Annotated in this window: 370 protein-coding genes, 4 tRNA genes, 3 pseudogenes and 1 riboswitch; of the genes and pseudogenes, 129 read left to right on the top strand and 248 right to left on the bottom strand. The window is 70.1% G+C overall.

The features are described 5' to 3' along the window. Positions 1-200 precede the first annotated feature (200 nt). The 4 genes from tyrS to CI785_RS08485 all read right to left on the bottom strand — a co-directional run bounded on the left by tyrS (position 201) and on the right by CI785_RS08485 (position 5,038). Entirely contained in the window at positions 201-1,523 is a 1,323-nt protein-coding gene (gene tyrS, locus CI785_RS08500) for a tyrosine--tRNA ligase (protein WP_105031623.1), read from the bottom strand. A 12-nt stretch (positions 1,524-1,535) separates the two neighbouring features. Beyond that, on the bottom strand, positions 1,536-3,788 hold the full coding sequence (locus CI785_RS08495) for a HelD family protein (protein ID WP_105031622.1): 2,253 nt from the start codon (positions 3,786-3,788) through the stop codon (positions 1,536-1,538). Positions 3,789-3,839: 51 nt separating this feature from the next. Beyond that, positions 3,840-4,343 (bottom strand): adenine phosphoribosyltransferase, encoded by a 504-nt coding sequence (locus CI785_RS08490; RefSeq protein ID WP_105031680.1) that lies wholly within the window; start codon positions 4,341-4,343, stop codon positions 3,840-3,842. Between the two features lie 80 nt (positions 4,344-4,423). Further along, positions 4,424-5,038 (bottom strand): DNA-3-methyladenine glycosylase, encoded by a 615-nt coding sequence (locus tag CI785_RS08485; protein WP_105031621.1) that lies wholly within the window; start codon positions 5,036-5,038, stop codon positions 4,424-4,426. Positions 5,039-5,160: 122 nt separating this feature from the next. Between CI785_RS08485 and CI785_RS08480 the strand changes: the two genes are divergently transcribed. Both CI785_RS08480 and CI785_RS08475 read left to right on the top strand, forming a co-directional pair. Next, on the top strand, positions 5,161-6,708 hold the full coding sequence (locus tag CI785_RS08480; RefSeq protein WP_105031620.1) for a DNA-3-methyladenine glycosylase 2 family protein: 1,548 nt from the start codon (positions 5,161-5,163) through the stop codon (positions 6,706-6,708). A gap of 43 nt (positions 6,709-6,751) precedes the next feature. Continuing rightward, positions 6,752-7,297 carry a methylated-DNA--[protein]-cysteine S-methyltransferase gene (locus CI785_RS08475; RefSeq protein WP_105031619.1) on the top strand — a complete coding sequence of 182 codons (546 nt, stop codon included), beginning with the start codon at positions 6,752-6,754 and terminating at the stop codon, positions 7,295-7,297. 31 nt (positions 7,298-7,328) lie between these two features. Here the strand turns inward: CI785_RS08475 and CI785_RS08470 are convergent, their stop codons facing one another. From CI785_RS08470 to argC, 11 genes are all read right to left on the bottom strand, one after another. Next, the gene (locus CI785_RS08470) at positions 7,329-9,248 is read right to left on the bottom strand and encodes an ABC transporter ATP-binding protein (protein WP_105031618.1); all 1,920 of its coding nucleotides are present in this window, start codon (positions 9,246-9,248) and stop codon (positions 7,329-7,331) included. Between the two features lie 118 nt (positions 9,249-9,366). Next, entirely contained in the window at positions 9,367-9,510 is a 144-nt protein-coding gene (locus tag CI785_RS17070) for a hypothetical protein (protein ID WP_157940208.1), read from the bottom strand. 82 nt (positions 9,511-9,592) lie between these two features. Next, on the bottom strand, positions 9,593-10,585 hold the full coding sequence (locus CI785_RS08465; RefSeq protein ID WP_105031617.1) for an FAD-dependent oxidoreductase: 993 nt from the start codon (positions 10,583-10,585) through the stop codon (positions 9,593-9,595). A 168-nt stretch (positions 10,586-10,753) separates the two neighbouring features. Then, positions 10,754-12,220 (bottom strand): argininosuccinate lyase, encoded by a 1,467-nt coding sequence (gene argH / locus CI785_RS08460; protein WP_240615079.1) that lies wholly within the window; start codon positions 12,218-12,220, stop codon positions 10,754-10,756. A 95-nt stretch (positions 12,221-12,315) separates the two neighbouring features. After that, positions 12,316-13,518 (bottom strand): argininosuccinate synthase, encoded by a 1,203-nt coding sequence (locus CI785_RS08455; RefSeq protein WP_105031615.1) that lies wholly within the window; start codon positions 13,516-13,518, stop codon positions 12,316-12,318. A gap of 106 nt (positions 13,519-13,624) precedes the next feature. Next, positions 13,625-14,164, bottom strand: coding sequence for an arginine repressor (locus CI785_RS08450; RefSeq protein ID WP_105031614.1), 540 nt, complete (start codon positions 14,162-14,164; stop codon positions 13,625-13,627). Beyond that, a complete protein-coding gene (argF, locus tag CI785_RS08445) occupies positions 14,161-15,126 on the bottom strand; it encodes an ornithine carbamoyltransferase (RefSeq protein WP_105031613.1) in 966 nt (321 codons plus the stop codon). Before argF ends, CI785_RS08450 begins: the two co-directional genes overlap by 4 nt. Then, entirely contained in the window at positions 15,123-16,406 is a 1,284-nt protein-coding gene (locus tag CI785_RS08440) for an acetylornithine transaminase (RefSeq protein WP_105031612.1), read from the bottom strand. Before CI785_RS08440 ends, argF begins: the two co-directional genes overlap by 4 nt. Next, positions 16,403-17,365 (bottom strand): acetylglutamate kinase, encoded by a 963-nt coding sequence (gene argB, locus CI785_RS08435; RefSeq protein ID WP_105031611.1) that lies wholly within the window; start codon positions 17,363-17,365, stop codon positions 16,403-16,405. Before argB ends, CI785_RS08440 begins: the two co-directional genes overlap by 4 nt. A gap of 11 nt (positions 17,366-17,376) precedes the next feature. Continuing rightward, positions 17,377-18,546 carry a bifunctional glutamate N-acetyltransferase/amino-acid acetyltransferase ArgJ gene (gene argJ, locus CI785_RS08430; RefSeq protein ID WP_105031610.1) on the bottom strand — a complete coding sequence of 390 codons (1,170 nt, stop codon included), beginning with the start codon at positions 18,544-18,546 and terminating at the stop codon, positions 17,377-17,379. Beyond that, positions 18,543-19,574, bottom strand: a complete 1,032-nt coding sequence (gene argC, locus CI785_RS08425; protein WP_105031609.1) for an N-acetyl-gamma-glutamyl-phosphate reductase — start codon at positions 19,572-19,574, stop codon at positions 18,543-18,545. The genes argJ and argC overlap by 4 nt, the downstream gene beginning before the upstream one ends. A gap of 55 nt (positions 19,575-19,629) precedes the next feature. Here argC and CI785_RS08420 point away from each other — a divergent pair, with 55 nt between their 5' ends. Together CI785_RS08420 and CI785_RS08415 are read left to right on the top strand one after the other, a co-directional pair. After that, positions 19,630-20,412, top strand: a complete 783-nt coding sequence (locus CI785_RS08420) for an SDR family NAD(P)-dependent oxidoreductase (protein WP_240615078.1) — start codon at positions 19,630-19,632, stop codon at positions 20,410-20,412. A gap of 124 nt (positions 20,413-20,536) precedes the next feature. Then, on the top strand, positions 20,537-21,502 hold the full coding sequence (locus CI785_RS08415) for a quinone oxidoreductase family protein (RefSeq protein WP_105031607.1): 966 nt from the start codon (positions 20,537-20,539) through the stop codon (positions 21,500-21,502). Positions 21,503-21,538: 36 nt separating this feature from the next. On the opposite strand, the gene CI785_RS08410 is transcribed toward CI785_RS08415, so the two are convergent. From CI785_RS08410 to pheS, 3 genes are all read right to left on the bottom strand, one after another. Then, positions 21,539-22,516: a neutral zinc metallopeptidase gene (locus CI785_RS08410; RefSeq protein WP_157940207.1), complete on the bottom strand. Its 978-nt coding sequence runs from the start codon at positions 22,514-22,516 to the stop codon at positions 21,539-21,541. 421 nt (positions 22,517-22,937) lie between these two features. Next, positions 22,938-25,481: a phenylalanine--tRNA ligase subunit beta gene (pheT, locus tag CI785_RS08405; RefSeq protein ID WP_105031605.1), complete on the bottom strand. Its 2,544-nt coding sequence runs from the start codon at positions 25,479-25,481 to the stop codon at positions 22,938-22,940. Next, complete coding sequence (gene pheS / locus CI785_RS08400) at positions 25,482-26,564, bottom strand: phenylalanine--tRNA ligase subunit alpha (protein ID WP_105031604.1); 1,083 nt, start codon at positions 26,562-26,564, stop codon at positions 25,482-25,484. It abuts the gene before it with no gap. Positions 26,565-26,761: 197 nt separating this feature from the next. On the opposite strand from pheS, the gene CI785_RS08395 reads away from it, so the two are divergent. Then, on the top strand, positions 26,762-27,226 hold the full coding sequence (locus tag CI785_RS08395; RefSeq protein WP_105031603.1) for an eCIS core domain-containing protein: 465 nt from the start codon (positions 26,762-26,764) through the stop codon (positions 27,224-27,226). 9 nt (positions 27,227-27,235) lie between these two features. On the opposite strand, the gene pcp is transcribed toward CI785_RS08395, so the two are convergent. Then, positions 27,236-27,874, bottom strand: coding sequence for a pyroglutamyl-peptidase I (pcp, locus tag CI785_RS08390; protein WP_105031602.1), 639 nt, complete (start codon positions 27,872-27,874; stop codon positions 27,236-27,238). Between the two features lie 63 nt (positions 27,875-27,937). On the opposite strand from pcp, the gene CI785_RS08385 reads away from it, so the two are divergent. After that, a complete protein-coding gene (locus tag CI785_RS08385; protein WP_105031601.1) occupies positions 27,938-28,984 on the top strand; it encodes an Rv2578c family radical SAM protein in 1,047 nt (348 codons plus the stop codon). Here the strand turns inward: CI785_RS08385 and CI785_RS08380 are convergent. After that, the gene (locus tag CI785_RS08380; RefSeq protein WP_276308014.1) at positions 28,981-29,439 is read right to left on the bottom strand and encodes a (deoxy)nucleoside triphosphate pyrophosphohydrolase; all 459 of its coding nucleotides are present in this window, start codon (positions 29,437-29,439) and stop codon (positions 28,981-28,983) included. The genes CI785_RS08385 and CI785_RS08380 overlap by 4 nt on opposite strands. 261 nt (positions 29,440-29,700) lie before the next feature. On the opposite strand from CI785_RS08380, the gene CI785_RS08375 reads away from it, so the two are divergent. Continuing rightward, on the top strand, positions 29,701-30,939 hold the full coding sequence (locus CI785_RS08375; RefSeq protein WP_105031600.1) for an MFS transporter: 1,239 nt from the start codon (positions 29,701-29,703) through the stop codon (positions 30,937-30,939). A 25-nt stretch (positions 30,940-30,964) separates the two neighbouring features. Here the strand turns inward: CI785_RS08375 and CI785_RS08370 are convergent, their stop codons facing one another. The 4 genes from CI785_RS08370 to infC all read right to left on the bottom strand — a co-directional run bounded on the left by CI785_RS08370 (position 30,965) and on the right by infC (position 33,985). After that, positions 30,965-31,906 carry a TrmH family RNA methyltransferase gene (locus CI785_RS08370; protein ID WP_105031599.1) on the bottom strand — a complete coding sequence of 314 codons (942 nt, stop codon included), beginning with the start codon at positions 31,904-31,906 and terminating at the stop codon, positions 30,965-30,967. A gap of 45 nt (positions 31,907-31,951) precedes the next feature. Then, positions 31,952-32,341: a 50S ribosomal protein L20 gene (rplT, locus tag CI785_RS08365; RefSeq protein ID WP_105031598.1), complete on the bottom strand. Its 390-nt coding sequence runs from the start codon at positions 32,339-32,341 to the stop codon at positions 31,952-31,954. Between the two features lie 87 nt (positions 32,342-32,428). Then, positions 32,429-32,623, bottom strand: a complete 195-nt coding sequence (gene rpmI, locus CI785_RS08360; RefSeq protein ID WP_105031597.1) for a 50S ribosomal protein L35 — start codon at positions 32,621-32,623, stop codon at positions 32,429-32,431. A 105-nt stretch (positions 32,624-32,728) separates the two neighbouring features. Then, entirely contained in the window at positions 32,729-33,985 is a 1,257-nt protein-coding gene (gene infC, locus CI785_RS08355) for a translation initiation factor IF-3 (protein WP_240615077.1), read from the bottom strand. Positions 33,986-34,326: 341 nt separating this feature from the next. Between infC and CI785_RS08350 the strand changes: the two genes are divergently transcribed. Then, the gene (locus CI785_RS08350; protein ID WP_105031595.1) at positions 34,327-34,776 is read left to right on the top strand and encodes a DUF1844 domain-containing protein; all 450 of its coding nucleotides are present in this window, start codon (positions 34,327-34,329) and stop codon (positions 34,774-34,776) included. Here CI785_RS08350 and CI785_RS08345 read toward each other — a convergent pair. The 8 genes from CI785_RS08345 to CI785_RS08315 all read right to left on the bottom strand — a co-directional run bounded on the left by CI785_RS08345 (position 34,769) and on the right by CI785_RS08315 (position 41,066). Beyond that, entirely contained in the window at positions 34,769-36,079 is a 1,311-nt protein-coding gene (locus CI785_RS08345) for an MFS transporter (RefSeq protein ID WP_105031594.1), read from the bottom strand. The genes CI785_RS08350 and CI785_RS08345 overlap by 8 nt on opposite strands. Positions 36,080-36,108: 29 nt before the next feature. Next, on the bottom strand, positions 36,109-36,975 hold the full coding sequence (locus tag CI785_RS08340; protein WP_105031593.1) for an SseB family protein: 867 nt from the start codon (positions 36,973-36,975) through the stop codon (positions 36,109-36,111). Further along, positions 36,972-37,730, bottom strand: coding sequence for a bifunctional 1-(5-phosphoribosyl)-5-((5-phosphoribosylamino)methylideneamino)imidazole-4-carboxamide isomerase/phosphoribosylanthranilate isomerase PriA (priA, locus tag CI785_RS08335; RefSeq protein ID WP_105031592.1), 759 nt, complete (start codon positions 37,728-37,730; stop codon positions 36,972-36,974). The genes CI785_RS08340 and priA overlap by 4 nt, the downstream gene beginning before the upstream one ends. A 69-nt stretch (positions 37,731-37,799) precedes the next feature. Beyond that, positions 37,800-37,958 (bottom strand): hypothetical protein, encoded by a 159-nt coding sequence (locus CI785_RS17275; protein WP_170068224.1) that lies wholly within the window; start codon positions 37,956-37,958, stop codon positions 37,800-37,802. Positions 37,959-37,962: 4 nt separating this feature from the next. Further along, positions 37,963-38,601: an imidazole glycerol phosphate synthase subunit HisH gene (hisH, locus tag CI785_RS08330; RefSeq protein WP_105031591.1), complete on the bottom strand. Its 639-nt coding sequence runs from the start codon at positions 38,599-38,601 to the stop codon at positions 37,963-37,965. After that, positions 38,598-39,215: an imidazoleglycerol-phosphate dehydratase HisB gene (gene hisB / locus CI785_RS08325; RefSeq protein WP_105031590.1), complete on the bottom strand. Its 618-nt coding sequence runs from the start codon at positions 39,213-39,215 to the stop codon at positions 38,598-38,600. The genes hisH and hisB overlap by 4 nt, the downstream gene beginning before the upstream one ends. Positions 39,216-39,361: 146 nt before the next feature. Further along, entirely contained in the window at positions 39,362-40,456 is a 1,095-nt protein-coding gene (locus tag CI785_RS08320; protein ID WP_105031589.1) for a histidinol-phosphate transaminase, read from the bottom strand. A 106-nt stretch (positions 40,457-40,562) separates the two neighbouring features. Beyond that, positions 40,563-41,066 (bottom strand): LysM peptidoglycan-binding domain-containing protein, encoded by a 504-nt coding sequence (locus tag CI785_RS08315; protein WP_420808219.1) that lies wholly within the window; start codon positions 41,064-41,066, stop codon positions 40,563-40,565. A gap of 382 nt (positions 41,067-41,448) precedes the next feature. Between CI785_RS08315 and lexA the strand changes: the two genes are divergently transcribed. Next, complete coding sequence (gene lexA, locus CI785_RS08310) at positions 41,449-42,156, top strand: transcriptional repressor LexA (RefSeq protein ID WP_420808221.1); 708 nt, start codon at positions 41,449-41,451, stop codon at positions 42,154-42,156. 94 nt (positions 42,157-42,250) lie between these two features. Here the strand turns inward: lexA and CI785_RS08305 are convergent, their stop codons facing one another. Then, positions 42,251-44,332, bottom strand: coding sequence for an ATP-dependent DNA helicase (locus CI785_RS08305; protein WP_105031587.1), 2,082 nt, complete (start codon positions 44,330-44,332; stop codon positions 42,251-42,253). Next, on the bottom strand, positions 44,325-45,905 hold the full coding sequence (gene hflX, locus CI785_RS08300) for a GTPase HflX (RefSeq protein WP_105031586.1): 1,581 nt from the start codon (positions 45,903-45,905) through the stop codon (positions 44,325-44,327). Before hflX ends, CI785_RS08305 begins: the two co-directional genes overlap by 8 nt. A gap of 142 nt (positions 45,906-46,047) precedes the next feature. Here hflX and CI785_RS08295 point away from each other — a divergent pair, with 142 nt between their 5' ends. Beyond that, entirely contained in the window at positions 46,048-46,668 is a 621-nt protein-coding gene (locus CI785_RS08295; protein ID WP_105031585.1) for a class I SAM-dependent methyltransferase, read from the top strand. Positions 46,669-46,694: 26 nt separating this feature from the next. Here CI785_RS08295 and dapF read toward each other — a convergent pair whose 3' ends face one another. The 6 genes from dapF to CI785_RS08265 form a co-directional block, all read right to left on the bottom strand. Then, entirely contained in the window at positions 46,695-47,651 is a 957-nt protein-coding gene (dapF, locus tag CI785_RS08290) for a diaminopimelate epimerase (protein ID WP_105031584.1), read from the bottom strand. Between the two features lie 4 nt (positions 47,652-47,655). Then, positions 47,656-48,567, bottom strand: a complete 912-nt coding sequence (miaA, locus tag CI785_RS08285) for a tRNA (adenosine(37)-N6)-dimethylallyltransferase MiaA (protein WP_105031583.1) — start codon at positions 48,565-48,567, stop codon at positions 47,656-47,658. Further along, positions 48,564-50,117 carry a tRNA (N6-isopentenyl adenosine(37)-C2)-methylthiotransferase MiaB gene (miaB, locus tag CI785_RS08280; RefSeq protein ID WP_105031677.1) on the bottom strand — a complete coding sequence of 518 codons (1,554 nt, stop codon included), beginning with the start codon at positions 50,115-50,117 and terminating at the stop codon, positions 48,564-48,566. The genes miaA and miaB overlap by 4 nt, the downstream gene beginning before the upstream one ends. 59 nt (positions 50,118-50,176) lie before the next feature. Next, a complete protein-coding gene (locus tag CI785_RS08275) occupies positions 50,177-51,271 on the bottom strand; it encodes a regulatory protein RecX (RefSeq protein ID WP_105031582.1) in 1,095 nt (364 codons plus the stop codon). 5 nt (positions 51,272-51,276) lie between these two features. Next, entirely contained in the window at positions 51,277-52,323 is a 1,047-nt protein-coding gene (gene recA, locus CI785_RS08270; protein WP_105031581.1) for a recombinase RecA, read from the bottom strand. A 209-nt stretch (positions 52,324-52,532) separates the two neighbouring features. Then, complete coding sequence (locus CI785_RS08265) at positions 52,533-52,751, bottom strand: DUF3046 domain-containing protein (RefSeq protein WP_105031580.1); 219 nt, start codon at positions 52,749-52,751, stop codon at positions 52,533-52,535. 240 nt (positions 52,752-52,991) lie between these two features. Here CI785_RS08265 and CI785_RS08260 point away from each other — a divergent pair, with 240 nt between their 5' ends. Continuing rightward, positions 52,992-53,501, top strand: a complete 510-nt coding sequence (locus CI785_RS08260) for a MarR family winged helix-turn-helix transcriptional regulator (RefSeq protein ID WP_105031579.1) — start codon at positions 52,992-52,994, stop codon at positions 53,499-53,501. Between the two features lie 55 nt (positions 53,502-53,556). On the opposite strand, the gene CI785_RS08255 is transcribed toward CI785_RS08260, so the two are convergent. The 6 genes from CI785_RS08255 to dapA all read right to left on the bottom strand — a co-directional run bounded on the left by CI785_RS08255 (position 53,557) and on the right by dapA (position 60,838). Beyond that, complete coding sequence (locus CI785_RS08255; RefSeq protein ID WP_105031578.1) at positions 53,557-53,997, bottom strand: helix-turn-helix domain-containing protein; 441 nt, start codon at positions 53,995-53,997, stop codon at positions 53,557-53,559. A 125-nt stretch (positions 53,998-54,122) separates the two neighbouring features. Beyond that, positions 54,123-54,620, bottom strand: coding sequence for a CinA family protein (locus CI785_RS08250; protein ID WP_105031577.1), 498 nt, complete (start codon positions 54,618-54,620; stop codon positions 54,123-54,125). Then, positions 54,617-55,204: a CDP-diacylglycerol--glycerol-3-phosphate 3-phosphatidyltransferase gene (pgsA, locus tag CI785_RS08245; RefSeq protein ID WP_105031576.1), complete on the bottom strand. Its 588-nt coding sequence runs from the start codon at positions 55,202-55,204 to the stop codon at positions 54,617-54,619. The genes CI785_RS08250 and pgsA overlap by 4 nt, the downstream gene beginning before the upstream one ends. Positions 55,205-55,213: 9 nt before the next feature. Further along, positions 55,214-58,105, bottom strand: a complete 2,892-nt coding sequence (locus CI785_RS08240; RefSeq protein ID WP_105031575.1) for an FtsK/SpoIIIE family DNA translocase — start codon at positions 58,103-58,105, stop codon at positions 55,214-55,216. Positions 58,106-58,202: 97 nt separating this feature from the next. Further along, the gene (locus tag CI785_RS08235; RefSeq protein WP_105031574.1) at positions 58,203-59,903 is read right to left on the bottom strand and encodes a ribonuclease J; all 1,701 of its coding nucleotides are present in this window, start codon (positions 59,901-59,903) and stop codon (positions 58,203-58,205) included. Continuing rightward, a complete protein-coding gene (dapA, locus tag CI785_RS08230; RefSeq protein ID WP_105031573.1) occupies positions 59,900-60,838 on the bottom strand; it encodes a 4-hydroxy-tetrahydrodipicolinate synthase in 939 nt (312 codons plus the stop codon). Before dapA ends, CI785_RS08235 begins: the two co-directional genes overlap by 4 nt. Before the next feature lie 113 nt (positions 60,839-60,951). On the opposite strand from dapA, the gene CI785_RS08225 reads away from it, so the two are divergent. Next, positions 60,952-62,133 carry a heparan-alpha-glucosaminide N-acetyltransferase domain-containing protein gene (locus CI785_RS08225; RefSeq protein ID WP_105031572.1) on the top strand — a complete coding sequence of 394 codons (1,182 nt, stop codon included), beginning with the start codon at positions 60,952-60,954 and terminating at the stop codon, positions 62,131-62,133. A gap of 19 nt (positions 62,134-62,152) precedes the next feature. Here the strand turns inward: CI785_RS08225 and CI785_RS08220 are convergent, their stop codons facing one another. Genes CI785_RS08220 through CI785_RS08190 form a run of 7 tightly spaced genes read right to left on the bottom strand, consistent with a single transcriptional unit; the run spans position 62,153 to position 67,745 of the window. Beyond that, entirely contained in the window at positions 62,153-62,632 is a 480-nt protein-coding gene (locus CI785_RS08220) for a hypothetical protein (RefSeq protein WP_105031571.1), read from the bottom strand. Continuing rightward, the gene (gene dapB, locus CI785_RS08215; RefSeq protein ID WP_105031570.1) at positions 62,629-63,399 is read right to left on the bottom strand and encodes a 4-hydroxy-tetrahydrodipicolinate reductase; all 771 of its coding nucleotides are present in this window, start codon (positions 63,397-63,399) and stop codon (positions 62,629-62,631) included. The genes CI785_RS08220 and dapB overlap by 4 nt, the downstream gene beginning before the upstream one ends. Positions 63,400-63,409: 10 nt before the next feature. Further along, the gene (locus tag CI785_RS08210; protein ID WP_105031569.1) at positions 63,410-63,844 is read right to left on the bottom strand and encodes a molybdenum cofactor biosynthesis protein MoaE; all 435 of its coding nucleotides are present in this window, start codon (positions 63,842-63,844) and stop codon (positions 63,410-63,412) included. Further along, on the bottom strand, positions 63,831-64,316 hold the full coding sequence (locus tag CI785_RS08205; RefSeq protein ID WP_105031568.1) for a MogA/MoaB family molybdenum cofactor biosynthesis protein: 486 nt from the start codon (positions 64,314-64,316) through the stop codon (positions 63,831-63,833). The genes CI785_RS08210 and CI785_RS08205 overlap by 14 nt, the downstream gene beginning before the upstream one ends. Further along, positions 64,313-64,810 (bottom strand): cyclic pyranopterin monophosphate synthase MoaC, encoded by a 498-nt coding sequence (gene moaC / locus CI785_RS08200; protein ID WP_105031567.1) that lies wholly within the window; start codon positions 64,808-64,810, stop codon positions 64,313-64,315. Before moaC ends, CI785_RS08205 begins: the two co-directional genes overlap by 4 nt. A gap of 26 nt (positions 64,811-64,836) precedes the next feature. Then, on the bottom strand, positions 64,837-66,141 hold the full coding sequence (locus tag CI785_RS08195; protein ID WP_105031566.1) for a molybdopterin molybdotransferase MoeA: 1,305 nt from the start codon (positions 66,139-66,141) through the stop codon (positions 64,837-64,839). Positions 66,142-66,194: 53 nt separating this feature from the next. Beyond that, the gene (locus CI785_RS08190) at positions 66,195-67,745 is read right to left on the bottom strand and encodes a molybdopterin-dependent oxidoreductase (protein ID WP_105031565.1); all 1,551 of its coding nucleotides are present in this window, start codon (positions 67,743-67,745) and stop codon (positions 66,195-66,197) included. A gap of 194 nt (positions 67,746-67,939) precedes the next feature. Between CI785_RS08190 and moaA the strand changes: the two genes are divergently transcribed. Both moaA and CI785_RS08180 read left to right on the top strand, forming a co-directional pair. Next, positions 67,940-69,019: a GTP 3',8-cyclase MoaA gene (gene moaA, locus CI785_RS08185; RefSeq protein WP_105031564.1), complete on the top strand. Its 1,080-nt coding sequence runs from the start codon at positions 67,940-67,942 to the stop codon at positions 69,017-69,019. Position 69,020: 1 nt separating this feature from the next. Continuing rightward, positions 69,021-69,272 carry a MoaD/ThiS family protein gene (locus CI785_RS08180; protein ID WP_105031676.1) on the top strand — a complete coding sequence of 84 codons (252 nt, stop codon included), beginning with the start codon at positions 69,021-69,023 and terminating at the stop codon, positions 69,270-69,272. A gap of 9 nt (positions 69,273-69,281) precedes the next feature. Here CI785_RS08180 and CI785_RS08175 read toward each other — a convergent pair whose 3' ends face one another. The 8 genes from CI785_RS08175 to truB form a co-directional block, all read right to left on the bottom strand. Continuing rightward, complete coding sequence (locus CI785_RS08175; RefSeq protein WP_105031563.1) at positions 69,282-70,652, bottom strand: M16 family metallopeptidase; 1,371 nt, start codon at positions 70,650-70,652, stop codon at positions 69,282-69,284. A gap of 112 nt (positions 70,653-70,764) precedes the next feature. Then, positions 70,765-73,029: a polyribonucleotide nucleotidyltransferase gene (locus tag CI785_RS08170; RefSeq protein ID WP_105031562.1), complete on the bottom strand. Its 2,265-nt coding sequence runs from the start codon at positions 73,027-73,029 to the stop codon at positions 70,765-70,767. Positions 73,030-73,321: 292 nt separating this feature from the next. Then, positions 73,322-73,591 carry a 30S ribosomal protein S15 gene (rpsO, locus tag CI785_RS08165; RefSeq protein ID WP_105031561.1) on the bottom strand — a complete coding sequence of 90 codons (270 nt, stop codon included), beginning with the start codon at positions 73,589-73,591 and terminating at the stop codon, positions 73,322-73,324. 103 nt (positions 73,592-73,694) lie between these two features. Then, the gene (locus CI785_RS08160) at positions 73,695-74,690 is read right to left on the bottom strand and encodes a bifunctional riboflavin kinase/FAD synthetase (RefSeq protein WP_105031560.1); all 996 of its coding nucleotides are present in this window, start codon (positions 74,688-74,690) and stop codon (positions 73,695-73,697) included. Between the two features lie 148 nt (positions 74,691-74,838). After that, on the bottom strand, positions 74,839-75,501 hold the full coding sequence (locus CI785_RS08155; protein WP_105031559.1) for a DUF4345 domain-containing protein: 663 nt from the start codon (positions 75,499-75,501) through the stop codon (positions 74,839-74,841). Between the two features lie 95 nt (positions 75,502-75,596). Further along, positions 75,597-75,965, bottom strand: a complete 369-nt coding sequence (locus CI785_RS08150; protein WP_105031675.1) for a hypothetical protein — start codon at positions 75,963-75,965, stop codon at positions 75,597-75,599. A gap of 98 nt (positions 75,966-76,063) precedes the next feature. Further along, positions 76,064-76,432 carry a hypothetical protein gene (locus CI785_RS08145; protein WP_105031558.1) on the bottom strand — a complete coding sequence of 123 codons (369 nt, stop codon included), beginning with the start codon at positions 76,430-76,432 and terminating at the stop codon, positions 76,064-76,066. 2 nt (positions 76,433-76,434) lie between these two features. Then, positions 76,435-77,337, bottom strand: coding sequence for a tRNA pseudouridine(55) synthase TruB (gene truB / locus CI785_RS08140; protein ID WP_105031557.1), 903 nt, complete (start codon positions 77,335-77,337; stop codon positions 76,435-76,437). Between the two features lie 87 nt (positions 77,338-77,424). Between truB and CI785_RS08135 the strand changes: the two genes are divergently transcribed. Beyond that, entirely contained in the window at positions 77,425-78,600 is a 1,176-nt protein-coding gene (locus CI785_RS08135; RefSeq protein WP_205753583.1) for a pyridoxal phosphate-dependent aminotransferase, read from the top strand. Positions 78,601-78,756: 156 nt separating this feature from the next. Here CI785_RS08135 and rbfA read toward each other — a convergent pair whose 3' ends face one another. The 5 genes from rbfA to CI785_RS08110 all read right to left on the bottom strand — a co-directional run bounded on the left by rbfA (position 78,757) and on the right by CI785_RS08110 (position 84,518). Continuing rightward, positions 78,757-79,197 carry a 30S ribosome-binding factor RbfA gene (rbfA, locus tag CI785_RS08130; RefSeq protein WP_105031556.1) on the bottom strand — a complete coding sequence of 147 codons (441 nt, stop codon included), beginning with the start codon at positions 79,195-79,197 and terminating at the stop codon, positions 78,757-78,759. A 109-nt stretch (positions 79,198-79,306) separates the two neighbouring features. Further along, positions 79,307-82,285: a translation initiation factor IF-2 gene (gene infB, locus CI785_RS08125; RefSeq protein ID WP_105031555.1), complete on the bottom strand. Its 2,979-nt coding sequence runs from the start codon at positions 82,283-82,285 to the stop codon at positions 79,307-79,309. Positions 82,286-82,409: 124 nt separating this feature from the next. Beyond that, positions 82,410-82,829 (bottom strand): YlxR family protein, encoded by a 420-nt coding sequence (locus tag CI785_RS08120; protein WP_276308016.1) that lies wholly within the window; start codon positions 82,827-82,829, stop codon positions 82,410-82,412. 50 nt (positions 82,830-82,879) lie between these two features. Then, positions 82,880-83,878, bottom strand: a complete 999-nt coding sequence (gene nusA, locus CI785_RS08115; protein ID WP_105031553.1) for a transcription termination factor NusA — start codon at positions 83,876-83,878, stop codon at positions 82,880-82,882. Between the two features lie 10 nt (positions 83,879-83,888). Next, positions 83,889-84,518: a ribosome maturation factor RimP gene (locus CI785_RS08110; protein ID WP_105031673.1), complete on the bottom strand. Its 630-nt coding sequence runs from the start codon at positions 84,516-84,518 to the stop codon at positions 83,889-83,891. 105 nt (positions 84,519-84,623) lie between these two features. Between CI785_RS08110 and CI785_RS08105 the strand changes: the two genes are divergently transcribed. Beyond that, the gene (locus CI785_RS08105) at positions 84,624-85,748 is read left to right on the top strand and encodes a DUF4439 domain-containing protein (protein WP_105031552.1); all 1,125 of its coding nucleotides are present in this window, start codon (positions 84,624-84,626) and stop codon (positions 85,746-85,748) included. Next, a complete protein-coding gene (locus CI785_RS08100) occupies positions 85,741-86,775 on the top strand; it encodes an aminoglycoside phosphotransferase family protein (protein ID WP_105031551.1) in 1,035 nt (344 codons plus the stop codon). Before CI785_RS08105 ends, CI785_RS08100 begins: the two co-directional genes overlap by 8 nt. Positions 86,776-86,787: 12 nt before the next feature. On the opposite strand, the gene CI785_RS08095 is transcribed toward CI785_RS08100, so the two are convergent. The 9 genes from CI785_RS08095 to dxr form a co-directional block, all read right to left on the bottom strand. Then, positions 86,788-87,603 carry a sulfite exporter TauE/SafE family protein gene (locus CI785_RS08095; RefSeq protein WP_105031550.1) on the bottom strand — a complete coding sequence of 272 codons (816 nt, stop codon included), beginning with the start codon at positions 87,601-87,603 and terminating at the stop codon, positions 86,788-86,790. Positions 87,604-87,609: 6 nt separating this feature from the next. Beyond that, on the bottom strand, positions 87,610-89,400 hold the full coding sequence (locus CI785_RS08090) for a proline--tRNA ligase (protein WP_105031549.1): 1,791 nt from the start codon (positions 89,398-89,400) through the stop codon (positions 87,610-87,612). Positions 89,401-89,536: 136 nt separating this feature from the next. Further along, positions 89,537-90,439, bottom strand: a complete 903-nt coding sequence (locus tag CI785_RS08085; protein ID WP_205753582.1) for a GNAT family N-acetyltransferase — start codon at positions 90,437-90,439, stop codon at positions 89,537-89,539. Continuing rightward, on the bottom strand, positions 90,393-91,559 hold the full coding sequence (gene ispG, locus CI785_RS08080; protein WP_105031548.1) for a flavodoxin-dependent (E)-4-hydroxy-3-methylbut-2-enyl-diphosphate synthase: 1,167 nt from the start codon (positions 91,557-91,559) through the stop codon (positions 90,393-90,395). The genes CI785_RS08085 and ispG overlap by 47 nt, the downstream gene beginning before the upstream one ends. Positions 91,560-91,658: 99 nt before the next feature. Further along, on the bottom strand, positions 91,659-91,949 hold the full coding sequence (locus CI785_RS08075; protein WP_105031547.1) for a YciI family protein: 291 nt from the start codon (positions 91,947-91,949) through the stop codon (positions 91,659-91,661). A 19-nt stretch (positions 91,950-91,968) separates the two neighbouring features. Further along, on the bottom strand, positions 91,969-92,409 hold the full coding sequence (locus tag CI785_RS08070) for a hypothetical protein (protein WP_105031546.1): 441 nt from the start codon (positions 92,407-92,409) through the stop codon (positions 91,969-91,971). 99 nt (positions 92,410-92,508) lie between these two features. Beyond that, positions 92,509-93,123 carry a MarR family transcriptional regulator gene (locus CI785_RS08065; RefSeq protein ID WP_105031545.1) on the bottom strand — a complete coding sequence of 205 codons (615 nt, stop codon included), beginning with the start codon at positions 93,121-93,123 and terminating at the stop codon, positions 92,509-92,511. Between the two features lie 39 nt (positions 93,124-93,162). After that, positions 93,163-94,506: a M50 family metallopeptidase gene (locus CI785_RS08060; RefSeq protein WP_105031544.1), complete on the bottom strand. Its 1,344-nt coding sequence runs from the start codon at positions 94,504-94,506 to the stop codon at positions 93,163-93,165. Beyond that, on the bottom strand, positions 94,503-95,777 hold the full coding sequence (gene dxr, locus CI785_RS08055) for a 1-deoxy-D-xylulose-5-phosphate reductoisomerase (RefSeq protein WP_105031543.1): 1,275 nt from the start codon (positions 95,775-95,777) through the stop codon (positions 94,503-94,505). Before dxr ends, CI785_RS08060 begins: the two co-directional genes overlap by 4 nt. A gap of 229 nt (positions 95,778-96,006) precedes the next feature. Between dxr and CI785_RS08050 the strand changes: the two genes are divergently transcribed. Then, entirely contained in the window at positions 96,007-97,557 is a 1,551-nt protein-coding gene (locus CI785_RS08050; RefSeq protein ID WP_105031542.1) for an HNH endonuclease signature motif containing protein, read from the top strand. Positions 97,558-97,657: 100 nt separating this feature from the next. On the opposite strand, the gene CI785_RS08045 is transcribed toward CI785_RS08050, so the two are convergent. The 8 genes from CI785_RS08045 to CI785_RS08010 all read right to left on the bottom strand — a co-directional run bounded on the left by CI785_RS08045 (position 97,658) and on the right by CI785_RS08010 (position 105,959). Continuing rightward, positions 97,658-98,206 (bottom strand): dihydrofolate reductase family protein, encoded by a 549-nt coding sequence (locus CI785_RS08045; RefSeq protein ID WP_105031541.1) that lies wholly within the window; start codon positions 98,204-98,206, stop codon positions 97,658-97,660. Positions 98,207-98,290: 84 nt separating this feature from the next. Beyond that, positions 98,291-99,115, bottom strand: coding sequence for an HpcH/HpaI aldolase/citrate lyase family protein (locus tag CI785_RS08040; RefSeq protein ID WP_105031671.1), 825 nt, complete (start codon positions 99,113-99,115; stop codon positions 98,291-98,293). Further along, complete coding sequence (locus CI785_RS08035) at positions 99,112-99,618, bottom strand: MaoC family dehydratase (protein WP_105031540.1); 507 nt, start codon at positions 99,616-99,618, stop codon at positions 99,112-99,114. The genes CI785_RS08040 and CI785_RS08035 overlap by 4 nt, the downstream gene beginning before the upstream one ends. After that, on the bottom strand, positions 99,615-100,265 hold the full coding sequence (locus CI785_RS08030; protein ID WP_105031539.1) for a CoA transferase subunit B: 651 nt from the start codon (positions 100,263-100,265) through the stop codon (positions 99,615-99,617). Before CI785_RS08030 ends, CI785_RS08035 begins: the two co-directional genes overlap by 4 nt. A 2-nt stretch (positions 100,266-100,267) precedes the next feature. After that, positions 100,268-101,065, bottom strand: a complete 798-nt coding sequence (locus tag CI785_RS08025) for a CoA transferase subunit A (RefSeq protein ID WP_105031538.1) — start codon at positions 101,063-101,065, stop codon at positions 100,268-100,270. 55 nt (positions 101,066-101,120) lie between these two features. Then, positions 101,121-102,293 carry an acyl-CoA dehydrogenase family protein gene (locus CI785_RS08020; RefSeq protein ID WP_105031537.1) on the bottom strand — a complete coding sequence of 391 codons (1,173 nt, stop codon included), beginning with the start codon at positions 102,291-102,293 and terminating at the stop codon, positions 101,121-101,123. After that, a complete protein-coding gene (locus CI785_RS08015; protein ID WP_105031536.1) occupies positions 102,290-104,347 on the bottom strand; it encodes an acetyl/propionyl/methylcrotonyl-CoA carboxylase subunit alpha in 2,058 nt (685 codons plus the stop codon). The genes CI785_RS08020 and CI785_RS08015 overlap by 4 nt, the downstream gene beginning before the upstream one ends. Before the next feature lie 4 nt (positions 104,348-104,351). Beyond that, complete coding sequence (locus tag CI785_RS08010; RefSeq protein ID WP_105031535.1) at positions 104,352-105,959, bottom strand: carboxyl transferase domain-containing protein; 1,608 nt, start codon at positions 105,957-105,959, stop codon at positions 104,352-104,354. A 119-nt stretch (positions 105,960-106,078) separates the two neighbouring features. On the opposite strand from CI785_RS08010, the gene CI785_RS08005 reads away from it, so the two are divergent. The 4 genes from CI785_RS08005 to CI785_RS07990 all read left to right on the top strand — a co-directional run bounded on the left by CI785_RS08005 (position 106,079) and on the right by CI785_RS07990 (position 108,257). Next, entirely contained in the window at positions 106,079-106,690 is a 612-nt protein-coding gene (locus tag CI785_RS08005) for a TetR/AcrR family transcriptional regulator (protein WP_105031534.1), read from the top strand. A gap of 89 nt (positions 106,691-106,779) precedes the next feature. Continuing rightward, the gene (locus tag CI785_RS08000; protein ID WP_105031533.1) at positions 106,780-107,247 is read left to right on the top strand and encodes a GNAT family N-acetyltransferase; all 468 of its coding nucleotides are present in this window, start codon (positions 106,780-106,782) and stop codon (positions 107,245-107,247) included. A gap of 108 nt (positions 107,248-107,355) precedes the next feature. Continuing rightward, positions 107,356-107,718 (top strand): ArsR/SmtB family transcription factor, encoded by a 363-nt coding sequence (locus CI785_RS07995; protein ID WP_105031532.1) that lies wholly within the window; start codon positions 107,356-107,358, stop codon positions 107,716-107,718. Next, on the top strand, positions 107,715-108,257 hold the full coding sequence (locus CI785_RS07990) for an SRPBCC family protein (protein WP_105031531.1): 543 nt from the start codon (positions 107,715-107,717) through the stop codon (positions 108,255-108,257). The genes CI785_RS07995 and CI785_RS07990 overlap by 4 nt, the downstream gene beginning before the upstream one ends. Before the next feature lie 64 nt (positions 108,258-108,321). On the opposite strand, the gene CI785_RS07985 is transcribed toward CI785_RS07990, so the two are convergent. From CI785_RS07985 to pdhA, 3 genes are read right to left on the bottom strand one after another with little or no spacing between them, the layout of a single operon-like run. After that, positions 108,322-109,791 (bottom strand): dihydrolipoamide acetyltransferase family protein, encoded by a 1,470-nt coding sequence (locus tag CI785_RS07985; RefSeq protein WP_105031530.1) that lies wholly within the window; start codon positions 109,789-109,791, stop codon positions 108,322-108,324. After that, positions 109,788-110,822, bottom strand: a complete 1,035-nt coding sequence (locus tag CI785_RS07980) for an alpha-ketoacid dehydrogenase subunit beta (RefSeq protein ID WP_105031529.1) — start codon at positions 110,820-110,822, stop codon at positions 109,788-109,790. The genes CI785_RS07985 and CI785_RS07980 overlap by 4 nt, the downstream gene beginning before the upstream one ends. After that, positions 110,822-112,024, bottom strand: a complete 1,203-nt coding sequence (gene pdhA, locus CI785_RS07975; RefSeq protein ID WP_240615075.1) for a pyruvate dehydrogenase (acetyl-transferring) E1 component subunit alpha — start codon at positions 112,022-112,024, stop codon at positions 110,822-110,824. Before pdhA ends, CI785_RS07980 begins: the two co-directional genes overlap by 1 nt. 187 nt (positions 112,025-112,211) lie before the next feature. On the opposite strand from pdhA, the gene CI785_RS07970 reads away from it, so the two are divergent. After that, positions 112,212-112,688: an Lrp/AsnC family transcriptional regulator gene (locus tag CI785_RS07970; protein ID WP_105031528.1), complete on the top strand. Its 477-nt coding sequence runs from the start codon at positions 112,212-112,214 to the stop codon at positions 112,686-112,688. Positions 112,689-112,766: 78 nt separating this feature from the next. On the opposite strand, the gene CI785_RS07965 is transcribed toward CI785_RS07970, so the two are convergent. Together CI785_RS07965 and CI785_RS07960 are read right to left on the bottom strand one after the other, a co-directional pair. Then, complete coding sequence (locus CI785_RS07965; RefSeq protein WP_105031669.1) at positions 112,767-114,374, bottom strand: solute symporter family protein; 1,608 nt, start codon at positions 114,372-114,374, stop codon at positions 112,767-112,769. Between the two features lie 26 nt (positions 114,375-114,400). Beyond that, positions 114,401-114,784, bottom strand: a complete 384-nt coding sequence (locus CI785_RS07960; RefSeq protein WP_105031527.1) for a DUF485 domain-containing protein — start codon at positions 114,782-114,784, stop codon at positions 114,401-114,403. Between the two features lie 221 nt (positions 114,785-115,005). Between CI785_RS07960 and CI785_RS07955 the strand changes: the two genes are divergently transcribed. Genes CI785_RS07955 through CI785_RS07940 form a run of 4 tightly spaced genes read left to right on the top strand, consistent with a single transcriptional unit; the run spans position 115,006 to position 118,863 of the window. After that, complete coding sequence (locus CI785_RS07955; RefSeq protein ID WP_105031526.1) at positions 115,006-116,193, top strand: histidine kinase; 1,188 nt, start codon at positions 115,006-115,008, stop codon at positions 116,191-116,193. 19 nt (positions 116,194-116,212) lie between these two features. Continuing rightward, entirely contained in the window at positions 116,213-116,932 is a 720-nt protein-coding gene (locus CI785_RS07950; protein WP_105031525.1) for a LytR/AlgR family response regulator transcription factor, read from the top strand. 55 nt (positions 116,933-116,987) lie between these two features. Continuing rightward, positions 116,988-117,371 (top strand): DUF485 domain-containing protein, encoded by a 384-nt coding sequence (locus CI785_RS07945; protein ID WP_105031524.1) that lies wholly within the window; start codon positions 116,988-116,990, stop codon positions 117,369-117,371. Positions 117,372-117,396: 25 nt separating this feature from the next. Further along, positions 117,397-118,863: a sodium/solute symporter gene (locus tag CI785_RS07940; protein WP_105031668.1), complete on the top strand. Its 1,467-nt coding sequence runs from the start codon at positions 117,397-117,399 to the stop codon at positions 118,861-118,863. A 34-nt stretch (positions 118,864-118,897) separates the two neighbouring features. Here CI785_RS07940 and CI785_RS07935 read toward each other — a convergent pair whose 3' ends face one another. The 6 genes from CI785_RS07935 to rpsB all read right to left on the bottom strand — a co-directional run bounded on the left by CI785_RS07935 (position 118,898) and on the right by rpsB (position 124,083). Beyond that, entirely contained in the window at positions 118,898-119,473 is a 576-nt protein-coding gene (locus CI785_RS07935) for a DivIVA domain-containing protein (protein ID WP_105031523.1), read from the bottom strand. Positions 119,474-119,548: 75 nt separating this feature from the next. Continuing rightward, positions 119,549-120,583, bottom strand: coding sequence for a phosphatidate cytidylyltransferase (locus tag CI785_RS07930; RefSeq protein ID WP_205753580.1), 1,035 nt, complete (start codon positions 120,581-120,583; stop codon positions 119,549-119,551). Next, positions 120,583-121,140 carry a ribosome recycling factor gene (gene frr, locus CI785_RS07925; protein ID WP_105031522.1) on the bottom strand — a complete coding sequence of 186 codons (558 nt, stop codon included), beginning with the start codon at positions 121,138-121,140 and terminating at the stop codon, positions 120,583-120,585. The genes CI785_RS07930 and frr overlap by 1 nt, the downstream gene beginning before the upstream one ends. Before the next feature lie 124 nt (positions 121,141-121,264). Further along, positions 121,265-122,005 (bottom strand): UMP kinase, encoded by a 741-nt coding sequence (gene pyrH, locus CI785_RS07920; RefSeq protein ID WP_105031521.1) that lies wholly within the window; start codon positions 122,003-122,005, stop codon positions 121,265-121,267. Positions 122,006-122,176: 171 nt separating this feature from the next. After that, positions 122,177-123,013 (bottom strand): translation elongation factor Ts, encoded by an 837-nt coding sequence (tsf, locus tag CI785_RS07915; protein ID WP_105031520.1) that lies wholly within the window; start codon positions 123,011-123,013, stop codon positions 122,177-122,179. A gap of 134 nt (positions 123,014-123,147) precedes the next feature. Continuing rightward, positions 123,148-124,083 (bottom strand): 30S ribosomal protein S2, encoded by a 936-nt coding sequence (gene rpsB, locus CI785_RS07910; protein WP_105031519.1) that lies wholly within the window; start codon positions 124,081-124,083, stop codon positions 123,148-123,150. 407 nt (positions 124,084-124,490) lie between these two features. On the opposite strand from rpsB, the gene CI785_RS07905 reads away from it, so the two are divergent. Continuing rightward, positions 124,491-125,210 (top strand): murein hydrolase activator EnvC family protein, encoded by a 720-nt coding sequence (locus CI785_RS07905; protein WP_240615074.1) that lies wholly within the window; start codon positions 124,491-124,493, stop codon positions 125,208-125,210. A 100-nt stretch (positions 125,211-125,310) separates the two neighbouring features. Here CI785_RS07905 and CI785_RS07900 read toward each other — a convergent pair whose 3' ends face one another. The 7 genes from CI785_RS07900 to CI785_RS07870 form a co-directional block, all read right to left on the bottom strand. Further along, positions 125,311-126,501: an acyl-CoA dehydrogenase family protein gene (locus CI785_RS07900; RefSeq protein ID WP_105031518.1), complete on the bottom strand. Its 1,191-nt coding sequence runs from the start codon at positions 126,499-126,501 to the stop codon at positions 125,311-125,313. Between the two features lie 240 nt (positions 126,502-126,741). Next, positions 126,742-126,815, bottom strand: a tRNA-Ile gene (locus CI785_RS07895). 66 nt (positions 126,816-126,881) lie between these two features. After that, positions 126,882-128,135 (bottom strand): glycosyltransferase, encoded by a 1,254-nt coding sequence (locus tag CI785_RS07890; protein ID WP_105031517.1) that lies wholly within the window; start codon positions 128,133-128,135, stop codon positions 126,882-126,884. 49 nt (positions 128,136-128,184) lie between these two features. After that, positions 128,185-129,060, bottom strand: coding sequence for a DMT family transporter (locus CI785_RS07885; protein WP_105031516.1), 876 nt, complete (start codon positions 129,058-129,060; stop codon positions 128,185-128,187). Then, on the bottom strand, positions 129,048-129,671 hold the full coding sequence (locus CI785_RS07880; RefSeq protein WP_105031515.1) for a CDP-alcohol phosphatidyltransferase family protein: 624 nt from the start codon (positions 129,669-129,671) through the stop codon (positions 129,048-129,050). The genes CI785_RS07885 and CI785_RS07880 overlap by 13 nt, the downstream gene beginning before the upstream one ends. Positions 129,672-129,782: 111 nt before the next feature. Further along, positions 129,783-130,604, bottom strand: coding sequence for a phage holin family protein (locus tag CI785_RS07875; protein WP_105031514.1), 822 nt, complete (start codon positions 130,602-130,604; stop codon positions 129,783-129,785). 147 nt (positions 130,605-130,751) lie between these two features. Further along, positions 130,752-132,185 carry a sugar porter family MFS transporter gene (locus CI785_RS07870; RefSeq protein WP_105031513.1) on the bottom strand — a complete coding sequence of 478 codons (1,434 nt, stop codon included), beginning with the start codon at positions 132,183-132,185 and terminating at the stop codon, positions 130,752-130,754. A 285-nt stretch (positions 132,186-132,470) separates the two neighbouring features. On the opposite strand from CI785_RS07870, the gene CI785_RS07865 reads away from it, so the two are divergent. Then, positions 132,471-133,700: a multidrug effflux MFS transporter gene (locus CI785_RS07865; RefSeq protein ID WP_105031512.1), complete on the top strand. Its 1,230-nt coding sequence runs from the start codon at positions 132,471-132,473 to the stop codon at positions 133,698-133,700. A gap of 73 nt (positions 133,701-133,773) precedes the next feature. Here the strand turns inward: CI785_RS07865 and CI785_RS07860 are convergent, their stop codons facing one another. The 6 genes from CI785_RS07860 to CI785_RS07835 all read right to left on the bottom strand — a co-directional run bounded on the left by CI785_RS07860 (position 133,774) and on the right by CI785_RS07835 (position 141,954). Next, positions 133,774-135,279, bottom strand: a complete 1,506-nt coding sequence (locus tag CI785_RS07860; RefSeq protein ID WP_105031665.1) for an SDR family oxidoreductase — start codon at positions 135,277-135,279, stop codon at positions 133,774-133,776. A 410-nt stretch (positions 135,280-135,689) separates the two neighbouring features. Beyond that, positions 135,690-135,762: transfer RNA gene (locus CI785_RS07855), tRNA-Asn, on the bottom strand. Between the two features lie 54 nt (positions 135,763-135,816). After that, positions 135,817-137,772, bottom strand: a complete 1,956-nt coding sequence (gene dnaG / locus CI785_RS07850; protein WP_105031511.1) for a DNA primase — start codon at positions 137,770-137,772, stop codon at positions 135,817-135,819. A 110-nt stretch (positions 137,773-137,882) separates the two neighbouring features. Then, positions 137,883-139,166 carry a deoxyguanosinetriphosphate triphosphohydrolase gene (locus tag CI785_RS07845; protein WP_105031510.1) on the bottom strand — a complete coding sequence of 428 codons (1,284 nt, stop codon included), beginning with the start codon at positions 139,164-139,166 and terminating at the stop codon, positions 137,883-137,885. Between the two features lie 89 nt (positions 139,167-139,255). Next, positions 139,256-140,485, bottom strand: a complete 1,230-nt coding sequence (gene dusB, locus CI785_RS07840) for a tRNA dihydrouridine synthase DusB (RefSeq protein ID WP_105031509.1) — start codon at positions 140,483-140,485, stop codon at positions 139,256-139,258. A 95-nt stretch (positions 140,486-140,580) separates the two neighbouring features. After that, complete coding sequence (locus CI785_RS07835; protein ID WP_420808218.1) at positions 140,581-141,954, bottom strand: YibE/F family protein; 1,374 nt, start codon at positions 141,952-141,954, stop codon at positions 140,581-140,583. Between the two features lie 191 nt (positions 141,955-142,145). On the opposite strand from CI785_RS07835, the gene CI785_RS07830 reads away from it, so the two are divergent. Beyond that, complete coding sequence (locus CI785_RS07830) at positions 142,146-142,877, top strand: alpha/beta hydrolase (protein WP_105031507.1); 732 nt, start codon at positions 142,146-142,148, stop codon at positions 142,875-142,877. Positions 142,878-143,036: 159 nt separating this feature from the next. After that, the gene (locus CI785_RS07825) at positions 143,037-143,852 is read left to right on the top strand and encodes a lysophospholipid acyltransferase family protein (RefSeq protein ID WP_105031506.1); all 816 of its coding nucleotides are present in this window, start codon (positions 143,037-143,039) and stop codon (positions 143,850-143,852) included. Between the two features lie 129 nt (positions 143,853-143,981). Here the strand turns inward: CI785_RS07825 and CI785_RS07820 are convergent, their stop codons facing one another. Together CI785_RS07820 and CI785_RS07815 are read right to left on the bottom strand one after the other, a co-directional pair. Continuing rightward, the gene (locus tag CI785_RS07820; RefSeq protein ID WP_105031505.1) at positions 143,982-144,893 is read right to left on the bottom strand and encodes a GNAT family N-acetyltransferase; all 912 of its coding nucleotides are present in this window, start codon (positions 144,891-144,893) and stop codon (positions 143,982-143,984) included. After that, entirely contained in the window at positions 144,893-146,281 is a 1,389-nt protein-coding gene (locus CI785_RS07815) for a glycine--tRNA ligase (protein ID WP_105031504.1), read from the bottom strand. The genes CI785_RS07820 and CI785_RS07815 overlap by 1 nt, the downstream gene beginning before the upstream one ends. Before the next feature lie 285 nt (positions 146,282-146,566). On the opposite strand from CI785_RS07815, the gene CI785_RS07810 reads away from it, so the two are divergent. Then, positions 146,567-148,186 (top strand): M28 family peptidase, encoded by a 1,620-nt coding sequence (locus CI785_RS07810; RefSeq protein WP_105031503.1) that lies wholly within the window; start codon positions 146,567-146,569, stop codon positions 148,184-148,186. 118 nt (positions 148,187-148,304) lie between these two features. Here CI785_RS07810 and CI785_RS07805 read toward each other — a convergent pair whose 3' ends face one another. Beyond that, positions 148,305-149,276: a DMT family transporter gene (locus CI785_RS07805; protein WP_105031502.1), complete on the bottom strand. Its 972-nt coding sequence runs from the start codon at positions 149,274-149,276 to the stop codon at positions 148,305-148,307. Between the two features lie 41 nt (positions 149,277-149,317). Between CI785_RS07805 and CI785_RS07800 the strand changes: the two genes are divergently transcribed. After that, entirely contained in the window at positions 149,318-149,548 is a 231-nt protein-coding gene (locus tag CI785_RS07800; RefSeq protein WP_105031501.1) for an RNA-binding S4 domain-containing protein, read from the top strand. Between the two features lie 9 nt (positions 149,549-149,557). Here the strand turns inward: CI785_RS07800 and CI785_RS07795 are convergent, their stop codons facing one another. Continuing rightward, positions 149,558-150,238 carry an alpha/beta hydrolase gene (locus tag CI785_RS07795; protein ID WP_105031500.1) on the bottom strand — a complete coding sequence of 227 codons (681 nt, stop codon included), beginning with the start codon at positions 150,236-150,238 and terminating at the stop codon, positions 149,558-149,560. Between the two features lie 160 nt (positions 150,239-150,398). Between CI785_RS07795 and CI785_RS07790 the strand changes: the two genes are divergently transcribed. After that, complete coding sequence (locus CI785_RS07790; protein ID WP_105031499.1) at positions 150,399-151,217, top strand: SGNH/GDSL hydrolase family protein; 819 nt, start codon at positions 150,399-150,401, stop codon at positions 151,215-151,217. A 132-nt stretch (positions 151,218-151,349) separates the two neighbouring features. Here CI785_RS07790 and CI785_RS07785 read toward each other — a convergent pair whose 3' ends face one another. The 3 genes from CI785_RS07785 to CI785_RS07775 form a co-directional block, all read right to left on the bottom strand. Beyond that, positions 151,350-151,592 carry a hypothetical protein gene (locus tag CI785_RS07785; RefSeq protein WP_105031498.1) on the bottom strand — a complete coding sequence of 81 codons (243 nt, stop codon included), beginning with the start codon at positions 151,590-151,592 and terminating at the stop codon, positions 151,350-151,352. A gap of 88 nt (positions 151,593-151,680) precedes the next feature. Continuing rightward, positions 151,681-152,856 carry a homoserine O-acetyltransferase MetX gene (metX, locus tag CI785_RS07780; RefSeq protein ID WP_240615073.1) on the bottom strand — a complete coding sequence of 392 codons (1,176 nt, stop codon included), beginning with the start codon at positions 152,854-152,856 and terminating at the stop codon, positions 151,681-151,683. A gap of 6 nt (positions 152,857-152,862) precedes the next feature. Beyond that, the gene (locus CI785_RS07775; protein WP_105031497.1) at positions 152,863-154,179 is read right to left on the bottom strand and encodes a bifunctional o-acetylhomoserine/o-acetylserine sulfhydrylase; all 1,317 of its coding nucleotides are present in this window, start codon (positions 154,177-154,179) and stop codon (positions 152,863-152,865) included. A gap of 76 nt (positions 154,180-154,255) precedes the next feature. Further along, positions 154,256-154,372, bottom strand: a riboswitch (SAM riboswitch). Positions 154,373-154,551: 179 nt separating this feature from the next. On the opposite strand from CI785_RS07775, the gene CI785_RS07770 reads away from it, so the two are divergent. Beyond that, a complete protein-coding gene (locus CI785_RS07770) occupies positions 154,552-155,193 on the top strand; it encodes a VOC family protein (protein ID WP_105031496.1) in 642 nt (213 codons plus the stop codon). A gap of 69 nt (positions 155,194-155,262) precedes the next feature. On the opposite strand, the gene CI785_RS07765 is transcribed toward CI785_RS07770, so the two are convergent. The 7 genes from CI785_RS07765 to CI785_RS07735 all read right to left on the bottom strand — a co-directional run bounded on the left by CI785_RS07765 (position 155,263) and on the right by CI785_RS07735 (position 162,944). After that, a complete protein-coding gene (locus CI785_RS07765; protein ID WP_105031495.1) occupies positions 155,263-155,550 on the bottom strand; it encodes a DUF1540 domain-containing protein in 288 nt (95 codons plus the stop codon). Positions 155,551-155,692: 142 nt separating this feature from the next. Next, positions 155,693-156,520, bottom strand: coding sequence for a CPBP family intramembrane glutamic endopeptidase (locus tag CI785_RS07760; protein WP_105031494.1), 828 nt, complete (start codon positions 156,518-156,520; stop codon positions 155,693-155,695). 109 nt (positions 156,521-156,629) lie between these two features. Next, positions 156,630-157,829: an imidazolonepropionase gene (gene hutI, locus CI785_RS07755; protein WP_105031493.1), complete on the bottom strand. Its 1,200-nt coding sequence runs from the start codon at positions 157,827-157,829 to the stop codon at positions 156,630-156,632. After that, complete coding sequence (locus CI785_RS07750; protein WP_240615072.1) at positions 157,829-159,340, bottom strand: formimidoylglutamate deiminase; 1,512 nt, start codon at positions 159,338-159,340, stop codon at positions 157,829-157,831. The genes hutI and CI785_RS07750 overlap by 1 nt, the downstream gene beginning before the upstream one ends. After that, a complete protein-coding gene (locus CI785_RS07745; protein WP_105031492.1) occupies positions 159,337-160,554 on the bottom strand; it encodes an allantoate amidohydrolase in 1,218 nt (405 codons plus the stop codon). The genes CI785_RS07750 and CI785_RS07745 overlap by 4 nt, the downstream gene beginning before the upstream one ends. 27 nt (positions 160,555-160,581) lie before the next feature. Next, on the bottom strand, positions 160,582-162,258 hold the full coding sequence (gene hutU / locus CI785_RS07740; protein WP_105031491.1) for a urocanate hydratase: 1,677 nt from the start codon (positions 162,256-162,258) through the stop codon (positions 160,582-160,584). Continuing rightward, positions 162,255-162,944 (bottom strand): IclR family transcriptional regulator, encoded by a 690-nt coding sequence (locus CI785_RS07735; protein WP_105031490.1) that lies wholly within the window; start codon positions 162,942-162,944, stop codon positions 162,255-162,257. Before CI785_RS07735 ends, hutU begins: the two co-directional genes overlap by 4 nt. A gap of 102 nt (positions 162,945-163,046) precedes the next feature. Here CI785_RS07735 and hutH point away from each other — a divergent pair, with 102 nt between their 5' ends. Continuing rightward, complete coding sequence (gene hutH, locus CI785_RS07730) at positions 163,047-164,669, top strand: histidine ammonia-lyase (RefSeq protein WP_105031489.1); 1,623 nt, start codon at positions 163,047-163,049, stop codon at positions 164,667-164,669. Between the two features lie 45 nt (positions 164,670-164,714). Then, positions 164,715-165,560, top strand: coding sequence for a siderophore-interacting protein (locus CI785_RS07725; protein WP_105031488.1), 846 nt, complete (start codon positions 164,715-164,717; stop codon positions 165,558-165,560). A 63-nt stretch (positions 165,561-165,623) separates the two neighbouring features. On the opposite strand, the gene CI785_RS07720 is transcribed toward CI785_RS07725, so the two are convergent. The 3 genes from CI785_RS07720 to CI785_RS07710 form a co-directional block, all read right to left on the bottom strand. Beyond that, positions 165,624-166,817, bottom strand: coding sequence for a cation:proton antiporter (locus tag CI785_RS07720; protein ID WP_105031487.1), 1,194 nt, complete (start codon positions 166,815-166,817; stop codon positions 165,624-165,626). A 7-nt stretch (positions 166,818-166,824) separates the two neighbouring features. Next, complete coding sequence (locus CI785_RS07715; RefSeq protein ID WP_105031486.1) at positions 166,825-167,307, bottom strand: cation:proton antiporter regulatory subunit; 483 nt, start codon at positions 167,305-167,307, stop codon at positions 166,825-166,827. Positions 167,308-167,512: 205 nt separating this feature from the next. Then, the gene (locus tag CI785_RS07710) at positions 167,513-168,610 is read right to left on the bottom strand and encodes an NAD(P)/FAD-dependent oxidoreductase (protein WP_105031485.1); all 1,098 of its coding nucleotides are present in this window, start codon (positions 168,608-168,610) and stop codon (positions 167,513-167,515) included. Between the two features lie 118 nt (positions 168,611-168,728). Here CI785_RS07710 and CI785_RS07705 point away from each other — a divergent pair, with 118 nt between their 5' ends. After that, a complete protein-coding gene (locus CI785_RS07705) occupies positions 168,729-169,751 on the top strand; it encodes an NADPH:quinone reductase (RefSeq protein WP_105031484.1) in 1,023 nt (340 codons plus the stop codon). A 35-nt stretch (positions 169,752-169,786) separates the two neighbouring features. Beyond that, positions 169,787-170,170 (top strand): YchJ family protein, encoded by a 384-nt coding sequence (locus tag CI785_RS07700; RefSeq protein WP_105031483.1) that lies wholly within the window; start codon positions 169,787-169,789, stop codon positions 170,168-170,170. A 31-nt stretch (positions 170,171-170,201) separates the two neighbouring features. On the opposite strand, the gene CI785_RS07695 is transcribed toward CI785_RS07700, so the two are convergent. From CI785_RS07695 to CI785_RS07660, 8 genes are all read right to left on the bottom strand, one after another. After that, the gene (locus CI785_RS07695; RefSeq protein ID WP_105031482.1) at positions 170,202-171,467 is read right to left on the bottom strand and encodes a glycine C-acetyltransferase; all 1,266 of its coding nucleotides are present in this window, start codon (positions 171,465-171,467) and stop codon (positions 170,202-170,204) included. 14 nt (positions 171,468-171,481) lie between these two features. Then, positions 171,482-172,525: an L-threonine 3-dehydrogenase gene (gene tdh, locus CI785_RS07690; protein ID WP_105031481.1), complete on the bottom strand. Its 1,044-nt coding sequence runs from the start codon at positions 172,523-172,525 to the stop codon at positions 171,482-171,484. 120 nt (positions 172,526-172,645) lie between these two features. Continuing rightward, positions 172,646-173,545, bottom strand: coding sequence for an aminoglycoside phosphotransferase family protein (locus tag CI785_RS07685; protein ID WP_105031480.1), 900 nt, complete (start codon positions 173,543-173,545; stop codon positions 172,646-172,648). Positions 173,546-173,644: 99 nt separating this feature from the next. Further along, positions 173,645-175,159: an Asp-tRNA(Asn)/Glu-tRNA(Gln) amidotransferase subunit GatB gene (gene gatB, locus CI785_RS07680; RefSeq protein WP_105031479.1), complete on the bottom strand. Its 1,515-nt coding sequence runs from the start codon at positions 175,157-175,159 to the stop codon at positions 173,645-173,647. Next, the gene (gatA, locus tag CI785_RS07675) at positions 175,159-176,673 is read right to left on the bottom strand and encodes an Asp-tRNA(Asn)/Glu-tRNA(Gln) amidotransferase subunit GatA (RefSeq protein WP_105031478.1); all 1,515 of its coding nucleotides are present in this window, start codon (positions 176,671-176,673) and stop codon (positions 175,159-175,161) included. Before gatA ends, gatB begins: the two co-directional genes overlap by 1 nt. A gap of 3 nt (positions 176,674-176,676) precedes the next feature. Next, positions 176,677-176,973, bottom strand: a complete 297-nt coding sequence (gene gatC, locus CI785_RS07670; RefSeq protein WP_105031477.1) for an Asp-tRNA(Asn)/Glu-tRNA(Gln) amidotransferase subunit GatC — start codon at positions 176,971-176,973, stop codon at positions 176,677-176,679. A 115-nt stretch (positions 176,974-177,088) separates the two neighbouring features. Continuing rightward, positions 177,089-177,610, bottom strand: a complete 522-nt coding sequence (locus CI785_RS07665) for a GNAT family N-acetyltransferase (protein ID WP_105031476.1) — start codon at positions 177,608-177,610, stop codon at positions 177,089-177,091. A gap of 44 nt (positions 177,611-177,654) precedes the next feature. Then, positions 177,655-177,903 (bottom strand): hypothetical protein, encoded by a 249-nt coding sequence (locus tag CI785_RS07660; protein ID WP_105031475.1) that lies wholly within the window; start codon positions 177,901-177,903, stop codon positions 177,655-177,657. 404 nt (positions 177,904-178,307) lie between these two features. On the opposite strand from CI785_RS07660, the gene CI785_RS07655 reads away from it, so the two are divergent. After that, positions 178,308-179,792, top strand: coding sequence for a glycosyltransferase family 39 protein (locus tag CI785_RS07655; protein WP_157940206.1), 1,485 nt, complete (start codon positions 178,308-178,310; stop codon positions 179,790-179,792). A 90-nt stretch (positions 179,793-179,882) separates the two neighbouring features. On the opposite strand, the gene CI785_RS07650 is transcribed toward CI785_RS07655, so the two are convergent. The 11 genes from CI785_RS07650 to CI785_RS07600 all read right to left on the bottom strand — a co-directional run bounded on the left by CI785_RS07650 (position 179,883) and on the right by CI785_RS07600 (position 192,378). Further along, on the bottom strand, positions 179,883-180,350 hold the full coding sequence (locus CI785_RS07650; RefSeq protein WP_105031473.1) for a DUF2087 domain-containing protein: 468 nt from the start codon (positions 180,348-180,350) through the stop codon (positions 179,883-179,885). Continuing rightward, positions 180,347-181,216: an inositol monophosphatase family protein gene (locus CI785_RS07645; protein ID WP_105031472.1), complete on the bottom strand. Its 870-nt coding sequence runs from the start codon at positions 181,214-181,216 to the stop codon at positions 180,347-180,349. The genes CI785_RS07650 and CI785_RS07645 overlap by 4 nt, the downstream gene beginning before the upstream one ends. Further along, complete coding sequence (gene ligA / locus CI785_RS07640) at positions 181,213-183,525, bottom strand: NAD-dependent DNA ligase LigA (protein WP_240615071.1); 2,313 nt, start codon at positions 183,523-183,525, stop codon at positions 181,213-181,215. Before ligA ends, CI785_RS07645 begins: the two co-directional genes overlap by 4 nt. A 53-nt stretch (positions 183,526-183,578) precedes the next feature. After that, on the bottom strand, positions 183,579-185,048 hold the full coding sequence (locus CI785_RS07635) for a hypothetical protein (protein ID WP_105031470.1): 1,470 nt from the start codon (positions 185,046-185,048) through the stop codon (positions 183,579-183,581). Further along, entirely contained in the window at positions 185,045-186,343 is a 1,299-nt protein-coding gene (locus CI785_RS07630) for an ATP-binding protein (RefSeq protein WP_240615070.1), read from the bottom strand. The genes CI785_RS07635 and CI785_RS07630 overlap by 4 nt, the downstream gene beginning before the upstream one ends. Positions 186,344-186,350: 7 nt before the next feature. Beyond that, entirely contained in the window at positions 186,351-187,205 is an 855-nt protein-coding gene (locus tag CI785_RS07625; RefSeq protein ID WP_105031468.1) for a hypothetical protein, read from the bottom strand. After that, entirely contained in the window at positions 187,202-188,206 is a 1,005-nt protein-coding gene (locus CI785_RS07620; protein ID WP_240615069.1) for a PP2C family protein-serine/threonine phosphatase, read from the bottom strand. The genes CI785_RS07625 and CI785_RS07620 overlap by 4 nt, the downstream gene beginning before the upstream one ends. 391 nt (positions 188,207-188,597) lie before the next feature. Further along, positions 188,598-189,683 (bottom strand): adenylate/guanylate cyclase domain-containing protein, encoded by a 1,086-nt coding sequence (locus CI785_RS07615; protein WP_105031662.1) that lies wholly within the window; start codon positions 189,681-189,683, stop codon positions 188,598-188,600. A gap of 290 nt (positions 189,684-189,973) precedes the next feature. Continuing rightward, on the bottom strand, positions 189,974-190,579 hold the full coding sequence (locus tag CI785_RS07610) for a PH domain-containing protein (RefSeq protein WP_105031466.1): 606 nt from the start codon (positions 190,577-190,579) through the stop codon (positions 189,974-189,976). Between the two features lie 3 nt (positions 190,580-190,582). Continuing rightward, positions 190,583-191,464: a biotin--[acetyl-CoA-carboxylase] ligase gene (locus CI785_RS07605; RefSeq protein ID WP_105031465.1), complete on the bottom strand. Its 882-nt coding sequence runs from the start codon at positions 191,462-191,464 to the stop codon at positions 190,583-190,585. Between the two features lie 47 nt (positions 191,465-191,511). Next, positions 191,512-192,378, bottom strand: coding sequence for an SDR family oxidoreductase (locus CI785_RS07600; protein WP_105031464.1), 867 nt, complete (start codon positions 192,376-192,378; stop codon positions 191,512-191,514). A gap of 234 nt (positions 192,379-192,612) precedes the next feature. Between CI785_RS07600 and CI785_RS07595 the strand changes: the two genes are divergently transcribed. Together CI785_RS07595 and CI785_RS07590 are read left to right on the top strand one after the other, a co-directional pair. Next, positions 192,613-194,196 carry an acyl-CoA carboxylase subunit beta gene (locus CI785_RS07595; RefSeq protein WP_105031661.1) on the top strand — a complete coding sequence of 528 codons (1,584 nt, stop codon included), beginning with the start codon at positions 192,613-192,615 and terminating at the stop codon, positions 194,194-194,196. A gap of 14 nt (positions 194,197-194,210) precedes the next feature. Continuing rightward, positions 194,211-194,480 carry an acyl-CoA carboxylase subunit epsilon gene (locus tag CI785_RS07590; protein ID WP_240615068.1) on the top strand — a complete coding sequence of 90 codons (270 nt, stop codon included), beginning with the start codon at positions 194,211-194,213 and terminating at the stop codon, positions 194,478-194,480. A 16-nt stretch (positions 194,481-194,496) separates the two neighbouring features. Here the strand turns inward: CI785_RS07590 and CI785_RS07585 are convergent, their stop codons facing one another. After that, on the bottom strand, positions 194,497-195,765 hold the full coding sequence (locus CI785_RS07585) for a serpin family protein (protein WP_105031463.1): 1,269 nt from the start codon (positions 195,763-195,765) through the stop codon (positions 194,497-194,499). Positions 195,766-195,873: 108 nt separating this feature from the next. Continuing rightward, the gene (gene paaI, locus CI785_RS07580; protein ID WP_105031462.1) at positions 195,874-196,296 is read right to left on the bottom strand and encodes a hydroxyphenylacetyl-CoA thioesterase PaaI; all 423 of its coding nucleotides are present in this window, start codon (positions 196,294-196,296) and stop codon (positions 195,874-195,876) included. Positions 196,297-196,668: 372 nt separating this feature from the next. Between paaI and CI785_RS07575 the strand changes: the two genes are divergently transcribed. From CI785_RS07575 to CI785_RS07555, 5 genes are all read left to right on the top strand, one after another. Next, positions 196,669-198,384 (top strand): DUF885 domain-containing protein, encoded by a 1,716-nt coding sequence (locus CI785_RS07575; protein WP_240615067.1) that lies wholly within the window; start codon positions 196,669-196,671, stop codon positions 198,382-198,384. A gap of 261 nt (positions 198,385-198,645) precedes the next feature. Beyond that, positions 198,646-200,058, top strand: a complete 1,413-nt coding sequence (locus tag CI785_RS07570) for a dicarboxylate/amino acid:cation symporter (RefSeq protein WP_105031461.1) — start codon at positions 198,646-198,648, stop codon at positions 200,056-200,058. A gap of 174 nt (positions 200,059-200,232) precedes the next feature. Continuing rightward, positions 200,233-200,775: an AMIN-like domain-containing (lipo)protein gene (locus tag CI785_RS07565; RefSeq protein WP_105031658.1), complete on the top strand. Its 543-nt coding sequence runs from the start codon at positions 200,233-200,235 to the stop codon at positions 200,773-200,775. Positions 200,776-200,851: 76 nt separating this feature from the next. After that, positions 200,852-201,484: a Maf family protein gene (locus tag CI785_RS07560; protein ID WP_105031460.1), complete on the top strand. Its 633-nt coding sequence runs from the start codon at positions 200,852-200,854 to the stop codon at positions 201,482-201,484. 107 nt (positions 201,485-201,591) lie between these two features. After that, on the top strand, positions 201,592-203,436 hold the full coding sequence (locus CI785_RS07555) for an acetyl/propionyl/methylcrotonyl-CoA carboxylase subunit alpha (RefSeq protein ID WP_105031459.1): 1,845 nt from the start codon (positions 201,592-201,594) through the stop codon (positions 203,434-203,436). Between the two features lie 89 nt (positions 203,437-203,525). Here CI785_RS07555 and CI785_RS07550 read toward each other — a convergent pair whose 3' ends face one another. The 4 genes from CI785_RS07550 to CI785_RS07535 form a co-directional block, all read right to left on the bottom strand. After that, positions 203,526-204,221, bottom strand: coding sequence for a hypothetical protein (locus CI785_RS07550; RefSeq protein ID WP_105031458.1), 696 nt, complete (start codon positions 204,219-204,221; stop codon positions 203,526-203,528). Next, positions 204,218-205,741, bottom strand: coding sequence for a serine/threonine-protein kinase (locus CI785_RS07545; RefSeq protein WP_105031457.1), 1,524 nt, complete (start codon positions 205,739-205,741; stop codon positions 204,218-204,220). The genes CI785_RS07550 and CI785_RS07545 overlap by 4 nt, the downstream gene beginning before the upstream one ends. Positions 205,742-205,958: 217 nt before the next feature. Then, entirely contained in the window at positions 205,959-207,371 is a 1,413-nt protein-coding gene (locus CI785_RS07540) for an MFS transporter (RefSeq protein WP_105031456.1), read from the bottom strand. A gap of 164 nt (positions 207,372-207,535) precedes the next feature. Then, positions 207,536-208,936: an NAD(P)H-quinone dehydrogenase gene (locus CI785_RS07535; RefSeq protein ID WP_105031455.1), complete on the bottom strand. Its 1,401-nt coding sequence runs from the start codon at positions 208,934-208,936 to the stop codon at positions 207,536-207,538. A 190-nt stretch (positions 208,937-209,126) separates the two neighbouring features. On the opposite strand from CI785_RS07535, the gene CI785_RS07530 reads away from it, so the two are divergent. The 4 genes from CI785_RS07530 (at position 209,127) to CI785_RS07515 (ending at position 212,869) form a co-directional block, all read left to right on the top strand. Then, positions 209,127-209,927 carry a purine-nucleoside phosphorylase gene (locus CI785_RS07530; RefSeq protein ID WP_105031454.1) on the top strand — a complete coding sequence of 267 codons (801 nt, stop codon included), beginning with the start codon at positions 209,127-209,129 and terminating at the stop codon, positions 209,925-209,927. A gap of 121 nt (positions 209,928-210,048) precedes the next feature. Continuing rightward, a complete protein-coding gene (locus CI785_RS07525) occupies positions 210,049-211,788 on the top strand; it encodes a phospho-sugar mutase (protein WP_105031453.1) in 1,740 nt (579 codons plus the stop codon). Positions 211,789-211,865: 77 nt separating this feature from the next. Next, positions 211,866-212,546: a deoxyribose-phosphate aldolase gene (gene deoC, locus CI785_RS07520; protein ID WP_105031452.1), complete on the top strand. Its 681-nt coding sequence runs from the start codon at positions 211,866-211,868 to the stop codon at positions 212,544-212,546. A 35-nt stretch (positions 212,547-212,581) separates the two neighbouring features. Then, positions 212,582-212,869, top strand: coding sequence for a hypothetical protein (locus tag CI785_RS07515; protein WP_105031451.1), 288 nt, complete (start codon positions 212,582-212,584; stop codon positions 212,867-212,869). A gap of 118 nt (positions 212,870-212,987) precedes the next feature. Here CI785_RS07515 and mfd read toward each other — a convergent pair whose 3' ends face one another. Continuing rightward, the gene (mfd, locus tag CI785_RS07510) at positions 212,988-216,587 is read right to left on the bottom strand and encodes a transcription-repair coupling factor (RefSeq protein ID WP_105031450.1); all 3,600 of its coding nucleotides are present in this window, start codon (positions 216,585-216,587) and stop codon (positions 212,988-212,990) included. A 257-nt stretch (positions 216,588-216,844) separates the two neighbouring features. On the opposite strand from mfd, the gene CI785_RS07505 reads away from it, so the two are divergent. The 3 genes from CI785_RS07505 to CI785_RS07495 are packed head-to-tail and all read left to right on the top strand — an operon-like array spanning position 216,845 to position 219,317. Continuing rightward, the gene (locus CI785_RS07505) at positions 216,845-217,342 is read left to right on the top strand and encodes a DUF2505 domain-containing protein (RefSeq protein WP_105031449.1); all 498 of its coding nucleotides are present in this window, start codon (positions 216,845-216,847) and stop codon (positions 217,340-217,342) included. Between the two features lie 49 nt (positions 217,343-217,391). Continuing rightward, entirely contained in the window at positions 217,392-217,613 is a 222-nt protein-coding gene (locus CI785_RS07500; RefSeq protein ID WP_105031448.1) for an SCO4848 family membrane protein, read from the top strand. Between the two features lie 30 nt (positions 217,614-217,643). Then, positions 217,644-219,317, top strand: a complete 1,674-nt coding sequence (locus CI785_RS07495; RefSeq protein ID WP_105031447.1) for a sensor histidine kinase — start codon at positions 217,644-217,646, stop codon at positions 219,315-219,317. Between the two features lie 230 nt (positions 219,318-219,547). Here CI785_RS07495 and CI785_RS07490 read toward each other — a convergent pair whose 3' ends face one another. Together CI785_RS07490 and CI785_RS07485 are read right to left on the bottom strand one after the other, a co-directional pair. Then, positions 219,548-221,053 carry an NAD(P)-binding protein gene (locus tag CI785_RS07490; RefSeq protein WP_240615065.1) on the bottom strand — a complete coding sequence of 502 codons (1,506 nt, stop codon included), beginning with the start codon at positions 221,051-221,053 and terminating at the stop codon, positions 219,548-219,550. Between the two features lie 46 nt (positions 221,054-221,099). After that, positions 221,100-221,570, bottom strand: coding sequence for an arsenate reductase ArsC (locus CI785_RS07485; protein WP_105031446.1), 471 nt, complete (start codon positions 221,568-221,570; stop codon positions 221,100-221,102). Positions 221,571-221,745: 175 nt separating this feature from the next. On the opposite strand from CI785_RS07485, the gene CI785_RS07480 reads away from it, so the two are divergent. The 3 genes from CI785_RS07480 to CI785_RS07470 all read left to right on the top strand — a co-directional run bounded on the left by CI785_RS07480 (position 221,746) and on the right by CI785_RS07470 (position 224,251). Beyond that, a complete protein-coding gene (locus tag CI785_RS07480) occupies positions 221,746-222,108 on the top strand; it encodes an ArsR/SmtB family transcription factor (RefSeq protein ID WP_105031445.1) in 363 nt (120 codons plus the stop codon). Positions 222,109-222,163: 55 nt separating this feature from the next. Next, complete coding sequence (locus CI785_RS07475; RefSeq protein WP_105031444.1) at positions 222,164-222,586, top strand: arsenate-mycothiol transferase ArsC; 423 nt, start codon at positions 222,164-222,166, stop codon at positions 222,584-222,586. A gap of 111 nt (positions 222,587-222,697) precedes the next feature. Then, entirely contained in the window at positions 222,698-224,251 is a 1,554-nt protein-coding gene (locus CI785_RS07470; RefSeq protein WP_105031443.1) for an arsenic transporter, read from the top strand. A gap of 34 nt (positions 224,252-224,285) precedes the next feature. Here CI785_RS07470 and CI785_RS07465 read toward each other — a convergent pair whose 3' ends face one another. After that, positions 224,286-225,485: an MFS transporter gene (locus CI785_RS07465; protein ID WP_338064884.1), complete on the bottom strand. Its 1,200-nt coding sequence runs from the start codon at positions 225,483-225,485 to the stop codon at positions 224,286-224,288. A gap of 373 nt (positions 225,486-225,858) precedes the next feature. On the opposite strand from CI785_RS07465, the gene CI785_RS07460 reads away from it, so the two are divergent. After that, on the top strand, positions 225,859-227,619 hold the full coding sequence (locus CI785_RS07460) for a BCCT family transporter (RefSeq protein WP_105031441.1): 1,761 nt from the start codon (positions 225,859-225,861) through the stop codon (positions 227,617-227,619). Between the two features lie 177 nt (positions 227,620-227,796). Then, complete coding sequence (locus CI785_RS07455; RefSeq protein WP_157940205.1) at positions 227,797-229,128, top strand: DUF2254 domain-containing protein; 1,332 nt, start codon at positions 227,797-227,799, stop codon at positions 229,126-229,128. Between the two features lie 68 nt (positions 229,129-229,196). On the opposite strand, the gene CI785_RS07450 is transcribed toward CI785_RS07455, so the two are convergent. Then, the gene (locus tag CI785_RS07450; RefSeq protein ID WP_240615064.1) at positions 229,197-229,913 is read right to left on the bottom strand and encodes a hypothetical protein; all 717 of its coding nucleotides are present in this window, start codon (positions 229,911-229,913) and stop codon (positions 229,197-229,199) included. Positions 229,914-229,937: 24 nt separating this feature from the next. Continuing rightward, entirely contained in the window at positions 229,938-230,462 is a 525-nt protein-coding gene (locus tag CI785_RS07445; RefSeq protein WP_105031439.1) for a DUF421 domain-containing protein, read from the bottom strand. Between the two features lie 297 nt (positions 230,463-230,759). Between CI785_RS07445 and CI785_RS07440 the strand changes: the two genes are divergently transcribed. Continuing rightward, the gene (locus CI785_RS07440; protein WP_105031655.1) at positions 230,760-232,322 is read left to right on the top strand and encodes an alanine/glycine:cation symporter family protein; all 1,563 of its coding nucleotides are present in this window, start codon (positions 230,760-230,762) and stop codon (positions 232,320-232,322) included. A gap of 83 nt (positions 232,323-232,405) precedes the next feature. Here CI785_RS07440 and CI785_RS07435 read toward each other — a convergent pair whose 3' ends face one another. Continuing rightward, a complete protein-coding gene (locus CI785_RS07435; RefSeq protein WP_105031438.1) occupies positions 232,406-233,605 on the bottom strand; it encodes an AI-2E family transporter in 1,200 nt (399 codons plus the stop codon). 528 nt (positions 233,606-234,133) lie between these two features. Between CI785_RS07435 and CI785_RS07430 the strand changes: the two genes are divergently transcribed. Then, on the top strand, positions 234,134-235,549 hold the full coding sequence (locus tag CI785_RS07430) for an LCP family protein (RefSeq protein WP_105031437.1): 1,416 nt from the start codon (positions 234,134-234,136) through the stop codon (positions 235,547-235,549). A 152-nt stretch (positions 235,550-235,701) separates the two neighbouring features. On the opposite strand, the gene CI785_RS17065 is transcribed toward CI785_RS07430, so the two are convergent. The 13 genes from CI785_RS17065 to CI785_RS07370 form a co-directional block, all read right to left on the bottom strand. Further along, positions 235,702-235,866, bottom strand: a complete 165-nt coding sequence (locus tag CI785_RS17065) for a hypothetical protein (protein WP_157940204.1) — start codon at positions 235,864-235,866, stop codon at positions 235,702-235,704. 136 nt (positions 235,867-236,002) lie between these two features. Then, complete coding sequence (gene nhaA / locus CI785_RS07425) at positions 236,003-237,346, bottom strand: Na+/H+ antiporter NhaA (protein WP_105031436.1); 1,344 nt, start codon at positions 237,344-237,346, stop codon at positions 236,003-236,005. Positions 237,347-237,508: 162 nt separating this feature from the next. Then, complete coding sequence (locus tag CI785_RS07420) at positions 237,509-239,035, bottom strand: SulP family inorganic anion transporter (RefSeq protein WP_105031435.1); 1,527 nt, start codon at positions 239,033-239,035, stop codon at positions 237,509-237,511. A 236-nt stretch (positions 239,036-239,271) separates the two neighbouring features. Next, complete coding sequence (locus CI785_RS07415) at positions 239,272-239,931, bottom strand: ANTAR domain-containing protein (protein ID WP_105031434.1); 660 nt, start codon at positions 239,929-239,931, stop codon at positions 239,272-239,274. 124 nt (positions 239,932-240,055) lie between these two features. Then, on the bottom strand, positions 240,056-240,382 hold the full coding sequence (locus CI785_RS07410; protein WP_240615089.1) for an ArsR/SmtB family transcription factor: 327 nt from the start codon (positions 240,380-240,382) through the stop codon (positions 240,056-240,058). Positions 240,383-240,515: 133 nt separating this feature from the next. Beyond that, positions 240,516-241,799: an MFS transporter gene (locus CI785_RS07405; protein ID WP_105031653.1), complete on the bottom strand. Its 1,284-nt coding sequence runs from the start codon at positions 241,797-241,799 to the stop codon at positions 240,516-240,518. A gap of 100 nt (positions 241,800-241,899) precedes the next feature. Beyond that, entirely contained in the window at positions 241,900-242,352 is a 453-nt protein-coding gene (gene sufU / locus CI785_RS07400; protein ID WP_105031433.1) for a Fe-S cluster assembly sulfur transfer protein SufU, read from the bottom strand. After that, a complete protein-coding gene (locus CI785_RS07395) occupies positions 242,353-243,669 on the bottom strand; it encodes a cysteine desulfurase (RefSeq protein WP_105031432.1) in 1,317 nt (438 codons plus the stop codon). 122 nt (positions 243,670-243,791) lie between these two features. Then, positions 243,792-244,430, bottom strand: coding sequence for a GtrA family protein (locus CI785_RS07390; protein WP_105031431.1), 639 nt, complete (start codon positions 244,428-244,430; stop codon positions 243,792-243,794). A 212-nt stretch (positions 244,431-244,642) separates the two neighbouring features. After that, positions 244,643-247,282: a helix-turn-helix transcriptional regulator gene (locus tag CI785_RS07385; protein WP_105031430.1), complete on the bottom strand. Its 2,640-nt coding sequence runs from the start codon at positions 247,280-247,282 to the stop codon at positions 244,643-244,645. Continuing rightward, positions 247,282-249,798: a helix-turn-helix transcriptional regulator gene (locus CI785_RS07380; protein WP_170068223.1), complete on the bottom strand. Its 2,517-nt coding sequence runs from the start codon at positions 249,796-249,798 to the stop codon at positions 247,282-247,284. Before CI785_RS07380 ends, CI785_RS07385 begins: the two co-directional genes overlap by 1 nt. A 274-nt stretch (positions 249,799-250,072) precedes the next feature. Further along, positions 250,073-250,657, bottom strand: coding sequence for an aminoacyl-tRNA hydrolase (gene pth / locus CI785_RS07375; protein ID WP_105031428.1), 585 nt, complete (start codon positions 250,655-250,657; stop codon positions 250,073-250,075). 14 nt (positions 250,658-250,671) lie between these two features. Continuing rightward, the gene (locus CI785_RS07370) at positions 250,672-251,322 is read right to left on the bottom strand and encodes a 50S ribosomal protein L25/general stress protein Ctc (protein WP_105031427.1); all 651 of its coding nucleotides are present in this window, start codon (positions 251,320-251,322) and stop codon (positions 250,672-250,674) included. Positions 251,323-251,679: 357 nt separating this feature from the next. Here CI785_RS07370 and CI785_RS07365 point away from each other — a divergent pair, with 357 nt between their 5' ends. After that, positions 251,680-252,756: a glycosyl hydrolase family 28-related protein gene (locus tag CI785_RS07365; protein ID WP_105031426.1), complete on the top strand. Its 1,077-nt coding sequence runs from the start codon at positions 251,680-251,682 to the stop codon at positions 252,754-252,756. On the opposite strand, the gene CI785_RS07360 is transcribed toward CI785_RS07365, so the two are convergent. Then, positions 252,741-254,246 carry a lipopolysaccharide biosynthesis protein gene (locus CI785_RS07360; RefSeq protein ID WP_157940203.1) on the bottom strand — a complete coding sequence of 502 codons (1,506 nt, stop codon included), beginning with the start codon at positions 254,244-254,246 and terminating at the stop codon, positions 252,741-252,743. The genes CI785_RS07365 and CI785_RS07360 overlap by 16 nt on opposite strands. 213 nt (positions 254,247-254,459) lie before the next feature. Here CI785_RS07360 and CI785_RS07355 point away from each other — a divergent pair, with 213 nt between their 5' ends. From CI785_RS07355 to CI785_RS07330, 6 genes are all read left to right on the top strand, one after another. Beyond that, positions 254,460-255,446, top strand: coding sequence for a GNAT family N-acetyltransferase (locus CI785_RS07355; RefSeq protein WP_105031424.1), 987 nt, complete (start codon positions 254,460-254,462; stop codon positions 255,444-255,446). 214 nt (positions 255,447-255,660) lie between these two features. After that, complete coding sequence (locus CI785_RS07350) at positions 255,661-256,482, top strand: glycosyltransferase (RefSeq protein WP_240615063.1); 822 nt, start codon at positions 255,661-255,663, stop codon at positions 256,480-256,482. Next, positions 256,479-257,993 (top strand): glycosyltransferase family 4 protein, encoded by a 1,515-nt coding sequence (locus CI785_RS07345; protein WP_105031423.1) that lies wholly within the window; start codon positions 256,479-256,481, stop codon positions 257,991-257,993. Before CI785_RS07350 ends, CI785_RS07345 begins: the two co-directional genes overlap by 4 nt. Then, positions 257,990-259,582, top strand: a complete 1,593-nt coding sequence (locus CI785_RS07340; protein WP_105031422.1) for an ArnT family glycosyltransferase — start codon at positions 257,990-257,992, stop codon at positions 259,580-259,582. Before CI785_RS07345 ends, CI785_RS07340 begins: the two co-directional genes overlap by 4 nt. Before the next feature lie 4 nt (positions 259,583-259,586). Beyond that, entirely contained in the window at positions 259,587-260,708 is a 1,122-nt protein-coding gene (locus CI785_RS07335) for a glycosyltransferase family 4 protein (RefSeq protein WP_240615062.1), read from the top strand. Between the two features lie 40 nt (positions 260,709-260,748). Continuing rightward, positions 260,749-261,540, top strand: a complete 792-nt coding sequence (locus tag CI785_RS07330) for a PIG-L deacetylase family protein (RefSeq protein WP_240615061.1) — start codon at positions 260,749-260,751, stop codon at positions 261,538-261,540. Positions 261,541-261,550: 10 nt separating this feature from the next. Here the strand turns inward: CI785_RS07330 and CI785_RS07325 are convergent, their stop codons facing one another. Continuing rightward, positions 261,551-262,549 carry a glycosyl hydrolase family 28-related protein gene (locus CI785_RS07325; protein WP_157940202.1) on the bottom strand — a complete coding sequence of 333 codons (999 nt, stop codon included), beginning with the start codon at positions 262,547-262,549 and terminating at the stop codon, positions 261,551-261,553. Positions 262,550-263,233: 684 nt separating this feature from the next. On the opposite strand from CI785_RS07325, the gene CI785_RS07320 reads away from it, so the two are divergent. The 7 genes from CI785_RS07320 (at position 263,234) to CI785_RS07290 (ending at position 271,590) form a co-directional block, all read left to right on the top strand. Then, a complete protein-coding gene (locus CI785_RS07320; protein ID WP_240615060.1) occupies positions 263,234-264,739 on the top strand; it encodes a glycosyltransferase family 2 protein in 1,506 nt (501 codons plus the stop codon). After that, positions 264,736-266,751: an ArnT family glycosyltransferase gene (locus tag CI785_RS07315; RefSeq protein ID WP_105031420.1), complete on the top strand. Its 2,016-nt coding sequence runs from the start codon at positions 264,736-264,738 to the stop codon at positions 266,749-266,751. Before CI785_RS07320 ends, CI785_RS07315 begins: the two co-directional genes overlap by 4 nt. 67 nt (positions 266,752-266,818) lie before the next feature. After that, positions 266,819-267,781 (top strand): DUF4397 domain-containing protein, encoded by a 963-nt coding sequence (locus CI785_RS07310; RefSeq protein ID WP_105031419.1) that lies wholly within the window; start codon positions 266,819-266,821, stop codon positions 267,779-267,781. Further along, complete coding sequence (locus CI785_RS07305) at positions 267,778-268,923, top strand: family 8 glycosyl hydrolase (RefSeq protein WP_157940201.1); 1,146 nt, start codon at positions 267,778-267,780, stop codon at positions 268,921-268,923. The genes CI785_RS07310 and CI785_RS07305 overlap by 4 nt, the downstream gene beginning before the upstream one ends. A 39-nt stretch (positions 268,924-268,962) precedes the next feature. After that, positions 268,963-269,616, top strand: coding sequence for a sortase domain-containing protein (locus CI785_RS07300; protein ID WP_105031417.1), 654 nt, complete (start codon positions 268,963-268,965; stop codon positions 269,614-269,616). Between the two features lie 131 nt (positions 269,617-269,747). Then, on the top strand, positions 269,748-271,061 hold the full coding sequence (locus CI785_RS07295) for a UDP-glucose dehydrogenase family protein (protein ID WP_105031416.1): 1,314 nt from the start codon (positions 269,748-269,750) through the stop codon (positions 271,059-271,061). Between the two features lie 148 nt (positions 271,062-271,209). Beyond that, complete coding sequence (locus CI785_RS07290; RefSeq protein WP_157940200.1) at positions 271,210-271,590, top strand: VanZ family protein; 381 nt, start codon at positions 271,210-271,212, stop codon at positions 271,588-271,590. Between the two features lie 86 nt (positions 271,591-271,676). Here the strand turns inward: CI785_RS07290 and CI785_RS17490 are convergent. After that, a pseudogene (locus CI785_RS17490) lies at positions 271,677-271,820 on the bottom strand (aminoacyl-tRNA hydrolase); the annotation flags it as partial. Between the two features lie 263 nt (positions 271,821-272,083). On the opposite strand from CI785_RS17490, the gene CI785_RS07280 reads away from it, so the two are divergent. From CI785_RS07280 to CI785_RS07265, 5 genes are all read left to right on the top strand, one after another. Beyond that, entirely contained in the window at positions 272,084-273,085 is a 1,002-nt protein-coding gene (locus tag CI785_RS07280) for a polysaccharide pyruvyl transferase family protein (RefSeq protein WP_105031414.1), read from the top strand. A gap of 80 nt (positions 273,086-273,165) precedes the next feature. After that, positions 273,166-273,348: a hypothetical protein gene (locus CI785_RS17060; protein ID WP_157940199.1), complete on the top strand. Its 183-nt coding sequence runs from the start codon at positions 273,166-273,168 to the stop codon at positions 273,346-273,348. 137 nt (positions 273,349-273,485) lie between these two features. Continuing rightward, complete coding sequence (locus CI785_RS07275) at positions 273,486-274,850, top strand: hypothetical protein (protein WP_105031413.1); 1,365 nt, start codon at positions 273,486-273,488, stop codon at positions 274,848-274,850. A 1,448-nt stretch (positions 274,851-276,298) separates the two neighbouring features. Further along, positions 276,299-276,877 (top strand): arsenate reductase/protein-tyrosine-phosphatase family protein, encoded by a 579-nt coding sequence (locus tag CI785_RS07270; RefSeq protein ID WP_105031412.1) that lies wholly within the window; start codon positions 276,299-276,301, stop codon positions 276,875-276,877. A 462-nt stretch (positions 276,878-277,339) separates the two neighbouring features. Next, positions 277,340-278,200: a glycosyltransferase family 4 protein gene (locus CI785_RS07265; RefSeq protein WP_157940198.1), complete on the top strand. Its 861-nt coding sequence runs from the start codon at positions 277,340-277,342 to the stop codon at positions 278,198-278,200. A gap of 205 nt (positions 278,201-278,405) precedes the next feature. Here the strand turns inward: CI785_RS07265 and CI785_RS16850 are convergent, their stop codons facing one another. From CI785_RS16850 to CI785_RS07255, 3 genes are all read right to left on the bottom strand, one after another. Beyond that, positions 278,406-279,779 (bottom strand): lipopolysaccharide biosynthesis protein, encoded by a 1,374-nt coding sequence (locus tag CI785_RS16850; RefSeq protein WP_338064888.1) that lies wholly within the window; start codon positions 279,777-279,779, stop codon positions 278,406-278,408. 206 nt (positions 279,780-279,985) lie between these two features. Beyond that, positions 279,986-281,803 (bottom strand): glycosyltransferase, encoded by a 1,818-nt coding sequence (locus CI785_RS07260; RefSeq protein ID WP_157940197.1) that lies wholly within the window; start codon positions 281,801-281,803, stop codon positions 279,986-279,988. 47 nt (positions 281,804-281,850) lie between these two features. Beyond that, on the bottom strand, positions 281,851-282,978 hold the full coding sequence (locus tag CI785_RS07255; RefSeq protein ID WP_105031409.1) for a glycosyltransferase: 1,128 nt from the start codon (positions 282,976-282,978) through the stop codon (positions 281,851-281,853). 595 nt (positions 282,979-283,573) lie between these two features. On the opposite strand from CI785_RS07255, the gene CI785_RS07250 reads away from it, so the two are divergent. The 4 genes from CI785_RS07250 to CI785_RS07235 all read left to right on the top strand — a co-directional run bounded on the left by CI785_RS07250 (position 283,574) and on the right by CI785_RS07235 (position 289,394). Beyond that, on the top strand, positions 283,574-285,034 hold the full coding sequence (locus CI785_RS07250; RefSeq protein WP_105031408.1) for a tyrosine-protein kinase domain-containing protein: 1,461 nt from the start codon (positions 283,574-283,576) through the stop codon (positions 285,032-285,034). Between the two features lie 46 nt (positions 285,035-285,080). Beyond that, positions 285,081-286,526 carry a sugar transferase gene (locus tag CI785_RS07245; protein WP_338064882.1) on the top strand — a complete coding sequence of 482 codons (1,446 nt, stop codon included), beginning with the start codon at positions 285,081-285,083 and terminating at the stop codon, positions 286,524-286,526. A 135-nt stretch (positions 286,527-286,661) separates the two neighbouring features. Continuing rightward, positions 286,662-288,461 carry a DUF4012 domain-containing protein gene (locus CI785_RS07240; protein ID WP_240615059.1) on the top strand — a complete coding sequence of 600 codons (1,800 nt, stop codon included), beginning with the start codon at positions 286,662-286,664 and terminating at the stop codon, positions 288,459-288,461. Positions 288,462-288,740: 279 nt separating this feature from the next. Next, the gene (locus tag CI785_RS07235; RefSeq protein ID WP_105031406.1) at positions 288,741-289,394 is read left to right on the top strand and encodes an LPXTG cell wall anchor domain-containing protein; all 654 of its coding nucleotides are present in this window, start codon (positions 288,741-288,743) and stop codon (positions 289,392-289,394) included. Positions 289,395-289,762: 368 nt separating this feature from the next. Here CI785_RS07235 and CI785_RS07230 read toward each other — a convergent pair whose 3' ends face one another. From CI785_RS07230 to CI785_RS07210, 5 genes are all read right to left on the bottom strand, one after another. Then, positions 289,763-292,474 carry a LuxR C-terminal-related transcriptional regulator gene (locus tag CI785_RS07230; RefSeq protein WP_170068222.1) on the bottom strand — a complete coding sequence of 904 codons (2,712 nt, stop codon included), beginning with the start codon at positions 292,472-292,474 and terminating at the stop codon, positions 289,763-289,765. Then, positions 292,471-295,092, bottom strand: coding sequence for a LuxR family transcriptional regulator (locus tag CI785_RS07225; protein ID WP_105031404.1), 2,622 nt, complete (start codon positions 295,090-295,092; stop codon positions 292,471-292,473). The genes CI785_RS07230 and CI785_RS07225 overlap by 4 nt, the downstream gene beginning before the upstream one ends. Positions 295,093-295,368: 276 nt before the next feature. Beyond that, complete coding sequence (locus CI785_RS07220; RefSeq protein ID WP_105031403.1) at positions 295,369-296,349, bottom strand: ribose-phosphate diphosphokinase; 981 nt, start codon at positions 296,347-296,349, stop codon at positions 295,369-295,371. Next, positions 296,346-297,863 (bottom strand): bifunctional UDP-N-acetylglucosamine diphosphorylase/glucosamine-1-phosphate N-acetyltransferase GlmU, encoded by a 1,518-nt coding sequence (gene glmU, locus CI785_RS07215; protein ID WP_105031402.1) that lies wholly within the window; start codon positions 297,861-297,863, stop codon positions 296,346-296,348. Before glmU ends, CI785_RS07220 begins: the two co-directional genes overlap by 4 nt. A gap of 71 nt (positions 297,864-297,934) precedes the next feature. After that, positions 297,935-298,006, bottom strand: a tRNA-Gln gene (locus tag CI785_RS07210). Between the two features lie 360 nt (positions 298,007-298,366). On the opposite strand from CI785_RS07210, the gene CI785_RS07205 reads away from it, so the two are divergent. Continuing rightward, complete coding sequence (locus CI785_RS07205) at positions 298,367-299,191, top strand: DUF559 domain-containing protein (protein WP_157940196.1); 825 nt, start codon at positions 298,367-298,369, stop codon at positions 299,189-299,191. 290 nt (positions 299,192-299,481) lie between these two features. After that, positions 299,482-299,967: a hypothetical protein gene (locus CI785_RS07200; protein WP_105031400.1), complete on the top strand. Its 486-nt coding sequence runs from the start codon at positions 299,482-299,484 to the stop codon at positions 299,965-299,967. A gap of 199 nt (positions 299,968-300,166) precedes the next feature. Here the strand turns inward: CI785_RS07200 and CI785_RS07195 are convergent, their stop codons facing one another. The 9 genes from CI785_RS07195 to CI785_RS07150 all read right to left on the bottom strand — a co-directional run bounded on the left by CI785_RS07195 (position 300,167) and on the right by CI785_RS07150 (position 314,768). Next, a complete protein-coding gene (locus CI785_RS07195; protein ID WP_105031399.1) occupies positions 300,167-301,660 on the bottom strand; it encodes a dynamin family protein in 1,494 nt (497 codons plus the stop codon). Next, a complete protein-coding gene (locus tag CI785_RS07190; protein ID WP_105031398.1) occupies positions 301,657-303,627 on the bottom strand; it encodes a dynamin family protein in 1,971 nt (656 codons plus the stop codon). Before CI785_RS07190 ends, CI785_RS07195 begins: the two co-directional genes overlap by 4 nt. Positions 303,628-303,739: 112 nt before the next feature. Beyond that, complete coding sequence (locus CI785_RS07185; protein WP_157940195.1) at positions 303,740-305,134, bottom strand: IniB N-terminal domain-containing protein; 1,395 nt, start codon at positions 305,132-305,134, stop codon at positions 303,740-303,742. Positions 305,135-305,251: 117 nt separating this feature from the next. After that, positions 305,252-307,363 carry a helix-turn-helix transcriptional regulator gene (locus tag CI785_RS07175; protein ID WP_105031395.1) on the bottom strand — a complete coding sequence of 704 codons (2,112 nt, stop codon included), beginning with the start codon at positions 307,361-307,363 and terminating at the stop codon, positions 305,252-305,254. 2 nt (positions 307,364-307,365) lie between these two features. Next, positions 307,366-309,435: an Hsp70 family protein gene (locus tag CI785_RS07170; protein WP_105031394.1), complete on the bottom strand. Its 2,070-nt coding sequence runs from the start codon at positions 309,433-309,435 to the stop codon at positions 307,366-307,368. A gap of 234 nt (positions 309,436-309,669) precedes the next feature. After that, entirely contained in the window at positions 309,670-311,490 is a 1,821-nt protein-coding gene (locus CI785_RS07165) for an ABC-F family ATP-binding cassette domain-containing protein (RefSeq protein WP_105031393.1), read from the bottom strand. A 36-nt stretch (positions 311,491-311,526) separates the two neighbouring features. Continuing rightward, positions 311,527-312,498 (bottom strand): 4-(cytidine 5'-diphospho)-2-C-methyl-D-erythritol kinase, encoded by a 972-nt coding sequence (locus CI785_RS07160; RefSeq protein WP_105031392.1) that lies wholly within the window; start codon positions 312,496-312,498, stop codon positions 311,527-311,529. 5 nt (positions 312,499-312,503) lie between these two features. Continuing rightward, complete coding sequence (rsmA, locus tag CI785_RS07155; RefSeq protein ID WP_105031391.1) at positions 312,504-313,415, bottom strand: 16S rRNA (adenine(1518)-N(6)/adenine(1519)-N(6))-dimethyltransferase RsmA; 912 nt, start codon at positions 313,413-313,415, stop codon at positions 312,504-312,506. Positions 313,416-313,751: 336 nt separating this feature from the next. Beyond that, on the bottom strand, positions 313,752-314,768 hold the full coding sequence (locus CI785_RS07150; RefSeq protein WP_240615058.1) for a TatD family hydrolase: 1,017 nt from the start codon (positions 314,766-314,768) through the stop codon (positions 313,752-313,754). A 181-nt stretch (positions 314,769-314,949) separates the two neighbouring features. Here CI785_RS07150 and CI785_RS07145 point away from each other — a divergent pair, with 181 nt between their 5' ends. The 3 genes from CI785_RS07145 to CI785_RS07135 are packed head-to-tail and all read left to right on the top strand — an operon-like array spanning position 314,950 to position 319,926. Beyond that, a complete protein-coding gene (locus CI785_RS07145) occupies positions 314,950-315,975 on the top strand; it encodes an AAA family ATPase (RefSeq protein ID WP_105031389.1) in 1,026 nt (341 codons plus the stop codon). A 19-nt stretch (positions 315,976-315,994) separates the two neighbouring features. After that, the gene (locus CI785_RS07140) at positions 315,995-317,509 is read left to right on the top strand and encodes a DUF58 domain-containing protein (RefSeq protein ID WP_105031388.1); all 1,515 of its coding nucleotides are present in this window, start codon (positions 315,995-315,997) and stop codon (positions 317,507-317,509) included. Beyond that, on the top strand, positions 317,506-319,926 hold the full coding sequence (locus tag CI785_RS07135) for a transglutaminase TgpA family protein (protein WP_105031387.1): 2,421 nt from the start codon (positions 317,506-317,508) through the stop codon (positions 319,924-319,926). The genes CI785_RS07140 and CI785_RS07135 overlap by 4 nt, the downstream gene beginning before the upstream one ends. A 99-nt stretch (positions 319,927-320,025) precedes the next feature. On the opposite strand, the gene CI785_RS07130 is transcribed toward CI785_RS07135, so the two are convergent. Further along, positions 320,026-321,507: an NAD-dependent succinate-semialdehyde dehydrogenase gene (locus CI785_RS07130; protein ID WP_105031386.1), complete on the bottom strand. Its 1,482-nt coding sequence runs from the start codon at positions 321,505-321,507 to the stop codon at positions 320,026-320,028. A gap of 144 nt (positions 321,508-321,651) precedes the next feature. Then, entirely contained in the window at positions 321,652-322,443 is a 792-nt protein-coding gene (rsmI, locus tag CI785_RS07125; RefSeq protein WP_105031647.1) for a 16S rRNA (cytidine(1402)-2'-O)-methyltransferase, read from the bottom strand. Positions 322,444-323,004: 561 nt separating this feature from the next. On the opposite strand from rsmI, the gene CI785_RS07120 reads away from it, so the two are divergent. Further along, positions 323,005-324,471, top strand: coding sequence for a dolichyl-phosphate-mannose--protein mannosyltransferase (locus CI785_RS07120; RefSeq protein ID WP_240615085.1), 1,467 nt, complete (start codon positions 323,005-323,007; stop codon positions 324,469-324,471). Between the two features lie 43 nt (positions 324,472-324,514). Next, entirely contained in the window at positions 324,515-326,353 is a 1,839-nt protein-coding gene (locus CI785_RS07115; RefSeq protein ID WP_105031384.1) for an AMP-dependent synthetase/ligase, read from the top strand. A 5-nt stretch (positions 326,354-326,358) separates the two neighbouring features. Here the strand turns inward: CI785_RS07115 and CI785_RS07110 are convergent, their stop codons facing one another. Next, positions 326,359-327,828 (bottom strand): TIGR01906 family membrane protein, encoded by a 1,470-nt coding sequence (locus tag CI785_RS07110; RefSeq protein ID WP_240615057.1) that lies wholly within the window; start codon positions 327,826-327,828, stop codon positions 326,359-326,361. A gap of 126 nt (positions 327,829-327,954) precedes the next feature. Further along, positions 327,955-328,950, bottom strand: a complete 996-nt coding sequence (locus CI785_RS07105; RefSeq protein WP_205753579.1) for a stage II sporulation protein M — start codon at positions 328,948-328,950, stop codon at positions 327,955-327,957. 122 nt (positions 328,951-329,072) lie between these two features. Here CI785_RS07105 and CI785_RS07100 point away from each other — a divergent pair, with 122 nt between their 5' ends. Beyond that, the gene (locus tag CI785_RS07100) at positions 329,073-329,873 is read left to right on the top strand and encodes an RDD family protein (protein ID WP_105031382.1); all 801 of its coding nucleotides are present in this window, start codon (positions 329,073-329,075) and stop codon (positions 329,871-329,873) included. Positions 329,874-329,911: 38 nt separating this feature from the next. Here CI785_RS07100 and CI785_RS07095 read toward each other — a convergent pair whose 3' ends face one another. The 4 genes from CI785_RS07095 to CI785_RS07080 all read right to left on the bottom strand — a co-directional run bounded on the left by CI785_RS07095 (position 329,912) and on the right by CI785_RS07080 (position 333,600). Continuing rightward, positions 329,912-331,204 carry a L,D-transpeptidase gene (locus CI785_RS07095; RefSeq protein ID WP_240615056.1) on the bottom strand — a complete coding sequence of 431 codons (1,293 nt, stop codon included), beginning with the start codon at positions 331,202-331,204 and terminating at the stop codon, positions 329,912-329,914. A gap of 154 nt (positions 331,205-331,358) precedes the next feature. Further along, complete coding sequence (gene ahcY, locus CI785_RS07090; RefSeq protein WP_105031644.1) at positions 331,359-332,858, bottom strand: adenosylhomocysteinase; 1,500 nt, start codon at positions 332,856-332,858, stop codon at positions 331,359-331,361. Between the two features lie 53 nt (positions 332,859-332,911). Beyond that, positions 332,912-333,106 carry a Trm112 family protein gene (locus tag CI785_RS07085; protein ID WP_105031643.1) on the bottom strand — a complete coding sequence of 65 codons (195 nt, stop codon included), beginning with the start codon at positions 333,104-333,106 and terminating at the stop codon, positions 332,912-332,914. Positions 333,107-333,213: 107 nt separating this feature from the next. Beyond that, on the bottom strand, positions 333,214-333,600 hold the full coding sequence (locus CI785_RS07080) for a DUF3499 domain-containing protein (RefSeq protein WP_105031642.1): 387 nt from the start codon (positions 333,598-333,600) through the stop codon (positions 333,214-333,216). A 121-nt stretch (positions 333,601-333,721) separates the two neighbouring features. On the opposite strand from CI785_RS07080, the gene CI785_RS07075 reads away from it, so the two are divergent. Continuing rightward, positions 333,722-334,216 (top strand): metallopeptidase family protein, encoded by a 495-nt coding sequence (locus CI785_RS07075; protein WP_105031381.1) that lies wholly within the window; start codon positions 333,722-333,724, stop codon positions 334,214-334,216. Between the two features lie 115 nt (positions 334,217-334,331). Here CI785_RS07075 and CI785_RS07070 read toward each other — a convergent pair whose 3' ends face one another. Genes CI785_RS07070 through CI785_RS07060 form a run of 3 tightly spaced genes read right to left on the bottom strand, consistent with a single transcriptional unit; the run spans position 334,332 to position 340,119 of the window. After that, positions 334,332-336,095, bottom strand: coding sequence for a DUF5719 family protein (locus CI785_RS07070; protein ID WP_240615084.1), 1,764 nt, complete (start codon positions 336,093-336,095; stop codon positions 334,332-334,334). Continuing rightward, positions 336,095-339,523 carry a glycosyltransferase gene (locus CI785_RS07065; RefSeq protein ID WP_105031640.1) on the bottom strand — a complete coding sequence of 1,143 codons (3,429 nt, stop codon included), beginning with the start codon at positions 339,521-339,523 and terminating at the stop codon, positions 336,095-336,097. The genes CI785_RS07070 and CI785_RS07065 overlap by 1 nt, the downstream gene beginning before the upstream one ends. Before the next feature lie 5 nt (positions 339,524-339,528). Then, a complete protein-coding gene (locus CI785_RS07060; protein WP_105031380.1) occupies positions 339,529-340,119 on the bottom strand; it encodes a WhiB family transcriptional regulator in 591 nt (196 codons plus the stop codon). A gap of 229 nt (positions 340,120-340,348) precedes the next feature. Here CI785_RS07060 and CI785_RS07055 point away from each other — a divergent pair, with 229 nt between their 5' ends. Continuing rightward, positions 340,349-341,125 carry a TIGR03089 family protein gene (locus tag CI785_RS07055; protein WP_105031379.1) on the top strand — a complete coding sequence of 259 codons (777 nt, stop codon included), beginning with the start codon at positions 340,349-340,351 and terminating at the stop codon, positions 341,123-341,125. Between the two features lie 12 nt (positions 341,126-341,137). On the opposite strand, the gene CI785_RS07050 is transcribed toward CI785_RS07055, so the two are convergent. Next, positions 341,138-341,692 carry a GtrA family protein gene (locus tag CI785_RS07050; protein ID WP_105031378.1) on the bottom strand — a complete coding sequence of 185 codons (555 nt, stop codon included), beginning with the start codon at positions 341,690-341,692 and terminating at the stop codon, positions 341,138-341,140. A 346-nt stretch (positions 341,693-342,038) separates the two neighbouring features. Here CI785_RS07050 and CI785_RS07045 point away from each other — a divergent pair, with 346 nt between their 5' ends. The 4 genes from CI785_RS07045 (at position 342,039) to manA (ending at position 346,776) form a co-directional block, all read left to right on the top strand. Beyond that, entirely contained in the window at positions 342,039-343,232 is a 1,194-nt protein-coding gene (locus tag CI785_RS07045) for a 5-(carboxyamino)imidazole ribonucleotide synthase (RefSeq protein ID WP_105031377.1), read from the top strand. Positions 343,233-343,255: 23 nt separating this feature from the next. Further along, entirely contained in the window at positions 343,256-343,759 is a 504-nt protein-coding gene (purE, locus tag CI785_RS07040; RefSeq protein WP_105031639.1) for a 5-(carboxyamino)imidazole ribonucleotide mutase, read from the top strand. Further along, the gene (locus CI785_RS07035) at positions 343,756-345,330 is read left to right on the top strand and encodes an LCP family protein (RefSeq protein WP_105031376.1); all 1,575 of its coding nucleotides are present in this window, start codon (positions 343,756-343,758) and stop codon (positions 345,328-345,330) included. The genes purE and CI785_RS07035 overlap by 4 nt, the downstream gene beginning before the upstream one ends. A 93-nt stretch (positions 345,331-345,423) precedes the next feature. After that, positions 345,424-346,776 carry a mannose-6-phosphate isomerase, class I gene (gene manA, locus CI785_RS07030; RefSeq protein WP_105031375.1) on the top strand — a complete coding sequence of 451 codons (1,353 nt, stop codon included), beginning with the start codon at positions 345,424-345,426 and terminating at the stop codon, positions 346,774-346,776. 45 nt (positions 346,777-346,821) lie between these two features. Here manA and CI785_RS07025 read toward each other — a convergent pair whose 3' ends face one another. Together CI785_RS07025 and glpX are read right to left on the bottom strand one after the other, a co-directional pair. Then, on the bottom strand, positions 346,822-347,862 hold the full coding sequence (locus CI785_RS07025) for a lipid II:glycine glycyltransferase FemX (RefSeq protein WP_105031374.1): 1,041 nt from the start codon (positions 347,860-347,862) through the stop codon (positions 346,822-346,824). Between the two features lie 77 nt (positions 347,863-347,939). Further along, positions 347,940-348,992, bottom strand: a complete 1,053-nt coding sequence (glpX, locus tag CI785_RS07020; RefSeq protein WP_105031373.1) for a class II fructose-bisphosphatase — start codon at positions 348,990-348,992, stop codon at positions 347,940-347,942. Between the two features lie 154 nt (positions 348,993-349,146). On the opposite strand from glpX, the gene CI785_RS07015 reads away from it, so the two are divergent. The 5 genes from CI785_RS07015 (at position 349,147) to CI785_RS06995 (ending at position 354,428) form a co-directional block, all read left to right on the top strand. Next, positions 349,147-349,806, top strand: coding sequence for a DUF4245 domain-containing protein (locus CI785_RS07015; RefSeq protein ID WP_240615055.1), 660 nt, complete (start codon positions 349,147-349,149; stop codon positions 349,804-349,806). A 34-nt stretch (positions 349,807-349,840) separates the two neighbouring features. Beyond that, positions 349,841-350,461 (top strand): carbonic anhydrase, encoded by a 621-nt coding sequence (locus tag CI785_RS07010; protein WP_105031637.1) that lies wholly within the window; start codon positions 349,841-349,843, stop codon positions 350,459-350,461. A gap of 16 nt (positions 350,462-350,477) precedes the next feature. Then, complete coding sequence (locus tag CI785_RS07005) at positions 350,478-351,953, top strand: class II fumarate hydratase (protein ID WP_105031372.1); 1,476 nt, start codon at positions 350,478-350,480, stop codon at positions 351,951-351,953. Between the two features lie 109 nt (positions 351,954-352,062). Next, complete coding sequence (locus tag CI785_RS07000) at positions 352,063-352,734, top strand: TetR/AcrR family transcriptional regulator (protein WP_105031371.1); 672 nt, start codon at positions 352,063-352,065, stop codon at positions 352,732-352,734. Then, positions 352,731-354,428 (top strand): MDR family MFS transporter, encoded by a 1,698-nt coding sequence (locus CI785_RS06995; protein ID WP_105031370.1) that lies wholly within the window; start codon positions 352,731-352,733, stop codon positions 354,426-354,428. Before CI785_RS07000 ends, CI785_RS06995 begins: the two co-directional genes overlap by 4 nt. Before the next feature lie 66 nt (positions 354,429-354,494). Here CI785_RS06995 and CI785_RS06990 read toward each other — a convergent pair whose 3' ends face one another. Then, the gene (locus tag CI785_RS06990; protein ID WP_105031369.1) at positions 354,495-354,965 is read right to left on the bottom strand and encodes an NUDIX hydrolase; all 471 of its coding nucleotides are present in this window, start codon (positions 354,963-354,965) and stop codon (positions 354,495-354,497) included. Positions 354,966-354,970: 5 nt separating this feature from the next. Further along, positions 354,971-355,477: a prepilin peptidase gene (locus CI785_RS06985; RefSeq protein WP_105031368.1), complete on the bottom strand. Its 507-nt coding sequence runs from the start codon at positions 355,475-355,477 to the stop codon at positions 354,971-354,973. 58 nt (positions 355,478-355,535) lie between these two features. Here CI785_RS06985 and CI785_RS06980 point away from each other — a divergent pair, with 58 nt between their 5' ends. Beyond that, positions 355,536-356,291 carry a hypothetical protein gene (locus CI785_RS06980; RefSeq protein WP_105031367.1) on the top strand — a complete coding sequence of 252 codons (756 nt, stop codon included), beginning with the start codon at positions 355,536-355,538 and terminating at the stop codon, positions 356,289-356,291. Between the two features lie 57 nt (positions 356,292-356,348). On the opposite strand, the gene CI785_RS06975 is transcribed toward CI785_RS06980, so the two are convergent. Together CI785_RS06975 and CI785_RS06970 are read right to left on the bottom strand one after the other, a co-directional pair. Further along, complete coding sequence (locus CI785_RS06975; protein WP_240615054.1) at positions 356,349-357,674, bottom strand: PhoH family protein; 1,326 nt, start codon at positions 357,672-357,674, stop codon at positions 356,349-356,351. A 227-nt stretch (positions 357,675-357,901) separates the two neighbouring features. Then, the gene (locus CI785_RS06970) at positions 357,902-358,669 is read right to left on the bottom strand and encodes an isoprenyl transferase (protein WP_205753578.1); all 768 of its coding nucleotides are present in this window, start codon (positions 358,667-358,669) and stop codon (positions 357,902-357,904) included. Positions 358,670-358,961: 292 nt separating this feature from the next. Here CI785_RS06970 and trhA point away from each other — a divergent pair, with 292 nt between their 5' ends. Next, positions 358,962-359,627, top strand: a complete 666-nt coding sequence (trhA, locus tag CI785_RS06965) for a PAQR family membrane homeostasis protein TrhA (protein WP_105031635.1) — start codon at positions 358,962-358,964, stop codon at positions 359,625-359,627. Positions 359,628-359,646: 19 nt separating this feature from the next. Here trhA and CI785_RS06960 read toward each other — a convergent pair whose 3' ends face one another. Both CI785_RS06960 and mca read right to left on the bottom strand, forming a co-directional pair. After that, positions 359,647-360,045 carry a hypothetical protein gene (locus CI785_RS06960; protein WP_338064880.1) on the bottom strand — a complete coding sequence of 133 codons (399 nt, stop codon included), beginning with the start codon at positions 360,043-360,045 and terminating at the stop codon, positions 359,647-359,649. Between the two features lie 36 nt (positions 360,046-360,081). Beyond that, complete coding sequence (mca, locus tag CI785_RS06955; RefSeq protein WP_105031364.1) at positions 360,082-361,002, bottom strand: mycothiol conjugate amidase Mca; 921 nt, start codon at positions 361,000-361,002, stop codon at positions 360,082-360,084. A gap of 74 nt (positions 361,003-361,076) precedes the next feature. Between mca and CI785_RS06950 the strand changes: the two genes are divergently transcribed. Both CI785_RS06950 and greA read left to right on the top strand, forming a co-directional pair. After that, entirely contained in the window at positions 361,077-361,511 is a 435-nt protein-coding gene (locus CI785_RS06950) for a DUF4307 domain-containing protein (RefSeq protein WP_240615053.1), read from the top strand. A 196-nt stretch (positions 361,512-361,707) separates the two neighbouring features. Then, positions 361,708-362,199 (top strand): transcription elongation factor GreA, encoded by a 492-nt coding sequence (greA, locus tag CI785_RS06945; RefSeq protein ID WP_105031362.1) that lies wholly within the window; start codon positions 361,708-361,710, stop codon positions 362,197-362,199. 13 nt (positions 362,200-362,212) lie between these two features. Here greA and CI785_RS06940 read toward each other — a convergent pair whose 3' ends face one another. From CI785_RS06940 to CI785_RS06925, 4 genes are all read right to left on the bottom strand, one after another. Beyond that, the gene (locus tag CI785_RS06940; protein WP_105031361.1) at positions 362,213-362,800 is read right to left on the bottom strand and encodes a rhomboid family intramembrane serine protease; all 588 of its coding nucleotides are present in this window, start codon (positions 362,798-362,800) and stop codon (positions 362,213-362,215) included. 8 nt (positions 362,801-362,808) lie between these two features. Then, entirely contained in the window at positions 362,809-364,062 is a 1,254-nt protein-coding gene (gene ilvA / locus CI785_RS06935) for a threonine ammonia-lyase (protein WP_105031634.1), read from the bottom strand. Between the two features lie 98 nt (positions 364,063-364,160). Continuing rightward, positions 364,161-365,390, bottom strand: a complete 1,230-nt coding sequence (locus CI785_RS06930) for an AI-2E family transporter (protein WP_105031633.1) — start codon at positions 365,388-365,390, stop codon at positions 364,161-364,163. Positions 365,391-365,536: 146 nt separating this feature from the next. After that, a complete protein-coding gene (locus CI785_RS06925; RefSeq protein ID WP_105031360.1) occupies positions 365,537-366,451 on the bottom strand; it encodes an aldose 1-epimerase family protein in 915 nt (304 codons plus the stop codon). Positions 366,452-366,579: 128 nt separating this feature from the next. On the opposite strand from CI785_RS06925, the gene CI785_RS06920 reads away from it, so the two are divergent. From CI785_RS06920 to galK, 3 genes are read left to right on the top strand one after another with little or no spacing between them, the layout of a single operon-like run. After that, on the top strand, positions 366,580-367,380 hold the full coding sequence (locus CI785_RS06920) for a DeoR/GlpR family DNA-binding transcription regulator (protein WP_105031359.1): 801 nt from the start codon (positions 366,580-366,582) through the stop codon (positions 367,378-367,380). Further along, the gene (galT, locus tag CI785_RS06915; protein ID WP_105031358.1) at positions 367,377-368,507 is read left to right on the top strand and encodes a galactose-1-phosphate uridylyltransferase; all 1,131 of its coding nucleotides are present in this window, start codon (positions 367,377-367,379) and stop codon (positions 368,505-368,507) included. The genes CI785_RS06920 and galT overlap by 4 nt, the downstream gene beginning before the upstream one ends. Beyond that, on the top strand, positions 368,504-369,661 hold the full coding sequence (gene galK, locus CI785_RS06910) for a galactokinase (protein ID WP_105031357.1): 1,158 nt from the start codon (positions 368,504-368,506) through the stop codon (positions 369,659-369,661). Before galT ends, galK begins: the two co-directional genes overlap by 4 nt. Positions 369,662-369,779: 118 nt before the next feature. Here the strand turns inward: galK and CI785_RS06905 are convergent, their stop codons facing one another. Next, complete coding sequence (locus CI785_RS06905; RefSeq protein WP_105031356.1) at positions 369,780-370,634, bottom strand: Bax inhibitor-1/YccA family protein; 855 nt, start codon at positions 370,632-370,634, stop codon at positions 369,780-369,782. 297 nt (positions 370,635-370,931) lie between these two features. Between CI785_RS06905 and CI785_RS06900 the strand changes: the two genes are divergently transcribed. From CI785_RS06900 to CI785_RS06880, 5 genes are all read left to right on the top strand, one after another. Then, positions 370,932-372,257: a branched-chain amino acid ABC transporter permease gene (locus CI785_RS06900; RefSeq protein WP_105031355.1), complete on the top strand. Its 1,326-nt coding sequence runs from the start codon at positions 370,932-370,934 to the stop codon at positions 372,255-372,257. A gap of 9 nt (positions 372,258-372,266) precedes the next feature. Then, positions 372,267-373,247, top strand: a complete 981-nt coding sequence (locus tag CI785_RS06895; RefSeq protein ID WP_105031354.1) for a branched-chain amino acid ABC transporter permease — start codon at positions 372,267-372,269, stop codon at positions 373,245-373,247. A gap of 137 nt (positions 373,248-373,384) precedes the next feature. Then, complete coding sequence (locus CI785_RS06890) at positions 373,385-374,371, top strand: ABC transporter ATP-binding protein (RefSeq protein WP_105031632.1); 987 nt, start codon at positions 373,385-373,387, stop codon at positions 374,369-374,371. After that, the gene (locus CI785_RS06885; protein WP_105031353.1) at positions 374,371-375,111 is read left to right on the top strand and encodes an ABC transporter ATP-binding protein; all 741 of its coding nucleotides are present in this window, start codon (positions 374,371-374,373) and stop codon (positions 375,109-375,111) included. Before CI785_RS06890 ends, CI785_RS06885 begins: the two co-directional genes overlap by 1 nt. A gap of 131 nt (positions 375,112-375,242) precedes the next feature. Further along, positions 375,243-375,956, top strand: coding sequence for a hypothetical protein (locus tag CI785_RS06880; RefSeq protein ID WP_105031352.1), 714 nt, complete (start codon positions 375,243-375,245; stop codon positions 375,954-375,956). A gap of 100 nt (positions 375,957-376,056) precedes the next feature. Here the strand turns inward: CI785_RS06880 and CI785_RS06875 are convergent, their stop codons facing one another. From CI785_RS06875 to CI785_RS06825, 11 genes are all read right to left on the bottom strand, one after another. Further along, complete coding sequence (locus CI785_RS06875) at positions 376,057-377,457, bottom strand: ABC transporter substrate-binding protein (RefSeq protein ID WP_105031351.1); 1,401 nt, start codon at positions 377,455-377,457, stop codon at positions 376,057-376,059. Between the two features lie 219 nt (positions 377,458-377,676). Next, positions 377,677-377,752: transfer RNA gene (locus CI785_RS06870), tRNA-Leu, on the bottom strand. 117 nt (positions 377,753-377,869) lie between these two features. Continuing rightward, on the bottom strand, positions 377,870-379,309 hold the full coding sequence (locus CI785_RS06865) for an NAD(P)/FAD-dependent oxidoreductase (RefSeq protein WP_105031350.1): 1,440 nt from the start codon (positions 379,307-379,309) through the stop codon (positions 377,870-377,872). 35 nt (positions 379,310-379,344) lie between these two features. Continuing rightward, positions 379,345-380,763 (bottom strand): S8 family serine peptidase, encoded by a 1,419-nt coding sequence (locus CI785_RS06860; protein WP_105031349.1) that lies wholly within the window; start codon positions 380,761-380,763, stop codon positions 379,345-379,347. A 4-nt stretch (positions 380,764-380,767) separates the two neighbouring features. Then, positions 380,768-381,715 (bottom strand): Ppx/GppA phosphatase family protein, encoded by a 948-nt coding sequence (locus tag CI785_RS06855; RefSeq protein WP_105031631.1) that lies wholly within the window; start codon positions 381,713-381,715, stop codon positions 380,768-380,770. Next, positions 381,712-382,407 (bottom strand): DUF501 domain-containing protein, encoded by a 696-nt coding sequence (locus CI785_RS06850; RefSeq protein WP_105031348.1) that lies wholly within the window; start codon positions 382,405-382,407, stop codon positions 381,712-381,714. The genes CI785_RS06855 and CI785_RS06850 overlap by 4 nt, the downstream gene beginning before the upstream one ends. 92 nt (positions 382,408-382,499) lie before the next feature. After that, entirely contained in the window at positions 382,500-383,327 is an 828-nt protein-coding gene (locus tag CI785_RS06845; protein WP_105031347.1) for an FtsB family cell division protein, read from the bottom strand. Between the two features lie 97 nt (positions 383,328-383,424). Then, entirely contained in the window at positions 383,425-384,705 is a 1,281-nt protein-coding gene (eno, locus tag CI785_RS06840) for a phosphopyruvate hydratase (protein ID WP_105031346.1), read from the bottom strand. A gap of 140 nt (positions 384,706-384,845) precedes the next feature. Beyond that, the gene (locus tag CI785_RS06835) at positions 384,846-385,562 is read right to left on the bottom strand and encodes a MazG nucleotide pyrophosphohydrolase domain-containing protein (RefSeq protein WP_240615052.1); all 717 of its coding nucleotides are present in this window, start codon (positions 385,560-385,562) and stop codon (positions 384,846-384,848) included. Between the two features lie 8 nt (positions 385,563-385,570). After that, positions 385,571-386,731, bottom strand: a complete 1,161-nt coding sequence (locus tag CI785_RS06830; RefSeq protein WP_105031345.1) for an adenosine deaminase — start codon at positions 386,729-386,731, stop codon at positions 385,571-385,573. Positions 386,732-386,755: 24 nt separating this feature from the next. Beyond that, positions 386,756-387,454: a DedA family protein gene (locus tag CI785_RS06825; protein WP_105031629.1), complete on the bottom strand. Its 699-nt coding sequence runs from the start codon at positions 387,452-387,454 to the stop codon at positions 386,756-386,758. A gap of 436 nt (positions 387,455-387,890) precedes the next feature. On the opposite strand from CI785_RS06825, the pseudogene CI785_RS17695 reads away from it, so the two are divergent. Continuing rightward, a pseudogene (locus CI785_RS17695) lies at positions 387,891-388,787 on the top strand (glycoside hydrolase family 26 protein); the annotation flags it as partial. 355 nt (positions 388,788-389,142) lie between these two features. Here CI785_RS17695 and CI785_RS17485 read toward each other — a convergent pair. From CI785_RS17485 to CI785_RS06765, 11 genes are all read right to left on the bottom strand, one after another. Next, positions 389,143-389,616 carry an ATP-binding protein gene (locus CI785_RS17485; RefSeq protein WP_105031343.1) on the bottom strand — a complete coding sequence of 158 codons (474 nt, stop codon included), beginning with the start codon at positions 389,614-389,616 and terminating at the stop codon, positions 389,143-389,145. Further along, positions 389,609-389,941: an STAS domain-containing protein gene (locus CI785_RS06810; protein ID WP_105031342.1), complete on the bottom strand. Its 333-nt coding sequence runs from the start codon at positions 389,939-389,941 to the stop codon at positions 389,609-389,611. The genes CI785_RS17485 and CI785_RS06810 overlap by 8 nt, the downstream gene beginning before the upstream one ends. Positions 389,942-390,084: 143 nt before the next feature. Further along, positions 390,085-392,037, bottom strand: coding sequence for a glycosyltransferase (locus tag CI785_RS06805; protein WP_105031341.1), 1,953 nt, complete (start codon positions 392,035-392,037; stop codon positions 390,085-390,087). Between the two features lie 266 nt (positions 392,038-392,303). After that, positions 392,304-393,590: a thymidine phosphorylase gene (locus CI785_RS06800; RefSeq protein ID WP_105031340.1), complete on the bottom strand. Its 1,287-nt coding sequence runs from the start codon at positions 393,588-393,590 to the stop codon at positions 392,304-392,306. A 74-nt stretch (positions 393,591-393,664) separates the two neighbouring features. Then, complete coding sequence (locus tag CI785_RS06795; protein ID WP_105031339.1) at positions 393,665-394,075, bottom strand: cytidine deaminase; 411 nt, start codon at positions 394,073-394,075, stop codon at positions 393,665-393,667. Between the two features lie 8 nt (positions 394,076-394,083). Further along, positions 394,084-395,361: an ABC transporter permease gene (locus CI785_RS06790; RefSeq protein ID WP_105031338.1), complete on the bottom strand. Its 1,278-nt coding sequence runs from the start codon at positions 395,359-395,361 to the stop codon at positions 394,084-394,086. Then, positions 395,358-396,755 (bottom strand): ABC transporter permease, encoded by a 1,398-nt coding sequence (locus CI785_RS06785; protein ID WP_105031337.1) that lies wholly within the window; start codon positions 396,753-396,755, stop codon positions 395,358-395,360. The genes CI785_RS06790 and CI785_RS06785 overlap by 4 nt, the downstream gene beginning before the upstream one ends. Beyond that, positions 396,752-398,296, bottom strand: a complete 1,545-nt coding sequence (locus CI785_RS06780; protein ID WP_105031336.1) for an ABC transporter ATP-binding protein — start codon at positions 398,294-398,296, stop codon at positions 396,752-396,754. Before CI785_RS06780 ends, CI785_RS06785 begins: the two co-directional genes overlap by 4 nt. Positions 398,297-398,460: 164 nt before the next feature. Then, entirely contained in the window at positions 398,461-399,573 is a 1,113-nt protein-coding gene (locus CI785_RS06775; protein ID WP_105031335.1) for a BMP family lipoprotein, read from the bottom strand. A 232-nt stretch (positions 399,574-399,805) separates the two neighbouring features. Further along, positions 399,806-400,954, bottom strand: coding sequence for an amidohydrolase (locus CI785_RS06770; protein WP_420808220.1), 1,149 nt, complete (start codon positions 400,952-400,954; stop codon positions 399,806-399,808). A gap of 150 nt (positions 400,955-401,104) precedes the next feature. Then, complete coding sequence (locus CI785_RS06765; RefSeq protein ID WP_105031333.1) at positions 401,105-402,244, bottom strand: mannose-1-phosphate guanylyltransferase; 1,140 nt, start codon at positions 402,242-402,244, stop codon at positions 401,105-401,107. A gap of 202 nt (positions 402,245-402,446) precedes the next feature. Here CI785_RS06765 and sdhC point away from each other — a divergent pair, with 202 nt between their 5' ends. The 4 genes from sdhC (at position 402,447) to CI785_RS06745 (ending at position 405,979) form a co-directional block, all read left to right on the top strand. Next, positions 402,447-402,842 carry a succinate dehydrogenase, cytochrome b556 subunit gene (sdhC, locus tag CI785_RS06760; RefSeq protein WP_240615050.1) on the top strand — a complete coding sequence of 132 codons (396 nt, stop codon included), beginning with the start codon at positions 402,447-402,449 and terminating at the stop codon, positions 402,840-402,842. A gap of 5 nt (positions 402,843-402,847) precedes the next feature. Then, a complete protein-coding gene (locus CI785_RS06755; RefSeq protein WP_105031331.1) occupies positions 402,848-403,315 on the top strand; it encodes a succinate dehydrogenase hydrophobic membrane anchor subunit in 468 nt (155 codons plus the stop codon). Between the two features lie 100 nt (positions 403,316-403,415). Continuing rightward, positions 403,416-405,194, top strand: a complete 1,779-nt coding sequence (gene sdhA / locus CI785_RS06750) for a succinate dehydrogenase flavoprotein subunit (RefSeq protein WP_105031330.1) — start codon at positions 403,416-403,418, stop codon at positions 405,192-405,194. After that, positions 405,194-405,979 carry a succinate dehydrogenase iron-sulfur subunit gene (locus CI785_RS06745; RefSeq protein WP_105031329.1) on the top strand — a complete coding sequence of 262 codons (786 nt, stop codon included), beginning with the start codon at positions 405,194-405,196 and terminating at the stop codon, positions 405,977-405,979. Before sdhA ends, CI785_RS06745 begins: the two co-directional genes overlap by 1 nt. A 118-nt stretch (positions 405,980-406,097) precedes the next feature. On the opposite strand, the gene CI785_RS06740 is transcribed toward CI785_RS06745, so the two are convergent. The 5 genes from CI785_RS06740 to CI785_RS06720 are packed head-to-tail and all read right to left on the bottom strand — an operon-like array spanning position 406,098 to position 410,205. Continuing rightward, positions 406,098-407,204 (bottom strand): YihY/virulence factor BrkB family protein, encoded by a 1,107-nt coding sequence (locus CI785_RS06740; protein ID WP_105031328.1) that lies wholly within the window; start codon positions 407,202-407,204, stop codon positions 406,098-406,100. After that, on the bottom strand, positions 407,164-407,730 hold the full coding sequence (locus tag CI785_RS06735; RefSeq protein WP_240615049.1) for a 2'-5' RNA ligase family protein: 567 nt from the start codon (positions 407,728-407,730) through the stop codon (positions 407,164-407,166). Before CI785_RS06735 ends, CI785_RS06740 begins: the two co-directional genes overlap by 41 nt. A 36-nt stretch (positions 407,731-407,766) precedes the next feature. Then, entirely contained in the window at positions 407,767-408,822 is a 1,056-nt protein-coding gene (gene trpS / locus CI785_RS06730) for a tryptophan--tRNA ligase (RefSeq protein WP_105031326.1), read from the bottom strand. Between the two features lie 17 nt (positions 408,823-408,839). Further along, positions 408,840-409,664 (bottom strand): exodeoxyribonuclease III, encoded by an 825-nt coding sequence (locus CI785_RS06725; protein WP_105031325.1) that lies wholly within the window; start codon positions 409,662-409,664, stop codon positions 408,840-408,842. Between the two features lie 52 nt (positions 409,665-409,716). Then, the gene (locus CI785_RS06720; protein ID WP_105031628.1) at positions 409,717-410,205 is read right to left on the bottom strand and encodes a hypothetical protein; all 489 of its coding nucleotides are present in this window, start codon (positions 410,203-410,205) and stop codon (positions 409,717-409,719) included. 171 nt (positions 410,206-410,376) lie between these two features. Between CI785_RS06720 and CI785_RS06715 the strand changes: the two genes are divergently transcribed. Together CI785_RS06715 and CI785_RS17270 are read left to right on the top strand one after the other, a co-directional pair. Then, on the top strand, positions 410,377-411,153 hold the full coding sequence (locus CI785_RS06715; RefSeq protein WP_105031324.1) for a hypothetical protein: 777 nt from the start codon (positions 410,377-410,379) through the stop codon (positions 411,151-411,153). Between the two features lie 12 nt (positions 411,154-411,165). After that, the gene (locus CI785_RS17270) at positions 411,166-411,840 is read left to right on the top strand and encodes a class F sortase (protein WP_170068221.1); all 675 of its coding nucleotides are present in this window, start codon (positions 411,166-411,168) and stop codon (positions 411,838-411,840) included. Between the two features lie 2 nt (positions 411,841-411,842). Here the strand turns inward: CI785_RS17270 and CI785_RS06705 are convergent, their stop codons facing one another. From CI785_RS06705 to glyA, 6 genes are read right to left on the bottom strand one after another with little or no spacing between them, the layout of a single operon-like run. Next, the gene (locus CI785_RS06705) at positions 411,843-412,676 is read right to left on the bottom strand and encodes an ABC transporter permease (protein WP_105031323.1); all 834 of its coding nucleotides are present in this window, start codon (positions 412,674-412,676) and stop codon (positions 411,843-411,845) included. Beyond that, positions 412,673-413,548 (bottom strand): ABC transporter permease, encoded by an 876-nt coding sequence (locus CI785_RS06700; protein WP_240615048.1) that lies wholly within the window; start codon positions 413,546-413,548, stop codon positions 412,673-412,675. Before CI785_RS06700 ends, CI785_RS06705 begins: the two co-directional genes overlap by 4 nt. Further along, a complete protein-coding gene (locus tag CI785_RS06695; protein ID WP_105031322.1) occupies positions 413,541-414,482 on the bottom strand; it encodes an ABC transporter ATP-binding protein in 942 nt (313 codons plus the stop codon). The genes CI785_RS06700 and CI785_RS06695 overlap by 8 nt, the downstream gene beginning before the upstream one ends. Positions 414,483-414,511: 29 nt before the next feature. Continuing rightward, positions 414,512-415,405, bottom strand: coding sequence for a bifunctional methylenetetrahydrofolate dehydrogenase/methenyltetrahydrofolate cyclohydrolase (locus CI785_RS06690; protein WP_105031321.1), 894 nt, complete (start codon positions 415,403-415,405; stop codon positions 414,512-414,514). Continuing rightward, a complete protein-coding gene (locus CI785_RS06685; protein WP_105031320.1) occupies positions 415,380-415,571 on the bottom strand; it encodes a hypothetical protein in 192 nt (63 codons plus the stop codon). Before CI785_RS06685 ends, CI785_RS06690 begins: the two co-directional genes overlap by 26 nt. Next, positions 415,565-416,872: a serine hydroxymethyltransferase gene (gene glyA, locus CI785_RS06680; protein ID WP_276308010.1), complete on the bottom strand. Its 1,308-nt coding sequence runs from the start codon at positions 416,870-416,872 to the stop codon at positions 415,565-415,567. The genes CI785_RS06685 and glyA overlap by 7 nt, the downstream gene beginning before the upstream one ends. A gap of 334 nt (positions 416,873-417,206) precedes the next feature. On the opposite strand from glyA, the gene CI785_RS06675 reads away from it, so the two are divergent. The 7 genes from CI785_RS06675 (at position 417,207) to CI785_RS06645 (ending at position 425,905) form a co-directional block, all read left to right on the top strand. Beyond that, a complete protein-coding gene (locus CI785_RS06675; protein WP_105031319.1) occupies positions 417,207-418,343 on the top strand; it encodes an FAD-dependent oxidoreductase in 1,137 nt (378 codons plus the stop codon). After that, a complete protein-coding gene (purU, locus tag CI785_RS06670) occupies positions 418,344-419,204 on the top strand; it encodes a formyltetrahydrofolate deformylase (RefSeq protein WP_105031318.1) in 861 nt (286 codons plus the stop codon). Between the two features lie 82 nt (positions 419,205-419,286). After that, positions 419,287-420,510, top strand: a complete 1,224-nt coding sequence (locus CI785_RS06665) for an ROK family transcriptional regulator (RefSeq protein WP_105031317.1) — start codon at positions 419,287-419,289, stop codon at positions 420,508-420,510. 125 nt (positions 420,511-420,635) lie between these two features. Next, positions 420,636-422,174 carry a multiple monosaccharide ABC transporter ATP-binding protein gene (mmsA, locus tag CI785_RS06660; RefSeq protein WP_105031316.1) on the top strand — a complete coding sequence of 513 codons (1,539 nt, stop codon included), beginning with the start codon at positions 420,636-420,638 and terminating at the stop codon, positions 422,172-422,174. 24 nt (positions 422,175-422,198) lie between these two features. Next, the gene (mmsB, locus tag CI785_RS06655; protein ID WP_105031315.1) at positions 422,199-423,500 is read left to right on the top strand and encodes a multiple monosaccharide ABC transporter permease; all 1,302 of its coding nucleotides are present in this window, start codon (positions 422,199-422,201) and stop codon (positions 423,498-423,500) included. A gap of 74 nt (positions 423,501-423,574) precedes the next feature. After that, positions 423,575-424,672 carry a substrate-binding domain-containing protein gene (locus CI785_RS06650; RefSeq protein ID WP_105031624.1) on the top strand — a complete coding sequence of 366 codons (1,098 nt, stop codon included), beginning with the start codon at positions 423,575-423,577 and terminating at the stop codon, positions 424,670-424,672. 153 nt (positions 424,673-424,825) lie between these two features. Then, the gene (locus CI785_RS06645) at positions 424,826-425,905 is read left to right on the top strand and encodes a Gfo/Idh/MocA family protein (protein ID WP_105031314.1); all 1,080 of its coding nucleotides are present in this window, start codon (positions 424,826-424,828) and stop codon (positions 425,903-425,905) included. Positions 425,906-425,986: 81 nt separating this feature from the next. Here the strand turns inward: CI785_RS06645 and CI785_RS06640 are convergent. Continuing rightward, positions 425,987-427,417, bottom strand: a pseudogene (locus CI785_RS06640) (hypothetical protein); the annotation flags it as partial.

Below are 427,417 nucleotides of genomic sequence, written 5' to 3'. Positions count from 1 at the left end.
GCGACCGAAGAACTCGAATCTTCATCAAGGGGGGATTGTCACCCACACCGGGGCAACTCCATAACTATACGAGCACCCCACCACGAGAACCAAATCGGCTCGGGGCCCTTCCCCACAGGGCGGTGTGGGGCATGGACGACGGGAGCCGACACACCCGCTCGGGGGTGTGCCGGCTCCCGTCGTCGCCGGGCAGGAGGTCCTCAGCCGACGTCGACCATCGCGAGGTTGCGCTTGCCACGGCGGATCAGGAGGTAGCGGCCGTGGAGCAGATCATCGACGGCGACGGCGTGGTCCGCGTCGGCGATCTTCGCGTTGTTGACGTAGGCCCCGCCCTCCGCGACCGTCCGGCGCGCTGCGGAGTTGCTGGCGGACAGGCCCGATGCGACCAGCAGGTCGACGATCCCCAGCCCGTCCCTCGGAACCGCGACCGACGACAGTTCCGCCGTCGCTGCCTGGAGGGTCGGGAGGTCGAGTGCTCCGAGGTCGCCCTGACCGAAGAGGGCGGCCGACGCGGCGATGACCTTCTCGGTCGCGTCGACCCCGTGCACGAGGGAGGTGACGTCGTAGGCCAGTGCGCGCTGCGCCGCCCGCTCGTGGGGCCGTTCCGCCGTCGCGCGCTCGAGCTCCTCGATCTCCTCCCGGCTACGGAAGGTGAAGATGCGCAGGCGCTCGGCGACATCGGCGTCCGAGGTGTTCAGCCAGAACTGGAACATGGCGTACGGGCTCGTCATCGCGGCGTCGAGCCAGATCGCGTTGCCCTCGCTCTTGCCGAACTTCGTGCCGTCCGAGTTCGTGATCAGTGGCGTACCGATCGCATGGACCCCTGTGCCCTCGACCTTGCGCACCAGGTCCGTGCCGCTGGTGAGGTTCCCCCACTGGTCCGAGCCGCCGGTCTGCAGGACACAGCCGTAGTCACGGAACAACTGCAGGTAGTCCATGCCCTGCAGGATCTGGTAGCTGAACTCGGTGTAGCTGATGCCCTCGTCGGAGTTCAGGCGCTTGGCGACGGTCTCCTTCTTGACCATGGTGCCCACGCGGAAGTACTTGCCGACATCGCGCAGGAAGTCGATGACACTCATCGGACCGGTCCAGTCGAGGTTGTTCACCATTCGGGCGGCGCCGTCCCCTTCGAAGTCGAGGAACCTCTGCACCTGCCCCTGGAGGGACGCCACCCATTCGGCGACGGTCTCCTTGGTGTTCATGGTGCGCTCGGCCGTCGGCCGCGGATCGCCGACGAGACCGGTGGATCCGCCCACCAGCCCCAGGGGCCGGTGCCCGGCGAGCTGCAGCCGGCGCATCAGGAGGAGCTGGACGAGGTTGCCCAGGTGCAGGCTGGGCGCCGTCGGGTCGAACCCGCAGTAGAACGTGATCGGAGCACCCGCCAGCAGCTCCCTCAGCTCACCCTCATCGGTGGACACGTGGATCAGCCCACGCCACACCAGCTCGTCATAGACGTTGCCGAACGAGGGATCGTTGCGCTGGCCTCGGAGGCCACTGACCGGGGTATCTGTTTGCTGGGACACCCCTCCAAATTATCAGTCGGCGATACCCGCAGGAATCCGGCCCGTCGAGATGACGCGGAGCCGCTGGGTGGGGCGCGTCATGGCGACGTAGAGATCACCGACGCGCGCCGTCGCGGAATCGAGCATCTCGTGCGGTTCGAGGATGACGACGCCGTCGAACTCCAGTCCCTTCGACTCCCGGGGTCCGATCACCACGATGTCCTGGCCCGGACCGCCCGCACCGGAGCCCACGCGGCTGCCGTACACGGGAACCAGTGCCGCGCGGACCTCCGGCACGAGGTGCTCGGGGGCGATGACGGCGAGCAGGCCGCCGTCGATCGCCGCGAGCTCCTCGGGCATCGCGCGCACGAGGGACGGTACGAGCTCCCGGACGGTATCGAGGACGGGCGGGAAGCGGCCCTCGCGCACGGCCTTGGGCGCGGAGACGACGAGCCCTGCGGCGTTCGCCATGCGCACCGCGGCCTCGGCGATCTGCGAGGGCGTGCGGTAGTTGACCGTCAGCTCCTCCAGCTGCCAGCGCTCACCCACGAACGGCTCGAGCGCCTGCTGCCAGGACCTCGAGCCGGCCGCGGAGCTCGTCTGCGCGATGTCGCCCACGATGGTGAACGACTTCACGGGACAGCGTCGCATCAGCAGGCGCCACTGCATCGCCGAGAGCTCCTGCGCCTCGTCGACGACGATGTGCCCGTACGCCCACGTGCGGTCGCCGGACGCGCGCTCGGCCGCGGACAGGCGGGTGGTGGACACCGCGTTGTGCTGGGCGAGCTCCTCGGCCGTGAGGACACCGTTCACGCCCGCGTCCTCCAGCGAGGCGTTGACGTTCTCGAGGGCCCGCTCGGCATTGGCGAGGTCCCGCTTCTGCTCCTGTTCGCGCGCGGAGCTGTCCCTGCCGGCCGACGCGTCGAGCTCACCGAGCAGTTCGGCGGCCTCGTCCAGCAGGGGCACGTCCGCCTCGGTCCACGGAGCATCGGCGGGCCGGGCGAGCACGGCGAGTTCGTCATCGGTCAGATCGGGGGCCGCCGCCCGCAGCAGCTCGGGCCGCGCGAACAGTTCCGAGACGAGCTTCTGGGGCGTGAGGGGCATCCAGGCGAGGTTCAGCGCGATCCTCACGTCCCGGGAACTGCGGACGTCCTCGGCGAGGTAGGACCGGTCGGCGTTGTTGCCTCCGCCCGATGATTCCTCGAGCTTGTCCAGCAGCTGCTCGGTGAGCTCCCGCAGGAGGATCTTGACGAAGGTGACGCGTGCCTCGTTGTGGGGCTTGCCGGTGGCACGGGCGCGCTCACGGGCGCGCGCCACCTGGCGGGGCGCGAGCGTCAACAGGGTTCCCTCGACATTGAGCCGCTTGTTCTCGGCGGGTACCCGCTCCCGGTTGGCGACGGCGTTCCGGATGACCTGCGCCATCTCCAGCCGGCCCTTGAGTGCTGCGGCCTCCTCGCTGGTCTCCTGCACCGTGGACACACCGGGCATCAGCGTGCCGATGCCGGCCATGACCACGCCGGTCTCCCCGAGGGACGGCAGCACGCGCTCGATGTACTTCATGAAGGCGTCGGTCGGCCCGACCAGCAGCACGCCGGCGGACTTCAGCCGCTCCCGGTGGGTGTAGAGCAGGTAGGCGGCACGGTGGAGGGCCACGGCCGTCTTGCCGGTGCCCGGTCCGCCCTGGACCACGGTGACCCCGGGGAGCGGGGCGCGGATGATGCGGTCCTGCTCGGCCTGGATGGTGCCGACGATGTCCGACATCTGGCCGGTACGCCGTGTGTTCAGGGCGGCGAGCAGGGCGCCCTCGCCCTGCAGGGAGTCGTCGTCGCCGAGCAGGTCCGCGTCGAGGACGTCGTCCTCGATGGCGACGACGTCGCGCCGGGACAGGATGAGGTGGCGGCGTCGGCGGACGCCCATGCGTTCGAAGGCCGTGGCCTGGTAGAACGTGCCCGCCTCGGGGGCGCGCCAGTCCACCATGAGCTGCCGGAGGTCGTCGTCGGAGAGTCCGATGCGGCCGATGTACCGCTCGTCGCCGCTGTCGAGGTCCAGGCGCCCGAAGACGAGCCGGTCGTCGACGGCGTTCAGCTGGGCCAGACGGTCCTCGTACATCGTGGCGAAGGCATCCCGCTCGGAGCGGTTCTGATGCGACCCGGCCGCCTGCGTGCGCCGGACCTCGGCGAGCTGCTGGACCTTCTCGGCACGGAGTTCGTCGAGACGGCGGTACAGGCCGTCGACGTAGCGGCGCTCGTGGTCCAGCTCCGCCTTGGCGTGGGACGTCTCGTGCATCGGACACTACCTTCCTTCAAAGACGGACCGTCAATTCTAGCGCGCCGCGGATCACACGGTCTTCAGTGTGTGGACCCTCCGGCCCGCCAGGCTCGTCCGGCCTTCCAGACCGCCGAGCTCGAGCACCACCCCGGCGCCGACGACGACGGCTCCCGCCTTTTCGAGCAACGCGCATGCCGCGACGAGCGTTCCACCCGTGGCGAGGACGTCGTCGAGCACCAGGACCCGCGCGCCCTCGGGCAGGTCGGCCTGGTGGATCTCGAGCGTCGCCTGCCCGTACTCGAGGTCGTAGGACTCGCTGTAGACGGCGCGGGGCAGCTTGCCCGCCTTACGCACGGTGACGACGCCGGTACCGGTCGCGTAGGCGACGGCGGCGGCGAGGAGGAAGCCGCGGGCCTCGACGCCGGCCACGGCGTCGAACGATCCGGCGAAGGGTTCGGAGACGGCGTCGACGACGGCCCGGAAGGCCTCGGCGTCGGAGAAGACGGGGGTGAGGTCACGGAACATGATGCCCGGGGACGGGAAGTCGGGGACGACGGCGCACAGCCGGTCGATGGCGTCCGTGGCGCGCGCCGCGAGCCGGGATGGTCCTGCTGCTGTGGCCGGGGTACCGCCGGCGTCCGCTCCGCTGATTGTCACGCATCAACACTACGGGCTGCGGGGGGCTTGCCGGGACGGTAGCGCGAGACCGTCGGATCCCCCGGCAGCCAGAAGCGCCACGGGTACTCCGCTGTCCCGCCGACACCGCTCACACCGACGCGCGGCCCGCGGCCGATCACCGCCGGCGCAGCATCCGGCAGCACGAGGCGGAAGGGCTCCCCGAGGACGTCGGCGCCGTCGCACCGACGGTCGAGACCCAGCGCCTGCGCGAGCCGCGCCGGCCCCCGGGCGAGGTCCAGTTCCGACGCGGGATGGTTGCGCCGAGCACTGGCGATCGCCGTGCCCCCGACGATCTCCCCCGCGCGCAGCAGCACACCCGTGGCCCACCCGTCGGTCCCGCACACGATGTTGGCGCAGTAGTGCATGCCGTAGGTGAAGTAGACGTAGAGGTGACCCGCCGGGCCGAACATGGTCGCGTTCCGCGCGGTCCTCCCACGGAACGCATGCGAGCCGGGGTCGTCGGGGCCGAGGTACGCCTCCACCTCGGAGATGCGTACGGTGACCTCGCCGTCGTCGTCCCTGTGGCTCAGGTGGGCTCCGAGGAGCCGGGGTGCGACGTCGAGGGCACTGCCGCCCAGCTGGTCCCGCATGTCCCCTGCCGTTACGCTTCGATCCGCCACCCATCGACCGTAGCAAGACCGCCTGGACGACGTCCCGCAGCGATGTCCGAAACCCGCCAGTTGCCGCCCGTGCCGGGTGGAAGGATGGAGCCATGGACTTCTGGCAGCAGTACCGGGCGATCGACGCCCGTGACGTGCGCTTCGACGGTCAGTTCGTCACCGCCGTCTCGAGCACGGGCATCTACTGCCGGCCATCCTGCCCCGCACGCACCCCGAAACCCTCCAATGTCACCTTCTACCGGACGTCGGCCGCCGCGCACGAGGCCGGTTACCGCGCCTGCAAGAGGTGCCTGCCCGAGGCCGTCCCGGGAGACCCGGAGTGGAACCTCCGCAGCGACGCCGCTGCCCGTGCCATGCGGCTCATCGCCGACGGCGAGGTGGACCGGTCGGGGGTGGCCGGCCTCGCGGCCCGGCTCGGCTACTCGACCCGCCACCTCAACCGCATCCTTCGGGACGAACTGGGCGCGGGTGCGCTCGCGCTGGCCCGCGCGCACCGCGCCCAGACGGCCCGGACCCTGCTCACCGCCTCGACCCTGCGGGTCGCGGACGTGGCCTTCGCCGCCGGTTTCGGCAGCGTCCGCCAGTTCAACGACACGGTGCAGCAGGTCTTCGACCTCACGCCGAGGCAGCTGCGGGACGCGTCGCGACAGCAGCGCGACGGCGTCGCCGACGGGTCCCCCGGCGGCCCCCTCCGGATCTCCCTGTTCCTGCCCACGCGGCTGCCCTACGACAACGGCATCTTCGGCTTCCTCGCGGCGCGGGCGGTCGACGGGGTCGAACGGGCGACACCCGCCGGCTACGAGCGGCTCGTGGACCTGCCCGCCGGTCCGGCCTGGTTCAGGGCGGGCATCGCCGAGTCGCGCGGCACGGGGCAGGGCGCCCTGCCCGTGACGGTCTCGGTCGCAGGACTCGCCGACCTCCCGGCGCTGCTGAGCCGCATCCGGCGGCTGTTCGATCTCGACGCCGATCCGGTGGCCATCGATGCCTCCCTGGCGCGGAACGCGTTCCTCGCCAGGGCGGCCACCGCCGTGCCCGGCATGCGGCTCCCCGGCTCGGTCGACCCCGCCGAGACGCTCGTCCGGGCGATCGCCGGTCAGCAGGTGACCGTCGCCGCCGCGACCAGGGCGCTGGGAACCCTCGCGCAGGCCGGCCCGGCGATCGATGCTCCTGGCACCGGCCTCTCCAGGATGTTCCCGGCCGTAGCGCATCTCGCGGACGCGCCCGGGCCGCTGCTGCCCGGACCGCGACGGCGCGACGACGCCCTGCGGGAGGCTGCACGGCAGCTGGCCTCCGGCACCCTCGAGATCGGCGTGGGCTCCAGCCCCGAGGCGTTGCGGGGCGACCTGCTGCGGCTTCCCGGAGTGGGTCCGTGGACGGCGGACTACGTCACCATGCGCGTCCTCGGCCACCCCGACGTCCATCTGCCCACCGATGCCGCCGTCCGCAGCGGCTGGCGATACCTCGTGACACGCGGTGCCGGCCCGCCGGGCGCCCGCGGCGGACCGCCGGGCGCTTCGCTCGACGAGGCGGTGGCCGCCGTCCGTCCCTGGCGCTCGTACGCGACCCTGCACCTCTGGAGGGGCGCTGCACCGGGCGCCCGCCGGCGAACCGGCGAGGAACTGCCTGACATCGTCGCCTGACCCGGCACCCCGTACCCTGTGACCATCGAAGGGATCGACCGCCATGACCGCAACACCGACCTCGCCGGCGACGCTGCACGGCGCCACCACCACCACCATCGACACGCCGGACGGGGCCTTCACCGTGATCGAGGCCGAAGGCGCCGTGCTGTCCTCGGGGTGGACGGATTCCGCCTCCGAGCTCACGGGGCAGATCCATCCGAGCATCCGCGGCCACCGCTTCGATCCCGGCGCCTCCTCCCTCCAGCCGATCCTCGATGCCGTGTCCCGCTACTACGACGGCGACTTCGACGCCGTCGCGTCGGTGCGGGTGCAGCAGGCCTCGGGCCCCTTCCGGGTGCACGCGTGGGAGGTCCTGCGCACGGTGCAACCGGGTGCGCCCGTCACCTATCGCCAGTACGCCGAGCGGGCAGGCAATCCCGCCGCGGTCCGTGCCGCCGCCGCTGCGTGCGCCAGGAACGCCGCCGCCCTCTTCGTCCCCTGCCACAGGATCATCAGGACGGACGGCAAGCTCGGCGGGTTCCGCTGGGGACTGTCCGTCAAGCAGCGGCTGCTCGACCGCGAAGCGGGCCGCCCGGTCAGCCCCTGACCCTTCCGTCCAGGGACGGCCGGGCCTGACCTCAGGCGTGGGCGACGAGCCGCTGGCGGGCAGCCATGTCGCGGTAGAGGTCGTTGCTGCCCAGGAGCTCCTCGTGCGTGCCGATCGCCGCGACCCGGCCGCGGTCGAGAACCACGATCTGGTCGAAGTCGGCGATCGTCGAGAGGCGGTGGGCGACGACCACCACCGTGCGATCACGCGAGGCCTCCCCCAGCGTCTGCTGGAGGAGCTGCTCGGTCCGGGAGTCGACGGCCGACGTCGGCTCGTCCATCAGGAGCAGCGGACGATCGGCGAGGATCACGCGCGCCCAGGCCAGGCGCTGCCGCTGGCCACCGGAGAGCCGGATACCGTCCTCACCTAGGTTGAGGTCCAGGCCGTCGTCCGAGCGTTCCCCGAGGTCGTCGAGTCCGACGGCGGCGAGCACCCGCCGGAGCTGGTCGTCGGTCGCCTCGGGTGCTGCCAGCCGGAGATTGTCCGCGAGGGTCCCGCTGAGCACGGGCGCCTCCTGCTCCACGAGACCGATGCGTGCGCGGATCCCGGACCGCGGCAGCTGCGGCAACGGCGTGCCGTCGAGCGTGATGCTGCCGCCCGTCGGTTCGTAGAACCGCTCGAGCAGGGCCAGCACGGTGGACTTGCCGGCGCCCGACGGCCCGACGAGCGCCGTCCTGCTGCCCGCGGCGACGGTGAAACTGACGCCGTCCAGGACCAGCGGGCTGTCGCCCTCGAACAGGCCCTGGTCCCCTGCCGCATCCGGTGATGCGGTCCGTCCCTGCTGATCGCGCGCCTCGTCGGTGGGCTCGTCGGTCGTGACCGGTGCGGCGCCACGGGGCGCCTCCTCCGCCACGGCGTACCTGAAACTCACGTCCCGGAGTTCGATCGTTCCGCTGGGGACCGCCCGTGCCGCCGTCGGGGACGACGGACCCGACGCGGCGGCCCCGGTGGAGGGGCCGGCCGTGAGGATCTCCGCCTCGTCCGAGCGCTCGGGGTCGAGCCGGGCGATCTCCTGGATGCGGTCCAGCGCCGCGAGCCCGGACTGGATCTGCACGAAGGCGCTCATGGCCTCCCCGATGGGTACGACGAGCAGGAACAGGTACAGGATGAACGCGATGAGGTCACCGAGGAGCAGCTCCCCCGCCGCGACCCTGATGCCACCCACCGTGAGCACCACGATGAAGGCACCCTGGATGCAGATCGTCATGATCGGCTGCACGGCCGCCTGGAGGCGCGCCATGGCGATCCCGGCCCGGTAGGCGCGGGTGGCCTCGACATCGATGACCGCGGCTTCGCGCTGCTCGGCGACGGAGGCCTTGATGGTCCGGATGCCCGACAGTCCCCGTTCGACGGCTGCGGTCATCGAACCCACCGCGTCCTGCACGTCGCGGCTCCGCTTGCGGATGATGCGGCCGAGGAACAGGACGCCGCCCGCACCCAGCAGCACGGCGGACAGCGTGATCCCGAACAGCAACGGATCGATCAGCAGCATCAGGACGACGGCCGCGCAGAACATGAGGACGGAGGACACGATCTCGAACAGGCCGGACGTGATGACGCTGCGCATCAGGGTGGTGTCCGAGCCGACGCGGGAGATGAGATCGCCGACGCGACGCCGGTCGAACTCACGGATCGGCAGGGCCAGCAACTGCCCCACCAGCGACCGCCGGACGCTGAGCACCACGGACTCGGCGGTCCTCTGGAGGAGATAGGCCTGGGCAGCCGCCACCACGGCACCGGCCAGGGTGACGGCGACGAGCAGCCAGACGAACGTCGTGGCCGGCCGGCTCGCCGACACGGCGTTGACCAGCTGCTGGACCATGAGCGGCTGGGCGATCGCGAGTCCCGTGGAGATCAGGGAGACGACGGCGACCAGCACGAGCACGCGGACGTGTCCCCGCAGGTAGGGGAAGAATTCCCTGAGCGTGGCGCGCTGATCGGTGGGCTGCATGCACACACACTGCGCCGGGCACCGCGGCCTGTCAAAGGACTTCGCGGCGGGCGTAGCGGGGTCCTGCATCCTGGTTCGGGGTGGCGTCCAGCGGCCGGCGCCCGGGCGGGGTAGACGATCAGCTGTCCGGTTTCTCCGCCTGCGGGGACGTGGTGTCACCGCTGTCGTGGTTCTCCGTACCCTGCCCGTCGTGGACCCGCTTCAGTGAGATGCCCTCGAGGAAGGCGGGTACGGGAGGGTCCTTCTCCTCGTCGGATGTCATGCACGACATCCTACGGACGGTGGCCTCGTTCCTCGTCCCCGTGGGGTTCTCCGGATCCTCGGGGTGCAGGTCCGTGACCGGCCTACCGCGCGCGATGGATGAGGGTGTGAAGGACGGCCGATCCGGTCGCGGTCCGCTGCGTGGTCGGGCGCCGGGACCTGTCGTAGGCGGCCAGAGCGCGATCCACGTGGTCGTGCGCTTGGAGCTCGCCCACGAGGGACAGCGCGTCGAGGATCGCCTCGTTCGCGCCGCGCCCGAGGTCCGGTGTCATGGCATGGGCGGCATCCCCGATGAGCGCCGTGTTTCCCAGGTGGTACCGCGGCAGCCTCCGCGCCAGGTGCTGGATTGCATGCCGCAGGATGCTTTCCTCATCGATGCGGGCAATCGTGGCGCCCACCGCCCCGTCCCAGTGCCCGAACAGCCTCCGAAGCTCGTCGAGGTGTGGCTGCGGCGACGCCCGCCCGGCAGGCACCACCGTTGCCGTCGCGTACCAGTTCGTCCCCCCGCCCGGCCTGCTACTGATACCGAAGCGGCGTCGCTGGCCCCAGTATTCGGTCAGGCCCGACGTCGTCACGGCCGCCGTCCCGCGCCACACGGTGGTGCCGACTGCTGTTGCGGAGTAGGCAGGACCGAACAAGGCGTGACGCAGGGTGCTGTGGAGACCGTCGGCTCCGACGACCAGGGCGGCCTCCGCCCGCGCACCGGGGAGGTCGCCTCCCGCCAGAGGGCGACCGAGGACGAGTGCGTTCTCCGGCAGCGAGTCGCGGAGCAGGCCGACGAGGTCCGATCGCTCGATCAGCACGGAGCCGGATGGGGCCCGGGAAGGGGAGATGGGCCGAGCTCTGCGCGTACGGAGTTGAAGGCCTGTGAGCGGGACGGCCAGGGCCTCGAGACCGGGGCCGATGCCGAGGGATCCGAGCCCCCGCACTGTCGCCCGGTGCAGCAGGACCGCCGTCCCGGAGGTGCGTACCTCCGGCTCCTGCTCCAGGACCGTCACCGACCATCCCGCACGGTGCAGCCCGAGCGCGGCGGTGAGCCCCGCGATCCCCGCACCCACGACCGTCGCCCTCGCCATGCCGCGACGGTACCACCGACCGGGAGTGTGCCCGGACCCGGCACGCGCTCCGGATCCATGCCTCGGACTCCCCGTCGTCAGCGGTGGCCCTCGCGGCCGGTCGGCGACGACTCGTCGCGTCGGACCGATCGGTGCGCGGCCCCGGAAGGAGCCGCACACCGATCGGTATCAGTCCGTGGCGTACCCCGCGACGCCGTCGAGCTCGGCGCGCAGGGCGGCGAGCTGACGCCTCACGGCGGTCGGGGCGGTGCCGCCCTGCGCGTCGCGGCTGGCCAGGGACCCCTCGACGGTCAGGACCTCGCGGACCGCGGGCGTGAGGTGCGCGGAGATCCCTGCGAACTCCTCGTCCGTCAGGTCCCACAGCTCCACGCCGCGCTGTTCGGCGACGCGGACCGCAGCACCGGAGAGCTCGTGGGCCTCGCGGAACGGGACACCCTGCCGGACGAGCCACTCGGCGATGTCGGTGGCCAGGGCGAATCCCTGGGGTGCCAGCGCCGCCATCCGTCCGGTGTCGAAGACGAGCGTCGCGATCATGCCGGAGACCGCGGGCAGGAGGACCTCGAGGGTGTCGACGGCGTCGAACACCGGCTCCTTGTCCTCCTGGAGATCGCGGTTGTAGGCGAGCGGCAGACCCTTGAGCGTCGCGAGCAGACCCGTCAGGTCCCCGATCAGCCGGCCGGCCTTGCCGCGGGCGAGTTCGGCGACGTCCGGGTTCTTCTTCTGCGGCATGATCGAGGAGCCCGTGGAGAAGGCGTCGTCGAGCGTGACGAAGGAGAACTCCTTCGTGGCCCAGAGGATGATCTCCTCGCTCACGCGGGACAGGTCGACGCCGATCATGGCCGTCACCCAGGCGAACTCCGCGTAGACGTCACGCGAAGCGGTGCCGTCGATCGAGTTGTGGGTCGCGGAGAAGAAACCGAGATCCGCGGCCACCGCCTCGGGGTCGAGGCCCAGCGACGAGCCGGCCAGCGCGCCGGACCCGTAGGGCGAGACACCGGCGCGCCGGTCCCAGTCCTGCAGCCGCTGCACGTCGCGCAGCAGCGCCCAGGCATGGGCCAGCAGGTGGTGGCTGAGCAGGACGGGCTGCGCGTGCTGCAGGTGGGTCCGCCCGGGCATCGGCACCTCGAGGTGTGCCTCCGCCTGGTCGACGAGCGCGCCGATCGTCGCGAGGACGCCGCGGGCGATGATCCTCGCGTGGTCCCGCAGGTACATGCGCCCGAGCGTCGCCACCTGGTCGTTGCGGGAGCGTCCGGCCCTCAGTCTCCCGCCCAGCGCCGGACCGGCGCGCTCGATGAGGCCGCGCTCGAGGGATCCGTGCACGTCCTCGTCGCTCTCCGCGGGCAGGTAGGCCCCCGATCGCACGTCGGCGTCGAGGCGGTCCAGGGCGTCGATCATCCCGGCCAGCTCGGTGTCGTCGAGCAGGCCGGCCCGGCGGAGCACGCGGGCGTGGGCTCGGGAGCCCTCGATGTCGTAGGTGGCCAGCCGCCAGTCGAAGTGTGTGGACTTGCTGAGGGCCGCGAGGGCGTCGGCGGGGCCGCCGGCGAAGCGGCCGCCCCACAGCGAGCCCTCATTCGTCCCCGAACGCTCCCCTACCTCGCTCCGCTCGGCCGGGGACCCCTGCGCACGTGGGCCCACCGAACGCTCCCCTACCTCGCTCCGCTCGGCCGGGGACCCCTGCGCACGTGGGCCCACCGAACGCCCCCCTACTGCTTCGTCGTTCGCTGGGACCATCAGGCGCCCGCCCGCTGGTCCCGGCTCGAGGCCACCTTGGAGGACAGGCCGAAGATCTCGATGAAGCCGCGGGCCATCGACTGGTCGAAGGTGTCGCCGGAGTCGTAGGTGGCGAGGTTGAAGTCGTAGAGCGCGACGTCGGAGCGGCGGCCCGTGACCGTCGCGCGGCCACCGTGGAGGTCCATGCGGATGTCGCCGGTGACGTACTTCTGCGTGTCGTCTACGAAGGTGTCGAGCGAGCGCTTCAGCGGGGAGAACCACTGGCCGTCGTAGACCAGCTCGGTCCAGCGCTGGTCGACGGTCTTCTTGAAGCGGGCCTGCTCGCGCTCGATGGTCACGTTCTCGAGTTCGCGGTGGGCGGCGATGAGGGCCATGGCGCCGGGGGCCTCGTAGATCTCGCGGCTCTTGATGCCCACGAGGCGGTCCTCGACGATGTCGATGCGGCCGATGCCCTGGGCACCCGCGCGGCGGTTGAGCTCCTCGATGGCCTGCAGCGGGGTGACGGCGTGACCGTCGATCGCCACGGGGATGCCCTCCCTGAAGGAGATGGTGACCTCGTCCGCGGCGGGCGGGAACTCGGGCGACGCCGTGTAGTCGTAGACGTCCTTGGTGGGACCGTTCCAGATGTCCTCGAGGAAGCCCGTCTCGACGGCCCGGCCCCACACGTTCTGGTCGATGGAGAACGGGTTCTTCTTCGTGGTCTCGATGGGCAGGCCCTTCTCCTCGGCGAAGGCGATGGCCTTGTCGCGGGTCAGGGCGAGGTCGCGCACCGGGGCGATGCACTTCAGGTCGGGGCCGAGGGTCTGGATGCCCACCTCGAAGCGCACCTGGTCGTTGCCCTTGCCGGTGCAGCCGTGGGACACGGTCGTGGCGCCGAACTCGCGCGCCGCGGCGACGAGGTGCTTGACGATGACGGGGCGCGACAGCGCCGAGACGAGCGGGTACGCGTCCATGTAGAGGGCGTTCGCCTTCAGGGCCGGCATGCAGTACTCGGTGGCGAACTCCTCGCGGGCGTCGGCGACGTACGCCTCGACAGCGCCGCAGCCGAGGGCACGCTGGCGGATGGTCTCGAGCGACTCGCCGCCCTGTCCGACGTCGACGGCCACGGCGATCACCTCGGCTCCGGTGGCTTCGGCGATCCAGCCGATGGCGACGGAGGTGTCGAGTCCGCCCGAGTAGGCGAGGACGATGCGTTCAGTCACGGGAAATGCTCCTTCGATGGTCCGGGCGGGCGCCCGTGGGGTCTGTGGGTGTTCAGGTTTTCATGGCGCGGCCGTCCGGCGCAGGTCGAACACCGCCGCGCAGGCGTCAGGTGGGTTCGGCGGGTCCCTGCGGCTCCTGCGCGAGTCCGAGGAAACGTTCGGCGACGGCGGCACCGCCGTCGGCGTCCCGACTCACGAGCATCACGGTGTCGTCCCCGGCGATGGTCCCGAGGATCGTCGGCATCACCGAGTGGTCGATGGCCAGGGCGAGGAAGTTCGCCGCGCCCGGCGGCGTCCGCAGGATGACGATGTTGCCCGAGGACTCGGCCGTCACGAGCAGCTCGTTGCAGAGCTTCGCGAGGCGGGCGTCGAGGATCTCCTGGGAGACGGCGCTCTGGACGTGACGCCCTCCCCCCTCGACCGGGACCGCGTAGATCAGGGCGCCGTCGGCCCCGCGGACGCGGACGACGCCGAGCTCCACGAGGTCCCGCGAGAGCGTCCCCTGGTTCACCTGCACGCCGTCGGCGGCGAGCAGCGCCGCGAGCTCGACCTGCGAGCGCACCGATCGGGCCGTCAGCAGGTCGGTGATCCGGGCATGACGGGCGGTCTTCGTGGTGGGGCGGGCGGAATCGCGCTGGACGGTCACGACGGTCCTTCGGCCGTGCCCGGCGTTCCCGACGCCGCGACGAGCCAGGTCATGAGTGCCTTCTGGGCGTGGAGCCGGTTCTCCGCCTCGTCCCAGACGATCGACTGGGGCCCGTCGATCACGTCTGCGCTGATCTCGTACCCGCGGTAGGCGGGCAGGCAGTGGAGCACGACGGCGTCGGGCGCGGCGAGGGCCAAGGCCGCGGCGTCGACGGCGTAGGCGCGGAAGAGGTCCTTCCGTGCCGCCTTCTCGTCCTCCTGGCCCATGGACACCCACGTGTCCGTGGCGACGACGTCGGCGCCGGCGAGCGCGGCGGCGGGGTCCGTGGTCACGAGGACCGACCCCCCCGTCTCGGCGGCCCGCTGCTCCGCCGCGGCCACCACCGCGGGGTCGGGGAGGTAGCCGGCGGGACCTGCGATGCGCACGTGCATGCCGGCCGTCGTCCCGGCCAGGAGGTAGGAGTTGGCCATGTTGTTGGCGCTGTCACCCAGATAGGTCATGGTCAGGCCGGCGAGGGTCCCCTTGTGCTCGCGGACGGTGAGGAGGTCCGCCAGCAGCTGGCACGGGTGGTAGTCGTCCGAGAGGGCGTTGATGACCGGGACGCTCGAGGCAGCGGCCATCTCCTCGAGGCCCGCCTGGGCGTAGGTGCGCCAGACGATCGTGGCGACCATGCGCTCCAGCACCTTCGCGGTGTCGGTGATGGACTCCTTGTGCCCGAGCTGGGAGTCGCCGGCCCCGATGATGAGCGGCACCCCGCCGAGGTCGGCGATGCCCGCGGCGAAGGACACCCGGGTGCGGGTGGAGGTCTTGTCGAAGATCACGGCGACGGTCCTGCGACCGGCACCCTCGCCGGCGTAGGGGGCGTGGGAGTAGGGGCTGGCCTTGAGCTCCGCGGCGAGGTCGAGGACCTCGGCCTGCTCGGCGGGTGTCAGGTCCGTGTCGACGAGGAAGTGGCGGGTCATGCTGTTGCCTCCCGGGCGGTCGTCAGGATGGAGGGCAGGGCTTCCAGGAAGGTAGCGGCCTGCCCGGTGGTGAGGATCAGCGGCGGCGCCAGGCGGAGGGTGGCCGGACCGGTCGCATTGATGATGAAGCCTGCGGTGAGTGCCGCCTGGACCGCGGCGGGTGCGTACCCGCCGTCGAGGTCGAACCCGATGAGCAGCCCCTCCCCCCGCACGGCCGTGACGCCCTGCAGCCCGGAGAGGTGCTCCCGCAGGTAGGCGCCGACGTCGGAGACGTGCTGCAGCGCCCCGGTCGTCTCCAGCACGTGGAGCGTGGCGAGTCCTGCCGCCGTCGCCACCGGGTTGCCGCCGAAGGTGGTGCCGTGCTGGCCGGCGGAGATCAGCGTCGAGGCGTCCTCCCCGAAGGTGACGAGCGCACCGACCGGGAACCCGCCCCCGAGTCCCTTGGCGAGGGTCATGGCGTCCGGGAGGACGCCGTCGACCCACTGGTGCGCGAACCAGCGGCCCGTCCGCGCGATCCCCGTCTGCACCTCGTCGAGGATCAGCAGGGCACCGTGCTCGCGGGTGAGCGCGCGGGCGGCGCTGAGGTACTCCGGCGAGAGCGGGCGCACGCCGGCCTCACCCTGGATGGGTTCGAGGACCAGGGCGGCCACCGTCTCGTCCATGGCGGCCCTGAGGGCGTCGACGTCGTCGAAGGGCACGTGCTCGACGCCGCCCGGGAGCGGTTCGAACGGCTCCCGGTAGGCCTTCTTCGAGGTGAGGGCGAGGGCTCCCATCGTCCTGCCGTGGAAGGCGCCGTCGAGGGCGAGGATCCGGTGCCGCTGCGGCGTGCTGTTGCGGCGCGCCAGCTTCACGGCGGCCTCGAGGGCCTCGGCGCCGGAGTTGGTGAAGAACACGCGCGAACCGGCGGGGGCCTGCGCGAGCCCCAGCAGCTTCTCGGCGAGCGCCACCTGTGTGGGGCTCGTGAAGAAGTTCGAGATGTGGCCGAGGGTGGCGAGCTGGCTGGAGACGACCGAGGTGACGAACGGGTGCGCGTGCCCCAGGGCATTGACCGCGATCCCGCCGAGGAGGTCGAGGTACTCGTTGCCGTCGGCATCCCACACGTAGCACCCCGACCCGCGGACGAGCACGCGCTGCGGTGTCCCGAAGACACCCATCAGCGCCTCCCCGTAGCGCGCGAGCCAGTCGGCGCCCGAACCTGCTCCGGCGAGGACCTCGGCGCTGTCCGTCGTCGGGGCGACGGCGGCGTTCCGGCCCGTGGCTGCTGCGACGATCTCGTTCACGGGCGTGCTCCCTGGGGTGCGGTGTCCTGCGTGGGGTGGTCCGGGACGATCTGCGTGCCGATCCCCGCCGTGGTGAAGACCTCGAGCAGCATCGAATGCGACAGTCGGCCGTCCACGATGTGTGCCCGTTCGACGCCGGCCTCGACGGCCTGGAGGCAGGCGGTCATCTTGGGGATCATCCCCGACTCCAGGCTCGGCAGGAGCTCACGGAGCTCCGACGCGGCAAGTGAGGAGATCAGGGAGGTGCGGTCCGGCCAGGCGGCGTACAGCCCCTCGACGTCGGTCAGGATCACGAGCTTGGAGGCACCGAGCGCTGCGGCGAGCGCGGCGGCCGCGGTGTCGGCGTTGACGTTGAGCACCTGCTGCGTGGCCTCCCCGTCGGCGTCGTACTCCGGGGCGACGGTGGAGATGACCGGGATCCACCCGGCCTGCAGGATGTCGAGGATCGCGCCGGGGTGCACGGCGGTCACCTCGCCGACCAGGCCGAGGTCCACGGGCTCGCCGTCGACGACGGTGCCGGTGCGGACGGCGCGGAGCAGGCCGCCGTCCTCGCCCGAGAGCCCGACGGCGTAGGGCCCGTGGGCGTTGATCAGGCCCACGAGTTCGCGGCCCACCTGCCCGGTGAGGACCATCCGCACCACGTCCATCGCCTCGGGCGTGGTCACGCGGAGTCCACCCTTGAACTCGGACTCGATGCCGAGCTTCCCGAGCATGGCGTTGATCTGCGGCCCACCGCCGTGCACGACGACGGGACGGACGCCGACATGGTGGAGGAAGACGATGTCGTCGGCGAAAGCCCGTCGCATGGCGTCGTCCACCATGGCGTTGCCACCGTACTTGATGACCATCGTGGTGCCCGCGAACCGCTGGATCCAGGGCAGTGCCTCCATGAGCGTGGCCGCCTTGTCCTGCGCCCTCAGGGTGGAGGCCGACGGCGTCGTGCCGGTGGTGCTGTCCATCGTGTCTCCCGTCAGCTCGAGTAGGCGGAGTTCTCGTGCACGTACTCGTGCGTGAGGTCGTTGGTCCAGATCGTGGCGCTCGCGGGCCCGGCGGCGAGGTCGATCTCCACGATGACGTCGCGTGCGGTGAGGTCCACGAGGTCGCGGGGGTCCCCGATCCCGCCGTTCCGGCAGATCTGCACGCCGTTCATCGCGACGTTGAGCCGGTCGGGCTCGAACACGGCGTCGGTGGTGCCGACGGCCGCGAGCACCCGGCCCCAGTTCGGGTCGTTGCCGAAGATCGCGGTCTTGAAGAGGTTGGAGCGGGCGACGGCGCGGCTGACCACCTCGGCGTCGCGCTCGGAGGCGGCGTTCACGGTCGTGACCGCGATGGTGTGGCTCGCCCCCTCGGCGTCCTGGATGAGCTGCGCGGCGAGGTCGAGGCACACCTGCGTGAGGGCCGCGGTGAACTGGGCTTGGTCCGGGGCGATGCCCGCGGCGCCGGAGGCGAGCAGGACCACGGTGTCGTTGGTCGACATGCAGCCGTCCGCGTCGGTCCGGTCGAAGCTCACGCGCGTGGCCTCCCGCAGGGCGGCGTCGAGGGCCCCGGGGTCCAGGGCGGCGTCGGTGGTCAGGACCACGAGCATGGTGGCGAGGCCCGGCGCGAGCATGCCGGCGCCCTTGGCCATGCCGCCGATGGCGTAGCCCTCGCTCGCGGAGTCGGCGGTGGCCGGATAGCGCGCCTCCTTCGACACGGTGTCCGTGGTCCTGATCGCCTCGGCCGCGGCGGGCCCCCCGCCTCGGCCGAGGGCCCCGGCGGCGTCGGTCACCCCGGCGAGGAGCCGGTCCATGGGCAGCTGCTCCCCGATGAGCCCGGTGGAGCACACGAAGACGTCGGTGGCCGAGACGCCGAGCAGGTCGGCGGTCACCTCGGCCGTCCGGTGCGTGTTCTGGAAGCCCTCGGGTCCGGTGCAGGCGTTCGCTCCGCCGGAGTTCAGGACGACGGCGTCGACGCGCCCGTCGGTGACCACCTGCCGTGACCAGAGCACGGGGGCCGCGGCCACGCGGTTCGAGGTGAACACGGCTGCCGCGTTGTGCAGCGGGCCGTCGTTGACGACGAGGGCGACGTCGGGCTTGCCGGTGGTCTTGAGGCCCGCGGCGACGCCGGCGGCCCGGAACCCGCCCGGATAGGTGATGCTCACGGTGCGATCCCCTGGATGGTCAGGCCCGCGGTCTCGTCGAGTCCGAGGGCGATGTTCATGGACTGCACGGCGCCGCCGGCGGTCCCCTTGGTGAGGTTGTCGATGGCGCTGCTGACGATCACGCGGCCTGCGTGGGCGTCGAAGGCGAGCTGCAGCGCAGCGTGGTTCGATCCCAGGACGGACTTCGTGGCAGGCCACTGCCCCTCCGGCAGGACGCGGACGAACGGCTCGTCCACGTAGGCGGCCTCCCACGCCTCGCGCAGCTGTGCATACCCGACACCGGGCTTCACGCGCGCCGTCGCCGTCGTCAGGATGCCGCGGGCCATGGGCGCGAGGGTCGGGGTGAAGGACAGGGAGACGGGCTCACCGGCCGCGAGACCGAGACCCTGCTCCATCTCGGGCGTGTGGCGGTGGCCGCCGCCCACGCCGTAGGGGCTCATGCCGCCCATGACCTCGGAGCCGATCAGGTTCGGCTTGGCGGCCTTACCCGCACCGGAGGTACCGGACGCTGAGACGACGACGACGTCGTCGGGCTCGAGGAGCCCCGCCGCGAAGCCCGGCGTGAGGGCGAGCAGCACGCTCGTGGGGTAGCAGCCCGGGACGGCGATGCGCCGCGCGCCCGCCAGGTCCGCCCGGGTGCCGGGGAGTTCGGGCAACCCGTACGGCCAGGTACCGGCGTGGGACGAGCCGTAGAACTTCTCCCAGGCGGCGGGGTCGTGCAGCCGGTGGTCGGCCCCGGCGTCGATGACGAGGGTGTCGGGTGAGAGCTGTGCGGCGATGCCGGCGCTGGCCCCGTGCGGAAGGGCGAGGAAGACGACGTCGTGCCCGGCGAGCACCTCCGGCGTGGTGTCCTGGAGGACGCGGTCGGCCAGGGAGTGCAGGTGGGGCTGGAGCTCGCCGAGGAGCGACCCGGCGTTGCTGTGGGCCGTGATCGCCCCGATCTCGATGTCCGGATGGTTGGCGAGCAGGCGCAGGAGTTCCCCTCCGGCGTAGCCACTGGCGCCGGATACGGCTGCGGTGAACGTCATACGACCCACTCTACAGCAACTCCATGCATGCCATCACATACTTATGCACGCCGCCGTGGCTCCGGAGAACCGCTCGGTCTTCCTCCGGCAGCTGTTCGGTCTCGACGGGCGCGTGGCACTCGTGACCGGAGGAAGCTCGGGTATCGGCAAGGCCCTCGCCCTCGCCCTCGCGCTCGCGGGAGCGGGCGCACATGTGCTCGTCGCTGCACGGACTGCCGCGGCGATCGATGCCGCCGTCGAGGAGATACACGGAGCAGGGGGCTCCGGTGCCGGCATCGTCGCGGACCTGTCGACGCGCGAGGGGGCTCATGTGCTCGCCGACACCGCCGGCCGGGTGGACATCCTGGTGAATTCGGCCGGCATCAACCTCCGCCCGCCGTTGCCCGACCTCGACGAGGCCACCTGGGATGTGACCGTGCGCGTGAATCTCGAGGCGCCCTTCATCCTGGGCCGGCGCCTCGCACCGGGGATGGCCGACCGCGGTTTCGGACGGCTGATCCACATCAGCTCCCAGCAGGCGCACCGTCCCTTCGCGTCGAGCGGCGCCTACGGGGTGTCGAAAGCGGGCATCCAGGGCCTGGCCCGATCGCAGTCCGAGGCCTGGGCGCCGCACGCTGTCACGGCGAACGTCCTGGTGCCCGGGTTCGTGCGGACTCCCCTGAACAGGCGGCTCAGTGCGAACCCGGCCACCGTCGAGGCCCTGGCGAGACGCACGCTCATCGGGCGGAACGGTGTGCCGGAGGACTTCGCAGGAGCAGCCGTCTTCCTGGCCGGCGCGGCGTCGGCCTACGTCGTGGGACAGTCGCTCGCCGTCGACGGCGGCTTCTGGGTGCACTGAGTCCCCGGGAGGGGCGGCCGACGCCGGCCGGTCGCGCTCCCCGCGACGGCCGACCACAGGGCGGTCCTCGGACGGACGCACACCGGGAATAGCATGAGGACACGCCACCGAAAGGATCAGCACCATGCCCTCAGCTATCGTCGTCCGCCAGTCCGGCGGACCAGAGGTCCTCACGCTCGAGACCAGCGGACGCCCCGCACCCGGACCCGGCCAGCTCCTCGTGAAGGTCGCGGCCGCCGGCGTCAACTTCATCGAGACCTACCAGCGCAGCGGTGCCTACGCCGTCGAGCACCCCTTCACGCCCGGGGCCGAAGCGGCCGGCACCGTGGAGGCGCTGGGCGACGGCGTCACGGCATTCGAGCCGGGTGACCGGATCGCGTTCGCCGAGGGCAAGGCCACCTACGCGGAGTACGCGCTCGTGGACGCGGACCGCGCCCTGCCGGTGCCCGACGGCGTCGACCTCGAGACAGCGGCCGCCCTCCCCCTCCAGGGGATGACCGCCCACTACCTGATCAACTCGACCTTCCCCGTGCGCGCCGAGCACACGCTCCTCGTCCACGCGGGTGCCGGCGGCGTGGGCCTGCTGCTGATCCAGCTGCTCAAGGCGAAGGGCGCGCGCGTGATCACCACGGTGTCCACCGCGGAGAAGGAGGACCTGGCGCGCGGTGCCGGCGCCGACGAGGTCCTGCGCTACGAGGGCTTCGCCGACGCGGTACGGACCCTGACAGACGGGACGGGCGTGGACGCGGTGTTCGACGGTGTCGGCGCGGCGACGTTCGACGAGTCGCTGCGGTCACTCCGCGTCCGGGGCACGCTGGTGCTCTACGGCGCGGCGTCCGGGGCGGTACCGCCCTTCGACCCGCAGCGCCTGAACAGCGGGGGCTCCCTGTTCGTCACCCGTCCGACGCTCGTGCACTACCTGCTGTCCCCCGAGGAACGGCGCTGGCGGTCGGAGGAGCTGTTCGGCGCGGTCGCCTCGGGACAGCTCGACGTGAGGATCGGCGCCCGGTACCCGCTGGCCGACGCAGCCCGGGCGCACGAGGACCTGCAGGCGCGCCGGACCACCGGCAAGGTGCTCCTGATCCCCTGATCCCCTGATGCCCGGTTCGTGGGGCAGGGTGCGCGGTCACTTCCAGTACGCCTCGAGGCAGGCCTCGGGTCCGGTCCGGGAACCGCCGCCGGACGTTCCGAGGAGGAAGGCCGCGCGCCTGTCCCGCGCCGTGCCGTGACCGGCTCCGAGCTGCGGCACTCCCATCGCCGCCACGGATGAGAAGGCCCTGTCGACGGCGCTCCCGTCCAGATACCGGGGCGCGTACTGCGCGGCCATCCATGTACCGGCGAGGCAGTCGGCGATCAGCTCCCTGTTGGCTCCGGTGAATGCGGGGATCGGGTCGGCGAACTTCTCGAACCAGTGGAGTGCGAGCTCGTGCTGGATGTGGTGGCCGAATTCGTGGGCGAGCACCAGGGCCACGGCGAGGTCGCCGTCACCTCCCGTGGAGCGGTCGCCGCTCCACAGGCGCAGGAGTGTCGTCAGGGGCAAAATGATCATGCCGTTGTCGGAGTCGCTCGTGCCGGAGGGGCCTTCCGGGTCGGCAGGATCGTGCGGATCGGCGGGGCAGTAGTAGGCGTTGGGGTGGTCGTGCTCCACCGTGAGGCGGTGCGTACTGCCGGGAGCCGCACAGTGCGAGGGGTGGGTCCTTCCCGGCGGGATGAGGGTGTAGTACACCTCGGGTTCCCCGAGTCCGTTCTCCTCGAACCAGGCGACCCAGGCCGCATCGAGCGCCCGGAGCACGGCGAGGAGGTAGGCGCGTACCTGGCCGGTGGCCGCGGGGTACCGGATGCCGCTGGGGGGCGCAGCGCCTCCCTGCAGGGCCGGGTCCATCTGGCGCAGGCAGGACGTGCCGGGCGGCGGGTCGCACCCGTGGATGCCGGGCGCCGGTCCGGTCTCGGGCGGCTGGACCCTCGACGTCGGAGGGCCCGGGGAGGACGGGGCCCATCGTCCGGGGATCCGGTCCTCCCCACCGGTCCGGATCCGCCGGGGAAGGACCGGGACGTCGGCGGAGGCGCCTCCGGAGTGCTCGTCCGGACCGGCGGCGGGGTACATGAGGTGGCCAGCCAGAGGACCGCCACGCAGAGGGCGGGCAGGCGACGGAGTAACCGATGGGTGCCGGACATGGGCGCGGCTTCCGACGGGTCGTACCGGTGCGGGAGGGCTCCCCATCGTGCCCGCACCGCAGGTTGTCGAGGGGCAGGGCCGTGCCCTGCCGGGACGCCGCGGCTCCCGCGATGCTGCAGAGGCCAGGAGAGGAGAGCCGAGGTCCGAAGTTGCCGTTCCGGCGGCCGAAGCCGTCGAGGCGACCATTGTATTTCTCCGGATCCCGCCGGGATCCGTATGTCGCCCATCTCCTGCTACATGACGCCCTCATGACGGACATCCCACGGAGCAACGCCTCGGGCGCCGGTCGGGCGGGGATCCGACCGGGGCACCGGGGGCAGTCCTGCCGCCCCCGGTGCCCCGGTGGTGCCTAGCGCTGTACCGCGCCGAACCGTTCGGCGGCGAGGGCCACGGCGGCGTCGCGTGCGGCGCTCGCCTCGTCCGCGGTCAGGGTGCGGTCGGGCGCCCGGAACCGCAGGGCGAACGCCAGCGACTTCCGCCCTTCCCCGATGCCCTGTCCCGTGTACACGTCGAACAGGCCGACATCCTCGAGGAGTTCTCCGGCCCCCTCGCGCAGGGTCTCGAGCACCTCGCCTGCCACGACGCCGGCGTCGACGACGAGTGCGACATCCTGGGTCGCGGGCGGATACGTGGACAGCGGGCGCGCCACGATGACGTCCGCGGCGGCGTCGAACAGCAGGTCCGCGTCGATCTCGAGCGCCACGGTGCGGGCGGGCAGGTCCTGCGCAGCGAGGAGCTTCGGGTGGAGTTCGCCGGCGTACCCCAGCACCTCGCCGCTGCGCAGCGTGAACTCGGCCGTGCGGCCAGGGTGGAAGGCCTGGTGGCTCCCCTGCCGCACCACGACGTCGACGCCGGTCACCTGTGCCATGAGCCGCACCAGGTCGACGGCGTCGGCCCAGTCCCAGGACCGGGGCATGCCACCGGCCGACGGCGGGACCTCGTGGCCCGTGAGCAGCGCGGCGATGGTCAGCGGCTGGTCGGGGATCCCGGCGTACAGCGCGTCGAGCACGGCGTCGTCGGGCCTGATGCCCAGTGGCGGGATGGACTCCGTGCCGACGGACGCGCCGGGCAGGAAGACCGCACCGGATTCGAACAGGGCGAGGTCGCGGAAGCCCCGGGAGTGGTTCCGCTTCGCGAGCTCGACCAAACCCGGGAGGATGGACCGGCGCAGGTACCCGAGTTCGGCGCTGAGCGGATTCGCCAGCTTCACCGAGCCGACGGCGGCTCCTGCCTCGGGGCTGCCGAAGACCGCGTTGGACCGTTCGCTGACGAAGGGGTAGGAGAGCACCTCGGTGAGTCCTGCGGCCGCGAGGGCGTTCAGGAGCCGGCGGCGCTGCTGCTGGACGCGCGTGAGGCCGCGGCCCGGAGGGGCGACCGGCAGCGTGGACGGGATGGTGTCGTACCCGACGAGCCGGATGACCTCCTCGGTCAGGTCCTCGCGGGTCTCGAGGTCCGTGCGCCAGCTCGGCGCCGTGACACGGTAGCCTCCGTCCGTCTGCTCGACGGTGGCTCCGAGATCGGTCAGGGTGCCACGAATCTGCTCGTCCGTGAAGTCGCGTCCGATCAGGCGGGCCGGGAAGTCGGCCGCGAGCTCGATGACGCGCGGCGCGGGAGCCTGCCCGACGTCGGTGGCGGCGTCGTCGACGGTCCCGCCGGCGAGCTCGAGGAGCAGCTCGACGGCGCGCTGCGCGGCGACGTCGGCGATGTGCCAGTCGACGCCGCGCTCGAAGCGCCGGGACGCCTCGGAGGGCAGCCGGTGGCGGCGCCGCGAGCGCCCGATGCTGACGTCGTCGAAGTGGGCGGACTCGATCAGCACATTGCTCGTGGCGTCGGAGACCTCGGTGGACGCGCCGCCCATCACGCCGGCGATGCCGATCGGACCCGAGGCGTCGGTGATCAGCAGGTCCTCGGCGTCCAGCGTGCGCTCCCTGTCGTCGAGGGTGCGCAGCGTCTCGCCCTCCACGGCACGCCGCACCACGATGTCGCCCGAGAGCTTGTCGAGGTCGTAGAAGTGCAGCGGCTGCCCGAGGTCGAGCATCACGTAGTTGGAGATGTCGACCACGAGCGAGATGGACCGGATCCCCGCCAGGCGCAGGCGCGCGGACATCCACGGCGGTGTGGGCCGGGTGGGGTCCACACCGCGCACGGTGCGCGCCACGAACCGGTCGCAGCCCGGCGTGCCGTGGATGGGCGCGGCGTCCTCGAGCCGGACCGGATAGCCGGTGCCCACGGCGGGAGGCACGACGACGCCGGCGGCGGGGTCCGTGAACGGCGTCCCGGTGGCGTGGGCGTACTCGCGGGCGACCCCGCGCAGGGAGAAGCAGTAGCCGCGGTCCGGTGTCACGTTGATCTCCGCGGCCTCGTCGTACAGGCCGAGCAGCTCCATGGCGTCCGTGCCGACCTCAGGGTCGAGCCCCAGGGTGGAGAGCACCAGGATGCCGTCGTGGTCGTCGCCGATGCCCAGTTCCCGGACGGACGCGATCATGCCGGCGGACACGTGCCCGTAGGTCTTGCGCGGGCTGATGCGGAAGTCGCCGGGCAGGACGGCGCCCGGCAGCGTCACCACCACCTTGTCACCCTCGACGAAGTTGTGCGCACCGCAGACGATGCCCTGCACTCCGGACGGGTCGATGCCGTCCCCGGCGAGTGTCTGCTCGGCGCCTTCGGGGACCACGCGGACCTGGCACCAGTTGATGGTCTTGCCGTTGGACTGCGGCTCCTTGACGGCGCTGAGAACCTGGCCCACCACGATCGGCCCCGTCAGTTCGTCCGTGGGGCGGTGGACGTCCTCCTCCTCCAGCCCCACCTTCACGAGCTCGGCCATCACGTCTTCCGCGGTGGCGTCCGCGGGCACGGCTGCGTACTCGCGCAGCCAGGACAGTGGGATTCTCATCTAGATCTCCATCCCGAAGTGTTCGCTGAAACGTACGTCGCCCTCGATCATGTCCCGCATGTCGCTGACCTCGTTGCGGAACATGAGCGCCCGCTCGATCCCCATGCCGAAGGCGAAGCCGGAGTAGACCTCCGGGTCGATCCCCGTGGCGCGCAGGACGTTGGGGTTGACCATGCCGCAGCCGCCCCACTCGATCCAGCGCGGGCCGCCCTTGGCGCCCGGGTGCCAGATGTCGAGCTCCGCACTCGGTTCCGTGAAGGGGAAGTAGTTGGGGCGCAGGCGGACCTTCGCGTCGTCCCCGAAGAGCTGCTGCGTGAAGTGCTCGAGCGTCCCCACGAGGTCGGCCATGGTGAGGCCCTTGTCGATGGCGAGGCCCTCGAACTGGTGGAAGACCGGGGTGTGGGTGGCGTCGAGCTCGTCCGTGCGGAAGACCTTGCCCGGGCACAGGACGTAGATCGGGAGGTCGCGCTCGAGCATGGAGCGGACCTGGACGGGCGAGGTGTGCGTGCGCAGCACGAGGTGGGCCTCGGGCGGCTCGGCGAAGAAGGTGTCCTGCATCTCACGCGCCGGGTGGTCGGGCTTGAAGTTCAGGGCGTCGAAGTTGAACCACTCGGATTCGAGCTCGGGGCCCTCGGCGATCTCCCATCCCATCCCGACGAAGACGTCGCTGACCCGCTCCTGCAGGGTGGACAGCGGGTGCCGGGCGCCGGTCCGGCGCCGGCGCGGAGCCGCGGTGACGTCGACGGCCTCCTCGACCAGGATGCGCGCATCGCGCTCGATCTCGAGCTCGGCGGTCCTGGCGGCGAGCGCCTGGTTGATCCGGCCGCGGGCCGGGCCGATGTTCTTGCCGGCGGCGGACTTCTGCTCCTTGGGCAGGGCCCCGATCCCCCGGTTGGCGAGGCTCAGGGGCGACTTCTCGCCGGTGTGCGCGATCCGCACCGCCTTCAGTTCGTCGAGGTCTTCCGCCGCCGCGATGGCGGCGAGCGCGGCGTCCACGGCCGCGGCGACCGACGAGGCGTCCAGCGGATCGGGGACCTGGGCCTCGGGGCCGTCGGGCGCGGCGTGATCTGGGGTTTCGGACATGGCGGTGATTCACCTTGCACTCGTGCGGCGGGCGGCCGATGGGGGCGGGCCGTGCCGTGGACAGGAAAACGCCGGGTCGCAGCGGGGCGCACCGGCGTGTCAAGTCTAGGCGACCCGCTCGGCGACGCCGCAACCGCCCGCGCAAGCAGGGAGCCCGTCCTGCTGACCCGCCACGCGTGCTTCAGTAGGATGGCGGCATGAACCGGAGGCTCGTGCCGCTCCTGAACTGGATCAATCTGTCGACGCCGTGCGGCCTCTTGGTGGCCGCCCTGTCCGGGTGCCGGGTGTCGGTCGGCCCGGACGGCATCCTGCTGGCCGAGGGCTACCGGCGGCGCCTGCCGAAGGCCAGGGCCTTCACGGTGGGCAGCGTGGTACTGCTCCGGGGCCACGCGCCGCGGGACGCGCCTGCCGGATTCGCCCGGCTCCTCGAGCACGAGGCCCGCCACGCCCGCCAGTACGCCGCCTGCCTCGGTCTGCCGTTCCTGCCGGCCTACCTCACGGCCGCTGCCTACTCGCTCCTGCGCACGGGTGACCCGGCGTCCCGCAACGTGTTCGAGCGCGGAGCCGGACTGGCCGACGGCGGCTACCGCGAGCGGCCCCTCCGACCGGTGGCCGAGGGGGTCCGGGCCGCCGTCGCCGCGCGGCGCGCCGGCAGCTCCTAGGCGCGCGCGTCAGTGCTCCGCGCCGGCGGCGATCCGCACGTCCGTCGCGGTGTCCGCCGTCGTGGTCGCGATGACGACGAGGGCTGCAGCCATCGCTTCCACGGCCAGCCCGGGTTGACCGTGTCCGGCGGCCTGCCCGGTCGAGTAGGGCACGTGGACGAACCCGCCGCGGATCCCGCGCCGGTCCGCCAGGAGGTGCATGAGCGCGTAGAACACGTGGTTGCAGACGTACGTACCGGCCGTCTGCGAGACCTCGACGGGGACACCGACGGCGGCCACCGCCTCATGGCAGGCCTTGATGGGCAGGGTGGAGAAGTACGCGGCCGGTCCGTCGGCGACCACGGGTTCGTCGACGGGCCGGCGTCCCGCGTTGTCGGGGATACGGGCGTCGTCGACGTTGATGGCCACGCGCTCCACCGAGATGCTCGTACGCCCGCCGGCCTGCCCCGCGCACAGGACGATGTCCGGCCGGTGCCGCTCGATCGCGGCTTCGAGCACATCGGCACTCCGGCCGAAGACGCACGGGAGTTCCACGGCCACCGCCTCCCTCCCCCGCCCCCGGAGCACCTGCGCCGCGTGCTCGGCGGCCAGCCAGGACGGATTGGTCGATTCTCCCCCGAAGGGTTCGAAGCCGGTCAGCAGGATCATGGTCCCAGCCTAGGACAGTCCACAGGAGTGGCGCCGAATTAGTACACATGTTCTACTGGATGCATGCGGTGGGAGAGCCAGACGATGTCGGCGGACGAGGTCGCGCCGGCGAAGCCCGCCCTGCTCCCTCTGGCGGGGTTGCTGAGGAGCGTGCAGACGCCCGAGTTCGCGGGCATCACCTTCCATGAGGTCACCGCGAAGTCCGTCCTCAACAGGGTCCCGCCCACCTCGTCCATGCCGTTCTCCTGGACCATCAACCCGTTCCGGGGCTGCTCCCACGCGTGCGTCTACTGCTTCGCCCGCAAGACGCACAGCTACCTCGACCTCGACACGGGTCTCGACTTCGATGCGCAGCTCGTCGTGAAGGTCAACGCCGCCGAGGTGCTCGCCCGCGAACTGCGCCGCCCGTCGTGGGCGCGCGAGCACGTGGCCCTGGGCACGAACACCGACCCGTACCAGCGGGCCGAGGGGCGCTACCGGCTCATGCCGGGCATCATCTCCGCGCTCGCGGACTCGGGCACACCCTTCTCCATCCTCACGAAGGGCACCCTCCTGGCGCGCGACCTCCCGCTGCTGAAAGCCGCGGCGCAGTCGGTCACCGTCGGGATGGGCATCTCGCTCGCCCTCGTGGACCCCGTCCTCGCCGAGGCGATCGAGCCCGGCACCCCGGCGCCGAAGGCACGCCTGGCCCTCATCTCCCGGTTGCGCGAGGCCGGGTTGCCCTGCGGGGTGATGGCCATGCCGATCCTGCCCTGGCTGACGGACGGCGACGAATCGCTCGACCGGCTGTTCGGCGAGCTCGCGGCAGCCGGTGCCACCGGCGTGAGCGCCGGCCCCCTGCACCTGAGGCCCGGCTCCAGGGAGTGGTTCATGCAGTGGCTCGCGGCCCACCACCCGCACCTGGTCGGGAAGTACGAGGGGCTCTACCGGGGCGGGAGCTACGCGTCCAAGGAGTACCGGGACTGGCTCTCCGGCAGGATCCGGGTGTTCAGGAAGAAGCACGGCCTGACGGCAGGCGCCGGATTCTTCCGCAATCTCTCGCCCGATGGACAGCAGGCGCCGGCCACCCTTCCGGCTGCCGCCGCACCGGTCCAGGCGTCGCTGTTCTAGGTCCGATCACCCGCGCGGGCCGTGACGGCCCGCAGCGCGACGAGGATGGGCCTGTCGGCCGGGATCCAGGGCAGGGCGTCGAGCTCCTCACCGGGGCCGAGCGACACCCAGCGCACCTCGTCGTGGTCCTGCAGGGGCGCCGCCTCACCGGCCGACGATTCGGCCAGCCACACGCGCATCGCAGCAGCGGCGCTGAGCGGCCATCCCTGCGGGTGCGGGCCGGGGATCTCCGGCCCCAGCCGCGCCTCGATGCCGAGCTCCTCGCCGAGTTCGCGCAGCAACGCCTCCTGGCAGGTCTCCCCTGCCTCCACCTTCCCGCCGGGGAACTCCCACATCCCGGCGAACTGCGGCGGCGCCGTCCGGCGGGCCACGAGGAGCCGGGTGGGATGCTGGAGGGAGTCGACGACGGCCGCCCCGACGATCTGGCGGAGCGGTGTCTCTACGGGTCGTGTCACCCGCCGAGTCTATCCACGCAGAGGAAGCCGCCGGCCCGGGGCCGCTGCTGGACCGGGACGTCGTCCGATGACGGTAGGACGGCCGGGGATGATGCAGGATTCCCTCCGCGGCGCCGCCTCCGGTTGCGCTTCCCGACGGGACGTGGGCATCGCCTACGCTTGAAGGAGACGACGGCGTCCACGTCGCCGTCCCCTCCAGCACACCCGCTCCGGGTGTCGCGGCGACAGACCTCTCCCGATCCCCGCCGCAAGGACACACCCATGACCGCCCCCGTTTCGCCCCCGACACCCTCCCAGCGGCTCAGGGGTCGCCCGCTGGCCCTGGCCATCGGGGCGCTCGCGGTGGGAGGCTTCGCACTCGGGACCACCGAGTTCACCATCATGGGCCTGCTCGAGGAGATGCGCGCCGACCTGGGGGTGGACTACGAGCGCGGCGGCCAGGTGATCTCCGCCTACGCGCTCGGCGTCGTCGTGGGGGCGCCGGTGCTCGCCACGCTCGGCGCGAAGCGGCCGCAGCGTTCCGTGGCCCTCGTCCTCGCCCTGGTCATCACCCTGGCCAACCTGTCCTCGTTCTTCGCGTCGGGGTTCGGGTGGATGCTGGTCTCGCGGTTCCTGTCCGGCCTGCCGCACGGCGCCTACTTCGGCGTGGCCGCCGTCATCGCCGCGTCCCTCGCCGATCCTGCCCGACGCGGGCGGGCCATCTCGATGGTGATGCTCGGACTCAGCATCGCCAACGTCGTGGGGGTGCCATTCGCCACCTGGGTCGGACAGCAGTTCGGCTGGCGCTCCATGTTCCTGCTCGTGGGCGTGATCGGCGCGGCGACGCTGGTACTGATCAGGGCCTTCGTCCCGGCTGTTCCCGTGCGGCCCGGCGCGAGCATCAGGGCCGAGCTGGGGGCGCTGCGCCGGCCGCAGCTGTGGATGACGCTGCTCATCGGCATCGTGGGGTTCGGCGGGTTCTTCGCCGTCTACTCCTACATCGCCCCCGTGATGACCGAGGTGGCGGGGGTGAGGGCGTCCCTGCTGCCGTTCGTCGTCGCCCTGTACGGCGTCGGCATGGTGGTCGGCAACATCCTGGGCGGACGGCTGGCGGACCGGTCCATCATGGGAAGCATCTACGGGTCGATGGCCGCCATCACCTGCGTGCTGCTCGTCTTCCCGCTGGCGGCCGGCACGCCGTGGAGCGCGTGCCTTTTCGTGTTCCTGGTGGGAGCGAGCGGTTCCACGCTCATCCCACCCCTCCAGGCACGGCTCCTCGACGTCTCCCCCGGCGCCCCCTCCCTCGCCTCGTCGATGAACCACTCCTCGCTGAACCTCGCCAACGCCCTCGGTGCAGCCGTGGGGGGCGCCGTCATCACGGCAGGCTGGGGCTTCACGGCTCCCGCCCTGGTGGGGGCCGGTCTTGCGGTGCTCGGCCTCGCGGTCGCCCTCGTCAGCGGTCGGATGGACCGGCGCCGCGGGCAGCGGACGCGGCGCCCGTCGATGCCCGTCCCCTCCTGAGGCGCTGCGCCGGAAGGACTGGGGTTCAGCCGGGTCGCTGCGCGCGGGCCGAGGCGTACAGGCACACCGTCGCCGCCGTGCCGACGTTGAGGGACTCCGCGTTCCCGTACACCGGGACGGCCACGCGCGCATCCGCGGCAGCCGTCAGCGCTGCGGGCAGCCCCTGCGCCTCGTTGCCGAAGAGCCACGCACTCGGGTCCTCGAGCCGCACCCGAGCGGCGGTTCCGGGCCCGGTCGGCTCCTGGTCCTGACCCTGGCTCCCCGCCGCTCCGAAACGGCGCGCCGCACTCGCGTCCTGCAACCCGTCGAGGTCCACGGGGCCGTAGCCGTCGGCCGCGAGCACCGTCAGCCCGGCCGTTCCCAGCCGTTCCGTCAGTCCCTCGAGATCCACGCCGAGCACGAGCGGCAGGTGGAACAGTGATCCCACGGTGGACCGCACGGTCTTGGGATTGTAGGGATCGACGCTGGCTCCCGTGAGGATCACCGCGTCGGCCCCGGCGGAGTCGGCGGCCCGGATGATGGTCCCGGCGTTCCCCGGATCCCTCACTTCGACGAGCACGGCCACGAGCCGCGGCGCCCGGGCGAGCACGTCCTCCAGCGGGGCGTCGATGAACCGGCAGACGGCCACGAACCCCTGGGGCGTGACCGTCGAGGACATCGCCGCCAGCACGTCGGGGGTCACCCGGCGCACATCCGGCGCGTCCCGCTGCTCGAGGAGGCCGGCGATGTCGTCGTGCCGCCCGAGGGCCTCCAGCGTGGCGTAGACGTCCACGACGACGCCGTCAGCACCGCCCTCACGCCGCTCGAGGTGCAGGCGCAGCGCCTCGCGGACAGCCTGAGGCCCCTCGGCGAGGAACTCCCGGCGCCTTAAACGCGACGGACGCCCGGCCAGGCGTGCCACCTCCTTCACCCGGTCAGCCTGGGTGTTGGTCATCAGTGGCGCCTGGGGGCGTCCGTGCACAGTCATCGTCTCCCGGAGGGCGGGCCCGGGGGCCCGCGCCAGCCGATGCGCCTAGACCGAGGCCTTGAGCGCAGCCGACGTGTCGGCCGGCAGGGCGTTCTTCGCGATCTGGACGAGTGCGGCGAAGGCGGCACCGTCCGTGACGGCGAGGTCGGCGAGCATACGGCGGTCGACCTGGATCTCGGCGGCCTTCAGGCCCTGGATCAGGCGGTTGTAGGTCAGGCCGTTCGCGCGGGACGCAGCGTTGATGCGCTGGATCCAGAGCCGGCGGAAGTCGCCCTTGCGCTTGCGGCGGTCGCCGTAGCTGTAGACGAACGAGTGGAGCAGCTGCTCCTTGGCCTTGCGGTACAGGCGCGAACGCTGTCCGCGGTAGCCCTTGGCCCGCTCGAGGACGACCCGACGCTTCTTGTGGGCATTGACTGCCCGCTTCACACGTGCCACGTGTGTACTCCTTCGTGTTCTTCGGTGACGGCCGCAGCCGCAGCGCCGCACTTGTCGTGCGTGCGCTTACCCGGGGTGGATAGGTGGTTAGACGCCCAGCATCTTCTTGATGGTCTTGGTGTCGGCCTTCGAGACGATCTGGTCGCTCGCGAGGCGGCGCGTCACCGTCGAGGACTTGTGCTCGAGGTAGTGACGGCGGTTGGCCTGCTGGCGCTTCAGCTTTCCGCTTCCGGTCAGCTTGAAGCGCTTCTTGGCACCGCTGTGGGTCTTCATCTTCGGCATGGGGACCGATCTCCTTCTGATAGCCGGGGCGGGTGCACCCGGAGGTCGGCACCGTGGCGGTGCCTGCTGGTTGTGGAACGGGCCCGTCAGGACCGGGCCTGGGCCCTAGTCCGTGCTTCCGGGCTTGGGACGGCTGGTCGGGCTCTTGCTGGGAGCCGTCCTGCCGGCGGGCTTGGGGGTCGCCGAAGGCTTCGGCGCTCCGGGCTTCGGCATGGCCGAGGGCTGGGCTGCCGCGGACGGCTTCGGCGCCGCTGCGGCCGGCCTCGGCGCCGGGGCAGCCGATGCGGGCCGGGGTGCCGGGGCAGCCGATGCAGGCCGGNAAGGCTTCGGCGCTCCGGGCTTCGGCATGGCCGAGGGCTGGGCTGCCGCGGACGGCTTCGGCGCCGCTGCGGCCGGCCTCGGCGCCGGGGCAGCCGATGCGGGCCGGGGTGCCGGGGCAGCCGATGCAGGCCGGGGTGCCGGAGCAGCCGACGTGGGGCGCGATGCCGCCGGGCGCGGGGCCGATGCCGGCCTCGACGTCGCGGGACGCTCGGCGGCAGCACGCGTCGCCGTCGACCGCGGGGCCGACGAGGTGCGGGCCGGAGCCGGCTCCGCCGTCGGCGCCTGTGCGACCGGGGCTTCGACCGCCTGCGTCGTCCCCGCGGTGGACGCGTCCTGGGCGGGAGCCTGAGGGGCGTCCGTCGTCGGCGCGTCGGTCTCGGGCGCCTCCGCCTCGGGAGCGCTCCTGATCGAGTAGCCCTCGGGCAGCAGGTCCGCGAGGGACTGCGTCAGCGGGGCGTTGCCCAGGCCCGAGGTGTCGACGCGCGGCGGCGCCTCGCCGTTCTTTGCAGCCTCGTTGGCGGCCTTCGCCTCGGCGCGCTGCGTGGCACGGCGCGCTTCGGCCTTGGCCTCGGCCTTGTTCTTGGTGGGACCGATGACCATGACCATGTTGCGCCCGTCGATGCGGGGCGACGACTCGACGACGCCGACCTCGGCCACGTCCTCCGCGAACTTCTGCAGGAGGCGGATGCCCATCTCGGGGCGTTGCTGCTCGCGCCCGCGGAACTGGATCATGGCCTTGACCTTGTCGCCGGCGCCGAGGAAGCGGATCGCGTGCCCGCGCTTGGTCTCGTAGTCGTGCGTGTCGATCTTGAGGCGGAAACGGATCTCCTTCAGGACCGTGTTGGTCTGGTTCTTCCGGGCCTCGCGCGCCTTGACGGCCGCTTCGTACTTGTACTTACCAAAATCCATGAGCTTGGCGACCGGCGGCTTCGCCTGCGGTGCTACCTCGACAAGATCCAGGTCGGATTCGGCGGCAAGTCGGAGCGCGTCCTCGATACGGACGATTCCTACCTGTTCGCCGGCAGGTCCGACCAACCGCACCTCGGGAACGCGGATACGATCGTTGATTCTTGGCTCGCTAATGTGTCACTCCTGTGGATTCTCAAGCTGAAACCGCCTGCAGACGAAAGAAGGCCTCCCATCGCACGCGCAACAGGAGGCCTCGGTAACCGGTTCTGCACCGTCGGAGGAAGCCTAAGCCCCCTGCACGATCATCGGCAGGACCGACCATGAAACCCGGCTACCTGCAATGCGGCGAGGGGCCGCACCAGGCAAACGCGGGTGGGAGAGGACTCCGCTTGCGTCCCGGCCCGGTCCGGCGGACTCCCTGAGGGAGCACGACGAGTACCAGCGACCGGTTGGTCTATGCCAAGCTTACCAGTATGGACACCCCACACGACAATCCGCAGCAGGCCTCCGACACCGGAGCCGCGACGACCTCCAGGCGCAGCTTCGCCGACGAGCAGGAGCACGCCGCAGGCGCCTCCGAGGCGGAGCAGGACGTCCGACGGCAGATGCGTGACATCTCGGAGGTGGCCGCCGTCGAGGTGATCGTCACGTCCGCCGTCCATCTCATGAGTGCCGCCGCCGTGAAGTGCGGCCTCGGCCACGAGGAGAACGCGGAGCAGCTCAAGGATCTGGACGAGGCGCGGAAGCTGATCACCGCCCTGGCCGGCTTCGTGACCGCCGCGGCACCCGAGATCGGTTCCCAGCACGCGGGCCCGTTGCGTGACGGGCTCCGTTCCCTGCAGCTGGCCTTCCGCGAGGCCTCGATCATCCCCGACCCGCCCGGCAAGGGTCCCGGCGAGAAGTACACGGGTCCGGTCAACTAGCCCCGCCGGCTGCCTCCCGGTGTGCGGTCCCGGCCCCGACCGGTGACCGCCCCAGGTGACGGGCGAGGAAGGCGACGACACCGATCAGCGCCGAGACCACGGCCACGGCCGTGAAACCGCCCCAGGGGCCGGTCAGGTCGATGAGGACACCCGCCAGCGGCGCCCCGAGCGCCACGCCGGAGGTCAGCGCCGAGCCGTACCATCCCATCGCCTCACCCCTCCTGTCCTCGGCCACCAGATCGGCGACCTTCTCCGATGCCGCCGAGAGGACCGGGGCGCAGAGCAGGCCCGGCGGGATCGAGAGCAGCGCCAGCGACAGCGTCGAGTCGGCGAGGCCCATGGGCAGCGTCAGCAGCGCCATGCCGAGCAGGAGGAGCGACGGCGGGACCGGCCGGTGCAGGGCACCGTAGACGAGGCCCCCCACCACCGAGGCGGCGCACCACGCCACGAAGACGAGCCCGAGCTGATCCTCCTTGCCCGCGAGTTCGAGGGCCGCCACGATGCCCACCTCGGAGCCCGAGAGGGCGAGCCCGGCCCCTGCGGCGGTCACCATGACCAGGACGAGCGGCACGGTCAGCCACGGGAAGGCCCGGCGCACCCCCCGGCGCAGCATCGAAGCACCGGCGGCCGGGGTCGCGTCGGAGGATCCGATGAGGTCGGCTGCGGCGTCGCCGACGCCGGCCGGTGCGGCTGCCGATACGGTCCCGGCGTCGGGCAGTTGGTCGGAGCGCGTCGGCGGGTTGAACCACATGAGGAAGACACCGGCCGCGGCGGTGGCGAGGCCCACGAGGGTCAGACCGAGCACGGAGGACACCTGGGTGGCCAGGACGATGCCCACGGCCGGCCCGGCCATGAAGACGACCTCCGTGGAGATGGCGTCGAGCGTGAAGGCCGTGCGCCGTCGATCACCGTCGACCAGTACTCCGAGCGCCTGCCGGATCACCGAGAACGCCGGGAGGGTGAAGAGCCCGCCGACGAGGGCGGCGAGGAGCAGCCACTCGTAGGGCAGGTGCGGGGCGACGGACCAGATGGCCGCCTCCGCGATGACGGAGGGGACGAGCGCCCGGCGCAGTCCTGCCTCGTCGATCCCCCGGCCGCGCCACGGGGCACCGACGGCGATACCGATGGTGACGACGGCGGCCACGGCCCCCGCCTCCGCATAGCCGCGATCGAGGGTCTGCACCACGTGCAGGGTCAGGAGCACGCCCGCCGCCGAGTGGGGGAAGCGGGCGATCATCCCGACGATCAGCAGGGTCCGGACGGAGCGGATGCGCAGCAGATCACGGTAGACGGCGAAGTTCACGTGTGTGTCTTTCCTGGCCGACGGATCCGTCAGCGGGTCAGTTTGATGTCGAGCGAGTCGACGCGTTCCACGAAGTCGGTGAGGCCCAGGAGCTTCCCGCGGAAGGACGCGACGGCATCGCGTACCTCCTGCGGCGACAACCCTCCGCGGAGCTGCAGGTCCATGCGCAGCTCCGGACCGGGACCCCCACCGGAGGCAATAGTACCGTCGGCCGTGCGCGTGAGGACGCCTGCGGCGGGTCGCAGGGCTACTGCGAGCACGTCCTGCTCCCCGCGCGCCGCCGTCTCCACCAGCGCAGCCAGTGCGGGGTCCTCGTAGGACGGCGTCCACCGGATCTGTCGGGCGAGGGCCCACACGGCGGGACGGCGGACCACGACGGTCAGGTCCGCGCCCGGGTCCAGCACCATCAGCTCGGCGTCCTCCGCCGCGGCGGCGAGGGCGGCGCGTGCCGCGTACGCCGCGACGGGGCGGGCGTCCGGGTGCCAGCGCTCGAGGGCGCGGGTGGACGAGAAGACCGGCAGGGCCCTGCGCCCGTCCGGCGCGGTGAGCGTGACGAGTGCCATCTCCGCTTCCTTGTCGGACTGCACACCGGAGACCCCCTCCCCCGGCTGCGCGAGCCGGGCGACGATGGGGATGAAGACCCGCGCGGTCGTGAGGGCGGTGAACACGGCCCTCTCGCGGGGGCCCGGCTGATCCACCGATCGGTCGGGAGCACCGAGCAGCCCGGCGACGGCGGCAGCCAGTGCGGGCTCGGCTGTGCCGTCGTCGTCGTCGAACGCATGCAGGGGGTTGTCCGGCCCGGACAGGTCGCGGCCCGCCCACGCCTGCCCGGCGGAGTCGGCGGTGTTGCCCGCGAGGGCCGCCGCGATGTGCGCGGGAAGCTGCCGTCCGGTCACGCGTCCGTGGCGGGCAGTCCCGCCACGTCGAGGGCCTGCGGCAGGGTGAACGCTCCCGCGTAGAGTGCCTTGCCGACGATCGCGCCCTCGAGGCCGGAGGGCACGAGTTCGCGGAGCGCCGCGATGTCGTCGAGGCTCGAGATCCCGCCCGACGCCACGACCGGTCGCGTGGTCTTCGCGAGGACCTCCTGGAGCAGCGCGATGTTCGGGCCCCTGAGGGTTCCGTCCTTCGTCACGTCCGTGACCACGTAGCGTGCGCAGCCCGCGTCCTCGAGGCGCTGCAGGACTTCCCAGAGGTCACCGCCGTCCTCCGTCCAGCCGCGCGCGGCGAGGGTGGTGCCGCGGACGTCGAGCCCGACGGCGACGGCGTCGCCGTACCGGGCGATGGCCAGTTCGGTCCACTCGGGGTTCTCGAGCGCAGCCGTGCCGAGGTTGACGCGCGTGGCGCCGAGCTCGAGGGCTGCGTCGAGTGTCGCGTCGTCCCGGATGCCTCCGGAGAGTTCGACCTTGATGTCGAGGTGGCGGACCACGCGCTCGAGCAGGTCCCGGTTGGAGCCCCGGCCGAAGGCGGCGTCCAGGTCCACGAGGTGCACCCACTCCGCGCCGGCCTCCTGCCATGCGAGCGCGGCGTCGAGCGGGTCGCCGTACCCGGTCTCGCTGCCGGCCTCGCCCTGCACCAGGCGCACGGCCTGGCCGTCGGCGACGTCGACGGCGGGGAGGAGTTCGAGCGTGGGCGATTCGGCGAAGGGGCTCATGGTCTGCTTTCGTACGGGCTGTCGGGCCTGGTCGGTCGAGCGGGTCGGTCGGTCGGTCGGGTGTGGCGGCTAGTCGCCGGGAAGCGTGAACAGGTAGGCGGCCAGGAGCGAGAGTCCCGCCAGCACGAGGAAGGCGATCCAGACCCAGCGGGGGAAGTCCTGGCTGCGCAGGGAGAAGGCACCTCCGATGAGGACACCGGCGGCGCCCATGAGCACGAGGCTCAGCACGGCCTCACCGCATCCCCTCGATCCAGTTCCGCAGCAGCTGCGCGCCGGCGTCGCCCGATTTCTCGGGGTGGAACTGCGTGGCGCTGAGCGGCCCGTTCTCGACGGCCGCGATGAAGGGGGTACCGTGCTCGGCCCAGGTGACCTGCGGGGGCTTCATGGCCGGCTGGGTGACGTCGAAACGCCAGTCCTGGACGCCGTAGGAGTGCACGAAGTAGAAGCGCTCGTCCCCGATGCCGTCGAACAGGACGGTGTCCTCGGGCGCCTGGACGGTGTTCCAGCCCATGTGCGGCACGACGTCGGCCTGGAGCCGCTCCACCGTACCGGGCCATTCACCCATGCCGGGGGTGCGGACGCCGTGCTCCACGCCCTCGTCGAAGAGCACCTGCAGTCCGACGCAGATCCCGAGGACGGGCCTGCCGCCGGCCACGCGCCTGCCGATCATACGGAGGGCGTCGACGTCCTTGAGCCCCTTCATGACGGCGGCGAACGCGCCGACACCGGGCACGAGCAGGCCGTCGGCGTTGAGGACGTCGTCGGGCTCTGCGCTCAGCACGACGTCGGCGCCGACGTGCTCCAGGGCGCGGACGACGGAGCGGACGTTGCCCGAGCCGTAGTCGAGCACCGTGACGGTGCGCGCACTCATAGCGTCCCCTTCGTGGACGGGATGCCCTCGACGCGCGGATCGGGCTCCACCGCTGCACGCAGGGCACGGGCCAGTGCCTTGAACTGGGCCTCGACGATGTGGTGCGGGTCGCGGCCGGCGAGGACGGTGACGTGGAGGCAGATCCCAGCGTGCAGGGCCAGGGCCTCGAACACGTGGCGCGTGAGCGATCCGGTGAAGTGGCCGCCGATCAGGTGGTACTCCTGGCCCGCCGGCTCCCCGCCGTGCACGAGGAACGGGCGACCCGAGATGTCGACGACGGCGTTGGCCAGGGCCTCGTCGAGCGGCACCGTGGCCTCGCCGAAGCGCCGGATGCCGGCCTTGGTCCCGAGGGCGCTCCGGAGCGCCTCGCCGATCGCGATGGCGGTGTCCTCGACGGTGTGGTGGACGTCGATGTGCGTGTCGCCCGAGGACCTGATGGTCAGGTCGATCAGCGAGTGCTTCGACAGCGCTGTGAGCATGTGGTCGTAGAAGGGGACGGTGGTGTCGATCGAGGACACCCCGGTACCGTCGAGGTCCAGCTCGACGAGGACGCTGGACTCGCTCGTGACGCGCTCGATCCGAGCGGTGCGGCCGCGGGCGGCATCAACTGTCATTGCATTCCTTCGGTGCGCTGCCGGTCATCGGCGCGCGGATCGACATTCGTCTGGTGGCGGGAGGTGGTGCACGGCGACGGGCCGTGTGCGTCCACTGCCCCTCAAGTCTAGGAGATGCGACGGCGGCGCGGCTCGGTCCTCGGGGGCTACAGCAACTTCTCCAACGCCGAGAGGAACACCGTGGTCTCCTCTTCTGTTCCCGCGGTCACGCGCAGGGACCCCGGGATCCCGACGTCCCGGATGAGGACACCTGCTTCCAGGAGCCCCTCCCAGACACGGTGCGGGTCCTCGAGGCCCGAGAAGAAGACGAAGTTGGAGTCCGACGGCGCAGGGCGGAGCCCCAGCCGCACGAGTTCGCGCACGATGCGGTCCCGCTGCACCTTGATGGCCTCGACGTTCGAGAGCAGGGTCTCCGCGTGCGTCAGCGCCGCATTGGCGGCCGCCTGGGTGATCGCGGACAGGTGGTACGGCAGGCGCACCAGCCGGAGCGCGTCGGCGACCTCCGGGGCTGCCGCGAGGTAGCCGATCCTCGCGCCCGCGAGGGCGAAGGCCTTGCTCATGGTGCGGGAGACGAGCAGGCGCGGGCGCCCCGGCAGCAGGGTCAGCGCGCTCGGCGTCCCCTTCTGCGCGAATTCCCCGTAGGCCTCGTCGACGATGATGACAGCGCGGGCGGCCTCGCCGGCCTCATAGGCGGCCTCGATGACGTCGAGGCCGAGCGCGGTCCCGGTGGGGTTGTTCGGCGAGCACAGGAACACGATGTTCGACCCGGACTCGCGCACCGCGCGGGCTGTGCTCTCCGGCGTCATGGCGTACGCGGCCCCGCGCTCCGCCGTCACGTAGCGCGTCCCGGTGCCGCTGGCCAGCAGCGGGTACATGGAGTAGGTGGGAGGGAACCCGAGCGCCGTCCGTCCGGGCCCGCCGAACGCCTGCAGCACCTGCTGCAGCACCTCGTTCGATCCGTTGGCCGCCCACAGCTGGTCCGGGGTGAGGCCATGGCCGAGGTAGTCCGCCAGGTTCTTGCGGAGCTCGGTGAACTCGCGGTCCGGATACCGGTTCAGGCCCTGCGTGGCCTCCGCGACGGCGTCGACGATGGCGGCATGCACGTCAGCCGGCACGCCGTGCGTGTTCTCGTTGACATTGAGCAGGATCGGCACGTCCAGCTGCGGGGCCCCGTACGGGTGCAGGCCCACGAGGTCATCGCGCAGGGGCAGGTTCGCTAGGGCGTCGACGGAGGAAGGCACTCGACAAGTTTAAGGGATGCCCCCTTCCGCCGGTAATCGCGCTCGATTCGGTCGGTCCGATGGGACCATCCGGTCGGGGCTCCGGCCGGGGACCTCGCCTTCGGTGCTATCCCCCGACGGGTACCGCGATGCTCTGCCCGGCCTGGACCACCGAGCCGCGGAGGTTGTTGAGCTCGACCATCTCTGCCACGACGTCCCGGGGATCGCGATCGGGGGCGTGGCGCAGCGCGAGGTCCCACAGTGACTCCCCCGCCGCGACGCTGACCTCGACGGTCGCGGACGATTCCGGCAGGGACTCGCCCGCCTGCGCCTGGGAGGTGAGGAAGGCGCCGAGGAGGATAAGCGCCGCCACGCCCAGCGCGATGGGCAGACCGACCAGCAGCAGCCGTCCGCGGCGCGTCAGGGTGAGGGGACGCTCCGGGTTCCGCTCCTCGAGCCGCCCTGCGACCGGGCTGGCGATCCGCTCCGTACTCCGCTGCGTGGAGGTACGGAGCCGCGTCGGCCGGATGCGACCCGCGGGGACCGCGCGGAAGGGCACTTCCGGGCGGCCGGGTGTCAGCGTCCACAGCGCCGTGCTGCCCTGCAGAACTCGTGCTTCAGCCATTGCCAAGCCTCTTTTCCTTCGAATAGCCGTTCCGGGCTGGACGCCCGTTTCGAACGGATGTTCTAATTAACTCGAACTCAGTTCTAGCACTGACCGACGACCGTTGTCGAGACTCGCTCGAACATATGTTTGAAAAGCGTGCAGGCCTGCCCTAGCGTGATCAGGACAGGGCATCACCGGCCTCTGCCGCTGCTGAGCGGCAGGCAGGCCGTCGATGTACCTCAGACAATCACCCGCCACCGACACAATGGATTCCGCCGCAGCGGAATGCCGGTGGTGGGCTCCACGGGATCTGCGGTCCCAGGCGAAAGGCAGAACAGTGGCGGAACCAACACCGGCAGTCCGGCAGGAATCGAACATCGCCGGCGTCCCCGGCGACGCCGTTCCGATCACCGCGGGCCGGGGCCGCCCGCGGGGCCGCTCGGTGTCCAAGGGACTGACCGCACGTCAGCTGACCATCCTCGAGACGATCCAGCGCTCGATCGCGGACAAGGGCTACCCGCCGTCCATGCGGGAGATCGGTGACACCGTGGGTCTGGCGAGCCTGTCGAGCGTGACGCATCAGCTGTCCCAGCTCGAACGGCTCGGCTATCTCCGGCGCGACCCCAAGCGCCCCCGCGCCATGGAGGTCCTGCTGCCGCTGACGCTGCCCGCCGAGGCGCCAGCGGGTCCCGACGGGTCGCCGGAGCGGAAGACCTCGGCGGAGCACCGGGTCGCGGTGGACACCGCGCTGGTCCCGCTGGTCGGCCGTATCGCCGCTGGTGGCCCGATCCTCGCCGATCAGGTGGTCGAGGACGTCATGCCCCTGCCCCGACAGCTCGTGGGCCACGGCGACCTGTTCATGCTCAGGGTCTCCGGCGACTCGATGGTCGACGCCGCCATCTGCGACGGCGACTGGGTGGTGGTCCGCAAGCAGCAGAGCGCCCAGAACGGAGACATCGTCGCAGCGCTGCTCGATGACGAGGCCACGGTGAAGACGTTCCGTCAGCGGGACGGACACACGTGGCTGCTGCCCCAGAACACGCGCTACGAGCCCATCCTCGGCGACCACGCCAGCATCATGGGCAAGGTCGTCTCGGTGATGCGCGCACTGTAGGCGCCCCGCTCTCCGCCCGAGGGGCGCCGCAGTCCGGTGACTGTGGCGCCCCTCGTGGTTGGGTGCCCGGACCTGCCGGGGCCGGGCCGGGCCGTCAGCGGGCGGAGAGCCGCTCCAGGATCCCGGTGACGGTGGCCCTGTCCGTGGTCGCCCAGAAGGGCGGTAGCGCGGCCCGGAGGAACCCGCCGTAGCGGGCCGTCGCGAGGCGGCTGTCGAGGACCGCGACGACGCCCCGATCGCCTCCCGACCGGATCAGGCGGCCGGCGCCCTGTGCGAGGCGGATCGCGGCATGCGTCGCGGAGACACTCATGAAGCCATTGCCGCCGTTGCGGGCCACGGCCCGTGTCCGCGCCGTCATGAGCGGATCGTCCGGCCGCGGGAACGGGATGCGGTCGATCACCACCAGGCGGCACGAGGCGCCCGGCACATCCACGCCCTGCCAGAGGGACATGGTGCCGAACAGGCAGGTGTCCGGCTCGTCGGCGAACTGCGTGACCAGGGCGTTGAGGGAGGACTCGCCCTGGCAGAGGATCTCGAAGTCGACCTGGGGGCGCAGCGCCTCCGCCGCCTCCTCGGCGGCCCGCTTGGAGGAGAAGAGTCCCAGGGCTCCCCCGCGGGATGCCCGGAGCAGGGTCAGCAGTTCTGCCAGCTGCGCGTCGGACGTGCCGCGTTCGGGCTTCGGCAGGTCCTTCGCCACGTACAGCACGCCCTGCCGCGGGTAGTCGAACGGGCTGCCGACGTCGACGCCGGTCCAGGCCGGCGCCCCGGGGCCGCTGAGGCCCAGCGATCCCGCGACGGGTCCGAACTCGGCACCGATCGCGAGCGTCGCGGAGGTGAGCACCACGGTGTGGTCCTCGAAGAGGCCCTCCCGCAGGCGCGCCGCCACCGAGAGCGGCGCCACGTTCAGCGTCGCGGGCGCACTCTCGTCCGGCTGCGCGTAGCCGGATCCGGGCGTGAAGGTGCTCGGCCGGGACGCCCAGACCACCTCATCGAGGTCTGCGGCCGCGAGGATCCGCTCGGCGAGGTCGAACACCAGGGTGACGCGGGAGCGTGCAACCTGCCGCCCGCCGTCGACGTCGGCCTCCGACTTGCCGTCCGTCTTCGTGTCGGAGAGCGCGGCGCGTGCGGCGTCCCGGACCTGCGCGAGGGATTCCTCGAGGTCGTCGGGGAGGCCGCCCGGCAGGAGCCCGGAGGGCACGAGTTCGGAGGCCGCCTCGAAGGCGGACGCCGCGGTGTCGAGGGCTGCGGTGCCGATCGAGGCGTGGCGGCGGAGGGCGGTCGCGGCGGCGCTCACCATGGAGGCGGAGAGCTGTCCGGAGACCGCCCCGGTCACGCGGTCGTGGAGTTCGTGCGCCTCGTCGATCACGACGACGTCGTACTCGGGCAGGACGGCCAGCCCCTCGAACGCGCTGATGGCGAGCATCGCGTGGTTCGTGATGATGATGTCAGCGTCCGCGGCAGCGGCGCGCGCCTTCTCGCTGAAGCACTCCTGGGCCATCGGGCAGCGGGCGGCGCCCAGGCACTCCATGCTGGAGACCGACACCTGCCGCCACGCGCGGTCGCTGACACCGGGGACGAGGTCGTCGCGGTCGCCCGTGTCCGTGTCCTCCGCCCACTCGCGCAGCCGGACCACCTCCCTGCCGAGTGCCGACGCGGGGCCTCCCCCGCCGAGGGCCGGGGAGGGGTGCGGTGCTGCGTCCTCGCCGAGGCTGAAGAGGGCGTCGGGGGCGTCCTCCTCGGGGAAGCCTCCGCCGGTCTTGTGCAGGCACACATAGTTGGAACGGCCCTTGAGGAGCGCGACGTCGACGGGGCGCGCGAGAGCGGGTTTCACGGCATCGAGGAGGCGTGGCAGGTCACGGCCCACGATCTGGGCCTGGAGGGCGAGCGTCGCCGTCGAGACCACGGACGGGCGGTCACTGTCCATGGCGTGGGCGATCAGGGGGACCAGGTACGCCAGGGACTTCCCCGTGCCGGTGCCGGCCTGGACCAGCAGGTGGTCGCCCGAGCGGAGGGCCTCGCTGACCTGCCGCACCATCTCGTGCTGGCCGGCGCGCGTCTCGCCGCCCATGGCCGCCACGGCGGCGTCGAGCAGTTCCAGTGCCTGACGGGCTTCGGCGGAGTGGCGCGCCGGGTCCAACGCCGCGACGACGGCGCCGGATCGGGTGCTGTCACCCATGCCGGAGGTACGGCTCCAGATCGGCTGCCAGTCCCTCGCGGACCATCACCTCGAGGCGGGTGCCCTCGTCGACATGCTCGAGGCCGAGGATCTCCACGTCCTCCTGGTGCAGGCGGCTGAGGACCTCGCCGCGCTCGTAGGGCACCAGCAGGTCCAGCTTCACGCCGGGACGCGGGATGTTCGTGCTGATGAGCTGCTTCAGTTCCGTCATGCCGGCACCGGTGCGCGCGGAGACGACGACGGAGCGCGGCTCGCGCTGCCGCAGCCGCTCGATGACGAACGGGTCGGCGGCGTCGGCCTTGTTGAAGACCACGATCTCGGGCACCTTGCGGGCATCGACCTCGGTCAGGACGGTGCGGACCGCGGCGAGCTGGCCCTCCGGGTCCGGGTGCGAGACGTCGACGACGTGCAGGATCAGGTCCGCGTCCGCGACCTCCTCCAGCGTCGAGCGGAATGCTTCGACCAGCTGGGTGGGCAGCGACCGGACGAACCCGACGGTGTCGGCGAGCGTGTAGCCGATGCCGTCCGGGGTCTCAGCCCGGCGCACCGTCGGATCGAGCGTCGCGAACAGGGCGTTCTCGACGAGGACCCCGGCGTCCGTGAGCCGGTTCAACAGGGACGACTTCCCGGCGTTCGTGTAGCCGGCGATGGCGACGGAGGGTACCTGGTTCCGCTTGCGGTTGGACCGCTTGGTCTCCCGCGCCGGCTTCATGCCTGCGATCTCGCGGCGCAGCTTCGCCATCCTCGTGCGGATCTTGCGGCGGTCGAGTTCGATCTTCGTCTCACCGGGACCGCGGGAGCCCATGCCGGCGCTCGCGCTGCCGACCTGGCCACCGGCCTGGCGGGACATCGACTCGCCCCAGCCACGCAGGCGGGGCAGCAGGTACTCGAGCTGCGCCAGCTCGACCTGGGCCTTGCCCTCGCGGCTCTGGGCGTGCTGGGCGAAGATGTCGAGGATCAGGGCGGTGCGGTCGATGACCTTCACCTTGACGATGTCCTCCAGGCCGCGGCGCTGCGACGGGGAGAGCTCGCTGTCGACGATCACGGTGTCGGCGCCGGTCGCCTGGACGATGCTCTTGAGCTCCTGGGCCTTGCCCGAGCCGAGGAACGTGGCGGGGTCCGGCTTCAGGCGGCGCTGCACGATGCCGTCCAGCACCTCCGATCCGGCAGTCTCCGCGAGGGCGGCGAGTTCCTGCAGCGAGTTCTCGGCGTCCAGCGCGGTCCCTTCGCTCCAGAGGCCGGCGAGGACCACCCGCTCCAGCCTCAGCTGCCGGTACTCGACCTCGGTGACGTCCTCGAGTTCGGTGGAAAGACCCGCCACGCGGCGGAGCGCACGGCGTTCCGCCAGGTCCTGCTGGTCCCCGTCGGCGTCGGCGGGCTCGTCCTCGCTCGACAGCGCGAGCGCACGGGAGCGCCAGGTCTTCTCGATCGGTGCGGTGGTCTTCTCCGGTGTCGTCCCGTTTTTCGCCTTCGCCGCGGCAGCTTCGTCGCTGGCGAGGATCCGGTCGATGACGGCTTGGATCTCCTCCGGGCCCATGTCGGCCCCGGTGGGATGTCCGTGATTCTCGGTCATGTTCTCCTTCAGTGAATGTCGTTCGATTCTACGGCGGCCCACCGACGGCGTTCCAGCGTATTCTCGCGGGGCGAAACCGCCTTGCGCCGGAAGGAGGACCGCCGGCGGGGGCCGGCGAGGGCGTGCCGCTAGGCTTTTCCCTATGGACGCATCCCAGGAGCCGCAGCACTACTTCAGCGCCCGGCCGGTCGGGCCCGAGACGCGCAGGCCCCTCTCCGTCGTCCTCGCCGGTGAGCGCAGGGAGCTCGTGACCTCGTCGGGCCTCTTCAGCCCCGACGGCGTGGACAAGGGCACGTCGATCCTCCTCGCATCCGTGCCGGACCCCGAGGGCCGGCGCCTGCTGGACCTCGGGTGCGGCTGGGGACCGATCGCCCTCACGATGGCGCTGAAGGCACCGGAGGCCGAGGTCCGTGCCGTCGACGTCAACGAGCGGTGCATCGCGCTGACCGCCGAGAACGCACGGCGGCTGGGGCTGGGCAATGTCGTGGCCTCGACCCCGGACGACGTCGATGCGGACCTGGCCTTCGACACGATCTGGTCCAATCCGCCCATCCGGATCGGGAAACAGGAGCTGCACGCGCTGCTGCTCCGCTGGCTGCCGCGCCTCGCGCCCGGTGGCAGCGCGTGGCTCGTGGTGCAGAAGAACCTCGGCGCCGACTCCCTGCAGCGCTGGCTCGCCGGGGAACTGCCGGACGACTTCCTCGTCCGCCGCGCCGAGACGTCGAAATCCTTCCGCATCCTGGAGGTGCGCCGCGGGCAGTGACGCCGGCGCGTCCGGGACGCGTCCGCTCAGCCGCGGGTCGACAGCACGCCGTCGGCCACCAGGACGGCCGGCCCGCTGAGCTGCACGTGCTCGCGACCGTCGGGGCCGTCGAAGAAGGTGACGCCGACGACGCCGCCGGGAACCGTGACGAGCCACCGGGCCGGTGCGCCCTGCCCCGCCCAGAACCGGGTACCGGCGGCCGCGGCGCAGGCACCGGTGCCGCAGGACTGGGTCTCGCCGACGCCGCGCTCGTGCACGCGCATCGTGAGGCGCCCCACGCCGTCGTCACCCACGAGCGGATCGGACGGGACCACGAGTTCCACGTTGGTGCCCTCGGGCGGCACCGGCTGGACCGCCGGTGCGCGGTGGAGATCGGTGGAATCGAGTTCGGTCCGTTCGGCGAGGGCGACGACGGTGTGCGGGTTACCCATGCTGATCGACAGCGCGGGGCGGTCGACGTCGAGTCCTCCGATGGCGACGAGGGAGTCCATACCCCGTGCCACGGCCGCCTCAGGGAAGATGAACTCCCACGGCCCCATGTCCACCGCGTAGCCGTCCCCCGACCGCGTGACCCGCTTGACGCCGGCGCGGGTCCCGATGGCCAGCTCCCCGCCCTGCGGCAGGTCGGCCACCTTCTGGGCGAGGAGGAAATGGGCGAACACCCGGACCCCGTTGCCGCACATCTCCGACACCGATCCGTCACCGTTGCGGTAGTCCATGAACCATTCGGCGGCCTGCTCGGTCTGCAGCAGGGCACGCCCCTCGGGGAGCGCTGAGGACCGGACGGCGCGGATGTACCCGTCGGCACCGATCCCGCGGTGCCGGTCGCACAGCGCGGCGACGAACGCGGCGTCGGTCGGCGCGTCCCCGTCGGGATCGAGGGTCAGGATGAAGTCGTTGCCCGTGCCATGGCCCTTCGAGAAGGACAGCCCGGCGGACTGCCGGGCGGAGGGGGCTGCAGTATCGGCGAGGTGATCGGTCACCGTCTCAGGATAGGTCCCCGGAACGCCTGGCGAGTCCGACGGCCTGGTCGACCAGGCCGTCCGCCTGCCAGTCGAGCCAGGCGACGCGCGGGTCGCCGCGGAACCAGGTCAGCTGGCGTTTGGCGAACCGCCGCGTCGCGGCGATGGTGTCCTCGACCGCGGCGGCCTCCGTCACGGACCCGTCGAGGACCTGCAGGAACTGTGCGTACCCGAGGGCGCGGGAGGCCGTCCTACCCTCCCTGAGCCCCGAGTCGGCGAGGCTCCGGACCTCCTCCGCGAGGCCGTCCCGGACCATGACCTGCACGCGCTGCGCCAGCCGGTCGCGCAGGAGGTCGCGGTCCACCGCGAGACCCATCTGCACGGTCGGCCGGTGGTACTCGCGCCGGGGCATGAAGGCACTGAAGGGCCGTCCGCTGATCTCGTGCACCTCCAGTGCTCGTACCAGACGGCGGTCATCCCCGATGCGTGCGGCCGAGGCGGGGTCGACGGCGCGCAGGCGCTCCCGGAACGCAGCGGCCCCTCCTTCCGCGAGTTCGGCCTCGAGCCGCTCCCGGACGGAGGGATCGGTGGGCGGGAACTCCAGCCGGTCCAGGGCCGCCCGGACGTACAGCCCGGACCCGCCCACGAGGATCGGCACCCTGCCCCGGTCGTGGATGCCGTCGATGATGCGGCGGGCGTCGTCCTGGTAGGCCGCGACGCTCGCCTCCTCGGTGACGTCGAGGACGTCCAGCAGGTGGTGCTCCACGCCCTGCCGCTCCGCCGGGGTCAGCTTCGCCGTGCCGATGTCCATGCCGCGGTAGAACTGCAGGGCGTCGGCGTTGACCACCTCCCCGCCGAGGCGTTGCGCCAGGGCGACGCCGAGATCCGACTTGCCCGACCCGGTGGGACCGACGACGGCGACGACCGGGAGGGTCAAAGGGCGCCGGCCCGGACGGGCAGGGACGGCATGCCCAGCGCCACCGGGCGCGGGGCGCCGGTCGGCGTGGCGGGGATGCCGCAGGAGTCCGCCTGGCTGCGGTCCCACGCGTCGCCGGCGCGCGAGCGGCGGAGCGAGTACTCGGCGGGCGACGGATCGGACAGCAGGTGGAAGGACGCCGCCTCGGTGACGGGAATCGTCACGACGTCGCCGGGTCGGGGCGTCTCGGCGCCGTCGGGCACCGAGAAGTGGACCAGGCGCTGGTCGCGTGCCCGCCCCGTGAGGCGGTGCGTCTCCGATGCCTTGCGTCCCTGCTGGTCCGTGACGAGCACCTCGACGAGCGTGCCGACCTGGCGGGCGTTCTCCTCGCGGGCGATGCGGTCCTGCAGCGCCGTCAGCCGTTCGAAGCGCTCCTGGACCACCGCCTTGGGCAGCTGGTCCGGCAGGTCCGCCGCGGGGGTCCCGGGGCGCCGGGAGTACTGGAACGTGAAGGCGGTGGCGAAGCGCGCCTGTTCGACGACGTCGAGCGTGGCCTGGAAGTCCTCCTCCGTCTCCCCGGGGAACCCGACGATGATGTCCGTCGAGATGGCAGCGTGCGGCATGCGCTCGCGGACGCGCTCGAGGATCCCGAGGAAACGGGTGGACCGGTAGGAGCGGCGCATGGCCCTGAGGACCGCGTCGGAGCCCGACTGCAGGGGCATGTGCAGCTGCGGCATCACGTTCAGCGTCTCGGCCATGGCGTCGATGACGTCGTCCGTGAACGCGGCCGGGTGGGGGCTCGTGAAGCGCACGCGCTCGAGCCCTTCGATCGAGCCGCAGGCGCGGAGCAGCTTCGCGAAGGCACCGCGGTCCCCGAACTCCACGCCGTAGGAGTTGACGTTCTGCCCCAGCAGCGTCACCTCGACGGCGCCGTCGGCCACGAGGGCCTCGATCTCGGCGAGGATCTCCCCGGGCCGGCGATCGCGCTCCTTGCCCCGCAGCGACGGCACGATGCAGAACGTGCAGGTGTTGTTGCAGCCGACGGAGATGGACACCCAGCCCGCGTAGACGGACTCGCGCCGGGTGGGCAGCGTGGACGGGAAGACGTCGAGGGACTCGAGGATCTCGAGCTGCGCGTCCTGGTTGTGCCGGGCACGCTCGAGCAGAGCCGGCAGCGCGCCGATGTTGTGGGTCCCGAACACGGCGTCCACCCACGGCGCCCTCCGGAGGATCGTCTCCCTGTCCTTCTGGGCGAGGCAGCCGCCCACGGCGATCTGGAGGCCCGGACGTGCTTCCTTCACGGCCTTGAGGATGCCGAGATTGCCGTACAGCTTGTTGTCGGCGTTCTCACGCACGGCGCAGGTGTTGAAGACGACGACGTCGGCCTGGCCCTGCTGCACGCGGCTGAGCCCGGCGCCCTCGAGGAGGCCCGAGATGCGCTCGGAGTCATGGACGTTCATCTGGCAGCCGAAGGTGCGCACCTCGTAGGTGCGGCGATGGTCGCCAGGCGCGTCCGTGGGCTCGCTGATGGTTCCGCTGGTGGTCTCGTCGAGGGGGACGGGGGCTGTCATGCTCACGCCCTCAAGCGTACGGCTGGCGGCCGGAACGCCCACAATCCTTCCGGTTCCGCTCAATCGTCGGTGCCCGCCTCGGCGATGACGTCCTTGACGATCGAGAACGCGGTACCGGGACTGTAGCCCTTGCGGGCGAGGACGCCGACGAGCCGGCGCACCTCCTTGTCGCGCACCGCACGGTCGGACAGGTCGGTGCTGCTGCGGAGCTTTCGCCTGACGACGTCACGCGCCCGCTCGTGCTCGTCCTCGTCGGAGATCTGCAGCAGGGCATCCTCCGCCAGCTCCGTCTCGATGCCCTTGTCCGCGAGCTCACGGCGCAGGGACGACCGGGACAGCGACCTGGCGGCGGTCCGGGTCCGGACCCACATGCGGGCGAACTCGGCGTCGTCGATCAACTGAACCTCTTCGAACCGGTCGAGGACGGCGGCCGCCACCGTTGCGGGGACAGCCCGCTCGGTGAGCTTGACGTCGAGCTGGTGGCGGCTCCGCGCACCGAGGGCGAGCTGGCGCAGCAGGATGGACCGCGCTTCCGATGCCCAGTCCTCGTCGCTCCTCGCGGGTGCGTCGGACCCGGGCGGGCTGTCGCCGTCAGTGCCGGGGGCCCTGCCTGCGGCTCGGCCCCTGGTGCTGCGGCCCGCGCGGCGCCGCCCGGGAAGCTCCTCCGCCGATGGGTCCAGGTGGACCTCCTGGGCTCCGCCCGATCCGGCGGCGTCGTGACCGGCACCATCGGGCCATTCCGGGTGGAACGCGGGATCTGCGGACCTCTCCCCTGCGTCCGGCGCATCCGCCGACGAGCCAACAACCGGGCTGAAAGGGTCGTCGAACGGGGCCCGGCGTGAACCTCCGCCACGGCCCCCGGACCGGGCCCGTTTCTGGCCTCCGGCGGTCCGGCCGGCGGAGGACCTGGACTGCGGGAAACCCGAACGGCCGAACGACCCCCGCCCGGTCTTCTTCGAGCCGCTGGAGCCGGACGAACCGGCCGACCCGTCACCGGAACTGCTCGTCCCGGACCGGCCGAACGACCCCCGCCCGGCCGTCTTCGAGCCGCTGGAGTCGGTGCTTCCCGCCGGATCGTCCCGCGAGCTGTCCGAACCGAACCGGCCGAAGGAGATCCCCCATTCGACCGGTTCGGGCCCGGGGTCGGTCGGCATGCGCCCTACTCGCCGCCGACGGCCTTGAGCTTGGGAGCCTCGACCTCTTCCTCCGGCTGCACGCCGATGCCGAGCTTGACCCTGATCTTCTGCTCGAGCTCGTCAGCCAGGCCGGGGTTGTCCCTGAGGAACTTCCGGGCGTTCTCCTTGCCCTGCCCCAGCTGATCCCCGTCGTAGGTGAACCAGGCACCGGACTTCTTCACCAGTCCGTTCTCGACGCCCACGTCGATCAGCCCGCCCTCACGGGAGATGCCGTGACCGTAGAGGATGTCGAACTCGGCCTGCTTGAAGGGCGGTGCCATCTTGTTCTTCACGATCTTGGCGCGGGTCCGGTTACCCACCGCATTCACGCCTTCCTTCAGCGTCTCGATGCGGCGCACGTCGATGCGCACCGACGCGTAGAACTTGAGCGCCTTGCCACCCGTGGTGGTCTCGGGGCTCCCGAAGAAGACGCCGATCTTCTCGCGCAGCTGGTTGATGAAGATCGCGGTGGTCTTGGTCTGGCTCAGTCGTCCCGTGATCTTCCGGAGCGCCTGGCTCATCAGGCGAGCCTGGAGGCCGACGTGGCTGTCGCCCATCTCGCCCTCGATCTCGGCGCGCGGTACGAGCGCGGCGACGGAGTCGATGACGATGATGTCGATCGAACCCGATCCCACCAGCATGTCCATGATCTCGAGCGCCTGCTCACCGGTATCCGGCTGCGACACGAGCAGGGCATCGGTGTCGACGCCCAGCCTCTTGGCGTACTCGGGATCGAGGGCGTGCTCGGCGTCGATGAAGGCGGCGATCCCCCCGTTGCGCTGAGCGCTGGCGACGGCGTGGAGGGCGACGGTGGTCTTTCCGGAGGATTCCGGGCCGTAGATCTCCACGACCCTGCCACGCGGGAGGCCACCGATGCCGAGGGCGGCGTCCAGGGCGATGGAGCTGGTCGAGATGGTCTCGATGGGCGCCCGCGTCTCGTCGCCGAGACGCATCACGGATCCCTTGCCGTACTGCTTGTCGATCTGGGCGAGAGCAGCTTCGAGGGCTTTCTCGCGGTCTGGAGCGGCCATTCTTCACCTCGGTTGTCCATGGCCAACTGGCCTGTTTACGTGTTCATGACGACTGTATTAGCCTGCGCCGACAGTTTGAGGTCGGGTCACCGCTATGTGCACAGGAGCGCGCCGACTCCTCCCCCAGTATACCGCCGTCCGAACAGGTATTCGATTATTCGCGGCATCCGCGGGTGTCCGATTCCCGGCTGCGGACCGTCCCCGCGGACTCACCGGGGCCTGATGTCGCGGCCCAGCCAGCGCTCCCGCGGCACGTCCTGCGCCCGGCACACCGCCTCCCATACGGCCCGCGGGTCCACCCCTGCGGCGAGTGCTTCGGCCGCGGTCCGGTCGCCGAGCCGGTCGACGACGAGATCCCTGGCGAGGGTCCTGGAGTAGCCCGCGCCGAACTCCTCGTCCATCAGTCGCCAGAAGTCGCTCAACCGCATGTGCTGTCCCTGCTCTCGTCGTCCGGCCGCGCGGCTGCCGTGGAGCCGCGCGCATCCCTCTATTCTGCGTGCACCACCCGGCGGGTGCACCGTCGCGCCCGATCCTCCGCCCGCGCGCGGCAGCGGGTGGGGCCGCCGCGGCAGCACCGGCCGTCGGTGCCCGCACCCCGGCGCCGACGGGGCGGAAGGAGTTGGCCGCGCCATGGTGTTCCCCGCGACACGTCACCCTACAATGGCCCCATGAACGCGAAGCCGAGCACCACGGACCCCGGCCCGGGCCTTGCCGCCTACCCCGGGGATGACGCCGACACCGATGCCGCCATCGAGGCGCTCGAGCAGCAGTTGAGCATGCTGTGGCGGCGGGCGCGGTCGAACTCCTACAAGGTGGCCCGCCGCGTGCACCCCGACATGGAGCCGGCAGCCTACGGGCTCCTCGTGATCCTGCAGCGCGAGGGTTCCATGCGCCTCACGGACATCGCCGCCAGCGTGGGCGTGGGCAAGCCGTCGGTCAGCCGGCAGATCGCGATGCTGGAACAGCTCGGACTCGTGCAGAAGGAGGCCGACCCCCTGGACGGCCGTGCCCAGGCGATCTCGCTGACGGAGGCCGGGACCCGGCAGCTCGTCGCGGCGCAGCACGCCCGCAAGCAGGCGTTCCACCAGCTCATGGAGGACTGGGACGTCGACGACCTCACCCGGCTCGGCACCCTGATCGCCCAGCTGAACAACACGTACACCAAGGACAACTGGTAGCGGACGGCAGGAAGGCCCGTCCCCGAGGGGACGGGCCTTCCTTGTCGTGGGGGTACTAGCGGTTCGTGGCCGCGAGTCCCCGACGGAAGTCGTCGTTCAGATCGTCGGTGAGATCGTCCCCGAACTCCCGCGAGAACTCCTGCGGGATGGTGTCCGGGATGGACACGCCTTCTGCTTCTGCCAGGCGGTCGCTGACTTCCCGCAGCATCGAGGAGAGCGGCACCTCGAGTGCACTGCAGATTGATGAGAGGAGTTCAGAGGATGCTTCCTTCTGGCCACGCTCGACCTCGCTGAGGTATCCGAGGGAGACCCTCGCACTGTGCGACACCTCACGCAGAGTCCGGCCCTGGCGCTGGCGGACGTCGCGGAGGACATCGCCGATCTCATGGCGAAGAACTACCATTTTGCGCTCCTTGGGCTTGCGTTGTGCATCCTCTGCCAACCCCACATCACGCCAACGGACGACGCCGTTTACGGACACGGGCTGCTTTACCATCTGTATCGCCTTGCTCCCTCATGAATGCGGCACCGTCCTGATCGACGTGTGCCACGTGATGATGACCTGCCCGAGCTGCTTGAGCCTGAGTCGCCAACCCTACCAACGGCCGGCACTGTTTATAACTACCCCTGCCCGCCGTTTGTTCCCCTGGACAGTGCTCCGAGGAGCTCGCCGAGCACGGCATCCCGCGAAGCGGCCCTGATCTCGTCGCGGGTCCCGGCGAAGTGGTGTTCGAACGATTCCGTGCCCTCGGCGCTCGAGACCGCCGTGAACACGGTGCCGACGGGCTTGCCCTCGTGCGCCGACGGGCCGGCGACGCCGGTGGTCGCGATACCGATGTCGGCCGAGAGCGCGGACCGCGCCCCCTCCGCCATCGCCGCGGCGACGCGGGCATCCACGGCACCGGCGCTCGCGAGGAGCTGCGCATCGACCCCCAGGAGGTTCTGCTTGACGGACACCTGATATGCCACTATGCCGCCCTGCAGCACGGACGAGGCGCCCGGCACCTCGGCGAGGGCTGCGGCGACCATCCCCGCCGTGAGCGACTCGGCCGTGGCCACCGTGAGTCCCCGCCGCGCCGCGAGGGCGACGACGTCCGATGCCGGCCGCACCGCCGTCACTTGCGGGCGCTCGCCCGCAACCGGATCGCCTGGACGATGTAGTCGACGCCGGTCACCACGGTGATGGCGACGGCGGCCGCCATGACGGCCGCGGCGACCCACCACGCCCAGTCCCCCACGAGGGCCTGCAGCGGGATCAGGAACAGCAGGATGGCGACGGTCTGGACCACGGTCTTGAGCTTGCCGCCGCGAGAGGCCGGCATGACGCCGTACCGGATCACGGCGAAGCGCAACAGCGTGATGCCCACCTCGCGGACGAGGATGACGACGGTCACCCACCACCAGAGCTCGCCCAGGACCGACAGCAGCACCAGGGCGGATCCGATGAGCAGCTTGTCGGCGATCGGGTCGGCGATCTTGCCGAAGTCCGTGATGAGCCCCCTGCTGCGGGCCAGGTCGCCGTCGAGCTTGTCCGTGTAGATCGCGACCACGAAGGTGAGGACGGCGAGCCAGCGGAACAGCCCGGCGCGCCCGTCGTCGAGCAGCAGGAACCAGATGAAGAAGGGGACCAGCAGGATGCGCACGACCGTGAGGACGTTCGCGATGTTCAGGACCGGCACCGCCGGGCTCGGGGAGCTGTTCACCGTCTCAGGCTACCTGCCGGTGAGGTTCCAGGCGTCCTCGCCGTCCTCGTCGGCGGACCCCCCGGTCGCATCCGCGCCGTCGTAGTAGTCGACGGCCTGCGGCCTGGAGGCGAGGTCCTCGGCCACGAGGTCCACCGGCGCCTGTGGGGGGCGCGGCTGGGCCACCGGCTCGTCGCCGCGCATGGCCGCAAGCACCGGCTCGAGGTCGTCGGGCTTGACCAGCACGTCGCGGGCCTTGGAGCCCTCGGACGGGCCGACGACGCCGCGGGACTCGAGGAGGTCCATGAGCCGCCCGGCCTTCGCGAATCCGACCCGCAGCTTGCGCTGCAGCATCGACGTGGACCCGAACTGCGTGGTGACCACCAGCTCGGTGGCCTGCAGCAGGACGTCGAGGTCGTCCCCGATGTCGTCGTCGATCTGCTTCTTCGGCGCCTCGACCGCCACGTCCTCGCGGTAGGTGGCCTGGAGCTGGCCCTTGACGTGCTCGACGACGCGGTGGATCTCGGACTCGGTGACCCAGGCACCCTGGACGCGCATGGGCTTGGAGGCGCCCATGGGCAGGAAGAGGGCGTCGCCCTGACCGATCAGCTTCTCGGCGCCCGGCTGGTCGAGGACCACGCGGGAGTCGGTGACGGACGACGTCGCGAACGCCATGCGGGACGGGACGTTCGCCTTGATCAGGCCGGTGACGACGTCGACGGACGGCCGCTGCGTGGCGAGCACGAGGTGGATGCCGGCGGCGCGCGCGAGCTGCGTGATCCTGACGATGGAGTCCTCGACGTCGCGCGGCGCGACCATCATGAGGTCGGCGAGCTCGTCCACGATGACCAGGAGGTACGGGTAGGGGCGCACGACGCGCTTGGAGCCCTCGGGCGGGACGACCTTCCCGTTGCGGACCGCCTTGTTGAAGTCGTCGATGTGCTTGTACCCGAAGTTCGCGAGGTCGTCGTAGCGGGTGTCCATCTCCCGGACCACCCACTGCAGCGCCTCGGCGGCCTTCTTGGGGTTCGTGATGATCGGGGTGATCAGGTGCGGTACGCCCTCGTAGGCCGTCAGCTCCACGCGCTTGGGGTCGACCATGACCATGCGCACCTCGTCGGGCGTGGAACGCATGAGGATGGACGTGATCATCGAGTTCACGAAGGACGACTTGCCGGCACCCGTGGCTCCGGCCACGAGCAGGTGGGGCATCTTGGCGAGGTTCGCGACGACGAACCCGCCCTCGACGTCCTTGCCCACGCCCATGACCATCGGGTGCTCGGTCTTCCGGGCGTTGCCGGAGCGCAGCACGTCGCCGAGCGACACCGTCTCGCGGTCGGTGTTGGGGATCTCGATGCCGATGGCGGACTTGCCGGGGATGGGCGAGAGGATCCGGACGTCGGAGCTCGCGACGGCGTAGGAGATGTTCTTCGACAGGGCCGTGACGCGCTCCACCTTGGTGCCCGGGGCGAGCTCGATCTCGTAGCGCGTCACCGTGGGGCCACGGGAGAAGCCCGTCACCTTGGCGTCCACGTTGAACTGGTCGAGGGTGTGGGTCAGGGCGGCGACGACGGCGTCGTTGGCCTCCGAGCGTTCCTTCGGCGGCGTGCCGGCCGGCAGGTAGTCCGACGGCGGCAGCGTGTACGCGACGTCGCCGGCGAGCTGGAGCTGCTCGGTGCGCTGCGGGATGGGAGTCGGCGGGACCTGCGGCTGCACGGGGGTGGAGGGGACGATGAGCGCCTTCGCGGCGGGGACGACGTCGATCGCCTCGGTGGCCCCCTCGGGGGCGCGCTCCGGTGCCGGTGCCGCGGGCCGGCGGCTGGTCGAGGAGCGCTTGAGCTCCTCGGCGGCCAGTTCCTGCTTGGTGGGGCGACGGACGCCGGGGGGAACGGCCGCCTCGGCCTCGCGGGCCCGGCGCTCCTCGTCCTCGATGACGGCGCGCTCGAACGCCTCGTCGCCCACGTAGCCGTCGGCGTCATCCGCGCCTGCGCCGTGCTCGGCGTCGAAGGGTTCGTCGGTCCTGTCCTTGCCGAACAGGCGCTTGCGCTTCTTCGGCTCCGGCTTGGCCGTGGCACCGTGCGTCTCGTAGAGGTAGCTCTGGTCGTGCCCGTCGTCGCGCTTGTGGCCGGCGTCGTCGGGGTCCTGGCCCATCAGGTGCTCGTAGAGCGAACGCAGGCGGGCGGGGATGTGGCGGAAGGGCGTCGCGGTGACGATCAGCAGGCCGAGGAGGACCACGAGGGCGAGCAGGACGCCGACGGGCCACGCCGTGAGGACGGAGCTGAGGGGACCGGCCGTGAGGAAGCCCACCACGCCGCCGGCTCGCCAGAGCGCGTCGAGCCCGTCCGAGAGGGCGGGCCCCCCACCGACGAGGTGCGCGATGCCCGATCCGGCGAAGAGGATGACGAGCAGGCCGATGCTGATGCGGTTGTTGGCCCGGTGGCGCTCCGGGTACCGGAAGAGGCGCACGGCGCCGATACCGAGCAGGAACGGCAGGAGCAGGGCCATCCAGCCGAAGGTGCCGCCGGCCGCGGCGTGCACGATGTCGGCGGGCAGGCCCGTCAGTGCCCACCACTCGACGGCGGCGACGGCGAGGGCGAGCAGGAGGAGGAAGAAGCCGGAGCCGTCGCGGCGCAGCTCCCGCTCAGGGGTGACGGCGTGCCCGAAGACCCGGACGCCGGACGCGGCGGCGCCCGCCATGCCCATCCAGACGGCCTGGACGGCCCTCAGCGGGAGCGCGGGGCGGTCCTCGTGCCGGGGCTCCGGCGGGGCCGGCGCCTGCCGGGACTTCGCCGGGGGACGCGCACTCCCCTTCGCCGAGGACCCTCCTGCTGCCTTGGTCCGGGGGGCCGCGCCGACGGCGGACGCTCCCCTGCTGCGGGTCTGGTGCTGGCCCCGCGGGGCAGGGGTCGTTCGAGTGGCCATGCCCTTCACGGTACCGGACGGCGCATCCGAACCGACGGATCTCCGGTTCCTGACGGATCGGGGCGACCGGGCGGAAGGAGGCGGCGGATACCCCGGATCAGGCCTCGAGGACCACCGGGATGATCATGGGACGCCTGCGGTAGCGGCGGTTGACCCACGTGCCGACGGTGCGCCGGACCACCTGCTGCAGCTGGTACGTGGTGTGGTCGGTGGTGTTCGTCACGGCGTCCTCGAGGGCCGCGCTGATCTTCGGCGTGATCTCGTCGAACACGGAGTCGTCCTCGGCGAAGCCGCGGGCATGGATGTCCGGGCCCGAGACGATCTTCCCGGTGGTGCGGTTCACGACCGTGATGATCGAGATGAAGCCCTCCTCGCCGAGGATGCGCCGGTCCTTGAGGTCGGCGTCCGTGATCTCGCCGACGCTGGAGCCGTCCACGTACACGTAGCCGCACTCCACGGCGCCCACCACGCGGGCCGTGCCGTCCACGAGGTCGATGACCGAGCCGTCCTCGGTGAGCAGGACGTTCGACGCCGGAACGCCCGTCTGCTCCGCGAGCCGGCCGTTGGCGATGAGGTGCCGCGTCTCGCCGTGCACCGGCATGACGTTCCTCGGCCGCAGGATGTTGTAGCAGTAGAGCAGCTCCCCGGCGGCGGCGTGGCCGGAGACGTGAACCTTCGCGTTGCCCTTGTGGATGACGTCGGCGCCGAGCTTCAGGAGCCCGTTGATCACGCGGTACACCGCGTTCTCGTTGCCGGGGATCAGCGACGACGCCAGGATCACGGTGTCGCCGCGGCCCACCGTGATGCGGTGGTCGCCGTTGGCCATGCGCGACAGCGCCGCCATGGGCTCGCCCTGGGAGCCGGTGGACATCAGGACCACGCGGTCGTCGGGCAGGTCGTCGACGTTCTTGATGTCCACGAGGATCCCGGCCGGGACCTTCAGGTAGCCGAGCTTCTCGGCGATCGCCATGTTGCGCACCATCGAGCGCCCGGCGAAGCAGACGAAGCGCCCGTGGGCGTGCGCGGCATCGAGCACCTGCTGCACGCGGTGCACGTGGGAGGAGAAGGACGCCACGATGATGCGTTTCCTCACCTGGCCGAACAGGTTCTCGAGGACCGGCCCGATCTCGCGTTCGGCGGTGGTGAAGCCGGGCACGTCGGCGTTCGTGGAGTCCACCATGAACAGGTCCACGCCCTCCTCGCCGAGGCGGGCGAAGGCACGCAGGTCGGTGATGCGGCCGTCCAGGGGCAGCTGGTCCATCTTGAAGTCGCCCGTGTGCAGGACCGTGCCGGCCTCGGTGCGCAGGAACACCGCGAGGGCGTCGGGGATGGAGTGGTTGACGGCGACGAACTCGCACTCGAACGGTCCGAGCTGTTCGATCTGCCCCTCGGAGACCGTGAGCGTGTACGGCCGGATGCGGTGCTCCTGCAGCTTCGCCTCGATGAGCGCGAGCGTCAGCTGCGAGCCGATGATCGGGATGTCGGCCTTCAGGCGCAGCAGGTACGGGACCGCGCCGATGTGGTCCTCGTGGCCGTGCGTGAGGACCAGGCCGACGACGTCGTCGAGCCGGTCCTCGATGTAGGAGAAGTCCGGCAGGATGAGGTCCACGCCGGGCTGGTTCTCCTCGGGGAACAGGACGCCGCAGTCGACGATCAGCAGCTTGCCGTGGATCTCGAAGACCGCCATGTTCCGGCCGATTTCGCCGAGGCCGCCCAGCGGCACCACCCGCAGGGTGCCCGGCTCGAGGGCGGGTGGCAGCTCGCGCAGGGCCGGTCCCGTACCGCCGTGCTCGCTCATGCCCGCGCGTCCCGCCGGACCCCGAGGGCGGACAGGTCCCACCCGGCCTCGGTGAGGTCGGCGAGGACCGGCTCCATTTCGCGCGCATCGGGCTCCACGAGGGGCAGTCGCACGACGGCGTTCGGCAGCACCCCCTGCAGGTGCAGGATGTGCTTGGCGGAGATGGCGCCCGGGATGTGCGTCATGACGGCGCGGATCACGGGGTCGAGCTCGAAGTGGACCCGGCGCGCCTCGACGAAGTCGCCCGCTGCCGCGGCGTCGACGAGCGCCCGGAAGGCGGTGGTCGCGACGTGCGCGGTGACGCTGACGACGCCGACGGCGCCCGCGGCCATCCACGGGAGGGTGAGGCCGTCGTCACCGGAGTAGACGTCGAGGTCGGTGGCGGCGAGGACCTGCGTGATGGCGCCGAAGTCGGCCTTCGCGTCCTTCAGGGCACCGATCCTGGGGTTCTCGGCGAGCCGGAGCATCGTCTCGGTGGTGATGGGGATGGCGGACCGGCCGGGGATGTCGTAGATCATGATCGGCAGGTCGGTCGCGGCGGCGACCGCCTCGAAGTGTGCCAGCACGCCGGACTGCGTGGGCTTGTTGTAGTACGGCGTCACGACCAGCTGCGCGTGGGCACCGGCCCGCTCGGCTCGCCGGGCCATCTCGACGGAGTGCGAGGTGTGGTTCGTGCCCGTGCCGGCGATGACGCGGGCACGGTCCCCCACCGTCTCGACGACCACGCGGTAGAGGTCCTCCTTCTCGGAGTCCTCCAGCGTGGAGGTCTCCCCGGTGGTGCCGGAGACCACCAGACCGTCGCAGCCGTCGTCGACGAGCCGGGCGGCGAGGGCGGCCGTCGCGTCGAAGTCGACGGCGCCGTCGGCGGTGAACGGTGTGACCATCGCCGTCACGAGGGAACCGAACGGGAGGGTGCGCGAGGGGGTGTCAGCCATGGGTGAAACGTTACCCGTTCGCGGGGTGGGCGGCGGCAAGGGCACCCCGCCCGGCGCATCCTGGCAGGGGTCGGGCACAGGCCGGGCCGGGGCGCCTGTGGGACCATGGCGGGATGCACACGAAGTCCGCTCCCCGGCGGCTGACCGGGATCGACGCAGCCCGCGGCGTGGCGCTCTTCGGCATGATGAGCACCCACGTCCTCCCGCTCTACACGCCCGGCACCACCGAGGCCACGTGGACGGCCCTGCTCTTCTCGGGACGCGCGTCGGGGCTGTTCGCCGTCGTCGCCGGGATCGGTCTGGCCCTGCTGACGGGCGGCCGGTTCCCGCACCGCGACCGGACGCTGTCCGCGGACCGGCGCGGTATCGCGGTGCGCGCCGTGATCATCGCCCTGGTCGGACTGGTGCTCGGCGGGGTCGAGACGAACATCGCGATCATCCTCTTCCACTACGGTGTGCTCTTCCTCCTCGCGCTGCCCTTCACGGGCCTCCGGACGGGTCCCCTCGCCGCCTGGGCCGCGGGCTGGGTGGTGCTCGCTCCCGTCGCGGCGTACCTGCTGCGCCCGGTGGTGGCCGGGAGCGTGGTCCCGGCGTCGGTGGGCGGCAATCCCCTCTTCGAGCACTTCCTCGTGCCGCAGACGCTGGCCGCGGACGTCTTTTTGACCGGATACTACCCGGTGCTGCAGTGGCTCGGCTTCCTCCTGATCGGCATGGTGATCGGTCGGCTGGACCTCTCGCGCCTCGGCGTGCAGCTGGGCCTGCTCGTCGCGGGGACCATCGCGGCGGTCGGCGCCCGTTTCGTCAGCGCGCAGCTCCTCGGTCCGGGCGGAGGGCTCGCGGCGCTCCTGCAGACACCCGACGGGCGCCGCTACCCGCTCGAGGCGATGCTCGACGTCGGGCTCGCCGGCGTGGACCAGTCCGGCTCCTGGTGGTGGCTGGCCGTGAGCGCACCCCACTCGGGGACCACCCTGGACCTGGTGCACGTGGCCGGGTCGGCCGCCGCCGTCGTCGCCGTGTGCCTGCTGCTGACCCGGCGGTTCCCGCAGGCGCTCCTGCCGCTGTCGGCTCCCGGGGCCATGACGCTGACCCTCTACAGCCTGCACATCTGCGTGATGAGCTGGGCGGACCAGCTCGTGCCGCTGCCGGACCCGCTGCAGCTGTTCTGGGTGCAGGTGCTCGCCGCGGTCGCCCTCGGCATCCTCTTCCAGCGCCTGCACGCCCGCGGGCCGCTGGAGCTGCTGACCTCCGGTGCCGCGAACGCCGCGCGCGAGGGCCACGCCGAGGTGCGGCGCTGACCACCCGGCGGCTGCCCGGTCAGGCGCCGTCGCCGTCCTGTCGGTACAGCTTCGCGGCGTCGCGCATGGCCCGCCGGGCGCGCTTGCGGTCTCCCGCGGCGTCGTAGGCGCACGAGAGACGGAACCAGGTGCGCCAGTTCTCCGGGTCCGCCTCGGCCTCCGCCTGGTAGGCGGGGAACGCCGCGTCCGCGGCGGAGCGCACGATCCGGCCGGAGGGCGTCCTCGGGAGGTCGTCGACCGGCAGGCCGCCCTCGGCCTCGAGCCGGCGCGCCATGCGCTGCGTCTGCGCCCCGAAGAGCAGTTCGCGGATCAGCGCCCAGGCGCCGATGCACGGCAGCAGGAGGTAGGCGGCTCCGATGGCCTTCGCGACCGGCTCCGGATCGCCGAGCAGCAGGAAGCTGCGCTGAAAGGCGACGGCGAGCCAGAAGACGAGCAGGGCCGTGATGAGCAGGACGCCGAGCTTGGCCTGATGCTGCCGGTAGAACTCCACTGCGGTCACCGGGCCCCGCCGGTCGGCAGGTCCAGGTAGCCGTCGAGCCCCACGGTCAGGCCGGGGTGGTCGGCGACGGACCGGACGCCGAGGAGCACGCCGGGCATGAAGGACGCGCGGTCGTAGGAGTCGTGCCGGATGGTCAGCTGCTCCCCCGGGCTGCCCAGCAGCACCTCCTGGTGCGCCGTGAGCCCGCGCAGGCGGACCGAGTGCACCGGGACGCCGTCGATCCCGGCTCCGCGGGCGCCGTCGAGCATCTCGCGTGTCGCGTCGGGAGCCTGCGGCACGCCCGCTGCTGCGCGGGCGGCGGCGACGAGCCGTGCGGTCCGGACGGCCGTGCCGGAGGGCGCGTCCACCTTGTCGGGGTGGTGCAGCTCCACGATCTCGACGGACTCGAAGTACCGCGCGGCGGCCGCGGCGAAGGCCGTGGCGAGCACGGAGCCGAGGGCGAAGTTCGGTGCGATCAGCACGCCCGTGCCGGGACTGCCGGCCAGCAGCGTCTCCAGGCGGGTCAGGCGCTCGTCCGTCCAGCCGGTGGTTCCGACCACGGCATGCATGCCGTGCTCGACGGCGAAGGACACGTTCCCGACGGTGGCGTCCGGGACGGTGAGGTCGACGACGACGCGCGCGCCGGCGGACAGGAGCGAGTCGAGCGGGTCGCTGCTGCCGAGGGCCGCGACGAGCTCCAGGTCGGCAGCGGCCTCGACGGCTCGCACGGCCTCGGAGCCCATGCGGCCGCGGGCGCCCAGGACGGCCACGGGCAGGTGTTCGGTCATGCCCCCAACCCTACTGTTCCCCTGCGCCGACCCACTCCACGGTCCCGTCCGTGAAGAACTGCTCCTTCCAGATGGGCACGCGTTCCTTGACGAGGTCCACGAGGTCCGAGCAGGCCCGGAACGCCTCCCCGCGGTGCGCGGCGCCGACGGCGGCGACGAGCGCCTGGTCGCCGATGGCCAGGGGTCCGATCCGGTGGGCCACCCAGATGCGGACGCCGTCGTGGCGGGTGGCGATCTCCTCGGCGACCTCGCGGATGACCCGCTCGGCGCTCGGGTGGGCGGAGTAGCTCAGGGACGCGACGGAGCGCCCGCCGTCATGGTCCCGCACCACGCCGCTGAAGCCGACCACGGCCCCGCAGTACGGGGAGTCGACGCCGGCGTGGGCCTCCTCGGGGGTGATCGGGGTGGCGGCGACGGCGGCGTGGATCACTTCACCGGTGGTCATGGTGGCCCTCCAGCTGGGAGCAGATGTGGTCGATGAGCGGTGCGAGGACGGCGAGCCCGTCGCGCACCCCGCCGGGCGATCCGGGCAGGTTGAGGACGAAGGTCGTGCCCGCGGTGCCCGCCAGCCCGCGGCTGAGGACGGCGGTGGGGACCGCGTCCGCACCTGCCCGGCGGATGGCCTCCATGATGCCGGGGAGGCTGCGGGTGAGGTAGGGGGCGGTCTGCTCGGGGGTGGCGTCGTCGGGGCTCAGGCCGGTCCCGCCGCTCGTGATCAGGACCGCCGGGCGCGCCTCGAGCGCGGCGCCGATCGCGGACCCGACGGCGTCGCCGTCGGGCACCACGACGGCGTCCGTGACGGCGAAGCCGTGCCGGTAGAGCCACTCGGCGATCGCGGGCCCGCACTCGTCCTGGTAGACGCCGGCGGCCGCGCGGGTGGAGGCGATGACCACGGCGGCGGTGCGGAGGGCGGTCATATGCTCCAGTCCCCGCTCTTGCCGCCGGACTTCGACACCACGCGCGTGCCGTTGATGACCGCGTGCTTGTCGACGGCCTTGATCATGTCGTACAGCGTCAGGGCCGCCACGGACGCCGCCGTGAGCGCCTCCATCTCGACTCCCGTGAGCGCGGTGGTCCGCACGAGCGCGATGATCCGGACGGCGCCGCCGTCGGGCTCGAAGTCCACGGTCACCTTGGACAGCGGGAGCGGGTGGCACAGCGGGATGAGCGAGGACGTCTGCTTCGCGGCCATGATGCCGGCGATCCGGGCGACGGCGAGGGCGTCGCCCTTCGGCAGGTCCCCCTCTGTGATGAGGGCGACGACGTCGGGCGTGGTCTCGAGCGTCGCCTCGGCGACGGCCTGGCGGACGGTGGCCTGCTTGCCGGAGACGTCGACCATGTGGGCGGTGCCGTCGGCGCGGACGTGCGACAGCGCGTCCGCGGGCGGCGGGGTGGGAGGTGGGGTGCTCATGGCTGGATCCTTTCTGCGGAGTCCATTCAACCAGTGCCGGCCGCATCCGTACCGGCCTCGTCCAGCACGAGCACGTCCTCGACGGCGAAGGGGTCCGTGGGCACCGGGCCCATGAGCGTGACCTCGACGCGGTCCCCCGGGGCGAGCGCGGCGACGCCCTCCGGGACGTGCACCAGGCAGTTGGAGGCGGCGAGGGCGTGCAGGAGGTGGGAGTCGGGCCCGCCGACGAGTGCCACCTTGCCGTCGCGGTAGAGCCCGCGCCGCAGCTGGTGCTTCGCGCGGGGACTGTCGAGGGCGTCGACGAGGACTGCCTCCAGCACCGGGCGCGGGGCGGGCACGCCGGTCAGCTGGTGCAGGGCCGGGCGCAGGAACATCTCGAACGAGACGATCGCACTGACGGGGTTGCCGGGGAACCCGAGGAACGGGATGCCCGAGATGGTGCCGTGGGCCTGCGGGCCGCCCGGTTGCATCGCGACGGAGGAGAACTCCACGCTGCTGTCGGCCAGCGCCTGCTTCACCACCTCGTACGCACCCTGGCTGATGCCTCCCGTGGAGAGGACCAGGTGGGTGCTGCCGGCGGGGATGGCCCCGAAGGCGTCGCGCAGCACCGCCGGGTCGTCGCCGAGGAGCCGGTGGCGGGAGACCTCGGCCCCGGCCTCGCGCAGGGCCGCCTCCAGGAGCGTGGTGTTGGCGTCGTAGATCGAGCCGGGGGCCAGCGGGGCGCCGGGCTCGGCGACCTCGTCACCCGTGGAGAGCAGCAGCACGCGGAAGCGGGGACGGACGGGCACCTCGCCGACACCGCACGCGGCGAGGAGACCGAGCTGGGCGGGGCCGAGCAGCGTGCCTGCCCGGAGCGCCGCCTCCCCCTCGGCGATGTCGCTGCCGGCGTTCCGGACGAACAGGCCGGCGTCGATGCCGGCGGGGAGCCGGACGGTGACGGGTCCGCGGGCCCTGTCCGTGGCGGAGTGGAACTGCGCCGGGTCGGCGCGTTCGATGGGCACCACGGCGGCGGCGCCCTCGGGCAGCATGGCGCCCGTCATGATCGGCGCGGCGGTGCCCGGTGCCAGGGCCGGCGGCACGGAGCCGGCGGGGATGGCGTCGGCGACCTCGAAGGCGTCCCTGCCGGCGAGGTCGTCGGCGTGGACCGCGTAGCCGTCCATCTGGGAATTGGCGAAGGGCGGCAGGCTCACCGGCGCGGCGACGTCCCCGGCCAGTGCCCGACCCAGCGCCGCGGCGAGCGGCAGGACCTCTGCCCCGGCACCGTCGTACCCGCTGCTCCAGCGCAGGAGCCCGGCGACGGCGGCCCGGTGTTCGTCGACGGTTCTTCTCATGGCTGCCTTCCGCGTCGGCCGGCGGCCCGGTGCAGGAGGGCCGACCCGGTGGTCTAGGTCACCGTGAACGTTACCGTGTGCAGTCCCTCCGCCCCGTCAGGCGCCGGCTCCACGGACGCCTCGGACTGGACGTCCCCCGTGCGGTCGACGGTACGTGCCTGGAGGGTGTGGGAGCCGGCGTCCAGCCGCAGCGTGGTGCTGTACTGGCACCAGGTGTCGGCGGAGATCGGCCGGGCGAGTGTCGCGCGCTGCCAGGGGCCGCCGTCGACCCTCACCTCCACGGCCTCCACTCCCCGTCGCTGGGCCCAGGCCACGCCGCCCACGACGACGTCGCCCGCCGGGATGCGCGCGCCGGAGCGCGGCACGTCGATGCGGGAGGAGGTCTTGACGGGGCCCCGCTCGGACCAGCCGCGCGTGGACCAGTACGCGCGGTCGTCGGCGAAGCGGGTGACCTTCAGCTCGCTCACCCACTTCGTCGCGGACACGAAACCGTAGAGTCCGGGGACCACGAGCCGGACCGGGAAGCCGTGCTCGACCGGCAGGGCTTCGCCGTTCATGCCGACCGCGAGCAGGGAGTCGCGTGCGTCGGTCAGGGCCTCCAGGGGCGTGCCGGCGGTGAACCCGTCGACGCTCCGCGACAGCACCATGTCCGCGCCCGCCTGCACGCCGGCGCGGGCCAGGAGCTCGCGGACCGGCCAGCCGAGCCAGCGGGCGTTGCCCGTGAGGTCCCCGCCCACGGTGTTGGACACGCACGCGAGGGTGATGTGGCGCTCGATGAGGGGCAGGGCGAGCAGTTCGTCGAGCGTGATCTCCACCTCGCGGTCCACGAGCCCGGTGACCTTCAGGGACCACTGCGCCGGATCGACGACGGGTACCACGAGGGCGGTGTCGATCCGGTAGAAGTCGTCGGAGGGCGTCACCAGCTCCGTGATGCCCTCCACCTCGAGGTCCGCGCCGTCGGGGACGACGGACCCCTCGGGAGGCGGGGTGACGTCCGCAGGGGCGGGAAGGCGGAGGGCGGCGCGCTGCTGCGCCACCGTGGACTGCGACGAGCGCACCCCGGCAGCCGCGGCGCCCGTCGCGGCAGCCACCACCGCCGCGCCTCCCGCGCCCTGCAGGAACCGCCGGCGTGCCGGGGTGGAGCCCTCGGTGTCGGTCCCGGCCGCCCTGGTCCAGGACCCGAGAGAGCGCACGAGGGCATCGAGGACGAGCACCGCCAGCACCGCGGCGAGAACGGGCGCCACGAAGGACACCAGGGAGGACTGCGGGCGCGATGCCACGGCGAGGACGCCGAGGACGCCGAAGCCGAGGACCACCGCCCGACCGGCGAAACGCCTGCGGTGCTCCAGCACGCCGGCGACGAGGGCGAGGACCGCGATGACGAGCGCGATCGCCCCCAGCAGGACCGCCTTGTCCGCGGTGCCGAACCAGGCGATGGCCCAGTCCTTCACGCCCGGCGGCAGGCCGTCGGTCACGGCGGAGCCGACGGCGCTGACCGGCGTCACGGAGGGACTCAGGGCGGCCGCGGCCAGCTCCCCGCCGATCACACCGAGCCCGACGGCGAGGGCGCCCGACACCGCCGCCCATGTCCGCTGTCGAATCATTCCTGCCTTCCCCTGGGATCCCGGCGACGGCGCGTTGCCGGGCAGGGACCCACCGTTACACGACTGCCGCCCCCACCCGGTTCCCCGGTCCTGTCGGGGCGGCCGTCCTACCCCATTCCGGCGCCGAGGACCAGCCGGGGCGTCCCCTGCCGCCCGGATAGGGCGCCGCCTGCCGGAGGGCGTACCCTCGTTCCATGGGAGTACACCTGGGGATGCCGCGCGGTGCCCACGCTGCCACTGCGGACGCAGGCCGGGGACTCCTGGACATCCACGGCCGGCAGGCGACCGACATGCGCCTGTCCCTCACGGACAAGTGCAACCTGCGGTGCACCTACTGCATGCCCGCCGAGGGCCTCAACTGGCTGCAGAAGGACCAGGTGCTCTCCCGCGAGGAGATCGTACGGCTGGTCCGCATCGGCGTCGATCTGCTCGGGATCCGCGAACTGCGCCTCACCGGCGGGGAACCGCTCGTGCGCGCAGACCTGCTGGAGATCATCCGGGACATCCGCACGGGGCATCCCGCGCTGCCCATCTCCATGACCACCAACGCCCTGGGCCTGGACCGCCGGGCCGTGCAGCTCAAGGACGCCGGCCTGACGCGCATCAACGTCTCGATGGACTCCCTGCACCCCGAGACGTTCGCGCAACTGACCCGGCGACCCTTCCTGGACCGCGTCCTCAAGGGCATCGAGGCCGCGGCGGACGCCGGTCTCGGGCTCGTGAAGATCAACGCGGTGCTCATGCGCGGCATCAACGACCACGAGGCGCCCGAGCTCGTGGCATGGGCGGTGGCCCGCGGCTTCGAGCTGCGCTTCATCGAGCAGATGCCCCTGGACGCCGACCACGGCTGGACGAAGGAGGGCATGGTCACGGCCGCCGAGATGCGCGCGCTCGTCGAGACCCGCTTCGTCCTCACCCCCGATCCGCGCACGCGCGACGGCGCCCCCGCCGAGCGGTGGGAGGTCCGGGCCAGGGAGACCCCCGACGTCGTCCTCGGCACCGTGGGCATCATCGCGTCGGTGACCGAACCCTTCTGCGCCGACTGCCGCCGCACGCGCGTCACCGCGGAGGGCAAGGTGATGAGCTGCCTCTTCTCCCGCGAGGAGACCGACCTGCGGGGGCTCCTGCGCTCCGGCGCGGACGACGACGCCGTCGCCCGGCGCTGGCGCGAGGCCATGTGGCTGAAGCCCCGCGCGCACGGCATGGATCATACGGGCCTCGGCGCCGAGGACTTCGTGCAGCCCGACCGGTCGATGAGCGCCATCGGTGGCTGACGTGCTGGTGCGGTACTTCGGTGCGGCCAGGGCCGCGACGGGCGTGGACGAGGAGCGCCTGCCCGGCGGACGGACCCTCGCCGCGGTGCTCGACGGGCTGCGCGAGCGTCCTTCCGCAGCGGGCGCCCCGTCCCTCGCGAGGGTCCTGGAGCGCAGCAGCTTCCTGCTCAACGAGGTGGCGTTGCGCGATCCCGCGACCGTCCTGCAGGACGACGACGTGCTCGACGTCCTGCCGCCCTTCGCCGGCGGCTGACCGCGCCCTTCAGCGCGTGAAGTCGGCCTCGGAGTCGAACGGCCCGACGACGACCGTGGTGCGCGGTGCGGCCGCGAGCTCACGGGCCAGCGACTGCACCTCCCCGGCCGTGACGGACCGGATCCGGTCGAGCGAGGTGTCCATGTCGACGAACTCCCCCGACACCAGTTCCGAGCGACCGAGGCGGGACATGCGGGAGCTGCTGTCCTCCAGGGCCATGACGAGCCCGCCCGAGAGCTGCCCGACGGCCTTGCGGAGCTCCTCGGCGTCGATGCCGTCGGCGGCCAGCCGGTCCAGTTCGGCGCCGAGGAGCGCGATGACCTGCCCCGTCTTGGCGGGCGAGCAGCCGGCGTACATGCCGAAGTAGCCGGCGTCGGCGTAGGAGGCCGAGAAGGAGTAGGTGGAGTAGACCAGGCCTCGCTTCTCCCGGATCTCCTGGAAGAGGCGGGAGGACATGCCGCCGCCGAGGACGGCGTTCAGGACGCTCATGGCGAAGCGGCGCTCGTCGGTGGCGGTGAGGGACGGGCAGCCGATGAGGATGTTGGACTGCTCGACGGCCCGGCGGATCACGTGGGTACCCGTGGCGCCCTGCACCTGGGCCTCGGTGGTGGATCGGCGCGCGACCGGCAGGGCGCCCTCGTCGAGCGTCCACCCCGCTGTCTCGAGTGCCTCCTGCACGAGCCGGCAGACGACGTCGTGGTCGAGGCCTCCGGCGGCGGTGACCACCAGTTCGGCGGGCGTGTAGTAGCGCCGGTAGTGGGCGAGGACGGACTCCCGCGGGACCGCACGGATGGCCTCGGGGGTCCCGCCGATGGGTCGGCCGAGCGGGTGGTCGCCCAGCACGAGCTCCACGAACTTCTCGTGGGCGACGTCCGCCGGGTCGTCGCTGTCCATCGCGATCTCCTCGAGGATGACGTCGCGCTCCTGCTCGAGCTCGTCCGGGTCGAGCACGGCCGAGGTCACCATGTCCGCGATGACGTCGATGGCCATGGGCAGGTCCGAGTCCAGCACCCGCGCGTAGTAGCAGGTGTTCTCCTTCGCGGTGGCCGCGTTCGATTCGCCGCCCACCTCGTCGAAGGCGGACGCGATGTCCATGGCGCTGCGGCGCGAGGTGCCCTTGAACAGCAGGTGCTCGAGGAAGTGCGTGCTGCCGTGCTGGCCCTCGGCCTCGTCACGGGAACCGACGCCCACCCAGAAGCCGATCGTCGCCGAACGCTGCCCCGGCATCGCCTCGGTGAGCACGCGCACTCCCCCGGGCAGCACGCTGCGGCGCACGACGTTGCCTCCCGGATCGCCCGACACGAAGGTGGGGTCGAGGCCGTCGGACCCCGTGCGGGGCGTCGGCAGCAGGGGCAGGGACACTACGGAGGACAGGGACATGCTGGTCTTTCTGGGAGTTCTGGGAAGGCCGACGGCCCCGGCGCCGACCGAGTTCGATCGGTAGGCGCCGGGGCCGCAGGCCATGGGCCGCTCAGGTCGAGCGGGCGACGGATCAGTCGTCGTCGCCCGCTGCCGGCTCGGGCAGTTCGATACCGGCGTCCTCGGACGTCCCTGCGGACTCCTCGGCGACGACGGGCGAGAGCGAGAGCTTTCCGCGGTCGTCGACCTTGGTGATCTCGACCTGGACCTTCTGGCCCACGGAGACGATCTCGTCGACGTTGTCGACGCGCTTGCCGCCGGCGAGCTTGCGCAGCTCGGAGATGTGCAGAAGGCCGTCCTTGCCCGGGGTCAGCGAGACGAAGGCGCCGAAGGTCGTGGTCTTGACGACCGTGCCCAGGTAGCGCTCACCGATCTCGGGGACCTGCGGGTTCGCGATGGCGTTCACGGCGGCGCGGGCGGCCTCGGCCGACTCGCCGTTCGTGGCGCCGATCAGCACGGTGCCGTCGTCCTCGATGGAGATGTCCGCTCCGGTGTCCTCCTGGATCTGGTTGATCATCTTGCCCTTGGGGCCGATGACCTCGCCGATCTTGTCCACGGGGATCTTGACCGAGATGATGCGCGGCGCGAACTCGGAGAGCTCGTCCGGGGCGTCGATCGCGGCCTGCAGGACACCGAGGATGTGCAGGCGCGCCTCGCGCGCCTGCTTCAGCGCGGCGGCGAGCACCGAGGCGGGGATGCCGTCGAGCTTGGTGTCGAGCTGGATCGCGGTGACGAACTCGGACGTGCCGGCGACCTTGAAGTCCATGTCGCCGAAGGCGTCCTCGGCTCCCAGGATGTCGGTCAGCGCCGCGTAGCGCGTCTGGCCGTCGACGACGTCGGACACGAGGCCCATGGCGATGCCCGCGACGGGCGCCCGGAGGGGCACGCCCGCGTTGAGCAGCGACAGCGTCGAGGCGCAGACCGAGCCCATCGACGTCGAGCCGTTGGAGCTCAGCGCCTCGGAGACCTGGCGGATCGCGTAGGGGAACTCCTCGCGGGTCGGCAGGACGGGCACGAGGGCGCGCTCTGCCAGTGCTCCGTGGCCGATCTCGCGGCGCTTCGGCGAACCGACGCGGCCGGTCTCACCGGTGGAGTAGGGCGGGAAGTTGTAGTTGTGCATGTAGCGCTTGCGCGTGACGGGCGACAGCGAGTCGATCTGCTGCTCCATCTTGAGCATGTTCAGCGTGGTGACGCCCATGATCTGGGTCTCGCCGCGCTCGAAGATCGCGGAGCCGTGCACGCGCGGCAGGACCTCGACCTCGGCGGTGAGCTTGCGGATGTCGCTCAGGCCACGGCCGTCGATACGGACCTGGTCCTTGAGGATGCGCTGGCGGACGACGGCCTTGTTGAGCGAGCGGAAGGCTGCGGACAGCTCCTTCTCGCGTCCCTCGAACTGGCCGCCGAGGGAGTCCATGAGCTCGGACTTCAGGGCGTCGGTCGCGGCGCCGCGCTCCTGCTTGTCGGCGATCTGGAAGACCTGCGTGAGCTTCTCGGACCCGGCGGCCTCGATCGCCTCGTACACGTCGTCCTGGTAGTCCAGGAAGATCGGGAACTCGACGGTCGGCTTCGCGGCACGGCCCGCGAGGTCTGCCTGCGCCTCGCACAGGGCGCGGATGAAGGGCTTCGCGGCCTCGAGGCCGTCGGCGACGATCTCCTCGGTGGGGGCCGTGGCGCCGTTCTCCTTGATGAGGGTCCAGGAGTTGTCGGTGGCCTCGGCCTCGACCATCATGATCGCGACGTCGTCACCGGCGATGCGTCCGGCGACGACCATGTCGAAGACGGAGTTCTCGAGCTCGGAGTGCTTGGGGAAGGCGATCCACTGGTCGGCGCCGCTGCCGTCGGACACGAGGGCCACGCGCACGCCGCCGATCGGGCCGGAGAAGGGCAGGCCGGACAGCTGGGTGGACATGGAGGCCGCGTTGATGGCGACGACGTCGTAGCGGACGTCGGGGTTGATCGCGAGGACGGTCACGACGACCTGGACCTCGTTGCGCAGGCCCTTGACGAACGCGGGGCGCAGCGGACGGTCCATGAGGCGGCACGCGAGGATGGCCTCGGTGGAGGGGCGGCCCTCGCGGCGGAAGAACGAGCCCGGGATGCGGCCAGCGGCGTACATGCGCTCCTCGACGTCGACCGTCAGGGGGAAGAAGTCGAAGCCTTCGCGCGGCTGCTTGCCCGCGGTGGTGGCCGAGAGCAGCGCGGTGTCCTCGTCGATGTAGACCATGGCGGAGCCGGCGGCCTGCTGGGCGAGGCGCCCGGTCTCGAAGCGGACGGTGCGTGTTCCGAAGCGACCGTTGTCGATCACTGCTTCGGCGAACTGGATTTCGGGACCCTCCAAGAGAGTCACCTCCGTTTCTGGGGTATCGGAGGCAATCGGCACCCGTCGTGGGTTCCGTCCCTGCTGGACGGCCCACAGCACCCGGTCTTCGATCGAGATCCACGGAGCAGCATCGTCTCGATGCGTTCCGGAGACCACTACCGAGGACCGCGAATGCGCGGTGCCGGTCGACTCCTGTTGTGCGTTGTCATTCCTGCTGGTGCAGGTTGTCCTTGCCGGTGGTGCTGGTCGTCGTCCCAGCGCAGAAAGGCGGCTTCCTCCCCGAGGGGAGGATGCCGCCTTCCGATGCTGGTTATCGACGCAGGCCGAGGCGCTCGATGAGCGACCGGTACCGCGCGATGTCGGTGTCCCGCAGGTAGTCCAGCAGGCGACGGCGGCGGCCGACGAGAAGAAGCAGGCCACGACGCGTGTGGTGGTCGTGCTTGTGCATCTTCAGGTGCTCGGTCAGGTCGAGGATGCGGCGGGAGAGCATCGCGATCTGCACCTCGGGTGAACCGGTGTCACCTTCGGCGAGGGCGTACTGCTTGATGATCTCCTGCTTGATGGCGGCGTCAAGGGCCACGAGTAACTCCTAGAGTTGTACCGTGATCAGGTGCTGAGCATCGCTTGCGCGACGACACAGAAAAATCCAGCCACCACGGACTGCAGCCGGATCTCCAGCCAGTTTAGCGTCTGGGCTGTTGTTCTGTCGAAAGCAACCCGCGCGCGCGCTCGACGTCGAGCCTCATCTGCGCGATCAGCGCCTCGGGTCCGGTGTACGCCACCTGCCCGCGTAGCCGCTCCACGAATTCGACGACGACGGCCTGACCGTACAGGTCGAAGTCCTGCACCCGTTCGGGCGGCCGGTTGATGACGTGCGCCTCGACCTGGCGGTCGACGCCGTCGAAGGTCGGGTTGGAACCCACCGAGATCGCGGCCGGCCAGCGGGTCCCGGCCTGGTCGGTCAGCCAGCCGGCGTAGATGCCGTCGGCGGGGATGTAGCCCTGGGAGGATGCGGCGAGGTTCGCCGTCGGGTAGCCGAGCTCCCGTCCGCGCGCCGCACCGTGCACCACGTCGCCGCGCATGCGGTGGTGGCGGCCCAGGACGCGGGCGGCGGTGCCGACGTCGCCGGCCTCGAGGGCCTCCCTCACCCAGGTGGACGAGCACCGGCGGTCGCCGTCGGCGTCGGTCGCGTCCATGGGGAAGCTGGTGCCGAAGTCGTCGATCGCGATCACCTCGAAGCCGAGCGTCCGGCCGAGTTCCCGCATGGTGTCGAGGTCGCCGCTGTTGCCGCGGCCGAACCGGACGTCGTGGCCGATGACGACCGCCCGGGCCTTCAGCGCACGGACGAACACGCGCTCCACGAATTCCTCGGGCGAGTTCGCGGCCAGCTCGAGGGTGTAGTGCATCATCAGCAGCGCGTCGATGCCGGACTCCGCGAGGGTCTCGACGCGGTCGTCGAGGCCCATGATCAGCTCGGGGGCGGACTCCGGGCGGTGCACCCGGGCCGGATGGGGTTCGAAGGAGACGACGACGGCGGCCGCGGAGCGCTGCCGGGCCGCCTCGACGACCTGCTGCAGGACGCGCTGGTGGCCCCGGTGCACGCCGTCGAAGTTGCCCAGCGTCAGGACGGAGGGCCCGAACTCCGAGGGCACGCTGTCCAGGTCTCTCCAGTAGTACACGCATCTCCTTCATGATCCGGCCGATCCCCCTGGCACCGGGGGTCCTCCGGCGGGTCGATCGCCCATCTCATTATGGCCGACCGGTACGCCCCGGACGGCATCGGGCGGCCACGCACGGGGTACCGCGGGCGTGTACGGCACCGTCGGGCTAGCCGCGCTGTGAGAACTCCCTGCGGAGGTCGCTCGTCTTCGCGATGTACTTGTGCCAGACGAGCAGGGCCGGGGGGAACGCCAGTTCGACGACCATGAGGATGATCAGGACGTAGTTGGGCGTGCCCGAGAAGGCCCAGGACAGGACCCTCCCGATGCCGCCGGCGAACACCATGAGGCACACCAGCCAGAGCATGTTGGCCCACTGGAACTTGATGGCGATGGTGATGAAGGCGGCGCCGACGCCCACCATCATCGCCGAGAAGAACCGGAACTGGCTCTCCAGCGTGGGGTTCACCGGGTCGGCCTCGGTGTCGGGCAGGCCCGCCGTGCCGAGGATCAGGTAGTAGGCGCCGAACCCGGCGATGACCACGCCCACGAGGACGACCACGGTGCGGAAGACGTTCCAGTCGTCGCCCGACCCGCCCTTGCCCGCCTTCTTGCCCTGGGCGGGGGTAGTCCCGGCCTTGGCCGGCGTGGTGCCGCCCTTGCCGGCGGGTGCGGCATCGCCGGAGGCCGTGGTCCCGGCGCGCGGGGAGGACGTCGTCGACGGCGCGACGGGCCTGCCCGGTTCGAGGGGCACCCCGGAGGCTCCTGCGACGTCGCGGCCGCGTCCGCCGGGCGTGGTGGGGTTCTCGTGCTCGGGGCTGTTGCTGGTCATGTCACTCCCTGGAGGCGGGCCGGATGATGCTCTCCGGCCATACTCTCACGCTGCCGCACGACGTCGGCGGCGGATTTCGCCCGCCGGCCCCCGGGTCAGTCGCGGGGGCGGCCCGGCCGGTTCCTGCGCAGCCAGAGCAGCCCCAGGATCGGCAGGATGAGCGGGACGAAACCGTAGCCGCGGCCGAAGGCCGACCACACCGTCTCGCTGGGGAAGGCCTGCGCGTCGAACACGCTGAGCAGTCCCACCGCGACCACCCCCACGAGTTCGATGGTCACCGCCACGACGGACACGCGGTAGGCACGCGCCCCGGCTCGGGCGAGGGACACCGTCGCGACGATGTAGACCACCGCCGCGACGGCCGAGAGGATGTAGGCCAGCGGCGCCTCGCCGAACTTCGTCGCGATCTGGAAGGATGCCCGGGCCGTCGCCGCGAGGGCGAACACGCCGTAGACGGCGATCAGGAGCCGCCCGGGTCCGGTGGCGCGGCTGGTCCCGGCCGCCCCGGAGGGGGCGCCCTGCTGAGCCCGGGATCCCGGGGGTGTCGCCTCGTGTCGGTTCCTCACAGCCCCGCCACCCCGTCCCAGATCTGCTCCATGCGGAAGAGCATGACGAACACGGTCAGCCCTGCCGCCGCCAGGACGAGGTTGCTCCAGCGCGTCCTCTCGAGGATGGACCACCAGAACGCGCCCACGGGCACGAGGAGCGCCGTGAGGAGGTAGCCCCAGAACTCCCACGCCTCCCCCAGGACCGGCTCACCGGTCACCTGGCGGACGACGGCGCCCACGGTATAGGCGAGCAGGAACAGCTCGACGGCGGCGACGGAGAGGATGGTGATGTCATTCGGGGGCTGCCGCAGCACCGCGGCTCCGATGCACACGACGGCCGAGAGGGCGCAGACCAGGGTCCCGACGAGGAAGAAGGGATCCACGGCTAGTCCTTCCCGCCCGGGGCGAAGACCAGCACGGTCCGGGCCGCCCCGCCACGGTTCTCCAGCAGTGCCACGAGCGTGCCGTCGAGCGCGAACGCCGCGACCGGGATGTCGGGCTCCGTGTTTGGTGCGATCCTCCGGCCGTGGGAGACGTCGGCGGCCTCCTCCGCGGTGAGTGCCCTGACCGGGAACAGGGCGCGGCCTGCGTCGTCGAGCGGGAGGATCTGCAGGTCCTCCGCGAGCTCGTCGAGGGTGCGGGCCTGGGCGATCGAGTAGGGACCCACCTGCGTGCGGCGCAGGGCCGTGAGGTGCCCTCCCACGCCCAGCGCCTCCCCGAGGTCCCGTGCGAGGGCGCGGATGTAGGTGCCGGAGCTGCACTCGACGGTGACGTCGACGTCCTGCAGGCGGCCGTTGCTCACCCGCCGGACGGCATGGACGTCGAAGCGGTGGACGGTCACGGGGCGGGCGGGGAGGTCCACGTCCTCGCCCGCGCGGACCCGCGCGTAGGACCTCTCGCCCTTCACCTTGATGGCGCTGACACTGCTCGGCACCTGCTGGATGTCCCCGGTCAGCGCTCCGACGGCGGTGCGGATGTCCTCCTCGGTCACGGCGGCGGCGATGCTGCCGCCGGTGACCTCGCCCTCGGCGTCGTCGGTGATGGTCGACTGGCCGAGGCGGATGGTGGCGGTGTACGTCTTGGAGGTACCCACGATGAAGGTCAGCAGGCGCGTGGCACGGTTGACACCGATCACGAGGACCCCGGTGGCCATGGGGTCGAGGGTGCCGGCGTGGCCGACCTTGCGTGTCCCCGCGAGCCGGCGCATACGGCCGACCACGTCATGGCTGGTCCAGCCCTGAGGCTTGTCCACGATGATCAGCCCTGAGTGGACCTGCCCGGAATTCACGCCTCCCAGTATATGGGCCGCCGACCTGGCACTCCGCGCCTCCCGATCGGCGCGTGGCACCGCCCGGCCCGCGATAGCATCCTGCCTATGCCCTCCGCTCCCGCCCACGTGCTAAACGTCCCGGTCAACCAGATCCGCGAGATCACGCAGGCGGCCTGGGCCACGCCCGACTCCATCGTCCTCAGCATCGGCGAACCAGGGTTCCCCGTCGCGCGGCACGTCCTCGAGGCGGGCATGGCAGCGCTGGATCGGGACGACACCAACTACACGCCCAACGCGGGCCTGGCGCCGGTGAGGGCGGCCTTCGCCGAGCGGTTCGCACGCCTGGCGGGTGTGGACGACGACCCCTCGCGCGTGTTCGTCGTCGCGGGCGCGCAGCAGGGCCTCCACCTGGCGCTCAGCACGTTGATCGGTGCCGGTGACGAGGTGCTCATCCCCGACCCGGGCTATCCCACGTTCACGATGACCGTCGGGCTGCTCGGCGGCGTCCCGGTGCCCTACCCGCTCGTGCCGCACCACGGCTTCCAACCGCGGATCGAGGACCTGCAGCGGCTCGTGACCGGACGGACGAGGGTGCTCATGGTCAATTCGCCGTCGAACCCCCTCGGCTCGGTGTTCGACGCCGACCTCACGAGGGAACTCGTGCGGTTCGCCCATGCGAACGACCTGTGGGTCATCTCAGACGAGTGCTACGAGGCCTTCACCTACGACGTCCCGCACGTCAGCCCGGCACGATTCGACGCCGGCGGACCCGAGGCAGTGCCGGAGGCGCGCGAGGCGCGCGTCGTCACCTCGCTCACCCTGTCGAAGACGTACGGCCTGACCGGACTGCGCATCGGCGCCCTCGTCACGCCACCCGGTCTGGAGCAGCTGCTCAGCAACGTCATGGAGGCCACGGTCTCCTGCGTCGCGGCGGCATCGCAGTATGCCGCCCTGGCCGCACTGACCGGCCCGCAGGACTACGTGTCGACGGCGCTCGAGCACTACAGGTCCAACCGTGATGCGGCGACCTCCGTCCTGGACGGACGCGGTATCACCTACCTCGACGCCCGCGGGGCGTTCTACCTGTGGGCCGACCTGTCCCACGCGACGGGCGGCGACGTCCGCGCCTGGACGCGGCGCTTCCTGGCCGAGCAGGGTGTGGCGCTCGCGCCGGGTACCGCCTTCGGGGCGATGGGCGAGGGCTGGGTGAGGATCGCCCTGTGCGGCAGGACCGACGAGCTCGTCGAGGGCCTCTCCCGGCTCCCCGCCCCGCAGGCCTGACCGCGCAGCGCCGCGGGCGAGCGGTCGGGCACAGGAGCCGATCGCTCCGCGGACCTCGCCCGTGCCGGTCCGGCACTGCCGGCCCGGACATGGGAAAGGCAGCCGACCGTCGGGTCGGCTGCCTTCCGTTCCGCAGTGCTCTTCGGGACCGTCGCTCTAGCGTCCCGCCTCGCCGTCGTCCTCGGACGTGCGGTACGGGTCCGCGTCGCCCGCGAAGTCGGCGCCCTGGGCGATCGCCGCCACTTCGGCGTCGCGCTCGCGTGCCTTCTGCAGCAGCTCCTCGAGGTGACTGGCGTTGACCGGCACCTCGTCGGGGACGAACTCGAGGGTGGGCGTCAGCCGGGCGGTGATGTTCTTGCCGACCTCCGAGCGCAGGACGCCGCGGGCGGACTCGAGCGCCACCCGGGTGGCCTGCTGCTCGTCCGTGTCGCCCAGCACGGTGTAGTACAGGGTCGCGTGCTGGAGATCGTTGGTCACGCGGGCGTCCGTGATGGTCACGGCCTCGAGCCGGGGATCCTTCACGCGGCGCCGGAGCGCCTCGGCGACGATGACTTTGATGCGCTGGGCGAGCCGCGCGGCGCGGGCCGGATCTGCCATGGCTGGTACTCCTCTGGAAGCGGGTGGGGGACCCCGGATGCGGGTCCCGGTGGTACGGAAGCCACAGGCGCCCCGGTTGCCCGGAGCGCCTGTGGAGGGCTGCTACCTGCTAGACGCGGGGCTTCTCCCGCATCTCGAAGGTCTCGATGATGTCGCCTTCCTTGACGTCATTGAACGAGCCGAGGCCGATACCGCACTCGAAGTCGGTGCGGACCTCGGTGGCGTCGTCCTTGAAGCGCTTGAGCGAGTCCACGGAGAGGTTGTCCCCGATGATCTTGCCGTCGCGCAGGACTCGCGCCCTGGTGTTGCGTCGGATGATGCCCGAGCGGACGATCGAACCGGCGATGTTGCCGAACTTCGAGGAACGGAACACTTCGCGGACCTCTGCGGTCCCGAGCTGCGCCTCCTCGTACTCCGGCTTGAGCATGCCCTTGAGGGCGAGCTCGATGTCGTCGATCGCGGCGTAGATCACCGAGTAGAAGCGCATGTCCACGCCCTCACGCTCGGCGAGGTCCGCCACGCGCTCGGCCGGCTTGACGTTGAAGCCGATGATGATCGCGTTGTCGACCGTGGCCAGGTTGACGTCGTTCTGCGTGATGGCACCGACGCCGCGGTGGATGACGCGCAGCTGCACGCCCTCCCCGACGTCGATCTTGAGCAGCGAGTCCTCCAGGGCCTCGACGGCACCCGACACGTCACCCTTGAGGATGAGGTTGAGGGTGTCGACCTTGCCCTCGGCGACGGCCTGGTCGAAGTCCTCGAGGCTGATGCGCTTGCGGCGCTTCGCGAGGGCCGCGTTGCGGTCAGCCGCCTCACGCTTCTCGGCGATCTGGCGACCGGTGCGCTCGTCGTCGGTGACGAAGAACGTGTCACCTGCACGGGGCACGTTGGACAGACCCAGGACCTGGACCGGACGCGACGGACCGGCCGTCGTGACGACGTCGCCGTTCTCGTCGAACATCGCACGCACGCGGCCGTGGGCCGTACCGGCGACGATCGTGTCGCCGACGTGCAGCGTCCCGGACTGCACGAGCACCGTGGCGACGGCGCCGCGACCACGGTCGAGGTTGGCCTCGATCGCGATACCGCGGGCGTCCTTGTTCGGATTGGCCCGCATGTCCAGGGCGGCGTCCGCGGTCAGCAGGACGGCCTCGAGGAGGTCGTCGATACCCATGCCCTGCAGCGCCGACACGTGGACGAACATGGTGTCGCCGCCGTACTCCTCGGGGACGAGTCCGTACTCGGTGAGCTGGCCCTTGACCTTGTCGGGGTTCGCGCCTTCCTTGTCCATCTTGTTGACGGCCACGACGATCGGCACGTTGGCCGCCTGGGCGTGGTTCAGCGCCTCCACGGTCTGCGGCATGACGCCGTCGTCCGCGGCGACGACGAGCACCGCGATGTCCGTGACCTTCGCACCACGGGCACGCATGGCGGTGAACGCCTCGTGGCCCGGGGTGTCGATGAAGGTGATGGCGCGCGTGCTGTCCTCGTGGACGTGCTGGATCTGGTAGGCACCGATGTGCTGGGTGATGCCACCGTGCTCGCCCTCGACGACCTTGGTGTTGCGGACGGCGTCGAGCAGTCGCGTCTTACCGTGGTCGACGTGGCCCATGACCGTGACGACCGGCGGACGGGCCTCGAGCTGCTCGTCGCCCTCGGCTTCGAGCTCGGCATCGAAGTCGATGTCGAAGCTGCTGAGGAGCTCGCGCTCCTCGTCCTCGGGCGAGACCACCTGGATCTTGTAGCCGAGCTCGGTTCCGAGCACCTCGAAGGTGTCCTCGTCGAGCGACTGCGTGGCCGTGGCCATCTCACCGAGGTGGAACAGCACGGTGACCAGCGCTGCGGGGTTCGCCTCGATCTTGTCGGCGAAGTCCGTAATGGACGAACCGCGGCGCAGGCGGACGATGGTGTTGCCGTCTCCGCGGGGTACGCTCACGCCGCCCAGCGAAGGAGCCGACATCTGCTCCAGTTCCTGCCGCTTCGCACGCTTCGACTTGCGCTGCTTGCCGCGACCGGCTCCACCCTTGCCGAAGGCGCCGGCCGTGCCACCGCGTCCTCGGGTGCCCTTGCCGAAGCCGCCGCCTGCGGGCGCTCCGCTGGGGCTGTTCGGTGCTCCGCCGGGTCCGCGGCGCGGACCGGCTCCTGCGCCGGGTGCTCCGCGGCCGGGGGCAGCGGGGCGTTCGGTGCGGTTGGGCATCATGCCGGGAGTGGGACGCGAGCCGGGGGCTCCGGCTGGACGTGGCGCACCGGGACGCGGCGCACCCGGGCGGGGTCCGCCGGCACCTGCTGCGGGACGGGGTCCACCGGCGCCTGCTGCGGGACGGGGTCCACCGGCACCCGCGGCCGGGCGGGGTCCACCGGCACCGGCGTCGTCGCGACGACCGGGACGGGGCATGCCCTGCGACGGCGCGAACGGGTTGTTGCCCGGACGCGGCGGACGCTCCGACGTGCGGTCGGCACCGCGGTCGGTCTCGCCGCGGCGGGATCCCATGCCCTGCGACGGCGCGAACGGGTTGTTGCCCGGACGCGGTGCGCCACCGGGACGGGCGCCCGTGGGACGGGTGCCTGCCGAGGGAGCTGCGGGCGGGGTCGCCGGGCGGGGCGCAGGACGCGTCCCCGGGGTCGGACCGCCCTGCGTGCCCTGCGGGGCAGGGGCGGGGGTGTCCTGTGCAGGAGTGTTCTGCGCAGGGACGCTCTGGGCAGGGGCGCTCGGAGCAGGGGTGTTCTGTGCGGCCGGGGCGGGAGCCTCGGCGGGAGCGGCATCGTTCGAGAACGGCGATGCCTGGGGTGCCGGAGCGACGGGGGCCGCAGGTGCTTCCGGTGCGGCCGGGGCGGGAGCCGCGGCCTGGGCGGCGCCCGGCTTGGGGCCCGACGGCGCGGGTGCCGAGGGGCGTGAGGGTGCGGGGGCGGCGGCGGGCTTGGTGCCGCCGGCGCCGGGGAATGCGCCGCGAAGTTTCTTCACGACGGGGGCCTCGATGGTCGAGGAGGCCGAACGGACGAATTCGCCCAGTTCCTGCAGTTTCGCTACTGCGTCTTTCGAGGTTATACCGAGCTCTTTGGCGAGCTCATGTACGCGGACCTTGGCCACATTTCTCCTGTCTCGGTCCGCACCGAGCCAGGCACGAACCGTCTATTTCCTACTGCTGATCCGGGTCGCCGAGGCGTCCGGACGCTGAATTGCAGAGCGCAACTGATAGGTCATCGTTGCGCACTCATCGCTGGGTACTCATCGGGTTTCCATGAGGGTTCTGACCCGCTTTCAGGGAGGACGGTGGTGAGTCGGAGCGTTCATCTCGACGCTCCAGGTATGCCTGGAAGTCCACTGCCAACCTCACAGTGTCCACCGGCCCGCGGAAGGCCCTGTGAAAGGCTTTCCGCTTGACCGCCGTCTCCAGGCATGCCGGGTCGGGGTGCAGCCAGGCGCCCCGTCCGGATAGCCGGCGCCGCTCGTCGATGACGGCCACATCCTGCCCGTCGATCGGTTGTGCGACAACCCGCATCACGTGTGACTGGCGGTCCCGCCCGCGGCATCCAACGCAGGTGCGTATCGGATGATGGTCCCCCGGGTGCCGCCCGGACTCTTCTCGATCAACCCCTCGTCGATCGATGACGTCCTCCGGGCGCGACTCCACAGCAGTCACCTCCAGTCTACCCCTTCCGGCCCCGCTGCCCGACCGGCCGTTCAGGCCTTGGCCGCCCTGGCGGGCTGGGCCGGCTGGGCCGCGTCGGAGACGATGTCGATCCGCCACCCGGTGAGCTTCGCGGCGAGGCGTGCGTTCTGGCCTTCCTTGCCGATCGCGAGGGACAGCTGGTAGTCCGGCACGACGACGCGCGCGGACCTCGTGGCCTCGTCGGTGATCGTCACGGACGTCACGCGGGACGGCGAGAGCGAACTGGCGATGAAGGAGGCGGCGTCGTCGTTGTAGTCCACGATGTCGATCTTCTCGTCGTTCAGTTCGTTCATGACGGCGCGGACGCGGGTCCCCATCTCGCCGATGCACGCTCCCTTGGCGTTGACGCCCGGGACGTTCGCCTTCACCGCGATCTTCGTGCGGTGGCCCGCCTCACGGGCCAGGGCCACGATCTCCACCGTCCTGTCGGCGATCTCGGGCACCTCGAGTTCGAAGAGCTTCCGGACGAGTCCGGGGTGCGAGCGGGACAGGGTGATGGAGGGGCCCTTCATCCCGCGGTGGACGTCGACCACGAACGCGCGCAGCCGCGTGCCGTGCAGGTACTTCTCGCCGGGGACCTGCTCGGGCGGCGGCAGCACGGCCTCGACCGAGCCCAGGTTCACCTGGATCATGTGCGGGTTGGTGCCCTGCTGGATCATGCCGGCGACGAGTTCGCCCTCCTTGCCGCGGAACTCGCCGAGGATGTTCTCGTCCTCGGCGTCACGCAGTCGCTGGAGGATGATCTGGCGCGCGGTACTCGCCGCGATGCGCCCGAAGCCGCCGGGGGTGTCGTCGAACTCGCCGACGGGCTCGCCGTCGTCGTCCTTCTCGGTGGCCCAGATGGTGACGTGGCCGTTGCGGCGGTCGAGTTCGGCGCGCGCCGTCTCGTGCGCTCCGGGCGTGCGGTGGTAGGCGATCAGCAGTGCCTGCTCGATCGTGGGGATCAGCTTGTCCAGCGGGATCTCGCGTTCACGCTCGAGCAGCCTCAACGCGCTCATGTCGATGTCCATGTGGTTCTCCTTACGCGCGGTGCACGGCGCCGGAGTCGTCCGGTTCGGCACCATCGCTGTTCTCGTGGTGTTCGTCCTCAAGATGCGCGAATTCGACCTGGACGGTCCCCTTGCGGATCTTGGAAAACTCGAGGGCGAGCGGATCGCCCTGCTTGGGCTTCTGGCCCTTCTTGACCGGCAGCTGGGGGGTCAGCCGGATGCCGGTGGCGGTGACGTCCTGGAGGCGTCCGACGACGACGTCGCCGGTCACCGGCTTGATCTCCACCATGCGTCCCACATTGCGGCGCCAGTGCCGCGGCTCCGTGAGGGGGCGTGATACGCCGGGTGAGGAGATCTCGAGGTTGTACGGGCGGTCGTCGTCCTCGGGATCGCTGTCCATGGCCGCGGAGAGGTCGGAGGAGATGGCGGAGATCACATCGAGACCCACGCTCCCCGTGGATTCCTCGGGCAGGTCGACGACGACGTGGACTGTGCGGTGGGAGCCGGCGACCTTGACCTCGACGTCCTCGAGGTACAGGTTGTGCTCGTCCACCACGGGCTGCAGCCTGGTCCGCAGGCGCTGCGCTTCCACCTGCAGCTCGGCCTCGAGGGCGGACTTGCGGGTCGAGGCATGTTTTTCGTTCCCGGACCGGACCGTCATTGCTGCCTCCTCCTCGATGATGTTGTCCACCAAGAGTACCGACATTCCACGGCCCCGGGTGTATGGCCGGGGGAAACGCGGACCGTCGTGGGATGATCGGAAACTGTGATCGGACAAGCGGGTGCAGGCGGACAGCAGGAGCGCGGAGGGCGTGCGACCTCCATCGCGGGCCGCATCGCCCGGCGGTCGGCGGGCCTCGTCGCCCTCTTCGGCGCGGTCCTCCTCGTGGTCGGCTTCGCGATGGGCGTGCCCTCCGTGCAGCCGCCGGCACCGGTGTATACCGCGGGCCAGCAGGCACAGCTCGACGCCGAGGGACGGTATCGCACACTGGCCGCGGAGGCCCGGGCGGCCGCGACGACGGATCCGGCGCTCGGCGGGATGCTGACCGCTCTCGCCGACGATCTCACTGCACAGTCGGACGCCGTGGCACTGCCGCGCTCCCCCGCCTCCCCTGATGCACCGACGTCCGCCCCTGCCTCCGCCTCTGTCTCCGCCCCGGCGTCCGCGCCTGTCGACGGTGCACGGGTGATGGCGCTGCTGCGGGACAGCGCGCTACGCAGCCTGCGTGACGCCGGCGGGGCGGAACCCGGCCCGGCGCGCGTGCTCGCGTCTGCCGGGGCCAACCAGTGGCGGCACGCGGTGGTGCTCGGCGCTGCCCTCGGCGAGGATCCGGGACTGCCGCCCGTCGAGGCGAGCCCCGGCGCGGATGTGACCGCCGGGTCCGCATCGGGGAGCCCCGGCGGTGACGTACCGGCCGACTGCGACGGCACGCCCCTGGGGCCTGAGGCCGATCGCCAGGCCCTGCTCAGCGCGAGGACGGCCGAGGAGCAGGCCCGCTTCGGCTACGAGGTCGCTGCGGCGCTGCTGCCCGAGGCCGCTCCGCTCCTGGCCCGGTCCGCCACCCACGGGGTGGCCGCGGAGGCCGCTGCACGCCGCCTCGCGGGACTCTGCACGGAGGTGGCCCCGGCACCGGCAGGCTTCGCGATCGACCGGGTCTTCCGCGCCGATCCGGCTGCCGCCCTGCGGGAACTGGAGGAGGATCACGTCGGGCTGTACGCGGGGCTGGTCGCCACCGTCGGACCCGACACGCGGGCGTGGGCTGTCGCCTCCTACAACGCCGCGGTCCAGCGCAGCATCGACGCCGGCACCCCGCTGGTGACCTTCCCGGGTCTGGGAGCCGGCCCGGCAGCATCGGGGCAGGGTGGACCGACGGAGCCTGCCGATGGCTGACAGGCGGGACGAGGAACTCCACAGGATCGCGGGACTGCCCGACCTGCCGCTCCGCCTCGTGCACAGTGCCCGGACCATCGTCGGCGGGGCACGGTGGCTGCGGGACTGGCAGGGCCTGCTGTCCGACAGGCTCGAGGCCTGGGACCTCGGCCTGGACCTGGTGCCGGGCCGGCCCGCGTGGGCCGGCCGGTGCGCCGTCGTCGTCCCCGTGGTGCAGCACGCCGGCACCGACCCCGTGCAGGGCGTGCTGAAGCTGACCGTCCCGCACGACGAAGCCCTCCCCGAACCCGACGCCCTCGAACTGTGGGACGGGATGGGCGCAGTGCGGCTCGTCAGGGCGTCGCGTCCCGACTTCGCACTGCTGCTCGAGCGCCTCGACGGGGACCGTTCGCTCCGTGATGTCCCGCTGGACGAGACCCCCGGACCGTGGGCCGACGTCGTACGGAAGCTGTCGATCCCGCCCGGTGACAGCGCCCTCTGGGCGGCCATCCCGCACCTGGCAGCAGCGGCCGAGCAGTGGACGGACACGCTGCCGGCGCGCTGGGACGAGCTCGGCGAGCCCTTCCCCCGGTGGCTCATGGAGGCGGCGCTGGAAGTGTGCCAGTTCCGCGGCGCCGTCGGCCGGCGGTCCGAGCGTGACGTGCTCGTGCATTCCGATCTGCACTACGAGAACCTGCTGCCCACCACGCAGGGGCAGCTGCGGGACTTCACGGCGATCGATCCGAAGCCGGTGCTCGGTGACGCGGAGTACGCCGTCGCCCCGATGCTGTGGAACCGGCTCCACGAACTGGACGCCGCCGACCCCGCGGCGCACCTCCGCGCGCACTGCAGCGCCCTGGCGGGTGCCGCCGGCCTCGACGCGGAGCTGGCGAGTGGCTGGACGGTGGTGCGGGAGGTCCGCAACGCACTGTCCTACCTCGGCCACGGCCAGGCGGGTGACGCGCAGCGCTCGCTCTGGGTGGCGAGCTCCGTGCTGGGACGGACCCTGGACGGGCTGCCGCCGGTCAGTGCGCTCCCGGCACTCTAGGCGGAGCAGCGGTCAGGACGTCCCGTCCACCCAGGGCCTGACGTTCTCGACCCACACGTCGTAGCCCAGCTTGAGGATCAGGGCCCCGACGACGGCGAGGAACACGATGCGGATGAACCGGCTCCCCTGGCTGATGGCCATGCGGGACCCCGTGTACCCGCCGGCCATGTTGGCGACCCCGAGCAGGAGTCCGAGGCCCCAGAGGATGGAACCGTTCGGCAGGAAGAACATCAGGGCACCGAAGTTGGTGGCCATGTTCACGATCTTCGCCTTCGCGCTGGCGCCCAGGAAGTTGTACCCGAGCAGCGTCACCATCGCGATGATGAGGAAGGATCCGGTGCCGGGTCCGATCAGCCCGTCGTAGAAGCCGATCACGAGGCCGATCGCGCCGGCCGTCCCGTAGTGCCGGACGCCCTGGTGCCGCAGCTGCGTCAGCGTCCCCACGGACGGCTTGAGCGCCGTGAACACCGCGACGGCGATGAGCGCCACCACGATGATCGGCTTGAAGACCGACGACGGCAGCGACGCGGCGAGGATCGCGCCGCCGAAGCTCCCTCCGAGGGCGATTCCGGCCATCGGCAGGGCCGTGCGCAGATCCGGGTGCGCCCGCCGGTAGTAGGTGACGGCGCTCGTCGTCGTGCCGAAGATGGACCCCAGCTTGTTCGTGGCGAGGGCTTCCACCGGCGTGATACCGGGGACGAGGAGGAGCGCCGGCAGCTGCAGGAGCCCTCCCCCGCCGACGACGGCGTCCACCCAGCCCGCGGCGAACCCGGCGACGAGGACCAGGAGGATCGTGGCGAGGTGCAGTTCCTCGAGTCCGGAGACCACCGCCGGCTAGGAGGCCGTGAGCTCGCGCAGCAGCGCGACGGCGTCGTCCACCGCGACGTCCTGCGCCTCGCCCGTCCGGCGGTCCTTGACCTCGAGGACGCCGTCCGCGAGCCCGCGTCCGACGACGACGATGGTCGGGACGCCGATCAGTTCGGCGTCCCCGAACTTGACGCCCGGCGAGACCTTCGGGCGGTCGTCGTAGAGCACGGTCAGGCCGGCCGATTCCAGCTCGGCGGCGAGCTTCTCCGCGGCCTCGAACACCTCGGCTCCCTTGCCGGTCGCGACGACGTGCACGTCGGCGGGTGCGACGTTGCGGGGCCAGATGATGCCGCGGTCGTCGTGGTTGGATTCGGCGAGTGCGGCGATGGCGCGGGTCACGCCCACACCGTAGGAGCCCATGGTGACCGTGGCGAGCTTGCCGTTCCGGTCGAGGACCTTGAGCCCGAGGGCCTCGGCGTACTTGCGGCCGAGCTGGAAGATGTGTCCCATCTCGATGCCGCGGGCGGCCGCGAGCGGTCCGGAGCCGTCCGGCGCTTCGTCGCCCTCACGCACCTCGACGGCCTCGATGACGCCGTCCCACGTGAAGTCGCGGCCGGCGACGAGGCCGAAGACGTGCCTGCCGTGCTCGTTGGCGCCGGTGATCCAGGAGGTTCCGCGGACCACGCGCGGGTCGACGAGGTAGCGCAGGCCGGTGGACCCCTCGACGCCGAGGACGGCGGCTTCCGGGGCGAGCCCTGGGCCGATGTAGCCCTTGACGAGGCCCTGGTGCTTCTTCAGGTCCTCCTCGCCTGCGGCCTCCACGGCCACTTCCCCGCCCGTCTCCAGGTGAACGGCGATGTTCGCCTCGATGCGCTTGAGGTCCACGGTGCGGTCGCCGGGCACGCCGACGACGACGATCTCGCGCTCCCCCGTAGGCAGCACGGCGGCGAGCACGACGTTCTTCAGGGTGTCGGCGGCGGTCCAGGTCCGGTCGCCGGCGGCATTGGCGTGGTCCACGAGGGTGTCGATCGTCGGGGTGTCCGGGGTGTCCCGGACCTCCGCGGCCGGGGCGTCCGTGAAGTCGACGTCGTCTGGCACCACGGTGGTGACGGCCTCCACGTTCGCGGTGTACCCGCCGGCGGAGCGGACGAAGGTGTCCTCGCCGATGGGCGTCGGGTGCAGGAACTCCTCGCTCTTGGAGCCGCCCATGGCTCCGGCGGTCGCCGTCACGGGGATCACCTCGAGGCCGAGCCGCTCGAAGATGCGCAGGTAGGCGCCGCGGTGGAGCTGGTAGCTCGCTTCGAGGCCCTCGTCGTCGATGTCGAAGGAGTAGGAGTCCTTCATGATGAACTCGCGTCCGCGGAGCAGTCCGGCGCGGGGCCGGGCCTCGTCGCGGTACTTGGTCTGGATCTGGAACAGGCTCACGGGCAGGTCCTTGTACGACGTGTACAGGTCCTTCACGAGCAGCGTGAACATCTCCTCGTGCGTGGGCGCGAGGAGGTAGTCGGCGTCCTTGCGGTCCTTGAGGCGGAAGATGCCGTCGCCGTACTCGGTCCAGCGGTTCGTCGCCTCGTAGGGCTCCTTGGGCAGCAGCGCCGGGAAGTGCACCTCCTGGGCGCCGATGGCCTCCATCTCCTCGCGGATGATGGCCTCGACCCGCGCCAGGACCTTCAGTCCCAGCGGCAGCCAGCTGTAGATCCCGGGCGCGGCCCGCCGGATGTAGCCCGCACGCAGCAGGAGGCGGTGGCTCGCCACCTCGGCGTCGGCTGGATCTTCACGCAGGGTGCGCAGGAAAAGGGTCGAGAGTCGTAAGACCACGCGGGTGTCCGTTCGTATCTATCGTGCATCGAGATCGTGCACTGCCGTTCACGCTCCCGCCGTCCGGCGGGAGACAACAGGTACCAATCTAGCCGGTCCCGACCCGGCGCCGCCGTCGCGGGCCGGGTGTCCGTCCTCAGAAGAGGATGGTCGCGAAGGTGTCCACCTGCTCGAACCCCACGCGCTTGTACGCGGCGATCGCGCGGGCGTTGTAGGAGTTCACGTAGAGGCTCACGGTGGGGGCGACGGCGCGGGCGGCGACGACGACGGCGGCCATGTAGGCGGCGCTCAGCCCCCTGCCGCGGTGGTCCGGGTTCATCCACACGCCCTGCACCTGGACGGCCTGGGAGGACACCGTGCCGAGCTCGGCCTTGAAGACCACCTCGCCGCCGTCGCCGAAGGCCACGAGGGAGTGCTTCCGGCTGATGAGGGAGGCCACGCGGCGCCGGTAGTGCTCCGACCCGCCGATGAACGGCGAGTACCCCACCTCCTCCTCGAACATCGCCGCGCACGCGGGCAGCAGGCGGTCGAGCTCCTCCGGACGGGTGAACCTCAGATCGGTCGCGGGCCGGATGAGGGGGTCCCGGTCGATGGCCATGAGCGGCTGCGTGGGGCGGACGTCGAACGGCTCGGCGCTGTAGTCCTCGAGCGTGGACCACAGGTCCATGACGCCCTCGGAGAGCCCGAAGATGGAGGAGAAGGTGCGCCCCGAGCGTCCGAGATGGTCACCGAAGATCGCCCCCGTCTCGTCGGTCACGCCGACCGGCACGAGGTTCACACCCGCCCAGCACGCGGCACGCAGTTCGTTGTGGCGGAACATGCCCACGATCTCTCCGCCCGAGAAGGACGGCGCCGCGCTGCCGCGGGTCTCGAGATGGGAGGCGACGAACACGTTCGCCACCGGGTCCGCATTGACGATGGTCCAGAGGTCGCGGGTGTCCTCCTCGCCGAGGACACGGAAGGACCAGGGCCCCTCGGGATCGGGCTCGGGCCTAGCTGACGGTAACCATGGGGCCACCTTGGCCAGCAGTCTCGCCATCCGTCTCACCCATCTCCTCTGCCAGCCGCATCGCTTCCTCGATGAGGGTCTCGACGATCTGGTCCTCGGGCACGGTCTTGATGACCTCGCCCTTCACGAAGATCTGGCCCTTGCCGTTGCCGGAGGCCACGCCGAGGTCGGCCTCGCGGGCCTCTCCCGGCCCGTTGACGACGCAACCCATGACGGCCACGCGGAGGGGGACCTCCATGCCCTCGAGGCCTGCGGTGACCTCCTCGGCGAGCGTGTACACGTCCACCTGGGCCCTGCCGCAGGAGGGGCAGGAGACGATCTCGAGCTTGCGCGGGCGCAGGTTGAGCGACTGCAGGATCTGGTTCCCCACCTTGATCTCCTCGACCGGCGGCGCGGAGAGGGAGACGCGGATGGTGTCGCCGATGCCCTTGGACAGCAGCGCCCCGAAGGCGGTGGCGGACTTGATGGTGCCCTGGAAGGCGGGCCCGGCCTCGGTGACGCCGAGGTGCAGGGGCCAGTCGCCGCGCTCGGCCAGGAGCTCGTAGGCGCGGACCATGACCACGGGGTCGTTGTGCTTGACGGAGATCTTGAAATCGTGGAAGTCGTGCTCCTCGAACAGGGACGCCTCCCAGACCGCGGACTCGACGAGCGCTTCCGGGGTGGCCTTGCCGTACTTCTGCATGAGGCGCGGATCGAGGGACCCGGCGTTGACGCCGATGCGGATCGAGGTGCCGGCGGCCTTCGCGGCGTCGGCGATCTGCTTGACCTGGTCGTCGAACTTGCGGATGTTACCGGGGTTCACGCGGACCGCGGCGCATCCGGCGTCGATCGCGGCGAACACGTACTTGGGCTGGAAGTGGATGTCCGCGATCACCGGGATCTGGGACTTCTTCGCGATGATCGGCAGGGCCGCGGCATCATCGGCCGACGGGCAGGCCACACGCACGATGTCGCAGCCGGTGGCCGTGAGTTCGGCGATCTGCTGGAGCGTCGCGTTGATGTCCGTGGTCGGCGTCGTGGTCATCGACTGGATGCTGATCGGGGAGTCCGAACCGACCCCCACCGAGCCGACCTTGATCTGGCGGGTCTTGCGCCGGGGGGCGAGGACGGGCGGCGGCGCTGCTGGCATTCCTAGGTTGACCGAGGTCAAAACATCCTCCATGCTCGCGGCCTTGACCGCACGTCTGACGGGATTCTCTTCTTCATTATCCACCGTCCCCGCCGTGCGGGGCTGCGGTGGCGATGCACGTCACACGCGGTCGCGGAAGGCCCCGATGATGGGGTTCCATTCGGTGGTCTTGACCGCCGAGATGGCTCCGGCGCGGGCGAAGGGATCCTCGCTGACGAGCTGGTTGAGGTCGCCCTCGGTCTCGGAGGCGAAGAGGAGCAGGGCACCGCTGCCGTCGGCGAAGGGGCCGGATGCGAGGACACGTCCCTGCCCGACGAGCTCCTCGAGCCACTGCCGGTGCGCGGGCCGGTGCTCCGTGCGGAGGGCGTCGTGGTCGGGGCTGTACACGTACTCAACGGCGAAGATACTCATGGGCTTCACCCTACGTGAGTTACAGCAGGTACACCTTGACGAGGGTCGCCACGCCGGCGGCCCAGAGCATGGAGGTCAGGGTGCCGATGATGAAGCGTTCCGACGCAGCCGGGGTCTCCTTGAGTTCGGCGTAGCGGCCGAGTGCCTTGACCGCCACCACGTAGGCGATGGCGACGGGCTGGCCGCCGAGGATGGCGACCGTCACCGCAAGGCGCTCGAGCACGCCGATGACCAGTCCGCCGCGGAGCACGCCGGGGGGCAGGGCGTCGACGGGAGCCTGGGGCGGCTGGGAAGGTGGTTCCGGGAGGTCGAGCTGGGGCTGGTCCGCAGGTTCGGGCAGCTCCTCCCGGCGTCGCTCGGCGGTGTCGACGGAGCGTGCCAGACGCAGGACGAGCATGGTCACGGGCAGGCCCAGGCCGCCCGCCACGACCAGCGCCGTCACGATCCACAGTGCGTCCACCGAACCTCCTCCATGTCCCATCGGTCCCTGCTCCATGTCTATCGCACGGCACCCCCAACGGGCCTCCACGTTGCCGTCGTCGTCGCCTGCGCCGTCGGCCTACGCGTCGTCCGCGCCCGCGTCGGCCCAGGCCAGGAGGCGGGCTGCCGCAGGACGGACGGCGTGCTCCTCGTGCCATGCTGCCCGGGCCGCGGCCTTGCTCACTGCCTGCGGACTGATCCCGAGGGTGCGGGCGACGGCGGTCTGCGTTCCCCGCTCGCCGGGCTGGAGGAGGTCGAGGATGCGCCACTCGGCCTCCGATCGCGCCAGGACGTGACGGCCGAGCAGTGCGAGGACACCCTCCGCCTCCGCCGCTGTGTCCGCCCGACCGACCGGTCCTTCCACGGCCACGGGCGCCCGCTCCCCCGTCTTCTTGGCCCGTTCGACGGCGAGCCGAGCCGCCACGAACGCTGTTCCGCGTCCCTCCCGCGGCGAGGGCGGGAAGGGCCGCTCCACGTCACCGAGGCCGATCCCGACGTACCACCCGCCGGCCCGCAGGCAGCGCAGGACGGCGTCGACGACGTCGTGCGCGTTCCCGATGACGCCCTGTGCCTCGTCGCCGACCGACCGCTCCCACGGCAGGACAGTGGGGACGGACGCGAGGAGCTCCAGCAGGTCCGGGATGCGGTCCATCGAGGTGCGGCTTCCGGCCTGGTCGATCGTGAGGACGAACATTCATCAACCGTATGGGGTTGAAATCCGGTTTACAACCGATCAGCCGAAGAGGTTCACCGGCTTCACGATATCGGCATAGATCAGCAGGACGCCCATGCCCATGAGCAGGATCGCCACGGCGTAGGTGAGGGGCAGGAGCCTGGCCATGTCGAACGGACCGGGGTCGGGCCGGTGGAACAGGCGGGCGACGCCGCGGCGGAGCCCTTCCCACAGCGCTCCGGCCACGTGGCCGCCGTCGAGCGGGAGGAGCGGGATGAGGTTGAACACGAACAGCGCCAGGTTGACGCCCGCCACCAGCCCGATGAGGGTCGCGGCACGGGAGGCCACGGGGACCTCCTCCATCGCGGAGATCTCACCCGCGATCCGGCCGACGCCCACCACGCTGATCGGCCCTTCGGGATCGCGGGGCGCATCGGAGAAAGCGGCCTTGCCGACGTCCACCACGCGCTGCGGGAGGTTGAGCACCACCCCGGCCACGCGCGCCAGCGAGTCGCCGACGGCCGGGAGCACCTCGGTGGCCGGTTGCGGGACGAGCTCCTGCGTGGACCCGACGCCGATGAAGCCCACCTCCTGCGTCACCGTGGTGCCGTCGTCGTCGACCTCGGCCGTACCGTCCGCCGTGGCGACGGGGCGCTCGGTCAGCAGGGGCGTGATGGTCGAGTCGATCGTCTCGCCGTCGCGCACGTAGGAGATGCCGACCTCACGACCGGCGGCATCGCGGATCCAGCCGGACAGCTCGTCCCAGCTGGTGACGTCCCGTCCGTCGAAGGCGACCACGCGGTCGCCCGGCAGGAGGCCCGCCTCGTAGGCCGGGGCGGCGGGGTCATCGGCGCCGCACTCCGTCTGGTCCGTGGCGGCCTGCCGGCTGGCCGGCACGACGCACTCGGAGACGGAGGAGATGGTGGTGGTGGCCTGCGCGGTCCCGAAACCCATGATGAGGACGGCGAACAGCACCGTCCCGATCAGGAGGTTCATCAGCGGACCTCCCAGCATGATGACGATCCGCTTCCAGATGGGCAGCTTGTAGAAGACGCGGTCCTCGTCGCCCGGTTGGAGCTGCTCGGCGGCGGCCTGCCGTGCGTCGTTGGTCAGCTGCTGGAAGACGCCGGTGCTGGACTGGCGCACGGCGCCGTCCTCGGTCGTCGCGGGCGGGAACATGCCCACCATGGCGACGTACCCGCCCGCGGGGATCGCCTTGAGCCCGTACTCGGTCTCACCGCGGCGTCGCGACCAGACCGTGGGACCGAAGCCGACCATGTACTGCGTGACGCGGACCCGGAAGAGCTTCGCGGGCACCAGGTGTCCCACCTCGTGCAGCGCGATCGACGCAGCGATCCCGAGAACGACGAAGAGTACCCCGACGAGGAACAACAGAACTGTCACAGCTTTTCCTTCTGGCCTTCCGATGCGGCTGCCGTCTCCGGCAGCGGGTCTCCGAGCCCACAACGGGCCCGGGCACTCGTCCGTGCCCAGCGTTCGGCCTCGAGGACGGCGTCGAGAGTGAGGTCCGTCCTCTCACCGACCGCGGCGTCCCGCGCGCGCTGGTCGTCGACGACGGCGGACACCGTGTCCACGATGTCAAGGAAACCTATGGCTCCCCTGTGAAAGGCGTCCACGGCTTCCTCGTTCGCGGCGTTGAACACCGCCATGCGCGTTCCGCCCTCGGCCGCTGCGCGCTTGGCGAGGGCGACCGCCGGGAACGCCTGCTCGTCCAGCGGCTCGAAGTTCCACTCCGAGGGCCGGCTCCAGTCGCAGGCGCGCGCGGAGCCGGGGACCCGGAACGGCCAGCCGATGCCGAGCGCGATCGGGAGGCGCATATCCGGCGGGGAGGCCTGCGCCAGCGTCGAGCCGTCGATGAACTGGACCATCGAGTGGATCATGGACTGCGGGTGCACCACGACGTCGATCCGCTCCAGCGGGATGTCGAAGAGCAGGTGCGCCTCGATGACCTCGAGGGCCTTGTTGACCATGGACGCGGAGTTCGTGCTGATCACCCGGCCCATGTCCCACGTCGGATGGGCCACGGCCTGCGCCGGGGTGACATTGCCCAGCTGCGAGCGCGTGAGGCCGCGGAACGGGCCGCCCGAGGCGGTCAGGATGAGGCGGTCCACCTCGTCCGCCGTCCCTCCCCGCAGTGCCTGGGCGATCGCGGAGTGCTCCGAGTCGACGGGCACCAGCTGTCCGGGCGCGGCGGCGGCCCGCACGAGGGCTCCCCCGGCGATCAGCGACTCCTTGTTGGCGAGCGCGAGCAGGTGCCCGGCAGCCAGCGCGGCGAGGGTCGGCTCGAGGCCGATCGATCCGGTGATCCCGTTGAGGACGACGTCGGCATCCGGCCAGGCGGCGATCTTCGCTGCCGCGCTCGTGCCGGCGAACAGCTCCGGGGTATATCCCGAGACACCGGCGTCGTCAGCGGCCTCGCCGATGGCCTGCTCGAGCTCGGCCTCCGTGACTGAAGCCACCCCGACGGCGGGAGCACGGACGGCGACGGCCTGGCGGGCGAGCAGCTCCACGTTCCGCCCTCCGGCGCTGAGACCGGCGACGCTGAAACGATCGGGAGCGGCGGCGATCACGTCGAGTGCCTGCGTGCCGATGGAGCCGGTGGACCCGAGGATGGAGACGCGCCGGTGGTCCCGCGTGAGGTTGCTGAAATCCATGGCCCCAGTATCGCGCAGACTACGGGTGGACATCCCCTCGGAGCCGGGGTCGAAGCCGTCTGGCCTCGACGGCGTCTGGCCGCCTGCACCACGCGAGGGCGTGCAGCTCAGCTCGGCGGGGAGCGTGCGCCCTGCGCTGCACTGTGCGGGGGCGTGGGGCTGCGTGAACGGCTGTTTTCCGCCCTCTGACGAGCGCCGATAGTGTCGGCGCCGGGTGATTGGATGAGCCATGACCACCGGATCGGCGCTGCTGACCCTCGAGGACGCGTACGACGAGGCGACCTCGGAATGGCCCGCGGATACGTTCGACGAGATCCTCGGTTCGATGGACGAGTGGGGAGCCGACGGCGCTGACGTCGACGAGCACGCGCGGGCACGGGTCGAGATCGCCTCGCCGTCAGGTCTGGTCGCCCGGTTGCAGGACGCCACGTACGGCCCGTCCGGTGCAGCCGGTCTCGCGGTCACACTCGACCTGCTGCGTGCGGCCGACCGGCTGGCGTCCTGGGCAGCCGCCCAGCGGACCCGGTTGATCGCTCAGGTTCACACGTTCAGCAATCGGGAGCACCACACCTGGTCCGGACGGTCCTCGTCCCTCGCGTTCACCGAGACGGTCGTGGAGACCGCAGCACTGCTGAAGCTGTCCGAAGGGGCCGCTTCGCGGCTCGTCTCGGAGTCACTGACCTTGACCGGTGAACTGAGGAACACCCTGGCTGCCCTCGAGAAGGGTGACATCTGTCCTGCACGCGCATCGGTCGTCGTGGAGCAGTCCCGCACCCTTCCGGACGAAGCCGTGCAGTCGTTCGAAACCGAGGTCCTGGACTTCGCGGGAGACCTGAACCGGCCCAGGTTGCTTGCCCGGCGCCGGCGGCTGCGGGAGAAACTGCACCCCGAGACGCTGACCGCCCGCCGGGTGAACGCCGCAGCCGACCGCTGCGTCGTGTTCGAGCCGGATCAGGATGGAATGGCGTGGTTGAACGCCTACCTCCCGGCGGAGCAGGCACTGGCTCTCCACACCACGGTGGACGCAGCAGCCCGCAACCTACGGGCCGATGACGACCCGCGGACGCTGCCGCAGCTGCGGGCCGATGTCCTGGCGGACATGCTGCTCAGTACCGGTGGAACCACCGGCATGGCACCGGTTTCCTGCAAGAGCTGCAGGCGTGACGGCGACAGTACCGACGCCGGGTGCACCGGCCGGGGTGCGCGTGCCTCCTCGGCGAAGATCGTGGTCACCGTCCCGGTGTTCTCGCTGATGGGGCTCACCGACGAGCCGGCTGAGCTGGAAGGGTACGGGCCGATTCCAGCGGATGCGGCACGGAAACTCGCAGCAGACGCGACCTCATGGATGCGCCTGCTCACGCATGCCTTCACCGGAACCGTCCTCGGGCTGGACAGAACCCGGTACCGCCCGAGCGAGGACCTCCGGATGTGGGTCCACCTGAGGGACGAAACGTGCAGTTTCCTCGGCTGCATGCGTCCGGCGAGCCGTTGCGACCTGGACCACCTGCTCGCCTGGGCCGATGACGGATCGACCAGCCATGAGAACCTCCACCCCATCTGCAAGCGACACCATATGCTCAAGCACCAGACGGACTGGACGCCCATGCGCGAGCCCGACGGCGGACTGACCTGGCTGTCCCCGGGCGGCCGTACGTACACGACGCCGCCCGAACCGCCGCCCGCCGGGCCGGGAACCTCTGCCATCGCCCTTCTGCGCGACTTCGAGACCGCGATAGATGCTGAACGGGTGGCCGACGTGGAATCCCTGCCTCCCTTCTGACAGTCGGGCGGACGGCGACGCCACGGCAGGTCCGGCGAGAGCGGCGCCGTCCGATCACCTCGGCGAGAACAGGCGGGTTCGATGCGGCAGAACCGAACAGCTAACGCCGCGGTTCATACCGAAGCGCCACCGCTCCGGAACCGAACTCCTGCCGGTCGACCAGGCGGAGGTCGACGCGCTCGGAGAGTCCCCTGAAGAGGGTAGGGCCATGGCCTGCGATCCGTAAGTGCACCACGAACTCGTACTCGTCGATCAGGCCCAGTTCCGCCAGGGCGAGAGGAAGCGTCACCCCGCCCGTGAACAGTCCCCTGCCCGGCTCCCGCTTGAGCTCCAGCACCGCCTCTGCCAGGTCACCGCGCAGCAGTTCGGCGTTCCAGTCGACATGCTCCAGGGTGCTCGACACGACGTACTTCTTCGCCGCGTCGATCGTCCGTGCGAAGGGCTCCGTCCACGCGGGCTCCGCGCCTCCCGGGACCGGCGCGCGGAACGCCGCCTCCATCATCTCGTACGTGACCCGGCCGAACAGGAGGGCGTCGGCCCGCTCGAGGTTCTTCACCGCGTGACGATGCAACTCCTCGTCCGACGCGCCCTCACGGTGGTCGCAGCACCCATCCAGGGTGATGTTGATGGAGTATCGCAGCGGCTGCATCGCCCCAGCGTACGGAAAACCTTGCGGTCCACAACCCCCTGCCTCGAAGGCCCCTGCATCGGGGCTGGGAGTCCGACCAGATCCTCAGCTGCGCTGCGCCCTCGCCAGGACACTGCGGGCATGGCGAAGGATCGGCTCGTCCACCATGCGACCCTCGAACGTGAAGACCCCGCGCTCGTGCTCGGCCGCCGCCAGGAGCGCTCGGGCCCGCTCCACCTCGGCGTCGTCGGGCGCGAAGGCGGCACGGACCGCAGCGACCTGCCCCGGGTGGATGCACGCCTTCGCCGAGAAGCCCGACGCGACGGCGTCGGCCGCCTCGTCGGTGAGCCCTTCGGTATCGGCGATGTCCACGTACACGGCATCGATGCAGCCCACACCTGCCGCACCTGCCGCCAGCAGCACCTGTGAGCGCGCCTGGAGTGCAACGGCACGATAGGTCCCGGCAGGTGTCCTGCTCGAGGTGCCCCCGAGGGAGGCCACGAGATCCTCCGCGCCCCACATGAGGGCGACGACGCCCTCGGTCGCCGCGATGTCCACCGCGTTCACGACGCCGCGGGCGGTCTCGCACAGCGCGATGACGTCCACGTCACCGAGCACGTCCCGGACCGCTGCGACGTCCTCGGGGACCTCTGTCTTCGCGAGCATCACCGTGCGATACGCGGTGCCGCGGACGGCCTCGCAGTCGAGGGCGAAGTCGGGGGTTCCGACGGCGTTGAGCCTCACCACCGTGTGATGCGGGGACAGCGCGGCGTCGGCGAGCGCGCCGCGCGCGGCGGGTTTCGCGGCCGGCGCGACGGCGTCCTCGAGGTCGAGGATCACGGTGTCGGAACGGTCGGCGGCTTTGGCGTACCGTTCGGGACGGTCCGCGGGACAGAAGAGCAGGGCCGGCCCCAGGACGATGGCGCTCACGAAGGCACCGACTGCCGCGCCGTCGAGGACCACATGAGCACGCTGCGGGTCGCCGTCGCCACGATGTCCCCGTGCTGGTTCCGCCCGGTGTGGGCCATGGTCACGACGCCCTGCCCGGGACGGGACGACGACGGCCGGACACCGGTGATCTCCGTCTCGGTGTAGAGGGTGTCACCGTGGAACAACGGCTTCGGGAAGGCGACGTCGGTGAGTCCGAGCTGCGCCACGATGGTGCCCTGCGTCAGCTGCGAGACGGACTGCCCGACGAGCGTCGCGAGGGTCAGCATCGAGTTCACGAGCCGCTGCCCGAAGGGCTGCCCCGCCGACCACGCGGCATCGAGGTGCAGTGCCTGCGTGTTCATCGTCAGCGTCGTGAACAGGACGTTGTCCGCCTCCGTGAGCGTACGCCCGGGACGGTGCGCATACACGGCGCCGACCTCTAGCTCGTCGAAGTAGAGCCCGCGCTGCTCGATGACCCGGCGCTCCGGCAGGGAACTGGTCACGCAGCCGCTTCCGCGAGATCGATCCGCAGCCGCGCTCCGGTGGCAGCGACGACGTCCTCGACGCCCACACCGGGAGCGGTCTCACGCAGCACGAGACCTTCCGGTTCGACGTCGATCACGGCGAGGTCCGTGATGATCCGGTCCACACAGCCCTTGCCGGTCAGCGGCAGCGAGCAGGCCTCGACGATCTTCGGGCGACCGGCACGGTCCACGTGCTCCATCATGACGATCACGCGCTTGGCACCGAACACGAGGTCCATCGCGCCGCCCATGCCCTTGACCATCTTGCCCGGGACCATCCAGTTGGCGAGATCGCCGTTCTGCGCGACCTCCATGGCCCCGAGGACGGCGACGTCCACGTGCCCCCCACGGATCATGCCGAACGACGATGCGGAGTCGAAGAACGCCGCCCCGGCGTTGGCCGTGACGGTCTCCTTGCCCGCATTGATGAGGTCCGGGTCCACCGCGTCCTCCGTCGGATACGGGCCGACGCCGAGGATGCCGTTCTCGCAGTGCAGCACCACCTCCACGCCGTCGGGGATGTAGTTCGGGATCAGCGTGGGCATCCCGATGCCCAGGTTCACGTACTGGCCGTTCTGGAGTTCCTGGGCGACTCGAGCCGCGAGTTCGTTCCGGGTCAGTGCCATGCTCATGCTCCTTCGGGTGCGTTGACGCCGGCCTGCGGATCGGGGGAACCATCGAGGGACACGGTGCGCTTCTCCACGCGCTTCTCCACGCCGGGCGCCACGACGACGCGCTGCACGAAGATGCCCGGCGTGTGGATCTCCCCTGGGTCGAGCTCGCCGGGCTCCACGAGTTCCTCGACCTCCGCGATCGTGATCGCACCGGCCTGGGCGCAGAGGGGGTTGAAGTTCATCGCGGTGGCGTGGAAGACGAGGTTGCCGTGGCGGTCGCCCTTCCACGCATGCACGAGCGCGTAGTCGGGCCGCAGGGACTCCTCGAGCACGTAGTCGACGCCGTCGAAGGACCGCACCTCCTTGGGCTTCGACGCGACGGCGACGTTGCCCTCGGTGTCGTAGCGCTGGGGAAGGCCCCCCTCGCTGACCTGGGTGCCGACCCCCGCCGTCGTGAAGAACGCGGGGATGCCCGCACCGCCCGCACGGAGCTTCTCGGCGAGGGTGCCCTGCGGGGTCAGCTCCACCTCGAGCTCGCCCGAGAGATACTGGCGCGCGAACTCCTTGTTCTCGCCCACGTAGGAGCTGACGGTACGGCGGATGCGGTGGTCGGACAGCAGGATGCCGAGACCCCAGTCGTCCACGCCGCAGTTGTTGCTCACCGTCTCGAGCTCCGCCGTCCCCTGCGCGTGCAGGGCGTCGATGAGTGTCACCGGGATGCCGCACAGTCCGAATCCGCCGACGGCGAGGGACGCGCCGTCGGGGATGTCCGCGACGGCCTCCGCCGCACTGCCAACCACCTTGTCGATCACTGCTTCTCCTTCGTGTCGCCGCTGCCGAACCCGCCGACGGCCTGGTCGGACCGGCCTAGAGGCCGAGTTCCCTCGCGATCAGCATGAGCTGGACCTCCGTGGTCCCCTCACCGATCTCGAGGATCTTCGAGTCACGGTAGTGCCTCGACACCACGAACTCGTTGATGAAACCGTAGCCGCCGAAGATCTGCGTCGCATCGCGTGCGTTGTCCATGGCGGCCTCGCCGGCCACGAGCTTCGCGATGGAGGCCTGCGTCTTGAACGGCTTGCCCGCGAGCATGCGCGAGGCGGCGTCGTAGTAGGCCAGGCGCGCGGTGTGCGCACGGACCTGCATGCGGGCGATCTTGAACTGGATGGACTGGTAGGCGCCGATGGTGCTGCCGAACGCCATGCGCTCCCCCGCGTACCGGATGGACTGCTCCACACAGCCCTGCGCGGCGCCGGTCGCGAGCGCGGCGATGGCGATCCGGCCCTCGTCGAGGATCTGCAGGAAATTCGCGTAGCCCCGGCCGCGTGTGCCCAGCAGGTTCGCCTCGGGGACCCGGACGTCCCGGAGGGTGAGCGGGTGGGTGTCCGATGCGTTCCAGCCCACCTTGTTGTAGGCCTTCTCGGCCGTGAAGCCCGGCGTGTCCGAGGGGACGAGGATGGTGGAGATCTCCTTCTTCACCGTGCCGTCCGGCCGCTGGGAGGTGCCGGTCACCGCGGTGACGGTCACCAGCGAGGTGATGTCGGTCCCCGAGTTCGTAATGAACTCCTTGGTGCCGTTGATCACCCATTCGGGACCGTCGGCGCCCTGCTCGAGGGTGGCCGTCGTCTTGGTGCCCGAGGCGTCGGACCCGGCCTCGGACTCGGTGAGGCCGAAGCCGCCGAGGGCCTGGCCGGCGGCGAGGGAGGGCAGCCACTGCTGCTTCTGCTCCTCGGTGCCGAAGCGGTAGACCGGCATGGCCCCCAGCGAGACACCGGCCTCGAGGGTGATGGCCACCGACTGGTCGACGCGTGCCAGCTGCTCGAGCGCCAGGCACAGCGCGAAGTAGTCCCCGCCCATGCCCCCGTACTCCTCGGGGAACGGCAGACCGAACAGGCCCATGTCCCCCATCTGCTTGACCACCTCGTAGGGGAAGCTGTGCTCGGCGTCGTGCTTGGCGGAGACGGGTGCCACGACCTCGTCGGCGAACTCGCGGACGGTGTCGACGAGGTCCTGGTACTCCTCGCTCAGTTCGAAATTCATGCTGCGCTGCCTTCCGTGGAGATGGTTGCCGGGCCGCCCTCGGGGGCGGCTTCGATGGTTGCGAGGACCTGCTGTGCCTTCACGAGGTCCCCGGGCTTCAGGGACAGGCGGACGACGCCGGCGAGCGCGGCGGTGAGCTGGTGTTCCATCTTCATGGCCTCGACGGCCACGAGGACGTCCCCCGCCTCGACGACGGCGCCGTCCTCGACGGACACGGACACCACGGTGCCCGGCATGGGGCTGCGGACCAGCGGGTCGGCCGATCCTTCCGCTCGTGAGATGCGGGACAGGGCGGCGTCGAGCAGTTCGCGTCGGCCCGGTCGACGCACGCGGGCGGACCACCCGGCGTCGCCCAGCCACACGGTGTCGCCGTCCACCCGGTAGGAGCGGCGGGATCGCACACCGTCGATGGTCGCTCCGCCGGCGTCGACATCGACGGTGTGGGTCGCGCCCTCGATCGTCGCCTCCCATGCCCCGTCGGTGCGCAGGAGCCGGACCGGGGTCGTGGACCCGTCGGCCTCCAGCGTCACCATCCGTGGTCGGGGTGTGCCGAGCCTGAACCCGTCACCGCGGTGCCAGGGCGAACCGCCCGGGACCGCCTCGAGCCCGGCCTCGACGAGCAGCACGGCAGCGAGGGCGAGGTCCTCCGCGCCCAGGTGACGGAAGGCGAGGGCCGGGAGCTTGCGCTCGATCAGGGTCGTGTCGAGCCGGGCTGCCCGTACGTCGTCGTCGTTCACGAGGAGGCGGAGGTATTCGATGTTCGTGTCCACGCCGAGCACAACGGTGCCGGCGAGGGCGGCGTCGAGGCGGTCGAGAGCCTCGCGCCGGTCCGCTCCCCAGGCGATGACCTTGGAGAGCATCGGATCGTAGGACGAGGAGATCGTGCCACCGGGCAGTAGCGAGCTGTCCACGCGGATGCCCTCACCGGTCGGCTCGGCGAGCGCCAGGACGGTCCCGGTGGATGGGAGGAACCCGGCCTCGGGGTTCTCGGCGTACACGCGGGCCTCGACGGCGTGACCGGTGAGGACGACGTCGTCCTGCGTGAGCGGCAGCGGCTCACCGGCGGCGATGCGGATCTGCCATTCGACGAGGTCGACGCCGGTCACGAGTTCCGTGACGGGGTGCTCCACCTGCAGGCGCGTGTTCATCTCCATGAAGAAGAACTCGTCGGGTGCGGCGTCGGACACGAGGAACTCCACGGTCCCGGCGCCGGTGTAGTCGACGCTGCGGGCCGCGGCGCAGGCCGCCTCGCCGATGCGGCGGCGTGTCGGCTCGTCGAGCAGGGCCGACGGCGCCTCCTCGATGACCTTCTGGTGCCGACGCTGCAGCGAGCACTCGCGCTCGCCGAGGTGGATGACGGAGCCGTGGCCGTCGGCGAGCACCTGCACCTCGATGTGGCGGGGACGTTCGATGAGCCGTTCCAGGAACAGGGTGTCGTCGCCGAACGCACGGGCCGCGACGCGCCGGGCGGTGGCGAGCACGTCGGGGAGGTCCTCGGCGCGGTGGACGGCGTGCATGCCCTTGCCGCCGCCGCCGGCGGACGGCTTGATGAGCAGGGGGAAGCCGACGTCCGCGGCGGCGCTGACCAGGTCGTCGTCGGACAGACCCGGTTCGGCGATACCGGGGACCACGGGCACGCCGAAGCCGGCCACGTGGTTCTTCGAGCGGATCTTGTCCCCCATGACGTCGAGCGCGTGCACGCTCGGACCGATGAACACGATCCCGGCGTCGCGCAGTGCGTCGGCGAAGGCCGCGTTCTCACTGAGGAACCCGTAGCCGGGGTGGACCGCGCCCGCTCCGGTGCGGCGGCAGGCCTCCACGACCGCGGGGATGGACAGATAGCTCTCCGACGGCGCCGCGGTACCGATGCGGATAGCGACGTCCGCCTCGAGGACGTGCTGGGCACCGGCGTCGGCGTCGCTGTACACCGCGACGGAGCGCAGGCCCAGGGCCCGGACGGAGCGGATCACGCGGCAGGCGATCTCGCCGCGGTTGGCCACCAGGACGGTGTCGAAGGCCCACGGGGTCGTACCGGGGGTGGAATCGGAGATCATCGGGTCACATCCGGAAGAGGCCGAAGGAGGTATCGGGCAGGGACGCGTTGGCGCAGACATCGAGCGCGAGGCCGAGCACGGTGCGGGTGTCCGCGGGGTCGATCACGCCGTCGTCCCACAGGCGCGCCGTCGAGTAGTAGGGGTTGCCCTGCGCCTCGTACTGGTCGCGGATCGGCGCCCTGAACGCCTCCTCCTCGTCGGACGGCCACTGTTCGCCGCGCGCCTCGAGCTGGTCCCGCTTGACGGTGGCGAGCACCGACGACGCCTGGTTGCCACCCATCACGGAGATGCGGCTCGCCGGCCACATCCACAGGAACCGGGGCGAGAATGCCCGGCCGCACATCGAGTAGTTGCCGGCCCCAAAGGACCCTCCGACGACCACGGTGAGCTTCGGCACGCGCGCGGTGGCGACGGCGGTGACCATCTTGGCGCCGTTCTTCGCGATGCCGCCGGCCTCGTAGTCCTTGCCCACCATGAAGCCGGACAGGTTCTGCAGGAACACCAGGGGTACGCCGCGCTGGTCGCAGAGCTCGATGAAGTGGGCGCCCTTGAGTGCGGACTCGCTGAACAGCACGCCGTTGTTGGCGACGATGCCCACACGGTGTCCATGGATGGTCGCGAAGCCGGTGACGAGGGTGGTGCCGTACTCGCGCTTGAACTCGTGGAACAGGGAACCGTCGACGATCCGCGCGATGACCTCCCGGGCGTCGTAGGAGGCGTTGACGTCGACCGGCACGGCGCCGTAGAGCTCGTCGGGCGCGACGGCGGGTTCGAGGACGGGCGTCTGCGCCGCCGTCGTCGGCAGGGCCGGCGGCAGGGTGGCGATGATGTCGCGGACGATCTCCAGCGCGTGCTGGTCGTTCTCGGCGAGATGGTCGGTGACGCCGGAGATCCGGGAGTGGACGTCGCCGCCACCGAGCTCCTCCGCCGTGACCACCTCGCCGATGGCTGCTTTCACGAGGGGCGGGCCGCCCAGGAAGATGGTGCCCTGGTTCCGGACGATGACGGTCTCGTCGCTCATGGCCGGCACGTAGGCACCACCGGCGGTGCAGCTTCCCAGCACGGCCGCGATCTGCGGGATCTTCCGGGCCGACATGGTGGCCTGGTTGTAGAAGATCCGGCCGAAGTGGTTCCGGTCGGGGAAGACCTCGTCCTGCCGCGGCAGGAACGCCCCGCCCGAGTCGACGAGGTACACGCACGGCAGATTGTTCTCGAGGGCGATCTCCTGTGCCCGGAGGTGCTTCTTGACCGTCATCGGGTAGTACGTCCCGCCCTTGACGGTGGCGTCGTTGGAGATCACGAGGACGTGGCGGCCGTGGACGAGCCCGATCCCGGCGATGACGCCTGCGCCCGGGCACTCGTCGTCGTACATCCCGTTCGCGGCCAGGGGCGCGATCTCGAGGAAGGGGCTGCCGTCGTCGAGCAGGTGGTCGATGCGCTCACGCGGCAGGAGCTTGCCGCGGGCGATGTGCCGGTCGCGGGAGCGTTCGGGGCCGCCCAGGGCTGCCGTGGCCAGGCGACGGCGGAGGTCGCCGACCAGTTCCGCCTGGGCCGCCGCGTTCGCGGAGAACGCCGCCGAGAGCGGATCGACCTTCGATGCCAGAGTCTCCATCGACTACTTCCTCGCGCTGTTCAGTTAGCATTCGCTAACCGAACTCAGGTTAGTGGTCATTAACCCGGATGTCCATGACAATGAGGGGAGGAATCCCCCGGCGGAGAAGAAGGACCGACATGGAGGCGTCACCCACCGCGGTCCCCGTGACCGGTCGAAGCATCGCGAAGGCGAGCCGTCGGGCAGCGCTGCTCGACGCCGCCGCCCAGCTCTTCGCCGACCGCGGCTACAACGGCGTGTCCATCGAGGACCTCGGTGCCGCCGCCGGCGTCAGCGGTCCGGCCGTCTACCGGCACTTCACCGGCAAGCCCTCCGTCCTCTCCGCCCTCCTCACCGGGGTCAGCGAGGACCTGCTCGAGGGTGGCCGTGCCGTCGCGGCCGGGGCGCCCTCCCCGGAGGAGGCCCTGCGCGGGCTCATCCGGTTCCAGGTGGAGTTCGCCCTGAACAACGCGGACGTCATCCGCGTCCAGGACCGTGATCTGGGTTCCCTCCCGCACGACGACCAGCGCGCCGTGCGGTCGCTGCAGCGCAGCTACGTGCAGGTGTGGGTGGACGAGCTCGGCGCCTTCCTGCCCCGCACGGACCGGGCGCTGCTGCGGCGCAAGGTGCACGCCGTCTTCGGCCTCATCAACTCGACCCCGCACACCACGCGCCGCACCACCTCGCCGCGCGAGCTCACGCTGCTCCGCGACCTGCTGCAGGACATGGCGTGGGCCGCCCTGACCGCATGACGCAGCCGACGTGCGCAGGACCGCCTAGTACGCTGAACCCAGGAATCCGCCGCGCAGCCCGCCCGGCCCCACCGACTGAAAGTACCGCCGTGATCACGCTACGTCCCGTTGAAGCAACCGACCTCGACGAGTTCTTCTCGCACCAGCTGGACCCGAGTGCCAACCACATGGCCGCCTTCGGTGCCAAGAATCCCGCGGACCGCGGCGTGTTCGACCACCACTGGCAGGACATCCTCAACGACCGCCGGATCACGGTGCGGACCATCCTGTCCGACGGCGCGGTGGTGGGCAGCATCCTCGCCTACCACGACGACGACGCCCCGGAGATCAGCTACTGGGTGGACCGCTCCCGCTGGGGCCAGGGCATCACCACGGCCGCCGTGGGCCAGTTCCTCGCCGAGGTCACCGAGCGGCCCATCCGGGCACGCGCCGTGGCCGACAACGCGAGTTCCATCCGCATCCTCGAGCGCTGGGGCTTCCGGCAGGTCGGCGAGACGCAGGGCTTCGCCCCCGCCCGTGGCGCGGTGGTGCGCGAGCTCATCCTCGAACTGGCGTGACCCTCTAGGACGGCCGCCGGCGGCGGAACGGCCCGGCTCCCCGTCCGCCCGCCGGACGCACAGGCCGGACGGTTGACAGATTGGTAACCAAAGAGTTACCAATGGGGGGTGGATCCGTTCGCAGCCCTCGCCGACCCCGTACGCCGTGAGCTCCTTCGCGCGCTGGCAGCCGGCCCGGCCCGGGTGGTCGATCTCGCCGCCGCCCAGCCGATCAGCCGCCCCGCCGTCAGCAAGCACCTCCGGCTGCTCACCGAGGCCGGGCTGGTCTCGGTGGAGGACCACGGCCGCGAGAGGCACTACGTGCTCGACGGCGCCGGTCTCATGCCGGTGGCCGACCTGCTCGACGAGCTGCGACCTCCACCACCGTTCGGCGAGGCGGCCTTCGACGCGCTCGATCTCGAGGTCCGTCGTACCGTCCGCGAACGGAGCCCGGACCATCGCAGGAACGATCACCAGGAGGACAGCGCATGAGCACCACCACCCCGTTCGGCCATCGCGAGACGCGCGACGGCGCCGAGCAGATCGTCTTCACCCGTTTGTTCGCCGCCCCGCTCGACGACGTCTGGGCCGCCTGCACCGAGCCGCAGCGGATGCAGCGATGGATCGGTACGTGGAGCGGCGATCCGGCCTCCGGTGAGGTCTCGTTCCGGATGACAGCCGAGGGCGACGACGTGCCCGAGGAGGTCTACCTCGTGGAGGCCTGCGAGCCGCCGCACCGCTTCGTGGTACGCAGTCGCGAGGGCGCTTCGTTCTCCCCCGACGGATCCGGCCCGCGCGTGACCTGGCAGCACACCCTGGAGCTCAGCGAGGCGGACGGATTGACGACCCTCACGTTCACGCAGGTCATCCCCGACGGGCCGGTGGGAGCAGACATGGTCGGGAGTGTCGGCCCCGGTTGGGACTACTACCTCGATCGCCTCGTCGCCGCGGTCGGCGGTGCCGACCCGGCCCGTATCTTGTGGGAGCCCTACCTCGAGCGCTCCGAGGGCTACCGCGACCTCTTCTCGTAAGGCATCGGGGTGTGCCGAGGTCGTAGGACACGGCAGTCCAGCGTCCGCCCCTATGACCCGAGCGTCACACCATCGTGAGGGCCATGGCCGGATTCCGGAGGATCGTCCCCACGTCCGCGAGGAAGCGCGACCCCTGCTCACCGTCCACGAGGCGGTGGTCGAAGGACAGGCTGAGCGTCAGCACCGAGCGGAGGGCGACGGCGTCCTGGTACTCCCACGGCATGCGACGCACGGCTCCGACCGCCAGGATTGCAGCCTCACCCGGATTGAGGATCGGTGTTCCCGCATCGATCCCGAAGACGCCGATGTTGGTGATCGTGATCGTCCCGCCGGACAGGTCCGCCGGGGAGGTCTTCCCCGCCCGCGCGGTCTCGGTCAGCGCCGTGAGGGATCGTGCGAGGTCCGCGAGCGCCAGGGATTGCGCGGCCCTGATGTGCGGTACGAGCAGGCCGCGCGGGGTGGCGGCGGCGATGCCGAGGTTCACGTCCGCGTACTGCACGATCTCCTGCGTCGCCTCGTCCCACGACGAGTTGAGGCTCGGATTGCGTTGGAGCGCGATGCACACGGCCTTCGCCACGATGGTCAGCGGTGTGACCCTGATCCCCTCGAACGCGCGGGTCTGCTTCAGCTCCGCCAGCAGGTCGATGGTCGGCGTGACGTCGATGGTGAGGAACTCGGTGACGTGCGGTGCCGTGAAGGCGCTCGCGACCATGGCGGCGGCCGTGTGCTTCCGCACCCCCCTGATCGGGATACGTGTCTGACCCGCTGCCGGATGTGCAGCCTGGCGCGGGTCCGGCGATGAGGCCTGCGACGGGAGGGACGGCGCGGACGACGATGCTCCAGCACTGCCCTCGATCCCTGCCAGGGCGGCGAGGACGTCGGCCCGCGTGATCAGGGCACCGGGACCGGTGCCCTGCAGTCCGTCGAGCGGGATGCCCAGGTCACGCGCGAGCTTGCGGACGGGAGGAGTGGACCGCGGGCGCTCGGCGAGCACGCGGCCGGAGGGTGCCGGCGCGACGGCAGCCGGCACCGGTGACGGGATCTGCGCCATCACGGCAACCTGTGCCGAACCGGCCGGCGCCATCGCAGGCGTCGATGGCGGAAGCACGCGGTGGCGACGCTGCGGACGCCCGCCCTTCTCGATCGCCGCCCCGTAGCCCACGAGATTCGGTTCGCGCTTCGCAGGTACCTCGTCGGCGACGGACGGGCCGGGAAGCACCGCACGCACGGCAGGACCGTGTTCACCTGCCGCGGGGACGCCGCCGTCGTACTCCCCCGCCACCGCGAAGGAGACGATCGGTGCTCCGACATCGACGGTGGTCCCGGCCGGCTCGTGGAGGCGGACGACGACGCCGGCGTAGGGCGAGGGCAGTTCGACCACGGCCTTGGCGGTCTCGACGTCGGCGATGATCTGGTTCAGCTCCACGGTGTCTCCCTCGGCGACGTGCCACTGCACGATCTCCGACTCCGTGAGCCCCTCGCCGAGGTCGGGCAGGCGGAACTCGCGGACGGTGGTCGAGGTCGTGGCCGTCACTGTGCTGCTCCTTGGGGGGTGGGCGCGCCCTCGAGCCCGCTCAGGGAGTTCGGTCGGCGCATCACGCGGTCCACACCGTCGAGGATCCGGTCGAGGTCCGGGAGGTGGTGGAACTCGAGCTTGGAGTACGGGTAGGGGATGTCGAAGCCCGTGATGCGCACGGGGGCGTGCTCGAGGTAGTCGAAGCACCGCTCCGTGATGCTCGCGGCGATCTCCGCACCGAGCCCGCCGGACTGCGCGGCCTCGTGCGTGACGACGAGCCGGCCGGTCTTGCGGACGGACGCCTCGACGGTCGCGAAGTCGATCGGGGCGAGCGACCGGAGGTCGATGACCTCGATCGAGGTGCCGTCGTCGGACGCGGCGACGGCGGCATCGCGGGCGGTCGGCACGAGCGGGCCGTAGGTCACGAGCGTGACGTCCGTCCCCTCGGTGACCACGCGTGCGGCCCCCATGTCCGACGACGCGGGATCCGCTGCCTCGTCCACCTCGCCCTTGACGTGGTAGCGGCGCTTGGGCTCGAAGTACAGCACGGGGTCGTCGCTGGCGATGGCCTGCTGGATCATCGTGTAGGCGTCCTGCGGGTTCGAGACGCTGACCACGCGCAGGCCGGAGGTGTGGGTGAAGTACGCCTCGGGCGACTCCGAGTGGTGCTCGGGCGAGCCGATGCCGCCGCCGAAGGGCACGCGGATGGTGATGGGCATCTTCACCGCGCCCTGCGTGCGGTAGTGCAGCTTCGCCACCTGGCACACGATCTGGTCGAACGCCGGGTAGATGAAGCCGTCGAACTGGATCTCCACCACCGGGCGGTACCCGCGGTAGGCCATGCCGACGGCGGTGCCCATGATGCCGGCCTCGGCCAGCGGGCTGTCGAGGACGCGGTGCGGGCCGAAATCCTTCTGCAGCCCGTCGGTGATCCGGAAGACCCCTCCGAGCTTGCCGATGTCCTCGCCCATGAGGACCACCTTGGGGTCGTTGTCCATGGCGCGGCGCAGGCCTGCATTGATCGCACGGCCGAAGGTCATGGTGGACATCAGCGGGGTCCTTCCTGCGGTGCGGGGGTGAAGGAGGCGAGGTAGCGCTCGTAGTGGTCCTGCTGGCGCTCCAGCCAGGAGTTGGGCTCGCTGTAGACGTGCCGGAAGACGTCCGACGGCGCCGGTTCCGGCATCGAGAGGCAGCCCTCACGCAGTTCGGCGGCGACGGCGTCGGCCTTCGCCTTCACCGCGTCCGTGTAGTCGGCCTCGAGCAGGCCGCGCGAGTCCAGCAGCGTGGCGAGCCGCGCCAGCGGGTCGCGGGCCGCCCAGTCCTCGAGCTCGTTGGCGTCGCGGTAGCGCGTCGGGTCGTCCGCCGTCGTGTGCGGTCCCATGCGGTAGGTCACGGCCTCGATGAAGGTGGGTCCGCCGCCCGAGCGTGCCCTGGCGAGGGCCTCGCGGGTCACGGCCAGGCATGCGAGAACGTCGTTGCCGTCGACCCGCACCGAGGGGATGCCGAAGCCGGGAGCGCGGCGCGCGATGGGCACGTGGGCCTGCAGCCCCACCGGCTCCGAGATGGCCCAGTGGTTGTTCTGGCAGAAGAACACCACCGGCGCCTGGTAGCTGGCGGCGAAGACCATCGCCTCGTTGACGTCGCCCTGGCTCGTGGCGCCATCGCCGAAGTAGGTCACGGCGACGGCGTCGGCGCCGTCGTTGAGGATGCCCATGGCGTAGCCGGTGGCGTGGAGGGTCTGCGCCCCGATGATGACCTGCGGCGTCGCCATGTTGATGGTGTAGGGGTCCCAGCCCGAGGAGGCGTTGCCGCGCCAGACGCGCAGGATGTCCGCGAGGTCCACCCCGCGGCAGTAGGCGACGGCGTTCTCGCGATAGCTGGAGAAGACGAAGTCGTCGGATCGCAGGGCCCGGCCGGATCCGATCTGCGCCGCCTCCTGGCCGAGCAGCGGGGGCCAGAGCGCGAGCTCCCCCTGGCGCTGCAGCGCGGTGGCCTCGGCGTCGATGCGCCGCACCACCACCATGTCCTCGTAGAGCTTCTGCAGGGCGGGGCCGTCGACGTCGGCCACGAGGGCGTCGTAGTGGTCGTGCGGGTGCCGGACGCCGGAGGAGTCGATGAGCTGGACCGGCTCGTCCGCGCCGGGGCGGGAGGGTCCGGGGTGGACCGTACCGCCCGTCTGTCCGGCCGTCTCCCCGGGGGCCTCGACCCTCTCCTCGGATCCCGATCCCGGCAGGATGCCATCCTGAGCCATTGCACGCAACCTTCGTCCTCGCAGGCGACCCTCCGCCGGCCTGTCAGCACGGCGGGAGGGGCTCCGGGCGCCTTTACCCTGAGTGAATGTGACCCTACTCACAGGGAACAGGTGGCACAACCGTTGTCGCTTCGACTGAGCAGATTGCACTATTCGGGCACGAACGGGCGTGTTAGCGTTGCGCACTATGCAACCCCTGGACCTCACCGACACACGCCTGCTGCAGGCGATGGCCAAGGACCCCCGGCGCACGGTCGTCGCCCTCGCGCAGAAGCTGGGGCTGTCCCGGAACACCGTCCAGGCACGGATGGCGCAGCTCGAGAAGAAATCGGTCTTCCTCTCGTTCGAGCGGCGCATCAACACGGCGTCGCTCGGCTATCCGCTGACCGCGTTCATCCACGTCCACGTGCAGCAGCAGAAGCTGGCGGCCATCACGCGGAGCATCGCGGCGGTGCCCGAGGTCATCGAGGCCTTCGGACTGACGGGCCAGGCCGACATCCTGGTGCGGGTGGTCGCCGTCGACGCCGAGGACCTCTTCCGCATCAACGGCAAGATCCTCGCCTGCGACGGCGTGGAGCGGTGCGACACCTCGCTCGCGATGGGCGAGCTCATCCCGTTCCGCGTGGAGCCGCTGCTCGCCCGCGGTCCCCGCACGGCGCCCTGAAGCGTCCGGCCTCCACGCACGAGGCCGCCCCACCGCGAGGGTGGGACGGCCTCCTGTCGGCTCGAGGAGCCGATCCGGTCAGTGGTCGGTGGCCTTCTCGGCGCCCACGCCGGTGAGCGAGCGTACCTCCATCTCGGCCTGCTTCATCGGGTCCTCCTCGGTGCGGGACAGGACGGTGCCCAGCCAGCCGAGGAAGAACGCCAGCGGGATCGAGACGATGCCCGGGTTGCTGAGCGGGAACACCGAGAAGTCCGCCCCCTTGATCATCGACGTCGCACCGCCGGAGACCACGGGCGAGAGTGCGATCAGCAGGATGGCCGAGCCGAGCCCGCCGTACATGCTCCAGATGGCGCCCTGCGTGTTGAACTTCCGCCAGAAGAGGGAGTACAGGATGGTGGGCAGGTTCGCGCTGGCCGCCACGGCGAAGGCGAGCGCCACGAGGAACGCGACGTTCTGCCCCTGTGCTCCGATGCCGCCGGCGATCGAGAGCAGGCCGATGACGATCACCGTGCGGCGTGCCACCTTCACCTCGCCGTCGGGGTTGACCTTGCCCTTGCGGATGACGCTCGCGTAGATGTCGTGGGCGAAGGAGGCGGCCGCCGTGATGGTCAGCCCCGCGACGACCGCGAGGATCGTGGCGAACGCGACCGCGGAGATGAGTCCGAGCAGGATCGACCCGCCGAGCTCGTAGGCCAGGAGCGGAGCCGCCGAGTTGACGCCGCCGGGTGCGGCCTTGATGCGGTCCGCGCCGATCAGCGCACTGGCGCCGTAACCGAGGACGAGCGTGAACAGGTAGAACGCGCCGATGAGCCAGATGGCCCAGACCACCGACCGGCGGGCCTCCTTGGCCGTGGGCACCGTGTAGAAACGCATCAGCACGTGCGGCAGGGCTGCCGTGCCGAGCACCAGGGCCAGCGCCAGGGACAGGAAGTCCAGGCGCGTGGTGGCGCTGACGCCGTACTGCAGGCCGGGGCTCGTGATCGCGGCGTTGCCGGAGGTCTCGATGGCCGCGCCGAGCAGCGTGGAGAGGTTGAAGCCGTGCAGCGCCAGCACCCAGACGGTCATGATGAACGCTCCGGCGATCAGCAGGCATGCCTTGATGATCTGCACCCAGGTGGTGCCCTTCATGCCGCCGATCAGCACGTACATGATCATCAGGACGCCGACCACCGTGATGACCACGGACTGGCCGAGGCGGTCGTCGATCCCGAGCAGGAGCGAGACGAGGCCGCCCGCGCCCGCCATCTGGGCGAGCAGGTAGAAGAAGCAGACCGCCAGCGTGGTGATGGCGGCGGCGATGCGGACCGGGCGCTGCTTGAGGCGGAAGGACAGCACGTCCGCCATCGTGAACTTGCCGGTGTTGCGGAGCAGCTCGGCGACGAGCAGCAGGGCCACGAGCCACGCGACGAGGAATCCGATCGAGTAGAGGAAGCCGTCGTAGCCGTTGATGGCGATGGCGCCCACGATGCCGAGGAACGACGCCGCGGAGAGGTAGTCGCCCGCGATGGCGGTGCCGTTCTGTCCGCCGGTGAAGGACCGGCCGGCGGCGTAGTAGTCGGCCGCCGTCTTGTTGTTGCGGCTGGCCCGGAGCACGATCACCAGGGTGATCGCGACGAACAGGCCGAAGATGGCGATGTTCAGCAGCGGCGAGCCCACGGTGGTGGTCTCGGCGGTCTGGAGCGGCACGCGGACGGCCGCGCTGGGGAGAATGCTCACTTCTTGTCTCCTGCGGGGTCGATGAAGGCTTCGGGCGCCGCTTCCTCGAGCTCGTGCCGCAGCTCTGCGGCGATCGGGTCGAGGCGCCTGTTGGCGTAGCTGACGTACCACATGGTGATGGCGAAGGTGCTGACGAACTGCAGCAGCCCCAGGATGATGCCGATGTTGATGTTGCCGAAGACCGGCGTGGCCATGAACTCGTGAGCGTAGTCGGCGAGCAGCACGTAGGCGAAGTACCAGAGCAGGAAGAACACTGCCATGGGGAAGACGAAACTGCGGTGGCGCTTGCGCAGTTCCCTGAACTGCTCGGTCTGCTGGACTTCGGTGAAGTCCACGGCAGCACCGGAGCCGGCGGCCGGCCCTATCGGGTGCGAACCCATGATTCCTCCTTCTCGGGGAGTCACCCGGGCACGGAGCGGCGAGGACGGCCGCGCAGGAGGGCACGCCGGTGTGACTCCCATCACTCTGCGGCACCACGGCGGCGCGGTGCCACGTCCGCCATGCCGCGCATCGGTGAGCGTACAGCGGGGTGCGCCGAACGGTCCCGAAGCGCGACGAACGGCACGGTCGGGGGCTCGGCGGCTGACGATACGCTGGGACCATGTTCAGCGCCGCCGTCGACACCGCACTGGTGTGCGCCGTGGCCGTCATCACCCTCGCCGTCGTGGCCTCGCTCGGATTCCGGCTCTCGCGCTCCTACCGGGACCTCGGCTCCGACGCCGACCGCGCCACCTACGCCACCCTGCACACGGCAGCCCTCGCCTCGGAACACCTGCGCGAGGGCCTGACGCCGTCGGGTGCCTCGAAGGCCAGCCGGCACCTGCGGGGGCTCCTGCGGTGCGACATCCTCATGATGAGCGACGACGCCGGCGTCCTGGCGTGGGACGGCGGGCGGGGCACCCCGCCGGACGTGATGCCGCTCGTCCGCCGGGTCCTCGAGAGCGGCCGCACGCAGATCGTCCGGCGCCAGCGCCTCGAGGACGCGGGCCTGCCGGGCCTCGGCGAGCTGGTCCTCTCCCCCGTCCGCGTGGACGACCGCGTGGTGGGTACGGTCGGCGCCTTCGCCGGCGACGTCAACGCCGGGCTCGTCCGCGCCACCAACGAACTCGCCGGGTGGGTGTCCACGCAGGTGGAACTGGCGGAACTGGACTCCTCCCGCCGGCTGCTCGCGGAGGCGGAGGTCCGGGCCCTGCGCGCGCAGATCAGCCCGCACTTCATCTACAACTCGCTCAACGCCATCGCGTCCTTCATCAACACCGATCCGCAGCGGGCGCGCGAGCTGGTGGTGGAGTTCGCCGACTTCACCCGCTACTCGTTCCGCCGCCACGGCGACTTCACCACGGTGGCCGAGGAACTGCGCAGCATCGACCGCTACCTGCTGCTCGAACGCGCGCGGTTCGGGGACCGCCTCCGGGTCAGCCTCGAGATCGGTCCCGAGGTCCTCAGCACGGTCATCCCCTTCCTCAGCCTCCAGCCCCTCGTCGAGAACGCGGTGCGCCACGGCCTGGACTCGAAGGACGGCGTCGGGAACATCACCATCACCGCGCACGATGTCGGCGCGTTCGCCGAGGTGACCATCGAGGACGACGGCGTGGGGATCGACCCCGACCACCTGCGCTCGGTCCTCGCCGGACACACCGAGGACGTGCACGTTGGCCTGCGGAACGTCGACTCGCGCCTGCGCCAGGTGTACGGCGACGACCACGGACTCATCATCGACACCGCCCCCGGCGCCGGGACGCTCATCACCATGCGCGTGCCCAAGTCGCAGCCCGATCACCGGGCATGAACCGCGTAACCTAGGACGCATGGTCAATGTTGTCATCGCCGACGATGAGCTCCCCGCCGTCGAGGAACTGGCCTTTCTGCTCGGCAAGGACGCCCGGATCGGCACCATCCACCGCGCCTCCAGCGGGGCGCAGGCCCTGCGGGCCCTCGAGCAGCACAGCGTCGACGCCCTGTTCCTCGACATCCACATGCCGTCCCTGTCCGGGCTCGACATCGCCCGGGTCATCTCCCGCTTCGCGCGTCCACCCGCCGTCGTGTTCGTCACCGCCGACGAGGACCGCGCCCTCGAGGCTTTCGAGCTGCGCGCCGTCGACTACCTCCTGAAGCCCGTGCGGACCGAACGCCTCGCGGAATCAGTGCGGCGCGTCTGCGAGCTCATGGAGGGCTCGACGCCGGCGCCGGAGGTCATCACCGTGGACCAGGGCGGCGTCAGCCGGATGATCCGGCGCGACGACGTCCGCTACGTCCAGGCTCAGGGCGACTACGCGCGCCTGCACACCGCCGAGGCCAGCTACCTCATCCGCATCCCGCTCAGCGACCTCGAGCGCCAGTGGGCCGAGGCCGGGTTCCTCCGCACGCACCGCTCCTACCTCGTCGCCATGGACCAGGTGCGGAAGGTCCGGATGGGCGCGGGCCGTGCGAGCCTGTTCGTCGGGGACGCCGAGCTGCCGGTCAGCCGGCGGCACCTGCCCGACGTCCGCGAGAAGCTCGAGGCCACGCGCCTCCGCCCGAGCTCCTGACGGCGGGCAGGATGCAGCGCGCAGGCCGGCGGTCGGCCCCTTCCGGGCGCCCGTGATGGAGGAGCAGTCCGACGTCCCGCGCCGCGTGCGGGTCACGGCGCCGAGGACGGCGGCCCGGGCCACCGGGGCGTCCTTCCCCGTGGCCCGCGAGATGGCCGAGCAGTCCGAGGTGGGCCAGCTGTTCGTCGAGTCCCTCATCCGGTCGCAGCTGCGCCTGGCGCTCGTGGTCGCGGGCGGCTTCCTGGTCATCCTCATCGGGATCCCGGTACTGCTCACGGTCTTCCCCGACATCGACGGCGTCACCGTCCTGACCGTCCCCGTCCCCTGGCTGCTCCTCGGCCTCGGGGTCTACCCCCTCGTCATCGGGTGCGCCGTCCTCTACGTGCGCAGCGCGGCCCGCAACGAGCGGCGCTTCCAGGACCTCGTCGACGATGACTGACGCGCTCGACGACGGCCTGCTGCAGCTGAGCCCGGCCGTGGGCTACACGGCCCTCGTCCTCGTGTCGCTCAGCACCGTGCTCATCGGTATCTACGGGCTGCGCATCTCGCGGACCACCGGGGACTTCTACGTGGCGTCCCGCACCGTGCGCCCGTGGTGGAACGCCTCGGCGATCGGCGGCGAGTACCTCTCGGCGGCCAGCTTCCTCGGCATCGCCGGGCTCATCCTCGTCTCCGGGGTGGACGCCCTGTGGTTCCCGATCGGCTACACCGCCGGCTACCTCATGCTGCTGCTGTTCGTCGCCGCTCCCCTGCGCCGTTCGGGCGCCTACACCATCCCCGATTTCGCCCAGGCCAGGCTTGACTCCCTGCTGGTGCGCCGCGTGACGAGCCTGCTCGTCGTCGTCGTCGGCTGGCTGTACATCGTGCCGCAGCTGCACGGGGCGGCCCTGACGGTGCGCATCACCACGGGCCTGCCCGCCTGGGCGGGGCCGCTGGCCGTCGTCGTGGTGGTGTGCCTGAGCGTGGTGACCGGCGGGATGCGCTCCATCACCTTCGTGCAGGCCTTCCAGTACTGGCTGAAGCTGACGGCCCTCGCGGTCCCCGTGGCCTTCATCCTGTTCCGCCTCGGCACCGACGGCGGGGCCGTCACGGCCGGTGGCAGCGCGTTCACCGCGGACCTCGACACCGCGGCGGACGCCTCGCTGTACGGCACCATCTCGCTCGTCATCGCACTGCTGTTCGGGACGCTCGGCCTGCCCCACGTACTGGTCCGCTTCTACACGAACCCGGACGGCGCGTCGGCGCGGAGGACCACCCTGATCGTGCTCGGCCTGCTCTCGGTGTTCTACCTGTTCCCCACGGTGTACGGGATCCTCGGCCGCATCCACACGCCCGAACTCGCCGCGGCCGGAGCAGCCGACGCGACCGTCCTGCTGCTCCCGGGGCGCATCTTCGACGGCGCCACGGGCGATCTCCTCTCCGCCCTCGTGACGGCCGGGGCCTTCGCCGCGTTCCTCTCGACGACGAGCGGCCTCGTGGTGTCGCTCGCCGGGGTGGTCAGCCAGGAGTTCTTCCACGGCAGCGTCAGGGGCTTCCGGAGCGCGGCCCTGCTCTCGGCGGTGGTGCCCCTCGGAGTCGCGCTGATGACCGACAGCCTCGCCCTCGCCGGCAGCGTGGGGTCCGTGTTCGCCTTCACGGCGTCCACGATCTGCCCGCTGCTGCTGCTCGGCATCTGGTGGCGGGGGCTGACGGACGCCGGTGCCATCGCGGGCATGCTCACGGGCGCCGTCCTGTGCGGCGGGGCGATCACCGCGACGGCGCTGCTGGGACCGGGGGCGGGCGAGCGGTGGGTCTGGCTGGGTCAGCCGGCCCTGTGGACGGTGCCGGCGGCGTTCCTCACCATGGTGCTCGTGTCCCGCGCGACGGCGGGACGGCGGCCCGCGTCGGCCTCACGCGTGCTGGCGCGGCTGCACACGCCCGAGCCGCGCTAGCGTCGGGCGCGGCGTCCGGTCCGGGGCCCGGCGTTCAGTCGATGCCGGCCATGAGTTCGACGACGCGATCCAGGAACACGTCCACCTGGTTCTCCTCGTAGCCATCGGCTCCGCGTGCCTCGCGGAACACCGCTCGGCGGACGACGTCGACGCTCATGGGGACCTCGTGCTCGAGGTACTGCAGGAGCTCGTCGCACAGCCGGTCCACGTCGTCGACGTCGTAGCTCGGGACGGTCTTCTTCGCCGGGCGCCGGAAGCGCTCCCCCGGCGGGCGGTTGAGCCGGTTCCGGAGGACCGCCGCCGAACGGCCGATCTGCCGCAGCCACGCGTCCTCGCCCTGGGTGCGGATCAGGTGGTCGCGTTCCCGCAGGGCGAAGACGTCCTCGAGGCGGTCGAGCGCGGCGTCCACGGCCTGCGGATCGTAACCGCCCTTGACGGGGTCGAACGCCATGGCACGGACGTCCCTGCTGGTGATGGAGCTGTCCGGCCTGTCCGCGTTGTAGTGCCCGCGCGCCTTCTTCAGGAAGCGGTCCACCTGGCGCATGTTGTAGCCGAACTCCGTGCGGCTGACGCGCGCGAACGGAGAACTGCCCGGGCGAGGCACGTCCATCGTCTTGTGTCCTTCTGCTGAAACCTGGTGAGACCTGCGGGAGCCATACGCTCCGGGGCACTCGCCGACCTGCGGTTACAGCAACCCCGGAACCAATGTAGCGGACAGCAGGTACGCCATCGGGGAGGCGAAGACGATCGAGTCGAGGCGGTCCATCACCCCGCCGTGACCGGGCAGGATGCTGCCCATGTCCTTGACGCCGAGCTCGCGCTTGATCATCGACTCGGCGAGGTCGCCGGCGGTCGCGGACGCCACGATGACGACGGCGAGCACCAGCCCGACCCACAGCGGCTGCCCCAGCAGGAACACCGCGCAGAGTCCGCCGATCACCAGGGCCCCGCCGATCGACCCGCCGAAACCCTCCCAGGACTTCTTCGGACTGATCTTCGGCGCCATGGCGTGCTTGCCGAAGAAGACCCCGACCAGGTATCCGAAGGTGTCGTTGGCGACGGCGAGCAGCAGCACGGTGGCGATGACGAGGAACCCGCCCTCCGCGCGCATCAGGATCATCGCGAAGCTCAGCATGAACGGCACCCAGAGCACCGTGAAGGTCCCGGCCATCAGGCTCTTGGCGGCGTCCGGTGCGGGATCGACCGAGCGCCAGAGGAACAGCGCGAGGACGGCGAGGACGGTGGCGGCTGCCAGCCCCTCGGCGCCGCCGAAGTAGGCGGAGAACGGGAGCACCAGTGTCCCGGCCAGGGTGGGCACGAGCGGCACGTGGATGCGCCGCACCTCGAGTGCGCGGCAGGTCTCCCACACACCGACGGCCGCGAGCAGGGTCACGATGCCGACGAAGACCACGGGGAAGAACAGCAGTCCCACCAGCGTGGGGATCAGCAGCGCCGCGCCGACGCCGATCGCGGCGGGAAGGTTGCGGCCCGCACGCGACGGCGTACCGGCGTCCCTGGGCCCGCGCCGCCGGAACAGCCGATGAGCGGACACGCGCGTTCTCCGGCGCGATCGGCGGGAGCCGGGAGCCGGGTCGGCGCCCGGAGCCGCCGTCGTCCCGGCGGCGGCGACGCCGGAGGCGTCGTCTGTCCCGGCATCGGGCCCGGCATCGGCTCCGGCCGCCCGGCCGCGGTCCGCACCGGGAGGATCGAGGTCTGCCATCAGACCTCGAGCAGCTCGGATTCCTTGCGCTTCAGCAGCTCGTCGATGAGGTCCACGCGGGACTTCGTCAGGGCGTCGAGCTCCTTCTCCGCGCGCGAGCCCTCGTCCTCGCCGGCGTCGCCGTCCTTGACGGCCCGGTCGATGCCGTCCTTGGCCTTGCGGCGGATGTTGCGGACGGAGACCTTGGCGTCCTCCGCCTTGGTCTTCACGAGCTTCACGTACTCCTTGCGGCGCTCCTGCGTCAGCTCGGGCAGGACCACACGGATCACGTTGCCGTCGTTGGACGGGTTGGCGCCGAGATCGGAATCGCGCAGCGCCTTCTCGATGTCGTTCAGTGCGCTGCGGTCGAACGGGGTGATCAGGAGCGTGCGTGCCTCGGGGTTCTGGAAGGACGCCAGCTGCTGCAGCGGGGTGGGTGCGCCGTAGTACAGCACCGTGATCTTCGAGAACATGGCCGCGTTGGCCCGGCCCGTGCGGACGGTCGCGAAATCGTCCTTCGCGACCTCCACGGCCTTGTCCATCTTGTCGGTGGCTTCCAGCAATGTCTCTTCGATCACAGTGTGCTCCTTCGCTCCGCAGTCGGCTGCCCGGCAGCCGTTCCAGTGTTCAATCCTAGTTCAGGGTGTGCCACGTCCCGGCCGGGCAGGGCGGCGGTGCACCGTCCCGGCCGGTCGGGCAGGGTCAGGCCGTGACGACGGTGCCGAGCTTCTCGCCGCGGATGGCGCGGGTGACGTTGCCCTCCCCCTCCATGCCGAACACCACCATGGTCAGGTTGTTGTCCTTGCACATGGTCATGGCGGTCTGGTCCATCACCCGGATGTCGCGGCGCAGGGCCTCGTCATAGGAGAGCGTGTCCAGCTTCTCCGCGGTCGGGTCCTTGTGGGGGTCGGCGGTGTAGACGCCGTCCACCCCGCTCTTCGCCATGAGGACCTCGTCGGCGTGCACCTCGAGGGCCCGCTGGGCCGCGACGGTGTCGGTCGAGAAGTACGGCAGGCCCGCTCCGGCGCCGAAGATGACCACGCGCCCCTTCTCCAGGTGGCGGATGGCGCGCCGCGGGATGTACGCCTCGGCGACCTGGCCCATGGTGATGGCGCTCTGCACGCGGGTCTCCACGCCGGCCTGCTCGAGGAAGTCCTGCAGGGCCAGGCAGTTCATCACGGTGCCCAGCATGCCCATGTAGTCGGCCCGGGAACGGTCCATGCCGCTCTGGGACAGCTCTGCGCCCCGGAAGAAGTTGCCGCCACCGACGACGATCGCCACCTCCACGTCACCGACGGTCGCCGCGATCTGCTTCGACACGGACCGGACGGTCTCGGGATCGACGCCGAGCTTGCCGCCACCGAACACCTCACCGGAGAGCTTGAGGAGCACCCGGCGCCGGCGCCCGGTACCAGCCGTCGCAGCGTTCGATTCGGTGTCCATGAGATGCCTCCCGGGCGTAGAACTGTGGGCCGTTCCTGGATGGACGGCCTGTGGTGCGGGTTGTCGGGATGTTGCCGGATCCGTTACAGGATACGGCGCGCCTCCCGGGCGCAGGAAAGGGCGGCCACCTCCGGGGCGGCCGCCCCTTGTGCTACGGACCGTGCCTGCGGCCTAGGCTCCGACGCGGAACCGTGCGAAGGCCGTGGCCTTGGCGTCGGCGTCGGCGAGGACCGTGGCGACCGACTTCTTGGCGTCCTTGGCGAAGGCCTGGTCCACCAGGACACCCTCCTTGAAGAAGCCCGTGAGACGTCCCTCGACGATCTTCGCCAGTGCCTGCTCCGGCTTGCCCTCGGCGCGTGCGGTCTCGTCGGCGATGCGGCGCTCCGACTCGACGAGCTCGGCGGGGACGTCCTCGCGGGTCAGGTAGGTGGGCGAGTACGCGGCGATGTGGACGGCGACATCGTGGATGGCCTCGACGGCGGCGTCACCGGATCCCTCGACGGCGAAGAGCACGCCGACCTGGGCGGGGAGGTCCTTCGACGTCTTGTGCAGGTAGGCGTCGACGATCTGACCCTCGACGCGGGCGATGCGGCGGACGTCGACCTTCTCGCCGAGCAGGGCACCGGCCTCGATGACGTGTTCGGAGACGAGCTTGCCGTCGAGCTCGAACGCGAGGAGCGTCTCGACGTCGGTGGCACCGGACTCGATGGCTGCTCCGAGCACCTTGTTCGAGAACTCGATGAAGGGGCCGGCCTTGGCGACGAAGTCGGTCTCGCAGTTGACCTCGACCATGACGCCGACGTTGCCCTCGACGCGAGCGGCCACGAGGCCCTCGGCGGTCGAACGGCCTTCGCGCTTCGTCGCACCCTTGAGTCCCTTGATGCGGATCAGTTCGAGGGCCTTGTCGGCGTCGCCATTGGCTTCGTCGAGGGCCTTCTTGACGTCCATCATGCCGGCGCCCGTGCGCTCGCGCAGGGCCTTGATGTCAGCGGCAGTGAAATTTGCCATACGAACTCCTAAGTTGATGTGGATCTACGACAAGCTTGCGCGGGCTCCTGCCCGCGGACGAGCATCCCGCGGTGAACATCCGCGGAACATGCGTAAGGGGCGTGGTTTGACCCACACCCCTTACGCAACGGGAACTACTTGGTGTCGTCTGCTGCGGCTTCCGTGACGGGAGCCACTGCTTCGGGGACTTCCTCGGCGATGGGGGCCTGCAGGCCTGCAGGAGCCTCGTCGGCGGCGGGCGCCTCGGCGGGGGCGGTCTCGGCGGGGGCTGCCTCGGCTGCCGGTGCGGCTGCCTCGGCGGTGTTGCCCTCGAGCAGTTCGCGCTCCCACTCGGCCATGGGCTCGTCGGCGGCGGCCGCGTCGTTGTTGCCCGAACGGTTGTGGCGGGCGATCAGGCCCTCGGCCACGGCGTCGGCGACCACGCGGGTGAGGAGGTTGACGGCGCGGATCGCGTCGTCGTTACCCGGGATCGGGAAGTCGACCTCGTCGGGATCGCAGTTGGTGTCGAGGATCGCGACGACGGGGATGCCGAGCTTCTTGGCCTCGTCGATCGCGAGGTGTTCCTTCTTGGTGTCGACGACCCACACGACCGAGGGAGCCTTGGTCAGGTTGCGGATACCACCGAGGTTGCTCTGCAGCTTGGTCAGCTCACGCTTGAGGAGCAGGAGCTCCTTCTTCGTGTGGCCCGAACCGGCGACGTCGTCGAAGTCGATCTCTTCGAGTTCCTTCATGCGCTGGATGCGCTTGGAGACGGTCTGGAAGTTGGTGAGCATGCCACCGAGCCAGCGCTGGTTGACGTAGGGCTGGCCGACGCGCGTCGCCTGGTCGGCGATCGCTTCCTGGGCCTGCTTCTTGGTGCCGACGAAGAGGACGGTCCCGCCGTGGGCGACGGTGGCCTTGACGAACTCGTAGGCGCGGTCGATGTAGGACAGCGACTGCTGGAGGTCGATGATGTAGATGCCGTTGCGCTCGGTGAAGATGAAGCGCTTCATCTTCGGGTTCCAACGGCGGGTCTGGTGACCGAAGTGGACGCCGCTGTCGAGCAGCTGGCGCATGGTTACGACTGGCATGTTCTGCCTTTCTTCAGCTCCGGCTCTGGCGCAGCGCGCTGCCTGAAGCTTGTTGACGGTTGTCTCAGTACCGGCCGGGGTGGCCGCTACGTCCTGGCACCTGGTTGTCGTCGGGACGCCCCCTCCCTCACCGGCTTCCGCCGGACCGTGGGGAGGGCGCTTCAGCAGTGGAATGAGGCGCTGAATCGCAGGCACGCGTAGTCAGCCCGATGATCCCGCCCCGCGATGATGCCCTGGGCATGAGGAGGAGGGAGCAGCAGACTGCTTGAACAAGTGTACTACAGCGGCACTGCCGGTCAGGGCGCACGACGGGGGTCCGCCGGCGCCGCGGCCCTCCTGGCCCGCACCTGTCCACATGGCGTCGGCAGCCCTCTCCCTGCATCCCGGTGCAGGGGCAGGATGTCCGCATGGACCTCCCCGATCCGCCCGCTTCCTGGTTCCCGGTGTCCACCCGGCACGGAGGGTCGGTGCGTCCCGCCCGACCCGCCGGCCGTGCAGGCGGCGTCCCGGGCGGACGGCGCCGTGCTCGCGCTCCTCGTCTCGGCCTGGCGGGCGTTCTCGTGGGCATGCTGCTGGTGCCGGTGGGAGCAGGAGGTCCGGCGTCCGCCACCGGCGCCGGGCACCGCGCTGCCGAGGATCGGCCCGTCGTCGTCGATCGCTTCCTCCCGCGACCCCCGGCGGCCTTCGTCCCGGAATGGTCGTGGCCGCTGACGCCGGATCCGACGGTCCTGCGCTCGTTCGAGAAACCACCGCGGAAGTGGGAGCGGGGTCACCGCGGGGTCGACCTGGCAGCCCGCCGCGGGGCCTCGACCATCGTGGCCAGCCCCGCCGACGGCGTGGTGTCCTTCGCCGGCACCGTCGTGGACCGCGGGGTGCTGTCGATCGACCATGGCCAGGGCCGGATCAGCAGCTTCGAGCCGGTGACCACCGATCTGGTCGAGGGTCGGCGGGTGACCAGGGGTGAGGTGGTGGCGACCCTCGAACCACCGGGTGCTGATGGCTCCCCGCCCGGTCACTGCGGGGTGTCGTGCCTGCACTGGGGCGTGCGGCAGGACGGCGAGTACGTGGACCCGCTGGCCTTCGTGACGGATCGCCGCCCGTCGGTCCTGCTGCCGCTCGATGGATGACCGGCCGCGTTCCGTCCCGCGCCCTGCGCACCTGTGGCGGGCGTGAATGCCGTCGATCCGCCACCCCTGCGGATGAGGGACGTCGTCCACGTCGGGGAAGCTAGACGAACGCGGCGATACCCGTGATCGAGCGACCCGCCACGAGCGTGTTGATCTCCTGCGTGCCCTCGTAGGAGTAAACGGCCTCGGCGTCGGAGAAGATCTTCGCCATCTCGTAGTCGACGACGATCCCGTTGCCGCCGAGGATGTTGCGTCCGGCCGCGACGCTCTCGCGCATGCGCGCCGTCGTGAAGGCCTTGGCCAGGGCGGACTGCTCGTCCTTGGCCCTGCCCGCGTCCTCGAGCTGGGAGAGGCGGACCATCATGCCCATCGAGCTCATCGCATTACCGAGGATCTGGACCAGCTGCTGCTGGACGAGCTGGAAGCTGGCGATGGGCCGGCCGAACTGCTCGCGCTCCACCGCGTAGCGGCGCGCGACGTCGAACGCGGCGAGCTGCTGGCCGACGGCCTGCCAGCCCACGGAGAGGCGGGTGACCTTGAGGACCTTGTTGGTGTCCTTGAAGCTGTTGGCACCCTTGAGGTGGAAGTCGTCGGAGACGACGACGTTGTCGAGGACGATGTCGGCGTTCTCCACGGTACGCAGGGCGATCTTGTTCTCGATCTTCGTGGAGGAGAAGCCGGGCGTCGCGGTGTCCACGAGGAAACCCTTGACCTGGTTGTCCTCGAGGTCCCGCGCATAGACGACCACCCAGTCTGAGAAGGTCGCGTTGCCGATCCAGCGCTTGGCACCGTTCAGGATCCAGGTGTTACCGTCGCGGCGGGCGGTGGTCCGGGTGCCGCCGGCCACGTCGGAACCCCCGAGGGGCTCGGTGAGGCCGAACGCACCGATCTTCCTCATCGCGTAGATGTCCGGCAGCCACTCCTCCTGCTGCTCCTTCGAGGCGAGCGCCTCGATGGAGCCGGTGAAGAGCCCGTCGTGGACGCCCATGAACGTGGCGATCGACGTGTCCGCCCGCGTGAACTCGGCATGCGTGATCCCCGCGAAGAGGTTGGAATAGCCCTGCCGGTGGACGGGACTCACCGGATCCAGATCGGCGAGCTTGGGGATCAGGTCCTGGGGGAAGGCGCCCCGGTTCCACCAGTCCACGGCGTTGGGACGGACCTCGCGGGCGAGCCACGCGCGGATCTCCTCGAGCCGGGAGCGTTCCTTGTCGGACATCAGCTCCTCGAACGCGAAGAAGTCACCGTCCGCGTAGGGCAGGTTGTTCAGATCGATCGGCGTCTTGCTCATCGGATGTCCCTCGCTCAGGTCCTCGGCGACCGGAATCCCACGCGAACAGGTGGGCTGTACGGCGGGCGCGCGCTGCGCTCAAGAACATGTTACCCGTGGGTAACATAGGGCGCCAGTAGCGCGCATCCGTCAGCGGCGGGAAGGCGACGGGCATCAAGCAGCACCGCGCCACCCGTACGCGGGTGGCGCGGTGCTGCGGTCGGTCGTCATGGCGGTGTCGCCAGGACGATCGACCGGGAGTAGGGCTGCTGGGGCTTGAACCCAGGACAAACGGATTATGAGTCCGCTGCTCTAACCAGCTGAGCTACAGCCCCGAGGAGCGGAGAAGCCCCCCCACGCGCCGGGCCCGGACGGTTCCGCCGGGCCACGAGGCGCGAGTCCTAGTGTATGCGGACGGCCGGGGCGCCCGCGGGGTGGAGCGCGGCGGCGTCGGCTTCTGCGATGAGGGCAGCGGTGGACAGTGTCCCGTAGTAGAGACCCTCGAAGGTCTCCAGGGTCGCGCCGATGTCGTGCCTGCCGACCATCTCCCGGCTGGCAGCACCCATCGCCCGCCGGTCCTCCGGCGACAGCTCGAGAATCTCGGTGATGCGGGTGCCGAGTTCGTCGGAGTCGCCCGGCGTGAACAGGTAGCCGTTCTCGCCGTGGGACACGAGGTGCGGAAGCGCCATGGCGTCGGCCAGCAGCACCGGTGTCGAGGCGGACATCGCTTCGAGGGTGACGAGCGACTGCAGCTCGGCCGTTCCGGGCTGGCAGAACACGGAGGCGCGGATGTAGCTCCTGCGCAGCTCGTCGTCGTCGATCAGCCCACGGAAGGTGACACGGTCGCTGATGCCGAGCCGCGCCGCCTGCGCCTGCAGCGCAGGCTTGACCTCCCCGCCTCCGACGATCTCGAGGTGGACGCGCAGGTGTTCGGGCGTCTTCGCCACGGCGTCGATGAGCACGTCGACGTGCTTCTCCTCGGCCAGGCGACCCACGAACAGGACCGTGGGGTGCTCATGGGGCTCGATGTCCTCGCCCGGCTGCACCTCGTAGGCCGCCGAGTCGATCCCGTTCGACACGGGAAGCACATCAGTGAGGAAGGCGTGGTCGTGCATGGCCTTCGCCGCGAGCGGCGTGGGGGTGGTGACGGCGGCGGCCTTGCCCATCACCTTGCCCATGTCCTTCCACGAATTCCTGGCGACGATGCGCTTGAACCATTCGGGGAAGGGCAGGAACGGGTTGATGTTCTCGGGCATGAAGTGATTGGTGGCCACCACGCGGATGCCGCGGCGGAGGGCTTCGTACAGCGCGTACTCCCCCACCATGTAATGGCACTGGATGTGTACGACGTCGGGCTGGACCCGGTCGAAGAGCATGCTGATGTCGCGGCGTATCTCCCACGGGTAGCAGATACGCCAGTAGTCGTGCGTCGGGACGCTGTGGGAGCGGAGTCGGTGGACCGTCCAGTCGCCGCCCTCTTCCGTGAAGCTCCGTCCGTTGGAGGAGCGCGGAGCGAGGACGTGCACGTCGTGGCCGCGTCCGCTCATGCCCTTCGCCAGCCGGTACCCGAACTGGGCCGCTCCGTTCACGTTGGGCGGATAGGTGTCCGCGGCGATCAGGATGGTCAGGGGCTTGAAAGCAGCCGGGTAACTCACGCGTGGATCCCCTACGTAGGTGTGCTGGACGGAACGGCGGTGGGTCGCTTCAGCGCTGCCGCTTCACGACATCAGGGTGATGGCGCGACAGGGCTACGACCCCCACAATAGCAACGAGCGCCGCCGCGCCCATCCCCAGCGCCGTCACGGTCCGCACATCGGGCTGCAGTTCGTCGAGGATGACGATGCCCACCGCGATGCCGACGATCGGGTCGATCACCGTCAGTCCGGCGATGACGAGGTCGGGCGGACCGGTGGCGTAGGCGCTCTGGACGAACCAGGATCCGAGGGCGGCGGCCGCGGCGAGGGCCACGAGGGTCAGGACCGGGACATTGAGCAGGAAGCGCCCGTTCGGGTCCAGCAGGTGGCCCGCGACGACTTTCGTCAGGACGGCCACGAACCCGAAGAGGACCCCCGCTCCCAGGATGTAGGCGAAGGCGTTCAGGCGGTGCCGGCCCATTACCGCCATGGACCCGAAGAGCACGACGGCGGCGCCGAGGAGGAGCACCACGGAGAGCTCCTGTGCGGGGTCGACCGCGTGGTTCTCCCGCGTGACGTTCACGGCGAGCAGCACGAAGAGGGCGCTGCCGGTCACGCAGGCGGTGATCGCGGCGACGGTGGGGCGGTTGATCCGGATGCCCTGGTCCCGGGAGTTGACGACCGTGGTGATCACCAGCGCGATCGCACCGATGGGCTGGACCACCGTCAGGCTCGCCAGCGACAGCGCCACCACGTTCAGGGCCATCCCCGTCCCGAGGAGGAACAGCCCGAACAGCCAGCGCGGATTCGTGAGGAGGCGCGAGAACCCGGACGACGAGAGGGACAGCCCGCCCGTGTTCGCCCGGACGGCGCTGCCCTGGCGCTGCGCTCCGAACGCGAGGAAGACTGCGCCCAGCAGCGCCAGCGCAATCGCTAGGAGGGGCACGACTGCTGCTCGACCCGCTCCAGCCGGTACTTGCGGTGCGCGGCCCTGAAGTAGGCGACGAACGCGACGAGGTGCAGCACGCAACCGGCGGCGAGCAGTCCCTGTGCGACGACGAGGATCCAGTCCTGGCCGAAACCCTCCACGCGGTTCAGCAGGAGCAGTGGCGCTCCCACGAGCAGCAGCGCGGTGCGCACCTTGCCGACGGTGATGACGGGCAGGTGGAGGGGCCCGCGGAACAGGACGAGCGCATTCACGATGAGGATGATGTCCGGGATGACGATGGCCCAGAGGAGCCAGGCGGGGGCGATCCCGTCCACCACGAAGGTGATGGCGATGACGATCAGCGCCGTGCGGTCCGCGACGGGATCGAGCCACTTCCCGACGGCGGACACCTGCTGGAGTCGCCGTGCCACGTAGCCGTCCACCCAGTCGGTGGACCCGACCACCACGAGGGTGAGCACCGCCGCGCCGTACCGCTGCTGGGCGATGAACCAGACGAAGAGGGGGACGCCGAGGAACCGGATGATCGTGATGAGGTTCGGCAGGGTCCATGGCGTCGCGAGTTCCACGCCCTCACTGCCGGCCCGTGCTCCCGCCCCGATCAGTCTCATCACCCGCGCCTCCCCACCCCATTATGCAGGCCGGCGGCCGCTCCCCCGTGCCTCCCCGTCGCGGCAGCGACGGAGGGATCGGGCGAGCGGCCGCCGGGGCCCTGCCGAGTCCTACTTGCTGAGCAGCCTGCGCAGCATCACGAGCATCGCGGCGACGGAGGCGGCCAGCACGCTCAGGGGCTTCCACCGGTCGGCGAGCGTGGTGTTGTGCGGGACCTCGCGCCGGACCGCGACGGCGGCGACCCGCTGGCCGTCGGACGTCGACCCGCTCTGCGAGCTCCCCTGCGATCCGCCCTTGCCGGAGCGGTGCCGGGCCTTGTCGAGGCGCGCCTTGACGTCCGCGCGGGCGCCGAGCGAGTCCCTCGCCTCGGCGATGTGCGTCCGGCGCTCCCCGGAACGTCCCCGCAGTTCCTCGTACGACGGCGTGGACTCCTTGGGCTTGGAGTCCTTGACGTCGTCGTCCTTGGCATCCTTGTCCTGCTTCGGCTTCTTCACGTCGAGCGTCGCTGGATCGAAGCTGCGGCCCTCCTTCAGCACACCGAGGTCGTAGCGGATGCCGCGGATCGCGTCCTCGGGTACCAGCGGAAGCTGCTTCTTGAGACGCGTGACGCCGATGAGCGCGAGGACACCGGCGATCACGAGGAAGAGCAGGGCGACCAGCAGCGCTGCCAGCCACGGTGCCATGATCTCGGCCAGGCCCATGATGGCCGCGACGATGAGGGCCACGGCGAAGAACAGCACGAAGACGAGCGCGACGACGAGGAAGGCGGCGGCGATCCCGGCCTTGATCCCCTTCTGCTTCATCTGCTGGACGGCGATCGAGAACTCGTCGCTGACCTGGCGCGGCGTCAGGCGCGCGAGGAGCCTGATGAGTCCAAACAGCGAGAGCGAGCCCGTGGACCGCTTGCCGCGCGTACTAGCCGAGCTGTTCATAGGCCCTGCCTCCATTCGTAAGTGTGTTGCTGGACAATCCTGAACCAAAATTACCACCGGCGGGGCGGCGGGTTTTCGCCGGGCACGCGGGACGCCGGTACGGGCTGCGCGGACCCGCGACGGCGCAGGTCACGCGGCGGTCCGTCCTCACGCGGTGGTGAGTTCCGCGTTGTCCTCGAGGTCCTTGCCGGTGAACTCGGGAAGTCGGGTCCGGACGAAGATGAAGGACAGGACGGCGAAGACGGTGAACGCCGCGTACATGATCCAGAGGCCAAGGTTCTCGCTGACCCACGGGAAGGTCAGGGTGACGATGAAGTTGAACACCCAGTTCACCATCGTCGCCACGCCGAGGGCGATCGAGCGGATGCGGTTGGGGAACATCTCGCCGAGGGTCACCCACATGACGGGCCCCCAGGTCGCGGCGAAGAAGACGACGAAGAGGTTCGCGCCGACGAGGGCGATCGGCCCCCACGCGCCGGGCAGCGTGAGGTCCTCGCCCGTCCCCTCGGCCTGCAGAAAGGCGAGCGTCGCGGCCAGGAGACCGACGGTCATGCCGACGGAGCCGATGAGGAGCAGCCGGCGGCGTCCCACGCGGTCCACGAAGAAGATGGCGACGAAGGTCATGCCCACGTTGATGATTGAGGTGATCACCGACGTCGTGAACGAATCGCTCTCGCTGAAGCCGACGGACTTCCAGAGCGTGGTGGAGTAGTAGAAGATCGCGTTGATGCCCACCAGCTGCTGCAGTGCGGCGATGGCCATGCCGACCCACAGGATGGGCTGCAGCCCGAGCGCGGGGCCGCGCAGGTCGCGGTAGCTCGCCCGGTCCTCCCGTGCGAAGCTCTCGCGGATCTGGCTGATCTTGCCCGAGGTGTCGGTCACGCCCGAGACACGCGAGAGCACGTGGGCGGCCTCCTTGTCGCGGCCCGCCCGGATGAGGAACTGCGGGGACTCCGGGATGATGAGCGCCAGGACTCCGTAGACGACGGCGGGAACCACGCCGACGAGGAGCATCCAGCGCCACGCGGACAGGCCCCACCAGAACTCGTTGCCCGCGCCGCCCGCAGCGTTCGCGAGCGAGGCGTCCGAGAGCAGGGCGGCGAAGATGCCGACCGTGATGGCGAGCTGCTGGACGGACGCCAGCCCCCCGCGCCACTTGGACGGTGCGATCTCGGCGATGTAGCCGGGGACGATCACGGACGCGATGCCGATGGCGAGACCGCCGACGAGCCGCCAGGCCATGAGGTCCCACTCGGAGAAGGCATACGCCGATCCGGCGGAGTTCACGGCGAACAGCATGGCCGCCGCGACCATGACCTTCTTGCGACCCCACCGGTCGGCGAGGCCGCCGGCGAACCAGGCGCCCGCTGCACAGCCCAGCAGGGTGATGGCGACGGTGAAGCCGAGGACGCTCGGACTCAGGTCGAAATCGGCCTGGATGGAATCCACGGCTCCGTTGATGACGGCGGTGTCGAAACCGAACAGGAGGCCTCCGACGGCGGCTGCGACCGTGATGGCGATCACCCTCGCGAAGTGCTTCGGTGACTGCTCGGCCTCGACCTCGGTGCCGTTCCCGCTCATATGCCGCTCTCCCTGCTCGTTCCGTCTCTCATCACCCTACGTCAACCCCAAGCGTGCTTAGCAGTGGATTCCACGGCATGCTCCCCTGCGTCAGATGTGTCGCACGGTTGACGACGGCCCTAGGATGGGAGGGACGTTGATTCGCCCCAGCAACCAAATCGCTCCCGTGGGGACGGCCGGTTGTGCAACCCCAGCCGCTCCGCCGTCGTCGCCGGGCTGCCGCGATCGATGCCTCCCCGTACCTCCTCCTCCATCGGCAGCAGTACCGTTCCGTAAGGCAGCATTGTGAGCACCCTCTCCCACCCCGGTGACACCCTCTCCCGCCGCGAGAAGATCATCTACGTCTTCATCCTCGGCACCCTCACGGCCCTCGGGCCGTTCACGATCGACCTCTACCTCCCGGCCTTCCCTGCCCTGCAGGACGACCTCGCCGTCTCCGAGGCCGCGGTGCAGCTGACGCTCACCGGGACGATCATCGGTTTCGCGTGCGGACAGCTGCTCGTTGGCCCCCTGAGCGACAAGATCGGCCGTCGGCTGCCGCTCATCCTGGCGACCACACTGCACGTCGGCGCCTCCATCGGCGCTGCGTCGTCGGAGGACATCAATGCGCTGCTGGTCTTCCGCGTCCTGCAGGGCGTCGGCGCGGCCGGCGGCGGCGTGGTGGCGATGGCCATGGTGCGCGATCTGTTCGGTGGCTACACGCTCGTGCGGATGCTGTCCTACATGGCGCTCGTCAACGGCATGGCGCCCATCTTCGCGCCCGTGATCGGCTCGCAACTGCTGCTGCTCTTCCCCTGGCCCGGCATCTTCTGGTTCCTCGCCTGCTACGGCGTGCTGGTGATCCTCGCCGTGTCGCTGTTCATCATCGAGACCCTGCCCCGGGAGAACCGCCGCCGGTCCGGGCTCACCGTCGCCCAGCGCTACCGGGCGGTGCTCAGCGACCGCATCTTCATCGGCATCCTGCTCGTGGGCGGCATGAACTTCTCCGGGATCTTCTCCTACCTCTCCGCGTCACCGTTCCTCTTCCAGGGGCCGTACGGACTGAACGAGCAGCAGTACGGGCTGCTGTTCGCCATCAACTCCCTCGGCGTGGTCGCGGGCGTGCAGATCAGTTCGCGGGTCCTGCGGCGTGTGGGCCCGCAGTGGGTCATCGCGGTCGCGACGCTCGTGCAGCTCGTCATGGCGATGCTCATCATCGCGTTCGACCAGTTGGGGCTCGGCGTCTGGGGCACCGCGGTCCCGCTCTGGTTCTACATCATGGCGACGGGCTTCATCTTCCCGTGCGTGCAGGTGCTGGCGCTCATCAACAACGGGGCGCAGGCCGGCACCGCCGCGTCGCTGCTCGGCGCTGTGACCTTCGGGACGGCAGGGCTCGTCTCCCCGCTCGTCGGCCTCCTGGGCGACGGGATCGAGTCGGCGACACCCATGGCGCTGGTGATGGCCGGCTGCATCGCCCTGGGCGTGGTGTTCCTGTGGACGGTGGTCCGGCCCCGGACCGTGCCGGCCCTGCAATAGCGGGGCCCTGACGGAACCCTGCCCGGGTCGGGGTCGGCTGGTGTGCCGGAGGGATTCCGGGAGCGCGGCGCCGTCAGGCCGGAGCTGTCTCGGGCTCCGCCGGCAGCGACTCCGCCGTCTTCGCGATGTTCCGCGCCATGGCCGAGAAGATGAAGCCGTGGAAGGGCAGGACCGCGAGCCAGTACAGCCGCCCTGACAGCCCGTGCGGGAAGAAGACGGCCCGCTGGTAGAAGGAGCTGCCCGAGCCGTCGGGTTCCACCCTGAACTCCAGCCAGGCACGACCGGGCACCTTCATCTCCGCGCGGAGCCGCAGCCGTTCACCGCGCACGAGTTCCTCGACGCGCCAGAAATCGAGTGCCTCCCCCGTCAGGAGCTCCTTCGCATCCCGCCGTCCGCGGCGCAGCCCCACGCCTCCGGCCAGCTTGTCCATCCAGCCGCGGGCGGCCCATCCCACGGGCCAGGAGTACCAGCCGTTCTCGCCGCCGATCCCCTCGACCACGCTCCACAGCTTCTGCGGGGACGCCGTCGAGCTGTAGGTCTGGACGTCGGTGTAGACGGTGTGTCCTGCCCACTGGGGGTCCGAGGGCAGCGGGTCGGCCTCGGCGTCGACCTGGGATGCTCCGGCCCAGCTCGTCTCCACCTCTCCCCCGCGCATCTTGCCCAGCGCGAGGTCGACGGACCTGCGGTACCCCGTCAGCCCGCCCTCGGGCACGGGGATGTGGTGGTCGATGTCGTGCTCGGACGTCACGGCGTCGTGCTGCAGGGACTCGATGAGGGGCATCGCCATGGCCCGCGGGATGGGCGTCACCAGGTTGACCCAGTGGCCGGCGAGGCGCGGCGTGAGGACCGGCAGCGCGAGGATCCGCCGGCGCGGGAGGCCCGCGGTCTCGGCGTACTGGTTCATCATCTCGGCGTACGTCAGCACCTCCCGCGAGCCGATGTCGAATGTCCGGTTCAGGTCCTCCGGGAGGTCGAGCGCGCCGACGAGGTAGTGGATGACATCGCGGACGGCGATGGGCTCGATGTGGTTCAGGACCCACTTGGGCGCGGGCATCACGGGGAGGACGTCGGAGAGGTGCCGGATCATCTCGAACGATGCGGACCCCGATCCGATGACGACGCCGGCCTGGAAGGCGATCGTCGGTGTGCCGGAGTCGAGGAGAATCCTGCCCACCTGGGTACGCGAGCGCATGTGGGTGGACAGCTCCACGCCCTCGGGATGCAGACCCCCGAGGTAGACGATGCGGCGCACGCCGGCGCGGGTGGCCGCGTCGGAGACCGTCGCGGCGATCTCGGCCTCGCGGGTGTCGAAGTTCCTGCCGGAGCCCATCGAGTGGACGAGGTAGTAGAGGGTGTCGACGCCCCGGCTCACCTCGCGCATGGTGTCGGCGTCCTGCAGGTCTCCCGGCACGATCTCCACCGACGAGGCCCAGGGCACGTCCTTCAGCTTCTGCGGCGAGCGGACGACGACGCGGACCCTGCGGCCCTCGGCGACGAGCTTCGTGACGAGCCGGCCGCCGATGTACCCCGTGGCGCCGGTGACCAGGATGAGCTTTCCCTCAGTGCTGCCAGTGTCCATGGGCACAGCCTACGCCGGGCCCCTGACACGGTTCCGGTTCCTCCCTGCGGTAGGAGGGCCCGCTGCCACGGGCCCTCGTACTCCTCCGACCGGGCCCGGGCCCGGCAAGCGTAAGACTCCCGGGGATCCGGACCCCGGCCTCGCGTGGACAGTGCACCCGCTGCAGTCGCGGCACGGGGATATGGCACAGCATCAGGGCCTCGTATCGCGAGGCGAAGGCCGACGTGCCAGGGCAGGCCGAGGACGCGGTGCCGCCGTCCATGCGCGTGGACATCACGGACACCGGCGACCTGCGGAGGCAGGACCCCGCACCCGGTGACCCTGCGGCGGACCAGCGGCGGGCGGCCGCGGCCGCCCGGCACGAAGGAAAGGCCCCTGACCGGTGTTTCCACTGGTCAGGGGCCTGTTTGCTCCTCCGACTGGACTTGAACCAGTAACCCTTCGATTAACAGTCGAATGCTCTGCCAATTGAGCTACGGAGGAAAGCGCACGTCCTACTCTACATACCTCGCGGGGCTATGCGAAATCGCCTCCGGCTCAGTCCTCGCGGAGCTGCCGCCGCTGCATCTCGAGCTCCATCAGGTCGCGCTGCAGCTGGTTGTAGAGCACCGGGTCGGCGGCCGGGTCCATGCGTTGGAGCTGCCCGAGCTTCTCGGCCTTCTGCTGGGTGATCCGGAGCTCGGTCAGCCGGTTGAGGATGTCACGGCAGTACAGCACCATGGCGTCGGCGTCCTTCGCCGGCAGGGGCCGGACCGCCAGCTCGCTGACGAGGGGTCGCAGGACGTCGGGGACGCCCTCGCGCACCGATTCCACCCACCGTGACAACTCGGTGCCCGCCGCTCCCGCCGCGAGGACGGCGTTGTGCAGCGCCTCGTACACCGGGACGGTGAAGCGGGACGTGGAGAAGCTCCTCCACTGCGGGGCGGTGAGGAGCGTGGGCTGCTGCAGCACCACCTCGAGGGCCTCGCGTTCCATCCGGGCGATCGGATCGCGGGCGTCCGGCCGCTCGAAGAACGGCTCGCCGGAGGAGCCCTCCGCGGCCTCCCCCTGGCCGGTGGGTGCACCCGCCGCCTGGCCTGCCTGGTCCTGGCGGCCCTGCGACCCCTGCTGGCCCCGCTGCCGGCCGCCGGGCGACGACGCGCCCGCGTCCCGACGCGCTGCCGCCGTGACCGCGCGCGCCACCTGGTCCTCCCCCACGTACTGCATGCCCAGCCAGCGCGAGAGCTCCCGCGTGTAGGTGGAACGCAGCGACACGTCGCGGATCTGCGCCACGATGGGCGCTGCGTGCCGGAGCGCCTTGACCTGACCCTCACCGGAGGACAGGTCGAAGTTCGCGAAGGACGCCTTGATCGCGAACTCGAAGAGCGGGCGGCGGTCGGCGATCAGCTCCCGGACGGCGTCGTCGCCCCGCGTCTGCCGCAGCTCGCACGGGTCGGCACCTGACGCCTCGACGGCCACGTAGGTCTGCGAGTTGAAGCGCTGGTCCTCCTCGAAGGCCCGCAGGGCGGCCTTCTGGCCCGCGGCGTCGCCGTCGAACGTGAAGATCACCTCGCCCCCGGTGCCGTCGTCGGACAGGAGGCGGCGCGCGATCTTGATGTGGTCGGTACCGAACGCGGTCCCGCAGGTCGCGACGGCGGTGCCCACGCCTGCCAGGTGGCAGGCCATGACGTCGGTGTACCCCTCGACCACCACGAGCTGACGGTTCCTGGCGATCTCGCGCTTCGCGAGGTCGATCCCGTAGAGCACCTGCGACTTCCGGTAGAGGGAGGTCTCGGGGGTGTTCAGGTACTTCGGCCCCTGGTCGTCCTCGTAGAGCTTGCGGGCACCGAAGCCCACGGTGTCTCCGGTGATGTCGCGGATGGGCCAGATGAGGCGTCCGCGGAAGCGGTCGTAGAACCGGCCGGCGTTGCTGGACGACGCACTGAACATGCCCGTGAGCTTCAGCTCGTCGAGCGTGAACCCGCGGCCGGTGAGATGGTTCAGCAGCGTGTCCCAGCCCTGCGGCGCATACCCGACGCCGAACTGCTCCGCTGCCTCGCGGTCGAAGCCGCGCTCCTGCAGGAACTGGCGGGCGGTGGCCGCGCCCTGGGTGAGCAGCTGGTCGCGGAAGAACTCGGCCGCGATCTTGTGGGCGTCGAGCAGCCGCTGCCGCTTGCCCACGTCCTCGCGGCGCGGTCCGGTGCCGCCGTCCTCGTAGTGCAGTTCGAAGCCGATGCGTGCGGCGAGCTTCTCCACGGTCTCGCTGAAGGAGGTGTGGTCCAGTTTCTGCACGAAGGAGATGACATCGCCTCCCTCGCCGCACCCGAAGCAGTGGTACGAGCCCATCTGCGGGCGGACGTGGAACGACGGCGAGCGCTCGTCGTGGAAGGGGCACAGGCCCTTCCACGAGCCGATACCGGCCGACTTCAGGGTCACGTACGCCTCGACGACCTCCTTGATGTCGGTGCGCTGGCGTACCTCATCGATGTCTTCACGCTTGATGAGTCCGGCCATGGGTCCCAGTTTAGGCCCGCCCCACCGACACCCCGACCCGGACGTCGTGTGTGCAGGGCCTCGCCGGGACGACGGCGGACGGGCCCTCGCCCGGAGGGGAGGGCCCCGGCCTACCAGAGCGCCGGGACGGGACCGACGATCCGCTCGTGGAGGCCGAGCGCCGAGGCATCGGTCAGGGACGCCACCTGGTCGATGACCACGCGCAGGCGGGCGTCGTCGTCCGGTGCCTCGCGCCAGTCGGCGGCGAACATCGGCTCGAGGTAGCGGTCGCCGTCGGCGTGCACCTGCGCGACGAGGGCCGCGAGGATCTCCCGCTGCCGCTCGTAGAGCGGCTGGCGGTGATCGGTGGTCATGACGTAGGTGGTGGGGAGGCCCTTCATCACGGCGATCTCCAGGATGGTCTCCTCGGGCACCACCATCTCGGCGTTGTAGCGCGTCAGGGAGTCGGGACCGTAGATGGAGCGCGTCGACTGCATGGCGCTGAGGCAGAAGCGGCCGATCAGCTGGCTCGTCATGTTCTTCAGCGCCGCCATGGACCGGCGCGTGCCGTCCGCCTCGCGGACCCAGACCGGCGTCCGCTCCAGACGGGCCAGCGCGGCGTCGACGGCGGCGGGATCGCTGCCGGGGAGGTACCACTGCTGGGTGTAGCCGACCACGCGCGCGCGGGCGTCGGCATTGTCCATCCACTTCAGCTGCAGGTGACCGGCGACGATCGCGTCCTCGACGTCGTGCACGGAGTAGGAGATGTCGTCGGCGAGGTCCATGACCTGCGCCTCGAGGCAGGACCGGCCCTCCGGGGCGCCCTGGCGGAGCCAGTCGAACACGGGGAGGTCGTCGTCGTACGCGCCGAACTTCGTGGTGCGCTGGCCGCTGATCACGGGGGCGGACGCCGCCGTCCACGGGTACTTGCAGGAGGCGTCGAGGCTCGCGCGGGTGAGGTTCAGCCCGGCGGGGCCGCCGTCGGGCGCGAGGACCTTGGGTTCGAGCCGGGTGAGCAGGCGCAGGGTCTGGGCGTTGCCCTCGAAGCCGCCGATGCCGTGGGCGATGTCGTTGAGCGCGGATTCGCCGTTGTGGCCGAAGGGCGGGTGCCCGAGGTCGTGCGCGAGGCAGGCGGTGTCCACGATGTCCGGGTCGCAGCCGAGCGTCCGCCCCAGCTCGCGTCCCACCTGCGCCACCTCCAGCGAGTGCGTGAGGCGTGTGCGCACGAAGTCGTCGGTGTCCGGCGCGACGACCTGCGTCTTGGCGCCGAGGCGGCGCAGCGCGGAGGAGTGCAGCACGCGGGCGCGGTCGCGTTCGAAGTCGGTGCGGTGCGAGCTCTTGGGCGGTTCCTCCACCCAGCGCGCGGTGTCCGAGGCGCTGTAGCCGGAAGCGGCGGACGGTTCGGGGAAGCTCATGGTGCCTTTCTAGCGCAAGGATCGCGGGGCTGCCCGCCGGTACCCGCCGATGTGGGCCGACGGGTCACCGGCGCCGGGGGAGGCCGGCATCAGCCCCCGGATACGTCCACCTCGGCAGCGGCGATGTCCGCCTGCTGCGCGTCGTTGAGGACGCGGCCGTCGAGCCAGTGCTCGGGCAGGGCCGTCCTCTTCGGGGACCCTGCGCGGCCGCGCGGGCCCTCGGCGTCGGAGCCGGGGTAGGGCGAGTCCTTGTCGAGCTCCTCCAGCAGCCCGCGCAGTACCTCGAGGGTGGGCACGGTGGCGAGCTTCGCCCTCAGGTCACCGCCGACGACGTAGCCCTTGAAGTACCAGGCCATGTGCTTGCGGATGTCGCGCAGGCCCATCATCTCGCTGCCGAACGTCTCGACGAGCAGCTCGGCGTGCCGGTAGACGGTGTCGGCTACCTGCCCCAAACCGGGACGGTGCCGGGAGGCGCTGCCCTCGAAGGCGTTCATGAGGTCCCCGAAGAGCCAGGGCCTTCCCTGGCAGCCGCGGCCGATGACCACTCCGTCGACGCCGGTCTGCCGCACCATGCGCACGGCGTCCTCGGCGCTCCAGATGTCGCCGTTGCCGAGCACGGGGATGTCCGGCAGGGCCTCGCGCAGCTCGGCGATGGCGTTCCAGTCGGCCTTGCCCGAATAGAACTGGGAGGCGGTGCGTCCATGGAGGGCGACGGCGGCGACACCGCTGTCACGGGCGATCTTCCCCGCCTCGCGGAAGGTCAGGTGGTCCTCGTCGATGCCCTTGCGCATCTTGATGGTCAGCGGGACGTCGCCCTTCGACGCCTCACGCACGGCGGTCTGCACGATGCCCGTGAACAGGTCGAGCTTCCACGGCAGGGCCGCTCCCCCGCCCTTGCGGGTGACCTTCGGCACGGGGCAGCCGAAGTTGAGGTCGATGTGGTCCGCGCGGTCCTCCTCGACGAGCAGGCGCACGGCGGCGCCCACCGTCTTCGGGTCCACACCGTACAGCTGCACGGAGCGCACCTTCTCGTCGTCGTCGTGCGAGATGATGCGCATCGACTCAGGGCTGCGTTCCACGAGCGCACGGGAGGTCACCATCTCGGAGACGTAGAGGCCACCGCCGTACTCGCGGCACAGCCGGCGGAACGCCTTGTTGGTGATCCCGGCCATGGGCGCGAGGATCACCGGGGTGTCCACGGTGATGTTCCCGAGGGTGAGCGGCGGGAGGTCGAGCCGGAGGGCGGCGTCGGCCGCACCGGGGGCTTCGGGGGCGGCGGGATCGCTCGGCGGAGCGGGGAGGGTCGATACTGCGGTCACCCCTCCATTGTCGCAAGGGGCCGCAAATCCGGGGACGCTGTTCGCTGTGCGCCTGCGCGCACGCTCCGCCCTGCCCGCCTTCCGCCAGGCGTTCGTCATGCGTCCCCCTCGGCCGGACGCCGTGCGCGCCGCTCCCCGACCGCCAGGAGGCGCTGGCCGGGGGCGAGGGTTCGCGGACCCGCGGGGACCTCCGGCGTCGCACCGTCGTCCCGGCCGTCGTCGTGCCCGCCGCCCGGGGCCCCTGGTCCGACGGTCTTCACCACGAGGACCGCGATGAGCGTGGTGAGCGGGATCGCCAGGACCAGGCCGATGGAACCCACCAGGGTCCGCACCACCTCCTCGGCGAGTTCGCCGCTGGTGAGGGTGTCGAGCAGGGCGCGGTCGTAGAGGGAGACGAGGATCAGCACGGGCAGCGCCGCCCCCGCGTAGGCGAAGGCGATGGTGTAGACGGTGGACGCGATGTGGTCGCGGCCGATCCTCATGGCGGACGTGAAGAGCCGGCGGCCGGACGTGGCCGGCGCCAGCTCGTACAGCTCCCAGACGGAGGAGGACTGCGTGATGGTCACGTCGTTGAGGACGCCGAGCCCTGAGATGATGAGCCCGCACAGGATGATCGAGGAGATCGAGAGCCCGTCCGACGCGTTCACCAGCGTGTACGCGTTCTCGTCCCCGACGCCGGTCAGGTGCGCGGCGTCCGTGGCCCAGGCGGCCAGGAGGGCGGTGACGCCGAGGCCGAACACCGTCCCGAGCAGCGCCGTGGAGGTCCGCGCGGAGACGCCGTGCGCGAAGTAGAGGACCCCGTACATGATCACCACGGAGCCCACGAGGCCGAGCAGCAGGGGCGGCCTGCCCTCCACGAGCCCCGGCAGGACGAACTGCGCCAGGATCACGAGTGCGCCCACGAGGCCGATGATGGCGCGCAGTCCGCGCCAGCGTGCGACCGCGATGACGACGACGGCGTAGCCGATCGCGAGGCCGACGATGGGCACGGACCGGACGAAGTCCACGAAGACGTAGGGAGCCGCGCCGCCCTGGAGCACGTTCGCGAGGTTGAGGTAGCGGATCTGGTCGCCGGGCTCGACGGCGTTGGTCCTGGCGAGCTCCGGCGTCACCTCGACGGCGATGACCTCTCCCCCGAGCGCGGGCTGCGTGTAGGCCAGCGTGCAGGTCTGGGCCGTGCCCCCGGCGTCGACGGTCGGCTGGGAGGAGGGGCAGTCGCCCTGGGCGACCTCGCGGACGGTCCCGACGTCGAAGCTGACGCCGTCGGCCGTCGCGTAGGGGCTGGCGACGGTCAGCGATCCGCGGTCGCCGGTCGGCCAGAGCAGCACCATCGCGATGAGGGTGAGGACCCCGAGCGGGACGAGGAGCACCGAGAGCAGGAGCATGGCCCTCCTACGGGCGGCCAGCACGGAGGCCGACGGCTCCGGGCTCGTGTCGGTGCGAGCGGCGTGGAGGTGGCTGGAGCCCACGGACGTCCCTACATGGTCGGATGAGTGCTGGACAATGCTGGTGGGTGCTGTCGGCGCCGCCGGGTCGGACACCGGCGGGCACCGGGCACCGCTTGCGATTCTACGCAGGAGTGGCCCGCGGGCACGCTCCGGCCGCGGTGCACGGCAGGACCAGGACGACGGGAGCCCTCCGGGGCGGGAAAGGACGATCCATGGCAGGAATCGCAGGTCCGCCTCGGGACGGGGAGCCCGTGGTCCGCGTCGGCGGTGCGCGTGCAGGAGTGCGCGGCGTTGCGCTCGTACTGCATGGCGGGCGGGCGCAGAGCGTCGACGCCGTCCGGCGCCGGCACCTCAGTCCGCTCCGCATGCGCCCCTTCGCCGCGCGCCTCGCGGGGCAGGGCGCGCAGCACGGCCTCGCCGTCTGGGCGCTGCGCAACCGGGTCCGCGGGTGGAACGGCGCCGAGCAGTCGGCGCTGCAGGACGCCCGCTGGGCCCTGGGCCGGATCGCCGCCGCGCATCCCGCGGTGCCCGTCTACCTCCTGGGCCACTCCATGGGCGGGCTGACGGCGCTGTATGCCGCAGGCCACCCGCAGGTCCGCGCCGTGGCCGCGCTCGCTCCGTGGCTCGAGTCCTCCAGCCCGGTGGAGCCCGTCCGGGGCCGCAGCGTCCTGGTGATGCACGGTGATGTGGACCGCTGGACGAGCCCGACGGCGTCGCTCTCCTTCGCCCGCCGCGCCCAGGGCGTGGCTCGGGACGTCCACTACGTGCGCATGCTCGGAGCCGGCCACTTTATGGTCCGCACCCTGCCCGTCTGGCACGGCATGAGCACCTCCTTCCTCCTCCGCCACTTCGCGGAGGACACGGACGCAGCCCTCGACGCCCGGGTCCTCGAGCCCTCCGCCCCGCTCTACCGTGCCCCGGACCCGCTGGGCATCACCGCCTGACCGTCCTGCCCCGCCTTCCAGCCCGGCTCGGCGGCGGCCACGACCGGAAAACCCTCCGACCCAGCAGCGTATGTCCGGCCGACCGGGGTACAAAGAGTACGTAGAGGGCACGAGCGGGTACCTCCCGCTGCCGCCGAGGGCCGGAAGAAGGATCTGAGCATGGGATGGAAGCCGCGGCAGAGCGACCGCATGTACCGGGGGGTGGTGTACGCGGGCAAGGCCGTCTTCGGGGCCCTGCGCCTGCCGATCACGGTCAGCGGGACGGAGAACCTGCCGGCCTCGGACCCGCTGCGCGGCCGGTCGCGCCGTGCCGTGCCGGGCCACGGCGCCGTCGTCGCCATCACCCACTTCGGCTATCTCGACTTCGCCTTCGCCGAACTGGTGCTGTGGAACCATGCCCGCATCCAGGCGCGCTACATGATCTCGAAGCGGGCCGCCGAGCACTGGTTCGTCAGCCCCTTCGTGTTCGGGCTGGGCCACGTGATCACGGACCGCATGGCCGGCGCCGAGGCCTACGACGACGCCCTCGCCAAGCTGCGCGCCGGTGAGTACGTGGCGATCCTCCCCGAGGCCGGGGTGTCCCGCAGCTACACGGTGCGGAACCTCAAGACCGGGGCCGTGCGGCTCGCCGCCGAGGCCGGGGTACCCGTCATCCCCGTCTCCGTGTGGGGCGCGCACCGGCTGCTGACCCGCGGGCACGGGTTCTCCCTCCGGCGGGCCTGGAAGTCGCCCGTCCGCGTGCACATCAGCCCTGCCATCCGCCACGAACCCGGACTCGACGTCGCCGAGGAGACGGAGCGGCTGCGCCGGGAGCTGCAGGACGGCATCGAGACGTGCATCGCCGACTTCCCCGTGACCCCGGAGCCGGGCGCCTGGTGGATGCCGGCCCACCTCGGCGGCGGGGCCATGACGGACGCGGAACGCGAGGCGGCGGACGTCGCGGACAAAAAGGCCGGGCGGCACAGCCGCGGCTGACGGTGCGGGCGGCGTCCCTCGCGGTGTCGTGCACGCGTTCCCTGGTCCGGAGTGCGTGTCGGGCCGCGACACGCCGATCGGCGGGATCCCGGCGGAACCACGGGCACGAGGCCGCGCAGGTGCGGCGTCTCAGGACGTCGCGACCACCAGGGTCTCCGGTCCCCCGAGCCGTGCCGCGCCGGTGGCGAGCAGGGGCTCGACGACGGCGACGAGGGCTTCCATCGCGTCGTCCACCTCGAGCTGGATGGGGTACTGGTGCACGAGCATCGCGATCATCGTGGCGACGGCGGCCTGCTGCTCCGCCGGTGCGAGCGTGGTGTCGTACCCGAGCAGCACGTCCGCGGGGTCGTCGGTGCGGGCCTGGGTGTAGCTGACCGCGAACGCGGCGATCGCCCCGCCGTCGGCCTTCGGCCGGTCCCGCAGCACGATCGCCCCGCCGGCGCCGCTCGCGTCCCCGAGGAACAGCTGCTGGGCGCGCCCGAGGCCGAGCTCCGCCCGGTCCCAGGCGTGCACCGACTCGTAGAAGGACGCCAGCGCGCGGGTGAGCTCCACCGAGCCGGTGGCCGCTTCCTCGAGCTGCGGCCCGGCGGCGTCGTCGAACGCGGGCGCCGCGAGGGCACCGGGTCCGACGACGACGAGCCGCGAGCGCTGCAGGGTCGCGAAGCCGGTGGCATCGGCGAACGCGGCACCGGTGGTCCCAGGCGTCACCTTGGACCGCAGGGCCGTGATGCCGGACGGTGAGGCGGCGGCCTCGTGCTGGAGCATCGTGAGCAGCGTCGAGCCGACGCCCGCGCGCCGGTGGTCCTCGGCGACCTCGATGTAGCACCAGAGCCGGTCCGGGTGGAGGGCCGCACCGTAGACACAGCCGGCGGCGACGGGGATCCCCTGGTCCACCGCGGTGATGCAGCGGTTCCAGGGGCTGTCCGACGGCGGACGGAACGAGCCACGGAACTGCTCGACCGCCGCCGATTCGGGGCCGCCCCACAGCTGGAGCAGCTGGAGGTCGTCCCCCTCCTGCCAGGCGCGGTACTCGAGGGCCATCAGGCCCCGACCAGGCGTGCGGCGAGGTAGCCCTGGACCTGGTCGAGGGAGACCCGCTCCTGCGCCATGGTGTCGCGTTCACGGATGGTCACGGCCTGGTCTTCGAGCGTGTCGAAGTCCACGGTGATGCAGAACGGCGTACCGATCTCGTCCTGGCGGCGGTAGCGGCGGCCGATGGCGCCGGCGTCGTCGAAGTCGATGTTCCAGCCCCGGCGCAGCTGCGCCGCGAGGTCCTTCGCCTTCGGGGAGAGGTCCTCGTTGCGGCTGAGCGGCAGCACGGCGGCCTTGACCGGGGCGAGGCGCGGATCGAGCCTGAGCACGGTGCGCTTGTCCACCCCGCCCTTGGCGTTCGGCGCCTCGTCCTCCGTGTAGGAGTCCACCAGGAACGCCATGAAGGAGCGCGTGAGGCCGGCCGCGGGTTCGATCACGTACGGCGTGAAGCGCTCGTTGGTGGCCTGGTTGAAGTAGCCGAGGTCGGTGCCGGAGTGCTTCGAGTGCGTGGAGAGGTCGAAGTCCGTGCGGTTCGCGATGCCCTCGAGCTCCCCCCACTCGGAGCCGGTGAAGCCGAAGCGGTACTCGATGTCCGTGGTGCCCTTGGAGTAGTGGCTCAGCTTCTCGAGCGGGTGCTCGAAGAGGCGCAGGTTGTCCGGGTCGATACCGAGGTCGGTGTACCAGGCGAAGCGCTGGTCGATCCAGTACCGGTGCCACTCCTCGTCCGTGCCGGGCTCGACGAAGAACTCCATCTCCATCTGCTCGAACTCGCGCGTGCGGAAGATGAAGTTGCCCGGCGTGATCTCGTTGCGGAAGCTCTTGCCGATCTGGCCGATACCGAACGGCGGCTTCTTGCGGGCGGTGGTGAGCACGTTGTTGAAGTTCACGAAGATGCCCTGCGCGGTCTCGGGGCGCAGGTAGTGCATGCCCTCCTCCGAGGCCACGGGGCCGAGGAAGGTCTTGAGGAGCCCGGAGAACTCCTGCGGCTCGGTCCACTGGCCCTTGGTGCCGCAGTTGGCGCAGGTGATGTCCTGCAGCCCGTTCTCGGGTGCGCGGCCCTTCTTCTCCTCGAACTCCTCCTCGAGGTGGTCCGCGCGGTACCGCTTGTGGCAGGAGAGGCACTCCACCAGCGGGTCGCTGAACACCTCGACATGGCCCGAGGCCTCCCAGACCTGGCGGGGCAGGATGACGGCGGAATCGAGCCCGACGACGTCCTCGCGCCCGCGCACCATGGTCTGCCACCACTGCCGCTTGATGTTCTCCTTGAGCTCGGCGCCCAGGGGTCCGTAGTCCCAGGCGGAGCGGGAGCCGCCGTAGATCTCCCCCGACTGGAACACGAAGCCGCGCCGCTTGGCGAGCGAGATGATGGGGTCGAGTGCTGACTTGGCTGCTGCCATGGGATTCTTCTCCAGTTCTGTGCAGGCCGCTGGGTGCGGTCCGCAGGTGGGGGGCGCGTGTCGCAGGGCTGTCCGCCCCGCCGTGCGGGGCGCGGAAAGCTCCCGGATCAAGCCTACCGGGTCGCCTCCTCACGCCAGGGGCCGCGCCCGTCGGGGTCCGGACTGCGGCGGGCCGCACCCTTGACGGCGCGTCGGATGCTCCCTAGGTTGAGGTCACCCCGACGTGTGACCCACGTCACTTCCGCGGTCCGGATCGTCCGGCCCGCCTGCATCCGAAGGACTCCCATGACTCGTCCCTTCAGTCGTCCGCGCGCCCGTTTCGGGCGCTCGGCGCTGGCACTCGCCAGCGGTCTCGCCCTCGTGGCGGGCACAGGTTTCGCGGCCAACGCCGCTCCCACCTTCGACACCAGCAACAACAACTCCTCCAAGAAGCTGCGGGCCGCGGTGACGGTCGACAAGGTCGTCGGCCACCTCACCGCGCTCGACGCGATCGCGGAGGCCAACGGCAACACCCGCGCCTCGGGCACCGAGGGCTACGCGGACTCGGTCGACTACATCGTCGCGAAGCTGCGCGCGGCGGGCTACTCGCCCACCGTCCAGCCCTTCCTCTTCCCCTACTTCGCGGAACTGAGCCCCGCCGTCCTGGAGCGGACCGAGCCCCTGGGCACGACCTACGGCGCCGACGACGTCGCCACCATGACGTTCTCCGGCGCCGGAGACGTCTTGGGAGCCATCGAGGCCGTGGACACGAACGGCACGGCGAGCGCCACCGGCACCAGCGGCTGCGAGGCCTCCGACTTCGCCGGCTTCACACCCGGATCCATCGCCCTGGTGCAGCGCGGCAGCTGCACCTTCGCGGTCAAGGCCACCCATGCCGCGGCGGCAGGCGCAGCGGCCGTCGTCGTCTTCAACACCGGCGTCGGAGCCAACACGGGCGCCGTCGCCGGCACCCTCGGAGAACCCGGCATCGTCGACATCCCCGTGGTCGGAGCGAGCTTCGCGGCGGGCGTCGACCTGATCGGCGAGGACGTCGCCGGCAGGGTGGCCGCGGATACCGTCTCCGAGAACCGCGAGACCTACAACGTCGTCGCCGAGACCTCCACGGGGAATCCTGACAACGTCGTCATGGTCGGCGCCCACCTCGACAGCGTCCTCGCCGGTCCGGGCATCAACGACAACGGGACGGGCAGCGCGGGGATCCTCGCGGTGGCCGAGGGTATGAGCAAGGTCAAGACCGCGAACAAGGTGCGCTTCGCCTGGTGGGGCGCCGAGGAGGAGGGCCTGCTCGGGTCCGAGTTCTACGTCGCGGACCTCGCGGAGAAGGGCGGGCTCGACGCCGTCGGTCTGTACCTGAACTTCGACATGATCGGGTCGCCGAACTTCGGCCGCTTCGTGTACGACGGCGACAACTCCGCCTTCCCGGTGGGCCCCGATGCCGCTGCCGGACCCGAGGGCTCCGGGCAGATCGAGCAGGACTTCCATGACTACTTCGCGTCCCAGGGTCTCGCCTCCGGCGAGACCGCGTTCAGTGGCAGGAGCGACTACGGACCCTTCATCGCGCAGGGCATCCCCGCGGGCGGCCTCTTCACCGGCGCCGAGGGCATCAAGACCGCGGAGCAGGCCACCCTGTTCGGCGGGGTCGCGGGCGCTCCCTACGACGCGTGCTACCACGCGGCCTGCGACGACACGAACAACCTCAGCCTCGAGGCGCTCGACCAGATGAGCGACGCCGTCGCCCACCTGACCGTGACCTACGCGGAGAGCACGTTCGGCGTCAACGGCGCGGGTGCTCCCGTGAAGGGCAAGGGCAAGAAGGACCGCTTCGAGGGCAACCCCCTCGGGGGCGGCACGGAGAGCGGCGGCGGGCTCCATCCGGAGCACGACCACGAGGCCGCGGACCGCTAGGTCCCGGGTCCCGTCCGGGCAGGGGCTGCTCCCGGTGCCGGGGGCAGCCCCTGCCCGTGTCCGACCCGCAGCGGACGCCCGCGTCCGGCTCGGGACGCTCGGGGGCCGTGCGGTGTCGTCAGGAACCGGTCCGCGGTGTGCGACGGGGCCAGGGCAGGGTGGTGAGGATGATCGCGCCGAGCGTCAGCAGGGTCCCGGCGACCGTCGCGAACACCACGATCGTCCCGGGAGCGGGGAACACGAGGTCGAGGGCGAGCGAGCCGACGAGCTGCCCGCCGATCATGCACAGGCCCGTCAGCAGGACCCCGAGGCTGCGGACCAGGAGAGCGCCGAGGGCGATGAAGATGCACCCCATCGGTCCGCCGAGGTAGTACCACCATTCGGACGGCAGCGGGTTGCCCGGACCCGCCACCGCGAGCTTGACCAGCCACGCCGTGAGCAGCACCGCGGTGCCGGCGATGAAGTTCATGAGGGTCGCCGCGAGCGGCGTGCCGTAGTGCAGGGCCGCCGTGCCGTTCATGGCCTGCTGGAAGCTCATCAGCACGCCGGCGGCGACGGGCAGCAGGACCGGGACCAGCCAGCCCGAGACCTCCCCCGCCGCCCCGAAGCGCGGCGACACGGCCCAGATCACGGATAGGACGGTCAGGACGACGCCGATCACGCGCATGGGCGTCGCGGCCCGCTTCCCGCCGGGGCCGATGCCCGCCTTATCGACGAGGAGGCCGCTGAGCGACTGGCCCATGACGGCCGCCACCGTGAACAGCGCGACGCCGAGGATGCCGATGGTCAGCGACTGCGAGAACACGAAGAAGGCCCCGATGGCACCGGCCGCCACGTAGTAGGGCGGGAAGCGGCGCTCGCGCACCGACGGGACGATCTGGCGGGCACCGGCACGCGCGCTCGGCAGCACCAGTGTGAGCGCGACCATCACGACCAGGCCGGTGCCGAAACTGATGAGCGCCGCAGCGATGCCGTCGTCGAGCACCGTGCCGAGTGCCCCGTTGATCCTCCCCTGCAGAGGGATGGCGAGCCCTGCCGCGAGGGCGAGGGGAAAACCGACAGCGGGAGGAAGGGCAGGCGCATCAGACACCCGTCCAGCCTAGACCTGCGGCATCCGGCATGATGGACAGCATGACCGACGACGCAACCACCGCAGAACTCCCGATCCGGGACGACATGATCCGCCTCGGGCAGCTCCTCAAGCTGGCGTCCCTCGCCGAGGACGGCGTTGAGGCGAAGGCGCTGATCGACAACGGGCTGGTGCAGGTCAACGGCGAGATCGAGGAACGCCGCGGACGCCAGCTGCATCCCGGCGACACCGTGAGCGTCAACGGCGCCGCGGTCCGCGTCACGCGCGGCTGAGCCCTTCCGTCAGCGGCGCCCGAGGACCGTCATGCTCAGGAACTCCCGGACATGCCCGAGTTCGCGCTCGCTGATGCTGTGGAACATGTTGGAGTAGAGGATCTTGGTCAGCGCGGTGTGCTTCACCAGCCAGGCGTGGGTGAGCTCCACCATCTCCGGCGTGATGACCTGATCCTCCTGGTCCCGGCCCCAGAAGAACGGCGCCGGTGAGGCGGCGGCCTCGTCGTCGCGGAAGAAGGCGTGGCCCTCGGACGGGACGGTGAACCCCGACAGCCCGACGACGCACGCGAAGTCGGCGGGCCGGTGGCGCAGGAGCGACGTCGCCACCCCCATCCCCTGCGAGAAGCCGAGGAGGCTGACGCTGGAGTGGACGCCGCGGACGGTATCGAGCCACGCGCCGACGGCGGTGACGGTCTCCACCACACGCTCCACGGCGTAACCGTCCTCGCGTGCCAGCGGGAACCACGAGAACCCGGAATCGGCCGGCGCGGGTGCCCGGACCGACGCCACCGTGAACTCCTGCGGCAGGTGGTCGGTGAGACCCATCAGGTCCGCCTCGTCGGCCATGTACCCGTGGAACAGGACGAGCAGGGGTGTGCCCGCGCGCTCGGCCTCGGGCTTCGACCACAGGACCACCGGATCCCAGGAACCGACGGAGGGCGCAGCGGTGCCGGCGGCAGAATCAGTCATGTCCCCATTCTGGCACGGCCCGTTCGGCGCCGAACCGGCGGTGGGGGCGTCCCGGGGTCGGTGGCGGACGCGGGGCGGCAGTTGCGACAATGACCCGGTGACCCCACCGAGCGCCGAGACTCCCCTGCCGACTGCGAGCGACCCGATCCCGAACGGGCCGATGATCGACCCGAGCCTGGTCTCCGAGCCGCATCCGTGGCACCGCTACGCCGCCCTGGGCGACTCCTTCACGGAGGGCATCGGTGACCCGAACCCCGAGAGCATCGGCGGCAACCGCGGCTGGGCGGACCGGGTCGCGGAGGAACTCTCGCGCGGGCAGAGCGACTTCGCGTACGCGAACCTGGCGGTCCGGGGACGCCTGCTGCAGCAGATCATCGACCAGCAGGTGGACGCCGCCCTGGCCCTGCGCCCCGACCTGGTGAGCATCTCGGCCGGCGGCAACGACCTGCTCCGGCCCGGCGGGGACCCGGACGTGCTCGCCGAGAAGCTCGACGGCGTCGTGGGGACCCTGGCGACCTCCGGTGCCACCGTGATCCTGTTCACGGGCCCTGACGTCCGCGAGACCGTCCTCGGCAGCATCCGCTCGAAGACCGCCATCTACAACGAGAACCTCCGCGTCGTCGCGGCACGCCACGAGGCGCTGATCGCCGACATGTGGGCGCTGCGCCAGCTCACGGACCCGCAGATGTGGGCCTCCGACCGGCTGCATTTCTCACCCCTGGGCCATCACACCATCGCTGCGATGGTCCTCGACACCCTCGCGGTGCGGCACACCCTGGAACCCCTGCGGCCCAAGGAACTCCCGACACGGACCTGGCGTGCCGCCCGTGCGGAGGATCTCGTCTGGGCCCGGGAGTACTTCGTGCCCTGGGTGCTGCGCCGCCTGCGGCACCAGTCCTCGGGCGACGGCATCATCGCCAAGCGTCCCGAGCCGGTGCCGATCTTCGGACCGGGCATGCCGCCGGGCGCCGCCGACTAGGTCCTCGATCGCCACCGTCCTCGCCGGACCGGGTCCCTGGCGGGACGACGAAAGGACAGGAACGGCCGACCCGAGGACATCCGGGCGGTCAGTCCTGTCCTTTCCGGCGGCGACGTCGGTGCCGCAGGACGCTCAGGCGTCGAGCTGGACGTCCCCGTTGGCCACCGCGTCCGCGCAGGCACTGAGATCGGGCCCTGGCTTGAAGTCCACGAACTGCGGCTGCAGTTTTTGGAAGAGGAACTCGTACACCTCGTCGCGGGACTTGCCGTCCATCGTCTCCACGGCCTCGCGGACCGCGCCCTGCAGCGCGCGGTCGGAGTCCAGCAGGATCTTGTCGCGTGCTTCCTGGTTCCAGCCGATGGTGCTCAGTTCCATGAACAGCTCCTCTTCGCCCTCGATGGATCCGGGGCCGTGTACCTCGGACGGGCCTGCCGCCGAGTAATAAGCAGGCTTAGCTCCAAGCCTAGGTGTCCGCGGGAGGAAACCCAACCGGTACCTGCGCCGTGGGATAGAAGGCTCCCCGGAGCTGGTCGTCGAGCTGGTGGATTTGGGTGAGGAAGGCGTCGTGGCCCACCGGCGAGGAGATCCGGTGCACCGGGACCTCCCCGGGCAGGCCGGAGGCGAGCCGCACGGACTGCTCCGGGAGGTAGAGCCGGTCGGTGTCGACGGCCGCGATGAAGAACTCCGACGCCGCCGTGGCCAGCGCGTCCTCCAGGCTGCCGCGGTCCCTCGCCGCGTCATGGCTCATGAGGGCCTCGGTCAGGATGACGTAGCTGTTGGCGTCGAACCTGTCCACGAGCTTGTCCGCCTGGTGGTCGAGGTAGCTCTCCACCTGGTAGCGGCCCCGGTCGGCGGGCAGGACGGACCCGAACGGCTGCTCGGCGTCCTGCTCCGCACGACCGAAGCGCGCCTGGAGCTCGCGCTCGGAACGGTAGGTGATGTGCGCGATGCGGCGGGCGATGCCGAGGCCCGCACTCGGATGCGGGCCGTCGTAGTAGTCGCCGCCGCGGTACGCCGGATCGAGCCGGATGGCCTGCACCTGCGCCTGGGCGAACGCTATCTGTTCGGCCGAGCTGGCGGCGGTGCAGGCGATGACAGCGCACCGCTCCACGCGCTGCGGATACATCAGTGCCCATTCGAGGGCGCGCGCCCCGCCCATCGACCCGCCGAGCACCGAATGCCACCGGTCGATGCCGAGGTGGTCGGCGAGCAGGCCCTCGGCCCGCACGGAGTCGCGGATGGTGACGAACGGGAACCTCGACCCCCAGGGTGTGCCGTCAGGTGCGAGGCTGGCCGGCCCCGTCGAGCCGTAGCAGCCTCCCAGCATGTTGACGGACACCACGAAGTAGCGGTCGGTGTCCACCGTGCGGCCGGGGCCCACGAGCGAGTCCCACCAGCCCTCCTCCTCCGAGGCACCGCGTGCCACATGGGAGCTGCCTGTCAGGGCATGCTGCACGAGCACCGCGTTGGAACGGTCCGCGTCGAGCCTGCCCCAGGTCTCGAAGGCGAGCTGGACGTCGGGCAGCTCGCCCCCGGTCTCCAGGGCCAGGGGCCCGATGGAGGCGATGCGCAGGAGTCCGTCTCCCGACGGGGGGCCGTCGACCCCGGGGTGCAGCGGTGCAGCAGGGTAGGTGGTCACGAAGGGCTAGGCTCCTTTGGCGGCGCGCAACCCCGCGTCGAGGTCGGCGAGGATGTCGTTGATGTTCTCCAGGCCCACGGCCAGCCGGACCAGGCCGGGCCGCACTCCCGCGGTGAGCTGCGCCTCCGCCCCCAGCTGGCTGTGCGTGGTCGATGCCGGGTGGATGACGAGCGAGCGGACGTCGCCCACGTTCGCCACGTGGGAGTGCAGCTCGAGGGCGTCCACGAAGCGCTTGCCCGCCTCCAGTCCGCCGGCGATGTCGAAGCTGACGATCGCCCCCGTACCGCCGGGCCCGTACTTCCTCCCGCGCTCGTACCAGGGACTCGAGGCGAGCCCGGCGTAGGCGACACCCTCGACGTCGTCGTGCCCCTCGAGCCACTCGGCGACGGCCTGCGCGTTCTGGACATGGCGCTCCAGGCGCAGGCTGAGCGTCTCCAGGCCCTGCGCGATGAGGAAGGCGTTGAAGGGCGACACGGCGGAGCCGAGGTCCCGCAGCAGCTGGACCCGCGCCTTCAGGATGTACGCGAGGTTGGCGCCGAGCGCGCCGTCCACGCCGAGGTCCCGCGCGTAGACCAGCCCGTGGTAGCTCTCGTCGGGGGTGTTGAGGCCCGGGAACCGCTCGGGGTACTGCGCGAAGTCGAAGTTCCCGGAGTCGACGATGACGCCTGCGATGGCATTGCCGTGCCCGCCGAGGTACTTCGTGGCGGAATGCACCACGATGTCGGCTCCCCACTCGATGGGCCGGATCAGGTACGGCGTGGACAGGGTGTTGTCCACGATCAGGGGCACCCCGTGCTCGTGCGCGACGGCGCTGACGCCCTCGAGGTCCAGCACGTCCTGCCGGGGGTTGGACACCACTTCGCCGAAGAACAGCTTGGTGTTCGGCCGGACGGCGGCGCGCCACTGCTCGAGGTCGTCCGGGTCCTCCACGAACGTGGTCTCGATGCCGAACTTCTTCAGCGTGTGCTTGAAGAGGTTGTAGGTGCCGCCGTAGAGGCTGGGGCTGGCCACGATGTGGTCCCCGGCCTCGGCGATGTTCAGGACCGCGAAGGTCTCGGCGGCCTGCCCGGAGGCGAGCAGCAGGGCGCCGACACCGCCCTCGAGGCTCGCGATCCGCGTCTCCACCGCCTCCTGCGTCGGGTTCCCGATGCGCGTGTAGATGGGGGCGAGCTCCGTCAGGGCGAACCGGTTGGCCGCGCTCTCCGCGCTCGGGAAGACGAAGGACGTCGTCTGGTAGATGGGAAGCGCACGCGCCCCCGTGGCAGCATCCGGCACCTGGCCGGCGTGGATCTGGCGTGTCTCAAAGGACCAATCGTTGGACATGGTGCTCCCTGGTCAAGGGGCTCCTCCTCGTCCGATGCCCTGCCGACGAAGCCGTCCCGGGCATCGGCCCCGCAGGAGCCCGCGCTTGCGCGGCGCCGGTCTGGCGCCGAACCTGGTCTTCACCCGGGGCACCCCACCGCGGTTGGAGGGTTGCCGGCCAGCAAGCCGGGGCTTCGTGCTGGCACTCATGACCTGCATTCATGAAAGCCCATCGGAGCTGATCCGGCAATACGTGTGACGATGCGTGAAGCGGCAGCTCGGGCGGTCGGGAACGGGACACCGAGGGGACCGTCGGTGACCGCACGAGGCGCAGCATCAGGAGTAAGGCAAGCCTTAGCTGAGACCCCCATCACTTAGTGCAACACTGTCGGCATGCGCCTGGATCACGTCTCGTACGCCTGTGAACCCGATGGACTTGCCGCGACCGCCGACCGCATCTCCGGCCGGCTCGGCATGGAGCCTGTGAAGGGCGGTGTGCACCCCCGCTTCGGCACCCGGAACATGATCTTCCCGCTGGCCAATGGCCAGTACCTCGAGGTCGTCGAGGTCCTCAACCACCCCGCGTCGGACAAGGCGCCGTTCGGCCAGGCCGTACGCGCCCGCTCCGAAGCCGGCGGAGGCTGGATGGGATGGTGCGTCGCCGTCGACGACCTCGCGCCCTTCGAGGAACGTCTCGGCCGCAGCGCGGTCCCCGGCAACCGCAAGTTCCCCGACGGCCAGGAGCTGACCTGGCAGCAGATCGGCATCAAGGGGCTCATCGCCGACCCGCAGGTCCCCTACCTGCTGCGCTGGGACGAGGGCACCGAGGAACTGCACCCCTCGAAGGCCCGTCCGGCGTCCGTCAAGCTGGACTGCCTCACGATCGCCGGTTCCTCCGAGCGGGTGACCGAGTGGCTGGGCACCGAGGTCGAGGAGACCCTCGACGGCGTCCGGGTCCAGTGGATCGCCCCGAACGGCACGCCGGGCATCATGTCGGTGACCTTCGAGACCTCCGACGGGCCCATCGAGATCTGACGCCCCGCTCCGCACGACGGGAGGGACCCGGGAACGGGTCCCTCCCGTCTCCCCGGTCCACGAGGGGGATCAGGCGTGGGTGTAGGTGAGGCAGTCGGCGGCCTCGGCGCCCGGGCCCACCTTGACCGCCGGTGCACTGCACAGCAGGTCGTGGTTGAAGCTGCATTCCGAGCGCTGGCACGCCCCCACGTGGGCGAGCACCTTGGGCAGGCCGCCGCTGATGGACGTATCGATGAAGGTGGCGCAGGACGCATGTTCCTCGGACCCGGACACCGTGATGGCGACGGCGGTACAGCCGTCGTGGTTGAACGAGCAGTTGTGGACGCTGCACTCCGAGACACTCGTGACGACGCTCATGATTCCTCCTGGCTGGTCCCGTAGCGGCCCGGATGGAGCCGCCGCTTCCCGCTGAACGCCCCCACCGTAACACCGTGCATGGCGGGGAATTTAGTCATGATTTCCGTGCGCAAAGAAGGAGAGCGAAGCTCGTCCCGGCTGTTCAGGTGCCGATCCCGATGGCCGGCCCGAGGAGCGCGAAGCCCACGAACCCCGCGGTGTCGATCAGCGCGTGGGCGATCACGAGCGGCATGACCCGGCGGGTGCGTGTGTAGAACCATGCGAACAGCAGACCCATCAGCACGTTCCCGATGAACGGACCGAAGCCCTGGTAGAGGTGGTAGCTGCCCCGCACCAGTGCGCTCGTGAGGATGATGGCCGGGGTGGACCAGCCCAACTGGCGCAGGCGGAGGAACAGGTAGCCCACCACGATCACCTCCTCCAGCACCGCATGCCGCACCGCCGAGAGGACGAGCACGGGGACGGTCCACCAGTAGGACTCCAGCGCGGCGGGCACCAGCGCCGTCGTGATCCCCAGCGCACGCCCGGCGGCGTACACGCCCAGGGTGCCCACGCCGATGACCGCGGCGAGGCCCACGCCGAAGCCCACGGTGCGCAGTGGCCTGTCGAAGGTGAACCCGAGGCGGCGGAACGCGGACACGCCGTGGCCGCTGAGCAGGAACAGGACGAGTGCCACCGGCACCAGGGCGAAGAGGATGTCCAGCAGCTGGTAGGTGAGGTCGAAGTACTCCCGCTCGTCGAGCACGGGGTTCAGCGTGGTGGTCTGCGCCCCGAGCGGCCCGCGCGTGAGCTTCTCGGTGAGGCTCACGATCGAGTACACGCCGGACTGGCCGAGCGAGAGCCCGAAGACGATGAGCAGCTCCGTGGTGATGCGGCGCCTCGAGGGGGCGTCGGCCGGTACGGGGCCGGCGGACGACGGTGCGGGCCCGCGCTCGGCAGGGACGGCGGAGGAGGCGGGCTCGGCAGGCATGGCGCTATCCTCCCAGCGCCCGCCGGGGATTCCCAGCCGGACGCGGCCGCCCGCTCCGACCGGGCGCCCAGGCATCCCGGAAGGCCAAATGCGTCGTCGGGCCCGACCGCTACCGCACCCGCTCCCCGGCCCGCCACACGGCGTGCACGAGCGGCATGCCCGGCCGGTAGGCCAGGTGCGTCACCGACGGCGCGTCCAGCAGCTGCAGGTCGGCCCGGTGCCCGACGGCGAGCGAGCCGACCGCGCGGCGGCCCGCGGCGTCGTCGCCCTCGTGGCGGCGCAGGGCAAGGGCTCCGCCGTACGTCGCGGCCCGGACCGCCTCCTGCACGCCCAGTCCCATCTGCAGCACCGCGGTCGCGACGCAGAAGGCCATCGAACTCGTGAAGGACGTCCCGGGATTGCAGTTGCTGGCCAGGGCGATCGGCACACCGGCGTCGAGCAGCCGCCGTGCGGGCGGGAAGGGCTGGCGCGTGGAGAGGTCGCAGGCGGGCAGGCAGGTCGCGACCGTGCCGGGGACGCCCTGCGCGGCGCCCGCCCACGTGCCGGCGAGCGCCTCGATGTCGCCGTCGGACAGGTGGTTGACGTGGTCCACGCTGGCGGCGCCGAACTCGACCGCGAGCGCGACGCCGTCGCCCGGACCCAGCTGGTTCCCGTGCACGCGCAGGCCCAGCCCGGCGGCGGCGCAGGCGGCCAGCACGCGGCGCGACTGGTCGGTGGTGAACGCTCCGCGCTCGCAGAAGACGTCCGCCCAGCGCACGTACGGGCGGACGGCGTCGAGCATGGGCCCGACGACGAGGTCCGTGTAGGCGTCGGCGTCCTCCCCCGCCGGGACGAGGTGCGCGCCGAGGAAGGTGACCTCGTCCGCGACGGCGGCCGCGATGCGGGCACTGCGCGCCTCGTGGGCGACGTCGAGCCCGTAGCCGGTCTTGGTCTCGAGGTAGGTGGTCCCGCCCGCGGCGGCCTCGGCGACGCGCGCGAGCAGGAGCCGAGTGAGCTCGTAGTCCCCGGCGGCGCGGGTGGCCCCGACGGTGACCGCGATCCCGCCCGCGGTGTACTGCTCCCCGGCCATGCGCGCCTCGAACTCGGCGGTGCGGTCGCCGGCGAAGACGAGGTGCGTGTGGCTGTCCACCCAGCCGGGCAGGCCGGCGCGGCCGCCGGCGTCGTGGGCCTCGTCCGCCGCCGGGGCGTCCGCGGACGCCCCGATCCAGCTGACGCGCTCCCCCTCGAGGACCACCGCGGCGTCGCGGAGCACCGTACCGTCGGCGTCCTGCGTGGTGAGCTCGCCGATGTTCGTGATGAGCAGGGACATCAGCGCTGCTCCCGGACCTGCGCCGCAGCCGCCGCGGCGTCCAGGCGCGCGATCGCGGCGACGAGCAGGGCTGCCGGGTCGCCGAGGGTGGCATGCAGCCCGTCCTGCGCCGTGAGGATGCCGCCGACGACGACCCCCGTCACGTCCTGCGCCGTCGCCGTGTACGCCAGCTGGTCGCGGGAGGAGCCGGCCGTGCGCGTGGTGCGGGGGTCCACCGCCATGAAGTCCGCGACCCGGCCCCGCCCGAAGCCGGCGGCGTGCCGTCCCTGCGATGCCGTCCCGTGCAGCGCCGCGATCCGGTGGAGGGTCCCGGAATCGAAGTGTCCCCGCCGTCCGGTGCGCAGGCGCTCCCCGTCCTCGAGTGCCCGCATCTCCCGCCACGGGTCGACGACGACGTGCTGGTCGGTGCCCAGCGCCAGGCGGACCCCGGCGTCGCGGAACTCCCCGGCCGGCCCGAGGCCGTCCGCGAGGTCCGCCTCGGTGGTGGGGCACAGGACGACGGTGGCTCCGGCGTCCGCGAGCACGGCGATGTCGCCGGCGGTGACGTGGGTCGCGTGCACGGCGGACAGCCGGTCACATACCAGGCCGTGCCGGTGAAGCAGCGCCGTGGGGGTGCAGCCGGTGGCCCGCAGGCAGTCCTCGTTTTCCGCCGGCTGCTCGGACAGGTGCACGTGCAGGGGCAGGTCGGGCGGGAGGAGCCGCCCGATCACCGCGAGGTCCTCCTCGGGCACCGCGCGGACGGAGTGGATGGCCGCACCGACGGTGACGTGGTGCGCGGGGTGGTCCGAGGAGACCACCTCCCGCAGCCGGGCCAGGCGCTCGAGCCAGCGCCCGGCGGTGCCGTCGGAGAACCGTCGCTGCCCCTCCTGCAGCGGCGCGCCGAACCCGCCGGCGAGGTAGCAGGTGTCCAGCAGGGTGAGCCGGATCCCTGCCCGGACGGCGGCCCGGGCGAGGGCGAGCTCCATGGCGTGGGGCTCGCCGGCGTCGTCCTGCCCGTACGGCGTACCGTCCGGTCGGTGGTGCACGTAGTGGAACTCCGCGACGCTCGTCCAGCCCGCCACGACCATCTCGGCGTAGACGGCCGTCGCGAGCTCCTCGTACAGCTCCGGCGTGAGGGCGTCCGCCGCGCGGTACATCGCCTTCCGCCACGTCCAGAACGTCCCCCCGCCGCCGTGGGTCCGCCCGCGCAGAGCGCGGTGGAAGGCGTGGGAGTGCGCGTTCGCCGCCGCGGGGAACACGACCCCGCGCAGGACGGCGTCGCCCTCGCGCGCCGGCACCCCCGGGAGCACACCGACCACCAGGCCGCCGGCGTCCACCTCCACCCGCGCGGCCTCCACGACGTCCCCGGCTCCGAGCCAGGCGGACTCGCACCAGACCGCGCGCACGGCCGGTCCGGTCTGCTGCGCGGGCACGTCGCCGGGGAGCGGGCCCGCATCGGCCCGGCCGGTCGTCGCGGACGCGGTGCTGCCGGCCGTCGGTCCTGCGCCGTGCTCCCCGGGTCCCCGCGTCACAGCAGGTCTTCGAGGACGTCCGCGAGCGCGACGGCACCGGCGTCGGCGTCCTCGCGCTCCACGAACTCCTCGGGCGAGTGGCTGACGCCCGTCGGGTTGCGCACGAACAGCATCGCGGTCGGCGCGACGGCGCCGAGGATGCCGGCGTCGTGTCCGGCGCCGGTGGGCAGTGTCGGCGCCCCGGGGAAGGAGCGGCCGAGCGCGAGGCCGAGCGTGCGCTGCAGTGCGCCGTCGAAGTGGACGGTGCCGCTGCGTGACTCCTCCGTCAGGGTGGCGCGGCACCCCTCGAAGGCGCAGATCTTCTGGGCCTGTCCGTGGATCTTCTCGATGAGCGATGCCGTGACGGCATCCTCCTCGTGGCGGACGTCGAGCCAGAGGTCCACGCGCGAGGCGATGACGTTCGTGCCGCCGGGCACGGGCTGCAGGCGCCCGACGGTAGCGCGGGCGCCGTCCTGCTCCGCGGCGATCCTCCGCACCGCGAGGACCACCTGGGCGGCAGCGATCATCGGGTCCTCGCGGTCCGCCATGAGCGTGGTGCCGGCGTGGTTGCCCTGCCCGGTGATGGACAGGCGCCAGCGCCCATGGCCGAGCATGGTGGACCCGATGGCGACGGCGGAGTCCAGGTCGATCAGCCCGCGGCCCTGCTCCACGTGCAGTTCCACGAAGTCGCCGATGCGCCGGATCGCCTCCTCGTCCCGGCCGAGGTGCGCCGGGTCGAGGCCTGCGGCGCGGGACGCCTCGGCGAAGGTGGTGCCGTCGGCATCGGTCAGGGACCGCACGTGGTCGGGGTCGAGGGTTCCGGTGAGCAGGCGGGAGCCGAGGCACGAGACGCCGAAGCGGGAGCCCTCCTCCTCGGGGAAGACGGTGACGGCGAGCGAGCGGTTGGGCTGCACGCCGCGCTCCCGCAGCAGGTCGACGGCCACGAGCGCGGAGGCGACGCCGAGCGGACCGTCGAACGCTCCGCCGCCGGGCACGGAGTCGAGGTGGCTGCCCGTGACGAGGGCGCCGTCACGGCTGTCCGTCGCGTCCCACCACGCCCAGAGGATGCCGTTCCGGTCGGTCTCCACCGACAGCCCGCGCCCAGCGGCCTCCGCGGAGAACCATTCGCGCAGCGACTGCTCGGGGCCGGTGAACACGCCGCGCGAGTACCCGCCGCGGGCGGGGTCGCGGCCCACGCCGCTGATGGAGTCGAGGACTGAGGAGACGGTCTGCATGGTGCTATCTTCCTTCGGATCGGGTGCTCAGGAGTCCATGGGGATGCGCACGCCCCGCTCGGCGGCCACCTCGCGGGCGCGTCCGTAGCCGGCGTCGACGTGCCGGATCACGCCCATGCCCGGATCGTTGGTCAGGAGGCGTTCGAGCTTCTGCGCGGCGAGGTCGGTCCCGTCGGCCACCGAGACCTGCCCGGCGTGGATGGACCGGCCGATCCCCACGCCGCCGCCGTGGTGGATGGACACCCAGGTGGCCCCGGAGGAGGTGTTGAGCAGGGCGTTCAGGAGCGGCCAGTCGGCGACGGCGTCCGAACCGTCCGCCATGGCCTCGGTCTCGCGGTAGGGCGAGGCGACGGAGCCGGAGTCGAGGTGGTCGCGGCCGATGACGATGGGCGCGGACACCCTGCCCTCGGCCACGAGCCGGTTGAAGAGCAGCCCGGCCTTCGCGCGGTCCCCGTACCCGAGCCAGCAGATCCGCGCGGGCAGGCCCTCGAACTCCACGTGCTCGGCGGCGGCATCGAGCCAGCGGTGCAGGTGCCCGTTGTCAGGGAACAGCTCCTTGAGGGCGGCGTCCGTCACGGCGATGTCCGCCGGGTCCCCCGAGAGCGCCACCCAGCGGAACGGGCCCAGCCCCTCGCAGAACAGCGGGCGGATGTAGGCGGGGACGAAGCCGGGGATGTCGAACGCGCGCCCGTACCCGCCCGTGCGGGCCTCGTCGCGGATGGAATTGCCGTAGTCGAAGACCTCCGCCCCGGCGTCGAGGAAGCCGACCATCGCCTCGACGTGGAGGGCCATGGAGGACTGCGCCTTCTTGGTGAAGCCCTCGGGGTCGGCCGCCGCCTCGCGCTCCCACTCGTCGGGGGCGATGCCCTCGGGCAGGTAGCTGAGCGGGTCGTGGGCCGAGGTCTGGTCGGTGACGATGTCGACGTCCAGCCCCCGGCGCAGCAGCTCCGGGAAGACGGTCGCGGCGTTGCCGACGACGCCCACGGACAGGGCGCGCCTGTCGCGCTTCGCCGCGAGGACCTGCGCGACGGCGTCGTCGAGCGTGTCCGCGACCGTGTCCAGGTAGCGCTTGGCGACCCGGCGGCGCAGGCGGGCCTCGCTGACGTCGACGATCAGGACGGCGCCGCCGTTGAGGGTGACGGCGAGCGGCTGGGCGCCGCCCATGCCGCCGCAGCCCCCGGTGAGGGTCAGGGTGCCGGCGAGGGTGCCGCCGAACCGCTTGCGGGCGATCGCCGCGAAGGTCTCGAAGGTGCCCTGGAGGATGCCCTGCGTGCCGATGTAGATCCAGGAGCCCGCCGTCATCTGCCCGTACATCATGAGGCCCTCGGCCTCGAGGCGGCGGAACTCGGGCCAGGTGGCCCAGTCGCCCACGAGGTTGGAGTTGGCGAGCAACACGCGCGGCGACCACGGGTTGGTGCGGAAGACGCCGACGGGTTTCCCCGACTGCACCAGGAGCGTCTCGTCGTCCTCGAGGGTCTCCAGCGTGCGCACGATGGCGTCGTACGCGTCCCAGCTGCGCGCCGCGCGGCCCGTGCCGCCATAGACCACCAGGTCCTCGGGCCGCTCGGCCACCTCGGGGTCGAGGTTGTTCATGAGCATGCGCAGTGGCGCCTCCGTCTGCCAGCTCTTCGCGGTCAACTTCGTGCCGCGGGCCGCCCGGACGGAGCGGGAGGGATCGTGTCTGGGGTTCGGAGTGTTCGTCATGCCGGTTCTCCCTGGGGGTCGAGGACGACGGCGCACGCGTCCGGGGCTGGTGGGGTGAGGAGGGACGCCGCCTCGTGCGCGACGAGCATCCCGAAGCGCCGGGCCTCCGCCGCGGTGATGCGGTAGCTGGGGACCACCACGCTGAGGGCCGCGACGGCGCGGCCGCCGGGTGAGACGGGTGCGGCGATCGCGGTGACGTCGGTCTCGACGCCGTCCCGCACGACGACGAAGCCGTCGGCCGGCGGTCCCCCCGTGAGGACTGCGCCGACGGCGGTCCCGCCCAGCGGGATGCTGCGGCCCACCCAGCTGGCATGCCGGACCGAGTGGGTGCCCTCGCGCATCGCGAGGTACACGCCCTCGCCGTCGTGCGAGGGCACGCTCAGGTACGCCGACTCGCCGGTCTGCTCGACGAGGCGGTCGAGGGCGGGTTCCGCGAGGGAGACGAGCGACTCGTGACCGAGCGCCTGCGCACCGAGCTGCACCACGCGCAGGCCCGGCCGGTACGCGCCGAGCGCGTCGCGCCGCACGAAGCCCGTGCCCTCGAGGGTGCGCAGGAGTCGGAGCGCCGTCGACGCCGAGAGCTCGGCCTCCCGCGCGGCGTCGGCGAGGGTGAGCGACCCGGCGTCGCACACGGCACCGAGGAGCACGAGGGCGCGCTCCACGGTGCGGGTCGAGGATTCCGCCATGCTCGCCTCCTTGCGTTTGGACCTACCGTAGTTTTCACTTATTGAAACGTCCTTTCCACCCAATGGCAATAGCGGTGAGCACCGCAGGAACCGAGGCAGACCGTGTCCCAGCCCCCCGTCACTGGTCCCGTCACTGGTCCCGTCACTGGTCCCGTCACTGGTCCCGTCACTGTCGGCACCGGCCCCCTGTCCCCCGCCGACGTCGTCGCCGTGGCCCGTCACGGCGCACGGGTCACCCTGGCGCCGGACGCGCTGGCCGCGATGGAGGCGTCCCGCGGGGTCATCGAAGCACTGGTCGACGACGGCACCCCGCACTACGGCGTCTCGACGGGTTTCGGGGCCCTCGCCACCCGGCACATCCCGCTCGACCAGCGCACGCAGCTCCAGCGCAGCCTGATCCGCAGCCACGCGGCGTCCTCCGGCGCCGAGGTGGACCGCGAGGTGGTGCGGGGCCTGATGCTCGGTCGGCTCTCGACCCTCGCCACGGGCCGCACCGGGGTCCGTCCCGTCGTCGCCACCACCTACGCGGCGATGCTCGACGCCGGCATCACCCCGGTGATCGGCGAGTACGGATCGCTGGGCTGCTCGGGTGATCTCGCACCGCTCTCGCACGTGGCCCTGGCGCTCATGGGCGAGGGAACGGTCCGCGACGGCGCTGGGGCGCTCGTGCCCGCCGATGTCGCCCTCGCCGCCGCCGGGATCACCCCCGTGGAGCTCCGCGAGAAGGAGGGTCTGGCGCTCATCAACGGGACGGACGGCATGCTCGGCATGCTGGTCCTCGCCTCGGCGGACCTGCACCGGTTGCTCGCGACGGCGGACCTGGCGGCCGCGATGAGCGTCGAGGGGCTGCTCGGCACCGACGCCGTGTTCGCCGAGGACCTCCACGCCCTGCGGCCGCACCCCGGGCAGGTGGCGTCGGCCGCGAACATCCGGGCGTTGCTCTCCGACTCGCCGCTCATCGCCGAGCAGCTGACCTCCGGGACCGGACGCCACCGGTTCACGCGGGTCCAGGACGCCTACTCGCTGCGCTGCGCACCCCAGGTCCACGGGGCCGCGCGCGCCACGCTCGCCCATGCCGACGCAGTGGCCTCCGTCGAACTGGGGTCCGCGATCGACAACCCGGTGGTCACGCCCGACGGCCGCATCGAGTCCAACGGCAACTTCCACGGTGCCCCCGTGGGTTACGTCCTGGACTTCCTCGCGATCGCCGTCGCAGACGTCGCCTCCATGAGCGAGCGCCGGACCGACCGCTTCCTCGACAAGGCCCGCAGCCATGGGCTCAACGCCTTCCTCGCGGACGACCCCGGCGTCGACTCCGGGCACATGATCGCGCAGTACACGCAGGCGGGCATCGTCTCCGAGCTCAAGCGGCTCGCGTACCCTGCGTCCGTGGACTCCATCCCCTCCTCCGCGATGCAGGAGGACCACGTGTCCATGGGCTGGGCCGCCGGGCTCAAGCTGCGCAGGGCCGTCGACGGTCTTACGCGCGTGCTCGCCATCGAGATCCTGACCGCGGCGAGGGCACTGGACATGCGCGACGGCGGTGCCCCCGGGTACCGCAGCGCCGCCCCGATCACCGCCGTCCGGCGCCGCCTGCGGCAGGACGTCGAGGGCCCGGGGACGGACCGCTACCTGGCGCCCGAGATCGAGGCCGCGCGACTGCTGGTCGACGACGGCTCCCTGCTCGCCGCGGTGCATGGGGAGCTCCCAGCGCCCCTCCAGTGAAGCTTGTTAGGGTTGCCTCATCCCCTGCAGAAGGAAGCACCCTCCATGTCCTCGCCCGCGTCCGCGCCCTCCCGCAAGCCGCCCCGTCCGCAGGCGGTCCTCACCGTGCTGGAGACGCACCGGCTGAGCCCCCACCTGGTCCGGGTGGTCGCCGGTGGACCGGGGTTCGCCGACCTGCAGGAATGCGACGCGACGGACAAGTACGCCAAGCTGCTGTTCGCGAAGCCCGGACTCGGGCTCGTGCCGCCGTACGACCTCGCGGCCCTGAAGGAGGAGCTCCCCGCGGACGACCGGCCGGTGAAGCGCACCTACACCATCCGCTGGCTCGATGCGGCGTCGCAACGGCTCGCGATCGACTTCGTGGTGCACGGCGACGCCGGTATCGCCGGCCCGTGGGCGGCGGCGGCGGTGCCGGGCGAGCCCCTGGTGCTGATGGGACCCTCCGGCAAGTGGTCCCCCGACCAGGACGCCGACTGGCACCTCTTCGTGGGCGACGACTCCGCGCTGCCCGCGATCGCCGCCGGCCTCGAGGCGCTGCACCCCGCCGCCGTCGGGCACGCCTACCTCGAGGTGGACAGCGCCGCGGAGATCATCGACCTGGCAGCACCCGCCGGCGTGGAGCTGCACTGGCTGCTCCGCGACGGGCAGCCGGCCGGCACCACGACGCTCCTCGCCGACGCCGTCGCCGCCGGCCCCTGGCCCGAGGGCCGGGTGGACGCGTTCGTGCACGGCGAGCGGGGCGCCATGAAGGCACTGCGCGACGTCCTGTTCACGGACAAGGGCCTCGCCCGTTCGCAGGTCTCGCTCTCGGGCTACTGGGCGTACGGGCGCGAGGAGGACACGTTCCAGGCGGAGAAGCGGGAGCCGATCGGCAAGATCCTCGACGACTGACACGCGCCCCGTACCGGGGCGCGTGCCAGGGGGTCGCTGCCCCGCCGATCCGCCGTCGGCCGGTCAGGCCACGGGCGCCGTGCTGCGACGCCGTCGCGGCAGTCGCTCCAGCAGCTCCATGCCCGGCTCGGCGACACGCGCGAGGACGGGCCCGAGGACGGCCATGAGCAGCACGTACGTGGTGGCCAGTGCGGCGAGATCCGGGATCACGGCGCCGGAGGTCACCGCGAGCCCGGCGATGACGATCGAGAACTCGCCACGCGCCACGAGCGCGGTGCCGGCACGTGCCCGGCCCTTCGGCCCGATCCCCTGCCGCCGGGCGGCCCACCAGCCGGTCGCGATCTTGGTGGCCGAGGTGACGACCGCCAGGAGCAGGGCGACAGCGAGCACGGGAGGGATGGATGCCGGATCGGTGTTCAGCCCGAAGACGACGAAGAAGATGGCCGCGAAGAGGTCCCGCAGGGGTTCGAGGACGCGCGCCGCGTTCTCCGCCGTAGCACCCGAGATGGCGATCCCGAGCAGGAACGCGCCCACGGCCGCCGAGACCTGCAGGGCCGAGGCGAGTCCTGCGACGAGGAGGGCCGCACCGATGAGGGTCAGGAGGAAGACCTCGCGGTCGGCGCTGTCGACCACCGCGGAGACGACGTTCCCCCACCGCAGGGCGACCACCAGCACGAGGGTCACCACGAGCAGGGAGATCCCCACGGTGCCGAGCCCGCCGGCGAAGCTCAGCCCCGCCAGGACCGCGGTGAGCACCGGCAGGTAGACGGCCATCGCGAGATCCTCGAACACGAGGATCGCGAGGACCGTGGGCGTCTCGCGGTTGCCGAGCCGCCCCAGGTCCTCCATGACCTTCGCGGCGATCCCCGACGAGGAGATGTAGGTGACCCCGCCCATGACGAGCGCGGCGACGGGACCCCAGCCGAGGATGACGGCGACGAGCGCGCCGGGTGTGAAATTGAGGACGAAGTCGACGATCCCCGCCGACCACGACTGGCGCAGACCGGTGACGAGTTCCTTCGCCGTGTACTCGAGACCGAGCATGAGCAGCAGCAGGACGATGCCGATCTCGCTGGCCACCTCGCTGAACTCGATGACGCCCTCGAGTTCGATGATGCCGCCCTGCCCGAAGAACAGTCCTCCGATGAGGTAGAGCGGGATCGGCGAGAGTCCGATCCGGCCGGCGAGCCGCCCGAGGATGCCGAGGAACAGGAGGATGGCGCCGAGTTCGATCAGGGTCAGAGCGGTCGTGTGCACAGGCCGCTCAGCCGTTGCGCAGGATGTCCGCCGCGGCGTCGAGGCCTTCGGACGTGCCCACCACCACCAGCAGGTCACCGGCAACGAGCGTGAAGTCGGGCGTGGGCGAGGCCTGCACCTGGCCCGAGCGCAGGACGGCGACCAGCGACGCGCCGGAGCGCGAGCGCATCCGGGTGGCCGCGAGGGGATGGCCGTCGAAGGGCGAGCCGGGCTCGATCAGGAACTGTCGCGTGGACACCCCGGGGAGGTCGCGGTGCTCCTCCGTCAGCTGGGCGACGAGCTGCCGCGAGCCCAGCAGGTTGCCGATGGTCGCCGCCTCGTCGGGGGTGAGCGGGATGGAGGCCACGCAGGCGTCCGGGTCCGTCGCCTTGGAGATGATGAGGTCCAGATCGCCGTCCCGCTGGGCGACGATCCCTACCCTGCGACCGGAGCCGGTGACGATCTCGCGCCGCACTCCGATGCCGGGAAGGCGTGTTTCGATGACGTTCATGCGCCCATCCTAGACCTGCTCCGGCGGCGGATCGCGGGGCAGGGCGCTGGTGGGGCTTCCGTTCGCTGAGGGCGTCGAAGCGGGCTTCCCGACGTTGCGGGTGGGGCTCCTCGACGGCTGCGCTGCTCCACGACCGGGTGCCGGGCGGACGGCGGTATCCCCCCGGGATCGCCGGTCGCGGGCCGGCCGGTCGGATGGGCAGGTCTCAGCCCGGCCGGAGCGCCGTCGCGGCGGCGGTGATGCTCTCGAGGTCGGCGCCGAGATCGGCGGGGTCGGCCCCGGTCAGGAGGACCGTCGCCAGTTCGGCGATGCCCGACGACGACTGGAAGCCGTATCCCCCCTGTCCGGCGAGCCAGAAGAAGCCGGGGTGGCCGGGGTCGAATCCGACCACCGGCAGCCCGGAGGCCCGCTGGGTCCGCAGGCCCGTCCAGGATCGGTGGACGGTCGTGATGCCCAGGGTGGTGACGGTGGCCAGGTGGTCGATGAGCCGCTCGACGTCGCCCGGGTGCGGCTGGGCGTCGCCCGGTTCGTCGGGCTCGGCCTCGCTCGGCGAGATGAGCACGCCCCGGGCGTCGGGCCGGTAGTAGAACGACTCGTCCGCGGCGGCCACCATGGGCGTGCCGACCGGGGGCGCGTTCTCGGCGGCGACGATCGCCGCCGTCCGCCGCAGCGGGACCAGACCCTGGGGGGCGACCCCGCACAGGTCCGCGACGCTGTCGGCCCAGGCGCCGGCCCCGTCCACCACCACCTCGGCGCTGATGCTGCGGTACCCGGCGCGGACGCTCCAGCCGGCGCCGTCGTAGCGTGCGGCCGTCACGGGCGCGCCCGTGAGGATGATGACGCCGTCGTCGCTCGCGCTCCTGCGGTGGTACTCGAGGAGGAGGTCGGTGTCGGTGCCCACGCAGGCCGTGTCGATGGCGGCCGCCTCGAACGAGCCGGGCCGCAGCTGCGGGCACAGCTCGAGGGCCTCGGCGTGGGACACGGGACGCATCGCCGGACTGGTGTTGCCCGCGACGTCGGCCTCCGACCCGATGAGCAGGAAGGACCGCGGCACGGTGAGCGGCAGCCCGGTGGAGGATTCCACGCCGGAGAGCAGGTCGAGGGTGCGCCGGGTCAGGTCCAGGACCGGCTCGGGCCCGTAGCTCGGGATGAGCTGGCGGGCCGAGCGCGACGAGGTGTGGTACCCGAGCGTGGGCTCCGCCTCGACCAGGACCACGCTCGAGAACGGGGCCAGCGCGGACGCCAGCGAGAGGCCGGCGATCCCGCCGCCGATGATCAGGACGTCGCACTCGAGGGAGCTCATCCCGTCATCCTAGGGTGGGCCTCCCCCATGCAGGGGGCGTCCGGTGTGCTCTCCCCGTCGATCGGGCGGATCCCGGGCCCGGGGAATACCGTCCGGGCATCGGCAGTTCCGGCTAGTCGTGAAAGCAATCGTCTACTCCTCCACCGGTCCCTCCTCCGTTCTCTCTCTCGTCGACCGCGACGTCGCGACGCCCGGTCCGGGCGAAGTGCGAGTCCGCATCGTCACCTCCGGCGTGAATCCCACGGATTGGAAGGCCCGCGCTGACGGCGATCTCCCGTTCCCCGAGGTAGTCCCCAACCAGGACGGTGCCGGGGTCGTCGACGCGGTCGGCGAGGGCGTCACCGAGCCGCAGGTGGGCGACCGGGTATGGATCTACCTGGCTGCTCACGGCCGCCCGACGGGGACCGCCCAGGAGTTCACCGTGATTCCCGCCGGACGGGCTGTCCGCCTGCCGGACGGCGTCGATCTCGATGTGGCAGCCAGCCTGGGTGTACCGGCGATGACGGCGCACCGCGCCCTGACCGTCCACGAGCAGGGGCCGTCGCGACTCGCTCCCGGCGCCCTCGAGGGACGCACCGTTCTCGTCCAGGGCGGCGCCGGAGCCGTCGGCCACGCGGCGATCCAACTCGCCGCCTGGGCAGGCGCAACCGTCATCGCAACGGTCAGCAGCGACGCGAAGGCCGAGCTCGGTCTCGCCGCGGGGGCCCACCACGTTCTCCGCTACCCCGACGATTCCCTCGCCCGGCACATCCGCGAGGTCGCTCCAGGCGGCGTCGACCATGTCGTGGAGGTGTCCCCCGGGCAGAACGCGGCGCTCGACGTCGAGGTGATCGCCAACCATGGCTCCATCGCCTACTACGCGAACAACAATGGTGACGACTTCACCGCCCCCGTGGTCGCGAGTTTCGCGAAGAACGTCCGCTGGCAGGGCCTGCTGCTCTACACGGTGGGTGGGGATGCGCTCGTCGCTGCGGCGGAGGACATCACGGCGGCGCTGGGCAGCGGGGCATTGCCTGTCGGGGAGGCTGCCGGACTCCCCCTCTCCTGGTTCCCGCTCGAGGAGACCGGCGCCGCTCACGACGCCGTCGAGAACGGTGCGACCGGCAAGGTCGTCATCCGCGTCTCCGACGAGGTCTCCTGAGCGATCGACCCCGCCCGGTCAGGAAAGGCGATTGCATGACGCCCGACAACTGCCCCTGCGGCACCGTCCTGCCGTATGAGGAATGCTGCGGGCCGCTCCACCGGGGAGGGGCAGCGTCGACGGCGCTGGCACTGATGCGCTCACGGTTCTCAGCGTTCGCTCTCGGGCTGGAGAGGTACCTGCTCGACTCGTGGGACCCATCGACACGTCCGGATACCGTCGATCTCGACGGGGACGTCGAGTGGCGGCGCCTGCAGATCGTCGACACGGCCCTCGGCGGCGACTCCGACGACGCCGGCGTGGTGGAGTACCGAGCGTCGTTCCGGAGAGCCGGGCGCTCGGGGCTGCTGCAGGAGCGCAGCCGATTCGTCCGGGTGGAAGGGCGCTGGATGTATGTCGACGGGGACGTGCGCCCCTAGGACCTGCAGGAAACCGCGAGGCGGTACCGGATCACGCGCCGCCCACGTGCGCACCGGGCGAACCGGCGTCGGACGCCTGCCCGCCGTCCGCTCCCGGACCGCCCGCGTCCACCTCGGTACGGGCGGCGACGAACGCCTGCACGCAGGCCTCGACGTCGTCGTCCGTGTGGGCGGCGGAGAGCTGGACGCGGATCCGCGCTGCGCCCTTCGGGACCACGGGGTAGCTGAATGCGGTGACGAAGACACCGTGGGCGAGCATCGCGTCGGCGGTGCGCGCGGCGAGCACGGCGTCGCCGAACATGACCGGGATGATCGCGTGCTCGCCCTCGAGGAGCTCGAAGCCCTCCTCCGTCATGCGCCGGCGGAACTGTGCGGCGTTACGGATGAGGGTCCCGCGGAGCTCACCACTGCTCTCGACCAGGTCCAGCGCGGTCATCGTCGCCGCGACGATCGAGGGGGCGAGGGAGTTCGAGAACAGGTAGGGCCGTGCCCGCTGGCGCAGCAGGGCCACGATCTCGGCCCGGGCGGCCACGTACCCGCCGGACGCCCCGCCGAGGGCCTTGCCGAAGGTTCCCGTGAAGATGTCCACGCGGTCGGCGACACCGGCGTGCTCGGGCGTCCCGGCGCCGGTGGCGCCCATGAAGCCGACGGCGTGGGAGTCGTCGACCATGACCATGGCGTCGTACCGCTCGGCGAGATCACAGATGGCCTCGAGCGGCGCGAGGTAGCCGTCCATGGAGAAGACACCGTCGGTGACGATCAGGCGGCGCCGCGCACCGGAGGCCTCCTGCAGCTTCGCCTCGAGGTCGGCCATGTCGCGGTTGGCGTAGCGGAAGCGCTGGGCCTTGGAGAGGCGGATGCCGTCGATGATCGACGCGTGGTTCAGGGCGTCCGAGATCACGGCGTCCTCCGCGCCGAGGAGCGATTCGAAGACGCCCCCGTTCGCGTCGAAGCAGGAGGAGAACAGGATGGTGTCCTCCGTGCCGAGGAACCGCGAGACACGCCGCTCGAGCTCGAGGTGCAGGTCCTGGGTACCGCAGATGAAGCGTACCGACGCCATGCCGAACCCCCGCTCGTCGAGCGCGGTCTTGGCGGCGGCGATGATGTCCGGGTGGTCGGCGAGGCCCAGGTAGTTGTTGGCGCAGAAGTTGAGCACCCGTGCATCCTCGGCGCCGAGGGCTCCGGCGGTGATGGAGCTGGACTGCGGCGAGGAGATGCGCCGCTCGTGCTTGAAGAGGCCTGCGCTGCGGATGGCATCGAGCTCACCGGCGAGCTGGTCGCGGACTGCTGAGTACATGGGGTTCCTGCTTCCTAGAGGGTGGTCCAGTCGAGGACCACTTTGCCGCTGGCGCCGTCACGCGCCGTTGTGAAGCCCTGCTGCCACTGGCTCGCCGGCAGGCAGTCGGTGACCACGGACGCGACCGCCTCGCGCAGGCTCCTGTTGGACTGCAGCATGGCGCTCATGGCGTACCAGGTCTCGAACATCTCACGACCGTAGATGCCCTTGAGCGTCAGCATGTGCGTGACCACCTTGCCCCAGTCGATGGAGATGGGGCCGGAGGGCAGGCCGAGCAGGGCGATCCTCCCGCCGTGGTTCATGTTGTCGATCATCTCGGGCAGGGCGGTGGCGTGGCCGGACATCTCCATGCCGATGTCGAAGCCCTCCTTCATCCCGAGCTCGTGCTGGGCGTCGGCGATGCGCATGCGGCTGACGTCGACGGCGATGTCGGCGCCGACGCCGCGGGCGAGCTCGAGGCGGGGCGCGGAGACGTCGGTGATGGCGATCTTGCGGGCACCGGCGTGGCGGGCGACCGCGACGGCCATGAGTCCGATGGGACCCGCGCCCGTGATCAGCACGTCCTCACCGACGAGCGGGAAGCTCAGGGCGGTGTGCACGGCGTTGCCGAACGGGTCGAAGACGGCGCCCAGTTCGGGCGTGATGGTGGCGTCGTGCACCCAGACGTTGGTCTCGGGGACGACGACGAACTCGGCGAACGCCCCGTCGCGCTGCACTCCCACGCTCGAGGTGTGGATGCACATCTGGCGGCGGCCGGCGCGGCAGTTGCGGCAGATACCGCAGACGATGTGGCCCTCGCCGGAGACGCGGTCGCCGACACGCACGTCGCGGACCCCGTCCCCGAGGGCGACGACCTCGCCGTAGAACTCGTGGCCGGGGATGAGGGGCGCCTTGATCATGCCCTGCGCCCAGGAGTCCCAGCTCTCGATGTGGAGGTCCGTGCCGCAGATGCCGGTGGTCATGACCCGGATCTTGACCTCGCCCCACCCTGCGTCGGGTTCGGGCCGGTCCACGAGTTCGAAACCGGGACGAGCCCCGGATTTGTACAGCGCCTTCACTGGACAGTTCCTTCCATGCCGCCGACACCGGCGGGATGGGCCGGGCCTGGGCGGTACGAGTGCCGGGCGGGATATTGCCCGGGGCAACACTACCAGCGGCCCCGCGGGCGGACCTCCCCCTCAGTCGGTCAGGACCTCGATCAGGATCTCAACCCCGAGGGCGAGGAACTCCGGGGAATCGTCCGACGCCGCCACCAGGGCGCTGCCCATGCTCAGCGCCCAGCCGCGCGCCCGGTCCCACGTCGCGGCGTCGGTGGCGCGGAGGGCCTTGAGTCCGGCCCGGAACACGGACCGGCCTGCGGCGTCGAACTGCAGCCAGGCCGCGGCGAGATCGGTCGCAGGATCCCCGGAGCACAGGTCCCCGAAGTCGACGACGCCGGCCAGCGCGCCGTCCGGCCCGAGGACCACGTTGGCCGGGTGCAGGTCCCCGTGCAGCCAGAGCGGCGCCCCCGACCAGACCGGTGCCGCGAGGGCCGTCTCCCAGACCTCCGTCAGCAGCGGGGCAGGGACACCGGGTATCGCCGGGAGCGACGCGAGCCGCGTCCGGACGACGTCGTCGCGCGCTGCCAGCGGACCGCCGCGGCCCACGGGACTGACCGGGGCGTCGGGCGGAGCGGGGCGCTGGAAGTCCACGAGGAACCGCGCCAGCGGGGCGGCCGCGGAGCAACGCCCGGCCCGCGGGACGGTGATGCCGCCGACCCCGTCGATCCATCGGCAGACGGACCAGTGCCATGGGTAGTCCGGGCCGGGTGTGCCGGCGCGCACGGGCGCCGACGTGGGAACTCCGAGGGACGCGGTGAGCCCCGGGAGCCAGTGCTGCTCCGCCGCCATCAGTTCGTCGGCCACCGCCCGCCGGGGCAGGCGCACCACGAGCTCCTCCCCCAGCCGGAAGAGGGTGTTGTCCCATCCACTGCCGGCGGGGTGCAGCGGGAGATGCGCCAGGTCCGGTGCCTGGGCGATGAGCAGGGCCCGGACCAGCGACGGCGTGATGTCGATCTCGGCCTGCGGCGTCACCGCCATGGGACCTCCTGGAACTGCGGACGCCGACGCCGCGGGAACGGGGGGTGGATGTCCCCACCGGCTCCCCCGGCGCCGACGACACACCGGAATGTCGGCCGGCTACCCCTCGACGCCCAGGCGCTGCAGGATCAGCTCGCGCACGCGGCCGGCGTCGGCCTGTCCACGCGTGGCCTTCATGACGCCGCCCACGATGGCGCCGACGGCCTGGACCTTGCCGCCGCGGATCTTGTCGGCGACGTCGGGCTGCGCCGCGAGGGCACCGTCGATCGCCTCGAGCAGGGGTCCGTCGTCGGACACGACCGCGAGGCCGCGCTTCTCCACGACCTCGGCCGGTGTGCCCTCCCCGGCGAGGACGCCGTCGAGCACGTCGCGGGAGAGCTTGTCGTTGATCTTGCCGGACTCGATGAGCGCGTTGAGCTCCACGATCAGCTCGGGCGTGACACCGAGTTCGGCGGGCTCGACGTCGGCCAGCTTGGCGCGGCGCGAGATCTCGCCCATCCACCACTTGCGGGCGACGGCGGCGCTCACGCCCGCGGCGACGGTGTCCTCGATCGAGGACATGACACCGGCGTTGACGACGTCGCGGAACTCGGCGTCGGAGTAGCCCCAGTCGGCCTGCAGGCGCTTGCGGCGCTCGGCGGGCGGTTCGGGCAGCTCGGCGCGGAGCTTCTCGATCCACGCCTCGTTGGTGACGACCGGCACGAGGTCCGGCTCCGGGAAGTAGCGGTAGTCGTCGGCGTCGGACTTGGGCCGCCCCGACGTCGTCGAGCGCGTGTCCTCGTGCCAGTGGCGCGTCTCCTGCAGGATCGGCGTCCCGGAGTCGAGGACGGCGGCGTGGCGCTGGATCTCGTACCGGACCGCGTGCTCGACGGCGCGCAGCGAGTTCACGTTCTTGGTCTCGGTCCGGGTACCGAACTTCTCCTGGCCCTTGGGCTTGAGGGAGACGTTGGCGTCGCAGCGCACATTGCCGCGCTCCATGCGGGCGTCGGACACGCCGAGGTTCTTCACGATCTCGCGGATCGCCGCGACGTACGCCTTCGCGAGCTCGGGGGCACGCGATCCGGCGCCGACGATCGGCTTGGTGACGATCTCGATGAGGGGCACGCCTGCGCGGTTGTAGTCCACGAGGGAGAACTCGGCGCCCTGGATGCGGCCCGTGGACCCACCCATGTGGGTGAGCTTGCCGGCGTCCTCCTCCATGTGGGCGCGCTCGATCTCGACGGTGAAGACCGTACCGTCGGCGAGCTCGATGTCGATGGAGCCGTCGTACGCGATCGGGTCCTCGAACTGGGACGTCTGGAAGTTCTTCGGGGTGTCCGGGTAGAAGTAGTTCTTCCGGGCGAAGTAGCACTTCTCGGCGATCCTGCAGTTCAGCGCGAGGCCGATCTTGATCGCGGACTCCACGGCCACACCGTTGACCACGGGCAGCACACCGGGCAGCCCGAGGTCCACCGGCGTGACGTTCGTGTTCGGCACGTCGCCGAACGCGTTGGGCGCGGAGGAGAACATCTTGGTCCTCGTGTTGAGCTCCACGTGGACCTCGAACCCGAGCACGGGATCGTACTTCTCCATGGCCTCGTCGAAGGTCAGGATCTCATCGGTTACAGCAGTCATTACTTCCCACCTGCGATCTGTGTGATCTCCGGGGCCTTGGCCAGCAGAGGGCCGCCCCACGTCTCTTCGAGCAGTGATTCGAGGACGGCACCGACACGGTAGAGGCGTGCGTCCTGGCGGGCGGGTGCGAGGAGCTGGACGCCGACCGGCAGCCCGTCCTCGTCCGCGAGGCCACCCGGCAGCGACAGGCCGGGGACGCCGGCCAGGTTCGCCGGGATGGTGGCGACGTCGTTCAGGTACATCGCCAGCGGGTCATCGAGCTTCTCCCCGAGCTTGAACGCCGTGGTCGGCGCGGTGGGAGAGATGAGCACGTCAGCCTGCTCGAACGCCGCGGCGAAGTCGCGCTGGATGAGCGTGCGGACCTTCTGCGCGGAGCCGTAGTAGGCGTCGTAGTAGCCGGCGCTCAGCGCGTAGGTGCCGAGGATGATGCGGCGCTTGACCTCGTCGCCGAACCCGGCGGCGCGGGTGGCACCCATGACGCGCTCGATCGTCGGGGCGCCGTCGGGCACCACGCGCAGGCCGAACCGGACGCCGTCGTACTTGGCGAGGTTGCTGGAGGCCTCCGACGGCATGATCAGGTAGTACGCACCGAGGGCGTACCGGAAGTTGGGGCAGGAGACCTCCACGATCTCCGCGCCCGCCGAGCGCAGGAGCTCGAGGGACTCGGAGAAGCGGGTCAGGACGCCGGCCTGGTAGCCCTCGCCCTGCAGTTCCTTGATGACGCCGATGCGCATGCCCTCGACCTGGCCCAGGCGCGCGGCCTCGACGAGCGCGCCTACGGGATCGGTGAGCGACGTCGAGTCGTGCAGGTCGTGGCCGCCGATGACCTCGTGCAGGAGCGCGCTGTCCAGCACGGTCCGGGAGACGGGGCCGATCTGGTCCAGCGAGGACGCCATCGCGATCGCGCCGTAGCGCGAGACACCGCCGTAGGTGGGCTTGACGCCGACGGTCCCGGTGACGGCGCCCGGCTGGCGGATGGAGCCGCCCGTGTCGGTGCCGAGGGCCAGGGGCGCCTCGAAGGCGGCGACGGCGGCGGCGGAACCGCCACCGGAGCCGCCGGGGATCCGGTCCAGGTCCCACGGGTTGCGGGTGGGACCGAACGCCGAGTGCTCGGTCGAGGAGCCCATGGCGAACTCGTCGAGGTTGGTCTTGCCGAGGATCGGCATCCGCGCGGCCCGGAGCCTGCGGACCACGGTGGCGTCGTACGGGCTCTGCCAGCCCTCGAGGATCTTCGAGCCGGCCGTGGTGGGCTGGCCCTTCGTGACGATGAGGTCCTTGACGGCGATGGGCACGCCGGCCAGCGGGTGGAGGGTGTCGCCGTCGGCCCGGGCCTTGTCGACCCCGGCGGCGACGAGCAGCGCCTCACGGGTATTGACGTGCAGGAACGCGTTGATGGCGCCGTCGACGGCGTCGATGCGGTCGAGGTGGGCCTGCGTGGCCTCGACGGCGGAGACCTCCCTCGAGGCGAGCTTCCGCGCCAGGGCGTCGGCGGAGAGATGGATCAGGTCTGTCATGGGTTACTCCCCGTCCAGGATTGCAGGGACCTTGAAGCGGCCGTCGGCGTTGTCGGGTGCGCCGAGGAGCGCCTCCTCGTTGCTGAGCGTCTCCCCCACCACGTCCTCGCGGAACACGTTGCTCAGCGGGATGGGGTGGCTGGTCGCGGGGACGTCGTCGCCCGCCACCTCGCTCACGCTCTTGATGGAGTCGACGATCACGGCGAGCTCCCCGGCCATGCGGTCGAGCTCCTCGTCGGTCATGTCGATGTGGGCGAGCCGCGCGAGGTGCGCGACGTCGTCCCGGTTGATCTCAGCCATGGATCTCCCCTGGAAGTCGGAGGTGGGTAACTGGCCTCCAGTCTAGTGGCGGCCAGGGGCGCGCCCGGCATCGGGCGGGCCCGACGACGGCGGTCGCGTCCGCCGGATCCGCCGGTCAGAGCTCCAGGCGGAAGACCCAGAGCAGGATGTCCTCGTTCGGGACCTCCCAGTCGCGCTCGGGGACGCGCACGAAACCCATCGACTCGTAGAGGCGGTGCGCGCGGACCATGTCCGAGCCGCTGGTCAGGCTCACCGCCTCGATGCCGGGGAGCGTGCGGGCGTGCTCGACGATGCGCTCCACCATGGCCCGGCCCACCCCGCCGCGCTGCACGGCCGGGTCCACCGCCAGCATCCGGAACTCGAGCTCTCCCTCGACGGCGATGTCCGTGTACCGCTGGCCGGCGAAGGTCAGCGCGACCGACCCGACCACGGCGCCGTTCCGCTCGGCCACCCAGACCTCGGCGTGCTCGACGCGGTGCTCGATGTCCGACAGCACCGCCATGTAGGGGTGCCCCTCGTCGGTGAAGTACCCGGCCTCCAGATAGGCCGCGCGCGTGATGCGGCGGACGTCGTCGTAGTCCCCCGGCTGGATGGGCCGGATGGTGGTGCGGGCGTCGGAGAGGGCATTCGTGGTCACCGGCCCATCTTGTCACGCAGCGGCCGGGCACGGTCACGGGATGGTCACGGGCCGGTGGGGTCCCGCCGGCCGCCGCGGAAGAGGCTGCGGCGCAGGGCGTAGAGCTGCGCTCCACCGAGCACGAACGCGATCAGGATGCACAGGGCCGGTGGGAGTGACGTCGTATAGAGGAGGACGAAGCCGAGCGAGGCGGCGAAGACGGCGACCGCGACGCCCACGAGCAGGCGCGCCGGCCGGGGAAGCAGCCGGCCGCGCCCCGTGGTGCCCGTGTCCCGATCCCTGTCCGCCGTCACGGTGCCTCCTCCACCTCCGCCCGCCGGCGCCGGAGAGTCGGCGTCCGCTCCCACGATTCTCGCGCGGGGAGGGTGCCTCCGCCATCCCCCTGCGATCTGCGGTCCCACGTCCGCTCCCTCGGCCGCTCCCTCGGCCGCGTACGGCATCGGCGCAGGGCGGCAGGCCTTCCCCGGAGGCGGCAGGTCACGAGCACGGTGCGCGGCCTCTGGTGCCGTGCCGCCCGGGATGCAACACTGCAAGCGGCCCTGCCGAGCCCGCCCTGGTCCTCCTCCGCGCACCCATGCCGCGGGAGGGACCCGGCACCGACCCGGCCGTGACGCCGGCCGGACCGCGACGAAGGGGATCATGTGCCACTCACCCGCCGGACCGGACGTGAGCGGCACCGATGATCGGTGACAGGAGGATGCGCACAACGTCGTCCCGGGTGACGCCGCGGCCCCTGCCGCCCTTCGCGACCCGCACGGTGGCCGTGCCCGCGGTGGTGCTCTGCCTGCTGCTCACGCTCGTGTCGGGGAGCTACGGTTACCACCGAGACGAGCTGTACTTCCGGATGCTCCCTCCCGCCTGGGGGTACCTCGACCAGCCGCCCCTGACCCCGTGGCTGGTGCGGTCCTTCGGTCTCGTCGCGGACGAGGTATGGGCCGTCCGGATCCCCGCCACCCTCTCGACCGTCCTGGCACTCGTGGTGGTGGTCCTGATCACCAGGGAGTTCGGCGGCGCAGCGTACGCGCAGGGCCTGTGCGCGTGGGGATTCGGCTTCGGTGTGGTCCCCCTGCTCTTCGGCCACGTCATGCTGACCGCGTCGGTGGACCTCGTGTTCTGGCCCGCCGTCGTCCTGTGCGTGGTCCGGGCGCTGCTGAGGGACGCGCCGGGATGGTGGCTGGCCGCCGGGACCATCGCCGGCCTCGCCACCTACAACAAGCTGCTGATCGCGGGGCTGCTGGTCTCCCTGCTGGCCGGGCTGGTCGTCACCGGCCCCCGCCGGGTGCTGTCCACGCCCTGGCCCTGGCTCGGCGGTGCCCTCACCCTGATCGTGGCGGCGCCCAACCTGGTGTACCAGGCCGCGCACGGCTGGCCGCAGCTGGCCATGGGGGCCGCCCTGAACGAGAACAACGCGGCGGACACCCGGGTGGACATGTGGTGGTTCCTGTTCCTGACCGTCGGCCCGCCGCTGGCCCTCGTCTGGTGCCTCGGCTGGTGGCACCTGCTGCGCCGCACCGACTGGAGACCTGCGCGCTGCATCGCCGCAGCCTTCGTGGTGCTCCTGGTCCTCGCCTTCGCGGCCGGAGGGCAGATCTACTACCCGGCGGGACTCGTCATCGTGCTCTTCGCCGTCGGATGCGTACCCGCCGCCGCCATCATGCACTCCCCGGGGCGACGCCGGGCGGCGCGGACCACGGTGGCGGTCAATGCCGTCGCCTGCGCCGTCATCACGCTGCCCGTCATCCCGGTAGGCGTCCTGGGGCAGACCCCGATCCCCGGCATCAACCAGCTGGCCCGCGACCAGGTGGGGTGGCCTGCCTACGCCGACCAGGTCGCCGACGTCGTACGGAACCTCCCGGACCCCTCCGACGCCACGCTGATCGCCACCAACTACGGCGAGGCCGGCGCCCTGCACCGGTACGGGCCGGACCTCGGCCTGCCGGCGGTGCACAGCGGGCACAACGAGCTGTACCACCTCTCCGCCCCGCCGGAGGACGCACGGACCGTGGTCGTGGTGGGCGAGCAGGCCGAGCTGGCGAGGAGCCTGTTCGCGTCCTGCGAGGAGGTGACGCGCCTGGACAACGGTCTCGACGTCGACAACGAGGAACAGGGGCAACCGGTCCTCGTGTGCGAGCGCACCCGGCCGTGGTCGGAGCTCTGGCCGCGGTTCCGGCACCTCGACTGACGGCGCCGGACCGAGGGCACCACGACCGGCGGCAGCTCCGCTCACGGCATGCGTGCCGACGGTCCTCGCGCCAGAGGCCCCGGCGGTCGCTCAGGACGTCCCGACGACCCGCCGGTAACCCGTCCCGTCCGGGTACCGCTCCAGGTACCCGGCATCCACGAGTGCCCGGCGCAGGGTCGGGATGTCGCGGGTGACGGTGGCGAGCAGGCGGTTGACCTCGGGCTCGCCGAGCTCCTCGTCGGCGGGCAGCAGCCGCTCCGCGAGGTGCGCCAGCAGGTCGGTGCGATCCTGCCCGGCCCGCGGCAATCCGTCGATCCGCCCCTCCCGGAAGAACCGGTCCACGCCCTTCGGCGTGCCGGACCCGGCCGCGGCGAGGACGTCCTTGAACAGCTGACCGTCGACGGCACGGTCCGCCGTGAGCAGCCCGGCGTCGACCAGGCGCTGCAGCTCCTTCGAAGACGCGTCCAGCGGCTGCCCGAGCACGGCCCGCGCGTACAGCTCGCGGGAGCGCTCGCCGGCCAGCGTGGACAGGATCTTCTGCCAGGACGGCGTCGTCATGACTGCCTCTCGATCGACACGTCCGGCGCGCTCCCGGCGAGGGAGCCGGTAAGGGAGCCGACGAGGTCGGCGGGACCTGCCACCGTGATGGCTGCGAGACGCTCGACCTCCGTGGGGCCGCCGTCGAGCACCGAGCGCAGCCGCGGCCTGCTGACGACGACGCCAGCCTCCTCGGCGATCAGGGCCCCGGCCGCGACGTCGTGCTCGTGCAGCCCGCGCTCCACGAAGGCGTCGAAGGAGCCGTCCGCGACCATGCAGAGATCGAGCGCCGCGGAACCGAGGGATCGCAGGTCACCGAATCCGTCGAGCAGGGCGCCGAGTTCACCGACCTGCGCCGACCGCGTGGCGGCTTCGTAGGAGAAACCGGTCGCCAGCAGCCGCCCCCGCCCGGCATCAGGCCCAGCCAGCCGCCGTACCCTGCCCTGCTCGCTCAGCCAGGCGCCCCCACCGCGGCTGGCCCAGTAGACGCGCCCGAGTGCGGGGGCGTGCACGACGCCCGCGAGCCAGGTGCCGTCCTCGTCGGCCGCCGCCACCGAGGTCGCGTAGTAGACGATGTCCCGCATGAAGTTGGTGGTGCCGTCGAGGGGGTCGACGGACCAGCGGATGCGGGCGCCGTCGTGCCTGCCGGTCGGCACCGTGGTGCCGAACTCCTCCCCCGTGATGATGTCGTGCGGCCTCGAGTCGGTGATGACGCTGCGCACGGCCCGCTCGGCGGCGACGTCGTACGCCGTCACCCAGTCGCTGTCCGAGCTCTTGCTCGTGGCATCGAGGGCGGCCGGATCGCGCCGGGCCAGGACGTCGGCGCCGGCAGCCGCTGCATGGCGCGCCACATGCAGGAGCACGGCGGGCGACGCCGCGTGCGTCATACGGTGGCCCCGCCGTCCGGCACGACGTCCGGCAGGACCTCCGGTCCCGCGCCGGCTCCTGCCTCCGGCTCCCGGGTGAGCTCCTCGTCCTCGCCGACCTCGTCGTCGCCCTCCGCTGCGGGGGCCGGGCCGTTGGCGAGCAGCGCGGTGAAGCCCTCCTCGTCCAGCACGGGGATGCCGAGCGCCTCGGCCTTCTCGAGCTTGGTGCCCGCGTTCTCACCCGCCACCACATAGCTGGTGTTCTTCGACACCGACCCTGCCGCCTTGCCACCCCGGGTGATGATCGCCTCCTTCGCCTCGTCCCGGTTGTAGTGCTCCAGGGATCCGGTGACGACGACGGTCAGGCCCTTGAGCGTGCGCGGCGTGCTGGCGTCCACCTCGTCCTCCATCCGCACGCCCGCGGCGGCCCACCGGTCCACGATCTCGCGGTGCCAGTCCTCCGCGAACCACTCCGTGAGGGCCACGGCGATGGTGGGGCCCACGCCGTCCACGTCGGCGAGCTCCTTCTCGCTCGCGGCGCGGATGCGGTCCATGGACCCGAAGGCCGTGGCCAGGGCGCGCGACGCGGTGGGTCCCACGTGACGGATGGACAGCGCCACGAGCACGCGCCACAGCGGCTGCTTCTTGGCCTTCTCCAGCTCGGTGAACAGCTTGCGGGTGGTGGCGCTCGGCTCGGACGGCTTCTTCGCCGTGCCCTTGGAGTAGAAGTAGGGCACGAGTTCCCGGCCGGTCACCACGCCCTTGACCTTCTTGTCCCGCTCGATCCGGACATCCGCCAGCTTCTCGGGGGTCAGGTCGAAGATCTCCGCCTCGGTGGTGATCGGCGGCACGGAGGGTTCGGCGGGCTGCGTGAGGGCGATCGCCGCCTCGTACCCGAGGGCCTCGATGTCGAAAGCGCCCCGACCGGCGAGGTGGAACACGCGCTCACGGAGCTGCGAGGGGCAGGAGCGGGCGTTGGGGCAGCGGATGTCGACGTCGCCCTCCTTCGCCGGCTGCAGCGGCGTCCCGCAGGACGGGCACTCGGTGGGCATCACGAACGCGCGCACCTTCTCCGGATCGCGCAGTGCCATGACCGGGCCCACGATCTCGGGGATGACGTCGCCGGCCTTCCGCAGCACCACGATGTCGCCGATCATCACGCCCTTGGCCCTGACGACCTCCTGGTTGTGGAGCGTGGCCAGGCCGACCGTCGAACCGGCGACCTTGACCGGCTCCATCTGGCCGAACGGTGTGACGCGACCGGTCCTGCCGACGCTGACGATGATGTCCAGCAGCCTCGTGTTCACCTCCTCGGGCGGGTACTTGTAGGCCACGGACCACCGCGGCACGCGGGAGGTGTGGCCGAGGGCGCGCTGCAGCGCGAAGCTGTCCACCTTCACCACGATGCCGTCGATCTCGTGCAGGAGGTCGTGGCGGTGCTCGCCGTAGTGCGCGATGAAGTCGAACACCTCGTCCTGCGTCGCGAGGACCTTGTAGTAGGGGGAGGTCGGCAGCCCCCAGGCCGTGAGGAGGTCGTAGGTCCCGGACTGCGTCTCCGCAGCCAGCCCGGTGCGCGCCCCGATCCCGTGCACGTACATGTCCAGCGGGCGCTCCGCCGTCATGGCCGGGTCCTTCTGCCGCAGCGATCCGGCGGCGGCGTTGCGCGGGTTGGCGAACGGCGCCTTGCCCGCGGCGACCATCCGCTCGTTGAGCTGCGCGAACTCCTTCGTGGGGAAGAAGACCTCTCCGCGGATCTCCACCTCCTCGGGGTGGTCGCTGCCCGCGAGACGCTTCGGGATGGAGGCGATCGTGAGGACGTTGTGCGTGATGTCCTCGCCTGTCACGCCGTCACCCCGGGTGGCGGCCCGGACCAGCTCGCCGTCGCGGTAGAGCAGGTTCACGGCCAGGCCGTCGATCTTGAGTTCGGTCAGCCACCTCACGGTCGCACCGGGGTTGCGCTGCTCCACGCCGGCGGAGGCCCGGTCCAGCCAGGCCCGCAGCTCGTCGAGGGAGAAGACGTCCTCGAGGCTGTACATGCGGGCGAGGTGGTCCACGGGGGCGAAGGCGGAGGAGACCTCCCCGCCCACCTCCTGCGTCGGCGAGTCGTTGGCGACGATCTCGGGGTGGAGCGCCTCCAGCTCCTCGAGCCGCCGGAAGAGGGTGTCGAACTCGGCGTCCGAGATGGTGGGGGCGGCGTCCTGGTAGTAGGCGGCGCGGTGCCTGCGGATCTCCTCGGCGAGCTGCGCGTACTCCGCCCGGACCTCGTCGGTCGGCAGTCGACGGTCTTCCGATCCGGCGGTCCGGGCTGCGTCTTCGGTTCCTGTGGTCACTTTCCATATCTTGCCCTACGGCCCTGACACGGGCCACCGTCGTGGCAGGGACGCTAGGAGCCCTCGATGAACCCGCCGATGAAGATGCCGAAGCCGAGGAGGCAGGTGAAGCAGCTGACGAGGAACATGACCAGCAGGAACCGCACACCGAGGAGCCGGCCGCGCACCGTCTGCCTGCCCCGCCCGGGCCGGCTCAGTGCCGCACCGGTGACCCAGGGGTTGTCGCCGCCGGCCACCGCCCGCGAGTGGACCGCCAGGTCCACGGTCTTGACGGCCCACAGGATCCCGACGGACAGCATGCCGGCCCCGGCCGTGGCATCGCCCCCGGTGCTCGCCGTGACCATCACGAGGACGATCCCGGCGAGTGCGGCCAGCCAGTAGCTCCGCTGGGACGACGCGTTGTCCCCGAAGCGGATGAGGTGGTAGTCCTGCCGCCGGCGGTCCTCGGGATGCCCTGCCACGGCCAGCCGGGCCAGCGCCCGCTGGACCGAGAGCAGTCCCCCGGCCAGGACGACGGCGGCCAGCACGAGGATCCCGTCGCCGGCGCCGGGGCCGAGGTCCGGGTGGAGGGCGGCGAGGACCGTGCCTCCGAGGACCAGGACGGCGGCTGCCACGAGCGCCGCGGCGCTGTTCCTGCCGCGCACCGGGTCCGTCAGCTGCTCCCGCAGGTAGCCCCCGGGAAGGACGGCCTCCAGCCGCCTGTAGCTCCGGACGACCAGCGCGGCGTGGATCCCTCCGGCCAGCAGGGCGACCCCGAGCAGCACGGGTACCGGCAGCAGGACGACCGCCAGCAGGGCGAAACCCAGCACGTGGTACCAGAGGTGGAACAGGTGCGTGCGCACCCAGCGCAGCGGACTGGAGGCGAGGTCCGCCTCGGCGGGGGCGTCGAACGGGCTCTGCCGCAGGATCCCCCCGACGAGCTCCTCGCGCGACCCCACGACCGTCTCCCCGCCCCTGATCCGCCCGCTGAGCAGGAGGAGGTCGCGGTCCTGCGGGAAGTGCGCGAGTCCGGCGGCCAGGAGCGCCCGGGCCTCGCGGTCGTCGTCGAGGAGGGACGCCGTCTGTGCTGCCTGGGCGAACGCGTCGGCGTCCGCGTTCAGCGAGAGCGCGTGCCGCGCGGCCTGGTGGGCGACGACGAGGTCCTGGTGGTCACGCCGTCGGGCGAGCAGCGCCTGGCTGAGCCAGTAGTGGGCCTCGTACTCCTCCGCGTGGTGCTCGACGATGTACCAGCCGAGGTCCACCGCCTCGTCGGCCCGCCGCCGGCCGATGAGCGCGAGCAGGAGCGTCAGCTGCGTCGCGGCAGCCCCCGGCTCGAGGCTCACCGCCCGGCGTGCGGCGTGTTCGGCGTCGAGGAACCGCTGCTCCATCGCGAACGCCCTCCCGAGGAGCACCCAGTAGAGGGGCTCGTCCCCGTGGAAGGCCGCCTGGGGCTCCAGCAGGTCGATCGCGTCGCGGCCGCGCTGCTGGGCGGCGAGGATCGTGAAGCGGTTGGACAGGACGTCGAGGTCGACGACCTCGCTCACCGGCGCTTCTTGCCGCTCAGCAGCGCCGCGAGGTCGTCGTAGCGGCCGTTCGCGTTGGAGAACCTCACCACGTTGCGGGCCGATTCGAGCCAGGCCACGGTGCTCGGCTTGATCTCGCGCAGCGCGGCACCGAGGTGGTCCATGGTGATCGGGCTGATGGACCCCTGGGCGATGGACTGCATCATGGCCTTCTCCGCGGCGGTGACGGCCAGGTGTTCCAGGTCGGCGCCGGAGAAGCCGTCCGTCACCGAGGCGAGGTGCTCGACGTCGATGCCCGCGATGGGCCGGTCCCGCAGATGGTGGCGCAGGATCGAGGCGCGCGCGTTCGGATCCGGGGGGCTCACGAGGATGGTGCGGTCCAGGCGGCCGGGCCGCAGCAGCGCCTCGTCGAGGTCCCACGGGTTGTTGGTCGCCGCCAGGACGTACAGGCCGTCGTTGTCCCCGCTCATCGAATCGAGCTGCATCAGCAGTTCGTTGACCATCTGCCGGAGCCAGGCGGCACCCCCACCGGAGAGGGCGCCGCGCCGCATCCCGATGGAGTCGATCTCGTCGATGAAGAGCACCGTGGGGGCCTGACCGCGGGCCTCGTCGAAGACCGCCTTCAGGTTCCTCTGGGTCTCGCCGATGTGGGGGCCGATCACGTCGGTCATGGACACCGACATGAAGGTGGCGCCCAGCTCGCCCGCGACGGCGCGGGCGAGGAAGGTCTTGCCGCAGCCCGGCGGCCCGTACAGCAGCAACCCGCCGCGCAGTGACTTGCCGAAGGCCTTCGCCACCTCCGCGTTGCGCATCGGGGCGAGGAAGGACTCCTCGAGCCGGCGCTTCACGTCGTCGAGGCCGCCGACGTCGGCCAGGGTGACCGTCTCGCGGGCTACCTCCACCGGCGCTGCCGCGTCGTCGTCGGCCAGGGGGCCGACCGGGACACGCTCTACGAACGGTGGCGGCACCGTGCTGCCCACCTCGTGCTCGGCCTGCTCCCAGTCGAAGGTGCCGGGCTCAGGAGGGGCTGCCGGGACGGCCGGCGCTGCGGGTACAGGCGGGGCTGCGGATCCGGCCGGAGCGACGGGTGCGGCCGGCGCACCGGGAGTGGCGGACGCCGGGGGCGTGCTCAGCGCGGTGGCCGCCGCCGCGAGCAGTCCCAGTGCCTGCCCGTTCCCCGGGTCCGACCGCAGCGCGACGCTCGCCTCCGTGATGGCACCGGCGGGATCCCCTCCGCTGAGGAGCGTCTGCGCGAGGTGGAGCCTCAGCACGGCGTCGTCCGGGTTCGCCTCCAGCGCCCTGCGGAGGCTTGCCACGATCGCATCATTCGGTGCTTCGGCCATGAGTGGGTCTGCCTTCCTTCTGAGGTTCGATGTCCGGGGCCGACGTCTCCGGGGCGAGCGGCTCCACGGCGGACGCCACGGATGGATCGGCGACATCGGCCGGGACACTTGTCACGACGAGGCCCGGACCGGTGGCTGCGTCATCGTCGCCGTCCGCGGGGTCGGCTGCAGCGTGCGCCGGGGGCGCAGTGAGCTGCTCGCCGACGGCCGGGGACGGCTCGGCTTCGAGCTCGGGGTCCATCATGCCGACGCTTTCCGGCTCCGCGAGGGGCACGGCGGGCAGGGTCGCGCTGCCCGCCCCTCGGTCAGAGCCTGTGGTACGTGCCTGCTGCAGGCCGGCATCAGCGGCAGCACGTGCCGGCGCGCCGGCGCCGGAACCGGCCGGGGTGGCCCTGATCGAGCCTGCGAGTACGGCGCCTCCGACCAGCGGCAGCGACGATTCCGAGCCCGTTGCCGGTCCGCAGGTCAGCGTGAAGGAGGAGAAGGCGTCTTCGATCAGGTGTTCGGCCCAGGTGACGGCCCGCTCCCCTGAGTAGGTGGCGGACCCGGTGGAGCCGGTGACGGTGAGGGTCACGTGTCCCCGCAGGATCACCTGCAGGCGTCCTGCGGTCGAGGCGAGGGCGAACGAAGGCATGACGGCGGATTCCGCCTCGGCTCCGCCGATCACGAGAGGCAGGAGCGGGGCGGTTCCGACGTCGTCGTCCATGGCATCCCAGACCGCCGCGATGATGGCCGGGTCGGTTCCGGCGGGCAGCGCCGCGAGGATGCTTCCGCGCACGAGCACTGTCCAGTCGCCCGGGACATAGGAGTAGGCCGGAACCTGGCCGGCGGTCATTCCTGATCCCCCGGGATCCGCTGTCCCGAGAAGCCGTCGAGGTCCGCCAGGGAGACCGCATGGGCGCCCGCGGGCCTCGGGCCGTCCTCCGGAGACGAACCCGGCTGCGGAGTGCCGGACTGCGGAGTGCCGGACTGCGGAGTGCCGGGCTGCGCGGGGTGGGTGCCCGTCTCGACGGCGTGTCCGACGTCGGCCGCGAAGGTGCCGCCGCGTGGTGCCGTGGTCAGCGTCTCCGCGTCGTCGCCCACCCCGGTCGCGTCGACGACGATCAGGGTGACGTTGTCGCGGGCACCTGAGCGGAGCGTTGCGTCGACGAGTTCCTCGCAGGCCTGCTGCGGATCGCGCACGGTGCTCAGCACGGAGTAGATGCCGTCGTCGGTGACTTCCCCGCTGAGACCGTCGGAGCAGATGAGGATGCGGTCGCCCTCCTCGACGGGCATGAGCCAGAAGTCGGCCTCCGCGTCGTCGCCCGTCCCCAAGGCACGCGTGACCACGTGCCGACGCGGGTGCGTCCGGGCCTCCTCGGAGGTGATGGTCCCGAGGTCCACGAGCTCCTGGACCTCGGAGTGGTCCACCGAGATCTGCCCGAACTGGCCCTGGCTCAGGCGGTACGTCCGTGAGTCCCCCACGTTGAAGAAGAGCCAGTAGGGCATCCCGGCCTCCTGCACGAGCACCACGCCCGTGAGGGTCGTCCCGGCCTGGCCGCCCGTCTGTCGCCGGATCTCGCGGTCGGCGTCCTCGATGAGTGCCTCGAGGTCCGCGGCCGAGAACTCCGGCAGGTGGCGTCCGATGATCGGACTGTCGCCCAGCGTGCGGACGCAGATGCCGCTGGCGATCTCGCCCGCCTCGTGCCCGCCCATGCCGTCGGCCACCGCGAAGACGGGTTCGGAGGCGATCAGGGAGTCCTCGTTGAGTTCCCTGCGCAGTCCGCGGTCGGTCGCGAAGCCGTAGCTCAGGCACACGTCGCGGGGTGCGGCGGCCCCGGGGCGGTGATCGGTCACGGGCGCACCACCAGGACGCTGCGACTGGAGGCCGGCAGTGCTCGGCCATCGATGCGGACGTGCGGATGGGTCCCGGACACCGGGCGCCCTTGGTCGCAGGATGCGATGAGCTCGTCGATCATCTCCCCATTCTGCCCTGCTGGGTTTCCCCATCCGTGTCAGGCACCACCCGCGGGTCGGTGCATGCCCGGCGTGGGAACGGGGCCAGGAACGCCGGGGGCGGCTGACCTCGGTGACCGCGGCGGCCGGCCCCGACCAGCCTGTGCTGCGACGCGATGCGGTCGAAACCGAAGAGCCGCTTGTTCCCCTGTGGTCATGCTGCAGGCCGCCCATACAGGCGGTCTCCGGCAGTTCCACGCGGCGCCAGGGATACGGCCAGGGCCGGGCGCCGTCAGTCCAGGATGATCCCGGTGCCCGTGCCCCGCGCCAGCGTGACCGGCCGGACCTCGCCGAAGCCGCGCACCTGGCGGGGCTCGTGGGGCGTGAGGACGAACTTCTCGTTGTGCGTCAGCGTGGCAGCGGTCGCGGAGTCCACGAGCACCTCCCCCGGGTCGGCGAGCGCCGTGAGGCGTGCGGCGAGGTTCACGGTGGGACCGTAGATGTCGCCGAGCCTCGACAGGACACGTCCCCAGACGAGGGAGCAGCGCGCCGAGGGCAGGAACTCGTCCTCGGAGAACGCCTTGGCCAGTGCCAGGGAGATCTCGGCCCCGGCCTCGGGGGATTCGGCGATGTAGAGGACCTCGTCGCCGATCGTCTTCACGAGGCGCCCTCCGCCCACGGAGATGATCTCGGCGCTCTTGTTCTCGAAGCGCTGCACGAGTTGGGCGAGCGTGCGCTCGTTCATCTGGCGCGAGAGACTCGTGTAGGAGACGAGGTCCGCGAACCCCACGGCGCGGGCGAGCGGCAGCGGTGCGTCCTGCTCGTCGCCGTCGCGCCCCGCCTCGCTGGAGCGCAGGCCCGATTCGGCGCGCAGCGCGAGCCGCTGGACGGCGGCGTTCATCTGCCGGCGCCACGCGTAGACGAGGGTGCGTTCGAGGGGGTCGATCAGGTCCGGCAGCTCGGAGACGAGCGTCTTGCGGGCATCGGCATCCGTCAGCCCGCGCTGCGCCACCATCTCCTCGACGATGGCCTCGATCTGCCACACCACCATGCGGTCCGTCATCTGGCCCACGGCGCGGGTGATCGAGATGGCGGCGTCCTCGGTGAGCTGCTCCTGGCGCACGAGGTCGATGATCGTGGTCAGCGCCCCGAGGTCCTTCTCCGTGAAGGCGACGTCGTCGTCCCCGATGTTCGGGAAGCCCATGGCACGCCACAGCTTGCGTGCGGAGAGCAGCGACACCCCGGCGCCCGCGGCGATGTCGCGGCGCTTGAGCGTGCGTTCCGCGCCGAGGAGTTCACGTTCGAGGCGCCGGATGGCCTCGCGGTCCAGCTCTCCCGGACTCGCCGCCGGCGGCACCGGGGAGCCGTCGGTCGCCATGTCGGACTGGAGCTGCCACACGGCCTTCGGGGCCGTCGAGGCGGCGGCGTCGGGGGCGGCCGCTGAGGGGTCGGCGGCTGGATCAGGCGTGGTGTCGGGCACGGGGTCCGCGGGGCCGAAGGCCGGGGCCGCGTCCGAAGGGTCGGCAGCACCGTCCTCGTCGCGGGCAGCGCCGTCCTCGTCGCGGGCAGCGCCGTCCTCGTCGCGGGCAGCGCCCGAGGGGACGTCGTCGTACCCCGCGCCTGCGAGGGTATCGGCCGACTGCCCGGACTCGTGGCGGTCCTCGACTGTCACGCTTGCTCGCCCCTCCATTCCTGCCGTGCCCACGTCTGGTGCCCGGGCGTGCCGCCGCGGGCGTACTGCGGGTCGATTTCCATGTCTACACCATCGAACATGCGGGTCAGGGGCAGTTCGCTGATCGCCTGCACCACGAACTCCTTGAAGGTTGCGATCTGCGGCACGTCGCTGTAGGCGTGGACGCGGTCGAAGCCGAGGTCGGCGACGAGCGTGCCGCTGCGCACCATCCGCTGCAGCAGCCCCTGCTCCGTCTGCAGCTGGGAGATGGCGGACAGGTTGATCTGGTGCTCGGTGCGCCGCGTGACGCCGCGCCGGTGGATGAGCCGCATGCTGGTGAGGACGTAGCGGTGGCCGGACCAGCGGATCAGGGGCCGCACCACCACGCGCAGCAGCAGGAGCACGACGACGACGAGAGCGCCCGCCGCGAGGACGGGCTGCCACTCGGCGAGGCCCGGCAGGGGCCGGTGCACGAGGTATCCGAGGCCGAAGCCGCCGAGGGCGAGGATGACGAACCCGGCGAGGACCGGCCCGACCAGCGGCAGCGGATTGGGGCGGGTGCGCACGAGGATCCGTTCACCCGGCAGCAGCTTGATCCGCACGGCCTACGCCTGCGGACGCAGGTGCACGACCTCGCCCGCCGACACGGTGTGCCGTTCGCCGTCGTCATCGCGCAGGATCAGCGCCCCGTGCGCGTCGAGGGCCAGCGCGCGCCCGCTCAGCAGGGCGCCTCCGGGCAGTTCGGCCCGGACGTCCTGGCCGAGGGTCGTCATGCGGGCGGTGATGCGGGCGTGCAGGGACGGCCCGTCGTCCCACGCCGCCGCGGCGTCGCCGTCGACGTCGCAGAAGGAGCGGTAGGAGTCGGCGAGCGTGCGCAGGAACGACTTCAGGAGGATGTTGCGGTCCGTGGTGCCGGCGTACTCTAGGAGCAGGCTGGTGGCGGTGGGGACGGGGAGCTCGTCGTCGGTGAGGCTGACGTTGAGTCCCACCCCGACGACGACGGCAGGCGGCTCCGCGCCGGCGCCGGGCACGAACTGCGCCAGTACGCCGGCCAGCTTGCGGCCGTCCACCGTGACGTCGTTGGGCCACTTGAGCTGCGGTGCGATCTCGGTGCGGTCCTCGATGCTCTCGGCGAGCGCCAGGGCGGCGAGCAGCGAGAACCAGGAGTAGGCGGTGGTGGGCACGGGCCGGCCCTGCCGGTTGAAGGGGCGCAGGAGCACGCTCACGAAGAGCGACGACCGTTCCGGCGCCACCCAGCGACGGTCCAGCCGTCCGCGGCCGGCCGTCTGCACCTCGGCCCCGAGGACGCTGAGGTCCGGCCAGCCCGCGGCCTCCCGCTGCGCGTGCTCCACCAGGTCCGTGTTGGTGGATCCCGTCTGCGCCACGATGTCGAGGCGCGCGTACGGGCCCGCCGGCATGCACAGGGCCGTCCTCAGCGCGCCGAGGTCCAGGCCGGGGCGCTCGAGGTTGGAGTAACGGGAGGACATGGCATCGATCTTATCCGGACCGGCACCCGTGCCCCCGGCGCCGGGGGTCAGAGGAAGATGTCCGGGACCAGCTGATCCTCGGGGGCCCCGAGGCTGTACCCCGTGAGGTCGGTGACGCCTTCCTCGCGCAGGACCTGCTCGTCCGTGTAGAAGTTGCCGGTGCAGCTCCGGGCCGGGCGGACGAGGACGGCGTGCGCGGCGTCGGCCACGATCTCGGGGCTCCGCGCCGCCCGCACCATCCGGCTGCCACCCGGCATGTTGCGGATGGCCGCCGTGTCGATGAGCGTCGCGGGCCAGAGCGAGTTCACGGCCACGCCGTCGTCCTTCAGCTCCTCGGCGAGTCCGAGGGTTGTCAGGCTCATGCCGTACTTGGCCATCGTGTAGGCCAGATGCATGCCGGCCCACCGTGGCGCGAGGTTCAGGGGCGGGGAGAGCGTGAGGATGTGCGGATTGGCGGAGCCCTTCAGCGCGTCGAGGGCGAACTTGCTGAGCATGAAGGTGCCGCGGACGTTGATGTCGGCCATGAGGTCGTAGCGCTTCATGTCCACGTCCGGTGTCTTCGACAGGTCGATCGCGGAGGCGTTGTTGACCACGATGTCGATCCCGCCGAAGGTGCCCACGGTGGCATCCACGGCGGCGCGGACGTCGTCGTCGTTCCGGACGTCGCCGACGATCGGCAGGGCGCGGCCGCCGGCGGCCTCGATCTGCTCGGCCGCGGTGTGGACGGTGCCCTCGAGCTTCGGGTGCGGTTCGCCGGTCTTGGCCATGAGGGCCACGTTCGCGCCGTCGCGGGCGGCCCGCAGCGCGATCGCCAGGCCGATGCCGCGGCTCCCGCCGGACATGAGGATGGTGCGGCCGGCGAGCGTGGCGCCGGCTCCCGGCGTCCGGGGCTGAGCTTCGTTGCGTGCAGTCATGGCTCCACCCTAGACAGCGGCGGCGCCGGGACCGTGCCGCGACGCACCGATGTTACCCGTCGGTAACATCTCTCCGCCGGCTAAGCGATGGGGAGGGAAACTGTAGACGTCCTACAACGGCGAGCTCCTCAAACCTCACTAGACTTGATGAATTGCGCCGCACGTTGTCGGAAACCTCCAGCCGTCGGCGCCTGCCCCTGCCACGCGCCGACCGGAGTACCCATGCACCAGGACCTGCAGCCCGACCTCACCACGACGGCCGGGAAGCTCGCCGACTTCCGGCGGCGCAAGGCGCTCTCCGAGCAGCCCTCCGGCCCCGAGGCGATCGAGAGGCAGCACGCGCGCGGCAAGAACACGGCCCGCGAGCGCATCGACCTGCTCGTGGACGAGGGCTCCTTCGTGGAGTTCGACGCCCTCGCCGTCCACCGTTCCACCGCGTTCGGCATGGAGCGGAAGAGGCCGCTGGGCGACGGCGTCGTCTCCGGTTACGCGACCGTGGACGGCCGGCTGGTCGCGATCTACAGCCAGGACTTCACCGTCTACGGCGGCTCGCTGAGCCAGGTCAACGGAGAGAAGATCGTGAAGGTGCAGGAGTTCGCCCTGCGCAACGGCTGCCCCGTGATCGGCATCAACGACGGCGGCGGTGCCCGCATCCAGGAGGGCGTGGCCTCGCTCGCGATGTTCGCCGACATCTTCCGGAACAACGTCCACGCCTCGGGCGTGGTCCCGCAGATCTCCCTCATCATGGGCCCGTGCGCCGGCGGCGCGGCGTACTCCCCCGCGCTGACCGACTTCGTGGTCATGGTGGACAAGACCTCGCACATGTTCATCACGGGCCCCGACGTCATCAAGACGGTGACGGGCGAGGACGTGGACATGGAGACCCTCGGTGGCGCGCGGCAGCACAACACGACCACCGGCACCTCCGCGTACCTCGCCTCCGACGAGGCCGACGCCATCGGGTTCGTGCGCGAGCTCCTCGACTTCCTCCCCTCGAACAACCTGGCGGAGGCCCCGCTGACGGCGTTCGTGGAGGAGCCGGAGGTCACCGAGGAGGACCTCGCCCTCGACGAGCTGATCCCGGACGCCGCGAACCAGCCGTACGACATGCACGCCGTCATCAGCGCGATCGTGGACGACAACCACTTCCTCGAGATGCAGTCGCTGTACGCGCCGAACGTGGTGACCGGGTACGCCCGCGTGGAGGGCCACACCATCGGCATCGTGGCCAATCAGCCCCTGCAGTTCGCCGGGACGCTCGACATCAACGCCTCCGAGAAGGCCGCGCGCTTCGTGCGTCACTGCGACGCCTTCAACATCCCCATCCTGACGCTCGTGGACGTGCCCGGGTTCCTCCCCGGCAAGGACCAGGAGTTCCAGGGCATCATCCGGCGTGGCGCGAAGCTGCTCTACGCCTACGCCGAGGCCACGGTTCCCAAGCTGACGGTCATCACCCGCAAGGCCTACGGCGGCGCGTACATCGTCATGGGGTCCAAGAAGCTGGGCGCCGACCTGAATCTCGCCTGGCCCACGGCGCAGATCGGGGTCATGGGTGCGCAGGGTGCCGTCAACATCCTCTACCGCGGGCAGCTCAAGGCGGTGGCCGAGGCCGGCGGCGACGTCGAGGCCGCCCGCGCCGACGTGGTGCAGCAGTACGAGGAGGAGCTGCTGAACCCGTACCAGGCCGCGCAGCTCGGGTACGTGGACGCCGTGATCGCCCCGTCGGAGACGCGCCTGCAGATCGTGCGTGGGCTCCGGGCCCTGCGCGACAAGCGGGCCTCGAACCCCGTCAAGAAGCACGGGAACATCCCGCTGTGACGGGCCGGAAGAAAGTGGCCGGCTCGCCCGGGGTGTCCGATGGCGCGGCCGCGCCGGGCGACGGCCGGCTCGGCGTCCCTGCCGACGACCCTGCCGTCCTCTCGGTCGTGTCCGGCAACCCGACCGAGGAGGAGCTCGCGGCACTGACCGCCGTCGTCGTGGCCCTGGAGGGCGCCGTGGAGACGGACGACGCGCCGAACCACGGGCGCTCGTGGGTCAGGCGGGCGCTGCTGAGGCTCGGCCCCACGCCGGGTCCTGGATCCTGGCGGCGCAGCGTCCGCTGATGCCTGCGGGCAGCCGCTAGCGCGGATCGGCGACCGCTCCCAGGAACAGTGGGAGTCCCGTGTCCTCGTGGATGATCTGGTAGCCGAAGGGGCGGTCGAAGGTGACGCTCAGCTCGGGCGGCGCCGGAGCACTCGCCATCATCGTCAGCTGCGTCACTGCTGCGGCGATCGTCCCCTTCTCCGCCACGGTGATGTTGGCGGCCTGGGCTGCCCCGGCGACGAAGGACCCCGGCTGTATCTTCCGGAAGTCCGGGTCCGGCCCGAAGGACTCCTCGAGTCCGATGGCGGTCAGCGGTCCCAGGAGGTCCTGCTCGAACGCGTGGTCCCATGTCGGCAGCGCCAGGTCCACCCACACGTCCTCCGCCGCGTCGAACAGCAGCGCCATGTCGAGCAACTCCTGTCCGTTCCACTCCGGCGGTGATCCTTCCGCCGGCAGGATGAGCCGCATCGAGAAACCCTCGCCGTACGGCAGGTCGATCCCGGTCCATCCGGCGGCCTGTACGTGGCGCACCGTCCTGGTGCCGTGCATCATCGGGACGTCCACGCTGCTGCCGTCCGCCAGGACGAAATCCCGGTCGACGGTGCCGGAGGGGTCGAAGGGCTCGTCCCATGCCGCCGCGAAGTACACGGTGTTGAGAAGTGACAGCGTGGTGCCCGCGCCCACCTCGATGGGTGCCTTCGTGATCCTGCCTCCGGTCTCGGCCGACACCCAGTCGTCGATCCGTGCCGGAGTCGACGGGTCCGCGAAGTCCACCGGATGGACGCCTGCGCCGTAGTGGCGGGCGAGCGTCTCGAGGTAACCCTCGCCGGTCGTTCCGCCCTCGGGGACGAACACCGCATTGGCGAGGTGCAGCACGGGCTTCCCGGGCGGATCCTCCTCGTCGACGCTTCCCGGATCACCGTCGAAGTACTGCACGCGGGCGAGGAGGGCGTTCATCGCCTCGTGGTGTTCGGCCGGGAGTCCGAGCACGGCGTCCATCTCCGCCGCCGTCGTCGTCCCCGCTCCGGCCCGCAACATGGACACGGCGTAGAGCGCACCGAGAGGGCTCGTGACCTGGTTCGACGCCGGATCGGTCGTCATCGCTGCGCCGAGGCGGAAGGTGGACCGCAGCAGGGCGTCCGTCGCTTCCGGGCGGACGCCCTGCTGGAGGACCCGGTCGACGGGCGCCATCTGCTGCCCGGGCGTCGACGCGGTGCACGCGGTCAGCAGCACCAGGGCCGCCGTCGTGGTCGCCGTCCTGCTGATCCGCCCTGGCTGCCGCTGCTGCTCGCGACGATGCTTCATCAGTTCCCCCTTGCTTGTTCCTCCACCGTAGGTGCGCTGCCTGTCGAGGGCCATGGGGACCAGGGGCACGATCGGGTCACGGCACGATCGTCCCCCTGTCCTCCGGCGTCAGCGGGGCGGTACGTGCGGGATGGTGCGGCTGCGGCCCCGGAATTCGGCGATGAGGGTGCTGCCCGCCGTGACCCGGATGTCGTAGATCCCGCTGCGCCCGGTGCGGTTCACCACCCTGCCGGCAGCCGTGAGGGTCTGGCCCTGGAAGGCGGGAGCCACGAAGTTGATGTCGGCACCGGAAGCCACCGTGATGGTGGCGGAGGCGCCGTCGGGCTCGCCGTCCGGGTCGTTGCAGGCCATGGCGAAGCACGTGTCGGCGAAGGCGAAGATGATGCCGCCATGGGCGATACCGAAGCCGTTCACCATCTCCTCCCGGATGGTCATGGAGATCTGCGCGTCGCCGAAAAGGGCACGCTCGACGTCGATGCCGAGCCACTGGGAGGCGCGGTCCTTCTCGAGGATCGGGTGGGTGTGCGGCATCGATGATTTCCTATCGGTCGGGTGGTCCGTGGTGACATTCATAAGGCCCTTCGTTCCCATGGGCGTACAGCTCGGTCCGCATCTCCCCGGTCGTCCGGACGGCTCTCCTGCCTGCACCCTACGTCGCGAGTCCTCCGGCCAGGCGACCCACGCCCGGGCCGTTCAGGTGCGGGATCCCGGCCGGGCGGCCGGCTGGTCGGGCTCCTCCAGGAGCAGTGTTCCATCCGGACATCCTCCGGACCAGCGCGTCTCGGCACGGAGCTCACGGGCGGGCGGCACCGGACCACGCACGCTGCCCTCGACCGGACTCGGGGAACGATACGCGGGAGCACCCGGTGGCCTCCGGCAACCTTCTGACGATAGGCTCGGGCTGTGACCCACGACACTCCAGCCCCCGCCCCGTCCCCCGACGAACAGCCCACCCGGCCGTCGACGGCGATCGACGCCGTCGCCACGTCCTACTACGAGACACTCCTCGAACTCATGCCCGACTTCGCCACCGAGCTGGGCATCCCGGGCCATGAGACGGAGTACCGGGACTACTCCCCGGCAGGCATAGAAGCCCTGGCGGAAGCAACCCGGGAGACCCTGCTCCGGCTGGACGGCCTGCAGCCCGCCGACGACGTCGACGTCGTCACGCTCGACGCCATGCGGGAGCGGCTCGGGCTCGACCTCGAGATCCACGAGACCGGCCTCTCCTACGCCGAGCTGAACAACATCGCCTGCCCGGCCCAGAGCATCCGCGCGATCTTCGACCTCATGCCTACCGCCACGGCCGAGGACTGGGGCAATATCGCGGGCCGCATGGCCAACATGCCCGGCGCGATCGACGGGTACATCTCGTCCCTGCGCGCCGGTCGCGAGCGCGGCCTCGTCGCCGCCCGCCGGCAGGTGGCCGTCGTCGTCGAGCAGTCCACCAAGTACGCCGAGGACGGCGGCTTCTTCGACGCCCTCGGTGCCACTGCGGATGCGGGTGACGCCGAACTCCCCGAGCCCGTGCGGAAGCAGCTCCGGTCCGGCGCCGACGCCGCGCGTGCCGCCTACCGCGGCCTCGCCTCCTTTCTGCAGGACGACCTCCTCCCCTCGGCGCCGGAGAAGGACGCCGTCGGCCGGGAGCGCTACGCACTGATGTCACGGGTGTTCCTCGGCTCAGCCGTCGACCTCGAGGAGACGTACCGGTGGGGCGTCGAGGAACTCGACCGCGTCATCGCCGAACAGGAAGCGGTGGCGAACGAGATCCGCGAGGGCGCGACGATCGAGGAGGCCATGCGCATCCTCGACGAGGACCCCGCCCGCCAGTTGCAGGGCACCGACGCGCTGCAGGCCTGGATGCAGGAGCTCTCCGACAGGGCCGTCGACGCCATGGCCGGGGTGCACTTCGACATCCCGGACGTCATGCGGCTCCTCGAGTGCAGGATCGCCCCCACGAACGAGGGCGGCATCTACTACACGGGCCCGAGCGACGACTTCTCCCGCCCCGGCCGCATGTGGTGGTCGGTACCGGAGGGTGAGGACTCCTTCACCACCTGGAAGGAGACCACCACCGTCTACCACGAGGGCGTCCCGGGCCACCACCTGCAGATCGCGACGGCCACCTACCAGCGGGCCCTGCTGAACCCCTGGCGCCGCAACGCCATCTGGGTGTCCGGCCAGGGCGAGGGCTGGGCGCTCTACGCCGAGCGCCTCATGCAGGAACTCGGCTTCCTGTCCGATCCGGGCGACCGCCTCGGCATGCTCGACGCCCAGCGCATGCGTGCCGCCCGCGTGGTCTTCGACATCGGCGTGCACCTCGAACTGGAGGTCCCCGAGCGCTGGGGCGAAGGCACCTGGACACCGGCGAAGGGTTACGACTTCCTGAAGCGCAACATCGCCATCAGCGAGGGCCAGCTCGACTTCGAGTACACCCGCTACCTCGGCTGGCCGGGACAGGCGCCGTCGTACAAGATCGGCCAGCGCCTCTGGGAGCAGATCCGCGACGAGGTGCGCACCAGCGAGGGCGACGCCTTCGACCTCCGCGCCTTCCACACGCGCGCACTGAACCTCGGTTCCGTGGGACTCGACACACTGCGGCGGGCCCTGGTGGCCTGACCGTCGCCCGGCCGCCGTCGTTCCTGCCGCCGACTCCCGTCGCCGTCGTCCCAGGTCCTCACGTCGAGGTGCCTCCAACTCCGCGTGATCCCGGGGTCGTGCCCACCCCGGTGGCCATGAACCTGGAACGACGGCGGCCGGCCACCGGGGACGACGGCGGACGGCGGTCGCTGCGGGTCACGGAGGGCTGCGGCGACCTGCCGGGTAACATTTCGCAACTCCCGCTTCGTCTGTGTATAAACCGCCCCTAGTGTTTCGGGCGTGTCTACAGAAACCAGTACCCCGCCCCAGCGGCGCCGGCTGCCCCGCTGGGCGACCTCCTTCGGTCCGCAGATCATCGCCGCCCTCGTGGTCGGCCTCGCCCTCGGACTCCTCGCCAAGTACACGGGCCACACCAAGGCGACCCCCAACGGCCTCGGCACCACGCTCGCCACGCTCGGCTCGAGCTACGTGGCCCTGCTGCGCGCCGCCGTCGTCCCCCTGATCTTCACCGCCGTCGTCAGCTCGATCGCCAACCTCCGGGCCGTCAACAATGCCGCACGCCTCGCCGGTCGGACGCTGCTGTGGTTCGCGATCACCGCGCTGATCTCCGTGCTCATCGGCATCGTGCTCGGCGTCGTGTTCCAGCCCGGCGCCGGCACCGGGGCGACCCAGCCCGAGGAGTACACGGGCAGCACCGGCAGCTGGTGGGCCTTCCTCACGGGACTCGTGCCCGCCAACTTCCTCGGCCTGCAGGCGTCCTCGACCGTCGCCGAATCCGGTTCCGTGACCACGGCCCTGAACTTCAACGTGCTGCAGGTGCTCGTCGTCGCGGTGGCCGTCGGCATCGCGGCCCTGAAGGTCGGCAGGCAGGCCGAGCCGTTCCTCGCCTTCAACGCCTCCGCGCTGGCCGTCATCCAGAAGGTCCTGTGGTGGATCATCCGGATCGCCCCGCTCGGCACGGTGGGCCTGATCGGCAACGCCGTCGCGGTCTACGGCTGGGACACCATCGGCTCGCTCGGCAAGTTCACCCTCGCCGTGTACGTGGGCCTCGCGCTCGTCCTGTTCGCCGTCTACCCCGCGCTGATCAAGGCGCACGGCCTGTCCGTCCGCCAGTACTTCTCCGGTGCATGGCCCGCCATCCAGCTGGCCTTCGTCTCGCGCTCCTCGGTGGGCACACTCCCGCTCACGCAGCGGGTCACCGAACGCAACCTCGGGGTACCCCGCGGCTATGCGTCCTTCGCCGTACCGCTCGGCGCGACGACGAAGATGGATGGCTGCGCCGCCATCTACCCCGCCATCGCGGCGATCTTCGTGGCCCAGTTCTTCGGGATCGACCTGACCCTCACCGAGTACCTGCTCATCGCGCTCGTCTCCGTGCTCGGGTCGGCTGCGACCGCCGGCACCACGGGCGCCGTCGTCATGCTGACGCTCACGCTGTCCACGCTGGGGCTGCCCCTGGCAGGCGTCGGGCTGCTCCTGGCCGTGGACCCGATCCTCGATATGGGCCGCACCGCCGTGAACGTCGCGGGCCAGGCCCTCGTGCCGACGATCGTCGCGCGGCGCGAGCGCCTGCTGGACCTCGACCTCTACAACGCGCCGCGCACCGGCGACCCGTTCGTGGACGACAGCACCCTCGACGGCGTCGACACCTCCGCGCCGAACGACGGCATCTCCGCCTCCGTGGCGCGCTGACCGACTGCACGTGACCCGACGGCCCGTCCCGGCATACCGGGGCGGGCCGTTCCGTAGCTGTCGCTAACGATTCGGCGCCGAACCACCCCTCGACGGCGCTTTTCCTCCCCCGCGGGAGGACCATTGATGCACCTATCCAGCTCGACCAGGTGGTGCGCTATGAAGTCCTCGCGCATGGCGGAGAAACTCTCCGCCACACTCGCCGCCCTCGCCCTCACCGCAGGCCTCGGCCTCGCGGGGGCGCCGCCGGCATCCGCCGCATACTGCGGCATCACATGGGGATCGACCGAGAAGGTCGTTCCCACCCACTCCTCAGCCCTCATCGTCGATGTCCGGTCCGGCCGGCACGAGTGCTTCGACCGCCTCGTCATCGACACCCGCGGGGCCGTGGCCGGCTACCGCGTGGCCTACACCAAGCACGTCACCCAGCCCGGTTCCGGATTCACCGTCCCCCTGCGCGGCGGTGCGCGGCTCGCCGTGACGGTTCTCGCGCCCGCCTACGACGACGGCCGAGCGACGTACGCTCCACCCGACCGGGGCGAACTCGTCGACGTGCGTGGCTACTCCACCTTCCGTCAGGTAGCGCTGGCCGGCAGCTTCGAGGGCCAGACGACCTTCGGGCTCGGGGTGCGCGGGCGGCTGCCCATGCGGGTCTTCGTGGTACCCGGACCCGGTGCCGGTTCGAGGGTGGTGGTCGACGTCGCACACCGCTGGTGAGAATCCTGCCGGTCCCGCCCCGGCGCTGGGACGGGACCGCGCAGGCACCTTCACGTGCGGCATCTAGGCTGGGGACATGACGGCCCGCCTGATCCTCGCCTCCAAGTCCCCTGCCCGCACCAAGCTCCTGGCCGACGCCGGCATCCGGCATGACGTGCTGGTGTCCTACGTCGACGAGCCCGCCGTCGTCGCCGCCTACGGCGAGATCGACCCGCACGACACCGCCCTGCTGCTGGCGCGTGCCAAGGCCGAGGCGGTCGCGTCCCTCGACGACGCCGACGACGCCCTGGTGGTCGGCTGCGACTCCGTCTTCGAGTTCGACGGCGAAGCGCACGGCAAGCCCTACGAGCCCGCCGTCGCGATCGAGCGGATCAGCCGGATGCGCGGACGCTCCGGCGTGCTGCACACGGGTCACTGGCTCGTGGACACCCGCGACGGCGGATCCGGCGCCACGATCGGCGCGGTGTCCTCCGCGACCGTCCACTTCGGGGCGATGTCCGACGCCGAGGTCGAGGCCTATGTGGCCAGCGGCGAACCCCTGCACTGTGCGGGATCCTTCACCATCGACGGCCTGGGCGGGGCCTTCATCGAGCGGGTCGACGGCGACCCCCACGCCGTGGTCGGGCTCAGTATCTCCACGCTGCGGGCCCTCCTCCACTCCGCCGGCGTCCCCGTGACCGATCTGTGGGAGCACGGCGCAGCCTTGTAGGTTCCCTACAAAGGAACAGTGGACAACACTCCCCTTCAGCACGATCCATGGGCGGAAGCCACCAAACACCGCTAGGCTCCGAACTGAGAAAAAGGAGTCCACGCCCCATGAGTCAGTCCCCCCTCGCGCCACCGGCGTCCCCGGTTGCCAGCAGCTCTCCCGAAGCCACCACGGAGGCCGGCCGGCAGCGTCCGGTGACGAAGGTCCTGGTCGCGAACCGCGGGGAGATCGCCGTCCGGGTCATCCGCGCCGCACGGGACGAGGGCATCGCGTCGGTCGCCGTGTACGCGGATCCCGACCGCGACGCGCTGCACGTCCGGATGGCGGACGAGGCCTTCGCGCTCGGCGGGGAGACCGCGGCGGAGTCCTACCTGGTGGCGGACCGCATCCTCGACGCCGCCCGGCGCAGCGGTGCCGATGCCGTCCACCCCGGCTACGGGTTCCTGTCCGAGAACGCCGACTTCGCGCAGCGCGTCATCGACGCCGGCCTCACCTGGATCGGGCCGTCCCCGCACTCCATCGCCCAGCTGGGCGACAAGGTCCAGGCCCGCCACATCGCCGAACGCGTCGGCGCCCCGCTTGTACCCGGCACCAAGGACCCCGTCGAATCGGTCCAGGAGGTCATCGACTTCGCCCGGGAGTTCGGCCTGCCCATCGCCATCAAGGCGGCCTTCGGCGGCGGCGGCCGCGGCATCAAGGTGGTCCGCAGCCACGAGGAGATACCCGAACTGTTCGACTCCGCCGTGCGCGAGGCCACGGCCGCCTTCGGACGCGGCGAGTGCTTCGTCGAGCGGTTCCTCGATGCCCCCCGCCACGTCGAGACGCAGTGCCTCGCGGACGATCACGGGAACGTCGTCGTCGTCTCGACACGTGACTGCTCCCTCCAGCGCCGCAACCAGAAGCTCGTGGAGGAAGCACCCGCCCCGTTCCTCTCCGCCGAACAGAACACACGCCTCTACGAGGCATCCAAGGCGATCCTCCGGGAGGCCGGCTACCAGGGCGCGGGCACGTGCGAGTTCCTCGTGGGCCAGGACGGCACCATCTCCTTCCTCGAGGTCAACACCCGCCTCCAGGTGGAGCACCCCGTGTCCGAGGAGGTGACGGGTCTCGATCTCGTCCGCGAGCAGTTCCGGATCGCCCGCGGAGAGGCGCTCGGCTACGGCGACCCCGAGGTGCGCGGCCACTCGTTCGAGTTCCGCATCAACGGCGAGGACGCCGGCCGCGGGTTCATGCCCGCGCCCGGCACCGTGCAGACCCTCAAGCTGCCCACCGGGCCCGGCGTACGCGTCGATTCCGGCGTGGAGGCCGGCGAGGTGATCGGCGGCAACTTCGACTCGATGCTCGCCAAGCTGATCGTCAGCGGCGCCACGCGCGAGCAGGCCCTCCAGCGGGCCCGTCGCGCGATCGACGAGATGGTGATCGAGGGCATGCCCACCGTGCTGCCCTTCCATGCCGCCGTCGTCGCAGATCCCGCCTTCGCTCCCGCTGCCGGGCCGTTCTCGGTCCACACGCGCTGGATCGAGACGGAGTTCGCCAACACCATCGAGCCCTGGAAGGGCGCAGCGGACCCGGCGTCCGAGGAGGACCCCCGCCAGCGCGTGGTCGTGGAGGTCGGCGGGCGCCGCCTCGAGGTGGTGCTGCCCGCAGGACTCGGTGCGTCGACGAACGGCAAGGCGAGCGCTCCCGCCAAGTCGAAGAAGTCCTCGCGGGCCCGCGCCGGCAAGGCAGCCGTCAGCGGCGACGAACTGACCTCGCCCATGCAGGGCACCATCGTGAAGGTCGCCGTGTCCGACGGCGACGTGGTCTCCGAGGGCGACCTCATCGTGGTGCTCGAGGCCATGAAGATGGAGCAGCCTTTGACGGCGCACAGGACGGGGACGGTCTCCGGGCTGGCGGCGGCCCCGGGCGACACCGTCTCGGCCGGCTCCGTCATCGCGACCATCCGGGACTAGCGCCGCGCAAGCTGGTGCCTGCGGGAGTGGCGCACGACAGTCCCGGGCCCGACGGCCGCGTCGGCGACAGCCGTCGGGTCCGGCCGGGTCTACCCGTCGGGCTTGCCCTTCTTGCCTGACTCCTGGGCCTTCTCCGCCTTCTCGGCAGCCTTCTCCGCAGCCTCCCTGGCCTTCTCCTCGGCCTTGCGCTGCTGTTCGGCCGCCCGCTCGGCTGCCCTGTCCTGGTCGTCCTGCACGGCCTCCTCATCGGCATCCTCCGACCACGGATCCTCGCCGTCCTCGGCGTCCTCCTCGGGCGTGGGGGTGGGCGCGGGCTGCACCGGATCGGGGGCGGGTGCGGGCTGCACCGGAGCGGGAACAGGTGACACCGGAGTCGGTTCCGCCGGAGAGACCGTCTCTGCCGGTGCCTGCGATTCCGACGGCTCCTCGATCAGTTCCTCGAGCGTTTCCTCGGTCGGCGCAGTCCGCTGCTCCGTCGGCGCGTCACCGGCCGGCGCCCGATCCGCCTCCAGCGAGGTGATCACGGCGTCGAGCCGCATGCCGATCAGCACGGCCCGTTCCTCGGTGACCGCCCCGGCTGCCCGGGCATTCTCGACGTCGACCTTCAGGTCCTGCGCGAGGCGCATCGCTCCGGCGGGATCACCCGCCGCAGCGGTCGACGCGATGGTGCGCACCTCGGCCTGAAGGTCGCCGGCCGTCGCGGCGTCGATCGCCTCGCTGCCACACCCCGTCAGCAACAGCCCGGCAGCACCCAGGGCCGCCAGGCGGAATCCGCTGCGGTTCATCGCTGCACGCTTTCGTAGAGTTCCTGCAGTTTCTGGCCGGTCTCCCCCGGCACGGCGGGCAACGGTTCGACGTCGGGCGCAGTGTCCCCGCCGGACAGGACGGTGAAGGTCCAGAGGGCTGCTGCCAGGACCACCAGCGCGAGCACCGCGATCAACCATGGGAGAGCGCGACGACGGACGGCCGAGGAGCCTACCGCCGCCACGTCCTGCCGCAGGCTGCCGGAGCGATCGGCCGTTGCCTCGTCCCGATCGCCTCGTGGCACGAATCCGGCCGGCCGTGACGCGGAGAGCTGCCCTGATCCGGGCCCCTGGACCCGAGCCGACATGCCGCCGGCCACCAGGGGCGCTGCATCGGCGGGACCCGTCGCACCTCCGTCGGCCCGGCTCGCCTCGCCACCGGCGGTCGACGCGTAGCCGGCGGGTACCCCCGTGACACCGGGCCTCGTGGGAGGGCCGGTGGTCGGACGGGTCCGTGACGCAGGCGTCGCGGGGAGGGCAGTGGTAGGCGCCTCGGAGGCGGGCAGCGCCGTGGTGGCCGACAGGGCCGTGCCCTGCGGCTCGGGGGCGGACTGCGCCGTGGTGGCCGGCAGAGGGACGGCTCGGGTCTCGGACAGGGGTAGGGACATGTTCGCGGGACGTGCCATCGTCGCGGGCGCAACCGCCGGGGCGGACAGGGCGGTGGTGGCAGGGCCGTCGTCGTGCCGCTGGAGGTCCCCGGCCGTCAGTGCCCGGACGAGTCCGGCGGCATCCGGGCGGTCCGCGGGCTCGTCCTGGGTCATCGCGGCCAGGAGCGCGGCGAGCTCGGGGCCGGCCGCATGAGGGATGGACGGGCTCCGGTGCAGGCGCGCAAGCGCACTCTCGATCCCTGTACCGGGGAACGCCCGGCCCCCCGTGAGGGCCTCGATCAGCACGAGCCCGAACGAGTAGATGTCCGACGGCTGCCCCACGCCGTCGCCGCGGGTCTGTTCGGGGCTGAAGTAGGCCGCGCTCCCGATCACCTGGCCGGTGGCGGTCATGCGTGAACCGTCGTAGAACCGGGCGATGCCGAAGTCGGTGAGGAGATAGCGGAACACGCCGCTCTGCTGATCGGCCTGACGCGTGAGGATGTTCGACGGCTTGATGTCGCGGTGCACGATGCCCCGGCCGTGGATGTACTGGAGCGTGCGCGCGAGGTCCAGCGCCAGGAGCAGCACCTCGTCGCGGTCGAGCGGCCCCCGGATCCTCAGCATCTCCCGGAGGTCCGGGCCTTCGACGAGTTCCATGACCAGGTAGGCGCTGGCGTCGGAGTGCTCACCGGTGTCCATGTCCAGGATCCGGACGAGGCCCGGATGGTCGAGCCCTGCGAGCATGCGGGCCTCGGCGGAGCCGCGCTCGAGGCCGTCGGCCGTCCCGGGCCGGAAGAGCTTGATGGCCACGTCGCGCTCGAGCCTCGTGTCGCGGGCCGTGAAGACGTCCGCCATGCCGCCGGAGCCCACACGCTCCCCCAGTGCGTACCGCCCTGCCAGCGCCTGCTTCTCCATGCCACCTGCTTCTACTACCCCGTTGGGCCGGCTCCGGGCACACGAGTCCCGTGCGCAGTCCGGAATCTCCTAGCCGCCTTGCTCTCCAGTGTACGGGCGGGAGGGAAGCCGGCCGCGGCGTACGGACCGGACGGGACACGGCGGCAGGTGCAGCCGCTGGAGACGACGACGGCGCCGCACCCGGGTGGGTGCGGCGCCGTCGGACTGGACGTGCGGATCAGGCGACGTTGTCCTCGTACGCGCGGTCGCGGGTCTCCTTCGAGATGAAGAGCGCGATGAACGTGAGGACGGCCGCGACGCTGAGGTACAGACCGACCAGCACGGTACTGCCGCCGGCTGCCTGCCACAGGGCCACCGCGATGAAGGAGGCGGGTGCCGCACCGATCATGCTCGACACGTTGTAGGCCACGGCCGAGCCCGTGTAGCGGACGTTCGAGGGGAACAGCTCGGGCAGCACGGCGGCCATGGGGCCGAAGGTGAGTCCCATGAGGATGAATCCGATGATCAGCAGGGCCATCGCCCCGGCGGTCCCTGCACCGAACAGCGGCGCCCACAGCAGACCGAAGACGGCGATCCCCACGGTCGTGGCGAGGAGCATCTTGCGACGGCCGAACCGCTCGGCGAGGGGGCCCGAGACGATGGTGAAGATGCCGAAGAACACGACGCCGATGATCAGCATCCAGAGGAAGTCCGTCCGGGCCATGCCGAGGCCCGGCACGAACGCCGCCTCCTGCGCGGCAGTGAACTCCTTGCCGGCCGCCTCGGCCCTGGCCTGCGCCTGTGCCAGGCTCGACGGCGCCGTCCCGTAGGTCAGCGTGAAGGCCGTCATGAAGTAGAACAGCACGTAGGTGGCGAACATGATGAAGGTGCCGAGGATCAGCGCACGCCAGTGGAGGCGGAACGTGGTGCCGAGCGGCACCTTGACGACCTTGCCCTCCTGCTGGACCTTCTGGAAGGACGCGCTCTCGATCAGCTTCAGGCGGACGTAGAGGCCCACGATCACCATGACGGCGCTCAGCAGGAACGGCACACGCCAGCCCCACTCGAGGAACTCCTCGGGGCTGAGCGCGGTGCTCAGCAGGACGAACAGCAGGTTCGCGAGGATGAACCCGATCGGCGCGCCGAGCTGCGGGAACGTGCCGAAGATGGCGCGCTTGCCCTCGGGCGCGTTCTCGGTGGCGAGCAGGGCGGCACCGCTCCACTCACCGCCGAGCGCGAGGCCCTGGAGGAACCGCAGCACCACGAGCAGCAGCGGCGCAAGGAACACCCAGCCCGGATTCGTGGCGGCGGGCAGCAGTCCGATGAGGAACGTTGCGATACCCATGGTCAGCAGTGATGCCACGAGGGTGGCCTTGCGGCCGATCTTGTCACCGAAGTGCCCGAAGACGATCGACCCGAGCGGACGGGCCACGAAGGCGACGCCGAAGACGGCGAACGAGCTCAGGAGCTGGTTCGCGGAGGTCTGGTTCGGGAAGAACAGCGCCGGGAACACCAGCACGGCGGCGGTGGCGTAGATGTAGAAGTCGTAGAACTCGATCGTGGTCCCGATGAGGCTGGCGAAGATCACCTTCCCCCGCGAGTTCAGCGGTTTCGTGGTGCCGCTGGCACCAGCGGAGGTAGAGGAGGTCATGGCTGCGGCTTTCTCATAACGGAGCGCCGCCGCGAGGTGCACAGGACCTCACGGCACGGCGCCCGCGCGTCAGTTGATCCAGATATTCGATCACCGCCGTCCAACCCGTGGATAAACGTGTCCACATGCTGGACGCGGGGAACCGGCCCCGGATCAGGAGAGCGTCAGAGCCGGACGTGCAGGCGCCGCGCCGCCTCGGAGATGGATCCGGTCAGCGACGGGTACACGGTGAAGGTGTTGGCGACGTCGTCGACGTGCAGCTTCTTGGTCACCGCGAGCGCGAGGGGGAAGATCAGCTCGGAGGCGCGGGGCCCGACGACGACGCCGCCGATCACCGTGCCGGAGCCCTTGCGCGAGATCACCTTCACGAAGCCGTCCTTGACGTTCATCATCTTCGCCCGGGCGTTGGTGTGCAGGGAGAGTTTCACGACGTCGCCCTGGTACCGGCCCGACGCGATGTCCTCCTCCGTCACGCCCACCGTGGCGATCTCCGGGGAGGTGAAGATGTTGGAGGCCACCTGCTTGAGCTTGATGGGGCTGACGGAGTCGCCCATGAGGTGCGCGATGGCGATGCGGCCCTGCATCGCGGCCACCGAGGCGAGGGCGAACACGCCCGTGCAGTCCCCCGCGGCGTAGACGTTGGGCGCCGTGGTGCGCGAGACGCCGTCCACCTGGATGTGGCCGGACTCGTTGAGGGCCACGCCGGCTTCCTCGAGGCCGATCCCTGCGGTGTTGGGGACGGCGCCGACCGCGACGAGGCAGTGGCTGCCCTCGATCGTGCTGCCGTCACCGAGGGTCACGATCACGCCGGTGTCGGTGCGGTCCACGGCGTTGGCGCGCGACCGGGACAGCACGGTCATGCCGCGGTTCTTGAACACGCTCTCGAGCACCTCGGCGGCGTCGGCGTCCTCGCCGGGAAGCACGCGGTCGCGGCTGGAGATGAGCGTGACCTTCGAGCCGAGTCCGTTGTAGGCGCTCGCGAACTCGGCGCCGGTGACGCCGGAGCCGACGACGATCAGGTGCTCGGGGATCTCGCGGAGGTTGTAGAGCTGCGTCCAGTTGAAGATGCGTTCGCCGTCGGGCATGGCGCTGGGCAGTTCGCGCGGCGTCGATCCGACGGCGAGCAGGACGGCGTCGGCCTCCACGACGGTGGTCCCGCCGTCGGCCTCGACCTCGAGCCGGTGGTCGTCCAGCAGCTTCCCGGTGCCGATGAGGACCTGCACCCCGAGGCGCTCCAGGGTGGCGCGGATGTCCGAGGACTGCTCGAGTGCGAGCTTCAGCAGCCGCTGGTTGACCTTGTCGAGGTCGGCATAGACGGCGCTGTCGGCGGAGAAGTGCACGCCGAGTCCGCTCGCGTCCGTGAAGCGCGTCATGGTGTCCGCCGTGGCGATGAGGGTCTTGGACGGCACGACGTCTGTGAGGACCGCCGAGCCGCCGAGGCCCTTGCGCTCCACGATGGTGACCTTCGCGCCGAGCGAGGCCGCGACCATGGCCGCTTCGTACCCGCCGGGCCCGCCGCCCAGGATCGCCAGACGCAGTGAACTGAAGTCGAGTTGGTTCGTCACCGTCCGATTATCGCCCATGCCACCGACACGCCCCGCACGGCGACGTGCCGGGACGTGCGGCCGGGGCCACGGGGCCGGGTACCGGGAGGTCCGCGACGGCGGGCGACTGCCGGTCGCGCGGCCATCAGGGCCCCGTAGCGAGCCGCCGGCCCGGTGGTCCGGCCGTTTGCGCAGAGGGTAAGTTGGAGCGGTGACTTCAGATCCCTTTGACCTGGCCCGCGACGCTGCCGGCTCCATCGCCCGCGCGACCGGCATCGACCGGCACGACACCGCCCTCGTCCTCGGCTCCGGCTGGGGTGAGGCGGCCGACCTGATCGGCGAGACCACGCACACCCTCGACGCCGCGGACCTCCCCGGGTTCTCGGCCCCCGCCGTCGTCGGCCATACCGGGACCATCCGCTCCGTGCTCACGCCCAACGGCAAGCGTGCCCTCGTGCTCGGCGCGCGCACGCACTTCTACGAGGGCAAGGGTGTCCGGGCCGTGGTCCACGGCGTGCGTACTGCGGCAGCCGCCGGCGCGACGACGATGATCCTCACCAACGGCTGCGGTGGCCTCAAGGAGCACTGGCAGCCCGGCACTCCGGTGCTCATCAGCGACCACATCAACCTCACGGCGTCCTCCCCGCTCGAGGGCGCGACGTTCGTGGACCTGACGGACCTCTACTCCTCGCGCCTCCGTGACCTCGCCCGCACGGTGGACCCGACCCTCGAGGAGGGCGTCTACGCGCAGTTCACCGGCCCGCACTACGAGACCCCCGCGGAGGTGCAGTACGCCAAGCGGATCGGCGCCGACCTCGTGGGGATGTCCACCGCGCTCGAGTCCATCGCCGCCCGCCACGCCGGGATGGAGGTCTTCGGCATCTCGCTCGTCACGAACCTCGCCGCCGGGATCAGCCCGGTACCGCTCAGCCACGCCGAGGTCATCGAGGCCGGCCAGGCGGCAGGGCCGCGCATCTCGCGCCTGCTGGCCGACATCGTCGCCGCCATCTGATCGGGCACCCGCCCGCCGCTCACCCCGCCCCCGACCTCCCGGCACCTGCCGCGCGTCGGCGCCGTCGCAGTCCGGCCGCCGCCCGTGGGACAGACCCCGCAGACCCACGTAAGGGACCCGCATGACCACCTCGGAACTGGACACCCTGCTCGCCACCGCCGATGCCTGGGCATCGGCGGATCCTGACCCGCAGACGGCGGAGGAGCTCCGCACCCTGATCGGGCACGTGCGGTCCGGTGACGCGACGGCGGCGGTGTCCGAGCAGGAACTGCGCGACCGTTTCGCGGGACCGCTCGCGTTCGGCACGGCCGGGCTGCGCGCGGCCCTCGGGGCCGGCCCCAACCGCATGAACCGCGTGGTCGTCCGCCGTGCCGCAGCGGGCGTCGCCGCCCACGCGCTCGACCTCGCGGCCGGCGCCTACGCGCCGCGTGCGGTGGTCGGTTTCGACGCACGGCACAACTCGCGGATCTTCGCCGAGGAGACCGCCGCGATCTTCACGGCCGCCGGCATCGAGACGTTCCTGATGCCGCGCGAGCTCCCGACGCCGGTCCTCGCCTACGCCATCCGCGCCCTCGACTGCGAGGTCGGCGTCATGGTCACCGCGAGCCACAACCCGCCGCAGGACAACGGCTACAAGGTGTATCTCGGCGGGCGGGCCGTCGAGGAGGACGCACGCGGCGTCCAGATCGTGGCACCCCACGACGCCGGCATCGCCGCGCACATCGCCGCCATCGGCGACATCGACCTCGCGGCCGGCGGCTGGACGGTCCTGCCGGAGTCCATCGAGACCGACTACGTGGCCTCCGTCGCCACCCTCGCCGATCCGTCCTTCCGGGACCGCGACCTCAGGATCGTCCTCACCCCCCTGCACGGCGTGGGCGGGCACACGGCGCAGGCCGTCCTCGCGGCGGCAGGGTTCGACGACGTCGTCGTCGTCGAACGGCAGGCCGAGCCCGATCCCGACTTCCCCACCGTCGCCTTCCCCAACCCGGAGGAGCCCGGTGCGCTGGACCTCGCGCTGGAGACCGCCGAGGAGGTCGGCGCGGACCTCGTGATCGCCAACGACCCCGACGCCGACCGCGTGGCACTTGCGGCCCGCGAACCCTCCACGGGCACCTGGCGCATGCTGCGCGGCGACGAGACGGGCACGCTCCTCGGACTGCACCTGGTGTCCCGCCGCACCTCGGCGACGCGGGACGCGGGCCCCGAGGCGGCCCGTAGCGGCGTCTTCGCGAACTCGATCGTGTCCTCCCGCCTCCTGGGGCGGATCGCGGCCGGCGCCGGGATCGACCACGTCCAGACGCTGACCGGGTTCAAGTGGATCGCCCGCGTCCACGACCTCGCCTTCGGCTACGAGGAGGCCCTCGGGTACTGCGTGGCCCCGGGACTCGTGCGGGACAAGGACGGCATCTCCGCCGGCCTGCTGCTGGCCGAGCTCGCAGCCGCCACCAAGGCCTCGGGACGCACGCTCTTCGACCTGCTCGACGACGCCTTCCTGGTCCACGGCCTGCACGCCGCCGACCAGCTCTCGGTGCGCGTCGGCAGCCTCGGACTGCTCGGTGCCATGATGAACAGGCTGCGGGAGAACCCGCCGTCGTCGTTCGCCGACTCCCCCGTGGGCGTCGCCGAGGACCTCGCCGAGGGTTCGGCGCTCCTGCCGCCCACGGACGGGCTCCTGTACCTGACGCAGAACGAGACGCGGGTGATCATCCGCCCGAGCGGCACCGAGCCGAAGCTCAAGTGCTACCTCGAGGTGGTGGAGCCCGTCGGATCCGCCGCCGAGCTCGACGGCGCCAAGGAGTCGGCGCGGGCACGGCTCGACGCCGTGAAGCGCGACGTCGCGGAGGCGCTCGGCCTCTGACCCCGTCCCCGATGCCGCGGCGTGCCTGACAGGGAGTCAGGGCGCCCCGGCCCCGGGCGACATGGAAGGATGGGAGCATGCCTAACGACGTCTCCCTCGCCTCCTACATCGACCACACACTCCTGAAGCCCGACGCCAGCCGTGAGCAGATCCTCACCGTCTGCAGCGAGGCGGTCGAGTACTCCTTCAAGTCCGTCTGCGTCAATCCGCTCTGGGTCAGCACCGTCCGCACGGCCGTGAAGGACACCGGTGTCCTCACGTGCTCGGTGATCGGCTTCCCCCTCGGTGCCACGACCACCGAGTCGAAGGTCTTCGAGGCCCGCGGCGCGGTGGCCGACGGTGCCGACGAGATCGACATGGTCATCGACGTGGCCGCCGCCCGTGCCGGGGAGAAGGACGCGCTCGTCGCGGACATCCTCGCCGTGGCCGACGCCGTGCACGAGCAGGGTGCCATCCTGAAGGTCATCATCGAGACCGCGCTGCTCACGGACGAGCAGAAAGTGCTTGCGTGCCAAGCCGCCGTCGAGGCAGGGGCGGACTTCGTGAAGACCTCCACCGGCTTCAACGGTGGCGGCGCGACGGTCCAGGACGTTGCGCTCATGCGGAAGACGGTCGGCCCGGACCTCGGCGTGAAGGCCTCCGGCGGCGTCCGTTCGCTCGAGGATGCCCGCGCGATGATCGACGCCGGAGCAACGCGTATCGGGGCGAGCTCGGGAGTCGCTATCGTTAAGGGTGAACAGGGCGCCGCAGGCTACTGACGGCGCAGCAGACACCCGCACGCAAGGAGACCGACATGTCACACGAAGTCAACGCCGGAGGCCCGCCCGCCCACGCCGGCAAGGGCCACCTCGTCGGGAACATCCTGGTGTTCGCGATCATGTTCGGCCTGTTCCTGCTCGGGATGTACCTGATGACCTGGTTCACGGCCGACAACATCTGGCCGATGGCCGCGATCATCGTGCTCGCCTTCATCGCGTTCTTCGTCCCGCAGGGCATCCTCGGCCGCGCCGACACCGGCTACAACCTGGCCGAGGGCAAGCAGACGCAGGAGAAGGAGACGTCAGCGGGCGTCAGTTCCTGACCGTACCCGTCCGGACATCCGGAAGAGGCCGTCCCCGCGGGGACGGCCTCTTCTGTTTTCGCCCACGGGTGCTCCGCGCCGACACCGCCAGGAGCCGGCCGGTGCACCCGTGCAGGCGCTACGGCGTGAAGACCGCCTCCAGCACGTCCTTCGCCCAGCCCAGGATCTCGGCGTCCACGAGGTCCCGCCCGCCGATCCGCGCGGTCTTCGGCTTGGGCACGAGCACCGCGTTGAGCGCCGGCTTCACCGCGGCCCCCGGGTACATGCGCGTGAGCCGCATCTGCCTGGACTCCGGCAGCTCGGCCGGGGCGAACTTGATGAAGTTGCCCTGCAGCGCCACGTCGGTCAGGCCCAGCGCCCGGGCGCTCACCCGGAAGCGCGCGACGGCGATGAGGTTCTCCACCGCGGCCGGCGGCTCACCGTAGCGGTCCTCGAGCTCGGCGACGACGGCGTCGATCGCCTCGTCGGTGACGGCGGCGGCCAGCTTACGGTACGCCTCGAGGCGCAGCCGCTCCCCCGGCACGTAGTCGTGCGGCAGGTGGGCGTTGACCGGCAGCTCGATCTTCATCTCCGCCGCCTTCTCCTCGGCCTCGCCGCGGAAGGTGGCGACGGCCTCGCCGACGAGGCGGATGTAGAGGTCGAACCCGACGCCCTGGATGTGGCCGGACTGCTCGCCGCCGAGCAGGTTGCCCGCCCCGCGGATCTCGAGGTCCTTCATGGCCAGCTGCATGCCGGCGCCCAGTTCGTTGTGGGACGCCACGGCCTTCAGTCTCTCGAGGGCCACCTCGCCCAGCGGCTTCTCCGACGGGTACAGGAAGTAGGAGTACGCCCGCTCCCGCCCGCGACCCACGCGGCCGCGCAGCTGGTGCAGCTGCGACAGGCCGTAGGAGTCGGCGCGGTCCACGATCAGCGTGTTCGCGTTGGAGATGTCCAGACCGGTCTCGATGATCGTGGTGCAGACCAGGACGTCGAACCGCTTCTCCCAGAAGTCCACGATGATCTGCTCCAGGCGCGACTCCGTCATCTGGCCGTGCGCGACGGCGACGCGCGCCTCGGGCACCAGCTCCTTGAGGTGCGCGGCGGTCCGGTCGATGGACGAGACCCGGTTGTGCACGAAGAACACCTGGCCCTCGCGCATCAGCTCGCGGCGGATCGCGGCGGACGCCTGCTTGTCCGTGTACGGGCCCACGTACGTGAGCACGGGGTGGCGCTCCTCCGGCGGCGTGGCCAGCGTGGAGGTCTCACGGATTCCGGTCAGCGACATCTCCAGGGTGCGCGGGATGGGCGTGGCGCTCATCGCGAGGACGTCCACATTGGTGCGCATCTTCTTCAGCGCCTCCTTGTGCTCCACGCCGAAACGCTGCTCCTCGTCGACGATCACGAGCCCGAGGTCCTTGAACGCGATCTCCTTCGACAGCAGGCGGTGCGTGCCGATCACCACGTCGACGGCGCCGGAGGTGAGCCCCTCGGCCGTCTCCCGGGACTCCTTCGCGGTCTGGAACCGCGACAGCGCCCGGACCCTGACCGGGAAGCCCGAGAAGCGCTCGGAGAACGTCTCGAAGTGCTGCTGCACCAGCAGCGTGGTCGGCACGAGGACGGCCACCTGCTTGCCGTCCTGCACGGCCTTGAAGGCGGCCCGGACCGCGATCTCCGTCTTGCCGTACCCGACGTCGCCCGAGACGAGGCGGTCCATGGGCACCTCGCGCTCCATGTCGGCCTTGACCTCGTTGATGGTGGTCAGCTGGTCGGGCGTCTCGACGTACGGGAACGCCTCCTCGAGCTCGCGCTGCCAGGGCGTGTCCGGTCCGAAGGCGTGGCCGCGGGAGGCCATGCGCGCGGAGTAGAGGCGGATCAGCTCGCCGGCGATCTCCTTGACCGCCTTGCGGGCCTGGTTCTTGGTCTTGCTCCAGTCCGAGCCGCCCATCTTGCTGAGCGCCGGTGCGTCACCGCCCACGTAGCGGGTCACCTGGTCGAGCTGGTCGGTGGGCACGAACAGGCGGTCGCCGGGGGCGCCGCGCTTGGACGGCGCGTACTCCAGCACCAGGTACTCACGCGTGGTGCGGGTGGGCTTGGCGCCGGTGGAGCGCTGCATCAGCTCGACGAACTTCGCCACACCGTGCTGCTCGTGCACCACGAAGTCGCCCTCCTTCAGCTGCAGGGGGTCGACGGCGTTGCGGCGGCGGGAGGGCATCTTGCGCATGTCGCGGGTGCCCGCGGCACTCGTGCGGCCCAGCAGGTCGGCCTCGGTGAGCAGCCCGATCTTCAGACCGTCGAGCACGAACCCGCGGCCGGCGCACGCGGTCGTGATCTCGATGATGCCGGCCTGCGGCGCGCCCTCGAGCGAGTCGACGCGGCTGGCGGGGATGTCGTTGTCGTGGAAGAGCTCGGCGAGGCGCTGGGCCGGGCCGGGACCCTCGGTGGCGACGACCACGCGCCACTGGTCACGCACGCGTCCGCCGATGAAGTCCATCATCTCGGCGACGTCGCCCTGGTAGCCGCGCGGTTCCCGCGCGTGGAGGGTGAAGCTGTCCACGTCGGTCAGCTCCTCGTCGGCACCGAAGCTGGTGATGCCCCACCAGGCCACGGAGTTGGCCAGGGCCGTGGAGCGGGTGTCGGCGAGCGAGCGGAAGCTCGCCTCCTGGAGGTCCGTGCCCAGGCTCCCGCCGAGGTCCAGCGGCGCCGCGCCGCCCTCGGACGCCGTCGACCAGGCGGCCGCGAGGAACTCCTCGTTCGTGGCGGCGAGGTCGTGGGCGCGGGCGCGGACCTTCTCGGGTTCGATCACGACGGCGATCGACCCGGGCGGCAGCTCACCGGCGAACGGCACCATGGCGTCCACGAGCACGGGAGCGAGGGATTCCATGCCCTCGACGGTGATCCCGCCGGCGATCTTCTCCAGCATGGACGCCGCGGCCGGCAGCTCGGACTGCAGCCTCGCCGCCCGGGACATGACCGATGGCGTAATGAGGATCTCGCGGCACGGCGGAGCGTAGAGGGCCGCGGGCGGCTCCCCGGTGGTGAGCGAGCGCTGGTCGGCAACGGCGAACCAGCGCATCTGGTCCACCTCGTCACCGAAGAAGTCCACGCGGATCGGGTGGTCCTCGGTGGGCGGGAAGACGTCGATGATGCCGCCTCGCACCGCGAACTCGCCGCGGTGCGTCACCATGTCCACACGGGCGTACGCGGCGTCGGCGAGCGCCTTCACGACGTCGGAGAACGCCACCTCGTCGCCGACCTTCAGGGCCACCGGCTCGAGATCGCCGAGTCCGGCGACCAGGGGCTGCACGACGGCGCGGACGGGCGCCGTGATGACCTTGACCGGGTTCCCCTCCGGGTGGGCGAGCCGGCGGAGGACCGAGAGGCGGCGGCCTACGGTGTCGGAGCGCGGCGACAGTCGCTCGTGGGGCAGCGTCTCCCAACTGGGGAACTCCTCGATGGCGCTCTCGGGCAGGTAGCTGCGCAGGGCCGAGGCGAGATCCTCCGCCTCGCGTCCGGTGGCCGTGATGGCCAGCACCACGGGCACCGCACCGGCGCTGTCGGATGCGAGCCCGGATTCCGCGAGACCGTCCACCATCTCGGCGATCAGCGGTGCACGCAGGCCGGCGGGCGCGCCGATCTCCAGGTCCCCGCTGCGCTGCTCCACCGACCGCGACGCATTGGTCCTCACGCGTGCGTAGGACGCGTCCTCGGCCAGCGCCGCGCGCAATCCGTTAAGGCTCATCTGTTCGGGACTCCTCAGGCGTGGGTTCCTCCGTCCCCGACCCGTCGCCCGGCGGAAGCACGGCGGCAGCGAGGCGGAGACAGCACGAAAGCCCGGAAAGACGAATCGTTCCCGGGACGTCCCCACATTACCAAGGGGCCCTGACGCTTTCCCGACGGCCGGACGGGACGCGGGCCGGGAGGGGTCAGGCCGTAGGATTACCGGGAGACCCCCTGCTGCCGCTCCTGCGGCATACGCGCCGACTTCCCGGAGGAACCATGGCACTGAACGCGTCCACCACGCTCCCCTACGACACCCACACCGTGCTCGGCGTCTTCACCGACGAGGGCTTCGTGCGTCACATGAGCGAGTACGTCGGCGGCGCACTGGAGTCGCTCACGGTCGACGGCGACACCGCTGGCGCGTTCACGCTCACCGCCATCCGCACCATGCCCACGGATCGGCTCCCGGACATGGCCCGCAAGTTCGTCGGCGAGACCCTCTCGGTCACGCAGACCGAGCACTGGGAGGCGCCCGCTGCGGACGGCTCCCGCGCCGCCTCCCTGGAGATGACCGTCGCCGGCGTCCCCCTGAACGTCTCGGCCGTCCAGCGGCTGGTCGCTCAGGGCACCGACACCGTGATCGACCTCCAGGGCACGGTCACGTCCTCCATCCCGTTCCTGGGCGGCAAGATCGCAGGTGCCGCGGAGCCGATGATCGGCAAGGCGCTCAGCGTGCAGGCCGTCGAGGCGCGGAAGTGGCTCGAGAGCCACTGACGGCACGCCGTCCGCCTCATAGGAACACCGATCGGAAGACACCCCCGCAATGCAACTGCCCACGCCCCTCGCCCTCATCCTGATTCTCGCCGGCGTCTGGACGCTGATCGTCTGGCCGCCCTTCCTGCGCCGCATCCTGAAGGACCCGCGGGCGCGCGATGAGAAGGGCGCAGCCACGCGTTTCCTCACGGTGCACGTCATGCTGATCTCGACGTCGATGATCCTCGGCGCGGCGACCGCCGTCATCGGTGTGCGCGCCCTCCTCGCCTGAGGGGCTGAAGCCGGGCACTAGGATCTCACCATGGCGGACCGCGGAGGGGCACCGGAGGCCGGAAGCCTGGTGGAGACAGGTCGAGGCGCACGGCGGTCACAGCACCGTCGGCGCATCATCCTCAGCGAACTCGCCCTCACGGTCACGTTCACCCTCACCGTGCTGCACGGCCTGGTCGAGGCGGACGAGCTCATCTCGGTGCGCGTCTTCCTCGCCGGCTGGGCCGCCAACCTCCTGGTCCTGGCGCTGTGCTGCGTGCTCCCGTGGCAGCGCATCCCCACGCGGTGGGTCATCCTCGTGCCGCTGGTGGACTTCGCCGCGATCGGACTCTCCCGCGCGGCCGCGGGCGAGAGCATCCCGGGCATGGGCCTCCTGGCCGCGTTCCCCGTGGTCTGGATCGCCGCTTCCCGGCTGCGGACGGTCACTGCCGTCGCCGTCACCGCTGTGGCGTCGCTGGCGATCATCTGGATCCCGCTCGCGCTCGGCGACACGCCGGTGACGGTCGACGCCCTGGTCGACCCCATCCTGCTGCCCTTCATGCTCGCGGGGCTCGCATGGTTCGTCAACGCGCTCACCAAGGAGAGCCGTCAGCGGCAGGAGGCCCTGAGAGCCTCCCAGGCCGCGCTGCGTGAGAGCGTCGCCGCCGGCCGGGCCCGCGAGCGCCTGCTCGGCACGGTCCTCGACACCGTCAGCGTGGGGCTCCTGGCCGTCGACGCCGACGGCCATGACATCCTCATGAACGCCCGGCAGCGCGACGTCCACGCCGCGGCGGCTCCGTCCGGCAACGACGATCCGAGCGAGGCCGACCTGCTGGTCTTCGGTGAGGACAGGATCACCCCCGTCCCGCCGGAGGTACGGCCGGTCAGACGGGCGATCCTGGGTGAGGAGCTCGAGGACGAGCAGGTGTGGGTCGGCACCGGCCGATCCCAGCGCGCCCTCAGCATCTCCTCGTCCTCCATGCACGACGACGACGGCAGCTTCGCCGGAACGGTGGTGTCCTTCCACGACGTCACCGAGCTGGTCCTGGCGCTGCAGGCCAAGGACGACTTCCTGTCCAATGTCTCCCACGAGTTCCGGACCCCTCTCACGTCCATCCTGGGATACATCGAACTGACCCTGGAGATCGACGATCTGCCCGGGGTCGCGTCCTCCCACCTCGAGGTGGCACGACGCAACGCGGTGCGGCTCGAGCAGCTCGTCGAGGACCTGCTCGCCATCAACGCCGGTTCGTTCCAGGTCAACCCCGTTCCCACCGATGTGGGCAGGATCCTCGCCGAGGCGACGTCGTCGGGCTCCGTGCGGGCGGCGCGCGCCGGGCTGCGGCTCGTGAACCGTGCGCCGCGGTCCCTGCCCGCCGTGGTGGACCCGGTCCGCCTGGCGCAGGCCGTGGACAACCTGCTCACGAACGCCGTCAAGTACAACCGGCGAGGCGGGAGCGTCACGCTCGACGCCTGCCAGGGCGAGGACGGTCTGGTCGTCGAGATCGAGGACACGGGCATCGGGATCGAGGAGGAGGACCTCCACCGGATCTTCGACCGCTTCTTCCGCTCGCCGTCGGTCCGCACCTCGTCGGTGCCGGGTGTGGGGCTGGGACTGCTGATCACCAAGACCATCGTCAGCGAGCACCGCGGATCGATCAGCGTCACGAGTGAACGCGGCAAGGGGTCCTGCTTCACGATCCTGATCCCGCAGGAGGGCCGCTGACGGACCGAGCTGGAGAGTCCGCGACGGCGGGGCGCAGCATCGCCGTCCCCGACCATCCCGCCGCCACATCCTCCGCCACCGCGGCAACGGTCCGCGCCTGAGGGGAGGCCCCGGCACCCGGCCGGGGCCTTCATAGGTCCAAGGGTTCTGCAGCGTCACCGCCAGTGGGTCTCCGGCAACACTGACGGGGAGATCGCCGGCGTCGGTGGATGGTGACGATGGCGGTGAGGTCAGTGGTCGGAGTCGCCGGAGCGCCCGTGCACGGTACCGGTGGGAAGGCCGAGCGTGACGAGCTGCGGTGCGGGGCAGCACCCGCCATCGGCGTCGGTAGCGGCAGCAGTGCCGGTGGCTGCATCGGTTCCGCAGGCCGTCCCGGCTGTCCCGGAGGCGGGCGACGACGCGGTGGAGGTGTCGCAGGAACCGCCGAGGTCGGTGCTGCAGACACCTGTCTCGGGGAGCTCGAGCTGCAGGCGGGATGCTGCCTCCGTGTCGCCGGCGATCGCCGCGGTGACGGAACGGACCTGCTCGTATCCGGTGGCGAGCAGGAAGGTCGGCGCCCGCCCGTAGGACTTCATGCCGACGAGGTAGAAGTCCTTCTCCGGGTGTGCGAGGACGTCCGCGCCGTGCGCTGGAACGGTCCCGCAGGAGTGGAGTTCCGGGTCGATCAGGGGTCCGAGGGCCCGCGGCGCCTCGACGGCCGGGTCGAGCTCCAGCCTGAGTTCGCGCAGCATGTCGAGGTCCGGTCGGAACCCGGTGGCGGGGACGAGGACGTCGACCTCGACGGTCCGGGGACCGTCCGGCGTCGATGCCGTCACGGACAGGCGCGGCCCGGTGCTCTCGAGGGTGGTGATGGTGAAGTGTGTGACCAGCTCGACGACGCCGTCGTCGACCAGCGTGCGGAGCCGGCTGCCGAGGGCTCCGCGGGCAGGCAGGCCGTCGAGGTCCCCGCCGCCGTACAGGCGCTGAGCCGAGCCGCTGCCACGGACCGCCCACAGGATCCTGGTACCGGGTTCGTTCTTCGCGACCTGGCCGAGGTTGATCAGTGTGTTCGCGGCCGAGTGGCCGGCCCCGACCACCAGGACCGTCCTGCCGGCGAAACGTTCCCGTTCGGTGCCGACGACGTCGGGCAGCGCGGAGGTGATCAGGTCCGCGACGGTCTCCTCCCCGGTGGCCGGCAGTCCGGCCTGACCGAGGGGGTTGGGCCGGCCCCAGGTGCCGGAGGCGTCGATGACGGCACGCACGAGGTGATCGGCGGTGCCCTCGGGTGAGGTGACACGCACCAGGAACGGCGTGGAGTCGCGGCCCTTCGTGCGGGTCTTGTCCATGCCGAGCCGGGTGACCGCGGTGACGGTGCTCCTGAGATGCAGCGTCCCGGCGATGGCCGGGATCGCTGCGAGGGGCTCGAGGTAGGACTCGACCACCTCACGCCCGTACGGGAGGGCGGTCCGGCGGGGCTCGGTCCAGCCGGTGGGCTGGAGGAGCCGGCGGGCTGCAGGATCGATGTCGTACTGCCAGGGCGAGAACAGGCGGATGTGCGCCCACTGCCGGATCGCCGCCCCGACGCTCTCGCCCTGCTCGAACACGATCGGGGTCAGACCGCGTTCGAGGAGGTTCGCCGCCGCGGACAGGCCGATCGGGCCGGCCCCGATGACGGCGACCGGAAGATCGGTGAACCGATCAGTGGGGCCGGCTCCAGTGGAACCGGTGGTGGCATGGGGGGCGATGGTGTCGGTCATGTGTAGTCCCTCGGTGGCAGCGGTGGCGTAGATGTCCCGGAGGAACCTACGCCGTCGTCGTGGTGCCCGTCGTTCCCGCAGCGGCGGGCAGGAGCTCCGTGATGAGCTGCTGGATGCGACCCCTGATCTCGTCGCGGATGGGACGGACCGACTCGACGCCCTTGCCGGCCGGGTCCTCGAGCACCCAGTCCTCGTACCGCTTGCCCGGGAAGTACGGGCACTCGTCCCCGCAGCCCATGGTGACGACGACGTCGGAGGCCTTCACGGCCTCAGGGGTGAGGATCTTCGGGGTCTCGGCCGTGATGTCGATGCCCTCCTCCTTCATCGCCTCGACCGCGGCAGGGTTGACCTGGTCGGCGGGCTGCGACCCGGCCGACAGGACTTCGATCCGTCCCTCGGAGAGATGCTGCAGGTACGCCGCAGCCATCTGGGAGCGGCCCGCGTTGTGGACGCAGACGAACAGGACCGAGGGCTTCTTCCGATCGGTGGTCGCTACGGCTGCACGTTCGGTGGTCATGGTGATCCTTCGGTCCTCGCCCCGTTCCGGAGATCCGGCCAGGCAGGGTGATGGGTTGGGGTCGATCAGCTCGCCGGCGCCTCGCCTGCGCAGCTCTCGCAAGAGATCGACTGGCTTCGATGTCGAGTATGCAGAAATACATCGATGATTGTCAATGCATGGGTATGCTGGGTGCATGACGACGATCTCCGAGCCCCGAACCGCGGACCCGATCGATGAGGACCCCTGCTGTGTGCCGTCCGGGGCGCCGGCGATGAGCGCCGAGCGGGCCGAGGAGCTGTCCAAGCAGTTCAAGGCGATCGCGGACCCGAACCGGTTGCGCCTGGTCTCCCTGATCTCCTCCAGTGCCGACAACGAGGCGTGCGTGTGCGACCTCACCGAGCCCTTGAACCTGGGGCAGCCCACCGTGTCCCACCATCTGAAGGTCCTCGTCGACGCCGGGATCCTGCACCGCGAGAAGCGCGGTGTCTGGGCGTACTTCTCCATCGTGCCCGGCGCCCTGGACTCCCTCGCCGGCGTGCTCACCGAAGCCCGGTGACGCACCCCCGCCTCCTGCTCACCCGCCTGCCCGCTACGAAGAATCGAGCATCCCTGTGACTTCCAAGGCCGACAAGCCCTCCGTCCTGTTCGTCTGTGTGAAGAACGGGGGCAAGTCCCAGCTGGCGGCGGGCCTCATGCACAAGATCGCCGGCGATTCCGTGGTGACGGCGTCGGCCGGCTCGAAGCCGGGTTCCGCGGTGAACGGTCTCTCCGCCGAGGTCCTGGCCGAGGTGGGGGTCGACATCAGCCGGAACGTCCCCCGTCAGATCACCGTCGAAGACCAGCGAACCGCGGACGTCGTCGTGATCCTCGGGGCCGAGGCGCAGGTCGAGGAGGTCGACGGGACCCGGTACGAGCGCTGGGAGACCGACGAGCCCAGTGAGCGCGGCATCGACGGGATCGAACGCATGCGCCTCGTCCGTGATGACATCCTCGACCGGGTCACCGCCCTCCACGCAACGCTCACCACCCCGTAACGCGTCCGGTCGGCCACAGCCCCGGACGCCGGGACGACTTTCAGCTCTCCCCTGTCCTCTCTCTTCCGTGAGCTCCTCACGGGTGTTCCTCCTGTAAGGAGTCCTACCACCATGACTGTGGTCGCTGTCCTGATCTTCCTCGCCACCCTGACCCTGGTCATTTGGCAGCCCAGGGGCCTCGGCATCGGCTGGTCCGCGCTGGGCGGAGCCGCCCTGGCCCTGCTCACCACCGTGGTCAGCCTGTCCGACATCCCGACCGTGTGGGACATCGTCTGGAACGCGACCTTCGCGTTCGTGGCGATCGTGATCATCTCCCTGATCCTAGACGAGTCCGGGTTCTTCACATGGGCGGCCCTGCACGTCGCACGATGGGGCCGGGGCAACGGGCGGTTGCTGTTCACCCTGATCGTCCTGCTGGGGGCAGTGATCTCCGCGGTTTTCGCGAACGACGGGGCGGCGCTGATCCTCACCCCGATCGTCATCCAGATGCTCCTGGCCCTGAAGTTCCCGGCCAGGGCATCGCTGGCGTTCGTGATCGCCTGCGGGTTCATCGCCGACGCCGGGAGCCTGCCCCTGGTGGTGTCGAATCTCGTGAACATCGTGACCGCGGACTTCTTCGACATCGGCTTCGCCCGGTACGCGGTCGTCATGGTCCCCGTCGGGATCGTGTCCGTCGCCGCGAGCCTCGGCGTCCTGTTCCTGTATTTCCGCAAGGTCATCCCCCGCCACTACGACGTCACCGTCCTCGCCACCCCCGGGTCGGCGATCGCGGATCCCCTGACCTTCAGGACCGGGTGGGTCGTCCTCGGGGTCCTGCTCATCGGGTACTTCGCCGCCGAACCACTGCACATTCCTCTCTCGGCCGTCTCCGGTCTAGGCGCCGTCGTCCTGATGCTGGTCGCCTCCCGCCAACCCGCGTTCTTCTTCCCCCGCACATCGGCCAGCGCATCACTCAGCACAGGAGCCGCTCAGGCATCGAGCCCTCGTGAGGCGGAGGTCGCGGGCCGGGCTGAGGAGCTCGATCTCGAGAGCGTCGGGGCGGCTCACCGATCGACGGCCGGAAGCACTCCCCCTGTCGCTCACGCTGCCGGCGGGACCAGCCGCGACGGTGAAGCAGTTCTCGCTGCCGGGGGCGGAGCGGCGGCTGTCAGCGCGTCAGGCGCACTGCCGGGCACGATCTCCGTCCCGCGGATCCTCAAGGAAGCCCCCTGGCAGATCGTCCTGTTCTCCATCGGCATGTACCTGGTCGTCTACGGGCTGCGGAACCAGGGCCTGACCGACGAACTCGCCGGCGTCTTCTCCTCCATCAGCACCAACGGGGTCCTCGTCACGGCTCTCGGCGTCGGCGTGATCGTCGCGGTCCTCGCGTCCCTGATGAACAACATGCCCACCGTCCTGATCGCCTCCCTCGCCATCGGTGCAGCCGGTGCCGCCGGGTTGACGCAGGAAGCGATGATCTACGCGAACGTCATCGGCTCCGACCTCGGTCCGAAGATCACCCCGATCGGCAGCCTCGCGACCCTTCTCTGGCTCCACGTCCTGGACCGCAAGGGCATCCACATCGGCTGGGGCCGGTACTTCCGCACGGGCATCGTCCTCACCATCCCCGTGCTCCTCGTCACCCTCGTCGCCCTCGCCGGCTGGCTCGCCGTCGTCGGCGTCTGACCACCGCTCCCGGGGACGGACCGGGAGGGAGCCCTCAACCAGGCGGATGCCGGGCTGGACCTGTGCACAACGCGGCGACGACGCCGATCGTGGCGAGCACGGCCATTGCTGCGGCCATGGCCGGATACCCTCCGAGCAGGGACGCCAGGGCCGGGCCCGCAGCGGGAGCCAGCGCCCCGACGATGGTCACCGGCGCGGCGAAGACGCCCTGGAGGCTCCCGTGATCGCGTGTCCCCCAGCGGTCCGCCACCGCGGTGGCCTGCAGGAGCGTGTTGCAGCCCCGCACCATCCCCGCCATCACTGCCACGACGACGAGCAGTGCTGCAGGTCCGGGGACCAGGGCCAGCGCCCAGACGGAGGCCGCCCCGGCGGCGGTGAGCACCACGGTCCGCGTCACGGCGGGCGTCCCCGCGGGCAGGGCCGAGTAGGCGAGCCGGCCGATCACCTGCCCGACCCCGATCAGGCCGAAGGCCACCGCGGCGCTCCCGTAACTCAGCCCCCGCTCGAGGAACAGGGCGATCAGGTTGAAGGTCACCGCGAACAGGGCGAGCGTCGAGAGGGCCATCGTGACCTGCAGCAGACGGAACGGCCGGCTCCGCGACACCGCCCGCGCGTCCTGCGGGGGCTCGGCCCCGGCGTTTGAGGCGGGTGCGGAGGACCAGTGCGCATTGAGGAAGAACCAGTGCAGCGGGATCGTCACCACGCCCAGGACGCCCGCCAGGACGAGGTAGGCGGTGCGCCACCCGAGGGCATCGATCAGGGCGGCGGTGAGCGGCGCGAAGATCGTCGACGCGAAGCCCGCCACCAGCGTCAGCGTCGTCAGGGCCCGCACCCGGTGCGGCCCGTACCAGCGCGTGATGACCACGAACGCCGGCTGGTAGAACACCGCGGCCTGCCCGAACCCCGCGACCAGCCACGCGGCTGCGAAGACCGCGAAGGTCGGGGCAGCACCCACCAGGAGCAACGCCACGACGCCGATGACGCTGCCGAGAGTCATCACGAGCCGTGGCCCGGTCCGGTCGAGCGTGCGGCCCACCCGCACACCGGCGAACGCGGAGACGGTCAGACCGGCCGAGAACGCAGCCGTCATCGCCGGCACGGACCATCCGGTGTCCCGGCTGATCGGGACCAGGGCCACCGGCAACGAGTAGTAGAGCAGACCCCAGCTCGTGGTCTGGGCGGCGCACATGGCCGCCAGTCCCCCACGCGGCCGGTCCCGCTCGACATCGCTCACCCGACAACCCTAGGGTCACCCGCGGCGCCTTTCGCCATCACAGCCGTGCGCGGTGCGTCGCCTGAGCATGACGGCCGCCATCGCCGTTCCGAGCTGTCCGCGCCCGCGCAGCAGAGCGTTCACATAACGATTCGCGCACATCTGTACCCGGCCGGCCTGCCCGGCCGAGGCCCCCCGGAAGCCCCGCCGTCGCAACGGATCATGGGGTCGGGTGCCGGATGGGGGACGGGTCTGCACAGTGCCCGGACGGGCACCGACGCCGCTGCGCACTCCTCCTGGCGGACAGCCGCTCGCTACGCTGGATGGCGGCCCGGATGCGATCCCGGTGCTGGATGACGCATGACCGGGATCGCCCACACACGTCAGAAGGAGCATGATCGTGAGCAGCAAGCCACGGGAAGGGGCTTCCACCAGCCCGCCCCAGCGTCCGAGCAGGGCAGCGGGAACGACCACCGCAGGGAAGGCACGACTGGCGCTGCCGGTCTTCGTCCCTGCGTCGGCGCTGATCGTGCTCTTCGTCGCTTTCGCCATCATCGCGCCCGATACGGCATCCGCCCTGTTCGCGGGTATCCAGGAGAATGTCATCGGCGCGTTCGGCTGGTACTACGTGGCCCTCGTGGCCTTCTTCGTCGCGTTCTCCCTCTGGGTGGGATTCAGCCGCTACGGCGACATCCGCCTGGGCAGCGACGACGACAGACCCGAGTTCTCCACGATGTCCTGGTTCGCACTCCTCTTCGCAGCCGGCATGGGGATCGGCCTGGTGTTCTGGGGCGTGGCCGAGCCGCTGAACCACTTCGCGAGCCCTCGTCCCGGAACCACCGGTTCCGACATCCAGTTGGGGCAGCAGGCCATCACGCAGACCTTCCTCCACTGGGGACTCCACGCCTGGAGCATCTACGTGGTGGTAGGCATCTCCATCGCCTACGCCGTCCACCGACGCGGCCGGCCCATCTCCATCCGCTGGACCCTCGAACCGCTCCTCGGCGATCGCGTCAGGGGCGGCTGGGGTCACGCGATCGACGTCGTCGCACTCGTCGGGACCCTCTTCGGAGTCGCGACGTCCCTCGGACTCGGCGTCCTCCAGATCTCCTCCGGGCTCGACAGCGCCAACATCCTCGCGGCCACCGAGGCGACGCAGGTGGGACTGATCCTCTGCATCACCTCGCTGACCATCGTGTCGGTCATCTCCGGTGTCGGGAAGGGGATGAAATGGCTCTCCAACATCAACCTGGTGCTGGCCGCGGTACTGCTGCTCGTGGTGCTCGTCGCCGGACCCACCCTGTTCCTCCTCCGCGAGTTCGTCCAGTCGATCGGCAACTACCTGCAGAACGTCATCGGCCTCACGTTCAACACGCTGGCGTTCTCGGGAGCGGAAGGTGAGGCGTGGCAGGCGTCCTGGACCACCTTCTACTGGGGCTGGTGGATGTCCTGGGCGCCGTTCGTCGGCATCTTCATCGCCCGCATCTCGAAGGGGCGGACGGTCCGCGAGTTCGTCGCCGGTGTCCTCCTCGTTCCCACCACGCTCGGATTCCTGTGGTTCTCCGTCATGGGCGGCTCCGCGATCTACCGGGAGATCTTCGGGCAGGGCGGGCTGATCGCCGAGGACGGCTCCGTGGACACCGAGAACGCGCTGTTCGGCCTCCTCGGCGACCTCCCCGGCGGTCCGGCCCTGCTGATCGGAGCCATCCTCCTGATCGCCATCTTCTTCATCACCTCGGCGGATTCGGGAGCCCTGGTGATGAGCATGATCTCCACGGGCGGTGACCCCGATCCGCGCAACTGGATCCGCGTCTTCTGGGCTGCGCTCGCAGCGCTCGTCGCCATCGCCCTGCTGCTCGTGGGCGATACAGGGCTCGGCTCCATCCAGACCGCGGCCATCCTGACCGCCCTGCCCTTCAGCGTCGTGATGCTCCTCATGTGCGTCGCCACCGCCAGGGCATTCCACGGTGAGCATCGGGCATGGCAGGCTGCACAGCGGAAGGCTGCCGCTGCAGCGATGGCGGACCGCGTCAGCGACCAGGTGAGCGAATCGATGTCGGACCAGGTCGAACGGCAGGTCCAGGAGCACCTGGCGGACTACTCCCTGGAGCACGAACCCACGGATGCACCGGGGAACTCCGACACGCGGCGGTAGCGCCCGGGCCATGCCCGCCGCGGAATGGGCACCAGCAGGAAAGGCCTGCTCATCACGTCTGATCCGTCAGGGCGTCAGAACTCCTTCCGTTCCTTCCCCTGCGTCGGCACGATAGTGGGCGGATGATCATACGGGTCGGCAGATGAGGGCCGAACAGGCACGAGGAGGGCGATTCAGGTGAGCCGCGTGGACGGGAGGTCTGTTCGGGAGTCCCTTCAGGCCCAGCTGTGGCCGGTGCCCTTGGCTGCTGTCGTTGTCGCGCTGGCGCTCGGGCAGCTCCTTCCGTTCCTCGACGAGCGCCTGGATGACAGCCTGCCGGCTGCGGTATCGGGTCTTCTCTTCGGTGGAGGGCCCGAGGCAGCACGGTCGCTGCTGGAGACGATCGCGAGTTCGACCATCACGGTGACCTCGCTGACGTTCTCCCTGACGGTCGTGACCCTTCAGCTGGCCAGCAGCCAGTTCTCCCCTCGCCTGCTCCGCACCTTCACCCGGGACCGGTTCGTCCACAACACGCTCGCACTGTTCCTCGGGACGTTCGTCTTCTCCCTGACCGTGCTGAGGAGCATCCGGGTGGAGAGCAGTGCCGGCGCGAGCTTCGTCCCGGAGATCGCCGTCACCACGGCGTTCCTGCTCACGATCGCGAGCGTCGTCGGCCTCGTCCTGTTCCTGGCTCACCTGGCACGGCAGATCCGTGTGGAGACCATGCTGCGCGACGTGCACCGCGAGACGGACCGCACACTGGAGCGGATCTATCCCCAGCAGGGACCCCGGCCTGCCGGCAGTGAGCTCCCCCGCATCGGAGGGGTGCCGCTGCGGGCGCCGAGCTCGGGGTTCCTCACCCGGGTCGATGAGGAAGCCCTCACCGCCGGCGCTGCGCGGCACGGCGTGGTCGTCTCCGTCGACGTCGCCCCGGGGGCCTCGTTGGTGGAGGGCGTACCCATCGGACGGGTGTGGAGCACGAGTGATGCTCCGCTCGACGACGATCGGAGCGCGGAAGTCGTCGAGGCGGTCCTCGCGGCCTTCAGGACCGGTTTCGAGCGCACCTCGAGCCAGGACCCGTCCTTCGGGCTGCAGCAACTGCTCGATGTGACCGACAAGGCACTCTCCCCCGGGGTGAACGACCCCACCACGGCTGTCCATGCCATCAGCCATATCTCCGCGATCCTCTGCTCCCTCACCGCGCGGTGCACGGGATCACGAACGCTCCGCGACGGCGACGGGACCGCGCGGGTGCACCTCACGCTCCCGACCTTCACCGAGCTCCTCGAACTGGTCATGGATCAGCTCGTCACCTACGCGTTCACCGACCCGCGGGCTGCCGGCCGGACCATCGACATGCTCTCGGAGATCACCATCAGCGCCAGCGGTGCAGGCTCCCTGACCCAGCTCACGGCGCCGCTCCGGACACAGATCGGGCGCGTCCGGACGGCGGTCGGTGGCTCACCCCTGGACGCCGTGATCCAGCAGGACCTCTCGGACAGGCTTGCCGGCGTCGAACCGGGCCGATGATCCGCCGGCCCTGAGGGCTGTGCCCTGCCGGGGCACTCGGGCGTGTGTGCCGGCGTACCCGCCCGCAACTACCCGTGTTCGGACGGTGTGGGCGGGCTCGGTGGATCCGGGCGGAGTCGGGGCGGATCGGTTCCGCGGAGGAAGAAGGCTCCGAGCGAGCCGGCGAGGGTGGCGAACACGGCGACGGAGTAGACGGCGAGCAGTACCTGCAGGATGCGGGCGAAGGGCGTCGTCGGGGTGAGCCCGGTGCCGGTGATCGTTGCCATCGCGGATTCGAAGAGGGCATCTGCGTAGGATCCGTGCGTGCCGGTGGCGTACAGCAGCTGGCTCGAGGCGAGAATGACCACCGCGGTCACGGCTGCCAGCCACCCGATGCGGCTCGACAGGAGCCGCCCGGCGGACCGCGAGCCGCGCACACCCGCGGAGACGATGCCGCCGAAGCGTGCGAAGCGTGCCACACGGACGAAACGCAACGCCTGCAGCGCACGGAAGAAACGCAGGAACGGCACCAGGAGGAAGATGACCTGCCACCAGTTCTTCTTCCAGAACGTCCGACTGAACCCGGCGATGTAGGCCCGCAGCAGGAACTCCGCGACGAACACCGTCCAGAACACCCACCCCACCACGGTGAAGAAGAGGATCATGCCGGTGCTGGTGGCCAGGATCTGCCCGAGCACCACGAACAGGAAGATGACACCCAGGATGCCCATCGGCTTGTCCAGGCGGGCTGCCACGGCCTCCGCGCGGCGCAGGCCCGTGTCCTGCCCGATCGGTCGGTGGTCCATCAGCGTCCGTTCATCGAGGCTGCATCATCGATCGTCGCCGGGGTACCCGATGATGCCGCTCATGGCGGAGCCACTACCCAGCGTCTTGGCGGGGATGACGCTGAGTTTGCCGTTGGTTTCCAGCACGACGGCGGCGACGGAGGACAGATCCCCGGAGCCGGTGCTGCGCACCGCCTGGTGGACTTCGGACTCGGTGAGGCGGTTGCGGCGGAGCTCGTGGTGCTGCAATTGCCCGTCCACGACGAGCGCTGTGGGTCTTGTGGTGATCGTCCTACGCGCGCCGGGCCAGCGCGCGGATACCCCGGCGACGATGAATTGCAGTCCGGCCAGGAGTACGAGGGCTGCGAATCCCTCGGCATATGCGACGTCGGAGCTGAGCAGGATGGTCGCGAGGGTCGAGCCCAGCGCGACGGTGATGATGAAGTCGAAGGCGTTGAGCTGGCTGAGTGTCCGCTTGCCGGAGAGCCGCAGGACTCCTACGAGCGTGGCATAGGACACCGCCCCGACGATGAGGACCCGGAGGATGTCCGCCCACGAGTCAAACCACATCGTCGTGGCCCCCGGGCTTGATCGTCGTGGTGCTGGCGTTGATCATCGTGGTTCTCCTCCAATGGGATTCGCGGGAAGACCCGGGACGCTGTCCTCGACACTACGCTGCAGCGCTTCCCGCTGTACTGCCGGATCACGAGAACGGGATGACGCCCTGGAGGTACTCGCGGGAGGACCCGCCGCGATACGAACGTCGCCGGCGGAGCGCAGGCGGTCGAACGGATCAATAACAGGAGACATCGAAAATGGAGCCGCCCAACTGTTGCCTTCCTGCCCGTGGCGGTGTTCCGTAGATGGATGACGATCACCGGACTCCTTCCCATGGCCGTGACGGACGAAGTCGGCTGGCTGGCCGCGGTCGACGAGGCCATCAACACCGCGTTCGCGAAGCCGACCGAGATCTTCTCGAGCATCGTGTTCTTCCCCATCACCATCGGTGATGTCAGCTTCCCGGCCGTCGTGGCATGGCTCATCCTCGCCGGGCTGGTCTGCACGATCTACTTCGGGGTCCCGCAACTGCGCGGGCTCAGGGTCGGCTACGAGGTGGTCCGGGGACGGTACTCGTCCAAGAGCGACCCGGGCGAGGTCCCGCACTTCCAGGCCCTCACCTCGGCCCTGTCGGGGACCGTGGGGTTGGGCAACATCGCCGGTGTCGGTGCGGCCATGGCGCTCGGTGGTCCGGGCGCAACATTTTGGATGATCTGCGCCGGCCTGATCGGTATGGCCACGAAATTCGCCGAGTGCACGCTCGGCGTCAAGTACCGCGAGGTCCACGAGGACGGGTCCATCAGCGGCGGCCCGTTCAAGTACCTGCCCATCGCGTTCCGAAAACTCGGGCGCATCCCGGCCAAGATCCTGACCGGGATCTTCGCCGTCGCGATCCTCATCTTCGGCTTCGCCGGCGGGAACATGTTCCAGGCCAACCAGACGTTCGCGCAGGTGCAGAACGTCACCGGCGGTGAGGACGGATTCCTCGGCAGCGCCGGTGCGGCCCTGATCTTCGGGGTCGTCCTGGCGTTCCTGGTCGCGGTCGTCATCCTCGGCGGCATCAAGTCGATCGGCGCCACCACCTCACGCCTCGTCCCCGCCATGGGCGGCGTCTACGTCCTCGCCTGCCTGTTCGTCATCATCGCCAACATCGAGCAGGTCCCCGCAGCATTCGGGGCCATCATCTCCGGTGCCTTCAATCCCCAGGGCATCGCCGGAGGCATCCTCGGCGTCCTGATCGTCGGCTTCCAGCGCGCATCGTTCTCCAATGAGGCGGGCGTCGGTTCGGCAGCCATCGCGCATTCCGCCGTCAAGACCCGCCGCCCGGTCAGCGAGGGCTTCGTGGCCCTCTACGAACCGCTCGTGGACACCGTCCTGATCTGCACCATGACCGCCCTGGCCATCATCATCGCCGGGGCTCCCAGCCTCCAGGCCGGCATCGACCAGGTGCAGGGCGGAGGGGACACCCCCGACGGCGTCATCCTCACCTCCGACGCCTTCGCCACCGTCCTCCCCTGGTTCCCGATCGTCCTCGCGATCGCCGTCATCCTCTTCGCCTACTCCACCCTCATCACCTGGTCCTACTACGGGCTCAAGGCCTGGGAGTTCCTGTTCGGGCGCGGGAAGATCGCCGAGCTCACCTACAAGGTCATCTTCCTGTTCTTCACCGTCGCCGGCTGCGTGCTCACCTTCAGCCAGGTCATCAGCTTCGCCGATGCAGCACTGTTCGTCTGCGCCTTCGTGAATCTCCTCGGGGTGTACTTCCTGTTGCCCGTGATCAAGCGCGAGATGCGCGCCTACCTCGCGGACCGCAAGAGCGGGAAGCTCCTCATCCTCGGACTCGAGGAGGGCGAACTGCAGCCCGAGAAGTAGCACCGACACCCTGCAGGACCAGGTGTGGCAGGACACCACCGGTGGACCTGATCCCCACTACCGACGTTCTCCTCCGCTCGTGTCTACCCCTCGAATGCCTGGGCCTCCGTCTCGGTCCTGATCAGATCCTCGCCGGCGTCGGTGTGGGCGACGGCGGCGGGCTCGAGCATCTGCTCCCTCGAGTACTGGAACATCACCATGGCGACGGCGACGATGGGCGTCGCCAGGAACGCTCCGACAATGCCGAACAGCGAGCCCCCTGCAGTGACTCCCGTGAGTACCACGGCCGGGTGGAGCGCCAGTGACTTGCCCACCAGGATCGGCTGCAGGACGTTGCTCTCGAGTTGCTGCACGAGCAGCACGATGCCCAGGACGACCAGCGCCGTGACCCAGCCCTCGGACAGGAGGGCCACGAGCGTCGCAAGGAGTCCGGTCGCGACGGCTCCGACGACGGGCAGGAACCCTGCGAAGAAGATCAGGACCGCCAGGGGCAGAGCGAGCGGTACCCCGAGGACCCACAGCCCGAGACCGATGAACACGGCGTCCACGAGTGCCACGGCGGCCTGCGACGACACATAGGCGGAGAGTGTCCTCCAGCTCCTCGTGGCTACCTCCGCGATGTGCACGAAGACCGTCCCGGTCGTCCATCGCAGCAGCCACCGGGGGAAGCGATCTCCGTCCTTCAGACAGAAGAAGGTGAGGACCACGGCCAGCAGCACTGTCACTGTCATCGATCCGACCGTGCCCAGTCCGGAGGAGACCTGGGACAGGATCGCACCGGCGTGGGTCTGGAGCCAGGCGAGTCCCGACGTGATGAGATCGTCGACGTCGGGCACGGTGAAGGGCAGCGACTCGGCGAAGTCCCCCAGCATGCGGACGTTGTCCACAGCCCGCCCGGAGAGATCGCGGATCCCGTCCACGGACAGGACTGCTGCGGTCCACCCCACACCCATGATGACGGCGAGGAGCCCCAGGACGGCGACGGCTGCCGCTGCTGCTCTCGGCAGGAACGTGCGCAGGATCCTGTTGACGGGCCAGAGGATCGAGGACAGGAGGAGGGCCAGGATCAGAGGGAGGACGATCACCCACAGCTCGGACAGGAGGTAGATCACTCCTGCGATCGCTATCGCGATGATGAGTACCCGCCCGAGAATGGCGGTCGTCGTCGTCAGGGCCGAGAGGACTGCACCCCCGCGGATGCGCTCCAGCATCGCCCGCGAGGAGGTGGCTCCGCGTTGCTCCTCGCCCGTGCCGGACGAGGAGGACTCCTGCTCATCGGTCACGCCTGACCTCTCCTGGTGGTGATCCGGTCCGTCATCGTGAGCACGGTGGGCATCAGGGTGCGGGGAGGGAATTTCACCGGTTCCACGCTAACAGGCATGGTCGGTCGGCTTCCCTCATGGGGGCCTCGGTTGCTGTTCCGTGACAGGATCGATGGCCGGCCGTGATGTGGAGGATGAGTCCACGGCCTGGAGCTTCGGGGACCGGCCTGATCCCCAGCGAGCGTCCAGTGGGGACTGCTATCGTGACAGGCCGACCGCCGACTGCTCCGGGGCACCGATGGCCACGCCGCAACCGGGTCATGGCCGTCGAGCCCGTATCCCCGGGGACCGTGCCCGAGTACGCACCTGCACCAGGGGCTCGACTGCGACCGGTTGCAGCCGACTCCCTGGTGCAGGGCTGCCACACGATGAAGGGACCTCCGTTTGACCCGCGAGCCAGTGCACGACGCCGCCCGCCCACCGATCTATCCCGGAGAAGGAACCCTCGTCGCTGCCAGTTCCGTCCCTGGACCTCCGAGGCGGCCCAGGATGCTGCGCCTGGTGTCGCTGGTCGTCATCACGGCCGCGGCCGCCGTCGTCGCGTTCGGTGGTTTCTGGGCCGTGCGGTTGATCACCAATGTCGACTCCTTCGACCTCAGTGCAGGCGGCGAGCGCTCCGAGGGGGTCACGGACGACAGGACGGACCGCCTTCAGATCCTGGTCCTGGGCTCCGATACGAGGAGCGGGTCGAACGATGGTTACGGCGCGGAGGAGGACTCCGAGGGATACGGTCAATCGGACGTGATGATGCTCGTCGACATCTCCGAGGACAATGACACGATCAACATCCTGAGCTTCCCGCGGGACCTCCTGGTGGACATCCCGTCCTGCACCGACAAGCAGAGCGGGCAGGCCTTCGATGCCCGGCCCGGGGCCATGATCAACAGCGCCATGCGGGACGCGGGCCCGGGGTGCGCGGTCGACACCGTCAACGCAGTGACCGGACTCGAGGTGGATCACTTCATGCTCGCCGATTTCCACGCCGTGACAGAGCTCTCCAACGCTGTCGGGGGCGTCGACGTGTGCGTCACCGAGGCCGTCGATGAACCGAAGTCAGGCCTGAAGCTGCCGGCCGGCACCTCCAGCGTGCAGGGCGAGCAGGCCCTGGCCTTCCTCCGTGCGCGGGCAGCCTTCGGGGACGGCGGCGACCTCGGGCGGATCCAGGCCCAGCAGGCGTTCCTCGGTTCACTGGCGCGCAAGGTCACGGACGAAGGCACGCTGCGCAATCCTCAACGGATCCTTCGCATCGCCGACGCGTTGACGCGCAATCTCACGGTCGACAGTGGCCTCGCTTCCATCCCCGCGATGGTCACCATCGCCGACAGGCTCAAGGACATCGACCCCGCGGACGTCAACTTCATCGCCGTCCCGACCGTCCCCGCGGCGGACCCGAACCGCCTGCAACTGGACGGACAGACCGCCTCGGCGCTCTTCGCCGTCCTGCGGGAGAGCGCCGACCTCACCACCCCGGTTTCGGACGAGCGGGATGACCGCTTCCGCACGGGGGACGAGGACGGTAGCACCGGAGCACCCAAGGACACGAGTGCGAGTGATGTACCCGTGACTGTCGCCGACGGTACGGCGGACCCGGCGCTCGTCCCTGCAGCGGTCGAGGCGCTCCACGATGCCGGCTTCACGGGCGCCCAGGCGATGCCCGCTCCAGCCACCCCGGTGACCGGCATCTACTACAGCGAGGGTTTCGCCGATGCGGCCGCAGCCGTCGCCGCAGCACTGGGGGTACCCGTGACGACCGTCTCCTCGGACGACTCGATCCACGGAGTCCAGATCTACGTCGGAACCGACGCCGAGGACGGTCTCGACCAGCTGGCCGCGCCGGACGTGACCGGCACCGTCAACCAGACGGCGGACCAGGTGTCCTGCCAGGACACCAACCCGTTCGGATAGGTCTCATCCGGGAGGAAGCAGACAGCAGATCGGAGGCTGCATCCCCAGGGGATGCAACCTCCGATCATCGTCGGACCCGCAGCCCGACGTGTGCGTCGACGCCGCGGGCGAGCAGGTCGTCCTACCCGGCGTGCACGTGGGCGGGCTGTCCCCTACCGGTGGGCTCGGGCCCGGACGCGCTGCAGCAGAAGCAGGACGGCCGACGCAACGAGGACGACGAGTCCTATGTAGAGCAGGAACTTCAGGGTCTCGACGGCGATCCCGACGATCAGGAGAACGAGGGCGACAAGGGCCAGGGCAATCAACAGGGGTTTCATCTGTCCAGTATGTCCGTGATCGCCGGCTTCTCGTACATCCGGTCAGGCGCGAGGCAGCCACCAGGAGCAGGCCGGGGCGAAAGAGTGACGGACTCCACATCGTCGGGCTCGATGAGTGGGGCGGGCCGGGGCCGGGCTATGACCGGCCCTGGTAGACGTCGGGGGTGCCGTCGTCGTCGGCGTCGACCCGCTCCTCGGCTTCGAGGACGCGGTAGTGCCGGTTGCGCATGCGCAGGATCACGGAGGCCAGGAGGGCCGCGGTCAGGGATGCGGTGAGGATGCCGACCTTGGCGTGGTCGTTGGTGGTCCCACCGTCACCGAAGCTGAGATCCGCGATCAGCAGGGACACGGTGAAGCCGATGCCGGCCAGCAGGGCCACCCCGATGAGGTCGACCCATTTCAGGGAGGCGTCGAGGTTGACCCGGGTGAGGCGGGTCAGCAGCCACGTGGTCCCCACGATCCCGATGGGCTTGCCCAGCACGAGTCCGGCGATGATGCCCAGGGTGACGGGATCGGACAGAGCCGACAGGAAGCCGGTCCACCCGCCGATGGCGACGCCGGCGGAGAAGAACGCGAAGACCGGGACGGCGAAGCCTGCGGAGAGGGGGCGGAAGCGGTGCTCGAAGATCTCGGACAGTCCGGGACCCGCACCGGGTCCACCGCTCGCCTGGCTGCGGATGACGGGGACGGCGAAACCGAGCAGGACGCCCGCGACCGTCGCATGGATGCCGCCGGCGTGCACGAGCGCCCAGGTGGCGAAGCCGAGCGGGAGCAGGATGAACCAGGCGGCGGCGGGCTTGAGCCCGAAGAAGCGCCGGTACACCTGTGCGAGCACGGTGAACAGTGCCAGCGGGATCAGGGCCAGCAGCAGCGGAGTGAGATGCAGATCGTCGGAGTAGAACACCGCGATGATGGTGATGGCCAGGAGGTCGTCGACCACGGCGAGGGTGAGCAGGAAGATCCGCAGCGCGCTGGGCAGATGGGAACCGACGATGGCCAGCACGGCGACGGCGAACGCGATGTCCGTGGCCGTGGGTATCGCCCACCCCTGCAGGGTCTCGGGGCTGGTCAGGTTGATGACCGCGTAGATGATCGCCGGCACGGCGACGCCGCCGAAGGCAGCCGCCACGGGGACGATCGCCTTGGAGAACTTGCGCAGGTCCCCGGCGACGAACTCGCGCTTGAGTTCCAGACCGACGAGGAAGAAGAAGACGGCGAGCAGACCGTCCGCCGCCCATGCGCCGAGGCTCAGCTCCAGGTGCCACGGCGCGTAGCCGATGCGGAAGTCCCGCAGGGCGAAGTAGCTCTCAGCGGCGGGCGAGTTGGCCCAGATGATCGCCACGGCTGCGGCGATGACGAGCAGGATCCCGCCCACGGTCTCCTTGCGCAGGATCTCGCCGATGCGCAGGGCTTCCGGGTAGGTGCCGCGGCCGAGGATCCCGGCAGGCGCGGCGGGGCGGTCGGGTGCTTTATCGGTCATGGGGGAACTCCTAGGGGGAATCGGGGTCGACGACAGAACCTGCCGACCAGACTTCCCGGCTCACCTCTCCCTACTCTACCCACCTCGAGCCGCCCAGGAGGGACGGACCGATGTCGGACACCGCGCTGCGAGGAGTGGACGTGACACCCGAGGTGTGCCGCCTCAGTGACCGGCGCCGAGCTTCCCGCCGAGGCGTTCGCGCATCATCGTGGAGGCCTCGTTGAGGCCGACGATCTCCACGTCGGTGCCGTGGGTGCGGTACTTCTCTTGGACGCCGTCGAGGGCCGCGATGGTCGAGGCGTCCCACAGGTGGGAGCCGTGCATGTCGATGGTGACCCGGTGCGGGTCCGTGGCGTACTCGAACTGGGCATAGAGGTCGTTGGAGGACGCGAAGAAGAGCTCGCCGTTCACGGTGTAGGTCGCGTGCCGGTCTCCGTCCACGATGTCCTCGGTCCGCTCGACGGTCACGAGGTGGGCGACCCGGCGGGCGAAGGCGATCATCGCGACGAGCACGCCGACACCCACGCCGATCGCGAGGTTGTGTGTCCAGACGGTGACGATCACGGTGGCGAGCATCACGGTGGTCTCGCTCCTGGGCATGCGCTTGAGGGTGGAGGGCTTGATGCTGTGCCAGTCGAAGGTCGCGATGGAGACGAAGATCATCACCGCGACCAGGGCTGCCATGGGGATGAGGGCCACGACGTCGCCGAGGGCCACGACGAGGATGAGCAGGAAGATCCCGGCGAGGAACGTGGAGATCCGCGTGCGGGCGCCCGAGGCCTTGACGTTGATCATGGTCTGGCCGATCATCGCGCAGCCACCCATGCCGCCGAAGAATCCCGTGATGATGTTGGCGGCTCCCTGGCCCCAGGATTCACGGGTCTTGTTCGAGCGGGTATCGGTGATGTCGTCGACGAGCTTCGCGGTCATCAGGGACTCGAGCAGGCCCACGGCGGCGAGTGCCAGGGCGAACGGGGCGATGATCCGTAGGGTCTCGAGGTTGAGCGGGACGTTCGGGAAGAACAGGGACGGCAGGCTCTCGGGCAGCTCGCCCTTGTCGCCGACGGTGGGCACGAGGATGTCGGCCAGGACGGCGAACACGGTGAGGACGACGATCGCGACCAGGGGCGCGGGGACCGCCCTGGTCAGGCGCGGGAGCCCGAAGACGATGAGGAGTCCCACGGCGACCATCGGGTACACCAGTGAGGGAACCCCGATGAGCTCCGGTACCTGCGACATGAAGATCAGGATCGCCAGAGCGTTGACGAAGCCCACCATCACGGAGCGGGGGATGAACCGCATGAGCCTCGCTACCCCGGCCAGGCCGAGGATGACCTGGAAGATGCCCCCGAGGATGACCGCGGCGATGAAGTAGTCCACCCCGTGACTGGCGACCAGGGGCGCGATCACGAGAGCGACCGCGCCGGTCGCAGCGGAGATCATGGCCGGGCGGCCGCCCAGGAAGGCGATGGAGACTGCCATCGTGAACGAGGCGAACAGGCCCAGGCGCGGATCGACGCCCGCGATGATCGAGAACGCGATCGCCTCGGGAATCAGGGCGAGCGCGACGACGAGCCCGGCGAGGACCTCGGTCTTCAGCAGGCGGGGGTTGCGCAGCGTGCGGGCGACGGACTGGCGTTCGACGGGGGTGGGCGCCCGGAGGGTCGCGGGAGGTACGGCTGCAGACATGGCGGGGTTCCTTCGTGCAGTGGGGGTGCAGGAGACGACGGGGTGGGGGCCCATGGGGACGGACTCGCACGTACGCCGTTGTACCTCGGATCCGCGCAGGAGCGCGGCGATCGTACACTTCGGGATGCTTCGGGAGTCGGCTCAGTCTACGTCGTCACGCAGGGATCGCCGGGAACGGCAGATCGCCGGACATCGACGACACGGCGATACGCCGGGATCAGCGGTGTCCGTCCGGGTCAGAAGGATTCGACGATCGTCCGGGCGGTCCGGAGGGCCTGATCGTCGCCGCCGGCGATGCTCGACGCGCGGTCGACGATCTCCCGGGCCAGGGCGGTGACCTTGCGGTTGGTGTCCTGGCTGCGCTGGCTGATGAGGTGGAAGGCCTGGTCGGCGGTGACACCCGTCTGCCCGATGAGGATGCCCTTGGCCTGCTCGATCACACCGCGTCCCAGCACCGACGCCGCCACGGCCTCGTTGGCGAGCCGGTGGGAGTCCACACGGACGGAACTGGTCACATCGATCATGATCCCCCACACGCCGATCACGGCGTTTTCGTGCTGGATCTGGTCTCCGACGATCAGCACCTGACGCTGGGCTCCGCGCGCGTCGAGCAGGGTGAGGTAGGTGGACCGGGGGCCGCTGATCAGCTGGGCCTCCGCCCAGTAAGCGGCAGCCTGCTCGCGCAGCTCGGGCAGGAAGTGGCTCATGCCGAGTTCGAGGGTAGGAACCACTTCGCCCGGCTCGTAGCCGTGGATGGCGAACATCTCGTCGGACCAGTGGAAGACGTCGGTGTCGAAGTAGTACTGGAACGTGCCGGTGGGCGAGTGCTCGAAGAGCTCGACCGACGGGACGAACCGTCGGTCCGTGGGGGAATCTTCCTCGGGGGGTGTATGCATCTGCGGCGGCACCCATTCGTAGCGCGCTGGGACGGCGCTGGCTTCTTAACACCGTTCAGCTGGAAAGAATAGCAAGAAGGCCCCACAGATTCCGCTTGCGCCCGGTCGCCCGCCGCATGGGGTCCTACTCGTGGACCGGCTCGCCCGTCACGCGGTGGTCCGCGTGGTTCATGCCCTCGAGGACGAGCCGGGCCAGGTGCCCGTCGATGATGCTGTACACCACGTTGCGGGCCTCCTTCCGTGTGGACACCAGGCCCGAGAGCCGGAGCTTGGCCAGGTGCTGGCTGACGGCAGTGCGGTTCGCGCCCGTCGCCCCGACCAGGGTGCCGACGTCGGCCGGTCCGCGCGTGAGCAACCAGAGGAGATGGAGCCGGGTGGGATCGGCGAGCATGCGGAAGGTCGCCGCGCCCGCCTCGAGGCGGCGTGCGTCCGGCTCGCCCGGATGGACCAGGCTCGGCGCAGCGCCTGCTGACCGGGCCGCAGGCGCGACCGCTCCCTGCGGGGAAGTGCCACCCCGGTTCGTGTGCCGCTCGTCGATGTCCGCCACCTCCCCTCGTGTCCCTGCCGCCCGTCGTGCTCCTACGCTACCCGTCACCCCCGGGGCCTCCGCTGGCTCCCGGTGCCGCCGTCGGTGCCGCTGTCGGTGCCGCCGTCGTTGCCGCGGGCGCCGTGCTGTCCCGGGCAGGCCACACGGCGAGCGCGGTGAGGAAGCCTGCCAGTGCGACGACGCTCAGGACCAGGGCGGCTGCGGTTTGGCCGGCTGCGGCACCCACCCATCCCGCCACGGGGTAGGCGAGGAGGAAGCAGGCGTGGGAGAGGGAGAACTGGGCGGTGAAGAGGTAGCTGCGGGTGTCGTCGGAGGCGACCCGCCGCAGGAGGCGTGAGGACGGGGTACTGACCATGGAGGTCCCGATGCCGAGGAGGACCCAGAGGCCGAGGAGCAGTGTCCAGGAGTCGGCGGTCTCCGCGATGCGCGCTGCCCCGAACAGGCCCAGGGGCAGGATGCTGCCGCCGACGAGCATGAACGTACGGTCCGGGGTCCGCTCCAGGACCCGGGGCGCGACGACGGCGACGAGCATGGAACCCGCCCCGTAGCAGGCCAGGGCGAGCGCGACATCCGTGTTCGATCCCGGGAAGAGATCCCGGGCGAAGACCACCGTGTTGACCAGGACGAGTGCTGTGGCGCTCGCCACGACGAGGTCCAGCGCCATCAACCCGCGCAGCGACGGTTCCCGCAGGAAGACACGGGTGCCGAGGGTGGTGCGCTGCAGCAGGGACCCCTGGTGCTGCGAGGGGGGAATCACCGGCAGCCTCGTGGTGAGGACCATCGCCGCCGAGACGAGGAACCCCGCCATCGTCCCCACGAACAGGTTCTGGTAGGACATCACGCCCAGCAGGGATGCTGCCAGCAGCGGGCTGGCGAGGGATTCGAGGTCGTACGCGACCCGGGACAATGACAGTGCCTTCGTGTAGTCCCGCTCCTCCTTCAGGACCACGGGGATCAGCGCCTGGAACGCCGGCGTGAACGTCGCTGACGCCGACTGCAGGATGAACACCAGCACGTAGATCTGCCACACCTGGTCGATGAACGGCAGACTCAGGGCGATCGCTGCGCGTACCAGGTCCGCGCCCACGAGGACGCCCTTGCGCGGCAGCCGCTCGACCAGCGCAGCCATCAGTGGGGCCACGAACACGTAGGCGACCATCTTGATGGTCAGGGCGGTGCCCAGGACCGCGCCTGCCTGCCCGCCGGCCAGGTCGAAGGCCAGCAGGCCCAGGGCCACCGTCAGCAGACCGGTCCCGAGCAGGGCGACGACCTGCGCGGTGAAGAGGGAACGGTACGCCGGGTGGCGCAGGACAGAGAGCATGACGGGCCCGTCGGGTGCAGGAGCAGGTCGCACCAGCATACGTGCGTGATTACGCACGTATGAACCCGGATGCTGGGCCCGCCCCGCGAGGCTGTGCGGGCTAGGCGTTGGCCGCCAGCAGGGACTCCTCGAGCGCCACCCACGCGAGCATGGCGCACTTCACCCGGGCCGGGAACCGCGAGACGCCGGAGAACGCGGCTGCGTCCCCGAGCACCTCCTCGTCCGCCTCGATCCGGCCACGCGACCGCAGGACCTCGCGGAACGCATCGATGAGCGAGAGGACCTCGTCCCGCGGCAGCCCCTGCACCAGGTCTGTGAGCACGGACGCAGACGCCATGGAGATGGCGCAGCCGGCACCGTCCCAGGTCACGGACGTGACGTTGCCCTCGGCCACCCCCGCCCGCAGGGTGATCTCGTCACCGCAGACGGGGTTGAGCTGGTGGGACTCACCCGCCCTGCCCGCACCAAGGTACTCCTGCAGGGGCGAGCCGTGCCGGGCCTTCGCGTGGTCGAGGATGATCTGCTGGTACAGCTGTTCGAGGCCGGTGCTCATCTACTTCGCTCCGAAGAAAGGGCGGACCTGGGCGGCCGCGTCGAGGAACGCGTCCACCTCGTCCGTGGTGGTGTACAGGTAGGTGCTGGCGCGCGTGGTGGCGGTCAGGCCCAGGCGCCGATGGAGCGGCTGCGCGCAGTGGTGGCCCACACGCACGGCGATGCCGCGGTCGTCGAGGAACTGCCCCACGTCATGGGCGTGCACGCCGTCGACGTCGAACGCGGCGAGGCCGATCCGTGGCATGCCCGCGCGCGGCCCGAGGACGCGGATGCCGTCGATCGCTTCCAGGCCCTCGACGAGTCGTGCCCCGAGAGCCGTCTCCCACGCCTCGATGCGTCCCATGCCCGTCTCGGAGAGGTAGTTCGCCGCGGCGCCGAGGGCCACGGCCTGGGAGATGCGCTGCGTCCCCGCCTCGAAGCGGTTCGGGGACGGCAGGTACTCGGCGCGCTCCATGGTCACGGTGGTGATCATGGAGCCCCCGGTGAGGAAGGGCGGCATGGCGTTCAGCAGCTCCGCCCTCCCGTACAGGGCGCCGATCCCGGTGGGGCCGAGCATCTTGTGGCCGGAGAACACCAGGAAGTCGACGTCGAGGGCCTTCACGTCCACCGGGATGTGCGGTACGGACTGGCATGCGTCGAGCAGGGTGAGCGCGCCGACGGACCGCGCGAGCCGCACGAGCTCGTCCACCGGGTTGATGGTGCCGAGCACGTTGGAGGCATGCGAGAACGCCACGAGCCGGGTGGCCGGCGTGATCACGCCTGCCGCGTCCTCGAGCCGCAGGGCACCGTCGTCGTCCACGGGCAGGAAGCGCAGCTCGGCGCCGGTGCGGGCGGCGAGTTCCTGCCAGGGGATGAGGTTCGCGTGGTGTTCCATCTCGGTGACCACGATGTTCTCGCCGGGTCCGACGGCGAAGCGGCGCGCCGCCTCTCCCCCGCGGCCGGCGGCCGCGTTGGACATCGCGTAGGCCACGAGGTTGATGCCCTCGGTGGCGTTGGAGGTCCAGACGAGCTCGCTGGTGCGGGCGCCGATGAAGCGGGCGACGGCGGTGCGTGCGTCCTCGTAGGCGTCGGTGGCCTCGACGGCGAGCGTGTGCGCACCGCGGTGCACGGCGGCGTTGCGCTGCTCGTAGAACTCCTGCTCCGCCTCCATCACGCTCACGGGGTTCTGGGAGGTGGCGCCGGAGTCGAGGTAGATCAGCGGCTTGCCGTTGATCTCGGTGCCGAGGATCGGGAAGTCGTTGCGGATGCGGTGCACCTCGGCGTCGGTGAGCCCGGCGTCGGACGGGGTGAGCGTGACGGGCGTTTCGACGACGGGCACGGGTACTCCTCGGATGGGTCAGCAGGCCTCGCGAAAATTACGCAAGGATTCTCTGATCTAATCCTGCCACCGCGGGCGATTCACGGCATCCCAGCCCGTCCTAAGTACCCGCCGTTGATCCGTCATGTCTTCGCGGTCCTGACCACGCGTTCCAGCAGCGGCACGGGTCGCGGGACAGCAGGATGACCCGACCCGGTCGGGTGCGGCGAGGAGGCATTGCCGACGGCGGGTTCCTCCGGTGCACGCAGGTCGGCGAGGACGATGGCGGCAGCTGCCGCCGCGGCCACGGGTTCGGGGGCTTGCGGGTCGGCGGGCCGGTGCCGGTAGACCACCTTGGCGTGGAACAGGTAGCGGACCACGAAGGCGCAGGCGAGCGCTCCCGCCTGGGCCACCAGGCTGTTGAAAGCCAGGACCTCCACGAGCAGCATGAGCAGGGGCATCCGCAGCAGGGCCTCGATATTGTTGAATCCGACCGACGCGACGAACCGGTGCCGCAGCGTCCTGGCCGTGTGCCTCTCCTCGGCGAACACCAGCTTCTCCTGCATGAAGAAGTTCGAGAGAATGGTCAGCTCGGCTGCGACCAGGGACGCGGCTACGTAGTGGACGCCGAGGGCCAGGAGTATGCCCATGATGAGCAGGTTCAGGACCGTGCCGATGCCGCCCACCATGGCGAACAGGGCCGGCCGTCCCAGCCGTGACCCGCCGGTCCGCCGCACGAGGCGGACGACCAGTGCGATCGGACGGAGTGCGGCGTTGAACATGAGACCCCCTGAGTTGTGTGCGGCAAACAAGCTCCTGCCGGGAGCCTAGGATCGGCTGCACGAGGAGGAACGGGTAGCGGCTACTGCACATGGATCGCCTGTCCGTGCGGTTCTACTCAGGGATGGTCGGCTGGTACCCGGCTCCCGTGACGTCGGCGCGTGCGGGCGCGCCTGGGGGGCAGGGACACGATCCGGAGGACTACCGGGTCGTGTCAGGTGGAGGAGCCCTCGGCGAACAGGTGGAGGTCCTCGCGCCTGCTGATGCCGAACTTCATGAAGATGCGGTACAGGTGGCCTTCCACGGTGCGGACCGATGTCCCGGCGCGCTCGGCGATCTGCTTGTTGGTCTGCCCCTGCAGCACGAGGGTCACGATGGTGGCTTCCCGCGGTGTCAGCTGGACAGCCGAGGGGAGACGGACGGCACGCGTGGTGGCAGGCCCCTCGACCCCCGCACTCGCTGTGGCCAGTTTCTTCTGGGCGCGGCGCACGGCGGCAGAATCCCTTTGCTTCTCGTACACCTCCCGCGCGTGCACGAAGCATGCGGCCGCAAGTGGCCGGTAGCCGGCGGTCAGAGCCTCGTCACCGGCCTCGACCAGCTGTTCGGCATCAGCATCCGCAGCGGCCCGGGCGAACGCGTGCAGCAGCGTGTGCTCACGGCCGTCGAAGGATCCTGTGAGATCTGCGAGACGGCCGAGGACGGAGCGGTCGCCCAACACGAGGGCCTGGTCGAGTGCCGTTGCGGCAACGAGCAGCAGCCCGGCGCTCTCGGCCTCGTCCGCCAGGCTCACGAGTCCGGTGATGCTCTGGCGGTCGGTGTCGAGGACCGACTTCACGGATTCCGAATACACCTGGCCCAGCCGCCGCGCAAGCCGTGATCCTCCTGATGCCGCGGCGCCCTGTTCCACCAGCAGGGCCGCTTGCTGCCGGTCACCGTCGAGAAGCGCCGCGTAGGCGGCCAGCCCCTCGATCCATGGCAGCAGGTGGAGGTGTTCGGTGCCGTGCAGGATCTGCACGGCCGCATGGAGTCGGGATCTCGCCATCGGGAAGCGACCCTCCCGCAGCGCCTGCACGCCGTCGATCAGGTCGAGCCATCCGGCGAGGTACGAGGTACGGCGCATCTCCCGCCGGTGGTGCACCGTGACGACAGCTCGTGCTTGCTCCCACTCCCCCCCTGTGACCAGGGCCAGGAGTTCGAGACACACCGCTTGGCCCTGCCGCGCGAGTGCGTCGGGGTGCGTGTCCGTGAGTGCCTGCGCCTGCCGGACGAGGCGGGCGCCCTCGACGGGCCGGCCAGTCTCGATCGAGGACGCCGCGAGCGCCAGCAGCGCCGCGATCCGGACGGGAGCATCGGCTTCGTCAGCAGCCCGCTGGACCGCCACGGCGTCGAAGTCAGCGCCGTCGGTGGCCAGCGCGATCAGGCCGCGACCGACCGTGACGCCCAGAAGGTCCGACGGTGCCGCCCCGGCCTGCCGGAGCAGGCGCTCCCAGCGGTCGGCGTCCCCGTGGAGGACGGCGGCGGGCTCGCCCCGGCGCGTCCTCACCCTCAGCGCGAGGAGAGTGCCCTCCTGCAGGACGGCCGGCGATGCGGAAGCTTCAAAGGCCTCGTCGACGAGGTCGAGCGCCTCGTCGAGCAGGCCGTCGTCGGCATGCGCCCATGCCAGTTCGACGAGGCGGCGCCCGTCGAGTTCCGGCGAGCGCATGGCGCGGAGCGCTCGTACGGCGAGGGTGCTGTTACCGGATCGGTTGGCGCTGGTGGCGGCGGCCAGGAGGATCTCGTCATCGATCGCCTCCCCTGCGTCGAGGGCCAGCGACGCCCGGCGGAGGACCTCCCCGACGTCGCGAGGTGGGGCTGTAGCGGCGTGGAGGGCGCTGCGCTGCAGCAGGACCCGGCGCGCGGTGGGGATGGTGGTGCGCAGCGCCTCACCGTGCATCGGGTGCCCGGGTACCAGTGTGCCGTCTTCCTGCACCTTGGCCCAGGAGCCGCCCAGCAGGCGCTGCAGCACGCCGTAGTCGATGAGCTCCCGTGCTTCGTCTCCGGGAACAGGCCCGGCAACGGCCAGGAGCTCCATCGCCTCGCGCTGGTCATCGTCCAGCACCTGGAGGTCGGCGTGCACGAGGTCGGAGAGTTGTTTGCTCAAGGGCGGCAGGTGCCGGGTGATCTGCCACACGCCGGCGTCCTTGGTGATGAACTCCCGGGTCAGTCCGTCCCTCACGAAGAGACGCACGAGGAGAGGGTTGCCGAGCGTCAGGTGCTTCACGGCGTGCACGAGGGCTGCTGCCACGGGTCCGTCGAGGAGCGCGATGCACAACTCCTCGATATCGACGAGGGTCAGCGGCTCGACGGGCACGCTCACCACGATGCCGTCGGCGACCAGTTCGTGCAGGCCCTGGGGCAGTCCGGGTGTCTGCCGGGCGAGGAACAGCGCCCGCGCCCTACGCATGCCGAGCAGCTGCGCGATCAACGTCATGGAGTTCACATCGAGGTCGTGGGCGTCGTCGATCACGAGCAGCGGCAGGCTGCTGCCGGGCCGCGAGATCCTATCGAGCGCCTGCACCACGCGCCGTAGGACGATGACGAACTCCTCCATGTCCTCGGCCGGCAGACCGGTGAGCCACGATGACAGGGCCCCGTAAGGTACGCCGCGAAGCGCGGTGCTGCCGCGGATGTGCAACACCTGGGCTCCCGGAACGATGCCCGCGACGGCAGCGGCCGCGAGGGTGGTCTTGCCGATCCCGGCCTCGCCCAGGAGCAGGATGCCGGAGATCGAGGGATCACCGAGCGCTCCGGCCACGCGCGCGAGCTGATTTTTCCGCCCCGCGAGCAGGTCGCGGGCCATCGTGTCCCCGGTCATCAGGTGAACACCGTTGCGAGCTGCTTACGGCTGGAGATGCCGAGCTTTGCCATGGCCTTCAGGATGTGGCCCTCCACCGTGCGCACGGAGAGGTGGTGGATGGCAGCCACCTCCTTGTTCGAGGCGCCGTGCGCCGCCATGCGGGCGAAGGCACGCTCCCGGTCGGTCAGGATACGGCGGGCGCTCGCATTCTTCCTGGGCACATGAGTTCGCCGGAAGATCTGCTCAGCCCGGATGAAATGCAGGGGCTCGTCATCGGTTTCGTGGAGGCGCATGGACATCAGGGCCGCAGAGCCCGCCAGGTCCAGATGCCCGATCTCGAACGCCACCTCCGCGGTCTGCAGCAGTATGCGTGGATCCCGTGCCGCGACCCCCTGTGCCAGTAGCTCACACGCCTCGGCGAGCGGCGTGTCCATGCGACGGGCGAGGTCCAGCAGCAGCGGGGCCTGGGACTGCTGGCCGAGGCGGACAGCGTGCATTCGCAGGCTCAGTTCCACCCCGTGGTTGCCGGCCGCCCGCTGCCCGTTGGCGAGGACCGCGAAGCGGCGGGCAGCAACCTCGCTGTCGGCGAGCAAAGAATCTGACAGAGTGGAGAGCAGGCAGATGGCCGAGCGGTAAGCCCACGGCAAGCCCTCCGCCGTGGCAGTGTCCGGGGACCCTGCCGGGGCTGTGACGCCCGCGTCGGTGGACGCATCCTCCCGGCGCAGCAGGGCAGCGGCGTAGGTCCTGGCAGCCTCGGCGAGGGGCAGCAGACTGCTCCGGTTGTCGACGCGCAACTGCTCGACGGCAGGCACGATGACCGCGACCGCGGCCTCTGCCTGTCCGAACGCAGCAAGCGCCGCCCCTGTGAGGGCGTCGGGGACCGCGGGATCCTGCCATCGACCGGCGACCAGCGCGGAAGCACCCGTGAGGAGCAGCGCGTCCTCGAGGTACCCCTCGTGGACGAGTGCCGCGAAGCCGTTCTCCTGCAGCATGCGCGTCGCGGTACCCGTGGGCACCGGCAGCTCGGTCCCGCGGAGCCGAGCGAGCGACCTCTTGGCCCCTGGGCCTGTCCCCGTGAGGCTCCTGGCCAGGACGATCCGCGCGGCCCGTTCGACAGCCAGCGGGTCGTCGCGGCCCTCGTCGAGCAACGGCTCCTCGTCCGTCGCCTTCGCGAGTGCCAGGACGTCGCCGTGGCGTCCCTCGTGCACCGCCGCCTCGATAGCGAGCGAGCGGGCCTCGGTGGCTGCATCTGAAGGGTCCGTCGACGGCCCACCCTCCAGGGCGTGCTTCAGCACGGCGCGTCCTTCGCTGAAGCGCCGCTCTCTCAGGCATACGCGAACCCGTTCAAGGGTTGCGGCGTCCACGTCGGTCAGGTGCGCGGCGGCTCGGAGGGCAAGGACCGGATCGCCGGCATCGTTGGCGGTGCATGCCGCGGCGCGGAGGTAGGTTCCCGGTACCGGTACCCCTGCGTCGAGGATCCAGCGCAGCAGACTCATGCGCGACGGCGCCGGGAGGAGGCCCCCGACGTCGAGCGCGTTGAGCTGCTCGAGGAAGACCGGCAGCGGGTTGGCGGCAAGTGCGGAACGTACGCGGTCGCCGAGTACGGTGTTCACCACCCCGACGGCATGCGGCGGGTAGGGGTCGAGCGCGCAGATCCCCGCCTGCTCGAGCTCGTCCACCACTGCCGCACCCCAGAGGGGCAGGAGCGCGTCCAGTGGCACGGGACCGGCGACGGCGACGACGTGCAGTGTTGCTTCGGCGCCCTCGGACAAAGCCGGCAACGCGCCGAGTGCAGCGGAAGTGTCACCCCTCGCCTGCAGATGCGAACCATCCTCCGTGGCATGCCATATCCATGCCTCGGGCGCGCGGGTGAGGATGCCCGAGGCTACGCTGGCGCGCACGGCAGCCTGGAGGTAGCGAGCGTTGCCGTGGCTCGCGCGCCATAGCTCGACGGCGACCGTGGCAGTGAGCGGGCCCTCCAGCAACTGCTCGAGGAGCGCACGCGTCCCCCCGAAGCTCAGCGGTGCCACGTCCACGCGGACCAGCCGGCCTCTGCGCCAGAGGTCGAAGAAGCGCGCACCAGCCGCGCTAGGTCCGTCGCAGGCCACGAGCAGGCGTGCCGCCCCCACTTCGGCGAGGTAGGACAGCACCCGGGCAGACGGTTCGTCGAGGTGCTGCACATTGTCCACCACGAGGATCACAGGGCGGTTGCGGGCACGTAATAGCAATGCGGTCTGCAGGGACTGCAGCATCGGAAGGGACTCGAGGCTGCCGGCGGGATCGGCGTCCATCAGGAGAACAGTGAGGGCGCCGTATGGCGTGGCGGTCATGGCGGCCGATCCACGGATGAGGACCACGTGGGAGCTGTCCTCGAGCTGCGCTGCCGCCGCGCGAGCGATCGCCGTCTTGCCCACACCGGGTGAGCCGACGATCAGCGTACCGGCCCTGCCAGGCGTCGCGAGGCCCGTCAGGACGGCCGCGACCTCCTCGGAGCGCTGGAGCAGCGGCCAGGTGCCCGCGTAGTCGTCGCTCACGGACCCCCCTTGTCCCTCTGCTGAGCCAGAACCTGTCCCTGTGCAGCGTGCTGGCGGGATCAAGCATTTCGGCCTTCTCGACGAGTCGTCGATCAGTACGGTAATAAGGCCGAATACTACTCGATGAGTACCTGCTTTCGCCTCTCGGGCTACTTCCTTCGACAGACAGCCTTCGCGCTCTCGTACTTTCCCGCTGTTCACCACACAAGGGAAGTGGGCTACATGGAGCCGACAGAGGCGCTCGCACCATGTGGTGAAGGTTCTGCCGCGCGTCTCACGCGGGGGCGTGGAACTTCTGTTGTGCGGTCAGGAGGCTGTCGCGGATGAGGAGTTCGATGGCGTCGGCGGCGTCGTCGATCAGGAAGGGCAGGTCTTTCTTCTCGACCGTCGAGAAGTCCTTGAGGACGAAGTCCGCGGGGTCCTGACGTCCGGGCGGACGCCCGACCCCGACGCGGACCCGGTGGTAGTCCTTCGTGCCCAGGGCCCGGCTGATGTCCCGGAGCCCGTTGTGTCCGCCCTCTCCCCCGCCGAGTTTGAGCTTGAGGGTGTTGAAGGGGATGTCGATCTCGTCGTGCACCGCGATCACATGATTCGGTGCGACGTCATGGAAGCGTGCGAGCGCGGAAACCGGGCCACCGGTGAGGTTCATATAGGTCAGCGGTTTGACCAGGACCAGACGGGGGCCTCCGATGCCCAGGCGACCCTCGAGCGTGACGGCCTGAGCCTTGGAGGAGGTGAAACGGCCGCCCATCCGGCCGGCCAGCAGATCCAGGACCATCTGGCCCACGTTGTGGCGGTTGCCGGCGTAGCCGGGCCCGGGATTCCCGAGCCCGGCTACGAGCCAGGTGTCAGTGGACACCGTGCGGGTCCTGCTTACTGCTCGTCGGCGTCGGTGATGACGGCGTCCGCGTCGGCGTCGGCCGCGGTGGCGCCTTCGGAGGTGCCCTCGACGTCGGCGTCGGTCTCGGGGGTCTCGCCGAGGTCCTGCTCTTCCTCGGCGGCGAGGTTCACGATCAGGGTGTCGGCCTCGACGAGGAGGGTCACGCCCTGGGGCAGGACGATGTCGGAAGCGTGGACGTGCTGTCCGACCTCGCGGCCCTCGATGCTGACAGTGAGGGTTTCGGGCAGGTGCGTTGCCTCGGCCTCGACCAGGACCGTGTTGGATTCGAGGTTGGGAACGGCGTCGGCGGCGGGCTCGCCCTCGACGTGGATCGCGACGTCGACCTGGACCTTCTCGCCGCGGCGAACCGTGAGGAGGTCGAGGTGCTCCACGATGCGCTTGAGCTGGTTGCGCTGGATGTCCTTGACCAGGGCCAGGTGGTCCTGGCCGTCGATCTCGAGTGTCAGCAGGGCGTTGGGGGTACGCACGGCCAGGGTGGTCGCCTTGGCGGGCAGCAGCACGTGGATGGGGTCCGCGCCGTGCCCGTACACCACGGCGGGGATCATGTTGGCGCGGCGGGCCTGGCGGGCCGAGCCCTTGCCGAACTCGGTGCGGACGTGGGCGGGGAGCCTCTGCTCGGACATGGTTTTCTCCTGAACGATGACAACGATGACGGCTCGCCGCGTTTCGCGTGAGCACTGGGACAAAAGCCGGGCGGAGAGAACACGCGCATCGGGCAGTCGTCTAGAAACCAGAAAAAGTCACTAGCCACCGTCGATCACGGAGTACGACCGGACTCATCCGGCCCGCTCCCTCGCCTAGGCATCGCCCCCAATCCTACAGGACCGCCGACAGGGACGAACGCACAGCACTTTGCGTTAAGCTGTCGACCGACACGGCCCACCTGTCCGAATCCCTCAGGAGGCGCGCATGCGTACTGCTCGCGACCCGGCACGTCCCCGATCGTCGGGCTTCCGGGCCCGATCGTCGACGTCGCACTCATGAGGACCTACCGTGTCGTCGGAGCCCTGCTCGTGGTCGTCGCGGCGGGTATCGTGGTCAACGCCGCAGCGTCGAACGAGGCCGAGAGCGACGGATGCACTGCCACCGGCAGTTATGCCTCGAATACCGTGCAACTGGACCCATCCAGGGCGCAGGACTCTGCAGCGATTCAGGACGCACTCGATGCCGCCGCCCGTCAGGGCGGCGGGATCGTGCAGCTGCCTGCGGGACGGTTCGATGTCCACCGCCCACTGCGGCTCGGGCACAACGTGGAGCTCAGGGGCACCGGACCGTCGACCGTCCTGAAGGCGTCGAGCCGTTTCCTCGACACCAAGGGACCGCTCGGCGGGCACCCCCTCATCACCACCGAGGGAGCGCGTGACGTCACCATCGCGGATCTGACCGCGGACCACAGCGGATACCTTTTCGAGGAACCCATCGACGGGCGGCTCAAGGAGTACCTCATCGATGTCCGGCACTCCGTGAACGCCGTGGTGGAGGGCGTCTCGACGAGGAATCCCTTCACCTACTCGATAGCGGTGGTCGGCAGTCAGGACTTCTGTGTCCGCGGCAACTCGACGGTCGCCGACTCGTCGGGCAGATACAACCAGCTGGACGGCGTCCACATCACGGACTCCCACTCAGGGGATGTGATCGGCAACATCATCGACCAGCGCCGGGGCGCCGACGGCGACGACGGACTGGTGGCCCAGACCATCGGCGCCGACGTCTACGATGTCGTCTACCGTGGCAACGATGTCCGAGGGGGATCGCACGGCGCCGGTATGCAGCTCGCGGTGTCCGGACATGAGATCCGCGACATCACCATCGTGAACAACCGCTTCTGGGGGTCCCCCTCGGGTATCCGCACCGGGTACTACGACGGCGGGACGCAGTCGGTCCACAACATCTCGGTGCTCGGCAACACGTTCCTCGACAACGACGGTGATTCCGTCGCTTTCCACGGCGATTTGGAGAACATCCGGATCGAGGGCAACTCGATCTGCAACAGCGGACCGGTGAGGGTCGGGGAGGGCGCCGGGAACTTGCTCGAGAGTAATCAGGAACGCTGTTGACGCCGCCGTGCCGTGTGCCGGCCCGAACGCGGGGTCAGGGATCGCTGCCATACGCGCAGCTTCTCCAGGGGATTGTTCTTCCGTAGCTGGGCCAGGACCACCAGCCCGGTGAGCAGGACGAGCAGCAGCCACATGAGGGGCAGCCCGGCGGCCAGTTTGAGCACCAACGCAAAGCCTCCGGCGATGGCCAACCCCCTGATCGCCATGGGGCCGGAAGCCGGCGGGAGGATCGGCGCTGCGAACATCGTCAGGGCCCCGGCTGCCGTGAGGGCACCCACCGCGCACCCGATCGCGATACCCTCGACACCTCCCAACGCCCAGCCCGCGAACAAGCCGCCGAGGATCAGCACCGACGCCACCGCCAGCCCCAGTTGGCACCGCCGGTAGGCGCGCAGTGCGAGCAGGACCGTTGCCAGGACCGTCACTGCGGCGTAGCCGAGCCCTGACAGTGCGAGCCAGGGCAGGAGGCCCAACGACGAGTGGTACCGCTCTGGCAGGACGAGCGCCACCAGGTCGTGCGGAGCCGTAGCGATGACGGCGCAGGCCACGAGCGCGAGCCGCCCGAAGGACCGCAACGCATCGGTGAGGATGAGGACGCTGTCGACCCCCGGGCGGCGCAGCAACGGGAACACCACGATGACGGTGCCGGCTGCGACGTACACGGGGGCCTTCGCGATGGACGCCAGGGCCTGCAGGCCGGCGGCAGCGGTGGAGCCGCCGTCGAGGAATGCCACGAGGACGACGTCGATCCCGACGAGCACCGACACGACGCACAGCGTCGACGCTATGTCCGACGTCTCGGCCCAGCGCCATCTCTGACGCATCACCCGCGGGCGCCACGTGACGTCCCGGAGGAAGGACCGCGGCGTGACCAGCAGGGCCAGCCCGCCCATGGCGAACCCGAGGACAGCACCGGGGGCGCCCCAGGCGAACACCACGACGAGGATCGAGAACACCAACCGGATGAGGACCTCACCCACCGACTTGACGGTGTACCGGACGAAACGCAACTCCCCCTGGATCCACCCGGACGGCGCCGCCCCGATGAACAGCACCAGGGTGGAGAGGGCGACGAAGGCTGCCGTCGATCCGGAACCGAGACCTGCAGCGACCGCCCCCGTGACCAGGGCGGCCACGAGACCGACGCCCACCGACACCGTCACCGCGAACGCGATGGCGTCACGTCGCTGCTCCGAGCCCGGCGGATGCGCGGTCACTGCCTGCGACAGAGGCAGGGGGACCAGGGCCGACGTGACAATGCCGACCATCCCCAGCATCATCTGGGCAGCGGCGAACCGGCTGAAGTCGGCGGGTGCCAGGGCATACGCCATGATCAGCGTGATCACGTAGCTCAGCACACCGACGAGTCCTGCACCTGCGGACAGCAGTACGCCGTAGTGCGCCACGCGGGGGCTTCCGCCCGCGTGCTCCGTGGCACCTGCGGGAAGCGTCAACCCTGCCTGTAGTTCGGGGATCGGACCGATCGTCAAGAGGTTCCCTCCAGAGGCGTTCACGCACGACCTACGCCAGACTACGGAGGCACCGACGGACTGACACCAGTACCGTCTACTCGCTTCCCCGCCCCGCTACTACTTGGTGGGGTGATACCGGAGCCGGTGCGCGCCGAGCCCTATACTGAGCGCGCTGGAGGTCTCAAGCGCAGCACCGGACTCCCTGATCACCGCACTCAGAGGACGATAGGCATGGACTTCTTCGCATCCGACGCTTTCCTGACGGCGCTTGCCCGGGACTACCACGGGGCAAGCACTTACGCGTTCAGGACGTACGCCATCAAAGGGCAGCAGGTGCGGCTGGTCGAGATCGACGGGGGCAGGCCCATCACCGATGGCCCGTTCTACGACTACGTCAAACCCTTCCCGACCGGGGGGCCCTCGCAGGGCACCGTCTCCTACCTGCCCAGGCTCGTGACCTCGGTGATCGCCCTGCAGGACCGCGATCCCGAGTCCTCTCTTCCCCTGTTCGCGCAGGAGCCGGCACCGCTGATCCTCTGGGAACGCTTCAGCACCTGGGAGGACTACCTCGCCCTCCTCGGCGGGAGGAGCAAGAACAATTCCACGGCCCGCCGCAGGAAACTCCGGAGGATGACCGAAGCGTTCGGCGACCCGGTGTTCACCTTCGATGACCGGGACCCCGCGGCACTGGATTCGTGCATCGGGTGGAAGATCGGCCAGTACGAGGGCGGCCACGAGACACTCGAGGACCCCCGGGCCCTGCTGATGCTCAAGGCCATGCACCGGGACGGCCATCTCATCGTCTCCACCCTGCGACTGGAGGGCCGGTGCGTGGCCGTGGACACCGGGTTCGTGTGGCAGGGAGACTTCCTCGATGTCGTCTCGGCCTACGATCCCGCGTTTGCGGTCAACGGGGTCGGTACTGAGCTGCGGATGCGCCTGCTGGAGCACAGCTACCGGCTGGGGCACCGCAGTTTCGATCTGCTGCTGGGCACCGAGTCCTACAAGTGGTACTACGCCACCCACCTGCAGCTCGTGGAGAGCTACGGAACACCTCCGTTGGCGCGGCGCGTTCGTGACACGGCGCAGCGCGCCGTCAAGCAACGCCTGATGGCCCTGTCCCCCCAGCTCTTCTATCGGGCGAAACGACTCGTGCTTGGTGCGCGCCGCCGCTGGGCGCAACTCCGGAACCGTCGGCAGCAGGACACGACCAGCTAGCCCCGGTGCCGCGACGCAGGATGCACCGCCCTTCGTCCTCTCGGCCCGTGAAGACTGCTGAGGTATGACTCCGCGGCCGTCCGAGTACCCGGGTGGTCAAATGAGGTATCCCCTACCCGTGCCTCCTCCCGTGGCCGCTACTACCTTCGGTGGTGCGGATGCCTGCCCTTAGGACAGGGTCCGCTCCTGAAGGAGCTGCGACTTGAGGAGATCCGTGGAGACAGGAACGCGTCTTGTCCGCGAGGCCCAATCCCATCCCGTCGAGACGCGGCCACCCATTGGTGACCGGCGGTCGACGGCCCACCCGGTCTTCACCGCGGCTCCCCGCCGTCCCGTGGATCTGGAAGTGATCATCCCCGCCTACAACGAGGCCGAGCGCATCCCGACCACGTTGCGGGCAACCGCGGACTTCCTCGCGTCCCAGCCGTGGTCCTCGAGGATCGTCGTGGTGGACAACGGGAGCGTCGACGAGACCAGTGCCGTGGTGGCGAGAATCGCCCGTGCGTCGGATGCCGTGGATATACGGCTGATGGGCTGCGCCCAGCCCGGCAAGGGGGCCGCGGTCCGCCGCGGCCTGCTGAGCAGCCGCGCGCACTTCGCCGGGTTCCTCGATGCCGACCTCGCCACACCGATCTCCACGCTCACTGATGCGATGACGTACCTCGAGGCAGGCGCATCCGCGGTCATCGCCTCGCGCCACGTCCCGGGATCGACCTTCGTGCAACCGCAACACCTGGGGCGGAGGGTAGGTGGCACCGCGTTCCGCCTGATGACGCGCCGGATGGTGCAGGGTATCGCCGACACACAGTGCGGTTTCAAGTTCTTCGAAACGGGTGCAGCGAAGCGCGCGCTCGTGGAATGCCGGACGATGGGGTTCGCCTTCGACGTGGAACTCCTGCAGAGGATCCAGCACGCCGGGGGGCGGATCCTCGAACTTCCTGTCGCTTGGACGGACGGGCCGGCGTCCACCTTCCGGCCTATCCGGGACGGCATCGCGAGCTTCGGCGCTGTCCTGCATATGCAGCGGGTGTCATGATGGGCTCCTACCCCACGCCGATAGAACGCCTCGCCGGCAAGCACCTCCTGGTCCTCAACTGGAGAGACGTCCAGCACCCGCAGGCCGGCGGTGCGGAACAGTACATGCACCAGATCGCGGTCCGCTGGGCTCGTGCAGGTGCGCTCATCACCTGGGTGACCGGTCGCGGACCGGGGCAGACCGCCCACGAAATCATCGACGGCATCAACGTTATTCGTTCCGGCGGTGATCTGAGTCTCTACCCGACTGCCGCGCTGTGGCTGCTGCGGAGCGGCCAGAGCTTCGACGGCGTGATCGACTGCCAGAACGGCATCCCGTTCTTCTCCCCCCTGTTCCTGCGGCGCGCGATGCCGATCGTGCAGGTGATTCATCACGTGCATCAGGACCAGTTCGCCACGCGCTTCTCCAGCCCGCTCGCCACGGTGGGACGCTTCCTCGAGAAGGACGCCGCCCGCCTGGTCTACGGAAAGCGCTCGATCGCCGCCGTGTCCCCGTCCACCCGCATGGAACTGCGCCGGCGGCTGGGTTACACGAGTCCCATCTTCGTGGTGCCCAACGGAACCACGCAGCCGCCGGAGGAGGTCGGCCCACGCGATCCGGACCCCACCATCACGGTCGTCAGTCGGCTCGTCCCCCACAAGCGGATCGATCTCCTGCTGGGTCAGATCGCCGTTGCTGCCGAGGCGATTCCACGCCTTCGAGTGAACATCGTCGGCGACGGGCCGGAACGCGCGCGGCTGCAGAAGATCGCCGCCGACCTCGGGCTGCTGTCGGCCGTCACCTTCCATGGATACCAGCCGAACGAGGTGCGGGACGCCCTCCTGAGCCGCGCGTGGATCACGGCGTCGACATCCGCAGCCGAGGGCTGGGGCTGTTCCGTCATCGAGGCGAACGCGTGGGGCGTGCCGTGCGTCGCGCTGAGGGTTCCGGGTATTCGCGATTCCGTGGTGGACGGTGAGACGGGGTGGCTCGTCGACGACGCGAAGGACTTCGGCACAGCGATGGTCAAGGCGATCGATGCCGTGAGCGACCTCACGACGGCGAGGACGATCACCAATGCCTGCCGTGCGTGGGCCGCACGTTTCACCTGGGATCGCAGCGCGGCTCTCCTGGCAGGTGTTCTCGTGGAGGAGAGCGGGTTCACCGGCGACTTCCGGGTGCAGCGCCGCCGCGCGCGCTCGGACATGGCGGCGCATGCCCGCTTCCGGAGCCCGGCGCGGTTCGACCCCTACCAGGCTCTGCGTGCCACGGACGAGGTGGTCGAGGACGGCGACGAGATCTGCGCCCTGCTGCACGGCTGCGACGAGACCGACGCCCGCAGTGTGCTGCACCGGCTCGGCATCTTCGACGCCGAGGTCACGCTCGCGAACCGCAGCGGTGTTCTCGCCGGTCCTGCACTCCCGCCCAGTTCCGGCCCGGCAGAGACGCCCGGTGTCGACACCAACGCTCCTGGCCCCGCGCAACAGCCCGACCCGGGGTCCTTCCCGACGTCCGACCTCGGCACGCCGTGAGCACCTCGCTCCTGCGGGCCGAAGACATCGGCGATGAGGCACCTCCGGGCCGTCACTTCATGCCTGGCGGGCCGCGGCTGACGCCAGCGGCGCTGGTCGGCTCCGTCGTGGTCGTGCTCGCCGCCTTCGCGGCCCGCGCCGTCGGCCTGGTCCGGGGGTTCGAACTCTGGCTGGACGAGATGCTCTACGCAAGCCTGGGGCATTCGGTCAGCCTGGGGTCCGTCCCGACCCTGCCTGATGGGCCGTTCTTCCTGCACCCGCCGGGGTATTTCCTGGCCGAGGCCGCCGTCATCAACCTGTTCGGTATCGAGGGCAACAGCATGGACCTCGTGCTGCAGCTGCGATGGCTGAACGCGGTGATCGGTGCGTTATCCATCGGACTGGCCTTCCTTCTCGTCTGGCGCGTCGGGAATCCCGTCGCGGCCTGGGCCACTGCCGGAGTGCTGGCCGTCGAACCGTTCGTGCTCCGCAACAACAGCCGTGTCTTCCTCGAGACACTCGGGATGGCCGCTGCGCTGGCGGGCCTGCTGATCATCGTCGCGGTGATGATCAGGCCCCGGAGCCGGTACCGCGTCGCGAAACAACTCGCTGCCGGCCTGCTGCTGGGCTACGCCGTACTGACCAAGGACGTCTACGTCCTCGCGACGGTCGCCCCTGTGCTGGCCGCCGCGCTGTGGCGGCGCACCCTCCCGCTACGGGATGCCCTGCGGATCCTGACCGCCACCGCCGTGCCCTACACGGTCTACCTCATCTTCTTGGCCGTGAACGGGCTTCTCGATGCATGGGTGTGGGCGAAGACCAACGGCATCCGTCGCATGATCGGGATCGAGCAGACCACGGGCTTCAACGAGGAGGGATCACCGAGCCTCATCGGCCGGCTCCTCGATCAGCTCGGGCAGTTCGGGACCTCGTACCTGCTGCTGGCCATCGGGCCGGTCACCGGCGTGATCCTGTGCTTCAGCAAGGTCGCGAGCAGGCGGCTGATCGGTCTCACCGCCCTCGTGCTGGGCATGTTCGGGGTCTACAGTGCAGCCTTCGGCACGCTCGAGGAGCAGTACGGCTACCCTGTTCTGTTCGTCGGCGCCCTGAGCGCCGGGGTCTGTGCCGTGGAGCTCGTCGAACGACGCGCACGCTGGCGCACACCGGTGATTCTCTTCGCCGTCGCTTTCGTGGCCCTTGCGGGCGCACTCGGCATCCGCGCCCTGGTCACCGTCGACAACGGCTTCGTGCAGGTCCGCACCTGGATGCAGGAGAATCTGCCCGCCGACGCGTTGATCAGCGTGTCGAACAGCACCGGTGAGGTCGCCTTCGACGACGATCCACGTGTCGGCGTATGGCCTTCCGCCCCGCTCATGCAGGAGGCGGGTGCCAACTACATCATCACCCAGGATCTCCCCACCTCTCTCGGGTACGGCTATGCGCGTCCCGAGATGCTCGAGTGGCTCAAGGCCAACGCTGACCCGGTCTTCTCCGCTGCAGGGCCCACCAACGGCATGACGGTCGTGTGGTGGGTCGACGACGCCGTCCTGGCCCAGGGTGCGGCGGACGACATCGGCTCCCCCGCCGCGACCTTCGAGACCGAGAGGTAGGACCGTGGCTGCAGATCTGCGGGTGCTCCATCTCGGCTTCGAGGACCCCCTCATGCCGGGAGCAGGGGGTGGGTCGGTGCGCACGCACCAGATCAACCGGCGCCTGGCAGCCCTCGGCTTCGATGTGACGGTGCTGACCACCACCTACCCCGGCGCCCGGGAGCGGGTACAGGACGGCGTGCGCTACGTGCCCGTCGGTATCGGGCAGGGACGCAACAGGCTCACCCGGCTCCTGGGCTACATCGTCCGGCTCCCTTTGGAGACGCGACGGCGCCGGCAGGACGCCGACCTCGTCGTCGAGGATTTCTTCGCGCCGTTCTCCACGATGGCAGCTCCCCTCTGGGCGGGCAGGCCCACCGTGGGGATGGTGCAATGGCTTCACGCGCGCGACAAGGCACGGCAGTACAAGCTCCCGCTGCACTGGCTCGAACGCCTCGGCGTCCGCTCCCACCACAGCCTCATCGCGGTCTCCCAGGGCACGGCGAGCAAGCTCGCCGCACTCAATCCTGCGGCCTCGGTGGACGTGGTCGGAAACGGGATCAGCCCTGAGTCGCTCGAGGGTGAGATCGGACTGGGCCGGCACGTCCTGTTCGTGGGACGGCTGGAGCTGCACCTCAAGGGCCTCGACCTGCTGCTCGCGGCGTGGGCGACAGCTGCCCGGCAGATCGGGGACAAACTGATCATCGCGGGATCGGGCCCGGACACCGAGAAGATCGAACGTCTCATTGCCTCCCTCGGGCTCGGGAGTTCGGTGGAGCTGGTGGGCTGGGTCTCCGGCGAGCACAAGCTGGCCCTCATGCGCTCGGCACGCCTCGTCGTCGTACCCTCCCGCCACGAGACGTTCGGGCTCGTCGCCGTCGAAGCCCTTGCGAGCGGTACTCCCGTGATGATCTTCGACATCCCGTGCCTCCGTGAGGTCGTGCCCGCCGGATGCGGATGGCAGGTGGAGCCGTTCGACACGGAGGCGCTCGCCGCGGAGCTGGTGCGGCGTTACTCCGATGAGGCGGCCCTGGTCGACGCCGGACGCCGTGGGCGTGCCTTCGCCCGCAACTTCGACTGGGATGTCCAGTCGCGGCGGCAGGCGGACATCTACCGAGCTGCGGTAGGGATACCCGTACCGGCTTGACCGCGGAACTCGTCCGATCCTCTTCCCGAAAGGCCTCGGTGTGCTCACGAACCTACCCCGCCTCCAGAGATCCCTGCTCAGCAACGACCCCTGGCTGTTCCTCTCCCCCCACCTCGACGACGCAGTGCTGTCCTGCGGCGCCCTCATCAAGGAGAGCTCGCGAGCGAGGGACGTCACTGTGGCGACCATCTTCACGGAGACGACGGCCCCTCCGCATACCCGCGCCGCCAGGACTTTCGTCGGCCAGTGCAGGGCACCGGATGCCGATACCCTGTTCGCCGCCCGCAAGGTGGAGGACCGGCAGGTGCTCGAGGAGCTGGGTGTGCGGTACGTGCATCTGGGCCTGGCGGATGCTCTCTTCCGACTGCGGCACCCGACTCCGGGCTCGCAGCTCGTCAAGCGGTTCCTGCCGGAACTGGTGTACCGCTACCCCACCTACCGGTTCGACATAGCGCTCGGTCGGATCTCCCGGGGCGACCGCGCCCTGATCGCGGATCTCCGCGCGCAGGTGGGTGATCTGTTGCAGCAGACGAAGGCGGAGTTGCTCTTCTGCCCCCTCGGCACCGGTCGGCACGTCGATCACCTGATCACCCGCATGGTGGGCAGTTCCTTCCCGGACAGGGTGGTCTACTACGCGGACTTCCCGTACAGCATGTCCTTCCCGCTCGACGAGCGGTTCGTCCGCGAGAACGTCCTGGAGAGCGGCACCTTCGACCAGGAGTTGGCAGCCAAGGAGGCGATGATCAGGGGGTACGGCACGCAGGCGGCCGCCCTGTTCCCGGACGGCGAGATCCCCGCCGTGCCCGAGACGTATTACGCCGCCCTGGTGTAGCGCCGACGGTTCAGTAGCTGTTGCCTTGGTCGTCCACGCGGTCGCCGAACCCGTCGACCACCGTGAAAGCACCGCTGCGCGAGGCGGTGTTGCCACTGAGCACGATGCCCTCGAGGTTGCCGTAGAAGTCGACGGACGGCCCGCTGTTGTCCTCGAAGTGGTTGTCCCGCACCTCCACACCGGTCACGGGCCCGGTGCCTCCGTAGTAGCCGGTGATGAGGCCACTGGTGGACCCCCAGAACCGGTTGTTCCTGATCGTGAGGTTGTACGCACCGGCCTCCCCCACGGCGATCTGCATGGCGGATCCGTGGCGGCCACCGCGCACCGTGTTGTCCAGGTAGGCGACGTCGTGTACAGGGTCGCCGATGCTGTGCGCCACCAGGCCGTCGTCGCCGTCGGTGCCCGTCCCCTGGTCCACCGTATTGCCCTGCACCACACCGAAGCCCGAGTCCAGGATGTGGATGCCGTCGAGTTGGTCGTACGTGCCGTTCGTGGCGACGGAGGTGGCGTTGCCCAGGATGCAGAAGTCGGTGCTCGCCACGACGGCGATGGAATAGGTGAACGGGTTCACGGTCGTCACGCGCTGGACGACGGCGTTACGGGAGTACCGCACGTCGATCAGGTATTCGTCGAGCCGGTTCGTCGTGTTGCCGTCGAGGGTGTCGCCACTGTGGTCCGCGGTGAGGTCCGAGATGGTGACCCCCGTGGCGCCGTTCGTGGTGATCAGGGGATGGCCTCCGAAGGGTCCCGTCTCCGCCAGGAATTGCGGACCGGCCTTGACACGCGTGCTCGTGGCGCCCTCTCCCCTGAGGGTGACACCGTCGAGGAGCATGAGGGGTCGCGAGAGCAGATAGGTGCCCCCCGAGAGCTGGACCACCTCTCCGCCACGTCGGTGAGCGGCGTCGATGGCGCCCTGGATGGTGGGCGCGGAGTCCGCAGAGGAACCGGCTGCGGGAGCCGGGACACGGCGGACCGTGGTGGCTGTACTACCCGTCGCCGTGCACCTCACGGTCCTCGTCCCTTCCATCACAGGAGGAATCAGCGCCTGTCCGGCAGGATCCCACTCCCTACTATGCAGCACTGCAGCCTGTGACAGACGGCACTCGTCCCGCCCTGGGCCGGACCCTGCCTGCTCATGGCGGGCCACCGAGTATCCCGGGGGCCCTGCCAGGAGCCTAGAACATCTGCTTACGGGCAGGATATGCGCTGCACGATGCTGCCGGTGGACCAGTAGCTCCCGAGTACTTCCAAGTAGTACGCGTAAAGAGACAGGTACGGCAGTTTCGTGAGAGTTAGCCGTGCTCTCCCTATCGTTGAAGACGAGGGAAAAGCCCTACACCCCCTGTTCGCAGGGACGTAGCTTCCCGGATCGACGCACTGCCTTCAACGCCGATAGCAGCAGATGGAGCCGTGCACCTACTCCATCAAGCTTGCGTGGTCCCCCTGAACGGGTCAGCGGCGTTGTGCTCTCGTGAGACTGGAGTACCCCCAACGCGCCGCCGACATCCGGGCAACCGCGTGCGGTTGTCCGGGAGCCCCACCGTTCCGGGTCATGGCCCGGCCGGCGTCGTCCTCAGCGATCCGGGCCCGTTCTTTTCTGAGATCGACCGCCCCTCCGATCAGTCATCCGCCGCCGCGGTGCCATTGCTGATCGGGTGTCCTGTTGACGTCCCGAAGCGCAGAGAAGGCCCGATTGAACCCGAGTACCGAAACACTCGACGAAGCAGCTGTGGAGCCCGCTCCCCTGCTGACCCCCATCCCTGAGGAATCCCCGACTCCTGAGGTGGCTCCCAACCGAGGAGTCGAGACCGGCGGAGGCGTGTCGGAGGAGCAGGCCCGATCGATCCTTCCCGACTGGTCCATGTGGGAGTGGATCGGTTACAGCACCATGATCGTGGTCGCGATCCTCCTGACCATCATTGCGGTCACCACCCTGTGGTGGATGCTTCACGCCTGGCGCTCCCGCGACAGCCTCCAGCGCACGGGATTCTCCAGGACACCGCGGCCGGCGGCCGAGTCCTTCACGCTCCTCGTGCCGGGCAGGCACGAGGAGGAGGTCATGGGGCAGACCCTGGACAAGCTGGCCCAGCAGGACCACCCGGACTTCGAGATCATCGCGATCGTCGGGCATGACGATCCCGGCACGGAAGCGGTGGCCCGCGCCGCCGCGGACCGGCATCCGCACCTCATCAGGGTCGTCGTCGATTCCTCGGTCCCCAAGAACAAGCCGAAGGCCCTGAACCTCGCCCTGAAGTCGGCGCGCGGCTCGGTCATCGGGGTCTTCGACGCGGAGGACGACGTCCACCCCCGGCTCCTCTCGCTCGTCGACTCGCGCTTCACCGAGACCGGCGCCGACGTGGTGCAGGGTGGCGTGCAGCTCATGAACTTCGAGACCACGTGGTGGTCGCTGCGCAACGTGCTCGAGTACTACTTCTGGTTCCGCTCCCGGCTGCACTTCCACGCCAATGCCAAGTTCATCCCCCTCGGCGGGAACACCGTGTTCATCCGGCGCACCTGGCTCGAGTGGTCGGACGGCTGGGACGCCGACTGCCTCGCCGAGGACTGCGAGGTCGGTGTTCGGCTCTCCAGCCAGGGAGCCACGGTGGCCGTGGCGTACAGCCCCGAGGTCGTCACCCGGGAGGAGACGCCGGGCACGCTGAAGTCCCTGTTCAAGCAGCGGACACGATGGAACCAGGGGTTCCTGCAGGTGCTGGGCAAGGGCGAGTGGCGCAAGCTGCCCACCACCCGCCAGCGCCTGTTCGCCCGCTACATCCTGGCGATGCCCTTCCTGCAGGCCGCGACCGGCCTGCTCATCCCCGTCTCGATCGCCCTGGTGCTCTTCGCGAAGGTTCCCGTCATCGTCGCCCTGATCACGTTCCTCCCGCTCGGTCCCACCATCGTCACGCTGGCGGCCGAAGCGGCCGGACTCAGTGAGTTCGGGCGTCTCTACGGCAAGAAGGTGCGGGTCCGCGACTACGTCCGGCTCGTCCTCGGCACGTTCCCCTACCAGGTCTTCCTGGCCGCCGCCGCGGTCCGGGCGGTCTACCGCCAGCTCAAGGGCGAGAACTCCTGGGAGAAGACAGAGCACACCGGCGCACACCGCACGCCGACCGAAGCCCCGGCACACGAGCGCGAACTCGTGGGTGTTGCCGCCTCCTCCGCCGCCCCGCGCATCAGCACCCAGGGAGCCACCACATGACCAGCACCATCCACCGCTCCCCCACCGTGGAGCGCTCCTCGCCGCCACCGGTCCGTCCGATCGAGCAGCCACCCGCCAGGCGATCGCGCCAATCGGCCCGCCAGCGCTGGATGCGCGTCCACGGACGCGCGCCCCTCTTCCTCGTTCCCGTGCTGCTCCTCGCCGGCGTCGTCCAGGCATGGAACATGGCAGGGTCTCCCCAGCGCATCGACGACGAGGGCACCTACGTGGCCCAGGCTTGGGCCATCGTGCACCTCGGCGAGTTGGCCCACTACACCTACTGGTACGACCATCCGCCCCTGGGGTGGATCCAGCTGGCCGGGTACGCCCAGCTCACCGGCGCCTTCGAGCGCTGGGACACCGCCGTGATGGCCGGCCGTGAGGCCGTCCTCGTGGCGACCGTCATCAGTGTCGGCCTGCTCTGGCTGCTCGGCCGCAGGATCGGCCTGAGCCGTACCGCGGCGTCGGGAGCCGCGCTCCTGTTCGCCCTGTCCCCGCTGGCCCTGCAGTTCCACCGCACCGTGTACCTGGACAACGTCGCCACCCCGTGGCTCCTGGGTGCCCTGGTCCTCGCCACGAGCCGCAGGCACCAGCTGGCGGGATTCGTCAGCGCAGCAGTGATGTTCGGTATCGCGGTGCTGACCAAGGAGACCTACCTGCTGGCCCTGCCGCTGCTGGCCTTCGTCATGTACCGGTCCGCGTGGCCGGCCACCCGGCGCTACACGCTGGCGGTCGCGACGACGATGCTCGCACTGGTCGGCTTCGGATACATCCTGTTCGCGACGGTCAAGGGAGAACTGGTTCCCGGACCGAACCGTGTCAGCCTCTTCGAGGGTGTGGCCTTCCAGCTCTCGTCGCGTGCCTCGAGCGGATCCCTCGCCGATCCCGAGAGCCAGCTCAGCCGAACCCTGGGCATGTGGTGGCAGCTGGACCCGGTGTTCATCGCGGCCGGCGCTGCCGCCGCGATCGCCGGTCTCTTCATCACCAAGCTGCGCCCGTATGCAGTGCTGGTGCTGGCCCTCGTGGCCTTCATGTTCCGGCCGGGCAGCTACCTGCCGGTGCCCTACATCATCATGCTCCTGCCGTTCGCCGCACTCCTGATCGCGGGTGTGGTCGGCAAGGCGGCCTCCGCGCTGCGACGCGGCTCGGGGGCCCACCGAGTCGCAGGCGGTGCCGTGGTGGCAGCCGCCGTGATCACCACCCTCGTCGCTGTCCCGCTCTGGGCCAACCAGCTCCGGGGCTTCCTGTTCTCAGACCTCGACGAGCCGACCGTCCAGGCACAGGCCTGGCTCGAGGCGCATGTCCCCGAGGAGGATCGGATGATCGTCGACGACGCCCTCTGGGTGGACCTCGTGCGCAGCGGCTTCGAGCGCGACAACGTGATCTGGTACTACAAGATGGACACCGACGCGGACGTGATGGATGCGTCGCCCAACGGGTGGCGGGATTCGGACTACATCGTCACCACCGATTCGATGCGCACCTCCGCGGAGCAGTTCCCGCAGGTCAACGGCGCGCTCACCAACTCCGCCGTCGTGGCGTCCTTCGGTGTGGGGTCGCAGCAGGTCGACGTGCGCCGCATTCACCCCGAGGGCATCGCCGTGCACACCGAGCAGGAGGACCAGCTGGCCGCACGCCGTGCCTCGCTGGGTGCCGAGCTCGTGCAGAACCCCACCCTCCGTCTCGACGACGACGCCCGGGCACAGCTGGTCTCGGGGCAGGTCGACACGCGGATCGTCGCGGCGCTCAGCCGCCGTGCCGCGCTCGACGACTCGCTCTCCGTGTCCTTCCCTCCCGTAGCAGGCGAGGACGGGACGGTCCGCCGGCAGGTGCTGATCACCGAGTCCGACGGCGGGGCGCTGGCTCCGGGCACAGCCGCAGCCGCCGATCACCAGGCATGGTTCGAGAACCTCGGTGGTGCCTTCGCCGTGCAGTCGGCGGTCCAGACGGACACGGGCGTGCTCTCGACCTTCTCGGTCGACGCACCGACCGACGTCCTGCCCGCCCAGTGACCGCCCTCCGCTCCGTCCCGGCTCCGGCCGCATCCACCATTCCCCTCTACCGTTCAGGACGATCACTATGACCGCTCACACCCAGGACTCCCCGGACCACGCCGCCTCGGGCACGCAGCCGGCGGCACGGACCACCCGCCTGCGCACCACCAGAGGGATGCTCGCCGTCGTCGTCGCCGCGGCGATGTACGGCGCCGTCTCGGCCGCCCCGGCCGTGGCAGCCGAGGAGCCGCAGACATCCGGAGGCTGGGCGAGGGTCGCCCATCTCTCCCCCGACACCAAGACCGTCGACGTCGAGCTCACCGCCGTCGCCGGGGGTGAGGTCCTGTTCGAGCTGGAGGATGTGGCCTACGGGGACGTCTCCGAGTACCTCCGGCTGCCGGCCGGAACCTTCGTGGTGGACATGACGCCCGCGGACAGCGCTCCTGATACCGATCCGGCCCTGAGCCAGCTCATCACCGTCCAGGAGAACCAGCCGGTCACCCTCGCCGTGCTGGGGAAGAACGCGGATCTGACGGCCAAGGTCATCGTCGACGACCTCACCGCGCCCGAGGACGGCCGGGCCCGGATCCGTGTCCTCCAGGCGAGCACTCTCGCCGAGACGGTGGACATCCAGACCATCATGGGCGACCCGATCGCGGTCGGCGCGAAGAGTGGACAGGTCACCGGCTATGCGACGGTCGACGCGGGCCCGTGGGAACTGCAGCTCTTCAAGAACGGGGAGCGCAGCCTGGCGACCGTCGATCTCCTCCCCGGCAGCGTGAACACGCTGCTCGTGCTCGACAACGCGTCCGGTGGACTCACGATCAAGCCCATCTCCGACAGCGCCACGGTCACCGACACCCCCGTGGGCGGCACCAACACAGGATCCGCGCCCCTCTCCGCGGGCCCCCGGGACAGCGCTGCAACCGGTTCCGCAAGTCCGTGGCACGTCGCGCCTCTCGTCGCGGCCGGCCTGGCCGCCGTCGTCGTCGTGGCGCGCGGTGCATCGCAGGGGCTCCTGCCGGTACCCGTCCGGCGCCGCCCGTGAGACGAGGGACCCTGGCGTGGATCATCGCGTGCGGTACGGCGGCACTCGCGGCCACGGTCGTGATCGCGCTCTGGTCCACCGGCCTGCTCCCGTTCACCAAGAGCTCGACGCCGGAGACCACCGATGACGGCCCGGTCGCGGAGGACATCCTGACCGCCGAGGAAGCGGCAACGGACTTCCTGGAGAACTGGGTCGACGACGGCCGCGTGGTACGCCGGGACCAGGGCGGGGACACTGTCAGCGAAGGCCAGGCGTACGGCCTGCTCATCGCCCTCGGCGCCGACGACGAGGAGGGCTTCGAGTCCATCTGGCGATGGACGCAGACCAACCTGATGCGCGACGACGGCCTCCTCGCCTGGCGATGGCAGGACGGCGGGATCGTGGACAGCGAACCGGCGTCCGACGCCGACGTCGATGCGGCGCGGGCCCTGGTGCTGGCCGGAACCCACTTCGACCGTCCGGAATTCACCGAAGCGGGCAACTCGCTGGCGGGAGCGATCATGGACTCCATGACGGCGCCCACTCCCCTGGGGCGGATACTGCTCCCCGGGGTCTGGGCTGCCACCGGCCCCGACTACCCCTACAACCCGTCCTACGCATCACCCGTCGCCTTCGGCGTCCTCGCCGACAGCACCGGGGACGAACGGTGGACGGAGCTGGTGACGGGCGGCACGGAAGTCACGGCCGCGCTCCTGGCGAAGAGTCCGCTGCCACCGGACTGGGCGCAGGTCACTGCAGCGGGAGCGGTCAACGCCATGCCGGGCGCCACGGGGATGGACCAGGACGTGCGCTACAGCTACGACGCCGCCCGCTTGCCCATCCGCTTCGCCGAGTCGTGCCGCGACGAGGACCGGCAACTCGCCGCACAGCTAGTCCAACCGCTGACGCGGGACGACCAGCTGCCGGCGGCGCTCGATCTCGGCGGAACTGCCCTCAACACCGACGAGCATCCCCTCGCGTACCTGGCCCGGGCGGCCGCCTCCGCGTCGGCGGGAGATACGTCCACCTCCGCCGAGGACCTCGACAGGGCCAGCCGGCTGGCGCAGCAGTACAGCACCTACTACGGCGCCGCATGGACCGCACTCGGGCGGCTCATGCTCGAGACCGACACCCTCGGTGGTTGCCCACCGCTGCGAAACTGACCCGTTGCGGCAGAGACACGAAGAAACCAGGTACCTCCCTTGACATCGAAGACCAGCCGGATCTCCCTGCGGACTGCCACGTGCCTGCTGGGGGCAGCACTGCTCGTGGGCGGCTGCGCGGCTCCATCCACACCCGAGGGCGGGCAACCCGACAGTCCGGCTCCCGCTCCCTCCGCGGCCTTGGCGGCGTCCGCCGGGAAGATCCAGGATCCCTCGGCGCCGGCTGATACTGCTGTCTCCCCCGAGGCGGCACCCGTGCGGATCAGCATCCCCGCCATCGACGTCGACGCTCCGCTGGAGGTGCTGTCCCTGGACGCCGCCGCCGAACTGCAGCCACCCGTCGACTGGCAGGCGGCGGGCTGGTACGACCGCAGTCCCGTCCCGGGAGTACGCGGTCCGTCCGTCATCGCAGGACACCTCACCGCCCCCGACGGGCCTGCCGTCTTCGTGGATCTCGGGAACCTCGAGCCCGGGGACACGGTGACCGTCACCCAGGCGGACGGGAGCACCGACGACTTCGCCGTCAACCGCACCATCTCCGCCGAGCGTACCGACTCCTTCCCCACCGAGGAGATCTACGGACCCACACCGGATGCCCAGCTCCGGCTCATCACGTGCGACGGCGAGTACGACCCAGCACGCGGGCACTGGACGCGCAACATGATCGTGTTCGCCACGGCGCTGCCGGAGTAGCACCACCGTGCCGTACCCGTCGGCCAGCGTTCATCGAGCGTTAAGGCCTGCTCATCCTTTGCCCGGGCAGGACTTCTTCCTGCCCACCTAGAGTCGCTCACGTCTGGGTGGCTCTCGGAAGGGGAATCAGCGTGCGCGTTTCGGTGATCGGTTGCGGCTATCTGGGGGCGGTCCACGCCGCGTGCATGGCGAAGCTGGGCCATGAGGTGGTCGGTATCGACGTGGACCCGTGGAAGATCGGCGAGTTGCAGGCCGGTCGGGTCCCGTTCTTCGAACCGGGCCTGCCCGAGCTCCTCGAGGAGGTCCTGGCGGCCGGGCGGCTGAAGTTCAGCACCGAGATGGCCGACGCCCAAGGCGCCCAGGTGCACTTCCTGTGCGTGGGCACCCCGCAGCGCAAGGGCGAGTACGCCGCGGACCTGCGCCACGTGGACGGCGCCTTCGCCGCGCTGCTGGATTCGCTCGAGCCCGGCAATGTGGTGGTCGGCAAGTCCACGGTCCCAGTCGGGACGGCTGCGCGGTTGGCCGAGGACCTCGCCGGGCGGCACCCGGACGCCGTGCTGGCGTGGAATCCCGAGTTCCTGCGCGAGGGCTTCGCGGTCAAGGACACGCTCGCACCGGACCGTTTCGTCTACGGGGTGCCCGACGGGGGGCCCGGTGAGCGGGCCACCGCTGTCCTCGACGAGGTATACAGCGCACCGCTGGCCCTGGGCACCCGGCGCCTGGTGACCGACTACGCCACCGCTGAGCTCGTGAAGTCCGCCGCGAACTCCTTCCTGGCCACGAAGATCTCCTTCATCAACGCCATGGCGGAGGTCTGTGAAGTCACCGGTGCGGACGTCACCGTCCTGGCCGACGCGATCGGCATGGACGAGCGGATCGGCCGTCGATTCCTCAACGCCGGCATCGGCTTTGGTGGCGGCTGCCTGCCCAAGGACATCCGGGCCTTCATGGCCCGCGCGGGCGAGCTCGGAGCGGACCAGGCCCTGACCTTCCTGCGGGAAGTGGACGACATCAATGTCCGACGACGGATGCGGGCCGTGGAATTGACGCGCACCCTGCTCGACGGTTCCCTGCTGGGCAAGCGCATCACCGTGCTGGGCGCGGCCTTCAAACCCGACAGCGACGACGTCCGCGACTCCCCCGCCCTGAACATCGCCGCCCAACTCCAGCTCCAGGGCGCCGCCGTGACGGTCACCGACCCGCAGGCCATCGACGGCGCCCAGGTCCGCTTTCCCGAACTGACCTACGAGCGAGACCTCGACGAAGCGATCACCGAGGCCGACGCGCTGCTCCTGCTGACGGAATGGGACGAGTACAAGGGCCTCGCGCCCGAACACGCGGCCAGACTGGTGCGGACGAGGAACATCCTCGACGGACGCAACGTGCTCGACAGCCGGGCCTGGCGTGCAGCCGGCTGGAACTACAAGGGAGTCGGTCGATCCTGAGAGGTGGCGCGGGACGGATCAACGCCCGGGCGGCTGACGCATACTGGTACCTCACGTCGCTTCAGCCGTTAGGACAATTCTGAGCACCGCAGCGACTCCGTCCAAGCCACCGCGATCTATCGTCCGCGCGCTGTGCGCACTGTGGCTCGTGGCGGTTGCGCTCATCGTCCTGTGGCCGACGCCGGTGGACCGCGGCGGGGCAGAGGCTCTGCGGCGGGCGCTGAACTTCCTGCATGAGCACGGCCTGCCGACGTTCGTCACATACAGCGTGGTGGAGTTCTCGGCCAATATTCTGATGTTCGTGCCGCTGGGCCTGTTCTGGTTCCTGCTGACTCCGCCCCGCCTGCGCTGGTGGGCCCCCGCCGTGAGCTTCGCCCTCTCCACGCTCATCGAGGCCACGCAGTTCCTCCTGCTCCCCCAGCGGTTTGCGACCCCGTACGACGTCGTCGCCAACACCCTCGGTGCGCTGGTGGGCGCCCTCACGGCTTGCGCGCTGCTTACGGCGGGGCGCCGGGAACGGTCGCCCTAGGACACGACTCTGCGGACACAGTCGATGATGCTGAGCTCAGTGTTCTTGTGATAGCAGCGCGGCTTCGATTTGATGGCCCCGTCTGCCTACGCCGGGGCGTGGAACTTTTGTTGAGCAGCCGTCAGGCCGTAGCGGATGAGGAGCTTGACGGCGTCGGCGGCGTCATCGAGGAGGAACGGCAGTTCCTTCTACTCCACGGTGCCGAAGTCCCTGAGTGCGAGATCAGCAGTTATCGGTCAGTTAGCCTCCCGCACACAACGCCTTCATGCCGATCGGCTGTCTTACAATCGCCTGCTCAACTACGTCCCTGAATTGCGGCAAACGCGCGGTCAGACCTCCTGTAAGGGAGCACGGCGTGGCAGCTCTGCTGCATTGACACGGTCATGCCCAGTCAGCTGCCTTGCTTCGACGGCGAGTGGCGCGGCATGCGCAATACCTAGCCGCAGCGCATCGCTGCGCTAAGCCGGATTCATCGGCAGCTTATGCTTGGGGCATGACTGTGGGGGCACTGGATGAAATCCAGGACGAGACGATGGCTGTTCTTTCCGGGCTGTTGGTAGAAGGCCAGAGAGTCGCACTTGTAGACTTTCCAAACCACGAGAACTCGGGCGACGCCCTTATCTTCCTCGGGCAGTCGCGGTACCTCGACCGGCTCGGAGTACATGTCGACTACATCGCAGACGGAAGCCGATACAACCCTGCGCACCTCCGGGCGCTCGTGCCCAATGGGCCGATTCTGATTCAAGGTGGCGGCAATTTTGGGGATCGCTGGGAGTACATGCAGGCCCTGCGGGAACGCGTCGTTAGCGACTTTCCGGAGCGGCAGATTATTCAACTTCCGCAGGGCATCGACTTTCAGGAGGGTCCGCTCCTTCAGCAAGCGCAGGCCGTGCTCAACGCGCACCCCGACCTGACCCTGCTCATCCGCGATCATAATGGCGTGCGGCGCACGCGGGAGTTGTTCCCGAGCGCGAACGTCCTGTTCTGCCCGGATATGGCGTTCGGGTACGGGGAAGTGGATGGGCGGCGCGGGCACCTTGATGTAGTTGTGCTGCGGCGCAATGATTCTGAGTCCCTCGAAGGTAATGAGCGGTTCAACATGCATCCCGTGGAAAGCCACATCGACCTTGACTGGGGCCTGCGTGGCCTGCGCAAATTCTTCGACAAATTGCTCCACATCCCGGGAGCGATCACCAAGCGGATTCCTGTCCTTGCAATCCCCCTTTACCCCGTCCAGCGACGCGCATACGTAGCGATCGCCAGCAATAACGTCCGGCAAGCCGTGGCGATCCTGGGCAAAGGTCGACTGATCGTCACCAACCGGCTTCACGCCACAGTGCTGGCTGCACTCATGGGCAAGCCGGTGATCGCGATGGACAACGCCAACGGGAAGATCAGCGCCATCATCGGCGACTACTTGGGGCGCATGCCCGGCGTACACTACGCCCCAAGCGTCAAAGAAGCCGAAGCCCTGGTGGACTCCTACTTCGACTAGGCCCTCGCCGACCAGTTCAGCCGCAAGCTCGAGCCAGGCGCAGGTGCGCTTAGAAATTTGTCGCGGGTAGAATCTGGAGCATGGGGAACTCACTCGCAGGACTGACTGCTATCGCCATGACCTACAACGTGGAGCCTGAGGACGCATTGGTAATGGCCAAAGAAGCGATGGAAGTAACGGCCACGGAACATGACGTTATTTTCGACGTCGTGGGCCGCGCCCAGATCTCAACCTCATCCCATTACGGCGGAAACGTAGGCTGACCCAGTGCAGCGCCGCGTACGCCTTCTTCAGCTCCGTCTTGATTGCAAGCATTTGTGGCGGGTAGGAAACTGCACTGACTAGGCCGCACAGCTGTGTATGCGGGGCGTTGAGTGCGGTCCACATTAGGATCGGAAGCATGAAGATTTTGGGGGACCGTAGCGCGCTGCTGTGGCTGCTCGGCTCAGTAGTAGCGACGTGCGTGGGAGCTTCTGCGCTCTACTTTGGGCCGATTGCCGCGCTTGCACTAATCGGACCGGTAGTGGCGCTCATGGTCTTCCCGCGCCACCCTAAGCTCGGCTTCCTGTTCTGGCTTCTGACAGTGTCCGCGGTGCCGTGCTGGATCGGCATCGGTGTGGCCGGGGTGTTTGCTCCCGTCACCACGGTTTCTTCCTTCGTCGCTTTGAGCTGCTTGCTGGTTGGTACGAGGTGGGAGCCGAATAAGGCAGATTTGTGCGTTAGCGCACTCCTAGTCCTCGCGGCGTTCGGGGTGGCGTTCGGGTCATCGTCGGGAAAGTCCAGCATCAGCGCATTCATATCTATGCTTACGCTGTGGGTTGCCGGGTACCTTGTTGGGCGGTTCGTGTGCGAGAAAGCAGGAATCCGCTTTGTAAAGACCTCGGTAGGGATCACCTTTGGAGTTGTCGGACTCTTGGCAATAATCGAGAAATTGTTTGGTTGGCATCCGTTCGTAGGCTTAGCTGGCATGAACTCCTTGGCCGAACTCTGGGCCCCAATTCAGACGCGAGCTGGCGAGTCTCGAAGCGAATGGGCGTTCGGGCACTCCATCGCTCTCGGCGGGTCCCTAGCCCTGGCCATCCCCTTCTTGCTCTCGTCTGGCCTGAAGACACGAAACAAGCTGGTCTTGCTCAGCCTCATCCTTGTAGGGGTAGCCACAACCTTGAGCAGGGGGGCAATGCTTGCCGCTGGGCTAACCCTTATTTTGGCACTCCTGACCGCCAAGAATCTTCGGGCAGGGCAACGCGCATTCCTGTTCATCTTTGCCACGATCCTTGGCATGTTCACAGCTATCAGCTTTATGGCCGTATCGGACGAGGCCGGGTCAGAAGTGACGAACAGTTCAAGCTACCGGGTAAATCTCCTTACCCGCCTCATCGGCACACTGGCACCGATAGGCAGGGCGCATAGCTACATGGCTGATGCTTCGGGATCGGGGCAGTACGGAATCTATGGGTCGATTGACAACGCATTTATGGCGGTCGGGCTTGGCTTTGGTTGGATCGCGATGGCCCTCGTTATCTTCCCGTTCGCAGTGATGAGTCTCCGGCTCGTTCGGGGCCGCGCTTCATTCGCTGAAGTCGCCCTCATCGGTCAGCTTCCAGTAATCGCCACCGTCGCGATGATTACTCAGTACCAAGTGGCAGTGTGGATGGTGGTGGGATTGGCCGCGGCTCTTGCCGGGGACACGAGCGAAACTCAAGAAGGGCAATCTGCTCCGGCAGAACCAGAACTCGGCAGGGTCGGTGCCCCCGTTGGCTGGTGAGACTGTTTCCCTGCGAGAGCATGCGTTCGGTGTGTCAATCGTTCTGTAGATACTTGCGGCGATGTGCTTCATGGATATATCAACTAGTCGAGATGTGCTGTTTGCTTTTCCCGGCGTGGCACTTGTGATCGACGGTATCTACGCAGCGCGCTGCGCTAGACGGACTACGTAGATATTCACCGCTCGCCTCCGTTCTCGGTTGAACCGCAACCCACTCTGTGCCGTTGTCGAGGAACTCATTGCTCGAAGGCGCTTTCAATGAAGCGAGGAACGCTTGCGCGCCCGCGGCCAGTCGAGGTGTGACCGTGCTGATTGACATACCCCCACGGGTGAGTGTTGTCCACGCTGTCTGCGGCTACCCACCACCCGGTGGTGTCGAGCCCGTGAACCCGGGCAGGGGCTGGACAGGCCGCGATTCCTCTGTAAATGGCTGAGGACTTAGTGCCCATGGGGTTCCGGGCGACGACATTGCCGGTCGTCGCGGGCGTAGCTGCGAGCAAGGCGTTGAGCCACGCGGTCATCTCGGCGATCACGAGAGCGTCGCTAGTGCCGGCTCGGTTTTAGGCAAGCGCATAACCGTTCTGTGGACCGCATTCGAGCCTGACACCGCCGACGTAAACGACTCCCCTGCGTTGAATATCGCCGCGCAGTTGCAGCTCAGGGGAGCAACACTATCGTCGCCGACCCACAGGCCGTCGAGGGTGCCAGCCGCTTTCCAGAGCCCGTATACGATCAACCTTTACATGGTGCGCTGTCCGGCGCAGACGCGATCCTTCTACTGACGGAATGGAACGTATACCGAGCCCTCACACCCGAACAAGACTGCCAAGCTCGTGCACACCGGGAACTTTCTTGACGGACGCAACGTGTTGGATGGCGGGGCCTGGCGAGCGGCGGGATGGAATTACAAGGGAATCGGCACGCCTGCAGCCGCTATAGCCCTAGCTAGAACCACGATTACGAGGTGAATGAAACTCGCTCCTTCGCTGCTCACGCGAGATATAATCCTTTATCTCCCCGGCGCTTCTCGAACCGGGAACGCATTGGCGCTGTCCTGTTTACGCTCACCGACACGGTAGACGTGTCAGATTACGGCGCGAACCAAACCCTCGTCGCACAGCGGCTCTCCCCTCGTTTGAAGATGAAAACACGAGTAGGCAACCGAGTATGCCGAGCGACCGCTTGCTTGTTCGCACCGGCCTCAGATCCCGCCTTGCATTCCCAACATCGCGGAAAAGCATAATTCTCGCTCCTATTTGAGCCGCTGCCCACTAGGGAAGTACCGTCAGCAAATAGAAGTCGATATACTTCTAATCATCGCGCCACTGGGCTGACGGAACCTAGACCAGCGCTGCCCACAACACGCCGAGACCGAGCAAGACCCTAAAAATCGATCAGGGAATTTCGACCACCTCACTGAGTGATTACCAACAACGAACGGAGCGCTAATGTCAGATCAGCAATGGTTCAACATTCTCACCGTATGCACAGGAAATATTTGCCGATCTCCTGCAGTAGAGAAAATGCTTCAGTCAGGACTAGATGCAATTGCTCCGAATACATTCCGCGTGAACAGTGCAGGAACCAGAGCTCTCGTAGGACTCCCGATTGAAAGTAGCGTCGCCTCCACACTCCAAACAATGGCGATCGAAACCAGCGAGTTCTCCGCCAAGCAAATAACCACTGAATTGATTGCCGAACAAGACCTGATCTTAGCCTTGACCCGCGAACATCGCAGTGAAATCGTGAACATCGCGCCTTCCGCTTTGCGCAAGACCTATACGCTCCGAGAACTGGCACGAATCCTCCCAAACATCAAACGCGAGGATAAACTGGAATCAATAGCCCGTTGGACCACTGCTGTTCATCAGAGTCGCCGACTTCGCACAGCAAATGCAGTTGACGCTAGAATGGACGATGTAGTGGATCCCTACTACAAAGATGCAGCCGTACATGCGCAGATGTTCGACGAGATACACCCGGCGGTTACTGCCCTACTCAACTTCGAACGCAACACCGTACGGTAGCTTCTCTACGACGAAAACGTCCTGCGAGGTATATTCAGTGGATTGTCCGTCGCACTGCTCGACGACGGAGACGCAGCCCTGCGCTGAATCTCTAGGTCGGTCGCAATTCTACAAAATAGGAAGCACAGTTGAACAGCTGCATAATCGATTTTGATACAATGATCAGCTTGCATAACCCCAAAACCCCTGCACCGTTCAGGCAGCACCTCCGTCCCTGGCAACGTTCACGCAGGCTACAGTTGTAGGAGCGCTATTATGCGAACGTAAAGTAGAAGAACCTCTTACGAGCCTCTTCTGCATAGTTCACCAGAGAGGCCTTGCGTGCGAGATGTCGAAGTTTACTATCCCACCCACCTTGACACGAAGGGTTGGGAACTCCAGAACGCACAGGGTCTGGTGCCTGATAAGTGGCCTTACGGGTTGAATCAACTTGCGGGTCACCTCAGCGCGACGAGCGCTCGCTTGTCCAACCTCGCAGCAAGAGCCAACCTGAGTTCGACGCGAAGGAAGAAAGTTGTTGACGTTGCGCTCGCCTGGGAGGAAGACACCGCTCTACGCATGCTGCTGCATAGCAAAGCGAAAGTGAAACTTGCTGGTGTTATTTGGGCCACGGACAGGTTCGCGAGTCACAAGCCGAAAGCAAAAGACCAAATCATCCGACCTGCACTTCGAAGACTTGATCGATTATGGGTTTTAAGCCCAGCGCAGGTCCCCTTCGTGAAATCCTGGCTTGGACCAAATCATCCGCCAATTGAATTGCTAACGTTCGGCGTCGATAAGGACTTTTTTCAGCCCGCCGAGCCTGTTCGCTCACCGCTGTTGTTCAGCTTGGGATCCGACCGAGACCGTGACATGAAAACTCTGTTTTCAGCATTCGAAATCATCGCTTCCGCTCGTCCCGACGTGGCCCTCGTCGTGCAAACTTCATCGCAGCTACCGACGCCCGTTGGGGTAACGAAGATTCCGCGCGTAGGTCATAAAGACCTTCGGTCTCTCTACCAGTCAGCCACCGCTGTCGTCATTGCGACGGGCACTAATCTGCATGTCTCAGGCATGACGGCGGCCCTGGAATCAATGGCTTGCGGCCGGCCCGTTGTGATAACTGAGACGGCCGGGATGGGTCACTATGTCGATCACAACGAAACCGGGTTGCTAACTCCTGTTGAGGATGCCGCAAGTCTCGCCTCTGCAGCGCTCCGACTTACTGACGATGCTTCTCTCGCGAACCAACTAGGTGCGGCGGGACGTACCGCGGTAGAAGAGCGCTACAACACAAGAGAAATGGCTTTCAGTCTAAGCGAAATGATCGAGAGAACGTTGTAATAGGCCCTACCCTAACTTCTGACGGCGCAGCCTAGCTGGAGTGGAATTGCGCAGACGGCGTACTGCAAGGCTATGAGTGCAGGGCCAGCGATCGACAGCCGGTAATGCAACCTGAATGCGACTTATCTGCGACCTACCGAACTCTCTCCCACAACGGCAATATAGGATATTGATTGCTAGAGATTCCGCCTCCGAAAAATTCGAGCTATAACTTCGACGCAAGCAGGGTCCTGAACTCGCGAAATGGTACAAGCCGTCGAAGGAGGTAAGTTAGAACCGCGGAACAGAAAGCAAAAGCGACACACGGCATGAACCCGTTCCAAACCGTGCCCGGGAGATACGCCACGAGGATAAGTGATACCAGCGAGCCGCCCCCAAACAGTGCAACTATCGGGAGTATACAGAAGCACCACCAATCGCGCCCCCGAAGGTGAGTTATCTGTTCGGCGCGGCGCACGTAGGAAAACTCGAGTATCACCAAGGGCAAGGACAACGCTGCGGCCACGCCTACCGCTCCCCATAGGTTGCCGAAGATGAATCCCAGCACGAAAAAGCTGACAGCCCAGGTTACTTGTTCGCGAGTGAAAAGGCCAGGTTTGTTAGCGGTATCTGAAGCTAGTATTAGCACCGAGTGAAGCGAGTTCAGCATCAGCCCGCCAAGAAGAATGATCAGAACAAACGACACCGCGTCAATCGGCACCGCCTCTCCGAGCCATAATCGTAACAGAGGTGCTGCTCCGAACATAAGGAACAGGCACCCGAAGCTCACGAGCAACGTGGACATCCTGATCAGTGTCCTAATCAAATCCTCCGCTTCACTCGCTGACTTATAGAAAGTTCTGCTAAGCGAAGACCTGAACGGCTCAACGGCCCACGAGCTGATTTGGCGAACTCCCGCGTAAATACGGAATGCCGCATTGTAATAGGACACTTGCGCTGGTCCCGCCACCAATCCGACTACCAATGTCCCGCCCTGGAGTATCGAGTTTCCTGCCAGCGAAACGACGAACGATCTAACGCTGTATTGAAGCATCTCCACCAGAGTTGACAACATCTTTCGGTCAAATCTCAGATGCCGCCAATGGTTCCTCAACAGGATGCATGCGGCCAGACAGGGAGGGACCGCGAGAGCGATGGTCTCCGCGATGACAAGTGCATAAAAAGTCCCGAGCACCGTACATGCGATCAGGGTTCCCGCGATGCGAACTGCAACACCTATGAGCTGAAGTTTGCGCTCAAGGACAAGCATCCCGGCGCCTTGAAGTGCGCTACTAAACGGACGCACAATCATGAGGCATACAACGAGGACTCCGCATACCACCAAAACTGCTGCATCGGCGGAAGACAAGTGGGTCTTCTCGCTTTGAATTCCTACATAATGATTGAAGATAAGATAGGCAACTGGCGCCATGAGCAGCGAAATCGATAGACACCATACGATCGCGCTCGAAAGCAATGTAGCTACTGGGAGCGAGGCGTCGCCACCTCGCGACCTCGATCCGAAATGTACTAGCGCTCCCCCGACACCGAGATCCGCGTAAGCTAAGTAAGAAGTAATTGCTAGAACAAAGAGCCACATCCCGTAAAGCGGCGCGCCGACCGTCGATAGAGCAATCGGAAACAATACAAGTGAGGCACACAAGGACGCCATCCCGGCAATGCTGCTGTAGAGCACGCCGTGGCCTGTTTTACCGCTCCTCGACAAAGTAGTCCTCTGTGGCGGTTGTAGTGATAATCATGTCCGAGTTCTGCCTACCTTCCGTTGCGCACAAACGCTCGCCAACCTCAGCCAACAGATGATGCCCACACAGTCCAGGCCCGACGCGCTTTGTCCCGCCACCGACGGCCATGCTCGTGCGTTTCTGAAGCGCTTACTTCTAGCGCATGATCGAGAGCACTGCTCCATCCTCCCTCGCCATCAGCCCGAACTAGCAGCTTGCTATCGCTTCCATACATCTCCGCAAGAGAGCTCGAAGCCGGCCCCACGATGGGGGTTGAGTGCTCCATGCAGCGAATGGCGATGCCGCTCTGGAAGAAGCTCTTGTAAGGCACCACGACGACGGAACTGCTCGCCACCGCCTGATCCAGTTCGATCTCGGTGAGGAATTGGCTCGTGACATCCCATCCAGGCAGGGAGGGCCAGCCGCGCCCCATTATCTCCAGTCGTACGTTGCTGGTATTAGCGGCAATAGACCGAAGAGCGTCTAGATCCCGATCCATTTTGTACTGTCCGAGCACACGAACGACTTTCTCATCACCGGGTCGAGGCGTGAGGCCGCTTGCAGGCTCGAGTATCGGGTGAGGTAGATAAATTTTAGCTAGGCGCGGAACCGCAGCGTTCAGCTCCTTGCCGGCTCGCTCACTCATGTAGATGATGGAGACTTTGGAGCATAAGTTTGCGATCTTCTGCGCAAGTTTGCCATATCCCACTGAGCGCACCAGAGGCACCGGGTCATGGAATATTAGAAACGTGCGAGATCGGCACAAGACTTGGGCAAGAAGGACATCCCAGTAACCAAGTACTGGCCACATCACGATAGCCGCGTCAGCTTGCCTCGCGCCGATCAAGGCGCCGACATGCCGCTGGAGCCATCTCCAGCGCCGTTCGCTACTCTGAGATGGTTCTGGGAACGATTCAGAAGACAAATGAATTTCTTGATTCGCCAGCACGTCTCTCAGTTCATCTTCAAAATGCCGTAACGCCGCCCCGAGTGGGTTCACTATGTGGATAGTAATTGCGGTGCGGCCACCGTCGCGTGTGGCGGAAGGAAGGGGCGTGACGAGCCCTGCGAACACTTGCCGTAAAGGCTGTGTACTGTGACGCTTCACGCTTTGCTTCATCCCTCTTGTAATGCTCACCACTAGGGGAACCGTTCTTGACCGAAGATCCCGACCCTGCCTCTTAAAGAATAACCTCGAGTTTCTAGCTAGGTAGTAAAGCGGCATTCCGCCCGTCGCCTGCCAAGCCTCGGCGCCGGGCACCCAGACCACTCTGCCCCCTTCACGACGCAGTCGTAAATGATGGTCGACCTCCTCCATATAAAGAAAGTAATCTTCATCAATTGAACAACCCGATAGTGCGCTAGATCGGTACAGAAGGCAGGCACCGTCAAGCCAACTTCGGTCGACAGGCGGGGCGGCATGAGCACTCTGGTGATCAGGAACCGGAGTCTGGTGATGCTTCGGCATGCCAAAGATCGGGGAAATTTTCCCTCCAGTCGACCAAATCTGCTCCTCTCCCTCTCCGGTCAGAAGAGTTGGTCCGGCGACTGCTATTCGAGAATCGACTGACATCGCTTGGGCGAGACGCAGCAACGCGTCCTTCCTCATTCTGGTTTCATGAGTTAGCACTAACACCAGATCCGGGGCACCGCCGGCAGCGCGGGCGAGACTCGCAATTCCCGCATTTACGGCGGCCCCATAGCCCCGGTTCGGCGTGAAGAGCACGCTTGTGTGTGGCGGCAAACCTTCTTGGAGTTCCTGCCTCCTATCCTCTTCCTCACTGTTGTCAACAATGAGGATGGTCTCGCAAGCAAGAGATTGCTCGCTGAGGTCGTGCAATGTGTGCCGAAGCGAATTGTAGCTTTTGTGGTGAACAATCACCGCGGAGACACTCGGGAGCGGTACCCGACTGGTCGCACTAAGGACGCTCATGCCAACGCACCACCCGACGTGCTGGACTTTCGCATCCCGTTCTCAAGAAGCGTCTCGTAGGACCTGACAATGCTATTCCAGTCGAACCTCCTAACGGCTTCGGCAGTCGCAGTTCGTGATAGCTCGGCCTGTCTTGCCTGATCAGTCATTAGGTCGTCGATTGCGCGCACGATCTCTGCCACATTCGGTTCGACTAAGACACCCGCGGGGCCGAGTACTTCTCGGTTATAAGGAGTGTCCCGTGCCACGACGGGCGCACCACATGCCATCGCTTGAACCAATGCAGGGTTGGTCCCGCCCACGCTATGTCCGTGAAAGTAGGCTCCGGCATGCTCCCAAAGCGAGTTCAGCTTTTCATCATCATTCAGGTGACCGAGCCAGGTCACAAGCGGGAGCGTGGCCGCCAGGTGCTTGACCCGATCCTCGATTGGCCCGCTATACCCGGAGGACCCAACAATCACAACCGGCCAACGCTGGCCGAGTTCGCTTGCTGCATCGAGGAACTCAAGGATGCTGTTTTCTGGAACGAAGCGAGCGACAACCAGAATGTAACCCCTCGAGCGAAGTTCTGCTGGAACAGCCCTACCCTGCCCCGGTGTTCCTCCGTAGGGGACGTAATGACTTTCCCGCCCAAAGTCCTCCCTCCATATCCGCTGGATTTCGACAGAATCGGATATTAGGGTGTCGGCGTACTTCGCAGTCATTCGCGCGCCTTGCAGAAAAATCCATTTCGCGACCTTGCCCCACTTGTCACGCTTCCATTCGATTCCATCAACGTTGACCACGGTTGGAACTTTCCGAATTTTTAGTATCGGTAGCCAGAAGCCGTTTGCCACGTTCATAATCAAGGCTATTTCCGGTTTTTTGAAGGCCGTGTGAACGATAGAGGTGAGGCCGTACGAAAGAGTGCTTGCGGATTTCTTCTCAAGCCCGAAGGTCAGTTTGGACCGCACGCGTGCGTCCCGATACGGATAATTATGAGTGATGGAGTGCGGACGCCCATACACTGTAACATCCCATCCTTGGTCTGCCAGATGAGGGGCAATAAATCGAACTGCGGTTTCGAATCCGCCGTAGAAGCTCGGATATCCCCTGGTGCCTAAGATAGCAACTTTACGCGACATGCTGCTCCCACTTCATTCGAGACTCGAGCGACGATTCCGGCCGATTCCGGCCGATTCTAGTGCACCCAGATTTCATTCCGTTGACGTCCCACCCGGCGGGAAGCGTCATACCGGCGTCCTGCCGATGCTACCGCCAGGAAGTGCATCTACCGTGCAGCCGACGTCCCAGCTCCTCCTGTCGAGATTTGGCGCGTACCCTGAAGCAACCTGCAATGAAATTTGAAGACCCAAACACCCCACACACCGAGGGTTCCCCGGGGCACTCGGAAGCCGAGCGTGCAAGTGGTCTGATCCCGTCAGAAGCGGGTTCGAATGTGACCTCGGTCGATGTCCAAGTGACGGCGGCTGTTGCTCCAAGTGGATTGAGTCATCGCTCCAAACCCGTGCAGGGCGCCGGCTATAGTCGGCCGCACTCGGTGAGTCGAGGTAGTTGGAGCTCTGTCTAGACGCGCTCCCCATCAAAGGGCGAATCCTTGTGTCGGTGTCTTTAAGGCCGGCGCGCCGCGTCGAAGGGCTGACCGAGGCGCGCTCGCTATAGGATGCAGATGCGCCCTGCAAGCTGGCGTTGACCGGTTTCGGCTAGAGAGGTCTCAATTTGAATTTCAACGACTACATGCGAGTGCTTCGCCGCAGTTGGCTGCACGTGCTTGTATGTGCTCTCATCGGCCTGTTGGTCGGGGGGGGAATCTCACTCGCGATCAGTCCTACCTATACGGCTCAAACGCAGTTATTTGTTGCTACACAAAACTCGGGTTCTGTACAGGAGCTTCAGCAGGGCAACACCTTTACTCAGTCCCGCGTCCAGTCGTATGTCGACACGGTCACGACGCCATCCGTCCTTCAACCAGTGATCGACACACTTGGTCTCCCGTTAACGGGGGCCGAGCTTGCGGCGGACGTCGAGGCCTCAGCGGATCTGAATACGGTGATCTTGTCCATCTCTGCATCGAGCGATTCGCCAGTACTCGCCGCATCAATCGCTCAAGGTGTTGCCGACAGCACGATCAGGGCCGTCGATGAGCTTGAGCGGCCCACAAACGGCGGGCCATCGCCGGTGAAGCTCTCGGTAATAACGCCTGCGGCGGCACCTTCATCGCCGTCGGCACCGAATACTCCTCTCAATCTTGCGTTGGGCCTCCTGATTGGGCTACTTCTAGGCGGAACCACGGCGTTTCTCCGGCATGTCGTCGATAACAAGGTACGTGGGGAATCAGACGTTCGGGTTGCCACAAATGCGCCTATCCTGGGCGGAGTTTCCTTCGACTCTGATGCGCAGAAGAAACCGCTTTTGACCCAAGCTCCAACGCAAAGCCCTCGCGCCGAGTCCTTCCGGCAAATCCGCACGAATTTGCAGTTTGCGCATGTGAGCCACAAATCCAGAGCAGTTCTCGTGACCTCATCACTCCCCGGCGAAGGCAAAAGCACCACCGCAACCAATCTTGCAATCGCGATCGCTCAAGGCGGGCAGTCAGTCGTCCTCGTTGACGCCGACCTACGACGGCCGCGTGTGGATGAGTACCTCGGGCTTGAGCGCAACGCTGGTCTCACCACGGCCCTGATCGGTCGGGCCGATATCGAAGACCTACTGCAGCCATGGGGAGCTGACGAACTGTACATCCTGACGGCCGGGCAAATACCGCCCAACCCGAGTGAGCTGCTGGGATCTGACGCCATGAAGCAGCTGATCACTCGGCTCGAGCAGAAGTTCGACGCGGTCATCATTGATGCCCCTCCCCTGCTGCCCGTCACCGATGCCTCCGTGCTCGCCCAGCAGGTTGGCGGCGTAGTGGTCGTTGTCGGTTCCTCCAAGGTGAGGCTGCCCGACCTACAGAAAGCCCTCGGGAACCTCGAGCTGGTGGACGCGGACCTGCTTGGAATCGTCATCAATCTCCTGCCGAGCAAGGGACCTGATGCTTACGCCTACAGCTACTATTCGTACGATTCGGTAAGCGCGGCCACGATGAACGACGCACAGCCAGTTTCCCGGCGATCCACCGAGACTCCTCCCTCTGACTTCGATGAGCGGATCCTTGGAGTTCCGACTAACAACAAATAGTCAGCACGTCGCCGCTGTGCGGCCTGCCACAGAGCATGGGGAGCTGGTGTCAGAAATCAAAGAGAATATCGCGTGGACTTCGCGTTACGGGAGGCGGCTAGCCGTCGTCGACGCCGCTGTTGTTCTCTGGGCGACGGTCGGTGCGTTGATCGTCCGATTCGGGGTTCCCAAAGCAGAACGGCTGAGCGCGAGTGAACAACCCTACGTGGTCCTTTCTCTTCTCCTCGCTGCCGGCTGGTGGGCCATGCTGTCCCTGCGCGGTAGCCGCGAGGCAACCGTGTTGGGGCACGGCACGGAGGAGTACAAGCGGGTGGTCAGCGCCTCCCTCATCCTGTTCGGGGTCGTAGCGATCGTCAGCTACGCGCTACAGCTCGACACCGCTCGTGGATACGTCGGCGTGGCCCTTCCGGCCGGTCTCATCATGCTCCTCTCGTCCCGCGCGATAGTGCGTCGTTTTCTCCACATAGAACGCGAGCATGGTCGCAGCTCGCTCCGCGTGCTGGTGATCGGCAGCTCGAGCGGAGTGCGGCATCTTGCCGAATCCTTGCGTGCGCAACCGATGGCAGGCTACATCCCAGTAGGGGCTTACCTCCCCGGAGTCGAATCCGGCGCAAGCACTGCAGACCTTTTGGATTTGCCAGTGGTCGGGAGGGCTGTCGAGGCCGATGACATCGTCGCCGACATCAAAGGATTTAATCCGGACGCCGTAGCTCTCTCGAGCAGCATGCAGTTACCGCCGGAAACGATAAGGGCCCTCGGCTGGGCGCTTGCCGACCTGAACATCCGTCTCATCATGGCGCCTGCCCTAACGGACGTTGCCGGGCCGCGCATTCATACTCAGCCGGTTGCCGGTCTCCCTCTGATTCACGTCTCGACGCCAAACCTTGAGAATGGGCAGCGCTTCGTCAAGCGCACCACCGACCTTTTCGGTGCCGCCATGCTAATCATCGCTGTGTCTCCCCTCTTGGCCGCGCTCGCCCTGCTCGTGCGGTTGGACTCGCCAGGGCCCGTTCTGTTCCGGCAGGAGCGGGTTGGTACAGCCGGCGAGCGTTTCGAGATGTACAAGTTCCGATCCATGGTGGTGGACGCAGAGGCGAAGCTGGAGCAGCTCCGGGAAAATCACGAAGGCAACGAGGTCCTGTTCAAGCTCAAGAACGACCCCCGCATCACCAGGGTGGGCCGCGTGCTGCGCAAGTTCAGCCTCGACGAGTTGCCTCAGCTGTTCAACGTTCTAGGAGGGTCGATGTCTCTGGTAGGCCCCCGACCACCCTTGGCCGCCGAAGTTGAGCGCTACGACATCCGCGCGCACCGCCGACTGCTGGTCCGTCCCGGTATGACGGGGCTGTGGCAAGTCAGCGGCCGGTCGTTGTTGTCCTGGGATGAAACCGTTCGGCTCGACCTCTATTACGTGGAGAACTGGTCGTTTCTCGGTGACCTGACCATCCTGCTGCGTACATTCAAGGCCGTTGTCAGTCGCCACGGCGCCTACTAACGTCTCTCGCCTACTGCCCGAAGGACCTTCCGAATGACTGACCGATTGTCGCCGAGCTCTGCCCCCCCCGAAACCGAGCATCCTTGGCCTACCGCGGGCGCTTCACGCACGCAGAAGGGCGAACGCGGCAGGTGGATGCGCACACTGCTGGTGATCGCCGCCGTCGTGCTCGTCGTCCTGGCGGTCGTTGGTGGTTGGCTGGCCTACCGTGCGCAGCAGATCCGGAGCAATCTGGAAAGCAGCATGTCCCTCCTGCCGGAGCTTGAGGCGGCGGTCGTCGAGCGCGACGTCGACCGGACCAGCGCGGTGACGGCGGATCTTGAGGGGCATACAGCTGCTGCTCGTGCCGCCGGCACCGATCCGCTCTGGAAAGCCGCCTCCCTCGTGCCGTTCATCGGGCAGAACTTCAGCGCAGTGTCCGAAGTGACGGTGTCCGCCGATGACCTGGTGAATCGCGCGGTCGCTCCTATGGTCGACAAGTTCGCCGCTCTGGACTGGGATGCACTCACGCCCGTTGACGGGCGTATCGATACCGCTCCCCTCGCAGATATCGCTCCTACCCTGGCAGCAGCAGCCAAGACGGTGGACCTTTCCTACGGCCGCCTTGAGGAGATCGATCAGGAGGAGCTACTGCCGCAGATCGCCCGTCCGTTGCAGGACGCCGTCGCTGCACTCGGTGAAGTGCGCGGGCCTATCAATGACGCCTCGCGCGCCGGGCAACTTCTTCCCTCCATGCTGGGGGCCGGCGGTTCCCGGAACTACCTGGTTCTGGTGCAGAACAGCGCCGAAATCAGGGCGACGGGCGGCATCCCTGGAGCGCTGGCCGTGCTCACCGTTGATGACGGACGGATTTCCCTGACCGACCAGGGCAGTGCTACCGAACTGGGGAGGTTTAACCCGCCACTCGAGGTGGACCCCGCCCAGGAACAGATCTACTCGTCCCGCATCTCCACGTTCATGCAGAGCGCCAACCTCACGCCCGACTTCCCCACCGCGGCGTCCACAGCGCAGCGGATGTGGCAGGACCGCCACCCGGGCGCCGTCATTGACGGAGTGATAGCCCTTGATCCCGTAGTGCTGGCCAATATCCTCGGGGCCACAGGCCCCGTGGAGCTCGGGCGATTTGGCGATCCGGCCATGGACGCCCTTCTGGCCGACACACAGCTGCCCCCCGCGCTGGACTCCACGAATGTGGTGCCGACGCTCCTCTCGGACGTCTACGCGCAGATCGAACGACCGGTCCTGCAGGATGCCTACTTCGCAGCGGTAGCCGCCCGGGTGTTCGAAGCGCTGACCACATCCCAGGGCGACAGTCAGCGGCTCATCGATGCGCTCGTGACCAGTGCCGGGCAGGGACGTCTGTACCTGTGGTCTGCCTCGTTTGAGGAACAGGACCTCCTGACCCAAACCGGGCTCGCCGGCGCGGCTCTCGGACCTACCGCCGGCGGGGCGTCCTTCGGTGTGTACTTCAACGACGGCACGGGCGCCAAGATGGACTACTACGTGCGGCGTACCGTCCAGCTCGTCAAGAGCTGCCCGGGAAACGGATACTCACAGGTCACAGTCAAGGTGACGCTGACCAATACGGCGCCGATGGATGCCGCCACGAGTCTCCCCGAGTACGTGACCGGCGGCGGTGCCTTCGGTGTTGACCCGGGACGCGTGAAGACCAGCACCGTCAGTTATGGGCCCTCCCAGTCCTTCCTGCAGCAGGCACGAATCAACGGCGTCGATGTGCCCATCGGGTCCTTCGCGCACGGCAACCGACCGGTAGGCGTTCTCACCAGCGAGCTCGGTCCGGGCGAGACCGTGACCCTCGAGATGGACTTCTCGAAGGTGGTGCAGGAGACAGAGCCCGTGCTCGACGTGACGCCTACGGTGCAGGATCCGTCCGAGGTGCTCCTACCGACCGAGGGTTCGCAGTCCTGCGGCTGAGCCACCATAAAGGTCTCTGCAGGTCGCTCCTGTGCGGCTCAGGTTAACAGTGGGTTACATCGCCCGGTTTGACCTCTGACGTCTTCCGCTACTTGCTTCTTGTTGCTACCTTCTGAGTAGAGGTACTTCCTGCATACGTAGTAAATACGCAAGATTCGAGTAGGGCGCGTTATTGCTATAGGGTGTGGGAAGTTGACTCAGGGCAGTTGGGGAACGATCGCCCGAGCGCTTCGCCTGATTTTTTACTCGTCTCATTTTTCTTTCTTTTGGGGAGCCACCATGCGCAAGACCGCCTCTATCCTGGCCATCGCCGGATCCATCACCCTCCTGGGAGCAGGCGCGGCGCAGGCCGCTCCCCTGACCGACTACCCGGCGAACCAGACCGCCACCGTCAGCGACGGAACTATTGCTCCTGGCGAGTCTGTCACCTTCAGCATTCCCGGTGGCCTTTTCGAGCCCAACGAGGCGATTCGCTTCACGGTGGACCGCACCGACGCCACTCCGTCAGCGGCCGGCTTCGGCGCCGGCGGAGCGGCCTCCGCCCGCGGCGGCCTCATTGTGCTCAACCAGATCATCCTCGACGAGATCAAGCACGCCGATGGGGCTGGCAACTTCTCCACCACCGTCACGCTCGCCGAGGAGGGCGTTTACACGCTGACCGCGGCGGCCGTGGACGGCTCCCCTGCTCCCATCTCGCAGACCGTCGTCGTCGACTCCGACTACGCGACCAGCACGGGAACCACCGGCGGTACGACGGGCGGCACCACGGGCACCTCCGGCGGAACCACCACGGGCACCACCGCGACCAAGGGCGGCCTCGCCAACACCGGTATCGATTCCGCCATGGTCCTCTGGGGCGCAGCGGGCATCGGCGCACTCGGCCTGGGTGCCGGCAGCATCGTTGTTGCACGCCGCCGCTCCGTCGAGGCGTAACACCCCTCGTAGTTTCGGGTACTACGACGCCGGGCCGAAGCAATTGCTCCGGCCCGGCGTCGTACTACCTCATCAAACTTCGGTCAGGTTGCCCTGAATCCGGAGAAAGGGGCCAGCGGCAGCTGGGGACGGAATCTCGGTCTCAAGAAGACTCCTATGCCGCTGGCCCCGACTCCGGGACCCGCTTCCATTCGGGTGAGGGCACAAGCCCTTCTGCTGGTGCGGCCTTGCACCAACACGAGCAACATTACGGAATCCTGATGGGACCACCACCAGTACAGGGAACTTGCTTTTCACCCCCGTCTACGTGTGTACCCGCATCGGAGTACTTGCTCCCCACCCCCGACTACCTGCCGCCCGCCCGATCGTCAGTGCTGCTCCTGGTCCCCGGCGAATTCGGCGGCCAATTCCTCCCGCGTGGTGATGCCCAGCTTCCCGTAGATCCGGTAGAGATGCCCCTCGACCGTCCTCGTGGACAGAACGAGGGTCCGGGCGATCGCCCTGTTGGTGGCCCCCTCTGCCGCGAGCTTCGCGATCTCGCGTTCACGCGACGTCAGCTCGTGGGCACTGCGGAGGTCGCCCTCCTCGTGCACCGGCATCCCCTCGAGGAGCGACTGCCGCCGGCGCATGGCGCGCAGGGCCACGCGCCTGGCCCTCACATCCCCCTTCTCGGCGTACAGGCGCATTGCCCTGGCCGAGGCATCCGCAGCGAGCGGTATCTTCTGGAGCGCCTCGGCATGGTCCGCGGCCGTGAGCAACGCATCCGGGTCCGCCGCCGTCAGCGCATGCGCGTACTGCGAGACCACCTGCGCCTCCGCGCCCTCGAAAGTGTCCGCGAGCTCGGCAAGCCGCCAGGCGCTCGCCGTGTCCCCGAGTTCCACCAACAACTCCAGGACATCCTTCTCGCACGCGGGGAAAGGAGCGGACTCGGCGGTATCGGCGACGTCGCGGAGCGCGTTCAGATCACGGCCCGACTCGGCGCCGTCGGAGGTCGCGGCAGCGAGGAAGGCACGGCCGAGGACCAGATGCGCGCGGCTGCCGGTCGTCGCCACCGCGCTGAACTCCTGCTCGAAGCCGCGCGCGGCGTCCTTCTCCCCCACCGAGTACGCCGCCCAGGCGGCGACGCCGAGCGCGTAGGGCAGCAGCATCTCGGTGTCCGTCTGCCGGAGCGCCGCGAGCGCAGGCTCGAGGATGCGCAGCGCTGAACGGAAACGGCCCCGCCGTACCTCCACGAACGCCTGCAGTGTGGGCAGGGCCCCGCTGAGGTAGCTCAGGTCCACGAGGGGTTCCCGGCGGTACTCGTCCAGCACCTGCGTGGCCGTGGAGAAGTCGCCTGCGTGGATGAGCGCGCCGGCATACTGCGCGACGACGGGCGCCCGCAGGTGCTCGAGGTCCCCCTGGGACCTGTTCACCTCGTCGAGGGCGGATCGCAGCTCCGCGAGGGCGGAGTCCCAGGCTCCGGACGCTCCCTCGATGATGCCGCGGAACATCGACACCAGCACGGGCACATGGGCGGCCGGCCCGACATCCGCGAAGGACACCGAGCGATCGAGGGCGTCCAATTCTCCGCCTCCTGTGGAGAGCTGCCCCTCCAGGACCCAGCCGAGCACGTGCAGGAGCCTCAGGTCCTTCCGTGCGGCCTCGGCGCTGTCCGCCGTCGTCCGGTTGCCGTCGTCCGGCTCTGAAGGAGCAGCATACAGGCGTTGCGCGCAGGCATCGGCGATGGAGTGCACGATGCCGGGGGCGTCGCCGCGTCGCACGCAGGCGAGCGCCTTGAGACTGGCGGCGTCCACCAGCGGCCCTTGCGCGGCAGAACCTGACAGCACCTGGTCGAGCATCGCGATGGCCACCGCGTACTCACCCAGGACCAGCCGTACCCGTGCTTCCTCGACCGTCGCAGCGGCGTCACCGGTCTCGGGCCGCGCGGCACCCGCGAAGCGCAGCGCTGACTCCGGACGCGAGACGTATGCGGCGATCCTGGCGGCGTCCAGCAGGACCGTGGCCGGGACCGTCACACCGGCGTCGAGTGCCCAGTTCAGGTACTCGATCCGCCCGTCCTGCAGGGCGGGCAGCACCACGTCCTCGTCGAAGACCTGGCGACGCAGGTCCGCACTCCTACCGGCCGGGACCAGCGCCCGCATGATGCGCGTCATCATGGGATGCGTGACGCGCAGGGGCCCGGTGGGTGCACCCGGATGGCGCAGGAGTCCGCGGCGCAGGAGCTGCTGGGCCACGGTGTCCTCCTCGACCCGGGCAAACCGTGCAGGACTCAGACCACCACTGAGAGCGACGGCCTCGAACGCGTTGCGTTCCTGCTCGCTGAGCCCCTGGAGCAGTGTCTTCGCAAGATCCATCAGCGGCGGACCGGGCGGACTGAAGCGACCGGAGAGGCACCACACGCCGTCCCGCCTCATGATCTCCCCCGTGGTCAAGGAATGATTGAGCAGTGCCCGCAGCATGAGCGGGTTCCCGGCACTCTGGCGCGCGAAGTAGGCTTCCGCTCCCCGCGTCATGGGCCCTCCCAGAACCGCTTCGCTCAGCGTGCCGACGTCGGCGTCGGTGAGGCCCGTGATGTCCACGCGACTGATGAAGCCATCGGTGTAGAGAGAGAACAGTTCGCCAGAGCGGGGGACGATCCCGTTGGAGAAGAGGACCACCTTGATGGTGCGGGAGATCACCAGCTGGGTGAGGATGTGGCTGCTGTCGTCGTCGAGGTACTGGGCGTCATCGACCACCACCACGGCGTCGCGCCCCTGGGACGCCTCCCGCAGGTAGGCGACGAGGATCCGAAGGACGGACAGGGAGGATCCGAGCGCCTGCGGCGTGGCGTGCGAGAGGTACGCGCCGAGTGCCCCGTAGGGGACGTCGGCCAGGCCCTCCGTGGCGCGGATGACGAAGCTCCGTTTTTGGTGGCCGTCGATGATCGGCACCAGGCGGCGGGCCACCGCGCTCTTGCCCACACCGGTCTCGCCGACGACGAGCGCTCCGTGCAGGTCGGGGTGGGTCAGGGTGTGGACTATGGGACCCAGGATCCGCTCGACACCTACGAGGGGAACCTGTCCCTCCTCACGGGGGATCACTGCAGCGGAGTGGGTAGGAGTTCGGCCAGCTGCAGCCGGGAGGAGACGTGCAGTTTCGAGTAGATCTGGTACAGATGGCCCTCGATGGTCCGCACGGAGACGCACATGATCTCGGCGATCTCCCGGTTCGCGTAGCCGCTTGCTGCCAGCTGCGCTATCTCGCTCTCGCGCGGCGTGAGGCTGTCCAGCTGCGACATGGGGCCGCCGGCCGTCTCGATGACGAGGACCTGCCGCGCCCTCTGCTGCACCTCGCGCACGGTGGACTTGTTGCCCAGCGCCTGGGCCGCGTTCAGGGCGGACCGCGCGGCGTCGCGACCGAAGTTCTGGTCGCCACTGGCCGCCGCCAGTTCCATGGCCTGCAGCAGGACCTCCGCGTCGCGGTGGCTGATGCCCTTGGCGAACATCTCGCTGAGGCGGGCGAACGGTCCCTGCACCCGGGCAGCGACGTCGGAAAGCTCTGCGAGCGCTCCGGTGTTGCCGAGGCGCACCGAACTCGTGAAGGCCGACAGTTCGAAGAGCGAGGCTCCCCGCTCCCGGTCCCTCTGCCCCAGGACCTGCAGCTGCTGGGCAGCGGTGGCCTTCGGCTCGCGCAGTCCGAGGCTGGTGAGCTGCAGCTGGGCCGCCAGCCGGCGCACCGTCCAGGGCACGCCCGGGGCGGGTTCCGCGTGGACGAGGAAGGGGATGGCGTCCTGAACGTTCCGGGACATGGTGTGGCAGTAGGCGATCGCCGCGGCGGCGACCGGCAGGAGACGGTGGGGATCGCTGACCCTGAGCTGGCGGAACGCCGGGGTCAGGAGCCCCAGGGCGTCCTCGGGCTGCCCGTACCGGCTGAGGACGAGCCCCAGGGAGAGCTGCACGGCGGACCCGCGGTGCGCCACCTCGCTGTCCCCGGCATCGAGCCCGAGGCGCCGTGCGCCATTGGCCCAGCTGCCGGAGCCACTGTAGACCACGGCGAGGCGGAGGTAGGCCACCTCCCGCGTGCGGTGGCTCACCGTGCCGTGGCGCAGCCGGTCGGCGATGTCGTCGGCGAGCTGGAGGGCGTCCAGCTGGCTCTCCAGCATGGCCCACGCCTCGCACAGGAGCACGTCGGTGCGGATCTTCCGGTCGAGGCCGGGCGGGTAGGGCGCTTCCTGCAGGGACAGCACCAGGTCCCTGGAACGCTCGAACTCGCCGTTCAGCGACGCCAGTTCCGCCCGTGTCATCACGATCTCCGCCTCGAGTGCGGTTCGCTCACCGGTATCCTCCAGTGTGCTGACGAGCTCCTCGGCGCAGTCGAGGGGTTCCTCGCCGTTGAGGCCGAGGATGTTGCGCAGCACGGCGTCGGCCAGGAGGAGTTGCACGGCGTCGGCCGGTGCGGCCTTCTCCAGCAGCGGCATGGCGAGTGAGAGGGCGTTCGCCGCGTCCTCGAAGCGGCCGGCGTCCGTGAGCGCCCAGATGCGTTCAGCCGCGACGGGGGCCGAGGACCGGTGCAGGTCGTGGACCTCGGCGAACAGGACGGCGTCGCAGTACCGGCCGGCAGTGCGCGCCGACCGCGCCGCGGCGAGGCACAGCCCGGTGGGGACGGACTCGTGGCACCGCACCAGCCAGCGGGCGTGCCGCTCGGGGTCGAGGGCACCCATCAGGGCGGTGTCCCCCGCCAGCCGCTCGTACAGTTCGCGGGAGCGCTGCACGGAGAGGGACTCCGCGGCACCCTCTGCCAGGACCGCGTTGGAGAGCTCCGCGTACTCCTGCATGCCGTGCCGGACGGCGACGAGCCCCGCCGACTGCAGGCTGTCCACGGCGGCGCTGCCCGCAAGGCCGTGCGCGGTCGCCAGGGGCAGTCGACCGGCGAGGGCCAGGGTGTGGGCGACGTCGCGCTCTGCGCTCGGCAGGCCCTCCACGAGGGCGAGCGCAGCCTCGGCGATCTCGGTCGGCACAGGGGTGGTGCCGTGCAGGAGCACCCAGGTGCCGTCCTGCTTGACGATCCGGCGACCGCGCAGGGCCCGGGTGGCGGCCTGCAGGAAGCGTGCGTTACCCCCGCTCATCGTCAGGAGCAGGTGCACGCATTCCACGCTGACCGGTCCCTCGAGTTCGGCCTCGAGGAAAGCCCGGGCCTCGGCGGTGGTGAAGGGCGAGAGGTCGAAACGCTTCAGGGAACCCTCACGCCAGAGCGAGGCGAACATGGGGTCCGCGGCCGTGAAGTCCTGCGAGGTCAGCAGCACGCTGGCCGTGCCGTTGAGGACCAGCTGCGTGATCAGGGCCGCCGAGGACGGATCGAGGTACTCGATGTTGTCGACGGCGAGGACCACACGCCGGCCTCGTGCCTGGAAGTTCAGCAGGCCGGAGACCGCCTGGAGCACCATCACGGGGTGGTCCATCACGTCCGCCTCGAGCTCCGAGAGCAGGAAGTTCACCGGGCGGAACGCCTGGTGGGCGGACCCCTTGGAGCCACGGATGCGGATGACGAGCAGCTCCGCGGCATGGGACGTCAGCGCCTGCTGCATGATGGCGGTCTTGCCGACGCCGGCGTCACCCACGAGCACCGCGCCGACCGACCCGGCGGAGAGCAGGGCTTCCTCGACCGCGGCGACGACGTCCTCCCGGCCCACGAAGAACGGAGCCTCTGCCAGCCGGCTCATAGTGGCACCGCCGTGCGTTCGGCGGGGAGGAGTGACGAGGTAATCGTGATGCCAAGGAGGTGCAGATCCATCGGACTACTTCCAGGGTTCGGAGAATGTGTGGTTCCCCATGAGCCTAGGAAGGCTGCCGACTGTCGACACGAGTAGCACTTACTGGAGTTCCACGCCACCTACTCGCGCTACACCCGAGTAGTTCCGGTAAGGATACTTGCTAATCCCGCAATTATTACCTGCCATGCGAGTGCTGCATCACTCACCCCTCATGCCGGTTCTCTGTCAGGCGTTGCCGTCGAACAGGCTGGTGACCGAGCCGTCGTCGAACACCTCGCGGATCGCGCGGGCGATCAGTGGCGCGATGGATAGCACCGTCAGCTGCGGGAAACGCTTCTCCGACGGGATGGGCAGCGTATTGGTGACCACCACCTCGCGGGCACCCGATTCGGCGAGGCGTCGGGCCGCCGGGTCCGAGAAGACCGCATGCGTTGCCGCGATGATGACGTCCTTGGCGCCGGCGTTCTTCAGCACCTGCACGGCGCCGGAGATCGTTCCGCCGGTGTCGATCATATCGTCGATGAGCACGCAGGTTCGTCCCTCCACCTGGCCCACCACCTGCTTGGAGACCGCCTGGTTGGGTACGGTGAGGTCGCGGCTCTTGTGCACGAAGGCCAGCGGTGCGCCGCCGAGGCGCTCGGCCCACTGCTCCGCGACGCGCACGCGCCCGGTGTCCGGGGAGACCACGGTGACGTTGTCGGCGTCAACCCGTGACCTGATGTAGTCCGCCAGGAGCGGGATGGCCATCAGATGGTCCACGGGTCCGTCGAAGAAGCCCTGGATCTGCGAGGTGTGCAGGTCCACGGACATGAGTCGGTTGGCGCCGGCGGTCTTGTAGAGGTCGGCCACGAGGCGCGCGGAGATGGGCTCGCGGCCGCGGCCCTTCTTGTCCTGGCGCGCGTACGGGTAGAACGGCGAGACCACGGTGATGCGCTTGGCCGAGGCACGCTTGAGGGAGTCCACCATGATCAGCTGCTCCATGAGCCAGTTGTTCAGCGGAGCAGGGTGCGCCTGGATGACGAAGACGTCCGTCCCGCGCACGCTCTCCCCCGAGCGCACGTAGATCTCACCGTTGGCGAAGTCGTAGGCGGACACAGGCAGGAGCTCGGTGCCGAGCCACTGCGCGATCTCCTCGGCCAGTTCGGGGTGGGCACGTCCGGAGGCGAGGACGAGTTTCTTCTCGCCGCGTGCGGTGATCTCGCTCATGCGTGGGTGCTCTCTTCTGTGGTTGTGCTCTCAGGAGTGGTGCTGCGGGTGGCAGCTGCTGCAGCCGCCGAATCCGGTCGTTTCTCCGCGACCCAGCCGTCGATGTTCCGCTGGGGCGCCACGCTCAGGGCGAGGGAACCGGCGGGGACGTCCTGGCGGACGATCGCGCCCGCACCGGTGTAGGCGCCGTCGCCCACGGCCACCGGGGCCACGAAGACGGTGTTGGAGCTGGTGCGCACGTGCGAGCCGATGGTGGTGCGGTGCTTGTTGACGCCGTCGTAGTTGGCCGTGATGTTGCCGCAGCCGATGTTGGTGTACTCGCCGATCTCGGCGTCGCCCGCGTAGCCCAGGTGGGAGAGCTTGGAGCCACGGCCGATCGTCACGTTCTTGGTCTCGTAGAACGCGCCGATCTTGCCCTCCTCGCCCAGGACGGTACCCGGGCGGAGGTAGGTGAAGGGGCCCACGCTGGCACCGGCGCCGATGCGGGAGCCACTGCCGTGCGTGCGCACCACGTGGGCGGCCTCGCCGACCGCGACGTCCGTGAGGGTGGTGTCGGGTCCGACAACGGCGTCCCTCGCGATCCGGGTGCCGCCGTGCAGCTGCGTGTTGGGCAGCAGCGTGACGTCCTCCTCGAGGACCACGGTGGAGTCGATCCACGTGGTGGCCGGGTCCACGACGGTCACGCCCGCGCGCATCCACCCCTCCACGACGCGGCGGTTCAGTTCGGCGCCGAGCGCGGACAGCTGCACGCGGTCGTTGGCGCCCTCCACCTGCCAGCGGTCCGCGAGGACGACGGCGGCGACACGCCCTCCTCCTGCACGGGCGATCGCGACGACGTCCGTGAGGTACATCTCGCCCTGGGCGTTGGCGGTGTCCACGTGGGTCAGGGCGTCCCTCAGGACGGCGGCGTCGAACGCGTAGATGCCGGAGTTGACCTCCCGGATGGCATGCTGCTGGGGCGAGGCGTCCTTGTGCTCGACGATCGCCACCACGGTGCCGTCGTCATGCCGCTGGATGCGGCCGTAGCCCGTGGGGTCGTCCAGGACGGCGGTGAGGACGGAGACCGCGTTGCCGTCGCCCTGGTGGACCGCGACGAGTTCGGTCAGGGTCTCGGGCGTCAGCAGGGGGACGTCGCCGTACGTCACCACGATGGTGCCGGTCAGCTGCTCCTGAGCGCGTGCGTCGAGTGCCTCGAGGGCCACCTGCACGGCGCGGCCGGTGCCAGGGACGTCGTCCTGATCCACGAGGACGGCGTCCGCGTCGAGGACGGCCACGTGCTCGGCGACGCGGTCACGCTCGTGGCGGACGACGACGGCGAGCTCGCGGGGGTTCACGCCGCGGGCGGCATGCAGCGCGTGGCCGACCATGGACAGGCCACCGATGGCGTGCAGGATCTTGGGGGTACGGGACTTCATCCGGGTGCCCGCGCCCGCGGCGAGGACGATCACCGCGGCGGGCGCTGCCTGCGCTTCCTGCGGGTGTGCAGCGGCGATCGATCCGTCGTGGTTGCTCATGAAGAAGCGCTCCTAGCTTTAGCCGACCGGCGGTCCGGGATCCTGACCCGATCGGCCGAGGACTGTCCCTGTTCCGCCCATAGGATTCGAACCTATACTCCACAGCTCCAAAGGCTGGGGTGCTGCCGTTACACCAGGGCGGACCGCGAGCACGCCCAGCCGCCGGCGGAGCATGTACGCACGGTGTACTAGTTTGCCATGCCGGGAAGGAGGGGGCGACCCGGCCGCCCCTCGCCGCCGACCCCCTCGCCGCCGGCTTGCCGCCACTCGCCTGCACCCTGCCGCCGTCGCCCCGCCACCACCCGCCGTCGTTCCTTCTTTTTGCGCCGGACCGGCCGGGCGTCCCGCTCGTTTCCGGTGTGCCACGCACTCAGGTGATCGAAAACATGGAACGACGGTGGCTGCTGGACCGGGCACCGATGCCCAGTCCCTGCTCGGCCCCGCGTGTTCACATGCGGCGCTGCTGGGCCCCACCTCTGACCGAACCGGCATCTACTGCGGGGATGACGCTGGAAACAACGCTGGCATTTCTCGGAGGGGCGGCACCCACCCACGTCCTGCGCTCACGAGGGGTCACCCAATGGGAGATCAATCGTGGGGTGGACGACGGCCGCGCCCTGCGCATCCGCCGAGGAGTGCTGGCACTGCCGGACACCCCACCCGAATTGGTCACAGCCGTCCGTGAGCACGCCCGGCTCACCTGCATCTCGGCTGCGACCTACTACGGACTGTGGCGGGTCCGCGAGCCGGCGGAGGTGCACCTGAGTCGGCTGGAGAGGACTGCCGCCGACTGCGTGAACCATTGGTCCCGGTCAGTGGCCGCGCATGAGCGTCTTCCGGTGGTCGGGCTCGCCGATGTGCTGGTGCACGTGCTTCAGTGCCGGCCCGAGGAGGAGTCGGTCGCCATGGTCGAGTGTGCTCTGAGGCTCGGGCGCCTGGACAGCGGTGTCCTCGAGGCGCGGCTACGGGGTCGCCGGAATGGGAAGGCACGCGCCGCGTTGGCGAAGGTCGAGTGCTCGGCGGATTCGGCGATCGAGGTCGTCGCACGGTTGCTCCTCCGGGGCGCGGGCCTCCAGGTCCGCCCACAGGTGCAGATCCCAGGGGTCGGCCGAGTGGACTTCCTCGTCGAGGGCTTCCTGGTGGTCGAGATCGACGGTGCGGCCTACCACTCCGACCGGCAATCGTTGCGGCGCGACAGGCTGAGGAACAACGCGGCCGTCGCCTCGGGGTACACCGTCCTCCGCTTCACCTACGAGGACGTCATGTTCTATCCCCAGGAGCTTCTTGCCCTGGTGCTGAAGGTCCTCGCCGGTCCTCGGGTCCGATGACGACCCTCCATCGTTCCTGACTTATGGGCCGTCGTTGGCGGAACGGACCCGTGGTCCACCCGCGGACGCTGGTGGCTGTGCCCACAACCTGGAACGACGGATGCTGCAGGCCCCCGACAGCCTGAGAAAGGAAGCACGATGCCCGCGTCGTGTCTCCCTCGGCGCCCGGCCGGCGGGCGCATCGATCCAGCGGTCTTGCCATGGAAGCGTTGTGAGCCGCGCACGGCAGGGCTAGATTAGCGACCATGCGTCCTCCCCGGCCAGAGATGTCCAACGCGGTTCCGCCTCCCATGATGGTGAAGCAGGAGCCGCCCCGACTGCTCCGGATAGCCGGCGGTCTGTGGCTGCTCGGAGTGTTGGCCGGTGTGGCGGCGATCGTCCTGGCCGTCCTCGACCGGGAGAACCTCCTGACGGACCTGCAGGACACCGCGTTGACCATCGACAGCCAGGCAGCCGTGGAGGACGCCGAGCAGGTAGCCCTGATCGCCTTCTGGGGAACCCTCGGGGTGTTCGCCGCGGTGCTGCTGATCACGGCGCTGCTCGTCCCGCCGCTGCTCCGTGGACGTGGCTGGATCCGCTGGACCCTCGCGACGGTCCTCGTCCTCGACGCCGGCGCCGTGCTCCTCGTCCAGGCGTTCCTAGAGACCGACGCCGGCGGATTCCAGTCCGTGCCTCAGCTGGCCGTCCTGCAGCTCGCCCTGGCATTCCTCGCGCTGGTGCTGACGCTGCTGCCGCCGGTCTCGCGCTGGTTCAAGGGACCCCACCTGGTCCAGTGACCCCGACCGGCCTCGCACCGGTCCGGGCGACACCACCTGGTGCAGTGGCCCCACGGCCGGTCTCGCGCTGGTTCAGGACACCTCAATCTGATGCATTGACCGCCGGTCGGCGCACCCTGCACGCGCGGGGCGCCCGCCCGGCATCCGGTCCGGGCACGACCTGACGAGCGCAGCTCGAGCCGGCCGAACCCGACGTCGGTCAGTGGGTCGCCAGCTCGCGACCCTGCCCGGCAGCGCCCGCCCGCGCCACGAGTTCCTCGCAGGACCGCGTCACGACGTGGCAGGCCTCCAGGGCGCCCCTGTCCAGGAGCGGGTTCTCGGTGAGCACGCGCCACCGCTGGAGCTCCGCGAGCGCCGCCGCACGCACGTCGTCGGGCCCGCTATCCGCCGGAAGGGCCAGTCGTTCCGCCGGGGCGACCCCCGACCCGCCCACGAGGCGCTCGGCGTCGTGCGCGGCCGACGACGGCAGGGGCACCTGGCCCGAGCGCAACGCCGACAGCAGGCGCAGTTCGTCGATCTCGTGCGCATTCGCCCGGACCCGCTCGATGCCTGCCAGGAGCCCGGCAGCCTCGGGCCTCGGGTGGCTACGCACCAGCGCCTCCAGGCCGGTGAGCGCCGTCCTGGTCCTCAGCGTGGCGGACCGTGCGTCGAACTGCTTCGTGACGAGGGCCAGCAGGAGGTCGAGCCCGCTGCGCCGTGCGAGGTCGTGCGCCAGCGCCGTGGCATTGCCCGCCCCACCCCGCACCAGGGCGGCGCCCAGCCGGACCCCGAACAGTCCGAAACGCTCGAGCAGCTGCCGCCCATCCTCCGCTGGCAGGCCCAGGGCTGTGCAGCCGGTGGCGAACCGGTCGGCGGACAGCAGCATGCGTTCCCGCTCCGTCCGTTCGAGCGCGGCCAGGGCCACGAAGGCCTCGTACTCCGCCTGCCGCAGGGTCCGGGAGCTCTGGGCCAGCAGGCCCGCGATCGGCAGGACGTCCAGCACGAGGGACCGCAGCGACGGATCGGCCCGGTAGCGGTCGGCGATGCGTGAGGCCGAGATCAGCGAATCGATACGCCCTGCGCCGACCTCGTCCGCCCTCGACAGCACCGCCAGCGCGTTGACCGTCCCCGAGCTCGCGGCACTCGTGTCGCGGAAGGCTTCGAGGAACTTCACGTCGGAGCCGTGGAGGTGACGCATGAGGTAGATGACGGCGTCGGCCTCGGACGGGGTGTCCTCAGGGGTGAGGAACTGCGTGCTGCGCTCGGACACCTCCTCGGAGAGGGAGGCGATGCCCGGGGTGTCGATGAGCGTCATGGCGCGCAGGTTCTGCGCGGGCCACTCGACCACGATCCGCTCCACCTCGTGGGCCGGCTGTCCTCCGAGGTCGAGCACGAGCCGCCCCTGCTCCCGGGTGAGCGGAAGCAGTCGCGACTCACCCTCCAGGGGATGCACGGTGATCCTGGGCGTCGGGGCGTACCGGTACCAGGTGATGATGCGGGTGCACTCCCCCGTGCCGGTGGGCGCGATCTCCTCGCCGATGATCGCGTTGAGCAGGGTGGACTTGCCCGCCTTGACCATGCCCGCGACCGCCACCCGCAACGGTTCCCTCAGTCTTCGGGCGTAGGTCTCGAGGTCGGCGCACACCGCGGACTCGTCGTCGTACACCTCGAGGGCCTCGCGGAGGAGGCCCTCGACCGTGCTGGTGTCCGTCACGCGCCCGCCGCCGCCTTCGCGTGACGCGGACTGCCACCGGCCGCGGGAGCCGCGGCGTCGGGCGTGCCGGTTCCTGCCCCCTGGACAGCGGGCCCCTGTGATCCACCCTTGACCTCGGACACCTGGACCCCGCCGTCCTGGGCTGTGGCCCCCGCGACCCTGGGCAGGAGCCGCTTGGCCTGCGCGTTCACCTGGTCGATCCTGGCCAGCTGGGCCTTTAGCTCGGTGACGCGCCCGTCCCGCTGCTGCTTGTAGGTCGACGCCGAGCGCTGGGCGGCGGTCACCGAGTCGGCGAGTGAGCGGTGGTGTTCCTCCGCGATGTCCCCGAAGTGGTCGCGGATCTCGCGCTGGACCAGGCGCAGCCGGTCCTTGAGCTGCTTGCCCACCTGGAAGACGACGTCGTCCATCTGCCGCCGGACGAGGTTCTTGGCGTCGTTCTGGCGTCGCTTGAGCCGCGCTTCCTTGTCCTCGCGGTACGCCTTCCGTCCCAGCAGCAGCCCGGCGCCCACCGAGAGCGGGTTGATGAGAGACATGCCGATGATCCCGGTGAGCAGGCCGAACATCAGCACACCGCCGTAGGAACCGCGCATGCCGATCAGCACCTTCCCCGCCGGGCTGACCTTCCCCGGATCGAGGAACGGGATCTCCTCGACGGGCGCCAGGACGCCGTCGGTGCTGGAGACCTCCAGCACGGGCAGGGGAACCTCGTCGAGGGCGAACAGCTCGGCCACCTGCTCGGCGAGCCACTGCGAGCGCTCGCTCGTCCAGACGAACGTGTCCGAGACCGCCGAGGCCACCCGCTGCTCCAGCCACTCCGCGAACTGGTCCCAGATGGGCCCGGGATCGCCGGCGTCGATGGCGATCTCCGCCTCGCGCTGGATGGACCGGAGCCTGTCGCGCAGATCGTGCTCCATGTCTGCGATGAGGTCCGACGCGCCATCGTTGAGCGTGGTCTGCCAGCGCGACGAGCGTTTGCGCTGCTGGTCGGCCTTCTCCTTCGCCTCCTCGAGCTCGGCCAGGAGTACCGGGACCCCCTCGGGATTCTGGAGCGCCGAGAGCTCGGAGATCACGGACAGGCGCAGGTGCTCGGTGACGGACAGCAGGTCCGAGGCCACGGACCGCCGGCGCAGGCCCTGCGCCTTGCCGACGACGTCGGTGCGGAGGTACGCGACGAGCTCCGGGAAGCCGGACTCCCGGTTCAGCTCGGCGTCGTTGGTCTGCGCGGCGACGAGGCGGAGGTCCGAGGACACCGGGATGAGCGGGATGGTCCCGACGCCGGCGGAAGCGAGGTGCGCGGCGTCGAGGTCGGCGACCGTGCGCCACTGCGGGTAGAGGTCCGTCTTGGACAGCACGCACCCGACGTTGGGGACGATCCGCTGCGCCTGCTTGAGGAACCGCAGCTCGGGTTCGGTGTACTCCTGGGAGGCGTCGGACACGAGGATCATGGCGTCGGCGGTCGGCAGGGCGGTCAGGGTGGTGAGTGCGTGGGCCGATTCGAGCCCGCCGACACCTGGGGAATCGATGACCGCGAGGCCGTCGGCCAGGACCCGGCGGGGCAGGAGCACCTCGGCGGACGCGAGGCCCTGCTGGTTCGAGGGGTTCCCCCGCTCCGAGACGAACGACGCCACGTCCTGCAGTGCCACGGGGCGCCGCTCGAACGCGGAGCCGTCGGCTGCGGGGCTGTCGGCGGTCCGCGGGACCAGCACTGCCGCTGACGCCGGGTCACCGAAGCGGACCACTGTGGGCACCGAGGTGGCGATGTCGTCGTCGACCGGGCACACCGGCGCATTGACCAGCGCGTTGATGAGCTTGCTCTTGCCCTGCTTGAACTCGCCCACCACAATCACCCGTACATCGGGGTTCGCCAGGCGGGCCAGGGTCTGCTCCAGCCGCTGGCGGAGATCGGAGCGGTCCCCCTCGCCCACCAGACCCAGGCCGCTCTTCACCAGTGGAACGAGATCATCCATGGAAAACTCCTCGATGCGCTTCGAATGAGACCGTAGGGAAGGCCCAACGGGAGCGTACTCCCGCTGGGCCTTCCCGGTGCTGCAGTTACTTCAGTTCTACGAGCGGTGCCGGCTACGCGCCGTCCTCGACGGTGAGCTCCGCATCGATGTCGACCTCGTTGTCCACGAAGAACGCCGAGTCGTCGATCTCGGTGTACGCGCTCTGGGAGTTGTCCGTCAGGACCGCCGTGTCGTTGAACGAGTCCGCGACGTCCACCGCGACATCCGTGGTGGTCGAGCTGTCCGAGGTGAACGAGTCCTCGACGTACACGTCGGTGGTGGTCGAGTTGTCGTTGAACGAGTCCTCCACCTCGACGTCCGCGTCGATCGAGTTGTCCGTGGTGGTCGAGTTGTCGGAGTTGTCGTTGAAGGAATCCTCGATCTCGACATCGGCATCGATGGAGTTGTCGGTGTTGAAGGAGTCCTCCACCTCGACGTCCGCATCGATGGAGTTGTCCGTGTTGACCGAGTTGTCCGAATTGTCCGAATTGTCGGAGTTGTCGGAGTTGTCGGTGTTCAGGGAGTCCTCGATCTCGACGTCGATGTCGGTGTCCGTGTCCACCGAGTTGTCCGAGTTGTCCGAGTTGTCGGAGTTGTCGTTGTAGGAGTCCTCGACGGAGTTGTCCGAGTTGTCGTTCAGCGAGTCCTCGATGTCGACATCGATGTCCGTGTTCACCGAGTTGTCCGAGTTGTCGGAGTTGTCGGAATTGTCCGAGTTGTCCGAATTGTCGTTGTACGAGTCCTCGACGTTGCCGATCCCGACCGTCGCCGATCCGCCCGCGTTGACGTTGGTGGAGTTGTCCACCGAGTGGTCGTCGGAGTTGTCCACCGAGTTGTCCACCCGGGCGTCCCCGTTCGCTGCGACCGCACCGTTGCCCGAGGCGACGAAGGCGTCGTTGTCGAACATCTGGCTGACGTCACCATTGGCCCAGATGTTCTGGTTCACCGACTGGTCGGTGATGGTGTCGCGGTCGTCCACGGACGAGGTGTAGGAGTAGTTGTTGACGACGTGCATGAGCTGCTGGACCGCATTGCCGTGATCCGTGTCGTCCCCACCGGTGCTGGCACCGCCACCGCCGCCGGTGCTGGGACCGCCGTCGCCACCGTTACCGCCATTGCCGCCATTGCCCCCGTTGCCCCCATTGCCACCGTTACCGCCGCCGTTGCCGCCACTGGGGGGCGGAGTCACCGCGGCGCCGCCGCCACCGCCACCCGGTGCCACATCGCCGGAGGAGTTGCGGCCCGTGTCGTAGTTGCGGTCGAACGAGCTGCTGTTGCCGCCACCGAAGCTGACCGGTGCGTAATCGAGGACCACGGGCATGACGGCGTCGACGTCGTCCATGCACACGCCGCCGAGGCCGGCGTTGGCCAGGGCGGTCTCCGGGTCGCTGATGAACTCGCTCGCCGCCTCCTGGTCGTTGAACAGGTTCATCAGGAAGTCGAGGAGATCTGAAGCAAGAGTTGCCATGGGATATTCCTTTATCGTTGGTGTGATTCGCCGGCGTCACTGCCTGGCTTGTTTCAAACGTAGGAGCGGAGGGGAAGGCCCGGCATCGGTAGTTGCACCCCTAACCCCGATCGATCGTTAGGGGGTCCACCTGTTCCCGTTAGGGGTTTGGACGGGGGACCCTGCGGACGCGGTGCTGCCGGCCACCGGTTCGAGGGCGAGGCGCAGCCGCTCCAGCAGCTCGGAACGCGACGACGCCCCGAGGCGTCGCCGGATGCGCGCCACGTGGTGCTCCACGGTGCGCGGCGAGATGAAGATCTCCTCGCTGATCTCCCGGTAGGTCCGGCCGAGCAGCACCAGCGAGGCGATCTCCCGCTCGCGCCCGCTCAGCGCCAACCCGGCGGCCCTCGGCACAGCGCCGGTACGGACCGCCCGGGCCTGCGGACCGACCGGACGGAGGCCGGTGTCCGGCTGCTTCGCGGGCACGTCACGGAGGGGCCGTGCGTCGGGCCGGACCGGCCGCTCGCGGGCAGGCCGCAGGTCACGGGCCAGCGACAGCAGCCGGGTCATGTCCTTCCGGTCCGCGGCCCGGGCCGATGCGTGGCCGGCCAGTCGAGCGCCTTCCCACGGGAAACCTCCGGCGGCGAGCCCCCGTGCCGCCCCCTCGATGGCATCGGGCTCGAAGTGCCCTGCCAGGACCGAGACCCACGCCTTGCCCGCCACTGCGAAGGTGGCGGCGAGCGGATACCCGGCCGCCTGCCGGACCAGGGCCGCGGCGTGCGGACCCAGGTCGTCCGGGCGCTCGAGCAGGAGGGCGGCCTGCGCGGCCGACCAGTGCAGGGGGACGGACCACAGCGGCGGGTGCCCGAGATCCTCCAGGAGGTGCCATGCCTCCTCGAGGTGCGGCTTGAGGGCCGGGGCGTCCCGGAGGCGTGCAGCCGCGATCACGAGTTCGGTGAGCGGGAGGACGGTCAGCAGATCCACCGACACATGCAGCAGGGCGGCGTGGGCCCTCTCCCAGGCCCGCACCAGCGCCGGGGCGTCACCGGCGCGGCGTGCCAGTCCCACCTCCAGTGTCTGCAGGAGCAGCTCGTCCCGTGGAGCAAGCCGCATGCCGGTCCGCCCCGTCTCGGTGACGAAGCTGCGCGCCGTGGCGGGCTGGTCGAGGAGCATGGCCGCCCATCCACCCAGCAGGTACAGGTGGGGCCGCATCCCCTCTCCTCCCTGACCGCTCGCCAGTGCCGCCTGAATCAGGGACAGTGATGTCTGCGGGTTGCCGGCCAGGAGCCCGACGATCGCCGCGAGACCCGCGGGGAGCTCCGGCGCCGGGGAGATCCGCCCTGTCGAATCGAGGGTGTCGGATGCGCGGATCAGCTTCGGCAGGGCACTGGAGGGGTCGGAGCCGAGCGACAGCAGGGCCCCCTCGACCATCAGCGTGTTCGAGACGTCCTGCAGCGACGGGCTCGGGACCCGGGACCGGCCCTCGAGGAGCGAACGCGCTCCGGCGGCATCGCCCGCCGCCAGCAGCGCCAGTGCGCCGAGGGGTTCGAGCCCCTGCGGGCCGAGCGTCGCCGCCCAGCGCTGGACGTCCGCGGCGCGCGACATCATCCCCCGGTGTGCCCACAGTGCGCAGGACACCCGGACGGCCCGTCCGGTGTCCGGGAGCACGGTCCCGGGATCGGCGGAGTGGCGCTCGAAGTAGGTCTCCAGGATCCGGGAGGCGCCGTCGAGGTCGCCGACGCCCAGGGCCGCTTCGGCCTGCCGGGGCGCGGTGCGCAGCGCGTCGGCGCCGGCAGCCACGGCGAGGTCCAGCAGTTCCCGTGCGCCACCGGGATCGGTTCCGAGCAGGGCCGTGCCCTCCTCGTCGAGGACGGCGGCCAACCGCGTATCCACGAATCCGTCCGCGGCGAGCTGACGGGCGAGCCGGCCGAGGGGAAGGCCCTCCGCGCAGTACAGGTCCACCAGGGCGCGCCGCAACCGCCGCACCTGGTAGATCTCGGCGTCGTCCAGCAGGGCGGCCCGCAGCTGCGCGGAGGGCCGCCCGTCGGCTTCCACCAGGCCGGCGGTCCTGGCGCGGGCCAGGATCTGCTCGGGTGCTTCACCGGTGCTGTGCAGCAGTGGCGGGAGGAGTCCCGGGATCGAGAACCCGACGCACAGGGCGAGGACCACCTCGTACGTCGCCGCGTCCATCTCCGGCGCGTGGTTCCCGCGCCCCGGGCGCACTCCTGTCTCCAGGAAGTGAGCCGCCATGCTCAGCCCACCGCCGTTGCAGGTTCGGTGGCGGCAGCCGGCGGGTCGGTGGGTGCCGGGTCGGCGGGAGCGGTCGTCGGCTCGGACGCGGGCTCCGTGGGCGGATCGGCCGGCGGATCAGCCGGTGGATCGGCGGGCGGGTCGGTCGGTGCCGGATCGCTCGGTGCCGGAGTGGTGGGGTCGACGGTCGGGTCCGGGGACGGCCCCGGCGTGGTCGGCGTAGGCGTCGGGTCCACGACGGGCGGGGTTGTCGGCGGGACCGGCACGGTCGGAGGATCGGTGGGCGTAGGCGAGGGGTCGGCCGACGGGAACGGGACGGGGGGTGTCGGTTGCACCGGGCTCGCCCCGGGATCCGCGGTGGCCCCGGACTGCGGGACGGCGGACGGGGACGGCGCGGGCGCAGCGCTTCCCGGCACGGTGCTGCCCGACGTCGCCTCCGGCGTCACCGCGTCCTCGCCGGCATCGTCGGACGCCTTGGCCGAGGGCCGCTTAGTGGCCTCGGCCGAACGCGACGGAGTTCCTGCTGCGCTCGGCGACGCGGAGGCGGATCCCTGTCCGGCGCCGAGGACCTTGTCCATCAAAGTGGGCGCCCCACCGGGCTCACCGGCGGCACCGGCATCCCGCAGGGGCCCCACTCCAGGCCCCGGGGCCGGACTCGGCGCACCGGAGGGCTTCCCCGTCACTGTTGGACTTGTCGGTTGCGCGGCTTCCGCCCGTGCGCCGAAGGTTGTCAGCGAGCTGGGTACATTACCCGTCGCCGTCGCCGTGGCGACCCCCAGCAGGGCCACCGCGGCGGCGACCGCGGCCACGCGCACGCCCAGCCGCTTGTTGGACGCCATGCTCGCCGGCCCGTGGTGGGGTTCGGCCGCGCCCTTGCGGGAGGGGATCGCGAACCCTGCCGCGTTGACCCCGGAGCGGAGCGGGCCGGGCACCGTCGCCGCGGCCGGCTCCGCAGTCTCCTGCTGATCCGCAGCACCGTCGGCGTCCCGGGCAGCTTCGAGGGCAACCGTGGCGAACGCGGCGCCGAGGGCGACGGAGGCCTTCGGGTCCAGATCGATGGCCAGCGGCCGGTTGAACTGCGCGGACAGCAGCTGCGCCACCAGCGGGATACGCGAGGACCCGCCGACCAGCAGGATCGCGGAGAGATCCTCGGGACGGACATCGGCGCTGTCGAGGGCGGCCCGCAGGGTGTCCACGGTCTCCCGCAGCGCGGGCTCGACCATCAGCTCGAACTCGGACCGCACCAGCCGCACCTGCGTGTGGGACCCGGGGACCATGACGGAGACCGTCGCCTCCGAGTCCGAGGAGAGAGCCTCCTTGGCTTCCGCGCATTCCCGGCGCAGCCGCGTCAGTGCGGCCAGGACCTCGGGAGAGGACTGTTCGAGGTCCGCCGGAGCGGCCTCGGAGTCCTCGAGGACACGGGCGAAGACCTCCTGGTCGAAGTCCGCCCCGCCCAGGCGCTCGATGCCCTGGGGCGTGCCGAGGATGGTGAACGTGTCGGCGCCGGTCTTCCGGACCACGGTGGCGTCGAAGGTCCCGCCGCCGAGATCGTAGACGGCGAGCGTACTGCCGGCGACCACCCGTTCCCGCGATGCGTAGGACAGGGCGGCGGCCTCGGGTTCGGTCATGAGGACGACGTCGTGGAACCCCGCCTCCGCGAGCGCCTGCCGCAGCAGCGACGTCCGGTGCTCGCCCCATCCCGCGGGGTGCGTCAGCGTGATCGACGCCGGTGGCTCGCCCTCGCGCTCGGTGGCCACGCCCACCACCCAGGCGACGACGACGACGAAGAGCTCCTCGGGCAGGACGGCGGACTCCCCCAGGACCAGGGGCACGGAGTCGCCCATGCGGCGCTTGAACTCCCTGGCCACGCGCCCGGGCTCGGCGAGCCCCCGGCGTTCGGCGACCTCGCCGACGAGCCGGGTGCCGTCCTGGGCCAGGAAGACGACGGTGGGGACGGAGGCCCCACGACTGCCCAGCGGGAGGACGCGCGGCTCCGCCCCGGAGCCGCCTGCCGGCAGGACGGCGGCCGCCGTGAAACTGGTTCCTACATCGATGCTGAGACCATAGCTCATAGGTTCCCCACGTAATGCTCGTAATACTGCGTGTCATCCTTGACCATTCGGCTTTCAGCTAACCGCGCGTCTGCCCGAATTACGACAGTGATTACGTGCACCGCCTACCTGTCTTTGGCGGAGGACTACTTGCCCCTGCGCCGACGTCCCGCGTAGGGAGAACGAGGGTGCTTGCGCCCGGACCGGCCCGGGGCGAGAGGGTCCCGGCAGGGGTGCGGGACGGAGGGCCGGGCGCTACTCCCCGAGGACCTCCGCGGCGTCCATCCACTGCATCTCGAGGTCCTCGATCTCCGCCTGCAGCTCCTGCAGCCGGGTGTTCAGCTCCGCGATGTGCCCGAAGTCGGCGTCCTGCCGGGCGCCGGCGTCGTTCATCTGCTCCTGCACCCTGGCCTTCTGCCCGTCCACCTTGCTGATCTGCCGTTCGACCCTGGCGAGGTCCTTGCGGGCCTGGCGGAGATCCGCCTCCGACGACGTCCCCGAGGATCCGCCGCTGACGGCGGGCGAGGCCGCGCTGCCGGTGGCGGTGAGGGGGCCGGCGGCACGGCGCAGCTCGAGGTACTGGTCCACTCCGCCGGGCAGGTCCCGGAGCCTGCCGTCGCCGAGCAGCGCCATCTGGCTGTCGGTCACGCGCTCGAGCAGGTAGCGGTCGTGGGAGACCACCACGAGGGTCCCGGGCCACCCGTCGAGGACGTCCTCGATCGCGGAGAGCGTGTCGGTGTCGAGGTCATTGGTGGGCTCGTCGAGCATCAGGACGTTCGGTTCGCCGACCAGCAGGCGGAGCAGCTGCAGGCGGCGCCGCTCACCGCCGGAGAGCTCGCTGACGCGCGTCCACTGCTTCTCGTTGGTGAAGCCGAGCTGCTCCACGAGCTGGCTCGCCGAGACCTCCTTGCCGCCGACGGCGAAGACGCGCTTCTCCGCCTCGATGACCTCGATGACGCGGCGGTCCGAGACGTCGTCGAGCTCGCGGACCTCCTGGGACAGCACCGCGGTCTGGACCGTCTTGCCCTTCTTGACCTTTCCGGCGCTCGCCGTGATCTCCCCGTTGAGCAGGCGCAGCAGCGTGGTCTTGCCCGAGCCGTTGACGCCCACGAGCCCCAGGCGCTGGCCGGGGGCGAGCCGCAGCGTGACCTTGTCGAACAGCTTCCGGTCGGGGCCGTCGCCGTCGTCGATGCTCAGGCTGACGTCCTCGAGGTCCAGGACGTCCTTGCCGAGCCGCGACATGGCCATCTTGCTGAGCGCGAGGGAGTCGCGCGGTTCCGGCACGTCGCTGATGAGCTCGTTCGCGGCCTCGATGCGGAACTTCGGCTTCGCGGTGCGGGCCGGGGCGCCGCGCCGCAGCCAGGCGAGTTCCTTCTTGACGAGCTGAACGCGCTTGGACTCGACGACGGCGTTCATGCGGTCCCGCTCGGCGCGCGCGAGGACGTAGGCGGCGTATCCGCCGTCGAAGTCGTCCACCATGGCGTCGTGGACCTCCCACGTGTGGTTGCAGACCTCGTCGAGGAACCAGCGGTCGTGGGTGACCACGAGCAGGCCGCCCTCGGTCGCGCGCCAGCGCTGCTGGAGGTGGCGTGCCAGCCAGGCGACGCCCTCGACGTCGAGGTGGTTCGTGGGCTCGTCGAGCATGATGACGTCGTCGTCGCCGATGAGCAGCTTGGCCAGGGCCACGCGCCGCTTCTGCCCGCCGGAGAGGGAGGACACGCGGGCGTGCCAGTCCACCTCGGAGACGAGCCCGCCCATGACGTCGCGGATCTTCGGGTTCGATGCCCACTCGTGGTCGGCCTGGTCGCCCACGATCGCGCGGCCCACCTCGAGGTCGCCGTCGAGCACGTCGGACTGGTCGAGGTAGCCCACGGAGACGTCGCGCCGCTTGGTCACGCGCCCCGAGTCGGGGGTGCTGCGCTGCGCGAGCAGGCGCATGAGGGTGGACTTGCCGTCACCGTTGCGGCCCACCATGCCGATGCGGTCGCCGTCCTCGAGGCCGAGGGAGACGTTGTCGAGGATGGTGCGGGTGACGAAGGCGACGCTGACGTTTTCCGCGCCGAGGAGGTGTGCCAAGGGGATGCTGCTTTCGGTTGGAGCGATCGGGCGCGGTCAGCCCGCGAAGTCGGTGGCGATGCGGGCACCGTGGGCCGGGCCGCGGACGGAGGTCGCCTGCAGCCCCTCGAGGCCGAGAAGGGACTCGAGCTCGGCCGCGTGGCCCGCGTTCTGCGTGAGGAAGGCGACGGTGGGACCGGATCCGGACACGATGCCGGCCAGCGCCCCTGCGGCCTTGCCCGTAGCAAGGATATCGCCCAGCGCCGGGGCGAGTTCGAGCGAGGCCTGCTGCAGGTCGTTGTGCAGCAGGGGCGCCAGGCCGAGCGCGTCGCCGGCGCGCATGGCCCCGAGGATGGCCGGGTCGATCTCCGGCTGCGGGTCCGGCTCCACGCCGTCGCGCAGGCGGATGTCGTCGAGCCGGCGGTAGACCTCGGGCGTGGACAGGCCGTAGTCGGAGGTGACGAGCACCCAGTGCAGCGGTGTCTTGGAGATGGCCGGGGTGAGCTGGTCCCCCACCCCGAGGCCGACGGCGGTGCCACCCACCAGGGCGAACGGCACGTCCGCGCCGAGGTCCACGGCGATCTTCGCCAGCTCGTCCCGGGAGAACCCGCTGCCCCACAGGGCGTCGCAGGCCAGCAGCGCCGCCGCGGCATCCGCCGATCCCCCGCCCATGCCGCCGGAGATCGGGACCCGCTTGGTGATGTCGAGGTGCACGCCGGTGCGGCCGGGGCTGACCTCCGCGAGGAGTTCGGCGGCCCGGACCGCGAGGTTGGTGCGGTCCAGCGGGATGGAGCTGTGCGGCATGTTGAGCGTGCCCTGGCCGTTGACGGTCACGCTGATGGCATCCCCGGGGGCCTCGGTGGCGGTGACCTCCTCGTAGAGGGACACGGCGAGGAACACACTGGCGATCCCGTGGTAGCCGTCCTCCCGCGGGGGTCCCACCTTGAGGGAGACGTTGATCTTCCCGGGCGCCCGGACACGGACGGAGCGCGTGCCCGCCCGCAAGTCGACTGTTCTGCCGGAGACCATACCCATCAACCTAGCCCACCGGCGGGGTTCGCACCGGAGCCGGACGGGGCTTCCTGCCGGGCCTCGGCGATGCGTGCGAAGGCCGTGATGTCGAGTACCTCGCCACGGGCCGAGGGGTCCACCCCGGCGGCGCGCAGTGCCTGCTCCGCGAGCACGGGACTGCCCGCCCAGCCCGCGAGCGCGGCCCGCAGCGTCTTCCGGCGCTGGGCGAAGGCCGCGTCGATGACGGCGAAGACCTGCTCGCGGGTAGCGCTCGTCACCGGGGGTTCGCGGCGCTCGAAGCGGACGAGGCCCGAGGCGATCTTCGGGGCCGGCCAGAACACGTTCATGCCCACCACCCCGGCCTTGGTCATGCTCGAGTACCAGGCCGCCTTCACGGACGGCACCCCGTACGTCTTGGACCCCGGCGGGGCCGCGAGCCGGTCCGCCACCTCGTCCTGCACCATCACGAGGCCGTGCCGCAGCGACGGGAAGCGCTCGAGGAGGTTCAGCACCACAGGGACGGCCACGTTGTAGGGCAGGTTGGCCACGAGCGCGGTGGGCGGGTGCGGCAGGGCCGTCACGCGCAGGGCGTCCTCGAGGACGACGTCGAGGGCGGCTGCGCGGTCCGGGCGCCACCGGGCCACGGTACCCGGCAGCTTCCCGGCCAGGACCGGATCGATCTCCACCGCGACCACGCGCTCCGCGGCGTCGAGCAGGCCGAGCGTCAGGGACCCGAGACCCGGCCCCACCTCGAGGACGGTCTCGTCCGCGCCGAGGTTGGCGGCCGTGACGATCCTGCGGATGGTGTTGCCGTCAATGACGAAGTTCTGGCCGAGGGTCTTGGTGGGGCGGATGTCCACGTCGGCTGCCAGGCGTCGGATGTCGGCTGCGCCGAGGAGGGGGGCCGGCGTTCCGGCGGCAGGGGGCGTAGTCACCCTGCCATGGTATCGGTGATGGTGCGGCCCTCAGGCGGCCCTGGAGTCGGCGACGCCTCGTGGGAGCCCTGGTCTCAGGAGGACTCCCGGCGCCGCCGACCCACTCAGGGGCGGCTTCCCTGCTGGGAAAGAAAGCCGCCGGCTACGGTGCCGTCTTCCGGTCTCACGAGAAGGACCGGCACCGGGAGGACCGCCGGCCACGGCGCGATGTCCGGCCGGCAGTTCTACTCCTCGATGAACAGTACGGATGCCCCGCGGCGGCGGGCACGAGTGCTCCCTACGCGAGTGGAGCCGGCCGGTACTCGGACGGCGCGGGAATGCTACCTGTCCCCCCGGTCAGTCCCATGATCCGTACACGGCCTCTGTGTTCGACGTCACTTGCGCGCAGAGGGAGTCGAGGTCGGTCCCGAGGATGTCCGCCATGGCGCGCACCGTGTACGGGACCATATAGGCGGCGTTGGGCCGGCCGCGGTAGGGGTGCGGGGTGAGGAACGGTGCGTCCGTCTCGGTGAGCACGAGCGCCGGATCCGCGACGAGCAGCGCCTCCCGCAGGTTCCCGGCGTTGCGGAACGTCACCGTCCCGGCGAAGGACATGTACCAGCCCTGCTCGTTGCAGATCCGCGCCAGGCCGGCGTCGCCCGAGAAGCAGTGCAGCACCACCCGCTCCGGGGCGCCGTCGGCGAGGAGCGTGGCCACCACGTCGTCGTGCGCGTCCCGGTCGTGGATCTGCAGGGCCTTGCCCAGCCGCTTCGCGATGTCGATGTGGCGGCGGAAGGACATGAGCTGACTCCCCCGGCCCCCGTCGCCGGTGCGGAAGTAGTCCAGCCCCGTCTCCCCCAGGGCACGGATGCGCGGCCCGGCGGCCAGCTGCTCGATCTCCGCGAGCGCGTCCTCGAGCGTCCCCGCCTCGGCGAGCAGCGGGGCGTCATTGGGGTGGAGCGCGACGGCCCCCAGGATGCGGGGATCCTGCTCGACGACGGCGGCGGTGAAGCGCGAGGACGCGAGGTCGGTCCCCACCTGCACCACGCCCCGCACCCCGGCTGCCTCCGCGGCGTCCAGGGCATCCCCGATCGACACCGCGGGGCCCTCGCGGAAGTCCAGGTGCGTGTGGTTGTCGACCACGGGCACGGGCAGCGGCTCCGGCAGCGGCGGGTAACCGCCCTTGCGCCGACGTCGGGCACTGTCCGTGCCCGCCCCGGCGGCGTCGGTGCCGCCCGCGGTGCCTTGCGGTCCTGCCGGAGCGAGCATGGCCTCCGGATCGCCCGGATCGCCCGCGTTCTCCGGCTCACGATAGGCCTGCGGGGTCTGGCCCGCAGCGTACGGATGCCGGTCGGGGGCTGCACTGTTACACATGGTGCAAGCGTAGTCAGGGCCCGGAACTTATCTGTCGGGGAGCAAGTTGAGCTAGTAATCTGTTGAATCAGCCGAGTCCGCCCTGCCCCGTGCCGGAGCGGCCGTGGCCGTTCCCTGCGTGTCGACCACCCGGCCGTCCGGCCGACGGTCGCCGCCGCAGCCGCACGCATGGAAGGTACCCATGGACGTCCAGCACAACATCGCCGAGGTCGCAGCGGATCCAGGACTGGCGGTGACCGCCGGCCCGGAGGTCTCCGGGGCCACCTTCCACGACATCAGCACCCGCATCCTCGGCTCCATCAACACCGTTATCGACGGCAAGCCCGAGGCCGCGCGCCTCGCCCTCACCGTCCTGCTGGCCCAGGGCCACCTGCTCCTCGAGGACGTCCCCGGCGTTGGCAAGACGCTGCTCGCCAAGACCCTCGCCCGGACGATCGACTGCACCGTGAACCGCATCCAGTTCACCCCCGACCTGCTCCCCTCGGACGTCACGGGCGTCTCCATCTTCAGTCAGGACACGCGGCGCTTCGAGTTCCGCCCCGGACCGGTGTTCGCGAACATCGTCATCGGCGACGAGATCAACCGCGCCTCCGCCAAGACGCAGTCCTCCCTCCTCGAATGCATGGAGGAGCACCAGGTCACCGTGGACGGCACCACGCATGCCCTCGGGGACCCGTTCATGGTGGTGGCGACGCAGAACCCCATCGAGATGGAGGGCACCTACCCGCTGCCCGAGGCCCAGCGCGACCGCTTCATGGCCCGGATCTCCATGGGCTACCCGGACCCCCGCGCCGAGGTGGACATGCTCGAGACGCACCAGTCTGTCTCCCCGCTCGAGGGGATCCGCCCGGTGGCGAGCGTCGCCGACATCGCCGCGATGATGCGCCAGGTACGCGACGTCTACGTCTCGCCGGCCGTCAAGGACTACACGGTCGCGGTGGGACAGGCGACGCGCCAGCACCCGCGGCTGCGCCTCGGTGCGAGCCCCCGGTCCCTGCTGCAGCTCCTGCGGGCCGCGAAGGCGGGAGCCGCGCTCGAGGGGCGCGACTTCGTGCTGCCCGACGACGTCGCCGCCATCGCCGACGCCGTGCTCGCACACCGGCTCCTGCTCGACCGCAAGGCCACCAGCGCCGGGGAGACGGCGTCGAGCATCGTGCACGACATCCTCTCCCGCGTCCCCGTGGCCCGCGAGGCGCCGCGGCGATGACCGTCCGGGCGGACGCCTGATGGCGCTCCTCGACCGGCTCCCCTCGCGCGTGCTGACCGCACGCGGGTGGGGCTTCGTCCTCACCGCGGTCCTCGCCCTGCTGGCCGCCCAGATCCTCGGGCGACGCGACCTGCTGTACGTGGGGATCCTGCTCGCGGTCCTGCCGGTCGCCTCGGTCCTCGTCCTGAAGCTCGTCAAGCCCCGGTTCACGGTGAGCCGGCGGTTCCAGCCGCAGTCCATGGAGATCGGCTCCACGACCACCGTCACGCTCTCCCTCACGGCCACCGTGGCGGGCGGCGCGAGCATCGCGATGGAGGAACAGCTGCCGGCGCGCTTCGGGCAGGCACCGCAGTTCACCTACCCGTCGCGCAACCCGACGCGCGAGGGCGTGTCCCTGTACGAGTACCGCCTCCGGTCCACCTCGCGCGGCGTCTACGCGATCGGGCCCGTCACCGCCGAGTTCACCGACCCGTTCGGCCTCGGGAAGTCACGGCACGTCCTCGGCGGCGTGGACGATCTCGTGGTCACGCCCGCACCCCTCGAGCTGCTGGCCTCTCCGCTCTCCGGGTCGCGGGGCAGCGACGGCCTCGCCGCCACGCGCCGCCAGGCGAACCCGAGCGACGACGACGTCATGACGCGCGAGTACCGGCACGGGGACTCGATGCGGCGCGTCCACTGGGCGGCGACCGCCCGGCACAGCGAACTCATGGTGCGCCAGGAGGAATCGGTGACCACGCCGCAGGCCACCCTGCTGATGGACCAGCGGCACTCCACGTTCACCGGCGGATTCACCGCGGCCTTCACCGGAGACCCCGGCGGCAACGGGCTGTCCACCTCCCCGACGTTCGAGTGGGCGGTCACCGCGGTCATGTCCATCAGCGCGCACCTGCTCGAGCGCAACTACGCGCTGCGGTTCCTCGACCACCAGGGCGCACCGGCGCTGCTGCACTCCCCGTCCGCGCCGTTCCCCACCGACGAGGAGCACCACGGCCAGGGCGCCGTCGCGGGGATCGCCGAGGGCCTCGCCGCCCTCGAACTCGGTCCCGAGGGGGGCCGCCGGCCCGGTTCCGAGGCACGGGCCGGGAGCTCGGCGCTCCGGGCGGGCGAGGCGGTGCGCAGCGCCGCGCGGAACCTCCACCGCCCCTCGGCGGAGACACCCCAGCACACGGCACACGCCGCCTTCGGCGACGACCTGCTGGACAAGCTGGCCGGCAACCGGCACCGCGGTCCGCTCATCGCCGTCCTCGGGACCATCACCAGCGAGGAGGCGCGGTCCCTCGCGTCCGCCGCCGACTACGGGTCCGCCTCGTACGCGCTCATCGCCACCGAGCGGCCCGGCGACGCGCAGCGGCAGCTCGCCATCCTGCGGGAGGCGGGGTGGCACGCCACCGCGGCCTCGCCCTCGGCCCACCTGACCGCGGTGTGGGGTGGACTCGAGAGCGCCGTCGGAACGACGTCCGCCGGGAAGTCCTCCCCCGCCCCCTCCACCGGGTCCGTCCGCGGCTCGCGCCCCACCACCCGAGGACCGGCATGACCACCACCCTCTCCCGTCCCTCCTCCGCCCCGGCGCCGGGCGCTCCCCCGCCGCGCCGCGTCCCCTCCGGCGATCCCTGGCACTGGGCCGTCACCGGGGCCTCCCTGCTCGCCGTCCTCGCGGCGGCGAGCAGCCTCAACGGCGTCGTCGAGCCGTGGACCTGGCTGATGCCGGTCGTCCTCACACTGGTCCCGGTGCTCCTGGCCATGGCACTGTCCCGCACCCTGCGCCTGAACGGCGCCCTGTCGGCCCTCGTGGGTCTCGTGGTCCTGATCGGCACCCTCACCGCGCAGTTCGTCCGGCGGCAGAGCATCCTCGGCGTGGTTCCGGGACCGGGCACGTCGCTCGAGCTCCGGCGACTGCTCGCGCAGGCCGAGGAGACGGTCGTCTCGCAGGTGGCCCCCGTGCTGCCGGCGGCCGGCATCATGCTGATCGTGTGCGCGGCTCTCGGGCTCGTCGCCATCATCGTGGACATGCTCTCCACCACCATGCGCATGCCGGCCGCGAGTGGCCTCGGGCTCGTCACCATCCTGATCACCCCGGCCGTGGTGAAGCCCAACGGCGTGGGGATGGGCGCGTTCATCGTCACGGCCCTCGCGTTCCTGCTGCTCCTCGCGACCGCGCAGTGGCGCGAGAACCGCCTCGCCTCCGGCGGGGCCCGTGCCTCCTCGGGGTTCGCAGCCCGCAGCGCGATCATCGGCTCCGCGGCACTCGCGGTGACCGTGATCCTGCCGATGTTCGTCCCCGGGTTCAACTCAGGTCTCTTCCCCCAGGGCGCGCGGCTCAACGTGTGGGGCAACGCGACGGGGCTGAATCCGGCGGTGACGCTCGGCAACGACCTCCGCAACCCCACCGGCTTCGGGCGCATCGCCTACGCCACCGATGCGGACGTGCCGCTCTACCTGCGCGCGGTCACGCTCGAGGACTTCAGCGGCCGGCGCTGGGAACCGGACCAGAGGCTCGACGCGCGCGAGGACGGCGTGGCGGAGATCGGCGCGGAGGCCGGCGCGCCGGAGAACCCGACGGACACGACCACGGTGTTCACCCGCGTCACGACGCAGAGCTACGCGAGCCCGTGGCTGCTCGCACCCTACGCGCCGGTGGCCATCTCGAACCTGCTGGGCGACTGGGCCTGGGACCCCGCGAACCTGTCCGTCCTCGCGACGGACGGTGGGTCCACGGCGCGCCAGGCGTACCTGGTGGAGAGCGCCGCGCCCCAGCTCACGCGCGAGGGCCTCGGCGCCATCGGCCCCTCGGACTACGAGGAGGTGCCGGAGGTCTTCACCGAGCTGCCCGAGGACGTCCCCGAGATCGTCCGCACCACCACCGACGAGGTGGCCGGCGAGTTCGTGAACCCCTACGACAAGGCTCTCGCCATCCAGAGCTACCTCCGCGACGCCGACTTCACCTACTCCGTGGAGGCGCCGGTGGACGGCGGGTACGACGGCAGCGGCCTGGATGTCATGGCCCGGTTCCTGGAGACGAAGTCCGGCTACTGCGTGCACTACGCAGGGACCATGGCCGTCATGGCGCGGGCAGCGGGCATCCCCAGCCGCGTCGGTATCGGCTACACGCCCGGCAGCCCCACGGGCGACACCGAGGAGGGGCCGAACGGGACCGAGCTGCGCGAATTCGTGGTGGACTCCCGCAACGCCCACGCCTGGCCCGAGCTGTTCTTCGAGGGCGCGGGATGGGTCCGGTTCGAACCGACGCCCTCGCGCGGAGTGGTCCCGAACTACGCCCAGCAATCCACCGGCCCCGTGGGTCCCCGAGCGGACGACACCGATGCCCTGAACCCCGGCGCGCCGAGAAACGCGGGCGACGAGGCAGGATCGACGTCGGAGGCATCGGAGGACGCCGCCGATCCCGCGGGCACCGGCCCCCAGGACGAGGCCGGGCCCGCCGAGGGCGTGCTCGCCCTCGGGGGGATCGTGCTGCTGGCACTCGTGCCGCTCCTGATGCGGACCTCGCGGACGCGCTCCCGGCGCCGGTCGGTCGGCATCAGCGAGGTGTCACCGGGCGCGCCCGGGGCCGCGACCGCGGCCTGGGCGGAGACGACGGAGATGGCCGGCGACTACGGCTACCCGCTCGAGCCCACCGACACCCCGCGCACCTTCGCCGGCCGCCTGACGCGCGAGGCCGCCCTCGAGGGAGGGCCGGCCCTCTCCCTCGGAAGGCTGCGGTCCGCCTACGAGTACGAGGAGTACGCCGACCACGACGCACGGGCCGTCGGCGGCCCGCCCGCCGACGGGACACGGCCCGTGGCGACGCTCGCGCGGCCCGTGGCACCGCCGCGCTGGGACGACGTCGACGCCGTCACCCGGGCGCTGCGCAGCCGCAGCCCCTGGACACGGCGGATCAGGGCCCGCCTGTTCCCGCAGTCGCTCCTCAACCGGTTCCGCAGCAGCCGCCGCTGACAGGGGCAGCGTCAGCACACGGAGAAGGCCGGCTCCCGCACGGGAACCGGCCTTCTCGATGTCACCGGACGCCTCCGCCGGGAGCCTCCGGCGCGGTGGCTAGGAGGCGTAGGGGTCCGCGATCCCGACGTACTGCGTGTAGAGGTACTCCTCGATGCCCTCGGCGCCGCCCTCGCGCCCGAGGCCGGAGTGCTTCACCCCGCCGAAGGGCGCCGCGGCATTCGACACGACGCCGGCGTTGAGGCCCAGCATGCCCGTGTCCAACCGCTCGCCGATGCGCAGCCCGCGGTTCAGGTCGCGCGTGTAGACGTAGGCCACCAGGCCGTACTCGGTGTCGTTGGCGAGGTCCACCGCCTCGTCCTCCGTGGCGAAGGTGATGATGGGCGCCACGGGGCCGAAGATCTCCTCCTGCATGATGCGCGCGGTCCGCGGGACGTCCTTCAGCACGGTGGCCTGGTAGAAGTAGCCGTCCCCGGTGACGGTCTCGCCGCCGGTCACCTTCTGGGCGCCGTCGCCGACGGCGGCGGTGACGAGCTCGTGCACCTTGTCCCGGCTCTTCCGGTCGATCAGCGGGCCGAGCTTGGAGGCATCCTCGGTGCCGCGCGCCGGGGTCATGCCCTCCATGCGCTCGGCGAACGCCGCCGCGAAACGGTCCGCCACGGATTCGTGCACGATGAACCGGTTGGCCGCGGTGCAGGCCTCCCCCATGTTGCGCAGCTTCGCGAGCATCGCGCCGTCCACGGCGGCGTCGAGGTCCGCGTCCTCGAACACGAGGAACGGCGCGTTGCCGCCGAGTTCCATGGACGTCCTCAGCACGTTCTTCGACGCCGCGGCCAGCAGGCTCCGGCCCACGGGCGTGGATCCCGTGAAGGAGAGCTTGCGCAGGCGCGGGTCCTCGATGAGCGGCCCGGTCACGTCGCCCGCCGTCGTCGTGTTGACGATGTTCAGGACGCCGTCGGGGAGGCCCGCCTCCTGCAGGACGGTCGCGAACAGCGAGGACGTCATGGGCGTGAGGTTCGCGGGCTTGAGCACCATGGTGCAGCCCGCGGCGATCGCGGGGGCGATCTTGCGGGTGGCCATGGCCAGCGGGAAGTTCCACGGCGTGATGAGCAGGCAGGGCCCCACGGGCTTCTTGCTCACGAGTAGCCGGGACCTGCCGTCGGGGGACGTGGAGTAGCGGCCGGAGGCGCGGACGGACTCCTCCGAGAACCAGCGCAGGAACTCCGCGCCGTAGGTGACCTCGCCGCGCGCCTCGGCCAGCGGCTTGCCCATCTCGAGGGTCATCAGCAGGGCGAACTCGTCGGCGCGTGCGGTGACCATGTCGAAGGCCCTGCGCAGGATCTCGCCGCGCTCGCGAGGAGCGGTCCGGGCCCATGCGGCCTGGGCTCCGACCGCCGCATCCAGGGCTGCCATCCCGTCCTCGGGCGTGGCGTCGGAGAGGGTCCTCAGGGTGCGGCCGGTGGCGGGGTCCTCGACGTCGAACGTGGCCCCGGACGACGATGCCCGCCACTGTCCGCCGATGAAGAGCCCCGTGGGCACCTTGTCGAGTACTGCCTTCTCCTGGTCGGCGGTCACGGCCATGCTGAGCTCCTTCGCGAGAATCCTGGGGTTCGGGGGCGTCCCGAGACATCCCGCTCACGCTAGACCCGGCGGCGAAGGGGTGTCCAGTGAGGCCTGCACTCCCGGCAGGCGCTTGCGTTGGACGAATGCACAGGCCCGCCGCGGTCAGCGCGCAGCGATCACCGCGGCGTACAACTCCCGCTTGCTGACCCGGCTCTCGGCCGACACGGCCGCGACGGCGTCCTTGAGCCGCATGCCGCCGTCGATCAGCGCGTTGACGCTCCCGACGTGGTCCTCGGGGCGGGAGGGCGCCGCCTCGGGCGCACCGGCGACGACGACGGCGATCTCGCCCCGGACTTCGCCGGCCTGCGCCCACTGGAGGAGCTCGAGGAGGGAGCCCCGGATCACCTGCTCGTGCACCTTGGTGAGCTCGCGCGCCACGGCCGCGGGACGCTCGGAGCCGAAGGCCTGCTGCAGGGAGCGCAGCATCGCCTCGAGCCGGTGGGGTGCCTCGAAGAACACCATCGTGCGCCGCTCCGACGCGAGGTCGGCCAGGCGTCCGCTCCGCAGGCCCGGCTTCCGGGGCAGGAAGCCCTCGAAGCAGAAACGGTCGGTGGGCAGGCCGGAGAGGGCGAGCGCCGCGAGGACGGCGGACGCCCCGGGCACCGCCGTGAGGTCGAGGCCCTCGGCGATGGCCGCTTCCACGAGGCGGTAGCCGGGATCCGACACCGAGGGCATGCCGGCGTCCGTCACCATCAGGAGGGTGGCTCCCCCACGCACCAACTCGAGGAGCTCCGGCGTGCGCTCGGTCTCGTTGTGCTCGTGGTAGCTGATGACCCGGCCGGTCACGGTCACGCCGAGTGCCTGCACGAGCCGGTGCAGGCGGCGGGTGTCCTCGGCTGCGACCACGTCCGCGGCGTGGAGCAGGCCGATCAGGCGTTCGGTGGCGTCACCCATGTTGCCGATCGGGGTCGCGGCCAGGACGATCCGCCCGCGGCCGCTGCCGTCGCCCGCCGTGCCGCGGTAGGCGGTGCGGAGGCTGCGGGCTTCCTGGCCGCCGGGCTCTCCGTCGTCGGACGTCTCCCCGGGAGCCTGCGGGTCCTGCGCGTCCTCGTACCCGGCGTCGTGCGCGAGCGCGTCCTCGCCGTCGACGGCGTCGTCGTGCGTGTCCGGGGCGTCGTGTGGCTGGTTCACCGCACCAGCCTAGCCGCCGCCCCGTGGACCGCCGGCCCGGGACGTCAGGTGCGAGACGCCCACACCGGGCGTCCACCGCCTCGCCCCGTCGCCCTGCGGCGGACCCCGAGCGACCGGCCATCGGAGGTCCCGGGCCGGTCCGGGCACCGCCGGTAGCATGACAGGGTGAGCCACACCGCCGTCCAGCCCCGACGGGACAGTCCCCAGCCGCGCGGATCCTGGATCGTCGCTCCAGCACAGGCCTTCACGCGGGCGGACCTCACCTCCCGCCTCCTCGGCGCCGCAGCCCCCGGCGGACCGCTGCGCTGGCTCCTGCCGCTCGCCATGGCGGTGCTCGGCGGGATCCTGCGGTTCATACGCCTCGGCGAGCCCGGGTCGCTCGTCTTCGACGAGACCTACTACGTCAAGGACGCCTACTCCCTGCTGCAGTCGGGCTACGAGCGCGAATGGCCCGAGAACGCCAACGACTCCTTCAATGCTGGCAACCCCGACGTCCTGCTGGACACCCCGGACTACGTGGTGCATCCGCCGGTCGGCAAATGGATGATCGCGTTCGGCATGATCCTCTTCGGCTCCGACAACGCCTTCGGCTGGCGCTTCTCCGCGGCCGCCATCGGCACCCTCTCGGTCCTCCTGCTCGCCCTCGTGGCCCAGCGCATGTTCGGCTCGGCCCTGCTCGGCGCCGCCGCAGGGCTCCTCCTCGCCATCGACGGCCACCACCTCGTGGAATCGCGGACGTCGCTGCTGGACATCTTCCTGAGCTTCTGGCTGCTCGCCGCGTTCGCCGCACTGCTCCTCGACCGCGACGACGGCAGGCAGCGCCTGGCGCGGCGCCTCGCTGCCCGGGCGGACGACGGCGGTCCCCCGCCACCGGCGCGGCTGACGTACGGGCCCTTCCTCGGCTTCCGCGCCTGGCGTTTCGTGGCCGGCATCTGTCTCGGGCTCGCCGTCGGCACCAAGTGGTCCGCCCTTCCGTTCATCGCCGCCTTCGGCCTCCTGACGGTCGCCTGGGACATGAGCGCGCGCCGGATCGCCGGCGTGCACCGCTGGATCCTCGCGGGCGCCCTCAAGGACGGGCTGCCGGCGTTCCTGTGCATCGTCCCGGTGGCCGCTCTGACCTACCTCGGTACGTGGACGGGCTGGTTCCGCTCGGAGGACGCCTACGACCGCACGTGGGCCGAGCGGAACCCGTCGGAGCAGTGGGGATGGCTCCCGGACGGGCTGCGCTCGCTCGCCGAGTACCACCGGAGCGCGTTCAGCTTCCACCAGGGCCTGTCCTCGGACCATCCGTACGAGGCCAGCGCCTGGTCCTGGCTCGTCATGGGACGGCCGACGTCGTTCTTCTACGAGAAGCCCGCCGGCTGCGACGCCGAAACCTGCTCACAGGCCGTGACGGTCCTCGGTAATCCGCTCATCTGGTGGAGTGCGGCGCTGTCCCTGCTCGTGCTCGTGTTCTTCTGGCTCGGCCGCCGCGACTGGCGCGCCGCCGCCATCCTGACCGGCGTCGCGGCAGGCTACCTGCCATGGTTCCTGTACCCGGAGCGCACCACCTTCTACTTCTACGCCGTGGCCTTCGAACCGTTCCTCGTCCTGGCCCTGGTCTACTGCCTCGGCCTCGTGCTGGGCGGACCGGGCGCGGACAGCGCCCGCCGCAGAGGGGGTATCGTGCTGGTGGGGGTCTTCCTGGCCGCTGCCGTGGCGCTGTCCGCCTATTTCCTGCCCATCTGGACGGCGGAGATCATCCCCTACGACCAGTGGCGCATGCGCATGTGGCTGCGGAGCTGGATCTAGGGCCGAGGCCCACCCGAACCCCCTGGAACGAAAGCGAGCACTGGTGCGCGAAGCCATCACGGAACTGCTGGTCCGCCTCCCGGCGACCGGCAACACCACGGACCTGCTCCTGCAGACCCATGACGCCGATCCGGCGCGTGCGCTGTACGCGGTGCGGTCCGAGGGACGGTGGCGGGACGTCCCGGCCGCGGAGTTCCTCCGGCAGGTGACATCGCTGGCCAAGGGGCTGGTGGCCCAGGGCGTGCAGCCGGGCGACACCGTCGCGGTGATGTCCAGGACGCGCTACGAGTGGACGCTCGCCGACGTCGCCATCTGGTTCGCCGGAGCGGTGACCGTGCCGATCTACGAGACCTCCTCCGCCCATCAGGTGGCCTGGATCCTCGAGGACGCCCAGCCCGCCGTCGTCTTCGTGGAGGACCAGGGGAAGGCCGACGTCGTCCTCGATGCCGCTGCCCGCGCCGGCCGGACCGGGACGACCACCGTGGTCCACCTCACCGGCGGAGGCGTCGACGGGACCGCGACCGTCGCGTCGCTCTCCGCCTCGGGCGCGGCCGTCTCCGACGGTGCGCTGGAGACGGCGCGGACCTCCCGCGGCCTCGCCGACGCCGCGTCCATCGTCTACACCTCGGGCACCACGGGCCGGCCGAAGGGCTGCGTCATCACCCACGGCAACTTCGCGCTGTTCGCGGTGAACACCCTGGAGTTCCTGCCCGAGTTCCTGAAGCAGGAGAACGCCCGCACGCTCATGTTCCTGCCCCTCGCGCACGTCCTGGCGCGTGCCGTGCAGGTGGTGTGCTTCACGGGGGGCATCAAGCTGGCGCACTCCGGCTCCGCGGCGCAGCTGCTCGAGGACCTCACGACCTTCCGGCCGACCTTCCTCCTCGCCGTCCCCCGGATCTTCGAGAAGATCCACGCGACGGCGGGGCGGCGGGCCGCCGAGGCCGGCAAGGGGCGCCTGTTCGCGGCAGCGGAGCGGACCGCCGTCGCCTACTCGCAGGCCGTCGACGCCCGGGGACGGGGCGGTCGCGGACCCACGCCGGTCCTGCGCGCATCGCACGCCGTCTTCGACCGCCTCGTCTACCCCCGGCTGCGCGGCGTGTTCGGCGGTGAGGTCACGTACACGGTGTCCGGTGCCAGTCCGCTCAGTGAGCACCTGGCCCATTTCTTCCGCGGTGCGGGCATCCTCGTCCAGGAGGGCTACGGGCTCACGGAGAGCACGGCGCCCTGCACCGTGAACACCGTGTCCCTGACCCGCGTGGGCTCCGTGGGCATCCCCATGCCCGGCATGAGCGTGAGGCTCGACGACGACGGCGAGGTCCAGGTGAAGGGGGCGGCGGTCTTCGCCGGCTACCACCGCAACGACGAGGCGACGGCCGCGGCCTTCACCGCCGACGGGTACTTCCGCACGGGTGACATCGGGTCGCTCGACGAGGACGGGTTCCTGACCATCACCGGCCGCAAGAAGGACATCCTCGTCACCGCCGGCGGCAAGAACGTGGCGCCCGGCCCGCTCGAGGAGAAGCTCCGGGAGAACGTGCTCGTCTCGCAGGCCGTGGTGGTCGGCGAGGGCAGGCCCTTCATCGCGGCACTCATCAGCCTGGACCGCGAGACCCTCGGCCCGTGGGCCGCAGCGTACGGGAAGCCGGGTCTGACCCCGGCGGAGGCCGCGCGCGACGCCGACGTCCTGGCCGAACTGCAGGCCGCGGTCGACGCCGCGAACGCGACCGTCTCGCAGGCCGAGCAGATCCGGCGGTTCACGGTGCTGGACGTCGAGTTCACGGTCGAGTCCGGGCACCTGACGCCTACCCTGAAGCTGAAGCGGGCCGCCGTCGTCGCGGACCACGAGGACGCGCTGGGCGAGCTGTACGGCGCGGGGCGGTAGGGCCGCTAGGAGGCGTCGAGCGCCTCGCGGTACCGCGCCTGGGCGGCGTCCTGGGCCAGCATCGACCGCTCGCGCCGGACCCTGGTGGGCCAGGTGAGGATGAGCGTGAGCACGGTCGCCGCGAGCACGAGCACCGCGACGGTGATGGCGGAGTCCGTCCAGAACTGCTCCGGGAACAGGCGGATCAGCGTGTCGTCCGCCCGGAAGGTCCAGGTGCCGTCGGCGAAGAACAGCGCATGCACCTGCGTGAAGAAGGTCTGCCATGCGAGCACCGCGAGGACGGTCAGGGCGACGATGCCCACCAGCGTCAGGACCGCACCGGCGAACAGCGCCCGCCTGATGCTGCCCTTGTACCGCCGGGCGAGGTAGACGCACGCGAGCACCGACAGCACGAACAGCACCAGCGCGATGAAGAAGGACAGCCCGAGCACGCCCTTCACGTCCGCCATGTGCCCCACCTCGGACTCGAGGAACAGGGGCTCCCCCTCGGGCGTGACCAGGCCGCCCAGGTAGCGCGGCGGCGCGAAGTTCAGCACGTAGTCGAGGGCGTAGGATCCGTAGGTCATGCGGTCGTCGAGCGAGAAGCCGAACCGGTCCGCCGGGAAGCCCGGCCGGTGGTACTCGAGCCAGAGGAACGACGACGTCGCGACGGCACGGACGGCCGCCGCCACCACGATGACGGGGAAGAACAGGGCGACGACGACCTGCAGGAAGCGCGGCAGGACGGGCTTCGCGGCGACGGCCTGGTCACGCACCGCGGCGCGGCGCGCGACGTCCTTGTCCGGGGGACGCACCGAGAGCGCCGCCGTGTCGGTGGACGGTTCGTCCACGCGCGACGACCCCGCATGGCTGCCGCTCGTAGGGAGGGCTGCGACGGGGGATGCGGTCACCTCCCCGGTGCGACCCTCGTTCGCCTCGTCCGCGGGTGCACCGTGCGGGTGCTCGTCGCGGGCGGGATCCTCCGTCACCCCGTGCTGGTCCGTCCCGCCGGCGGACGCCTCCGCCTCAGGGTCCTCGGCAGTGCCGTGCGCGGTGGCCTCGGAAGCGGGCGCACCGGAAGCAGTGCTGCCGGCAGAGGTGGCCCCGACTGCCGTGGCCCCGCCCGTCACGGGCAGCATGCGGGTCGGAGCCCCTCCGGACCTGTCGCCGTCGTCCATCGGGCTGGAATGGCCGCCGTCGTCGTTCGGGCGAACATCGTCACCGGCCGTGTAGGCACGGTCGTCAGCCCTGTCGGCGGGTTCCTCCGGGTCGTCGGTACCGATGCGCGAGAGGTCGGGCAGGGTTCCCGCCTTCCGCCGGGGGAGGTCGTGGCGCTGGGCGATCCCGGGGACGGAGCCGTCGTCGCGGCTCACCCCGGCAGACGAACCGGCAGCGGACCCGGCGGCGGACGCACCCGCCGCACCGGCAGGGCTTCCGGGCTCGTCCTGCGAACGTGCGCCCGGAACGGATGGACGGGTGCTGTCGGTCTCTGCCACTGCGTTGTCTCCTCGATCGATGCCCGCCGGCGCTGATCCCGGCGTCATTCGACAGTACCGGGCGGACCCACGCCCCCGGGGCAGACACCCCCGGGCACACCGGCGATGCCCGCGCGCCGGCGGACCTCAGGCGGTGGCGACGGCGGCGTCCCCCCGGTCGACGACGCTCAGGTCCCCCCGATGCCCGGCTGCGAACGCGCGCCGGCCGAGGATCAGGGTGTACGCCCAGTACGCCGCGAAGACCAGGAATCCGATGGTCAGCCGGAGCCATGGCGGTAGTCCGCTCGGCGTCACGAAGCCCTCGACGAGGCCCGAGACGAGCAGCACCAGCACCAGCCCGAGTGCGACCGTGATGAGGGACCGCCCCTCCTCGGCGAGGGCCACCGACCGCAGCCGGCGTCCCGGCGCCACCCACGCCCAGAAGAGACGGAGCCCCGCAGCAGTGGCGATGAAGATCGCCGTGAGTTCCATGAAGCCGTGCGGCAGGATGTAGACGAAGAAGACGTCGAGGCGGTCGTAGGACGCCATCATCCCGGCAGCCATGCCGACGCCCTGTGCGTTCTGGTAGAGGATCATCGCCGGCCAGACACCGGTGATCCCGAAGGCGACGGCCTGCAGCGCGATCCAGGCGTTGTTCGTCCACACCAGCCCGGCGAAGGACGCCGCAGGATTCTCCGAGTAGTAGTCGATGAAGTCCTCCTCCACGTAGCGGCGGAGATCCTCGTCCGTGCCGAGTGCCCCGAGGACGCCGGGGGTCTGGACCACCCAGAATCCGTAGAGCGTCGCCACGGCGAGGAAGAGCACACCGACCACCACAGTGAGCAGGCGGACCCGGTAGAAGGCGGCGGGCAGGGAGAACACGAAGAACTGCGCCACGTCCTCCAGGACGTTGGACCTCGCCCCCGTGAAGCGTGTGCGGGCGCGGGACAGCCGTGTGGACAGCGCCCCCGACAGGGCGCTCTCGGGATCGACCGAGCGGATGATGGACAGGTGCGTCGACACGCGCTGGTACAGAACCAGCAGCTCGTCCGCCTGCGCGCCGTCGAGCCTGCGCCGGGCCACGAGTTCGTCCAGCCGTTGCCAGTCGCTGCGGTGCACTGCGATAAAGGCGTCCACATCCATGCGCCAACCCTATAGTCCCGTCCCGGCGGCGGGCCGCCCGGCGCGGCCCCGCACCCGGATCACCCGGGTGACGTCGCGGCGATAGGCTGGCCCCAGCGCACCAGCAGACCCAGGGGGAGCACATGAGTTCGGTCGTCACCGGCGAGGCAGTCGTCCTCGAGCTCAAGCCGGCCGGCTTCGCCGCGCGCGGGCTGAGCATCATCATCGACGTCGTCGCACAGATCGTCCTCGGGGTGCTGCTGATCCTGCTCGTCGGGAACGTCTTCGGCGGAGTGCTGGACCCGGCGCTCACCGGCGCGCTCCTGCTCGTCCTCGTCGTTCTGCTCTTCGTCGTCGTGCCCGTGACCGTGGAGACCCTCACGCGCGGGAAGTCCCTCGGACGACTGGTCATGGGGCTGCGGATCGTGCGCGACGACGGCGGCGCGATCCGCTTCCGGCACGCCTTCATCCGCGGCATGCTCGCGGTCCTCGAGATCTACATGCTCCTCGGCTCGCTCGCCTTCCTCGTGTCCCTGTTCAACGAGCGGTCCAAGCGCCTCGGGGACCTGCTCGCCGGGACGTACGCCATGCGGGAGCGCGTGGTCGCCAGGCCACGGGCGCTCGCCGTCATGCCCCCGCGCCTGCAGCAGTGGTCGGAGACGGCGGACATCGGCCGCCTGCCCGACGCCCTGGCGCGCAGGATGTCGCAGTTCCTCGCACAGGCTCCGAGGCTCACGCCGCAGGCGCGGCGTGAGCTGTCCCTGGATCTGGCCGCCGAGGCGAGCCACCACGTCTCCCCTCCGCCGCCCCTGGACACCCACCCCGAGGAGTTCCTCCACGCCGTGATGGCGGCGCGCCGCGAGCGTGACTACGCGGCCATGATGCGGCAGCGCGGGCGCACGGAGGCCACAGCGAGAAGGCTCCACACGCTGCCCTTCGGCTAGCGTGCGGAGCCTTCCTGCGAGGAGGCGCGGGGGCCGCCCTACGGCTGGTTGACCCACTCGGTCCAGGGCACGTTCCAGTCGCCGAACCCGTCCCAGACGTACATGGGCCCGTAGTCCGTGTTGAGGATCTGCACCACGTCGCCGGGGCCGAAGGTGTTGTAGAAGTACTCCGCCCCCTCGGGCGACATGCCAATGCAGCCGTGCGAGACATTGAAGGAGCCGAGCGCCTCCTGCGCCGCCGGCAGCGCCTCGTGGACGAACGCGCCGCCGTTGCTGAGCCGGCTCGCGTGGTTCACGACCGTCGGCGGGTAGTACGCGGGATCGCCGGGCTCGAGCCCGATGGACTCCGCAGTGAACCGGGTGGTCTCGTAGTGCTCCATGACCACCATGTACCCCTCGGTGGAGGGCCAGTCCTCGGTGCCGAGGGTGACGGGGAACGTCCTGTCCAGCCTGCCGTCCAGGTAGACGTTCATGGTCTTGGTCGCATTGTCGACGACGGCGAGGCGCGTGTTGTGCGTCTTCACGGTCATCGTCCGGTCGGCGTTGCCGATCATGCCGTTGCCGAAATCGACGCCGAACAGGTTGGCGTCGACCGTGATGGTGCTGTTCGGGGCCCAGAACGTCTCGGGACGGTAGCGGACCTTCGTCTCGGACAGCCAGTAGAAGGCGCCGGGCTGGCCGCTGGTGCTGGTGACGGTGATGGCCTCCTCCACCGCGTCCCGGTTGGTGACGGGTTCGCTGAACCTGAACTCGAGCGGCTGGCCCGTGCCCACGGTGCTGCCGTCGAGCGGGAACATGGAGGCGTCGGCCTCGTTCGCGGGCTGGACGGTCGTGAAGGTCGAGGTCTTGCGCTGCGCCTGGCCCGCGGAGTCGAGCACGGTGTAGGAGAAGGTGTACTCGGTGTCGAAGGCGAGGCGGTCGCTGGCGGTCCAGGTGGTGCCGTCGGCCGAGATGGTGCCCTCGACCGGCGTGCCGCCCGCGCTCGGAGCGAGCTCGACGGCGTCCAGCGTGGCACCCTCCACCCTGACGGCCGCGACGGTGGCCGGGTTGACGGCATAGGCCCGATCCGTGGGGGTGACGCCCACGGCCACGTCGGCGGGAGGAGGCTGCGTCGCTGTCGCGTCCGCGCTCGCCCGGGGGTCCGGCTCGGCGGTCGAGGGGGCGGGCGACTGGCTGGGCGACGGCGCGGATGATGCCGCGTCGTCCCAGGGCGATGCCGTGGCGATCCCCACGCCTCCACCGATCACGACGACGGCCGCGCTCCCGATGGCCGCGATCTTCCAGCCCTTCCGGTGCGCCGCGGCCCTGCCCGACTCCTGCTTCATGCGCATGTCTCCACCCCTCATGTGACTGCTTCTGTGCGATGGTACGCGACGGGGCCGATCCAATGGTGCAGGCGGCGGATGATGTCCTACAACGATCCGGCCACTGCCGGCACCCCTGCGGGGTACCTGCAGCGGCCGGGAAACCGGGGCCCGGTTGCGCCTAGTAGCGGTACTGCTCGGACTTGTACGGACCGGCGACGTCGATGTCGAGGTACTCGGCCTGGCCCTTGGTGAGCTCCGTCAGTTCCACACCGAGGGCGTCGAGGTGCAGGCGCGCCACCTTCTCGTCGAGCATCTTCGGCAGCACGTACACCTCGTTCTCGTACTCGCGGTTGCCCTCGGCGTCCTCCTGCTCGAACTTCGTGTACAGCTCGATCTGCGCGATGGTCTGGTTCGCGAAGGAGTTGCTCATGACGAACGAGGGGTGTCCGGTGGCGTTGCCGAGGTTCAGCAGGCGGCCCTCGGAGAGCATGATGATCGAGTGCTGCTCCACGCCGTCGGCCTCGGCGGCAGGGATGACCCACTCGTGGACCTGCGGCTTGATCTCGATCTTCTCGACGCCGGGGATGCGGGCGAGGCCCGCGATGTCGATCTCGTTGTCGAAGTGGCCGATGTTCCCGACGATCGCCTGGTGCTTCATGCCCGCCATGTGGCGGGCCATGATGACGTCCTTGTTGCCGGTGGTGGTGATGAAGATGTCGCCCTGGGCGAGCACCGTCTCGAGCTTGGCCACCTGGTAGCCGTCCATGGCGGCCTGCAGCGCGCAGATGGGGTCGATCTCGGTGACGATCACGCGGGCGCCCTGGCCGCGCAGCGCCTCGGCCGCGCCCTTGCCGACGTCGCCGTAGCCGCACACGACCGCCACCTTGCCGCCGATGAGGACGTCCGTGGCCCGGTTCAGTCCGTCGGGCAGGGAATGCCGGATGCCGTACTTGTTGTCGAACTTGGACTTCGTGACGGAGTCGTTGACGTTGATCGCCGGGAACAGGAGCTTGCCCTGGGCGGCGAGCTGGTACAGGCGGTGCACGCCCGTCGTCGTCTCCTCGGTGACACCCTTGATGCCGGCCGCGATGGTCGTCCACTTCTGCGGCTCGGACCCGATCGTGGACCGCAGGGTGTCGAGGAACACCGTGTACTCGTGGGAGTAGTCGGCGTCGCCCTCCTGCGGGTCGGCCGGCACCGCTCCGAGCGCCTCGAACTCCGCGCCCTTGTGCACGAGCATCGTGGCGTCGCCGCCGTCGTCGAGGATCATGTTGGGGCCGAGGCCCTCGGCCTGGCCGGGCCACGTCAGGATCTGCGTGGCGGTCCACCAGTAGTCCTCGAGCGACTCGTTCTTCCAGGCGAAGACGGGTACGCCCGCGGGCTCCTCGACGGTACCGTTACCCACGACGACGGCGGCCGCTGCCTCGTCCTGGGTGGAGAAGATGTTGCAGGAGGCCCAGCGGACCTCGGCACCGAGCGCGGTGAGCGTCTCGATGAGGACGGCCGTCTGCACCGTCATGTGGAGCGACCCGGCGATGCGGGCACCGGCGAGGGGCTGGGCATCGGCGTACTCGCGGCGCAGGGCCATGAGCCCTGGCATCTCGTGCTCCGCGAGGCGGATCTGGTGGCGTCCTGCCTCCGCGAGGGAGAGGTCGGCGACTTTGTGGTCGAACATGATGATGGTCCTAGCTGTGGTTCGTAGGCTTCGGGGAGATACGGGGCGCCCGGCCTTCAGGGGGTGGGAGCGGCACCGTCGAGGACTTCGGCGCGCAGGAGCACCGGGATGCCCTCGTCGAGACCGTAGGTCAGGGGCCGGCCGTCGGGTCCGGGGGCCGACGACCGCAGGACGGCGCCGTCCTGGACGAGCTTCGACCCCGTGACGGGACAACGCAGGACATCGAGCAGCTGTGCGGGGAGGTTCGCCATGGGGGAGGCTTTCGCGCTGAGAGGGACGGTGATTCCGCCTCCAAGTCTAGCGCGGGGAGGCTCGCCGGCCCGACGTCACGCCCGTCCTCGTGCGGGGTACTGCGGGGTCAGGGCTCGGGCAGGATCCGCAGGTGCCCTCGCCGCGCACCCGGGACGCCGGCCGGAGGCTCCATGGGCGCCTTGCTGCCACGCCTGGCCACGGCGGGCTGCTCCGTCGACGGTTCCGCTGCCGCTTCCCGCACGGCGTCGGCCAGCGCCAGGAGGTCGTCCGAATTGTGCTCCGGTGCTGCGTCGGGCAGCGTCAGACGGACCACTTCCCAGCCGCGGGGCACCGTCAGCCGTTCGGCGTGCACGGCGCACAGGTCGTAGGTGTGGGGTTCGGCGTAGGTCGCGAGCGGGCCGAGGACAGCCGTCGAGTCCGCGTAGACATAGGTGAGGGTGGCCACCGCCGGCCGCTGGCAGGCGGATCTGGAGCATTGACGGAGTGATCCCACGATCGGCAAGCCTACCGGCCTTCGGCTCCCCCGTCCCGCAGGACGCGCACGCGGCGCCCGGCGCATCCTCCCCGCCCCTTCCGGGAGTGCGGCAGCAGGGCACAAGGCTTAGAGTCTTTACATGCAGGATGCTTCCACCTTCTCGGTCAGGCTGACCGATCCCACGTCAGCGGAGGGTAGCCCGGCACGGTCGTTCTACGAACGGCGACGCAACCGCCGGGGACGGGGCATGCGCGGCGAGCTGCTTCCCGGGCACCTGCCGGGCTCCCGGTCCAGGTCCGAGCAGTTCGACGACTGGGTGATGGAGTCCGCGCAGCGGCTCGAACGCCTGTGGGGCGAGCGCATCCAGGACCTGCAGATCGTGGTGCAGGAGATCCCCGACGGCCTCGAGGACATGACGTCCGAGACGCTCCGCGGACTCCTCGGCTCCAGCTCCCCGGCCGCGCCCGGCAAACCCGCCGTCATCACCATCTACCGCCATCCTGTCCTCATGGCGGCCCGGTCCGTCCTGCCGGTCAACGAGCTCGTGCACGACGTCGTCGTCGAACAGACCGCGGAGATCATGGGCCTCGCACCCGAGGTGGTGGATCCCGCCTACGGCCGCTCCCAGGCCTGATCCCGAGCTCGGCGCGCCCGCAGCGCGCGGAGAGTCCCCGGGCCCGAGCACCGCGGCCCGACACGTCATGTCACGTCACTGCCGACGCAGGGCCGTCCCGGAACGGCGGGGCCGGCTAGTAGCCGAGTTCCACCGGGATGGTCTGCGGACCGGTGGCGCCGGCCGGGACGCCCGCCACCGAGATGCCAGCGACCTCCCCCGGAAGCGTCATGACCTGTGCGCCGTGGACGGGATCGCCGGTCGCGTTGATGACGACGCCCGCCGGCGAACTGCCGAGGGAGGAAGCCGGCACGGAGACCGAGGTACCGCCGGCGATGCCGATCACCACGGGGGCGCCGAGCGTCCCGTCCGCGGCGACGGGGGTCAGGGTCACCTCTCCCCTGCCGCTCGGCGCGCCCAGCACCAGCGACACGTCCACGCCCTCGGCCAGGGCCACGGCGTGGTCGGTGCCCAGGCGGACGGCGGAGGGAGCCCCGGCGAAGTCCACCGGCTCGCCGTCGTCGATCCCGCGCGTGACGCGCGCGGCCGCCACCACGGAGACGTCCGAGGTCACGGCGATCGTGTAGCCGCCCTCCGGCAGGGAGGTGAGCGGGAAGGCCGTGACGGCCCCGGCCGCCGCGGTCCCGACTCCCCCGCCGGGCAGCTCGACCTCGCCGTCGGGTCCGTAGACCTTGATGTCCAGCACGGCGTCGCTCGATCCGGGGACGAGCACCTGCAGTTCGGGGGCCGCGGTACCGTAGCCCTCCTGCTCGCGGATACGCTGTGCCGTCGCGGCGTCCTGCACGACGACGCCGGGCACCACCTGCGTGACGCCTGCCGCCGCGCTGGGCGACAGGAACTCGACGCCACCCGGCGTCAGGCCGCGCAGTACGCTCTGCTGGATGACGCCCGTCACCCGCCCGCCGTCGCTGCGGACACGGACGGCCACCCGGTCCAGGTCGCCGGCGAGACCACCGAGGACGATCTGCCGGGTCCCGCCGGGCGCCACGAGCTGGCCCCGCACACCGGCGCGCTCGATACGTCCTTCCGGTCCGTAGAGCTCGAGCGTCACCGTGGCGGGCGTGCCGGTGGGATTGGTCAGGGTGAGGATCGAGGACCGGCCCACGGTGGTCGCCGCCCCCAGCAGCCAGAAGTCGCTCGAGGGCACCTGGCAGCCCGTCGCGGCGAGCCCCCGCAGGTCGCCGTCGGAGGCGGTGTACGTGGAGGTCGCGGCCGCTACCGGGGTGAGGCCGCCCTGGGGCTGTGCGCGGAACAACGAGGGGGCATCGACGGAGACGTTCCGCGCCACTCCTGCCATCCGGCTGGTCAGCCCGTCCTCACCGCTGCTGGCCGGCGCGTCCGCGCCGAGCGACGCCTCGGGGACGAAGTCCCTGATGGAGGCCAGCGGCGCGCCCCCGCCGACGGGCAGCAGTCCGCTCCCGGTCAGGGTGGCGCTGAGGTCGCTCAGGACGAGTGCGGCGACCGTGGTCTTCGCCGTCGACGACGCCGGACCGAACTGCGGATCGGCGCCGTCGCCGGCTGCCTCGAGCAGGCGGGGCGGTGCGGGGCACACCGCGGTGTAGTCGCCGGCCGGCACGGCGGCCGCCGGAACCCGGACGTCGGTGGCGGGGAGCCCGACGAGCGCATCCGTCACGGTTCCGGAGGCGACGCCCGCCGTCGCCGCGAGGAGGACCACGCCGGCCGCGACACCGGCGGCGGTCCCGACGCGCGCGCGACGGCGGGCGCCGCTGGTCGCGGCCCTGTCACGGGCCACGGCGCGAGCGGCTACCGCCACCTCCTCGGCCCTCGACGGCGCGGCGTCCAGTCCCGGGAGGACGGCGGCCTCCGAGGACACACCCTGCTCGTTCTGCTGCCCGGTCTCCCGCTTGCGTCCCCACATCACATCGAGCTGCTTCCACTGGTCACGGGCTGCGGTTCCTCCACGAGGGCCCCGACGCCGTCGTCCGGGCCCGCCGCTGCAGTGGCGGCGGACGGTGTGGGACGCTCCCGGTGCGGCCGGCGCCCGCGCTCGGGCTGGACGATCCGCGGGCGGGACGGGAGGGGGATCGCCAGGAGGACCGTCATCGCGAGGAGGACGCCCTGGACGGCCTCGGCCCAGGGCTGGTACGGACTGACGTAGGACACCGTCACGGTGCCGCCCGCCGCAGGGAGGGCGAAGGCCTGCTGCCACCCGTCCGAGACGGCCTCGAGTTCCTCGCCGTCGAGGGTGGCACGCCAGCCGGCGTCCGCTTCCTCGGCGAGCACGAGGGTCCTGCCGTCCGCTCCGGCGGGGACGGTCCCCTCCGCGGCGATCGCCGAGGAGGGGACGGACGCCTCGGTGCGGCCGTCGGCGTCGACCACCCGCACGCGGGCGGTGCGGTCTCCGGTGTCCTCCGTCCCGTCCTGGAGGGTGGCGGGGGCGACGCGCCACAGGCGCCCGGCATCGGTATCACCCACGGCGGTCAGGCCCGGTACGGAACCGATCCGACCGCTGAGGAAGTCGCCCGCCGATGCTGACTGCTGCAGCACGACGAACCCCACGCCGAGATCGCGCAGGTCGCCGCGCGGATCCGCTCCTGTGGCGCCGACGATCACCGCGACCGTGGTGCGGAGGATCCGCGCCGACTCGGTGTCGTCGGCGAGCACCGGGTCACCACCCTGCAGCGCGCGTGCGGTGTAGACGGGGTTGAGCGCATCCAGGGTGGTACCGGATCCGCGCATGAGGGACGCCGTCACGGTGTCGTCGTCGTCGACCGTGATGACCAGCGTGCGGGTGCGGTCGGGGCCGGTCCCACGGTCTGCGGCGGTGGCGGGCAGCGGGCGTTCGGGCACGGGACCGATGCCTACGGCTGTCCCGAAGTCGTTGGTGCCGGGTTCGGCGTCAGGGGCCACCTCGGCCGGGCTGCCCGGGATGACCACGGGCTCGGCGACCACTGCGGGCGGGCCCGTGATCTCGGGAGCCAGCCACAGGGCGAGGGCGAGCAGCGGGCCGACGGCGAGGACCACCCCGCCTGCGAGGCGGAGGGCGCGGCGTCCGGTCCGCGCAGGAGCGGTCGGTGCGGACCCCTCGGGCCGTCCGGGCAGTCCCGACAGCGCGGCAGCGAGGAGGCAGAGGGAGACGACGGAGACCAGCGGCCCCGGGAACACCCCGATGAGCGAGGCGGCACCCACCGCGACCGGGAAGGCAGGCGCCGCGGCTGCGAGGGCGAGCGCCAGGACGGCGCACAGCCAGAACCGGCGTGCGGCCGAGCCGCTCCTGCGCGGCCGGAACAGGGCGGCGGCGGCGAGCAGGAGGACGGGTCCGCCCACGAGCACGGCGACGGCGAGCGACCAGGGCCCGACACCCAGGAATCCTGCGGCGGCGGGCGGCAGCATCGGGTCGAAGGACACCGGGAATCCGAGGAGCTGCTGCCAGGGGGCGGCCGGGTCGAAGGGCACCGGCACGCCGGGGTCGCCGAGGATCCCCCGCGGGGAGCGTACCGCGGACACCGTGTACGGCAGGTGGAGCGCCAGCACGGGCACGAGCGCCCACCACAGCGTGCGCGCCCGGCGTCGGCCCACGATGAGCGCGAACACCAGGCTCATCACGATCACCGGGAGCAGGGAGGGCGCGCCCGCAGCGACGACCGCGAGGACCAGTCCCGCGGAGGCACCCGCGGTCCAGCTGCGCGTCCCGTCGACGCCGGGGACGACGATCCCCTCCGGCAGGGCACGCGACGGGAGGCCGGCGCCGACCGCCCGGATGATCCCGAGCAGGGCCAGGGGCAGGAGGATGTGGGCGAGCAGTGCACCGAGACGACCGCTGCCCAGTGCCACCTGGAGGGCGGGTGCCGCTCCCCAGAAGAACGCCGCCCAGAGGCGCAGGCCGCGTGAGCGGGTCAGCGCCCCGGCCGCGATCCAGGCGGACAACCCCGCGAGCGGCAGTGCGCAGACGACCACGACGACGATCATGGTGTTCGCGGACCCCAGCCCGAGCAGGGACAGGAGCCACAGGACGTAGGAGAACGGTGAGCCGTGAGCCGCGACTCCGGTGCCGAGGCCCGTCCACCAGGTCGTCGCACTGGCCCAAATGGCGGCGGGGGTCCCCGCGGCCGGGAGCAGGGCACCGCCGGCCAGGGCACCGGCCCCGATGAGCCGGTGCAGACCCGTGAGGGCCGCGGTGAGGAGCACGACGACGGCCAGGAGCGCACCCGCCCCGACCCACAGGCGGGCGGGCGTGGCGAGGGCCACGAAGTCGTCGTTGCTGTCACCCGACGGGACGTACTCCTCCGCGCCCTGCACCCCGTCGGCGCCCGCCGCGGCACCGCGAGAGGTGAACGCATCCACGACCGACCTGCGGTGCGACCGGACCTCCCGCCGGGACGTGATCAGTGGGCGGACGATGGAGCGCGGGCGCTGCCGGCTCCGGGCGGCGGAGCGCCTCGAGCGCAGCAGCTGCAGCGGCCGGGACACCCCGGCGAGGCTGCCCAGGAGCTGCCCGGTGCCGTGGCCCGGGTCCTTGGCCAGGAGGCCGAGCAGGAGCCGTGCCAGTCCTCCCAGCACGGCCCCGACGGCGAGCAGGGGGACGTTCCAGGGCGCTGCGTGCTTGAGCCGGAGGTACACCTCGGCCGCGCGGGCGGCATGCGGGGTGGAGACGGGGTGGGGCCGCGCGGTGGCGTGGCACATCACGGCGCGCGGCACCACGACCACCCGGTTCCCGGCGAGGCGGTTGCGCCAGCACAGGTCGACGTCGTCGCCGACGCCGTGGAAGGCGGGGTCGAAGCCATCCAGGGCGTCCCAGGCGTCGCGGCGCACGAGCATGCCGGCGGAGTTGACGGCGAAGACGTCGCTGCGGGCGTCGTACTGGCCCTGGTCGTGCTCGTCCACGTCGATGAGCGTGAGCCGCTCAGCCCACCTGCTGATGGACAGTCCCACATCCACCAGCTCGCGGCGGTCGTCCCAGGCGACCTGCTTGGCGCCGGCGACGGTCACGGAGGGCGCGCGTTCGACGGCGAGCAGGAGTTCGGCGAGCGCCCCGGGTTCGGGCGCGGAGTCGTCGTGGAGGAACCACAGCCAGTCATGGGCGTCCCCGCCGGCGCCACGGTCGGGGATCTCCGCGACGGCGGTGCGGACCGCTGCACCGAAGCCTGCTCGCGGCGGCGCGCCCACCACGGGACTTCCGGTGGGCAGCTGCAACTGCAGGACGGACGCCGAGGAGTCCGTGGAACCGGTGTCGACGCCGACGCAGAAGTCAGCCCGGCGGGTCTGGCGTTGCAGCGCTTCCAGGGTCTCCGGAAGATACGCGGCGCCGTTGTGGGCTACGACAACGGCGGTGACGCGGAGCGGCAGTCGAATCAGACTGCTCGCTTCCGCAATCTGCGCCGCTCGCGCTCGGAGAGCCCGCCCCAGATGCCGAAGCGCTCGTCGTTCTCCAGCGCGTACTCGAGGCACTCGGACTTCACCATGCACGCACCGCAGACCTTCTTCGCGTCGCGGGTGGAGCCGCCCTTCTCGGGGAAGAAGGCCTCGGGGTCGGTCTGGGCACACAGGGCGTCGGCCTGCCACGACAGTTCGCCGTCGTCGTCCACGTTCCCGGGAGCGATGGGCAGACCTGTCCAGCCGGGCTGCGTGGTGGGAGCCGGCGGACGCACGTCCTCGCGCACGCCGGGCAGGATGCTGTAGGACCCGGGGTTCCCGGAGGGGAGCACGAACAGGCTGCTGGGGCCCTCGTCCATGTCGGGAAGGGCAGCGAGCGCCTCGTGGGCTGCCAGGAAGGCCGTGGCCTGGTCCTCGAGGGGGGACCGCATTCCCTCGCGGTACCGCTCCCCTGCCAGCGGATCCGCCGGGTCGAGGAACCAGTCGGCAGGAACGCCCCTCGAGCCGTAGCGGGCGGATGCCTGCGCTGCGATATCTGGTCGTGCGTGAGTGCGTTCAGCCTGCCCCATGGATAGCCCTTCCGGTGTTTCTGTTCCAACATCAGCAGGGGTCGACGCTCGCGCCCCGCTGCCGGAACCAATCCGATGACTAATTACACGGGTGTAAGTCGATTTTCGTCAAGTGGCGGAGGGGATGATATAGATTCGCTAGCGCTGAATCACGGCCGCCACGCCGATCGTACTACCTGTCTTCGTCGGCGCGTCCAAGTAGTCCTTCATCGAGCGGAAGAGGCCCATCATGCCACAGACACCTGCCGGCATCCTTACCGGGATGAGGTCGGTCAGCCCGTCCTCCCCCCGCCTCGTCTGGCACGGAGGGGACGGCCGGATCGAACTGTCCGGCCGCGTCTTCGACAACTGGGTGGCCAAGAGCTCCAACCTCCTCGTCGACGAACTCGACGCCACCGACGGCAGTCTCGTGTCCTTCGACCTGCCGGTCCACTGGAAGTCCCTGGCGCTCGCGTTCGCGTGCTGGCAGGTGGGTGCGCTCGTGGTCCTCCCCGACACCGACACCGACACCGACACCGACACCGATATCGTCCTGTCGTCGCGCGCGGCCGGCGCCGTCGAGCCCCCGCGCCTGCTCGCCTGTGTGGCGCTCGGTTCGCTGGCGCTGCGCTGGGACGGTCCCTTGCCGCAGGGCGCCGTGGACTTCGCCGCCGAGGTGCGCTCGCACGGTGACGTCTACCTCGGGCAACCGCGCGACGACGTCGGCGCAGCCCTCGTGCTCGCCGGGGGCCGGACGCTGACGGCCCAGGACCTGCTGGCCTCCATCGCGCTGCCGACCGGGACGGGACCCGTGGCCAGCGCCTCGGACGCGACGGCGACCGCCGTCGGCGGCCAGGACGGGCTGACCCTGCTGCTGGAGCCCGGCGCATCGCTCGGGCGCGCCCTGGCTGCGGCGCTGGCCGTCTGGGATTCCGGCGGCGTGCTGGTCCTCGTCGAGAACGGAGTCCCGGTCACCGACCGCATGCTGGCCGGCGAGCGCGTCACCGGGCGGCTGGGGGCTACCTGACCGGCGGATGCCCTACTGGTCGGCCGGGGACTGCCTGGCCGGCCGGCCCACCGGCACTGCCGGCGCTTCCGGCTCGGACGCGCGTGCCGAACCGCCCGGGTGGAGGATCTCCTGGTCGTGGCTGAACTCGGGCTCGGCGTCGAGCTCGACGTTGAACACCCAGAAGCGGTAGGCCACGAACCGCACCAGGGTGGCGAGCACCGTACCGAAGATACCGACGACGAACAGGGAGCTCGGCTCGGTGACGTCGAAGGCGTACTTCGCGACCCACACGCAGCCGGCGGCGATACCCATGCCGATGACGTTGATGAAGACGAACATGAGGAGCTCGCGGGCGGCATTGGGCTGGCGGCGCCGGCGGAACGTCCAGTAGCGGTTGGCCACCCAGGCGAAGATCGTGGCGATACCGGCCGAGACGAAGCGCGCCTTGACCTCGCTGCCGCTCATGGGCCCGTGGATCAGGTACCAGTACAGCCCGTTGTCGATGACGAAGGCCACTCCGCCCACCGCGCCGAACTTCGCCACCTCGCGCCAGAAGAGGGATGCGAGGCCCCTGAGCCTGTCCATGAGTCCTGCCACTGCGTACCTCCGCGGTCGTTGTGCGAACGCCGCCGCAGGGCATGGCGTCCCGGCGCGTGCAGGACGCACCGCGACAGGGGCCGGCTGAGCGAGCCACCCATGCCGACCTTTGCGTGGCGTGTTTCGCCCTTATTTTACGGGGTCGGGCCCGCGGCGGGGTCTGGAAGTCGCGGATGTGCACCTGGGAGCTTCCCGGGAAGGGCTCCGGCGTCCACCGGAGGTGACGGGATACACCGGCAGGACACGCGAGGCGGGACACGCAAGGACATGCAGGAACACGCAGGAACACGCGGACGATGGCCGGGCCCGCCGTCGCCGTGGGTACGCTGTAACGGTGACTTTTCCCGTGATAGGCGTGATCGGCGGCGGCCAGCTCGCCCGGATGATGGCCGGACCCGCCGTCGAACTCGGTCTCGAACTGCGCGTCCTGGCGGAGGGCCCCGACGTCTCCGCGGTGGCAGCCGTAGCTCATTCGCACGTCGGTGACTACCGCGACCTCGCGACGCTGCGCGCCTTCGCCGCGGGCGTGGACGTCCTGACCTTCGACCACGAGCACGTACCGGGTGATCTGCTGGAGGACCTGGAGCGCGACGGCGTGTCCATCCACCCCTCGCCCTCGGCCCTCCGCCACGCGCAGGACAAGCTCGTGATGCGGCGCGCGGTCGAGGACCTGGGGCTGCCCAACCCCGCGTGGCGGGCGGTGCGCACCCCTGCCGACGTCGACGCCTTCGCGGCCGCCACGGGATGGCCCGTGGTCCTGAAGACGCCGCGCGGCGGATACGACGGCAAGGGCGTGCTCGTGCTGCGCGACGCCGCAGGCCTCGCCGGCGCGCAGGACTGGTTCACCGGCGGGGACCTGCTCGTCGAGCAGTTCGTGCCCTTCAGCCGCGAGCTCTCGGTGCTCGTGGCGCGGCGCCCCTCCGGCGACGCCGTGACCTGGCCGGTCGTCGAGTCGATCCAGGTGGACAGCGTGTGCAACGAGGTCCTGGCCCCCGCCCCGGACCTGCCGGACGAGGTGGCCGACGCCGTCACCTCGGCCGCGCTGCGGCTCGCCGAGCGCCTCGGCGTCACCGGTGTCATGGCGGTGGAGCTGTTCGAGACGCCGGGCGTGGGGGTCGGCTACCTCATCAACGAGCTCGCCATGCGTCCCCACAATTCCGGTCACTGGACCATGGACGGGGCCGTCACCGGCCAGTTCGAGCAGCACCTCCGCGCGGTGCTCGACCTCCCGCTCGGCGCGACACACGCGGTGGGGCAGCACACCGTGATGAAGAACGTCCTCGGCGGTGCCAACACCGACATCTACGCCGCCTACCGGTCGGCGTTGTCCTCAGGCCCGTCCGCTAAGGTGCACTTCTACGGCAAGGACGTCCGTCCGGGCCGCAAGATCGGCCATGTGAACGCACTGGCGGCCCCGGGTGAACCGCTCGCCGCCGTGCGCGCGAGGGCCTCGAGGGTTGCCGCGATACTCCGCGACGGCACCACCCCGAACGACTCCGCCACGGTTCGACCGAAGGGAATGCAGTGACGAACGCGCAGGTAGGCCTCGTGATGGGCTCGGACTCGGACTGGCCCGTGATGGAGGCCGCAGCCGCCGCGCTGGCCGAGTTCTCGATCCCCTACGAGGCCGACGTCGTGTCGGCCCACCGCATGCCGACCGCCATGATCGAGTACGGCACGACGGCGCACGAGCGCGGCCTGCGTGTGATCATCGCCGGCGCCGGCGGAGCGGCACATCTCCCGGGCATGCTCGCCTCCGTGACCCCGCTGCCCGTGATCGGCGTCCCCGTCCCCCTGCGCCACCTCGACGGCATGGACTCGCTGCTCTCGATCGTCCAGATGCCCGCGGGCATCCCCGTGGCCACCGTCTCCATCGGCGGCGCCCGCAACGCCGGGCTCCTCGCCGTCCGCATGCTCGCCGCCGGCACCGACGGGCAGGCGGCGGCGCTCCGCGCGCAGCTCGTCGAGTTCTCCGGCGCCCTCCGTCGGACCGCGGAGAACAAGGGCGCCGCCCTGCGCGCGTCCATCGCGGCATCGACTGCGGAGGACGCATGATCACCGGCACCCGCATCAGCGATGCCGGCAGCACCGGCAGCACCATTGCCGGACTGACCGATCCCGTCCGCCACCCGCAGACCGCGTCGCCCGAGGTGCGCACCAAGCGCGCCTTCGTCCTGCTCGCCATGACGCTCGTCCTGCCCGGTTCCGCCCAGGTGGTCGCGGGCGACCGCCGGCTCGGTCGCCGTGCGCTCAGGACCACGTTCGCGTGCTGGGCGCTCCTGCTCCTCGGGCTCGTCCTCGCGCTGACCAACCGCACGCTCGCGGTCGGCGTCGTGACCCACCGCTGGTGGTCGCTCGCGCTGATCGTCGCGCTCCTCGGGATCGCGCTGGCCTGGGCACTGCTCTTCGTCAACACCCTCCGCCTCATCAGGATGCCGTTGCTCGATCGCGGTGTCCGGCCGCTCGTGGCCGGCACCCTGGCGCTCCTGATGGTCCTCACCAGCGGATCGCTCGCCTACGGCGCCTATGTGCTGGGTGTCGGCCGCTCGACGGTGGGCTCGATCTTCCAGTCCGGCCCCGCGTTCGACCCCGTGGACGGACGGTACAACTTCCTGCTCATGGGCGGCGACGCCGGCGAGGACCGCACCGGCCGCCGTCCCGACAGCATCTCCGTGATCAGCGTCGACGCCGAGACCGGCGCGACCGTCACCTTCAGCATCCCCCGCAACTTCCAGAACGCGCAGTTCTCCGAGGACTCCCCCCTCTGGGAGCCCTACCCCGACGGTTACAACTGCGGTGATCCGTGCATCATCAACAGCCTCTACACCGACGTGGCCCAGAACTACCCCGACCTGTACCCCGGGGCGGCGGACCCCGGGGCCGAGGCCATGATGGACGCCGCGAGCGGCGTGCTCGGCATCGAGGTGCAGTCCTACCTGCTCGTCGACATGGACGGGTTCGAGCAGCTCGTCGACGCCATGGGCGGTATCCGGATCGATGCGGGCGGCTGGGTGCCCATCACCGCCGGCGAGATCCCCGGCTCCTTCCCCATCCGCCACTATCCGCCGGACGGCTGGATCAAGCCCGGGGTCCAGACCCTCGACGGCTACCACGCCCTCTGGTACGCGAGGTCCCGCGAGTTCGTCACCGACTACGACCGCATCGCCCGCCAGCAGTGCGTCCAGCAGGCGATGATCGCGCAGCTCGATCCCGCCACCGTCCTGACGCGCTTCCAGTCGATCGCGGCGGCCGGCACGCAGATCGTCGAGACGGACATCCCCCAGGACCAGCTGGCGAGCTTCGTGGACCTGGGCCTGAAGGCGCAGGGGCAGGAGACCCGGCGCCTGACCATCGGTCCTCCGGACTTCGGCACGCCCGCGGAGAACTTCGTGACCTACCCGGACTTCGACCTCATCCACGAGCGCGTGCAGGGGATGTTCGCGGCGGCCGAGCCCGCCGCGGACGGGGTCCTGCCGCTGGATCGCGCGGGCCTCGTCGGGACGGTGCCCGCGCAGACCACCGGCGACGGCGTCACCGAGGAGTACCTGCAGGAGCTGGCGACGATCGGCGACGACGCGACGCTCGGCGACCTGCTGGCGAACAACGGCCAGTGCTCCCCCGCCTGACCCGCACCGCCCCGCACCTGCCCTCCTGACCCGTCCCGGCCCGCCGGCGGACGGGGTCCGGACGGCCCGCCCGACCAGCCGAAGGACCCGACGATGTATCTCCTCGAGAACCCCCTCCGCCCCTACGCCTGGGGATCGCCGAGCGCCATCGCCGACCTGCTGGGACGGGAGCCGTCGGGCGGGCCCGAGGCGGAGCTCTGGGTCGGGGCACATCCCGACTCGCCGTCGCAGGCGCTCCGCGCCGACGGACGGCAGCAGGGCCTGCACGAGCTGATCGGGGAGGACCCGCGGGCACTCCTCGGCGAGCCGGTCGCCGACCGCTTCGACAACCGGCTCCCGTTCCTCCTGAAAGTGCTCGCGGCCGGCACGCCCCTGTCCCTGCAGGTGCACCCGAGCCTGGAGCAGGCGGCCGCGGGGTTCGACGCCGAGGAGGAGCGCGGCGTCCCCCGCGACGCCCCGCACCGCAACTACCGCGACCGCAACCACAAGCCCGAGATGATCTACGCCCTGACCCCGTTCGAGGCGCTCTGCGGGTTCCGCCCCCTGCCGGAGGCGGCGGGGATCTTCTCGGTCCTCGCCTCCGCCGTCGAACCGGGCTCACCGGCCCACGACCTCCTCGACACCGTCGCCGCGCATCTCGCCTCGGGTGACGACGAGGCGCTCCGGCGGTCCTTCACACTGCTGCTCGAGGCGTCCGAGGAGATCGTCCACGAGGTCGAAGCCGCCGCCGGACGCGCCGGGGTGGACGCTTCCGCGACCGGGCCCTCCGTCACCGACGATCTCGCGACCATCACCGAACTCTCCGGCCAGTACCCGGGAGACCCGGGCGTCCTCGTGGCCCTGTTGCTCAACCGCGTGGCCCTGCGGCCCGGGGAGGCCCTGTACCTGCCGGCCGGGAACGTCCACGCCTACCTGCGCGGGCTGGGCATCGAGGTCATGGCGTCCTCGGACAACGTCCTGCGAGGCGGTCTGACACCCAAGCACGTCGACACGACCGAACTGCTCGCCACCGTGGTCTTCGAGCCGCTCGCACCCCCCTCGCTCGCCGCCGAGTACACGCTCCTGGACCAGGAGCTGTACCGCCCGCCGTTCGACGAGTTCCAGCTCCAGCGCATCGTCCTGGAGGACGCCGCGGCGGGTCCGCGGGGCGAGTCCGGTGACGCCGCCGACGACGGCAGGGCGGACAGTGCCCTGCCTGCGGGCGAGAGCCTCACCCCCGCGCACGTGCCGGTGGTGCAGAACGGGCCCGTGGTGGTCCTGGCCGTCAGCGGACCGATCCTCCTCGACACCCCGAACTCCACCCTCATGGTTCCGCGCGGCGGCAGCGCCTTCGTCGCGGCGTCGGAGGCGCCGCTCGTCGTCCGTCCGGCAGCCGACCACGCCGGGGCGACGGACGGCCCCGTGCTGGCGTTCGCCGTGACGGTCGGCGGCGCGCCCACCCTCTAGGGCACGTCCACGACGTGCCCGGACCCGGACAGGGGCCGGGATGCCCTACGAGCGGCCGCGCACCTGCCGCACCCTGGTGATCGCCCGGCCCGCCTGCCGGCGCGCGAGCTGCATGCCCCGCTTGGCCACCGGCAGGGCACGGCTGAAGAGCGGGTAGAACGGCGAGAGCGGCAGGTCCCATGTACCCGCGAGCTGGTCCTCGTGCTGCGCCCAGCCCATCTTGAAGCGGGACACGCCGTCGTTGAGGAGCCCGTTGAAGTCGTAGCGCTCCACGCCGCGTGCCTTCATCTCCTGGATGGCGAACCACTTGAGGGCGTAGTTGGCGCGCAGCCGCTCCCCCTCCTCCGTCATGCCGCCGTAGAGCTCGAAGGACGTGGTGCCCGTCGCCGAGATCCAGAGGAAGGCGATGACGTCGTCGCCGGAGAAGGCCGCGTAGACCGGCGAGGCGTCCCCGAGGTTGTCGAAGATGTCGAGGTAGTAGGAGTCCTCGTGGATCCCGAAGCCGGCGCGCTCGGCGGTGAGCCGGTACACGTCGAGGCAGGCGCCGATCTCGCCGCGCACCACGCGGCGGATCTCCAGCCCCTCCCGCCCGGACTTGCGGATGTACTGGCGGTGCTTCTTCGTCATGTCCGCGAGCAGCTCCTCCTCGGAGCGTCGCAGGTCGAGGATGAGCGTGCGCCCGATGAGGATGGTGTTGGTGCTCGCGCGCCAGCCGGCCGCCGGGAGGGCGCGGACCGCGCTGCTCGCAGCGTCCCAGTCGGGTTCGATGGACAGCGCCACCGAGTGGTGCGCCGCACGGACATAACCGGCGACGGCCTCGAGGACCTCGATCTCCCGCCCCTCGGCCGTTTGGGGCCCGCGGGGGATGTACGCGAGGTTCCGCAGCGGCCCCGGCAGCGACTTCAGGACGAGCTGGGCCGCGCCGACGACCACGCCGTCCTCGGTCACGATCACCCGGTCGGCGCTCCAGCCGTGCGCCGCCTTCGTCTCCCCCCATCCCCACAGCTGCTGGGGATGCCCGCCCAGCTGGTCGACGGTGGTGTCCCACCGGTCACGGTCGAAGCAGGGCGAAACGGAAAGGCTCATCCGACCAGCCTATAGGGGCGCGCTCCCGCCGCCGAGCCGGGCGCGCGCCGCCAGGGGCTCGGCGGGGAGCGGTCCCCCTAGTCCTTGACGCGGGCGTAGGTCTCCCACTTGTGGGCCTGGTGCTCGCCGTCGACCACGCGGATGGTGCCGGACTTGGAGCGCATGACCATGGACTGGGTGAGGACCTTGTCCTTGCTGTAGCGCACGCCACGCAGCAGGTCACCGTCGGTGATGCCGGTCGCGGCGAAGTAGCAGTTGTCGCTCGTGACGAGATCGTTGGTGGACAGGACGCGATCGAGGTCGTGCCCGGCATCGAGGGCTTTCTGCTTCTCGTCATCGCTCGTGGGCCACAGCCGGCCCTGGATGACCCCGCCCAGGGACTTGATCGCGCACGCCGCGACGATTCCCTCGGGGGTCCCGCCGATGCCCATCAGCGCGTCCACGTCGGTGCCCTCGCGGGCCGCGGCGATCGCACCGGCGACGTCACCGTCCATGATGAACTTCGTGCGCGCCCCGGCGGCGCGGATCTCCTCCACGAGGGGCTTGTGGCGGTCGCGGTCCAGGATCATGACGTTGAGCTGGCTGACCTTCTTGCTGTTGGCCTTGGCGATCAGGTGGAGGTTCTGCTTCACGGGCAGGCGCAGATCCACCATGTCGGCTGCCTCGGGCCCGGTGACGAGCTTCTCCATGTAGAACACGGCGGACGGGTCGAACATGGAGCCGCGCTCGGCGACCGCGAGCACGGCCAGGGCGTTGTTGATGCCCAGCGCCGTCAGGCGGGTGCCGTCGATCGGGTCCACGGCGACGTCGCACTCGGGTCCGCTGCCATCGCCCACGTGCTCGCCGTTGAAGAGCATCGGGGCCTCGTCCTTCTCGCCCTCCCCGATCACCACGACGCCGTTGAAGTGCACGGTCTGCAGGAGCGAGCGCATCGCGTCCACCGCGGCGCCGTCGGCGAGGTTCTTGTCCCCGAAGCCCACCCAGTGGCCGCCGGCGATCGCCGCGGCCTCCGTGACGCGGACCAGTTCGAGGGCGAGGTTCCGGTCCGGCTCGTCATCCCCGACGGCCAGCGCCGGGGAGAGGGTGGAGTACTGGGCGTTGGTGGCGTTCTGGGACACGTCTATCCTCATCGTCGAAGGTTCACAGGCAGTACGCGGGCGTGGTGGCCGCCTGCAGTCATCATAGGCGGGTCCGGCGGCCCGCCGCCCGTGATGCTGCGAACTCTCCGGCCCGTGCATCGCCTCCCGGTTAGGTGCCGTGGCCCGCATCAGGGAAAATGGAGGAGTGAGCGAACCAGGCGACGAGCGGACCCCCCCGGCCACCCAGGCGGACCTGGACGACGACGCGCCCCCGATCACGCTCACGCCCAACCAGGCCAAGCGCGCCAACGCGACCGCGCGCGGGATGCTCATCGCGACGGGCGCGACGATCGCCGTCGTGCTCCCCGTCTACTTCCTGAATCCCACCTACACCGCCGAGACCTACCGCCGCGACATCGATGTCGAGACCGTCGCACGCCAGGCGGCCGGGGACGCCGGGTACCTGCCCGCCGCACCCGCCCTGCCCGATGACTGGTCCTCGAACTACGCGCGCTGGGTGACCGGCCGCAGCGACGGCGTGGACTTCTGGGAGGTCGGGTTCCTGACCGCGGACACCGGCTTCATCCAGCTCACGCAGACCGACGACGCCAATCCCACCTGGGTGGCCCAGCGGATCGGCGACGCGCAGGTCTCGGGCACACGCACCATCGGCGGGCTCGAGTGGGAGCTGCTCGACTCCCCCGACGGCGACACCGTCCTGAGGTCCGACGTCGACGGCGCCACCGTGATCCTCAACGGCGAGGCGTCGCTCACCGAGTTCGACACCATGGGTGGTGCCGTCGTGGAGGACATCCGGCAGAACGCCGTCGAGGAGGCCGAACGCCTGGCGTCGGACGGCGCCTGAACCCGGACCGGCCCGTAGCAGTACAGTGGTCGGCGTGACCCAGCAACTGACACCGGCCGACGCATGGCTCCGCCTGCAGGAGGGCAACGCCCGCTTCGTCGCCGCCGACTCCTCCCACCCCAACCAGGACGCCTCCCGCCGCGCCGCGCTCGTGGACCGGCAGAACCCGTTCGCCGTGATCTTCGGCTGCTCGGATTCGCGCCTGGCCGCCGAGATCATCTTCGACCTCGGGCTCGGTGACGTCTTCGTGGTCCGCACGGCCGGCCAGGTGATCGACGACGCCGTCCTCGGCTCCCTCGAGTACAGCGTCGGCGTGCTCGGCGTGCCGCTGATCGTGGTCCTCGGGCACGACAGCTGCGGCGCGGTCACCGCGACCATGAACGCCGTCGAGACCGGCGCCATGCCCACCGGCTTCATCCGGGACCTCGTGGAGCGGATCACGCCGTCGGTCCTCACCGCGCGCCGCGCCGGTGTCACGGACGTGAACGCAACCGTGGTCGAGCACACGCGGCAGACCTCGCAGCGGCTGGTCGACTCCTCGCGTGTCATCGCGGACGCCGTCTCCCGCGGGGACGTCGCCGTCATCGGCGTCTCCTACCGACTGGACGAGGGCAAGGCCGAGCTCGTGTCAGGATTTGGCACCTCGGAGAGCTGAAGGCGAGAATTGCCGCATGACTCCAACGCCTGCAGCCAGCTCCGGATCCGGTTCGACGACGGGCGCGACGCCCGGCACCGACGACGCGGAGTACCGCATCGAACACGACACCATGGGTGAGGTGCGCGTCCCGGTCCACGCCCTGTACCGGGCGCAGACGCAGCGCGCCGTGGAGAACTTCCCCATCTCCGGGACCACCCTGGAGCGCGCGCACATCGAGGCGCTGGCCCGCATCAAGAAGGCCGCGGCGACCGCCAACGCGGAACTGGGCGTGCTCGACGAGGAGCGCGCCCGCGCCATCGAGGCGGCCGCGGAGGACGTCGCCTCGGGGAAGTACGACGGCGACTTCCCGGTGGACATCTACCAGACCGGGTCGGGGACGTCCTCGAACATGAACGCCAACGAGGTCATCGCGACCCTGGCGAGCCGTGCGCTCGAGGCGTCCGGCAGCGCTACGTCGGTGCACCCCAACGACCACGTCAACGCCTCGCAGTCCTCCAACGACGTCTTCCCCACGTCCGTGCACGTCGCCGCGACGTCGGCCCTCGTGAAGGACCTCGTCCCGGCCCTGGCCCACCTCGCCGAGGCGCTGGAGCGCAAGGCGGAGGAGTTCAGCACCGTGGTGAAGTCCGGGCGCACGCACCTCATGGATGCCACCCCGGTCACACTCGGCCAGGAGTTCGGCGGCTACGCCGCCCAGGTCCGGTACGGCATCGAGCGCATCGAGGCCTCGCTCCCCCGCGTGGCCGAGGTTCCCCTGGGAGGCACCGCCGTCGGCACCGGCATCAACACGCCGGCAGGCTTCTCGGCGCGCGTCATCGAACTCCTCGCCGAGGACACCGGACTCCCCCTGACCGAGGCACGGGACCACTTCGAGGCGCAGGCGAACCGCGACGCGCTCGTCGAGGTCTCGGGCATGCTGCGGACCATCGCCGTCTCGCTCACCAAGATCCACAACGACCTGCGCTGGCTCGGATCGGGCCCCAACACGGGCCTCGGCGAGATCGCGCTCCCCGACCTGCAGCCGGGCTCCTCCATCATGCCGGGCAAGGTGAACCCCGTCATCGCCGAGGCCGTCCTCATGGTCTGCGCGCAGGTGGTCGGCAACGACGCGACGGTGGCCTGGTCCGGCACCAACGGCGCCTTCGAACTCAACGTCGGCATCCCCGTGATCGCCCGCAACGTGCTCGAGTCGATCCGCCTGCTGAGCAACTCGACGCGCGTCTCCGCGGACCGCATGATCGACGGCATCACCGCGAACGTGGAGCGCGCGCGCTTCCTCGCCGAGGCCTCGCCCTCGATCGTCACGCCGCTGAACAAGCACATCGGCTACGAGAACGCGGCGAAGATCGCCAAGAAGGCCGTGGCCGAGGGCCTGACGGTGCGTGAGGCCGTGATCGCGCTGGGCTTCGTGGAGCGCGGCGAGCTCACCGAGGAGCAACTCGACTCCGCGCTCGACGTGCTCTCGATGACGCGGCCGCCACAGGCCTGACGGCCGGGAGGACCACCGACTCCGGGAGGGGCGCGCCACGGTGGCGCGCCCCTTCTCTTTGCCGTCCGGCAATTTGCACTTTGAAAGCCATAGTGCAAATATTTACTCCATGACCAGCAGTGTAAATATCGGGGACCTCGGTCTGCGGGAACGCAAGCGCCGCCGGACCCGCTCGTCCCTGGTGGCGGCAGCCCGCCGCCTCACGCTCGAGAGCGGCCTGAACGGGTTCACCGTGGAGCACCTCTGCGACGAGATCGGCATCTCCCGCCGCACGTTCTTCAACTACTTCCCGTCGAAGGAGGACGCCGTCCTCGGCTCCACCGCCGAGGAACTGCCCGAGGAGATCCTGGACGACTTCGTCGCATCAGGGCGCACCGACCCGCCGACGCCGCTGATCGACGCCCTCACCGAACTGTTCGCCGAGTTCGGCAGCAGGCTCACCATCTCCCGCGAGGAGTACGAGACGATGTCGGCCGTCCTGCACCGGGAGCCGCAGCTCATGCCCCGGCTGTTCGCCCGGGCCGAGGCGAAGTCCCAGCTGCTGATCGACCTCATCATCGCGAGGGAGGGCCTGCCCGCGGACTCCCCCACCCCCGGCGTGGCCACGTCCGTGCTCGCCGGGCTCGCCCGCCGGTCCCTCGACGAGTTCTTCGCCGACGGCAACGAGCTGAGCTACCCCGATGTCATCCGCCGCAACATCGACGCGCTGCGCTACCTCTTCCCATCCTCTCCGCCCGAGGCCGCCAGCGGCCTCCCTGCCTCGAACCAGGACCCCTCATGAGTACAACCACGGTGCCGGACGGCCCGCTCCTCCTGACGCAGAGACGCATCTGGATCATCTTCTCGGCGCTCATCGCCGGCATGCTGCTCTCCAGCCTCGACCAGACGATCGTCTCCACCGCCATGCCCACCATCGTGGGCCAGCTCGGCGGCGTCGAACACCAGACGTGGATCACGACGGCGTATCTGCTCGCCACCACGATCGTGATGCCCATCTACGGCAAGTTCGGCGACGTCCTCGGGCGGCGCAACCTGTTCCTCTTCGCGATCGCGCTGTTCACCATCGCGTCCATCGGCTGCGCCTTCGCCACGGACTTCTGGGTGTTCGTCGTGTTCAGGGCCCTCCAGGGCCTCGGCGGCGGCGGCCTCATGATCCTGTCGCAGGCGATCATCGCGGACATCGTGCCCGCCAACGAGCGCGGCAAGTACATGGGCCCCCTCGGCGGCATCTTCGGCCTCAGTGCCGTCGCCGGCCCGCTGCTCGGCGGCTACTTCGTGGACCACCTCACCTGGAACTGGGCCTTCTACATCAACATCCCCGTCGGCATCGCCGCCTTCGCGATCGCCTGGTTCACCCTGCGCCTGCCCTCCAAGAAGGCCACCAGGCGCATCGACATCCCGGGCGTCGTCCTGCTGTCCCTCGCCACGACCTGCCTCATCTTCTTCACGGACTTCGGCGGTGACGCCGCCGAGGGCTGGACATCGCCGCTGACGTGGAGCTTCGGCGCCGCCATGGTCCTCGCGGTCATCGCCTTCATCATGGTGGAGCGCCGCGCCGAGGACCCCATCATCCCCCTCGAGCTGTTCCGCAACCGCACCTTCGTCACCAGCACCGGCATCGGCCTCACACTCGGCCTCGGCATGTTCGCGGCCCTGGCCTTCATGCCGACGTTCCTGCAGATGGCCTCCGGCACCTCCGCCGCCGTGTCCGGGCTGCTGCTCGTGCCCATGATCATCGGCCTCATGGGAACCTCGATCTACTCGGGCCTCGCGATCTCCCGCACGGGCCACTACCGGAAGTACCCGATCACCGGCACGTCGCTGACGCTCGTCACACTGCTGTGGATGTCCACCCTCACCGCGAGCACCCCCATCTGGGTCATCTGCACCATGCTGTTCTTCTTCGGCGCCGGGCTCGGCCTGATCATGCAGGTCATCGTCCTCGTGGTGCAGAACTCGGTGGCACCGACCATGATCGGCGTCGCGACGAGCACCAACAACTACTTCCGCGAGGTCGGCGCATCCCTCGGCGTCGCCGTCTTCGGCGCGATCTTCACCAGCCGGCTCTCCGAGCGGCTGCGGGAGACGTTCGCGGCCGCAGGAGCGAGTCCCGAGGCCGCCGGGGAGGCGACGTCCACCCTCGATCCGGCAGCGCTGAATGCGCTGCCGGACCAGGTACGGGATGCCGTGGTGAGCGACTACGCCGAGTCGCTGGCCCCCGTGTTCCTGTACCTGGTGCCCTTCCTGGTGATCGCGCTGGTCCTCGCCCTCCTGCTCCGCGAGATCCCGCTGTCCGAGACCTCGGGCATGGTGGCGCGCGGTGAGGCAATCGGCGGCGAGGAAGCGCTCCGCCTGGAACGCGAGCGGGCTGCGGCAGCTCTCACGGGCAGGTCCTCGGCGGTCGCGGTGGACACCTCGCCGTCCGGCGCCCGGCCCGATCCGCGCGACGGCTCCCCGGGGCGCTCCGGCCTCTAGCCGTCCTGCCCCGCAGCACCGCCGGCCCGGCAGCCCTCCGATCGGAGGGCTGCCGGGCCGGTGGCGTCAGGGGACGAAGCGCGTCACGCCGTCGAAGGCCCCGGCCTCCTGCACGAGCGCGAGGTGCCGGGGGTTCAGCGGCGGCAGGTCGTCCAGCGGGAACCAGCGGACGTCGAGGGATTCGTCGTCGTTCACGCGCGCGGTCCCGCTCACCCACCGGCACCGGAAGTCGAGGGTGAGGAAGGTGCACACGTCCCCATTGGGGAAGGTGATAGGACCGTCGACGCCGGTGGCCAGCAGGTACTCGACCTCGACGGCGACGCCGGTCTCCTCCTCGATCTCCCGCCGCAGCGCGACGGCGGGCTGCTCGCCGGGTTCGACCATGCCGGTGATGATGGCCCAGCGCCCGTTGTCGGCGCGTCGGCCGAGCAGCACCCGGCCGTCGTCGTCGAACACCACGCCGCCGACACCGGGCAGCCACAGCGGGTCATGGCCGATCTTGCGGCGCAGCTCGACGACGAACTCGGGGGTGGGCATGCTTTTCAGGGTAGTACAGCCAGTGCCAGCGCAGCCCCGCCGATGAGGAACGGGCCGAACGCCACGGACGAGGTGAGCGTCGCCCGCCGGGTGGCGACGAGCGCGAGGCTCCACGCACCACCGAGGACGACGGCGAAGAAGGGACCCCACCACACCTCGGCCCCGCCCGCGAAGCCCAGGTAGAGGCCGAGGAGCCCGGCGAGCTTGACGTCGCCGAAACCCAGCCCCCGGCGGGACAGCAGGTGCAGCACCGCGAACCCCGCCCACAGCGCGAGGCCGCCCGCGAGCATCCCGAGGACCCGGTACCACTCGCCGGCGGTCCCGCCCGCCGCCCCGAGCAGGAGGGCGGCCGCCGGATAGGAGGGGAGCACGAGCCGGTCCGGCAGGCGATGCGTGCGCCAGTCGATCACGACGAGCCGCCCTCCGACCACCAGGAAACCCAGGAGAGCGAGCGCGAGCAGGGCGAAGGCGGCAGGCTCCTCCACCAGGTAGTCGGCGAGCACGGCGGTCACGCCCCCACGCTAGCCCACGCCCCGTCCCGGGCCCGGAGGCGGCGGTTACACTGTGGAAATGTCGGCCCAGCACAGTTCCAGTTCCGAGGAGACGTTCCGCTCGCTCTGCCGCTCCTCCCCCTGGCGCTGGGAGACGCTGCGGTTCACGATCACCTGGCGCACCCCGACGGAGCAGGGCGACGACACCGCACCCCCGCTCACGGCCTGGCTGCGCAGGCCCGCGGCACTGCGCGTGGAAGCCGCGGACGGCACCCTGCTCCACTCGACGACCGGCAACGAGACCTCCCGCGACGCGCTCTACGTGAGCGCCACCCGCAAGTCCTGGCTCCTCGCCCCCCGGCTCGTCACGCCCGTCTACGACGACGCCGGACTCGTGCGCCGCCGGCCCGAGGCCGCGTACGGCGAGGCGGTGTTCGGCGATCCCCGCTGGTCCTCGATGCTCGACCCGGTGGAGCTCGCCGGGAACGCGCCGGTGGCCATGGTGTACCCGGGGGCGAACCGCGTGGAGGTGGCGGACGTCGCGGAGGAGACGTTCGCGGGCCGTCCCGTCCTCGCGGCGACCGTCAGCCCCAACGCCTCCTACGAGCCCGCCGCTCCGGGCCGCCCGCTGGTCGGTGAGGGCCGCACCCGGGTGCTCCTCGATGTCGGCACCGCGGTCTGCGTGTCGACGACGGCGCTGGACGGACCCGCGCGTGGAGCGGGGCACGACCTCCACATCCTCGGCGTCGACGAGTACCTGACGGACGACTACTTCCGGGCGGCTCCCCCGGAGCTCAGCGATGTGAGCCGCCACGTGCCCTGGATCGTCGGGTAGGACGCGGGCCGCTGTCACGCGGCCCGCGTACCGGACGTCCCGGACGTCCCGGACGTCCTAGAGTTCCGCCTCCTCCAGCAGCTCCGTCACGAGGGCTGCGATCGGCGAGCGTTCGGACCGCGTCAACGTGACGTGGCCGAAGAGCGGATGCCCCTTGAGGATCTCGACGACGGCCGCGATGCCGTCGTGCCGGCCCACCCGGAGGTTGTCGCGCTGCGCGACGTCGTGGGTGAGGACGATCTTCGAGTTCTGGCCGATGCGGCTCATGACGGTGAGCAGCACGTTCTTCTCGAGCGACTGCGCCTCGTCGACGATCACGAACGAGTCGTGCAGGCTGCGACCCCGGATGTGGGTGAGCGGCAGCACCTCGAGCATGCCGCGGTCCAGGACCTCCTCGACCACCTCGGCCGAGACGAGCGCGCCGAGGGTGTCGAACACGGCCTGCGCCCACGGGTTCATCTTGTCGTTCTCGCTCCCGGGCAGGTAGCCCAGCTCCTGGCCGCCCACCGCGTAGAGAGGACGGAAGACCACGACCTTGCGGTGCTCGCGGCGTTCCAGGACCGCCTCGAGCCCCGCGCACAGGGCCAGGGCGGACTTCCCCGTCCCGGCGCGCCCGCCCAGGGACACGATCCCCACCTCGGGATCCAGCAGCAGGTCGATGGCCAGGCGCTGCTCCGCGGACCGGCCGTGCAGGCCGAAGACGTCGCGGTCCCCGCGCACCAGGCGGACCTGCTTGTCGGTGCCCACGCGGCCCAGGGCGGAGCCGCGCGGGGAGACCATGATGACCCCTGTGTTGACGGGCTGCTCGGCGGCGCCGGGCGTGAGGACCGCCTCGTGGTCGTAGAGGGCGTTGACCTCCTCGATCGTGGCGTCGAGCTCCGCCACCCCCGTCCAGCCGGAGTCCTTCACGAACTCGTTGCGGTACTCGTCGGCGCGGAGCCCCATCGCGGAGGCCTTCACGCGCATGGGCAGGTCCTTCGAGACCACCGTGACGTCGCGCCCCTCGACGGCGAGGCCCTTGGCCACGGCGAGGATCCGGGAGTCGTTGTCGCCGTTGCGGAAGCCGATCGGCAGCACCTCGGGTGAGACGTGGTTCAGCTCCACCCGCAGCGTCCCGCCCGCGTCCCCGATCGGGACATCGGTGTCCAGCCCGTCGTTCTCCACCCTCAGGTCATCGAGCAGCCTCAGGGCCTTCCGCGCGAAGTAGCCGAGTTCCGGGTCATGGCGCTTGCCCTCGAGTTCGCTGATGACGACCACGGGCAGGATCACTTCGTGTTCGGCGAACCGCAGGATCGCGCGGGGATCGGACAGGAGCACCGAGGTGTCGACGACGTAGCTGCGCCGCGGGTCGGCGGCCTGCTGCGGGGTGTTGGGTGTAGCCACATGAACTCCGCTCCGGGGTGGAAGCACCCCGAATTCGTAGGGGGGGTGGGCAATCCGGCCAGGAGGCCGGCCGGCCTCCCCGACTCGTACGAGATGCAGGGCACCATCGGCGTCATCAGCGGCCTTCCGTCGGCGGATCGGATGTCCGCCGATGGGATGACCCTACGCCGTCGGCCGGGCCTGCGCAGTCCCCTTCCCCGTGTCGTTCATGAAGGGCCGGTGAACACTCAGGAGCCGAAGCGGCGCTGCCTGCGGCCGAAGTCGCGCAGGGCGCGGAGGAAGTCGACCCGGCGGAAATCGGGCCACAGGGCCTCGCAGAAATAGAACTCGCTGTAGGCGCTCTGCCACATGAGGAAGCCCGACAGCCGCTGCTCGCCCGAGGTGCGGATCACGAGATCCGGGTCCTGCTGTCCGCGGGTGTAGAGGAAGGAGGAGATGTGCTGGTCCGTCAGTTCCTCGGCGAGGGTCTCGAGGGACAACCCCCGGCCCGCGGCGTCCCGCATCAGCTCCTTGACGGCGTCGACGATCTCGCGGCGTCCACCGTAGCCCACCGCCACGTTGACGTGGAGACCGTCGATCTTCTCCGTGGACGCCGCCAGGCCCACGAGCTTCTCCGCCAGGTCGTCGGGCAGCAGGTCGAGGGCGCCGACCGGCTGCACCCTCACGCGGTTGCTCTCCCCCAGCCGGTCGAGGGTGTTGGCGATGATGTCGAGGAGCTGGTCGATCTCCTCCTGGGGCCGTCCCATGTTGTCCGTGGAGAGCATGTACAGCGTCACGACGTCGACGCCGAGCTCCTCGCACCAGCCCAGGAACTCGTGGATCTTGTCCGCGCCGGCCTGGTGCCCGTGGCTCGTGGGGGCGCCCGCGAGCTTCGCCCACCGACGGTTGCCGTCGACCATGACGCCGATGTGGTGCGGGATCCGCTCGGGCGCGAGGTTCCGCTGCAGCCTGCGTTCGTAGAAGCTGTAGCCCACTCCGGAGAACTTCGACGTCACGCGCGGCTGCCCTCCCCCTGGTTCGAAGCTCCGGCCGGGGCCGGAGGCGATCTCGACCCGGGACGCCTGCGCCCCGGTACCTCGTCCTACCGTATTCCAACCGTACCGGCAGTTGCCGTGTACCCGCCTCCATCCGTCGCCGGAACGGTCAGCGGCCGTGCCGCCGCCGTCCTGGTGCGACGGCGCCGTGGGCTAGAATTCCGGCATGACCCCGCGCTTCCCGGATCCCGTTCCGGGCCCCTCGGAACCCGCGGGCAGCCGCGACAGCGCGCTCCAGGACGCCGTGTCCTCGATGGCCGGCCCCCTCGCCGACGCACTGGCGGTCAAGCCGCTCTGGCGCGGGTGGATCCACGCCGTCGCCACGCCCCTGGCCGTCGCCGCGGGCATCGTCCTCGTGGCGCTGGCACCCACTCCGGGGCTGCGGGTCGCCTCCGCCATCTACGCCTTCACGGGGATGCTGCTCTTCGGCGTGAGCGCGGTCTACCACCGGGGCAACTGGAGCCCGAAGGTGAAGGTGGTCCTCAAGCGCCTCGACCACACGAACATCATGCTGGTCATCGCAGGGTCCTACACGCCGCTCGCCTGGGCCCTGCTGGAGCGGGACAAGGCGGAGACCCTGCTGTGGGTGATCTGGGGCGGGGCCGTCGCCGGGGTCCTGTTCCGGAACCTGTGGGTGGATGCGCCGCGCTGGCTGTACGTGCCGATCTACGTGGCGCTCGGCCTCGGCTCCGTGTTCTACATGCCCGACTTCTTCGCCGCCGACCTGCCCGCCGCGGTGCTCATCTGCGTGGGCGGAATCCTGTACATCGCCGGCGCCGTGTTCTACGGGATCAAGAAGCCGAACTTCTCCCTGCGCGTGTTCGGGTTCCACGAACTCTTCCACGCCTTCACGGTGGCGGCGTTCGCGGCCCACTTCATCGCGATCATGCTCGCGGTCCTGGATCCGGTCCGCGCCTAGCAGTCCGGCCGGCCGGAGCTCAGCGGTTGTCCGGGCCGTGCTTCCCGCCGGGCAGGGGCCGGCCGACGCCGTCCGTGCCACCCGGGCCGCTGCCGTCCTGCGGACCGCGCAGGTCGGCGTCGTCAGCCCCTGACCGGGCGGCGCCGCCCGCCGCGGCCCGCTCGACGCGGGCCTGCTCCACCTCGGCGGCGTACCGGACCCGTCGGATGCGCTTGACCATGTCGCGGATGAGGAAGACCACGATCACGACGACGAACAGGGTCGCCAGGAAACCGAGGGTCCCGGGTGTGACCGAGGCCGGGTCGAGGCCCGGTTTCAGCGTCGGGTCCCCCGACGGCGTCGTCGTTGCAGCCAGGGCCAGGTCAAGGAACACGCATGCACCACTTTCGGGGATCGCGGCGGGTGGGATGACCGCCACGCTCAATTCTACGCGGGATAGAAATGTCGGGAGGACCTAGTCCGGCGTGATGCCGGTGAAGAAGTCGTCCTCGGGGAGCGGGGCGTCCACGCGCGAGGTGATGAGGGAGTAGTCCTCCCACGGCCAGACCTGCTGCTGTAGTTCCACCGAGACGGCGAAGAAGAAGCCCTCGGGATCCACCTGCGTCCGGTGCGCCAGCAGTGCACGCTCGCGGTGCCCGAAGAAGTCGCCGCAGTCGATCTGCGTGGTGGTGGGATGGACGGGAGCGGGGGGCTGGTGGCCCTCGGCGTCCGCCTCCAGCCACTGCGCGATGCGTTCGGCGTAGGGCGACTGCAGGCCGGCCTCCTCGAGGGCGAAGTGCAGCGCGCGGAACCGCTCCGGGTTGAAGGCGCGGTCGTAGTAGAGCTTCGACACGCTCCAGGCCTCGCCCGTCCCGGGGTAGCGCTGCGGGTCGGCGGCGGCCTCGAACGCCTCGACGGCGATCCGGTGCGCCATGATGTGGTCGGGGTGCGGATAGCCGCCGTTCTCGTCGTAGCTGAGGATCACGTGCGGGCGGAACTCGCGCACGAGCTTCACCAGCGGTGCCGCGGCCTGCTCGAGGGGCTGCAGAGCGAAGCACCCGGCGGGCAGGTCAGGGAGCGGATCCCCTTCCGGCAGGCCCGAGTCGGTGAACCCGAGCCACCGCTGCTGCACGCCGAGCTCGGCCGCGGCGCGGGCCATCTCGACGCGGCGGAGGCCCGCCAGGTCCCGCTTGGCGTGGGCGTCGTCGTTCATCGCCGCGTTGAGGATGGAGCCCCGCTCACCTCCCGTGCACGTCGCGACCATGACCTCGGCGCCGGCCGCGACGTAGCCCGCCATCGTGGCCGCACCCTTGCTCGACTCGTCGTCGGGGTGGGCATGGACCGCGAGGAGGCGGAAGCCCTCACGGGTGACACGGGAAAGATCCTGGCTCGGCAACACGTGCTCCTGGGTCTGCGGGGGATGGAGGGCGGCCGGAGGTGGCCGCCCGGGACGGACGGTAAAATAGGAGGGTGAGCTCCGCCCAGACGTCACCCCCAAGCCTAGCCAATCGCTACGGCGCCCCAAAGCGCCGGAAGAAGATGGGCCGCTCGCGGACGCTGATCATCGCCGTGCTCCTCGCAGCCGTGGCCGCCGTGGCCGCCATGGCCCTCACCTCCGGCAGCCCCGACGTCTCGTCGAAGGACGTGGGTTTCTCCCTCATCGCGGACGGTCGCGCGAGCGTGGACTTCGAGGTGACGAAGGACCGCTCGGCCACGGCGCAGTGCGCTGTGCAGGTCCTCAGCGAGAACTACGCCGTCGTCGGCTGGAAAGTGGTGACCATCGGGCCGAACGGTGCCGAGGACGGAGCGAACGGCGGCGGCACGACGGCGCACCGCGCCGACATCCGCACCGATTCGCCGGCGGTGTCCGGCGGTGTCAACGCCTGCTGGATCGCCGAGGACTGAGCGCTCCCCCGCGGCTCTCTTGGGTTCTGGCCCCCTCCCCTCTAGACTGGACCGATACCTAGCCCCGCTTCACCGGGTACCGGCCCTCCGGTCCCACGAGGCGGGGTGTTTGCTTGCCGCGGGTGGTGTCTCCACCACCATCCGCCCCGCCATCAGCCCCTCCACCACGGTGGCGGCCGTATCGAAGGAGTAATCCGTGTCCACGAACAGCGCACCGGTCGCCTGGCTCACGCAGGAGGCCTACAACCGACTCAAGACCGAGCTCGAGTACCTGTCCGGTCCCGGCCGCACGGAGATCGTCGCCCGCATCGAGCAGGCACGCTCCGAGGGCGACCTCAAGGAGAACGGCGGGTACCACGCTGCCAAGGAGGAGCAGGGCAAGGCCGAGGCCCGGATCCGGCAGCTCACGCATCTGCTCAACAACGCGCACGTGGGTGAGGCCCCGGCGGACAACGGGGTCGTCGAGCCCGGCATGATGGTGTCCGCGAAGATCGCGGGCGACGTGGAGAACTTCCTGCTCGGGAGCCGCGAGGTCGCCGGCGACACGGACATCGACGTCTACAGCGAGAAGTCACCGCTCGGTGCGGCGATCCAGGGCAAGAAGGCCGGCGACACCGTCACGTACGCAGCGCCCAACGGCCGGCAGATCACGGTGGAGATCATCTCGGCCACGCCGTACGCAGGCTGACCGCGCGGCCCTGTCAGAAGCGGTCCGTCCCCTCGGGGGCGGGCCGCTTCCGCTTGAGCAGGAAGGCCGCCAGGACCCCGCCGAGTGCCCCGAACAGGTGCGCCTGCCAGGACACGTTGGACCCGAACGCCGGCAGGATGCCCCACAGGATGGACCCGTAGACGGCGAACAGGACCCCCGCGAGGAGGATCTGCCGCCAGTCGCGGTTGTAGAACCCACGCGTGATCAGGTAGGTGAACAGGCCGAACACCACGCCCGAGGCGCCGATCGTCAGTCCTCCGCCGAAGAGCCACGTCCCGAGGCCGGAGGCGAGCCAGCTGATGCCGACGGCCGCCGCGAAACGCCGCGCGCCCTCCAGGAACGCCAGGAACCCCAGGACCAGCAGCGGCAGGGTGTTCCCCGCCAGGTGCCCGAGGCCCCCGTGCAGGAGCGGGGCGAACAGCACGCCGTCGAGCCCGTCGATCCGGCGGGGCGCGATGCCCAGGGTGCGGACCAGGAGATTCCCGAGGACGAGGTTCAGCCCGAACACGACCCACATCGCGCCGACGAGCACGGCGACGGTGACGAGCCCGGCCTGCGCCCGGCGTGCGAGCGGCTGCATGACGGTCCTCAGCCCCGGATGACGACCGGCTGGAAGCCCTCGGCGCGCAGGTTGCTGAGCACCTGCTCGCAGTGCTCCTCCCCCTTGGTCTCCATGTTGATGGTGATCGCGACGTCGCCCATGCTGATGGATCCGCCCACCCGCGTGTGGTCCAGGCCTGTCACGTTCGCGTCCGACTCCGCGATGATCCGGGAGATGGTGGCGAGGGAGCCGGGGCGGTCGTCCAGCAGCATCCGCACCACCAGGTAGCGGCCCGCCGCGGCGAGGCCGCGCTGGATGACCTTCAGCATGAGCATCGGGTCGATGTTCCCGCCCGAGAGCACCACGACGGTGTTGCCGGGCTGGGCCCCGTTCTCGGTGAGCTTGCCGTCGAGCAGGGCCGCCACGCCCACGGCGCCGGCCGGTTCCACCACCATCTTGGACCGCTCCAGCAGGAAGATGAGCGCCCGCGCGAGGGAGTCCTCGCTGACCGTCACGACGTCGTCCACGAGTTCCCTGATGATCGAGAACGGCAGTTGGCCGGGCCTCCCGACGGCGATGCCGTCCGCGATGGTCGAGACCTTCGTCAGGGGCACGAGGGCGTCGGCGGCCAGGGACGGCGGGTAGGCCGCGGCGTTCTCGGCCTGCACCCCGATGATCCTGATGGTCCGGCCGAGTTCCCTGGCCCGTTCCTTGACCGCGACGGCCACCCCGGCGAGGAGTCCCCCGCCGCCCACGCCCATGAGGATGGTGTCGACGTCGGGCACCTGCTCGAGGATCTCGAGGCCCACCGTGCCCTGGCCCGCCACCACGTCCACGTTGTCGAACGGGTGGACGAAGACGGCGCCGGTCTCGTCGGCGTACCTGCGGGCCTCGGCGAGCGCCTCGTCGACGTTGTAGCCGTGCAGCACCACCTCGGCACCGTGGCCGCGCGTCGCGGCGAGTTTCGGCAGGGCGACCCCGAGGGGCATGTAGATGCGGGCGGAGATGCCGAGGCGGGCCGCGGCCACGGCAACGCCCTGGGCGTGGTTGCCGGCCGACGCCGCGACGACGCCGCGCGCACGTTCGGCCTCGCTGAGCTTCGCCATGCGGTTGTACGCGCCGCGGACCTTGAAGGACCCGGCGCGCTGCAGGTTCTCGCACTTGAAGGACACGGGCGAGCCGGTGAGGCGGCCGAGGGCTCTCGACTGCTCGATCGGCGTGCGGGCGATGACGCCCTCGAGGGTCCTGTGCGCGGCCTCGACATCGGCCAGGGTCACTGGGAGGTCGGTGCCGGCGGGGATCTCCAGCACGGTGACGGCGCCGGGGCTCGCGCCGGTCGTCGCGCCGGGGATCCGGCTGGTCCGGGGGGTTGCGGTGGAGTTCGTCACGGTCTGCTCGGTCACTGGGAGGTCTCTCTCTGGAGTGCTGGCGCCTGCTCGGCGGCGGAGGGTCCCGGGGTGCTGGCCGGCGACGGCGAAGATCCTCTCTCCGATGCCGCCGGCCCGCTAATGACGGACCCTCCGGCGCGTGGCCAGCCGGCCCGAGCCACCACGGGATCGTATTCCCAGGCCCGGTGCGCTATGTAACGGACGGATGTGTTGAGCACCGCGAGGATCGGCACGGAGAACAGGGCGCCCGGGATCCCGGCCAGGAGCGTGCCGCCCGCGACGGCCAGGACGACGGCGAGCGGGTGGAGCGCGACGGCGGGCCCCATGACGAGCGGCTGGAGGACGTGCCCCTCGAGCTGCTGGACCAGGAACACGATGGCGAGCATCACGAGCGCATTGACCCAGCCGTTGGCCACGAGGGCCAGCAGGACCGCCACGGAACCGGTGGCGAGGGCACCGACGATGGGGATGAAGGAGCCGAGGAACACGAGCACGCCGAGGGGCAGGGCCAGCGGAACGCCGATGACGGCCGCGCCCACACCGATGCCGACGGCGTCCACGGCCGCGACGAGCATCTGCACGCGCACGTAGCTGGCCATGGACATCCAGCCGCGCCGGCCGGCGCCGTCGACCGCCGCGCGCGCACGGCTCGGGGCGAGCCCCACGAGGAAGCGCCAGATGCGGCCGCCGTCGAGCAGGAAGAAGATCAGCGCGAACACCGTGAGGAGCGTACCCGCGGCCACGTGTCCTGCCGTCGTGCCGAAGGACAGCGCCCCGCTGAGGATGGAGGCACTGTTGCTCTGGACCGCGTTGCCGATGTCCTGGAGGTACTGGTCGATCTGCGACGCCGAGAGCTGGAGCGGGCCCTGTGACAGCCAGGTCAGCATCTGCTGCACGCCGGTCTGGGCCTCACCTCCGAGGCTCGCCAGCCCGAGGGCGAGCTGACGCCCGACGAGGAGGAGTGCCGCCGTGATGAGGCCGAAGAACGCGAGGAGCGTGATCGCGACGGCGAGCCCGTTGGGGACCCTTCGACGCCGGAGGGCGGTCTTGACGGGCAGCAGCAGTGCGGCCACCAGCCCGGCGATCATGAGCGGGATGACGAGGAGGGAGATCCGGGTCAGGAGGTAGATCAGCGCGCCGCCGACCACGATCACGAGCCCCAGCCGCCAGGACCACGAGGCGGCGACGCGCAGCGCGAACGGGACATCGGTCCGGTCGTCGGCGCGCTCGGGCTGCCGCATCTCGGGCGGCTGCGGAGGCAGCGGGTCGGGCAGGGCAGCGGCGCCACGGCTCACCGCACGCTGGAGGGCGCGCTGGGGTTTCGCTGCGGGGAAGCGCTGCATGGGTCAATCCTTCCACAGAACCCCTCCGCGCAGGCCTCCGCGGTCTATCCGAGACCCGGCAGGATCCCCCATCCCGCGGCGAAGGACGCCCCCGGCTCGAGCCACCGGAGGCCCTCCCCGGAGTTGAACGCATCGGCGGGTGCCGTCATCGGCTCGACGGCCACGGCCTTGCTCACGCCGGGGTAGATGGTGCTGATGAACACGTGGGCGTAGGCGAAGGGCGCGTCGGCCCAGAGGGTCACGCTCCGGCCGTCCGGAGCCGAGAGCACGTGCTCGTAGCGTCCGTCCACCATCGCCAGGCCCGTGAAGGCGGCATCGAACTCGATGTCCCCGATCCGCCGGCCGTCGCGGAGGTCGTACTGACCGGCCACGGGCGCCTTGCCCGTAGGGATCGACCGGTCGTCCGCCTCGAACATCTCCTCCGCCTGCAGCGTCAGGGTGAGGTCCTCGGTGGGGACGTCGGAGATCTTCAGGTACGGATGGGCACCGAGGGCGAAGGGCGCGGCCGTCGTCGAGAGATTGGTCAGCTCCTGGGTGACGGTCAGCTGCTCCTCCGTGAGCTCGTAGCTCGCCCGGTGGAGCAGGTGGAACGGGTACCCGTGCTGCGGGAAGACCTCGGCCTCGAGGACCACGCTGGACGTCCCGACGTCGACGGCCCGGTAGCCGGTGTTCCGCAGGAGCCCGTGGATCGCGTTGCCCTTCGAGGGCTCGGTGATGTCCAGCCGCTGCTCCTGCCCGTGCAGCGACCACCGGCCGCCCGCCACGCGGTTGGGCCAGGGCGCGAGGAGGATGCCGCCGCCGCCCGCGGGGATGGCCCCGTCACCCCACGTCTCGGTGAGGGCCACGCCGTCGTACTCGTAGGAGCGCAGCGCGGCCGCGAGCGTCGCCACGACGACGGTCCCGGGTCCGGCCTTGAGGGTGTAGTTCGTGCCGCTGGCCAGTGGGGTCGCCGAGGTCATGCAGCGATGCTACCGCCGGCGGGGCCGCACGTTGCCGTAACCGGCGGTGGCCGGCCACCGTATGATAGCTTTTGTTCGATTCGGTTCGGAGACGTTCGAGTGAACACCACGGCCCCACGAGGAGGATCATGCTCGCAGCGGAGCGCCATGCGGCGATCCTCGACCACCTGACGCGTCAGCCCGCCGTCAGGGTGAGGGGCCTCGCCGTCGCGCTGGGTGTCTCCGAGATGACCGTCCGCCGTGACATCGACACGCTCGAGGCCCGCGGGGCGCTCGTGCGGGTCCACGGTGGCGCTGTCCGTCCGGGCAGCCTCAGTTCCGTGGAGGCGGGCTTCGAGGCCAACCGGACGCGCGGCGGGGAGGCCAAGCGAAGGATCGCGGCGGCCGCCGCCTCCCTCCTGACGCCCGGCATGACGGTCTCCATCACGGGCGGCACCACCACCTTCGCCCTGGCACCCCTCCTCCCCCGCATCCCGGGGCTGACCGTGATCACCAACTCGCTGCCGCTGGCGGACGAGCTGCACCGGCTGCGCGGCGCCTCCCCCGGTGACACCGCACCGCAGGTCCTGCTCTCCGGCGGCCAGCTCACGCCGTCCAAGGCGCTCGTGGGTCCGCTCGCCACCGGCGCCATCGCCTCCCTCCGCGCCGACCTCTGCTTCATGGGCGCGCACGGCGTCGACGCCGAGGCCGGCATCACCACGCCCAACCTCGCCGAGGCCGACACGAACCAGGCGTTCGCCCGCACCTGCGGGCAGCTCGTCGTCCTCGCCGATGCCACGAAGATCGGTGTCGTCAGCCTCGCCCGCGTCTCGGCCCTGGACGCCGCCGCCGCCCTCGTCACCGACCGGCAGCCCGACGACCGCTACGCCGCCCTCACCCGGATCCTCTCCGACCCCGTGCCCGACCCCCACCTGGAAGAACGCCCATGACCCTCATCACGCCCACCCGCCTGTCCGACGGACGCGAGCTGATCTACTTCGACGCCCGCGAGGAGAGCGCCGCGCAGCACCGGGACGCAGCCGCCACCTCGGACGCGCGTGGCCTGCCGCCGCGCGGACCCGCGGGGACTGCCCGCTACGACGCCCTGACGGGCGAGTGGATCGCCGTCGCGGCCCATCGCCAGTCGCGCACGCACCTCCCGCCGGCCGACCAGTGCCCCCTGTGCCCCACCACAGCGGCGAACCTCTCCGAGATCCCGGCGTCCGACTACGAGGTCGTCGTGTTCGAGAACCGCTTCTCCTCCTTCGGCCCCGACCTCGGCGCCCTCCCGGCAGCACCGGAGTGGGGCACGACGGCGACGGCGTACGGACGGTGCGAGGTGGTGGCCTTCGACTCGGCGCACGAGGGCTCCTTCGGGTCCCTCAGCCCCGCGCGTGCCCGGACCGTCATCGACGCCTGGGCCCAGCGCACCGAGGCCCTGTCCGCCCTGCCCGGGATCAAGCAGGTGTTCTGCTTCGAGAACCGCGGGGCGGACATCGGCGTGACGCTGCTCCACCCGCACGGGCAGATCTACGCCTACCCCTTCATCCCGCCGCGCGCCGCGACACTCGCGGCCCGCGCCTCCGAGTTCTACGAGGCCTCCGGCCGGACGCAGACGCTCATGGGTTCCGCCCTGGCCGCCGAACGGTCGTCCGGCGAGCGCATGGTGATCGAGGGGAAGCACTTCAGCGCCTTCGTGCCCTTCGCGGCACGCTGGCCGCTCGAGGTGCACCTGGTCCCCCACCGGCAGGTCGCCGACATCACGGGCCTCACGGGCGAGGAGCGCGACGAGCTCACCACCGTCTACCTCGAGCTCCTCGGCAGGCTGGACGCCCTCTATCCCACGCCCACCCCGTACATCGCGGCCTGGCAGCAGGCACCGGTGGACGACGTCCTGCGGCCGGCCAGCTACCTGCACCTCCAGCTGACCTCACCCCGCCGCGCCGCCGACAAGCTGAAGTTCCTGGCGGGCTCGGAGGCCGCCATGGGCGCCTTCATCAACGACACCACCCCGGAGAAGGTCGCGGAAGCACTCCGTAGCGCCACTCCCGCATCAGCCCGGAAGGACCAGGCATGAACTCCACCCCCCTCGACCTCGCGGCCGCTTTCACCGAGCGCTTCGGCACCGAGCCCGACGGTCTCTGGTCCGCGCCGGGACGCGTCAACGTGATCGGCGAGCACACCGACTACAACGACGGCTTCGTGCTGCCGTTCGCAATCAAGCACTCGACGACGGTGGCTGCGGCCGCCCGCCCGGACCGGCTGGTCCGGGTGGCGTCCACCTTCGCACCGGACGAGGCGCCCGTGACCGCCGACCTCGACACCCTGGAGGAGGGCGGCGTGGAGGGCTGGGCGGCGTATCCGCTCGGTGTCCTGTGGGCCATGGAGCAGTCGGGCCACCGCTGCCCCGGCATGGACCTCCTCGTCGATTCCTCGGTGCCGGTCGGCGCGGGCCTGTCCTCCTCGGCGGCCCTCGAGTGCTCCGTCGCGGTCGCGGCGAACGAGCTCGCCCGGGCCGACGTCCCCCGCAGGGAGCTCGCCGTGATCGGGCAGCTCGCCGAGAACCGCATGGTCGGCGCCCCCACCGGCATCATGGACCAGTCGGCGTCGCTCCTCGGCGAGGTGGGCCACGCCGTGTTCCTCGACTGCCGCTCCGGCGACTCGCGACTGGTCCCCCTCGACCTGGAGGGCGCCGGGCTCGAACTCATGGTCATCGACACCCGGGTCAGCCACTCGCACTCCACCGGCGGCTACGCTGCGCGGCGGCGCTCGTGCGAGCTGGGCGCGGAGCTCATGGGCGTGCCGGCGCTCCGGGACCTCTCGGTCAACGACCTCGCGGAGGCGGCCGGCATCCTCGACGAGGAGACCTTCCGGCGCGTGCGCCACATCGTGACCGAGAACGCGCGCGTCGAGGACGCCGTGGAGATCCTCACCAGCAAGGGTCCGGCGGACCTCGGTCCACTGCTCGTGGCGAGCCACGCCTCGATGCGGGACGACTTCGAGATCTCCTGCGCCGAGCTCGACACCGCGGTGGACGCGTCGCTCGAGGCCGGCGCGATCGGCGCCCGCATGACCGGCGGCGGCTTCGGCGGGGCCGCGATCGCCCTGGCCCGTGTGGACGCCGTCCCGGCCATCCGCGCCGCCGTGGAGGAGGCGTTCTCCGCCGCGGGCTTCCGCGCTCCGGTCATCTTCAGCGTCCTGCCGGGCGCCGGAGCCGCGCGCGTCGCCTGACCGGCTCGTCCGCGGGCATCGCGAGGACAGGACGCCCGCATGATGAAGAAGAGACCCGCAACCGGAGGGTTGCGGGTCTCTTCCTGTTCAGGTGGGGCGCTCGATGCCCCGGGTGCTGCTAGTCGTCGCCGCGCAGGATCGCGAGGAGGCGGAGGATCTCGACGTACAGCCAGATGAGCGTCACCGTGAGGCCGAACGCAGCCGTCCACGAGTACTTCTGCGGGGCGCCCTGCCGGACGCCTTCACTGATGGAGGTGAAGTCGACGATGAGGGAGAAGGCGGCCAGGCCGATGGCCAGGAGCCCGATCACGACGCCGAAGGGGATGTCCGTGCCCGGGATGTTCGCACCGCGCAGGCCCCAGGGGTCACTCGTCACACCGAACACCATCAGGCCGAGGTTCAGCAGCGAGAAGACCGCGTAGCTGATCATCGCGATCATGAAGAACTTCATGGCCTTGGGGGTCGCGCGGACCTTGCCGCTCTTGAAGAGCGCGAGCGTCACGCCGAAGACGACGAGCGTGCCGAGCACGGCCTGCATGGCGATGCCCGGGTACAGGGCCTCCAGGAACATGGTGAGTCCACCGACGAACAGGCCCTCGAGCCCGGCGTAGGCGAGGATCAGCGCGGGCGAGGGCTCACGCTTGAACGCGTTCACCAGGCCGAGCACGAAGCCGCCGAGCGCCCCGACCACCATGAGCGGAAGGGCGAGACCCGGCAGGACGAACGCGGGGACAGCCGCACCCACAAGGACGAGACCCAGGCAGAGCAGCGTCTTGACGATGACGTCGTCGAAGGTCATGCGTCCGGTCTGGGCAGGACCCGCCGACGGCTGGTTGTACATGTGCTCCAGCTGCTGCTGGTTCGCGACCGCCGTACCGCCGTAGGTCATGGTGCCGAAACCGGCCGTTTCGTTGCCTCGGGTAGCGGAACGGAAGTTCTTCCCGTTGAATACCGGATTACCGCCAAGTGCCATTTTGAGTTAGTCCTCCATTAGGGGGCCGAGTGTCTTCCAAGCCTACCAATCCCAACGGTTCGCGGCCCCGGATGTTCCCGCACAGCGTAGGGCAACCAGGCGTCCCGCGCCCGCGGAATTGCAATACGAAGGTGCCTTGCAAAAACTTTCGTTATCGAATCGCTACCTTTGCGGGACGCTTTTGCGGAAAGCCGAAACATGCCGCTAGTAACATGATCCCCACGCCGTGACACTCGTCACACCCGTTGATACCGGCGGCTGCCCGCCGGGACTGCCCCCACCGTGGAGGTTCCCATCTTGATCACCCTATCGACGCCTGCACGGATCAGGAGGTCGCTGCTCCTGGTGCTCGGCTTCCTGACGATCGTGCTGCTCGGCGCCCCCGCGGCGCAGGCGTCCCCCGCACTGCCCCAGGCGCAGACCGCCTCGTCCGTCCAGGCCTCCGAGTTCGACAACCGGATCGGCGGTGTACTGCGCGGGGCCGACGGCCCCATCGCCGACGTCACGGTCACCGCGACGGGCGACGGGTTCGAAGGGGAAGCCACCTCGGGCCCCAACGGTGCCTGGAGCATCGGGGTGCCCGAGCAGGGCACCTACGAGGTGGCCATCGACGAGGACACCCTCCCCGAGGGCATCACCCTCGCCGAAGGGCAGGAGAACCCTCGCCAGGTCACCTTCGCCAACACGTCCAGCGCCACCACCCTGTTCCTGTTCGGGGAGGGCATCGTGACGCAGCAGACGCCGTTCCTGGAGACGCTCGCCGAACGTGCCCTGGCGGGGTTCAGCTTCGGCCTCCTGCTGGCCCTCAGCGCCGTCGGGCTGTCGCTCATCTTCGGCACCACGGGCCTCACCAACTTCGCCCACGGAGAGATGGTCACACTCGGCGCGGTCCTCGCATTCGCCTTCGCGGGAGCAGGACTGCCGATCGCCGCCGCCGTCGTCCTCGCGGTCCTCGGCGGCGGGCTCCTGGGCTACGTGCAGGATGCCGGACTGTGGAAGCCCCTGCGCCGGCGCGGCACCGGGCTCGTCCCGATGATGATCGTCAGCATCGGCCTGGCGCTCGCGCTGCGGTACATCATCCAGTTCTTCTTCGGCGGGGCCACGCAGCAGCTGCCCGGCTCGCAGAGCGAGATCATCGACCTCGGATCGGTCTCCATCTCCCGCAACAACCTGATCTCCCTGATCGTGAGCCTCGTGATCATCCTCGCGGTCGCGTTCCTGCTCCTGCGCACGCGGATCGGCAAGGCCACGCGTGCCGTCGCCGACAACCCCGCGCTCGCCGCCGCCTCCGGCATCGACGTGGACCGCGTCATCCGGATCGTGTGGGTGGTCGGCGGGATGCTCGCGGCCCTCGGTGGCATCCTCTGGGCCTACTACCGCCCCGGGGTGTCCTACAACATGGGCCAGCAGATCCTGCTGCTCATCTTCGCCGGCGTCACCCTGGGTGGTCTGGGCACCGTCTTCGGCGCGCTCGTCGGCTCCATCATCGTCGGGCTGTTCGTGGAGATCTCCACGATCTGGCTCGAGGCAGACCTCAAATACGTGGGAGCGCTGCTGATCATGATTCTCGTGCTCCTGTTCCGGCCGCAGGGTATCCTCGGCCGCCGAGAGCGCATAGGTTAGGGGCTCCCCATGGACTTCGGTAACATCCTCGTCAACGCCTTCGGCGAACTGATCAGCCCGACGACGGCGGCCTACGCGCTCGCCGCTCTCGGCCTCGCCGTGCATTTCGGCTACTCCGGCCTCCTGAACTTCGGCCAGGCCGGCTTCATGGCCGTCGGCGCCTACGGGTACGCCATCTCCACGCTGAGCTTCAACGCGCCGCTGCCCGTGGCCGTCCTCGTCGCCCTGCTGGCCTCGGTGGTCTTCGCGATCGTGCTCGGCATCCCGACACTGAGGCTCCGCGCGGACTACCTCGCGATCGTGACGATCGCGGCCGCGGAGATCATCCGCTACATCGTGACGACCAACGGACTGACCGACATCACGGGCTCGGCCAACGGGCTCGCAGCCTTCGAGGGCGGGTTCTTCGACCTGAACCCGTTCCCACCGGGCACCTACAACATCGGTCCGCTGGGCATGAACGAGCGCGACTTCTGGATCCGGATCGTCGGCTGGACGGTCGTCGTCCTCGCCTGCCTCGTGGTCTGGCTCCTCATGCGCAGCCCCTGGGGCCGCGTGCTGAAGGGCATCCGCGAGGACGAGAACGCGGTGCGCTCGCTCGGCAAGAACGTCTACGCCTACAAGATGCAGGCGCTCGTGATCGGCGGTGTCCTCGGATCGCTCGCGGGCATCATCTTCACGCTGCCCCGCGGCGCGGTACAGCCCGCGAACTACGCGACCGAACTGACGTTCTTCCTCTACACCTGCCTCCTGCTCGGGGGCATGGCCACTGTCCTCGGACCGGTCATCGGGGCGATGATCTTCTGGGTGGTGCTCTCGTTGACGCAGGGACTGCTCTACGGCGCGATCGAGGTCGGCGCCATCACGTTCCTGTCCAACTCACAGGCGGGTCAGCTCCGCTACATCCTCGTGGGTGTGGCTCTGATGCTGCTCATGGTCTTCAGGCCGCAGGGTGTCCTGGGTAACAAGAAGGAGTTGGCGTTCGCATGACCGGCAGCCACAGCAACAGCAGTCCCGACGACGCTCAGGCGGGGACCGGCTCGCACGCCGTCGGCGGAGCGGTCACCGGGCCCGCCGACGGGTCCACCGTCCGAGGCTCGGCCGTCCCGACCGCAGAGCACGACCACATGACCGATTCCCAGCCCATCACCACCGGCGGGACCGGTCCGGGCTGCAGCAAGCGGGATCCCATCGTGATCGCCAAGAACGTGACGCGCAGCTTCGGCGGCATCAACGCCGTCGACGTCGAGCACCTCGAGATCCCACGACACAAGATCACCGCGCTGATCGGCCCTAACGGGGCCGGGAAGACGACGCTGTTCAACCTGCTCACCGGGTTCGACACCCCGAACAGCGGCGACTGGGAGTTCGACGGCAAGCCGCTGGCCAAGGTCGCCTCGCACAAGGTGGCCCGGATGGGCATGGTGCGGACGTTCCAGCTCACGAAGGTCATGGGCAAGCTCACCGTCATGGAGAACATGCGCCTGGGCGCCACGGACCAGCCGGGCGAGAGCCTCGCCCGGGCCCTGTTCAAGGGCATCTGGGGCGGCCGCGAGCGCGAGATCACCGAGCAGGCGGAGGTGCTGCTGGCGAAGTTCAAGCTCGACGCCAAGCGCGACGACTACGCGGCGTCCCTCTCCGGCGGCCAGCGCAAGCTCCTCGAGATGGCGCGGGCGCTCATGGTGCGGCCCCGGCTCGTGATGCTCGACGAGCCCATGGCCGGCGTCAACCCGGCCCTGACGCAGTCACTCCTCGACCACATCAAGAACCTCAAGGCCGAGGGCATGACCGTCCTGTTCGTCGAGCACGACATGCACATGGTGCGGCACATCGCCGACTGGGTCGTGGTCATGGCCGAGGGCAAGGTCGTCGCGGAGGGACCGCCCGACATCGTGATGAAGGACCAGGCCGTCATCGACGCCTACCTGGGCGCACACCACGACGTCGACCTCGGCGACTCCACGGGCATCGAGCGCCTCGAGGAGGAACTGGCCCACGACGAGGAGTCGGTGGTCGGCACCGAGAACGAGGGGATCCTCGGGCACGGCGTCACGGAGGTCGGCGGCGGAGCCTACGCCGCGGGCTCCGCACACAAGGACGAGGAGACCAAGTAATGGCTGAATTCGAGGGCGACTCCGTCGTCAAGGTCACCGACCTCGTGGCCGGGTACCTGCCCGGTGTGAACATCCTCAACGGCTGCAGCATCGAGGCCCGCCGGGGCGAGCTCATCGGCATCATCGGGCCGAACGGGGCGGGCAAGTCCACGCTCCTGAAGGCCATGTTCGGCCTCGTGAAGGTCCACTCGGGCACCGTCGTGGTGCGCGGCCAGGACCTCACGGGGCTGAAGGCCAACAAGCTGGTCAGCCGGGGCGTGGGCTTCGTGCCGCAGAACAACAACGTCTTCTCCACGCTGACCATCGAGGAGAACCTCCAGATGGGGATGTTCCAGCGGCCCAAGGACTTCAAGGAGCGCTTCGACTTCGTCGCGAGCCTCTTCCCCGAGCTGGGCAAGCGGAAGGCGCAGCGCGCCGGCTCGCTCTCCGGCGGCGAGCGGCAGATGGTCGCCATGGGCCGGGCGCTGATGATGGACCCCGCCGTGCTGCTGCTCGACGAGCCGTCGGCGGGCCTCTCCCCCGTGAAGCAGGACGAGACGTTCCTGCGCGTCCATGAGATCAACCGGGCCGGGGTCTCGGTGATCATGGTGGAGCAGAACGCCCGCCGCTGCCTGCAGATCTGCGACCGGGCGTACGTGCTGGACCAGGGCAGGGACGCCTACACGGGCACCGGGCGCGAGCTGATGAAGGATCCCAAGGTCATCCAGCTCTACCTCGGCACCCTCGCGGACACCGCCTGAGGTCCAGCCTATGCAGGCCTGAAGCGCAAGGGATGGGCGGGACCGGCAACGGTTCCGCCCATCCGCATGTCCGGGCCGATACGTTGGCAGGAGGGACGCCGGACGGCGCCCTCTCGAGGAAGGGCGGACTCATGGCAGGACTGGCCAGCAGCGCGATCGGCAAGGGCTTCGAGGTCCTGTTCCGCGGCATCAAGCACGTCCGGCGGCACCGCCCCATCCACTCGCGCGGGCTGAGGCTGGACGGGGCCGTGACCGTGCACGACCACGGGCTCTCCAGCGGCATCGCCTGGATCGACCAGCCGGGCGGGGGAACCGCCACGGCGCGCCTCTCGCGGTCCGCCGGGACCCCGGACGGGCTGCCGGACATCGTCGGGCTCGCGGTGCGCTTCCACCACCCGGAGGCCGGGCCTGCCCCGTCCACGTTCTCCGACATCCTGCTGTCCTCGACGGGCTGGTCGTTCCCGGGCCGCTTCGTGCTGGTGCCGAGACTCAGCATCTCCCGGGCCCCGCTGGGCACCATGATGCCCTACCGGGGCGATACCGGGCCCGTGGTGCTCGGAGCCCGGACGATCGCCCCGGCAGGCCTCCCCTCGTCCCTGCGCGGCTTCACGCGCTCACTGGGAGAGGCACCGTGGCAGCTCGGGCTCTACTTCGCCACGCCACGCGGCCGCTGGCAGCACTTCGGCACGCTCACGCTGCGGCTGAACCCCGACGCGGAGGAGAAGGACCTGCGGTTCGACGCCGTCCTGCACCCCCTCGCGGGCGCCGGGACCTACGAGTGGGCCCGGAAGGTGAGAGAGCCCTCCTACGCCCTCTCGCGGCGGGAGCCCGGCGACTCCCCCTGACCGCCCTGAACGCCAGAAGGCCCCGGCCGCACCTTCCGGGAGGAAGGGCGGCCGGGGCCTTCTGCTGTGCTGCTGCCGGCGCGGAGGCCGGCGGGGAGCCCTAGAGCTTGCCGACCTCGGAACGGCTCGGCTGGGGCTTGTTGTCGGCGTCGTACTTGTAGATACCGATGGCGGCCTCGGTGGGATCGCCCTTCTCGTCGAAGGTGACCGGCCCGGAGATGCCGTCGTAGTCGATGTCCTCACCGTTGCGCAGCAGGGTCACGCAGCCGGCGAAGTCGAAGCACTTGGTGCCGTCCTTGGACACGGACGCGAGCTGAGCGGCGATGGCGGTCCCCTCGACGCTCCCTGCGGCCTCGGAGGCGAGCGCGATGAGGTTCACGGCGTCGTAGCTCTCGCCGGAATACGCGAAGCTGTTCAGGGCGGGGTCGACCGTGGCGAGGGCCTCCTGGAAGCTGGAACCGGTGAAGGGGCCGGGGATGGTGCCCTGGGCGCCCTCGAGCGTCCCGGGCTCCAGGTCCTTGCTGTAGTCGGAGGTGTTGCCGTCGACCATGAAGATCGAGCTCGCCTCGACGCCCTTGGCGACGAGCAGCGGGACGATGCTCTTGGCCTCGTCGAAGCTGATCAGCACGAGTGCGTCCGGCTTCGCGGCGGCGATGGCGTCCACCTGGCTCGAGAACTGCGAGTCACCCGTGTTGAACATCTCGTTCGCGACGACCTGGCCGCCTGCACCCTCGACGGTCTCCTGGATGGTGCCCTGCAGTCCGGTGCCGTAGGCATCGTTCAGGGTGATCATGCCTACGGTCTGGGCGCCGCACTCCATGATGTAGTTGCCGAGCGTACGGCCCTGGAGGATGTCGGAGGGAGCGGTACGGAAGTACAGGCCCTTGTCGTCCCAGTCGGTGAACTCGGCCGCCGTGTTGGCGGGCGAGAACTGCACCACGCCGGCGCCGGTGATCTGGTTGATGACGGTCTTCGAGACACCCGAGGACGCGGCTCCGATGATCGCGCTGACGTCCTGCGAGAGCAGGTCCGTCACGGACTGGGTGGCGATGTCGGTGGTGGTGTCGCCGGAGTCGCGGTGGGTGATCGAGACCTGCTGGCCGAGGACTCCCCCGGCCTCGTTGACCTGGTTGACAGCGAGGTTGACGCCGGCGATCTCGGGCGGGCCGAGGAACGCGAGGGTTCCGGTGGTCGGCAGGATGGAGCCGAGCTTCAGCGGCTCAGGGCTCGTGGTCTTGCTGGCGGGGACGGCGGCGGGGTCGCCCTTCTCGCCCTGCTCCTCGCCGGCACCTCCCTCGCTCTCGGGGCATGCCAGCGCCGACGCTGCGGCTGCCGAGGTCGCGGTGCCGCTCTCGGTCTCGGCGGTCTCGCTCTCGGTGCCCGAGGAGCCGCCACAGCCGGAGGCGAAGAGCGCGATGCCAAGGCCCAGTGCCGCGACCTTCGCCGCTCGCGGGGCACTCTCCCCGATGCCGGAACGCACCGGGTTTCGTGTTGCAATCATTAATTAGTCTCCTCGACCGAAAGGCTCTCACTGCCTTTGATGCTGTTGCCAGGTGTTCCTGGCTTGTAGGAAAAGCTAATCCAAATTTGTGTCTGAGATAAGGGAATCGGGTTACATCCTTGTAACGCTCGTCACATGCGCCGCATCGGACCCTTGACAGAGGGCGCCGAGGATCCCGCTGGCCATCGGCTACGGAGGGCTGGGGTGGACGTGGCGCCATGGTGCCCCAGCAGGGACTCGAACCCTGACTGAACAGATTTTAAGTCTGCTGCCTCTGCCATTGGGCTACTGGGGCCGGCCGGACGCTCCAGCCTACCGCGGCCCGCGGGATGGCGTGTCGGCGTGAACGCAGAACGACGGCGACCCGGGCATGCGGTCGCCGTCGTTCTCGTGTACTGGTGCTGCCGGACGCCTAGGCCGACGCCTTCGCCGATGCAGCCTGGCCGGCCGGCGTCGGCGGCTGGCTCTGCAGCGCGGTGTCCTTCCTGGGCGGCGGGGTGGCCGCTTCACGGAACTGGCGCTGCGGCTCCTGCAGGTCGGACAGCGGGGCGAGGTCCCGGCCGAACAGGAAGCTCATGCTCCAGTTGATGATCACGCGCGCCTTGCGCTCGTACATCGGCATGGCGAAGCCGTGGTAGCCACGGTGGGCGAGCCAGGCCGGGAAGCCCTTCATGCCGAAGCCCATGATGTTCGCGACACCCTTGAACTGGCCGAAACCGGCGACGGCCCCGAGGTTGGTGTGGCGGTATTCCTTGACCTCGCCGACACCGTAGTTCGCGGCGAGGATGTTGGCTGCGAGCAGCTTCGCCTGGCGTACGGCGTGCTGGGCGTTGGGGACGCAGAAGCCTCCCACTCCCCCACCGGTCAGGTCGGGTACGGCCGCGACATCGCCCGCGGTCCATGCATGCTGAATGGGCCCGTCGTCGCCCGTGATGCGCAGTTCGGGGGTGGCGCGGACGCGGCCGCGCTCGTCCACGGGGAAGTCGGTGGAGCGGACCACGGGGTTGGCCTGGACGCCTGCGGTCCACAGGAGGGTGTCGGTCCCGAACTCGTCGGCAGGCGTCTTGTCCGGCATGTTGATGAGCTTGAGCGTGCCGTCGACGGCACTGGCGAGCGAGGTGTTGAGCAGGACCTCGATCTCGCGGGAGCGCAGGTGCTCCACGACCCACTCGGCCTGCTCGGCGGTGACCTCGGGCATGATGCGCCCCATGGCCTCGACGAGGACGAAGCGGAGGTCCGAACGGCTGAGGCGGGCATTGGCCTTCACGGCGTCGCGTGCCGCATCCTCCATCTCGGTGATGGCCTCGATGCCGGCGAAGCCGCCGCCGACGACCACGAAGGTCAGGGCGCGGTCGCGCTCCGGGCCTGCGGGCATCACCGAGCCGGTCTCGATGCGCTCGAGCATCCTGTCACGCAGGGCCACGGCCTCCTCGATGGTCTTGAGGCCGATGCCCTGGTCCTTCAGACCGTCGATCGGGAAGGTACGCGTGATGGAGCCGGCGGCGACGACGACGTCGGTGTACCCGAGCTCGAAGGGCTCTCCGCCGCCCGTGGGGGTGATGGCGGCGGTGCGGCCGGCGTGGTTGATCGAGGTGACCTTGCCCGAGATCAGCTCGGTCTTGCGGAGGTGCTTGCGGTGGGAGACGATCGCGTGACGCGGCTCGATGCTGCCGGCAGCCACCTCGGGGAGGAAGGGCTGGTAGGTCATGTAGGGCAGGGGGTCCACCAGCGTGACGATGCCGCCGTGGGCCTTGACCTGCTTCTGCAGCCTGTGCGCGACGTACAGGCCTACGTAACCGCCGCCGACGACGAGGATGCGCGGGCGGTCGGAGAAGTGTGGGTTCGATGCCATGCCACCGATGCTACCGGAGTTTGTGAAAATCTTCACTAGCTCCGGGAGGGCCCCGGAACATCCGGGGCGTCGGGCACGTTCGCGGCATCCCCGGCGTATTCGGACCGCCCACTGTCGTCCTCCTGGGAGGCCGCGGACCGTCCCACCCGCAGGACATGCACGGTCCCGCCCAGCAGCACCGCGAGCAGGAGGCCGCCGAAGCCGAGCACCACGTAGGCGGGCACGTCGCGTCCGGCGGCGCGGGGGTCCTCCGCCTGCGGCGCGGGGGGCGCCGGGATCACCTCGGGCGCGGGGGCCGGGGGCGCGGCCGGCGTCGGGGCGGGTGTCGCGCCGCCCCTCCGGTAGAGCTGGATCCACTCGGCCATGCTGCCGAGCTGGTTCTCCTGCGGCACGGCGATGTCTGCCCCGACGGCGGCGGCGACGTCGAGGATGCCGTAACCGTAGAGGGTGTCGAAACCGGGCGCGCCGGCGTCCCTGGCCGTGGCCACGATCCGGTTGACCACCTGTGCCGCCGAGAGCTCGGGGTGCCGGGCACGGATGAGGGCCGCGACGCCGGACACGAGGGGTGCGGCACCGGACGTCCCGGACCAGTCGGCGTACAGGCCGCCGGGCAGCCCTCCGACGAGGTTCTCGGACGGCGCGGCGACGGCGATGCTGATGCCCTCGCTGGACGCCTCTGCGCTCGCGACACCGGACCGGTCGAGCCCGGCGACGGCCAGCACCCCGGGGATGGTCGCGGGTGCCCCGACCTGCGCAAGGCCGCCCGCACGGTTGCCCGCGGCCGCGACGATGACGACGTCGTTCTGCTCCGCGTACAGGAAGGCGTCGTCCCAGCTCTCGGGCCAGGACGTGCTGGTGCTGCCGAGGGACATGTTGATGACGTCGGCGCCGTTGTCCACCGCCCAGCGGACGGCGTCCGGTACCTGCTGATCGACCGACACACCGGCCGGGTTGGGGCCGCTGGTGGGGCCCTCGATCCAGACGGAGACGGCGAGCAGGTCCGCCTTCGGCGCGACACCGACGATGCCGTCGGGGCCTTCGCCGTACGTGTCGGCCGTCGGTGCGCCCGACGGTCCGGGAGTGGGCCGTGCGGATCCCTGACCGGCGGTATGGCCACGCCCGGCGAGCAGTGTGCCGACGAGGGTGCCGTGGGCGGGGACCTCCCCGATGCCGCGCCGGCCCCCGGGGTCGCCCGCGCCGGAGGCGTCGGTGCCACCGACCACGGCGCCGGCGAGGTCGGGATGGGTCGCGTCGATGCCGCTGTCGATCACGGCCACGGTGACGCCCTCACCCTGCGTGCTCCTCCAGGCCTCGGTGATGCCGTAGTCCTCGAGCCAGTACTCCCTGTCGCGGACCTCGTCCGCGGCGGCGGGAACGGCCGTGGGCAGCAGGACGGCGAGGGCGACGGCGATCCCCGCGCCGGTCCGGACGGCCAGGGGCGCTCCGGTGCGCATCAGTTCACCGGACCCGGTCCGCGATGCTCAGCGCGATCCCGTCCAGGATGTCGTGCTCGCTGGAGACCGCGCTCGTGACGCGCCCGCCGGTGACGCCGGCGACATGCTCGACGACGCACTTCCAGATGAGGGCGCCCGCGCCGATCACGTCGACGCGGCCGGGGTGCATGTAGGGCAGCGCCGCGCGCGCCTCGCGGGGCAGGTGCAGGAGCTCCGACGCCGCTGCCGAGATCGCCGTGACGGGCAGCTCGGCGCCGTGGATACGCTCGGGCTGGTAGGTCGGCAGGTCGAGGGCATGAGCCGTCACGGTGGTGACGCTGCCGGCGACGCCGACGATCTTCGTGACGCGCTCGAGGGGCACCTCGGCCGCCGCCTCGGCGATGAGGCGCCGCACCTCGGCCTCCATCGCCTCGATCTGCCCGTCGGTGGGCGGGTCGTCCTGCAGGAAGCGCTCGGTGTAGCGCACGCAGCCCATGTCGGTGCTGCGGGCCGCAATGAGCCCTGCGGCGGTGCCCGCGACGAACTCCGTGCTTCCGCCGCCGACGTCGATCACGAGGACCGTCTCGTGTCCGGCCGTCGCCAGGACGCTGACGGCTCCGTCGAAGGACAGGCGCGCCTCCTCGTCACCGGAGATCACCTCGGGCTCCACCCCGAGGCGGGAGCGGATGCCGTCCACGAAGTCCTGGCGGTTCTCGGCGTCGCGCGAGGCCGAGGTCGCCACGAAGCGCAGGGGCGGGTTGCCGTGCTCCGCGATGAGTCCCGCGTACTCCTCCGCGGCGGCGAAGGTGCGGGTGAGGGCGGCCTCGGACAGTCGCCCGGTGGCGTCCACGCCTTCGCCCAGGCGCACCACGCGCATGAGCCGGACGACGTCGGTCAGGACGCCGTCCTCGCTGTCGGCGATCAGCAGGCGGATGGAGTTGGTGCCGCAATCGATGGCAGCTGTACGCATCAGGTCTCCTCGGTGGGTCCGGCGGGTGCGGCGTGTCCGGCAGCGCCACGGCGTGCCGCGCGCTTCGCCTCGAGCTCCTCGGGGCCGAGCCCCTGAGTCCTGGTGTGGCGGCTGAGGTCGGCATGGGGTGCTTGGCCCGTGGTGTCCCAGGCGCCCTCGCAGGAGCAGCGCTCCGGCGTCCACCATTCCGCGATGCGACCGATGGCCTCGTCGCCCAGCGGGTTGACGCCGGGGCCGGCGGCCAGGGCATGGCCCACGAGCACGTGCAGGCACTTGACGCGGGTCGGCATGCCGCCGGCGGACACGCCGTCGATCTCGGGGACGGGTCCCGTGCCCGCGCGTTCCCCGACCGCTGCGCGTGCCGTGAGGTACGCCTCGTGGGCGGCCCGGTAGCGGGCGCCGAGGTCCGGATCGGCGGCCAGCCGCGCGCTCATCTCGGTCATCACGCCCTCGGCCTCCAGGCGCGACACCGCCGCCGTGACGACGGGGTGGGTGAGGTAGTAGGTCGTGGGGAACGGGATGCCGTTCGACAGGCGCGGGGCGGTGGTCGCGACGAGCGGGTTCCCGCAGGCACACCGGGCACCGATCTCCACGACGTCCCGTACGGGTCGGCCGAGCTGCCGGCTGAGGACGTCGAGGTCGCGCTCACTCGGGGTCCTGGAATACCGGTCGTCGTGCTGGTCCTGCTGGGTCACGCTGTTCCTTCCTGGTACGCCACCTGCGGCGTACTGTCCGCGGCGGTCGCCCGCGCCGTCGTCCGACGTGCGGGAACTACCGCGCTGTCCACTCAGTCCGTCGCCGCCCGCTCGATCGAGCTCCAGAGGGAGTCGACCCAGGGCAGGTCGGACGGTTCCACGGGCGATCCCTCGCCCGTGCCCTGCTCGATGCCGTCGCCGCCCTTGACGAGGTACCGCGTCTCCCCCGGCATCACCAGGAAGATGCGCTCGCGCGCCTGCTGCTTGACGAATGCGGGGTCGTTCCAGCGCGCGAGCTCGGACTGATGGTCCGCCTGCTCCTGCTGCTGACGGGCGATGTCCGCCCGCAGTGCGTCGAGTTCGCCCTGTTGGTGGAGGTAGCGGCTCACCGACGGCGCCAGGAGGACGATCCCCGCGACGAGGACGACGGCGAGGGCCAGCAGCCGTCCCGAGAAGGACTTCGCCGGGATGGGCGTCGCCTCCTCGGCCGGCTGGATCGGGGACTGCACGCGCTTGGACCCGAGCCGCCCGCGCCGGATGCTGCCCGCCAGCTGCGACCGTTCGGCGGCGCGCGCCTCCGACGGCGACGACGGCACCGATCCGCCCGCACCGGCGCGTGACCCGGAGGCGATGGAGGGGCCGGCGACCCGCGGGTCCTTCGTGGCGGAGGGACCCACGACCCGCGGACCGGACGGCTTCCGTGGGGACGATCCGGCGGCGCGGGGCGGGACCTGCCCCGGGTGGGACGGGGCAGGCACGTGGCCGATCCCGTGGGAGCCGGACCCGGACGCCGCGGACTGGCCGGGGATCCGGGAGCCGTGCGCAGGGGGCGTGCCCTTGGCCGTCCCGGGAGCCGGCCGTTCCTCCGCCGCAGGCGTCGGACGGCCGGCTCGCGGCACGTTGGGGCGGCGGGCGGTCATGGTGCTCCTCGTCGGTACTGTCGCGTATGGTCGCGTCGGGTCCCTCGCGGGGCCCGTCTAACGAGGGTAGCCGCCCTCCGGATCAACTGCCGACGTACTACGCCGTGAAACGCGGGAAGGCGCTGCGGCCGGCGTAGCGTGCGGCGTCGTCGAGCTCCTCCTCGATGCGCAGCAGCTGGTTGTACTTCGCGACGCGCTCGCTGCGGGCCGGCGCACCGGTCTTGATCTGCCCCGCGTTGGTCGCGACGCAGATGTCGGCGATGGTGGTGTCCTCGGTCTCGCCGGAGCGGTGCGAGGTGATCGTCGTGTACCCCGCGCGCTGCGCCATCGAGATGGCGTCGAGCGTCTCGGTCAGCGTGCCGATCTGGTTCACCTTCACGAGCAGCGAGTTGGCCGTCCCGGTGGAGATGCCCTTTCCGAGACGCGTCGGGTTGGTCACGAACAGGTCGTCGCCGACCAGCTGCACCTTGTCGCCGATGGCCTCCGTGAGGTGCTTCCAGCCCTCCCAGTCGTCCTCGTCGAGGGGATCCTCGACGGAGACCAGCGGGTAGTCGCGGACGAGCTCCTCGAAGTAGGCGCTCATCTCCTGCGTGGTGAGGGACTTGCCCTCGAACTGGTAGGTGCCGTCCTTGTAGAACTCGGACGCGGCGACGTCGAGTGCGAAGGCGATGTCGGTGCCCGGGGTGTAGCCGGCACGCTCGACGGCGGTGGTGATGAGGTCCAGCGCGTCGCGGTTGGACGGCAGGTTCGGGGCGAAACCGCCCTCGTCGCCGAGGCCCGTGGCGAGGCCCTTCTCCTTCAGCACCGACTTGAGCTCGTGGTAGACCTCGACGCCCCAGCGGAGGCCCTCGGAGTAGGACTGCGCGCCGAGCGGCACGATCATGAACTCCTGGATGTCGACGTCGGAGTCGGCGTGCGAGCCGCCGTTGAGGATGTTCATGAGGGGCACGGGCAGTACGTGCGCGTTCGGGCCACCCAGGTAGCGGTAGAGCGGCAGGGCCGCGGACTCGGCAGCCGCGCGGGCGATGGCGAGCGAGACGCCGAGCATCGCGTTGGCGCCCAGGTTGGACTTGTTCTCGGTGCCGTCCAGATCGATCATCGCCTGGTCGATGGCGCGCTGGTCAGCGGCGTCGAACCCGAGGAGTGCCGGCTGGATCTGCTCGATCACGGCCTCCACGGCCTGCAGGACGCCCTTGCCGAGGTAGCGGTCCTTCTCGCCGTCGCGGCGCTCGTTGGCCTCGAACGCGCCGGTGGAGGCGCCGGAGGGGACGGCGGCGCGGCCGAAGGTGTCGTCGTCGAGCAGTACCTCGACCTCGACGGTCGGGTTACCGCGGGAATCGAGGATCTCTCGCGCGTGGATGGCATCGATGATGGCCATGGAACTGCTCCTCTTCGTTGGAGTGTAGGGATTCACATCGTGTTGGGACGTCTTTGTCGGAGCAACGGAGGTGGTGCTCCCAGCCTAGTTCACGCGCGTACCGGCGTGGGCTGGATCACCGGCGATGACGCCCCACGGGCTCACGGGCCGCCGGCAGCCTCCCGCTGGTAGTCGAGCACGGCACGGCGGAGGGCCCGTTCCGGGTCGACACCCGCGGCCAGTGCCCGCCGGGTCAGTGCCAGCAGGTCCTTGCCGAGCTCCTCCTCCATGGCCCCGTGGGTGGGTCCGTCGGTTGCTCCGTCCTCGGCCCCGACGGGCTCTCCCGCCCGCCGGAGGGTCTTGGCCGCGAGGGCCAGCGCGGGCAGGTGGTGCGGGATGCCCTCGAAGGGCGACGTGCGCGCGGGCCGCTCCCGCTGCTTGACGGCCTGCCAGGTCGCCACGATCTCGTCCACCGTCGCCGGGAAGGACCCGCGCAGGCCGCCGTCGGGCGTGAAGACGTGGGGGTTGCGGCGGACCAGCTTGGCCGTCAACCCGGCGGCCACGTCGGCGAGGCCGAAGGACCCCGCCTCGGCCTGCAGTTGGGCATGGAGGACCACCTGGAACAGCACGTCGCCGAGCTCGCCGCGCAGGTCCTCGAGGAGCGCCCGCGGCGGGTCTCCCTCAGCGCGGGCGACGTCGTCGACGGCCTCGTACAGCTCGTACGTCTCCTCCACGAGGTACTCGAGCAGGGAGGCGTGGTCCAGTGCCGCCGTCCACGGACAGTGCCGGCGCAGGAGGTCCACCACCTCGACGAGCCGCTCGACCGCCGCACCCGGGGCGGCACCCCGCGAGGGCACCCCGGGGGATGCGTCGGGCACGGGGTCGGTCAGGCCGACGCCTGGCGGGCGGCCGCGTCGAAGCTCTCCGCGACGTGGCGCGCCAGGGCGTCCCGGTCCTCGAGCGGCAGGAACGCGGCGTCGACAGCGTTGAGGGTGAGGTCCAGCAGGTCGCCGAGGTCGTACCCGAACGTGTCGATGAGGAGCTCGAACTCGCCCGTGAGCGTCACCCCGCTCATGAGCCGGTTGTCGGTGTTGACGGTGACCTTGAAGCCCAGCTGGTACAGCAGGTCGAAGGGGTGGGCGTCGATGGTCTCCCCGAAGGCCGCGACGGCCCCGGTCTGCAGGTTCGAGGAGGGGCACAGCTCGAGCGGGATGCCGCGGTCCCGGACCCAGGAGGCGATGCGCCCGAGGTTCGCGATCCCGACCTCCTCGTCGTCGTCCGGCCTGTCACCCGGCTCGTCCGACTCCTCGATCTCGATGTCCTCGGCGATCCGGACGCCGTGGCCGAGGCGCAGGGCCCGGCCGGCGACGAGGGCGTCCTGGATGCTGTCCAGGCCCGCCGCCTCGCCCGCGTGGATGGTCACGGGGAACTGCTCCGAGGCGAGGTACGTGAAGGCGCCGGCGAAGCGCGAGGGCAGGAAGCCGTTCTCGGCACCGGCGATGTCGAAGCCGACGGCGCCCCTGTCGCGGTGGCGGACGGCGAGCTCGGCGATCTCCTGGCCGCGGTCGGCGTGGCGCATCGCCGTGATGAGCTGGCCCACCTGGATGACGCGGCCGGCGGCGATGGCTGCTGCGGCGCCGGCCTCGAGGCCCTCCTGCACGGCCTCGACGGCCTCGTCGAGCGTGAGGCCCTGCTGCGTGTGCTGCTCGGGCGCCCAGCGCACCTCCGCGTACACGACGCCGTCGAGCGCGAGGTCCTCGACGAACTCACGGGCCACGCGGACGAGGCCCTCGCGCGTCTGCATGACGGCGATGGTGTGGTCGAAGGTCTCGAGGTAGCGCTCGAGCGATCCCGAGTCGGCCGATTCCCTGAACCAGGCCCCGAGCGACTCGGCGTCGGAGGCCGGAAGGTCGTGGCCGATCGCGGCGGCGAGCTCGAGGACGGTGGCCGGTCGCAGGCCACCGTCGAGGTGGTCGTGGAGCGAGATCTTCGGCAGGGTCTGGATGTCGATGGCGGCGGGGGCGGCATCGTTCGGGGAGGAGGTCACGCTGTTCAGCCTACGCGATGCACCTCACGGCAGGCCCGTCCCGCGGGCGGGCTCGGGCTCGTCCTGCAGCATCCCCGCGGGCTCCTCCTGCAGCGCCTCGAGGGGCTCCTCGAGGGTGGCCTGGAGGGGCGTGGAGCCACGCACGAAGGCGATCACGCGGTCGACGACGAACCCTATGACGACCGCGATCGCGATGGCCACCGCGACGCCGAGGAGGTGGTTGTGCTGGAACCAGGTGCCCGCGAGCGCCCCGATCCCGACCGAGTACCCGGCCCAGACCACCCCGGACAGCGCCGTGAGGGCGACGAAGCGCCGGTGCGAGTATCCCGTGGCGCCTGCTGTGAGGTTGACGGCCACGCGGCCGATCGGGATGAACCGCGCCACGAGGATCAGGGACGCCGCCCGCTTCGCGAGCTCCCTGCCCGCCCAGGCGAAGGAGCGCTGCGACCGGGGCCGCCGCATCCAGCGGAAGCGCGTGGTGCCGATCCCCCTGCCGAGGAGGTAGGCGATGTTGTCACCCAGGAACGCTCCGAGCGCTGCGACGAGGATGAGCAGCCACGGGTTGGGCACCCCCTGCGTGATGACGAGGGAGGCGAGGCCGACGACGACGGATTCGCTGGGGAACGGGGGGAAGAAGCCGTCCACGGTGCAGCACACGAAGACCAGGACGTACACCCAGGGCTGTTCGGCGGCCGCGAGCACGAAGTCGCTGATGCCGTTCAGTGCACTGATGATCGCGTCCATGCCGGCTCCTCCGCCGCTCCGCCCGCGCGACGGCCCACCGGTCATGGACGGGTGGCTCCCAGCACGGGATACGACGCCGGTGCCGCTGTTCCGGTCGAACCGCGATGCGCTGCCGTGCGTCTACCTCCGACGCTACCGGCGCCACCCATGCTAGGTCGTCGGCCTTCCGGCCGACAAGGATTCCGGCCCGTCTCACCCTCAGGGATGAGACGGACCATGGCCTTCCCCAGGGAGGACCCTGAGGACATCGTCAGGGCGATCCCGGCCGGCCCTGACGGACCACCGACGTTCGATCCTGCGTACAGCATCACCGCCCATCCTGTGCCGGGCGGTGGATCAGGAGGGGAGCCGACCGCACAATGGAGAGGGACGGACCCATCGCGCCCGTCGTACAGTCGGCCCGGCCGGGGGTGGAATGAAGAACCTACGACCTATGGCATGCCTCCTGGTGCTGCTGACCCTGATCGCTGCCACCCCGGTCCCGGCCGCGGCGGCGTCCGGTGCGTCGATCAGCATCCGTCCCTCCGCCGATCCGGCCGGCACGTCGGTCACGGTCACCGGAACCGGATTCCCGAAGAGGAGGATCGGGACCGTCACCGGCGGCACCCATCCCGTGCTCTTCCGGACGGACGCGTCGGGTCGCTTCGACATCAGGCTGTCCATGGCCGACACGACCGGACCGGCGGTGGTCGTCCGAGCCCTCTCGGGGGACGTGGGTGCCTCGGCGACGTTCAGGGTCCGCCGCCCCTCGCGGCCGCCCGGCACCACCTCCCTGCGCTTCGGAGTCGGGACACCCGGAGGTCCCCTGGCCTCCGCCGAACTCGACGAGGTCACAGCCCTGGCCGGGGAAGCACCCACGATCGTCCTCGCCTACAAGGACTTCCATCAGGCCCCGCCGATCACCGAACTCGATGCGGCGCGCGCCCGGGGAGCCGACACCCTGCTGACCTGGGAGCCCTGGGCATGGGGAGGCGGTAGGGATCAGCCCGCCTACGCGCTCGACCGGGTCACAGCGGGTGATTTCGATCCCTATCTGCGCCGGTGGGGCCACTCCCTCGCGGACTGGGGCCACCCGGTCCTGCTGCGATTCGGGCACGAGATGAACGGCGACTGGTATCCGTGGTCCGCTGGGGTCAACGGCAACACCCCCGATGACTACGTCGCGGCCTGGCGGCACGTCCACGAGACGCTCGCCTCGACAGGCGCGTCGAACGTCACCTGGGTGTGGAACCCGAATGTGCCCTATCGCGGATCCACGCCGCTGAGGGAGCTCTACCCGGGTGACTCCTACGTCGACGCCGTCGCCCTCGACGGCTACAACTGGGGCACCTCCGTGCCGTGGGGCACGTGGAAGAAGCCGTCCAGGGTCTTCGGCCAAGGGCTGTCCGAACTCCGGGCTCTCGCACCGGGCAAGGAGATCCTGATCGCCGAGACGTCCTCCGCCGAACACGGTGGCTCCAAGGCCGAATGGACCACGGAGCTGGTCGGCTACCTGGCGGCGCAGGACGACGTCACCGCGGTGGTCTGGTTCCACCTGGACAAGGAGACGGACTGGAGGATCGACAGCAGCAGCACATCAGCGGCCGCGCTGGCCGAAGCTCTCGCCACACGCCGGAAGGGGCGGGCGAGCCAGTCGGAGTCCGCCGGCGAGTGCACGGGGGTCTCTGCTACGGCGGTGGCCGCACCCCCGAGTCCGCCCGGCTGTCCGGTAGGGGACGATCCTGGGAGTAGCCACGCGACAGGACCCATGTGTTCGTGCCGTCCTGCCGTTCGAAGATCACCGTGGTCACCAGCGCCTGGATGAGTGCCAGTCCCCTGCCCGACTCGGCATCGTCCTCGGGCATGACCGGGACCATCCCGCCGTACGGCGGCTTGGCGTGCAGTGCACTGACGCGGGCCTCGAGCACGGTGTGCCGGACCGTGATGACGACGCCGAGCTTCACCGGCTCCTCCCCGACGGGCTCGGCGTGCTGGACGACGTTCGATGCTGATTCGATCACCGCCGTCGTGAAGGTCATGCGGTCGATGTCCTGGGTGAGGGGAACCTCCGACCACAGATCGTCCAGCATGTCGTGGACGGACTCGATGGCCTCCTCCCCGGCGGGTCCGAGGAAGTTGCGCGCAGCCAGCGCATCACTCATCGCCGAAGGCCTCCTCCACGGTGGCGTAGGACGTGAGCACCCTGTCCATGCTGGTCAGCTGCAGCACCATCTTGACCTGCGGGTGGACGGCTGCGATACGGAGGTCGCCGCCGGCCTGCCGGGTGGCCTTCAGACAGCCGATGAGCGCGCCGAGCCCGGAGGAGTCCATGAACGAGGTCTCCGCGAGGTTCACGACGATACGGTTGGAGCCCTTGAGGAGCACATCACCCACGAACTCGCGCAGCCTCGGCGCGGACACCATGTTCAGGCGACCACCGACCTTGACCTCCGTGTAGGAATCCCTGAGCTCGTAACTGAAATCCATCGGCATACACCTATCAAACGTCGGGTCCTGCTGATCGACGGCGTGCGCAGAGAGCAGGAGAGGCGGGTCACTCGTGAGTCCTCACCCCAAACTAACCCACGTCGCCGAAGATCACGCGGCGCGCCGTCGTCGGGGCGCGCCGCTCAGCGGTTCACCGCCTGCGACCCCTCCTCCTCGGGAACGTACCCGTCATACCGCACCGCTTTGAAGAGGACACTCAGCACGACGAGGTCGTAGACCACCCAGGCGACGTTCACGAGCGTGCCCAGTGGCTCGTTGAGTCCGACCGCCAGCCGGGCCAGCCCGACCACTGCTGCTACGGCGAGCAGGGCCATGGCGACGAGTTGCGGGCGGATCAGGTGCCAGTCGCGGCTGTTGCCCTCCTTGACCTTCGGCGTCACGGCGAATCCCAGGGGCCGGCCGAACCACACGTTGCGGGCGGCCGTGGTGCAGGCCTTGATCCAGGTGGGGAACAGCGCGAGGCTGTACTGCTGCCCCCGCCATGTCTTCGCTCCCCGTCCGGCGACCGCGAAGAGGATCTGGTTGACCACCATGAACGGGATGAAGCGGATGAAGAAGTCCGTGCTGAGGCTGGTCACGGGCAGGATGCCGAGGATCAGGTAGATGATGGGTGCAGCGATGTAGACGACCGCGGCGAAGCCCGACAGGTAGCTCCACATGGTGGCGAAGTACATCAACCGCTGGGTCCACTTCATCCCCCGCTTGGCGAGGGGGTTCTCCCGAAGCAGCACCTGGATGGTGCCCTGGGCCCAGCGCAGCCGCTGGGTCAGCATGGTCTTCAGATCCTCGGGGGCGAGGCCGATGGCGAGGATCTCGTGATGGTAGACGCTCTTCCATCCCATGGCATGCAGCCGCATGGACGTGGCCATGTCCTCGGTGACGGAGATCGTGGCCAGAGGCATGACCGGCTGCGCCTCCTCACCGCGCTCGATGGAGATCGCCTCCAGCACGGCCTGCACCGACTCCAGCGCACCGAGCGGGGACCACTGCCGGGAGGACAGTCCTGCCACCGCGATCTCGACCTCTTCGGGGCTGAGCGAGCCGGAGCCGGGTCCGAGACCCATGGCCTCGATCTCCGCCAGATCGGCCTGCAGCGCATGGACATCGGCAGCGACGAGCTTCTGGACGGCGGCATCGACCGTGCGGCGCAGGGTGTAGGTGATCTCGCTGTAGGACCGCCCCTCCTTGAGCCCGGCTGCCGCCCCGGCCGTTGCCCGTTCCACCTCGTCGAGCAGCTGGGCGACCATGGGGTCACGGGCCTGCTCCGACCTGCGGGCGCGACGGATCGCGGAGCGGGACCCCTTCAGGGCGGTGCGGATGTTCTTCTCGACCTCGTCCACGTACCCGACCAGGCCGAGCTGCATGAGCGCCTCCCTGCGCAGCAGTGCATTGGAGCCGCAGAAGAACGCCGCGTTCCAGCCGTCCTTGCCCTGCTGCAGCGGGCCGTAGAACAGGGGCGCCTGGCTCCCCAGAGGGTCGTCCTCGGGGACGTTGACGAACCACTGCGGCGTCTGGACCAGGGCCACCTTCCGGTTGTTGAAGTAACCCAGCGTCCGGTCGAGGATCTCGGGCTTGGGGATCTGGTCCGCGTCGAGGATCATCATGAACTCGCCGTCGGTGGCCATGAGGGCGTTGTTGAGGTTGCCCGCCTTGGCATGTCGGGGACGGTCCGCCCAGTCGGCGCTGCGGGTCAGGTAGCCGATGCCGTGCTGCTCCGCGGCCTCCCGCAACTCGGTCCGGCTGCCGTCGTCGAGGATCCACGTCCGGTGCGGATACCGGATGCGCTGCGCCGCGAGGGCCGTCTCGAGGACCATCTCGATGGGTTCGTTGTACGTGGTGATGAACACGTCCACGCCCAGGCCGGGGGCTGCCGGCGGAGGCGTGCGCTCCCTGGTCCGCCACACCGTCAGCCCGAAGAGGCACACGTCGACGAGGCTGTAGGTCTCCGCCAGCACCAGCGGCACCGCGATCCACCAGGCCGACCAGTTCAGCGACTCCAGCCAGCGCCACGCCACGTAGTTCACCCCGAAGATCACGGTGAGCAGGACGAGCAGGCGGAGCAGGAATTGATGCACGTCATTCCTCCAGGTGTGCGTCCGGTGGGGACTCGGCGGCAGCTGTTCGTGCCACATGAGGCGCATGGTGCATCTGTGGTACGAGGATCACCCTAGTTCAGCTCGGCGTTCACCCGCACGGGTCAGGCTGCGTCGACACGAGTTCCGCGTAGCTCGACGTCCGAGCGAGGTACTCCCGGACCTCCCGGAGCGGGGGCTGGCGGTCGACGAGAACTGACACCCGGATGTTCTTCCGGGCCCCGCTCCGGACCGCCAGGAGCCACGTCCTAGGCGATGCGGTCGAGGATGAGCTGCTGCGCGGGCCGGGAGCCCTCCGGGGCGATCACGACGGCATCGGCGAGTGCCTCCCGCGCGCGGTCGAACTTCTCCGGCGTGTCCGTGAGGAGCGTCATCAGCGGCTCGCCCGCACGCACGGTCGCGCCGGGCTTCGCGTGCAGGCGTACACCGGCTCCCACCTGCACCTGGTCCTCCTTGCGGGCACGGCCGGCGCCGAGACGCCAGGCGGCCACGCCGACGGAGAGGGCGTCCAGGCCCACGAGGACGCCGTCGGCCGGGGCGAGGACGACCTCGGACTCCTTCGCGACCGGGAGCGTGGCCCGCGGGTCGCCGCCCTGCGCCTCGATCATCCGGTTCCAGACGTCCATGGCGCGTCCGTCCTTCAGTGCCGCGGCGGGGTCGGCGTCGTGCACGCCCGCGCAGGCGAGCATCTCCTCGGCGAGGCGCACGGTGAGCTCGACGACGTCGGCCGGGCCGCCGCCGGCGAGGACCTCCACGGACTCCTCGACCTCGATGGCGTTGCCGGCGGTGAGGCCGAGCGGCGTGCTCATGTCCGTGAGCAGGGCCACGGTGTTGACGCCGGCGTCGAGGCCGAGGGCCACCATCGTCTCGGCGAGTTCACGCGCCTGGGTCACGTCCTTCATGAATGCGCCACTGCCCACCTTCACGTCCAGGACCAGCGAGCCGGTCCCCTCGGCGATCTTCTTGCTCATGATCGAGGATGCGATGAGCGGGATCGCCTCCACCGTGCCGGTGACGTCGCGCAGGGCGTAGAGCTTCTTGTCCGCGGGGGCGAGCCCTGTCCCGGCGGCGCAGATGACCGCGCCCACCTCGGCGAGCTGGCGCAGCATGTCCTCGTTGCTGAGGTGCGCCTGCCAGCCGGGGATGGACTCGAGCTTGTCCAGCGTGCCGCCGGTGTGGCCGAGGCCGCGGCCCGAGAGCTGGGGAACGGCGACACCGAAGACGGCGACGAGCGGGGCCAGGGGCAGGGTGATCTTGTCGCCCACGCCGCCCGTCGAGTGCTTGTCGCTCGTCGGGCGGCCCAGGGAGGAGAAGTCCATGCGCTCCCCCGACGCGATCATGGCGGCCGTCCACCGGGAGATCTCGGCACGGTCCATGCCGTTGAGCAGGATCGCCATGTTGAGGGCCGCCATCTGCTCGTCGGCGATGGCACCGCGCGTGTAGGCGTCGATGGTCCAGTCGATCTGCTCGGGCGTGAGGGTGCCGCGGTCGCGCTTGGTGCGGATGATGTCGACGGCGTCGAAGGCTTCGGTCATGGGGGATCCTCGGGTTGTTCGGATGGTGGAAGGGGGGCACAGCCCGGACGGCCGCGCCCCCGCAGCTCAGGTACTCAGGTCAGGTGCTGCGGCCCGAAGGCGTCGGGGAGGACCTCGTCCATGGTGCGGATGCCGCTGACGGTCATCAGCACCATGTCGGGTGCCCGGAACTCGTACAGCAGCTGGCGGCAGCGCCCGCACGGCATGAGCGTGTTGCCCTCGCCGTCCACGCAGCTGAAGGCGCGGATGCGTCCGCCGCCGCTCATGGCGAGCGCGCTGACGAGGGCGCACTCGGCGCACAGCGTCAGCCCGTAGGAGGCGTTCTCCACGTTGCAGCCGGAGATGATCCGGCCGTCGTCGAGCAGTGCCGCCACACCGACGGGGAACTTCGAGTACGGGACGTACGCGCGCTTCATGGCCTCCGTCGCCGTGGCGGCGAGGGTGTCCCAGGGGATGGCCGTCTCGGCGGTCTGGGGATCTGTCATGGCTGCTCCTAGCCCTTGATGTACGGGATCCCGCTGGCACCCGGTGCCCGCGAACGGCCCACGAGACCGGCGACGGCGAAGACCGTCACCACGTAGGGCAGCATGCGCAGGAACTGGTCCGGGACGGGGGTGCCGAGCAGGCTCAGCACGTTGGACAGGTTGGTGGCGAAACCGAACAGCAGGGCCGCGAAGAACGCGCCGATCGGGTTCCAGCGACCGAAGATGAGGGCCGCCAGGGCGATGTAGCCCTGGCCGGCGGTCATGTCGCGACCGAAGCCCGACACGGCGACGAGCGTGAAGAAGGATCCTCCGATCCCCGCGACGACGCCTGCGAGGAGCACGTTGAGGAAGCGCATCCGGTTGACGTTCACGCCGAGGGTGTCGGCGGCCTTCGGGTGCTCCCCCACGGCGCGCGTGCGCAGGCCCCAGCGGGAGTGGTAGAGGGCCACGTAGACCACGGCCACCGCGACGTACATGAGGTAGCCCACGATCGTCTGCTGGAAGAGGATCGGGCCGATCACGGGGATATCCGCGAGCAGCGGGATCTCGATCACGGGCAGGCGCGGCGGGGAGTTCCACCGCTCCGCGTCCTCGCTGAGGACGGCGGAGAACAGGAACCCGGTGAGCCCGGAGACGAGCACGTTCAGCACCACGCCCACGATCACCTGGTTCACGACGTACCGGATGCTGAACACCGCCAGCACGAGGGACACGAGGACGCCCGCGACGGCCGCGGCGACGAGGCCCACGAGCGCGCTACCCGAGAGCGACGCCGCGACGGCGGCCGCGAAGGCCCCGAACAGCAGCTGCCCCTCGATGGCGATGTTCACGACGCCGGACCGCTCGCAGAGCACACCCGAGAGGGAGCCGAAGATCAGCGGGACGGCGAGCGTGACCGACCCGGCGAGGAGACCGTAGAGGGCCACGTTGGGGGTGCGGGCACTGCCGACCACCCAGGTCAGGAAGGCGATGAGGAACAGCACGGCGAACACGGCCGGAACCCACGTGGGGACCTTCTGCCCCGATCGCGTCCGGAGGATCGCGAGGACGGCGAGGGCGAGCATCGCGAGGGCTGCGATCCAGCCGATCACCGGCGCCGACACGACGATCGAGGGTAGGACGACCGGGTCGCCCTCCTCGGAGAGGCGGAACGTGACGTCGTTGCCGGGCGCGCCGAGGGCGAAGACCAGCAGCGCGAGGAGGGCGACGACGGAGAGGATGATCGGGTTCTTCCAGCTGCGGACGGCGGTGCCGTCGCTGACGCGGGCTGTGGTTGCTGTGCTCATGCTGCTGCTCCGGTCGAGGCTGGCGTGCGGGTCGTGGAGCCGCCCTTGCCGGCGCGCGGGGCGCCGGGTGACGGGAGGCGGAACAGCGCGCGGACGAGCGGCGGCGCTGCGATGAAGAGGACGATGAGCGACTGCACCACGAGGACGATGTCGATGCTCGTGCCCGTCGAGGCCTGCATGGCCACTCCCCCGGCACGGAACGCCCCGAACAGGATGCCGGCGGCGAAGGTACCCCATGGCGAGGAACGCCCGAGGAGCGCGACGGTGATCGCGTCGAAGCCGAAGCTCGCCGCGACGCCCGAGGTCAGCACCTTCTCCGTCCCGGACACCTGCGCCACGCCGGCCAGGCCCGCGAGGGCCCCGGCGATGGCCATGGCGAGGATGTAGCCCTTGCTGACGTTGACACCGGCCGTGCGGGCCGCACTCGCGTTCGCGCCGACGGCCCGGAGCTCGAACCCGACGGTCGAGCGGTTCAGCAGCCACCACACGAACACCGTGGCGAGCACCGCGACCACGAAGCCCCAGTGCAGGCGGAAGGCCGGACCGAGCAGCGGCGGGTAGAGCGCCGTCGCGTCGAGCTGGGGGCTGATCGGGTTCGTGGATCCCGGGCGCTGGAACGCGGGGGTGCTCAGGAAGTACAGCACGAGGTTCGTCGCGATGTAGTTGAACATGATGGTGAGGATGACCTCGTGGGCGCCGGTGCGGGCCTTGAGGAGTCCCACGAGCCCTGCCCAGACGGCGCCCCCCACCATCCCCGCGAGGATCACGAGCAGCAGGTGGATGCCGGCCGGCAGGTGCAGGGTGAAGCCGATCCAGCCGGCGAACGTCGCGCCGATGAGGATCTGCCCCTGCGCGCCGATGTTGAACAGGCCTGCCCGGAAGGCCAGGGCCACGCCGAGCCCGGCGCAGATCAGCGGCGTCGCGACGGTCAGGGTCTGGGTGAGCGGGTAGATGATCCGGGTGAAGGAGTCACCCTCGAAGTTGATCACCGACCCCTGGAAGAGCGCGAGGTAGGCGCCGGAGGCGGCGGTCCAGGCGGCACCGAGGGTGTCCTGGGGGCGGCTGAAGAAGTACGACGACGCCCGGGCCACGTTCTGGTCGGTCACCGCGATGAGCAGGCCGCCGAGGATCAGGGAGAGCACCACGGAGAGGAAGGCGACGAGCGCGTTCCCTGTCATGATGCGGTGCAGGAGCGGAGCGTCGGGGGCGGGGCCGGCGCCGAGGCCGGCGGCGGTCGCGGGGACGGCGGGCGGCGGCAGCTCGCCGTCGGCCGTCTCGACGGCGTTCTCGAGGCGCACCTCGTCCTGGCGTGCGGCGTCCTTCGCCTGCCGGCGCGTGTGGGGTGCGCCGTCGCCGGTCGCCGGGGATACCGGCCTGTCGTCCTGCGGGGTCACAGGTTTCCTCCTTGAACGTCGTGTGCCTGCGCCAGCGCCTCGTCGGCGGGCATTCCGGCCATCATGAGGCCGAGGACATCGCGGGAGACGGCACCGGGCACGATGCCCATGAGCCGGCCCCGGTACAGAACCGCGATGCGGTCGGCGAGCTCCAGGACCTCGTCGAGCTCCGTGGAGACGATGATGACCGGCGTGCCGCCGTCGCGCTCGGCGACGATCCGGCGGTGCAGGAACTCGATGGATCCGACGTCGACGCCGCGGGTGGGCTGTGAGGCGATGAACAGTTTGAGCGGCCGCGAGAACTCGCGGGCCATGACGACCTTCTGCTGGTTGCCGCCGGAGAGCGTGCCCGCCGCGGCCGAGGCCGACTGCGTGCGGACGTCGTACTCGGCGATCTTCTCGTCGGCGTTCTTCTCGATCGCGGACGGCGACATGGACAGGCCCCGGGCGAAGGGGGCGTCGTCGTACCGGTTGAGGATGAGGTTCTCGGCCACGGAGAACGTGCCGACGAGTCCTTCGACGCTGCGGTCCTCGGGTACGAACCCGACCCCGGCGCGGATGATGTCCTTGACGCTGCGGCCCACGAGTTCCTCGCCGCCGAGCGTGATGGAGCCCGAGACGTGGTCCTGCAGGCCCATGATCGCCTCGGTGAGTTCGGTCTGCCCGTTGCCCTGGACGCCTGCGATCGCGAGGATCTCGCCCTGCGCGACGTCGAAGCTGAGGCCGTCCACGACGCGCTGGCCGTTGGCGGCCTGGACCGTGAGGTCGCGGACCCTGAAGGTCACGTCGCCGGGGGTCGCGGGCTGCTTGTCGAGGGTCAGGCTGACGGACCGGCCGACCATGAGGGACGCGAGCTCCGTGGTGGGAGCACCCGGGTCGGCGGTCCCGACGACCTTGCCGCGGCGGATCACGGTGATGACGTCGGACACCGCCTTGACCTCGCGCAGCTTGTGCGAGATGAACACGATCGACTTGCCGTCGGCCTTCAGCTGCGCCATGATGCCGAGCAGTTCGTCGGTCTCCTTGGGCGTCAGCACGGCCGTCGGCTCGTCGAGGATCAGCACCTCGGCGTCCCGGACGAGGGCCTTGATGATCTCGACGCGCTGCTGCACACCGACCGGGAGGTCCTCGACCACCGCGTCGGGATCGACGTCGAACCCGTACTGGTCGGAGATCTGCCGGATGCGCGCGCGCGTCTCCTGCAGGTTGAGCATGCCGCCGGCCTTCGTGGTCTCGTTGCCGAGCGCCACGTTCTCGGCGACGGTGAAGACGGGGACGAGCATGAAGTGCTGGTGCACCATGCCGATCCCGGCGGCCATCGCGTCCCCGGGCCCCTTGAAGGTCACCGGCTCGTCGTCGACCCGGATCTCACCCTCGGTAGGGTCGTAGAGCCCGTACAGCACGTTCATGAGCGTGGACTTGCCTGCCCCGTTCTCGCCGAGCAGGCTGTGCACCTGCCCTGGTTCCACGACGAGGTCGATGGAGTCGTTGGCCACGAGCGATCCGAAGCGCTTCGTGATGCCGATCAGTTCGAGTTTCACAACTCAACCAGCCTGTTCTGTTGTGTGTCTGCCGTGGCTGTCAGAAAGCCATCGGAAAGGATACCGGGTGCGGCTCGGGGGCACGCACGCGGGGTGAACGCAAACCGCCCTCCTCCCGGCGGGGATCCGCGGGGAGGAAGGCGGTCTGCGTAGCGGTGGTGGTGCTACTCGGGGCTGGCGGCCGAGTCGACCGTGATCTCGCCCGAGATGATCTGCTCCTTGAGCTCGTCGAGCTTGGTCTGCAGATCGGCGGGGACGTTGGCCTCCTGGTCGTGGAACGGCGCGAGGGCCACTCCACCGTTCTCCAGCGTGCCCACGTACGGGGTGTTGTCGAAGTTGCCCTCGACGTCGGTGCGGATGACGTCCTCGACGGCGTCGCCCATGAGCTTCATGACCGAGGTGAGGATGAACTCCTCGCCCTTGCCCGCGGTCTCGTAGCCGTCGGAGTCGACCCAGATCGCCTTGACGTCCTTGCCCGCGGCGTTGGCCTCGATGACGGCGTCGAGCGTGCCGGAGCCCACGGGACCGGCGACCGGCATGATGATGTCGGCGCCCTCGTTGATGAAGTTCTGGGTGTTGGTCTTGCCGGCGGCTGCGTCCTCGAAGTTGCCGACGAAGGTGCCGTTCTGGCTCTCCTTGTCCCAGCCGAGCAGCTGCACGTCGCCGCCCGTCTCCTCGTTGAAGTAGGCCACGCCCTCGGCGAAGCCGTCCATGAAGATGGTGACGGTGGGGATGTTGATACCGCCGTAGGTGGCGACCTTGCCGGTCTCGCTCGTCGCCGCGGCCGTGTAGCCCGCGAGGAAGGCGGCCTGCGCCGTGTCGTAGATGATCGGCTTGACGTTCGGCAGGTCGATCGAGTTGTCGTCGACGATCGCGAAGTTCGCGTCCGTGTTGGTCTCGGCAGCGGCCTTGGTGGTGTCGGCGAGCAGGAAGCCCACGGTGACCGTGAGGTTGCAGCCGGCCTGGACCATCTGGTCGACGTTGGGGCCGAAATCGGTCTCGGCCTGCGACTCGGCCTGGTTGATCTCGATGCCGAGGTCCGTCTCCGCCTTCTTCAGTCCCTCGTAGCTGGACTGGTTGAACGAGCGGTCGTCGAATCCACCGGAGTCGGAGACGATGCAGCCGAGGTAGTCGGAACCGGCCTCGGCGCTGGCGCCGCCTCCGGACGAGTCCTCGGCCGGCGGCGCACCGCAGCCGGAGAGGACGAGGGCCGAAACGCCGAGAACGGCGGCGGACAGGCCGGTGCCGCGCGAAAACTTGCGCAGTGAGTTCTTCAAAATGCCTCCAGGAAAGAAATGCGCCACAGGTACGAGTACCAGTGAGTGTCTCTTCCCGGGTCTGAAGCGATCCGAGGCTCTGTTGTCACTGGAAGACCGTGGCGCCGCGACACCGTCGGTGCAGCACGTATGCGAACATCCTAAGGGCCAAGTGACGGGCAGCACTACATGGCCCGCCCGCGGGCCGGGATCGTTCGGTTTTCGTTATGCGCCGACGCCCCGGAGGACGCCCTCAGGCGTCCTCGCCCCGCAGGACCTGCAGGGCTGCCGCAGCCATGACCCGGACACCGCAGCCGATGGCGCGCTCGTCCGGCGCGTAGTCGCCGCGGTGGAGGTCGAACGTCTCCCCGCCGGGGGTCCTCGTGCCGAGGCGCATCATGGCGCCGGGCACCTCCTGGGTCATCCAGGCGAAGTCCTCGCCGCCCATGGACTGCGGCGTCAGGACGACGGCGTGGGACCCGAGTTCGGCGCGCGCGGCGGCCTCCAGCAGCCCGGTCTCGGCCTCCTGGTTCACCACCGGCGGCACTCCCCGGATGTGCTCCAGTTTCACGTCCACGCCGAACGGTGCCGCCACCTCGCGCACGGCGCGGTCGAGCATCTCGCCAGCGGATTGCCAGGCCTCCCCCTCCAGGCACCGGAGCGTCCCGGACATGAACCCGTGGGCCGGGATGGCGTTGGGGGCGGAGCCGGCGTGGATCTGGCCCCACACCACGGACACGGCGCTGCGTACGTCGATGCGGCGCGAGAGGACGGCCGGCACGTTCACGGCGATCGAGGCGAGTGCGAAGACGAGGTCCTCGGTGAGGTGGGGGCGCGACGTGTGCCCGCCCCGGCCCGTGAGCTCGACGCGGATGGTGTCCGACGCGGACGTGATGGCCCCGATCCGGGTGCCGACGGAGCCGACGTCGATCCTCGGGTCGCAGTGCAGCGCGAGGATGCGCGGGACGCCGACCAGCACGCCCTGGGCGATCACGTCGAGCGCGCCGCCGGGCATCAGCTCCTCGGCGGGCTGGAAGATGATCCTGACCGTGCCGGGCAGGGCCTCCTCGGCGTCGAGGTCGGCGAGCACCAGGGCGACGCCGAGCATCACCGTGGTGTGGATGTCGTGACCGCAGGCGTGGGTGATGCCCGTCGAGGCGGACTCGTAGTCGAGGCCCGTCTCCTCGATGATCGGCAGGGCGTCGATGTCGGCGCGCAGCGCGAGCCGGAGCGGCCCGCTCCCCACGTCCACGAACGCACCGGTGCCCTCGAGCCGCTGGGGCGCCAGTCCCGCCTGCTCGAGCCGGGCCACGATGACGTCGGTGGTGCGGTGCTCCTTGTAGGACAGCTCCGGGTGGCGGTGGATGTCGCGGCGGATTCCAATGAGCTCACCGTGGAACAGGTCGAGGGAGGCCCCTACCCGGGTGGTCGGCGGACTCTGCCTGCTGAACGTCTTCACTCCTTCAGCCTACCCACCGGGGACCCGCGGACCCCACACGGGACCCACGAGCGTGGCTGTTCGACAGATGGGCGTCCCGGGAGGACGCCGGGGTCACAGGACGTCGGTGTCCCCGCTGGCGCGCAGCCGCTCCACGGCCTTCTTGACCTCCTGCGCGTGCTCCTTCGTGGTGACGAGCAGGGCGTCGGGGGTGTCGACGATGACGACGTCGTCGATCCCGATGAGCGCGATCACGCGCTTGGTGTCGGACACCACGATGCCGGAGGCGTTCTCGGAGAAGACGCGCGCGCCCTCCCCCATCACGGTGAGCTCGCTGTTCTCCTCGGCGGGGTTCAGGCGACCGATCGCGGCGAAGTCCCCGACGTCGTCCCAGCTGAACTCGCCCGGGATCATGGCGACGTCGCCCGCGGCGGCGGCCGGCTCCGCCACGGCGTAGTCGATGGCGATCTTCGGCAGCGTCGGCCAGACCCGGCGGGCCACCTCGACGCGCTGGGGCGTGTCCCAGGCCTCGGCGATCTCCATGAGGCCCGCGTACAGCTCCGGCTCGTTCGCGGACAGGTGCTTGAGCATGAGGTCGACCGGCGCCACGAACATGCCGGCGTTCCACGAGTAGTTGCCGCTCCCGATGTAGCCGTCGGCGACCTCCTGCGAGGGCTTCTCCACGAACTCGATGACCGCGCGCGCGCTGGGTGCGCCCTCGGTCCCGAGCGCCTCACCGGCCCGGATGTAGCCGAAGCCGGTGGAGGCATGGGTGGGCTTGATGCCGATCGTGACGATGTAGCCGCGGGCCGCCGTATGGATCGCCTCCCGCACGGCGTCCTGGAAGACCTCCACCGGCGCGATCACCTGGTCGGCCGCGAAGGACCCCATGATGATGCCCGGGTCCCTCTGGTGCAGGATCGCCGCAGCCAGCCCGATCGCCGCCCCTGAGTCCTTGGGCTCCGCCTCGAGCACGAGGTTCGCGTCGTCGATCTCGGGCAGCTGTTCGAGCACGGCCCGCCGGTGCACCATCCCGGTGACCACCATGGTGCGTCCGTCGCAGAGCGGCCGCAGGCGGTCGTAGGTGGCACGGATCAGGGTGCTGCCGGAGCCGGTCAGGTCGTGGAGGAACTTCGGAGCGGCCGCACGCGAGAGCGGCCACAGGCGCGTGCCGGTACCTCCCGCGGGGATCACGCCGTAGAAGCGGTCCATCACGTTGTCATGGGTCTGGGCAGCGGCCCTCTCGGTAGTCATCACGTCCACGGTAACCGACACCCGGGAAGCACCCGGAACCGCGTGCCGGGCCCGGGTGTTAACAAGGTCACAGGGAAGGCCGCCCTAAATTGATCCAGGAGTGTCACCGGCCTAGATTATTGTTACTGAAGAGTGCTGTCGCACCGGCGTAATCCCTGCGTATATCGCGCTAACGCCCATGCGATGCAGGGAGGTACATTCAATGCCGAAGACACTGACTAAGTCGCTGACACCAGCGGGCACCCTCTACCGGGGCCGTGAAGGCCAATGGTCCTGGGTGGCCCACCGCATCACGGGGGTCGTGATTTTCTTCTTCCTCCTCGTCCACGTCCTGGACACGTCGCTCGTCCGGGTGTCCCCCGAGGCGTACGACGCGGTGATCGCCTCGTACAAGAACCCGATCATGGGCCTCGGCGAACTCGGACTGGTCGCCGCGATCGTCTTCCATGCCTTCAACGGCATCCGACTGATCCTCGTGGACTTCTGGAAGAAGGGCCCCAAGTACCACCGCCAGATGCTCTGGGGCGTCGTCGGCCTCTGGGCGGTCGTCATGATCGCCTTCTCGATCCGCCATCTCTCGCACGTCTTCGGAGGCTAGTACCCATGGCTACCCCAATCATCGAAACCCCCCGTTCCGGACGGGTTGCACCGGGTTACTCCCGTTCCTCCACCTCGCGCAGCAACTTCGAGATGATCGCATGGCTGTTCATGCGGATCTCCGGCGCCATCCTGGTGGTGCTGATCTTCGTCCACCTCTACGTGAACCTCGTGGCCGGCGACGGCATCAGCGGCATCGATTTCGGTTTCGTCGCCGGCAAGTGGGCCAGTCCGTTCTGGCAGATCTGGGACCTCACGATGCTGTGGCTCGCCATGCTGCACGGCACCAACGGCATCCGCGTCATCATCAACGACTACGCGGACAAGAACAGCACGCGGATGTGGCTCAAGGGCGTGCTCTACACGGCGACCGTCGTCATCGTGGTCCTCGGCACCCTCGTGATCTTCACCTTCGATCCCTGCCCCGTGATCAACGGCGTGGCCCATGTCGCGGACTACTGCCCCACCCCGTAACCCTTCTCGGTAGTACCTGCCGGTCCCCGGCAGCCCCCGCACGGCGGACCCATCGGAAGGCCCCGTGCACCCACCGGTTTCAACAGAAAGAGCGACCAGCATGCAGGTCCACAAGTACGACGTCGTCATCGTCGGCGCCGGCGGCGCGGGGATGCGCGCAGCCATCGAGTCCGGGCAGCGCGCCCGCACCGCCGTCCTGACGAAGCTCTACCCCACGCGCTCCCACACGGGGGCCGCGCAGGGAGGCATGTGCGCAGCACTCGCCAACGTGGAGGAGGACAACTGGGAGTGGCACACGTTCGACACCGTCAAGGGCGGTGACTACCTCGTCGACCAGGACGCCGCCGAGGTCATGGCGAAGGAGGCCATCGAGGCGGTCCTCGATCTCGAGAAGATGGGCCTGCCGTTCAACCGCACGCCCGAGGGACGCATCGACCAGCGACGCTTCGGCGGCCACACCCGTGACCACGGCAAGGCGCCCGTGCGCCGCTCGTGCTACGCGGCCGACCGCACCGGGCACATGATCCTCCAGACGCTCTACCAGAACTGCGTCAAACACAACGTCGAGTTCTACAACGAGTACTACGTGCTGGACCTGCTCATGGTCGACGAGCAGGTCATCGTCGACGGCGAGACCCGCATCCAGAAGCGCGTCGCCGGCGTCGTCTCCTACGACCTCGCCTCGGGAGAGCTGCACGTCTTCCAGGCGAAGTCGGTCGTCTTCGCCTCCGGTGGTGTCGGCAAGGTCTACAAGACGACGTCGAACGCCCACACGCTGACCGGCGACGGCATGGGCATCGCCTTCCGCCGCGGGATCCCCCTCGAGGACATGGAATTCTTCCAGTTCCACCCGACCGGCCTCGCCGGCCTCGGGATCCTCCTGTCCGAGGCAGCCCGCGGTGAGGGTGCCATCCTCCGCAACTCGGAGGGTGAGCGCTTCATGGAGCGCTACGCCCCCACCATCAAGGACCTCGCCCCCCGCGACATCGTGGCGCGGTCCATGGCGAACGAGGTGCGCGAGGGCCGCGGCGCCGGCCCGAACAAGGACTACGTCCTGCTCGACCTCACGCACCTCGAGCCCGCGCACATCGACGCGAAGCTCCCGGACATCACCGAGTTCGCCCGCACCTACCTCGGCGTGGAGCCCTACACGGAGCCGGTGCCCGTCTTCCCCACGGCCCACTACGCCATGGGCGGCATCCCGACCAACATCGAGGCCGAGGTGCTGGCGGACAACGACACCGTGGTGCCCGGCCTGTACGCGGCCGGCGAGGTCGCATGCGTCTCGGTCCACGGCTCGAACCGCCTGGGGACCAACTCGCTGCTCGACATCAACGTCTTCGGCAAGCGGGCGGGCCTCGCCGCCGCGGAGTACGCCCTGACCGCGGACTTCGTGGAGATCCCCGAGAACCCCACGCTGGAGACCGAGGAACTGCTCAACCGGGCCCGCAGCTCAGAGGGCGGGGAGCGCGTGGCGCTGATCCGCAAGGAACTGCAGGACATCATGGACGCGAATGTCCAGGTGTTCCGCACGGAGGAGACCCTGCTCGAGGCACTGCGCGTGATCGATACGCTCGAGGAGCGGTACACGCGCATCACCGTGCAGGACAAGGGCAAGCGGTTCAACCTCGACCTGCTCGAGGCCGTGGAGCTCGGGTTCCTCCTCGACATGGCGAAGGTCATGACCGCGGCGGCCCTGCACCGCAAGGAATCCCGCGGGGGGCACTTCCGCGAGGACTATCCTGAGCGGGACGACGAGAATTTCATGACCCATTCCATGGCCTACAAGGACCCGAGCGCCACCCTGACGAGCGGCGTCCGCCTTGAGACCAAACCGGTTATCTTCACCCGATACCAGCCCATGGAGCGTAAGTACTGATGAGCACCGAAACGATGGAGAAGGAGCCGGCCTCCAAGGTCGAGCTCAGCAAGGACGTCGCCGGCGGGGAGATCCCCACCTTCGACGTCACCCTCAAGGTACGGCGCTACAACCCGGAGGTCTCGGACGAGGCCCACTGGGACGAGTGGCAGCTGACCATGTACGGCACGGACCGCGTGCTGGACGCCCTGCACAAGGTCAAGTGGGAGCATGACGGCTCGGTGTCCTTCCGGCGGTCCTGCGCCCACGGTGTGTGCGGCTCCGATGCGATGCGCATCAACGGCCGCAACCGCCTGGCCTGCAAGACGCTGCTCAAGGACCTCGACACGTCCAAGCCCATCCTCGTGGAGCCCATCAAGGGCCTGCCGGTGGAGAAGGACCTGATCGTCGACATGGAGCCGTTCTTCCAGTCGTACCGCGAGATCATGCCGTTCCTGATCAGCAAGGGTCACGAGCCCGCGAAGGAGCGCCTGCAGTCGGCCGAGGAGCGCGATCGCTACGACGACACCACCAAGTGCATCCTGTGCGCGGCGTGCACGTCCTCCTGCCCCGTGTTCTGGACCGACGGCCAGTACTTCGGCCCGGCCGCGATCGTGAACGCACACCGCTTCATCTTCGACTCGCGCGACGATGCCGGCGACATGCGCCTCGAGATCCTCAACGACAAGGAAGGTGTGTGGCGCTGCCGCACCACCTTCAACTGCTCGGAGGCATGCCCCCGTGGCATCCAGGTCACGAAGGCCATCTCCGAGGTCAAGCAGGCCATCCTGACCCGCAAGGTCTGAGCCGGCGCCGACGAACCACCGCCGGTGACACCGGCACGAGGAAGGGCGGCCCCCCTGGGGGCCGCCCTTCCTCGCGTTCAGGCAACACGTGCGACGTGGCCCGATCAGCACCGGCGGTTCAGGACCCGTTGGTCCTCTGGGCCCGGATCTTGCGGCGGCTGCGCTGCCACAGCGTTCCCGCCTTGGCCTGCAGCTCCCGGTCGGAGGCCACACCCGCGTCCGCCGAGCCGATGGCGCACCAGGCGGTCGCGAGCAGGTAGACCTGGCTGAGCAGGAAGAACCAGATGAACAGCGCGAGGATCACCGCGAAGGACAGCAGGAGCGGGTTGTTGCCGAAGCCGGCCAGGATCTGCGCCGAGAAGGTCCGCAGCAGGGTGGTGCCGAGCCCCGCGATGAACGCACCCTGGATCAGGACCCGCCGGGGCATCTCGATGGCCGACGCGGAGCGGAACAGGACCACGGCCACGAGGATGTCCAGGAGGATCATCACCGCGAAGCCTGCAGCCTGGGTCAGGATCTGGGTTGCCGCGTTCAGCCGCAGGACGGCGAGGAGGGCGCCGACGGTGTTGTTGGCGATGACCCCAAGCGCGGTGGTCACGAGCATGATGACCCCGAGCAGCGCGAGCGTGCCGAGATCCTTCACCCAGAGCACCACGGGGTGGACCGCGACGGGCTCCAGGGCGAAGATGCCGCGCATGGCCTGACGCATCCCGCCGATCCAGCCCAGGGCGGTCACGAGCATCACCGCCGAGGACACGACGATCGTCCAGCCCAGTCCGCTGGTGGCCTCGAAGAGCCTCCTGGCGGTCACCAAGCCGCCCTCGCCGCCCTCCTCCCCGATCAGTCCGGGTACCGCCCTGTCGAGGGCGTCGACAGCGATCGTGCGCAGGGCCTCGTCGCCGGCGATCACGATCCCGAGGGCGGCGAACGCGACCACCAGCAGCGCAGCGATCGCGAAGAAGAGGCGGTACGCCAGTCCGGCCGCCATCAGTGGGCCGCGCCGCTCGTTGTACAGCAGGACCACCCGCACGGGCCGCAACGTGAAGAAGCGGCACAGTGCGAGGTCCACCCGCGCGAGCAGGAGCTCGGTGCCGCCGCTCCCGGAGCGGGTCAGCCGACCGACCTTGACCTGCGCGTCGATGGCCCGCCGCTGCAGATCGGGCAGGCTGACCGGCGACGGCTGGTCAACCCGCGGCGGCTTCGGAGCTGTCAGCGTCCTCGCCAAAGCGCAGGTCCTCCCTCAGTTTCCACAGCCCGGACGGCACGTGCTCGTAGAGTCCCATCGACCGCACCTCGAAGGAGGCCTCGAAGCCCCCCAGCAGCTCGCCCGCCGCGTCCATGCCCGCCTCGGACACATCATGCGCGACGGTCACGTGCGGGTGGAAGGGGAACTCGAGATCACGGTCGAGGGGACCGGCCTGGAGCCTCTCGTGCAACTCCACGCATTCGTCGAAGCCCTGAGCGAGCTTCAGGAACACCACGGGCGACACCGGCCGGAAGGAGCCCGTGCCGCGCAGGGTCACCGTGAAGGGGTGCTGCCGGCGCGCCACCGCGCGCACGTGGTCGATGGTGTCGTCCCAGTCGGTGGCCGGCGTCGTCGTGATGAGGGTGATATGGGGTGGCACCACGGCGGCCATGGGATCACCGAAGGAGGCGCGCCACGCCTCGAGATCGCCGGCGAGGGGCTCGGGGATGGGGATGGTGACGCCCACGCTGCTGCCGCTCGGGCGCGAACGGGTCAGGGCTGTCACCGCTCCTCGGGGCCGGCCGGTCGAAGCGTCCATGGGTCAGCGGGCTCCCGCTGCGGGCAGGAAACCCACCTTCGCGTAGACATCGGCGAGCGTGGGGGCCGCCAGGTCGCGTGCCTTCGCCGCGCCTTTGGCGAGCAGGCGGTCGAGCTCCGCGGGGTCGGCCAGTAGTTCCTCGGCACGGGTCCGCACGGGGGCGAGCGCCTCGACCACCACCTCGGCCAGGTCCACCTTGAGATGCCCGTACATGCGCCCCTCGTACGCCTCCTCGAGGTCGGCGATGCCCCTGCCGGTGAGGGCCGAGTAGATCGAGAGCAGGTTCGAGATGCCCGGCTTCTCCGCCGGGTCGAAGCGGATCTCCGAGCCGGCGTCGGTGACGGCGGACTTGATGCGCTTGGTGGTCACCTTCGGATCGTCCAGCAGGTTGATCAGGCCGGCCGGCGAGGGCCCGGACTTCGACATCTTCGCCGCCGGGTTCTGCAGGTCGTAGATCTTCGCGGACTCCTTCTGGATGAAGGGCCGGGGAACCACGAACGTGTCGCCGTAGCGTGCGTTGAAGCGCTGCGCCAGGTCGCGGCTGAGCTCCACGTGCTGGCGCTGGTCCTCGCCGACGGGCACGCCGTCGGGCTGGTACAGGAGGATGTCCGCCGCCTGCAGGATCGGATAGGTGAACAGGCCCACGCTCGCCACGTCGGTCCCCTGCTTCGAGGCCTTGTCCTTGAACTGGGTCATGCGGGACGCCTCGCCGAACCCGGTGAAGCAGTTCAGCACCCAGGCGAGCTGGGCGTGCTCGGGGACGTGGGACTGCACGAAGAGCGTGGCCCGGTCCGGGTCGACACCGCCGGCGATGTACTGGGCCGCCGTGAGCCGCGTCCGGTGGGCGAGTTCCTGCGGATCCTGCGCCACCGTGATGGCGTGGAGATCGGGGATGAAGAAGACGGCGTCGTAGGTCTCCTGGAGCCGCACCCAGTGCACGAGCGCGCCGAGGTAGTTGCCGAGGTGCAGCGATCCGGCGGAGGGCTGCATGCCGGAGAGGACGCGCTGGCGCCGACCGGTGTCCGGGACGGGCGTGGACGATGTCGCGGTGACTGTCATGGAGGCTGTCCTGTGGTCTAGATCTGGTAGTCGACGACGAGCGGGGCGTGGTCGGAGAACCGTGTGTCCCAGCTCGGGGCCCTGTCGACCTCTGCGCTCAGTGCGCTCTTCGCGAGGGCCTGCGTGGCGAGCTGGTAGTCGATACGCCAGCCGGTGTCGTTGTCGAAGGCCTTGCCCCGCCAGGACCACCAGGTGTACGGCCCGTCGACGTCCCCGGCGAGGAGCCGGGCCACGTCGAGGAAACCGCATTCGTCCGAGAAGAACCGGTCGAAGTAGGCGCGTTCCTCGGGGAGGAACCCGGCGTTCTTGACGTTGCCCTTCCAGTTCCGGATGTCCAGCTCGGTGTGGCCCACGTTGAGGTCGCCCATGACCACGGCGTGGTCGGCGCCGTCCCTGAGCTGCGGCAGGCGGGTGGTCATCGCGTCGAGGAAGCGGTACTTGTCGTCCTGCTTCTGGGTGCCGACCTCGCCGGAGTGCACGTAGGCGCTCACCACGGTGAGACTCGCGCCGTCGACGTCGAGGTCGGCCTCGACCCACCGGCCGGCCGTGTCGAAGTAGCTGTCGCCGATGGACGTGCGTGTCGCGACGGGGGCCCGGCGCGAGGCGATGGCAACACCGGCGCGGCCCTTGGCCTCGGCCTCGGTGTGCAGGATGTGCCAGCCCTCCCCGAGGAGGCTGCGGACGACGGCGTCGGGTGCGCGGACCTCCTGCAGACAGAGGATGTCGACGTCGCGCCCGCCCAGCCAGTCCTGCATCCCGCGCTTGTAGGCGGCGCGGATTCCGTTGACGTTCACGGAGGCGATGCGCAGGGGTTTCTGCGGAGGGTTCGGTGCCGGACTCACCCGATCAACCTTACCCCGCGGGCCGCCCGAGGTGCGGCCGGTGGGACGGCCCTCACTCGACGACGGTGCCCTCGACGGGGCCCTCGCTCGAGCCCTTCATCATGGAGCGGGCGTTGTGCGAGGTGATCTCGATCGTTTCGAGCGCTCGCTCCACCATCCCCTCGTCCTTGCCCAGGTAGTCGCGGACCACGCCCACCTGCACCTGCACGATCTTGAAGCTGTGGTCGAGCTTCAGATCCCGTGCACGGTCGGTGGCGGTCGGGCCCGCCGTGGACTGGCCTGGCGCCCCGAAGGCACCGTGTCCCTGCAGCCGGGCGGCGGCCTTGCGCGCTGCCGAGCGCAGACTGAAGACGACGAAGCTGAAGATCAGGAGCCATCCGAGCGAGATGATCACCACCAGCCAGCCGACGACGTCGTTCTGGTTCGCCGCGAAGACCACGGCGACCAGGAACACGACCAGCATGACGGCCATACCGGCACTGCCCATGCGCATGCTCAGACCCCGGCCCGCGGGCCGTTCATTACTCCCTAGTGACTGCATGCCATCATTCTTCCCCATGGCCCGTTCCGCCCCGGCGCCTTCCACCGCGGGCGAACTGTCAGCCTTCTCGAAGACTTTCCCCAGATCTCCCATCCGTAACGCAGATCACGCCGAAGAACAGGTACGCGCGCCCCACGGTGCGCCTCACTCGCACTACGGAGGAATCACCCCATGAACAAGAAGATGCGTCTCCTGGCAGTACCCGCCCTCGCACTCGGCGCCGTCGCCATGGCGGGAGCCCCCGCAACGGCGGCCGACGCCAGCTACTCGTCCACGCTGGGCCAGCTCAACGGCACCACGGGCACCGGCAGCATCACCGTCGACGTCGTCGGTAACCAGGCCACCGTCAACCTGCAGGTGTCCGGCCTCGCGCAGACCTTCATGGACGCGCCGTACCCGCATGTCCAGCACATCCACGGCGGAGCGGCCGGCAAGTGCCCCACTCCGGCCGACGACGCCAATGGCGACGGCATCGTCAACGTCGCCGAGGGCGTACCGGGCTACGGTGCCATCCAGACCACCCTCACCACCTCCGGCGCCACCACCCCTGCTGAGGGCCTCAACCTGCAGCTCGGCGGCCAGGGCGGCACCTACTCCGTCCAGCGCACCATCACTCTCGACGCCGCGACCCAGAAGTCACTCGAGGACGGCGTCGCCGTCGTCGTCGTGCACGGCCTGGATCCCGCGACCGCGGGCGTCTCCACCGAGGTCTTCAGCAGCCCCTCCGAGATCGCTCCCGAGCTGCCCCTCGGCGCCACCTCGCCCGCACTGTGCGGCACGCTCGTGAAGACCCAGATGGGCGCCATGCCCTCCGGCGGAGCGGACACCGGTGTGGCCACCGAGTCCTCCTCCTCCACGGGCATGATCGCCCTCGGCGGCGGGCTCGTCCTCGCCGCAGCAGCCGGCGGCACCTTCGCCGTCCGCCGCCGCGCAGCAGCGAACGCCTAGTCCTGGTCCCTCGTGACCAGTAAGGCGATCGGCCACCGCTGGGGCTTCACGGCCCCGGCGGTGGCCGTTCTTCTCCTCATCGCCGGGTGCGGCACCGACGCCCCCGGACCTGCTCCGGCATCCCCGGCGGCCAGTAGCCCGGCGAGCACGCCCACGCCGTCCACCGCTCCCCCGGCCCCCGCCGCTCCTCCGGCCCCCGCCGTTTCCCCGGCTCCCGACGCACCCGCGGTGCTTCCCGCCTCCGCGCCGGTGACGCTGGAGATCCCGTCGATCGATGTCCGCACGGACCTGCTGAGCCTCGGCCTGCGCGAGAACCGGAGCCTCGAGGTCCCGCCGGACGGCCCGGGCGCCCCCGCGAGCTGGTACAACCAGTCCCCCACCCCCGGTGACCGCGGCCCCGCGGTGATGCTCGGGCATGTGAACGCCACCGACGGCGGCAAGGGCGTCTTCGCCGACCTCCGTGCCCTGAGGACCGGTGACCGCATCAACGTGATCCGGGAGGACGGGACCACGGCTGTCTTCGAGTTCCAGCGCGGCGAGGCCTACGAGAAGGACGAGTTCCCCACCCTCACGGTGTACGGCAACACGCCGGGCTCGGAGCTGCGCCTCATCACCTGCGACGGCTACAACCCGGACACGGGCGAGTTCGACGACAACTACGTGGTCTACGCGACCCTGGTGGTCTGACGCTACTTCAGGAACAGCGTGCGCAACCGCAGCGTGGTCAGGAGCATGCCGACCGCGATCATCACGAGGAAGTAGCAGAGGTGGACGATCGTGGCGGGCGTGAACGACGCGACGCTGATCTGGCGCAGCAACTCCACCCCGTGCCACAGGGGCAGTGCCTGGATGAACCACTGGATGCCCTGCGGGTACACGCTGAGCGGATAGAAGGTGGCCGAGAACAGGAACATCGGCAGCATCACGAAGTTGATCCACTCCATCTGCTGGAACGTCTTCATGAAGCTCGTGATGCCCATCCCGAAGGACGCGAACCCGAAGGCGATCAGCACCGACGCCGGGATGACCAGCAGTGCCACGGGTGTGGTGATCAGCCCCATGAGCGCCATGACCGCGGTGAACCCGGTGGCATACATGGCACCGCGCAGCAGGGCCAGGAAGATCTCCCCGATCGCCACGTCCAACGGGCCGAGGGAGGTATACAGCATCCCCTGGTAGAGCTTCGCGAAATTCATCTTGAAGAAGACGTTCCATGTGCTGTCGTACACGGCGCCGTTCATCGCCGAGACGGCGAGCAGCGCGGGCGCGATGTAGGCCGCGTAGCTGATCTCCTGCCCGCCCGGCCCCTCGACCGTGCCCACGAGCGCGCCCAGCCCCACGCCCATGGACACGAGGTAGAGCACCGGCTCGAAGAAGCCCGACACCATGATCAGCCAGTTGCTGCTGCGCGTGGCGAGGAGGCCGCGCGCGATCACGGCCCTGGCGTTGCGCGAGTACAGCGCCGCCAGGGGCCGCGTGGACCCCGAGAGCGCGTAGTCCCGTGCGGTGAGCTGCGTACTCACTTGCCGAGCCTCCTGGTGTAGACGGAGCGCGCCAGGCGCAGGCCGACGACGGCCAGCACCAGCAGGTACAGCACGTGGACGGCGGCGAGCCAGGCGGGCAGGTCCTGGCCGTAGGTGAGGGCGCGGCCGAGTTCGGTCCCGTGCCACAGGGGTGAGATCCAGCCGATCCAGCGGAGGAACACCGGGAGGGTGTCCAGCGGGAAGAAGGTCCCGGAGAAGAGGAACAGCGGCGTCACCAGGAAGCGCATCACGAGGGCGAACTGCCCCCTGTCCTCCTCGATGCTCGCCGCGTAGGCCAACAGCGGCAGACCGAACGCCAGCCCGCTGAGCACCGCGACGGGCACGGCCGCGATACCGGTGGCCGACGGCGAAGCACCGAAGAGCGCGACGATCAGGAAGTACACGAGGGTCGTGGCCGTCAGGCGGACCGTGACCGCCAGGACGTGGCCGTTGACGATCTGCCCCGGTGTCAGGGGCGAGGCATGGGGGCCGTAGTAGACCCTCCTCCACTTGAACCCGTCCATCACGGGGTAGGTGAACTCGGTGGCGGCCGTCATCATGGTCGCCGAGGCCAGCAGGGCCGGGGCGATGAACGCGAGGTAGCTGACGCCCCCGAACGCTTCGCCGGCGTTCCGGTCCACGAGCGTGGCGAGGCCCACGCCCATGGCGAAGAGGTACATCACCGGGGTCCCGACGCTGGAGGCGAGCAGGGTCCAGCGGTAGCTGGTCATCGAGCGCAGGACGTGCTCGGCGTAGTACCAGGAGCCGAACGCCCGCGCACGGCGCGCCGACACCTCCGGCTTGTGGGCGTGCAGGCGGTACGGCGCGAGGACGGCGGCCTCCTGCGAGCCGTCGGTGGTGCGCTCAGTCAACGAGGCTCCTCCCGGTCAGGCGCAGGAAGACGTCCTCGAGCGAGGACCGGCGCACGAGGGACGTGAGAGGCCGCAGCCCGCGCGCGATCACCTGCTCGAGCGCCGCCTCGCCGTCGTGCGCGTAGATGAGCACGCGGTCCGGCAGCGGCTCGAGCCGCTCGCCGATCCCCTGCAGCTCCGCGGCGACGGTGGTGTTGCGCTCGGACCCGAACCGCAGCTCGAGGACCTCGCGCGTGGAGTGCTCGCGGATGAGCTGCGCCGGCGACCCCTCGGCCATGATCCGGCCCTTGTCGACCACGACGAGCCGGTCGCACAGCTGCTCCGCCTCGTCCATGTAGTGCGTGGTGAGGATCAGGGTCACGCCGGACTCCTTGAGCCGGAACAGGCGGTCCCACAGGATGTGCCGTGCCTGCGGGTCCAGGCCCGTGGTCGGTTCGTCCAGCAGGAGGATCTTCGGCTCGTTGATGAGCGAGCGGGCGATGGTCAGGCGCCGCTTCATGCCGCCGGAGAGGGCGTCGACCTTCGCGCCGGCCTTGTCCGTGAGCTGCGCGAACTCCAGCAGCTCGTCGGCCTTCGGCCTGAGGTAGCTCAGGGGGAGCCCGAAGTAGCGTCCGTACACGATCAGGTTGTCGCGCACGCGCAGTTCCTCGTCGAGGTTGTCCTGCTGGGGCACGACGCCGAGGTGCGCGCGCACCTCGGGCCCGTGCTCCTGCGGGTCCAGGCCCATGATGGTGAGCTGTCCGGAGGTGCGCTGGGAGACACCGCCGATCATGCGCATGGTGGTCGACTTGCCCGCGCCGTTGGGGCCGAGCAGGCCGAACGACTCACCTGCCGGGACCTCGAAGGAGATGCCGTCCACGGCCTTGAAGTCGGCGTAGTGCTTGCTGAGCTGGTGCGCGGAGATGACCGGCGGACCGGCGGGAGGTGTAGGCACCCGCTCAGCCTAGGCGACGCCGGTCGGTGCTAGACGGAGGCCGCCCGGCGTTCGGCGGCGTCGACGACGTTGGTCAGCAGCATGGCCCGGGTCATGGGGCCCACGCCGCCGGGATTCGGGGAGAGCCAGCCGGCCACCGACGCCGCGGCGGGGTCGACGTCGCCCGTCAGCTTCGCCTTGCCCGTCACCGGGTCCTCGACGCGGCTCACCCCCACGTCGAGCACGATCGCTCCGGGCTTCAGCTGCTCCGCCGGGATCATGTGCGGTATCCCCGCGGCGGCGACGACGACGTCGGCGCGTCCGAGGTGGTCGGCGAGGTCCGCGGTGCCGGTGTGCGCGAGGGTCACGGTCGCGTTGATCTGCTTGCGGGTCAGCAGCAGTCCCAGCGGACGACCCACCGTCACGCCCCGCCCGACCACGAGCACGTCGAGGCCCTTGAGGGCGACGTCGTGCCGCAGCAGGAGTTCCACGATGCCGTGCGGGGTGCAGGGCAGCGGCGACTCCATGGGCGCGTTGACATTGAGCACCAGCCTGCCCAGATTGGTGGGGTGCAGGCCGTCGGCGTCCTTCGCCGGATCGATGCGCTCGAGGATCGCGTTCGTGTCGATATGCGCAGGGAGCGGCAGCTGCACGATGTAGCCGGTCGTCGCGTCGTCGGCGTTCAGCTCGTCGAGGACCGCCTCGAGTTCCTCCTGCGTGATGGTGTCCGGCAGATCCCGCCGCACCGAGGTGATGCCCACCTCGGCGCAGTCGCGGTGCTTGCCGGCCACGTAGGAGGCGCTGCCGGGATCGTCCCCGACGAGGACCGTCCCGAGCCCGGGCGTGACGCCGCGCTGGCGCAGCGCCGACACGCGCTCGGCGAGTTCGGCCTTGATCAGGACTGCGGTGGCCTTGCCGTCAAGGATGCGGGCTGTCGTGCTCATGTGGATCGTCCTCGTCGTCGTGCGGTAGCGGGTCCAGTTGCTCGAGCAGGAAGGCCTTGCCGCGGTCGCAGCAGCCCGTGAAACAGCACTCCCGAGCGGGGATGTCGAAATCCGTCGACGCCGCGGCCTGCGAGGCCAGGGCGCCGGGCGGGAACGGGCCTACCACTCCTCCTGGCCCGGGTAGAGCGGGAAGTCGGCGGCGAGGGCGGACACCCGGGCGCGGAGGGCCTCGACGTCGGGCGAAGGCTTCAGGGCGGCGGCGATGATCTCGCCGACCTCGGTGAACTCGGCGGCGCCGAACCCCCGCGTCGCGAGCGCCGGGGTACCGATGCGGAGGCCGGAGGTGACCATCGGCGGGCGGGGGTCAAAGGGGACGGCGTTGCGGTTGACCGTGATGCCGACCGAGTGCAGCACGTCCTCGGCCTGCTGGCCGTCGAGGGACGAGTTGCGCAGGTCCACCAGGACGAGGTGTACCTCGGTACCGCCGGTGAGGACCGAGACGCCGTGCTCGGCGACGTCGGACGCGGTGAGGCGCTCGGCGATGATCCGCGCGCCCTCGAGCACGCGGTCCTGGCGTTCCTTGAACTCAGCGGAGCCGGCGATCTTGAAGGCCGTGGCCTTGCCGGCGATGACGTGCATCAGCGGGCCGCCCTGCTGCCCGGGGAAGACGTTCGAGTTGATCTTCTTGGCCCACTCCTGCTTCGCCAGGATCATTCCCGAGCGCGGCCCGGCGAGGGTCTTGTGCACGGTGGAGGTGACGACGTCGGAGTGCGGGACCGGGCTGGGGTGCACGCCGGCGGCCACGAGGCCTGCGAAATGCGCCATGTCGGTCCACAGGAGCGCGCCGACCTCGTCCGCGATGGTCCGGAAGGCAGCGAAGTCGAGCTGGCGCGGATAGGCCGACCACCCGGCGATGATGACCTGGGGCTTCTCGGCGAGGGCCTGCTCGCGGACGCGCTCCATGTCGAGGCGGTGGGTGTCCTCCTCCACGCCATAGGCGGCGACCTCGTAGAGCTTGCCCGAGAAGTTGAGCTTCATGCCGTGGGTCAGGTGCCCGCCGTGGGCGAGAGAAAGGCCCATGATCTTGTCGCCGGGCTTGATCATCGCCGAGAGGGCGGCGGCGTTGGCCTGGGCGCCGGAGTGCGGCTGGACGTTGGCGAACTCCGCCCCGAAGAGCGCCTTGACACGCTCGATCGCGAGGTTCTCCGCCACGTCCACGTGTTCGCACCCGCCGTAGTAGCGGCGTCCGGGATAGCCCTCGGCGTACTTGTTGGTGAGGACGCTGCCCTGGGCCTCGAGGACGGCGCGGGGGGCGAAGTTCTCCGAGGCGATCATCTCGAGGGTGTCCCGCTGCCGGGCGAGCTCGTCGCGGAGGACGGCGGCGATCTCCGGGTCCACCTCGGACAGGGGCGCATTGGTGACGGAATCAGCGGCAGCGTGGGACGGCGCCATGGGCGAGGTGGTCATCTGTTGATCCTTCTCTGGGTCTCGCAAAGGGGTCAGCGTGCGTCGCAGACCGGCGGACCTGTGTCCGTCCGGCCGAAACGTGAAACGTGACCCGCGGCCCAGGCGTGCGATCCGTGGTCTGCACTGGAGACACAGGACCTCCCGGAGGTCCTGGTTCCGCGCCGCTTCCTGGTGGTTGCCCACCCTACGCCAGTCGCGACGCTCCCATGCTAGCTGCACCGCGGGCCGCGTCGCCACCGGGACCGGGACCCGGAATACCGCGCACGGCCGGGCCGTTCCCGATCAGTGGGACGGCGGGCCGACGGACGGCGCCGGACCTGGGAGGCCGGAGACCATGCGCGGGACGGGACAGGACGAGGCGGAGCCGTTGGTGCACCGCGTGCGCGTGGTCGTGATCGGCGCCGGCCAGGCGGGGCTGAGCAGTGCCTACCACCTGGTGAGGCGGGGCCTCGCACCGCACCGCGACTTCGTGGTGCTCGACGCCAATCCGGCTCCCGGCGGAGCCTGGCTCCACCGCTGGCCCGCCCTGACCTTCGGGGCCGCCCACGCGCTGCACAGCCTGCCCGGCTTCCCCCTCGCGACGCCGGACCCGGACGAGCCGGCCTCCGACGTCGTGAACCGCTACTACGGTGCGTTCGAGCGCGAGTTCGCCCTGCCCGTCCTCCGCCCCGTCCGCGTGCTCCGCGTGGAGTCCGAGGACACCGGCGGACACGTCGGCCCCCTGCGGGTCACGACGACGGGCGGCACCTGGATCACCGACGTCGTCATCAGCGCGACGGGCACGTGGGACCGCCCGTACTGGCCCTACTACCCGGGCCGCGACGTCTTCGGCGGCCGGCAGTTGCACACGCACGACTTCCGGTCGGCGGCCGAGTTCACGGGCCGGCGCGTGCTCGTGGTGGGCGGTGGGACATCCGCCGCCCAGTTCCTGCTGCAGCTCTCCGAGGCCGGAGCGACCCCTCTCTGGTCCACACGCCGCCCGCCGGCCTTCACGCGCCGTCCGTTCGACCCCGAATGGGGACGCGAGGTGGAAGCGGAGGTCAGCGCCCGGACGAGCGCGGGACTCCCGCCCGCCAGCGTGGTATCGGTGACCGGGCTGCCCCTCACCCCGCAGTACCGGGCAGGGATCGACGCCGGCGTCCTCGTCTCACGTGGGCCGCTCGCCGGGCTGCGCGAGCACACGGCCGTCTTCGCCGACGGCTCCGAGGAGCCCATCGACGCCGTCCTCTGGGCGACCGGCTTCAGGGCCGCCCTGGACCACCTCGCACCGCTGCGGCTGAGGGAGCCCGGTGGCGGGATCCGGACAGACGGCGTGCAGGTCGCGCGGGAACCCCGGCTCCTGCTGGTGGGTTACGGCGCGTCGGCCTCCACCCTCGGCGCCTCCAGGGCCGGCCGTGCGGCCGCGATGGCGGCCATGGACCGGCTGCGGGACCTCGCACCCCGCCCGGAGGCTACCGGTACGCTGGCTTAGGTGGACTCCCCCGACGCACCCAGCTCATACTCCCTCACGCTGTCCTGCCCCGACAGGCCAGGAATCGTCCATGGCGTCTCCGGTGCCCTGGTCGGCATCGGCGCCAACATCACGGAGTCGCAGCAGTACGGCAGCCCCGACACAGGCACCTTCTTCATGAGGGTCGAACTCACCACCGGGGCCACCCTGCAGGACCTCCGGGCAGCCCTCGAACCAGTCGCCGCCGGGTTCGGCATGCAGTGGTCCATCGCGGAGACCGCCCGGCGCACCCGCACACTGATCATGGTCTCCAAGGCCGCGCACTGCCTCAACGACCTCCTGTTCCAGCACCGGTCGGGCACCCTCGCCATCGACATCCCCGTGATCGTGTCCAACCACCGCGACCTCGAGGGCCTCGCCGCGTTCTACGGCATCGAGTTCCACCACATCCCCGTCACACCCGGGACCAAGCAGGACGCGGAGGAGGCGCTGCGCGCCCTGATGGACGAACACCGCATCGAGCTCGTGGTCCTCGCCCGCTACATGCAGATCCTCAGCGACGGGCTCTGCGAGGACCTGCGCGGGCGCGCCATCAACATCCACCACTCGTTCCTGCCGTCGTTCAAGGGTGCCCGGCCGTACCACCAGGCCCACGCCCGCGGCGTCAAGCTGATCGGCGCCACGGCGCATTACGTCACCGCCGCCCTCGACGAGGGTCCGATCATCGAACAGGAGGTCATCCGCGTGGACCATGCGCGCACGGCCGAGCAGCTGGCGTCGATCGGGCGTGAACTCGAGGGGCGCGCACTGGTGCAGGCGGTGCAGTGGCATGCCGAGCAGCGGGTGCTGCTCGACGGGCGCCGGACCATCGTCTTCAATTGACCGCCATCGGCCCGAGCGGATCGGACCAGACGTCAAGCGTTAACTTCTTGACTACAACGGAACGCTGCGGCAACCTGAGTGCATGCCCGGAGATCCCCCCTCGACGGCGAGGCCACCCCTGAGCGCCGCCCTGCCCAAACCGGGCTCGCAGTCCGCACTGCGGGAGCAGAACCAGCGGCGGGTGATCGCCGCCCTCACGAGCGGCGGACCCCAGACGCAGGCAGCCCTCGCGCGCTCCACCGGACTCTCCACCGCCACGATCTCGAACATCGTGAAGGTCATGACCGCGACCGGCATCGTCAGCACGGCCCCGACCACCAGCTCGGGCCGCCGGGCACTCTCCGTGATCCTCAACGACAAGGGGCAGGTCGCGGCCGGGATCGACATCGGGCGGCGCCACCTCCGCGTGGTCCTGGCCAGCCCGAACTACCGGATCCTGCAGGAGGCGTCCGTCAGCCTGCCCCTCGGGCACAGCGCCGTGGAAGGGCTGCGGGCAGCCTCGGACCTGCTCGATGCCCTGCTCGAGAACGGCGGCATCAGCCGGCGCGCCCTCCTCGGTGCCGGCATCGGCATCCCGGGGCCCATCGACCGTCGCACCGGGACCGTCGTGCAGGGCGCCATCCTGCCCGAGTGGGTGGGCATCAACATGCACGAGACCTTCGGCGAACGGCTGCAGGTGCCGGTCTTCATCGACAACGACGCGAACCTGGGCGCCCTCGCCCAGGTGACCTGGGGACCGCACAGTGCGGTGGAGAACCTGCTGTTCATCAAGGTGGGCTCGGGGATCGGCTCCGGCATGGTCCTGAACGGGTCGCTGTTCTACGGCAACGTGGGCGTCACCGGCGAGCTCGGGCACACCACCATCAACGAGCAGGGCGTGATCTGCCGGTGCGGCAATCGCGGGTGCCTCGAGACCGTGGCCTCCACCTCGACGATGATCGAGCTGCTGGGCCGCGGCGGCACCGAGACCGTGGACGCCGAGCGCATCATCGAGTGGGCCCTGGCCGGCGACACCGCGGCCCTGCGCGTCATCGACGACGCCGGAGCGGCCATCGGACGCGCCCTGGCGCACGTGGCCAACATCATCAACCCGGAGACCATCGTGATCGGGGGGCCGCTGACCAGCCTCGGCGACATCCTCCTCGAGCCCGTGCGGCGCGGCCTGGCCCGCCACGCGGTCCCCATCATCGGCGAGACGACAAGCGTGTGCATGTCATCCCTCGGCGATCGCGCCGAAGCCCTGGGCGCTGCAGCCATCGTGCTGGCACACCCCGGACTCACCCCTGCGCTGGCGAGCTCCGCATAAAGATTTGATCTGTTTTCCGCGTGCATTGCGTTCAACAGTTGACGCCAAGGCGCCCCAGCGTGTTCAATTCTTTCGGGCCGAGGTTGGGCCTGCACCAAGACAACGCCGTCACTGCGGGAGGCTCCATGAACAACCACACCATCCTTGAGATGCGCTCCATCACCAAGGAGTTCCCGGGAGTCAAGGCCCTCTCCGACGTATCCCTCGAGGTCACCGCCGGCGAGATCCACGCCATCTGCGGGGAGAACGGCGCCGGCAAGTCCACCCTCATGAAGGTCCTGTCCGGGTTGTACCCCTACGGCGACTACTCCGGCGAGATCGTCTTCCAGGGCAAGGAGGTCCAGTTCAGGGACATCCGGTCCAGCGAAGCGGCCGGGATCGTCATCATCCACCAGGAGCTCGCACTCATCCCCGAGCTGTCCATCGCCGAGAACATCTTCCTCGGCAACGAGCCCACCCGCTTCGGCGTGATCGACTGGGACTACGTCAACAACACCACGCTGGAACTCATGGCCCGTGTCGGCCTGAACGAGGATCCGACCACCAAGGTCAAGGACATCGGGGTCGGCAAGCAGCAGCTCGTCGAGATCGCCAAGGCCCTCAACAAGTCCGTGAAGCTGCTCATCCTGGACGAGCCCACCGCGGCCCTCAACGAGTCGGACTCCCAGCACCTCCTCGACCTGATGTCGGGCCTGCGTTCCAAGGGCATCTCGTGCATCATGATCTCGCACAAGCTCAACGAGATCGAGCAGATCGCCGACTCCATCACGATCATCCGTGACGGCAAGTCGATCGAGACGCTTCACGTCAAGAACGACGGCGTCGACGAGGACCGCATCATCCGCGGCATGGTGGGCCGCTCCCTCGAGTCACGTTTCCCGGACCACACCCCGTCGATCGGCGAGACCTTCTTCGAGGTCCGCAACTGGACCGTCGGCCATCCCACGGTCTCCGACCGCCTGGTGTGCAAGAACTCGAGCTTCCACGTCCGCCGCGGTGAGATCGTCGGATTCGCCGGCCTCATGGGCGCAGGACGCACCGAACTGGCCCGATCCGTCTTCGGGCGCTCGTACGGCAACTTCAAGTCCGGACAGATCCTCATCAACGGCAAGGAGGTCACGCTGCGCTCGGTGCCCCAGGCGATCGACGCCGGACTCGCCTACGTGACGGAGGACCGCAAGTCGCTCGGGCTCAACCTGCTCGACGACATCAAGACCACCACGGTCTCCGCCGACCTGAAGAGGATCACCCGCGGGCTCGTGGTCGACAGGGACGAGGAGTTCCGGGTCGCCGAGGACTACCGCAAGACGCTGAGGACCAAGACACCGAGCGTCAACGAGGGTGTCGCAAAGCTCTCCGGCGGGAACCAGCAGAAGGTGGTCCTGGCCAAGTGGATGTTCACCGACCCCGATCTCCTGATCCTCGACGAACCGACCCGCGGAATCGACGTCGGCGCCAAGTACGAGATCTACGGCATCATCCAGAAGCTCGCCGAGCAGGGGAAGGGCGTCATCGTCATCTCCTCGGAGCTGCCCGAGCTGCTCGGCCTGTCGGACAGGATCTACACGATCTTCGAGGGCGCCATCACGGGCGAACTGACCCGGGACGAAGCGAACCAGGAATCCCTGATGAAACTCATGACCGCCAGCAGGAAATCTGCCTGACCGTAGCATCCAAGGAAGAACACCATGAATTCCCTAAAACAAATCTTCGGCGGGAACACCCGCCAGTTCGGGATGATCTTCGCCCTGGTCGCGCTTGTCGTGTTCTTCCAGTGGCGCACGGGCGGGAAGACGCTCACGTCCGGCAACATGATGAACCTGTTCAACGGCAACTCTTACATCCTGATCCTGGCCATCGGCATGGTGCTCGTGATCATCGCCGGCCACATCGACCTCTCGGTCGGTTCCATCGCCGCGTTCGTCGGTATCGTCGTCGCGATCGCCATGCGCGACTGGGGTATCCCCTGGTACCTGGGCGTCGTGCTCGGCCTGGTGCTCGGCGCGGTGATCGGTATCTGGCAAGGGTTCTGGGTGGCCTACGTCGGGATACCCGCGTTCATCGTCACCCTCGCGGGCATGCTCATCTTCCGGGGCGCCAACCAGGCGGTCGGTGATTCGAACACCGTCCCCGTCCCCGAGGGCTTCCAGTACCTCGGCGCGGGCTACCTGCCCGAGGTCGGCCCGAACATCGGCTACAACAACCTGACCCTGCTCATCGGCTTCGCCCTGGTCGCGTTCGTCATCTACAGCGAGTTCAAGAACCGCCGCAAGCTCGAGAAGATCAATGCGGACCTTCCCCCCATGTGGGTGCCGATCGTCAAGCTCGCACTGCTCTCGGCCGTCATCCTCTACGCGACCTACCTGTTCGCGACGGGCCGTCCCGGGACCTCGTTCCCCATCCCCGGCATCATCCTGGGCATCCTCGTCATCATCTACGCCTTCATCTCCAACAAGACGATCCTCGGACGGCACGTCTACGCGGTCGGTGGCAACCGCCATGCGGCTGAGCTCTCCGGCGTGCAGAGCAAGAAGGTCAACTTCATGGTCATGATGAACATGTCCATCCTCGCCGCTCTCGCCGGCATGATCTTCGTGGGCCGCTCCACCGCCTCCGGACCGTTCGACGGCACCGGGTGGGAACTCGACGCCATCGCCGCGGTGTTCATCGGCGGCGCAGCAGTGACCGGTGGCGTCGGCACCGTGGTCGGTTCCATCATCGGTGGCCTCGTCATGGCCGTCCTCAACAACGGACTGCAGCTGCTCGGCATTGGCGCCGACCTCACGCAGATCATCAAAGGCCTCGTCCTGCTCGTCGCCGTCGCCTTCGACGTCTACAACAAGATCCAGGGCAAGCCGTCCATCATCGGCCTGCTCACCAGGAACCTCGGCGGTGGTGGTGGCACGAAGAAGGCCACCACTGCCGCGCCCCAGCCCGCACCCACCGAGCAGGCTGTCGGGACGAAGGAAGTCATCTCCCACGACGTCTAGGGTCGGCACCGGCCGACCCCAGGCACGAAGCGTCATCCGTCCACAAGAGCAAGAGCAAAAGAAAGAGAATGCACATGCGTAAGTTTGCAAAATCCCTTGCAGCCGTGGCTGCCATATCAGCGCTGGCGCTGACCGGGTGCGGCCGTGAAGAATCCGCTCCCGCGGCCGAGGGCGGCGACGGCGCCGCCGCCGGCTTCGAGACCGGGTCCGCCATCGGCATCGCACTTCCGCAGAAGACCTCCGAGAACTGGGTTCTCGCCGAGACGCTCTTCAACGACGGCCTGACCGAGGCCGGTTACGAGCCGAACGTCCAGTTCGCCAACGGCGGTGTCTCCGAGCAGCAGAACCAGATCAGCTCCATGATCACCAATGGCGTGAAGGTCCTGGTCGTCGGCGCGATCGACGGCGCCCAGCTCGGCACCCAGCTGGCGCAGGCCAAGGAAGCCGGCATCACCGTCATCGCCTATGACCGCCTGCTCACCAACACCGAGAACGTCGACTACTACGTCGCGTACGACAACTTCCAGGTCGGTGAGCTGCAGGGTCAGGCTCTCCTCGACGGCATGAAGGCCGCCAAGCCCGAAGGACCGTACAACATCGAGCTGTTCGCCGGCTCGCCCGACGACGCCAACGCCAAGGTGTTCTTCGACGGTGCGATGAGCATCCTGCAGCCCGAGATCGACAACGGCAACCTCGTCGTCGTCTCGGGTCAGACGAGCTTCGAGCAGGCCGTGACCCAGGGCTGGAAGGCGGAGAACGCCCAGCGCCGCATGGACACCCTGCTCTCGGGCAGCTACGGCTCCACCGAGCTCGACGGCGTCCTCTCCCCCAACGACACGCTCGCCCGCGCCATCCTGACCTCGGTCGCCGGTGCCGGCAAGACCCTCCCGGTTGTGACCGGGCAGGACTCCGAGGTCGAGTCCGTCAAGTCGATCATGGAGGGCAAGCAGTACTCCACGATCAACAAGGACACGCGGGCCCTCGTCGAGCACGCCATCGAGATGGTCGGCAACCTGCAGGCCGGCGAGGAGCCCGAGATCAACGATCCCGACTCCTACGACAACGGCGTGAAGACCGTTCCCGCCTACCTTCTCGAGCCGCAGATCGTGACGAAGGACAACGCCGCGGAAGCTTACGCGAACGATCCCACGCTGTCCGCGCTCACCAAGTAGCACCTGCTCGGACCTCTCCGCAGCATCACGACGAAGTGCCCCGGCCCCGGCCGGGGCACTTCGTCGTTCCCGGCCACATGCGCTCCACCGGGCCCGCCTCCCGGTCCTCCCCGGGTGCTGGACGCGGCACGCGCGGACGGCAAGGATAGGTCCATGAACCCACCGAACCGCATCACCGTTCCCCCCTGCGCCGAAGCAGGTGCTCCCAGCCCCGTCGTCGCGACGGGCCGTCCCCTCAAGTGGGGCGTCATCGCCACGGGCGGCATCGCATCGAAGGTCACCCAGGACATCGCCCTCCTCGAGGACGCCGTGCTCCACGCGGTGAGCTCGCGCAGCGCTGAGAGCGCCGCAGCATTCGCCGAGAAGTTCGGGTTCGCCACGAGCTACGGCAACGACGGCGGCACAACCGGGTACCAGCGGCTCGTGGACGACCCCGAGGTCGACGTCGTCTACATCACCACCCCGCACGGACAGCACTACGAGGTGGCCAAGGCGGCCCTCGCCGGGGGGAAGCACGTGCTCTGCGAGAAGCCGTTCACGATCACCGCCGCTGAGGCGGAGGAACTGGCGGCGATCGCGGCCGGGAGCGGCCTGTTCCTCATGGAGGCCGTATGGACGCGGTTCCTCCCCAGTGTCAATCGCGCCTGGGAGATCATCCACTCGGGAGAACTGGGCGACATCCGGTGGGTCCAGGCCGACCTCGGCTTCGCCGCCCCCGACGATCCGAACAGCCGCCTGTGGGACCCGAAGGCCGGCGGCGGGGCCCTGATGGACCTCACGGTGTACCCGCTCACGTGGGCGCTGGGGTCCCTGGGCTTCCCCGATTCCGTATCCGCCGTGGGAACCCTCAATGATGACGGCGTGGACCTGCAGGCCGCCCTGACCCTCAGCTATGGCAGTGGGGCGTACGCGCAGTTGTCGTCGTCGTTCATCGCCTCGTGCCCCGGCCAGGCGACCGTCTGCGGGTCTAAGGGCTGGCTGAAGACCGGCGGCGGGAACCTCCACAACCCGAAGGAACTGACCGTCAAGGCCGGTCAGGCAGAAGCCCGGGTGGAGCAGTTCGAGCAGGTGGGCGCTGGGTACACATACGAGCTGCGCGAGGTGACGCGCTGCATCCAGCAGGGACTGACCGAGAGTCCCACGATGCCGGTCGGCGACACAGTGAAGACGATGCGCCTGCTCGACGGCGTCCGGGCACAGATCGGCCTGCGGTACGAGAACGACGCCGCCTGACCCACCGCGGCAGGACGAAGGACGAGCCCTCGCAGCGTGTGCTGCGGGGGCTCGTCCTTTTTCGTGTCGCGTCAGCCGGCGCTAGGCACGCGCCTTCTGGCGGCGAGCAGCCAGCAGGCCGCCCGCTCCAGCGAGGAGCAGGAGCGAGCTGAGCAGAAGGAGCTGCTGCTCAGCGAACCCCGTGGAGGCCAGGGCCTTCGGTGCAGCGGTGGTGGCTGCTGCATCGGCAGCCGCGGTGACCTTCACGCCACTGCTCGCCACGGAGAGCGTGCCAGGCGCGGTGGCAGGGCCGGTGACCGAGACGAGGTCGGCGTTCGTGACGTCCGGCGTTTCCATCGAAGCACCGTCATCTGTTCCGCCGTTGTCGGTGCCGCCGTTGTTCGTCCCGCCGTTGTTCGTCCCGCCGTTGTTCGTCCCGCCGTTGTTCGTTCCGCCGTCGTTCGTGGCGTCGCCCTTGTCTCCGTCGGCAGGAGCGTCGGTGCCTCCGTTGTCGCCGGTGGCAGGGACCTCAGGGGTGGTCGGGTTAACCGGGACCTCAGGGGTGGTCGGGTTAACCGGGTTGGTCGGGGTCGTCGGGGTCGTCGGGGTCGTCGGGGTCGTCGGGGTCGTCGGGTTGGTCGGGTTGGTCGGGATCGTCGGGATCGTCGGGTTGGTCGGTGCCTCTGCGCCTGATTCGCAGTTGGTGCTGCGGTCACCGATGAGGGTGACACCGTTGCAGCCGACGTTGACCGGGACGACGATCTCGGGCGAGATCACATTGTTGTCCAGGATGCCGTCGAGCAGGCCGCCGTTCGTCGAGTCGGTAGTGCCACCGGTGTTACCGCCGGTGTTGCCGGTGTTGCCGCCCGTCGTGCCGCCGGTCGAACCAGTCGTGCAATCCGAAACACTGTCACCGAGGAGGGCGACCCCGTTGCAGCCGACGTTGACCGGGACCACGATCTCGGGCGAGATCTCATTCCCATTGAGCAGACCGCCGTCGAGCAGGCCGCCGTCAAGCAGGCCGCCGTTCGTCGAGTCGGTAGTGCCACCGGTGCCGCCGGTCGTCCCACCGGTGCTGCCGGTCGAGCCGGTCGTGCAATCCGAAGCACTGTCACCGAGGATGGCGACCCCGTTGCAGCCGACGTTGACCGGAACCACGATCTCGGGCGAGATCACGTTGTTATCGAGGATGCCGTCCAGCAGGCCGCCGGTCGTCGAGTCGGTAGTGCCACCCGTGGTGCCGCCGGTGTTACCGCCGGTGCTCCCGGTGGTGCCACCGGTCGAACCGGTCGAACCGGACCCGCCGGTCGAGGACGAATCCCCGATCACCGACACCGAGTTACCGGACACATTCACCGGCACCACGGCCTCGGGCGAGACCACATTCGCGTTCAGTAGACCGCCGTCCAGCAGCCCGCCCTGGGCCGGTGCGGGAGCCGGTGCAGGAGCGGGTGCAGGAGCTGTGCCGCCGGTCGAGCCGGTCGCCTCGGACCCGCCGGTGGAAGACGAATCCCCGATCACCGACACCGAGTT

Origin of the sequence: Arthrobacter ruber (assembly GCF_002954225.1) — a bacterium.
In the GTDB taxonomy this organism is placed as follows: domain Bacteria; phylum Actinomycetota; class Actinomycetes; order Actinomycetales; family Micrococcaceae; genus Arthrobacter_D; species Arthrobacter_D ruber.
The sequence above is the reverse complement of the archived record's forward strand: the minus strand, read 5'-3'. Positions and strand labels throughout refer to the sequence as shown.

Excerpts from the sequence above, each read along its gene's own strand:
- CI785_RS08495 (WP_105031622.1), bottom strand. The coding sequence starts at position 3,788 with ATGCACGAGACGTCCCACGCCAAGGCGGAGCTGGACCACGAGCGCCGC.
- CI785_RS08485 (WP_105031621.1), bottom strand. The coding sequence starts at position 5,038 with ATGCGGGACCAGCTGGGCGGCAGTGCCCTCGACGTCGCACCCCGGCTC.
- CI785_RS08480 (WP_105031620.1), top strand. The coding sequence starts at position 5,161 with ATGGACTTCTGGCAGCAGTACCGGGCGATCGACGCCCGTGACGTGCGC.
- CI785_RS08475 (WP_105031619.1), top strand. The coding sequence starts at position 6,752 with ATGACCGCAACACCGACCTCGCCGGCGACGCTGCACGGCGCCACCACC.
- CI785_RS08470 (WP_105031618.1), bottom strand. The coding sequence starts at position 9,248 with ATGCAGCCCACCGATCAGCGCGCCACGCTCAGGGAATTCTTCCCCTAC.
- CI785_RS17070 (WP_157940208.1), bottom strand. The coding sequence starts at position 9,510 with ATGACATCCGACGAGGAGAAGGACCCTCCCGTACCCGCCTTCCTCGAG.
- CI785_RS08465 (WP_105031617.1), bottom strand. The coding sequence starts at position 10,585 with ATGGCGAGGGCGACGGTCGTGGGTGCGGGGATCGCGGGGCTCACCGCC.
- argF (WP_105031613.1), bottom strand. The coding sequence starts at position 15,126 with ATGACCCGCCACTTCCTCGTCGACACGGACCTGACACCCGCCGAGCAG.
- argB (WP_105031611.1), bottom strand. The coding sequence starts at position 17,365 with ATGGACAGCACCACCGGCACGACGCCGTCGGCCTCCACCCTGAGGGCG.
- argC (WP_105031609.1), bottom strand. The coding sequence starts at position 19,574 with ATGACGTTCACCGCAGCCGTATCCGGCGCCAGTGGCTACGCCGGAGGG.
- CI785_RS08415 (WP_105031607.1), top strand. The coding sequence starts at position 20,537 with ATGCCCTCAGCTATCGTCGTCCGCCAGTCCGGCGGACCAGAGGTCCTC.
- CI785_RS08410 (WP_157940207.1), bottom strand. The coding sequence starts at position 22,516 with ATGTACCCCGCCGCCGGTCCGGACGAGCACTCCGGAGGCGCCTCCGCC.
- pheT (WP_105031605.1), bottom strand. The coding sequence starts at position 25,481 with ATGAGAATCCCACTGTCCTGGCTGCGCGAGTACGCAGCCGTGCCCGCG.
- pheS (WP_105031604.1), bottom strand. The coding sequence starts at position 26,564 with ATGTCCGAAACCCCAGATCACGCCGCGCCCGACGGCCCCGAGGCCCAG.
- CI785_RS08395 (WP_105031603.1), top strand. The coding sequence starts at position 26,762 with ATGAACCGGAGGCTCGTGCCGCTCCTGAACTGGATCAATCTGTCGACG.
- pcp (WP_105031602.1), bottom strand. The coding sequence starts at position 27,874 with ATGATCCTGCTGACCGGCTTCGAACCCTTCGGGGGAGAATCGACCAAT.
- CI785_RS08385 (WP_105031601.1), top strand. The coding sequence starts at position 27,938 with ATGCGGTGGGAGAGCCAGACGATGTCGGCGGACGAGGTCGCGCCGGCG.
- CI785_RS08375 (WP_105031600.1), top strand. The coding sequence starts at position 29,701 with ATGACCGCCCCCGTTTCGCCCCCGACACCCTCCCAGCGGCTCAGGGGT.
- CI785_RS08370 (WP_105031599.1), bottom strand. The coding sequence starts at position 31,906 with ATGACTGTGCACGGACGCCCCCAGGCGCCACTGATGACCAACACCCAG.
- rpmI (WP_105031597.1), bottom strand. The coding sequence starts at position 32,623 with ATGCCGAAGATGAAGACCCACAGCGGTGCCAAGAAGCGCTTCAAGCTG.
- CI785_RS08350 (WP_105031595.1), top strand. The coding sequence starts at position 34,327 with ATGGACACCCCACACGACAATCCGCAGCAGGCCTCCGACACCGGAGCC.
- priA (WP_105031592.1), bottom strand. The coding sequence starts at position 37,730 with ATGAGCCCCTTCGCCGAATCGCCCACGCTCGAACTCCTCCCCGCCGTC.
- hisH (WP_105031591.1), bottom strand. The coding sequence starts at position 38,601 with ATGAGTGCGCGCACCGTCACGGTGCTCGACTACGGCTCGGGCAACGTC.
- hisB (WP_105031590.1), bottom strand. The coding sequence starts at position 39,215 with ATGACAGTTGATGCCGCCCGCGGCCGCACCGCTCGGATCGAGCGCGTC.
- CI785_RS08305 (WP_105031587.1), bottom strand. The coding sequence starts at position 44,332 with ATGGGTGACAGCACCCGATCCGGCGCCGTCGTCGCGGCGTTGGACCCG.
- hflX (WP_105031586.1), bottom strand. The coding sequence starts at position 45,905 with ATGACCGAGAATCACGGACATCCCACCGGGGCCGACATGGGCCCGGAG.
- CI785_RS08295 (WP_105031585.1), top strand. The coding sequence starts at position 46,048 with ATGGACGCATCCCAGGAGCCGCAGCACTACTTCAGCGCCCGGCCGGTC.
- miaB (WP_105031677.1), bottom strand. The coding sequence starts at position 50,117 with ATGACAGCCCCCGTCCCCCTCGACGAGACCACCAGCGGAACCATCAGC.
- CI785_RS08275 (WP_105031582.1), bottom strand. The coding sequence starts at position 51,271 with ATGCCGACCGACCCCGGGCCCGAACCGGTCGAATGGGGGATCTCCTTC.
- recA (WP_105031581.1), bottom strand. The coding sequence starts at position 52,323 with ATGGCCGCTCCAGACCGCGAGAAAGCCCTCGAAGCTGCTCTCGCCCAG.
- CI785_RS08265 (WP_105031580.1), bottom strand. The coding sequence starts at position 52,751 with ATGCGGTTGAGCGACTTCTGGCGACTGATGGACGAGGAGTTCGGCGCG.
- CI785_RS08260 (WP_105031579.1), top strand. The coding sequence starts at position 52,992 with ATGAACGCGAAGCCGAGCACCACGGACCCCGGCCCGGGCCTTGCCGCC.
- CI785_RS08255 (WP_105031578.1), bottom strand. The coding sequence starts at position 53,997 with ATGGTAAAGCAGCCCGTGTCCGTAAACGGCGTCGTCCGTTGGCGTGAT.
- CI785_RS08240 (WP_105031575.1), bottom strand. The coding sequence starts at position 58,105 with ATGGCCACTCGAACGACCCCTGCCCCGCGGGGCCAGCACCAGACCCGC.
- CI785_RS08235 (WP_105031574.1), bottom strand. The coding sequence starts at position 59,903 with ATGAGCGAGCACGGCGGTACGGGACCGGCCCTGCGCGAGCTGCCACCC.
- dapA (WP_105031573.1), bottom strand. The coding sequence starts at position 60,838 with ATGGCTGACACCCCCTCGCGCACCCTCCCGTTCGGTTCCCTCGTGACG.
- CI785_RS08225 (WP_105031572.1), top strand. The coding sequence starts at position 60,952 with ATGCACACGAAGTCCGCTCCCCGGCGGCTGACCGGGATCGACGCAGCC.
- dapB (WP_105031570.1), bottom strand. The coding sequence starts at position 63,399 with ATGACCGAACACCTGCCCGTGGCCGTCCTGGGCGCCCGCGGCCGCATG.
- CI785_RS08210 (WP_105031569.1), bottom strand. The coding sequence starts at position 63,844 with ATGACCACCGGTGAAGTGATCCACGCCGCCGTCGCCGCCACCCCGATC.
- CI785_RS08205 (WP_105031568.1), bottom strand. The coding sequence starts at position 64,316 with ATGACCGCCCTCCGCACCGCCGCCGTGGTCATCGCCTCCACCCGCGCG.
- moaC (WP_105031567.1), bottom strand. The coding sequence starts at position 64,810 with ATGAGCACCCCACCTCCCACCCCGCCGCCCGCGGACGCGCTGTCGCAC.
- CI785_RS08195 (WP_105031566.1), bottom strand. The coding sequence starts at position 66,141 with ATGAGAAGAACCGTCGACGAACACCGGGCCGCCGTCGCCGGGCTCCTG.
- CI785_RS08190 (WP_105031565.1), bottom strand. The coding sequence starts at position 67,745 with ATGATTCGACAGCGGACATGGGCGGCGGTGTCGGGCGCCCTCGCCGTC.
- moaA (WP_105031564.1), top strand. The coding sequence starts at position 67,940 with ATGGGAGTACACCTGGGGATGCCGCGCGGTGCCCACGCTGCCACTGCG.
- CI785_RS08175 (WP_105031563.1), bottom strand. The coding sequence starts at position 70,652 with ATGTCCCTGTCCTCCGTAGTGTCCCTGCCCCTGCTGCCGACGCCCCGC.
- CI785_RS08155 (WP_105031559.1), bottom strand. The coding sequence starts at position 75,501 with ATGACCAGCAACAGCCCCGAGCACGAGAACCCCACCACGCCCGGCGGA.
- CI785_RS08135 (WP_205753583.1), top strand. The coding sequence starts at position 77,425 with ATGCCCTCCGCTCCCGCCCACGTGCTAAACGTCCCGGTCAACCAGATC.
- rbfA (WP_105031556.1), bottom strand. The coding sequence starts at position 79,197 with ATGGCAGATCCGGCCCGCGCCGCGCGGCTCGCCCAGCGCATCAAAGTC.
- nusA (WP_105031553.1), bottom strand. The coding sequence starts at position 83,878 with ATGGACATCGACATGAGCGCGTTGAGGCTGCTCGAGCGTGAACGCGAG.
- CI785_RS08110 (WP_105031673.1), bottom strand. The coding sequence starts at position 84,518 with ATGACGGTCCGGTCCGGGAACGAAAAACATGCCTCGACCCGCAAGTCC.
- CI785_RS08100 (WP_105031551.1), top strand. The coding sequence starts at position 85,741 with ATGGCTGACAGGCGGGACGAGGAACTCCACAGGATCGCGGGACTGCCC.
- CI785_RS08085 (WP_205753582.1), bottom strand. The coding sequence starts at position 90,439 with ATGGCGAGACTGCTGGCCAAGGTGGCCCCATGGTTACCGTCAGCTAGG.
- CI785_RS08075 (WP_105031547.1), bottom strand. The coding sequence starts at position 91,949 with ATGAGTATCTTCGCCGTTGAGTACGTGTACAGCCCCGACCACGACGCC.
- CI785_RS08065 (WP_105031545.1), bottom strand. The coding sequence starts at position 93,123 with ATGTTCGTCCTCACGATCGACCAGGCCGGAAGCCGCACCTCGATGGAC.
- dxr (WP_105031543.1), bottom strand. The coding sequence starts at position 95,777 with ATGGATTTCAGCAACCTCACGCGGGACCACCGGCGCGTCTCCATCCTC.
- CI785_RS08050 (WP_105031542.1), top strand. The coding sequence starts at position 96,007 with ATGACCACCGGATCGGCGCTGCTGACCCTCGAGGACGCGTACGACGAG.
- CI785_RS08045 (WP_105031541.1), bottom strand. The coding sequence starts at position 98,206 with ATGCAGCCGCTGCGATACTCCATCAACATCACCCTGGATGGGTGCTGC.
- CI785_RS08030 (WP_105031539.1), bottom strand. The coding sequence starts at position 100,265 with ATGGCACTGACCCGGAACGAACTCGCGGCTCGAGTCGCCCAGGAACTC.
- CI785_RS08020 (WP_105031537.1), bottom strand. The coding sequence starts at position 102,293 with ATGAATTTCGAACTGAGCGAGGAGTACCAGGACCTCGTCGACACCGTC.
- CI785_RS08015 (WP_105031536.1), bottom strand. The coding sequence starts at position 104,347 with ATGATCTCCGATTCCACCCCCGGTACGACCCCGTGGGCCTTCGACACC.
- CI785_RS08010 (WP_105031535.1), bottom strand. The coding sequence starts at position 105,959 with ATGGAGACTCTGGCATCGAAGGTCGATCCGCTCTCGGCGGCGTTCTCC.
- CI785_RS08005 (WP_105031534.1), top strand. The coding sequence starts at position 106,079 with ATGGAGGCGTCACCCACCGCGGTCCCCGTGACCGGTCGAAGCATCGCG.
- CI785_RS07990 (WP_105031531.1), top strand. The coding sequence starts at position 107,715 with ATGAGCACCACCACCCCGTTCGGCCATCGCGAGACGCGCGACGGCGCC.
- CI785_RS07980 (WP_105031529.1), bottom strand. The coding sequence starts at position 110,822 with ATGTCCACCATGACCTTCGGCCGTGCGATCAATGCAGGCCTGCGCCGC.
- pdhA (WP_240615075.1), bottom strand. The coding sequence starts at position 112,024 with ATGGCTCAGGATGGCATCCTGCCGGGATCGGGATCCGAGGAGAGGGTC.
- CI785_RS07970 (WP_105031528.1), top strand. The coding sequence starts at position 112,212 with ATGCAACCCCTGGACCTCACCGACACACGCCTGCTGCAGGCGATGGCC.
- CI785_RS07960 (WP_105031527.1), bottom strand. The coding sequence starts at position 114,784 with ATGGGTTCGCACCCGATAGGGCCGGCCGCCGGCTCCGGTGCTGCCGTG.
- CI785_RS07955 (WP_105031526.1), top strand. The coding sequence starts at position 115,006 with ATGTTCAGCGCCGCCGTCGACACCGCACTGGTGTGCGCCGTGGCCGTC.
- CI785_RS07950 (WP_105031525.1), top strand. The coding sequence starts at position 116,213 with ATGGTCAATGTTGTCATCGCCGACGATGAGCTCCCCGCCGTCGAGGAA.
- CI785_RS07945 (WP_105031524.1), top strand. The coding sequence starts at position 116,988 with ATGGAGGAGCAGTCCGACGTCCCGCGCCGCGTGCGGGTCACGGCGCCG.
- CI785_RS07935 (WP_105031523.1), bottom strand. The coding sequence starts at position 119,473 with ATGGACGTGCCTCGCCCGGGCAGTTCTCCGTTCGCGCGCGTCAGCCGC.
- CI785_RS07930 (WP_205753580.1), bottom strand. The coding sequence starts at position 120,583 with ATGGCAGACCTCGATCCTCCCGGTGCGGACCGCGGCCGGGCGGCCGGA.
- pyrH (WP_105031521.1), bottom strand. The coding sequence starts at position 122,005 with ATGGACACCGAATCGAACGCTGCGACGGCTGGTACCGGGCGCCGGCGC.
- tsf (WP_105031520.1), bottom strand. The coding sequence starts at position 123,013 with ATGGCAAATTTCACTGCCGCTGACATCAAGGCCCTGCGCGAGCGCACG.
- rpsB (WP_105031519.1), bottom strand. The coding sequence starts at position 124,083 with ATGCCAGTCGTAACCATGCGCCAGCTGCTCGACAGCGGCGTCCACTTC.
- CI785_RS07905 (WP_240615074.1), top strand. The coding sequence starts at position 124,491 with ATGGACCTCCCCGATCCGCCCGCTTCCTGGTTCCCGGTGTCCACCCGG.
- CI785_RS07900 (WP_105031518.1), bottom strand. The coding sequence starts at position 126,501 with ATGAGCAAGACGCCGATCGATCTGAACAACCTGCCCTACGCGGACGGT.
- CI785_RS07880 (WP_105031515.1), bottom strand. The coding sequence starts at position 129,671 with ATGAGACTGATCGGGGCGGGAGCACGGGCCGGCAGTGAGGGCGTGGAA.
- CI785_RS07875 (WP_105031514.1), bottom strand. The coding sequence starts at position 130,604 with ATGAACAGCTCGGCTAGTACGCGCGGCAAGCGGTCCACGGGCTCGCTC.
- CI785_RS07870 (WP_105031513.1), bottom strand. The coding sequence starts at position 132,185 with ATGAGCGGGAACGGCACCGAGGTCGAGGCCGAGCAGTCACCGAAGCAC.
- CI785_RS07860 (WP_105031665.1), bottom strand. The coding sequence starts at position 135,279 with ATGGACACTGGCAGCACTGAGGGAAAGCTCATCCTGGTCACCGGCGCC.
- dnaG (WP_105031511.1), bottom strand. The coding sequence starts at position 137,772 with ATGGCCGGACTCATCAAGCGTGAAGACATCGATGAGGTACGCCAGCGC.
- CI785_RS07845 (WP_105031510.1), bottom strand. The coding sequence starts at position 139,166 with ATGAGCTTCCCCGAACCGTCCGCCGCTTCCGGCTACAGCGCCTCGGAC.
- CI785_RS07830 (WP_105031507.1), top strand. The coding sequence starts at position 142,146 with ATGGCAGGAATCGCAGGTCCGCCTCGGGACGGGGAGCCCGTGGTCCGC.
- CI785_RS07825 (WP_105031506.1), top strand. The coding sequence starts at position 143,037 with ATGGGATGGAAGCCGCGGCAGAGCGACCGCATGTACCGGGGGGTGGTG.
- CI785_RS07820 (WP_105031505.1), bottom strand. The coding sequence starts at position 144,893 with ATGGCCCTCGAGTACCGCGCCTGGCAGGAGGGGGACGACCTCCAGCTG.
- CI785_RS07815 (WP_105031504.1), bottom strand. The coding sequence starts at position 146,281 with ATGGCAGCAGCCAAGTCAGCACTCGACCCCATCATCTCGCTCGCCAAG.
- CI785_RS07810 (WP_105031503.1), top strand. The coding sequence starts at position 146,567 with ATGACTCGTCCCTTCAGTCGTCCGCGCGCCCGTTTCGGGCGCTCGGCG.
- CI785_RS07800 (WP_105031501.1), top strand. The coding sequence starts at position 149,318 with ATGACCGACGACGCAACCACCGCAGAACTCCCGATCCGGGACGACATG.
- CI785_RS07795 (WP_105031500.1), bottom strand. The coding sequence starts at position 150,238 with ATGACTGATTCTGCCGCCGGCACCGCTGCGCCCTCCGTCGGTTCCTGG.
- CI785_RS07790 (WP_105031499.1), top strand. The coding sequence starts at position 150,399 with ATGATCGACCCGAGCCTGGTCTCCGAGCCGCATCCGTGGCACCGCTAC.
- CI785_RS07785 (WP_105031498.1), bottom strand. The coding sequence starts at position 151,592 with ATGGAACTGAGCACCATCGGCTGGAACCAGGAAGCACGCGACAAGATC.
- CI785_RS07775 (WP_105031497.1), bottom strand. The coding sequence starts at position 154,179 with ATGTCCAACGATTGGTCCTTTGAGACACGCCAGATCCACGCCGGCCAG.
- CI785_RS07770 (WP_105031496.1), top strand. The coding sequence starts at position 154,552 with ATGCGCCTGGATCACGTCTCGTACGCCTGTGAACCCGATGGACTTGCC.
- CI785_RS07765 (WP_105031495.1), bottom strand. The coding sequence starts at position 155,550 with ATGAGCGTCGTCACGAGTGTCTCGGAGTGCAGCGTCCACAACTGCTCG.
- CI785_RS07760 (WP_105031494.1), bottom strand. The coding sequence starts at position 156,520 with ATGCCTGCCGAGCCCGCCTCCTCCGCCGTCCCTGCCGAGCGCGGGCCC.
- hutI (WP_105031493.1), bottom strand. The coding sequence starts at position 157,829 with ATGTCCCTGCTCATCACGAACATCGGCGAGCTCACCACGCAGGACGCC.
- CI785_RS07745 (WP_105031492.1), bottom strand. The coding sequence starts at position 160,554 with ATGCAGACCGTCTCCTCAGTCCTCGACTCCATCAGCGGCGTGGGCCGC.
- hutU (WP_105031491.1), bottom strand. The coding sequence starts at position 162,258 with ATGACGAACACTCCGAACCCCAGACACGATCCCTCCCGCTCCGTCCGG.
- CI785_RS07735 (WP_105031490.1), bottom strand. The coding sequence starts at position 162,944 with ATGGCGGAATCCTCGACCCGCACCGTGGAGCGCGCCCTCGTGCTCCTC.
- CI785_RS07725 (WP_105031488.1), top strand. The coding sequence starts at position 164,715 with ATGTCCTCGCCCGCGTCCGCGCCCTCCCGCAAGCCGCCCCGTCCGCAG.
- CI785_RS07715 (WP_105031486.1), bottom strand. The coding sequence starts at position 167,307 with ATGAACGTCATCGAAACACGCCTTCCCGGCATCGGAGTGCGGCGCGAG.
- CI785_RS07710 (WP_105031485.1), bottom strand. The coding sequence starts at position 168,610 with ATGAGCTCCCTCGAGTGCGACGTCCTGATCATCGGCGGCGGGATCGCC.
- CI785_RS07700 (WP_105031483.1), top strand. The coding sequence starts at position 169,787 with ATGACGCCCGACAACTGCCCCTGCGGCACCGTCCTGCCGTATGAGGAA.
- CI785_RS07695 (WP_105031482.1), bottom strand. The coding sequence starts at position 171,467 with ATGTACTCAGCAGTCCGCGACCAGCTCGCCGGTGAGCTCGATGCCATC.
- CI785_RS07685 (WP_105031480.1), bottom strand. The coding sequence starts at position 173,545 with ATGGCGGTGACGCCGCAGGCCGAGATCGACATCACGCCGTCGCTGGTC.
- gatB (WP_105031479.1), bottom strand. The coding sequence starts at position 175,159 with ATGACTGCTGTAACCGATGAGATCCTGACCTTCGACGAGGCCATGGAG.
- gatA (WP_105031478.1), bottom strand. The coding sequence starts at position 176,673 with ATGACAGACCTGATCCATCTCTCCGCCGACGCCCTGGCGCGGAAGCTC.
- gatC (WP_105031477.1), bottom strand. The coding sequence starts at position 176,973 with ATGGCTGAGATCAACCGGGACGACGTCGCGCACCTCGCGCGGCTCGCC.
- CI785_RS07655 (WP_157940206.1), top strand. The coding sequence starts at position 178,308 with ATGCGCACAACGTCGTCCCGGGTGACGCCGCGGCCCCTGCCGCCCTTC.
- CI785_RS07650 (WP_105031473.1), bottom strand. The coding sequence starts at position 180,350 with ATGACGACGCCGTCCTGGCAGAAGATCCTGTCCACGCTGGCCGGCGAG.
- CI785_RS07645 (WP_105031472.1), bottom strand. The coding sequence starts at position 181,216 with ATGACGCACGCGGCGTCGCCCGCCGTGCTCCTGCATGTGGCGCGCCAT.
- CI785_RS07625 (WP_105031468.1), bottom strand. The coding sequence starts at position 187,205 with ATGACCGCCGGCCAGGTTCCGGCCTACTCCTATGTCCCGGGCGACTGG.
- CI785_RS07615 (WP_105031662.1), bottom strand. The coding sequence starts at position 189,683 with ATGGCGACCGACGGCTCCCCGGTGCCGCCGGCGGCGAGTCCGGGAGAG.
- CI785_RS07605 (WP_105031465.1), bottom strand. The coding sequence starts at position 191,464 with ATGTCCTCCCGTTACTCCAACCTCGAGCGCCCCGGCCTGGACCTCGGC.
- CI785_RS07600 (WP_105031464.1), bottom strand. The coding sequence starts at position 192,378 with ATGACTGCACGCAACGAAGCTCAGCCCCGGACGCCGGGAGCCGGCGCC.
- CI785_RS07585 (WP_105031463.1), bottom strand. The coding sequence starts at position 195,765 with ATGAAGCATCGTCGCGAGCAGCAGCGGCAGCCAGGGCGGATCAGCAGG.
- paaI (WP_105031462.1), bottom strand. The coding sequence starts at position 196,296 with ATGCCGCACACCCACCCGATCCTCGAGAAGGACCGCGCCTCCCAGTGG.
- CI785_RS07565 (WP_105031658.1), top strand. The coding sequence starts at position 200,233 with ATGGCGGAGAAACTCTCCGCCACACTCGCCGCCCTCGCCCTCACCGCA.
- CI785_RS07560 (WP_105031460.1), top strand. The coding sequence starts at position 200,852 with ATGACGGCCCGCCTGATCCTCGCCTCCAAGTCCCCTGCCCGCACCAAG.
- CI785_RS07555 (WP_105031459.1), top strand. The coding sequence starts at position 201,592 with ATGAGTCAGTCCCCCCTCGCGCCACCGGCGTCCCCGGTTGCCAGCAGC.
- CI785_RS07550 (WP_105031458.1), bottom strand. The coding sequence starts at position 204,221 with ATGAACCGCAGCGGATTCCGCCTGGCGGCCCTGGGTGCTGCCGGGCTG.
- CI785_RS07545 (WP_105031457.1), bottom strand. The coding sequence starts at position 205,741 with ATGGAGAAGCAGGCGCTGGCAGGGCGGTACGCACTGGGGGAGCGTGTG.
- CI785_RS07540 (WP_105031456.1), bottom strand. The coding sequence starts at position 207,371 with ATGACCTCCTCTACCTCCGCTGGTGCCAGCGGCACCACGAAACCGCTG.
- CI785_RS07525 (WP_105031453.1), top strand. The coding sequence starts at position 210,049 with ATGACCACCTCGGAACTGGACACCCTGCTCGCCACCGCCGATGCCTGG.
- deoC (WP_105031452.1), top strand. The coding sequence starts at position 211,866 with ATGCCTAACGACGTCTCCCTCGCCTCCTACATCGACCACACACTCCTG.
- CI785_RS07515 (WP_105031451.1), top strand. The coding sequence starts at position 212,582 with ATGTCACACGAAGTCAACGCCGGAGGCCCGCCCGCCCACGCCGGCAAG.
- mfd (WP_105031450.1), bottom strand. The coding sequence starts at position 216,587 with ATGAGCCTTAACGGATTGCGCGCGGCGCTGGCCGAGGACGCGTCCTAC.
- CI785_RS07505 (WP_105031449.1), top strand. The coding sequence starts at position 216,845 with ATGGCACTGAACGCGTCCACCACGCTCCCCTACGACACCCACACCGTG.
- CI785_RS07500 (WP_105031448.1), top strand. The coding sequence starts at position 217,392 with ATGCAACTGCCCACGCCCCTCGCCCTCATCCTGATTCTCGCCGGCGTC.
- CI785_RS07495 (WP_105031447.1), top strand. The coding sequence starts at position 217,644 with ATGGCGGACCGCGGAGGGGCACCGGAGGCCGGAAGCCTGGTGGAGACA.
- CI785_RS07490 (WP_240615065.1), bottom strand. The coding sequence starts at position 221,053 with ATGACCGACACCATCGCCCCCCATGCCACCACCGGTTCCACTGGAGCC.
- CI785_RS07485 (WP_105031446.1), bottom strand. The coding sequence starts at position 221,570 with ATGACCACCGAACGTGCAGCCGTAGCGACCACCGATCGGAAGAAGCCC.
- CI785_RS07480 (WP_105031445.1), top strand. The coding sequence starts at position 221,746 with ATGACGACGATCTCCGAGCCCCGAACCGCGGACCCGATCGATGAGGAC.
- CI785_RS07470 (WP_105031443.1), top strand. The coding sequence starts at position 222,698 with ATGACTGTGGTCGCTGTCCTGATCTTCCTCGCCACCCTGACCCTGGTC.
- CI785_RS07460 (WP_105031441.1), top strand. The coding sequence starts at position 225,859 with ATGATCGTGAGCAGCAAGCCACGGGAAGGGGCTTCCACCAGCCCGCCC.
- CI785_RS07450 (WP_240615064.1), bottom strand. The coding sequence starts at position 229,913 with ATGGACCACCGACCGATCGGGCAGGACACGGGCCTGCGCCGCGCGGAG.
- CI785_RS07445 (WP_105031439.1), bottom strand. The coding sequence starts at position 230,462 with ATGTGGTTTGACTCGTGGGCGGACATCCTCCGGGTCCTCATCGTCGGG.
- CI785_RS07440 (WP_105031655.1), top strand. The coding sequence starts at position 230,760 with ATGACGATCACCGGACTCCTTCCCATGGCCGTGACGGACGAAGTCGGC.
- CI785_RS07430 (WP_105031437.1), top strand. The coding sequence starts at position 234,134 with ATGCTGCGCCTGGTGTCGCTGGTCGTCATCACGGCCGCGGCCGCCGTC.
- CI785_RS17065 (WP_157940204.1), bottom strand. The coding sequence starts at position 235,866 with ATGAAACCCCTGTTGATTGCCCTGGCCCTTGTCGCCCTCGTTCTCCTG.
- nhaA (WP_105031436.1), bottom strand. The coding sequence starts at position 237,346 with ATGACCGATAAAGCACCCGACCGCCCCGCCGCGCCTGCCGGGATCCTC.
- CI785_RS07420 (WP_105031435.1), bottom strand. The coding sequence starts at position 239,035 with ATGTCTGCAGCCGTACCTCCCGCGACCCTCCGGGCGCCCACCCCCGTC.
- CI785_RS07415 (WP_105031434.1), bottom strand. The coding sequence starts at position 239,931 with ATGCATACACCCCCCGAGGAAGATTCCCCCACGGACCGACGGTTCGTC.
- CI785_RS07405 (WP_105031653.1), bottom strand. The coding sequence starts at position 241,799 with ATGCTCTCTGTCCTGCGCCACCCGGCGTACCGTTCCCTCTTCACCGCG.
- sufU (WP_105031433.1), bottom strand. The coding sequence starts at position 242,352 with ATGAGCACCGGCCTCGAACAGCTGTACCAGCAGATCATCCTCGACCAC.
- CI785_RS07390 (WP_105031431.1), bottom strand. The coding sequence starts at position 244,430 with ATGTTCAACGCCGCACTCCGTCCGATCGCACTGGTCGTCCGCCTCGTG.
- CI785_RS07385 (WP_105031430.1), bottom strand. The coding sequence starts at position 247,282 with ATGACCGGGGACACGATGGCCCGCGACCTGCTCGCGGGGCGGAAAAAT.
- CI785_RS07370 (WP_105031427.1), bottom strand. The coding sequence starts at position 251,322 with ATGTCCGAGCAGAGGCTCCCCGCCCACGTCCGCACCGAGTTCGGCAAG.
- CI785_RS07365 (WP_105031426.1), top strand. The coding sequence starts at position 251,680 with ATGAGGACCTACCGTGTCGTCGGAGCCCTGCTCGTGGTCGTCGCGGCG.
- CI785_RS07355 (WP_105031424.1), top strand. The coding sequence starts at position 254,460 with ATGGACTTCTTCGCATCCGACGCTTTCCTGACGGCGCTTGCCCGGGAC.
- CI785_RS07345 (WP_105031423.1), top strand. The coding sequence starts at position 256,479 with ATGATGGGCTCCTACCCCACGCCGATAGAACGCCTCGCCGGCAAGCAC.
- CI785_RS07315 (WP_105031420.1), top strand. The coding sequence starts at position 264,736 with ATGACCAGCACCATCCACCGCTCCCCCACCGTGGAGCGCTCCTCGCCG.
- CI785_RS07310 (WP_105031419.1), top strand. The coding sequence starts at position 266,819 with ATGACCGCTCACACCCAGGACTCCCCGGACCACGCCGCCTCGGGCACG.
- CI785_RS07280 (WP_105031414.1), top strand. The coding sequence starts at position 272,084 with ATGACTGTGGGGGCACTGGATGAAATCCAGGACGAGACGATGGCTGTT.
- CI785_RS17060 (WP_157940199.1), top strand. The coding sequence starts at position 273,166 with ATGGGGAACTCACTCGCAGGACTGACTGCTATCGCCATGACCTACAAC.
- CI785_RS07275 (WP_105031413.1), top strand. The coding sequence starts at position 273,486 with ATGAAGATTTTGGGGGACCGTAGCGCGCTGCTGTGGCTGCTCGGCTCA.
- CI785_RS07270 (WP_105031412.1), top strand. The coding sequence starts at position 276,299 with ATGTCAGATCAGCAATGGTTCAACATTCTCACCGTATGCACAGGAAAT.
- CI785_RS16850 (WP_338064888.1), bottom strand. The coding sequence starts at position 279,779 with ATGTGGCTCTTTGTTCTAGCAATTACTTCTTACTTAGCTTACGCGGAT.
- CI785_RS07255 (WP_105031409.1), bottom strand. The coding sequence starts at position 282,978 with ATGTCGCGTAAAGTTGCTATCTTAGGCACCAGGGGATATCCGAGCTTC.
- CI785_RS07240 (WP_240615059.1), top strand. The coding sequence starts at position 286,662 with ATGCGCACACTGCTGGTGATCGCCGCCGTCGTGCTCGTCGTCCTGGCG.
- CI785_RS07235 (WP_105031406.1), top strand. The coding sequence starts at position 288,741 with ATGCGCAAGACCGCCTCTATCCTGGCCATCGCCGGATCCATCACCCTC.
- CI785_RS07225 (WP_105031404.1), bottom strand. The coding sequence starts at position 295,092 with ATGAGCCGGCTGGCAGAGGCTCCGTTCTTCGTGGGCCGGGAGGACGTC.
- CI785_RS07220 (WP_105031403.1), bottom strand. The coding sequence starts at position 296,349 with ATGAGCGAGATCACCGCACGCGGCGAGAAGAAACTCGTCCTCGCCTCC.
- glmU (WP_105031402.1), bottom strand. The coding sequence starts at position 297,863 with ATGAGCAACCACGACGGATCGATCGCCGCTGCACACCCGCAGGAAGCG.
- CI785_RS07205 (WP_157940196.1), top strand. The coding sequence starts at position 298,367 with ATGACGCTGGAAACAACGCTGGCATTTCTCGGAGGGGCGGCACCCACC.
- CI785_RS07200 (WP_105031400.1), top strand. The coding sequence starts at position 299,482 with ATGATGGTGAAGCAGGAGCCGCCCCGACTGCTCCGGATAGCCGGCGGT.
- CI785_RS07190 (WP_105031398.1), bottom strand. The coding sequence starts at position 303,627 with ATGGATGATCTCGTTCCACTGGTGAAGAGCGGCCTGGGTCTGGTGGGC.
- CI785_RS07185 (WP_157940195.1), bottom strand. The coding sequence starts at position 305,134 with ATGGCAACTCTTGCTTCAGATCTCCTCGACTTCCTGATGAACCTGTTC.
- CI785_RS07175 (WP_105031395.1), bottom strand. The coding sequence starts at position 307,363 with ATGGCGGCTCACTTCCTGGAGACAGGAGTGCGCCCGGGGCGCGGGAAC.
- CI785_RS07170 (WP_105031394.1), bottom strand. The coding sequence starts at position 309,435 with ATGAGCTATGGTCTCAGCATCGATGTAGGAACCAGTTTCACGGCGGCC.
- CI785_RS07160 (WP_105031392.1), bottom strand. The coding sequence starts at position 312,498 with ATGGTCTCCGGCAGAACAGTCGACTTGCGGGCGGGCACGCGCTCCGTC.
- CI785_RS07150 (WP_240615058.1), bottom strand. The coding sequence starts at position 314,768 with ATGTGTAACAGTGCAGCCCCCGACCGGCATCCGTACGCTGCGGGCCAG.
- CI785_RS07145 (WP_105031389.1), top strand. The coding sequence starts at position 314,950 with ATGGACGTCCAGCACAACATCGCCGAGGTCGCAGCGGATCCAGGACTG.
- CI785_RS07140 (WP_105031388.1), top strand. The coding sequence starts at position 315,995 with ATGGCGCTCCTCGACCGGCTCCCCTCGCGCGTGCTGACCGCACGCGGG.
- CI785_RS07135 (WP_105031387.1), top strand. The coding sequence starts at position 317,506 with ATGACCACCACCCTCTCCCGTCCCTCCTCCGCCCCGGCGCCGGGCGCT.
- CI785_RS07130 (WP_105031386.1), bottom strand. The coding sequence starts at position 321,507 with ATGGCCGTGACCGCCGACCAGGAGAAGGCAGTACTCGACAAGGTGCCC.
- rsmI (WP_105031647.1), bottom strand. The coding sequence starts at position 322,443 with ATGGGTGACGCCACCGAACGCCTGATCGGCCTGCTCCACGCCGCGGAC.
- CI785_RS07120 (WP_240615085.1), top strand. The coding sequence starts at position 323,005 with ATGGCGGTGCTCGGCGGGATCCTGCGGTTCATACGCCTCGGCGAGCCC.
- CI785_RS07105 (WP_205753579.1), bottom strand. The coding sequence starts at position 328,950 with ATGGATGTGGACGCCTTTATCGCAGTGCACCGCAGCGACTGGCAACGG.
- CI785_RS07100 (WP_105031382.1), top strand. The coding sequence starts at position 329,073 with ATGAGTTCGGTCGTCACCGGCGAGGCAGTCGTCCTCGAGCTCAAGCCG.
- CI785_RS07095 (WP_240615056.1), bottom strand. The coding sequence starts at position 331,204 with ATGCGCATGAAGCAGGAGTCGGGCAGGGCCGCGGCGCACCGGAAGGGC.
- CI785_RS07085 (WP_105031643.1), bottom strand. The coding sequence starts at position 333,106 with ATGGCGAACCTCCCCGCACAGCTGCTCGATGTCCTGCGTTGTCCCGTC.
- CI785_RS07075 (WP_105031381.1), top strand. The coding sequence starts at position 333,722 with ATGCAGGATGCTTCCACCTTCTCGGTCAGGCTGACCGATCCCACGTCA.
- CI785_RS07070 (WP_240615084.1), bottom strand. The coding sequence starts at position 336,095 with ATGTGGGGACGCAAGCGGGAGACCGGGCAGCAGAACGAGCAGGGTGTG.
- CI785_RS07060 (WP_105031380.1), bottom strand. The coding sequence starts at position 340,119 with ATGGGGCAGGCTGAACGCACTCACGCACGACCAGATATCGCAGCGCAG.
- CI785_RS07055 (WP_105031379.1), top strand. The coding sequence starts at position 340,349 with ATGCCACAGACACCTGCCGGCATCCTTACCGGGATGAGGTCGGTCAGC.
- CI785_RS07050 (WP_105031378.1), bottom strand. The coding sequence starts at position 341,692 with ATGGACAGGCTCAGGGGCCTCGCATCCCTCTTCTGGCGCGAGGTGGCG.
- purE (WP_105031639.1), top strand. The coding sequence starts at position 343,256 with ATGGGCTCGGACTCGGACTGGCCCGTGATGGAGGCCGCAGCCGCCGCG.
- CI785_RS07035 (WP_105031376.1), top strand. The coding sequence starts at position 343,756 with ATGATCACCGGCACCCGCATCAGCGATGCCGGCAGCACCGGCAGCACC.
- manA (WP_105031375.1), top strand. The coding sequence starts at position 345,424 with ATGTATCTCCTCGAGAACCCCCTCCGCCCCTACGCCTGGGGATCGCCG.
- CI785_RS07025 (WP_105031374.1), bottom strand. The coding sequence starts at position 347,862 with ATGAGCCTTTCCGTTTCGCCCTGCTTCGACCGTGACCGGTGGGACACC.
- glpX (WP_105031373.1), bottom strand. The coding sequence starts at position 348,992 with ATGAGGATAGACGTGTCCCAGAACGCCACCAACGCCCAGTACTCCACC.
- CI785_RS07005 (WP_105031372.1), top strand. The coding sequence starts at position 350,478 with ATGACTCCAACGCCTGCAGCCAGCTCCGGATCCGGTTCGACGACGGGC.
- CI785_RS07000 (WP_105031371.1), top strand. The coding sequence starts at position 352,063 with ATGACCAGCAGTGTAAATATCGGGGACCTCGGTCTGCGGGAACGCAAG.
- CI785_RS06995 (WP_105031370.1), top strand. The coding sequence starts at position 352,731 with ATGAGTACAACCACGGTGCCGGACGGCCCGCTCCTCCTGACGCAGAGA.
- CI785_RS06990 (WP_105031369.1), bottom strand. The coding sequence starts at position 354,965 with ATGCCCACCCCCGAGTTCGTCGTCGAGCTGCGCCGCAAGATCGGCCAT.
- CI785_RS06980 (WP_105031367.1), top strand. The coding sequence starts at position 355,536 with ATGTCGGCCCAGCACAGTTCCAGTTCCGAGGAGACGTTCCGCTCGCTC.
- trhA (WP_105031635.1), top strand. The coding sequence starts at position 358,962 with ATGGCCGGCCCCCTCGCCGACGCACTGGCGGTCAAGCCGCTCTGGCGC.
- CI785_RS06940 (WP_105031361.1), bottom strand. The coding sequence starts at position 362,800 with ATGCAGCCGCTCGCACGCCGGGCGCAGGCCGGGCTCGTCACCGTCGCC.
- CI785_RS06930 (WP_105031633.1), bottom strand. The coding sequence starts at position 365,390 with ATGCGGCAGCCCGAGCGCGCCGACGACCGGACCGATGTCCCGTTCGCG.
- CI785_RS06925 (WP_105031360.1), bottom strand. The coding sequence starts at position 366,451 with ATGACCTCGGCGACCCCACTGGCCAGCGGCACGAACTACACCCTCAAG.
- CI785_RS06920 (WP_105031359.1), top strand. The coding sequence starts at position 366,580 with ATGCTCGCAGCGGAGCGCCATGCGGCGATCCTCGACCACCTGACGCGT.
- galT (WP_105031358.1), top strand. The coding sequence starts at position 367,377 with ATGACCCTCATCACGCCCACCCGCCTGTCCGACGGACGCGAGCTGATC.
- galK (WP_105031357.1), top strand. The coding sequence starts at position 368,504 with ATGAACTCCACCCCCCTCGACCTCGCGGCCGCTTTCACCGAGCGCTTC.
- CI785_RS06905 (WP_105031356.1), bottom strand. The coding sequence starts at position 370,634 with ATGGCACTTGGCGGTAATCCGGTATTCAACGGGAAGAACTTCCGTTCC.
- CI785_RS06895 (WP_105031354.1), top strand. The coding sequence starts at position 372,267 with ATGGACTTCGGTAACATCCTCGTCAACGCCTTCGGCGAACTGATCAGC.
- CI785_RS06890 (WP_105031632.1), top strand. The coding sequence starts at position 373,385 with ATGACCGATTCCCAGCCCATCACCACCGGCGGGACCGGTCCGGGCTGC.
- CI785_RS06885 (WP_105031353.1), top strand. The coding sequence starts at position 374,371 with ATGGCTGAATTCGAGGGCGACTCCGTCGTCAAGGTCACCGACCTCGTG.
- CI785_RS06880 (WP_105031352.1), top strand. The coding sequence starts at position 375,243 with ATGGCAGGACTGGCCAGCAGCGCGATCGGCAAGGGCTTCGAGGTCCTG.
- CI785_RS06875 (WP_105031351.1), bottom strand. The coding sequence starts at position 377,457 with ATGATTGCAACACGAAACCCGGTGCGTTCCGGCATCGGGGAGAGTGCC.
- CI785_RS06865 (WP_105031350.1), bottom strand. The coding sequence starts at position 379,309 with ATGGCATCGAACCCACACTTCTCCGACCGCCCGCGCATCCTCGTCGTC.
- CI785_RS06860 (WP_105031349.1), bottom strand. The coding sequence starts at position 380,763 with ATGCGCACCGGAGCGCCCCTGGCCGTCCGGACCGGCGCGGGGATCGCC.
- CI785_RS06845 (WP_105031347.1), bottom strand. The coding sequence starts at position 383,327 with ATGACCGCCCGCCGCCCCAACGTGCCGCGAGCCGGCCGTCCGACGCCT.
- eno (WP_105031346.1), bottom strand. The coding sequence starts at position 384,705 with ATGGCCATCATCGATGCCATCCACGCGCGAGAGATCCTCGATTCCCGC.
- CI785_RS17485 (WP_105031343.1), bottom strand. The coding sequence starts at position 389,616 with ATGAGTGATGCGCTGGCTGCGCGCAACTTCCTCGGACCCGCCGGGGAG.
- CI785_RS06810 (WP_105031342.1), bottom strand. The coding sequence starts at position 389,941 with ATGGATTTCAGTTACGAGCTCAGGGATTCCTACACGGAGGTCAAGGTC.
- CI785_RS06800 (WP_105031340.1), bottom strand. The coding sequence starts at position 393,590 with ATGACCGAAGCCTTCGACGCCGTCGACATCATCCGCACCAAGCGCGAC.
- CI785_RS06795 (WP_105031339.1), bottom strand. The coding sequence starts at position 394,075 with ATGACAGATCCCCAGACCGCCGAGACGGCCATCCCCTGGGACACCCTC.
- CI785_RS06790 (WP_105031338.1), bottom strand. The coding sequence starts at position 395,361 with ATGAGCACAGCAACCACAGCCCGCGTCAGCGACGGCACCGCCGTCCGC.
- CI785_RS06765 (WP_105031333.1), bottom strand. The coding sequence starts at position 402,244 with ATGACTACCGAGAGGGCCGCTGCCCAGACCCATGACAACGTGATGGAC.
- sdhC (WP_240615050.1), top strand. The coding sequence starts at position 402,447 with ATGCCGAAGACACTGACTAAGTCGCTGACACCAGCGGGCACCCTCTAC.
- CI785_RS06755 (WP_105031331.1), top strand. The coding sequence starts at position 402,848 with ATGGCTACCCCAATCATCGAAACCCCCCGTTCCGGACGGGTTGCACCG.
- sdhA (WP_105031330.1), top strand. The coding sequence starts at position 403,416 with ATGCAGGTCCACAAGTACGACGTCGTCATCGTCGGCGCCGGCGGCGCG.
- CI785_RS06745 (WP_105031329.1), top strand. The coding sequence starts at position 405,194 with ATGAGCACCGAAACGATGGAGAAGGAGCCGGCCTCCAAGGTCGAGCTC.
- trpS (WP_105031326.1), bottom strand. The coding sequence starts at position 408,822 with ATGACAGTCACCGCGACATCGTCCACGCCCGTCCCGGACACCGGTCGG.
- CI785_RS06720 (WP_105031628.1), bottom strand. The coding sequence starts at position 410,205 with ATGCAGTCACTAGGGAGTAATGAACGGCCCGCGGGCCGGGGTCTGAGC.
- CI785_RS06715 (WP_105031324.1), top strand. The coding sequence starts at position 410,377 with ATGAACAAGAAGATGCGTCTCCTGGCAGTACCCGCCCTCGCACTCGGC.
- CI785_RS06690 (WP_105031321.1), bottom strand. The coding sequence starts at position 415,405 with ATGAGCACGACAGCCCGCATCCTTGACGGCAAGGCCACCGCAGTCCTG.
- glyA (WP_276308010.1), bottom strand. The coding sequence starts at position 416,872 with ATGACCACCTCGCCCATGGCGCCGTCCCACGCTGCCGCTGATTCCGTC.
- CI785_RS06675 (WP_105031319.1), top strand. The coding sequence starts at position 417,207 with ATGCGCGGGACGGGACAGGACGAGGCGGAGCCGTTGGTGCACCGCGTG.
- CI785_RS06665 (WP_105031317.1), top strand. The coding sequence starts at position 419,287 with ATGCCCGGAGATCCCCCCTCGACGGCGAGGCCACCCCTGAGCGCCGCC.
- mmsA (WP_105031316.1), top strand. The coding sequence starts at position 420,636 with ATGAACAACCACACCATCCTTGAGATGCGCTCCATCACCAAGGAGTTC.
- mmsB (WP_105031315.1), top strand. The coding sequence starts at position 422,199 with ATGAATTCCCTAAAACAAATCTTCGGCGGGAACACCCGCCAGTTCGGG.
- CI785_RS06650 (WP_105031624.1), top strand. The coding sequence starts at position 423,575 with ATGCGTAAGTTTGCAAAATCCCTTGCAGCCGTGGCTGCCATATCAGCG.
- CI785_RS06645 (WP_105031314.1), top strand. The coding sequence starts at position 424,826 with ATGAACCCACCGAACCGCATCACCGTTCCCCCCTGCGCCGAAGCAGGT.